The organism is Acidovorax sp. BLS4 (genome assembly GCF_032929295.1).
Classification (GTDB): Bacteria; Pseudomonadota; Gammaproteobacteria; order Burkholderiales; family Burkholderiaceae_C; genus Paracidovorax.
In genome coordinates, this window is record NZ_CP136797.1 from 1,906,403 (window position 1) to 2,353,855 (window position 447,453).

General features: G+C 67.1%; 413 protein-coding genes, 3 tRNA genes, 2 pseudogenes and 2 riboswitches (2 of these 420 only partly in view). Of the genes and pseudogenes, 222 read left to right on the forward strand and 196 right to left on the reverse strand.

Annotation, left to right across the window (positions count from 1 at the left end; translation table 11 throughout):
* Positions 1-44, reverse strand: partial view of a lytic murein transglycosylase gene (locus R1Z03_RS08855; RefSeq protein WP_317358787.1) — the 5' end (the start) only. Its footprint begins 1,354 nt before the window's first position; the window shows 44 of its 1,398 coding nt (coding positions 1-44); its start codon is at positions 42-44; its stop codon lies beyond the left edge, outside the window.
* A gap of 61 nt (positions 45-105) precedes the next feature.
* Here R1Z03_RS08855 and sbcB point away from each other — a divergent pair, with 61 nt between their 5' ends.
* From sbcB to R1Z03_RS08870, 3 genes are all read left to right on the forward strand, one after another.
* On the forward strand, positions 106-1,542 hold the full coding sequence (gene sbcB, locus R1Z03_RS08860; protein WP_317358789.1) for an exodeoxyribonuclease I: 1,437 nt from the start codon (positions 106-108) through the stop codon (positions 1,540-1,542).
* Between the two features lie 48 nt (positions 1,543-1,590).
* Entirely contained in the window at positions 1,591-2,457 is an 867-nt protein-coding gene (locus R1Z03_RS08865; protein WP_317358791.1) for an NAD-dependent protein deacetylase, read from the forward strand.
* 160 nt (positions 2,458-2,617) lie between these two features.
* A complete protein-coding gene (locus R1Z03_RS08870; RefSeq protein ID WP_317358794.1) occupies positions 2,618-4,738 on the forward strand; it encodes a sigma-54-dependent Fis family transcriptional regulator in 2,121 nt (706 codons plus the stop codon).
* Here R1Z03_RS08870 and R1Z03_RS08875 read toward each other — a convergent pair.
* The 3 genes from R1Z03_RS08875 to adh all read right to left on the reverse strand — a co-directional run bounded on the left by R1Z03_RS08875 (position 4,713) and on the right by adh (position 7,805).
* Positions 4,713-5,135, reverse strand: a complete 423-nt coding sequence (locus tag R1Z03_RS08875) for a DUF779 domain-containing protein (RefSeq protein WP_284406404.1) — start codon at positions 5,133-5,135, stop codon at positions 4,713-4,715. The genes R1Z03_RS08870 and R1Z03_RS08875 overlap by 26 nt on opposite strands.
* 5 nt (positions 5,136-5,140) lie before the next feature.
* Positions 5,141-6,175: an alcohol dehydrogenase AdhP gene (gene adhP, locus R1Z03_RS08880; protein WP_317358797.1), complete on the reverse strand. Its 1,035-nt coding sequence runs from the start codon at positions 6,173-6,175 to the stop codon at positions 5,141-5,143.
* Between the two features lie 109 nt (positions 6,176-6,284).
* Entirely contained in the window at positions 6,285-7,805 is a 1,521-nt protein-coding gene (gene adh / locus R1Z03_RS08885) for an aldehyde dehydrogenase (protein WP_317358800.1), read from the reverse strand.
* Positions 7,806-8,136: 331 nt separating this feature from the next.
* On the opposite strand from adh, the gene R1Z03_RS08890 reads away from it, so the two are divergent.
* Entirely contained in the window at positions 8,137-8,517 is a 381-nt protein-coding gene (locus R1Z03_RS08890; protein ID WP_317358803.1) for a TfoX/Sxy family protein, read from the forward strand.
* Between the two features lie 273 nt (positions 8,518-8,790).
* A complete protein-coding gene (locus R1Z03_RS08895; RefSeq protein WP_272563794.1) occupies positions 8,791-9,504 on the forward strand; it encodes a YebC/PmpR family DNA-binding transcriptional regulator in 714 nt (237 codons plus the stop codon).
* A gap of 85 nt (positions 9,505-9,589) precedes the next feature.
* On the opposite strand, the gene R1Z03_RS08900 is transcribed toward R1Z03_RS08895, so the two are convergent.
* Both R1Z03_RS08900 and R1Z03_RS08905 read right to left on the reverse strand, forming a co-directional pair.
* Positions 9,590-9,883: a hypothetical protein gene (locus R1Z03_RS08900; RefSeq protein WP_284430848.1), complete on the reverse strand. Its 294-nt coding sequence runs from the start codon at positions 9,881-9,883 to the stop codon at positions 9,590-9,592.
* A 73-nt stretch (positions 9,884-9,956) separates the two neighbouring features.
* A complete protein-coding gene (locus R1Z03_RS08905; RefSeq protein ID WP_284430849.1) occupies positions 9,957-10,490 on the reverse strand; it encodes a hypothetical protein in 534 nt (177 codons plus the stop codon).
* A 145-nt stretch (positions 10,491-10,635) separates the two neighbouring features.
* On the opposite strand from R1Z03_RS08905, the gene R1Z03_RS08910 reads away from it, so the two are divergent.
* On the forward strand, positions 10,636-12,174 hold the full coding sequence (locus tag R1Z03_RS08910; protein ID WP_284430850.1) for a winged helix-turn-helix domain-containing protein: 1,539 nt from the start codon (positions 10,636-10,638) through the stop codon (positions 12,172-12,174).
* 69 nt (positions 12,175-12,243) lie between these two features.
* Positions 12,244-14,376: an NAD(P)-binding protein gene (locus R1Z03_RS08915; protein ID WP_317358810.1), complete on the forward strand. Its 2,133-nt coding sequence runs from the start codon at positions 12,244-12,246 to the stop codon at positions 14,374-14,376.
* Between the two features lie 60 nt (positions 14,377-14,436).
* Here the strand turns inward: R1Z03_RS08915 and R1Z03_RS08920 are convergent, their stop codons facing one another.
* Positions 14,437-15,711, reverse strand: coding sequence for an amidohydrolase family protein (locus R1Z03_RS08920; protein ID WP_317358813.1), 1,275 nt, complete (start codon positions 15,709-15,711; stop codon positions 14,437-14,439).
* Positions 15,712-15,965: 254 nt separating this feature from the next.
* Between R1Z03_RS08920 and R1Z03_RS08925 the strand changes: the two genes are divergently transcribed.
* A complete protein-coding gene (locus R1Z03_RS08925; protein ID WP_317358816.1) occupies positions 15,966-16,355 on the forward strand; it encodes a VOC family protein in 390 nt (129 codons plus the stop codon).
* A 74-nt stretch (positions 16,356-16,429) separates the two neighbouring features.
* On the opposite strand, the gene R1Z03_RS08930 is transcribed toward R1Z03_RS08925, so the two are convergent.
* The 9 genes from R1Z03_RS08930 to R1Z03_RS08970 all read right to left on the reverse strand — a co-directional run bounded on the left by R1Z03_RS08930 (position 16,430) and on the right by R1Z03_RS08970 (position 25,436).
* Positions 16,430-17,134: a helix-turn-helix domain-containing protein gene (locus R1Z03_RS08930; RefSeq protein WP_317358818.1), complete on the reverse strand. Its 705-nt coding sequence runs from the start codon at positions 17,132-17,134 to the stop codon at positions 16,430-16,432.
* Positions 17,135-17,150: 16 nt separating this feature from the next.
* Positions 17,151-17,765, reverse strand: a complete 615-nt coding sequence (locus R1Z03_RS08935) for a GNAT family N-acetyltransferase (RefSeq protein ID WP_317358820.1) — start codon at positions 17,763-17,765, stop codon at positions 17,151-17,153.
* 54 nt (positions 17,766-17,819) lie between these two features.
* A complete protein-coding gene (locus tag R1Z03_RS08940; RefSeq protein ID WP_284430857.1) occupies positions 17,820-18,743 on the reverse strand; it encodes an ABC transporter permease in 924 nt (307 codons plus the stop codon).
* Positions 18,744-18,852: 109 nt separating this feature from the next.
* A complete protein-coding gene (locus R1Z03_RS08945; RefSeq protein ID WP_284406417.1) occupies positions 18,853-19,914 on the reverse strand; it encodes an ABC transporter permease in 1,062 nt (353 codons plus the stop codon).
* Entirely contained in the window at positions 19,911-21,563 is a 1,653-nt protein-coding gene (locus tag R1Z03_RS08950; protein WP_317358823.1) for an ABC transporter ATP-binding protein, read from the reverse strand. The genes R1Z03_RS08945 and R1Z03_RS08950 overlap by 4 nt, the downstream gene beginning before the upstream one ends.
* Positions 21,564-21,596: 33 nt before the next feature.
* Positions 21,597-22,607 carry a BMP family protein gene (locus tag R1Z03_RS08955; RefSeq protein WP_284400379.1) on the reverse strand — a complete coding sequence of 337 codons (1,011 nt, stop codon included), beginning with the start codon at positions 22,605-22,607 and terminating at the stop codon, positions 21,597-21,599.
* 85 nt (positions 22,608-22,692) lie between these two features.
* Complete coding sequence (upp, locus tag R1Z03_RS08960; protein ID WP_272552393.1) at positions 22,693-23,322, reverse strand: uracil phosphoribosyltransferase; 630 nt, start codon at positions 23,320-23,322, stop codon at positions 22,693-22,695.
* Positions 23,323-23,431: 109 nt separating this feature from the next.
* Complete coding sequence (locus R1Z03_RS08965; protein WP_317358828.1) at positions 23,432-24,406, reverse strand: threo-3-hydroxy-L-aspartate ammonia-lyase; 975 nt, start codon at positions 24,404-24,406, stop codon at positions 23,432-23,434.
* A gap of 169 nt (positions 24,407-24,575) precedes the next feature.
* Positions 24,576-25,436, reverse strand: a complete 861-nt coding sequence (locus tag R1Z03_RS08970; RefSeq protein ID WP_317358830.1) for an enoyl-CoA hydratase-related protein — start codon at positions 25,434-25,436, stop codon at positions 24,576-24,578.
* 141 nt (positions 25,437-25,577) lie between these two features.
* Here R1Z03_RS08970 and R1Z03_RS08975 point away from each other — a divergent pair, with 141 nt between their 5' ends.
* Entirely contained in the window at positions 25,578-26,345 is a 768-nt protein-coding gene (locus R1Z03_RS08975; RefSeq protein ID WP_272563770.1) for a basic amino acid ABC transporter substrate-binding protein, read from the forward strand.
* Between the two features lie 95 nt (positions 26,346-26,440).
* A complete protein-coding gene (locus R1Z03_RS08980; protein ID WP_272563769.1) occupies positions 26,441-27,208 on the forward strand; it encodes an amino acid ABC transporter permease in 768 nt (255 codons plus the stop codon).
* A 27-nt stretch (positions 27,209-27,235) separates the two neighbouring features.
* Here the strand turns inward: R1Z03_RS08980 and R1Z03_RS08985 are convergent, their stop codons facing one another.
* Positions 27,236-27,937: a glutathione binding-like protein gene (locus R1Z03_RS08985; RefSeq protein WP_317358833.1), complete on the reverse strand. Its 702-nt coding sequence runs from the start codon at positions 27,935-27,937 to the stop codon at positions 27,236-27,238.
* A 38-nt stretch (positions 27,938-27,975) separates the two neighbouring features.
* On the reverse strand, positions 27,976-29,484 hold the full coding sequence (locus tag R1Z03_RS08990) for a helicase HerA-like domain-containing protein (RefSeq protein ID WP_284430861.1): 1,509 nt from the start codon (positions 29,482-29,484) through the stop codon (positions 27,976-27,978).
* An 82-nt stretch (positions 29,485-29,566) separates the two neighbouring features.
* Here R1Z03_RS08990 and R1Z03_RS08995 point away from each other — a divergent pair, with 82 nt between their 5' ends.
* The 5 genes from R1Z03_RS08995 (at position 29,567) to rlmH (ending at position 34,122) form a co-directional block, all read left to right on the forward strand.
* The gene (locus R1Z03_RS08995; protein WP_272563766.1) at positions 29,567-30,286 is read left to right on the forward strand and encodes a YebC/PmpR family DNA-binding transcriptional regulator; all 720 of its coding nucleotides are present in this window, start codon (positions 29,567-29,569) and stop codon (positions 30,284-30,286) included.
* A gap of 82 nt (positions 30,287-30,368) precedes the next feature.
* Positions 30,369-31,649, forward strand: coding sequence for a phosphoribosylamine--glycine ligase (purD, locus tag R1Z03_RS09000; protein WP_317358836.1), 1,281 nt, complete (start codon positions 30,369-30,371; stop codon positions 31,647-31,649).
* Positions 31,649-32,614, forward strand: a complete 966-nt coding sequence (gene hemF, locus R1Z03_RS09005) for an oxygen-dependent coproporphyrinogen oxidase (RefSeq protein ID WP_284430863.1) — start codon at positions 31,649-31,651, stop codon at positions 32,612-32,614. The genes purD and hemF overlap by 1 nt, the downstream gene beginning before the upstream one ends.
* Before the next feature lie 193 nt (positions 32,615-32,807).
* Positions 32,808-33,635 carry a ribosome silencing factor gene (gene rsfS / locus R1Z03_RS09010; RefSeq protein WP_317358838.1) on the forward strand — a complete coding sequence of 276 codons (828 nt, stop codon included), beginning with the start codon at positions 32,808-32,810 and terminating at the stop codon, positions 33,633-33,635.
* 19 nt (positions 33,636-33,654) lie between these two features.
* The gene (gene rlmH, locus R1Z03_RS09015) at positions 33,655-34,122 is read left to right on the forward strand and encodes a 23S rRNA (pseudouridine(1915)-N(3))-methyltransferase RlmH (RefSeq protein ID WP_317358840.1); all 468 of its coding nucleotides are present in this window, start codon (positions 33,655-33,657) and stop codon (positions 34,120-34,122) included.
* Between the two features lie 20 nt (positions 34,123-34,142).
* Here rlmH and R1Z03_RS09020 read toward each other — a convergent pair whose 3' ends face one another.
* Positions 34,143-34,763, reverse strand: a complete 621-nt coding sequence (locus tag R1Z03_RS09020; protein ID WP_317358842.1) for a GNAT family protein — start codon at positions 34,761-34,763, stop codon at positions 34,143-34,145.
* 115 nt (positions 34,764-34,878) lie between these two features.
* On the opposite strand from R1Z03_RS09020, the gene R1Z03_RS09025 reads away from it, so the two are divergent.
* The 5 genes from R1Z03_RS09025 to R1Z03_RS09045 all read left to right on the forward strand — a co-directional run bounded on the left by R1Z03_RS09025 (position 34,879) and on the right by R1Z03_RS09045 (position 38,836).
* Positions 34,879-35,496 carry a Maf family protein gene (locus tag R1Z03_RS09025; protein ID WP_317360315.1) on the forward strand — a complete coding sequence of 206 codons (618 nt, stop codon included), beginning with the start codon at positions 34,879-34,881 and terminating at the stop codon, positions 35,494-35,496.
* A 76-nt stretch (positions 35,497-35,572) separates the two neighbouring features.
* A complete protein-coding gene (gene rng, locus R1Z03_RS09030) occupies positions 35,573-37,060 on the forward strand; it encodes a ribonuclease G (RefSeq protein ID WP_284400347.1) in 1,488 nt (495 codons plus the stop codon).
* A gap of 154 nt (positions 37,061-37,214) precedes the next feature.
* Positions 37,215-37,790, forward strand: coding sequence for a TetR/AcrR family transcriptional regulator (locus tag R1Z03_RS09035; RefSeq protein ID WP_317358847.1), 576 nt, complete (start codon positions 37,215-37,217; stop codon positions 37,788-37,790).
* Entirely contained in the window at positions 37,787-38,128 is a 342-nt protein-coding gene (locus tag R1Z03_RS09040; RefSeq protein ID WP_284430867.1) for an SMR family transporter, read from the forward strand. Before R1Z03_RS09035 ends, R1Z03_RS09040 begins: the two co-directional genes overlap by 4 nt.
* A gap of 21 nt (positions 38,129-38,149) precedes the next feature.
* Positions 38,150-38,836, forward strand: a complete 687-nt coding sequence (locus R1Z03_RS09045) for a pentapeptide repeat-containing protein (RefSeq protein ID WP_317358850.1) — start codon at positions 38,150-38,152, stop codon at positions 38,834-38,836.
* A gap of 143 nt (positions 38,837-38,979) precedes the next feature.
* Here the strand turns inward: R1Z03_RS09045 and R1Z03_RS09050 are convergent, their stop codons facing one another.
* The 6 genes from R1Z03_RS09050 to lptF form a co-directional block, all read right to left on the reverse strand.
* Positions 38,980-39,591, reverse strand: coding sequence for a hypothetical protein (locus tag R1Z03_RS09050; protein ID WP_317358852.1), 612 nt, complete (start codon positions 39,589-39,591; stop codon positions 38,980-38,982).
* Positions 39,592-39,833: 242 nt separating this feature from the next.
* Entirely contained in the window at positions 39,834-41,006 is a 1,173-nt protein-coding gene (locus tag R1Z03_RS09055) for a pyridoxal phosphate-dependent aminotransferase (protein ID WP_317358855.1), read from the reverse strand.
* Between the two features lie 87 nt (positions 41,007-41,093).
* The gene (locus R1Z03_RS09060) at positions 41,094-42,035 is read right to left on the reverse strand and encodes a CysB family HTH-type transcriptional regulator (RefSeq protein ID WP_092743937.1); all 942 of its coding nucleotides are present in this window, start codon (positions 42,033-42,035) and stop codon (positions 41,094-41,096) included.
* A 108-nt stretch (positions 42,036-42,143) separates the two neighbouring features.
* A complete protein-coding gene (locus tag R1Z03_RS09065) occupies positions 42,144-42,539 on the reverse strand; it encodes a CbiX/SirB N-terminal domain-containing protein (protein WP_317358859.1) in 396 nt (131 codons plus the stop codon).
* Positions 42,536-43,639, reverse strand: a complete 1,104-nt coding sequence (gene lptG / locus R1Z03_RS09070) for an LPS export ABC transporter permease LptG (RefSeq protein ID WP_284430872.1) — start codon at positions 43,637-43,639, stop codon at positions 42,536-42,538. Before lptG ends, R1Z03_RS09065 begins: the two co-directional genes overlap by 4 nt.
* A complete protein-coding gene (gene lptF, locus R1Z03_RS09075; RefSeq protein ID WP_272563754.1) occupies positions 43,636-44,730 on the reverse strand; it encodes an LPS export ABC transporter permease LptF in 1,095 nt (364 codons plus the stop codon). The genes lptG and lptF overlap by 4 nt, the downstream gene beginning before the upstream one ends.
* Before the next feature lie 23 nt (positions 44,731-44,753).
* Between lptF and R1Z03_RS09080 the strand changes: the two genes are divergently transcribed.
* The 4 genes from R1Z03_RS09080 (at position 44,754) to R1Z03_RS09095 (ending at position 48,546) form a co-directional block, all read left to right on the forward strand.
* Positions 44,754-46,265, forward strand: a complete 1,512-nt coding sequence (locus tag R1Z03_RS09080; RefSeq protein WP_317358865.1) for a leucyl aminopeptidase — start codon at positions 44,754-44,756, stop codon at positions 46,263-46,265.
* Positions 46,266-46,284: 19 nt separating this feature from the next.
* Positions 46,285-46,719 (forward strand): DNA polymerase III subunit chi, encoded by a 435-nt coding sequence (locus R1Z03_RS09085; RefSeq protein ID WP_284430874.1) that lies wholly within the window; start codon positions 46,285-46,287, stop codon positions 46,717-46,719.
* Entirely contained in the window at positions 46,719-47,255 is a 537-nt protein-coding gene (locus tag R1Z03_RS09090; protein ID WP_317358871.1) for a hypothetical protein, read from the forward strand. Before R1Z03_RS09085 ends, R1Z03_RS09090 begins: the two co-directional genes overlap by 1 nt.
* Positions 47,256-47,415: 160 nt before the next feature.
* Positions 47,416-48,546, forward strand: a complete 1,131-nt coding sequence (locus R1Z03_RS09095; protein WP_272563750.1) for a branched-chain amino acid ABC transporter substrate-binding protein — start codon at positions 47,416-47,418, stop codon at positions 48,544-48,546.
* A gap of 133 nt (positions 48,547-48,679) precedes the next feature.
* Here R1Z03_RS09095 and R1Z03_RS09100 read toward each other — a convergent pair whose 3' ends face one another.
* Complete coding sequence (locus tag R1Z03_RS09100) at positions 48,680-49,687, reverse strand: D-2-hydroxyacid dehydrogenase family protein (protein ID WP_284412378.1); 1,008 nt, start codon at positions 49,685-49,687, stop codon at positions 48,680-48,682.
* A 350-nt stretch (positions 49,688-50,037) separates the two neighbouring features.
* Between R1Z03_RS09100 and R1Z03_RS09105 the strand changes: the two genes are divergently transcribed.
* The gene (locus R1Z03_RS09105; protein WP_317358875.1) at positions 50,038-51,741 is read left to right on the forward strand and encodes a long-chain fatty acid--CoA ligase; all 1,704 of its coding nucleotides are present in this window, start codon (positions 50,038-50,040) and stop codon (positions 51,739-51,741) included.
* Positions 51,742-51,756: 15 nt separating this feature from the next.
* Here R1Z03_RS09105 and R1Z03_RS09110 read toward each other — a convergent pair whose 3' ends face one another.
* Positions 51,757-52,140: a PilZ domain-containing protein gene (locus R1Z03_RS09110; protein WP_317358877.1), complete on the reverse strand. Its 384-nt coding sequence runs from the start codon at positions 52,138-52,140 to the stop codon at positions 51,757-51,759.
* Between the two features lie 120 nt (positions 52,141-52,260).
* Here R1Z03_RS09110 and R1Z03_RS09115 point away from each other — a divergent pair, with 120 nt between their 5' ends.
* Together R1Z03_RS09115 and R1Z03_RS09120 are read left to right on the forward strand one after the other, a co-directional pair.
* Entirely contained in the window at positions 52,261-53,010 is a 750-nt protein-coding gene (locus R1Z03_RS09115; protein WP_317358879.1) for a 2OG-Fe dioxygenase family protein, read from the forward strand.
* Between the two features lie 135 nt (positions 53,011-53,145).
* Positions 53,146-53,583 (forward strand): universal stress protein, encoded by a 438-nt coding sequence (locus tag R1Z03_RS09120; RefSeq protein ID WP_272552433.1) that lies wholly within the window; start codon positions 53,146-53,148, stop codon positions 53,581-53,583.
* A gap of 125 nt (positions 53,584-53,708) precedes the next feature.
* On the opposite strand, the gene R1Z03_RS09125 is transcribed toward R1Z03_RS09120, so the two are convergent.
* From R1Z03_RS09125 to gcvT, 10 genes are all read right to left on the reverse strand, one after another.
* On the reverse strand, positions 53,709-54,692 hold the full coding sequence (locus R1Z03_RS09125; RefSeq protein ID WP_317358883.1) for a tripartite tricarboxylate transporter substrate binding protein: 984 nt from the start codon (positions 54,690-54,692) through the stop codon (positions 53,709-53,711).
* 126 nt (positions 54,693-54,818) lie between these two features.
* On the reverse strand, positions 54,819-55,577 hold the full coding sequence (locus R1Z03_RS09130; protein WP_317358886.1) for an SDR family NAD(P)-dependent oxidoreductase: 759 nt from the start codon (positions 55,575-55,577) through the stop codon (positions 54,819-54,821).
* Between the two features lie 133 nt (positions 55,578-55,710).
* Entirely contained in the window at positions 55,711-56,412 is a 702-nt protein-coding gene (locus tag R1Z03_RS09135; protein ID WP_317358890.1) for an RluA family pseudouridine synthase, read from the reverse strand.
* A complete protein-coding gene (locus R1Z03_RS09140) occupies positions 56,396-58,591 on the reverse strand; it encodes an ATP-binding protein (protein WP_317358893.1) in 2,196 nt (731 codons plus the stop codon). Before R1Z03_RS09140 ends, R1Z03_RS09135 begins: the two co-directional genes overlap by 17 nt.
* 191 nt (positions 58,592-58,782) lie before the next feature.
* Positions 58,783-60,120 (reverse strand): MFS transporter, encoded by a 1,338-nt coding sequence (locus R1Z03_RS09145; protein WP_317358896.1) that lies wholly within the window; start codon positions 60,118-60,120, stop codon positions 58,783-58,785.
* 82 nt (positions 60,121-60,202) lie between these two features.
* Positions 60,203-61,222, reverse strand: coding sequence for a MerR family transcriptional regulator (locus tag R1Z03_RS09150; RefSeq protein WP_317358899.1), 1,020 nt, complete (start codon positions 61,220-61,222; stop codon positions 60,203-60,205).
* A 22-nt stretch (positions 61,223-61,244) separates the two neighbouring features.
* Positions 61,245-61,646 carry an FKBP-type peptidyl-prolyl cis-trans isomerase gene (locus R1Z03_RS09155; RefSeq protein ID WP_284400293.1) on the reverse strand — a complete coding sequence of 134 codons (402 nt, stop codon included), beginning with the start codon at positions 61,644-61,646 and terminating at the stop codon, positions 61,245-61,247.
* Between the two features lie 122 nt (positions 61,647-61,768).
* Positions 61,769-64,687, reverse strand: a complete 2,919-nt coding sequence (gene gcvP, locus R1Z03_RS09160; RefSeq protein WP_317358901.1) for an aminomethyl-transferring glycine dehydrogenase — start codon at positions 64,685-64,687, stop codon at positions 61,769-61,771.
* A 43-nt stretch (positions 64,688-64,730) separates the two neighbouring features.
* A complete protein-coding gene (gcvH, locus tag R1Z03_RS09165; protein WP_284426881.1) occupies positions 64,731-65,105 on the reverse strand; it encodes a glycine cleavage system protein GcvH in 375 nt (124 codons plus the stop codon).
* Between the two features lie 80 nt (positions 65,106-65,185).
* Positions 65,186-66,319 carry a glycine cleavage system aminomethyltransferase GcvT gene (gene gcvT, locus R1Z03_RS09170; protein ID WP_317358904.1) on the reverse strand — a complete coding sequence of 378 codons (1,134 nt, stop codon included), beginning with the start codon at positions 66,317-66,319 and terminating at the stop codon, positions 65,186-65,188.
* Positions 66,320-66,366: 47 nt separating this feature from the next.
* Positions 66,367-66,480: riboswitch (glycine riboswitch) on the reverse strand.
* A 23-nt stretch (positions 66,481-66,503) separates the two neighbouring features.
* Positions 66,504-66,591, reverse strand: a riboswitch (glycine riboswitch).
* A gap of 280 nt (positions 66,592-66,871) precedes the next feature.
* Here gcvT and R1Z03_RS09175 point away from each other — a divergent pair.
* A complete protein-coding gene (locus R1Z03_RS09175; protein ID WP_272563736.1) occupies positions 66,872-67,330 on the forward strand; it encodes an Lrp/AsnC family transcriptional regulator in 459 nt (152 codons plus the stop codon).
* Positions 67,331-67,465: 135 nt separating this feature from the next.
* On the opposite strand, the gene R1Z03_RS09180 is transcribed toward R1Z03_RS09175, so the two are convergent.
* Positions 67,466-68,068 (reverse strand): lipocalin family protein, encoded by a 603-nt coding sequence (locus R1Z03_RS09180; protein WP_284430885.1) that lies wholly within the window; start codon positions 68,066-68,068, stop codon positions 67,466-67,468.
* Positions 68,069-68,262: 194 nt separating this feature from the next.
* On the reverse strand, positions 68,263-69,969 hold the full coding sequence (locus tag R1Z03_RS09185; protein ID WP_284406895.1) for an electron transfer flavoprotein-ubiquinone oxidoreductase: 1,707 nt from the start codon (positions 69,967-69,969) through the stop codon (positions 68,263-68,265).
* A 139-nt stretch (positions 69,970-70,108) separates the two neighbouring features.
* Here R1Z03_RS09185 and R1Z03_RS09190 point away from each other — a divergent pair, with 139 nt between their 5' ends.
* The 5 genes from R1Z03_RS09190 (at position 70,109) to R1Z03_RS09210 (ending at position 75,245) form a co-directional block, all read left to right on the forward strand.
* Positions 70,109-70,891, forward strand: coding sequence for an SDR family oxidoreductase (locus R1Z03_RS09190; protein WP_272563733.1), 783 nt, complete (start codon positions 70,109-70,111; stop codon positions 70,889-70,891).
* A gap of 10 nt (positions 70,892-70,901) precedes the next feature.
* Complete coding sequence (locus R1Z03_RS09195; protein ID WP_317358909.1) at positions 70,902-71,819, forward strand: DMT family transporter; 918 nt, start codon at positions 70,902-70,904, stop codon at positions 71,817-71,819.
* A gap of 154 nt (positions 71,820-71,973) precedes the next feature.
* On the forward strand, positions 71,974-72,693 hold the full coding sequence (locus R1Z03_RS09200) for an autoinducer binding domain-containing protein (protein WP_284430888.1): 720 nt from the start codon (positions 71,974-71,976) through the stop codon (positions 72,691-72,693).
* Between the two features lie 255 nt (positions 72,694-72,948).
* Positions 72,949-74,475, forward strand: coding sequence for a catalase KatB (katB, locus tag R1Z03_RS09205; RefSeq protein WP_317358914.1), 1,527 nt, complete (start codon positions 72,949-72,951; stop codon positions 74,473-74,475).
* A 113-nt stretch (positions 74,476-74,588) separates the two neighbouring features.
* On the forward strand, positions 74,589-75,245 hold the full coding sequence (locus R1Z03_RS09210) for an ankyrin repeat domain-containing protein (protein ID WP_317358917.1): 657 nt from the start codon (positions 74,589-74,591) through the stop codon (positions 75,243-75,245).
* An 83-nt stretch (positions 75,246-75,328) separates the two neighbouring features.
* Here R1Z03_RS09210 and R1Z03_RS09215 read toward each other — a convergent pair whose 3' ends face one another.
* Positions 75,329-76,234 carry a metal-dependent hydrolase gene (locus R1Z03_RS09215; protein ID WP_317358920.1) on the reverse strand — a complete coding sequence of 302 codons (906 nt, stop codon included), beginning with the start codon at positions 76,232-76,234 and terminating at the stop codon, positions 75,329-75,331.
* 339 nt (positions 76,235-76,573) lie between these two features.
* Between R1Z03_RS09215 and R1Z03_RS09220 the strand changes: the two genes are divergently transcribed.
* Positions 76,574-76,996 carry an acyl-CoA thioesterase gene (locus tag R1Z03_RS09220; protein WP_317358922.1) on the forward strand — a complete coding sequence of 141 codons (423 nt, stop codon included), beginning with the start codon at positions 76,574-76,576 and terminating at the stop codon, positions 76,994-76,996.
* 42 nt (positions 76,997-77,038) lie between these two features.
* Here R1Z03_RS09220 and garD read toward each other — a convergent pair whose 3' ends face one another.
* The 3 genes from garD to R1Z03_RS09235 form a co-directional block, all read right to left on the reverse strand.
* A complete protein-coding gene (gene garD, locus R1Z03_RS09225; protein WP_317358925.1) occupies positions 77,039-78,634 on the reverse strand; it encodes a galactarate dehydratase in 1,596 nt (531 codons plus the stop codon).
* Between the two features lie 78 nt (positions 78,635-78,712).
* Positions 78,713-79,867 (reverse strand): mandelate racemase/muconate lactonizing enzyme family protein, encoded by a 1,155-nt coding sequence (locus R1Z03_RS09230; RefSeq protein ID WP_317358928.1) that lies wholly within the window; start codon positions 79,865-79,867, stop codon positions 78,713-78,715.
* 60 nt (positions 79,868-79,927) lie between these two features.
* On the reverse strand, positions 79,928-80,887 hold the full coding sequence (locus R1Z03_RS09235) for a tripartite tricarboxylate transporter substrate binding protein (RefSeq protein WP_284400249.1): 960 nt from the start codon (positions 80,885-80,887) through the stop codon (positions 79,928-79,930).
* Between the two features lie 305 nt (positions 80,888-81,192).
* Here R1Z03_RS09235 and R1Z03_RS09240 point away from each other — a divergent pair, with 305 nt between their 5' ends.
* Positions 81,193-82,200 carry a LacI family DNA-binding transcriptional regulator gene (locus tag R1Z03_RS09240; protein WP_284430896.1) on the forward strand — a complete coding sequence of 336 codons (1,008 nt, stop codon included), beginning with the start codon at positions 81,193-81,195 and terminating at the stop codon, positions 82,198-82,200.
* A 120-nt stretch (positions 82,201-82,320) separates the two neighbouring features.
* Complete coding sequence (locus R1Z03_RS09245; RefSeq protein ID WP_284406886.1) at positions 82,321-82,983, forward strand: TetR/AcrR family transcriptional regulator; 663 nt, start codon at positions 82,321-82,323, stop codon at positions 82,981-82,983.
* A 33-nt stretch (positions 82,984-83,016) separates the two neighbouring features.
* Here the strand turns inward: R1Z03_RS09245 and R1Z03_RS09250 are convergent, their stop codons facing one another.
* A complete protein-coding gene (locus tag R1Z03_RS09250; protein WP_317358932.1) occupies positions 83,017-83,775 on the reverse strand; it encodes a DJ-1/PfpI family protein in 759 nt (252 codons plus the stop codon).
* On the opposite strand from R1Z03_RS09250, the gene R1Z03_RS09255 reads away from it, so the two are divergent.
* Entirely contained in the window at positions 83,763-83,984 is a 222-nt protein-coding gene (locus R1Z03_RS09255) for a hypothetical protein (protein ID WP_317358935.1), read from the forward strand. The genes R1Z03_RS09250 and R1Z03_RS09255 overlap by 13 nt on opposite strands.
* A 193-nt stretch (positions 83,985-84,177) precedes the next feature.
* Here R1Z03_RS09255 and R1Z03_RS09260 read toward each other — a convergent pair whose 3' ends face one another.
* The 3 genes from R1Z03_RS09260 to R1Z03_RS09270 form a co-directional block, all read right to left on the reverse strand.
* Positions 84,178-86,082 (reverse strand): multicopper oxidase family protein, encoded by a 1,905-nt coding sequence (locus R1Z03_RS09260; protein ID WP_317358937.1) that lies wholly within the window; start codon positions 86,080-86,082, stop codon positions 84,178-84,180.
* Between the two features lie 240 nt (positions 86,083-86,322).
* A complete protein-coding gene (locus R1Z03_RS09265; protein WP_284426867.1) occupies positions 86,323-86,895 on the reverse strand; it encodes a peroxidase-related enzyme in 573 nt (190 codons plus the stop codon).
* A 50-nt stretch (positions 86,896-86,945) separates the two neighbouring features.
* Positions 86,946-87,683 (reverse strand): IclR family transcriptional regulator, encoded by a 738-nt coding sequence (locus tag R1Z03_RS09270; protein WP_284430901.1) that lies wholly within the window; start codon positions 87,681-87,683, stop codon positions 86,946-86,948.
* A gap of 213 nt (positions 87,684-87,896) precedes the next feature.
* Between R1Z03_RS09270 and R1Z03_RS09275 the strand changes: the two genes are divergently transcribed.
* The 11 genes from R1Z03_RS09275 to R1Z03_RS09325 all read left to right on the forward strand — a co-directional run bounded on the left by R1Z03_RS09275 (position 87,897) and on the right by R1Z03_RS09325 (position 100,597).
* A complete protein-coding gene (locus tag R1Z03_RS09275) occupies positions 87,897-88,904 on the forward strand; it encodes a tripartite tricarboxylate transporter substrate binding protein (protein WP_317358942.1) in 1,008 nt (335 codons plus the stop codon).
* A gap of 48 nt (positions 88,905-88,952) precedes the next feature.
* Complete coding sequence (locus R1Z03_RS09280) at positions 88,953-89,861, forward strand: amidohydrolase family protein (protein WP_317358944.1); 909 nt, start codon at positions 88,953-88,955, stop codon at positions 89,859-89,861.
* 18 nt (positions 89,862-89,879) lie between these two features.
* Positions 89,880-90,899 (forward strand): tripartite tricarboxylate transporter substrate binding protein, encoded by a 1,020-nt coding sequence (locus tag R1Z03_RS09285; protein WP_317358947.1) that lies wholly within the window; start codon positions 89,880-89,882, stop codon positions 90,897-90,899.
* Between the two features lie 63 nt (positions 90,900-90,962).
* Positions 90,963-91,649: an RraA family protein gene (locus tag R1Z03_RS09290; RefSeq protein WP_284430905.1), complete on the forward strand. Its 687-nt coding sequence runs from the start codon at positions 90,963-90,965 to the stop codon at positions 91,647-91,649.
* On the forward strand, positions 91,646-92,584 hold the full coding sequence (locus tag R1Z03_RS09295; RefSeq protein ID WP_317358949.1) for an NAD(P)-dependent oxidoreductase: 939 nt from the start codon (positions 91,646-91,648) through the stop codon (positions 92,582-92,584). Before R1Z03_RS09290 ends, R1Z03_RS09295 begins: the two co-directional genes overlap by 4 nt.
* 189 nt (positions 92,585-92,773) lie before the next feature.
* On the forward strand, positions 92,774-93,706 hold the full coding sequence (locus R1Z03_RS09300) for a tripartite tricarboxylate transporter substrate binding protein (protein WP_372588271.1): 933 nt from the start codon (positions 92,774-92,776) through the stop codon (positions 93,704-93,706).
* Positions 93,707-93,814: 108 nt separating this feature from the next.
* Entirely contained in the window at positions 93,815-94,774 is a 960-nt protein-coding gene (locus R1Z03_RS09305) for a tripartite tricarboxylate transporter substrate binding protein (protein ID WP_317358953.1), read from the forward strand.
* 8 nt (positions 94,775-94,782) lie between these two features.
* The gene (locus tag R1Z03_RS09310; protein WP_317358955.1) at positions 94,783-95,685 is read left to right on the forward strand and encodes an amidohydrolase family protein; all 903 of its coding nucleotides are present in this window, start codon (positions 94,783-94,785) and stop codon (positions 95,683-95,685) included.
* 72 nt (positions 95,686-95,757) lie between these two features.
* Positions 95,758-96,687, forward strand: a complete 930-nt coding sequence (locus R1Z03_RS09315; protein ID WP_317358958.1) for an SMP-30/gluconolactonase/LRE family protein — start codon at positions 95,758-95,760, stop codon at positions 96,685-96,687.
* Positions 96,688-96,894: 207 nt separating this feature from the next.
* Positions 96,895-99,150, forward strand: a complete 2,256-nt coding sequence (katG, locus tag R1Z03_RS09320; protein WP_317358960.1) for a catalase/peroxidase HPI — start codon at positions 96,895-96,897, stop codon at positions 99,148-99,150.
* A gap of 166 nt (positions 99,151-99,316) precedes the next feature.
* Positions 99,317-100,597: an NAD(P)/FAD-dependent oxidoreductase gene (locus R1Z03_RS09325; RefSeq protein WP_272569444.1), complete on the forward strand. Its 1,281-nt coding sequence runs from the start codon at positions 99,317-99,319 to the stop codon at positions 100,595-100,597.
* 81 nt (positions 100,598-100,678) lie between these two features.
* On the opposite strand, the gene R1Z03_RS09330 is transcribed toward R1Z03_RS09325, so the two are convergent.
* Positions 100,679-101,575 carry a hypothetical protein gene (locus tag R1Z03_RS09330; protein ID WP_317358963.1) on the reverse strand — a complete coding sequence of 299 codons (897 nt, stop codon included), beginning with the start codon at positions 101,573-101,575 and terminating at the stop codon, positions 100,679-100,681.
* A 169-nt stretch (positions 101,576-101,744) separates the two neighbouring features.
* Complete coding sequence (locus R1Z03_RS09335) at positions 101,745-102,290, reverse strand: PAS and helix-turn-helix domain-containing protein (protein ID WP_284430913.1); 546 nt, start codon at positions 102,288-102,290, stop codon at positions 101,745-101,747.
* Between the two features lie 78 nt (positions 102,291-102,368).
* Here R1Z03_RS09335 and R1Z03_RS09340 point away from each other — a divergent pair, with 78 nt between their 5' ends.
* The 3 genes from R1Z03_RS09340 (at position 102,369) to R1Z03_RS09350 (ending at position 104,603) form a co-directional block, all read left to right on the forward strand.
* Positions 102,369-103,181 (forward strand): CoA transferase subunit A, encoded by an 813-nt coding sequence (locus tag R1Z03_RS09340; RefSeq protein WP_272569448.1) that lies wholly within the window; start codon positions 102,369-102,371, stop codon positions 103,179-103,181.
* A gap of 1 nt (position 103,182) precedes the next feature.
* Positions 103,183-103,824, forward strand: a complete 642-nt coding sequence (locus R1Z03_RS09345) for a 3-oxoacid CoA-transferase subunit B (protein WP_284400194.1) — start codon at positions 103,183-103,185, stop codon at positions 103,822-103,824.
* 269 nt (positions 103,825-104,093) lie between these two features.
* Entirely contained in the window at positions 104,094-104,603 is a 510-nt protein-coding gene (locus R1Z03_RS09350; RefSeq protein WP_272569450.1) for a chemotaxis protein CheW, read from the forward strand.
* A gap of 161 nt (positions 104,604-104,764) precedes the next feature.
* Here the strand turns inward: R1Z03_RS09350 and R1Z03_RS09355 are convergent, their stop codons facing one another.
* Positions 104,765-106,117 carry a GNAT family N-acetyltransferase gene (locus tag R1Z03_RS09355; RefSeq protein WP_372588248.1) on the reverse strand — a complete coding sequence of 451 codons (1,353 nt, stop codon included), beginning with the start codon at positions 106,115-106,117 and terminating at the stop codon, positions 104,765-104,767.
* A 245-nt stretch (positions 106,118-106,362) separates the two neighbouring features.
* On the opposite strand from R1Z03_RS09355, the gene R1Z03_RS09360 reads away from it, so the two are divergent.
* Together R1Z03_RS09360 and R1Z03_RS09365 are read left to right on the forward strand one after the other, a co-directional pair.
* On the forward strand, positions 106,363-108,015 hold the full coding sequence (locus R1Z03_RS09360) for an NAD+ synthase (RefSeq protein ID WP_317358973.1): 1,653 nt from the start codon (positions 106,363-106,365) through the stop codon (positions 108,013-108,015).
* 62 nt (positions 108,016-108,077) lie between these two features.
* Complete coding sequence (locus R1Z03_RS09365) at positions 108,078-108,416, forward strand: P-II family nitrogen regulator (RefSeq protein ID WP_092743842.1); 339 nt, start codon at positions 108,078-108,080, stop codon at positions 108,414-108,416.
* 33 nt (positions 108,417-108,449) lie between these two features.
* On the opposite strand, the gene R1Z03_RS09370 is transcribed toward R1Z03_RS09365, so the two are convergent.
* From R1Z03_RS09370 to R1Z03_RS09395, 6 genes are all read right to left on the reverse strand, one after another.
* Positions 108,450-109,046: a TIGR00730 family Rossman fold protein gene (locus R1Z03_RS09370; protein WP_317358976.1), complete on the reverse strand. Its 597-nt coding sequence runs from the start codon at positions 109,044-109,046 to the stop codon at positions 108,450-108,452.
* Entirely contained in the window at positions 109,039-109,434 is a 396-nt protein-coding gene (locus R1Z03_RS09375) for a diacylglycerol kinase (protein WP_284430918.1), read from the reverse strand. Before R1Z03_RS09375 ends, R1Z03_RS09370 begins: the two co-directional genes overlap by 8 nt.
* Before the next feature lie 62 nt (positions 109,435-109,496).
* Positions 109,497-109,985, reverse strand: coding sequence for an RDD family protein (locus tag R1Z03_RS09380; RefSeq protein WP_284430919.1), 489 nt, complete (start codon positions 109,983-109,985; stop codon positions 109,497-109,499).
* A gap of 64 nt (positions 109,986-110,049) precedes the next feature.
* A complete protein-coding gene (locus R1Z03_RS09385; RefSeq protein ID WP_317358979.1) occupies positions 110,050-110,904 on the reverse strand; it encodes a DUF3106 domain-containing protein in 855 nt (284 codons plus the stop codon).
* Positions 110,905-110,920: 16 nt separating this feature from the next.
* Positions 110,921-111,367 (reverse strand): DUF3619 family protein, encoded by a 447-nt coding sequence (locus R1Z03_RS09390; RefSeq protein ID WP_317358981.1) that lies wholly within the window; start codon positions 111,365-111,367, stop codon positions 110,921-110,923.
* Positions 111,364-111,933, reverse strand: a complete 570-nt coding sequence (locus R1Z03_RS09395; RefSeq protein ID WP_272569459.1) for an RNA polymerase sigma factor — start codon at positions 111,931-111,933, stop codon at positions 111,364-111,366. The genes R1Z03_RS09390 and R1Z03_RS09395 overlap by 4 nt, the downstream gene beginning before the upstream one ends.
* A 284-nt stretch (positions 111,934-112,217) precedes the next feature.
* Here R1Z03_RS09395 and R1Z03_RS09400 point away from each other — a divergent pair, with 284 nt between their 5' ends.
* From R1Z03_RS09400 to R1Z03_RS09425, 6 genes are all read left to right on the forward strand, one after another.
* Positions 112,218-114,005, forward strand: a complete 1,788-nt coding sequence (locus R1Z03_RS09400; RefSeq protein ID WP_284426843.1) for an acetolactate synthase 3 catalytic subunit — start codon at positions 112,218-112,220, stop codon at positions 114,003-114,005.
* A gap of 143 nt (positions 114,006-114,148) precedes the next feature.
* Entirely contained in the window at positions 114,149-114,640 is a 492-nt protein-coding gene (gene ilvN / locus R1Z03_RS09405) for an acetolactate synthase small subunit (protein WP_092743827.1), read from the forward strand.
* Positions 114,641-114,703: 63 nt separating this feature from the next.
* Positions 114,704-115,720, forward strand: a complete 1,017-nt coding sequence (ilvC, locus tag R1Z03_RS09410; protein WP_284430922.1) for a ketol-acid reductoisomerase — start codon at positions 114,704-114,706, stop codon at positions 115,718-115,720.
* Between the two features lie 196 nt (positions 115,721-115,916).
* Positions 115,917-116,750, forward strand: a complete 834-nt coding sequence (gene pssA, locus R1Z03_RS09415; RefSeq protein WP_284427766.1) for a CDP-diacylglycerol--serine O-phosphatidyltransferase — start codon at positions 115,917-115,919, stop codon at positions 116,748-116,750.
* A 208-nt stretch (positions 116,751-116,958) separates the two neighbouring features.
* The gene (locus R1Z03_RS09420) at positions 116,959-118,497 is read left to right on the forward strand and encodes a 2-isopropylmalate synthase (RefSeq protein WP_317358987.1); all 1,539 of its coding nucleotides are present in this window, start codon (positions 116,959-116,961) and stop codon (positions 118,495-118,497) included.
* Positions 118,498-118,612: 115 nt separating this feature from the next.
* The gene (locus R1Z03_RS09425) at positions 118,613-119,710 is read left to right on the forward strand and encodes a serine hydrolase (RefSeq protein WP_317358989.1); all 1,098 of its coding nucleotides are present in this window, start codon (positions 118,613-118,615) and stop codon (positions 119,708-119,710) included.
* A gap of 127 nt (positions 119,711-119,837) precedes the next feature.
* On the opposite strand, the gene R1Z03_RS09430 is transcribed toward R1Z03_RS09425, so the two are convergent.
* The 7 genes from R1Z03_RS09430 to R1Z03_RS09460 all read right to left on the reverse strand — a co-directional run bounded on the left by R1Z03_RS09430 (position 119,838) and on the right by R1Z03_RS09460 (position 123,779).
* The gene (locus R1Z03_RS09430; protein ID WP_284430924.1) at positions 119,838-120,641 is read right to left on the reverse strand and encodes an IclR family transcriptional regulator; all 804 of its coding nucleotides are present in this window, start codon (positions 120,639-120,641) and stop codon (positions 119,838-119,840) included.
* A gap of 67 nt (positions 120,642-120,708) precedes the next feature.
* Complete coding sequence (locus R1Z03_RS09435; RefSeq protein WP_317358992.1) at positions 120,709-121,446, reverse strand: arginyltransferase; 738 nt, start codon at positions 121,444-121,446, stop codon at positions 120,709-120,711.
* Complete coding sequence (gene aat / locus R1Z03_RS09440; protein WP_317358994.1) at positions 121,443-122,201, reverse strand: leucyl/phenylalanyl-tRNA--protein transferase; 759 nt, start codon at positions 122,199-122,201, stop codon at positions 121,443-121,445. The genes R1Z03_RS09435 and aat overlap by 4 nt, the downstream gene beginning before the upstream one ends.
* A 207-nt stretch (positions 122,202-122,408) precedes the next feature.
* A complete protein-coding gene (locus R1Z03_RS09445) occupies positions 122,409-122,819 on the reverse strand; it encodes a NirD/YgiW/YdeI family stress tolerance protein (protein ID WP_317358996.1) in 411 nt (136 codons plus the stop codon).
* A gap of 224 nt (positions 122,820-123,043) precedes the next feature.
* Positions 123,044-123,119 (reverse strand) — tRNA-Asn (locus R1Z03_RS09450).
* Positions 123,120-123,182: 63 nt separating this feature from the next.
* Positions 123,183-123,258: transfer RNA gene (locus R1Z03_RS09455), tRNA-Asn, on the reverse strand.
* 92 nt (positions 123,259-123,350) lie between these two features.
* Entirely contained in the window at positions 123,351-123,779 is a 429-nt protein-coding gene (locus R1Z03_RS09460) for a YbaN family protein (protein WP_317358999.1), read from the reverse strand.
* 88 nt (positions 123,780-123,867) lie between these two features.
* On the opposite strand from R1Z03_RS09460, the gene def reads away from it, so the two are divergent.
* Entirely contained in the window at positions 123,868-124,407 is a 540-nt protein-coding gene (gene def, locus R1Z03_RS09465; protein WP_317359002.1) for a peptide deformylase, read from the forward strand.
* 118 nt (positions 124,408-124,525) lie between these two features.
* Here def and R1Z03_RS09470 read toward each other — a convergent pair whose 3' ends face one another.
* Together R1Z03_RS09470 and map are read right to left on the reverse strand one after the other, a co-directional pair.
* Positions 124,526-127,120: a [protein-PII] uridylyltransferase gene (locus R1Z03_RS09470; RefSeq protein ID WP_284412444.1), complete on the reverse strand. Its 2,595-nt coding sequence runs from the start codon at positions 127,118-127,120 to the stop codon at positions 124,526-124,528.
* 116 nt (positions 127,121-127,236) lie between these two features.
* Positions 127,237-128,052: a type I methionyl aminopeptidase gene (gene map, locus R1Z03_RS09475; RefSeq protein WP_272569475.1), complete on the reverse strand. Its 816-nt coding sequence runs from the start codon at positions 128,050-128,052 to the stop codon at positions 127,237-127,239.
* A 221-nt stretch (positions 128,053-128,273) separates the two neighbouring features.
* On the opposite strand from map, the gene purL reads away from it, so the two are divergent.
* The gene (gene purL / locus R1Z03_RS09480; RefSeq protein ID WP_317359007.1) at positions 128,274-132,272 is read left to right on the forward strand and encodes a phosphoribosylformylglycinamidine synthase; all 3,999 of its coding nucleotides are present in this window, start codon (positions 128,274-128,276) and stop codon (positions 132,270-132,272) included.
* Positions 132,273-132,342: 70 nt separating this feature from the next.
* On the opposite strand, the gene R1Z03_RS09485 is transcribed toward purL, so the two are convergent.
* Positions 132,343-133,059 (reverse strand): methyltransferase, encoded by a 717-nt coding sequence (locus R1Z03_RS09485; protein ID WP_284430932.1) that lies wholly within the window; start codon positions 133,057-133,059, stop codon positions 132,343-132,345.
* Between the two features lie 236 nt (positions 133,060-133,295).
* Between R1Z03_RS09485 and R1Z03_RS09490 the strand changes: the two genes are divergently transcribed.
* Together R1Z03_RS09490 and R1Z03_RS09495 are read left to right on the forward strand one after the other, a co-directional pair.
* A complete protein-coding gene (locus tag R1Z03_RS09490; RefSeq protein ID WP_284430933.1) occupies positions 133,296-134,288 on the forward strand; it encodes a DUF808 domain-containing protein in 993 nt (330 codons plus the stop codon).
* A gap of 144 nt (positions 134,289-134,432) precedes the next feature.
* Positions 134,433-135,029, forward strand: coding sequence for an OmpW family protein (locus R1Z03_RS09495; RefSeq protein ID WP_284412446.1), 597 nt, complete (start codon positions 134,433-134,435; stop codon positions 135,027-135,029).
* A gap of 66 nt (positions 135,030-135,095) precedes the next feature.
* Here the strand turns inward: R1Z03_RS09495 and R1Z03_RS09500 are convergent, their stop codons facing one another.
* A complete protein-coding gene (locus R1Z03_RS09500) occupies positions 135,096-136,124 on the reverse strand; it encodes a metal-dependent hydrolase (RefSeq protein ID WP_317359011.1) in 1,029 nt (342 codons plus the stop codon).
* 323 nt (positions 136,125-136,447) lie between these two features.
* Between R1Z03_RS09500 and egtD the strand changes: the two genes are divergently transcribed.
* Positions 136,448-137,365, forward strand: a complete 918-nt coding sequence (gene egtD, locus R1Z03_RS09505) for an L-histidine N(alpha)-methyltransferase (RefSeq protein ID WP_284430937.1) — start codon at positions 136,448-136,450, stop codon at positions 137,363-137,365.
* Positions 137,362-138,702 (forward strand): ergothioneine biosynthesis protein EgtB, encoded by a 1,341-nt coding sequence (gene egtB, locus R1Z03_RS09510; RefSeq protein ID WP_317359014.1) that lies wholly within the window; start codon positions 137,362-137,364, stop codon positions 138,700-138,702. Before egtD ends, egtB begins: the two co-directional genes overlap by 4 nt.
* Positions 138,703-138,820: 118 nt before the next feature.
* Here the strand turns inward: egtB and R1Z03_RS09515 are convergent, their stop codons facing one another.
* Positions 138,821-140,107 (reverse strand): aminotransferase class I/II-fold pyridoxal phosphate-dependent enzyme, encoded by a 1,287-nt coding sequence (locus tag R1Z03_RS09515; RefSeq protein ID WP_317359015.1) that lies wholly within the window; start codon positions 140,105-140,107, stop codon positions 138,821-138,823.
* Between the two features lie 556 nt (positions 140,108-140,663).
* Positions 140,664-140,840, reverse strand: a complete 177-nt coding sequence (locus R1Z03_RS09520; protein ID WP_317360499.1) for a hypothetical protein — start codon at positions 140,838-140,840, stop codon at positions 140,664-140,666.
* Positions 140,841-140,854: 14 nt separating this feature from the next.
* Here R1Z03_RS09520 and R1Z03_RS09525 point away from each other — a divergent pair.
* Both R1Z03_RS09525 and R1Z03_RS09530 read left to right on the forward strand, forming a co-directional pair.
* Positions 140,855-141,589, forward strand: a pseudogene (locus tag R1Z03_RS09525) (type VI secretion system tip protein VgrG); the annotation flags it as partial.
* An 11-nt stretch (positions 141,590-141,600) separates the two neighbouring features.
* Positions 141,601-142,053, forward strand: a complete 453-nt coding sequence (locus R1Z03_RS09530) for a hypothetical protein (RefSeq protein ID WP_317359018.1) — start codon at positions 141,601-141,603, stop codon at positions 142,051-142,053.
* Between the two features lie 19 nt (positions 142,054-142,072).
* Here the strand turns inward: R1Z03_RS09530 and R1Z03_RS09535 are convergent, their stop codons facing one another.
* Entirely contained in the window at positions 142,073-143,062 is a 990-nt protein-coding gene (locus tag R1Z03_RS09535) for a DUF2169 domain-containing protein (protein WP_317359021.1), read from the reverse strand.
* A gap of 56 nt (positions 143,063-143,118) precedes the next feature.
* On the opposite strand from R1Z03_RS09535, the gene R1Z03_RS09540 reads away from it, so the two are divergent.
* From R1Z03_RS09540 to R1Z03_RS09565, 6 genes are all read left to right on the forward strand, one after another.
* Positions 143,119-144,396: a hypothetical protein gene (locus R1Z03_RS09540; protein ID WP_317359024.1), complete on the forward strand. Its 1,278-nt coding sequence runs from the start codon at positions 143,119-143,121 to the stop codon at positions 144,394-144,396.
* Positions 144,393-145,508 (forward strand): 3-oxoacyl-ACP synthase, encoded by a 1,116-nt coding sequence (locus tag R1Z03_RS09545; RefSeq protein WP_317359027.1) that lies wholly within the window; start codon positions 144,393-144,395, stop codon positions 145,506-145,508. Before R1Z03_RS09540 ends, R1Z03_RS09545 begins: the two co-directional genes overlap by 4 nt.
* A 3-nt stretch (positions 145,509-145,511) precedes the next feature.
* Positions 145,512-150,347, forward strand: coding sequence for an RHS repeat-associated core domain-containing protein (locus tag R1Z03_RS09550; protein ID WP_317359030.1), 4,836 nt, complete (start codon positions 145,512-145,514; stop codon positions 150,345-150,347).
* Positions 150,344-150,700: a hypothetical protein gene (locus R1Z03_RS09555; protein ID WP_317359032.1), complete on the forward strand. Its 357-nt coding sequence runs from the start codon at positions 150,344-150,346 to the stop codon at positions 150,698-150,700. Before R1Z03_RS09550 ends, R1Z03_RS09555 begins: the two co-directional genes overlap by 4 nt.
* A gap of 61 nt (positions 150,701-150,761) precedes the next feature.
* Complete coding sequence (locus tag R1Z03_RS09560) at positions 150,762-151,601, forward strand: hypothetical protein (protein WP_317359034.1); 840 nt, start codon at positions 150,762-150,764, stop codon at positions 151,599-151,601.
* 452 nt (positions 151,602-152,053) lie between these two features.
* Complete coding sequence (locus tag R1Z03_RS09565; protein ID WP_317359037.1) at positions 152,054-152,356, forward strand: hypothetical protein; 303 nt, start codon at positions 152,054-152,056, stop codon at positions 152,354-152,356.
* 80 nt (positions 152,357-152,436) lie between these two features.
* On the opposite strand, the gene R1Z03_RS09570 is transcribed toward R1Z03_RS09565, so the two are convergent.
* From R1Z03_RS09570 to R1Z03_RS09580, 3 genes are all read right to left on the reverse strand, one after another.
* Positions 152,437-153,213 (reverse strand): ABC transporter permease, encoded by a 777-nt coding sequence (locus R1Z03_RS09570; protein ID WP_284407761.1) that lies wholly within the window; start codon positions 153,211-153,213, stop codon positions 152,437-152,439.
* On the reverse strand, positions 153,210-154,034 hold the full coding sequence (locus R1Z03_RS09575) for an ABC transporter ATP-binding protein (protein WP_284407760.1): 825 nt from the start codon (positions 154,032-154,034) through the stop codon (positions 153,210-153,212). The genes R1Z03_RS09570 and R1Z03_RS09575 overlap by 4 nt, the downstream gene beginning before the upstream one ends.
* A gap of 174 nt (positions 154,035-154,208) precedes the next feature.
* A complete protein-coding gene (locus R1Z03_RS09580; RefSeq protein WP_317359040.1) occupies positions 154,209-155,240 on the reverse strand; it encodes an ABC transporter substrate-binding protein in 1,032 nt (343 codons plus the stop codon).
* Between the two features lie 306 nt (positions 155,241-155,546).
* Between R1Z03_RS09580 and R1Z03_RS09585 the strand changes: the two genes are divergently transcribed.
* Positions 155,547-156,344, forward strand: a complete 798-nt coding sequence (locus R1Z03_RS09585) for a M91 family zinc metallopeptidase (RefSeq protein ID WP_317359042.1) — start codon at positions 155,547-155,549, stop codon at positions 156,342-156,344.
* Positions 156,345-156,481: 137 nt separating this feature from the next.
* The gene (locus R1Z03_RS09590; protein ID WP_317359044.1) at positions 156,482-159,658 is read left to right on the forward strand and encodes a hypothetical protein; all 3,177 of its coding nucleotides are present in this window, start codon (positions 156,482-156,484) and stop codon (positions 159,656-159,658) included.
* A gap of 123 nt (positions 159,659-159,781) precedes the next feature.
* Here the strand turns inward: R1Z03_RS09590 and R1Z03_RS09595 are convergent, their stop codons facing one another.
* The 6 genes from R1Z03_RS09595 to R1Z03_RS09620 all read right to left on the reverse strand — a co-directional run bounded on the left by R1Z03_RS09595 (position 159,782) and on the right by R1Z03_RS09620 (position 169,091).
* Entirely contained in the window at positions 159,782-162,082 is a 2,301-nt protein-coding gene (locus R1Z03_RS09595) for an NADP-dependent malic enzyme (protein ID WP_284411130.1), read from the reverse strand.
* A gap of 181 nt (positions 162,083-162,263) precedes the next feature.
* Positions 162,264-164,009, reverse strand: a complete 1,746-nt coding sequence (locus tag R1Z03_RS09600) for a methyl-accepting chemotaxis protein (protein ID WP_317359046.1) — start codon at positions 164,007-164,009, stop codon at positions 162,264-162,266.
* A gap of 356 nt (positions 164,010-164,365) precedes the next feature.
* Entirely contained in the window at positions 164,366-165,019 is a 654-nt protein-coding gene (locus R1Z03_RS09605) for a TetR/AcrR family transcriptional regulator (RefSeq protein WP_317359048.1), read from the reverse strand.
* Positions 165,020-165,151: 132 nt separating this feature from the next.
* Positions 165,152-165,847: a GntR family transcriptional regulator gene (locus tag R1Z03_RS09610; RefSeq protein WP_272567760.1), complete on the reverse strand. Its 696-nt coding sequence runs from the start codon at positions 165,845-165,847 to the stop codon at positions 165,152-165,154.
* A gap of 32 nt (positions 165,848-165,879) precedes the next feature.
* Positions 165,880-167,721 (reverse strand): methyl-accepting chemotaxis protein, encoded by a 1,842-nt coding sequence (locus tag R1Z03_RS09615; protein WP_317359051.1) that lies wholly within the window; start codon positions 167,719-167,721, stop codon positions 165,880-165,882.
* Positions 167,722-167,807: 86 nt separating this feature from the next.
* A complete protein-coding gene (locus R1Z03_RS09620; RefSeq protein WP_317359053.1) occupies positions 167,808-169,091 on the reverse strand; it encodes a C4-dicarboxylate transporter DctA in 1,284 nt (427 codons plus the stop codon).
* A 265-nt stretch (positions 169,092-169,356) separates the two neighbouring features.
* Between R1Z03_RS09620 and R1Z03_RS09625 the strand changes: the two genes are divergently transcribed.
* Together R1Z03_RS09625 and R1Z03_RS09630 are read left to right on the forward strand one after the other, a co-directional pair.
* Positions 169,357-170,244 (forward strand): DUF6402 family protein, encoded by an 888-nt coding sequence (locus R1Z03_RS09625; RefSeq protein ID WP_317359056.1) that lies wholly within the window; start codon positions 169,357-169,359, stop codon positions 170,242-170,244.
* Positions 170,245-170,248: 4 nt separating this feature from the next.
* Complete coding sequence (locus R1Z03_RS09630) at positions 170,249-170,644, forward strand: hypothetical protein (protein WP_317359059.1); 396 nt, start codon at positions 170,249-170,251, stop codon at positions 170,642-170,644.
* A 22-nt stretch (positions 170,645-170,666) separates the two neighbouring features.
* Here the strand turns inward: R1Z03_RS09630 and R1Z03_RS09635 are convergent, their stop codons facing one another.
* The 4 genes from R1Z03_RS09635 to R1Z03_RS09650 are packed head-to-tail and all read right to left on the reverse strand — an operon-like array spanning position 170,667 to position 175,345.
* Complete coding sequence (locus R1Z03_RS09635; RefSeq protein ID WP_317359062.1) at positions 170,667-171,911, reverse strand: ArgE/DapE family deacylase; 1,245 nt, start codon at positions 171,909-171,911, stop codon at positions 170,667-170,669.
* Complete coding sequence (gene uraD / locus R1Z03_RS09640; RefSeq protein WP_317359064.1) at positions 171,908-173,683, reverse strand: 2-oxo-4-hydroxy-4-carboxy-5-ureidoimidazoline decarboxylase; 1,776 nt, start codon at positions 173,681-173,683, stop codon at positions 171,908-171,910. The genes R1Z03_RS09635 and uraD overlap by 4 nt, the downstream gene beginning before the upstream one ends.
* A gap of 5 nt (positions 173,684-173,688) precedes the next feature.
* Positions 173,689-174,672 carry an allantoinase PuuE gene (puuE, locus tag R1Z03_RS09645; RefSeq protein ID WP_317359067.1) on the reverse strand — a complete coding sequence of 328 codons (984 nt, stop codon included), beginning with the start codon at positions 174,670-174,672 and terminating at the stop codon, positions 173,689-173,691.
* A gap of 7 nt (positions 174,673-174,679) precedes the next feature.
* Positions 174,680-175,345 carry a GntR family transcriptional regulator gene (locus R1Z03_RS09650; protein WP_317359070.1) on the reverse strand — a complete coding sequence of 222 codons (666 nt, stop codon included), beginning with the start codon at positions 175,343-175,345 and terminating at the stop codon, positions 174,680-174,682.
* An 84-nt stretch (positions 175,346-175,429) separates the two neighbouring features.
* On the opposite strand from R1Z03_RS09650, the gene R1Z03_RS09655 reads away from it, so the two are divergent.
* A complete protein-coding gene (locus R1Z03_RS09655) occupies positions 175,430-176,788 on the forward strand; it encodes a glycerate kinase (RefSeq protein ID WP_317359073.1) in 1,359 nt (452 codons plus the stop codon).
* Between the two features lie 142 nt (positions 176,789-176,930).
* Here R1Z03_RS09655 and ggt read toward each other — a convergent pair whose 3' ends face one another.
* On the reverse strand, positions 176,931-178,742 hold the full coding sequence (ggt, locus tag R1Z03_RS09660; protein WP_317359076.1) for a gamma-glutamyltransferase: 1,812 nt from the start codon (positions 178,740-178,742) through the stop codon (positions 176,931-176,933).
* A gap of 252 nt (positions 178,743-178,994) precedes the next feature.
* Here ggt and R1Z03_RS09665 point away from each other — a divergent pair, with 252 nt between their 5' ends.
* Positions 178,995-180,467 carry a cellulase family glycosylhydrolase gene (locus R1Z03_RS09665; protein WP_317359080.1) on the forward strand — a complete coding sequence of 491 codons (1,473 nt, stop codon included), beginning with the start codon at positions 178,995-178,997 and terminating at the stop codon, positions 180,465-180,467.
* 142 nt (positions 180,468-180,609) lie between these two features.
* Here R1Z03_RS09665 and R1Z03_RS09670 read toward each other — a convergent pair whose 3' ends face one another.
* A complete protein-coding gene (locus R1Z03_RS09670; RefSeq protein WP_317359083.1) occupies positions 180,610-181,044 on the reverse strand; it encodes a VirK family protein in 435 nt (144 codons plus the stop codon).
* 273 nt (positions 181,045-181,317) lie between these two features.
* Between R1Z03_RS09670 and uraH the strand changes: the two genes are divergently transcribed.
* Positions 181,318-181,668 carry a hydroxyisourate hydrolase gene (gene uraH / locus R1Z03_RS09675; protein ID WP_284396223.1) on the forward strand — a complete coding sequence of 117 codons (351 nt, stop codon included), beginning with the start codon at positions 181,318-181,320 and terminating at the stop codon, positions 181,666-181,668.
* 19 nt (positions 181,669-181,687) lie between these two features.
* On the opposite strand, the gene R1Z03_RS09680 is transcribed toward uraH, so the two are convergent.
* Positions 181,688-182,176 (reverse strand): hypothetical protein, encoded by a 489-nt coding sequence (locus R1Z03_RS09680; RefSeq protein WP_272569618.1) that lies wholly within the window; start codon positions 182,174-182,176, stop codon positions 181,688-181,690.
* 144 nt (positions 182,177-182,320) lie between these two features.
* Here R1Z03_RS09680 and xdhC point away from each other — a divergent pair, with 144 nt between their 5' ends.
* Both xdhC and R1Z03_RS09690 read left to right on the forward strand, forming a co-directional pair.
* Positions 182,321-183,163, forward strand: coding sequence for a xanthine dehydrogenase accessory protein XdhC (gene xdhC / locus R1Z03_RS09685; protein ID WP_317359087.1), 843 nt, complete (start codon positions 182,321-182,323; stop codon positions 183,161-183,163).
* Between the two features lie 222 nt (positions 183,164-183,385).
* Positions 183,386-184,636 (forward strand): urate hydroxylase PuuD, encoded by a 1,251-nt coding sequence (locus R1Z03_RS09690; RefSeq protein WP_317359088.1) that lies wholly within the window; start codon positions 183,386-183,388, stop codon positions 184,634-184,636.
* 15 nt (positions 184,637-184,651) lie between these two features.
* Here the strand turns inward: R1Z03_RS09690 and R1Z03_RS09695 are convergent, their stop codons facing one another.
* The 3 genes from R1Z03_RS09695 to R1Z03_RS09705 all read right to left on the reverse strand — a co-directional run bounded on the left by R1Z03_RS09695 (position 184,652) and on the right by R1Z03_RS09705 (position 188,746).
* Positions 184,652-186,604, reverse strand: coding sequence for a phosphodiesterase (locus R1Z03_RS09695; protein WP_317359091.1), 1,953 nt, complete (start codon positions 186,602-186,604; stop codon positions 184,652-184,654).
* 94 nt (positions 186,605-186,698) lie between these two features.
* Entirely contained in the window at positions 186,699-187,349 is a 651-nt protein-coding gene (locus R1Z03_RS09700) for a response regulator transcription factor (RefSeq protein ID WP_317359093.1), read from the reverse strand.
* Positions 187,346-188,746 (reverse strand): cache domain-containing protein, encoded by a 1,401-nt coding sequence (locus R1Z03_RS09705; RefSeq protein ID WP_317359096.1) that lies wholly within the window; start codon positions 188,744-188,746, stop codon positions 187,346-187,348. The genes R1Z03_RS09700 and R1Z03_RS09705 overlap by 4 nt, the downstream gene beginning before the upstream one ends.
* 590 nt (positions 188,747-189,336) lie before the next feature.
* Here R1Z03_RS09705 and R1Z03_RS09710 point away from each other — a divergent pair.
* Together R1Z03_RS09710 and R1Z03_RS09715 are read left to right on the forward strand one after the other, a co-directional pair.
* On the forward strand, positions 189,337-189,807 hold the full coding sequence (locus R1Z03_RS09710; RefSeq protein WP_284411172.1) for a Rid family detoxifying hydrolase: 471 nt from the start codon (positions 189,337-189,339) through the stop codon (positions 189,805-189,807).
* 40 nt (positions 189,808-189,847) lie between these two features.
* The gene (locus R1Z03_RS09715) at positions 189,848-191,314 is read left to right on the forward strand and encodes an aminotransferase class V-fold PLP-dependent enzyme (RefSeq protein ID WP_372588249.1); all 1,467 of its coding nucleotides are present in this window, start codon (positions 189,848-189,850) and stop codon (positions 191,312-191,314) included.
* Between the two features lie 88 nt (positions 191,315-191,402).
* On the opposite strand, the gene R1Z03_RS09720 is transcribed toward R1Z03_RS09715, so the two are convergent.
* Positions 191,403-192,431: a porin gene (locus tag R1Z03_RS09720; protein ID WP_272567786.1), complete on the reverse strand. Its 1,029-nt coding sequence runs from the start codon at positions 192,429-192,431 to the stop codon at positions 191,403-191,405.
* A gap of 263 nt (positions 192,432-192,694) precedes the next feature.
* Here R1Z03_RS09720 and R1Z03_RS09725 point away from each other — a divergent pair, with 263 nt between their 5' ends.
* The 4 genes from R1Z03_RS09725 (at position 192,695) to R1Z03_RS09740 (ending at position 198,418) form a co-directional block, all read left to right on the forward strand.
* The gene (locus R1Z03_RS09725; RefSeq protein WP_317360325.1) at positions 192,695-193,318 is read left to right on the forward strand and encodes a Crp/Fnr family transcriptional regulator; all 624 of its coding nucleotides are present in this window, start codon (positions 192,695-192,697) and stop codon (positions 193,316-193,318) included.
* Between the two features lie 252 nt (positions 193,319-193,570).
* Positions 193,571-195,676 (forward strand): diguanylate cyclase, encoded by a 2,106-nt coding sequence (locus R1Z03_RS09730; RefSeq protein ID WP_317359101.1) that lies wholly within the window; start codon positions 193,571-193,573, stop codon positions 195,674-195,676.
* Between the two features lie 177 nt (positions 195,677-195,853).
* The gene (locus R1Z03_RS09735; RefSeq protein WP_317360327.1) at positions 195,854-196,168 is read left to right on the forward strand and encodes a DUF2946 family protein; all 315 of its coding nucleotides are present in this window, start codon (positions 195,854-195,856) and stop codon (positions 196,166-196,168) included.
* 111 nt (positions 196,169-196,279) lie between these two features.
* Positions 196,280-198,418, forward strand: a complete 2,139-nt coding sequence (locus R1Z03_RS09740; protein ID WP_317359103.1) for a TonB-dependent siderophore receptor — start codon at positions 196,280-196,282, stop codon at positions 198,416-198,418.
* Here the strand turns inward: R1Z03_RS09740 and xdhB are convergent.
* The gene (gene xdhB, locus R1Z03_RS09745; protein ID WP_317359105.1) at positions 198,406-200,850 is read right to left on the reverse strand and encodes a xanthine dehydrogenase molybdopterin binding subunit; all 2,445 of its coding nucleotides are present in this window, start codon (positions 200,848-200,850) and stop codon (positions 198,406-198,408) included. The two genes, R1Z03_RS09740 and xdhB, sit on opposite strands and share 13 nt — an antisense overlap.
* Positions 200,847-202,394, reverse strand: coding sequence for a xanthine dehydrogenase small subunit (xdhA, locus tag R1Z03_RS09750; RefSeq protein ID WP_317359107.1), 1,548 nt, complete (start codon positions 202,392-202,394; stop codon positions 200,847-200,849). The genes xdhB and xdhA overlap by 4 nt, the downstream gene beginning before the upstream one ends.
* Before the next feature lie 238 nt (positions 202,395-202,632).
* Between xdhA and R1Z03_RS09755 the strand changes: the two genes are divergently transcribed.
* From R1Z03_RS09755 to R1Z03_RS09795, 9 genes are all read left to right on the forward strand, one after another.
* Positions 202,633-203,271: a flavin reductase family protein gene (locus R1Z03_RS09755; RefSeq protein WP_272551489.1), complete on the forward strand. Its 639-nt coding sequence runs from the start codon at positions 202,633-202,635 to the stop codon at positions 203,269-203,271.
* 159 nt (positions 203,272-203,430) lie between these two features.
* Complete coding sequence (locus R1Z03_RS09760; RefSeq protein ID WP_284407080.1) at positions 203,431-204,363, forward strand: LysR family transcriptional regulator; 933 nt, start codon at positions 203,431-203,433, stop codon at positions 204,361-204,363.
* Between the two features lie 79 nt (positions 204,364-204,442).
* Positions 204,443-206,044 (forward strand): ABC transporter ATP-binding protein, encoded by a 1,602-nt coding sequence (locus R1Z03_RS09765; protein WP_284430021.1) that lies wholly within the window; start codon positions 204,443-204,445, stop codon positions 206,042-206,044.
* Entirely contained in the window at positions 206,031-207,104 is a 1,074-nt protein-coding gene (locus R1Z03_RS09770) for an ABC transporter permease (RefSeq protein WP_317359112.1), read from the forward strand. The genes R1Z03_RS09765 and R1Z03_RS09770 overlap by 14 nt, the downstream gene beginning before the upstream one ends.
* On the forward strand, positions 207,105-208,025 hold the full coding sequence (locus R1Z03_RS09775; RefSeq protein WP_284396176.1) for an ABC transporter permease: 921 nt from the start codon (positions 207,105-207,107) through the stop codon (positions 208,023-208,025).
* An 89-nt stretch (positions 208,026-208,114) separates the two neighbouring features.
* Positions 208,115-209,281 carry a BMP family ABC transporter substrate-binding protein gene (locus R1Z03_RS09780; protein WP_272567809.1) on the forward strand — a complete coding sequence of 389 codons (1,167 nt, stop codon included), beginning with the start codon at positions 208,115-208,117 and terminating at the stop codon, positions 209,279-209,281.
* 155 nt (positions 209,282-209,436) lie between these two features.
* Positions 209,437-210,492, forward strand: a complete 1,056-nt coding sequence (locus R1Z03_RS09785; RefSeq protein WP_317359116.1) for an adenosine deaminase — start codon at positions 209,437-209,439, stop codon at positions 210,490-210,492.
* 108 nt (positions 210,493-210,600) lie between these two features.
* Positions 210,601-213,063 (forward strand): penicillin acylase family protein, encoded by a 2,463-nt coding sequence (locus R1Z03_RS09790; RefSeq protein WP_317359119.1) that lies wholly within the window; start codon positions 210,601-210,603, stop codon positions 213,061-213,063.
* A 60-nt stretch (positions 213,064-213,123) separates the two neighbouring features.
* The gene (locus R1Z03_RS09795; protein ID WP_272567814.1) at positions 213,124-214,125 is read left to right on the forward strand and encodes a 2-hydroxyacid dehydrogenase; all 1,002 of its coding nucleotides are present in this window, start codon (positions 213,124-213,126) and stop codon (positions 214,123-214,125) included.
* A 40-nt stretch (positions 214,126-214,165) separates the two neighbouring features.
* Here the strand turns inward: R1Z03_RS09795 and kynA are convergent, their stop codons facing one another.
* From kynA to kynB, 3 genes are read right to left on the reverse strand one after another with little or no spacing between them, the layout of a single operon-like run.
* Positions 214,166-215,053 (reverse strand): tryptophan 2,3-dioxygenase, encoded by an 888-nt coding sequence (kynA, locus tag R1Z03_RS09800; RefSeq protein WP_317359121.1) that lies wholly within the window; start codon positions 215,051-215,053, stop codon positions 214,166-214,168.
* Between the two features lie 3 nt (positions 215,054-215,056).
* Entirely contained in the window at positions 215,057-216,364 is a 1,308-nt protein-coding gene (gene kynU / locus R1Z03_RS09805) for a kynureninase (protein ID WP_317359124.1), read from the reverse strand.
* A gap of 46 nt (positions 216,365-216,410) precedes the next feature.
* The gene (gene kynB / locus R1Z03_RS09810; protein WP_317359126.1) at positions 216,411-217,052 is read right to left on the reverse strand and encodes an arylformamidase; all 642 of its coding nucleotides are present in this window, start codon (positions 217,050-217,052) and stop codon (positions 216,411-216,413) included.
* A gap of 104 nt (positions 217,053-217,156) precedes the next feature.
* Here kynB and R1Z03_RS09815 point away from each other — a divergent pair, with 104 nt between their 5' ends.
* Positions 217,157-217,633 carry an Lrp/AsnC family transcriptional regulator gene (locus R1Z03_RS09815; protein WP_272551503.1) on the forward strand — a complete coding sequence of 159 codons (477 nt, stop codon included), beginning with the start codon at positions 217,157-217,159 and terminating at the stop codon, positions 217,631-217,633.
* 41 nt (positions 217,634-217,674) lie between these two features.
* On the opposite strand, the gene R1Z03_RS09820 is transcribed toward R1Z03_RS09815, so the two are convergent.
* Entirely contained in the window at positions 217,675-217,998 is a 324-nt protein-coding gene (locus tag R1Z03_RS09820; RefSeq protein WP_317359130.1) for a YkgJ family cysteine cluster protein, read from the reverse strand.
* A 152-nt stretch (positions 217,999-218,150) separates the two neighbouring features.
* Between R1Z03_RS09820 and R1Z03_RS09825 the strand changes: the two genes are divergently transcribed.
* From R1Z03_RS09825 to R1Z03_RS09835, 3 genes are read left to right on the forward strand one after another with little or no spacing between them, the layout of a single operon-like run.
* Positions 218,151-218,465, forward strand: a complete 315-nt coding sequence (locus tag R1Z03_RS09825; protein ID WP_272551506.1) for a FeoA domain-containing protein — start codon at positions 218,151-218,153, stop codon at positions 218,463-218,465.
* Entirely contained in the window at positions 218,462-220,348 is a 1,887-nt protein-coding gene (locus R1Z03_RS09830; protein WP_317359135.1) for a ferrous iron transporter B, read from the forward strand. The genes R1Z03_RS09825 and R1Z03_RS09830 overlap by 4 nt, the downstream gene beginning before the upstream one ends.
* Positions 220,349-220,352: 4 nt before the next feature.
* Complete coding sequence (locus R1Z03_RS09835) at positions 220,353-220,592, forward strand: hypothetical protein (protein ID WP_284407067.1); 240 nt, start codon at positions 220,353-220,355, stop codon at positions 220,590-220,592.
* A gap of 28 nt (positions 220,593-220,620) precedes the next feature.
* On the opposite strand, the gene R1Z03_RS09840 is transcribed toward R1Z03_RS09835, so the two are convergent.
* The 5 genes from R1Z03_RS09840 to R1Z03_RS09860 all read right to left on the reverse strand — a co-directional run bounded on the left by R1Z03_RS09840 (position 220,621) and on the right by R1Z03_RS09860 (position 224,525).
* Positions 220,621-221,046, reverse strand: a complete 426-nt coding sequence (locus tag R1Z03_RS09840; RefSeq protein ID WP_284407066.1) for a DUF4087 domain-containing protein — start codon at positions 221,044-221,046, stop codon at positions 220,621-220,623.
* Positions 221,047-221,136: 90 nt separating this feature from the next.
* Positions 221,137-221,598, reverse strand: coding sequence for a hypothetical protein (locus tag R1Z03_RS09845; protein ID WP_317359139.1), 462 nt, complete (start codon positions 221,596-221,598; stop codon positions 221,137-221,139).
* Positions 221,599-221,679: 81 nt separating this feature from the next.
* The gene (locus R1Z03_RS09850) at positions 221,680-222,351 is read right to left on the reverse strand and encodes a hypothetical protein (RefSeq protein WP_317359141.1); all 672 of its coding nucleotides are present in this window, start codon (positions 222,349-222,351) and stop codon (positions 221,680-221,682) included.
* 43 nt (positions 222,352-222,394) lie between these two features.
* A complete protein-coding gene (argF, locus tag R1Z03_RS09855; RefSeq protein WP_317359143.1) occupies positions 222,395-223,318 on the reverse strand; it encodes an ornithine carbamoyltransferase in 924 nt (307 codons plus the stop codon).
* Positions 223,319-223,328: 10 nt separating this feature from the next.
* Complete coding sequence (locus R1Z03_RS09860) at positions 223,329-224,525, reverse strand: aspartate aminotransferase family protein (RefSeq protein ID WP_317359146.1); 1,197 nt, start codon at positions 224,523-224,525, stop codon at positions 223,329-223,331.
* Between the two features lie 254 nt (positions 224,526-224,779).
* On the opposite strand from R1Z03_RS09860, the gene R1Z03_RS09865 reads away from it, so the two are divergent.
* Complete coding sequence (locus R1Z03_RS09865) at positions 224,780-225,112, forward strand: DUF3579 domain-containing protein (RefSeq protein ID WP_284430032.1); 333 nt, start codon at positions 224,780-224,782, stop codon at positions 225,110-225,112.
* A 252-nt stretch (positions 225,113-225,364) separates the two neighbouring features.
* On the opposite strand, the gene mqo is transcribed toward R1Z03_RS09865, so the two are convergent.
* Both mqo and rpsT read right to left on the reverse strand, forming a co-directional pair.
* Positions 225,365-227,074, reverse strand: coding sequence for a malate dehydrogenase (quinone) (mqo, locus tag R1Z03_RS09870; RefSeq protein WP_284430033.1), 1,710 nt, complete (start codon positions 227,072-227,074; stop codon positions 225,365-225,367).
* A gap of 304 nt (positions 227,075-227,378) precedes the next feature.
* On the reverse strand, positions 227,379-227,678 hold the full coding sequence (gene rpsT, locus R1Z03_RS09875; protein ID WP_272551520.1) for a 30S ribosomal protein S20: 300 nt from the start codon (positions 227,676-227,678) through the stop codon (positions 227,379-227,381).
* 182 nt (positions 227,679-227,860) lie between these two features.
* On the opposite strand from rpsT, the gene murJ reads away from it, so the two are divergent.
* Complete coding sequence (gene murJ, locus R1Z03_RS09880) at positions 227,861-229,426, forward strand: murein biosynthesis integral membrane protein MurJ (RefSeq protein WP_284430034.1); 1,566 nt, start codon at positions 227,861-227,863, stop codon at positions 229,424-229,426.
* A 73-nt stretch (positions 229,427-229,499) separates the two neighbouring features.
* On the forward strand, positions 229,500-230,354 hold the full coding sequence (locus R1Z03_RS09885; protein WP_284430035.1) for a SirB1 family protein: 855 nt from the start codon (positions 229,500-229,502) through the stop codon (positions 230,352-230,354).
* A gap of 46 nt (positions 230,355-230,400) precedes the next feature.
* Here R1Z03_RS09885 and queF read toward each other — a convergent pair whose 3' ends face one another.
* The 4 genes from queF to R1Z03_RS09905 form a co-directional block, all read right to left on the reverse strand.
* The gene (queF, locus tag R1Z03_RS09890; protein ID WP_317359150.1) at positions 230,401-231,246 is read right to left on the reverse strand and encodes an NADPH-dependent 7-cyano-7-deazaguanine reductase QueF; all 846 of its coding nucleotides are present in this window, start codon (positions 231,244-231,246) and stop codon (positions 230,401-230,403) included.
* A gap of 73 nt (positions 231,247-231,319) precedes the next feature.
* Positions 231,320-232,216: a 2OG-Fe(II) oxygenase gene (locus tag R1Z03_RS09895; protein ID WP_317359152.1), complete on the reverse strand. Its 897-nt coding sequence runs from the start codon at positions 232,214-232,216 to the stop codon at positions 231,320-231,322.
* 95 nt (positions 232,217-232,311) lie between these two features.
* Complete coding sequence (gene yaaA, locus R1Z03_RS09900; RefSeq protein WP_317359155.1) at positions 232,312-233,088, reverse strand: peroxide stress protein YaaA; 777 nt, start codon at positions 233,086-233,088, stop codon at positions 232,312-232,314.
* 115 nt (positions 233,089-233,203) lie between these two features.
* Entirely contained in the window at positions 233,204-236,491 is a 3,288-nt protein-coding gene (locus R1Z03_RS09905) for an Rne/Rng family ribonuclease (RefSeq protein ID WP_317359157.1), read from the reverse strand.
* Here R1Z03_RS09905 and R1Z03_RS09910 point away from each other — a divergent pair.
* The 5 genes from R1Z03_RS09910 (at position 236,475) to R1Z03_RS09930 (ending at position 240,213) form a co-directional block, all read left to right on the forward strand.
* Entirely contained in the window at positions 236,475-236,663 is a 189-nt protein-coding gene (locus R1Z03_RS09910) for a hypothetical protein (RefSeq protein WP_272567848.1), read from the forward strand. The two genes, R1Z03_RS09905 and R1Z03_RS09910, sit on opposite strands and share 17 nt — an antisense overlap.
* Positions 236,664-237,070: 407 nt before the next feature.
* On the forward strand, positions 237,071-238,084 hold the full coding sequence (locus tag R1Z03_RS09915) for an RluA family pseudouridine synthase (protein ID WP_284430040.1): 1,014 nt from the start codon (positions 237,071-237,073) through the stop codon (positions 238,082-238,084).
* A 5-nt stretch (positions 238,085-238,089) separates the two neighbouring features.
* On the forward strand, positions 238,090-238,758 hold the full coding sequence (locus tag R1Z03_RS09920) for an HAD family hydrolase (RefSeq protein WP_284430041.1): 669 nt from the start codon (positions 238,090-238,092) through the stop codon (positions 238,756-238,758).
* Between the two features lie 39 nt (positions 238,759-238,797).
* Complete coding sequence (locus R1Z03_RS09925) at positions 238,798-239,172, forward strand: Rieske 2Fe-2S domain-containing protein (RefSeq protein WP_284430042.1); 375 nt, start codon at positions 238,798-238,800, stop codon at positions 239,170-239,172.
* A gap of 3 nt (positions 239,173-239,175) precedes the next feature.
* The gene (locus tag R1Z03_RS09930) at positions 239,176-240,213 is read left to right on the forward strand and encodes a S49 family peptidase (RefSeq protein ID WP_284407055.1); all 1,038 of its coding nucleotides are present in this window, start codon (positions 239,176-239,178) and stop codon (positions 240,211-240,213) included.
* 90 nt (positions 240,214-240,303) lie between these two features.
* Here R1Z03_RS09930 and R1Z03_RS09935 read toward each other — a convergent pair whose 3' ends face one another.
* Positions 240,304-241,083, reverse strand: coding sequence for an SAM-dependent methyltransferase (locus R1Z03_RS09935; protein WP_317359165.1), 780 nt, complete (start codon positions 241,081-241,083; stop codon positions 240,304-240,306).
* Positions 241,080-241,679 carry a Maf family nucleotide pyrophosphatase gene (locus tag R1Z03_RS09940; protein WP_317359168.1) on the reverse strand — a complete coding sequence of 200 codons (600 nt, stop codon included), beginning with the start codon at positions 241,677-241,679 and terminating at the stop codon, positions 241,080-241,082. Before R1Z03_RS09940 ends, R1Z03_RS09935 begins: the two co-directional genes overlap by 4 nt.
* 25 nt (positions 241,680-241,704) lie before the next feature.
* Between R1Z03_RS09940 and R1Z03_RS09945 the strand changes: the two genes are divergently transcribed.
* The 23 genes from R1Z03_RS09945 to R1Z03_RS10055 all read left to right on the forward strand — a co-directional run bounded on the left by R1Z03_RS09945 (position 241,705) and on the right by R1Z03_RS10055 (position 263,684).
* A complete protein-coding gene (locus R1Z03_RS09945) occupies positions 241,705-242,256 on the forward strand; it encodes a DUF177 domain-containing protein (RefSeq protein WP_284430045.1) in 552 nt (183 codons plus the stop codon).
* Between the two features lie 99 nt (positions 242,257-242,355).
* Entirely contained in the window at positions 242,356-242,538 is a 183-nt protein-coding gene (rpmF, locus tag R1Z03_RS09950) for a 50S ribosomal protein L32 (protein ID WP_092744121.1), read from the forward strand.
* Positions 242,539-242,646: 108 nt separating this feature from the next.
* The gene (gene plsX / locus R1Z03_RS09955) at positions 242,647-243,699 is read left to right on the forward strand and encodes a phosphate acyltransferase PlsX (protein ID WP_284430046.1); all 1,053 of its coding nucleotides are present in this window, start codon (positions 242,647-242,649) and stop codon (positions 243,697-243,699) included.
* Positions 243,699-244,676, forward strand: a complete 978-nt coding sequence (locus R1Z03_RS09960) for a beta-ketoacyl-ACP synthase III (protein WP_272567863.1) — start codon at positions 243,699-243,701, stop codon at positions 244,674-244,676. Before plsX ends, R1Z03_RS09960 begins: the two co-directional genes overlap by 1 nt.
* 50 nt (positions 244,677-244,726) lie before the next feature.
* The gene (gene fabD / locus R1Z03_RS09965; RefSeq protein ID WP_317359175.1) at positions 244,727-245,686 is read left to right on the forward strand and encodes an ACP S-malonyltransferase; all 960 of its coding nucleotides are present in this window, start codon (positions 244,727-244,729) and stop codon (positions 245,684-245,686) included.
* Positions 245,683-246,435 carry a 3-oxoacyl-ACP reductase FabG gene (fabG, locus tag R1Z03_RS09970; protein WP_317359177.1) on the forward strand — a complete coding sequence of 251 codons (753 nt, stop codon included), beginning with the start codon at positions 245,683-245,685 and terminating at the stop codon, positions 246,433-246,435. The genes fabD and fabG overlap by 4 nt, the downstream gene beginning before the upstream one ends.
* Positions 246,436-246,538: 103 nt before the next feature.
* On the forward strand, positions 246,539-246,778 hold the full coding sequence (gene acpP / locus R1Z03_RS09975) for an acyl carrier protein (RefSeq protein WP_003058049.1): 240 nt from the start codon (positions 246,539-246,541) through the stop codon (positions 246,776-246,778).
* 40 nt (positions 246,779-246,818) lie between these two features.
* On the forward strand, positions 246,819-248,063 hold the full coding sequence (gene fabF, locus R1Z03_RS09980) for a beta-ketoacyl-ACP synthase II (RefSeq protein WP_317359230.1): 1,245 nt from the start codon (positions 246,819-246,821) through the stop codon (positions 248,061-248,063).
* 63 nt (positions 248,064-248,126) lie between these two features.
* Entirely contained in the window at positions 248,127-248,618 is a 492-nt protein-coding gene (locus R1Z03_RS09985) for a hypothetical protein (RefSeq protein WP_317359232.1), read from the forward strand.
* Positions 248,619-248,630: 12 nt separating this feature from the next.
* Positions 248,631-249,257 (forward strand): RNA polymerase sigma factor RpoE, encoded by a 627-nt coding sequence (gene rpoE / locus R1Z03_RS09990; protein ID WP_284430051.1) that lies wholly within the window; start codon positions 248,631-248,633, stop codon positions 249,255-249,257.
* A 53-nt stretch (positions 249,258-249,310) separates the two neighbouring features.
* Complete coding sequence (locus R1Z03_RS09995; protein ID WP_317359235.1) at positions 249,311-249,934, forward strand: sigma-E factor negative regulatory protein; 624 nt, start codon at positions 249,311-249,313, stop codon at positions 249,932-249,934.
* A 100-nt stretch (positions 249,935-250,034) separates the two neighbouring features.
* On the forward strand, positions 250,035-251,051 hold the full coding sequence (locus R1Z03_RS10000; protein WP_317359237.1) for a MucB/RseB C-terminal domain-containing protein: 1,017 nt from the start codon (positions 250,035-250,037) through the stop codon (positions 251,049-251,051).
* A 141-nt stretch (positions 251,052-251,192) separates the two neighbouring features.
* Positions 251,193-252,677, forward strand: coding sequence for a DegQ family serine endoprotease (locus R1Z03_RS10005; RefSeq protein WP_372588272.1), 1,485 nt, complete (start codon positions 251,193-251,195; stop codon positions 252,675-252,677).
* 453 nt (positions 252,678-253,130) lie between these two features.
* Positions 253,131-254,939, forward strand: a complete 1,809-nt coding sequence (gene lepA / locus R1Z03_RS10010) for a translation elongation factor 4 (protein WP_272567874.1) — start codon at positions 253,131-253,133, stop codon at positions 254,937-254,939.
* Position 254,940: 1 nt separating this feature from the next.
* The gene (gene lepB / locus R1Z03_RS10015; protein ID WP_317359241.1) at positions 254,941-255,915 is read left to right on the forward strand and encodes a signal peptidase I; all 975 of its coding nucleotides are present in this window, start codon (positions 254,941-254,943) and stop codon (positions 255,913-255,915) included.
* A gap of 53 nt (positions 255,916-255,968) precedes the next feature.
* Positions 255,969-256,334, forward strand: coding sequence for a DUF4845 domain-containing protein (locus R1Z03_RS10020; RefSeq protein ID WP_284395952.1), 366 nt, complete (start codon positions 255,969-255,971; stop codon positions 256,332-256,334).
* Positions 256,335-256,337: 3 nt separating this feature from the next.
* Entirely contained in the window at positions 256,338-257,021 is a 684-nt protein-coding gene (gene rnc, locus R1Z03_RS10025; RefSeq protein WP_284407047.1) for a ribonuclease III, read from the forward strand.
* A complete protein-coding gene (gene era / locus R1Z03_RS10030; RefSeq protein ID WP_284430056.1) occupies positions 257,018-258,034 on the forward strand; it encodes a GTPase Era in 1,017 nt (338 codons plus the stop codon). Before rnc ends, era begins: the two co-directional genes overlap by 4 nt.
* Positions 258,035-258,180: 146 nt before the next feature.
* Positions 258,181-258,960, forward strand: coding sequence for a DNA repair protein RecO (gene recO / locus R1Z03_RS10035; RefSeq protein WP_272567883.1), 780 nt, complete (start codon positions 258,181-258,183; stop codon positions 258,958-258,960).
* A complete protein-coding gene (locus tag R1Z03_RS10040) occupies positions 258,957-259,736 on the forward strand; it encodes a pyridoxine 5'-phosphate synthase (protein ID WP_317359247.1) in 780 nt (259 codons plus the stop codon). Before recO ends, R1Z03_RS10040 begins: the two co-directional genes overlap by 4 nt.
* Positions 259,737-259,793: 57 nt before the next feature.
* Positions 259,794-260,186 (forward strand): holo-ACP synthase, encoded by a 393-nt coding sequence (gene acpS, locus R1Z03_RS10045; RefSeq protein WP_284407044.1) that lies wholly within the window; start codon positions 259,794-259,796, stop codon positions 260,184-260,186.
* A 60-nt stretch (positions 260,187-260,246) separates the two neighbouring features.
* Positions 260,247-261,410, forward strand: a complete 1,164-nt coding sequence (gene nagZ / locus R1Z03_RS10050; RefSeq protein WP_317359250.1) for a beta-N-acetylhexosaminidase — start codon at positions 260,247-260,249, stop codon at positions 261,408-261,410.
* A 315-nt stretch (positions 261,411-261,725) separates the two neighbouring features.
* A complete protein-coding gene (locus R1Z03_RS10055) occupies positions 261,726-263,684 on the forward strand; it encodes a DUF3300 domain-containing protein (protein WP_317359252.1) in 1,959 nt (652 codons plus the stop codon).
* Between the two features lie 74 nt (positions 263,685-263,758).
* Here the strand turns inward: R1Z03_RS10055 and R1Z03_RS10060 are convergent, their stop codons facing one another.
* From R1Z03_RS10060 to R1Z03_RS10090, 7 genes are all read right to left on the reverse strand, one after another.
* Complete coding sequence (locus tag R1Z03_RS10060) at positions 263,759-264,388, reverse strand: mechanosensitive ion channel family protein (protein WP_284430246.1); 630 nt, start codon at positions 264,386-264,388, stop codon at positions 263,759-263,761.
* 32 nt (positions 264,389-264,420) lie between these two features.
* Positions 264,421-265,458: a diguanylate cyclase domain-containing protein gene (locus R1Z03_RS10065; protein ID WP_372588250.1), complete on the reverse strand. Its 1,038-nt coding sequence runs from the start codon at positions 265,456-265,458 to the stop codon at positions 264,421-264,423.
* Positions 265,459-265,522: 64 nt separating this feature from the next.
* Positions 265,523-267,061 (reverse strand): lysine--tRNA ligase, encoded by a 1,539-nt coding sequence (gene lysS, locus R1Z03_RS10070; RefSeq protein WP_317359255.1) that lies wholly within the window; start codon positions 267,059-267,061, stop codon positions 265,523-265,525.
* A 73-nt stretch (positions 267,062-267,134) separates the two neighbouring features.
* Positions 267,135-267,926 (reverse strand): glycosyltransferase family 2 protein, encoded by a 792-nt coding sequence (locus tag R1Z03_RS10075; RefSeq protein ID WP_317359258.1) that lies wholly within the window; start codon positions 267,924-267,926, stop codon positions 267,135-267,137.
* Positions 267,923-268,780 carry a hypothetical protein gene (locus R1Z03_RS10080; protein WP_317359261.1) on the reverse strand — a complete coding sequence of 286 codons (858 nt, stop codon included), beginning with the start codon at positions 268,778-268,780 and terminating at the stop codon, positions 267,923-267,925. Before R1Z03_RS10080 ends, R1Z03_RS10075 begins: the two co-directional genes overlap by 4 nt.
* Positions 268,777-269,577, reverse strand: coding sequence for a DUF268 domain-containing protein (locus R1Z03_RS10085; protein ID WP_317359263.1), 801 nt, complete (start codon positions 269,575-269,577; stop codon positions 268,777-268,779). Before R1Z03_RS10085 ends, R1Z03_RS10080 begins: the two co-directional genes overlap by 4 nt.
* On the reverse strand, positions 269,567-270,844 hold the full coding sequence (locus tag R1Z03_RS10090; protein ID WP_317359266.1) for an oligosaccharide flippase family protein: 1,278 nt from the start codon (positions 270,842-270,844) through the stop codon (positions 269,567-269,569). Before R1Z03_RS10090 ends, R1Z03_RS10085 begins: the two co-directional genes overlap by 11 nt.
* Before the next feature lie 47 nt (positions 270,845-270,891).
* On the opposite strand from R1Z03_RS10090, the gene gmd reads away from it, so the two are divergent.
* Together gmd and R1Z03_RS10100 are read left to right on the forward strand one after the other, a co-directional pair.
* Positions 270,892-271,977: a GDP-mannose 4,6-dehydratase gene (gene gmd / locus R1Z03_RS10095; RefSeq protein ID WP_284424287.1), complete on the forward strand. Its 1,086-nt coding sequence runs from the start codon at positions 270,892-270,894 to the stop codon at positions 271,975-271,977.
* Positions 271,978-272,000: 23 nt separating this feature from the next.
* Complete coding sequence (locus R1Z03_RS10100) at positions 272,001-272,942, forward strand: GDP-L-fucose synthase (RefSeq protein WP_317359270.1); 942 nt, start codon at positions 272,001-272,003, stop codon at positions 272,940-272,942.
* A 76-nt stretch (positions 272,943-273,018) separates the two neighbouring features.
* Here the strand turns inward: R1Z03_RS10100 and R1Z03_RS10105 are convergent, their stop codons facing one another.
* The 3 genes from R1Z03_RS10105 to R1Z03_RS10115 are packed head-to-tail and all read right to left on the reverse strand — an operon-like array spanning position 273,019 to position 276,179.
* Positions 273,019-274,344: a sugar transferase gene (locus tag R1Z03_RS10105; RefSeq protein WP_317359272.1), complete on the reverse strand. Its 1,326-nt coding sequence runs from the start codon at positions 274,342-274,344 to the stop codon at positions 273,019-273,021.
* 7 nt (positions 274,345-274,351) lie between these two features.
* A complete protein-coding gene (locus R1Z03_RS10110) occupies positions 274,352-275,470 on the reverse strand; it encodes a glycosyltransferase family 4 protein (RefSeq protein ID WP_317359274.1) in 1,119 nt (372 codons plus the stop codon).
* A 40-nt stretch (positions 275,471-275,510) separates the two neighbouring features.
* The gene (locus R1Z03_RS10115; protein ID WP_317359276.1) at positions 275,511-276,179 is read right to left on the reverse strand and encodes an LON peptidase substrate-binding domain-containing protein; all 669 of its coding nucleotides are present in this window, start codon (positions 276,177-276,179) and stop codon (positions 275,511-275,513) included.
* A gap of 81 nt (positions 276,180-276,260) precedes the next feature.
* Between R1Z03_RS10115 and R1Z03_RS10120 the strand changes: the two genes are divergently transcribed.
* Entirely contained in the window at positions 276,261-276,809 is a 549-nt protein-coding gene (locus R1Z03_RS10120; RefSeq protein ID WP_284411299.1) for a YggT family protein, read from the forward strand.
* 103 nt (positions 276,810-276,912) lie between these two features.
* Here R1Z03_RS10120 and accD read toward each other — a convergent pair whose 3' ends face one another.
* From accD to asd, 7 genes are all read right to left on the reverse strand, one after another.
* Entirely contained in the window at positions 276,913-277,785 is an 873-nt protein-coding gene (gene accD, locus R1Z03_RS10125; RefSeq protein WP_272567902.1) for an acetyl-CoA carboxylase, carboxyltransferase subunit beta, read from the reverse strand.
* A 63-nt stretch (positions 277,786-277,848) separates the two neighbouring features.
* Positions 277,849-278,670 carry a tryptophan synthase subunit alpha gene (gene trpA / locus R1Z03_RS10130; RefSeq protein WP_284424282.1) on the reverse strand — a complete coding sequence of 274 codons (822 nt, stop codon included), beginning with the start codon at positions 278,668-278,670 and terminating at the stop codon, positions 277,849-277,851.
* A complete protein-coding gene (gene trpB / locus R1Z03_RS10135) occupies positions 278,667-279,935 on the reverse strand; it encodes a tryptophan synthase subunit beta (RefSeq protein ID WP_284424281.1) in 1,269 nt (422 codons plus the stop codon). Before trpB ends, trpA begins: the two co-directional genes overlap by 4 nt.
* Positions 279,935-280,684, reverse strand: coding sequence for a phosphoribosylanthranilate isomerase (locus R1Z03_RS10140; protein ID WP_317359280.1), 750 nt, complete (start codon positions 280,682-280,684; stop codon positions 279,935-279,937). The genes trpB and R1Z03_RS10140 overlap by 1 nt, the downstream gene beginning before the upstream one ends.
* A complete protein-coding gene (gene truA, locus R1Z03_RS10145) occupies positions 280,681-281,520 on the reverse strand; it encodes a tRNA pseudouridine(38-40) synthase TruA (protein WP_284430072.1) in 840 nt (279 codons plus the stop codon). Before truA ends, R1Z03_RS10140 begins: the two co-directional genes overlap by 4 nt.
* Before the next feature lie 49 nt (positions 281,521-281,569).
* Positions 281,570-284,269 carry a FimV/HubP family polar landmark protein gene (locus R1Z03_RS10150; RefSeq protein WP_317359283.1) on the reverse strand — a complete coding sequence of 900 codons (2,700 nt, stop codon included), beginning with the start codon at positions 284,267-284,269 and terminating at the stop codon, positions 281,570-281,572.
* Positions 284,270-284,532: 263 nt separating this feature from the next.
* On the reverse strand, positions 284,533-285,663 hold the full coding sequence (gene asd, locus R1Z03_RS10155; protein WP_284395903.1) for an aspartate-semialdehyde dehydrogenase: 1,131 nt from the start codon (positions 285,661-285,663) through the stop codon (positions 284,533-284,535).
* A 310-nt stretch (positions 285,664-285,973) separates the two neighbouring features.
* Here asd and R1Z03_RS10160 point away from each other — a divergent pair, with 310 nt between their 5' ends.
* A complete protein-coding gene (locus R1Z03_RS10160) occupies positions 285,974-286,771 on the forward strand; it encodes a hypothetical protein (RefSeq protein ID WP_317359286.1) in 798 nt (265 codons plus the stop codon).
* 103 nt (positions 286,772-286,874) lie between these two features.
* Here R1Z03_RS10160 and leuB read toward each other — a convergent pair whose 3' ends face one another.
* The 9 genes from leuB to grpE form a co-directional block, all read right to left on the reverse strand.
* The gene (leuB, locus tag R1Z03_RS10165) at positions 286,875-287,945 is read right to left on the reverse strand and encodes a 3-isopropylmalate dehydrogenase (RefSeq protein ID WP_284407027.1); all 1,071 of its coding nucleotides are present in this window, start codon (positions 287,943-287,945) and stop codon (positions 286,875-286,877) included.
* A 91-nt stretch (positions 287,946-288,036) separates the two neighbouring features.
* Positions 288,037-288,702 carry a 3-isopropylmalate dehydratase small subunit gene (leuD, locus tag R1Z03_RS10170; protein ID WP_317359288.1) on the reverse strand — a complete coding sequence of 222 codons (666 nt, stop codon included), beginning with the start codon at positions 288,700-288,702 and terminating at the stop codon, positions 288,037-288,039.
* Between the two features lie 38 nt (positions 288,703-288,740).
* Positions 288,741-289,145 (reverse strand): hypothetical protein, encoded by a 405-nt coding sequence (locus R1Z03_RS10175; RefSeq protein ID WP_317359290.1) that lies wholly within the window; start codon positions 289,143-289,145, stop codon positions 288,741-288,743.
* A 41-nt stretch (positions 289,146-289,186) separates the two neighbouring features.
* Positions 289,187-289,285, reverse strand: coding sequence for an entericidin A/B family lipoprotein (locus tag R1Z03_RS10180; protein ID WP_372588273.1), 99 nt, complete (start codon positions 289,283-289,285; stop codon positions 289,187-289,189).
* A gap of 67 nt (positions 289,286-289,352) precedes the next feature.
* Positions 289,353-290,774, reverse strand: a complete 1,422-nt coding sequence (gene leuC / locus R1Z03_RS10185) for a 3-isopropylmalate dehydratase large subunit (RefSeq protein WP_272567918.1) — start codon at positions 290,772-290,774, stop codon at positions 289,353-289,355.
* Between the two features lie 39 nt (positions 290,775-290,813).
* Positions 290,814-291,749, reverse strand: a complete 936-nt coding sequence (locus tag R1Z03_RS10190; protein WP_284430077.1) for a LysR family transcriptional regulator — start codon at positions 291,747-291,749, stop codon at positions 290,814-290,816.
* Positions 291,750-291,898: 149 nt separating this feature from the next.
* Complete coding sequence (dnaJ, locus tag R1Z03_RS10195; RefSeq protein WP_272567922.1) at positions 291,899-293,044, reverse strand: molecular chaperone DnaJ; 1,146 nt, start codon at positions 293,042-293,044, stop codon at positions 291,899-291,901.
* An 88-nt stretch (positions 293,045-293,132) separates the two neighbouring features.
* Positions 293,133-295,088: a molecular chaperone DnaK gene (gene dnaK / locus R1Z03_RS10200; protein ID WP_284430078.1), complete on the reverse strand. Its 1,956-nt coding sequence runs from the start codon at positions 295,086-295,088 to the stop codon at positions 293,133-293,135.
* A gap of 104 nt (positions 295,089-295,192) precedes the next feature.
* Positions 295,193-295,753, reverse strand: coding sequence for a nucleotide exchange factor GrpE (gene grpE / locus R1Z03_RS10205; protein ID WP_272567926.1), 561 nt, complete (start codon positions 295,751-295,753; stop codon positions 295,193-295,195).
* A 218-nt stretch (positions 295,754-295,971) separates the two neighbouring features.
* On the opposite strand from grpE, the gene rpsF reads away from it, so the two are divergent.
* The 5 genes from rpsF to dnaB all read left to right on the forward strand — a co-directional run bounded on the left by rpsF (position 295,972) and on the right by dnaB (position 299,019).
* Positions 295,972-296,349 carry a 30S ribosomal protein S6 gene (rpsF, locus tag R1Z03_RS10210; protein WP_272551597.1) on the forward strand — a complete coding sequence of 126 codons (378 nt, stop codon included), beginning with the start codon at positions 295,972-295,974 and terminating at the stop codon, positions 296,347-296,349.
* A gap of 16 nt (positions 296,350-296,365) precedes the next feature.
* Complete coding sequence (gene priB / locus R1Z03_RS10215) at positions 296,366-296,656, forward strand: primosomal replication protein N (RefSeq protein WP_272551598.1); 291 nt, start codon at positions 296,366-296,368, stop codon at positions 296,654-296,656.
* 18 nt (positions 296,657-296,674) lie between these two features.
* Entirely contained in the window at positions 296,675-296,956 is a 282-nt protein-coding gene (gene rpsR / locus R1Z03_RS10220; protein ID WP_011794373.1) for a 30S ribosomal protein S18, read from the forward strand.
* A gap of 12 nt (positions 296,957-296,968) precedes the next feature.
* Entirely contained in the window at positions 296,969-297,421 is a 453-nt protein-coding gene (gene rplI, locus R1Z03_RS10225; RefSeq protein WP_272551600.1) for a 50S ribosomal protein L9, read from the forward strand.
* Between the two features lie 185 nt (positions 297,422-297,606).
* On the forward strand, positions 297,607-299,019 hold the full coding sequence (gene dnaB, locus R1Z03_RS10230; RefSeq protein ID WP_284395760.1) for a replicative DNA helicase: 1,413 nt from the start codon (positions 297,607-297,609) through the stop codon (positions 299,017-299,019).
* Positions 299,020-299,112: 93 nt separating this feature from the next.
* On the opposite strand, the gene R1Z03_RS10235 is transcribed toward dnaB, so the two are convergent.
* The 4 genes from R1Z03_RS10235 to R1Z03_RS10250 all read right to left on the reverse strand — a co-directional run bounded on the left by R1Z03_RS10235 (position 299,113) and on the right by R1Z03_RS10250 (position 302,484).
* Entirely contained in the window at positions 299,113-299,481 is a 369-nt protein-coding gene (locus tag R1Z03_RS10235; protein WP_317359308.1) for a hypothetical protein, read from the reverse strand.
* A 16-nt stretch (positions 299,482-299,497) separates the two neighbouring features.
* Positions 299,498-301,309 carry a PhoH family protein gene (locus R1Z03_RS10240; protein WP_317359310.1) on the reverse strand — a complete coding sequence of 604 codons (1,812 nt, stop codon included), beginning with the start codon at positions 301,307-301,309 and terminating at the stop codon, positions 299,498-299,500.
* Between the two features lie 154 nt (positions 301,310-301,463).
* Positions 301,464-301,949 (reverse strand): peroxiredoxin, encoded by a 486-nt coding sequence (locus R1Z03_RS10245; RefSeq protein WP_272551605.1) that lies wholly within the window; start codon positions 301,947-301,949, stop codon positions 301,464-301,466.
* A 163-nt stretch (positions 301,950-302,112) separates the two neighbouring features.
* A complete protein-coding gene (locus R1Z03_RS10250) occupies positions 302,113-302,484 on the reverse strand; it encodes an Mth938-like domain-containing protein (protein ID WP_284395750.1) in 372 nt (123 codons plus the stop codon).
* Positions 302,485-302,654: 170 nt separating this feature from the next.
* Here R1Z03_RS10250 and R1Z03_RS10255 point away from each other — a divergent pair, with 170 nt between their 5' ends.
* The 7 genes from R1Z03_RS10255 to R1Z03_RS10285 all read left to right on the forward strand — a co-directional run bounded on the left by R1Z03_RS10255 (position 302,655) and on the right by R1Z03_RS10285 (position 309,365).
* Positions 302,655-303,884, forward strand: coding sequence for a pyridoxal phosphate-dependent aminotransferase (locus R1Z03_RS10255; protein ID WP_284424270.1), 1,230 nt, complete (start codon positions 302,655-302,657; stop codon positions 303,882-303,884).
* Between the two features lie 76 nt (positions 303,885-303,960).
* Positions 303,961-305,322 (forward strand): homoserine dehydrogenase, encoded by a 1,362-nt coding sequence (locus R1Z03_RS10260; RefSeq protein WP_317359315.1) that lies wholly within the window; start codon positions 303,961-303,963, stop codon positions 305,320-305,322.
* The gene (gene thrC / locus R1Z03_RS10265; RefSeq protein ID WP_272567933.1) at positions 305,322-306,749 is read left to right on the forward strand and encodes a threonine synthase; all 1,428 of its coding nucleotides are present in this window, start codon (positions 305,322-305,324) and stop codon (positions 306,747-306,749) included. Before R1Z03_RS10260 ends, thrC begins: the two co-directional genes overlap by 1 nt.
* A 96-nt stretch (positions 306,750-306,845) precedes the next feature.
* The gene (mobB, locus tag R1Z03_RS10270; protein ID WP_317359318.1) at positions 306,846-307,403 is read left to right on the forward strand and encodes a molybdopterin-guanine dinucleotide biosynthesis protein B; all 558 of its coding nucleotides are present in this window, start codon (positions 306,846-306,848) and stop codon (positions 307,401-307,403) included.
* Positions 307,404-308,636, forward strand: coding sequence for a gephyrin-like molybdotransferase Glp (glp, locus tag R1Z03_RS10275; RefSeq protein ID WP_317359321.1), 1,233 nt, complete (start codon positions 307,404-307,406; stop codon positions 308,634-308,636).
* Complete coding sequence (gene moaD / locus R1Z03_RS10280) at positions 308,633-308,890, forward strand: molybdopterin converting factor subunit 1 (protein WP_272551613.1); 258 nt, start codon at positions 308,633-308,635, stop codon at positions 308,888-308,890. Before glp ends, moaD begins: the two co-directional genes overlap by 4 nt.
* Before the next feature lie 37 nt (positions 308,891-308,927).
* Positions 308,928-309,365, forward strand: a complete 438-nt coding sequence (locus R1Z03_RS10285) for a nuclear transport factor 2 family protein (RefSeq protein WP_317359324.1) — start codon at positions 308,928-308,930, stop codon at positions 309,363-309,365.
* Between the two features lie 34 nt (positions 309,366-309,399).
* Here the strand turns inward: R1Z03_RS10285 and R1Z03_RS10290 are convergent, their stop codons facing one another.
* The 3 genes from R1Z03_RS10290 to R1Z03_RS10300 form a co-directional block, all read right to left on the reverse strand.
* A complete protein-coding gene (locus R1Z03_RS10290; RefSeq protein WP_372588251.1) occupies positions 309,400-310,356 on the reverse strand; it encodes a dihydrodipicolinate synthase family protein in 957 nt (318 codons plus the stop codon).
* A 313-nt stretch (positions 310,357-310,669) separates the two neighbouring features.
* The gene (locus R1Z03_RS10295) at positions 310,670-311,020 is read right to left on the reverse strand and encodes a hypothetical protein (protein WP_317359326.1); all 351 of its coding nucleotides are present in this window, start codon (positions 311,018-311,020) and stop codon (positions 310,670-310,672) included.
* 12 nt (positions 311,021-311,032) lie between these two features.
* On the reverse strand, positions 311,033-311,287 hold the full coding sequence (locus R1Z03_RS10300) for a hypothetical protein (RefSeq protein ID WP_272567945.1): 255 nt from the start codon (positions 311,285-311,287) through the stop codon (positions 311,033-311,035).
* Positions 311,288-311,464: 177 nt separating this feature from the next.
* On the opposite strand from R1Z03_RS10300, the gene R1Z03_RS10305 reads away from it, so the two are divergent.
* The 7 genes from R1Z03_RS10305 to R1Z03_RS10335 all read left to right on the forward strand — a co-directional run bounded on the left by R1Z03_RS10305 (position 311,465) and on the right by R1Z03_RS10335 (position 318,913).
* Complete coding sequence (locus R1Z03_RS10305; RefSeq protein WP_272567946.1) at positions 311,465-311,704, forward strand: hypothetical protein; 240 nt, start codon at positions 311,465-311,467, stop codon at positions 311,702-311,704.
* A 34-nt stretch (positions 311,705-311,738) separates the two neighbouring features.
* Complete coding sequence (gene moaE / locus R1Z03_RS10310; RefSeq protein WP_317359329.1) at positions 311,739-312,260, forward strand: molybdopterin synthase catalytic subunit MoaE; 522 nt, start codon at positions 311,739-311,741, stop codon at positions 312,258-312,260.
* A gap of 175 nt (positions 312,261-312,435) precedes the next feature.
* Positions 312,436-315,045 (forward strand): ATP-dependent chaperone ClpB, encoded by a 2,610-nt coding sequence (gene clpB / locus R1Z03_RS10315; RefSeq protein ID WP_284424262.1) that lies wholly within the window; start codon positions 312,436-312,438, stop codon positions 315,043-315,045.
* A gap of 28 nt (positions 315,046-315,073) precedes the next feature.
* Complete coding sequence (locus tag R1Z03_RS10320) at positions 315,074-315,418, forward strand: hypothetical protein (protein ID WP_284424261.1); 345 nt, start codon at positions 315,074-315,076, stop codon at positions 315,416-315,418.
* A gap of 205 nt (positions 315,419-315,623) precedes the next feature.
* Positions 315,624-317,060 (forward strand): coniferyl aldehyde dehydrogenase, encoded by a 1,437-nt coding sequence (locus R1Z03_RS10325; RefSeq protein WP_284395718.1) that lies wholly within the window; start codon positions 315,624-315,626, stop codon positions 317,058-317,060.
* Positions 317,061-317,179: 119 nt separating this feature from the next.
* A complete protein-coding gene (locus tag R1Z03_RS10330) occupies positions 317,180-317,701 on the forward strand; it encodes a GNAT family N-acetyltransferase (RefSeq protein ID WP_092744242.1) in 522 nt (173 codons plus the stop codon).
* A gap of 39 nt (positions 317,702-317,740) precedes the next feature.
* Positions 317,741-318,913, forward strand: coding sequence for a class I SAM-dependent methyltransferase (locus R1Z03_RS10335; RefSeq protein ID WP_317359335.1), 1,173 nt, complete (start codon positions 317,741-317,743; stop codon positions 318,911-318,913).
* A gap of 30 nt (positions 318,914-318,943) precedes the next feature.
* On the opposite strand, the gene R1Z03_RS10340 is transcribed toward R1Z03_RS10335, so the two are convergent.
* Complete coding sequence (locus tag R1Z03_RS10340; RefSeq protein ID WP_317359337.1) at positions 318,944-319,429, reverse strand: hypothetical protein; 486 nt, start codon at positions 319,427-319,429, stop codon at positions 318,944-318,946.
* Positions 319,430-319,622: 193 nt separating this feature from the next.
* Here R1Z03_RS10340 and R1Z03_RS10345 point away from each other — a divergent pair, with 193 nt between their 5' ends.
* A complete protein-coding gene (locus tag R1Z03_RS10345; protein WP_317359339.1) occupies positions 319,623-321,062 on the forward strand; it encodes a YdgA family protein in 1,440 nt (479 codons plus the stop codon).
* 196 nt (positions 321,063-321,258) lie between these two features.
* Complete coding sequence (locus tag R1Z03_RS10350; RefSeq protein WP_317359341.1) at positions 321,259-322,224, forward strand: tRNA-dihydrouridine synthase; 966 nt, start codon at positions 321,259-321,261, stop codon at positions 322,222-322,224.
* A gap of 112 nt (positions 322,225-322,336) precedes the next feature.
* Here R1Z03_RS10350 and R1Z03_RS10355 read toward each other — a convergent pair whose 3' ends face one another.
* From R1Z03_RS10355 to pilV, 7 genes are all read right to left on the reverse strand, one after another.
* Positions 322,337-324,142: a phospholipase D family protein gene (locus tag R1Z03_RS10355; protein ID WP_317359343.1), complete on the reverse strand. Its 1,806-nt coding sequence runs from the start codon at positions 324,140-324,142 to the stop codon at positions 322,337-322,339.
* Positions 324,143-324,208: 66 nt separating this feature from the next.
* Positions 324,209-324,787 (reverse strand): GspH/FimT family pseudopilin, encoded by a 579-nt coding sequence (locus R1Z03_RS10360; RefSeq protein ID WP_284405976.1) that lies wholly within the window; start codon positions 324,785-324,787, stop codon positions 324,209-324,211.
* Positions 324,784-325,293, reverse strand: coding sequence for a type IV pilin protein (locus tag R1Z03_RS10365; protein WP_284405977.1), 510 nt, complete (start codon positions 325,291-325,293; stop codon positions 324,784-324,786). The genes R1Z03_RS10360 and R1Z03_RS10365 overlap by 4 nt, the downstream gene beginning before the upstream one ends.
* 8 nt (positions 325,294-325,301) lie before the next feature.
* A complete protein-coding gene (locus R1Z03_RS10370) occupies positions 325,302-329,723 on the reverse strand; it encodes a PilC/PilY family type IV pilus protein (RefSeq protein WP_317359348.1) in 4,422 nt (1,473 codons plus the stop codon).
* Between the two features lie 10 nt (positions 329,724-329,733).
* The gene (locus R1Z03_RS10375; protein WP_317359350.1) at positions 329,734-330,372 is read right to left on the reverse strand and encodes a PilX N-terminal domain-containing pilus assembly protein; all 639 of its coding nucleotides are present in this window, start codon (positions 330,370-330,372) and stop codon (positions 329,734-329,736) included.
* Between the two features lies 1 nt (position 330,373).
* Positions 330,374-331,405, reverse strand: a complete 1,032-nt coding sequence (locus R1Z03_RS10380; RefSeq protein WP_284430094.1) for a PilW family protein — start codon at positions 331,403-331,405, stop codon at positions 330,374-330,376.
* Positions 331,402-332,046 carry a type IV pilus modification protein PilV gene (gene pilV / locus R1Z03_RS10385; RefSeq protein WP_317360332.1) on the reverse strand — a complete coding sequence of 215 codons (645 nt, stop codon included), beginning with the start codon at positions 332,044-332,046 and terminating at the stop codon, positions 331,402-331,404. Before pilV ends, R1Z03_RS10380 begins: the two co-directional genes overlap by 4 nt.
* Positions 332,047-332,216: 170 nt before the next feature.
* On the opposite strand from pilV, the gene ribD reads away from it, so the two are divergent.
* Complete coding sequence (gene ribD / locus R1Z03_RS10390) at positions 332,217-333,329, forward strand: bifunctional diaminohydroxyphosphoribosylaminopyrimidine deaminase/5-amino-6-(5-phosphoribosylamino)uracil reductase RibD (protein WP_317359354.1); 1,113 nt, start codon at positions 332,217-332,219, stop codon at positions 333,327-333,329.
* Between the two features lie 31 nt (positions 333,330-333,360).
* On the opposite strand, the gene R1Z03_RS10395 is transcribed toward ribD, so the two are convergent.
* A complete protein-coding gene (locus R1Z03_RS10395) occupies positions 333,361-333,636 on the reverse strand; it encodes a hypothetical protein (protein ID WP_284405983.1) in 276 nt (91 codons plus the stop codon).
* A 97-nt stretch (positions 333,637-333,733) separates the two neighbouring features.
* On the opposite strand from R1Z03_RS10395, the gene R1Z03_RS10400 reads away from it, so the two are divergent.
* The 23 genes from R1Z03_RS10400 (at position 333,734) to R1Z03_RS10510 (ending at position 355,636) form a co-directional block, all read left to right on the forward strand.
* Positions 333,734-334,894, forward strand: coding sequence for a pyridoxal phosphate-dependent aminotransferase (locus R1Z03_RS10400; protein WP_317359357.1), 1,161 nt, complete (start codon positions 333,734-333,736; stop codon positions 334,892-334,894).
* A 121-nt stretch (positions 334,895-335,015) separates the two neighbouring features.
* Entirely contained in the window at positions 335,016-335,279 is a 264-nt protein-coding gene (gene rpsO, locus R1Z03_RS10405) for a 30S ribosomal protein S15 (RefSeq protein ID WP_317359360.1), read from the forward strand.
* A 206-nt stretch (positions 335,280-335,485) separates the two neighbouring features.
* Positions 335,486-337,729, forward strand: coding sequence for a polyribonucleotide nucleotidyltransferase (gene pnp, locus R1Z03_RS10410; protein ID WP_284405986.1), 2,244 nt, complete (start codon positions 335,486-335,488; stop codon positions 337,727-337,729).
* A 91-nt stretch (positions 337,730-337,820) separates the two neighbouring features.
* A complete protein-coding gene (locus R1Z03_RS10415) occupies positions 337,821-338,813 on the forward strand; it encodes an NAD(P)H-quinone oxidoreductase (protein WP_317359363.1) in 993 nt (330 codons plus the stop codon).
* Positions 338,810-339,553 carry a triose-phosphate isomerase gene (gene tpiA / locus R1Z03_RS10420; protein WP_317359365.1) on the forward strand — a complete coding sequence of 248 codons (744 nt, stop codon included), beginning with the start codon at positions 338,810-338,812 and terminating at the stop codon, positions 339,551-339,553. Before R1Z03_RS10415 ends, tpiA begins: the two co-directional genes overlap by 4 nt.
* 41 nt (positions 339,554-339,594) lie before the next feature.
* Positions 339,595-339,969 (forward strand): preprotein translocase subunit SecG, encoded by a 375-nt coding sequence (gene secG / locus R1Z03_RS10425; RefSeq protein WP_284395671.1) that lies wholly within the window; start codon positions 339,595-339,597, stop codon positions 339,967-339,969.
* 121 nt (positions 339,970-340,090) lie between these two features.
* A tRNA-Leu gene (locus R1Z03_RS10430) sits at positions 340,091-340,175 on the forward strand.
* Between the two features lie 72 nt (positions 340,176-340,247).
* A complete protein-coding gene (locus tag R1Z03_RS10435) occupies positions 340,248-340,607 on the forward strand; it encodes an NADH-quinone oxidoreductase subunit A (RefSeq protein ID WP_092744429.1) in 360 nt (119 codons plus the stop codon).
* A 24-nt stretch (positions 340,608-340,631) separates the two neighbouring features.
* Positions 340,632-341,111: an NADH-quinone oxidoreductase subunit B family protein gene (locus R1Z03_RS10440; protein WP_007849129.1), complete on the forward strand. Its 480-nt coding sequence runs from the start codon at positions 340,632-340,634 to the stop codon at positions 341,109-341,111.
* Between the two features lie 10 nt (positions 341,112-341,121).
* Positions 341,122-341,730 (forward strand): NADH-quinone oxidoreductase subunit C, encoded by a 609-nt coding sequence (locus tag R1Z03_RS10445; protein ID WP_317359383.1) that lies wholly within the window; start codon positions 341,122-341,124, stop codon positions 341,728-341,730.
* A gap of 27 nt (positions 341,731-341,757) precedes the next feature.
* Complete coding sequence (locus R1Z03_RS10450) at positions 341,758-343,011, forward strand: NADH-quinone oxidoreductase subunit D (protein WP_317359385.1); 1,254 nt, start codon at positions 341,758-341,760, stop codon at positions 343,009-343,011.
* The gene (nuoE, locus tag R1Z03_RS10455) at positions 343,008-343,565 is read left to right on the forward strand and encodes an NADH-quinone oxidoreductase subunit NuoE (RefSeq protein WP_317359387.1); all 558 of its coding nucleotides are present in this window, start codon (positions 343,008-343,010) and stop codon (positions 343,563-343,565) included. Before R1Z03_RS10450 ends, nuoE begins: the two co-directional genes overlap by 4 nt.
* Positions 343,562-344,917: an NADH-quinone oxidoreductase subunit NuoF gene (gene nuoF / locus R1Z03_RS10460; protein WP_317359389.1), complete on the forward strand. Its 1,356-nt coding sequence runs from the start codon at positions 343,562-343,564 to the stop codon at positions 344,915-344,917. Before nuoE ends, nuoF begins: the two co-directional genes overlap by 4 nt.
* Positions 344,918-344,932: 15 nt before the next feature.
* Complete coding sequence (gene nuoG / locus R1Z03_RS10465; RefSeq protein WP_317359391.1) at positions 344,933-347,071, forward strand: NADH-quinone oxidoreductase subunit NuoG; 2,139 nt, start codon at positions 344,933-344,935, stop codon at positions 347,069-347,071.
* Positions 347,068-348,144, forward strand: a complete 1,077-nt coding sequence (gene nuoH, locus R1Z03_RS10470) for an NADH-quinone oxidoreductase subunit NuoH (protein WP_272567990.1) — start codon at positions 347,068-347,070, stop codon at positions 348,142-348,144. The genes nuoG and nuoH overlap by 4 nt, the downstream gene beginning before the upstream one ends.
* 12 nt (positions 348,145-348,156) lie before the next feature.
* Positions 348,157-348,669 (forward strand): NADH-quinone oxidoreductase subunit NuoI, encoded by a 513-nt coding sequence (nuoI, locus tag R1Z03_RS10475; RefSeq protein WP_092744422.1) that lies wholly within the window; start codon positions 348,157-348,159, stop codon positions 348,667-348,669.
* A 34-nt stretch (positions 348,670-348,703) separates the two neighbouring features.
* On the forward strand, positions 348,704-349,372 hold the full coding sequence (locus R1Z03_RS10480) for an NADH-quinone oxidoreductase subunit J (protein WP_317359394.1): 669 nt from the start codon (positions 348,704-348,706) through the stop codon (positions 349,370-349,372).
* Positions 349,369-349,677, forward strand: coding sequence for an NADH-quinone oxidoreductase subunit NuoK (gene nuoK, locus R1Z03_RS10485; RefSeq protein WP_005793248.1), 309 nt, complete (start codon positions 349,369-349,371; stop codon positions 349,675-349,677). The genes R1Z03_RS10480 and nuoK overlap by 4 nt, the downstream gene beginning before the upstream one ends.
* A 29-nt stretch (positions 349,678-349,706) precedes the next feature.
* Positions 349,707-351,740, forward strand: a complete 2,034-nt coding sequence (gene nuoL, locus R1Z03_RS10490) for an NADH-quinone oxidoreductase subunit L (protein ID WP_317359400.1) — start codon at positions 349,707-349,709, stop codon at positions 351,738-351,740.
* A gap of 13 nt (positions 351,741-351,753) precedes the next feature.
* The gene (locus R1Z03_RS10495; protein WP_284395542.1) at positions 351,754-353,229 is read left to right on the forward strand and encodes an NADH-quinone oxidoreductase subunit M; all 1,476 of its coding nucleotides are present in this window, start codon (positions 351,754-351,756) and stop codon (positions 353,227-353,229) included.
* Positions 353,230-353,253: 24 nt separating this feature from the next.
* On the forward strand, positions 353,254-354,747 hold the full coding sequence (gene nuoN / locus R1Z03_RS10500; protein WP_272551660.1) for an NADH-quinone oxidoreductase subunit NuoN: 1,494 nt from the start codon (positions 353,254-353,256) through the stop codon (positions 354,745-354,747).
* 40 nt (positions 354,748-354,787) lie between these two features.
* Positions 354,788-355,096: a DUF2818 family protein gene (locus tag R1Z03_RS10505; RefSeq protein ID WP_272567997.1), complete on the forward strand. Its 309-nt coding sequence runs from the start codon at positions 354,788-354,790 to the stop codon at positions 355,094-355,096.
* 54 nt (positions 355,097-355,150) lie between these two features.
* Complete coding sequence (locus R1Z03_RS10510; protein ID WP_317359405.1) at positions 355,151-355,636, forward strand: DUF1178 family protein; 486 nt, start codon at positions 355,151-355,153, stop codon at positions 355,634-355,636.
* Between the two features lie 57 nt (positions 355,637-355,693).
* On the opposite strand, the gene R1Z03_RS10515 is transcribed toward R1Z03_RS10510, so the two are convergent.
* On the reverse strand, positions 355,694-357,487 hold the full coding sequence (locus R1Z03_RS10515; RefSeq protein WP_272567998.1) for an ABC transporter transmembrane domain-containing protein: 1,794 nt from the start codon (positions 357,485-357,487) through the stop codon (positions 355,694-355,696).
* Between the two features lie 356 nt (positions 357,488-357,843).
* On the opposite strand from R1Z03_RS10515, the gene R1Z03_RS10520 reads away from it, so the two are divergent.
* From R1Z03_RS10520 to R1Z03_RS10545, 6 genes are all read left to right on the forward strand, one after another.
* Entirely contained in the window at positions 357,844-358,617 is a 774-nt protein-coding gene (locus tag R1Z03_RS10520; protein ID WP_317359409.1) for an ABC transporter ATP-binding protein, read from the forward strand.
* Positions 358,614-359,324 (forward strand): ABC transporter ATP-binding protein, encoded by a 711-nt coding sequence (locus R1Z03_RS10525; RefSeq protein ID WP_284395527.1) that lies wholly within the window; start codon positions 358,614-358,616, stop codon positions 359,322-359,324. Before R1Z03_RS10520 ends, R1Z03_RS10525 begins: the two co-directional genes overlap by 4 nt.
* An 84-nt stretch (positions 359,325-359,408) precedes the next feature.
* The gene (locus tag R1Z03_RS10530; protein ID WP_272568000.1) at positions 359,409-360,608 is read left to right on the forward strand and encodes an ABC transporter substrate-binding protein; all 1,200 of its coding nucleotides are present in this window, start codon (positions 359,409-359,411) and stop codon (positions 360,606-360,608) included.
* A gap of 50 nt (positions 360,609-360,658) precedes the next feature.
* On the forward strand, positions 360,659-361,858 hold the full coding sequence (locus R1Z03_RS10535) for an ABC transporter substrate-binding protein (RefSeq protein WP_317359413.1): 1,200 nt from the start codon (positions 360,659-360,661) through the stop codon (positions 361,856-361,858).
* Positions 361,859-361,927: 69 nt separating this feature from the next.
* Positions 361,928-362,812: a branched-chain amino acid ABC transporter permease gene (locus tag R1Z03_RS10540; protein ID WP_272568004.1), complete on the forward strand. Its 885-nt coding sequence runs from the start codon at positions 361,928-361,930 to the stop codon at positions 362,810-362,812.
* 15 nt (positions 362,813-362,827) lie between these two features.
* Positions 362,828-363,820, forward strand: a complete 993-nt coding sequence (locus R1Z03_RS10545; RefSeq protein ID WP_272568006.1) for a branched-chain amino acid ABC transporter permease — start codon at positions 362,828-362,830, stop codon at positions 363,818-363,820.
* Between the two features lie 70 nt (positions 363,821-363,890).
* Here the strand turns inward: R1Z03_RS10545 and R1Z03_RS10550 are convergent, their stop codons facing one another.
* From R1Z03_RS10550 to R1Z03_RS10590, 9 genes are all read right to left on the reverse strand, one after another.
* Positions 363,891-365,018 (reverse strand): carotenoid 1,2-hydratase, encoded by a 1,128-nt coding sequence (locus R1Z03_RS10550; protein WP_317360334.1) that lies wholly within the window; start codon positions 365,016-365,018, stop codon positions 363,891-363,893.
* A 238-nt stretch (positions 365,019-365,256) separates the two neighbouring features.
* The gene (locus R1Z03_RS10555) at positions 365,257-366,333 is read right to left on the reverse strand and encodes a glycosyltransferase (RefSeq protein WP_317359417.1); all 1,077 of its coding nucleotides are present in this window, start codon (positions 366,331-366,333) and stop codon (positions 365,257-365,259) included.
* Positions 366,334-366,388: 55 nt separating this feature from the next.
* Positions 366,389-367,591, reverse strand: a complete 1,203-nt coding sequence (locus R1Z03_RS10560) for a collagen-like protein (protein WP_317359419.1) — start codon at positions 367,589-367,591, stop codon at positions 366,389-366,391.
* A 69-nt stretch (positions 367,592-367,660) separates the two neighbouring features.
* A complete protein-coding gene (locus tag R1Z03_RS10565; protein WP_284430112.1) occupies positions 367,661-368,368 on the reverse strand; it encodes an IPTL-CTERM sorting domain-containing protein in 708 nt (235 codons plus the stop codon).
* A 235-nt stretch (positions 368,369-368,603) separates the two neighbouring features.
* Positions 368,604-371,231: an FtsX-like permease family protein gene (locus tag R1Z03_RS10570; protein ID WP_317359422.1), complete on the reverse strand. Its 2,628-nt coding sequence runs from the start codon at positions 371,229-371,231 to the stop codon at positions 368,604-368,606.
* Between the two features lie 21 nt (positions 371,232-371,252).
* Positions 371,253-371,978: an ABC transporter ATP-binding protein gene (locus tag R1Z03_RS10575; protein WP_317359425.1), complete on the reverse strand. Its 726-nt coding sequence runs from the start codon at positions 371,976-371,978 to the stop codon at positions 371,253-371,255.
* On the reverse strand, positions 371,975-372,967 hold the full coding sequence (gene miaA / locus R1Z03_RS10580; protein ID WP_317359427.1) for a tRNA (adenosine(37)-N6)-dimethylallyltransferase MiaA: 993 nt from the start codon (positions 372,965-372,967) through the stop codon (positions 371,975-371,977). Before miaA ends, R1Z03_RS10575 begins: the two co-directional genes overlap by 4 nt.
* Positions 372,954-374,198: a multidrug effflux MFS transporter gene (locus R1Z03_RS10585; protein WP_317359429.1), complete on the reverse strand. Its 1,245-nt coding sequence runs from the start codon at positions 374,196-374,198 to the stop codon at positions 372,954-372,956. Before R1Z03_RS10585 ends, miaA begins: the two co-directional genes overlap by 14 nt.
* A 72-nt stretch (positions 374,199-374,270) precedes the next feature.
* A complete protein-coding gene (locus R1Z03_RS10590; RefSeq protein ID WP_317359431.1) occupies positions 374,271-375,104 on the reverse strand; it encodes an alpha/beta fold hydrolase in 834 nt (277 codons plus the stop codon).
* Between the two features lie 445 nt (positions 375,105-375,549).
* Between R1Z03_RS10590 and R1Z03_RS10595 the strand changes: the two genes are divergently transcribed.
* Entirely contained in the window at positions 375,550-376,716 is a 1,167-nt protein-coding gene (locus tag R1Z03_RS10595; RefSeq protein ID WP_317359434.1) for a glycerophosphodiester phosphodiesterase, read from the forward strand.
* A gap of 48 nt (positions 376,717-376,764) precedes the next feature.
* On the opposite strand, the gene R1Z03_RS10600 is transcribed toward R1Z03_RS10595, so the two are convergent.
* Both R1Z03_RS10600 and mutL read right to left on the reverse strand, forming a co-directional pair.
* Entirely contained in the window at positions 376,765-377,454 is a 690-nt protein-coding gene (locus tag R1Z03_RS10600) for a hypothetical protein (RefSeq protein ID WP_284430119.1), read from the reverse strand.
* A gap of 34 nt (positions 377,455-377,488) precedes the next feature.
* Positions 377,489-379,483: a DNA mismatch repair endonuclease MutL gene (gene mutL, locus R1Z03_RS10605; protein ID WP_317359437.1), complete on the reverse strand. Its 1,995-nt coding sequence runs from the start codon at positions 379,481-379,483 to the stop codon at positions 377,489-377,491.
* A gap of 82 nt (positions 379,484-379,565) precedes the next feature.
* On the opposite strand from mutL, the gene R1Z03_RS10610 reads away from it, so the two are divergent.
* The gene (locus R1Z03_RS10610) at positions 379,566-380,210 is read left to right on the forward strand and encodes a DedA family protein (protein WP_317359439.1); all 645 of its coding nucleotides are present in this window, start codon (positions 379,566-379,568) and stop codon (positions 380,208-380,210) included.
* A gap of 54 nt (positions 380,211-380,264) precedes the next feature.
* On the opposite strand, the gene R1Z03_RS10615 is transcribed toward R1Z03_RS10610, so the two are convergent.
* The 5 genes from R1Z03_RS10615 to tsaE form a co-directional block, all read right to left on the reverse strand.
* Positions 380,265-381,242: an alpha/beta fold hydrolase gene (locus R1Z03_RS10615; protein ID WP_284430121.1), complete on the reverse strand. Its 978-nt coding sequence runs from the start codon at positions 381,240-381,242 to the stop codon at positions 380,265-380,267.
* A gap of 220 nt (positions 381,243-381,462) precedes the next feature.
* Positions 381,463-381,690 carry a glycine zipper domain-containing protein gene (locus R1Z03_RS10620; RefSeq protein ID WP_272551696.1) on the reverse strand — a complete coding sequence of 76 codons (228 nt, stop codon included), beginning with the start codon at positions 381,688-381,690 and terminating at the stop codon, positions 381,463-381,465.
* Between the two features lie 179 nt (positions 381,691-381,869).
* On the reverse strand, positions 381,870-382,202 hold the full coding sequence (locus R1Z03_RS10625; protein ID WP_284430122.1) for a cupin domain-containing protein: 333 nt from the start codon (positions 382,200-382,202) through the stop codon (positions 381,870-381,872).
* A gap of 48 nt (positions 382,203-382,250) precedes the next feature.
* The gene (locus R1Z03_RS10630) at positions 382,251-383,699 is read right to left on the reverse strand and encodes an N-acetylmuramoyl-L-alanine amidase (protein ID WP_284430123.1); all 1,449 of its coding nucleotides are present in this window, start codon (positions 383,697-383,699) and stop codon (positions 382,251-382,253) included.
* Positions 383,696-384,211 (reverse strand): tRNA (adenosine(37)-N6)-threonylcarbamoyltransferase complex ATPase subunit type 1 TsaE, encoded by a 516-nt coding sequence (gene tsaE / locus R1Z03_RS10635; RefSeq protein ID WP_284430124.1) that lies wholly within the window; start codon positions 384,209-384,211, stop codon positions 383,696-383,698. Before tsaE ends, R1Z03_RS10630 begins: the two co-directional genes overlap by 4 nt.
* 12 nt (positions 384,212-384,223) lie before the next feature.
* Here tsaE and queG point away from each other — a divergent pair, with 12 nt between their 5' ends.
* The 3 genes from queG to R1Z03_RS10650 all read left to right on the forward strand — a co-directional run bounded on the left by queG (position 384,224) and on the right by R1Z03_RS10650 (position 386,506).
* Positions 384,224-385,309, forward strand: coding sequence for a tRNA epoxyqueuosine(34) reductase QueG (gene queG, locus R1Z03_RS10640; RefSeq protein WP_317359447.1), 1,086 nt, complete (start codon positions 384,224-384,226; stop codon positions 385,307-385,309).
* Positions 385,310-385,406: 97 nt separating this feature from the next.
* Complete coding sequence (locus R1Z03_RS10645) at positions 385,407-385,766, forward strand: CidA/LrgA family protein (protein WP_317359449.1); 360 nt, start codon at positions 385,407-385,409, stop codon at positions 385,764-385,766.
* Positions 385,763-386,506, forward strand: coding sequence for an LrgB family protein (locus R1Z03_RS10650; protein ID WP_317359451.1), 744 nt, complete (start codon positions 385,763-385,765; stop codon positions 386,504-386,506). Before R1Z03_RS10645 ends, R1Z03_RS10650 begins: the two co-directional genes overlap by 4 nt.
* A 25-nt stretch (positions 386,507-386,531) precedes the next feature.
* Here the strand turns inward: R1Z03_RS10650 and R1Z03_RS10655 are convergent, their stop codons facing one another.
* Positions 386,532-387,449, reverse strand: a complete 918-nt coding sequence (locus R1Z03_RS10655) for an AEC family transporter (protein ID WP_284430249.1) — start codon at positions 387,447-387,449, stop codon at positions 386,532-386,534.
* A gap of 49 nt (positions 387,450-387,498) precedes the next feature.
* Positions 387,499-388,419, reverse strand: a complete 921-nt coding sequence (locus tag R1Z03_RS10660; RefSeq protein WP_317359454.1) for a LysR family transcriptional regulator — start codon at positions 388,417-388,419, stop codon at positions 387,499-387,501.
* A gap of 187 nt (positions 388,420-388,606) precedes the next feature.
* On the opposite strand from R1Z03_RS10660, the gene pyrB reads away from it, so the two are divergent.
* From pyrB to R1Z03_RS10685, 5 genes are all read left to right on the forward strand, one after another.
* Positions 388,607-389,644 carry an aspartate carbamoyltransferase gene (pyrB, locus tag R1Z03_RS10665; RefSeq protein WP_317359457.1) on the forward strand — a complete coding sequence of 346 codons (1,038 nt, stop codon included), beginning with the start codon at positions 388,607-388,609 and terminating at the stop codon, positions 389,642-389,644.
* 20 nt (positions 389,645-389,664) lie between these two features.
* The gene (locus tag R1Z03_RS10670) at positions 389,665-390,387 is read left to right on the forward strand and encodes a sulfite exporter TauE/SafE family protein (RefSeq protein ID WP_317359460.1); all 723 of its coding nucleotides are present in this window, start codon (positions 389,665-389,667) and stop codon (positions 390,385-390,387) included.
* Positions 390,388-390,610: 223 nt separating this feature from the next.
* Positions 390,611-391,573: a tripartite tricarboxylate transporter substrate binding protein BugE gene (locus R1Z03_RS10675; RefSeq protein WP_272568039.1), complete on the forward strand. Its 963-nt coding sequence runs from the start codon at positions 390,611-390,613 to the stop codon at positions 391,571-391,573.
* Positions 391,574-391,651: 78 nt separating this feature from the next.
* The gene (xerD, locus tag R1Z03_RS10680) at positions 391,652-392,551 is read left to right on the forward strand and encodes a site-specific tyrosine recombinase XerD (protein WP_317359465.1); all 900 of its coding nucleotides are present in this window, start codon (positions 391,652-391,654) and stop codon (positions 392,549-392,551) included.
* 78 nt (positions 392,552-392,629) lie between these two features.
* Positions 392,630-393,622: a tripartite tricarboxylate transporter substrate binding protein gene (locus tag R1Z03_RS10685; protein ID WP_317359468.1), complete on the forward strand. Its 993-nt coding sequence runs from the start codon at positions 392,630-392,632 to the stop codon at positions 393,620-393,622.
* A gap of 78 nt (positions 393,623-393,700) precedes the next feature.
* Here R1Z03_RS10685 and R1Z03_RS10690 read toward each other — a convergent pair whose 3' ends face one another.
* The 3 genes from R1Z03_RS10690 to R1Z03_RS10700 all read right to left on the reverse strand — a co-directional run bounded on the left by R1Z03_RS10690 (position 393,701) and on the right by R1Z03_RS10700 (position 397,236).
* Positions 393,701-394,984 (reverse strand): EAL and HDOD domain-containing protein, encoded by a 1,284-nt coding sequence (locus R1Z03_RS10690; RefSeq protein ID WP_284430135.1) that lies wholly within the window; start codon positions 394,982-394,984, stop codon positions 393,701-393,703.
* Positions 394,985-395,061: 77 nt separating this feature from the next.
* Positions 395,062-396,327, reverse strand: coding sequence for an EAL and HDOD domain-containing protein (locus R1Z03_RS10695; protein WP_284430136.1), 1,266 nt, complete (start codon positions 396,325-396,327; stop codon positions 395,062-395,064).
* Positions 396,328-396,432: 105 nt separating this feature from the next.
* Positions 396,433-397,236, reverse strand: coding sequence for a ferritin-like domain-containing protein (locus R1Z03_RS10700; protein WP_317359474.1), 804 nt, complete (start codon positions 397,234-397,236; stop codon positions 396,433-396,435).
* Positions 397,237-397,283: 47 nt separating this feature from the next.
* Here R1Z03_RS10700 and R1Z03_RS10705 point away from each other — a divergent pair, with 47 nt between their 5' ends.
* Together R1Z03_RS10705 and R1Z03_RS10710 are read left to right on the forward strand one after the other, a co-directional pair.
* A complete protein-coding gene (locus tag R1Z03_RS10705) occupies positions 397,284-397,808 on the forward strand; it encodes a gamma carbonic anhydrase family protein (RefSeq protein ID WP_272568047.1) in 525 nt (174 codons plus the stop codon).
* A 28-nt stretch (positions 397,809-397,836) separates the two neighbouring features.
* On the forward strand, positions 397,837-398,826 hold the full coding sequence (locus R1Z03_RS10710; protein WP_272568048.1) for an Hsp33 family molecular chaperone HslO: 990 nt from the start codon (positions 397,837-397,839) through the stop codon (positions 398,824-398,826).
* 30 nt (positions 398,827-398,856) lie between these two features.
* On the opposite strand, the gene R1Z03_RS10715 is transcribed toward R1Z03_RS10710, so the two are convergent.
* The 7 genes from R1Z03_RS10715 to R1Z03_RS10745 all read right to left on the reverse strand — a co-directional run bounded on the left by R1Z03_RS10715 (position 398,857) and on the right by R1Z03_RS10745 (position 404,656).
* A complete protein-coding gene (locus R1Z03_RS10715) occupies positions 398,857-399,423 on the reverse strand; it encodes a hypothetical protein (protein WP_317359479.1) in 567 nt (188 codons plus the stop codon).
* A gap of 46 nt (positions 399,424-399,469) precedes the next feature.
* On the reverse strand, positions 399,470-399,748 hold the full coding sequence (locus R1Z03_RS10720) for a septum formation initiator family protein (protein ID WP_272551727.1): 279 nt from the start codon (positions 399,746-399,748) through the stop codon (positions 399,470-399,472).
* A 96-nt stretch (positions 399,749-399,844) separates the two neighbouring features.
* Positions 399,845-401,131 carry a phosphopyruvate hydratase gene (gene eno / locus R1Z03_RS10725; protein WP_272568051.1) on the reverse strand — a complete coding sequence of 429 codons (1,287 nt, stop codon included), beginning with the start codon at positions 401,129-401,131 and terminating at the stop codon, positions 399,845-399,847.
* A gap of 113 nt (positions 401,132-401,244) precedes the next feature.
* Positions 401,245-401,772, reverse strand: coding sequence for a hypothetical protein (locus R1Z03_RS10730; protein WP_317359484.1), 528 nt, complete (start codon positions 401,770-401,772; stop codon positions 401,245-401,247).
* 16 nt (positions 401,773-401,788) lie between these two features.
* The gene (locus tag R1Z03_RS10735; RefSeq protein ID WP_272568055.1) at positions 401,789-402,079 is read right to left on the reverse strand and encodes a DUF1330 domain-containing protein; all 291 of its coding nucleotides are present in this window, start codon (positions 402,077-402,079) and stop codon (positions 401,789-401,791) included.
* A 3-nt stretch (positions 402,080-402,082) separates the two neighbouring features.
* Complete coding sequence (kdsA, locus tag R1Z03_RS10740) at positions 402,083-402,940, reverse strand: 3-deoxy-8-phosphooctulonate synthase (RefSeq protein ID WP_272568056.1); 858 nt, start codon at positions 402,938-402,940, stop codon at positions 402,083-402,085.
* Between the two features lie 45 nt (positions 402,941-402,985).
* Positions 402,986-404,656, reverse strand: coding sequence for a CTP synthase (locus tag R1Z03_RS10745; RefSeq protein ID WP_272568057.1), 1,671 nt, complete (start codon positions 404,654-404,656; stop codon positions 402,986-402,988).
* A gap of 101 nt (positions 404,657-404,757) precedes the next feature.
* On the opposite strand from R1Z03_RS10745, the gene coaBC reads away from it, so the two are divergent.
* From coaBC to R1Z03_RS10765, 4 genes are all read left to right on the forward strand, one after another.
* On the forward strand, positions 404,758-405,978 hold the full coding sequence (gene coaBC / locus R1Z03_RS10750) for a bifunctional phosphopantothenoylcysteine decarboxylase/phosphopantothenate--cysteine ligase CoaBC (protein ID WP_317359489.1): 1,221 nt from the start codon (positions 404,758-404,760) through the stop codon (positions 405,976-405,978).
* A 26-nt stretch (positions 405,979-406,004) separates the two neighbouring features.
* On the forward strand, positions 406,005-406,511 hold the full coding sequence (locus R1Z03_RS10755) for a hypothetical protein (protein WP_317359493.1): 507 nt from the start codon (positions 406,005-406,007) through the stop codon (positions 406,509-406,511).
* A 9-nt stretch (positions 406,512-406,520) separates the two neighbouring features.
* Positions 406,521-406,967, forward strand: a complete 447-nt coding sequence (gene dut, locus R1Z03_RS10760; RefSeq protein WP_317359496.1) for a dUTP diphosphatase — start codon at positions 406,521-406,523, stop codon at positions 406,965-406,967.
* Between the two features lie 179 nt (positions 406,968-407,146).
* Positions 407,147-407,656, forward strand: a complete 510-nt coding sequence (locus R1Z03_RS10765; RefSeq protein ID WP_272551741.1) for a glycine zipper 2TM domain-containing protein — start codon at positions 407,147-407,149, stop codon at positions 407,654-407,656.
* A 95-nt stretch (positions 407,657-407,751) separates the two neighbouring features.
* On the opposite strand, the gene R1Z03_RS10770 is transcribed toward R1Z03_RS10765, so the two are convergent.
* On the reverse strand, positions 407,752-408,276 hold the full coding sequence (locus tag R1Z03_RS10770; RefSeq protein ID WP_272568063.1) for a peptidylprolyl isomerase: 525 nt from the start codon (positions 408,274-408,276) through the stop codon (positions 407,752-407,754).
* A gap of 52 nt (positions 408,277-408,328) precedes the next feature.
* Between R1Z03_RS10770 and R1Z03_RS10775 the strand changes: the two genes are divergently transcribed.
* The 3 genes from R1Z03_RS10775 to R1Z03_RS10785 all read left to right on the forward strand — a co-directional run bounded on the left by R1Z03_RS10775 (position 408,329) and on the right by R1Z03_RS10785 (position 410,517).
* Positions 408,329-409,462: a JmjC domain-containing protein gene (locus R1Z03_RS10775; protein WP_284430143.1), complete on the forward strand. Its 1,134-nt coding sequence runs from the start codon at positions 408,329-408,331 to the stop codon at positions 409,460-409,462.
* A 46-nt stretch (positions 409,463-409,508) separates the two neighbouring features.
* Positions 409,509-410,030 carry a hypothetical protein gene (locus R1Z03_RS10780; protein ID WP_317359502.1) on the forward strand — a complete coding sequence of 174 codons (522 nt, stop codon included), beginning with the start codon at positions 409,509-409,511 and terminating at the stop codon, positions 410,028-410,030.
* Between the two features lie 205 nt (positions 410,031-410,235).
* Positions 410,236-410,517: a hypothetical protein gene (locus R1Z03_RS10785; RefSeq protein WP_284395434.1), complete on the forward strand. Its 282-nt coding sequence runs from the start codon at positions 410,236-410,238 to the stop codon at positions 410,515-410,517.
* Positions 410,518-410,692: 175 nt separating this feature from the next.
* On the opposite strand, the gene R1Z03_RS10790 is transcribed toward R1Z03_RS10785, so the two are convergent.
* The 6 genes from R1Z03_RS10790 to R1Z03_RS10815 all read right to left on the reverse strand — a co-directional run bounded on the left by R1Z03_RS10790 (position 410,693) and on the right by R1Z03_RS10815 (position 415,605).
* Positions 410,693-411,472 carry an MBL fold metallo-hydrolase gene (locus tag R1Z03_RS10790; RefSeq protein ID WP_317359505.1) on the reverse strand — a complete coding sequence of 260 codons (780 nt, stop codon included), beginning with the start codon at positions 411,470-411,472 and terminating at the stop codon, positions 410,693-410,695.
* Positions 411,473-411,490: 18 nt separating this feature from the next.
* A complete protein-coding gene (bamC, locus tag R1Z03_RS10795) occupies positions 411,491-412,579 on the reverse strand; it encodes an outer membrane protein assembly factor BamC (RefSeq protein ID WP_284430146.1) in 1,089 nt (362 codons plus the stop codon).
* A gap of 62 nt (positions 412,580-412,641) precedes the next feature.
* Positions 412,642-413,535 carry a 4-hydroxy-tetrahydrodipicolinate synthase gene (gene dapA / locus R1Z03_RS10800; protein WP_317359509.1) on the reverse strand — a complete coding sequence of 298 codons (894 nt, stop codon included), beginning with the start codon at positions 413,533-413,535 and terminating at the stop codon, positions 412,642-412,644.
* Between the two features lie 35 nt (positions 413,536-413,570).
* The gene (locus tag R1Z03_RS10805) at positions 413,571-414,119 is read right to left on the reverse strand and encodes a class I SAM-dependent methyltransferase (RefSeq protein ID WP_317360336.1); all 549 of its coding nucleotides are present in this window, start codon (positions 414,117-414,119) and stop codon (positions 413,571-413,573) included.
* Between the two features lie 75 nt (positions 414,120-414,194).
* Complete coding sequence (locus tag R1Z03_RS10810; RefSeq protein WP_284430147.1) at positions 414,195-414,371, reverse strand: hypothetical protein; 177 nt, start codon at positions 414,369-414,371, stop codon at positions 414,195-414,197.
* 13 nt (positions 414,372-414,384) lie between these two features.
* A complete protein-coding gene (locus R1Z03_RS10815; RefSeq protein WP_284430148.1) occupies positions 414,385-415,605 on the reverse strand; it encodes an MFS transporter in 1,221 nt (406 codons plus the stop codon).
* 137 nt (positions 415,606-415,742) lie between these two features.
* Here R1Z03_RS10815 and R1Z03_RS10820 point away from each other — a divergent pair, with 137 nt between their 5' ends.
* From R1Z03_RS10820 to R1Z03_RS10835, 4 genes are all read left to right on the forward strand, one after another.
* Positions 415,743-417,725, forward strand: a complete 1,983-nt coding sequence (locus R1Z03_RS10820; protein WP_272568075.1) for a DNA topoisomerase IV subunit B — start codon at positions 415,743-415,745, stop codon at positions 417,723-417,725.
* Between the two features lie 3 nt (positions 417,726-417,728).
* Entirely contained in the window at positions 417,729-418,577 is an 849-nt protein-coding gene (locus tag R1Z03_RS10825) for a lytic transglycosylase domain-containing protein (RefSeq protein ID WP_372588252.1), read from the forward strand.
* 15 nt (positions 418,578-418,592) lie between these two features.
* Positions 418,593-420,944 (forward strand): DNA topoisomerase IV subunit A, encoded by a 2,352-nt coding sequence (gene parC / locus R1Z03_RS10830; protein ID WP_272568080.1) that lies wholly within the window; start codon positions 418,593-418,595, stop codon positions 420,942-420,944.
* Positions 420,945-421,109: 165 nt separating this feature from the next.
* Complete coding sequence (locus tag R1Z03_RS10835) at positions 421,110-422,981, forward strand: methyl-accepting chemotaxis protein (protein WP_317359516.1); 1,872 nt, start codon at positions 421,110-421,112, stop codon at positions 422,979-422,981.
* A gap of 189 nt (positions 422,982-423,170) precedes the next feature.
* On the opposite strand, the gene R1Z03_RS10840 is transcribed toward R1Z03_RS10835, so the two are convergent.
* The gene (locus R1Z03_RS10840; protein ID WP_284430151.1) at positions 423,171-423,629 is read right to left on the reverse strand and encodes a RidA family protein; all 459 of its coding nucleotides are present in this window, start codon (positions 423,627-423,629) and stop codon (positions 423,171-423,173) included.
* Between the two features lie 194 nt (positions 423,630-423,823).
* Complete coding sequence (locus R1Z03_RS10845; protein WP_317359520.1) at positions 423,824-425,488, reverse strand: methyl-accepting chemotaxis protein; 1,665 nt, start codon at positions 425,486-425,488, stop codon at positions 423,824-423,826.
* Between the two features lie 176 nt (positions 425,489-425,664).
* Here R1Z03_RS10845 and R1Z03_RS10850 point away from each other — a divergent pair, with 176 nt between their 5' ends.
* The 4 genes from R1Z03_RS10850 to R1Z03_RS10865 all read left to right on the forward strand — a co-directional run bounded on the left by R1Z03_RS10850 (position 425,665) and on the right by R1Z03_RS10865 (position 430,959).
* Positions 425,665-428,232 carry a DNA internalization-related competence protein ComEC/Rec2 gene (locus R1Z03_RS10850; protein WP_317359523.1) on the forward strand — a complete coding sequence of 856 codons (2,568 nt, stop codon included), beginning with the start codon at positions 425,665-425,667 and terminating at the stop codon, positions 428,230-428,232.
* Positions 428,233-428,340: 108 nt separating this feature from the next.
* On the forward strand, positions 428,341-429,801 hold the full coding sequence (locus R1Z03_RS10855; RefSeq protein WP_317359526.1) for a circularly permuted type 2 ATP-grasp protein: 1,461 nt from the start codon (positions 428,341-428,343) through the stop codon (positions 429,799-429,801).
* A 43-nt stretch (positions 429,802-429,844) separates the two neighbouring features.
* Positions 429,845-429,991, forward strand: a complete 147-nt coding sequence (locus R1Z03_RS10860; RefSeq protein WP_284395403.1) for an alpha-E domain-containing protein — start codon at positions 429,845-429,847, stop codon at positions 429,989-429,991.
* Positions 429,985-430,959: an alpha-E domain-containing protein gene (locus R1Z03_RS10865; protein ID WP_272568093.1), complete on the forward strand. Its 975-nt coding sequence runs from the start codon at positions 429,985-429,987 to the stop codon at positions 430,957-430,959. Before R1Z03_RS10860 ends, R1Z03_RS10865 begins: the two co-directional genes overlap by 7 nt.
* 18 nt (positions 430,960-430,977) lie before the next feature.
* Here R1Z03_RS10865 and R1Z03_RS10870 read toward each other — a convergent pair whose 3' ends face one another.
* The 3 genes from R1Z03_RS10870 to R1Z03_RS10880 all read right to left on the reverse strand — a co-directional run bounded on the left by R1Z03_RS10870 (position 430,978) and on the right by R1Z03_RS10880 (position 432,889).
* Positions 430,978-431,340: a DUF4148 domain-containing protein gene (locus R1Z03_RS10870; RefSeq protein ID WP_317359531.1), complete on the reverse strand. Its 363-nt coding sequence runs from the start codon at positions 431,338-431,340 to the stop codon at positions 430,978-430,980.
* 180 nt (positions 431,341-431,520) lie between these two features.
* Complete coding sequence (locus R1Z03_RS10875) at positions 431,521-431,859, reverse strand: VF530 family protein (RefSeq protein ID WP_317359534.1); 339 nt, start codon at positions 431,857-431,859, stop codon at positions 431,521-431,523.
* Positions 431,860-431,977: 118 nt separating this feature from the next.
* The gene (locus R1Z03_RS10880) at positions 431,978-432,889 is read right to left on the reverse strand and encodes a LysR family transcriptional regulator (protein WP_317359537.1); all 912 of its coding nucleotides are present in this window, start codon (positions 432,887-432,889) and stop codon (positions 431,978-431,980) included.
* 167 nt (positions 432,890-433,056) lie between these two features.
* On the opposite strand from R1Z03_RS10880, the gene R1Z03_RS10885 reads away from it, so the two are divergent.
* The 6 genes from R1Z03_RS10885 (at position 433,057) to R1Z03_RS10910 (ending at position 442,507) form a co-directional block, all read left to right on the forward strand.
* Positions 433,057-433,896, forward strand: a complete 840-nt coding sequence (locus R1Z03_RS10885) for an alpha/beta hydrolase (protein ID WP_284406044.1) — start codon at positions 433,057-433,059, stop codon at positions 433,894-433,896.
* Between the two features lie 231 nt (positions 433,897-434,127).
* Positions 434,128-435,375: an efflux RND transporter periplasmic adaptor subunit gene (locus tag R1Z03_RS10890; protein WP_284395390.1), complete on the forward strand. Its 1,248-nt coding sequence runs from the start codon at positions 434,128-434,130 to the stop codon at positions 435,373-435,375.
* 25 nt (positions 435,376-435,400) lie between these two features.
* Complete coding sequence (locus tag R1Z03_RS10895; RefSeq protein ID WP_317359542.1) at positions 435,401-438,640, forward strand: efflux RND transporter permease subunit; 3,240 nt, start codon at positions 435,401-435,403, stop codon at positions 438,638-438,640.
* Positions 438,641-438,657: 17 nt separating this feature from the next.
* The gene (locus tag R1Z03_RS10900; protein ID WP_284430157.1) at positions 438,658-440,142 is read left to right on the forward strand and encodes an efflux transporter outer membrane subunit; all 1,485 of its coding nucleotides are present in this window, start codon (positions 438,658-438,660) and stop codon (positions 440,140-440,142) included.
* A gap of 186 nt (positions 440,143-440,328) precedes the next feature.
* Positions 440,329-441,765 carry an NAD-dependent succinate-semialdehyde dehydrogenase gene (locus R1Z03_RS10905; protein ID WP_317359545.1) on the forward strand — a complete coding sequence of 479 codons (1,437 nt, stop codon included), beginning with the start codon at positions 440,329-440,331 and terminating at the stop codon, positions 441,763-441,765.
* Positions 441,766-441,880: 115 nt separating this feature from the next.
* Positions 441,881-442,507: a LysE family translocator gene (locus R1Z03_RS10910; protein ID WP_317359548.1), complete on the forward strand. Its 627-nt coding sequence runs from the start codon at positions 441,881-441,883 to the stop codon at positions 442,505-442,507.
* 102 nt (positions 442,508-442,609) lie between these two features.
* Here R1Z03_RS10910 and R1Z03_RS10915 read toward each other — a convergent pair whose 3' ends face one another.
* Positions 442,610-443,515 (reverse strand): LysR family transcriptional regulator, encoded by a 906-nt coding sequence (locus tag R1Z03_RS10915; RefSeq protein ID WP_317359551.1) that lies wholly within the window; start codon positions 443,513-443,515, stop codon positions 442,610-442,612.
* Between the two features lie 73 nt (positions 443,516-443,588).
* Here R1Z03_RS10915 and R1Z03_RS10920 point away from each other — a divergent pair, with 73 nt between their 5' ends.
* Positions 443,589-444,614, forward strand: a complete 1,026-nt coding sequence (locus tag R1Z03_RS10920; RefSeq protein ID WP_317359554.1) for a sodium-dependent bicarbonate transport family permease — start codon at positions 443,589-443,591, stop codon at positions 444,612-444,614.
* 21 nt (positions 444,615-444,635) lie between these two features.
* Here the strand turns inward: R1Z03_RS10920 and R1Z03_RS10925 are convergent.
* Positions 444,636-445,427, reverse strand: a pseudogene (locus R1Z03_RS10925) (TonB-dependent siderophore receptor); the annotation flags it as partial.
* Between the two features lie 57 nt (positions 445,428-445,484).
* On the opposite strand from R1Z03_RS10925, the gene R1Z03_RS10930 reads away from it, so the two are divergent.
* Entirely contained in the window at positions 445,485-446,159 is a 675-nt protein-coding gene (locus R1Z03_RS10930; RefSeq protein ID WP_317359555.1) for a hypothetical protein, read from the forward strand.
* On the opposite strand, the gene R1Z03_RS10935 is transcribed toward R1Z03_RS10930, so the two are convergent.
* Positions 446,156-446,380, reverse strand: coding sequence for a hypothetical protein (locus R1Z03_RS10935; RefSeq protein WP_317359558.1), 225 nt, complete (start codon positions 446,378-446,380; stop codon positions 446,156-446,158). The two genes, R1Z03_RS10930 and R1Z03_RS10935, sit on opposite strands and share 4 nt — an antisense overlap.
* Positions 446,370-447,453 carry the 3' portion of a hypothetical protein gene (locus tag R1Z03_RS10940; RefSeq protein ID WP_317359561.1) on the reverse strand. The gene runs 806 nt beyond the window's last position, so only the last 1,084 of its 1,890 coding nucleotides appear in the window; its start codon lies off the right edge, out of view — the gene reads right to left on this strand; the stop codon is at positions 446,370-446,372. Before R1Z03_RS10940 ends, R1Z03_RS10935 begins: the two co-directional genes overlap by 11 nt.

Here is a 447,453-nt window from a genome sequence, read left to right on the forward strand (position 1 = left end):
GAGGAGAGACGGAGGGGCGAGGAGGGGGCAAGGCGTCGTTGCATGCCTTATTGTCCCGCGCCCCGGCATACTTGCGGGCTTCGGTGTTACCGGCTGCACGATTTCATGCATACCTTTTTCTGGCACGACTACGAAACCTTTGGCGCCAACACGCGCCGTGACCGCCCCGCGCAGTTCGCGGGGATCCGCACCGATGCGGACCTGAACGAAATCGGCGAACCGCTGATGGTCTATTGCCAGCCCGCGCCCGATTACCTGCCCGATCCGGTGTCGTGCCTGATCACCGGCATCACGCCGCAGGTCGCATTGGAGCGTGGCCTGCCGGAGCACGCATTCGCCGCGCGCATCGAGGCCGAGCTGGCGCTGCCCGGCACCATCGGCGTCGGCTACAACACCATCCGGTTCGACGACGAGATCACGCGGTTCATGTTCTGGCGCAACCTGATGGACCCCTATGCCCGGGAATGGCAGAACCAGTGCGGCCGGTGGGACCTGCTCGACGTGGTGCGCATGGCCTACGCGCTGCGCCCGGATGGCATCGTCTGGCCGAAGAAGGAAGACGGCTTCCCCAGCTTCAAGCTGGAACACCTGTCCAAGGCCAATGGCCTGGCGCACGAGGCCGCGCACGATGCGCTCTCCGACGTGCGCGCCACCATCGCCCTGGCCCGGCTGATCCGCGACCGGCAGCCCAAGCTGTTCGAGTTCGCGCTGGGGCTGCACAAAAAAGACCGCGTGGCCGCCGAATTGCGCCTGCCCGCCACGGCCGACACCGCACGGCCTTTTTTGCACATCTCGGGCATGTTTCCTGCCGAGCGCGGCTGCGTCGCGGTGATGTGGCCGCTCGCCAGCCACCCCACCAACAAGAACGAACTGATCGCCTGGGACCTGGCCCACGATCCGTCCGAACTGGCCCTGCTGGGCGCCGAGGCGATCCGCGAGCGGCTGTTCAGCCGGGCGGATGCGCTGCCCGAAGGCGTGACGCGCCTGCCCATCAAGACCGTGCACCTGAACAAGTCGCCGATGGTGGTGGGCAACGTCAACACGCTGACGCCCCAGATGGCCCAGCGCTGGTCCGTCGATCTCGAGCGGGCCGCCGGCCATGCCGAGGTGGCGCGCGCCTTGCCCGACATGAGCGCCATCTGGGCCAGCGTGTTCACGCGGCCGCAGGAAGCCGCACCGGACGTGGACCAGGACCTGTACGGCGGCTTCGTCGGCAACGAGGACCGTCGCCGGCTGAACCGCCTGCGTGCCCTGCCGCCCCAGGAGCTCGCCTTGGCCAAGACGGGCTTCGACGACGAGCGGCTCGAAGAGCTGGTGTGGCGCTACCGTGCGCGCAATTTCCCGCACACGCTGGACGGGGCCGACCAGGAGCGCTGGGAGGGCCACCGCGTGGCCTGCCTGATGGAAGGCGCGGGCGGCGCGCTCACCTTCGACGAGCTGTTCGCCAAGCTGGACGAGCTGGGCACCGAGGCGGATGAGCGGGGCGAGGAAATCCTGGGCGCGCTGTACGACTACGCGGAAAGCATCGCGCCCGCGATTTAGCGGGAGGCTTCGATGTCCATGACTCCGTCCCCTTTGGAAAGTACCACCATGCCCGTGCCACCCCCGGCCGAGGCCGGCGTGCACGCGCTGGCCGAGTTCATGGCGACGCACCCTCGGGTGTTCGTGCTCACCGGGGCGGGCTGCAGCACGGCGGCGGGCATTCCCGATTACCGCGACGGCAATGGCGACTGGAAGCGGCCGCCGCCCCTCACGTTCCAGGCCTTCATGGGCGACGACGCCACGCGCCGCCGCTATTGGGCGCGCAGCTTCATCGGCTGGCGCGTGATGGGGCGGGCGCGTCCTGCACCGGCGCACCATGCGCTCGCCGCGCTGGAAGCGGCCGGCCGGGTGGAACTGCTGCTCACGCAGAACGTGGACGGCCTGCACGCGGCTGCGGGGAGCCTTCGCACCATCGATCTGCATGGCCGCATCGACACCGTGCGCTGCATGGCCTGCGAAGCCCGTTTGCCACGCGCCGAGCTGCAGGATGAGTTGCTGCGCCGCAATCCCGATTGGGGCGCGCTGCATGCGCATGCGGCGCCCGATGGCGATGCCGACCTGGAAGGCCAGGATTTCAGCGCGTTCGATGTGCCGCCGTGCCCGCGCTGCGGCGCCGGCCCGCTCAAGCCCGATGTGGTGTTCTTCGGCGAAAGCGTGCCGCGCGAGCGCGTGCAGGCCGCCCGCGATGCGCTGCTGCGCGCCGATGCCATGCTGGTGGCCGGTTCGTCGCTCATGGTGTATTCGGGCTTTCGCTTCGTGCAGATGGCGGTGGACGCGGGCAAGCCCGTGGCGGCCGTCAACTGGGGCCGCACGCGGGCCGATCCGCTGCTGTCGCTCAAGGTCGAGCAGGATGTCGGAACGGCGCTGGGCGCGGTGGCCCGTGCGCTGGCTGGAGGGGCTGCCGGACCGCTGTGAGCGAGGTGGCAGCGCGCGGGATGTGACGCCAAGTGAACCGAGGACACCGCCAGGGCTTTGGATACACCCCGGCCGTGCCATTGGTGTAAGGTGCCAGTCGCCCAAGCAACACCCTGGCGCCATGCAGCGCCGGGCGATGACAGAGCCCCAAGGAGACAGCATGGAGACGAACGCATCCCTCGGTGCGCCCGGCCCGACGCCGGGTGAAGTGGCCGCTTCGGCGGCGCAGCGGATCACGCAGGCGCACGAGCGCTCCACCGCCTTCGGCCTGCGGCGGCACGAGTCGGCGGATCTGCGGCCCCTGGATGCCGAAGCCCTGGCCTGGATGGTGGCCCGCAACGAAGCGCTGTTCGCCCACGCCCGCCCCGTGATGGAAACGCTGTCGGCCCAGATCGCCGGCACCCAGAGCATGGTGCTGCTGACCGATGCGCAGGGCGTGGTGCTGCACGCCCTGGGCGACGACGAGTTCCTGGACCGGGCGAGCCGGGTTGCCCTGCGCCCCGGCGCGGCGTGGTCCGAGCGCAGCAAGGGCACGAATGCCATCGGCACGGCCCTGGCGCTGGGCGAGGCGCTGCAGGTTAACGGCAATGAGCACTTTCTGCAGGCCAACCATTTTTTGACCTGTTCCTGCGCGCCCATCCTCGACCCGCACGGGCATGTGATCGGCGCGCTCGACGTGAGCGGCGACCACCGCAGCCAGAGCGCCCACACCATGGCGCTGGTGCGCATGTCGGCCAAGATGGTGGAGAACCACCTGTTCGGCAAGGTGTTCGAAGACGCCGTTCGGCTGCGCTTCCATGCGCGGACGGAATTCCTCGGCACGCTGGTGGAGGGGTTGGCCGCGTTCACGCCGGAGGGCCGTTTCCTCGCCGCCAACCGCAGTGGGCAGTTCCAGCTGGGCATGTCGGCCAATGCGTTGCAGGCGCACACGGTCTCTTCGCTGTTCGGCATGCCCATGGCGGCGCTGCTCGCGCATGCCCGTCAGGCCGTTCCGGAGCCGCTGCGCCTGCAACTGCCCGGCGGCGTGGCGGTGCAGGCAATGGTGGAGTTTCGGCCACGCTCGGGCACGCTGCTGCCCTGGGTCGACCCGGGCAACGGGCCCGATCGGCCCGATCGGTCCGACGGGGCCGGGGCGCCAACGGCGATCCAGCCAGGGGAGGGCGATGCGCCGGGCGCGCCGCCCGCCCGGCCGCGACCGGCGAAGCCGGCCCGGCTGTCCAGCCTGCGCTACCTGGACACGGGCGATGCCCAGCTCGCCCAGGTGATCGACCGGGTCACGCGGCTGCTGGGCAGCGACGTGTCCACGCTGATCCTGGGCGAGACCGGCACGGGCAAGGAACTGCTGGCCCGCGCCATCCACCAGGACGGGCCGCGGCAGGGCGGCCCTTTCGTGGCGGTCAACTGCGCGTCGATTCCCGAGACGCTGATCGAGTCCGAGTTGTTCGGCTACGACGAAGGCGCCTTCACCGGCGCACGGCGCAAGGGCCATCCCGGCAAGATCGTGCAGGCCCATGGCGGCACGCTGTTCCTCGACGAGATCGGCGACATGCCGCTGTCGATGCAGGCCCGGCTGCTGCGCGTGCTGCAGGAGCGCAGCGTTTCGCCGCTGGGTGGGGTGCGGCAGGTGCCGGTGGACGTGGCCGTGGTCTGCGCCACGCACCGCAACCTGCGCGAGATGATGGCGCAGGGCACCTTCCGCGACGACCTGTATTACCGCCTGAACGGGCTCGTCGTGCGGCTGCCCGCGCTGCGTGAGCGCACCGATCTGGCCGTGATCGTCGAGCGCATCCTGCGTGCGCAGGCCGACGCCCCCGCCAGCGCGGTGCCGCGCGTCGCGCCCGAGGCCATGGCGCTGTTCGCCGCGCATGCCTGGCCGGGCAACCTGCGCCAGTTGAGCAGCGTGCTGCGCACCGCGGCGCTGATGGCACGGGGCGACGCCGGGGTGATCCAGCGGGCGCATCTGCCCGAGGACTTCCTGGAGGATTGCGACCTGCTGCTGGCGCATGCCAACGGCACAGCAGTCAATGCAGGAGGGCCTGCCCCGGCCCTGGCCCGGGCCTTGCCGGGCGAGCATGCGTTGGCACACAGCCCCGTTGCCGTGCCGCGCCTGGGCGATACCACCGCTGCTGCCCTGGCGCAGGCGCTGGCGGCCCACGGCGGCAATGTATCGGCCGCGGCGCGTGCGCTGGGCGTGTCGCGCAACACCGTGTACCGTCACCTCAAGGCGGCGCAGGCCGCAGGCGGGCCCGAGCCTTTCAAGCCGGCGGCCCGAGCGCGCTGACGGCCTCCCATTCCGCGTCGCTGTACAGCCGCGACCGGGTGAGAAAACGCAGGCCCGTGGGCCGTTCCAGCGAGAACATGCCGCCGTTGCCGGGCACCGCATCGATGATGAGGTGCGTGTGCTCCCAGTAGGCGAACTGCGAGCGGCTCATGTAGAAGGGCGTGCCCGCGATCTCGCCCAGCAGCACGTCCGAATCGCCCAGCAGAAACTCCCCCAGCGCGAAGCACATCGGCGCGCTGCCGTCGCAGCACCCCCCCGACTGGTGGAACATGAGCGGGCCGTGCTGCGCGACCAGGCGCTCGATGAGCGCGACGGCCGCCGGCGTGGCCGAGACGCGGCCCACGGGCCCGGTCTCCGGGGCGGGTACCGGTGTGGAGGGGGCGGCCGGCGTGTTCATGGGGATCAGGCCGTTGCCATGTCCAGCACGATGCGCCCCTGGATCTGCCCCTGGCGCATGCGATCGAACACGTCGTTGATGTTCTCGAGCTTCTCCGTGGCCACGGTGGCCTTCACTTGGCCGCGCGCGGCGAAATCGAGCGACTCCTGCAGGTCGAGCCGCGTGCCCACGATGGAGCCGCGCACCGTCACGCCGCGCAGCACCATGTCGAAGATCGGCAGGGGGAAGTTGCCGGGCGGCAGCCCGTTGAGCGCCACCGTGCCGCCGCGCCGAACCATGCCCAGGGCCTGCTCGAAGGCCTTGGGCGACACGGCGGTCACCAGCGCACCGTGGGCACCGCCGATCTCCTTTTGCAGGTAGGCGGCGGGGTCGGTGGTCTTGGCGTTCACCGTCACGCTCGCACCCAGCTGCCTGGCGAGGTCGAGCTTGTCGTCTTCCACGTCCACGGCGGCCACGTTCAGGCCCATGGCCTTGGCGTACTGCACGGCCATGTGGCCCAGGCCGCCGATGCCCGAGATGACGACCCAGTCGCCGGGCTTGGTGTCGGTCACCTTGAGGCCCTTGTACACCGTGACGCCGGCGCACAGCACCGGCGCGATGTCCACGAAGCCGATGTCCTTGGGCAGGTGGCCCACGAAGTTCGGGTCGGCCAGGGCGTAGTCGGCAAAGCCGCCGTTGACCGAATAACCGGTGTTGCTCTGCGATTCGCACAGCGTCTCCCAGCCGCCCATGCAATGCGTGCAGTAGCCGCACGCCGAGTGCAGCCAGGGCACGCCCACGCGGTCGCCTTCCTTCACGTGCTTGACGTTCTTGCCGACGCCGGCCACGAAGCCCACGCCTTCATGGCCCGGGATGAACGGCGGGTTCGGCTTGACGGGCCAGTCGCCTTCGGCGGCGTGCAGGTCGGTGTGGCACACGCCGGAGGCCTCGATCTTCACGAGGATCTGGTCGTCCGAAGGCGTGGGCACGAGCACTTCCTCGATGGTGAGCGGCTGGCCGAATGTGCGAACGACAGCGGCCTTCATGGTCTTGGCGGTCATGGGTGGGGAAATCCTTTCGTCTGCAGCGGATGTGCAGCGGGTTCAACGGGGTGTCGGGCCTTCACGGTAGGCCCGACACCCGGTGGCTGGGCTGATGCAGATCAAGCGATCAGAAGAAGCCCAGCGGCGCCTGCGAGTAGCTCACCAGCAGGTTCTTGGTCTGCTGGTAGTGGTCCAGCATCATCTTGTGGTTCTCGCGGCCGATGCCCGACTGCTTGTAGCCGCCGAAGGCCGCGTGCGCAGGGTACTGGTGGTAGCAGTTGGTCCACACGCGCCCGGCCTGGATGCCCTTGCCCATGCGGAAGGCGCGTGCGCCGTCGCGGCTCCACACGCCGGCGCCCAGGCCGTAGAGCGTGTCGTTGGCGATCTCCAGCGCCTCTTCCTCGGTCTTGAAGGTGGTCACCGACAGCACGGGGCCGAAGATCTCCTCCTGGAAGATGCGCATCTTGTTGTGGCCCTTGAACACCGTGGGCTTCACGTAGTAGCCGCCGGCCAGGTCGCCGTCCAGGTGGTTGCGCTCGCCGCCGATCAGGCACTGCGCGCCCTCCTGCTTGCCCAGGTCCAGGTACGAGAGGATCTTTTCGAGCTGCTCCTGCGAGGCCTGCGCGCCGATCATGGTGGCCTTGTCCAGCGGGTGGCCCTGCTTGATGGCCGCCACGCGCTTCAGGGCGCGTTCCATGAACTGGTCGTAGATCGATTCCTGCACCAGCGCGCGGCTGGGGCAGGTGCAGACCTCGCCCTGGTTGAGCGCGAACATCGCAAAGCCTTCCAGCGCCTTGTCGAAGAAGCCATCGTCGGCCGCCATCACGTCTTCGAAGAACACATTGGGGCTCTTGCCGCCCAGCTCCAGCGTCACGGGAATGATGTTCTGGCTGGCGTACTGCATGATGAGCCGGCCCGTGGTGGTCTCGCCCGTGAAGGCTATTTTTGCGATGCGCGGACTGCTGGCCAGCGGCTTGCCGGCTTCCAGGCCGAACCCGTTCACCACGTTGACCACGCCGGGCGGCAGCAGGTCGCCCACCAGTTCCAGCAGCACGAGGATGGAGGCGGGCGTCTGCTCGGCGGGCTTGAGCACCACGCAGTTGCCGGCGGCCAGGGCCGGTGCGAGCTTCCATACCGCCATGAGGATCGGGAAGTTCCACGGAATGATCTGCCCCACCACGCCCAGCGGCTCGTGGAAGTGGTAGGCCATGGTTTCGTGGTCGATCTCGCTGATGCCGCCTTCCTGCGCGCGGATGCAGCCCGCGAAGTAGCGGAAGTGGTCGATGGCCAGGGGAATGTCGGCGGCCATGGTCTCGCGCAGCGGCTTGCCGTTGTCCAGCGTCTCGGCCACCGCGATGGTGAGCAGGTTGGCTTCCATGCGGTCGGCGATCTTCAGCAGGGCGTTCGCCCGGTCGGTGGTGGAGGTCTTGCCCCAGGCGGCCTTGGCCTTGTGGGCGGCATCCAGTGCAGCGTTGATGTCCTTGTCGTTGGAGCGGGGGATGGAGGTGAACACCTGGCCGTTGATGGGCGAGGTGTTCTCGAAATACTGGCCGTCGATGGGCGGCACCCACTGCCCGCCGATGTAGTTGCCGTACTGCTTCTTGTAAGGGTTGGCGATGCCGAGGCTGGCGATTTCTGCCATGTTCATGGTGCATGTCTCCTGTGGTCGGTTGGGGTGTTCCACGCCACCGGGGTGGCGCGGGCCTCTGTGTTGGCGCAATGCACGTGCCAGCTGGGTCAGGGCAGGCCAACCTTCAAAATGAATAGCAGGCAAACCAAGCAGATCAAGCGGTGGTGGTCGATTGCTCTTTGATCGCTTCAAGGCCGCATCGAGCGCTGGAGTGCCCCGTGGCGCAACGGGTGTTCCGTTGCGGAACACTTGGCGGGTCGATGTGGAACAACGTCGGACCCGCACAATGGGCGGGCTCCCCATCCGACCTCCGCACGCCACCCCGATGAAAAAGCCGCCTTCCGCTCCCGTGAGTGCCTTCGCCCAGGAACTGCCCGGTGTTTTCGCGCCTTGGGGCTCCGTCCGGTTGCGGCGCATGTTCGGCGGCTGGGGCGTCTTCCACGAAGGCCGCATGCTGGCGCTGGTGGTGAGCGATGCGCTGTACCTCAAGGCCGACGCACTCACCGCGCCGGTGTTCGACGCCCGTGGCCTGCAGCCTTTCGTCTACGAGCGCCATGGCCGCCCGGTGGCGCTGTCGTACCGGCAGGCCCCGGCGGAGATGTACGAAGGCCCGGCCGAAGCGGTGGAGTGGGCCAGCCGGGCCTGGGAGGCCGCCCTGCGGTCGGCTTCCCGGCCGGGGCCGGCGGCCAGCCGCAGGCCGGGTGGTTCGGTGGATAAAAAGGGGCGGTGAGCCACCGCGCCGTTCGGTGCTATTGATTTGATAGCTACCAGGGCAATCAAAACGCCGGCGTGGGCTCTTTTTTGCCCCAACGGCGGCGCCAACCGTGGCGGGGCGGGGCCGCGGGTGTATAACCGATGCCCTCCGGGTCGGGCGCCCGTGCAGCGCCTGCGGGCGCGGAGGCCATTCCTTCCATGCCGTCGCCCGGCCCATCCAACCAATCGATCAATCAATCAATCAACGACGCGGGACGCCTGGAGCGCCGCAAACCAAGGAATCGTCACGATGGGCGCGCAGTGGAAAGCAAAGGGCAAGGCACAGGTCGCGGATGCCAAAGGCAAGCTGTTCGGCAAGCTGGTCAAGGAAATCATGGTCGCGGCGCGCGGTGGCGCCGATCCGGCGGGCAATGCGCGGCTGCGCCTGGTGGTGGAGCAGGCCCGCAAGGTGTCGATGCCCAAGGACACCCTGGAGCGCGCCATCAAAAAGGGTGCGGGCCTGTCCGGCGATGCGGTCAATTACGAGCGCGTGATCTATGAAGGCTTCGCCCCGCACCAGGTGGCGGTGATGGTGGAGTGCCTCACCGACAACGTGAACCGCACGGCGCCGGAAATGCGCGTGCTTTTTCGCAAGGGCCAACTCGGCACGTCCGGCTCCGTGGCCTGGGACTTCCACCATGTGGGCATCATCGAGGCCGAGCCGGCGTCTGCCGATGCGGACCCCGAAATGGCCGCCATCGAGGCGGGCGCCCAGGATTTTGAGCCCGGCGAGGAAGAGGGCAACACCACGTTCTGGACCGATCCCACTGATCTGGACCTGGTGTGCCGCGCGCTGCCGGCGCAGGGATTCACGGTGCTGTCGGCCAAGCTGGGCTACCGGCCCAAGAACCCAGTGAACCCGGCCAATCTCAGCGCGGAGCAACTGGAAGAAGTCGAATCGTTTCTGGCCGCCATCGACGGCAACGACGACGTGCAGAACGTGTTCGTGGCGCTAGCGGGCTGAGCGCCTCCGGCACGCCTGCCTTTCCAAAAGAAAGCCGCCCCGGCCGTGAGGCCGGGGCGGCTTTTTCAATGCGCCAGGAGACGCTTCAGAAGTCCAGGATGTTGGACTGCACCACGGTCGGAATGTGCGACTGCACGAACGACTGGATGGTGCTGCAGGGCAGGAAGAACGGCCGCTGGGTGATCGTCACGGTGCAGGTCTGGCCGTTCACCGAAAACGTGCCAGCCACCGTGCCCAGTGGCGTGCCCACCGAAAAGCTGCCACCCGCGGGACCGCCCGAGATGACGCCGCCATTCTGGTGAATGAGGGCGGCGATCTTGACGAACAGGTCCTGGGCACTGCCCGTGAAGTTCACATTGAAAGGGCTGCATGAAGCCATGGTTTTTCTCCTGCGTAATGAAAAATGGCCGAATTGATTTGATTTTTGATTCGGCCCCTCCCTTGGTGGCAAATCAGCAGCGGCCCACCACCGTGCCGCTGTAAATGGGATTGCCGTTGAGGTAAATGGTGACTTTCAGGCCTGTGGGAATGAAAGAGCCGCAAGTCTGCGCGCATGCCTTCAGTTGGCCACCGACGGGAATGTGGATCGGAGAGGTAATGCAGAGATTGCCGTAGATGGGCACCGAGAAGCAGATCTGGTTGGTGGTCGGGTTGTAGCTGGCGCCCACGCAGACGGACAGTTTCAGCGCTTCCACGCCTTCCAGGTTGGGAGCGCCGGCAGCGTTGCTGCGCAGTGCAGGTGCGTGGCTGCTGCCCTCGGCGAAACCCACAGCCGTGAAGTTCGGCACGTGGGTCGATTCGTCTTGGGCGTTGTTTTGGTTGCAATTACAGTCGGACATTATGTTTCCTAGAGGGTTTGTTTTCTCTGAACAAAATACCGGCTTCAGCAAGATTGCGTGGCCGGTTGCTTTCTCATGACGCCCCTCGATTATTTTTTTAATGGCGTTTTTGACGCCGCTTAAAAATCCCCCTCGGTTGCGATTCATGAGTGGGCGGATTTTGTTCTTCGCCCCCTTTTATTGCCCTTAACGCGGCCTTGGAAAACCTGAAGCGTTCTGAAACAATCTTGGTGTAGAGTGAGAGACCCGCCGGGGAGGCTGGGTTGTTAGAGGCGACAAGAACTTGCGGGCCATGACCACTGAATTCACGTTTTCCCACTTCACGCTGAGGGTCCACGAGCGCCAGTTGCTGGCCCACGGTAAGCCTGTCCTGCTGGGAGCCCGCGCTTTCGATGTGCTGTGCGCCCTGGTTCACAAAGCCGGCGCGCTGGTGACCAAATCGGAGCTGTTCAACCTCGTCTGGCCGGGCATGGTGGTGGAGGAAAACAACCTGCAGGTGCATGTGTCCTCGCTGCGCAAGCTGCTGGGCTCCGACCTGATCATGACCATCCCGGGGCAGGGCTACCGGTTCGTCGCGCGTGTCGCGCCGGTGGCCAGTGGCACCCAGGTGCCTGAGCCGCTGCCGGTCGCCATGGTGTCCAGTGCCTCCCGCTCGGTGGCGGTGCTGCCGTTCGGTGTGGCGGGCGGCCTCGCCGATGACGGCTACCTGGCCGACGGCATGGCCGAGGACATCATCAACCGCCTGTCCCGCTCGCGCTGGCTGTACGTGATCGCCCGCAGCTCCTCGGTGAGCTACCGGCATCCGCTGCCGCCCAACGGCACCATCAGCCAGGAGCTGGGGGTGCGCTACCTCGTGTCAGGCCTGATCCGGTTCAACGGCAACCGGTTGCGCGTGACCGCGGAGCTGATCGACGGGCCGCGCAACGAAACCATCTGGGCGCAGAGCTTCGACCGGCCGGTGGATGACCTCTTTCAGGTGCAGGACGAGATATCGGCGGCCATCGTGAGCGCCATCGAGCCGGTGTACCTGCGGCGCGAGGAATGGGTCAGCAGCCAGACCACGCCCCGCGACCGCGAGCATTGGGAACTGCTGATGCGCGCGCGCTGGCATTTCTGGCGCTCCACGCGCGACCACATGGAGAAGGCGGAGTACTTCGCGCAAAAGGCGCTGGACACCAAGCCCGACGATCCCCCGGCCCTGGCCCTGCTGGCATTCATCCTGATGTCGCGGGTGTGGGCCGGCTGGTCCGAATCCGCCCGCATGGACATCGCCGAGGCCAACCGCCATGCCCTGCAGGCGGTGAGCCACGACGACACCGATGCCTTCGCCCATTTCACGCTGGGCACGGTGCTTTCGTTCTCGCGCAATTTTCCGCAGGCGATTTCCGAGCAGGAGCATGCCCTGTCGATCTATCCGCAGTTCGCCGCCGCGGCGGGCGAACTGGGGCGCCTGCTGGCGTTTTGCGGGCGCACGCAGGAGGCCGCGAGCTACGCATTGCAGGCCTGCGAGGCCAGCCCGCTCGATCCCCACCTGAGCCTGTGGATCCGCACACGGGCGCTGGCGAGCTTCATCGAGGGCGATTACCAGGCCGCGCTGGGCTTCGCCCTGCAGGCGCTGTCCAAGCGTCCGGACTGGTTCTTCAACCACTACCTGCTGGCCGCGTGCCAGGTCGCGTCCGGCCGCCCGGAAGACGGGCAGCAAACCCTGCGGCAGGCGCAGAAGTTCGGCCCGTACTCCCTGCAGGCGTTGAAGGCCGGCCACCCCTTCGTGGACGAAGCGCACCTGAACCATTACACCGACTGCCTGCGGCAGGCGGGCTGGAGCGAGTAAGGCGCGCCTCCCACCGGCAGTCCATGAGAAACCCAACCATCGGCAATCCAAAAGAGAGAGGGAAACGGTATGTCTGAAGCGAATGCACCCCAGAAAATCGCCATCCTGGGGGGTGGCCTCGCCGCCCTGACGGCGGCCTACGAGCTGACCAGCCAGCCCGGCTGGCAGGAAAAATACGCCATCACGGTGTACCAGATGGGCTGGCGGCTCGGCGGCAAGTGCGCCACCAAGCGGGGGCCCAACAACCGCATCGAGGAGCACGGCATCCACGGGTTCCTGGGCAGCTACTACAACGCGCTGCCGATCATGGCCGACTGCTACAAGGCCCTGGGCCGCCCGGCGGATGCCAAACTGGCCACGTTCGAGCAGGCTTTCATTCCCGAGAGCTTCGTGCTGATGTGGGAATTCGAGAACGGCGGCTTCAAGCGCTGGCCCATGACCGTGCCGACCAATTCGCTGACTCCGGACGATGCCTCGTCCCTGCAGACCATCCGCCAGTGGATCGGTGGGCTGATCGAGACCACCCAGGGCCTGATCGACCCCGAAGCCACGCCCGGCCTGAGCGAGATCCACAAGCTGGAGCTGCGCGCCGGCCAGGACATCCTGGAACGCCTGCAGACCGCGATCCTCGACGAGAACGCCGAGCTGGGCACCAGCCACCCCGTGCTTGACCAGGTGTGGGACTGGCTGCACGCGCGGCTCAAAGGCCTGATCGACGAGAACGACGACCTGCGGCGCTTGTACATCCTGCTCGAATACCTGATGGCCATCGTGCGCGGCGTGCTGGCCGACCGCATCATCGAGCGCGGCTTCGATGTGATCGACAACGAGAATTTCAGCGACTGGCTGGCGCGCCACGGCGCTTCGGTGATGACGGTGTCGTCCCCGCTCGCGCTCAACACGGTCAACCTGTCCTACCAGTACCCGCAGGGCGATACGGCCCGCACCGCCAGCATGGCGGCAGGCGCCTACCTGCATTGGTCGCTGCGCAGCTATGCGTACATGGGTGCATTCGCCTGGCTGTTCGCGGCGGGCACGGGCGAGACGGTGATCGCGCCGCTGTACCTGGTGCTGCGCCAGCGCGGCGTGCAGTTCGAGTTCTTCCACAAGGTCGAAAACCTCGCGCTGTCGGCGGACGGCCAGTCGGTGGCTGCCGTGCAGATGGGCGTGCAGGCCACCCTGGTGAAGCCGGATGCGCCCTACGAACCGCTCGTGCCGATCGAAGGCCTGCCAGCGTGGCCGTCCGGCCCCTGCTACGACCAGTTGGTGGAAGGCGATGCGCTGCGCGAGCAGGACATCGACCTGGAGTCGTACTGGACGCCCTGGAAGAACGTGGGCCAGAAGACCCTGAAGGCCGGCGAAGACTTCGATCAGGTGGTGCTGGCCATCGCGGTGGGTGCCGTGCCCTACCTGTGCAAGGAGCTGCTGGCCGCGCGTCCCGAATGGCGCGCGATGGTCGAGAAGGTGCCCACCGTGCAGACGCAGACCATGCAGGTCTGGCTGAACCGCAGCACCACCGATCTGGGCTGGGACATTCCCCTCAAGAACCCCACCGACACGGTGATCGGCGCCACCTACATGAACCCGCTGGATGGGCAGGTGGACTTCACCCACCTGCTGCAGTGGGAGTCGTGGCCGGCCAGCCAGATGCCCAAATCGCTGTGGTACTTCTCGGGCGCCATGGCCGACTACGAGCCGCCGCCGCCCCTGACCGACACCGGCTACCCCGCACGGGCCCACGCCCGGGTGAAGGCCCAGTGCATCCAGTACCTGCAGGTGTGCATGGGACCGCTGCTGCCGAAATCCACGACCAACGTGGTCTCGCCGCCGGGCGACCCGACGGGCATGGATTTCAGCCTGCTGCAGGACCACGACCCGGCCAACACCGGGCTGGGCGTGCAGCGCTTCGACCAGCAGTTCTGGCGCGCCAACATCGACCCGTCCGAGCGCTACGTGATCAGCCCGCCGGGCAGTACCGCCGCGCGGCTCAAGGCGTGGGAGTCGGGCTTCAGCAACCTCGTGCTGGCGGGCGACTGGATCTACACCGGGCTGAATGTGGGCAGCGCCGAGGGCGCGACCATGGGCGGCCGGCTCGCGTCGCACGCCATCAGCGGGTATCCAGCGCTGACGGACATCGTGGGCTATCCGGTCTCGGCCGACGCCCCGTGCGCACCGCCTGCGGCGCCCGCCGCCGCTGAATAAGGCAATAAGGCGACAGGGCCAGCGGGAAACCGGGCTGCGGCGGTGCAGCCCGCGCGCCCTTCAGCCGCGCAGGAAGTCCGCGTGGCCGGGCCGGCCGGGCAGATGCAGCGCCGCCACGGGCGCCGGGCTGCCCGCCACCCGCCGGCCGCGCCGCCACACCCCCAGGCGCGTGGCGCGCAGCCGGATCGCCTCGGCCGGATCGCGCGCATGCAGCAGCACGAAGTCGGCATGGCAGCCGGCCTGCAGGCCATAGCCCTCCAGGCCCAGCAGCAGGGCCGGGTTCGTGGTCACTGCCTCGAAGCACTGGCGTATGGCTTGCTGGCCGGTCATCTGCCCCACGTGCAGGCCCATGTGGGCGGCCTCCAGCATGTCGCCGCTGCCGCCCCCGTACCACGGGTCCATCACGCAATCGTGGCCGAAGGCCACCGTCAGGCCCGCGGCCATCAACTCGGGCACGCGGGTCATGCCGCGGCGCTTGGGGTAGGTGTCGTGGCGGCCCTGGAGGGTGATGTTGATGAGCGGGTTGGCCACCACCCCCAGCTGCGCCTCGGCCATCAGGGGGATGAGCTTGCTCACGTAGTAGTTGTCCATGCTGTGCATGGAGGTGAGGTGCGAGCCCGTCACCCGGCCGTGCAGGCCCAGGCGCTGGGTTTCGAAAGCCAGCGTTTCGACGTGGCGCGAGAGCGGGTCGTCGGTCTCGTCGCAGTGCATGTCCACCCGCTTGCCCCGATCGGCGGCCAGCTCGCACAGGATGCGCACGCTTTCCGCTCCCTGCGCCATGGTGCGTTCGAAATGGGGAATGCCGCCCACCACGTCCACGCCCAGGTCCAGCGCGCGCTGGAGGTTGTCCAGGCCGCCCGCGGCGCGCAGCACGCCGTCCTGCGGGAAGGCGACCAGCTGCAGGTCGAGGTAGGGCGCCACGCGGCGCTTCACGTCCAGCAGCGCGTGCACGGGCAGCAGCCGCGGGTCGCTGGTGTCCACGTGCGAGCGGATGGCCAGCAGGCCGCGCGCCACCGCCCAGTCGCAGTAGTGCATCGCCCGCTCCACGATGGCCTCGTGCGTGAGCTGGGGCTTCAGTTCGCCCCACAGCGCGATGCCCTCCAGCAGCGTGCCGCTCTCGTTCACGCGGGGCTGGCCGTAGCTCAAGGTCGAGTCCATGTGGAAGTGCGCATCGACGAACGGCGGGCTCAGCAGAAGGCCGCCCGCATCGACGGTCTCGTGCGCCGGGGCCTGCAGGCCCTCGGTCACTTCGGCAATGCGCCCGTCCTGCACGGCCACGGAAACGTTCGTGCGGCCATCGGGCAGGGTGGCGTTGTGGATGAGCAGGTCGAGCATGGTTTGTGGGGCCGGACAAGGGTGAGAGGGAGGTTGGCGGAAGCGGTGCAGGCCGGCATGCAAAAGGCTTGCCCGCGGCGCCACCGGGCCTGCCAGTGTAGGCCGCGGGGGGTACCGTTGCGCAGCCTGATAGCCGGGCCGGGTGCGCCAGCCGGGACAACGGCCCATGTCGGATTTCTTCCAGACCGCGCGGAAAAGGCCGCCTATGCTGCGGGCACGTTCGATCCACCCTGTCTTTTGCTGAAGGAGACCCCATGCAGTTCGGCTACACCATTCTTTACGTCGAGGACGTGCCCGGCACCGTCGCTTTCTACGAGGCCGCGTTCGGTCTTTCGCGCCGCTTCGTGCACGAGGCGGGCGATTTCGGCGAGATGGACACCGGCGCCACCGCGCTGGCGTTCTCGTCGCTCCAACTGATGGCCCAGCTGGGCAAGAACCCGCAGCGGGCGGTGGCGGGCGCGCCCCAGTGCGAGATCGCCTTCACCACGGCCGATGTCGCCGCGGCCGTGGACCGCGCGATCCAGGCTGGCGCCACCCTGGTGCAGGCCCCAGAGTCCATGCCCTGGGGCCAGACGGTGGCCTATGTGCACGACTGCAACGGCTTTCTGTTGGAGCTGTGCACGCCGATGGGCGCGGGCAACTGACGGGGGAGCGGCGCTTGGGCGGCGCTGCGCCGTTCAAAGCGGCTGGCTCGATGTGGCCGATGGCAAGGCAGCGTTCAGCCGTAGCCGCTGGACTGCACGGAGGCCAGCAGGTCCTTCGATGCCCTCAGCCGGGCGGGCGTCTGTCCTAGCCAGTGCCGGCATTCGCGGCCGAAATGCGCCTGGTCGGCGTAGCCATGGTCCGCCGCGATGGCGGCCAGGGGCGGGCCACCATCGCCCGCCAGGGCCTGGGCCGCTCGGCGCACCCGTGCGAGGGCGCGCCAGTAGCGTGGGGACTCGCCGGTTGCTGTGCGGATCAGCCGCTCCAGCGTGCGCTCCGACACGCCCAGCGCCCGTGCGGCGGCCCCCACGGTCGGGGCCTGCCCCAGGGCGGCCAGTGCCTCCTGCACGTGCGCGTCGCACCGCGTGAAGTCGGCTAGAGCCGCGTGCACGCGGGCGGCGGTCTCGGCCGGATCGCGGGTCAGGTCGATGGCCTGCACCGACTGCAGCAGCGCGTCGGCATCCACCCCCACGCCGGGATGCAGTCGAAAGCCCAGCCAGTCCTCGCCGGCGCTGGCGGGCACGCCGTAGGCCTGCTGCGGCAAATGCGACACCATCCAGTGCACGGCACCGTGGGCGTCGATCTGCACGATGAGGTCGCGGCACCCGTCGGGCAGCACGCAGGTCACGCCGGCTTCGGTGCCCTGGTGCTGCCAGCGTTCCAGCACCGTGGGCGGCAGCCACACCGCGGTGGGGCAGGCGGGCAGCAGGGGGCGTTCCATGGGAGGCCGGGGCCCTTCAGCCGCCATGCGTGCCGGCGTGCCAGTCGGTGCGGGCGAGCCGGTACAGGCAATGCGGCCGCACCGGGTGGCCCACCGGCACGGCCGGGTGGTCGAACGCTTCGGTGGGGCTTTCGCGCATGCCCAGGCGCTGCATCACCGCGCGCGAGCGCTGGTTGCCCAGGGTGGTGAACGATACGATCTCCGCCAGGCCCAAGTCTTCGAAGCCTGCCCGCAGCGCCAGGCGCGCCGCCTCGCTGGCCAGGCCCTGGCCCCAGAAGGGCCGGGCGAGCCGCCAGCCGATCTCCACGCACGGCGCGAAGGGCAGTTCGGCCGAGGGCGTGTGCAGGCCCACAAAGCCCATGAAGCGCGGGCCGCTGTCGCCCTGCAGGCAATCCGCGGCCCAGAAACCCCAGCCGCGCTGCGCGATCAGCGCCTCGATCCGGTCGGCCATGGCATCGCTGGCGTCGCGGGTCAGCGGCGCGGAAAAGTGCGCCATCACCGCCGGGTCGGCATTCATCGCGGCGAAGGGCGTGCGGTCGGCGGCGGTCCAGGGCCGAAGGCGCAGCCGCGGCGTGGCCAGGGACTCCGGGGCGATGGGGACGAAGGTGTCCGGGGGCTGGGGTGTCGGCATGCGCCGATGTTATGGGAGAGGAGAGGGGGCCAAGGTCCGGTCGCCCAAGGTTCGCTACCGCTCGCCCTTGCGGTAGGGCTTCATCAGCGCCTGTGGATACGCCGCCTTGCGGGCCACCAGCACCAGCGCCAGGATCGACAGCAGGTAGGGCAGCATCAGGTACACCTGATACGGCAGCCACGCATCGCCCGCCTGCTGCAGCCGCAGCTGCAGCGCATCGAAAAAGGCGAACAGCAGCGCGCCCAGCAGCGCCTTTCCGGGCCGCCACGAGGCGAACACCACCAGCGCCACGCAGATCCAGCCGCGCCCATTCACCATGTTGAAGAAGAACGCATTGAACGCCGACAACGTGAGAAACGCCCCCGCCACCCCCATCAGCGCGGAGCCCGCCACCACCGAAGCGGTGCGCGTGGCCGCCACCGGAATGCCCTGGCCCTCGGCCGCCTGGGGGTTCTCGCCCACCATGCGCACCGCCAGCCCGAGCGGGGTGCGCAGCAGCACCCAGGCCAGCAGCGGCACCAGCAGCAGGGCCAGCAGCGTGAGTGGCGTCTGGGCCGACAGGATGGGAATGCCCAGCCAGGCCATGGGCGCGAACGGCTCGATCGTGGGGGGCGTGGTCACCTTCGGAAAGCCCACGCGGTAGCCGTAGTAGCTGAGCGAGGTGGCCAGCAGCGTGATGCCCAGCCCCGACACGTGCTGCGACAGCGCGAGCCCCACGGTCAGCCAGGCGTGCAGCAGCCCGAAGGCCGCCCCGGTGAGCGCGGCCACAAGCACGCCGGTCCACAGGCCATGGCCGGCATACACCGTGAGCCAGCCCGTGAAGGCGCCCGCGACCATGATCCCCTCGATGCCCAGGTTCAAAACGCCTGCGCGCTCGCACAGCAGCACGCCCAGCGTGCCCAGGACGAGCGGCGTGGCCACCCGCAGCGTGGCGATCCAGAACGCCGGGTTGGCCAGGATGTCCATCAGCTCGGTCATGCGGGCGGCGCCTTTTGGGTATTTGCTATTTTTTTAATAGCATTGAGGGCAATTTTGACTAGGGCATGGGGGCGATTCGGCTTGAAATCGGTCATGGCATGCTCCTCCATCACTTCCAGCGCACCCGGTACTGCGCGAGCAGCCCCGCCACCAGCACCGCGATCAGCGAGGCCGCCACGATCACGTCGGCGATGTAGGTGGGAACACCCACCGCGCGGCTCATGCTGTCCGCCCCCACGAGCACCCCCGCCACGAAGACGCCCGCGGCCACCACGCCCAGCGGGTGCAGGCCCGCCAGCATGGCGATCACGATGCCGCTGTAGCCATAGCCTGGCGACATGTCCAGCGTCACGTAGCTGGTGCGGCCCGCCACCTCGATGGCGCCTGCCAGCCCTGCCAGGCCGCCCGAGAGCAGGGCCACCAGCACCACCGTGCGCGTGATCGGCACGCCGGCGAACGCCGCCGCGCGGGCATTGGCCCCCGCCGCGCGGATCTCGAAACCCGGCACCGTGCGCGTGAGCAGCGCCCACAGCAGCACGGCCAGCCCCACGGCCCACAGCAGGCCGGTGTGCAGCCGCGTCTGCGGAACCAGGCGCGACAGTTCCAGCTCGCCTTGCAGCGCCACGCTTTGCGGCCAGCCGAGGGCGAGGGGGTCTTTCATCGGACCGTCGAGCAGAGCGGACACCAGCAGCAGCATCACGAAGTTCAGCAGCAGCGTGGTCACCACCTCGTCGACGCCGAGCCGCGCCTTCATCAGCGCCGGCCCCAGCAGCAGGGCGGCCCCGGCCAGCGCGGCGGCCAGCATCATGAGCGGAAACAGCACCGGCACGGGCCATTGCAGGCCGGTGCCGCCATGCATGCCGCCCACCGCCACCGCCGCGATCGCGCCGGCATACAGCTGGCCCTCCGCGCCGATGTTGAAGAGCCGCGCGCGGAACGCCACGGCCGCGGACAGCCCCGTCAGGATGAGCGGCGTGGCGCGCGTCAAGGTCTCGGTCAGCGCGAACACCGAGCCGAACGCGCCCTGCGCCAGCAGCGCGTAGGTGCGCCCCACGGGGGCGCCGGCCCACAGCACCAGCAGGGCGCTCACCAGCAGGGTGAAGGCCACCGCGCCGACCGGGGCCGCCACATAGGCCAGCGCCGAAGTGCGCTCGCGTTTTTCCAGTCTCATGGGGTGTCGCTTTCAGGCGCGGGCGCCACGGTGGCCGGTGCGGCGTCGGCGCTGCCGCGGGCCCCGCCGGGGTCTGCTCCGGCCATGGCCAGGCCGATGGCCTCGCGCGTCCAGCCCTCGGCGGGGCGGGCTTCGCTCAGGTGCCCGGCGTGCATCACCGCCACGCGGTCGCCCAGCGCCAGCACCTCGTCCAGGTCGTCGGAGACCAGCAGCACGGCCGCGCCGGCATCGCGCGCCGCCACCAGCTGCCGCTGCACGAACGTGACCGCGCCGATGTCCAGGCCCCAGGTGGGCTGGTGCGCCACGATCAGGCGGGGGGCCGGTTGCGTTCCGTCGCCCGGCGGCAGCAGGGCCCGGCCCAGGATGAGTTTTTGCATGTTGCCGCCCGACAGCGACCGCGCCGGCGCGTCCAGCCCGCCGCCGCGCACGTCGAACATCTCGGCCACGCGCCGGGCATGCTGGCGCGCCACGCCGCGCCGTATCCAGAAGCCGGCGAACGCGCCGCGCGAGAACCATCGGCTGGACAGGCGCTCGGACACCGCGTTCTCCCACACCGGCAAATCGCCCACCACACCCACGGCATGGCGGTCTTCAGGAATGCGGGCCACGCCCTGTGCCACCAGCCGGGTGGGCCGGGCGGCCAGCGGGGCGCCCAGCAGCGTGGCGGTGCCGCCCGTGGGGGCACGCACGCCGCACAGCACATCGGCCAACGCCACCTGGCCATTGCCCGACACGCCCGCGATGGCCACGATCTCGCCCGCATGCAGCGTGAGGCTCACGCCCTGCAGCGCGTCGTGCGCCGACCGCGCCGACGCCTGCGTCCGCACGTCGTCCAGGGTGCACACCGGCGCACCCACCGCGCGGGCCGGGCTGCGCGCGGCCATCTCCACCGCATGGCCCACCATCCACTGCGCGAGCTGGCCCTGCGTGGTGCCCCGCGCGGGCGCCTCGGCCACGAGCCGGCCCTGCCGCAGCACGGCGATGCGGTGCGACACGCGCAGCACCTCGCCCAGCTTGTGGCTGATGAACACGATCGACAGGCCCTGCGCCACCATCTGGGCCAGGGTGTGGAACAGCGCCTCGCTCTCCTGCGGCGTGAGCACCGCGGTGGGTTCGTCCAGGATCAGGATGCGGGCGCCGCGGTACAGCGCTTTCAGGATTTCCACGCGCTGCCGTTCGCCCACCGAGAGGCTGCCCACGCGGGCATCGGTCACCACCGGCAGGCCGAACCGGGCCGAGACGTCCAGAAGCCGCGCGCGGGCCGCGGCCCGGCGCGAGAACGGCTGCCACAGCGGCTCGCTGCCCAGCATCACGTTATCGAGCACGCTCAGGTTGTCGGCCAGCGTGAAGTGCTGGTGCACCATGCCGATGCCGGCCGCCAGCGACGCGCGGGGCTGGCCCGGCGGCAGCGGCTGGCCGAAGACCTCGATGTGCCCCGCATCGGCCCGGTAGTGGCCGAAGAGGATCGACATCAGCGTGGACTTGCCCGCGCCGTTTTCGCCCAGCAGCGCCAGCACCTCGCCCCGGGCGAGGGTCAGGTCGATGCCATCGTTGGCGACCAGCGGGCCGAACCGCTTGGTGATGCCGCGAAGGCGCAGCACGGGCGGCCCGGCCTCGGCCGACGGCGGGCAGGCGGCGGGCTCACCCACGCGGCGTGCTCCGCCCGGCGCAGCGCGCGCGCATCACTTGGCCGTGGACTTGGGCTGGCTGTCGTCCACCTTCACGGTGAACTTGCCCGCCAGGATGTCGGCCTCCCTGGCCTTCACTTTGGCCACGACCTCGGCCGGCACCTTCTTCTCGAACGTGCCCAGCGGCGCGAGTTCGGAGCCCTTGTGCTTCATCATCGAATAGGGGCCGTAGTCCTCGGCGGCGAACTTGCCTTCCTTGACCAGCGCGATCGCGCGGTCCACGCTGGGCTCCATGTGCCACAGCGCCGAGGCCACCACCGTGTCCGGGTACTGGGCCTGCGTGTTGATCACATTGCCGATGGCCAGCTTGCCCTTTTCCTTGGCGGCGTCGGACACGCCGAAACGCTCGGCATACAGCACGTCGGCGCCCTTGTCGATCATGGCGAAGGTCGCCTCCTTGGCCTTCGGCGGGTCGAACCAGCTGTTGATGAAGGTGATGGTGAACTCGGCCTTCGGGTTCACCTCCTTCGCGCCGGCCATGAAGGCGTGCATCAGGCGGTTGACCTCCGGAATCGGAAAGCCGCCCACCATGCCGATCTTGTTCGTGCGGGTCATGCCGCCCGCCACCATGCCGGACAGGTAGGCCGGCTCCTGGATGTAGTTGTCGAACACGCTGAAATTGGGCGCCTGCGGCTTGCCCGAGGAGCCCATCACGAAGGCCGTCTTGGGAAAGTCCTTGGCCACCTTGCGCGCGGCGGCCTCCACGCCGAACACCTCGCCGAAGATCAGCTGGTTGCCCCCGGTGGCGTACTCGCGCATCACGCGCTCGTAATCGGCATTGGCCACGTTCTCGCTGCTCTTGTATTCGATCTCGCCACGCGTTTCCGCCGCCTTGAGCGCCTTGTGGATGCGGCTCACCCATTGCTGTTCATAGGGCACCGTGTAGATCGCCGCCACCTTCAGCTTGGCCTGCGCGAAGGCCAGCGTGGGCGCCAGGCCCAGGGTGGCGGAGATGGCCAGGGAGGTGCAGAACAGGCGGCCGGTGAAGAGGCGGCGAGAGGTCATGGAGCGTCCTTTTGCAGGGGAAAAGAGGTCGATGCAGGAAGCCAGCAGCGCATGCAAAATGCGCGCCAGTCATTCACCCCGTGATTCATTTCGTCCCGAAGATCCGGTCCCCGGCATCGCCCAGCCCGGGCAGGATGTAGCCGTGGTCATTCAGTTCGCGGTCGATCGCGGCGGTGTAGATCGGCACGTCGGGATGGGCCTTTTGCAAGGTGGCCACGCCTTCCGGTGCGGCCAGCAGGCAGACGAACTTGATCGAGCGGGGGTTGAGTTTCTTCAGGCGGTCCACCGCGGCCGCGGCGGAGTTGCCGGTGGCGAGCATGGGGTCCACGACGATGATGTCGCGCTCTTCCATTTCGGACGGCATCTTGAAGTAGTACTCGACCGGCTGCAGTGTCTGCGGGTCGCGGTACAGGCCGATGTGGCCCACGCGGGCGCCCGGGATCACGTTGAGCATGCCGTCCAGAAAGCCGTTGCCGGCGCGCAGGATGGACACGAGCACCTGCTTCTTGCCGTCGATCACTTGGCCCGTCATGGTTTCCAGCGGGGTTTCGATCTGCACGTCCTGCAGCGGCATGTCGCGCGTGACCTCGTAGGCCATCAGGGTGCTGAGTTCGCCGAGCAGGCGGCGAAAGCTGTTGGTGCTGGCGTCCTTCTTGCGCATCAGGGTCAGCTTGTGCTGGACCAGGGGATGGGTGATGACGTGGACATTGCTCATGGGCTGGGGCCTCTTGTTGGGAAAGTGAAAAGCTGGAAAACCGGTCTGCAGGGGGCAGGGGAAAGAAAAGGTGCGTGCGTCGCCGCCCAGGGGCGGCGCGGGGCGCGGATCAGTCTGCCAGAAAGCGTGCGTACCGCGCCAGGTCGACGTTGCCGCCGCTCACGATGATGCCCACGCGCTTGCCATGCAGGTCCACGCCGCCATGCAGGGCGCCCGCGAAGGCGAGGGCGCCGGTGGGCTCCACGACGATCTTCATGCGCTCGGCGAAGAAGCGCATGGCCTGCACCAGCTGCTCGTCGGTGGCGGTGACGATGTCGGCCACGTCGCGCTGGATGATGGGAAAGGTGATGCTGCCCAGTGCCTGGGTCTGCGCGCCGTCGGCGATGGTGTGGGGCGTGTCGATGCGCACGATGCGGCCGGCGCGCAGCGATTGCTGGGCGTCGTTGCCGGCGGCCGGCTCCACGCCGATCACCTGGCAGTCCGGGGCCAGCGCCTTCGCGGCCAGAAGGCTGCCGGACAGCAATCCGCCGCCGCCCAGGCAAACGAACAGGTAGTCGAGGTCGGGCACTTCTTCGAGCAGCTCCTTGGCGGCGGTACCCTGGCCGGCGATGACGTGCGGATGGTCGAACGGCGGCACCAGGGTCATGCCGCGCTCCTGCGCGAGCCGGTGGCTGATGGCTTCGCGGTCTTCGGTGAAGCGGTTGTAGGTGACGACCTGGGCGCCGTACTCGCGCGTGGCAGCCATCTTGGCGGTGGGCGCATCCTCGGGCATGACGATCAGGGCGGGCATGTCCAGCAGGCGGGCCGAGAGGGCGATGGCCTGCGCGTGGTTGCCGGAAGAAAAAGCCAGCACGCCGCCTTCGCGCTGGGTGGCGTCGAACTGCGCCAGGGTGTTGTAGGCGCCGCGGAACTTGAAGGCGCCCATGCGCTGCAGGTTCTCGCACTTGAAAAAGAGCTGGGCGCCGCACTGCTGGTCCGCCGTGCTGGAGCGCGCCACGGGCGTGCGGTGCGCGACGCCCTGGAGCCGATGGGCCGCGTCGGCGACGTCGGTGTAGGTGGGCAGGGCCGGGATGTGCGTAGGCATGGCTGCGTCCTCGCGTAGACGGGATCGGAAAGAGCACGCATCATAGCCCGCCAGCGAGCGGCGGAGCGCCGAAATGGGCTGCAGCGCAAGCCCAGCAAGCGCAGGCAGCTATGGAATTTGATAGCAAAGGCCCGCCTGTCGCAGCCCGCAGGCCGGGCGGACCGATCGCTCACCCTCCATCGCTGAAGCGCTGCAGCGGCGCGAGCGGAGGAAAGGCGCCCTCGCGCCTGCCACGCATCGCGTCCACGGCCTCGCCCACATGCCGGTTGCTCCAGATCGCGCCCTGCAGCCAGCCCATCTGGCGCAGGCTGTCGTCCACCGAGTGGTCGCGCGCATAGTGCACGGCCTGCTTGGTGCCCCAGATGGCGACCGGCGGCTTGGCGGCGATCTCGCGGGCGCAGGCCAGGGCCGCGTCCAGCATCGCCGCCTGCGTGTCGAACAGTTCGTTGACCAGCCCGCAGGCCAGGGCGCGTGGTGCCAGCAGGCGCCGGCCGGTATAGGCCAGCTCCTTGACGATGCCCAGTGGAATCAGCTTGGGCAGGCGCTGCAGCGTGCCCACGTCGGCCACCATGCCGATGTTGATCTCCTGGATGCAGAAGAACGCGTCCTGCGTGGCGTAGCGGATGCAGGCGGCCGTCACCATGTCCACCGCGCCGCCGATGCAGCCGCCGTGGATGGCGGCGATCACGGGAATGCGCAGCGATTCGATACGCGTGAACGTGGCCTGCATGTCGGTCAGCAGGTCGAAGACGGCGGCGCGGCCTTCGGGGCTCTGGTCGTCCATGGCGATGGCGCCACCGAACGTGTCCAGCGCCATGCCGGCCGAAAAGTGCTTGCCCGTGCTGCTGATGACGAGCGCGCGCGCCTCGCCCGACCGGTGCAGCCGCGCCAGCACGGTGTCCAGCTCGCGCCAGAACGCCGGGTGCATGGTGTTCAGGGCCTCCGGCCGGTTCAGCACCAGATGCGCCACCTGGTCCGTGATGGCGAGCGAAAAGCAGGTGAGGGCGGGGAGGTCGGTGGTATCGGTCATGCGGCGCACTCTAGGCGGGTTGGCGCCAAGGCGGCCGTCACCTGTGCGACGGCGGCGTTGGGCGGCACCGCAAGGAAGGCACGGGGGGCCGGCCGATATACTTCCCGGTCCTGTTTCCGGGCTTTCCCGCCCCATCTCCCCATGCAAATCTCCCGCCGCCTTTTCGCCCTGGGCCTTGGCCTGGCTGCCGCAATGACCGCTCCGCTGGCTGCCCACGCGCAGGACCGCGAGCTGACCGTGGCCTCCAGCGCCACCTATGCGCCGTTCGCCTTCGAGAACAAGGACAAGCAGATCGTCGGTTTCGACATCGACATCATCAACGCCATCGCGAAGAAGCAGTCGCTCAAGATCAAGGTGGTGAACACCCCCTGGAGCGGCATTTTCGCGGCGCTGAACAACGGCGATGTGGATCTGGTGATCTCCGGCGTGACCATCAACGACAAGCGCCGCCAGAGCTACGACTTCACCGAGCCGTACTTTGCCGCGCAGCAGCTGATCGCCGTGCCCAAGGCGAGCTCCGTGGCCTCGCTGAAGGACCTGGCAGGCAAGAAGATCGCCGTGGTGAATGCCTCCACGGCGGACGACGTGGCCTCGCGCGAGTTCGGCAAGACCAGCCCGAACATCCGGCGCTTCGAAAGCACGCCGCTCATCATTTCCGAACTGGCGGGCGGCGGCGTGGATGCGGCCATCGGCGACAACGGCGTGATCGCCTACCGCGTGGCGCAGAACGCCGCGCTGAAGACGGTGGAAGACCCCGCGTTCCCCGTCGAGGGCTTCGGCATCGTCGTCAAGAAGGGCGACAAGGCGCTGCAGGACAAGCTCAACGCCGGCCTGGCCGCCGTACGGGCCGATGGCAGCTACAACGAGATCTACAAGAAGTGGTTCGGCAAGGAATACAAGCCACGCTGAGCGGCGCGCCGCTTTTCGGCATGACACCACGGCCGCGCTGCGGCCGTTTTTGCGGGCGCCTGCCAGCCCGCTGCGACCAATGAGAGGAAGAGGCCATGGAGCCTGTTGAGTGGTTTGGCTGGTTCCGGCCGGACATCCTGGTGGAATACAAGGACCTGTTCATCCAGGGCGCGTGGATGACGATCGGCGTGACGGTGGTGTGCGTGCTGCTGGGCGGCACATGGGGTCTGTTGCTCGCGCTGGCCCGCCTGGCGCAGGCGCGCCATGCGCCGCTGAGCTGGGTGTGCCGCTATCTGCTGCGGTGGCCATCCACCGTGTATGTGAGCTTCTTTCGCGGCACGCCGTTGTTCGTGCAGATCCTGCTGATGCACTTCGCGGTGCTGCCGCTGTTCATCCATCCGACCTCGGGCCTGCTGGTGACCGGCGACTTCGCGCGCACGCTCAAGCAGGAGCATGGCGCGCTGATCTCGGGGATCGTGGCGCTCACGCTCAATTCCGCCGCGTACATCTCGGAGGTGTTCCGCGCGGGCATCCAGTCGATCGCGCGCGGGCAGTCCGATGCGGGGCGCTCGCTGGGCTTCACGCCCGGGCAGGTGATGCGCTACGTGGTGCTGCCGCAGGCCTTTCGCCGCATGCTGCCGCCGCTGGGCAACAACGCGATCGCGCTGCTGAAAGACACCTCGCTGATCTCCGCCATCGGCCTGGCCGAGATGGCCTATGCCGCGCGCACCGTGGCCGGGGCCTATTCGCGCTACTGGGAGCCGTATCTGGCGATTGCCCTGGCCTACTGGATCATGACGCTCGCGCTGACCGGCGCGCTGCGCAGGCTGGAAAGCCACCTGGCGCGCAGCGACCGGGTCTGACGCCGCTGCTGGAAGGCGCGGGCGGTTTCAGCGCCGCACGGTGCTGGCGTCCTGCCCGAACAGCACCTTCTTCGCGTCTTCGTCCACGGTGGGGGCGGTGTTGATGCGCTGGACCAGGTCGTACGCCCGTACGGTGGCGGGTCGCTCGCGGATGCGTTCGAACCATTGCGCCAGGTGCGGGAAGTCCTTGAGGTTCTGCCGCTGGCGCTCGTGCGGAACGATCCAGGGGTAGCAGGCCATGTCGGCGATGGAATACGTGCCGGCGATGTACTCGCGGCCATCGGACAGGTGCTTGTCCAGCACGCCATACAGGCGCCCGGTTTCCTTCACGTAGCGGTCGATCGCGTAGGCGATGGGCTCCGGCGCATATTGCGTGAAGTGGTGGTTCTGGCCCGCCATGGGACCCAGGCCTCCCATTTGCCAGAACAGCCACTGCAGGGCTTCGGTGCGGCCGCGCAGGTCCTGGGGAACGAACTTTCCCGTCTTGTCGGACAGATACAGCAGGATGGCGCCGGATTCGAACACCGAAATGGGCTCGCCGCCCCCCTTGGGCGCATGGTCCACGATGGCGGGAATGCGGTTGTTGGGTGCGATGCGCAGGAAGTCGGGCTGGAACTGCTCGCCCCGGCTGATGTTCACGGGCCGCACGCGATAAGGCAATGCGGCCTCTTCGAGGAGCATCGTGATCTTGTGGCCGTTGGGCGTGGTCCAGTAGTGCAGGTCGATCATGGCAGGGTTCCTTGGTTTTTCTGGCGAGGGCGGATTCATCAGCGCTTGCGGCCGCCGAACAGGCTGCCCAGCACGCCGCGCAGGATCTCCTTGCCCAGCGAGGTACCCATGGTGCGCACGGCGGATTTGGCCATGGTCTGCACCAGCCCGTCGTGCTTGCCGCCGCGTGGGCCGGTCGAGCCGAACAGCACGTCGTTCAGCCCGCCCATGACACCGCCGCCCGCGCCGTCGGTGGTGCCCCCCTTGGAGCCGGCGGGCGCCGTGGCGGCGGCTTCGGTGCGGCCCTGGAGCTTTTCGTAGGCGGATTCACGGTCCACGGCTTTCTCGTACACGCCGGCGACGAGCGAACCGGCCAGCAACGCCTGGCGCTGGGCGGGCGTGATGGGCCCCAACTGGCTGGCAGGGGGCAGCACGAACACGCGCTCGGTCACGCTGGGCCGGCCCTTGGCGTCCAGGAAGCTCACCAGCGCCTCGCCCACCGCCAGTTCGGTGATGGCGGTTTCGATGTCCAGGCCCGGCTTCTGGCGCATGGTGGTGGCCGTGGCCTTCACCGCTTTCTGGTCGCGCGGCGTGAAGGCGCGCAGCGCGTGCTGCACGCGGTTGCCCAACTGGGCCAGCACGCTATCGGGAATGTCGAGCGGGTTCTGGGTGACGAAATACACGCCCACGCCCTTGGACCGCACCAGCCGCACCACCAGTTCGATGCGCTCGATGAGCACCTTGGGCGCTTCGTTGAACAGCAGGTGGGCCTCGTCGAAGAAGAAGACGAGTTTAGGGACTTCCGGGTCGCCGATCTCGGGCAGCTGCTCGAACAGTTCCGACAGCATCCACAGCAAGAAGGTGGCATACAGGCGCGGCGAATTCATGAGCTTGTCGGCGGCCAGGATGTTCACGACACCTCGCCCGTCCACCGTCTGCATGAGGTCGTTGATGTCGAGCATGGGCTCGCCGAAGAACTGGGTGCCACCCTGCTGCTCGATCTGCAGCAGGCCCCGTTGGATCGCGCCTACGCTGGCGGCGCTGATATTGCCGTACCCTGTCGTGAATTCCTTGGCGTTGTCCCCGACGTACTGGAGCATGGACCGCAGGTCTTTGAGGTCGAGCAGCAGCAGGCCGTTGTCGTCGGCGATCTTGAAAACCAGGTTGAGCACGCCCAGCTGGGTTTCGTTCAGGTTGAGCATGCGGCCCAGCAGCAGCGGGCCCATGTCGGACACCGTGGCGCGCACCGGGTGGCCTTGCTGGCCGAACACGTCCCACAGGGTGGTGGGGCAGGCCAGGGGCTCCGGCAGCGGAAGGTCTCGCTCCTTGAGCGTGGCCGCCAGCTTGTCGCCGATACTGCCCGGTTGGCTGATGCCGGTGAGGTCACCCTTGATGTCGGCCATGAACACCGGCACACCGATGCGCGAGAAGCCTTCGGCCAGCGTCTGCAGGGTGACCGTCTTGCCCGTGCCGGTGGCACCGGTGATGAGGCCGTGGCGGTTGGCCAGGCCGGGCAGCAGATGGCATTCGGTGGTGCCATGCTTGGCAATGAGAAGAGGTTCGGCCATGGCGTCGGGGTGCGGAGTGGGGTGGGGTGCGTCAAAAGTAAAATCGCGGGCAGTAGATTAAATCAATACCAGAAGGACTCCTGTGGCAGGACACAGCAAATGGGCAAACATCCAGCACCGCAAAGGTCGGCAGGATGAAAAGCGCGGCAAGATCTGGACCCGGATCATTCGAGAGATCACGGTGGCGGCACGGGCGGGCGGGGGCGATGTCTCCGCCAATCCCCGGTTGCGTCTGGCCATCGAAAAGGCCAAGGCGGCGAACATGCCGGCCGACCGCATCAAGTACAACATCGACAAGGCCACCGGCAATGCCGAAGGCGTGAGCTACGAGGAAATCCGCTACGAAGGCTACGGCATCGGCGGCGCGGCCATCATCGTGGACACCATGACCGACAACCGCGTGCGCACCGTGGCCGAAGTGCGCCACGCCTTCAGCAAGCATGGCGGCAACATGGGCACCGAAGGCTCCGTGGCCTTCCAGTTCAAGCACTGCGGCCAATTGATCTTCGCACCGGGCACCAGCGAGGACCAGGTGATGGAAGTGGCGCTGGAAGCCGGCGCGGAGGATGTGGTCACGGGCGAGGACGGCGCCATCGAAGTGCTCACCGCCTACGCCGATTTCGAAGCGGTGAAGAACGCGCTGGAGGCCGCCGGCCTGGTGCCCGAGGTGGCCGAGGTCACCATGCGCGCCGAAAACACCATCGAGCTCGAAGGCGAAGACGCCGCGCGCATGCAAAAACTCCTCGACGTGCTGGAAGACCTGGACGACGTGCAAGAGGTCTATCACAACGCTGCCTTATGAACATGAGCCTGAACCTCTGCAATCGACCCCTGCCCGCCGAAGGGCCCACCTGCCTGCCGCCAGCGGCCCATCGGAGTCCGGTATGAAAGTCCTCGTGATTGGCGGCGGCGGCCGTGAACATGCCATGGCCTGGAAGCTTTCGCAGTCTCCCAAGGTCACGAAGGTCTTTGTGGCGCCGGGCAACGGCGGCACGGCCCTGAATCCCAAGCTCGAGAACGTGGCCATCACCGATGTGCGCGAACTGCGGGCCTGGGCGCACGAGCAGAAGATCGCGCTCACCGTGGTCGGCCCCGAGGCGCCTCTGGCCGCCGGCGTGGTGGACGAATTCCGCGCGCACGGACTGCGCATCTTCGGGCCCACGAAGGCTGCCGCGCAGCTCGAAAGCTCCAAGGCGTTCTCCAAGGCCTTCATGCGCCGCCATGGCATTCCCACGGCGGACTACGACACCTTCACCGATCCGGTGGCGGCCCATGCCTTCGTGGAGCGGCTGGGAGCGCCGATCGTCATCAAGGCCGACGGCCTGGCGGCCGGCAAGGGCGTGGTGGTGGCCATGTCGCTGCAGGAGGCCCATGACGCGGTGGACTTCATGCTGGTGGACAACAAGTACGGCGTGACGCACAACGAAGGCGGCGCACGCGTCGTGATCGAAGCGTTCCTGCAAGGCGAGGAAGCCAGCTTCATCGTGCTGTGCGACGGCAAGAACGTCACCGCCCTGGCGACCAGCCAGGACCACAAGCGCCTGAAGGACGGCGACCAGGGCCCCAACACCGGTGGCATGGGCGCGTATTCGCCCGCGCCCGTGGTCACCGCCGACGTGCACGCCCGCGCCATGCGCGAGATCATCCTGCCCACCATCCGTGGCATGGAAAAGGATGGCATTCCATACACGGGCTTCCTGTACGCCGGCCTGATGATCGATTCGACCGGCCACCCCAAGACGCTGGAGTTCAACTGCCGCATGGGTGACCCCGAGACACAGCCGATCCTCATGCGCCTCAAGAGCGATTTCGTCGATGTGCTGGGCGCCGCGGTGGACGGCAAGCTTGACCAGGTCGAATTGCAATGGGACCGCCGCACCGCGCTGGGCGTGGTGATGGCCGCGCACGGCTACCCGGAAGATCCGCGCAAGGGCGATGCGATCACTGGCCTGCCTGCGGACGCCGACGAAGCCATGGTGTTCCATGCCGGCACGGCGCTGAAGGACGGCGTGCCGCACACCACGGGCGGACGCGTGCTGTGCGTGACCGTGCTGGCCGACAGTGTGAAGCAGGCGCAGCAGCGTGTGTACGACGTGGCCCGTGGCATCCATTTCGATGGCGCGCAGTACCGCCGCGACATCGGCCACCGCGCGGTGAAGAGCTGATGGCGGCACCCGCACCGACGCCTGCCCTGAACGCGGCCGACACGGCCACCCGCGTGCGGGCCTACCTGGAAGGGCTGCAGGCACGCATCACCTCGGCCCTGGAAGAGATCGAAGGGCCTGTAGCGCGCGGTGGCGGCCGGTTCCTGAACGATGCGTGGCGCAAGGCGCCGGGCGAACCGCTGCAGGGCGACGGCATCACCCGCATTCTGGAGGGCGGCCGGGTGTTCGAGCGCGCGGGCTGTGGCTTCTCGCACGTTCGGGGCGCCACGCTGCCGCCATCGGCCACGCAGCACCGGCCCGAGCTGGCCGGCGCACCGTTCGAGGCCATGGGGGTATCGCTGGTGTTCCACCCGGTCAACCCCTATGTGCCCACGGTGCACATGAACGTGCGCATGATCGTGGCGGCTCCGGCCGAAGGCGCGCCGGTGTGCTGGTTCGGCGGTGGCATGGACCTCACGCCCTACTATGGTTTCGAAGAAGACGCGGTGCACTTTCACCGAGCCTGCCGCGATGCGCTCAACCCCTTCGGCGAGGGCCTGTACCTGCGTTTCAAGCGCTGGTGCGACGAGTACTTCTACCTCAAGCACCGCAACGAGCAGCGTGGCGTGGGAGGCATCTTCTTCGACGATTTTTCCGAGCTGGGCTTCGAGCGCAGCCTGGGCATGGTGCAGTCCGTGGGGGACGCGTTCCTGGGCGCCTACCTGCCCATCGTGCATCGGCGCCAGGCGATCCCGTTCGGTGATCGGCAGCGCGAGTTCCAGTGCTACCGGCGCGGCCGCTATGTGGAGTTCAACCTGGTGTGGGACCGGGGCACGCACTTCGGCCTGCAGTCGGGCGGGCGCACCGAATCGATCTTGCTGTCGATGCCGCCCATGGCGGGCTGGTCGTACCAGCGCCAGGAGGCTCCGGGCTCGCCTGAGGCTGAGCTCACGCGGCGCTTTCTGGTGCGGCGGGACTGGCTCTGAACCCAGCCCGTGCGTTCGCAAACAGGCCGAAAGCTATAATTTCAATAGCTGCTCGCGCTCATGCCATGAGCGCCGAAGGCCAAAAACACCCTTGATGTGCGCGGGATGGCCGAATCGCCACCCGGGCCCGCCGCATTGGCCGATGCCCGGGTTGCACGCTATATTGGCCCCATCCTTTTTAGACAAACGCCTGATGACCACCTCCTCCAAATCGGAATCCGCTGCCAAAAAAGACGTCACCAAGCTCCAGCGCGCCATCGTCGATGGCCTGGAAGACGTCAAAGCGCAAGACATCCAGGTGTTCAACACCGAGCACCTCTCGCCGCTGTTCGAGCGCGTGATCGTGGCGTCGGGCACCTCCAACCGCCAGACCAAGGCGCTGGCGGCCAGCGTGCGCGATGCGGTGCGTGAAGCGGGCTTCGGCAAGCCCCGCATCGAGGGTGAGGACAACGGCGAGTGGATCATCGTGGACTGCGGCGCCGCCGTGGCGCACATCATGCAGCCGGCCATCCGCCAGTACTACCGCCTGGAAGAGATCTGGGGCGATACCCCCGTGCGCCTGAAGCTCGGCGCTGCCAAGCCCAAGGCCGTGGAAGGCGCGGCAGGCACTGCGAAGAAAAAGCCCGCCGCCAAGAAGGCCGCCGCCGCTCCCGAACAACCCGCCCGCAAGCCCGGCGTGAGCAAGGTCGCCGCCAAGGCACCTGCTGCGAAAGCCCCGGCCAAGACCGCAGCCAAGGCGACCGCAAAGCCGGCCGGCCGTGGCGCCGTGAAGCAGGCCGCGCCTGCAAAGACGACCGCGAAGACGGCGGCCAAGACGAACGCCAAGCCGGTGGCCAAGGCGCCCATCAAAACCCTGGTGGTCAAGCCCATCGCCAAGAAGACGGCGGGCAAGCCCGCCGCCAAGAAGGCTCCGGGCCGCTCCACCGCCGCTGCGGCCCCCAAGGCGGCGCCCCGTGCTGCCACCGTGAAGACGGCGGCCAAGCGTCCCGCCGCCAAGAAGTCGCCGACCCGCAGGGGCTGAGCCAGCGCCTGAGCGATCGATGAAGTTGCTGATCGTGGCCGTGGGCCAGCGGGTGCCCGATTGGGCGCAGACGGCCTACGACGACTACGCCAAGCGGTTTCCTCCGGAACTGAAGGTCGAGTTCAAGGCGGTGAAGACCGAGCCGCGCGGCTCCAAGACGCTGGAGACGCTCTACGCCGCCGAGCGCGAGCGCATCGAGGCCGCCATACCCCGCGGCACCCGTGTGGTGGCGCTGGACGAGCGGGGCACGTCCCTCACCACCAAAGCACTCGCAGAGCGCCTCAAAGGCTGGCAATTGGGGGGCGACGACGTGGCCCTGGTCATCGGCGGACCCGATGGCCTGGACCCCGCCTTTCGGCAGGCTGCGCACGAGCGCATACGGCTGTCCGACCTGACCTTGCCGCACGCCATGGTGCGGGTGCTGCTGATCGAGCAGCTTTACCGGGCGTGGTCGGTGAACGCGGGGCACCCCTACCACCGCGAATGAGCGCTGACGACCCCGCGGTGTCAGGCCTCGGCCAGTTCTTCGGACGGCGCAGCCGCTGCGCTGAGGTTGGCGGCTGGCGCCTGCAGGGCATAGGCGGGCGCGAACTCCGTGGCCAGCAGGCTGAAGGACAGCAGATCATGGTGCCGTCCGCTCCAGAACCCTGCACTGCGCAGCAACCCTTCCCGCTGGAACATCCAACGCTGCAGCATGCGGATCGATGGCAGGTTGTCGGGATGCACCGTGGCGCTGATGCGCATCAGCTGGAGATGGAGGAAGCACCAGTTCAGCACCCTGCCGATTGCTTCGTTCATGAAGCCCTGGCCCTGGTACGGCGCCGCCAGTTCATAGCCCAGTGCGGCGCTGAGCGTGGCGGCGTCGCATTGCGTGAAGTTGCATTGCCCGATCATGCCCGGCGCGTCCTTGCGCTCGATGGCCCAGCAGAACCCTGGGACGGGCCGCTGCGTCAATTGATCGGTCCAGTTCACGAAATCCAGCGCACCCTCCAGGTCTTGGATCGCGTTGTAGCCGGCCCACTGCCTTGACTCCGCATGCGAATGCATGGCGAGCATGGCCGGCGCATCGGCCGCCACCATCTTGCGCAGCCTGAGCCGCGGTGTCTCCAGTGTGGGAAAGAAGGTCATGCGCCATTCTTGAAAAGGCCGGCAGCGCAGGGCGGCTGGTTCCCGAAGCCGGCGCCGGCGAACCGAAGCGGCACGCGCGAGCGATCGGCTATCCTCGCGCCCCGTGCCGTCCTCTATTCCTTCCTTCATCTATCTCGCATCCCAAAGCCCGCGCCGCCGCCAACTGCTCGAGCAGTTGGGGGTTCGCCATGAACTGCTGCTGCCCAATGCCGATGGCGATGTGGCCGAAGACGCAGAAGCCATCGAGGTGCCGCTGGCCAGCGAGCCGCCCGCCCGCTACGTGCAGCGCGTCACGGGGCTCAAGCTCGATGCGGCCGTCGCCCGCCGTGCCCGGCGTGGGTTGACGGATGCCCCCATCCTTTGCTCGGACACCACGGTGGCCTGGGGCCGCACAATCTACGGCAAGCCGGAGGATGCCGCCGACGCGCGCCGCATGCTTGGCGAGTTGTCGGGGCGCACGCACCGCGTGCTCACGGCGGTGGCCCTGCAGCACGGCGAAACGCGGTCGGTCACGCTGTCGGTCTCAAAAGTAACCTTTGCCGCGCTCACGCCCGCCCAGATCGCGGCGTATGTGGACAGCGGCGAACCCATGGGCAAGGCCGGCGCGTATGGCATCCAGGGGCCCGCGGCGCAGTACGTGTCGCACCTGGCCGGCAGTTATACCGGCATCATGGGATTGCCCTTGTTCGAGACGGCGCAGCTGCTGCGCTCGGCCGGCATGCTGCGCGGCTGAATGGCGATGTGGGCCCAGTGACTCCGCCATGCAGGCGGGTTTCAGGCATCATGGGCGGCCACTTTTTTCCGACCCCATGCAACAAGACATCCTGATCAACTGGTCCCCCCAAGAAACCCGCGTGGCGGTGGTCGAGCACGGCGCGGTGCAGGAATTGCACGTGGAACGCACCCTGGAGCGGGGCCTGGTGGGCAACGTGTATCTGGGCAAGGTCTCGCGCGTGCTGCCGGGCATGCAGTCGGCGTTCATCGACATTGGGCTGGAGCGCGCGGCGTTCCTGCACGTGGCGGACGTGTGGCACCGCCAGGAAGGCGGCGAGGCACCCATGTTCGCGCGCAAGGGCGAGCCGCCGGTGCCCATTGAAAAACAGGTGTTCGAAGGCCAGTCGCTCATGGTGCAGGTCATCAAGGACCCCATCGGTACCAAGGGCGCGCGCCTGTCCACGCAGATCAGCATCGCGGGACGGCTGCTGGTGTTTCTGCCCCAGGACGACCACGTGGGCGTGTCGCAGAAGATTCCTGCCGACGAGCGCGATGCCCTGCGCGGGCGGCTGCAGGCACTGGTGGGCGACAAGGCGTCGGGAGGCGGCGGCGGGTTCATCCTGCGAACCAATGGGGAAGATTCCACCGACGCCGAACTGGCCGAAGACATCGCCTACCTGCGCAAGACCTGGGCGCGCATCAAGGACGCCTCGCTGCGCCTGCCACCCATGTCGCTGTTGCACCAGGATCTGAGCCTGCTTCAGCGCGTGCTGCGCGATCTGGTGGGGGAGGAAACGGCCACCATCCGCATCGACTCGCGCGAACAGTTTTCCGCGCTGCAGGCCTTCGGCCACGAATTCATGCCGGCTGCGGCGCCCAAGCTCCAGTTGTACAAGGGCGAGCGGCCCATCTTCGACCTGTATGGCATCGACGAGGAAATCGGCCGGGCCCTGGGCCGGCGCGTCGATCTGAAGTCGGGCGGCTACCTGATCGTGGACCAGACCGAAGCACTGACCACCATCGATGTGAACACGGGTGGCTATGTGGGCGCCCGCAATTTCGACGACACCATTTTCAAGACCAACCTGGAGGCGGCGCAGGCCATCGCAAGGCAGTTGCGGCTGCGCAATCTGGGCGGCATCGTGATTGCGGACTTCATCGACATGGCGCGCGAAGACCACCAGCAGGCCGTGCTCGCGGAATTCAAGAAGCAGCTCGCGCGCGACCGGGTCAAAACCATGGCTGGTGGCTTTTCGCAATTGGGCCTGGTCGAGATGACGCGCAAGCGCACCCGCGAATCCCTGGCCCACATGCTGTGCGAACCCTGCGAGCATTGCCAGGGCAAAGGCATTGTGAAGACCGCGCGCAGCGTGTGCTACGACATCCTGCGAGAAATCTTGCGCGAGGCGCGCCAGTTCAACCCGCGCGAGTTTCGCGTGGTCGCCTCGCCGCGCGTGGTGGAGCTGTTCCTCGACGAGGAGAGCCAGCACTTGGCCGGGCTGTCGGACTTCATCGGCAAGCCCATCTCGTTGCAGGCTGAAACGGCGGTGGGACAGGAGCAGTACGACATCGTGCTGCTCTGAGAAGCGGGCGTGCCGCCCCAAACAGGCAACTTGCAATCCTTATCGGGGCGCGGTCAAGCGGCGCCTGGATCAGCCCTGGAAAAGACAAGGAATCGGTAGCCCCATGGTGGATGCCGAAGCCATAATAAACAATCCATCCGGATGGTTTGTATGTATGTCTGAAGCCCATAAACGCCTGAAGCAACCCGAGTGGGTGCGCACCCGGTTGCTTGCCGTGGCGGCCGATCTGCTGGTGCAGGACGGCCCGGAGGCGGTCACCTTGGACGCTGTCGCGCTCCGTGCCGGCGTGACCAAAGGCGGCTTGCAGCACCACTTTCGCACCAAGCAGGCGCTGCTGGATGCGCTGTGCGATCAGTTGTTCGATGCATTCGACGTGTTCTACGCCGCGGCACTCGAATCCGAGCCCGAGGCTCCGGGGCGGCACGCGCGGGCCTACCTGAAGACCTGTTTCCAAGGCGGCCAGACTGCCGAAGAGCGCCTCACGCAGCGTGCCATTGCCTTGCTCGCCTTGGCGTTGCCAGCCTGCCGCGAGCGCTGGAGCGCCAAGATGCGCGTCCTGCTGGCCGAGGACCGTGCCGACCCCGCCGCCACGGACCGATTGTTCCTGTGCCGCTTGGCGGCCGACGGCTTCTGGTTCGACCAGTTGCTGGATGTCTACGGCACGCCGCCAGACCGCAAGGACCGCCTTCTTTCCCTTTTGCTCGAACTCACCCAAGGAACCGCGCCATGACCGTGCACCCCAGCTATCTCATCTTGGGACTGGCCATCGCTTTGGAGGTCGTGGGCACCACCGCGCTCAAGGCGTCTGACGGATTCACCCGCCTGGCGCCCAGCCTGATCACCGGGGTGGCGTATGCCGCCTCGTTCTACGCACTCTCGCTGGCCTTGAAGACAATTCCGGTGGGGGTCGCCTATGCCATCTGGTCGGGCGTTGGCATCGTGCTGATTTCGGTGGTGGGCTGGGTGGTGTTTCGGCAGCGGCTCGACGCGCCGGCGATGGTCGGCCTGGGGCTGATCATCGCGGGGGTGCTGGTGGTCAATCTCTTTTCCAAGAGCGCGGGGCATTGAACCGTGATGGCCCGTTCCGACATGGATTCCGCGCTTTTCAGCGACCAGGTTTTTTCGCGCGGTGCGCTGGTGGCGGTCCTCGCAGGCCCGCATGGCCCGCTGGCGTTCGAGCACTGCCGGTTCGACGGAGAAGACCTTTCCGGCCTGGACCTGGGCGGTGCCCGGTTCCTGGATTGCACCTTCGCCGAGACGCGCTTCGATAAGGCGATGCTGGCGGATTCGCGTTGGCTCGATTGCAAGGCGCGGCAAGCGGATTTCAGCTTGGCCGATCTTTCTGGCGCCCGGCTGTGCAGCAGCGATTTCAACAACACGCGTTGGACCGGCACCAAGCTGGCGGGCGTGCTGTTCACCGAGGCCAAGCTGACGGGGGCGCATTTCAGTCAGGCGAGCACCTTGGGGCTGGAATTTCACCAGTGCCGACTGGTGGGCGCGGACCTGCGCGGGCTTTCGTTCCGCAAGCGCAGCCTGGAGCAATTGGATCTGTCCGAAGCCGACCTGGCTGGATGCGATTTCCGCGACGCGGTCTTCGAGGGTGGCAGCCTGCGGGATGCGAACCTGAAGAATGCACGGTTCGATGGCGCGGACCTGCGTTCGGTGGACCTGGGCGGCCTGACGGTGACCACCGTGGCCCAATCGTTCAAGGGTGCGATGCTGTCGACGGATCAGGCCGCTGCGCTCATCGGTGGCCTGGGCGTTCGCGTGGGCTGAACGGGCAGGGCGGGCCATCAGCGCTTTTGGCAAGCCACCGAATGCGCGCTAGCCTCCAGCTTTCGCTTTGCGTGCGGGACTGGTTGGCCGACTGACTTCGCTGGGTTTCGCGCTGCAGGGCATTCACGGACGGCGCATGCCACTCAACGCGGGCAGCCGCCACGGGGGCCGGTGCATGGCAGTGGACCCGGCTGAATGCCCCTGGCGTGGCGGTGGTGCAAAAAAGCCATCAGCCCTGCCGTGCCAGCGGCTGCCAGGAGCAGCAGCGCCACATAGACGCCAAGCGCATGTCCGAACGCCACGGTGTCGTTCCATGAGCGTGCGATACCGAGAAACGATGCGTATAGCCACGAGATCGAAGACACGGTGGCAAATCCAGTCAGCAGCAGCACCCGGCCCAGAGGCCACTGCAGGAAGACCTTGCCCTGCTGCATGTAGGGAAACGCGAAATGGTGCATGAGCATTCCGTTCAACGTCAGCACGCACACGGTGAGCACTTTCATCCAGAGTTTCTCGTTGGCCAGATACCCGGGGTACTGTGCCTGGCCGACGTAGAGAAAGCCCAGCCCGGTCACCCACAGCACGCCCAACGCCACCGTCATCGTTCGCTTGGTGTGGAGCAGGTTCTCCCACTGCTGCGCTGAAATCGGGCGGTGGACGGAGCGAAGAAACCGGAAGTCATACTCCAGCATCTTTCCCACGGCAACAGCCATGGCGAGCAGGTGAACGAAGACGAGCGCATTCTTGAGGAGCATGGCGTGACGCACGGGGCGCCTTGAGAGTTGTCGCAGCGTGAGTGCCCAACCGTCCGTCTTTGGTTGCCTGCAGGTCAGCAGAATTTGCAGCGGGCACCTGACGGTTTCCATCAGCCCACTTGGGCGCGGCGTCCCATCGCGCCCCATGGCGCCTTTGCTGATGCCCTGTCGCACAGGGCCGGAATTTCTTGACTGGCTGCGCTACGCGTTGGCGGGACAACCAGAATGATCACCCTTTGTGATCAGAGCTTGCGCAGCCGCTGCAGTGCCTGGCGCAGCGTGTCGTCCTGCTTTGCAAAGCAAAACCGCACCACACGCTGGTCGAACCCGTCGCCATAGAAGGCAGACAGCGGGATCGCCGCCACGCCCACCTCGCGGGTGAGCCACTGGCAAAAGTCGGACTCGTTCAGATCGCTCACGGCCGAGATGTCCACGCACTGGAAGTAGCTTCCCGTGCTGGGCAGCAACCGAAGGCGCGAGCCTTCCAGCCCCTGGCGGAACAGGTCGCGCTTGGCCTGGTAGAAAGCAGGCAATTGCAGGTAGGGCGCCGCGTTCTGCAGGTAGGCCGCCAGGCCGTGCTGCATCGGCGTGTTCACGGTGAATACATTGAACTGGTGCACCTTGCGAAACTCCGCCGTCAGCGCGGCCGGGGCCGCGACGGTGCCGACCTTCCAGCCGGTGACGTGGAAGGTCTTGCCGAAGCTCGACACGATGAACGCGCGTGCTGCCAGGCCGGGAAAGCGTGCCGCGCTCTCGTGCTGCGCGCCGTCGAACACCATGTGCTCGTACACCTCGTCGCTGATGAGCAGCACATCGGTGGGAGCGAGCAGTTCTTCCAGCGTGCGCATGTCCTCGGCCGTCCAGATGGTGGCGCTGGGGTTGTGCGGGCTGTTGATGATGAGCGCGCGCGTGCGCGGCGTGATGGCCGCGGCGATCTTGCCGAAATCGGGCCGGAAACTGCCCGGCGTGAGCGGCACCCGCACTACCGTGCCGCCTGCCAGTTCCACATTGGGGGCGTAGCTGTCGTAGCAGGGGTCGAGCACGATCACCTCGTCGCCCGCATGCACCGTCGCCAGGATGGCGGTCAGGATCGCCTGGGTGGCGCCAGCGGTGATGGTGATTTCCGTGTTGGCGTCATACCGGCGGGCATGGAGCGCTGCTATCTTGGCAGCCACGGCTTCACGCAGCGCAGGCACGCCTGCCATGGGCGGGTACTGGTTGTGCCCGGCGCGCATGGCGCGGTCCACGGTATCGATCAGCGCCGGGTCGCAGTGGAAGTCCGGAAAACCCTGGCCCAGGTTCACGGCGCCATGCTCGGCCGCCAGGGCCGACATTACCGTGAAGATGGTGGTGCCCACCTGGGGCAGTTTGCTGGGAAAGGCGGGCGTGCGCGGTGCGATGTCGGTGGAAGTCATGGCGCGAAGGGCTGGCTGGAAAGACGGTCTGGGAAAAGAGCAGGTTCGATGCGGAACGAAAGCCGCTTGGTATGCAAGCGGTGGGGGTCAGAGTTCGTAATCGTTCACGTGGCCGGTCATGGCCCGGGCGATGAGTTCGCGGTTCAGGCGGTCGCTCAGCAGCTCGGCGAACTTGTAGACGAAGTTGCGCAGGTAGGCGCCACGCTTGAACGCCACCCGCGCCACGCTCTGGCCGAAGAGGTGGCCCACGGGCCGCACCACCAGGTCGCCCAGCGGGTCGTCGCGCATCGCCATCTCGGCCACGATGCCGATGCCCAGGCCCAGGCGCACGTAGGTCTTGATCACGTCGGAGTCGATGGCCTCCAGCACGATGCGCGGCTGCAGCTTGCGGGCGGCGAACGCCTGGTCGATCTTGCCCCGGCCGGTGAACGACGGGTGGTAGGTGATGAGAGCCTCGTGCGCGATGTCGTCCAGGCCCAGGCGCTCCTTTTGCGCCAGTGGATGGGCGGTGGGCATCACCAGCACATGCTGCCATTCATAGCAGGGCAGGGTGACCAGATCGGGATAGTCGGCCAGCGACTCCGTGGCCATGCCGATCTCGGCCACCTCGTCGATCACCATGCGCGCCACCTCGTGCGGCGTGGCCTGGTGCAGGCTGATGTTGACCTTGGGGTACGCCTCGCGCAGCTTGGCCACGGGGAGGGGCAGCACATAGCGCGCCTGCGTGTGGGTGGTGGCGATGCTGAGGGTGCCGCTGTCCTGGGCGCTGAATTGTTCGCCGATGCGCTTGAGGTTGCCGACCTCGCGCATGATCAGCTCGATGCTCTTGAGCACGTGCTGGCCTGGCTCGGTGATGCGCTTGAGCCGCTTGCCGTGGCGCGCGAAGATGTCCACGCCCAATTCCTCTTCCAGCTCGATGATGGCCTTGGACACGCCGGGCTGCGAGGTGTGCAGCGCCTTGGCGGCTTCGGTCAGGTTGAGGTTGCGGCGCGCGGCTTCCTGAACGAAGCGGAATTGGTGCAGATTCATATCGTATCGCTGCTAAAGAAGGCGATCATTATGCTGCAGTCGTCTAAGGAAAAACAGCGGCTGTCCAATTTTCGAAGGGCCCACCGCAGGCCCCGTCTGAAGCCCACGTCAGGCCGAGCCGGCGATCTCCGCCATCAATGCGGTCATGCGCGGATCTTCGCCGATCGCGCCCTGAACCTTGAACTGCACGCCGGGGTGCGTGGCGCGCAGTGTCTGTACCAAGAGTGGAAGGTCCTCGCGGGCGTGCTTGCCCGTGCCCAGGAACATCGGCACCACCGTCACCTGCCGGGCACCTTCGTCCACCAGCGACTGCACGGCCTGCGCGAGGTCGGGCGTGGTCAATTCGAGATAGGCGCAGCGCACCCGCAGTTCGGGACGATGCTGCTGCAGGTGGACCTGGACCGCCTCCATCGGGGCGCGCCACAGCGGGTCGCGCGAACCATGGGCGAACAGGACAACGCCTCGGGGTGGGGTAGCAGTCAACGCGTGTGGTCCTTGGTTCATCGGCGCAGCACCAACCAGCCGAAAGCGGCCAGCGAAAGCACCGAGTAGATCAGCCCCGGCGCCGCCGCAGTGAGCCAGGGTGACCAGTTCTGCAGGTTGCCCGCGTAGCCGAACACGTTGTTCAGCAGGAAGAAGCTGATGCCAGCCATCACCCCGCCGAACACATAGCCCGCGATGCCACCCGAGCGGAAATGCAGGTAGGCGAAGGGCAGCGAGAGCACCACCATCACCAGGCAGCTGAGCGGGTAGAACACCTTGCGCCAGAACTCGATCTCATAGCGCTGCGCCGACTGGCCGTTGGCCTCCAGATGCCGGATGTACTGGAACAGGTCGATGGTCGCCATGCGGTCAGGCTTGAGCAGCGCCGCGGACACCATGTCGGCGCTGATGCGCGTGGGCCAGCGCAGTTCGGCCTCCTGCAGGCGCTCCACCCGTGCTTCCGCCTCGCCGCTGCGATGGAAGACGCTGCGCTTGACCTGTTTCAGCTCCCATTGGTCGTTGCCGACCGTGCCGCTGGCGGCCTGCAGGGTGGAGGCCACCCGGCCGTCCGCATCGAACTCGAACACGCGGATGTTGAGCATGCCGCCATCGGGGCTGAGCGCACGCACGTTCACGGCCATCGAATGGGTGCCCTGGCGCTCCTTGAGCCAGGCGCCCGTCGCGCCGGTGGTCAGTTGCCCCAGGTGCCGCGCCTTGACCAGTTGCGCCGCGCGGTCGGTCATCGGTGCGATGTAATCGCCGACGGCGAAGGTCAGCATGACGAACCCCAGGCCCAGCACAAGCAGTGTGCGCAACGCACGCCAGGGCCCCAGCCCGCTGGTGCGCATGATGGTGAACTCCGAGCTTTGCGCCAGCCGCGCCATCACGAAGATCGTGCCGATCAGCACCGTGATCGGCAGCAGCTCGTAAAGGTGGCTGGGAATGCTGAGCGCGACGAACAGCATGGCATGGGACAGCTGGTAGCCGTCCGGGCCCGTGCGGCCCACCCAGCGCAGTTCATCGACCATGTCGAAGAAGAAGAACAGCGCGAGAAAGCCCAGTGTGACGAAAGCCACGGCCGACAGGGCTTCGCGGTAGATCAGGCGGCGGATCGTCTTCATGCGCGGCCTCCGCGGCGCCACAGCATGCTGGGCGACCAGCGATGGTGGCGTGCCGTCAGCAGCGCCAGGCCCAGGGCCAGCGTGCCGCCGTGCAGCAGCAGCATGAACGGCACCACGCCGAGCCGTCCGGAACTGATCCAGCTTTGTCCCAGGGTCATGAGGTTGTAGTAGACGACGAAGGCGAACAGCGCCAGCACCAGGCTGCTGCTGCGACCGGCGCGGGGGTTCACGCTGGCCAGCGCGAGCCCCATCACCACGAAATTGAGGGCGGCCACGGCCAGGCCGAAACGCCAGCCCAGTTCGGCGCGGAAGGCTGGCTCGGCCGAGGCCAGCAGGGCAGGGGTGGAGATGGTCTTGACGGCCTGCTCATCCTGCGCGCCCGGGGGCGCCGATCCGATGCGGGTGCCGTACTCGATGAACTCGCTCACCTTGAGCCCGGGCTTGTCCACGGTGGTCTCCAGGCGCTGGCCGTCGCTCAGCAGCACCATGCGCTCGCCGTTGCGCGTCTCCAGCCGGGCGCTGCGGGCGGATGTCACGGTCTCGCGGCCGCGCTCGGTCGAGGCGATGAAAACGTTGCTGGCCTGTTCGTTGTCCGGGCTTTCCCGGTCGATGAAGAACACGCGGCTGCCGTTGGCGGACTCCTGGAATTCACCGGGCGCGATGCGGTCCACATCCCCGCGCTGTTCGTACTGCACTTTGAGGGCCTGGATCTGCTGGTTGGCCCAGGGCCAGATCACCAGGGCCAGGGTCGCGATGACCAGCATCACGGGCCAGGCAAAGCGCAGCAGCGGGGTGAGCAGGTTGATGAGCCCGCGGCCGCTGGCGAACCAGATCACCATCTCGCTGTCGCGGTACATGCGCGAGAGCGTCCCGACCACGGCCACGAACAGGCTCAGGCTCAGGATGGTGGGCAACTGCCCAAGCACGGTGAAGCCCATGACGAGCATCACGTCGGAGGGATTGACGCTGCCGCGCGAGGCCTGGCCGAGCGTGCGGATCAGCATCATGGTCATGACCACGGTGACCAGCACCACCAGGGTCGCGCCGAAGCTGCGCGCCAGCTCCTTGCGAATGGATGAATCGAATAACATTGGCTCGAAGGAAAACACCGATTATGAACTTCGATCTGAAGACCCTGAGCCTTGACGGCGCCGCCGCCGAGAAATGCGACCTGCTGGCCATCGTGGTGGCCGACGGCACGAAACCCGCCGGCGGTGCGTTGCCCAGCCTGATCGCGCATGCCCTCAAGAACGGCGATTTCGACACCAAGGCCGGCAAGAGCCTGCAGCTGTACCAGATGCCCGCCGTGGCCGCTCGCCGCGTGGTGCTGCTGGGCGGTGGCGACGGCTCCGCGCGCGCCACGCGCCAGGCCATCCTGGCCGCGGCCTCTTTGCTCAAATCCCCCCAGGTCAAGCGCGCCGCGGTGTGCTTCGCCGCGCCCCCCGCCAGCGGGGCCGTCTGCGCCGCCGTGCAGGCGCTGGCCGAAGCCACCTACATCTATACCGCCACCAAATCCAAGACCGAGCCCCGCGTGCTGTCGCGCGTGGTGCTCGGCGTGGCGGACGCCGCTGCCGCCAAGTCCGAGTTCGCGCGTGGCGCAGCGTTGGTGTCGGGCATCGAATACGCCCGCGAGTGGGCCAACCGCCCGGCCAATCATGCCACGCCCACGCTGCTGGCGGGCGCCGCGAAGGCACTGGCCAAGTTCCCCTCCATCCAGTGCAAGGTGATGGGCCCCGCAGAAGCCGCCAAGCTGGGCATGGGTGCGTTTCTGGCGGTGGCGCGCGGCTCGGAAGAGCCGCTGCGCTTCATCGAGTTGCGCTATGACGGCGGCGTTCGCGGGCAGGCGCCCACGGTGCTGATCGGCAAGGGCATCACCTTCGACACGGGCGGCATTTCGATCAAACCCGCGGCCGAGATGGACGAGATGAAGTTCGACATGGGCGGCGCCGCCAGTGTGCTGGGCGTGTTCCGCGCACTGGCCGAACTCAAGCCCTCCATCAACGTGGTGGGCCTCATTCCCGCGTGCGAGAACATGCCCGATGGCCGTGCGGTCAAGCCCGGCGACGTGGTCACCAGCATGAGCGGCCAGACCATCGAAGTGCTGAACACCGACGCCGAAGGCCGGCTGGTGCTGTGCGATGCCATTACCTACGCCGCGCGCTTCAAGCCGGCGGCGATGGTGGACATCGCCACCCTGACCGGCGCCTGCGTGGTCGCGTTGGGCGGCCTGCGCAGCGGCCTGTTCGCCACCGACGACGCGCTCGCGCAAAGCCTGCAGGCGGCTGGCGATGCGGCGCTCGACCCGTGCTGGCGCATGCCGCTGGACGACGAATATGGCGAGGGGCTCAAAAGCAACTTCGCCGACATGGGGAATGTGGCCGGGCGGGCTGGCGGCGCCATCACGGCGGCCAAGTTCCTGCAGCGTTTCGTGGGCGACACCCCGTGGGCGCACCTGGACATTGCCGGCACGGCCTGGAAGGGTGGCGCCGCCAAGGGCGCCACGGGCCGGCCGGTCGGCTTGCTGGTGCAATACCTGCTCGATGCGGCGGCGCAACCCCGGGCCAATGCGCCGGCGCGCAAGCCGGTGGCCAAGGCCGCGCGCGCGCCGCGCGTGTCGGCCCGCTGATCGCGCCCACCGCTTGGCCATGACGGAAATCGCTTTCCACTTCAACGCGCCGGACAAGCTGGCCTATGCCTGCCGCTTCGCGCGCAAGGTGCTGCGCAGCGATGCCCGGCTGGTCATCACGGGGCCGGAGTCCGCGCTTGACGGCCTGGACCGCGCGCTCTGGGCGATGGCTCCGCAGGATTTCGTTGCCCACTGCAACGAGCGCGACGGTGACGACCTGCGCGAGGCCTCGCCCGTGCTGCTGGCGCAGGATCTGCGCCTGGCGCCGCACCACGAGGTGCTGCTGAACCTGGGCGGTACGGTGCCCCAAGGCTTCGAGCGGTTCGGCAAACTGGTGGAGGTGGTGAGCGCGCACGACGAGGCCGACCGCAGCGGTGCGCGCGACCGGTGGCGCCACTATGCGTCGCGCGGCTACCAGATCGTGCGGCACGACCTCGTGCTGAAAGGCGCGTGATGTCTTCACCACCCAAGGCGCCCCCCAGATTTGTGCCCACACTCACCGATGTGGTGCAGCTTTCGGACGGCGTACCCGGCGTGGGGCAGCCGAGCCCCGCGGTGCCGGGTGCGGCGGCCCCTGCAGTGCCCGCGGTTTCGCCGTCGTTCGTCAAGCCTCCCGTGGTCGCCGGGTTGCCGCCCCGGCCGGTCCTGTCGCCTGTCATGGCGCCGGCCATGGCGCGGTCTGCCACGCCGCCCGTTCCCCCGGCGGCGGCCCGCACCCCCGCGCCTTTGCCGGCCCCCGCGCCCATGGACTTGGCCCTGCCGGCTGCCGGGCTGAAGGACATCGAAGAGGTGGTGATCCACCGTGTCATGCAGCGCGTCGACGTGGTGCTGGACCAGCGGCTGCGCGAGGCGATCGCCACCGTGGTCATGGAGCAGACCCGCTCCATGGTGCCCCGGCTGCGCGAAGAAGTGGAGTCGGTGGTGCGCCATGCGGTGTACGAAGCCGTGGCCGAGGAGCTGGCTGGACACCCCGGAGCGTCCTCCGTTTGACCTCCTTCGGGGGTGCGTTGGGTCAGTGACAGGGTATTCCCCTGTGGTTTCTGCCGCATGTCATCGTGTTCCCTAGTGATCTGGCCCATAAATTGCGATATGTTTCCGGCGTTGAGACACAACAATATTTCTCAGCGCTCACCCCTTAATGGAGATTCATATGCAACTGAAGTTGAAACTGACCGTGGTTGCCGCTATCGCGGCTTTTGCCGGCGCGGCCTCTGCACAAGAGCAGGTGGTCAAGATCGGTCACGTGGGACCGGTTTCCGGCCCACAAGCCCACTACGGCAAGGACAACGAAAACGGCGCCCGCATGGCAGTTGAAGAACTGAATGCCCAAGGCGTCACGATTGGCGGCAAGAAGATCAAGTTCGAACTGCAGGCGGAAGACGATGCTGCAGATCCGAAGCAAGGCACCGCCGCCGCACAGAAGCTGTGCGATGCAAAGGTTGCTGGCGTGGTGGGCCATTTGAATTCCGGCACGACCATCCCCGCCTCCAAGGTGTACAACGACTGCGGCATTCCCCACGTCACCGGCGCCGCCACCAACCCCAACCTGACCAAGCCAGGCTACAAGACGACGTTCCGCATCATCGCCAACGACAACGCCCTGGGCGCTGGCCTGGCGTTCTACGCGGCCGACACCCTGAAGCTCAAGACCGTGGCCATCGTCGATGACCGCACGGCCTACGGCCAGGGCGTTGCCGACGTGTTCAAGAAGACGGCGGCCGCCAAGGGCATGAAGGTGGTGGACGAGCAGTTCACGACCGACAAGGCCACCGACTTCATGGCCATCCTGACGGCCATCAAGTCCAAGAATCCCGATGCGGTGTTCTACGGCGGCATGGACCCCCAGGCCGGCCCGATGCTGCGCCAGATGGAACAGCTGGGCATGGGCAACGTGAAGTACTTCGGTGGCGACGGCATCTGTACCGCTGAAGTGGCCAAGCTGGCCGCCGGCGCCAAGACGCTGAACAACGTGGTCTGCGCCGAAGGCGGCGCTTCGCTGGCCAAGATGCCTGGCGGCACCGCATGGCGCGCCAAGTACGACGCCAAGTACCCCAACCAGTTCCAGGTGTACAGCCCCTACACCTACGACGCCACCATGCTGCTGGTCGATGCCATGAAGCGTGCCAACTCGTGGGATCCGAAGGTCTACATCCCTGAACTGCAAAAGTCCAACTACAAGGGCGTGACGGCCAACATCGCCTTCGAGCCCAATGGCGAACTGAAGAACCCCGCCATCACCCTGTATGTGTACAAGGACGGCAAGAAGACGCCTCTGAACTGAGCGCGCAGCGGCACCGCCGGTTGAAAGACCGGAGGTCCACGCCAAGCAAAAGGCCTCCGGTTCGGAGGCCTTTTTTCATGGTGCGGCTGAAACGGGCCGCGCTCGATTCCGGTGTGGCCGGGGGATGGGCGCTTCAGCGCCGGACCTGCAGCGCGCCCGGGTTCACGATGTTGGTGGGCGTGCCCCGGATGTAGTTGACGACGTTGTCGAACGCGGCCCCGAAGTACAGCTCGTAGCTGTCCTGCTCCACGTAGCCGATATGCGGCGTGCAGATGCAGTTCTCCAGCCGCAGCAGGGCATGGCCCTGCAGGATGGGCTCGCTCTCGAACACGTCCACGGCCGCCATGCCGGGGCGGCCGCGGTTCAGGGCGGCGATGAGCGCGTCGGCCTCGATCAGTTCGGCGCGCGAGGTGTTCACCAGCAGCGCGGTGGGCTTCATGCACGACAGGTCCTCCAGCCGGATGATTCCGCGTGTCTCGTCGTTCAGGCGCAGGTGCAGCGAGATGACGTCACACTGGGCGAAGAACTCCTCGCGCGTGGTCGCCACCTGCAGCCCGTCGCTCAGGGCCTGGGCGCGCGAGGCCTCGCGGCCCCACACCCGCACGTTCATGCCGAAGGCCCGGCCGTAGCCGGCGACGATCTGCCCGATGCGCCCATAGCCCCACAGGCCCAGCGTCTTGCCCCGCAGCACGGTGCCAACACCGAAGTTGGGCGGCATCGATGCCGCGCGCAGGCCCGACTGCTGCCAGGCGCCATGCTTGAGGTTGGAGATGTACTGGGGCAGGCGGCGCATCGCGGCCATGATGAGCGCCCAGGTCAGTTCAGCCGGCGCCACCGGCGATCCCACGCCTTCGGCCACCGCGATGCCGCGCTCGGTGCAGGCCGCCACGTCCACGTGCGGGCCGATCTTGCCGGTCTGCGCGATGAGTTTGAGGCGCGGCAGCTTTTCGACCAGCTGGCGCGAGATGTGGGTGCGTTCGCGCACCAGCACGATGATGTCCGCGTCCTTCAGGCGCACCGAAAGCTGGCCCAGCCCCTTGACGGTGTTGGTGTACACCTTGGCGTTGTAGGGGTCCAGGCGTGCGGCGCAATGCAGCTTGCGCACTGCGTCCTGGTAGTCGTCGAGAATGACAATGTTCATGTTGTCCGTAAAACCCGCAAGCTGCGGGGCAGGGCCTGTGGGAGGGCCCTGCCGCAGAAATCGAAAGAATCGTGCCGCGCGGCCTGCCGGGCCCGGGCGGTGCCGGCGGGGCAGGGCGCTTGGCCCAGCCGCACATTGTCGTTGATGCGCGCGGCCGCGTCGCCGCGCAAGCCCGCTCAAAGGGCCGGTGCGGGACACGCGGTTACAAAAGTCTCCGTCCTGGCACCATTGCCGCACCTCGGCGGGCCATGGGCAGACCGGGTCGCCCACGCGACCGGCCGTAGGGGGCATCCCCGATGCCGGGCCCGGGGCAGGTCACTAGGCTGCAAGCGAAAGGAACCGAATCGCCCATGCCTGCCCACCACGCCTTCTGGCCCCGCCGCCTGCCGCACGCGCTCACGCCGCCCGCCACTTCCCTCTGGGACAACCTGGCGATCAGCGCCCGCCGCTACCCGGACAAGCCGGCACTGGTGTTCTTCGGGCGCACGCTGACCTACCGCGCGCTCGCCGACGGTGCCGAGCGGATGGCAGCGCACCTGCATGCCCTGGGCGTGCGGCAGGGCGACCGCGTCTTGCTGTGCATGCAGAACTGTCCGCAACTGGTGCTGGCGCACTTCGCCATCCTGCGGGCCAACGCGGTCGTCGTGCCGGTCAATCCGATGAACCGGGCGCAGGAACTTACCCACTACATCACCGACCCCGACGCACGCGTGGCCATCACCACGGCCGACCTGGCCCCCGAGCTGGTGCAGGCCAGCGATGCGCTGGCGCCGGGCGCGGGCCTGGCCCACCTGGTGGTGGCGCAGTTCACCGATGCGTTCTCGCCCGAGGAGGCCGGCGCCGACGCGATTCCGCCGGCGTGGCGCGACTGGCTCTGCACCCGCCACCCGCTGCCGGTCCTGGCCGTCGGCCAGGTGCATGCCTGGACGGATGCGCTGGCCTGCACGGCGCCCGCCCCGGATCTCACGGTCGGGCCCGAAGACCTGGCCGTGCTGCCCTACACCAGCGGCACCACCGGCCTGCCCAAGGGCTGCATGCACCCGCACCGCAGCCTGATGCACAACGCCGTGGCCAGCAGCCTGTGGGGCACCGCCACGCCCGAGAGCGTGACGCTGGCCGTCGTGCCCATGTTCCACATCACCGGCATGGTCAGCGTGATGCATTCCTGTATCTACGTGGGGGCCACCCTGGTGCTCATGCCGCGCTGGGACCGGGATCTGGCCGGGCGGCTCATCTCCCGCTACCGCGTGAGCAACTGGACCAACATTCCCACGATGGTGATCGACCTCATGGGCAGCCCGAACTTCGGCCAGTACGACCTGTCCAGCCTGGTGTACATCGGCGGCGGCGGCGCGGCCATGCCGCAGGCGGTGGCGCAACGGCTGTTCGAGCAGTACCGCCTGCGCTACACCGAGGGCTACGGCCTCACCGAGACCGCCGCGCCGTCGCACACCAACCCGCCGGACCACCCCAAGCAGCAGTGCCTGGGCATTCCGTTCATCGGCACCGATGCCCGCATCATCGACCCCGACACGCTGCAGGAACTGCCCGCCGGCGAGCAGGGCGAGATCGTGATCCACGGCCCGGGTGTTTTCAGCGGCTACTGGAAGCTGCCAGGGCCCACGGCCTCGGCCTTCATCGACCTGGACGGCAAGCGGTTCTTCCGCTCGGGCGATCTGGGGCGGGTGGACGACGAGGGGTATTTCTTCCTGACCGACCGGCTCAAGCGGATGATCAACGCCAGCGGCTTCAAGGTCTGGCCGGCCGAGGTGGAGGCGCTCATGTTCCGCCACCCGGCGATTCAGGAGGCCTGCATCATCGCCGCGCGCGACAGCTACCGCGGCGAAACGGTCAAGGCCGTGGTGGTGCTGCGCCAGGAGCACCGCGGGCAGGTGACCGGCGAAGACATCATCGCCTGGTGCCGCGACCACATGGCCGTGTACAAGGTGCCCCGCGTGGTGCAACTGGTGGACGCGCTGCCCAAGAGCGGCAGCGGCAAGGTGATGTGGCGGGCCTTGCAGGAGGCCGAGCTGGCCAGCCCTGCCGCCGCCTGATGGGCCGCGCCGCGCCTATTGCGCCGCGTGCGCGGCAATGAGCTCCGCCAGGTCACGCTCCAGCAGGGCGGGATCGCCCAGCTGCAGCTCGATCACGCGGCGCAGGTGGGTCACGCTGTCCAGGTCCATCGTGCGGCACTGCAGGCCGGCATGCGGGCCTTCGATGTGCACGATGTCGCCGGTCATGGCGATGTGGTCGTTGTCGGCCGACAAGGCGATCACCAACTGGCACGGCGCGCCGGCGGGCAGATTGGCGGCCGCGGGCTCGGCACCCAGGGCGAGCAGCGCGCCTTGCAGCGACAGGTCCAGCACCTGCACGTCGAACGTGCCCAGGCCGGTGGTGAGCAGCGCGGGTGCATCGAAAGCCACACGGACGTAGTGGCGGCGTTCATGGGGCATGGCGGATTCCTGGAATGGCGAAGGCCCCGCCATGCTACTGCACGGTGGTGATGCCGCCAGCGGATGGCTGGCACTTTTGCGCCAGGTTCCAGGGGCGGGCCGGGTTAAGCTTGGCCGCCTATGGCGCACATCACCTTCTCCCCTCCGTACCTGCCACCGGACCAAGTGGCAAGCCATCTGCGCAGCGCCGGCTATGCCGTGCTGCGGCCTGCCGACACCGCGGCGTGGATCGGTTGCCCGCTGGACGAGCTCCAGGCGCTGCACGCCGACTGGAGCGGCCTGCCGCCCGATGAGTTCCTGAAGGACGGCGGGCGGTACCGCCGCCGCCGCCACGCGAGCTTCGTCGCCGATGGCGACAGCGTGCAGGCGGTGCCCCACCGCGCGCACTGGCAGCCGGTGGAATACAACGCGCTGCACGGCGGCATGCAGCGGATGTTCGCGCCGATGCTGGACACCACCGTGGCGCGCCCGGCGTGGCGGCAATTGATCGCCGCGCTGGCCCGCGTGTCGCAGCAGGCCCTGGCCACGCAGCCCGAGCGCTGGTTCGTCGAGGCGCACCAGTTCCGCATCGACACCACCGACGGCATCGGCCGGCCCACGCCCGAGGGCGCGCACCGCGACGGCGTGGATCTGGTGGCGGTTTTCCTCGTCGGCCGCGAGCGGGTCAAGGGCGGCGAGACGCGTATATTCGAAGCGTCCGGGCCCAGCGGGCAGCGCTTCACGCTCAGCGAGCCCTGGTCGCTGATGCTGCTGGACGATGCGCGCATGATCCACGAGACCACGCCCATCCAGCCGCTGGCCGACGGTGGTTTCCGCGACACGCTGGTCGTGACCTGCCGGCGCGGAGGCTTCCAGGACGCGCCGGCCTGAAGGCCATGACTTGATGCGGATCAACGGCCGGCCAACCGGTCGCCGCGACACTGGGGCCTGACGCGGGCACGGATCGCGCAGGCGATCCCCCCGGCCCAGGCCCTGCCTGATCCATCAACCGAAGGAGAAGTAACCATGTTCAAGCACATCCTGATTCCCGTGGACGGCTCGCCGACCTCCATGACCGCCGTATCCAAGGCCGCCGGCCTGGCCAAGGCGTTCGGTGCGGCCGTGACCGCGGTGTACGTGGTGGACCCGTACCCGTTCACGGGTGTGGGCGCGGACTTTGCCTATGGCCAGTCGCAGTACCTGAGCGCTGCGACGGCCGAGGCCAACGTGGCGCTGGACGGCGTCAAGAAGGCCATGCAGGAAGCCGGCGTGCCGGTGACGGCGGTGGTGGGCGAGGGCCATGCGGTGCACGACGGCATCCTGCGTGCGCTGGAGACCAGCCAGGCCGACCTGATCGTGATGGGCTCGCATGGCCGCCGCGGCCTGGAAAAGCTGGTGCTGGGCAGCGTGACGCAGCGCGTGCTGGGCGCGGTGCACGTGCCCGTGCTGGTGGTGCGCGACTGATCGCCAGTCGATGCCATGGGGGCCGGCGTTGACCCGGCCCTCAAAGCAAAACGGCTCCCTCGGGAGCCGTTTTGCATGGGGCGCGTTGCCTGCAGGCAGCAGGGGGCACAAGGCCCGTGCCGCACCTATTCGATCTTCGCGCCGGAGGCTTCCACGATACCCTTCCACTTCGCGTAGTCGGTCTTGAGCAGCGTGGAGAACTGCGCAGCCGACAGCGACTCGGGCTCGGCGCCCTGGGCCTGGATGGCGGCCTGCATCTCCGGCGAGGCCAGCAGCTTGTTGACCTCGGCGTTCACCGTGGTCACCACGTTGGCGGGCGTGCCGGCCGGCGCGAAGATGCCATACCACGAACTCACGTCGAAGCCCTTGTAGCCCGACTCGGCCACGGTGGGCACGTCGGGCAGCGACGAGCTGCGCTTGGCCGAGGTGACGGCCAGCGGGCGCAGCTTGCCCGACTTGATCTGGCCCATCGCCGAGGGCACGGAGGACACCAGCAGGTCCACATTGCCCGCCAGCGCGTCCATCAGTGCGGGGTTGGAGCCCTTGTAGGGAATGTGGCTCAGCTTGATGCCCGCGGCCTTCTCGAACAGGTCGCCGGCCAGGTGGATGGTGGTGCCGTTGCCGGGTGAGCCGTAGGTGATCTTGCCGGGTTCGGCGCGGGCGGCGGCCACCACGTCGGCCAGGGTCTTGAAGCGGGAGTTGGCGCCGGTGGCGATGATCACCGGCGTGTAGGCCACGTGGGCCACGGCGACCAGGTCCTTGGTCGGGTCCCAGGACAGGTTCTTATAGAGCCAGGGCGCGACGACCAGGTTGTCCTTCTGGCCCATCACCAGGTCGTAACCGGTGGGGGCGGCCTTCACGGCCTCGGTGATGCCGATGGTGCCGCCGGCGCCCGCGCGGTTGTCGGGCACCACGGTCCACTTGGTCACCTCGGTCAGCTTGGTGGCCACCAGGCGCGAGAGGATGTCGGTGCCGCCGCCGGGCGGGAAGGGCACGATCAGGCGCACCGGCTTGGTGGGGTAGGTGGCGGCGGGAGGGGGCGTCTGCGCCTGGGCGGTGGCGCCCAGCGCCAGGGCGAGCGCGGTGAAGGAAAGCAGGCTGCGGATCATCGGTCGTGTCTCCATTTTTTGCGGGGGAAGTTCAAGCCAGTCGATGCAAGGCAAAAAAGGCCTTCAGCGCAATATTATCTAGGGCATATTGCTATTGAAAGCATAGCGTTTGCACGGGGGTGGCCCTCAGGCGTCGCGCACGTCGGCCACGGGCGTTTCGCCGAAGTCGGCACGCTCCAGCCAGGCCAGCACGCGCGCCGCCGCATCGGCGGGCGAGGTGAGCTGGCCGCCCGACTTGAGGTTGGCGAAGTTCTGCACATCGGGGAAGTCGGCGGCGCTCGCATCGCGCAGGTGGGCCTGCATGTCGGTGTCGATCACGCCGGGCGCGAGCGAGCACACCTTGGCGCCGTTCGGCTTGGCGGCCTCGTCCAGCGCCAGGCAGCGGGTGAAGTGGTCCATGCCCGCCTTGGCGGCGCAATAGGCGGCCTGCGAGGCCATCGCGCGGCGCCCCAGGCCCGATGATATGTTCAGCACCTTGCGCGGCACCGGCCAGTTCTCGGTGGCGCCCAGGAAGGCGCCGCTCAGCTGCATCGGGGCCTCCAGCCCGACGCGCAGCGCGTGCGCCAGGTCGGCCGGGTCGCTGCCCGAGAGCGGTGCGATGCGCGGCACCACGCCGGCGTTGTTGATGAGGGTGGCGCTGGCGTACTCGCCGGCCGGCACGTTGGCCAGCCAGGTGCGCAGGCGGGCCGCGGCGTGCAGGCCCTGGGACAGGTCCTGCTCCCACTGCTCGAGCGTGGCGCCGGCCTGCGCGGCTTCGGCGGCGAGCTCGGGATGGGCGTTGCGGGACAGGGTGAGCAGCGCGTGGCCGGGCTGCAGCAGCTGGCGGGCCATCGCCAGGCCCATGCCGCGCGAGGCGCCGGTCAAGATCGTGAGGTGTTTTGGCATCCGGCGATGGTACTGCGTGGACTGCGGGCGTGGCCGGCGGGGGCTTCGAGGGCGCGCCGGTTTCCGCGGCCCAGCACGCTATTAAAAATATAGCGATATGCCCTGGTGTTGATTGTGCTGGTGGCCCGAAACACTAAAAGGGCGTGGGGCACGAAAACGCCATGGGCTGCCCGGTGCGCGGATGCGTGAACGCCACCTGGCGCGCATGCAGCAGCAGGCGCGGCGCGCGGGCCTGCACCGCCCCTGGCGCATACAGCGCATCGCCCAGGATCGGGTGGCCGATGGCCGCCAGGTGCACGCGCAGCTGGTGGGTGCGGCCGGTCACGGGCTGCAGTTCGACGCGGGTGGTGTGGGCGGCGGTGTCGTGGGCGAGCACGCGCCAGTGGGTCAGGCTCGGCTTGCCCTGTGCGGCGTCGATCACGCGCAGCGGGCGGCGCTCCCAGTCGGCGGCGATCGGCAGGTCGATCGCCTGCCAGCCGCCGGCGGTCCCATCGGCGGCGGGCGGCGCGGGCGCCGGGCCCTGCACCACGGCCTCGTAGCGCTTGTCCACCTGCCGTGCGGCGAAGGCATCGCCCAGCGTGCGCTGGGCCGTCGCGTGCCGCGCCATGAGCACGATGCCGGAGGTCGCCTGGTCCAGCCGGTGCACCACCAGGGCGTCCGGCCAGTGCTGCAGCGCACGGGCGCTCAGGCAGTCCTGCTTGTCGGGGCCGCGCCCCGGCACGCACAGCAGACCCGAGGGCTTGGCCAGCACCAGCAGGTCGTCGTCGGCGTACAGGCAATCGGGCGGCGGTGCGGCTTCCCCGGCGCCTGGCGCCGCCTCAGTGGCGTCCGCCATCGGCCGGGTCATCGGGGCCCTTGGCCGTGCCATGCACCAGCTGGTGCACGGTGGCGCAAAGCTCTTCCACGTCGTTGGGCTTGTGGATGAGGGCGCTCGCGCCTTCGGCCAGGGCCGACTGTTCGATCTCCGCGGTGACGTGGCCCGAGGCCAGGGCCACCGGCAGGTCAGGGCGGATGCGCTTGGCCTCGCGCACCAGGTCCACGCCGCAGTAGCCGGGCATGTTGTAGTCGGTCACCAGCAGGTCGTAGTTGCGCGGGTCGGCGCGCAGGGCCTCGGTGGCTTCGTGCGGATCGGTGAACCCGGTCACCTGGTAGCCGCGGCGGCGCAGCAGGCGCCGCACGAGGAAGACCAGCGCCTCGTCGTCGTCCACGTACATCACGTGGCGCGTGCGCTCGTCCGCGCTCTGCACGGGCGGCGGGGCGGCGGGCTGGGGGGCGTGCGGCGGCGCGCTCGGTGCCGAATCCGGCGCCACGGGGAAGTAAAGCGTGAAGCGGCTGCCTTCGCCGGGAGCGCTGTGCACATCCACCGCGCCGCCGTGCGTGCGCATCACGCCGTGCACCACGGCCAGGCCCAGGCCCGTGCCCTGGCCCACGGGCTTGGTGGTGAAGAAGGGCTCGAAGATGCGCTGCTGCGTGGCCGCGTCGATGCCCGGGCCGTTGTCCACCACGGTGAGCGCGACGTACTCGCCCAGGGGCAGGCCCAGGCGCTCGCACAGCCGCAGGTCGGGCTCCAGGGCCGAGGCCTCCATGCTGACGATGCCGCGCGCCTCGCCGATCGCATGGATGGCGTTGGTGCACAGGTTGAGCAGCGCCTGCTCGACCTGGGTGGCGTCGGCCAGCACGGGCGGCAGCCCCGCATCCAGGCGCATGCGCAGCTCGATGGCGGGCGGCAGGGTCACGCGCAGCAGCCGCTCGGTGTCGTGCATGGCGTCGTGCACGCTCACGGCGGTGCGCTGCGGCGGCTCGTTGCGGCTGAAGGTGAGGATCTGGCGCACCAGGTCGCGCGCGCGCCGGCCGGCCTTGTCGATCTCGCGCAGGCTCTCCAGCACGGGCGAGGCGGCGTCGCAGTCGGCCTTGGCCAGTTCGACATTGCCCAGGATGGCGCTCAGGATGTTGTTGAAGTCGTGGGCGATGCCACCGGCCATGGTGCCCACGGCCTGCATCTTGTGCGACTCGCGCAGCTGCGCTTCCAGCTCGCTGCGGTGGGCTTCGGCCTTCTTGCGGCCGGTGAGGTCGCGCGCGAAGACGGTGGTGGTCTCGCCCTCGGCATGGCGCTCGAACGACATGCTCACCTCCACCGCCAGCTCCTTGCCGCTGGCGGTGCAGGCCACCATCTCGCCCAGCACGGCCTGCGTGGTGAGCTGCGCGAACGCCAGCGCCTGCGCCGCATCGGGCAGGAAGCGGTCGAGCCGGCTGCCCATGGCGTCGGCCGTGGCGCACTGGAACAGCGCGGCCGCCGTGGGGTTGAAGACGGTGATGCGCTGGTGCTGGTCCACGCACAGGATGGCATCGAGGGCGGAGTTGATCACCGCCTCCAGCCGCCGCTCGCTGGCGTGCAGCTGGGCATTGCGCTCCTGCAGGGCCTGGGCGCTTTGCTGCAGCGCCTGGCGCTCGGTGAGCAACGGTCCCTGGTCGATCACGGCGCACAGGAACTGCAGCACCGGCGGGCCGCTTTCCTGGGGCGCCTCGATGCGGGCGATGTGCAGGTCGCCGGTGATGGTGCCGCCCGAGCCCACGGGAAACACCACCTCGGTGGCCTCGCTGTGGCCGAGTTCGCGCGCCTGCGCGAAGGCCTCGCGCACGCGTTCGGCGTCGGCCGCGCTCACGAACGGCATGAGCGAGGTGACGGGACGGTCGGCCTCGGTGGGCTGGAAGGAGCGGTGCGCCATGGAGTTGGCCTGCACCACCATGTCATGTTCGTCGAGCACCATGAGCGACAGCGGCACGCTGGCGAACAGCGTCTCGAAGCGCTCCGAGGCGCTTTCCGCCGCGGCCTGGCTGTAGCGCAGCACCTTGTTCTGCACCTCCAGCTCGGCCTGGTAGGCGCGCAATTCGCCGATCAGCGCGGCCACGGGGCCCTCGGCCCGGCTCGCGGGCGCGCGGCGCTCGGGCGGAATGGGCGCGGGCGGGTTCTCCGAACCCGGGGGCAGGAGCAGGGAAAGATCAGGACGGCTCATGGGCGGGGCAGCGACGGCAGGCAGAGCGGCAGCGGCGCCAGCGCCGCACGGAAGGGGCTCAGTGTACGCCCGCCCCTGGGTGCCGGCCAGCCGGTGGCCTGCTGCAGGAAGTGCCTTTCACGCGGCGGCGCGGCGAAGCCCTTTCCGGCCATCGGCAAGCGTCCACCGGGCCGGTGACGCCACGCCGCGGTTCAGCGCGGCACGGTGCCCGGCGCGTCGTTCACCTGCCGCAGCGGCGTGAGCAGGAAGGCCAGCGCCGCCACCGCCACCAGCGCGCCGCCGCAGGCCGCGAACAGCTGGGCCAGCGTGATGCCCTTCATGGCCCAGCCCGTGGTGGCGGCGGAGATCGGCGCCAGCCCCATGAAGATGAACATGAACAGCGCCATCGCCCGGCCGATGAGTGCCGGCGGCACCCGCTGCTGGATCCACGTGAAGATGCGCACCTGCATGAAGCCGCCCAGCAGGCCGATGGCCAGCATGAGCGCAACCCCTTGCCAGAGGGCGCCGATTACGCCCATGGGCATGAACAGCAGGCCGATGGTGGCGTCGAATGCCAGCAGCGTCATCCCCAGGCTGCCCCAGCGCAGGCGCGGCAGCATGCCCGAGGCCACCATGCCCGCGAGCGTGCCGGCACCGTGGGCGCCCACCAGCGCGCCGAACGCGGCGGCGCCCAGGTGGGGCAGGCTGCTCGCCAGCACCGGCATGGCGATGTGCAGCGGCCCCATGATGAGCACCGCCACGGCGCTCCAGTAGAGAAAGCAGGTGCGCAATTCGCGGTCGCGCCAGAAGTGCGCCAGGCCCTGCGCCACCGAAGCCAGCACCGCGGGCGGGGCGGTGCCCTGTCCGGCGGGGCGGTTGGGACTGGCGGATGTGGCTGGCGCCGTGGCCAGCAGGCGCACTTTCGACAGCGTCCAGGCCGACACGCCGAAGCTGAGCGCATCGAGCCCGAAGGCAATGCCGATGCCCGTCGCGTTGGCCATGGTGCCGGCGCCGTCCGCACGGCTGCCGTCGCCGAACAGGGCGATCAGCAGGCCGGCCAGCAGCGGCCCCAGGAACATCGTGAGCTGCCGCAGGCCCATGCTGATGCCGTTGGCCGCCTGCAGCTGCGTGCGCGGCACCACGTGCGGCAGCATGGCCGTGCCGGCTGGGATGCTGAAGGCGGTGGCCAGGCCGATGGCCAGCGACAGTGCATAGACCATCCACAGCGTGAGCGCACCCGTCAGCACCAGCCCGCTGAGCACGCCCAGCAGGGCCAGGTTGGCGTATTTGGTGCGCATCAGCACCTGCTTGGGCGAGTGGCGGTCCACCAGGGCGCCGCCGATCAGGATGAACAGCGCGCGCGGCACGCTCATGAGGGCCAGCACCGTTCCGAGCACCAGGGTGTCGCCGGTCATCTGCAGCACGAGCCAGGGCAGGGCGATGAGCGTGAACTGGTCGCCCAGCAGGGTGAGGGCCGTGCCGCTGACCATCCAGCGGAAGTTGGAGTCCTGCAGCAATGCGGCGCGCGGGTGGTGGGGCGAAGGGGTCATGGGTCGGTCCGTTGGCTGCGCAGGGGCAGCGATGGGGGCCGACTGTGAAGCCTCACGTAGCGTGAGGGTCAAGCCATTTTTTTCAGGGCGATGGCGCGGCGGCCGGCAGGCGTGGCACGGCGTGCAGGTAGTTGCGCACGGGCTCGCTCAAGGGGGAGCCGGCGCGCAGCAGGGGCTCGCTGGCCGATGCGCGCATCAGCTTGGCGCGCAGCCCCGCGTCGTGGCGGCAAAGGGTGCCGAACAGGGTGTCCCAATGCGCGGCGGCCGCCCGCGCGCGCGGATGGCCCGGGGGAATGCCCTGGTCCAGCAACTGCTGCACTTCCTGTTCCAGGTGCTGCCATTGCGTGTGGTGTACCTGGCCCAGCCGGCGCAGGTCGTCACGGTCCAGGTAGCGCAGCAGCAGGTCCATGCGCAATTGGATGGCGCCTTCGATGTACCGGATCATGTCGCCCGGCGGCGCATGGTTGCGGCCCTGGGTGCTGGGCTCGGTGCGGAACATGTGGCCCCAGCGTTCCAGCAGGTCCATGTCGCCGTCCATCCAGTGCAGCATCAGCGCCATCCATCGGTAGGCCAGCGCCTGGACTGCGGGCGCATCGATCGGCAGGCCCTCGTCCATGGCCTGGCGCACCTGGTCCCTGACGACCAGCCAGTCCGCTTCGATGCGGTGCCAATGGGAGAAGATGTGCTTGAGCTCGGCCGCGCTGAAGTATTTGCCGTAGGTGGCCATGAGCGCCAGCGCCTGCAGCCAGTCGCCCATGTCGGGCTCGGCGCCGGCCTCCAGCCCGTCGCGCAGCAGCGACAGGCGGCCGCGCAGCTCGGTGGCCTGCGCGATCTGCTGGTCCAGCGCGCGGATCTGCTGCCCGATGATCTGCTCGGGCGCCATGCCGTCGCCCGCCAGCAGGGCCGCGATGTCGCTGAGCGGCAGGCCCATCTGTCGCAGCGTCTGGATGCCGTGCAGCCGCTGCACGTCGGACGGGCTATAGAGGCGGTAACCCGCCTCGGACCGGCCCGAGGGCTTGAGCAAACCCACCTCGTCGTAATGGTGCAGCGTGCGCACCGTGAGGCCGGTGCGCCGGGCCAGCTCGCCGACCTGGAGCAGCATGGATGGCGGGCCCTCGGACGGGTCAGCGGACCGAGATCAGTTCGATTTCGAAGTTCAGCGTGGCGTTGGGGGGAATGACGCCGCCCGCGCCGCGCTCGCCGTAGGCGATGGCCGGCGGGCAGGTCAGCTTGGCCTTGCCGCCCGGCTTCATGCGCTGCACGCCTTCGGTCCAGCAGGGAATGACGCGGTTGAGCGGAAACTCGGTGGGCTCGCCGCGCTTGTAGGAGCTGTCGAACTCCTTGCCGTCCGGCAGCGTGCCCTTGTAGTGCACCTTGACGGTGTCCGTGGCCTTGGGCGAGGTGCCGGTGCCTTCTTTCAGCGACTCGTACACCAGCCCGCTGGGCAGGGTGACGGGGGCGGTCTGCGCCATGGCGGCGGGAACGATCACAAGCCCGGCAAGCAGGGCGCACAAGGAATTTCGCACGAAAGCATCTCCTAAAAAAAAAGGTAGCCCGCGATCTTAAAGAGTCTGCCCGCGGCCCTGTCACCCCATGTTGGAGGGCCAGGCCGGCCGGGCCCGTGGCGCGGCCGGCGCACCCCTCTCCGTCACGCGTAGTCGCTCACTGGAATGCAGCTGCACGACAGGTTGCGGTCGCCCCAGACGTTGTCCACGCGGCCGACCGGCGACCAATACTTGCTGCGGCGCAAGGCGTCCACCGGAAAGGCCGCGGTCTCGCGGGCGTAGGGCCGCGTCCAGTCCGGGGCGAGCAGGCTCTCGGCCGTGTGGGGCGCGTGCTTGAGCGGGTTGTCGTCCTGCGGCCAGGCGCCGGATTCGATCTGGCGGATCTCCTCGCGGATGGCGATCATCGCGTCGATGAAGCGGTCCAGCTCGGACAGCGTTTCGCTTTCGGTGGGCTCCACCATCAGCGTGTTGGGCACCGGGAACGACAGCGTGGGCGCATGGAAGCCGTAGTCGATCAGGCGCTTGGCCACGTCCTCGGCCATCACGCCGCTGGTTTCCTTCAGGCCCCGCAGATCCAGGATGCACTCGTGGGCCACGTGGCCGTTGGCGCTCGCGTACAGCGTGGGGTAATGGTCCTTCAGACGCGCGCTGATGTAGTTGGCCGACAGGATGGCCGTCTCGGTCGCGGCCTGCAGGCCCTCGGCGCCCATCATGCGGATGTACATCCAGCTGATCGGCAGCACGGCGGCATTGCCCAGCGGGGCGGAGCTGACCGCGCCCACGCCGTTGGCAGCGTTCGCGTCGGCACCCAGGGCGCCTTGCGCGGCCGCGGTGCGGTGGCCCGGCAGGTAGGGCACCAGGTCGGCCACCACGCACACGGGGCCGACGCCGGGGCCGCCGCCGCCGTGCGGGATGCAGAAGGTCTTGTGCAGGTTCAGGTGGCTCACGTCGCCGCCGAATTCGCCGGGGGCGGCCACGCCCACCAGGGCGTTCATGTTGGCGCCGTCCACGTACACGCGCCCGCCGTGCTGGTGCACCAGCGCGCACAGCTCCTTCACCTGCGTTTCGAACACGCCGTGCGTGCTGGGGTAGGTGATCATCACGCAGGCCAGGTGCGCGCTGTGCTGCTCGCACTTGGCGCGCAGGTCGGCCAGGTCCACATTGCCGTTGGCATCGCAGGCCGTCACCACCACCTGCATGCCCACCATCTGGGCGCTGGCGGGGTTGGTGCCGTGCGCGCTGCTGGGGATCAGGCAGATGTTGCGGTGGCCCTCGCCCTGGGCCGCGTGGTAGGCCTTGATGGCCAGCAGGCCGGCGTATTCGCCCTGCGAGCCCGCGTTGGGCTGCAGGCTGATGCCGGCGTAGCCCGTGGCCTCGCACAGCCAGGCGCGCAACTGTTCGTCGAGCAGGCGGTAGCCCCGCTGCTGGTCGGCCGGGGCGAAGGGGTGCACGTTGGCGAATTCGGGCCAGGTGATGGGGATCATCTCGCTGGTCGCGTTCAGCTTCATGGTGCAGCTGCCCAGCGGGATCATGCTGCGGTCCAGCGCCAGGTCCTTGTCGGACAGCTGGCGGATGTAGCGCAGCATGCCGGTCTCGGAATGGTGGGTGTTGAATACCGGGTGCGTGAGGAAGGCGCTGGTGCGGCGCAGCCCCGTGGGGATCAGCGGCTCCACGCCCTTCTCGAAGGCGGCGAAGGTGGGCAGCGCCTGGCCGTCCCGGGCGAACACCTTCCACAGCAGCTCGATGTCGGCACGCGTGGTGGTCTCGTCCAGCGAGATGCACAGGTAGTTCTCGAAATAGACGCGCAGGTTGGCGCCCAGCGAGACGGCGCGGGCCGCGATGGCTTGCGTCGCGCCTTCGGTGTGCAGCGACAGCGTGTCGAAGGCGGCCTGCGGGCGCAGCGGCGCACCCAGTTGCTCCAGCCCCTTGGCCAGGATGGCGGCGTAGGCGGCCACGCGCTGGGCGATGCGCATCAGGCCCTGGGGCCCGTGGTAGACGGCGTACATGCTGGCCACCACGGCGGGCAGCACCTGGGCCGTGCAGATGTTGGAGGTGGCCTTTTCGCGGCGGATGTGCTGCTCGCGCGTCTGCAGCGCCAGGCGGTAGGCGGGCTTGCCGTGCACGTCCACGCTCACGCCGACCAGGCGGCCGGGCAGGGAGCGCTTGTACTCGTCGCGGCAGGCCATGAAGGCGGCGTGCGGGCCGCCCGCGCCCATGGGCATGCCGAAGCGCTGCGTGGTGCCCACCACAATGTCCGCACCCCATTCGCCGGGCGGCGTGATGAGGGTGAGGGCCAGCAGGTCGGCCGCGGCGATGAAGGCCGCGCCCTTGGCATGCGCCTTGGCGGCATCGGCCGCCAGGTCGTCGATGCGGCCGCTGGTGGCGGGGTACTGCGCCAGCACGGCGAAGTAGTCGCCGTCCAGCGCGTCATTCCACTCGGCCAGCGAATTGGCCAGCACCACCTCGATGCCCAGCGGCGCGGCGCGCGTCTGGATCACCTCGATGGTCTGCGGGTGCGCGTCGCCGGCCACGATGAAGCGCGTGCTTTTCGATTTGACCGAGCGCTTGGCCAGCGTCATGGCCTCGGCCGCCGCGGTGGCCTCGTCCAGCATGGAGGCGTTGGCGATGGGCATGGCCGTGAGGTCGCACACCATGGTCTGGAAGTTGACCAGCGCCTCCATGCGGCCCTGCGAGATCTCGGCCTGGTACGGCGTGTAGGCCGTGTACCAGGCGGGGTTCTCCAGGATGTTGCGCAGGATGACGCCGGGCGTGTGCGTGCCGTGGTAGCCCTGGCCGATGAAGCTGCGCAGCACCTGGTTCTGTGCGGCGATGGCCTTCAGTTCGGCCAGTGCCGCGGCTTCCGTCGTGGCGGGCGGCAGGTCCATGGTCCGGCTGCGCGCGATGGAGCGCGGCACGATGCCGTCCACCAGCGCGCGGCGCGAGGCCTCGCCGATGGCGGAGAGCATGTGCTGTTCGTCCGCCCCGTCGATGCCGATGTGGCGGGGCAGGAACTCGGTGGCGTTTTCAAGCGCGCCAAGCGGCAGGGCGGATTGCATCAGCATGGAAGAGGACCGTGGACGGAAAAAGAAAGGGGAAGGAAAAGGCTCAGGCGTTCTTGGCGAAATCGGTGTAGGCCGTTTCGTCCATCAGGCCGGACAACTGGGCCGGCTCGGACAGCTTGACCTTGAAGAACCAGCCGGCGTTCAAGGGATCGGAGTTGGCGAGCGAGGGGTCGGCGCGCAGCGCCTCGTTCACTTCCACCACCTCGCCCGAGACGGGCATGTACACATCGGCGGCGGCCTTGACGGACTCGACCACGCCGGCCACTTCGCCCTGCGAGAAGGTCTTGCCGACTTCGGGCAGGTCCACGAACACCACGTCGCCCAGGGCATCCTGGGCATGGACGGTGATGCCGACCACGGCGGCGTTGGCATCGGCGGCGTCGATCCACTCGTGATCGCGGGAGTATTGAACGGTCATGGGGGCTCCTGAAAAATGAAGAAAAGGAATCTGGAATGTAGCGGTGGCCGCCGCCTTGGCGGTGGCCCCGGCTGCCCGTTTCAGCCGCGGTAGTAGCGGGGCGCCACGAAAGGCATCGCGCACACCTGCATGGGCACCGGCTTGCCGCGCACGATGGCCTGCACGCGGGTGCCGATGGCGGCCAGCGCCGGGGGCACGTAGGCCATGGCGATGGGCTGGTTCACGCTCGGGCCCAGCAGGCCGCTGGTGACCTCGCCGAGGGCCTCGCCCGCGGCGCTTTGCAGCGGGGTGTGTTCGCGCACGGGCACGCGCTCCAGCGCCGTGAGGCCCACGCGCTTGCGCGCCAGGGTGGCCGGGTCGTCGATCTGCGCCAGCACCTTGGCCGCGCCGGGAAAGCCGCCGGCCCGCGCACCGCCCGTGCGGCGCACCTTCTGGATGGCCCAGTTCAGGCCGGCTTCGGGGGGCGTGGTGCTGGTGTCGATGTCGTTGCCGTACAGGCACAGGCCCGCTTCCAGGCGCAGCGAGTTGCGCGCGCCCAGGCCGATCGGCTTCACCTCGGGCTGCGCCAGCAGGGCGCGCGCCAGCGCCTCGGCCTGCGATGCGGGCACCGAGATCTCGAACCCGTCCTCGCCGGTGTACCCGCTGCGGGTGACGAAGGCCTCGCAGCCCGCGATCTCGTAGCGCCCGCCGGTCATGAAGACGAGTTGCTCGATGCCGGGTGCCAGCCGCGACAGCGCCGCGACGGCCTGCGGGCCCTGCAGCGCCAGCAGCGCATGGTCGGGCATGGGGACGACCTCGCAGCGCTGGCCGATGCGGGCCTGGATGTGGGCGATGTCGCCGGCCTTGCAGGCGCCGTTCACGATCACGAAGATGTCGCCCTCGCCCTGCTTGATGAACATCAGGTCGTCGATGATGCCGCCCTCGTCGTTCAGCAGCAGGCCGTAGCGCTGCTTGCCCACGGGCAGGTCGATCACGTCCACGGGAATGAGGGATTCGAAGGCGGCCGCGGCATCGCTGCCCAACAGGCGCAACTGGCCCATGTGCGACACGTCGAACAGGCCGGCGGCCTGGCGCGTGTGCAGATGCTCCGCCATCAGGCCGGCGGGGTACTGCACGGGCATGGAATAGCCGGCGAACGGCACCATGCGGGCCCCGAGTTCGAGGTGCAGGGCATTCAGCGGGGTGGTGAGCAGGGCGGCGTCGGCGGCGGACATGGCAATCTCCAGCAAGGGCAAATGGGAACGCGGCCCCATGGCCACGCCTTTGCCCCGCTGTCCGCTTTACCTGAGAGATTCACCCACGTGCCAAGGCGGCGCGGGGCTTGCTCCTTCGGTGGGCCCGCGCACGCGGCGGACCTCTCTCCAGCAAGGGGAACGCCCGCATCCCTGCGGGCGTTTTGCCAGTCCTTTTGCCTGAGCGTTCGGGGTCACCCTGCGCCTTCGGCGGCGCCGGCAATCCCGGTGACGGGGCGGCGCTCTCTCCTGACCGGGCGGATTCTAACTGCAGCGCCGGTGCGCGCCGGGCGATCCGACCGCGGTGTGCGCGGGGGCTTGCCGTGTATCCAGAAGGCCATGCTTTCGAAAGCCAAGCGCCCCGGCGAACGGTAATCCGCCGGGGCCCTGCCTGTTTCGTGCGCCCCGGTAAGGGCGCCTTGATGGATGAAGTATGCGGTGCGGGCACTGGATGGATTTTCTGAATTTCTTCAAAAATGCCAGATTTGCAGAAAATTCTTCTGAAATATGTGAATTGGGAGAACAATGCAGTGCATGGACCGCCTCGACAGAAAAATCCTCTCCGTCCTGCAGGCCGACGCCCGCGCCAGCCTGCAGGAGATCGGCAACGCCGTGGGCCTGAGCCCGTCGCCCTGCTGGGGCCGCATCAAGAAGATGGAGGAGGCGGGCGTGATCGAGGGCTACACCGTGCGCCTGAACCCCAAGGCGCTCGATCTGAACGACACGGTGCTGGTTCAGGTCACGCTCGACAGCCATTCGGACAACACGCTGGAGAAGTTCGGCGAAACCCTGGCCAGCATTCCCGAGGTCATCGAGGCGCACCTGGTGTCGGGCGATTACGACTACCTGCTGCGCGTGGTGGTCAAGGACACGCGCGATTACGAGCGGCTGCTGCGCGAGAAGCTCTACAAGATCAAGGGCATTCGCCACAGCCGGTCGAGCTTCGTGCTGCGCACGCTCAAGCGGGCCGACCTGCCTTTGTTCGCGCAGTGACCGTGGAGGTGCCGGGGGGCTCGGACGGGCCAAGGCAAGCGGTTTGTGCTGAAAAGTGCCGATTGCCCTAGATTTGATTGCCTTGGATGCTATTAATTCGGGAGCAATGGGGTGCGACGTTGGCGCTGTGCCGCGTCAGGCTGCGATGCGCACAGCACCGTCCTCGTCCTGCGGCACCCAGACGATGCGGTCCATGTCCACGCCCATCGCGCGTGCCTGGGCCAGCAGGCGGGGGCGCACGCCGCGGGGCAGGGTGGGGGTGCGCGACAGGATCCACAGGTAGTCGAGGCTCGCGCCCACGACCATGGCCCAGCGGTAGTCCTCGTCCAGCGCCACCACGTGGTAGCCGCCGTAGAAGGGGCCGAAGAACGACACCTTGAGCGATGCTTGGTCGGGGCGGCCGATGAACACCGCCCGGCCGCGCGATTCGCGCCAGCGCTTGCGGGCCGGATCGAACCCGCGGTTGAGCACCTGCACCGATCCGTCCGGGCCCCGGCTGTAGTGGGCGCTGGTCTGGACCAGGCCCTTTTCGAAACGGTGGTCGATGCGGGCCAGCTCGTACCAGTGCCCGGCATAGCGGTCCACGTTGAAATCCTCCACCACCTCGATGCCCCGCGGGGCCCGCACGGATGCGCTGGCCGAGAATGCCAGCGCTGCCCCCACGGCGGCTGCGCCCAAGGCCAGGGGCCAGAGCGGGCGACGGTGGGTGCGGTAGCGTGGGGCGGGGGAACGGGCCATGGGGTCTCCTGCTTCGATGGCGTGGTGGTTCTTGATACTGCGCTGCAGTGCGCGGCGCGGAAAGGCCAGACAGTCTCGCCCGCGGGTCAGGAGGGTCCTGTAGGCGCGTTCCTGCAAAGGCCGTCGGAATCGCCACGAAAAAAGGGCCTGCAACGCAGGCCCTTCGGGTCACCCTGGCGAGGGCGGGGGAGGCTTCACATGCCGGAGTAGTTCGGGCCGCCGCCCCCCTCGGGCGTGACCCAGACGATGTTCTGCGTCGGGTCCTTGATGTCGCAGGTCTTGCAGTGCACGCAGTTCTGCGCGTTGATCTGCAGCCGCTGGGCATCGCCCCCCTTGGCCTCGTCGGGCACGAACTCGTACACGGCGGCGGGGCAGTAGCGCGCCTCGGGGCCGGCGTACTTGGCGAGGTTGATATTGACCGGCACGCTCGGGTCCTTGAGCGTCAGGTGCGCCGGCTGGTTCTCGGCATGGTTGGTGTTGCTGATGAACACGCTGGACAGCCGGTCGAAGGTGAGCTTGCCGTCGGGCTTGGGGTACACGATGGGCTTGCACTCGGCGGCAGGCTTCAGGTAGGCGTGGTCGGGCTTGTCGCGGTGCAGCGTCCAGGGAATGTTGCCCTTGAGCACGAACTGCTCGATGCCGTTCATCAGCGTGGCGGTGGCCAGGCCCTTCTTGAACCACGCCTTGAAGTTGCGCGCCTTGTTCAGCTCGGCGTAGAGCCAGCTCTTTTCGAACGCCTCGGGGTAGGCCGTGAGTTCGTCGTGCTGGCGCCCCGCGTGCACCGCGTCGTAGGCCGCTTCGGCCGCCAGCATGCCGGTCTTGATGGCCGCGTGGCTGCCCTTGATGCGGCTCACGTTGAGGTAGCCCGCCTCGCAGCCCACCAGCGCGCCGCCCGGGAACACTGTCTTGGGCAGCGACAGCAGGCCGCCGGCCGTGATGGCGCGTGCGCCGTAACCGATGCGCTTGGCCGGCTTGATGCCCTTGGCCTCGTCGCCTTCCAGGTAGTAGCGGATGTTGGGGTGCGTCTTCCAGCGCTGGAATTCCTCGAACGGGCTCAGGTAGGGGTTGGAGTAGTCCAGCCCGGTGATGAAGCCCAGCGTGACCTTGTTGTCCTCGGCGTGGTAGAGGAACGCGCCGCCGTAGGTGTCGCTGTCCATGGGCCAGCCGGCCGTGTGCATGACAAAGCCGGGCTGGTGGCGCTTGGGGTCGATTTCCCACAGTTCCTTCACGCCGATGCCGTAGGCCTGCGGGTCGCGCCCCTGGTCCAGCTTGAAGCGGCTGATGAGCTGGCGGCCCAGGTGGCCGCGCGCGCCCTCGGCGAAGATCGTGTACTTGGCGTGCAGCTCCATGCCCAGCTGGAAGTCGGCGGTGGGCTCGCCTTCCTTGCTCACGCCCAGGTTGCCGGTGGCCACGCCCTTGACCGAGCCGTCTTCGTTGTAGAGCACTTCGGCGGCCGGAAAGCCGGGGAAGATCTCCACGCCCAGGTTTTCGGCCTGGGTGGTGAGCCAGCGCACCACGTTGCCCAGGCTCACGATGTAGTTGCCGTGGTTCTGAAAGCACTGCGGCAGCAGAAAGTTGGGGGTGCGCCAGGACGACTTTTCGCCCAGGAAGATCATGGCGTCGTCGGTGACGGGCTGGTTGAGCGGCGCGCCCAGCTCCTTCCAGTTGGGGATCAGCTCGGTCAGCGCCTTCGGGTCCATGATGGCGCCCGACAGGATGTGCGCGCCGGTCTCGGAGCCCTTTTCCAGCACCACGACCGAGATGTCCTGGCCTTTTTCGGTGGCGAGCTGCTTGAGCCGGATGGCGGTGGCCAGGCCGCCTGGGCCCCCGCCGACGACCACCACGTCGTACTCCATGGCTTCGCGGGGTCCGTGTTGGGCGAGGATTTCTTCTGGGGTCATGGGTGTCTCGTGGTGGTTTGATAATGGGTGATCCGCCGCGGGCGACTGGCCTGCGCGCAGTCCGTCGGTCGGACAGATTGTATTCACGGAAAACCGACAATCGAACGATCGTTCTATTTTCTGACAAGAGAGACATCCCATGGCTTACAGCATCGATTTGGAAGGGCGCGTCGCCTTCGTGACCGGGGCATCGAGCGGGCTCGGCGCGCAGTTCGCCCGCACGCTGGCTGCCGCAGGGGCCGGCGTGGTGCTGGCCAGCCGGCGCGTGGAAAAGCTCAAGGAGCTGCGCGCGCGCATCGAAGGCGAGGGCGGCGACGCCCATGTGATCGAGCTGGACGTGACCGACCACGACTCCATCAAGGCGGCCGTGGCCCACGCCGAGACGGAGATGGGCTCCATCGACATCCTGGTCAACAACTCGGGCGTCTCCACCACCCAGCGCCTGCAGGACGTGGAACCCGAGGATTTCGACTTCATCTTCGACACCAACGTGAAGGGCGCCTTCTTCGTGGCTCAGGAGGTCGGCAAGCGCATGCTGGCGCGCTCGCGCGGGGCGGCGCCGGGCAGCTTCACCGGCGGGCGCATCATCAACATCGCCTCGATGGCCGGCCTCAAGGTGCTGCCGCAGATCGGTGCCTACTGCATGAGCAAGGCGGCCGTGGTGCACATGACGCGTGCCATGGCGCTCGAATGGGGCCGCTTCGGCATCACGGTCAACGCCCTGTGCCCGGGCTACATCGACACCGAGATCAACCACCACCATTGGCAGACCGAGCAGGGCCGCAAGCTCCTGGACATGCTGCCGCGCAAGCGCGTGGGCCAGCCCAAGGACCTGGATGCGCTCATCGTGATGCTGGCCAGCGACCAGAGCCACTTCGTGAACGGCGCGGTGATCGCCGCCGACGACGGTTTCGCGGTCTGACCGCCGGCCGATGCTGACTGGAATCCTGGCAGGGCTCGCCGCGGGCGCGCTCTGGGGGCTGGTGTTCGTCGCGCCGCGCATGGCGGCCGGGTTCGCGTCGGTGGACCTCACCGCTGGCCGTTTCGTGGCCTATGGCGCCATGGCCGTGGGCATGCTGCTGTGGGGCCTGCGCCCCGGCACGCGCCGAGCGGTGCGCTGGCCCACCGCCCGGCAGGCCGGGGCCGCCCTGGGCCTGAGCGTGCTGGGATTCACCGGCTACTACCTGCTGCTGGTGCTGGCGATCCGCGATGCGGGGGTGGAGGTGCCGGCCCTCATCATCGGCACCATCCCGGTGTGGGTCATGCTGCTGGGCAAGCCGAAGGGGCTGCGCTGGGCGGCCCTGGTGCCGGGGCTGGCCCTGACCCTGGCGGGCCTGGCGCTGATGGCGTTCGCGCCGCACGGGGAGGGCGGATCGCCGGCTGCGGGTGGCGGGGCGTACTGGTGGCGCGGCATCGGCATCGTGCTGGTGGCGCTGGTCTTCTGGACCGCGTTCGCCATCCTCAATTCGGCCTGGGTGCAGCGCCACCCGGAGGTGGGCGCAACCCAATGGGCCAACTGGCTGGGCGTGGCCACGGGCCTGGGGGGATGGCTGTTGTGGGGGGTGAAGGGCACGCCTCTGGCAGACCTGGCGGCGCAGCCAGGTTTCGGCGCCTTTGTGCTGGTCTGCCTTGCGATCGGGCTGGGCGCGACCTGGCTGGCCACCATCCTCTGGAATGTGGCCAGCCAGCGCCTGTCTGCCAGCCTGTGCGGCCAGCTGATCGTGAGCGAGACCCTGTTCGCTCTCGTCTATTCCTTCGCCTGGGACGGCCACTGGCCGGCGCCTGCCCAATGGGCCGCGTGCGCCATGTTCACCCTGGGCATTCTGGCGACCATCCAGGCCCACCGCTGAGCCCTGTTCGGCCCCCCCCGCGCGTCCTTGGAATCGGGTGGGGTTATGCACTGTTTTCATATTGCGCATCCCAATCGGCATGGCGAAAGAGAGCACTCCCAAAACATTGCTGGGTAGACTGATTAATAAATAGTTAATCAAAAAGGGGGTGGTGATGGCAGTGCAGTCGTGGCAGCACAAGGTTTCTGAATGTTTCTCCAATGAGACGTGCAAGAACAGAATCTTCAGCAAAATCAAGTCCGCGGCAACGGAATTGGGTTTCGAGCGATGCGCGTATACCCTCTACATTCCCGTCCCCATCTCCCGCCCGCAGGTGGTCCAGGTGGACGATTTTCCGGAAGCGTGGCAAAGGCGATATTCCGTCGCCGAATACCACCATATCGACCCCACCGTGGCCCATTGCCGCAAATCCGAGCGGCCCGTGGTCTGGAGCGACGAGCTTTTCGCCTCGGCGCCCGAGTTGTGGCGTGAAGCGCAGTCCCATGGGCTGAAGGTCGGCTGGTCGCAGGCCAACCAGAGCGCGGGCAGCCTGCGCGGCGTTCTGACCCTGGTGCGCTCCCGTGTCCCCCTGGCAGAGGAGGAACTCAAGGCGAACGAGCCCCGCATGTCGTTCCTTGCAAGCGCCTCGTACGAGGCCATGGGCCGTGCCATGAAAGCCCTGCACGGCACCCGCCAGAAGGCGTTCCTGACCCCGCGCGAACTGGAAGCCCTCAAATGGACGGCGGATGGGAAAACCATGGCGGATATTGCGCAGATTCTGGACGTTTCCGAAAACACGGTGCGGTTTCACCTCAAGAACGCCACTGCCAAACTGCAGACGCCCAACAAGACGGCGGCCGCGGTCAAGGCGGCGTTGCTGGGCTGGCTCGACTGACGGCAATTAACCGAAAGACCCCGGAAAGCGCTTCGGATATGTAATAAAAAGCGACCGGCGGGGTGTTTCGATTCGTAGATTGCTATTTTTTTAATAGCGCCCGTCCGCGCGCTTTCCGGCATTGACGGCACTCCATCAAAGGGTTGTGAGGGGCCCATCGGCAATATTCATCGCGGCCATAGCCAAACCCCCCTTGTGAGCGACATTCCGCCACGTGGATCATTCGCTTCCCTTAACGACTGGAGCGGAGTTTCCATGACAACCAGAAAAATCTTCACCGCAGCGCTGGTGCTGCACGGCGTGCTGGTAGCGCCTGCGGCGTTCGCCCAATCCGCCCTCACGCGCGACAACGGCGCCCTGGTGGGCGACAACCAGAATTCGCAGACCGCCGGCCCGAACGGCCCCACTTTGCTGCAGGACGTGCAGCTGATCCAGAAGCTGCAGCGATTCGATCGCGAGCGCATTCCGGAGCGCGTCGTGCATGCCCGCGGCACCGGCGTGCGCGGCGAGTTCGTGGCAACGGAAGACCTGTCTTCGCTGACCCAGGCCAAGGTGTTCAGCGCCGGCGAACGCACCCCGGTGTTCGTGCGGTTCTCTTCCGTGGTGCACGGAAACCATTCCCCCGAGACGCTGCGCGACCCCCGCGGCTTCGCGACCAAGTTCTACACGAGCCAGGGCAACTGGGATCTGGTGGGCAACAACTTCCCCACCTTCTTCATCCGCGACGCCATCAAGTTTCCCGACATGGTGCATGCGTTCAAGCCGGACCCCCGCACCAACCTGGACGACGATTCCCGCCGCTTCGACTTCTTCTCGCACGTGCCGGAGGCCACGCGCACGCTCACGCTGCTCTATTCGAACGAGGGCACGCCCGCCGGCTACCGGTTCATGGACGGCAACGGAGTGCATGCCTACAAGCTGGTCAACAGCCAGGGCCAGGTGCACTACGTGAAGTTCCACTGGAAGAGCCTGCAGGGGCTGAAGAACCTCGACCCCAAGCAGGTCGCCGCCGTCCAGGCCAAGGACTACAGCCACATGACCAACGACCTGGTCAACGCGATCAAGCAGGGCGATTTCCCCAAGTGGGACCTGTACGTGCAGGTGCTCAAGCCCGAGGACCTGAACAAGTTCGAGTTCAACGCGCTGGACGCCACCAAGATCTGGCCCGATGTGCCTGAGCGCAAGATCGGCCAGATGGTGCTGAACAAGAACGTGGACAACTTCTTCCAGGAAACCGAACAGGTCGCCATGGCGCCCGCCAACGTGGTGCCCGGCATCGAGCCCTCGGAAGACCGCCTGCTGCAAGGCCGCGTGTTCTCATACGCCGACACGCAGCTGTACCGGGTGGGCACCAACGGCCTGAGCCTGCCGGTGAACCGCCCCCGCGTCGGCGTGAACAACGGCAACCAGGACGGTACGCTGAACTTCGGCCAGACGACCAGCGGCGTGAACTACGAGCCCAGCCGCCTGGAGCCCCGCCCGCAGGTTTCGGCGGCGCGCTACAGCCAGTTGCCGCTGTCCGGCACCACGCAGCAGGCCAAGATCGGCAAGGAGCAGAACTTCAAGCAGGCCGGTGATCTGTACCGCAGCTACGGCAAGAAGGACCGCGAGGACCTGATCCAGAGCTTCGGCGAATCGCTGGCCGGCGCCGATGCCGAGAGCAAGCACATCATCCTGTCGTTCCTGTACAAGGCCGATCCCGAGTACGGCACGGGCGTGGCCCGCGTGGCCAAGGGCGACCTGGCCCGCGTGAAGCAACTGGCCTCGGCGCTGCAGGACTGATGCGGGGCATGCGATGCACGCGTGGGGGCCGTCCTGGCGCCCGCGTGCTGCATCGAGGGGCGCCGCTGGCGGTGCCTCTCCCACGACCGTCCCCCCATTTCAAGGAGATCGGCATGTCCCTTTCCCATCGATCGCGCCACTGGGTGCTGGCCGTGCTGTGCATGGGCGCGATGGCGGCTGGCGCAGCGGGTGCGGCCCCCAGCGCAGCCCCCAGTGCGGTCCCAGGCACGGCAGCGGCGGCATCTGCGTCGCCACCCGCAGCCGCGGCGGGGGCCGAGCCGGCAGCTCCGACCGATCCGGCCCAGGTCCAGCGGCAGTTGCGCCGCTATTTCTTCGATGCGGCCCGCGAGGGCCGGCGTGACATGCTCGGCGAGTTCATCGCCGCCCGCTACGACCTCAATGTCCGCGATGAAAAAGGCTACACCGCGCTCATCCTCGCGGCCTACCACGGGCACCGCGAGGTGGTGGAGCAATTGCTCAAGGCCGGCGCCGACCCCTGCGTGCAGGACCTGCGCGGCAACACCGCCCTGATGGGCGCGATCTTCAAGGGCGAGGTGGCGATCGCGCGGCGGCTGGTGCAGGCCGACTGCGCCCCCGATCAGCGCAACAACGCCGGCCAGACCGCCGCCATGTACGCCGCCCTGTTCCAGCGGACCGAACTGCTGCAGGCCCTGGCCGCCAAAGGCGCGGATCTCGGCGCCAGGGACGCGCGGGGCAACGATGTGTCGCAGCTGCAGCGCGGCGAATTTGCCGGTTCACCCGCGCGATGAGCCTTCACGGGGCTTCAAGCCAAATCGCCCTCCAGCGCAATGGGAACTAGGGCGTCTTGCTATAAAAATAATAGTAACGAGGGTCAGCTGCGCCCCACCACGCGAAAGCGCTCGGCGTTCGCCTGCAGCCATTGCTGGGCCAGCGCCGCGGCCGTGGGCGATGCGTGCTCCTGATCGGGGTGGAAGTCGCTGCGCAGGTAGCGCACCAGCGCCGGCAGCGAGCGCCAGGCCACGCCATCGCGTCCCCAGAAGAACCGCAGCGCACTCCAGGCCGTGGAGGGGCGCCACAGCGTGCCGTCGCGCTGCAGGTTGAGCACCGTCTGGCGCATCGCATCGACGGTGAATACCAGCACCACATACAAGTACCAGCGCACCCGCCAGGCGTTGCTGCCGCCCGCCGCGCGGTAGAGGTCGAAGGCGACGGCACGGTGCTCGGTCTCCTCGGCCGCATGCCAGCGCCACACGGTCTGTAGCGTGGCGTCGGCGCCATCGAGCCAGCGCCCATGGCGCAGCGTGCCATCGGCCAGCAGGGCCGTGAAGTGTTCGTAGGCGCAGGTGACCGCCAGGGCGTGCAGCGGATTCTTGGTGCGCAGGTGCAAGCGGGCGATGCGTCCGCGCGCCCAGTGCTGCCAGTGGTTCTGCAGGCCCTGGCGCTCCAGCTCGGCGTTGTAGAGCCCGTGCAGATGCCGGTGCGTGGCTTCCTGCCCGATGAAGCCGCGCAGCAGGGACTGGAAGCGGGTGGCCAGCGGCCCATGGGGATTGCCCAGCAACGGCGTGGCATCGCGCACGGAATCGATGAAGAATTGCTCGCCCACCGGAAAGCTCATCGACAGCGCATTGAAGAACTGCGTGCGGAAGGCATCGCCGCCGTGCCAGTGGCGGGCGAAGCCCTTTTGCAGGTCCACTTCGAGCTTGCGCACGGGGAGGGTGGCTGCGGCGGCGGCTGCTGCTGCGGGCGCGGGGGAGGGGGAGGCGGGGATCTCGGACATGGGAGGCGGCTTTCCAGAAACGGCGGTGGCCCGGCAACGCCGCCGGGCTCCGTTTTCTGAGGATTATTCAGTTTTAGACCGGACGCGCTACTCGCCTACCGCTCAGGTTTTCCGGGGCAGCCCGATCGCCTGCAGCCAGGCCCCGGGACCGCGTGGATGCTGCGTTTCAGCCGTGAGGTGGTCGAGCGACCGTCCCGCTTGGGCCGCCGTGCTCATGTTTGGGAAAAGGTCGCTGTGCAGGGACTGCCGTGCGATACGCTGTGCGGGTGGACGCCAGTCTTCGCCGGGCCGTCTGCAGCGCGTTCCGCCCCGCACGCCCGGCACCAACCGAGGCCGCCGATGAAGATCGAGATTCCCGAAGCCAAGACGCTCGTGCACACGATGCGCTTTCCCGTGCGCTGGGGCGACATGGACGCCATGGGCCATGTGAACAACACCGTGTACTTCCGCTATCTGGAGACGGCCCGCATCGACTGGCTGGTCGCGGCGGGCTGCAATCCCGACCCGCAGGGCCAGGGGCCAGTGATCGTGAATGCCTTCTGCAATTTCTACCAGCAGCTCGAGTACCCGGCCGAGGTGCTGCTCAAGCTTTATGTGAGCGACCCGGGGCGCACCACGTTCGAGACCTGGGGCACGATGGAACGCGTGGACCGGCCGGGCGTGGTGTGCGCGGCGGGCGGTGCCACGACCATCTGGGTGGACTTTCCGCGCAAGAAAGCCGTGGACCTGCCGGCCTGGGTGCGCGCGCTGGTCGGCGCGTGACGCCACCGTCATCGCGTTCGGCGGCCGGTGCCGGCGGGCCGCTCAGGTCACGGGCGCGGGATTGAACAGCACGAGGGCGTTGTGCAGCTTCCACTGCTCGGCCCAGGTCTTCTTGCGCCCGCTGGCCACCTCCAGCATCAGGTGGAACATCTCCCAGCCCACGTCCGCGATGGTCGCCTGCCCGTCCGCGATGCGCCCGGCGTTGATGTCCATCAGGTCGTGCCAGCGCCGCGCCAGATCGCTGCGCGTGGCCACCTTGATCACCGGCACCTCGGCCAGCCCGTAGGGCGTGCCCCGCCCCGTGGTGAACACGTGAAGGTTCATGCCGGCCGCGAGCTGCAGCGTGCCGCAGATGAAGTCGCTGGCCGGCGTGGCGGCATACAGCAAGCCTTTCTGCGTGGCCTTGTCCCCGGGCGAGACCACGCCCGAGATCGGGGCGCTGCCCGATTTGACGATGGAGCCCATGGCCTTTTCCACGATGTTGGAGAGGCCGCCTTTCTTGTTGCCCGGCGTCGTGTTGGCGCTGCGGTCCACCCGGCCCTTGTCCAGATAGGCGTCGTACCAGGCCATCTCGCGGATCATGGCCTGGGCCACTTCCGGGGTGCTGGCGCGCGAGGTGAGCTGGTCGATGCCGTCGCGCACCTCGGTCACTTCCGAGAACATGACGGTGGCGCCCGCGCGCACCAGCAGGTCGGTGCAAAAGCCGACGGCCGGATTGGCGGTGACGCCGCTGAAGGCGTCGCTGCCCCCGCACTGCACGCCGACCACCAGCTCGGCGGCGGGCACGGTCTCGCGGCGGCGGGCGTTCAGGCGCTCCAGGTGCTTTTCCGCCTGCCGCATGACGGAGTCGATCATGGACATGAAACCCACATGGGCGTCGTCCTGCAGGCAAACCACGTCCAGCTTGGGTTCGGCGCTGGTGCCCACGTCGGCCACGCTGCGCTCGTCCACCAGCGGGATGCTGCCCGGGGGCAGCAGGCGCTCGGGCTGGAGCTTCTCGCAGCCCAGGCTGACCACCATCACCTCGCCGCCGAAGTTGGGGTTCAGGCTGATGTTGCGCAGGGTGCGGATGGGAATGACGGCGTCCGGCGCGTCGATGGCGACGCCGCAGCCGTAGGTGTGCTCCAGCGCCACCACGTCGTCCACATTGGGAAAGCGGGGAAGCAGTTCGGCCTTGATGCGCGCGACGGCGAATTCGGTGACGCCGGCCACGCACTGCACGGTCTGGGTGATAGCCAGGATGTTGCGGGTGCCCACCGATCCGTCGGCGTTGCGGTAGCCCTCGAAGGTGTAGCCGGTGAGCGGGGGCAGGGGCTCGGGGCGCACGGTGGCCAGGGGCAGGCCCTCCAGCGACAGGGCCTCGGGCATGTGCAGCAGGCGCTCATGCACCCAGCTGCCGGCGGGGATGGGCTGGATGGCGTAGCCGATGGGCACGTTGTAGCGGCGCACGGCGGCGCCCTGTGGGATGTCTTCCAGGGCGACCTTGTGGGCCTGGGGCACGCGGTCGACGAGCGTCAGACCCGAGGCCAGCACCGTGCCTGCGGGCAGGCCCCCGTCGTTGGCGACGATGGCCACGTTGTCTGCCGCGTGCATCTGCACGGTCAGGGGCGGGCGGGTGGGTGAAGCGGAATCTGTCATGGGGCAGTCGTCGTGGGTGGGGCGATGTTCTGGGGGCTTTGCATGCGGCATGCCGCTCGATTGTCGATGGCGCCGGGCTCACGCGCGGGTGCCGAACTCCGCTGTTTCGCGCGTCCAGCCGCGGGCCTGCTCGCTCAGGCTCAGGCCGAGGCCCGGGCGCGTGGGCACCATCATGCGGCCGTCGCGGATTTCCAGGCGCTCGTTGAACAGCGGCTCGAGCCAATCGAAGTGCTCGACCCAGGGCTCGGTGGCATAGACCGCGCCCAGGTGCACGTGCAGTTCCATCGCGAAGTGCGGGCCCAGGCTCAAGCCCGCGTGCTCGGCCTGCGCGGCGATCTTGAGGAACGGCGTGATGCCCCCCACGCGGGGTGCGTCGGGCATGAGGTAGTCGGCCGCGCGGTGGCGGATCAGCTCGCCGTGTTCGGCCGCGCTGGTGAGCATCTCGCCGGTGGCGATCGGCGTGTCGAACTGGGCGGCGAGCGCGGCGTGGCCTTCGAAGTCATAGGCGTCCAGCGGCTCTTCGATCCACACGAGGTTGAAGGGCTCGAAGACGCGGCACATGCGCTGCGCGGTGGGGCGGTCCCACTGCTGGTTGGCATCGACCATGATGGGCATGGCATCGCCCAGGTGCTTGCGGACCGCCTCCACGCGCTGGATGTCGAGCGCATGGTCGGGCTGGCCCACCTTCAGCTTGATGCCGCCGATGCCCCGCTCGCGCGAGGCGCTGGCGTTGCGCAGCAGCTGGTCCAGCGGCGTGTGCAGGAAGCCGCCCGAGGTGTTGTAGCAGCGCACCGAGTCGCGCTGCGAGCCCAGCAGCTTGGACAGCGACAGGCCCGCGCGGTGCGCCTTGAGGTCGTACAGCGCCACGTCGAAGGCGCCGAGGGCCTGCACCGCCATGCCGCTGCGCCCCACCGACGCGCCGGCCCAGCAGAGCTTGGTCCACAGCCGGGAAATGTCGCTCGGGTCTTCGCCCAGCAGCGCCGGCGCGACCTCCCGGGCGTGCGCGAACTGCCCCGGCCCGCCCGCCCGCTTGGAGTAGCTGAAGCCCAGGCCCCGGTGGCCGTCCTTGCTCTCGATCTCGGCGAACAGCATGGCGATCTCGGTCATGGGCTTTTGCCGTCCGGTCAGCACCTTGGCATCGCTGATGGGGTTGGCCAGGGGCAGGTAGCACGATGAGATGCGGACCCAGGCGATGCTGTCGCTGAAAGAGGAGGGGGACGAGGAAGCGGTCATGGTGCAGTGCAGGTCATTCGGGCAAACCGGGGGGCAGGCGCCAGGCAGGCAGGGCGAGGGTCAGTCGATCGAAATCTTTCCGGTCTCGATCACCTTCTTCCAGCGGGCGAACTCCTGCTGCTGGAAGGCGGCGAACTGCTCGGGCGTGTTGGTGACCATCTCGAAGCCGATCGACGTGAACTGCTCGCGCACCTTCGGGTCCTTGAGCGCCTCGACGAACGCGGCATGGGCCTTTTCGCGCACGGCCGGTGGCAGCCCCTTGGGTGCGACGATGGCCTGCCACGAAGCGACCTCGACATTGGGCACGCCCGCTTCGGCCAGCGTGGGCACGTCGGGCAGCACCGGCGAGCGCTTGGCGCTGGTGATGGCCAGCGCGCGCATCTTGCCGGCCTTGATGTATTGCGACACGGCGTTGATGTTCTGGAACGAGGCATCCACCTGACCGCCGATCAGGTCGGTGTGGGCCGGTGCGCCGCCCTTGTAGGGAATGTGCACGCCCTTGGTGCCCGTCTGCTGCCAGAACAGCTCGGCGGTGAGGTGGTCGCTCGAGCCGTTGCCGGCCGAGGCGAAGCTCATCTTGCCGGGGTTGGCTTTCTCGTAGGCGATGACGTCGGCCACGGTCTTGTGCGGGGAGTTGGCCGGCACCACCAGCACGTTGGGCGACTGCACCGCCACGGTGATCAGGTCGAAACCATGCAGCGCGTCGTACTGCAGGCCCTTGAGCAGGTGCGGCACGATGACCAGCGGCCCCAGGGAGGTCACAAGGAAGGTGTAGCCATCGGGCGCGGCCCGCTGCACGAACGTGGCGCCGATCGTTCCGGTGGCGCCGGGCTTGTTGTCCACCAGGAAGGACTGCTTGAACTTCTCCGTCAACCGGGGCCCCACGGCGCGTGCGACCTGGTCGGTCGAGCCGCCAGGCGGGAAGGGCACGACCAGGGTCACGGGTTTTTCGGGCCAGGCCTGTGCCTGGGCGCCGAGAGCCAGAATGCCGAGGGAAATGGCTGCCAGGAATCGTTTCATGATTTGTCTCCTAATGGAAATGCGAACGTTGTCATTTTTGGTTGGAAGGTGAAGCCCCGCCAAAAACATTACAGGATCGACATGTTTTTATGATTTTTCCAGGTGCGCTGTGTGCGCGCATTGGAAATGATATCGTTGTCATTTCCGGTCGGCAAGCTTTTCTGCTGGGGGTTTTCCCCTTGTCCGTGACCGCCGCTGGCGTCCGGGACGTGCTCTGGAATGCAGCGGTGCACTCGCCACGGGCGGTGCCGTGGAATGCGGTATGGTCCTCGTCTTTCGCCCGACCGGTGTGCTCCGAAACCCCCATGAACGCCCCCTCCAACTTCAAGGCGGCCACGCTTCACGACGTGGCCAAGGCCGCTGGCGTGTCGTTGATCACCGCCTCGCGTGCGCTGAGCAATCCGGGGGTGGTGTCCGAGAAGACAAAGGCCCGGGTGCAGCAGGCCGTCGAGGCGACGGGCTACATCCCCAACCTGCTGGCGGGGGGGCTCAAGTCCCGCCGCAGCCTGATGGTGGCGGCCGTGGTCCCGGCGCTGTCGGTGTCGCAGTTCCTGCCCACCGTGCAAAGCCTGACGACCACGCTGGCTGCCGAGGGGTACCAGCTCATCCTGGGCCAGACCGCCTACGACGCCGAGCGCGAAGAGGCCGTGCTGAACACCATGATCGGCCGCCAGCCCGACGGGCTGGTGATGACCGGGCTGGTGCAATCGCAGCGCGCGCGCGACCGGCTGCGCCGATCCGGCATTCCCGTGGTGGAAACCTGGGACCTGAGCGACCGCCCCGTGGACATGGTGGTGGGCTTTTCGCACCTGAAAGTGGGCAGCGCGGTGGCGGGGTTCTTTCTGTCCCGGGGCTGGCAGCGCGTGGGAATTGCCACGGGCGGCGATCACCGAGCCATGCTGCGCCGCGAAGGTTTCGTCGCCACCCTGGGGCGGGACGTGCCGACCGCCACGGTACCCGCACCCAGCAGCCTGGCGCTGGGGCGAAGGGCCCTGGCGGAGCTGCTGGAGCAAGAGCCGCGGCTGCAGGCCGTGTCGTGCAGTTCGGACACGCTGGCGCATGGCGTGCTCGTCGAGGCCGCGGCCCGCGGGCTGCGGGTGCCGCAGGACCTCGCCATTTGCGGCTTTGGCAATGCCGACTTCAGCGAGCACATGCTGCCTTCGATCACCACTGTGCATGTCGATGGCCCGGAGATCGGCCGGCTGGCGGCGCAACTGGTCATCGACCGTTGCCGGGGCAACGCGGGCCCGCAAACCATCTTTGATCTGGGCTTTCGCCTGATCGAGCGGCAATCGACGGCATCCGCCGGCTGAAGGGGCGGATGGTTGGGGCCAGGTGACGCTGGCACCCTTGCCGCCGCCACCGTTTCTGAGCACCATTCAGTTTCCAGGGCTTGGCCCTGTCGTGCCGCGTCCACCGCTCGAAAGCCGCCTTTGAAGAAATCTCCATCCCCCGACAGTTCCTCCGGCATGCGCCGCCAGCCCACGCAGGCGCGGGCGCGCCAGACCATCGAGGCCATCTTTGGCGCCACCGCCCAGATCGTGGAAAAGGAAGGCGAGGAGGGCGTCACCACCAACAAGGTCGCGCAGGTGGCGGGCTTTTCCATCGGCACGCTCTACCAGTATTTCCCCTCGAAGGAGGCCATCGTGCTGGCCATGGTGGAGCGCGAGCGCAACCGCGTGCAGCAGCAACTGCGCGAGCTGCTGGACGAGGCCGTGGCCCAGCGGCGTGAGGTGCGGGCCGTGCTGCGCGACGTGGTTCGGCTGTTGGTGGCGGCCTTCGGCACCGGCGGCCATTCGCGGGTTCGGCGCGGCATGGTGCGGCTGGGCTGGCGCATCGATCACCACGACCGCGTGACGGCCGCGCTGCGCGAAGGGGCGGAGCGCAATGCCCTGGCGCTGGCCCGCCTGATCGAGGTGGGCGACACCTCGGTGCGCGCTCCCACGCCGGCCATGATGTTCGTTGCCACGCGCGCCATCATGGGCGCCATCCGCAGCGCCGCGCTGGAGGACTCGCCCCTGCTGGGCCAGCCCGCGTTCGAGGACGAACTGGTGCGCATGCTGTGGGGCATGCTGCGCGCCGACGCGGGGGATTAGCGCTCCCCCCTTCTGCTGACGTCGGCAGAGGACTCAGGAAGAAGGCACCGCAGCCTGCTGGGGGTAGAAGATGGGTTGCGCCGGATCGCGGTGCCAGTCGTACTCGGCGGCGAGGGCGGCCGTTTCGGCCACGGCACGGCCAGCCAGGCGAGCAACCAGGTGCCAGGCCATGTCGGTCCCTGCGGACACGCCCGCCGAGGTCACGTACTTGCCCGCATCCACCCAGCGCGAAACGTTGTCCCACAGCACCGCGGGACCGAAGCCCGCCACCCAGCCGAAGGCCTGGTGGTTGGTGGCGGCCGGCCGCCCATCCAGCAGGCCGGATTGCGCCAGGATGGCCGCGCCGGTGCAGACCGAAGTGACCACGGCCACGTGCTGGTCCATGGCCTGCACCCATTGCAGCAAGGCCTGGACGGCTGCGGTGTCCGGGTCCATCAGCAAGGTGCCGACCCCTTGTCCGCCGGGAACCATGAGCAGGTCCAGCGGCTGCTCCAGCGCCTCGTCGCGGAACAGATCCGGCGCCACGCGGGGGCCGTTGAAGCTGGCCACCGGCGCGGGAACCGGCGCAGGGCTGGCACCGTTCGAGGCCGGCCTGCACTCGTTGGAGATCAGCACGATCTCGAACGGCAGGGCCGGCGCGTTGGCATAGGAGGTGCCGATGAAGCGCGCGATGGAAAACGCCTCGATGAAGCCCCACACGTCGAGCGGCTCGAACTGGGGAAACACCAGGATCCCGATGCGTTGGGTGCGTGGAAAGGCCGTGGCAGGTGTGGAACGGGATGCTGCAGGCATGGTCATTTGGTGGGAAAGAGTTCAATGGCAAGGGCGGCTCGCCCGCACTCGTGGGGGATGCCGTCGATGGGACAACCGATCAGCAGGCAGACCGGCTGCCCCGCCGGGGGCAGGGGGGCATCACCTGCCAGGGAGACGAGAAACCGCTGGCTGCGCTGTGGCTGCGCCGCGGTGAAGGCGCGCAGCGGGTGCACCGCGACGCGCGGTGATCTCCCGTCGGCCACGCGCGTTCCCGGACGGGCAGATGCGGTCGAGGTTGCCGGTGCATCCTGAAGATCAGTTCCCTCGGGGCATCAGGCCCGAGAACGGGGTGATGGCCGGCGGCGACCGCGGTTTTCAGTGCGTTTCTTTCGCTGATCATGTGGAGGTTCTCCGGTGTCGGGGGGGCGTCGGGCCTTGAGGTCAGTGGTGGCCCTTGCTGGCCCCGCCAGCGCCGTCCGGCAAGGCCACCCGCACGATCTGCATCATTCCCTGGTCTTCGTGGTCCAGGATGTGGCAGTGCAGCACGTAGTCCCCGATGTAGCGCTGGTAGCGCGTTCGCACGATCAGCGTGTACTTGCCATTGGGCTTTTCCTTGGTTGCGATGTTCTTCACCCAGAGCGTGTCTTTCCACACGCCCTTGAGCGCGCGGTATTGCGGGTCGACGGTGCCGTCCGCCTTGTCGTCGCCGTCCGGTCCGGACACGTCCTTGCCGTCCGGGTCGAGGATCTTGACGATCTGGAACGGGTTCACATGGATGTGGAACGGGTGGCTCACGAAGTCCGATTGCAGCGTCCATTCATCCACCCCGCCCAAGGTCAGCACGCGGTCGACGCGCTTCGGATCGAAGGGCTTGCCGTTCACCTGGAACTGGATCGGCTGGGCGTTCAGGTCGATGTTGAATGCGAGGGTCTGCGTGCCCGTGACTTCGCTGTCCTGCACGGTGGGGTGGGGCACGAAGCTGGTGAGCTTCAGTCCATCCTTCAATTCAGCGCTGACCTGGGCCCGCACGTCCGAGGGCAGGTTGATGGCGGCAGCGGCAGCCAGTTCCGCTGCGAGGTACGCCGAAATGTTCTGAGGAACGGGATTGCCAGGGGCGACCTTGCTCACGGTGCCCAGCAACTGGCGCGACGGGGGCGCCTGGTTCACGCTGGCCGAAGCGGGCGAGGCGGCGTCGATCACGCAGTAGTCGCCCGCCTCGGGAAACACCATCAAGGTGTCCCAGCGGTAAGCCGGCTGGTACACCGTCTGCGTGCTGGGGATCGCCGCAGCGGTGGTCAGCCCGTCGGCTGCGATCAGGTGCTGGGGCAGCGGGGCGCCCGTGCAATTTTGTTCGATGTAGGCATCGTGCTCGCTGGCGCGCAGCGCCTGTGCGCTGCGTGCGCCCGGCCGCAGCTTGCGGAACTCCAGGTTGATGGTGTCGCGCACGCCGCCATGGATGGTGCGCCAGCGTTCGATCTGCCCAGCCTTCGCGCCCTCGAAGGTGGGCAGCACCTCGCCGTTGATGCTGGTGTAGCGCCCGGAGGCCGGCCAGGACCCGGGGCCGAACTGGTCCTTGTCCTCCTTGTCCACGGCCTTGTAGTGCTCGATGCCACCGACGTCGCCTTCGTTGCAGCGGTAGGTTCCGTCCGGGTTGAACTGGATGCGGTTGTTCTTGTCGCGGCAGGCGTACTGGATCTGCTGCAGCACCAGCACCCGTTCCTTGAACGATTGGCGGGCAGTGGGCCGCAGCAGGGTGTCCACATCGCCCGTCTGCGTGGGGGTGGGCGGCCGGTCGCCGCGGATGACGAGTGCGCCCGCCATACCGCTGGCCACCTGCAGCGCGGTGGAGCCATGGCGGTGCGTGTGGTACCAGAAGGTGCCGGCGGGATGGTCCGAGGGAATGTTGTACTCGTACTCGAAGCTCACCGTCGGGTTGATGGAGATCAGCACGTTGTCGCCATTGCCTGCCGGGTTCACCCACAGGCCGTGGGTGTGCAGGTTGGTGCCGTTGAAGCAGTGCGGCGTATTGACCCCGCCGGTGAACGTGGTGCAGCTCGGGTCGGGCGGCAACTGGTTGTTCAGGCGGATGCGGATGGTGTCGCCGGGGCGGATCTCCAGCATGGGCGAGACGAAAGGCGCCTTGGGATCGACGCGGGTGCCCTGGTAGCTGCGCAGGCGCACCTTGTCGAAGCGCTGCTCGGCCGGGTTCCAGAGCTTGCCGTCGGTGTAGACGACGTTCAGGTCCAGCGAGGCTTCGTGGGACACGGCGCGCGTGGCCGGGCCCGCTGCCAGCTGGAGCCTGCGAGGCGCCTTGCGCTGCAACTCCAGCAGGGGTGGGTTGGACACCCGCCGCGGGGTGTCTGACTGGGCCTGTGCGGGCAGTGCGGCGGTGCACGCCAACGCAATGGCAAAGGCGGTTGCAGACGCAGACGCGCACGCATTCCGAAACGCGAGTTCCATGGTTTTCCTCCCCCTCTTGCGGGTATTGCAAAGCCGAGGCGGCTGCTGGCTGCAGCTCTTGCCGTGTGATTGCTTTGTCCCAGTATGGCGGAGGCGCCTGGGGCGGGTCAACGCATTTCGAGGGCGCTATTTTTGGCGCGGTACGCGGCCCATCAGATAGAACTCGGGATTGGGCTGCATGCCCGCGAAGCTGGCCATGCGGTTCGACAGGCCGAAGAATGCCGTGATGGCCGCGATGTCCCAGATGTCCTCGTCATCGAAGCCGTGGGCGTGCAGGGCGGGGAAATCCGCTTCCTCGATGGCGTGCGACTGGCTGCACACCTTCATCGCGAAGTCGAGCATGGCCCGCTGGCGCGGGCTGATGTCGGCCTTGCGGTAATTGACCGCCACCTGATCGGCCACCAGCGGCTTCTTTTCGTAGATGCGCAGGAGGGCACCGTGCGCGACCACGCAGTAAAGGCACTGGTTGGCGGCGCTGGTCGTGGTGACGATCATCTCGCGTTCGCCCTTGGTCAGGCTGCCTTCCTCCTTGAGCATCAAGGCGTCGTGGTAGGCGAAAAACGCACGCCATTCGGCGGGTCGCCGAGCAAATGCCAGGAACACGTTCGGCACGAAGCCGGCCTTTTCCTGCACTTCGAGAATGCGGGCGCGGATGTCGTCGGGCAGGGCGGCGAGGTCGGGGAAGGGGTAGCGGCTCAAGGGTTGTCTCCGTTGTGTTGTGGCTGGCGCGAATGGTCGCCTGCAACTTATCACGGATGCCACTGGGTCGCGCGCATCCCGGTGGAGGAGGGGGGCGCGGAACTGCCCGCCAGCGCATAGGACAGCCGTGTGGCCGCTGCGGTGACCGTCTTGGCCAGCGCCTGCAGACGGGCTTCGGGCAGGCGTGATTCCGGCCCCGAGATGCACACCGAGCCCATCAGCCGCCAATGCATGCCGAACACGGGCGCCGAGACGGTGGCCACGCCGTGCTCCCGCTCGCCGATGGACCAGTGGTAGCCACGCTGGCGGATGTCTTCGTAGTCCGCACCGGGTTCGCCCGAGAAGGCCAGAATCACGCGGCCCGGCGAGCCCTTGTCGAGCGGCAGGCCTTCACCCATGCGGGCATGGTGGCGCAGCGCCTGTGGGCCTTCCACCCGCACGAGGCAGGTGCGCACGTTGCCTTCACGCACATAGAACGCCGCGCTTTCGCCCGTGGCCTGGGTGAGCTCGCGCAAGGCCGGCTCCAGCACGTTCTGCACGTCAAACCCCGCCTGGTAGCGCGCCCCCAGCCAGCCCGCCGCCGGCCCGAGGCGCCAGTCGCCGTCCTCGCGCTGCACCATGAAGCCGGACTGCGCCAGCGTGCGCGCCAGGCGCAGCACGGTGGTCTTGTGCAACCCGCAGCGGCGGCTCAGCTCTGCGAGCGGCAGATGCGATTCGCCCAGGGAGAACGCCTCCAGCAACTGGAGGGCGCGCGTCACGGCGATGACCCCACCGGTTTCTTTCGCCATGGCTGAATAGGAGGACCTCGGGGCGGCGGATGCGGCCTCGCCAAGCCCCTGTGGCGGTGTGGATGAGGCGTTTGGGTTGCCGCCTATTGCGTTGCTCATGGTGCAATATGTTTCGCTGTATGAAACTATATTGTATGGGTTGAAACGTTTTCGTAAAGTCTTGGCAACGCCTGGGAACAAGGCGCGACAGGCCCATCACAACGGAGACAAACCATGCCAACTTTCTCGCTGACCCGGCGCGCCCTTGGCGCACCTTTGTCCATCGCCCTGCTGGGCATGGCGGTTCTGGCCTTTTCTGCCGGCACTGCGCAAGCGCAGTCCGGCTACCCGAACAAGCCAATCCGCCTGATCGTGCCGTTCCCGCCCGGCGGCGGCACCGACATGATCGCGCGCACCGTGGCGCAGAAGCTGACCGAGCAGCACAAGTGGAACGTGGTGGTGGACAACCGCCCTGGGGCGGGCGGCAACCTGGGTGTGGATGCCGTGGCCAAGTCGGCGCCCGATGGCTACACGCTGGTGATGGGCCAGACCAGCAACCTGGCCATCAACCCCTCGCTGTATGCCAAGCTGCCCTACGACCCCTTGAAGGACCTGGTCCCGGTGGCGCTGGTGTCGTCGGCCCCCATCGTGATGGCCGCGCCCGCCAACTCGCCTTACAAGACGTTCGCCGATGTGGCCGCCGCCGCCAAGGCCAAGCCGGACGGCATCACTTTGGGTTACTCCGGCAACGGCACCGTCGCCCATCTGGCCGGTGAACTGGCAGAGAACGCCGCCGGCATCAAGTTGCGCCACGTGCCCTACAAGGGCGCGGCCCAGGCCATGACCGACCTGGTGGGAGGGCAGATCGACCTGTACATGTCGGCCGTGCCCACGTTGCTGGGGCAGGTGCGCAATGCCAAGCTGCGTGCGGTGGTGATCACGTCGCTCAAGCGATCCGACCAGTTGCCGCAGACGCCCACGCTGGCCGAGTCGGGCTACAAGGATTTCGAGGCCGCTTCCTGGTATGGCGTGCTGGCCCCGGCCGGCACGCCCGCCCCCATCGTGCAGCAGTTGAACAAGGCCATCAACCAGGCGCTGGCGCAGCCCGACGTGGCGGAAAAGCTCCGCTCCGAAGGCGGTGATGTGCTGGGCGGCACCCCCGAAAAGTTCGGCGCGCTGCTGAAGTCCGAAGTGCCCCGCTGGGCCAAGATCGTCAAGGACTCGGGCGCCAGCCTGGATTGACGCGGCGCCCCGCAACGTTTGATTTCCCACGCCCATTGAGCCCTCGCCATGCACCGCGAAAGCTTTGCCACGCCTGTGCGTTTCTCGGCCGGTAGCGCCGCGCCGCGCACGGTGCTGCCGAAAGACGCCTGCGACTGCCACGTGCATGTCTATGACGGCCGCTTTCCCGCTGTACCGGGCGCCAGGCTGCTGCCGCCGGACGCCTCGGCGCAGGACTACCGCGCGCTCCAGCAACGCATCGGCACCGCGCGCACCGTGCTGGTCACACCCTCGACCTATGGCACCGACAACCGCTGCATGCTCGAAGGCCTGGCGGCGCTGGGCCCGCAGGCGCGTGGCGTGGCGGTGATCGACGGCGGCGAGAGCGACGTCCAACTGCAGCACCTGCATGACGCCGGCGTGCGCGGCGCGCGCCTGAACCTGTCGCTCAGCGTATCGGGCACCGTGCAATCGCTGATGCCGCTGGCCTGCCGCATCGCGCCGCTGGGCTGGCACCTGCAATTGCTGATGGCACCGGATCTGCTGGCGGCGCAGGGCGACGTGCTTCGCCGGCTGCCCGTTCCATTGGTCTTCGACCACTTCGGCCGCATTTCGCCGGCGCAGGCCGGGCAACATCCCGCACACGCGCTGCTGCAGGACCTGCTGCAGCGCGGACAGGCGTGGATCAAGCTGTCCGGCGGCTACATCGTGAGCGAACACCACTCGACCGAAGACCCCGCCCTCGATGCGCTGGCCGCGAGCTACCTGCGCTGCGCGCCCGAGCGCGTGGTCTGGGGCAGCGATTGGCCCCACGCCACCGCTTCGTCCGGTGCGCACCCCATGCCGGACGACGCCCGACAGGTGGATCGGCTCGTCGACTGGGCCGGCCAGACCGGCGATGCGGCCATCCTGCATCGCGTGCTGGTGGACAACCCCGCCGCGCTGTACGGCTTCACGCCGCCTTCCTCTTTCGCCTGACCCACAAGAGACAAGCCCATGACCACTTCGATCCTTTCTTCTCCAAAGGCGCGGCTCGCACGCCGCAGCCTGCTGGCCACCGCAGGCGCCGCGCTGCTCGGCCCGCTGCTCACCTGCCCCGCGCTGGCGCAGGGCGACTGGCCTGCCGGCAAGATCATCACCTGGGTGGTTCCGTACCCGCCGGGCGGCAGCACCGATGTGCTCGGCCGCAATGTGGCGCAGCGCGTCGGCGCAGCGCTGGGCACGAACGTGATCGTGGACAACAAGGCCGGTGCCACGGGCACCATCGGCGCGGCGTTCGTCGCCAAGGCGCCGCCGGATGGCTACACCCTGCTGGGCACCTCCATCGGTCCCCAGGCCATCGCGCCGCACCTCATGGGAAGGCTGCCCTATGACCCGATCGGCGGTTTCGAGCCCGTGATCACCATCGGCACCATTCCGCACATCCTCGTGGTCGGCGCCAACCAGCCGTTCAGGACCGTGGCCGATCTGGTGGCTGCGGCCAAGGCGCAGCCCGGCAAGCTGGCATTCGCCTCCGGCGGCAACGGCACCATCCTGCAGATGCAGGGGGAGTTGCTGCAGCAGCAGTCGGGCGCGCGCTTCATCCACGTGCCGTACAAGGGCGACACCCCGGCGCTGCAGGACACGCTGGCTGAACAGGTTCAATTCATGTTTGCGCCTGCCGCGGCTGCATTGCCGCATGTGCAGGGGGGCAAGCTGCGCGCGCTGGCCGTCACGTCGGCGCAGCGCCTGAAGTCCCTGCCGTCCGTGCCCACCATGGGCGAAGTCGGCATGAACGACTTTGTCGTCGAGCAGTGGCAGGCCGTGTTTGCACCAGCCAAGACCCCCGCCGCCATCGTGCAGCGCCTGAACCAGGAGATCGGCAACGCGCTGAAGGACCCGGGCGTGGTCGCGCTGGCCGACAAGCTGGGCGTCACGCTGGTCGGCGGCACGCCCCGGCAACTGGGCGATCTGCAGAAGGCCGACTCCGCCAAGTGGGCCAAGGTCATCCAGGACGGAAATATCAAGGCCGAGTGAGGTCGCTGCAGGCCAGTGTTTTCTTCCGTTTTTCTACTTCTTCCCAACCCCACTGGAACCACCATGAGCCAACTCCCAGAAGTCATTCGTGACATCGAGCGCGTCAGCGCCGAGGTCGTCGCCAAGGCCGCGACCTTCCAGGCCGCCATCCTGTCCGATGTGGCAGGACGCCGCGGCACCATGCATGCCCGCGTGGCGCCCGTCCACCAGGACATGAAGGTGGCCGGTCCCGCCTTCACGGTCGAAGTGCGCCCGGGCGACAACCTGATGATCCACGCGGCCATCGCGCTGGCGAAACCGGGCGATGTGCTGGTCATTGACGGCAAGGGCGACCAGACCGCCGCGCTCATGGGCACGCTGATGCTCAGCGCCTGCAAGAAGATCGGCCTGGCCGGCGTGATCGTGGACGGTGCGATCCGCGACAAGCTGGAACTGCTGGAACTCGGTTTTCCGGTGTTCAGCGCTGGTTTCAATCCTGCCGGCCCCACCAAGTACGTGCCGGGCCGCATCAACCATCCCATCTCGGCCGGCGGCGCAGTGGTGAACCCGGGCGACCTGGTGGTGGGCGATGCCGATGGCGTGGTGGTCATCGAGCGTGCCAAGGCGCCCGCCATGATGGCGCTGGCCGACAAGAAGGTGGCCGATGAGGCCGCGCGCATCGAGGCGATTGCCCGTGGCGATACGGCCTCCAAATGGCTGCCCGCCGCGCTGCGCGCCGCTGGCGTGCTGAAGGAAGGGGAATCGCTGTGAGCGCCATCCTCGTGACCGGCGCCGATCTGGCGCAGCAGGCACTCGATCTGCTTCAGGATTTCGAGATCGTCTATGCCGGCAAGACACCCACCGAAGACGACCTGGTGGCGCTGTGTCGGCAGCATGACCCGGTGGCCATCATCGTGCGCTACGGCAAGGTGGGCGCCGCCGTGATGGACGCGGCGCCATCGCTCAAGGTGATCTCCAAGCACGGCAGCGGCACCGATACCATCGACAAGGTGGCCGCCAAGGCCCGTGGCGTAGAGGTCGTGGCCGCTGCAGGTGCCAACGCCGCAGCGGTGGCCGAGCAGGCGCTGGCCCTGTTGCTGGCCTGTGCCAAGTCGGTGGTGCAACTCGATGCCCGCATGCACGCCGGCCACTGGGACAAGGCCACGCACAAGAGCCTGGAACTGGGTGGGCGCACGGTGGGCCTCGTGGGCCTGGGCGCCATTGGCCTGCGCTTCGCCAGGATGGCAGATGCGCTGGGCATGCGCGTGATCGGCTTCGATCCCTTCGCCAAGGACCTGCCGGCCTGTGTGCAGAGCGTGGACCTGGCGACGATCTGGCGCGAGTCCGACGCGATTTCGCTACACTGCCCGCTGACTGACGATAACCGCGGCATGCTGAATGCCGCCACGCTGGCACAGTGCAAGCGCGGCGTGATCGTGGTGAACACCGCGCGTGGCGGACTCGTCGACGAAGCTGCCCTGCTGGCTGCCGTGCGATCGGGCCAGGTGATGGCGGCGGGCCTGGACAGCTTCGCCGTGGAGCCCATGGTGGCCAACCACCCGTTCCAGGGCGAGCCACGCTTCATCCTGAGCCCGCACATCGGCGGCGTGACGGGCGATGCCTACGTGAACATGGGCGTGGGGGCTGCCAAGAACCTGCTGGAGGTGTTGGCCCGCGCCCCGGCTGCCGTTGCCGCAGCCTCGTAACCAAGACCCGAGGCTGGGCACGCCAGCGTTGCGTGTCCGCTTTTCCCCGACCGGTGTGGGATGCCGGTTGCGCCAGAACAAGAAGCCGCCGCCAGTGCGGCCCCTGACAGGAGACATTCAATGAGCGAGAGTTTCGAACCCAGGAGGCTGGCAGCGCCGGTGCGCAAGGCGCTGGCGGTTGCGCTGTGCATGGTGTCCGCCACCTGTTTCGCGCAGGCCGGTGGCTATCCTTCCAAGCCCGTGAAGCTGGTGGTGGGATTTGCGGCAGGCGGCCCCACCGACGTGGTGGCCAGGGCGTTTGCTGACCACGCCAGCCGCGCGCTGGGCCAGCCATTCATCATCGACAACAAGCCGGGTGCCAACACCATCCTGGCTGCACAGGCGGTGGCCAGCGCGCCGGCCGATGGCTACACGCTGCTGTTCGGTGCGACCAACCACACGATGATTCCCGGGCTGTACAGCAACCGGGTGAAGTTCGATGCGTTGCGCTCCTTCCGTCCGCTGTGCACGGTGGCGACCAGCCCGACGGTGCTGGTGGTCGGGCCGGGCTTGCCGATGAAGTCGTTGGCCGATTACATGGCCAAGGCCCGCAAGGAGCCCGGCCGCATCACTGCCGGAACGGCTGGCATCGGCAGCTCGGGCCACTTCGCGACCGAGATGTTCGCCCGCGCCAATGGCCTGCAGCTCAACCATGTGCCTTACAAAGGCGCCGCACCGGTGGTGACGGACCTGATGGGCGGCCAGCTCGACAGCTCCTTCGCCACGCTGGGCTCGGTCCTGCCGCAGATCCGCAGTGGCAAGCTGGCGGCGTTGGCGGTGGCGTCTCCACAGCGTTCCGGCCTGCTGCCCGACGTCGCCACCTTCGCGGAATCGGGGGGGGGCAACTACTCGGCCGACGCATGGTACGGCGTGCTGGCGCCCGCCGGCGTTCCCGAGCCGGTCGCGCAGGCGCTGGAACGCGTGGCCGCTGACTTCGCCAAGAGCGAGGTTGCTGCCGAGAAACTGCGTGGCCTGGGATTGGACGCCGAGTCCACCTGTGGCGCTGCCTTCGTGGCGCGGGTCGGGCGTGAAGTGGCCACCTATACGCAGATTGCCCTCGACCTGAATCTCAAGGCCGACTGACCACCGGCGTGCCTTCCAACGCAACTGTCCTGGGCCCGCGCCGCGTGGCTCGCGGCGGGTTGCGGTTGCTTTTTCTCTGTCGCTTTGCCATTCGAACCAGGAGACCTCATGCGTGCTTTTGTCATCTCCCCCCTGATCGCCGCCTGCGCCCTTGCCGCCACCGTGGCACAGGCCGCTTTCCCGGACCGTCCGATCACGATCGTCGTGCCCTACGCCCCGGGTGGTGCTGCCGATGCCGTGGCCCGTGTGCTGGCCACGCGCATGGGCGCCCGGCTGGGTGCCAGCGTGATCGTGGACAACAAGGCCGGCGCCAGCGGCACGATCGGCGCGAGCTATGTGGCCAAGGCCACTGCCGACGGCTACACCCTGCTGTACGACGCCACGCCGTATTCCATCAATCCGCACCTGTTCCCCAAGATGCCTTACGCCAGCACGGCGTTGCAGCCGCTGTCCCTGGTACTGCTGGCTCCGAACGCGCTGATCGTGAAAGCCGACTCGCCCTTCAAAAACGTGAATGACCTGATCGCCAAGGCGAAAGCCGAGCCTGGCAAGCTGAACTTCGCGTCGGGCGGCAGCGGCACCGTGCAGCGCCTGGCGGCGGAGCTGTTCCGCCAGAAGCTGCAATTGGACATGGTGCACGTGCCCTACAAGAGTGGTGGCCCCGCCATTGCCGATGTGATGGGCGGGCAGGTGGACTTCATGTTCGGCACCATCGCGGCCTCGTACCCGCTGGTGTCGGGCGGCAAACTGCGTGCACTGGCGGTATCGGCCCCCGAGCGGTCCAAGCGCCTGCCCGATGTGCCCACGGTGGCCGAGACCGTCATTCCCGGCTATGAGGCCTATGAATGGAACGGCGTGTTCCTGCCTGCGGGCACGCCCGAGCCGGTGGCCGCCAAGCTGCAGCAGGCACTGGTCGAGGTACTGAAGGAAGACGAGGTGAAGCAGCGCCTCGCGGATCTGGGCGCCCAGGCGATCGGTTCCACGCCCGCGGAGTTCGTCACCTTCCTCAAGAAGGAAGACGCCAAGTGGGGCGAGGTGGTACGCAAAGGCGACATCAAACTGGACTGATGGGCACCATGCACCTGCCTGCGATTCCCGCACCAGTGCCGCATTCCATGGGCGTGAGCCGCCCGTTGCGCTTGCTGCCCGCGATGGCATGCGACAGCCACATGCACATTTTCGATCCGCGTTTTGCACCGTCGGTGCACTGGAAGCGCTTGCCCCCCGATGCACCGGTGGCTGCCTACCGCCGGCTGCAGCAGCGCCTGGGCACGGCGCGTTCGGTGGTGGTGACGCCTTCCACCTATGGCACGGACAACGCCTGCACGCTGGATGCCCTGAAGCAGCTCGGCGACACCGCGCGGGGCGTGGCGGTCGTGGGCACGGACGTGAGCGATGCCGAGCTGGAACACCTGGCCGCGCGCCGCGTGTGCGGCCTGCGGGTGAACTTCGTATCGCCGCAGTCCTGGGGTGCGACCACGCCCGAGATGCTCACCACGCTGGCGAGCCGCGTCGCGCGCCATCCGCACTGTGGTGGCTGGCACATCCAGGTCTTCGCGGATGCGGAGCAGATCGTCGCACTGCGGCCGGTGCTGCAGGCGTTGCCCGTGCCGCTGGTGATCGACCATCTGGGCCGCATCGACCCGGCGGAAGGCCCTTCCGCGCAGGCCTACGGCGTGCTGCGCAGGCTGCTCGACGGGGGCAACACCTGGGTCAAGCTCTCCGGCGCCTACATGCGTTCCACGGTGCGAGGCCCGAGCTACGCCGACACGCTGCCTCTGGGCCGCGCGCTGGTGCAGGCCGCGCCCGAGCGGCTGGTGTGGGGCAGCGACTGGCCCCACACCACCGAGCCGCCCGGCACGGTGAACGATGCCGATCTGGTGGATCTGCTGCACGCCTGGACAGGGTCGCAGGCCGCGGCGGTGGACCGCATCCTGGTGGACAACCCTGCGCAGCTGTACGGGTTCGAAGCCGCCTGAAAATCGCATTCCGTTTCCCGCCCTGGCTCAGCATGCGCCGGGACGGGTCCTTCTTCAAAGAAAGCCGATCCCATGTTCTTGCTGCAGGCCCCACAGGTTCGTGAACTGGAGCCGTTCACCTCGGTGCCCGATGCGTTCCGCCGCCGGGCGCGCAGCGCATGGGCCGATGCCAACCGCGGCGGCACCATCACCGATTCATTCCTCGAAGGCCCGGTGTTCGATACCGCCGGCCACCTGTATGTGACCGACATTCCATGGGGGCGCATCTTCCGCATCGACCCGCAGGGCGGCTGGAGCCTGGTCGCCGAGTACGACGGCGAACCCAATGGCATGAAGTTCCTGGACGCCGGCACGTTGCTCATCACCGATTACAAGAACGGCCTGGTGCGACTGGATGTGGCGAGCGGCACCATCACGCCTTACCTGGAGCGTCGCAACAGCGAACGCTTCAAGGGCGTGAACGATCTGGTGTTCGATGCCGAAGGCAACCTGTACTTCACCGACCAGGGGCAAAGCGGCCTGCACGACCCGTCGGGCCGCCTGTACCGCCTGCGTCCGAACGGCCAGCTCGATCTGCTGCTGAACAACGTACCCAGTCCCAACGGCGTGGCACTGTCGCCGGATGGCCGCGTGCTTTACCTGGCCGTGACGCGTGGCAACTGCGTGTGGCGCGTCCCGCTGTTGCCCGATGGGAGCGTGGCCAAGGTGAGCCAGTTCTTCACCTCCTACGGCCCGAGCGGCCCGGACGGACTGGCGGTGGATGCACTGGGCCGTTTGCTCGTGGCCAATCCCGGTCTTGGCTGGGTCTGGGTACTCAATGGCCGGGCCGAGCCGGTGCAGGTGCTGCGCGGTGTGCCGGGAAGCTCCACCACCAACATGGCGTTCGGCGGAGCCGACCTGGCCAAGCTCTATGTGACCGACTCCACCCATGGGCGCATCCTGTGTACCAGCATGGACGCCCCGGGGCTGCCACTGCACGCCGGTGCAGCGCGCGGCGGCTGATCTGACAGAGCCAGGAGGCGGGGCAGGGCGTGCAGTGGAGTGGAGTGGAAAACCATGCGCCGCCCGCTTGCCGCGCGCTCTTTGATGAGGGGTCGGTCATGGCTGATCATTTCGAAAAACTATTCCAGGCATGTGATTAATTGCCTTTTCCGGCGGGAGTCTTTTCTCTAGCATTCACCCATCAATCAGCCGCAAGAGGAATGCCCCATGAGCCAAGAGACCAAGTGCCCGTTCCATGCCGCCGCCGTCAATGGTGGAACCCTCAACAAGGACTGGTGGCCCAACCAGTTGCGCGTGGACCTGCTGCACCAGCATTCGTCCAAGTCCGACCCCCTGGGCGGCAGCTTCAACTACGCCGAAGAGTTCAAGAAGCTCGACTACGAAGCCCTGAAGAAAGACCTGCGCGCGCTCATGACCGACTCGCAGGACTGGTGGCCGGCCGACTTCGGACACTACGGCCCGCAGTTCATCCGCATGGCGTGGCACGCCGCCGGCACCTACCGCACAGGCGACGGCCGTGGCGGTGCGGGCCGTGGGCAGCAGCGCTTCGCGCCGCTCAACAGCTGGCCCGATAACGTCAACATCGACAAGTCGCGCCGCCTGCTCTGGCCCATCAAGCAAAAATACGGTCAAAAAATTTCCTGGGCCGACCTGCTGGTGCTGACCGGCAACGTCGCGCTGGAAACCATGGGCTTTCGGACCTTCGGCTTCGCCGGCGGCCGCGAAGACACGTGGGAGCCTGACCTGGACGTGTACTGGGGCAGCGAGAAGACGTGGCTGGGCGGCGATGCCCGCTACGGCAAGGGTACCCCCGGCGACGGCACCTTGGTGGCCGACCCCGCCATGCACGGCCAGGAAACCGACCGCACGGACAGCCAGGGACGGAACCTGGAGAACCCCCTCGCCGCGGTCCAGATGGGCCTGATCTATGTGAACCCGGAAGGCCCCGAAGGCAATCCCGACCCGATCGCCGCTGCGCACGACATCCGAGAAACGTTCGGCCGCATGGCGATGGACGACGAGGAAACCGTGGCCCTGATCGCCGGCGGCCACACCTTCGGCAAGACCCATGGTGCCGGTGCCGCCGACCATGTGGGGGCTGAGCCCGAAGCCGCAGGCATCGAGCAGCAGGGCCTGGGCTGGGCCAGCAGCTTCGGCTCCGGCAAGGCCGGCGATGCGATCACCAGCGGCCTGGAAGTGACCTGGACCACCACGCCTGCGCAGTGGAGCAACAACTTCTTCGAGAACCTGTTCAAGTACGAATGGGAACTCACCAAGAGCCCGGCCGGCGCGCATCAATGGCAGGCCAAGAACGCCGAAGCCATCATCCCCGACGCGCACGACCCCACCAAGAAGCGCCTGCCGACCATGCTGACCACCGACCTGTCACTGCGCATGGACCCGGCCTACGAAAAAATCTCGCGCCGGTTCCTGGACAACCCCCAGGCCTTCGCCGAAGCCTTTGCACGGGCCTGGTTCAAGCTCACGCACCGTGACATGGGGCCGCGCGCCCGCTATCTCGGCCCCGAAGTGCCGAAGGAAGTGCTGATCTGGCAAGACCCCGTTCCCGCGGTGGACCATCCGCTGATCGAGGCGTCCGATGTGGCGGCCCTCAAGGCACAGGTCCTGGCCTCCGGCCTGTCGGTGTCCGAACTGGTGGGTACGGCCTGGGCTTCGGCATCCACCTTCCGCGGTTCGGACAAGCGCGGCGGGGCCAATGGCGCCCGCATCCGCCTGGCGCCGCAAAAGGACTGGGACGTCAACCAGCCGGCGCAACTGGCCCGGGTGCTCCAGGTGCTTGAAGGCATCCAGAGCGACTTCCATCGCGGCGCCGCAGGGGGCAAGCGCATCTCGCTGGCCGACCTGATCGTGCTGGCAGGTGCCGCGGGCGTGGAGCAGGCGGCCAAGAGCGCGGGCGTCGAGGTGACGGTACCGTTCTCCCCGGGCCGCACCGATGCGCGGCAGGACCAGACCGACGTGGAATCGTTCGCTGTGCTCGAGCCCGTGGCAGACGGTTTCCGCAATTACCAAAAGCGCCGCTACAGCGTGCCTGCCGAGGTGCTGCTGATCGACAAGGCCCAGCTGCTGACGTTGACTGCGCCCGAGCTGACGGTACTGATCGGCGGGCTGCGTGCGATCAACATCAATGCCAGCGGAACCCGCCACGGTGTCCTGACCGCAACGCCTGGCGCGCTCACCAACGACTTCTTCGTCAACCTGCTCGACATGGGCACAGAGTGGAAGGCATCGGCCCAGGACGCCGGGGTGTTCGAAGGCCGCGACCGCAAGACCGGCGAGGTCAAGTGGACCGGCACGCGCGTGGACCTCGTGTTCGGCTCCAACGCCCTGCTGAGGGCGCAGGCCGAGGTGTATGCCGGGGCGGACGCCAAACGCAAGTTCGTGGACGACTTCGTTGCGGCCTGGACCAAGGTCACCGAACTCGATCGCTTCGATCTGGCCTGACCTGCCGCGTTGGCTCTGCTGAGCCGGCACGCTTTCTCCGGGAAAAGCCCGCGGCTTCGACGCCGCGGGCTTTTTCGCATTCGCGTGCGGCAAAGGAGCCCTTTTGGGCGCGGGGAAGGCTCGTGCGCCCTAAACTTGCTGCATCGCACAAAAAGCGGGAGATGGAATGCATTTCGACATCGTGATCGTTGGCGGCGGCGCGGGCGGCCTGGAATTGGCGGCACGCCTCGGGCGGGGCCTGGGGCCCCGGGTAGGGCGGGAAAAGGTGCTGCTGGTCGACCGCAGCCCGTTCCACATCTGGAAGCCCACGCTGCACGAGGTGGCCGCCGGCACGCTCGATGCCCACCAGGAAGGGCTGTCCTACACCGTGCTGGCCCGGCGCAACCATTTCAGTTTTGCCATGGGCGAGATGGCGGCCCTCGACACCGAGCGCAAAGGCATCACCTTGTCGGAGATTCGCGATGCGCAGGGTGAAGCCGTGGTGCCCCGGCGCACCGTGAGCTACACGCGCCTGGTGCTGGCGATCGGCAGCGGCTCCAATGCCTTCGGCACGCCTGGCGTGGAGCACGCGTACCTGCTGGAGAACGTGCGCGATGCGCAGCGTTTCCATGCCGACTGGCTGGCCGCGTGCGCCCGTGCCTCTTTCTCCGAGAGCCGTGCGCTGGGCGTGGCCATCGTGGGCGGTGGGGCGACCGGGGTGGAACTGTCGGCCGAACTGCTGGAGGCCCATGCCGAACTGCAGGAAAGCATGGGCGATGGCCAGCGCTTTCGGCTCGACATCACGCTGGTGGAAGGCGGCCCGCGCATCCTGGGTGGCCTGCCCGAAAAGATCTCGGCCCAGGCCCGGCTGGCGCTGGAGCGCAAGCAGGTCAACGTGCGCACCGGCACGCGTGTGACCGAGGTGCGCCGTGGCGCGCTGGTCACCTCCGAAGGCAGCATTCCCGCCGAAATGATCGTGTGGGCCGCGGGCATCAAGGCTGCTGATGCCAATGCCCGCATGGGGCTGGCCGTGAACGGTCTGAACCAGTTCGTGGTGGACGACCGCCTGCGCACCTCGGTGCCCGGCGTCTATGCATTCGGCGACTGCGCCGCCTGCCCGTGGGAGGGAGGCAAGACCGTTCCGGCGCGGGCCCAGGCCGCGCACCAGCAAGCCGACTACCTGGCCAAGGTGCTCGGCGCGATGCTGCGCGAGCGCGAAGTGACCGAGGCGTTCGTGTACCGCGACTTCGGCTCGTTGGTGTCGTTGGGCGATAACAAGGGCGTGGGCAACCTCATGGGCGGCCTGATGGGACGCAACTTCTTCGTGGAAGGCCTCATCGCGAAGTGGATGTACATCTCCTTGCACTTGAATCACCACCGGGCCATCCTGGGCCTGGGCAAGACGGCTGTGCTCGCCCTGGCGCGGCTGCTGCAGCAGCGCGTGTCCGGACGGCTGAAGCTCCACTGAGCGCGTGGCTGAAAGGAGCTGGGCAGGCATGCCGGTTCCGACCCGGCCGCCCGCCACCGTCCTGCGGCCCGCTTGCGCGCCTTACTTGGGGGTATAGGTGATCTTCGTTACCTCGTAAGTCGAGGGCCTGCCGTTGGAGCTGGACGTGGCGATCTTGATCGTCCGGCCCTGGTAAGGGCCTTCTGCGACCACCCAGGTCTGGAAGTTGGCCACGACGCGCCCGGTCGGCCCCACCGTGACGAAGTCGTTGTTGAATTTGCAGACGTTGAAGGTACCCATCGCGGTCTGCAGCGACTCCCTGCCCACGTACGTGAACTGGTCTTCCACGGTTTCCGAATAGGAGCTGGGCGCCGAGCCCGCCTTGGGCACGATCGTGAACTGGTTCTTGTGGTCCCGCTGGACGGTCTGGCCGGGCTGCATGTCCAAGGGCGTGGACACGGGTGGATCGTAGACCTGCGTCAGTACCTGGGTGGACGTGTCGGATACGACGCCGTACGCCAGTTCGCTGCTGGCCGTGCGGTCGCGGAACAGCCGGTTGTTGCCCAGGGAACCGGTGGACTGTGGCGTGAACATGACCGGTTTCGCGCCGGCGAAATCCTGCCGGCCTCCGGTCGTCGTGGTGCTGGTGGTCGTGAGGTCGGGTTGCCCGTCCATCTTCGTGAGGCCCTCTTCGACGAGCACCGTCCCTTCGTTGAAATCCGCCGCGTTGTAGCAGGCGGCGGAGCTCCCGCTCGAAGGTGCGGGTGCCGGCGTGGGGGCAGGTGCTGGAGCGGGTGACGGTGCCGGCGATGGCGATGGCGATGGCGATGGCGATGGCGATGGGGCTGGCGTTGGCGCTGGAGCTGGGGTGCCGCCGGGCGGCGTGGTCACATCGCCCCCACCTCCACCACCGCCGCATGCGGTCAGGGAGGCGGCGGTCAATGCGGCGAGGGCTGCGAAAGCGGCGGTAGCGCGGAATGAATGGAAACTGGTGGGCATGGGGTCTCGGGATGGGGCGCCGCTCCGCGGCGCCGCGCACCATGCGCCGCGCCGCCGGCTGGCAGGTTGGGATGTGCAGACGGTATCCGTGGCCTCCTTGCCGCGGTACCCCACCCAGGGAGCTCAGATGAAAGCAAGTGTTAGTAGGGGTATCCCTGATGGCCGACCGTCATCCCGCCATGAGCTTTTGCACCAGGTCAGCCGCCGTGGAGGCTGCGTATTTGCGCATGAGGCGCGCGCGGTAGATCTCCACCGTGCGGTGGCTGATGTCGAGCGCACGGCCGATCTCCTTGGAGGTCAGGCCGTCCAGCAGCCGCGCCGCCACCTCGCGCTCGCGTCCGGTCAGTTCGGCCTTGACCGAGCGCTGCGAGCTGAGGTCTTCGAAACTCCAGATGCCCGATTCGTGCGGGGTTTCGCGATTGAGCGCCCGGCCCGAGACATGGCACCAGAACACCTCGCCGCTGGCCCGCTTCATGATGCGGTTGTCGGCATAGTGGCCCCGCGCATTCAGGATGGGCTCCATGTGCTTGCCCAGGCGCTCGTATTCGTCCGCGCTGGGATACAGAATCCGGAAAGACTGGCCGATCAGCACCTCGCGCGAGGCGCCGAACATCTCGCACACCTGGCGATTGCAGTCGACCATGGTGCGGTTGCGCGAAATGACCAGACCCACCGGGGCCATTTCGAAAGCGAGGCGGTAATCGGCGACATCCATGGAAGTATTTAGGGAGAACTACGTAGCGGGGTACGTAGTATCGTAGCGGCCATCCAACCTGATGTTGAGGAGTCTCCAATGAACAAGCTTTTTCCCACCGCGGCCGAGGCGCTCAAGGGCGTCGTGGCCGGCGGCCAGATGCTGGCCGTCGGCGGCTTCGGGCTCTGCGGCATTCCCGAGGCGCTGATCGACGCCCTGCGCGACAGCGGCGTCAAGGACCTTACCGTCATCTCCAACAACGCCGGTGTGGACGGCTTCGGCCTCGGCAAGCTGCTGGAAACGCGCCAGATCAAGAAGATGATCTCTTCCTACGTGGGCGAGAACAAGGAATTCGAGCGCCAGTACCTCGCCGGCGAGCTGGAGCTGGAATTCACCCCACAGGGCACGCTGGCGGAGAAGCTGCGGGCGGGAGGCGCCGGCATTCCGGCCTTCTTCACCAAGACCGGCGTCGGCACCATGGTGGCCGAGGGCAAGGAACTGCGCGAATTCGACGGCGAAACCTATGTGATGGAGCGCTCGCTGGTGCCCGATGTGTCGCTCGTCAAGGCCTGGCGCGCCGACAAGTCCGGCAACCTGCAGTTCCGCCTGACCGCGCGCAACTTCAACCCCGCGGCCGCCACGGCCGGCAAGGTCTGCATCGTCGAGGTGGAGGAGGTCGTGGAGACGGGCGACATCGCGCCGGACGATGTGCACCTGCCCGGCATCTACGTGCATCGCATCGTGCACAACCCCAACCCCGAAAAGCGCATCGAAAAGCGCACCGTGACCGCCGCGCCCGTCGATGTGGCCGCTGCCAAGGTCGAGGCCCAGGCCGTGATCGCGCAGGCCGCTGCCACCAGCGAAGCCGTGCCCACGGTGACGGTGCCCGTCAACAAGAAAGAAGGAGCCTGAGATGCCCTGGACCCAAGACCAGATGGCCGCGCGCGCGGCACAAGAACTCGAAGACGGCTTCTACGTGAACCTGGGGATCGGCATCCCCACGCTGGTGGCCAATTTCACGGGCGACAAGGAAGTGTGGCTGCAGTCGGAGAACGGCATGCTGGGCATCGGCCCGTTCCCCACCGAAGACGCTGTGGACGCCGACCTCATCAATGCCGGCAAGCAGACCGTCACCACCATCAAGGGCTCTTCCATCTTCGGCAGCGACCAGTCGTTCGCCATGATTCGGGGCGGCAAGATCAACCTGTCGATCCTCGGCGCCATGCAGGTGAGCGAGAAGGGCGATCTGGCCAACTGGATGATCCCCGGCAAGATGGTCAAGGGCATGGGCGGTGCGATGGACCTGGTGGCCGGCGTCAAGCGCGTCATCGTGCTCATGGAGCATGTGGCGCGCAAGAAGGACGGCACCGAAGACCTCAAGATCCTGCCCCAGTGCACGCTGCCCCTCACCGGCGTGGGCGTGGTGGACCGCATCATCACCGACCTGGCCGTGATGGACGTCACGCCCAAGGGGCTGCAGGTGGTCGAACTCGCGCCGGGCGTGACTTTCGAAGCGCTGCAGGCCAAGACAGGCGTCACGTTGCTGCCGGCCTGAGGCTGTCCTGTCGGCACGCCGGACAGGCGGGCAAGCGGCCCGGGTCTTGATGGCCCCCGGGCTTTCCTGTGGGCCGCCACAGGCAACCGCCACCAGCGCTGCCCAAGCCCGAGGGCAGGCCGTTGCTAGCACAGCAATGGCCTTCTTTGAATAGGTGGAATCGGCTAAATGTCAGCACAAGTAACAAGGCGGCTGATATGCTGGACCATTGCCGCGCGCGCCAGACGGTCGTCTGCACGTGCTGAACCCTGATCTGTGAAGGACCTGCCATGCTGTCGACCCCCGCTTCCGCCTCTCCCCGCCATGCCACGGGTGCCGCCGCCAACGCAGCGGAGTACCTCACCTTTCGTCTGGGGCAGGAGGAATACGGCATCGACATCCTGCGCGTGCAGGAAATCCGCTCGTACGAGCAACCCACCCGCATGGCCCACGCGCCGGACTTCATCAAGGGCGTGATCGATCTGCGTGGCGTGATCGTCCCCATCGTCGATCTGCGGCTGAAGCTGCGCTGCGCGCAGGCCGAGTACACCGATTTCACCGTCGTCATCATCCTCAACGTGGGCGGCACGGTGATGGGCGCCGTCGTGGATGCGGTGGCCGACGTCGTTCCCCTGCAGGCCGAGGCCATCCGGCCGGCGCCGCAGTTCCAGGGCGAGGTGGATTCGGCCTTCGTGACCGGCATTGCCAGCGTCGGCGAGCGCATGCTCATCATGATGGACATCGAATCCCTGCTCAGCAGCGCCGAAATGGGACTGGTGCGCTCGGCTGCCGTGGCGTAGCCCGCTGCCAAAGTCAGGAGCGTTGCTATATTTTTTGTAGCGATATGCCCTAGTAGATATTGCGCTGGACGGGCTTTTGACTCTTGAACCCGGCGGGCTGTGCCGCCGCCGCGGCCCCAGTTCTGGTCGGGGCGGGCGCCTGCGCTTTCATGCGCTTCGGGTCACCGGCCCGTCTTGAACGGGTTGCGCGACTGCAGTTCCTCCAGATACTGCGCCACGCCTTCCCCCTCGCGCTCCAGGAACCGGTCCACCGCCTCGGCAAAAGCGGGATGGGCGAGCCAGTGGGCGCTCGTGGCCTGCACCGGCAGCAGGGCCCGTGCCATCTTGTGCTCGCCTTGGGCGCCGCCCTCGAAGCGCTGCACGCCATGCGCGATGCACCACTGCAGCGGCTGGTAGTAGCAGGCCTCGAAATGCAGGCAGTCCACCCGCTCCAGCGCTCCCCAGTAGCGGCCGAACGCCACCAGTTCCGGGTCTTTTTTGCCTTGTGCCCTAGTATCGTTTGCCCCGACTGCTATCAAACTGCTAGCAATGGGGTGTCCGCCGCGTTCGGCGATGAACAGCACCCAGGCCTCGGGCATGTCGGCGGCCATGCGGGCGAAAAATTCGCGCGTGAGGTAGGGCGGGTTGCCGTGCTCCAGGTAGGTGCGCTCGTAGCAGCGGTAGAAGAAATCCCAGTCGTCTGTCGTGATGTCGGTGCCCCGCATCCAGCGGAACGCCACGCCCGCGTCGGCCACGCGGCGCCGCTCCTGCCGGATCTTCTTGCGTTTGTCCTGCGACAGGCTGGCCAGGAAATGGTCGAAGGATTCGAACGGCCGTTCGCCGGCAGGCGAGGGCGCTTCGCCGCTCGCGTCGGCCATCGGCCCGGCCCCCTCGCGTGCGGACGGGGTCGCCCCCTCGGCCGGTGAGGCGAGCGCGCCGGCGCCGTGCGGGGGCGCCGCGTTCGTCCAATGAAACTGCACCGTGTGCCGCAGCATCAGCCCCGCTGCCTGCGCGGCCTCGACATCCTGCGGCGCGGTGAACAGCAGGTGCAGCGACGACAGGCCCGCCTCTTCGCACCACTGCACCAGCGCCCGCACCAGCGCATGCCGCGCCGCCGCGTCCACGGCCAGCAACCGCGCTCCGGGCACGGGGGTGAAGGGCACGGCCACGACGGCCTTGGGGTAGTAGTCCATGCCGTGGCGCGCATAGGCACCCGCCCAGCCCTGGTCGAACACGTATTCCCCGTAGGAGTGCGGCTTGGCATACACCGCGCACGCGCCCTGCAGAACCTCCTCCCGCCAGAGCGTGCAGAACACGGGCGTCCAGCCGGTTTCCGGCACCGCGCTGCCGCTGCTGTGCAGCGCCGAAAGGTAGGCGTGGCGCATGAAGGGGGTGGCGTGGGGCTGGGCGGCCAGGAGCGCATCCCAGTCATCGGCGTCCACGTCGTCGGGAGACGGGTGCAGGCGCAGAACGTAGGCGGTATCGGCGGGTTGGGACAAGGCGGCGTGCGGTCGGTGGAGGGGGGACACCATCATGGCCCAAACCGGGCTTCGCCGCCGCGGGGAGGTATGGCATCCACACCAGTCCGTGTGCCTAAAAAGAGGGCACGGGGACATTCTTTCAGGCCTGACAAGGAGTTAGGACCGCCTTACAGGGCAAGCCACGACTTATCCACAGAGTTTTCCAGTGCCCGCGGGGATAACGCAGGGCCTTGTGGCGCAAGGCGCCATCGTGCAGGACGCGGGTGACATAATCGTTCGAGTCCTTTTTCCATCCCCGTATGCCATTCGTCATCAGCGTTGCCCAGCTCAATTTCGTGGTGGGCGATCTGCCGGGCAATGCCCGCAAGATCATCGCCTGCGCCCAGCAAGCCCATGCCGCCGGCGCGCGCCTGCTGCTCACGCCCGAGTTGTCGCTGTGCGGTTATGCCGCCGAAGACCTCTACCTTCGCCCCGCTTTTCTGTCGGGTTGCGAGGATGCACTGGCAACGGTGGCGCGGGAGACGGCGCGGTTCGAGGGCTTGGCCATCGTGGTCGGGCATCCTCAGCGGGCCGAAGCGGATGGCGAAGGCCTTTGCTACAACGCTGCCAGCGTGCTGCGCAATGGGGTGGTCGAGCAGACCTACCTCAAGCAGGAACTGCCGAACTACGACGTGTTCGACGAGCGGCGCTACTTCTTGCCAGGCGACGGCACCTGCCTCTTTGACGTGGAGGGCGTGCGCGTCGGCCTGCTGATCTGCGAGGACGCCTGGTTCGAAGGCCCCGCCCGCCGGGCGGCGCAGGCGGGGGCGCAGTTGCTGGTCACCATCAACGCGTCGCCGTTCCACCTGGGCAAAAGCGCCGAGCGCGAGCAGATCATGCGCGAGCGTGTCACGGAGACCGGCCTGCCGCTGGTCTATGCCCACCTGGTCGGTGGCCAGGACGAGGTGCTCTTCGAAGGCCGTTCCTTTGCCCTGCAGTCCAATGGTTTCGTGGCCGCGCGTGCGACCGGATTCGAGGAAGCCTGCTTTCCGGTCCGCGTGGACGTCGTGCAGGGTGCGATCGAATTGAAGGCCGAAGTCGCGCCGCTGCCCGCGCTGGAGTCCGATCTGTGGAGCGCGCTGGTCATGGGGGTGCGCGACTATGTCGGCAAGAACGGCTTTCCCGGCGCGCTGCTGGGGCTGTCGGGCGGCATCGATTCCGCGCTGGTCCTGGCCATTGCCGTGGATGCGCTGGGCGCTGACAAGGTGCGCGCCGTGATGATGCCTTCGCCCTACACTGCGGACATCAGCTGGATCGACGCGCGCGACATGGCCGAGCGCCTGGGCGTGCGCTACGACGAAATCTCGATCGCCCCGCAATTCGAGGCGTTCAAGGCCGCGCTGGCGCAGGAGTTCGCCGGCCTGCCCGAAGACACCACCGAGGAAAACCTGCAGGCTCGCATCCGTGGCACGTTGCTCATGGCGCTGTCCAACAAATTCGGCGCGGTGGTGCTCACCACCGGCAACAAGAGCGAGATGGCGACGGGCTACTGCACACTCTACGGCGACATGGCAGGAGGGTTTGCCGTCATCAAGGACGTGGCCAAGACGGCCGTGTTCTCGCTGGCGCGCTGGCGCAATGCCAATGACCCCTTCGGAACCGGCGCGCAGCCCATTCCCGAACGGATCATCACGCGCCCGCCGAGCGCCGAACTGCGCCCCGACCAGAAGGACCAGGACAGCCTGCCACCCTACGAGGTGCTCGACGCGATCGTCGCCCGGTACATGGAGAACGACGAGCCCATCGACGCCATCGTGCAAGCCGGCTACGACCGGGCCGACGTGGAGCGCGTGACGCGCCTCATCCAGCTCAATGAATACAAGCGCCGCCAGGCGCCGGTGGGCATCCGCATCAGCCGCCGCAGCTTCGGCAAGGATTGGCGCTACCCCATCACCAACCGTTTCCGGGCGTGAGCGATCGACGACGACGCGGCCTTGAGCATCCCTCGCATTTCACCTTTCCAGGAGTTTCCGCCATGAAAATGATCACCGCCGTCATCAAGCCCTTCAAACTCGAAGAAGTCCGCGAAGCCCTGGCCGAGTGCGGCGTGACGGGCCTCACCGTCACCGAAGTGAAGGGTTTCGGCCGTCAGAAGGGCCATACCGAGCTGTACCGCGGCGCCGAGTACGTGGTGGATTTTTTGCCCAAGGTGAAGGTGGAAGTGGTCGTGAAGACCGACGACGTGGACCGCTGCGTGGATGCCATCGTCAACGTGGCGCGCACGGGCAAGATCGGCGACGGCAAGATCTTCGTCACCGCCGTGGAGCGTGTGGTGCGCATCCGCACGGGCGACCTGGACGAAGCCGCCGTCTGACGGTCGACTGCGCGCCTGGGCGGCTGCGCTGACTCAGATCACCGCCCGCAACGGAACCTTCTGCGTGCCCTGCATGCCGGCGGCCTCGACCAGGGACTGCAGGAGGCTTTCGTGGTCGGAGGAGGCCGTCATCAGACCCATCTGCCAGTCGCTCATGAGTCCGCTGGCCACGCTGGTCTGCAGAAACGCCATCAGACCGTCGTAGTAGCCGTCCACATTCAGCAGGCCGATGGGCTTGTCGTGGTAGCCGAGCTGGCGCCACGTCCACACCTCAAACAATTCTTCGAACGTTCCGATGCCGCCTGGAAGGGCCAGGAAAGCGTTGCAGCGCTCGGCCATCATGGCCTTGCGCTCGTGCATCGTCTCGACGATGTGCAGTTCATCGCAATCCCGGTTGGCCAGTTCCTTGTCCACGAGCGCCCGGGGAATCACGCCCAGCACGCGGCCACCCGTGCGCCGTGTGGCCTCGGCCACCGTGCCCATCAGGCCGCTGCGACCGCCACCATAGACCAGTTGGCCGCCGTGCCGGCCGATCCATTCGCCGACGGCAATGGCCGATTGGGTGAATAACGGGTTTTCACCTGGACGCGACCCCAGATAGACGCACAAGGAAAAAGACGGCTCAGCCATGGAAAAACCTCTGAAACAGGGCTGCAGCCCAGACGCCTGAGCACAGCAACACACTCAACAAGACGGCAGCGCTGCCCATGTCTTTGGCGCGCTTGGACAAATCGTGCAACTCGGGACCGATGCGATCAATGGCGGCTTCGATGCCGGAGTTGAGCAGTTCGGTGATCAGCACCAGAACCACCGTGCCAGCGAGCGCCGCAACCTCCAACCAGCCACGGCCCAGCCAGAATGCTGCGGGCAGCAGCACAAAGGCCATGCATGCCTCCAGCCGAAAAGCCTTCTCGCCCCAGCCGGCCTGAAGGCCCTGCAGCGAATATTGTCCGGCATGCCACAGGCGGTGCAGGCCGGTGCGGGCCTTGTGGGGATGGGGTGTGAAGGGGGCAGACATAGGCCACGCATTTTCGCCGGCCTGTGTGGCAGTTATCGCCTCCGGCGAAAGAAGTTGTCGGCTTACTTTTTGGCGTGCTCGAAATGCACGAGCCGCGTGCCAGCCCAGATGTCGTGCCAGAACTGCCGCTCGGGCTGAAACCGGCTCAACAATGCCCAGACCGCCACCCACCCCAGCAGAATGACCGCCGATTCACCACCGGACAGCTGGAATGGCGCCATGGCCGCCAGCGGCGGCAAAAACCACAGCCAGCTCAGCGCGTAACGGGCGAGGGCCCGGGTCTGCGTGATCGGCTGTCCCAGCCGGTCCACCACCCGGATATGCCAGGTCTTCATGGCCAGCGTTTGTCCTCTGGCCCAGAACCAGACGAAATAGATGCCGAAGACAACGAAAAGAAAACCCTGGAGCGCATGGCGGTTGTCCAGCGCATTGCGTGTCTGGCTGAGCGTGCCGAAAAGATAGCCGGCAATGAACACCACCCCGAACATCAGCATGCCCTCGTAGAGCCAGCAAGCCATGCGACGGCGCAGCGAAGGGGTGGTGCCGTTCATCGCGGTGCGGGAAATGTCATGGCTGGCCATGGTGCTCTGAGACGGAGACGCAGACATGGCGGTATCACTGAGGCGGGTGAAGCGGGGTGTTGTCCTGGGTCGGGGCGGCAGGGGGGGCTGCCTCGGCGGCCACCGGCTCTGCGCCGCTCAGCGGCGCCAGGGGCGACGGAACAGCGATCGGCACCGAGACGGGTGCCGTTTCCACTGGAGGTGCCAGGCTGGCCGCTGGGACCGATACCGGCAATGCCTGGGTCGGATGGAACTCGCTCACCGGCGGAATCTTGGGGGGATTGGGGCGGTTTGCATTCGCGACCGCGGCGGCAGGAACGCGGGCCAGCTTGCGAGGGGCCACGGGCCGGATCGCCGTGGCCGCGCCGGTGGGCCGAGGGGCCGCACGGGCCGCCAGCTGTTTCTTTTCCTCAGTAGGCAGGGCTTGGTACGCCTCCCACTGGGCCCACTTGTCATCCACGGCCAGTTTCTTAGTGGCGGCGTAGTTCAAACGGGCCTGACTGCGCTGCTGAAGGCTGAGGTTGGCCCAGTCGGTCATGCGCCCCAGCATCTTTTCGCGCTCTTGTGGCGACAAGGTGGGAAAGCTTGCGGACAGTGTGATCCAGCGCCGTTTTTGCGCCTCGCTGAGCAGGCTCCAGCGGGAGGCCAGGGGGGCGAGCGCTTCCTTTTGCGCGGCCGTCAAAGATTGCCATGCAGGCCCCGAGCCTGCACTGTCAGGATCCTGAAGCCGTAACTCCGGCCCACGGGCCGTGTGTTTGCTGGCCAGCGCCTCGGCTGGCATGGGCGCCACCGGTGCCATCCCGACCTGTGTCCAGGCTTGCCAGCCGCCCGCGACGAGCGCGCCCAGCAAGACAAAAGCCAGCACGGCGGCTGGCATCAGGCGGGGGGCGTCCAAAGGGCTGGTGGGCATGCAATCTGCAATAGGGTCAGTGGGTCGGGTTGGCGGACGTCTTGAGGAATTGAAGGAATCCCGGATCGGCATAAGCAGATGGCGGAAGATCATCCGTGAGCAAGGCGGCGTCCACCTCTGCCACCTCGTTCACCCCTTTTTCGTCCTGCGAGACATTGATGACCACCAGCCCGACGAGCAGTGCGGTGATTGGAACGGCCGACACCAGGGCGCGCCACCAGCTACCACCTTCTCCGCCCCAGCCCAGCACCGCGCTGTTGCCGGAAGCCAACACGGCGGGAGCCGTCTGCCGCGCCGGTGCGACCACCTTGCGTTTCGCAAGGGCCTGCACCCGCGCAGCACGGAGCCGCTCAGAAATATCGTAAGGAAGCTCGGCCGCGCCATCGGAAAGCCGTGCCGTCACACGGCGCGCAAAACGCTCTGCGGCAATTTCCGCAGGATGGGTTGAGGACTGGTAATTCATAGTTCGATTCCTTTCGCCTTCAGTGCTTTGCTGAGGGTCTGGACGGCACGAAAGCAGTGCGTTTTGACGCTGCCTTCCGAGCAACCCATCGCAGCTGCCGTTTCTGCAACATCCATCTCCTCCCAGTAACGCATCAAAAACGCCTCCCGTTGACGAGCTGGCAACTCTTGAATTTCCGCTTCGATGTCGTGAAAAACCTGGGCACGCCTGACCAGATCTTCCGCGCTTTGGGCTGTCTCGCCGCCCTCGGGGCCCGAATAGGCTTCCAGCAGATCGAAATCTGCACCGTCTTCTCCCGGCCCTTCGAAGTCGCTCATGCTAGAAAACAACGCATTGCGTGTCTTCTGGCGCCGAAACCAGTCCAGCGTACAGTTGGACAGGATGCGCTGAAAGAGCATGGGCAACTCGGCCACCGGCTTGTCACCATAGTGCTCGGCCAGCTTGAGCATGCTGTCCTGAACGATGTCCAGTGCCGACTCCTCATTGCGTACGTGATAAAGCGAGCGCTTGTAGGCCCGCTTTTCTACGCTTTTGAGGAAGTTGGAGAGTTCTTGTTCGGTAGCCAAGACAAAGGTGCCCGCTGATCGGGGCTTGGGGTTCGTTGGCGACAAACGCCAGCGCGTGATTGCCGAGTTTATCGCATCGACTTCAAGTCTTTTGGGCGTGCCGTGCCCAGAATCCATGTTGCAGTGCCATAATCCGGCTTGCAATTCAAAAGGCAAACGGGTTTCGGTCCGGCGCAGCAATCATCTCGCCCATGTCCGAAGCCTCAAGTTCCAAGTCGGCTCCACAAGAGTCCGCACAAGGGGCACCCAAGGTTTTTCGTTAGAGAAATTCGCAAAGGTTGATCATGGAAATCTCCAAGGCCGAAATCACTTCGGCGGCCGCTGCCACGCAGGGCGCTTCGCATTCCCCGTCCCAGGACCTCATGGGGTCCGAAATCCTCATCAAGTCTTTGCAGGCCGAAGGCGTGCAATTCATCTGGGGCTATCCGGGTGGCGCGGTTCTCTACATCTACGACGCGCTCTACAAGCAAGAGACCATTCAGCATGTGCTCGTGCGCCACGAGCAGGCTGCAGTGCATGCTGCCGACGGCTACGCCCGTGCCACTGGTGAAGTGGGGGTCGCCCTCGTCACTTCCGGCCCCGGATTGACCAATGCCGTGACCGGAATCGCCACGGCCTACATGGATTCCATTCCCATGGTCATCATCTCCGGACAGGTGCCGACGGCCGCGATCGGGCTGGACGCCTTCCAGGAGTGCGATACCGTGGGCATCACGCGCCCCATAGTGAAGCACAATTTTCTCGTCAAGGATGCCCGCGATCTGGCCATGACGATGAAAAAGGCCTTCCACATCGCCCGCACCGGCCGTCCCGGACCGGTGGTGGTCGATATCCCGAAAGACGTCTCCTTCAAGAAGGTGGCCTACCACGGGTATCCGCAGAGCGTCGAAATGCGCTCCTACAACCCTGTTCGCAAAGGCCATGGCGGCCAGATCCGCAAGGCGCTGCAGTTGCTGCTGACCGCCAAGCGGCCTTACATCTACACGGGTGGCGGCGTTTTGCTGGGCAATGCCACGCAAGAATTGCGCACGTTGGTGGACATGCTGGGTTATCCGGTGACCAATACCCTGATGGGATTGGGCGCATACCCGGCGAGCGATCGCAAGTTCCTCGGTATGCTGGGCATGCATGGCACGATCGAAGCCAACAACGCCATGCAGAACTGTGACGTGCTCCTGGCGGTCGGCGCACGGTTCGATGACCGCGTCATCGGCAACGTGAAGCACTTTGCGCAGAACGATCGCAAGATCATCCATATCGATATCGACCCTTCGAGCATCTCCAAACGCGTCAAGGTCGATATTCCCATCGTTGGCGACGTCAAGGATGTACTGACGGAGCTGATCACCATGGTGAGCGAATCCAGCACTCGGGCCGATGCCGGCGCCTTGGCCGCCTGGTGGGACACGATCGAAGGCTGGCGCAAGCGCGAATGCCTCAAATACGATCGCAGCAACAACGAAGTCATCAAGCCGCAATACGTGGTCGAAACCCTCTGGAACATGACCAAGGATGCCGACACCTATGTGACCTCCGATGTGGGGCAGCATCAGATGTGGGCGGCTCAGTACTATCGATTTGATGAGCCGCGCCGCTGGATCAACTCCGGTGGGCTTGGCACGATGGGTGTGGGTATTCCTTATGCCATGGGCATCAAGCTGGCGAAGCCGGACGCCGAAGTGTTCTGCATCACGGGCGAAGGCTCGGTGCAGATGAACATTCAGGAGTTGTCCACCTGCCTGCAATACAACACTCCCATCAAGATCTGTGCGTTGAACAACCGTTACCTTGGCATGGTGCGGCAGTGGCAGGAAATTGAATATTCTGGCCGTTACAGTCACAGCTACATGGACGCGTTACCCAATTTCGTGAAGCTGGCGGAAGCGTATGGCCACGTGGGTCTTTTGATTGAGCGGCCGCAAGACGTCGAGCCCGCGCTGCGCGAGGCGCGCAAGCTCAAGGACCGCACGGTTTTCATGGACTTCCGCACTGATCCGACGGAGAACGTGTTCCCGATGGTTCAGTCTGGCAAGGGCATTACCGAAATGCTTTTGGGATCGGAAGATCTTTAAGCCTAATCGCTCTTCAGCGCTTTGCCATAAAGCGTTTCCAGCTATTCTTTGAATAGCAATATCTCCAACGACGAATCTATTGCCTGCCGAGCTTGGCGCTTACCAGCGCCAGGGGAGGGCTGCGAAAAGAGGAATCTGCACCCATGAAGCACATCATTGCCGTCCTGCTGGAAAACGAACCCGGCGCGCTGTCCCGCGTCGTCGGCCTGTTTTCCGCACGGGGCTACAACATCGAATCGCTGACCGTGGCTCCCACGGAAGACGCGTCGCTTTCGCGCATGACGATACAGACCACGGGGTCCGATGACGTGATCGAGCAAATCACCAAGCATCTGAACCGCCTCATCGAAGTCGTGAAGGTGGTCGACCTGACCGAGGGCGCGTACACCGAGCGGGAGCTCATGATGGTGAAGGTGCGTGCTGTCGGCAAAGAGCGCGAAGAGATGAAACGCATGGCGGACATCTTTCGCGGCCGAATTATCGACGTCACAGAGAAGAGCTACACCGTCGAGTTGACGGGAGATCAGTCCAAGAACGATGCGTTTTTGCAGGCCATCGACCGCACCGCCATCCTGGAAACCGTTCGAACCGGCGCCAGCGGCATCGGCCGCGGTGAACGCATTCTGCGTGTCTGATCCACTCCGCTTATTTCCTCACCTTTTTTCAATACCCCCTCATCGATTCAACCTGGAGCCAACATGAAAGTTTTCTACGATAAAGACTGTGACCTGAGCCTGATCAAAGGCAAGACCGTGGCCATCATCGGCTATGGCTCGCAGGGGCACGCCCATGCGCAAAACCTGAACGACAGCGGCGTGAAGGTCGTGGTTGGCCTGCGCAAGGGCGGGGCCTCGTGGGACAAGGTCGGCAAGGCTGGCCTCAATGTGCTGGAAGTGAACGAAGCGGTAAAGGCTGCCGACGTCGTCATGATTCTGCTGCCCGACGAGCAGATCGCCGAGGTCTACACGAACAATGTGGCCCCCCACATCAAGCAGGGCGCATCGCTGGCCTTCGCACACGGGTTCAACGTGCATTACAACCAAGTCGTGCCCCGCGCTGACCTGGACGTCTGGATGGTGGCCCCGAAGGCTCCCGGTCATACCGTGCGCAACACCTACACCCAAGGCGGTGGCGTGCCCCATCTGGTGGCAGTGCACCAGGACAAGTCCGGCAAGGCCCGCGACCTGGCCCTGTCGTACGCCATGGCCAATGGTGGCGGCAAGGCCGGCATCATCGAGACCAACTTCAAGGAAGAGACCGAGACCGACCTGTTCGGCGAACAGGCTGTGCTGTGCGGTGGCGCGGTCGAGCTGATCAAGATGGGTTATGAAACTCTGGTCGAAGCCGGCTACGCTCCTGAAATGGCTTACTTCGAGTGCCTGCATGAGCTCAAGCTCATCGTGGACCTGATCTACGAAGGCGGCATTGCCAACATGAACTACTCGATCTCAAACAACGCCGAGTTCGGCGAGTACGTGACCGGCCCGGAAGTGATCAATGCTCAGTCGCGCGAAGCCATGCGCAACGCCCTGAAGCGCATCCAGAACGGCGATTACGCCAAGATGTTCATTCAGGAAGGCCGCCTGAACTATCCATCGATGACGGCTCGCCGCCGCAACACGGCCGACCACAGCATCGAAGTGGTGGGCAACAAGCTGCGCGCGATGATGCCCTGGATCGCCAAGAACAAGCTGGTGGACCAGACCCGCAACTGATCGCCGCCGCGTGCCTGCGGTCTCGGCCGTGGGTACCAAGATTGCAGGGAGGCCACTTCGGTGGCCTTTTTCTTTGGATTCTCATAGTGTGTGCAGGCACTACACTCCGCTGTCCGCCGATCACTGGGATCCGGCAGAGGTACTCTAATTTTGATAGCTGCTTGCGCTGACCGTGTGGGCGCTGGAGGTTCATTTGATGCACGAGGGCAATGATTTCGCCAATGACACGCCCCTGGTGGTGCGCAAGCGGCGAAAAGGCATCTACATACTGCCCAATCTGTTCACGTTGGCGGCGCTTTTCGGGGGGTTCTATGCCATCGTGATGGCCATGAATGGCCGCTTCGATCTTGCTGCCGTCGGTGTGTTCTGTGCCATGGTGCTCGATAGCCTGGACGGGCGTGTGGCCCGGATGACCAATACGCAGAGTGCCTTTGGCGAGCAGATGGACTCGCTCTCCGACATGGTGTCTTTCGGAGCCGCACCAGCGCTCATTGCCTATGAGTGGGCGCTGAAGGGGCTTGGACGCTGGGGATGGATCGCCGCTTTCGTCTATTGCGCCTGTGCGGCCCTGCGATTGGCCCGTTTCAATGTGAACACCGGCGTGGTGGACAAACGGTACTTTCAAGGCTTGCCATCGCCTGCCGCCGCCGCATTGGTGGCAGGCTTCATCTGGTTGTTGACGGAACTCGGTGTGCGCCGCGGCGAGACGGGCTGGATGAGCTGGTCACAGGTGAGCTGGACCATGTTCGGCTTCACGCTGTATGCGGGCCTCACGATGGTAACCAATGTCCCGTTTTACAGTTTCAAAGACATTCAGATGAAGAAGAGTGTGCCGTTCGCCGTCATCGTTTTGATCGCGCTGGGTATCGCCATCATAAACATCCACCCGCCCACCGTGCTGTTCAGCGTGTTCGTGCTGTATGGCCTGAGCGGATACTTCGTCTATGCGTGGCGCAAGGCGAAAGGGCAGCATAGCAGCGTGATCAGCATGTCCACTGACGAGCCGGACGAACGTGGCTTGCACAAGTGATTGCGCCGCTGGGTGAGGCTGGTGTGCTACATTGCGCCGCATGAAAACGCTGGCACTGCCGCTGCTATCGCTATTCGCTTTCGGGCGAAGACGCTAGCGCACAGGCGCTCTTCTTGCAAAAAGGCCCGTATGCATCCGCAGCGGGCCTTTTTGCTTTGCGTGCCAGAATTTCAACGTTGCGGACCCCCACCATCTCTGGAGAAACACAATGGCAGACAAGCTGATTATTTTCGACACCACGTTGCGCGACGGTGAGCAGTCGCCTGGCGCATCCATGACCAAGGACGAGAAGCTGCGCATTGCGCGCCAACTCGAGCGTCTCAAGGTCGATGTGATCGAAGCGGGGTTTGCTGCCAGCTCCAACGGGGATTTCGAGGCGGTACAGTCCATCGCGCAAGCCATCAAGGACTCGACTATCTGCTCCCTGTCCCGCGCGAACGATCGTGATATTTCGCGCGCAGCGGAAGCGCTGAAAGGGGCCAATAGCGCACGCATCCATACGTTCATTGCGACGAGTCCGCTGCACATGGAAAAGAAGCTGCGCATGACCCCCGAGCAGGTGCTGGAGCAGGCCAAGCAGTCGGTCCGATTCGCCCGCAACCTGATTGGCGACATCGAGTTCAGCCCGGAGGACGGGTACCGCAGCGAGATGGATTTCCTGTGCCGCGTCCTGGAAGCCGTGATTGCGGAAGGAGCCACCACGATCAACGTGCCCGATACCGTCGGCTATGCGGTTCCCGAACTGTATGGCAACTTCATCAAGACTTTGCGGGAGCGGATTCCCAACAGCGACAAGGCCATCTGGTCGGTGCATTGCCACAACGATCTGGGCATGGCGGTGGCCAACTCTCTGGCGGGCGTGAAGATCGGCGGTGCCCGCCAGGTCGAGTGCACGATCAACGGGCTGGGCGAGCGGGCAGGCAACTGCTCGCTGGAAGAGATCGTGATGGCCGTCAAGACACGCAAGGACTACTTTGGACTGGAGCTGGGCATCGAGGCCCAGCACATCGTGGCGGCCAGCCGCATGGTCAGCCAGACGACGGGGTTCGTCGTGCAGCCCAACAAGGCCGTGGTGGGCGCCAATGCTTTTGCGCATGCCAGCGGGATCCATCAGGATGGCGTGCTGAAGGCCCGTGACACCTACGAAATCATGCGGGCCGAGGATGTGGGCTGGTCTGCCAGCAAGATCGTGCTGGGCAAGTTGAGTGGCCGCAATGCCTTCAAGCAGCGTTTGCTTGAATTGGGTGTGCAGCTTGACAGCGAAACGGACGTCAACAGCGCTTTCGCCAAGTTCAAGGAGTTGGCGGACCGCAAAAGCGAGATCTTCGACGAAGACATCTTGGCGCTGGTCAGTGGTGAGAGTGCTGCCAACGAGCAGGAGCAGTATGGCTTCGTGTCGTTGTCGCAGCACAGCGAAACGGGCGAGCGCCCGCAAGCCACCATTGTCTTCACCGTGGGCGGCAAGGAGGTGCGGGGCCAGTCGGATGGCAATGGGCCTGTGGATGCTTCACTCAAGGCCATAGAGTCGCACGTCAAGAGTGGGGCCGAAATGGTGCTCTATTCGGTCAATGCCATCAGCGGTTCGACGGAGAGCCAGGGGGAAGTGACGGTGCGGCTGCAGAACAGCGGCAGGGTGGTGAACGGGGTGGGCGCAGACCCCGACATCGTGGTCGCGTCAGCCAAAGCCTATATCAGTGCGTTGAACAAATTACAAAGTAAAGCCGATCGAGTCGCCGCACAAGGCTGACCATCGAATTTATAATTCATTCACTTTATTGAAAGGTCGCGCAAGGTATTGATCTTGCGCGACTTTTTTCGATTCTGTACACTGACAAACACTTTTTACCGCTTGGAGCATTCTGATGCACGTACGCCCTCGCGCTTCTTCTCGTTTTTTTCGCACCGTCGCATTCCTTGCGATGAGCATTGCGCTCACGGCCACCTCGGTGCACGCGGCAGAGCGAAAGAAGGTGCAGGTCAAGAAGCAGGCTGCATCTTCGACTGCCAAACAGCGTCCTGTGGCACGCTCTGCCACGGTGGTTTCCCGCAAGGCGGTGACCCGTGTCAAGGCCACCACCCGCGCATCTGCGCGCAGCGTGAAGGTCGCCACTCGCATGGTGGCCGTCCCTGAAAAGTTGTCCTTCGGACAAGTCGCCGGCCTGCACTCCCTCACCGATCCCCTGGATTTGAAGTCCAGCGTGGCCTTGGTCATCGACCAGGAGACCAACGAAGTCCTGCTGAGCAAGAACGACCATGCCGTTCTGCCCATTGCATCGCTGACCAAATTGATGACCGGGCTGCTCGTATCGCAAGCCCACTTGCCGATGGATGAGCCCATCACCATCACGCAAGACGACGTGGATACCGAGAAGTTCAGCAGTTCTCGTTTGGCCGTGGGCACGACCCTCACGCGGGGCGAGATGATGCATCTGGCCCTCATGTCCAGCGAAAACCGGGCGGCCCATGCCTTGGGCCGCACCTTCCCTGGCGGGCTGGAAGCTTTTGTCGCGCAGATGAACGCGAAGGCGAAGCTGCTGGGCATGACGGATACCCGCTATGTGGAGCCCACGGGCCTGTCCAGCCATAACCAGTCCAGTGCCCGCGATCTGGCCACTTTGGTCAATATTGCCCATGGCGATCCCCTGCTGCGCGAACTCACTACGTCTCCCAGCTATGAAGTGGCCGTGGGGCGCCGCACGCTGCAGTACAACAACACCAATCGGCTCGTGAAAAGCCCGGCTTGGGACATCGGCCTTCAAAAGACGGGATACATCTCCGAAGCAGGCCGTTGCCTGGTGATGCAGGCCCAGATATCGGGCCGCAAGCTGATCATGGTTTTCCTGGATTCTGCAGGCAAGTTCAGCCGCCTGGGCGATGCTGAGCGCGTGCGCAACTGGGTGGAAAAACTGCCTTCCATTGGTGGTGCGCCCACCCTTCACGCCATCGGCACGAAGCCCTAACGCAACTCGGTCCCCGCCTGTTCTGAATGGCAGGGCTTGAGATCAGGAGAGGCGAAAGACCAAAGGCGATCCGATCCCCTTTGACCCACGCGCATTGCTTGCCATGCGCGTTTTGTCTTGGGGCATGCTAGGGAGCAGTTGTTTTGTCGCGTCGGCTGGTGGAATAGCCCAGGGCCTGGGAGATTTCGCTGGCAGTCGCCTGGAGCTTTGGCAGCCAGTTCTCATCCAGGCGATCCGCGGGGGCGGAGATTGAAAGGCCTGCGACCAGATGGGCCTGGTCGTCGTACACGCCCGCTGCCATGCAGCGCACGCCAAGTTCGAGTTCCTCGTTGTCTCGCGCAATACCGTACTGGCGGGCTTTGCCCAGTTCGCGCTCCAGCACCGGCAGCTGCGTGATGCTGTTGCGGGTGTGTCCCGACAGGCCAGTGCGCATCGCATAGGCTCTGACCCGCTGGGGATCGTCTGCGGCCAGAAACAGTTTGCCCGTCGACGTCAGATGCAGCGGCGCTCGGCCGCCGATGGCACGGACCACCTGCATGCCGGAGCGTTCGCTGTAGGCTCGCTCGACATACACGATCTCATCGCCCTGGCGCATGCTCAGATTGACGGGCTGCTGGATCAGCTTGTGCAGGTTGCGCATGGGGGTCAGCGCCGCATCGCGCACACTCAGGCGCGCTTTCACCAGGTTGCCCAATTCCAGCAAACGCATGCCGAGGCGGTAGCTGCCGGATTCCGGGCGGTCCACAAAACGGCCGATTGTCAGGTCGTTCAGGATGCGGTGGGCCGTGGAAGGGTGCAAACCGGTCTTCTCGCTGATTTCCTTGAGGGAAATCGCTTCCTCGCGCGAGGTGAGCACGTCGATGAGTGCAAACATGCGCTCCAGCACCTGGACGCTGGGTTTGGCGGGCGCGCCGGCATCGTCTTTTTTCATGGTGATGTGTGTTGACGAGAAGCGCGCATTTTATCTTGTGAAATGCAGGGCGGCCGTCTTCACCACCTCATGGCGCGAGTCTCCATTCGCCGTTGGTCCGCAATTCATGGGGCAGAAAGCGTGCCTTGTAGTTCATCTTCGGGCTCTCTTCGATCCAGTAGCCCAGGTAGACATAGGGCAGATCCAGAGTACGCGCCTGCTCGATCTGCCACAGCACGTTGTAGGTGCCGTAGCTGCAGCTGGGGTCGGGTTCGTAGAACGTGTAGACGGCAGACAAGCCGTCGTCCAACACGTCCAGAATCGAGACCATCCGCAATGCACCGGGTGTGCCGTCCAGGTCGGGTTCTCGGAACTCCACGAGCCGGGAGTTGACCCGGCTCTGCAGCAGGAACTGGGTGTACTGGTCGATGCTGTCGTGGTCCATGCCGCCGCCGCAGTGGCGCAGGTTCTGGTAGCGCAGATAAAGCTGGTAGTGCTCGGGCACGTAGCCCAGGCGCAGGACGCGTGCCTGCAGGTTTCCGTGCTTCGCCCATGCGCGGCGCTGGCTGCGATCGGGCTTGAACGATTTGGACAGCACGCGCAGCGGCGTACAAGCTTGGCAGCCATCGCAGTAGGGGCGGTAGGTGAACATGCCGCTGCGGCGAAACCCCCGCGACACCAAATCCGAATACACATCGTTCTGGATCAGGTGGCTGGGGGTGGCAACCTGCGAGCGTGCCTGCCGTGCAGGCAGGTAGCTGCATGGGTAAGGGGCCGTGGCATAGAACTGCAAGGTGTGCAGCGGCAGATCGTTGAGTTGCGTCATCCCGGATTCCCAGTAGGGGGCATCAGCGCAGTCCAGTATACGGGCTCGAATTTCCAGGAAACCGGTGCTTCCCGGGAGGCCTTTGCCACGTGGTCCAGGAACCGGGCGCGGTCTATTTCATGGGCGCCGAAAGACGCCAGATGGGCTGTGTTCTGCTGGCAGTCGATGAGCGCCACGCCGTGGTGCCGGCACAAGCACACGAAAGCTGCGAGCGCGACCTTCGATGCATCGGTGGCGTGGGCGAACATCGATTCGCCAAAAACGGCTTTGCCCAGCGCGATGAAGTACAGCCCGCCGACGAGCTGGCCGTCGACCCACGTCTCCACGCTGTGCGCAAAGCCGGCGGTGTGGAATGCACGATAGGCGTCCACCATCTGCGGCACGATCCAGGTGCCGTTCTGGCCCGACCTTGGCGTGCCGGCACAGGCCTTGATGACCGCGCCGAAGTCATGGTCCACGCGGATTTCGCACTGGGGCGAGACGCGGAATTTCTGCAAGGTGCGGCGCAGCGAACGGTGCAGACGAAATTCCGCCACGGGCAGCACCATGCGGGGATCGGGGCTCCACCAGAGCACGGGTTGCCCGGGGCTGAACCACGGAAAAATGCCTTGCTGGTAGGCACTTTTCAATTGGGCGACGCTGAGATTTCCACCAGCGGCCAGCAGTCCCGGGGCCGCGGATTCGCTGCCCCAGCTGAGCGCCACGCTGGGAAATTCGTCGCCGGGTTGCAGCCAAGGCAAATAATCGTCAGCCATGCACAGGGAAGAATGGAAGAAGCAACGCATTGTCGCCGAGTGCGCAGGGCGGCGGGGCGGAGAGGCCACCTTCGGATCGGTTGTGCGGAGACTGCTTGGATGGAGTCGATCCGAGCCTGCCTTCAGCAGGCGATGGCAAAAAGGCCATCCCCGCGGATGGCCTTTCACTGGGGCGAGTGGCGGCGCTCGGGCCCCAGCCTCATCCGATCAGGGAATCAGGCGAACCTGCTCCACCTCGAACTCCATTTTGCGGATGCCCTTGTCGACCTCTCCCACCAGTTCCACCCGCTGCTGGGCACTGATGGGTTGGCCTGCCGGAAAGCGTTTGTCCGAAATCTCGACCGGCATGCGGCCGCTGTCGTCTGCGAAGGTGTAGTTTTTGCCGCCGTCGTGGGACACGATGCGGCCTTGCAGGCGGACGTGCTGGTCGTCCGTGGCGGTGTCGAGCAGTTGCTTGACCGTCATCGTGGGCACCGAGGTGGGCCCGGTGTAGCCGCTGCCGGGTGCCGGTGCTGCAGCATGTTCGCCCGTGGTGGGACCGGTGTACTGCGCCATGGCTGGTGCGGAGGCGCCCAGCAGGCCGAGGGTGAGAACGAGCGCGGTGGTGGTTTTCTGCATGGCTTCACTCCTTTGGGATGATTGAATGGCCTGCGGGTTGGGTGACCCGCGGCAAGGAGCCACAGAGGATGCCGAAGCGGCAGAGGGCGGGGTGTAGGCGATGGCCGGACGGCCGATTCGGTCGATGTCGGCAATGACGGGCCAAAAATTACTGGTCCAGCAGACAAAAAAAAGCCCGCTATCGATGAAATAGCGGGCTTTTGTACAGCCTGGAAGGCTGTCGATGGCTCCTCGACCTGGGCTCGAACCAGGGACCTACGGATTAACAGTCCGGCGCTCTACCGACTGAGCTATCGAGGAATATTCGGTATCTGACTAGCGATGTAAAAGGCCCTGCGTACACATGCAAGGCCTTGATGATCTTGGCTCCTCGACCTGGGCTCGAACCAGGGACCTACGGATTAACAGTCCGGCGCTCTACCGACTGAGCTATCGAGGAACAAGACTTAGATTATATACACAAAAAGTGAGCAAATTCGAAGAACTGCGGTTGCCTGATGGATCAGGTTGCAGGTTGCTTCCCATGGGCCCTCAACGGGCCGGCTCTGGCCGTTGCCACAGCCAGGCGAGCACGCACGCCATGCACAGCGAAGCGCTGATGGCCACCCAGCGGGGTGCGTGGCTGAAGGCGAGCACGGCCGCCGCGAGCGCCATGAGGATGCTGGCGCTCCACTTGGCGCGGCGGCTCACCTGGCCGCCGTTGGCCCAGTCGCGCAGCATGGGGCCGAAAAGCGGGTGGCGCCACAGCCACGCGTGCAGCCGGGGCGAACTGCGGGCCGCCGCCCAGCCGGCCATGAGGATGAACACCGTGGTCGGCAGGCCGGGCACGAAGATGCCGATGATGCCGGTCACCAGGCTCAGCACCGCAAAGCACAGCAGCAGCCAGCGCACCGGCAGGGGCAGCGGGGCAGGGCTGGGTGGCGGCGGTGGCAAAGGCGCTGGCGGGAGCGGGGGCGGCATGCCTGGATTGTGCCTGCGGCATGGGGTTGGTCGGCGCGCTATGCTGCGGGCACTTCGACGCTGACCGTCGGCACTTCTTTTCATTCCCATGACCGTTCAACACATTCTCAAGATGGGCGATCCGCGCCTGCTGCGCGTGGCCCAGCCCGTGACCGAGTTCGACACCGACGCGCTGCACCTGCTGGTGCGCGACATGCTGGACACCATGGAGGCCGTCCATGGCGCCGGCCTGGCCGCGCCGCAGATCGGCGTGGATCTGCAATTGGTGATCTTCGGCTCGGACCGCAAGAACCCCCGCTACCCCGACCGGCCCCTGGTGCCGCGCACCGTGTTGCTTAACCCACAGATCACCCCGCTGGGCGACGAGGAGGAAGAGGACTGGGAAGGGTGCCTGTCCGTTCCCGGCCTGCGCGGCAAGGTGCCGCGCTGGTCCCGCATCCGCTACCAGGGCCTGGACCCGTATGGCGACCCGATCGATCGCACGGCGGAGGGGTTCCATGCGCGCGTGGTGCAGCACGAATGCGACCACCTGATCGGCAAGCTCTACCCGATGCGGGTGCGCGACTTCACCCAGTTCGGCTACACCGAGGTGCTGTTTCCCGAGCTCGCCGACGCGGAAGACGACTGACGGACCAGGCAAGCGTTGCCTCGGAAAATATGAATGAAATTGGCCTCCAGCGCAAACAATGCTAGGGCGTTGTGCTATCAAATAAATAGCATCGAATGCATCGGGCCTCAGCGGCCCGTCACTCGGACAACGCGTTCAGCAGTTCGGTCTCGATCTGGATCTGCCGCGCGTTGCTCTGCAGTTCCGGGCCGTGCACGAGGAAGGTGTCTTCCACCCGCTCGCCCAGGGTGCTGACTTTGGCCAGCTGCACGCTCAAGTGGTGGCGCGAAAGGATGCGCGCCACCAGGTAGAGCAGGCCCGCCCGGTCGCTGGCGGAGATGTTGATGAGCCAGCGCTGGGCTTTCTCGTCGGGGCGCAGCGTGACGCGCGGGGCCACGGGAAAGCTCTTCACGCGGCGGGAGACGCGCTTGCGTGCCGGCTCGGGCAGGCCCGCGGTTTCGTCCTCGATCGCGCGGGCGAGATCGCTCTCCACCATGTGCGTGAGTTCGCGGTAATGCCCGGCCTGCTCCGAGGCCACGACCTGGAACGTGTCGAGCGCGCAGCCATCGTGGGCGGTGTGCACCCGCGCATCGAGGATGCTGAAGCCCGCCCGGTCGAAATAGCCGCAGATGCGGGCGAAGAGGTCGGGCTGGTCGGGCGCATAAACCGCCACCTGCAGACCTTCGCCCGCCAGCGACTGCCGCGCACGGACCACGGTGCGGCCGGTGCCCACATAGCGCGAGAGGTGGCGCGTGTGCCAGGCGATGTCGGCGGCTTCGTGCCGCATGAAATAGCCCACGTCCAGCGTGTCCCACAGCTTCTTGTGCGCCTCGAACGGCTGGGCCTGCAGCGCCAGCATGACCATGGCTTCGCGCTTGCGGGCCTCGATTTCGGCGGCGGCATTGGGGGCGTGGCCGCCCAGGGCGCGCAGCGTGGCGCGGTACAGGTCTTCCAGCAGCTTGCCCTTCCACGCGTTCCAGACCTTGGGGCTGGTGCCGCGGATGTCCGCGACGGTGAGCAGGTACAGCGCGGTGAGGCGGCGCTCGCTGCCCACGCGCTGGGCGAAAGCGCCGATCACGTCGGGATCGGACAGGTCCTGCTTTTGCGCGACCTGGCTCATGGCCAGGTGCTCGCGCACCAGGAACTCGACCAGCGCCGCGTCTTCCTCGTCCACGCCGTGCTGGCGGCAGAAGTGGCGCACTTCCTCTGCGCCGATCTTGGAGTGGTCGCCGCCGCGGCCCTTGCCGATGTCGTGGAACAGCGCCGCCAGGTACAGCAGCCACGGCTTGTCCCAGCCGCCGGCCAGTTGCGAGCAGAACGGGTATTCGTGCGCATGCTCGGCCATGAAGAAGCGGCGCACGTTGCGCAGCACCATCAGGATGTGCTGGTCCACGGTGTAGACGTGGAACAGGTCGTGCTGCATCTGGCCCACGATGCGGCGAAACGGCCAGAGGTAGCGGCCCAGCACGGAGGTCTGGTTCATGAGCCGCATCGCATGCGTGATGCCCGAGGGCTGCCGCAGGATCTTCATGAAGGTCGCGCGGTTGACCGGGTCGCGGCGGAAGGCGCTGTCCATCGCCCCGCGGGCGTTGTAGAGCGCGCGCAGCGTGCGCACCGACAGGTCCTTCAGCCCCAGCGTGGTTTCGTAGAGCAGGAAGGTTTCCAGGATGGCGTGGGGGTGCTTCTCGTACAGGTCGTCGCTGGCCACCTCGACGAGGCCGGCCTTCTCGAAGAAGCGGTCGTTGATGCGGTGCAGTTCGTGCGTGGAGGGGCTGAGCCGCTCCTCGATGTTCAGCAGCAGGATCTGGCTGAGCTGCGACACGGCCTTGGCCGCCCAGTAATAGCGGCGCATGAGGGTTTCGCTCGCGCGCATGGCCAGGCGCTTGCCGTCGGGCGAGTGGGAGCGGTAGCCGAACGATTCGGCCACGGCGGTCTGCAGGTCGAACACCAGCCGGTCCTCGTGGCGGCCGGCCACGGCGTGCAGCCGTGCCCGGATGAGGAACAGCACGGCCTCGTTGCGCTCGATCTGGGCCACCTCGAATGGCGTGGCCATGCCGTTGGCGGCCAGTTCGCGCCAGTCGCGTCCCAGGCCGGCCGCGCGGGCGACCCACAGCACCGTCTGCAGGTCGCGCAGGCCGCCGGGCGACTCCTTGCAGTTGGGCTCCAGCGAGTAGGGCGTGTTCTCGTACTTGGTGTGGCGCTGGCGCATCTCCAGCGTCTTGGCGATGAGGAAGTCCTGCGCGTCCATCTGCGCGTCGTAGCGCTGCTGGAACGCGGCGAACAGCGGCGAGCTGCCGCAGACGCGGCGGGCTTCGAGCAGCGAGGTCTGCACGGTCACGTCGGCCGCGGATTCGGTCAGGCACTCGGCCACCGTGCGCACGCTGGAGCCGATCTCCAGGCCCGCGTCCCAGCAGCTGCCGATGAACGATTCGATGCACGTGGACAAGGCGCAGCCGGCCCCGGGCGTGGCGCCGTCCGGCAGCAGGACGAGCACGTCCACGTCGGAATGGGGAAAGAGCTGCGCCCGGCCGTAGCCACCCACGGCCACCAGCGCCAGGTCGTCCGGCATGCCGGCGCGCTGCCACAGCTGGCGCAGCAGGCGGTCCGCCAGGGTGGAGAGCTTATGCAGCAGGGTGCGAACGCCGCGTGTGGAGGCGCCCGTGGATTGCAGCGACGCGAGCAGGGTGGCCTTGTCTTGGCGGTAGGCGTCGCGCAGGGTTTGCAGGTCGGTCATGGACGGCGGCGGGGTGGCGGGTGCGGATGGGGCGACTGGGTTGGCAGGTTAGCACCAGGCAAAGCAAGAACCGTGCGCCCGGCCGCCGCGCGGCCGGCCCGCGCGCCGTGTTCCGGTCAGGTCTTCGTGGCGGTCACGAATGCTGGCAGCGGCGGCGATCCGGCCGACAGGGTGAGGACTTCGTAGCCGGTCTCGGTCACCAGCACGGTGTGCTCCCACTGTGCCGACAGGCTGCGGTCCTTGGTCACGATGGTCCAGCCGTCGTTGCCGAACTCCTTCACCTCGCGGCGGCCGGCGTTCAGCATGGGCTCGATGGTGAAGGTCATGCCGGGCAGCAGCTCATCCAGCGTGCCGGGGTAGCCGTAGTGCAGCACCTGGGGCTCTTCGTGGAATTTCTGGCCGATGCCGTGGCCGCAGAACTCGCGCACCACCGACAGGCCGTGGCCCTCGGCGTACTTCTGGATGGCGTGGCCAATGTCCCCCAGGCGGGCGCCGGGCTTGACGCGCTGGATGCCGATCCACATGGCGTCGAAGGTGAGGCTGCACAGGCGCTTGGCGGCGATGGAGACGTCGCCGATCAGGTACATGCGGCTGTTGTCGCCGTACCAGCCGTCCTTGGTGATGACGGTGACGTCCACGTTCATGATGTCGCCCTTCTTCAGGGGCTTGTCGTTCGGGATGCCGTGGCAGACCACGTTGTTGATCGACGTGCACAGCGACTTGGGGTAGGGCGGATAGCCCGGCGGCTGGTAGCCGATGGTGGCGGAGATGGTGCCCTGCTGCGCCATGCATTCGGCCGCGAGGCGGTCGATTTCGTTCGTGGTGATGCCAGGCTGGATGTGGGGCGCGATGTAGTCCAGCACTTCCGAAGCCAGTCGGCATGCCTCTCGCATGCCGGCGATGCCTTCGGCGTCTTTGATGGTGATGCTCATGGGGCCAATTATCCCATCGGCGCTTGGCCGATGCGGGCCACGCGGGCGAAGGCCTCGTCGGCGATGCGATCCGCCCCCGGTAAAATGCCGGGCTCAGCATTCTCCGCACCCTGCCCAGCCGGCCCCAGTCAGCGGCCGGCGGTCCAGGGTGGGGCCGCACCTTTTCCATCACCCAACAGGCCGCCGAAGTGATCTCGCCGACATCGTCCACGAAGCCCTCCTTGCACCTCAGCACGTTCGAAGGCGGCAACGCCCTCAGCGCCTTCCGCATGCGCCAGCTGCTGCCCGCGCTGCAGGCCATCCACGACCGCATCACGGGCATCGCCGCCCGCTTCGTGCACCTGGTGGCCACCGACGCGGTGCCCACCCCGGCCGAAACCGATCGCTTCGCCGCGCTGCTGACCTATGGGGACCCCTACGGCGGCCCGGCCGATGGCCCGGCCATCGTCGTCACGCCGCGCCTGGGCACGGTCTCGCCCTGGGCGTCGAAGGCGACCGATATCGCGCACAACTGCGGCCTGGCGCTGCGCCGCGTGGAGCGCATCACCGAATACCGCCTCTCGCTCAAATCCGGCCTGCTGGGCGGCACGCCCACGCTGACCGACGCGCAGCGCGGGCAGATCGCCGCGCTGCTGCACGACCGCATGACCGAATCGGTGGTGTGGGACCGCTCGGGCGCCGAGGCCCTGTTCACCGAGTTGCCGGCCGCGCCGATGGAGTTCGTCGATGTGCTGGGCGGCGGGCGCGCGGCGGTCGAGGCGGCCAACGCCCAGTGGGGCCTGGCGCTGGCCGACGACGAGATCGACTACCTGGTCAATGCCTTCCAGGGCCTGGCGCGCAACCCCACCGACGTGGAACTGATGATGTTCGCGCAGGCCAACAGCGAGCACTGCCGCCACAAGATCTTCAACGCACAGTTCACCATCGACGGCGAGAAGCAGGACAAGAGCCTGTTCGCCATGATCCGCAACACCCACCAGCTGGCGCCCCAGCACACGGTGGTGGCGTATTCGGACAATGCCTCGGTCATGGAGGGCACGCGTGTCGAGCGGTTTTTGGCCAAAATGCCCGCCAGTGCAAATTCCACTAGGGCAGTGTGCTATGAAAAGAGTAGCGTTACGAACCACATCCTGATGAAGGTGGAAACGCACAACCACCCCACGGCCATCTCGCCGTTCCCCGGCGCTTCCACCGGCGCGGGCGGTGAGATCCGCGACGAGGGCGCCACGGGCCGCGGCTCCAAGCCCAAGGCGGGCATGACTGGCTTCACGGTGTCCAAGCTCTGGGGCGGCGAGTTCGGCAAGCCCGAGCACATCGCCAGCCCGTTGCAGATCATGGTGGAAGGCCCCCTGGGCGGCGCGGCGTTCAACAACGAGTTCGGCCGGCCCAACCTGCTGGGCTATTTCCGCGAGTACGAGCAGTCGGTGGGCGGCGTGGACCGGGGCTACCACAAGCCCATCATGATCGCCGGCGGCCTGGGCACCATCGATGCGGGCCTCACGCAGAAGATCGAATTCCCGGCCGGCTCGCTCCTGATCCAGCTGGGCGGCCCGGGCATGCGCATCGGCATGGGCGGCAGCGCGGCCAGTTCCATGGCCACGGGCGCGAACGCGGCGGAGCTCGATTTCGACTCCGTGCAGCGCGGCAACCCCGAGATCGAGCGCCGCGCGCAGGAGGTCATCAACCACTGCTGGGCGCAGGGTGCGGCCAACCCCATCCTGGCGATCCACGACGTGGGCGCGGGCGGGCTGTCCAATGCTTTCCCCGAGCTGACCAACGACGCCGGCCGGGGTGCGCACTTCGACCTGCGCGCGGTGCAGCTCGAGGAGTCGGGCCTGGCCCCGAAAGAGATCTGGTCCAACGAAAGCCAGGAGCGCTACGTGCTGGCGATCGCGCCGCAATCGCTGGAGCAGTTCCGCGCCTTCTGCGAGCGTGAGCGCTGCCCGTTCGCCGTGATCGGCACGGCCACCGAGCACCGCCAGCTGGTGCTGGAGGACACGGCCGCCACCGGCGATCAGAAGCTGCCGGTGGACATGCCCATGGAGGTGCTGCTGGGCAAGCCGCCCAAGATGCACCGCGACGTGAAGACCGTGCAGCGCGAATTCGCGCCCATCGATCTCACGGGCGTGGCGCTGCAAAAGGCGGTGATCGACGTGCTGGCGCACCCCACGGTGGCGAGCAAGCGCTTTCTCATCACCATCGGCGACCGCACGGTGGGCGGCTTGTCGCACCGCGACCAGATGGTGGGCCCCTGGCAGGTGCCGGTGGCCGACTGCGCCGTCACGCTGGCCGACTTCCAGGGCTTTGCCGGCGAGGCCATGAGCATGGGCGAGCGCACGCCGCTGGCCGCCATCGACGCGCCCGCCTCGGGCCGCATGGCCGTGGCCGAGGCCATCACCAATCTGCTGGCCGCGCCCATCGAGCTGCCGCGCGTGAAGCTCTCGGCCAACTGGATGGCCGCCTGCGGCGAGCCCGGCGAGGATGCAGCGCTGTACGCGACCGTGAAGGCCGTGGGCATGGAGCTGTGCCCGGCGCTGGGCATTTCGATCCCGGTGGGCAAGGATTCGCTGTCCATGCGCACCCAGTGGAAGGATGACAGCGGTGCGAAGAAGGTCACCTCCCCCGTGAGCCTGATCGTCAGCGCCTTCGCCACGCTGGCCGACGTGCGCGGCACGCTCACGCCGCAGCTGGACGCGGCGCAGGACGACACCACGCTGGTGCTGATCGACCTGGGCCATGGCAAGGCCCGCATGGGCGGCAGCATCCTGGGCCAGGTGCTGGGCCAGAGCGGCGACGTGGCCCCCGACCTGGACGATGCGCAGGACCTGGTGCGCCTGGTCGATGCCGTGAACGCGCTGCGCGCCAAGGGCCAGATCCTGGCTTACCACGACCGCAGCGACGGCGGCCTGCTGGCCGCGGTGGCCGAGATGGCCTTCGCCGGCCATGTGGGCGTGGCGCTGAACGTCGATCTGCTCGTGACCGAGGGCGACGGCATCAGCGACAGCCGCATGGAGACGGGCGACGCCAAGAACTGGGCCTCGCAGGTGAGCGCGCGCCGCGAGGAGCTGACGCTCAAGGCGCTGTTCAACGAAGAACTGGGCGTGGTGCTGCAGGTGCGCACCGCCGAGCGCAACGAGGTCATGCAGACCCTGCGCGAGCACGGCCTGTCCCGGTCCAGCCACTTCATCGGCAAGACGCGGCCTGCCTCGTCCACCATGGACGCCGGCAAGGGCGAGCTGCAGGTGTGGCGCGATGCCAAGAACGTGTTCAGCGCCAGCCTGTCCGACCTGAACCAGGTGTGGGACGCGGTGAGCTGGAAGATCACGCAGCAGCGCGACAACCCGGCCACGGCCGATGCCGAGCATGCCGCCGCAGGCGTGCCCAATGATCCGGGCCTGCACGTGGCGCTCACGTTCGATCCGGCCGAGGACGTGGCCGCGCCGTTCCTGAACCTCGCGCGGCCGAAGGTCGCCATCCTGCGCGAGCAGGGGGTCAACTCGCACATCGAGATGGCCTATGCCTTCACCGAGGCGGGCTTCGAGGCCTACGACGTGCACATGACCGATCTGCAGACCGGCCGCGCGCAGCTGTCGGACTTTGCCGGCGTGGTCGCCTGCGGCGGCTTCAGCTACGGCGACACGCTGGGCGCGGGCATCGGCTGGGCGCGTTCGATCACGTTCAACCCGGTGCTGTCGGAGCAATTCCAGGGCTTCTTCGGCCGCAAGGACACTTTCGGCCTGGGTGTGTGCAACGGCTGCCAGATGTTCGCCGAGCTGGCCGACATCATTCCCGGCGCCGAGGCCTGGCCCCGCTTCACCACCAACCAGAGCGAGCGCTTCGAGGCGCGGCTGTCGCTGGTGGAGGTGCTGGAGTCTCCAAGCCTGTTCTTCGCCGGCATGGCGGGCAGCCGCCTGCCGATCGCCGTGGCGCACGGCGAGGGCTACGCCAACTTCAAGTACCGCGGCGACCCGGCCCAGGCCATCGCCGCCATGCGGTATGTGGACCACCACGGCGCGGCCACCGAGCAGTACCCGTTCAACCCCAACGGCAGCGCGGGCGGCCTCACGGCGGTGACCACGGCCGATGGGCGCTTCACGGCCATGATGCCGCACGCCGAACGCGTGTTCCGCAACGTGCAGATGAGCTGGACCAGCGGCGACCGCAGCGCGCTGAGCCCGTGGATGCGCATCTGGCGCAACGCGCGCCGCTGGGTGGGCTGAGGAAGGCCGAAAAGCCGGAAGCGCGCCCGGCGCGCTCCGGCGGCCCGTGTGCTCGTGCCGTCTTCGGCGTTCAGGTGCGGCGGTACACCAGCAGCCGGCCTTTGTAGGCGGGCGCATCGTCCAGCGCGGCACGGTCCAGCCGTTCTTCGCGCAGGCCGAAGCCCTGCGCGGCCATCTGCTTGCTGAATGCGGCGCGGTTGCCCCGGTCCGGGTCCACGATCCAGACCTGGGCCGCGGGGCCCGCGTGCAGGCCGATGAAATGCGCGAGGCTGGCGCGGGCATCGCGTTCGTACAGCAGGTCGCTGCCCATGATGAGGTCGAACAGCCCGTGCACCGGGCCGCCGTGCGCCTGCGCGAGCGGGCTCTCGTCCTGCTGCGGCGGGCCCAGCGCTTCGCCGCTGCCCCATTGGCCCTGTCGGTACTTCATGGTGCCCATGCCGTTCAGGCGCAGGTTCTCGCGCAGGAACGTGCCGGCCAGTGGGTGGCAGTCACTCGCGGTCACGTCGGCGCCTTGCCGGTGGCACACCAGGCTGGCCAGCGCCAGGCCGCAGCCCAGCTCCAGGATGCGCTCGCCCGCCTGCACGGGCCGCGCCGCCATGCGTGCGGCCAGTTGCGCGCCCGAGGGCCACAGCAGGCCGAAGAGGGGCCAGGCGGCGGAGGAGATGCCCAGGGTTTCGGCGTCGCCGAGGGGGTCGGAGAACTGCTGGCGGTCCAGCAGGGAGCGGATGACGAGGTCGTCGACGCCGGCGATGGCGATGTTTTCTTGCTTGGTCAGGTAGCCTGGCATGCGGCGGGAGCGAGAGCCCGCGTGCAGGACCCCGATATCGGTGGGAAGGCCGCCAGTATGCGCCTTGCACCGACACGGACCCATCGCAGGGCGTTGCTATAGTGGGCGCCGCCTGGGCGACGGGCGCCAGGCTTTTCGGCCGGCATGCCCGGCCCGCGCGGCGTTCCCGTGGCCTTGCAGCCTTTCGCCGCCGTGCCCGTGGACCCGCTCCCTCCCTCGTTTTTTTAAGGATTCCCATGGCCGGTGCCAGCCTTTTGACGCTGCTCGACGATATCGCCACCGTTCTGGACGACGTGGCCCTGATGACCAAGGTCGCTGCCAAGAAGAGTGCCGCCATGGCCGATGACGTGTCCGTCATGACCAAGGTGGCGGCGCAGAAAACCGCCGGCGTGCTGGGCGACGATCTGGCGCTCAATGCCCAGCAGGTCACGGGCGTGCGCGCCGATCGCGAGATTCCCGTGGTCTGGGCGGTGGCCAAGGGCTCGCTCGTCAACAAGGCCATCCTGGTGCCGGCCGCGCTGCTGATCAGCGCCTTCATTCCCTGGGCTGTGACGCCGCTGCTCATGGTGGGCGGCGCGTTCCTGTGCTTCGAGGGTGCGGAGAAGCTGGCGCACCGGTTCCTGCCCCACGGCGATGCCCCCAAGGAAGAGGCGGGCCGCGAGGCGCATGCCCTGGCCAACGCCAACCCGGCGGTGGACATCGCCGCCTTCGAGAAGGACAAGGTCAAGGGCGCGGTGCGCACCGACTTCATCCTGTCCGCCGAGATCATCGCCATCACGCTGGGCACGGTCGCCAGCGCCCCGTTCGGGCAGCAGGTGGCCGTGCTGGCCGGCATCGCGCTCATCATGACGGTGGGCGTGTACGGCCTGGTGGCCGGCATCGTCAAGCTGGACGACCTGGGCCTGTGGCTCACCCGCAAGACGGGTCGCGCCGCGCAGGCGCTGGGCCGCGGCATCGTGGCCGCCGCGCCCTGGCTCATGAAGGTGCTCTCGGTCGCCGGCACGGCTGCCATGTTCCTCGTGGGCGGCGGCATTCTGGTGCATGGCGTGCCCGTCGTCCACCACGCGGTCGAGGGCCTGGCCGCATCGGCGGCCCAGTGGCCGGCGGGCGGCCTGTGGCGCGTGCTGGTGCCCAACCTGCTCAATGCGGTGGTGGGCATCGTGGCCGGTGCCGCCGTGCTGGCCGTGGTCACGCTGGTGCAGCGCATGCGGGGCAAGGGCGCGCACTGAGAGCGGGGAGGAGGGCGCTTTGCGGCCCTCGTGGCGCTGCGGCACAACCTGCCGGCGGTTTGATCCATGGCAAGGCCGCCCGGGCCGTTTGCCGGCCCAATGCATGCACGGGGGTCGTCCCCGTTCAACGCATCGAGTTTCCGTATGAAAAAAAACCTGCTGGCCCTGGCCGTGCTGTGCGCATTGACCTCCGGCGCCGCCTTCGCGCAAACGGCGGAAGGCCCCTGGCTCGTTCGTGCGCGTGCCGTGAACCTGGATTCCTCCAACAAGGACAGCACCGGCCTGGGCCTGTCGATCAACGACAAGACGCTGCCTGAAGTCGACATCTCCTATTTCTTCAACCGCAACATCGCCGCCGAGCTGGTGCTGACCGTGCCCCAGAAGCAGCGGCTGTCCTCCAGCGCCCTGAACGCGCAGATCGGCACGCTCAAGCACCTGCCGCCTTCGCTGATGCTGCAGTACCACTTCGACACCGCGGGCTTTCGTCCCTACGTGGGCGCGGGCGTGAACTACACGCGGTTTTCCAGCGTGCGCCTGCCCGCCGGCGTGAGCATCGACAAGAGCAGCTGGGGCGGCGCCCTGCAGGTCGGTGTGGACATTCCCCTCACCAAGAACCTGGTGCTGAACTTCGACGTGAAGAAGGTCTACATCCAGACCGACGTGTTCGCAGCCGGTGCCAAGCTGGGCACCTTCAAGATCGATCCCGTGCTGGCCGGCGTGGGCCTGGGCTGGCGGTTCTGACCGCGGGCCGCGGGTGCGGCCACTGACAGACTGGTGGGGAAAGCCGGCGCGTGGCGCCGGCTTTTTTCATGGGGCCGTGCCGGCACCGAACGGCCCCGAGCCGCCCGCATGCCCCCACATGCGCCGCCACAGCGCGGCGAGGGCCGTGCCGATGTCCGGGCGCTGTCCGCGCAGCGCCACCTCGGGCTGGCCGGCATCCAGCTGCGCGGGCGTGCCGAGATCGAACTGGAAGCTGTAGTCAGGCTCCTGCCCCATGCGCAGATCGGTCACGAAGACGCGGCCGTCCCGCGAACGCATGCGATAAAAGCCGTGGCTGAAGCGCGCCACCCGCTGCACGTCCGGCACGGTCCCGTAGCGCTGGATCAGCGGGGCCCCGCGCTCGTGCACCGTCCATTGCATGGGCCTGTTGCCGTCGGCCAGGGCATAGAAGCCTTCGGCATATTGGGTGGGCGTGACCGCCACCACGCGCCACAGCAGGGTGTTGAACGGGGTGGGTGTCACCAGCACCGTCTGCACCGGCAGGCCCTGCGTGCGCAGCGAGGCGATCGCCACGCCGGTGACGTGCTGCTGCACGCCCACGCTCCACGCCAGGTAGAGCGTGCTGAGCGCCAGGCCCCAGCGGTTCCAGCGGGCCCCGACCGGCGGGCCGCTCGCCAGCGCGGCGACCACGCCGACGATCAGCGGCACGGTGTACAGCGGGTCGATGATGAAGATGCTGCCCACCCCGTACGGGTGGCTGGTGAACGGCTTCCAAAGCTGGGTGCCGTACACCGTCATGCCATCCAGCAGCGGGTGGGTGACGAGCGCGAGCCACATCGCCAGCCACCACCTTCGCCAGCCGGCCTGCTCGCCATGCAGGCGCGCCACCAGCGCGCCCAGGGGCAGCGAAAACAGGCTGAGGTACAGCAGGGCATGGCTTTCCGCCCGGTGCTCGACCATGTTGGCAATGGCATTGCCGTGGTCGATGAAGGCGTCCAGGTCGGGCAGCGTGCCCGCCACCGCACCCCACAGCGCGGCTTTCCAGGGGGCGGTGCGCCGGCCCATCACGGCGAGCGAAACGGCGGAACCAAGGGCGATCTGGGTCAGGGAATCCATGGCAGCGAAGCAGGCCGTGGTAGCCGGCCGGTGGTGTCGATCGGCGGAGTGTGGCGCAGCCGCGCGGGCGCGCCATGGGGCCTGCGAAAAAACCGTGCGGTGGCGGGGATGATGGCCATGCGTTTACCGGAAAGCGCAGCCGATGCGCTGCCGGATGGCGCTGATGGATTTGCGGACGTGTCCTACATCCGGGTGGCGGGGCGTCTGTAATGCTCTGTTACATGGCCGTCTCAGGTTGCCGGAGAGCGATTGGAGGCGGCCATGCGTTGCAGCCGCGCCGCCCCCGGTGCGCCGCGATCCGACAGACCCAGCCCCCGAGCGACATGCAGAACACACCGCACCACGACATCCTCCAGGGGTTGGCCCGCCGTCCCGCGTGCATTTCCCCCAAGTATTTCTACGACCAGCGGGGCTCCCAGCTGTTCGAGGAAATCACCCGATTGCCCGAGTACTACCCCACCCGCACCGAGCACGCGCTCATGCGGACGCACGGCGACGACATCGCCCGCGCCGTGGGGCAGGGCGGCACCGTCATCGAGCTGGGCGCGGGCAACTGCGAGAAGGCGCGCACGCTGTGCCGCCTGCTGCAGCCCGAGCGGTTCGTGGGCGTGGACATCTCGGCGGACTTCCTGCGCGAGGGCGTGGCCCGCCTGTGCAGCGACCTGCCCGCACTGCAGGCCCATGCGGTGGCGGGCGATCTGACCCGCCCCCTCCAGCTGCCCCCGGACATTCCCCGTGCACGCCGCGTGGTGTTCTACCCTGGCTCGTCGATCGGCAATTTCGACCCACCCCAGGCGCTGGAGCTGCTGTCACGCATGCGCTCGCTGGTCGATGACGATGGCGCGCTGCTGATCGGCATCGATCTGCCCAAGGACGTGGATGTGCTGCAGGCGGCCTACGACGATGCCGCCGGCGTCACGGCCGCGTTCAACCGCAATGTGCTGGCCCATGTGAACCGGCTCATCGGCAGCGATTTCACGCCCGAGGCGTGGGAGCACCGGGCGTTCTTCAACGGGGAGCAGTCGCGCATCGAAATGCACCTGGAGGCCCGCGAAGGTGTGCAGGTGCGCTGGCCTGGCGGAGGCCGCGACTTTGCCGCGGGCGAGCGCATTCACACCGAGAACAGCTACAAATACAGCCTCACGGCCTTCCAGGCGCTGCTGGCGCGCGCGGGCTTTTCGCGCGCTCAGGCCTGGACGGACGAGCGGGGCTGGTTCGCCGTGGTGCATGCCCAGCCATGAACTTCGCCACCCGCATTCCCCACCCCGTCGCACCCTGCACGCTGAGCGTGCGCTACGCCGAGGTGCGCCGCGCCTCCATGGCCCTGGCACTGCCGCTGTCCGACGAGGATTGCTGCGCGCAATCCATGCCCGACGCCAGCCCCGTGAAATGGCACCTGGCGCACACCACCTGGTTCTTCGAGACCTTCATCCTGGAGCCGAACGAGCCCGGCTTCGCGCCGTTCCATCCCGCCTTCCGGGTGATCTTCAATTCCTACTACAACGGCGTGGGCGACAAGCACCCGCGGCCGCAGCGCGGCCTGCTCACCCGGCCCGCACTGCCGCAGGTGCTGGCCTACCGGGCCGACGTGGACAGCCGCATGTCGCGCCTGATGGCCGAGCGGCCGGACGATGCCGCGCTGGCGGCCCTGGTCGAACTGGGCCTGCAGCACGAGCAGCAGCACCAGGAACTGATCCTCACCGACGTCAAGCACCTGCTGTCGTGCAGCCCGCTGTGGCCGGCCTACCGCCTGCCGGGGCACGCGCAGGCGCAGCCGCAGCAGCAGGCCCAGCCTTTGCCGGCCGGCGGCGTCCCGCTGGCCTGGCAGCCCTTTGCCGGTGGCGTGTGCGAGATCGGCCATCCGGGCGGGGACCGGGGCGGCTTTGCCTTCGACAACGAGGGGCCGTGCCACCGCGTGTACCTGCAGCCGTTCGAGCTGGCCAACCGGCCGGTGACCACCGCCGAATACCTGGCGTTCGTCGAAGACGGCGGCTACCAGGAATCCGCCCACTGGCTGGCCGAGGGCTGGGACTGGGTGCGTGCGCAGCAGCTGTCGCACCCCATCTACTGGCAACGCCAGGGCGTGGCCTGGTACGAGTTCACGCTGGCCGGACCGCGCCCGCTCCAACCCCACGCACCCGCGGTGCACCTGTCGTATTACGAGGCCGACGCCTATGCACGCTGGGCCGGTGCACGCCTGCCCACCGAGGCCGAATGGGAGGTGGCGGCCACCTCCCAGGGCGTGCAGGGCGTGCACGGGGCGAACGCTGCCAGCGGCCACTTTGCCGACAGCGGCACGTTGCACCCGCGGCCGGCCTCTGATGCCGGGCGGGGCCTGGTGCAAATGTTCGGCGACGTGTGGGAGTGGACGCAGTCCAGCTACGCTGCCTACCCCGGTTTCCGCGTGGCCGAGGGCGCAGTGGGCGAGTACAACGGCAAGTTCATGGTCAACCAGTACGTGCTGCGCGGCGGCTCGTGCGCGACGCCCGCTGGGCACGTGCGGGCGACGTACCGCAACTTCTTTCCCGCCACCGCGCGCTGGCAGTTCTCGGGGCTGCGGCTGGCGCGGGATCTGTGACGGGATTGATTTGCTATTGAATTGATAGCTGAATACCCTAGTGCTGATTGCGCTGGGGGCCAAAAAAACCATGGATCGCATGGGGCGGCTGCAGTCCGCCGCCCCGACCGCGCGGCGGTCACACCGCCTGCAGCGCCTGCGCCAGGTCGGCCTGCAGATCTTCGATGTGCTCGATGCCCACGGACAGCCGCACCATGCCTTCCGTGACCCCGGCCTTGGCCAGCTCGCTAGCATCGAGCTGGCGGTGCGTGGTCGACGCGGGGTGCGTGGCCAGCGAGCGGGCGTCGCCGATGTTCACCAGGCGCGTGAAGAGCTGCAGCGCATCCAGGAAGCGCGCACCCGCCGCACGCGGGTCCGTGCCTTCTTCCGAACGCAGGCTGAACGACAGGATGCCCGACGCCCGCCCGCCCAGCTGGCGCTGCACCAGCGCGTGGTCCGGGTGGTCCGGCAGGCCGGCGTAGCGCACCCACTCCACCTTGGGATGGCCTTGCAGCGAGCGCGCAATGGCCAGCGTGTTCTCGCAGATGCGGTCCATGCGCAGCGCGAGCGTCTCGATGCCCTGCAGGATCAGGAACGCGTTCTGCGGGGCCAGGGCCGCGCCGGTGTTGCGCAGCGGCACCACGCGCGCGCGGCCGATGAAGGCCGCCTCACCCAGCGCCTCGGTGTAGACCACGCCGTGGTAGCTCACATCGGGCTCGTTCAGGCGGGGAAAGCGCGCCTTGTGCTTCGCCCAGGGGAACTTGCCGCTGTCCACGATGGCGCCGCCCACGCTGTTGCCGTGGCCGCCCAGGTACTTGGTGAGCGAATGCACCACGATGTCGGCGCCGTGTTCGATGGGGCGCAGCAGGTAGGGGCTGGGCACCGTGTTGTCCACGATGAGCGGCACGCCATGGTCGTGCGCCACTCGGGCCAGGGCCGCGATGTCGGTCACGTTGCCCAGCGGGTTGCCGATGGATTCGATGAAGATGGCTTTGGTGCGTGCGTCGATGTGCTGCGCGAAGCTGGCCGGGTCGCGCGGATCGGCGAACCGCGTGGTGATGCCCTGCTGCGGCAGCGTGTGGGCGAAGAGGTTGTAGGTGCCGCCGTAGAGCGTGCTGGCCGAGACGATGTTGTCGCCGGCTTCGGCGATGGTCTGGATCGCGTAGGTGATGGCTGCCATGCCCGAGGCCACGGCCAGCGCGGCGATGCCGCCCTCCAGCGCCGCGACGCGCTTTTCCAGCACGTCGTTGGTCGGATTCATGATGCGCGTGTAGATGTTGCCCTGCACCTTGAGGTCGAACAGGTCGGCCCCGTGCTGGGCGCTGTCGAAGGCATAGGCCACCGTCTGGTAGATGGGCACGGCCACCGCCTTGGTGGTGGGGTCGGGCGACTGTCCGGCATGGACGGCGAGGGTTTCGATCCGCATGGATTGTCTCTTTCTGGGGTGACGGGAACAGGGTGCGTGGGCGCAGGCATGGACTGCGCAACGCGGCGCGGGCCATTCTTGCACCGGGTGCCCGGCGTCCGAACAACGCATTGGCTATGTGCTTATGTGGCCGGCGTCAGGGTTCAGTGTCCGCGGGACGGGCAACACGGAGATGAAGCGGCTTGGCCGCTCTTTGCTGTATGTCATTGTCAAAACGCTTGCTCTCTCGGCATATTGCGCAGCGGAGAAATTTCGTTGAATGCTTTTGCCCACCCCCAGTTCCATTGAACGCCTCATACAAGGATCACGCGATGACCACTGTGGGTAATGATCTGACACACCCTGTTGTACGTTGACGCACAAGCTGTCGAAGCGTCAGATCATTTCGATGAGTGCTTTGCTGGGTGCGGCCTTGTTTTCAGGAGCGGAATGATCGCTGCGTGCGACAAGGTATTCTTTTTGCAAAAAACATCCAGATGCAATGGATGGTTTTTAATCCAACAGCATGCTGTCAATCTTCCGCAGACCATCACCATAATCCGCCAGCCGATCCACGCTAGAAACATTTTTTCGCATGACCAATCGCCGCGTCACGATCCAAATGCCATTGGGAGAACAGCTGCAGTTTCGCCGCCTGCAGGGCAAGGAATCCTTGAGCGAGCTGTTTGTATTGGATGTGGATCTGCTGAGCGAGAGCAAGTCCCTCGACCCCAAGGCGTTGCTGGGCAAGCACGCCACGGTGGAGGTGACAAGTGGGTCGGCCGCGACCGGCGCAAGACCATCGACCGGGACGAGACCAACGTCATCCACCGCGACCGCACCGAGACCGTGGACCGCGATGAAACCATCACCGTGCACAACAACCGCACCGAGCGGGTGGACCACAACGAGAAGATCAGCATCGGCGACAACCGCAATGAAGACGTCGGCATCGACGAGACGGTGAGCATCGGCAACAACCGCAGCAAGACCATCGGCCGCAACGAGAAGGACAAGATCGGCAACAACTGGTCGATCAAGGTCGGCAGCTTCAAGACCGAGACCGTCGGCCTGGCCTACCTGCAGAACGTGGGGCTGGCCAAGATGATGAACATCGGCGCGGCCTACAACGTGAACGTGGGCGCGGCCATGGTGGTCAACGTGGGGTTGACGCAGAGCACCAACGTGCTGATGAGCCGCTCGGTCACGGTGGGGCAGAGCCAGACCAGCAAAGTGGGCAAGGACCGCACCGACAGCACCTCCGACAACTACACCGAGAGCGTGGGTAAGAACGCCGCCACGACGGTCGGCGAGGTGCGCACGCTGTCGGTCGGCAAGGAAATGTCCGTGACCGTGGGCGATGCCATCGAGATCAAGTGCGGCAAGGCCGTGCTGCGCATGACCAGCGACGGCACCGTGCAGATCAACGGGCAGACCATCAACGTGGCCGGCAGCTCCAGCGTGACCGTCGCGTCGCCGAACACCAACGTCAACCCCACCTGACCGGAGTCCGCATGGCGCTCGCACAACCGTCCTCCGTCGATCCTTCGCTTTCTCCTTCGCCCTCGCAGGGCGATCGCGCAGGCGCGGCCCAACCCGTCACGATGTGCCAGGCCACGGTGCGTGCGCAGGCCGGGCTGGACGCCTACAGCGTGGCATGCGGCGCGGAAACCTTGGAGGCCGGCGTGGGCGTGATGCTGCCTGCGCTCGTGCCGGGCGATGAGGTGCTGCTGGCCCGCACTGATGCGGGCCGAGCCGTCATCACCGCCGTGCTGGTGCCTTGTGCCGCCGTGCCATGGAGCGACCGGTCCATCCGTTTGCAGTCGCATGACTCCATCACGCTCTCGTCCGGCGCCGCGACGCTGCGGCTGACGGCCGAGGGGCTGGCCCGCATCGTTGCCCTCACCATCGAGCACGACGCGCGCGACCTGGTGGACATCGACGCTGCCGAAGTCCGGATCAACTGAGCGGCGGCCGCCGTCCGTTTCAGAGATGGACCTGCACCGCCTCCACATGGCCATGGATTGCCTGCGACAGCGTGTGGCGCCACGTCAGCGCGAAGTGGCCGTGCTCGGGCTCGATGGTCACGGTGTCGAAATGCGGGGACACGGTATGGCTCTTGCCGCCCGCCGTCCAGGAAACGTGGGGACGGATGTCGGGCAGGGTGATTTGCGACGGGCCCTGGGCACTCAAGTGGACCCACTGGATCGATGTGCCGGGCTTCACTTGGGCAGGAGAAAACTGCATCCTCGGATGCGCGCAGTTCCAGGCCGCCGGGTCGAACGATTGCGGCATCCGCCCCACGATGCCCGGCACCTGCCACTCCGCCGGCCCATAGCTGCCCAGCAGTTTTCGCCGCGGCAGCCAGGTGCGGCCGAAACACCCGAACCCTGCGGGCGAGGGCGTATCGCTCGCTGCGTGGATCAACTCGTCCGGCCATTCGATCCGGGGCAGCGGCAAACCATCGGGCGGCAGCCCGGCGCTGAAGCCCAGGCCCGTGGGGTTGGCGGGGGCGAAGGCCTGCGCATCGGCAGGGTCCTGCCCGCCGTAGGCCAGGTGATAGGCCACGGGTACGTGCAGCGCGGGTGCCTGCTCCACCGCCACCGGAAACAAGCCCAGTCGCTTGCGCCACACACGCTCGCCAAAAACGCGCACCACCCGCGCCTCGCGGCCCACCGTCACGCCCGCATCGAACGCGGCGACGGGCTTGCCGCCGGGCGCGTAGGCCACCGCGTTGACGATGACATCCACCCGCGGCTTGGAGGGCACCAGGTCGCTTTCGAAGCGCACCACGCCCTCCATGCCCTGTGCATCGAAGAACTGGTCGCCACGCAGGATCGGCAAGCCCGTGCCGTGCGGCGCCACCCGATTGCGAAAGTCCAGCGTGGCCTTGACGACCACGGTCTTTTGCAGCCCGCCATCTGGCCCGTAGCCCGGAAGGATTTCCGCGGCGAAGGGCGTCAAATTTTCCAGCATCGTATGCATCCTTTTTGCTTTCGGCCTGGCCATGCGCCAGCCCCGAGGGGGACGGCGTGAGTGTCACCCGTCTTCCCCTGGCGCGCGCCATCGACATCCCGGTCATGCGCGCATTGCCCCTGCGCATGGCGCGTTCGCTGGTCACGCAGTACTGGCGCCGCACCCATATGCTCACGCTGCCCGCACACCGGCTGGAGGCCCTGGCGGTGTTCGACGACAGCATCGTTCAGTGCCTGGCCTCGCTCAAGCTGCATCTGGCCCATGCGCCCGCGATGGAGTCGGATTTTCACGCGGAAATCGCCGCCGCAGGGCACGAATTGCAGCAGGAAGGCCCGGTCGTCTTTGCCCACGCCTGCATCGAGGTCCTCAAGCTGCAGCTGGGCCGGCCCGCAGATGTGGCCCCCGACCTCTGGAACGGCCATCTGCAAGCTCACCCCGCCGCGGTCTTCCATGCCTTGCGATTCGCTTTCGATGACGCCGTGGCCAGCTATCTCGCGCCGCGCGCAAGCCAGGCGGCTCAGCAGCAGCACCTGTCGCTGGTGCGCCTTCTGATGCGGCTCGCCATTGCGCGGCCCGCGGTGTCCGACGCCTATGCCGATGCCATGGCGGCCCTGGCCGAGCCCCTGCCCGGCGGCTTGGCGAATCTCTGCCATTGGCGTTGCGTGGCCCGTGCCGACGAGGCCAAGGCGCTGCGGGCCGTGGAGCAAGGCGAGGACGCCGAAGCAGGGTTGATCTCCCTGGCGCTCATGGGCAGCCCGCAGGAAACCACGGCCGCCAAGGCGATGCTGGCGCGATGGCCCGACTCCCCGGTGGCGCTGGCCCTTTGCGCGGCGCGCGCAGGGCACGATCTGGCCGTTGCCTTGCGTGAGGGCCGCTTTCCCGCCATGGCCTGGACGCAGCAGCTGTATGCCGCCGCCCTGGTCGGCGATGGCCCCTTGCTGCGCCATCTTGCGGCGCACACGCTGTGGGACGACGAACTCGCATGCCGGGCACTGGCCGACAGCGTGGCATTGCTGACGGGCGCTCCCTGCGACGGGCTGTTCGACCGCACCCGCCCGGCCGGCGACCGCGCCCAGTGGGCGGAGGCTGCCCTGGCCGCACTGCCCAGCGCCGGCCCGCCCCTGCGAATCGGCAAGCCGCGGCAATCGGTCGTGCTGGAAGAGGCCGCCGCAGGCGTGGGCGCACCGCTGCGCCGCCTGCTGTACATGGAACATGTCTCCCGCATGAGCGGCGCGCTGTGGATCGAGGCCGATGACCTGGCCGGCGTGCAGGCGCTGGCGCTTCAAACGGCCTCCGTGTTCGAGCGGGCCGTCTTTGCCAGGAGCGCGCCATGACGCCGCTCACCATTGCAGCCACCGGCGCCTGCACGCCCATCGGCACGCGGGCCTGGCAGACCGGCAGTGCCGTGGCCAGCCGCTTTGCGGCCTTCACCCGCCAGCCCGTCACGGGCCACATCGATCACCAGGCCACGGTGTCGCGCGTGCAGGCCATCGAGCCCGACTGCACCGGCATCGATCGGCTGGTCCGGCTGGCCGCACCGGCCCTGCACGAGGCGCTGCAAGGCCCCACCACCGCGCCCACCGCGGCATGGCCGATGGTCCGGCCCATCCCGGTCTTCATCGCGCTGCCGGAGCCACTGCCTGAGCTGCGGGGCGCCATCGATGCCCAGCGATTCGCGCTGGAGCTGCCGCGCGCGCTCGACGTGGCACCCGAGTTCCTGCCGCTCATGCTCTACACGGGTGGGGCGGTGGCCGGGGCGGATGCGCTGGCTGCGGCATACCGTTTCATGCAAGAACACCCCAGCGTGCCGGAGGTGGTTTTCGGGGGGGTGGACAGCGGGGTGGACCCGGCCACCATCGATGTCTTCCACCAACGGCGCTGGCTCCGGGTGAAAGGCCACACGGAGGGGTTCATCGCCTCCGAAGGGGCCGCGTTCGTGCGGCTCGCCCGCAAGCCCTGTGCGGCGAACTACGTCACCGTGTTCCCGCCCGCGTTTGCGCAAGAGCCGGCCTCCCGGGTGGGTAGCGAAGCCATCCTGGACGGCACTGCGCTCATCGGTGCGGCGGCCCAGGCCTTGAAGGCCGCGAACCTTCCCGCACAGGCGCTGCAGTCGTACTGGACCGACATGGACGGAAGCCCGTGGCGAGGCAGCGAACTCATGAACCTGAGCGCCCATCTGGCTGCGCAGCACGGCCATCCCGCCATGCACGATCCCGCCGCGTTCCTGGGCGAAGTCGGCGCCGCCTGGGTGCCTTTGCTGCTGAGCCTGCTGCACGAGATGCGCCAGGACTTGCACCACCCGCACAGGCCCGTGGCGCTGAGCGGCCACGCGGGCCTGCAGAGCGTGACCGGACTGGGCACGCGCGTGGCCGCCTGGGTCGCCACTTGGAACCACACCCGCGCACCGATGCCATTCCCATCCACCCGCAACCGCGAAGCTGCCTGACCCATGGCCACGTACGTCAACGACCGCCGGGCGATCCACGAGGGGCGCAGCACGGCCATGATTCCCGGGCCCATCAACCCCGTCTTCCCCAAGCCCAACGGACCGCCGGTTCCGATCCTCAACATGGCCCACGGGCCGGGGCTCAAAAACGGCACGGCCACCCTCAAGATCGACGGCAAGCCCGTCTCCGTGGCCGGTAGCCGGTTCGAATCCATTCCCGCCACGCCCGACCGGCTGGGCGGCATCGCCGGCGTGCGCTCCACCGTCGTGGGCGGCGCGGCCGAGCCCACCAGCTACAGCAGCGACACCAAGTTCGAAGGCAAGGGCAGCGTTCGCTCGTTCGACACGACCAAATCCAACGCACTCGTCATCAACCCCGGCTGGGCCATGCGCCTGGCCATGAAGGCGCTGCCCGGCCCCTACGACCAGCTGGCCCAGAAAGTCATCGAAAAGCTCCCCGGCGCCTTCGGTGACCAGTTGAGCGCGCTGGGCGAGTCGCTCACCGACCCGAGCGTACTGATCGGCCCCGCGCTCAAGCTGGTGGGCAAGCTCATTCCCGGCGTCAATCTGGTGGTGGGCGGTGCCGCCATGGCCGAATCCGCCATGCAGATCGCAGAGTTGGCCCAGGAGGTGCAGGACCTGCTCACGCCGCCCCTGACCGACGAGAAGATCGACCAGATCGCCGATGTGATCGCGAATGGCGTGGCGGCCATCACCATCGGCTTCGTGCTCGGCAAGATCGTGAAGCGCGCCAAGTCCAAGATCAATGCGGTTGCCAGCCGGCAGAACAACCAGGTCAACCCCAACACGCAGGCCAAGATCGTCGATGACGTGCACGTCGGCGCACCAGGCGGCGCCAGTTGCGAACTCGGCACCTGCCACCCGGTCATCTTCGCCACCGGCGTCAAGATCCTGTCGGAAACCGACTTTGCCTTGCCCGGCCTGCTGCCGCTGGAATGGCGGCGCTTTTACCGCTCGGCCGACCGGCGCCCCGGCTGGCTGGGCTGGGGGTGGAGCACGCCCTTGAGTATCGAGCTGGCCCTGGTCCACAGCCATGTGCATTACTACGATGCCCGGGGCCGCAGGGTGCAGTTGCCGCCGCTCTCGCCCGGGCAGAGCCACTTCGACGAGCGAGAAAAGATCACGCTGCAGCGCCACGAAGACGGGCGCTACAGCGTCGAGGCCACCGATGGCCTGCGGCACGAGTTCGCCAAGCCCGTGCCCGGCCAGTGGCGCCTGCCCTTGGCGCGGGTGCGCGACCGCCACGGCAATGCCATCACGCTGCATTACCCCGCCTATGACGAAACCGGCGTGGACGGCATTGCGCCGCGCCCCATCGGCCTCACCGACAGCGCCGGGCGCGAGTTGCACTTCGGCTGGACCGAGGCCGGCCTGCTGGCCGAGGTGCGCCTTGCGCCCCGCACCCTCGATGGCGTGGAGCACCAGGGCGGGGTGCTGGTGCGTTATGCCTACGACAGCGCGGGCAACCTGGAGGGCGACAAGGGTGGCAAGGGCAATAGCCAAGCCAACCTCGCCAGCGCCACCGATGCGCAGGGCGGCACCACCGTCTACCGTTACGAGAACCACCTCATGGTGGCCTACACCACCAAGAACGGCTTCACCCACCACCAGCAGTGGAGCCGGCTGGACGCGGGCGCTCGCGTGGTGCGCACCTGGACCGACACCCCCGGCCTGCTGGACACCCGTTTCGAATACGACCTGGGGATGCGCACCACCCATGTCACCGATGCCCTGGGCCGGCGCACCAGCTACCACTACAACGCGCACAACGAAGTCGTTGCCGTCACGGAAGCCGGACCGGACGGCCAATCTGTACGCACAGAAACGCAGATGGACCGCGCCGGCAACCCCGAGGCCAGCACCGACGCCCTGGGCCGCAGCACCCGCTGGCAATGGGACGCCCGTGGCAACCTGACCGCCGTCACCGACGCGGCCGGCGCCACCACGCGGCTGCGCTACAACGCGCAGAATTTGCCGACCGAGATCACTGACGCCCTGGGCCATGTGTGGCGCAACGACTACGACGCGCGCGGCGACCTGCGCGAGCACACCGACGCCCTGGGCCACGCCACCCGCTACCAATACGACCCGCGCGGCCTGCCCGTTGCCATCGAGGATGCCCACGGCAAGACAAAACACCTGCAATGGGACGCCGCCGGCCAGCTCACCGCCTACACCGACTGCTCGGGCCGCACCACCCGCTACCAGTACGACATCCTGGGCAACCTGGCCGCCAGCATCGATGCCCTGGGCCAGGCCACGCGCTACCAGCACGACGCGCTGGGCCAGTTGCGCATCGTCACCGAAGCCGACGGGGCGGAGCACCGCTACGACCACGACGCGCAAGGCAATCTGACCGCCTACACCGACCCCAAAGGCGCCATCACCCGCTACGCGTACAACGGCCTGGACCAGCCCGTGGAGCGCCAGGACCCGCAGGGCCAAAGCCTGCGCTACCGCTACGACGCGGTGGGGCGGCTCGTGGCGCTGCAAAACGAGAACGGCGCCTGGTACCAGTTTCACTACGACGCGGCTGACAACCTGGTGCAGGAGATCGGCTTCGATGGCCGAATCCAGCGCTACCGGTACAACGCGGCGGGCGAGCTGACCGAGTTGCACGAACGCGATGCCGCGCAGCCGCCGGACACGCCGTACGACATGGCGCCCGATGCGCCATTGCCCAAGCGCACGCACTTCCAGCGCGACCTGCTGGGCCGGCTGCTGGCCAAGGTCCACAGCAATGGAGAGGCGGCCAGCTACGCCTACGACCTGCTGGGCCGCATGGTCGGCTGCGCCAACGCGCAGGCCCAGGTTCGATTCGCCTACGACCCACTGTCGCAACTGGTCGAGGAAACGCAGGTCCATTTGGGCGATGCCCAGGCAGACAGCGCGCAGGCGCAGGCGGATCGGCACTTCACCTTCCGCCACGCCTACGACGCCCTGGGCAACCGAATCGCCAGCGTGTTGCCCAGCGGCAAGAACGTGCAATGGCTGTACTACGGCTCCGGGCACCTGCACCAGATCCGGGTGGATGGCCACACGATCAGCGACATGGAGCGCGACGCGCTGCACCAGGAGATATCGCGCACACAAGGGGCGTTGACCAGCCGCTACGGCCTCGATCCCATGGGCCGGCTGGTGGCGCACAAAGTGAGCCGGGAAGCCGCCCTGAAAACGCTGCCCGGCGCGGCCACGGAGGCGTCGTTGCGGGACCGGGACCCACCACCCGGAATGCCCGGACCACCGGGCCTGACCGACCTGCTGGCCCGTCTGCCGCACCTGCCATCAGGCCATCGGATCGCGCGGCACTACCAGTACGACCGGGGCGGCAACCTCACGGCCACGCAGGACAGCCTGCGGGGGGCCAGCGAATACCGCTACGACGCGCTGGGCCGCATCCTGTCGGCGCACAAGGGCACGCGAAGCACGGCGCAGGGCACGCAGCAGGGAGAAGACCGCGAGCAATTCACGTTCGACCCGGCCGGCAACCTGCTCAACCCGAACCGGGGCGGCGAGCAAAGCGCAGGCGGCGTGAGCCACGAGCGGGAAAAAGTGCCCACCAACCGACTCACCGTGTACCAGGACCTGCGGTTCACGTACGACCTGCATGGCAACGTCGTGCAGCGGTTGGTGGGCTGGCACACGGTGCAAAACTTCCGCTACAGCGCGGAGCACCAGATCGTGGAGGCTACCGTCACGCGCTACCGGGAGCGGCCGATGCCGAAAGCCGTGCAGGCTGGGCAAGTCCAGACCGAGCCGCCCGCGACCGTGCAGACCACGCGTTACCGGTACGACGCGCTGGGGCGGCGCATCGACAAGACGGACGCCTTCGGCAAGACCCGGTTCGTGTATGACGGCGACCTGCTTGCCGGGGAGATGCGGGGCAGCAAAGTCAGCGAATACCTGTACGAGCCGGACAGATTCGTGCCGCTGGCCAAACTGGAGTCAGAGGCGAAACAGGCTCCAGCGCAAATACCACTAGGGCATATTGCTACAAAAAATGTAGCAAATGAGAAAGCCGAAGACAAAGACTTCGCCATCTACTACTACCAGTGCGACCAGATCGGGGCGCCGCAGGAGCTGACGGACGAGGCGGGGCGGATCGTGTGGGCAGCCAGCTACAAGGTATGGGGGCAGGCGCAGGCGCTGCAGATGCTTCGCACGGGGACCGGCACCGATGGGGAATCGGCGGTGTTCACGGCCAATGAAAGACCGCTGGCATTGGCGGCCAGTGGAGAGGTCCAAAGCCTCAGCCTGGTGGAGCAGCCGCTGAGGTTCCAGGGGCAGTACTTCGACGGGGAAACGGGGCTGCATTACAACCGCTTCCGGTATTACGATCCGGTGACCGGCAGATTCGTGCATCAGGATCCGGTCGGATTATTGGGAGGGATGAACCCATTTCGATATGCATCTAATCCTATGGCTTGGATCGATGCGCTTGGCCTGACCCCGAAAAATACTACTGACGGTGCTGGTAACTGTGTTCCGCTCGATCAATATGGTATACCGGACGCCACTTTCGAACCTAAGCCAGGAGCTGGAAAATATAAGCGCGATTCTGCAATGGGCCCCACTGCCAAGCAAACTGCGTCAGTACAGGGAAAAGCCTGTGTTGTATGTGGGAATACTGCTCCTAATATGATTGCTGATCATATTGACGCGTTGGTCGTTGAGCATTTCAGAACAGGCACTAATGATAAGGCTACCCAAACTTGCGTGACGGCTGTTCAGCCTCACTGTCCGGTTTGTTCTCCTAAGCAAGGACAAAAAGCAAGTACATTTTCCAAGCGGATGAAGAAGAAATTAGGAATCAAATGACTGTAAAAGATGAACAATCTGCAATTTGCAAAAAGTACAATTGCACCCCTCTGGAGTTTAATCCTTCAATCAACGTTGGTGTAAATCTTGCATCATTAAGCCAGCAGCCAATTTATGGTGTTCGAGTTCGGCCAACTAGTGATACATCAGGATGGTATTTCTGGGGGGGGGAGTATTCCGATGATGATGGCTTCTTTCAGCCTGTGCATGGCGCTCACATCATAGAAAAAGTGCCAAGTTTAGGTAAATATCTTGCCTTACCCCCTGGGTATAAATTCATTGTGGACGATGAGGGCTACGAGGATGTCTGGTACGACCCCTCTGCGTTTGTGCGCGCTGGCCAGGAGCCGTAAGGTCGGCATGTTGAAAGGGGTTTGAATGGCGGCTGGACACCACTTTCCAGAAATAGAGTCCTTGACGGCATGGATGGCGCAAGATCTGAAGCGGCAGGAATCTATTTGCGAAGAAATTCTGGAAAAACTCCCTGGTCGTTTTCAGCGGGCCGGGTCTTTTCATACCACTGAGCATCGAACGCAATCGAAAGTGAATATTCCGTGCTTCTACGACGAGGAACACGAAACCCCCTTGAGCCTGGTCTTTGGTGGGGTGTTTGATTACGGCATGAGCGATGCCCATAAAAAAGCCATTCAGGCATTGTGCTCTCCCGATGAATGGCTCATGCTGAAAACCTTGGTGGAGGACCGTGCCTCACGAGAGGAGAAAGCCGTACGCCCATTTCTGATGAGCAGGTTTCCACTTTTTGAATGGGTGGCAGAAGAAAATATCGATTTGTCTGACGATTTGGAGCGGCCTGATTTTTCGACGGAAGAGGGACCTTACCCCATCTATTTGTCAACCAGCGAGGCGGAAAAATTCTTGAGCAAAAGCGGCTATCGTTTGCCGTGGGATCATGAATGGGAATATGTGGCGAAAGAATTGCGGTCGAATGTTTTCATTTGTGGAGATCAATTGCCTCGGGGCGATCTTTCAAAAAATGTCTGCCTGACGTCTTTCGGGAGTGCTTCAAAGAATAAGAAAGCTTCCAATTTTTTTGGAATCGCAGGGCTCGGTCTGGCAGCGATGACCAAAGTGGAGGGCGGCAATGGTGTGATGGTGAGGGGCGGTGCTTCCGGCTTCTATCCATTCCAAGGCCCGGCGCAATGGGCGATGCTTTCTACGGAGCTTCAAATCCCCCTGCAAAATATGCCCGGTTCTTTGGCGGGCATCAGGCTGTGCATGGATATTCCGAATTAAGCTGGAAAGCTGCAGTTTGCCGGGGCCAGCGGATACCTCGCCCCTCCCGGTTTCGGATGGCGTGCGAATGGTTCGCCTTTGCCCATGTCCAAGATGAGGGCTTGGATAAGGTATTCCCTTTGGTTTGAGGAATCGAAATGGGAAACGCATGCTGCACACCTTCGGCATCTGGCAGTGGCCGGATCAGCCGCCAAAACTCTTCCGCCGAATCGGTCCGGCCTTCTGCTGAGGAGCCGCGGCGCAGCAGTAGCAGCCACGCCAATGCAACCTCATTGCCCATCAGTCCCAGGCGCAGCAGCAGTGGCAGTAGTGAGGAAAGCGGGCCTTTCAACCGTTTGCCTGGCGATGTGCAGCACCACATCGGCAGCTTGCTGCCCAGGACGGGGCGTTCGGCGCTTCGGCAGGCTTCGCAAACCCTCCATCAGGCGTTGCCCCGTGGCGAACGCGATGTCATGCATTCCATCGAGGGGGTTCATGCCTTGCTGGGTATCAATCCAGGCACGCCAAACGACGAAGTTTCATTGGCCATTGGCCGCGCTATCCACGCCGCACAAAACCATCCGGGATGGACCGACCGGGGCAGGCTGCTGGTGGCTGCGCGGCACGCGGTTCAACCCCTCGAAAACCATCCTGACCGTGCGCAGTTGCTGCTGCAGATCGATTCCGCGATCCATAACAGCGGATTGAGCGCAGAGCAATGGAGGCGTACCAATGCCATCTTTGCCCAGATGGTCAACGCCAGGGCCAACGCGTAGGCAGACGGGTTTCATTGGCCTGCGCAGAGCGATGCACATCGCTCCCTGCGCTGCGGTCGGCTCGGTGCTGCGCCGGGGCCTCACTCCCCTTGCGACCCCCGGTGCGCCCAGCCCGTGGTGTGCTTTTCCAGCACGCTGAACAGCTCGTACATCACCATCGCCATGGCGCCCACCACCATCAGGCCGGCGAAGGCCAGGCCCATCTGCATGGACGAGCCGGCGGAGATCAGCAGGTAGCCGATGCCCTCGTTGGCGGCGGTCATCTCCGACACGGTGGTGCCCACGAAGGCGAGGGTGATCGCTACCTTGAGCGAGCCGTAGAAGTACGGCAGGGAGCGGGGCAGGCCGACCTTGGTGAGCACGTCCCAGCGCTTGGCGCCCAGCACGCGCAGCACGTCTTCCAGTTCGGGCTCCAGCGTGGCCAGGCCCGTGGCGATGTTGACCATGATCGGAAAGAAGCTGATGAGAAAAGCCGTGAGGATGGCCGGCCCCACGCCGATGCCGAACCACACGACGAGGATGGGCACGAAGGCCGCCTTGGGCAGGGCGTTGAAGGCGGTCATCAGCGGATAGACGGCGGCATACGCCAGCCGCGACGATCCGATGACGAAGCCCAGCAGCACCCCGACCACGATGGCGATGCCGAAGCCCGCCATGGTGACCCAGAAGGTGCGCCAGGCGTGGCCCGCGATGATCCACTTGAACTCCACGAACTGCGTCCAGATCGCCCAGGGACTCGGGAAGATGAACTCCGACACCCCCAGGCCCGAGCAGATCACCTGCCACAGCACCAGCACCGAAAACAGCAAAACCCAGGGCGACCAGCGCTCCACCCGTTTCTTGTGCAGCGCGTTCATTGCGTGATCTCCCCGCCGGTCTTGCGCAGGGCGCCGATGTGGCCGCGCAACTCCAGCACGATGTCGGTGAATTCCTTGGTGTAGGTCAGTTCCAGCTCGCGCGGGCGCGGCAGTTCGATGTCGCGCTTGACCACGAAGCGGCCGGGGCTCTTGCTCATCACGTACACGGTGTCGGCAAGGAAGACGCTCTCGCGCAGGTCGTGCGTGACGAGGATGACGTTGAACTGCTGCTCGGCCTGCAGGTCGCGCAGGATGCACCACAGCTCCTCGCGCGTGAAGGCGTCGAGCGCGCCGAAGGGCTCGTCCAGCAGCAGCATCTTGGGCTCGTGGATGAGGGCGCGGCAGATGCTGGCGCGCTGCTGCATGCCGCCCGACAGCTGCCAGGGGAATTTGTCTTCGTAGCCGGCCAAGCCCACCTTCTGCAGCAGGGCGCGAGCGCGGGCCTCGTATTCCTTGCGGCGGGCCTTGAACTGGCTGCGGTGCGGCTCGACGATCTCCAGCGGCAGCAGCACGTTGGCGACGGTGGTGCGCCAGGGCAGCAGCGAGGGCGCCTGGAAGGCCATGCCCGAGATCTTGAGCGGGCCGGTCACGGGCTGGCCGTCGATGCGGATCTTGCCCATCGACGGCATGCGCAGCCCGGTGGCCAGCTTCATGAAAGTGGACTTGCCGCAGCCCGAGGGCCCCACGATGGCGATGAACTCGCCGCGGCGCACCTGCAGGTCGATGGCCTCGACGGCAAAGTGGTTGGCGCGCAGCAACTCTTCGTTGTAGGCGAGCCAGACATCGCGAAAATCCACGAAATAGGTGTCGTCGGCCTGCATGGGATGAGAGATGGGTTTGGAATGAAAAGGGCCACCAGCACAATTGGTACTAGGGCATATTGCTATTAAATTTGTAGCAATTGCCGGGTGGCGCGTGGCGCGTGGCACGTGGCGGGTTCGGGAGGGCCGGACGGGCCGGGGGGCTGACCCCCCATGGGCCGGCCCCCGGTGTCATCACTTCCTGGGAAGGATGTTGAGCTCGGCCGCCGGCGGCAGGAAGCTGCCGTTCCACACCGTCTCGGCGTTCACGCGGGACTTGGTGCTGAAGGCGTCGGACACCTGCGAGGCCATCAGCGCCAGGCGCTGCGGCTTCGCCTGGCCGAAGCCTTCGGCCCGCGCGTCGGCGCTGTTGACCACGGTGTCGATGGCCAATTGCAGGCGGCGGGTTTCCAGGGCCACGTTCACGATGCCGTCGCGCTCCTTCACGGAGGCGATGGCGGCGCCCGGGTTGGCCATGACCTCCTTCGCGCCTTTGGTGAAGGCCTTGAGGAAGGCGCGGATCGCCTCGGGGTTCTCCTTGACCAGCTTGGGGCTGGCGATGATCACGTTGCCGTACAGCTTCACGCCGAAGTCGGCATACGGCAGCACCACCACGTCGCTGGCCTTGGCGCCGCGCGCCTCCAGGTTCAGCAGCGAGGTGAAGGTGAAGCCGGTGATGGCGTCCACGTCGCCGCGCACCAGCATGGTCTCGCGCAGCGGCGGGTCCATGGCGGTCCATTGCACGTTGCCGATGCCGTTGGCCTTGGCGAAGATGGGGAAGGCGCGGCGGCCGGCGTCGAACACCGGGGCACCCAGCTTCTTGCCGGCCAGGTCGGCGGGCTTGGCGATGCCGCTCTTCTTGAGCGCCATGACCGAGGCCGGCGTGTTGTTGTAGACCATCATGACGGCCACGGGCTTGTTCTGCGCGTCGGGGTTGTTGGCGTGGAATTCCATCACCGCGGCCAGATCGGCGAAGCCCATGTCGTAGGTGCCCGAGGCCACGCGCTGCACGGCGCCGCCGGAGCCGTTGCCCGCGTCCACCGCCACGTTCAGCCCGGCCTCCTTGAAGTAGCCCTTGGCCGTGGGCAGCAGGAAGAACGCGGCCGGCCCTTCGAAGCGCCAGTCGAGCTGGAACTTGATGGGCGTCAAGGTCTGGGCCTGGGCCAGGGTGAACGCGCTGGCGGCGGCCAGGGCCACCCCGGCTTTCAAAAGGGAACGTTTGTGCATCAGGGCTCCGGTCATGTCGGTCGATGGCATCCCGATCAGCAAGATCGATGCCCGGTTCCAGGCGCTGACCCTGGTGGGGCGGCGCTGGCATGACCCAATGCGGTGCATGCTGCGGGAGGGGCTCCACAGTGGTGCCTGGCGGGCGGATCCCCTGCAGGCACGGTCGAAGGGCGGGAGGAAGGCGGAAGAAAGGCGGAAGAAAGGCGGGCAGAGCCGGGTTCGGTATTCCGGCGGCGCGTTCGCATCCGTGGTGACCGGTATCACCCCGTGGTGTTTCAATTTTCTTTTTTTGAGCGAGCCGGAGCCATGCCCATCCAGCCCAGTGCCTTTCCTGGCGTATTCATCCGCACATCGGAGAGGGCGTCCCGAGATGGAAGCGGCCCCGCGCTGCAGGGCGCCGAGTTCGTGCGGCGCAACGAGTCCGCGCTGCAGCAACTGGCCTCGCGGGATTCGGGCCGTGCGCTGCTGCGGCAGATCGAGGCCATCACCGCGATGGCTCCGCGCAAGCGGGTGGTTCTGACCCCTGCCCAGAATGGCAAAGTGCATGCGCGGTCGTTCCGGCGTGACGACACCACGCAGGAACGTGTCGGCTTGCACAACCCTTCGGACATCGACACCTACCTGAGCGAGCGGCCCGGGGCCAGTGCCTTCATGCCGTTCGTGGCGGCGGTCCCTTTGCCTGGTCGCGAGACGCCCGGTGCGGATGAAGTGTGGGTCTACACAGACCCCGAGGTCGCATGGCGGTACCCCACGCCGGAGTCCGGCGACGGCGAGCCCAGCCCCGCAGACTACGTCGCCACGCTGGCACATGAGTTGATTCATGCCCGGGACAGCCTGCACGGCATCCAGCCCGCGCGCACCGCCGACGAAACCGTTTACCTGCATCCTGTCACCCAATCGACGATCTTCCGTTCACTGCTGCCCTCAGAACTGCGCACGGTCGGCGTTGGCGCCCATGCCGGCGCCGAGCCCTCGGAAAACACGATCCGGGCCGAACAAGGGCTGACGCAGCGCCCCAGCTACCACGGCTTCACGACGGATGGTCACGGCGACGTGGCGGCATTGTCAGGGGTGCCTGGTAAAACGCGGGACGGGTCCGTCTGAAGGGCGGCCGGGCCTGGATCGCCAACGGTTTCCGTATATCGATATGCGGGTTTTCCCCAGGTGGTGGTTTCGCTTCCCGGGCGGGTGCTTCGGCACTCCCAAAAAAAGCCGGCAGGCGAGGCAAGACGATGGCTCGCATGTCTTTGCTCTCCAAACTCTCGAACCGCTTCGGTCTGGCCCGCTTCAGCGTTGACACGCCCGTGGGCCAGACACAGCAGACCCCATCGATCCCCAGTACCGCGGTGCGGCCGCCCCTGGACGGCCCGGCGCGTCGCCGCTCCAGCGCCGCAGCATCGACCTTGCCGCCGCGTGGCGTTCTGCCGGACAGGAATGAGGCCGCTGGCCACGCCAACGTCCCGGCGGCAGCGCAGGCCGCTGCCGTCCTGCCCCAAGCCACCCATGTGCTGCTCGATGCCATGGCGCAGGCCGAGCCCGACGGCTCCGCGTTGACGAATGCGCTGTTCGGACCGGGCCGGCGGGGTTTCGGCGTGACGGAGAGCCTGGTCCACGGGCTGAATCACCTGGATTTTTCGCGCATGGCACCGATTCCGGGGCTTCCTGGCGCGCCCACCGTGATCCTGGCCGAAGCCCTGGCCGCCGGGACGGGCGGCGACGCACGGCTGGCGCTGGACGCGCTGGAGCGCCTGCAGGATTTCGATCCGCAGCAGGAAATCGCCGCGGCCTGGCAGCAACGGGCGGGTGCGCCGGACGATGATGCCGCCTTGGTCTTCTACACGCCCGAAGGCTCCGTGCACGGGGGCGACGGCGAGCCGGCTCCCTTGTCACCCCCGGGTTCGCGCTCGCCATCGGCTTCGTCGATGGAAGGGGGTTCGGTCTATCACACGCCCTCGGCTTCGCTGGATGGCGGCCCTGACCGGTCGCTGCCGGGCTCGCCGCGGCGCTCCGATGCCGGCCAGCCGAGCGATGCCACCTTGGCGGCACGGCGGGCGGTGTGGCAGGTGGCGGCCGCCCTGGCCGGTACGCCCACGGGCCTGGAAGTGCTCCAGGCCATCGTGGCCCGCCCCGTGGATGCGGCCCACCTCCAGGACTTCACGCTGCTGCTCAAGGCCGCAACGGCGATGCCCCCCCAGCACGCGGAGCGGGGTGATCCTGCTGCCATCCTGGCCAGCGAATCGGCTCTGGACACGCTGACCGGCAAGGCCGTCGCCTGCGCGGCGGCGCGCATGGCGGGCGAGGTGGACGCGGCCCAGCCCCACCAGTGGGCCTTGACCGCCGTGCGCAACGACCTGTTCCAGACCGGGCCGGGAACGGACTTCGCCGCCATCAACGCCCGCCTGATGAAGACCGGCCGCTGGATCAAGCGCGCCACGCCCGAGCGCGCGCGCCTGCTGCGCAACCCGATCGTCGGCAAGTCGCCTTTCCGGGCCCTGCGGCACGGAACGCAGAACGTGGAGCGGGGCCCGGCCATCGCGCGCCACCGCCTGGCGCGCGAGACGGCGCTGCGCCAGGCCGCCGCCGCCCTGGTGGAGCCGCTGGCCGCCGCTGCGCGACGCGCGCGCTCGCCGGGCCCCGGGCTGGTGCCCGATGGCTTGCTGCGAGCGGCCGTGCTGGAGCATTGCCTGCAGACGCCGGCACCGCAGCCGCTGGAGCGGGCCGGCTTCGACGAGGCGGCCCGCGCCGACATCGCGGCCCGCCTGGCGGTCCTGGTGTCGAGCAATGCCGGACCCGGTTTGGCGGAGCAACTGGCCCAATCGAATCAGCTGCAGGCCCTGGCGGACCTGCGCCTGGATTCGCAGGCGATGAGTGCGTGGTTTGCCGAGGTCCGCCCAGCGAGCGGCAGCGACGGGGCGCAGGCGGCGCAACCCGCGGAGGAAGGAGCGCCAGCCCAGGAGGCGCCCTGGGTGCAGGCCGTCTCCACGGCGCTTGTGCGCGCCGAGGAAGAGGCCGAGGGGCGGGACACCCGGGTGCCGGTGATCACGCGCGAGACCGTGCGTTCGGCCCTGAAGGACATCATCGCCAACATCGAGGGCTCTTCCCGGCTGCGGCTGAGCAGCGGCGGGCTGGTCGGGGTGGGGCTGCGGCAGATCACGTCGTCGATCAGCGCGGTGGCGAGCGCCTTCTTCCTGCGCGGGCGGGTCGATGGCCGGGCGCAGCGCGGCCGCCAGGCGGTCTTCGAGATCGCCATGCCTCCCTATGACATGGAGCTGGTGCTGGGATCGCAGCGCCAGGCCTCCAAGCAGATCGGGGTCGGCGCCTTCGTCGGGCCGGACATCGGTGTGGCCAAGGCGGGGGTCAACCTCGATACCGTGTTCTACGGCAAGGAAGAGGCCGAAATCCAGGGCATCTCCCTGCGCCTGCCGCGGGTCGGCCGGCCGGTGCCGGAGCTGCGGGCGGAGTTCTCGGCGCTGGTGGACGCGTTGCTCGACGGCAGCGAGGGCGGGGCGCAGGCGGACGACGCCACCCCGCTGCTGCAGCGCCTGCTGCAGGACTTTCCCGAGCTGACGGTCAACCGCATCGGCCTGGCCGGCGATGGCCGCCGCCGGCATGGGCTGGGGGCGGACCTGATGGGTTCGATCGGCAAATGGGGGGCCAAGGTGAGCGCCGGCGTGGGCGGCTTCGTGGAGGCCCAGCGCAACGTCACCAAGCACTATGCCGACGCCACCGGGCGCATGCGCGTGGAGCGGTCGATCGCGGGACATGCCACGCGGGTCGGGGCCGGGGCCAAGGTGTCGGCCGGCCCGTCCGCCAGCGTGGCTTCGAGCACCTCGTTTTCCGGCGGGGTGGACCTGGCGCTCGCGGCGGTGCAAGCCGGCGTGAGCGCGGAGCACATCCTCGCGGGCCAGTTCCAGCGGCGGGAGGCGGTGTACGAGGACGGCCGCCTGCACCCGATGTCGTTCGTCGAGACCGAGTACCAGAAGGTCGACGCCTTCATGAACGCGGTGACGCCGGAGCTCGGAGAATGGGTGGAGGCCGGCGCCGACCCTGAACGCCTGGATGGCCTGCTGGCCGACATCCGCGACCACGCGGTGCCCACCCACAGCTTCGCCGCACGCTACATCGTGACGCCCGAGGCCCGCGCGCGCGACGATGCCTACCGCTCGTCGATGCAGCTGTGCGCGCAGCACCCGAGCGGCCTGCCGCAGGCGGTCTCCGCGCTGGCCGAAACGATCGAGGCGCAGTGGAAGGACCCAGCGGCCAAGCAGCCCTATTCGCTGCGCTCGTACGAGCGCAACACGGTGCAGAAGACGCAGGGCGTGGATCTGGTGGTGCAGATGGCGAGCGTGGAGGCGGCCGAGGCCTCGCACATCGACAACCGCCTGGATGTTCCGGCACAAAGGCCCCGCCGCGCGTGAGGCGCGGGGGATCGATCTTCCATCCCGGGGATGTCAGCCGGTCTTGGGGCGCCGTGCCTTGCGCAGGCGCCAGCCGTCAGCACCATCCCCCGGGCGGGGATGGTGCTGACGGAGCCCTTGCGTTCAGCGAGCCTTGGCCGCTGCCGCGTTCGCCGCGGCCAGCGCGGTCATGTTGACCACGCGGCGCACGGTGGAGGAGGGCGTCAGCACATGGGCCGATGCCGCGGCACCCAGCAGGATCGGGCCGATGGTGGTGCCGTGGCTGCCGGTGGTCTTGAGCACGTTGAACAGAATGTTCGCCGCGTCCAGGTTGGGGCAGATCAGCACGTTGGCCGAGCCCGACAGCGTGCCTTCCAGCAGCGCGGTGTGGCGGATCTTCTCCGACAGGGCCGAGTCACCGTGCAGTTCGCCGTCGCACTCGATGTGGGGCGCCGCCTTCACGAACAGGTCGCGTGCCGCGCGCATCTTGCGGGCCGAGGGGCGCGTGGACGAGCCGTAGTTGGAGTGCGACAGGAACGCCACCTTCGGCGGCAGGCCGAAGCGCTGCACTTCCTCTGCCGCCATCAGCGCGATCGCGGCCAGTTGCTCGGCATCGGGCGCCTCGTTGATGTACGTGTCGGCGATGAACAGCGTGTGCTGGTCCAGCGTGAGCGCGTTCACCGTGGCGAAGTCCGGCGTGCCTTCCTTCAGGCCGATCACCTGGCGCACATGCTCCAGGTGGTGGTCGAAGCGGCCCACCAGCCCGCACAGCAGCGCGTCGGCGTCGCCCAGGCGCACCATGAGCGCGCCGATCAGCGTGTTGGAGCGGCGCACCGCGGCCTTGGCGGCCTCGGGCGTGATGCCGTCGCGGCCCATGAGCTGGTGGTAGGCCTCCCAGTACTGGCGAAAGCGCGGATCGTCCTCGGGGTTGCAGATCTCCACGTCCTTGCCCGGCTGCAGCCGCAGGCCGGCCTTCGCGATGCGCGTGGCGATGACGGCGGGGCGGCCGATCAGGATCGGACGCGCCAGGCCTTCGTCGACCGCCACCTGCGCCGCGCGCAGCACGCGGTCGTCCTCGCCCTCGGCATAGGCCACGCGCTGGGGGGCGGCCTTGGCGGCGGTGAAGACCGGGCGCATGAACATGCTGGTCTGGTAGACGAAGCGGGTGAGGCTTTCGCGGTAGGCCGCGTAGTCCTGGATGGGCCGCGTGGCCACGCCCGAGGCCTCGGCCGCCTTGGCCACGGCGGGGGCGATGCGCAGGATCAGGCGCACGTCGAAGGGCGTGGGGATGAGGTAGTCGGGGCCGAAGGACAGCTCCTGGCCCGCATAGGCCGCGGCCACCTCGTCGCTCATCTCGGCCTTGGCGAGGTCGGCGATCTCGCGCACGCAGGCCAGCTTCATCTCCTGCGTGATCTTGGTGGCGCCGCAGTCGAGCGCGCCGCGGAAGATGTACGGAAAGCACAGCACGTTGTTGACCTGGTTCGGATAGTCCGAACGGCCCGTGGCGATGATGCAGTCGGGGCGTACGGCCTTGGCCAGCTCGGGGCGGATCTCGGGCTCGGGGTTGGCCAGGGCCAGGATGATCGGCTTGTCGGCCATGGTCTTGACCATCTCGGCCGTCAGCACGCCGGGGGCCGAGCAGCCCAGGAACACGTCGGCGCCGTTGACCACGTCGGCCAGCGTGCGGGCCTCGGTCTTTTGCGCGTAGCGGGCCTTGGATTCGTCGAGGTTCGCGCGGCCGTCGTGGATCACGCCCTTGGAGTCCACCACGAAGATGTGCTCGCGCTTCACGCCCAGGCCCACCATCACGTCCAGGCAGGCGATGGCGGCGGCGCCCGCGCCCGACACGGCCACCTTCACCGCGCCGATCTCCTTGCCCACCAGTTCCAGGCCGTTCAGCAGCGCGGCGCTGGAGATGATGGCCGTGCCGTGCTGGTCATCGTGGAACACCGGGATGTTCAGGCGCTTGGAGAGTTCGCGCTCGATGTAGAAGCACTCGGGCGCCTTGATGTCTTCCAGGTTGATGCCGCCCAGCGTGGGCTCCAGCGACGCGATGATCTCCACCAGCTTGTCGGGATCGCGCTCGGCCAGCTCGATGTCGAACACGTCCACGCCCGCGAACTTCTTGAACAGGCAGCCCTTGCCCTCCATCACCGGCTTGCCGGCCAGCGGACCGATGTCGCCCAGGCCCAGCACGGCCGTGCCGTTGGTGATCACACCCACCAGGTTGCCGCGCGCCGTGTAGTCGAACGCCAGCGACGGGTCGGCCTGGATGTCCAGGCAGGGGTAGGCCACGCCCGGCGAATAGGCCAGCGACAGGTCGCGCTGGTTGGACAGCGGCTTGGTCGGCGTGACCGAGATCTTGCCGCGGCTGGGGTTGCGGTGGTATTCGAGCGCGGCTTCGCGCAGGGCCTGCTCGGCTGCGGACAGTGTGTGTTGTGTCATGGATGGAGATCCTAGGGAGAAATGCGCAGGGAGCTTACTCCAAGCGGGGCGCGGAAATCCTCCCTGCCAATGCGGATTGCGCATGGCGTGCAACGCGTTCGCAAGGGCCCGCGCGATGGCGCCGCCATGGTGCGGGCATCCCGTCGCCATGGTGTCGCCATCGCGCCGCCATCGCACGGCTTCAGAAGCTTTCCCACGCTTCCTGGCTGTCCTTCGGAGGCAGCGCGCGCGGCGCAGCCCGTGCCGGCGCGGGCCGTGCCGCCGCCCTGGCGTGGGGGAGGGTGCGGGCCGGCTGGCTGCGATGCACAGGCGCCTCGCGCGGGCGCAGGAGCGGGGCATTCGCCCTGGCCGCAGCCGGCGGTGCCGAAGGCAGGGGTGCGGCTTCGTCGAGCTTGAAGACGCCCACGGCGGCCACCAGCTGCTTGACCTGCTGGTCGAGGCTGTCAGCCGCCGCTGCGGATTCCTCCACCAGGGCCGCGTTCTGCTGCGTCACCTGGTCGAGCTGCATCACGGCTTCGTTGATCTGGCTGATGCCCGAGGTCTGCTCCTGGGTCGCCGACGTGATCTCCTGGATCAGGTGGCTGACGCGCTGGACCTGCCCGACGATGTCCTCCATGGAGGTGCCCGCCGCATTGACGAGCTGGCTTCCGTTGGCCACCTTGTCCACGCTGTCGTGGATGAGCGTCTTGATCTCCTTGGCGGCTTCGGCGCTCTTTTGGGCGAGGCTGCGGACCTCGCTGGCCACCACCGCGAAACCGCGGCCCTGCTCGCCGGCCCGGGCCGCCTCGACGGCGGCATTGAGGGCCAGGATGTTGGTCTGGAACGCGATGCCGTCGATGACGCCGATGATGTCGGCGATCCGCTGGGACGAGTGGTTGATCTCCCCCATCATCGACACGACCTGCCCGACCACCTCGCCGCCCTTTTGGGCGGCCTGGCTGGCGGACTGGGCCAGTTGGGCGGCCTGCTTGGCGGTGTCCGCGCTGCTCATCACCGTGCTGGTCAGCTCCTCCATGGAGGCAGCGGTTTCCTCCAGGTTGCTCGCCTGCTCTTCGGTGCGTTGCGACAGGTCGGCGTTGCCGGTGGCGATCTGGGTCGCGCCCACGGCGATGTTGCCGCTGCTCGCGCGCACCGTGCCGACCACCTCGCGCAGCGAGGTCTGCATGGTCTGCATGGCCGCCACCACGCTGCCCGGAGCAGCGCGGGAGGTGTCGATGGGGAAGGTCAGATTTCCCTGCGCGATGGCACCGGCCACCCGTGCCACATCGGCGGGCTCGCCGCCCAGTTGGCGCGTGAGCCCCCGCGTGAGCAGGACGCCGATCAGGATGCCCAGGACCACGCCGCCGATCGTGAGGCAGATGAGGATGAGGCGCACCTGGAGGTAGATCTCGGTGGTCTTGTCGTTCAGGCTCTTGGCATTGCTGCGCTTGCGTTCGACGATCTGTCCCAGCAGCTCGTCGGCCTTGTCGGCGAGCTGCCTGACTTCGTGGATTCTGGTCACCGAGGCACGCGTGTTCGCCAATTCTTCTGTCTGCAGCAGCGCGAGGACGGATTGAATGCCATCGTCGTAGGCCTTGGCGGCTTTCTGGCTCTCGGCCACTAGGGCTTTGCCCTGTGCCGTCACGGAGAAGTTGTCTGTCTTGTTCAGCGATTCGTGCATCGCCTTCAAGCGGGCCTGCACCGATTCCGTGTGGGTACGCCGCTCCTCCTGCGTCGATGCGAGCAGGGCATTGCGAATCGCCCGGCCTGCAGCGATGAGCTGGATATTGGCGTCCGCCGCATGGGACAGGCCGACCACCTCGCGCTCGTACATCAGGTCTGCCAGGTCATTGATCTCACTGGATCGCAGGATGCCGGCCGTACCGATCAACGCGCCGATCGCCGCGACTGCCAGAAAGCCGGCGATCAGCTTGGTGCCGACCTTCATTCGTTTAAACCATTCCATTTTCGAAGCCCGTTTGGATTGTCAAAAACCAGCGGTGGCGCTGGCGACGCATTGGATTGCCGCAGGAATGGCCCGTGCCTCGTGAGCACTGGGTGGAGGGGCGTTGATTCAAGAGGCGCCGTGACGCACCTCTTGCCAGCAAGGTCGAGAGCCGCTGTTGTCTTTTGTCGTTGTGGGAGCGGATGGCGAAGCCTTGCAGAAACCCGTCGCGGGACCGTGCCACTGCCTGTGTAACCAATTGTTTCAAATCCTATCAGAAATGAAACTGATGGGTTTCATTAATGGCCAGGCCTGTCAGCAAGCAACAACAAGAGGAGATGTTGAAACCCTGCTGGCGCTCAGGTGGCGCGGCAGCCGGCCAGGAACACCGCCACGGACCGGTGCATGAGCTGCGCCTGCTCCTCGGGCGATCCGGGATGCATCGCGAAGGCCGCCAGGTTCTGCGCCGGCGACGAGATCAGGCTGGCGAACACCTTCGCCAGGGTGGGCAAGTCCTCCACCACCATGGCTTCGCTGGCGAACAAGTCCGCCAGATGCCGTGCCAGCAGCGCCAGGTATTGCTCGATCAATCCATGGACCAGCGGGGCCAGCTCCGGGTGGAGCGCGATGCCATGGATGGAGAATCGAAGCCAGTTCTGCATGCCGGGGTGCAGCAGCGTGGCATTCATTTCCATGCCGATCCGCACCAGCTTGTCCTGCAGGGGCAGGCCGGGCGCGAACTGGAAATCGAGTTGCAATGCCGGCAGCGCGGCGGCCGCCAGCACCTCGCGCAGCAGGTTTTCCTTGGACTCGAACCGGGTGTAGATGGTGCGCTTCGTCACGCCCGCCGCAGTGGCGATGGCTTCCATGCTGGTGCCCGCGTAGCCGTGCTCCAGCATGAGGGCGGCTGCCACATCGACAATGATCTGGCGCAGCTCCTGCGCGCGCTGGGCGCTGGGGCGCCCGAGCGGGGAGCGGCCGACGGGCGGGGCACGACCTTCGGTGGGGGGCATGGTGGCGGGTCGTGTCTGTCGCTGTGGGGCACGAATGCTACGCCCGCGCCGCCCCTGCCGCCTGGGGAACTGCCTCTAAACGGAGATGGGATGGCGAACCGGTGGCGCCCCCGATGGGCTGGCGCGTGCGAATCAGCCCCGCGTGCCGTCCCGCGCCGGCAGCGGCGCCAGCGAGTCGCGCAGGCGGTCGTGCGTGCGGGGCGCCTGCGAATCGAGCGCCTGCTCCACATGCCCGATGTGCGCCAGCATGCGCTCGCGCGCCAGGGCCGTATCGCCGCGCTCGAGGGCCTCGACGATGGCGGCGTGCTCGGCGCACGACTGGCTGGCCTCGTGGCGCGACTGGTAGAGCGAGGCGGCCAGCGTGGTGCGCGCGGTGAGGTCACGCAGGATGCCGCTCAGGCTGCGGTGGCCCAGGGCTTCGGCCAGGCACACGTGGAAGTCGGCCAGCAGAAAGGCCCGGGTGGCGGCATCCGCATCGTCGATGGCCTGCTGCTCCTGCGCGATGTGCTGGCGCAGGCGGCGCACCACCGCCTGCAGCGGCCGCCCGGCTTCGGCCAGGATGCCGGATTCCACGATGCGCCGCGCCGAGAAGGCATCGCGGGCGTCTTCCACCGAAGGCTCCACCACGTACCAGCCCCGGCGCGGCCGCACCTCGACGAAGCCGCGCGCCTGCAGTTGCATGAGCGCCTCGCGCACCAGGGTGCGGCTCACGCCGAACAGGGTGGCCAGCGCCTGCTCGCCCAGCCGCTCGCCGGGGGCGAGCTTTTGCGCCAGGATGGATTCCACCACCTGCTGGGCGATCTGGGTCTGGCTGCTGGCACCGTTCATGGTGGGCAAGGGGCGGTGGCGGCCGTCGCTTTTCAGCGTGGCAGGGCGAGGGGCGCCGCGCCGCCGTGGCCTGCGGCGTGCTTGTCCAGCGTGAAGCCGGCCACGGTGCGCGAGAGGTTGTGCGCCTGCTCGTTGAGCACGCCCGAGGCGGCGGTGGACTCCTCGACCAGCGCGGCGTTCTGCTGCGTGGCGCGGTCCATCTCGGCGACGGCCTGGTTGATCTGGCCGATGCCGGCGCTCTGCTCGGTCATCGAGCTGTTGATCTCGCCGATGATCTGCGTGACGCGCTGGATGCTGTCCACGATCTCGCCCATGGTCTCGCCCGCCGCGCGCACGCGCTGGGTGCCGGTCGTCACGCTCACGCCCGAGGCGTCGATGAGCGTTTTGATCTCCTTGGCCGCCGTGGCGCTGCGGTGCGCCAGGCTGCGCACCTCGCTCGCCACCACCGCGAAGCCCCGGCCGTTCTCGCCGGCACGGGCGGCTTCCACGGCCGCGTTCAGGGCCAGGATGTTGGTCTGGAAGGCGATGGAGTCGATCACGCCGATGATCTCGCCGATCTTGGACGAGGCCTTGGAGATCTCGTCCATGGTGGTGACAGCGCTGGCCACCACTTCGCCGCCCTTGCTGGCCGATGCGCTGGCCGAGGTGGCCAGGCGCGTGGCCTGCGCCGCCGCTTCGGCGGACTGCTTGACGGTGACGGTGAGCTGCGACAGCGAGGCCGAGGTTTCCTGCAGGTTGCTGGCCGAGGTCTCGGTGCGGTTGGACAGGTCGTGGTTGCCGGCCTTGATTTCGTCGGTGGCCGTCTTCATCGATTCGACGCCATGGCGCACGTCCTGCAGCACGGTGCCGATCTTGTCCACGAAGGCATTGAACGACGAGGCAATCTGCGCCACCTCGTCGCTGCCGGAGACGGGCAGACGGTGCGTCAGGTCGCCGCCGCCCGAGCCGATCTCGTCCATGGCGTCGCGCACCTCCGACAGACGGCGGAACGACTTGGCGGTGAGCATCGCGCCCACCGCAGCCGCCAGCACGGCCAGCAGCACGATGGCCACGGCCAGCGTCTGCAGCACGCTGCGCAGGCCGGTGGTGGCCTCGGCCTTGTCCAGGGCCACGATCAGCGACCAGTCGGTGCCCTGCACCGGGCGGGCCTTGAGCAGCTTGGCGCTGCCGTTGAGCTCCACCTCCATCGACCGCGTCGCGCTTGCGAGCGAGGCCATGGCGGCGGGGGTGAGCAGGGGCGAGAGTTCGGTCACCGGCTTGAGGCTGAGCTTGGCGTCCGCGTGGGCCAGGATCTGGCCGTCGCTGTTCACCACGAAGCCCAGGCTGCTCGGCGTGGGGCGGATGGCGGCGACCACTTCGCGCACGCCCTCCAGCGGCACGGCGCCGTTGACCACGCCCTGCAGCGCGCCGTTGCGCAGCAGCGGCGCGACGAAGGCCACATAGGGCACACCGGTGGTGGAGTCGCCATAGGGCTTGGTGACCGCCAGCTTGCCGGCCTGCACCGCCGCCTTGTACCAGGGGCGGGCCGTCGGGTCATAGCCCGCGGGGGTCTGCGTGGTGGACTTGAAGGTCTTGTCCTCCCAGCCCACGGTGGTGATGGGAAAGCCGTTGGCCTTGCCCATCAGGGCCACGTAGCCCTGCGGATCGCCCAGTTCCACGACCGCCGCGGTGGCGTTCACGGCGGCCGCCTTGGCGGACACCCACTGGTCGATGGCCATCGTGTTGCCCGCCGTGATGGCGTTCAGGTCCTGTTCGATGGTCTCGAACGTGTTGGTGCGGGTGATGGAGTAGGTGGCGGCACCGGTCACCGCCAGGGCACAGACGACGGTGGCGGTGCTGATGACGAGGATCTTGGAGCGCAGAGACTGGATCATGGCGGCCTCGGAAAAAGAAGTCCTGCATTACACCGTAGTTGCGTTACCGGTGCTTACAGCATCCTGGAATGTGTGTGGAAGCCGCACTACACGTCCGTGGGCGCATCCAGCGCCTTGCCATCCAGCACGGCATGTGCTCGGTTCCGGTCGATGTCGCCTTCCCACGAGGCGATGGCCACCGTGGCCACGCAGTTGCCGATCAGGTTGCCCACCGCGCGGGCGATGCCCATGAACCAGTCCACCGACAGCACCAGCACCAGGCCGATCGCGGGAATGGCCGGAATCGCATGCAGCGTGGCCGCCAGCACCACGATGGCCGAGCCCGGCACGCCGTGCGCGCCCTTGGAGGTCACCAGCGAGATCGCCAGGATCGTCAGCAGGTCCGCCATGGAAATCGGCGTGTTCGTGGCCTGCGCGATGAACACCGCCGCCAGGGTGATGTAGATCGAGAACGCGTCCAGGTTGAACGAATAGCCCGTGGGAATCACCAGGCCCACGGTCGAGTCGCGGATGCCCATGTGCTTGAGCTTGGCCATGACCTGCGGCAGCACGCTGTCGGACGACGTGGTGGCGAACACCACGGCCAGCTCCTCGCGCAGGTAGCGCAGCAGCTTGAACAGGCTGAAGCCCGAAAACCGCATGATCAGCCCCAGCACCACGACCACGAAGATGAACACTGCCGCATAGAACAGCGCGACCAGCAGGCCCAGCTGCTTGAGCGAGCCGATGCCGTACTTGCCCACCGTGAAGGCGATGGCCCCCAGCACGCCCAGGGGTGCGAGTTGGATGATCAGGCCCATCGCCTTGAACAGCACGGCGGAAAAATCATCGATGAGCGAGACCACCCGGGCGCCGCGCTCGCCCACCAGCGACAGCGCACAGCCGAACACGATGGAAAACAGCAGCACCTGCAGCACGTCGCCCGTGGAGAACGCGCTGATCGCCGTGTTGGGAATCAGCTTGAGCAAAAAGTCGCTGAAGCCGCCCCCCGCCAGCTTGTTGGCGTTGTCGGCATAGGCGCCCATGGCCGAGGCGTCCAGCGCCCGCGGGTCCACGTTCATGCCGACACCCGGCTCGAACACGAAGGCCAGCACCAGCCCCAGGACCAGCGCGATGCTGGTGACCACCTCGAAATAGATCAGCGACTTGATCCCCACGCGGCCCACCCGCTTCAGATCCCCCGTGCCCGCGATGCCATGCACCACCACGCAGAACACGATGAGCGGGATCAGCATCTTGATGAGCTTGATGAAGCCGTCGCCCAGGGGCTTGAGCTGCACCGCCCACTGGGGCCAAAGCAGACCGACGATGACGCCGGCGATCAGGGCCAGGACCACCCGGCCGAACAGGGAACGGAAGAAGCGTTGCATGGGATCTCCGAGAGTCGTCACATTGGTTCACCAATCTTGCATACAAGAAATGTAGACATTCGCCGGCCCGGCGGGTTGGGGGTTATCCCGTGTGTGGCGCAGGCTCCACGGAAGAGCGCCGGTGTCGGTTCGGAGACCGATCCGTGGAACCGCAGGCTTTCGATTGGTAACTATTAATCACCATTCGGGTGACTGTATTCACTGAACTCCTGCCTATCATTCGCGCCTGCCAATGGAAGGCATGAATAACAAAGGGAGTGAAGCCATGAATGACATCGTGACAGTGCCGCAAGCCGCACTGCGCGCTGAACTGGCGCGCAAGCTCGCGCCCAAGTACGCCACACGGCTTTTTCAGCTGCGTGACATTCCGAATGTGATGCGGTCCCGGCTGGGGTGGCCGGTGGCGTCGAACTTGATGGAGCGGTGGTTCAACGGGGCGGCGTATCAAATCACCCCAGAGGTGAAAGCCAGCGCGGAGGGCCAGCGATTGAGTCAAATACCTTCTTCGCAACTTGCGGAAGATCTCGTGAGCATGCAATGGGCTCTTGGCTTTGCTCGTGTTAGAGATGCGATGGCAAGGCTGCAAGCCAATTGGGCAAGTCCAGCTGGATTGGCAATGTTGAAGCGCCGGGTCGGGGACCAGCTTTTTGTCCAACAGTGCTGGCGTCTCGGGAATTTAGCCCTGCCCGCCAAAGTTCTTGAAAATACTTGCCAGGTGAACTTTCTTGTCTTTGGCCAATGGAGCGATCCGATGGACGACTTTTATGGGGCGATGGGAGAAGCACAACTCAAGGTGGCTGTGTCTGGAATGGTCTCTTCTTCAGGGCAGGGGCGGGTCACTGTGGAAATCGACGAATTGGGTTTTTACCTGCGGGATGCGTACGATTTCAATGACAGCCGATCTTTCATTTCTCAGCCTTTGGGTTGCTGGGGATTCAACGGCATGGAATGCGGTATTCGCACCAGATTGAATGTGCCGATTGAAGAAGTGACAGTAGACGAGGCCCCTTCATCCGTGCAGCGCTACAAGTACATCGTGCAAAACCAAGACTTTCGCCGTTGGAGAGAGAAGCATCACCGGGGCGGTGATTTCATGGTGCTTTCAAACGTGCATCGAATCAAATTGCCTTTTCCGCAGAAATTCTCCTGGTGAGCGTATGCAAATCGTCCGCAACCACCTGAAAAAAGTCTTTTGGCTGTCGATTTTTTTAGGGCTCGTAAGCGGGCTCTGGCAGGGTTCGCAACCCCGCCTGTTTCATACCGCGATCAGTCCTCGAAAGGTCTACCGAGTCGAGTATTACGAGGCGTCGTACCTGCAAAGTCTCATCCACCATGATTTCAAGATGCCTGCATTTGCCCGGCTATACCGCATCCAGCCTGAAACCCTTCTTGGTGAAAGCAATGTGGTGGATCTCTGGATGAACGGGGAGCTCTACTGGTGGCTGAATCCGCCCGTCAATGCAGTGCAGGTCGGGCGCGACATCGTTTTCGAGAACGTACCGCCGGAATGTACGGATTGCCCCAGGCTGCCGGCGTCCGCCGTCATGCCCTGACCGGCGAGCCGCCGTCCTCTCTTCACCCCAGCAGGTCGTGCAGCGTCCGCGCCACCACCTTGGTCGCGCGCCGCAGGTCTTCCAGGTCCAGGCGCTCGTCGGCGCGCTTGGCGTGCGACTCCAGCACGGTGCGCGGGCCGGCGCCGTAGATCACGCCGGGAATGCCGGCCTCGCCGTACAGGCGTACGTCCGTGTACAGCGGCGTGCCCATGGCCGGGATCGGCTGGCCGAAGAGTGCCTCGCCGTGCTTTTGCAGCGCGGCCACCAGCGGGGCGTTGCCCGGCAGCGGCTGCATGGCGTTGGCCAGCAGCAGGCGCTTGATGTCCACCGTGATGCCGACGCAGCCCGCGGCGGCCTCGGCGATCACGCGGCGGATGTCGGCCTCGACCTCGGCGGGGTTTTCCTCGGGGATCATGCGGCGGTCGAGCTTGAACACGACCTTGCCCGGGACCACGTTGGTGTTGGTGCCGCCTTCGATGCGGCCGACGTTCAGGTAGGGGTGCTCGATGCCGTCCACCTTCGAGGTGATCTGCTGGTAGCGGGCGTTCTGCGCATAGAGGGCGTTCAGGATCGCGACCGCGCCCTGCAGCGCGTCCACGCCGGTGTGGGGAATGGCGGCATGGGCCATCTTGCCGTGCACGGTCACCTCCATCTGCAGGCAGCCGTTGTGCGCCGTGACGACCTCGTAGCTGAAGCCGGCGGCCAGCAGCAGATCGGGCCGCGTCAGGCCCTGGCGCAGCAGCCAGCCCGGGCCCAGTTCGCCGCCGAACTCTTCGTCGTAGGTGAAGTGCAGTTCCACCGCGCCCTTGGTCGGTTTCGCCACGGCCTCCAGGGCGCGAAGGGCGAAGGTGAAGCTGGCGAAATCGCTCTTGCTCACCGCGGTGGCGCGGCCGTAGATCTTGCCGTCCACGATCTCGCCGCCGTAGGGGTCGTGCGTCCAGCCTTCGCCGGGCGGCACCACGTCGCCGTGGGCATTGAGCGCCACGGTGCGGCCGCCCGCGGCGGTGGCGCCCTCGCCATACGGCCGGCGCACGATGAGGTTGGTGATGGATTCCATGCCGTAGGCCTTGACCTCGGAGTCGGGCACGGGGTGGCGCTCGGCCTCGTAGCCGAAAGCCTGCAGCAGCTCTGCCGTGCGCTCGGCGTGCGGTGCGTTGTTGCCGGGCGGCGTGTCGGTGGGCACGCGCACCAGCGCCTGCAGAAAGCGCACTTCTTCGTCGAAATGTTGGTCGATCCAGGCGTCCAGTGATTGGTAGGTGCTGCTCATGGGGTTTCGGTGGCCAGTTGGTTCAGAAGGTGGGAGAAGGCGTCGACGGCGAGCTGCATGTCGTCGCTGGTCGTGCTTTCCAGGGGGTTGTGGCTGATGCCGCTGTTCAGGCCGCGCACGAACAGCATGGCCTGCGGCATGATTTCGTGCAGCTTCATGGCGTCGTGCCCGGCACCGCTGGGCATGCGGTGCACCGGCACGCCCAGTGCGTCCACCGCGCGTTCCCAGCGCTGCTGCCACGCGGGTGCGCTGGGCGCGGCGGCGGCGCGCATGGTTTCTTCCAGCGTGTAGTGCATGCCGCGCCGCGCGGCGATGGACTGCAGCGCAGCCAGTACATCGGCCACCAGCGCATCGCGCTGGGGATCGGTGGGGGCGCGCAGGTCCAGGCTGAACTGGCAGCGCCCCGGCACCACGTTGATGGAGCCGCCGGGCACGTTCAGCAGGCCCACGGTGCCCACCGAGTCGCCGTCGCGCGCGGCACGCGCCTCCACCGCGAGGATGAGTTCGGCCACGGCCGCGGCCGCATCGCGGCGCCGGTCCATGGGCGTGGTGCCGGCGTGGCTCGCCATGCCGTGCATCTCGCCCACGAAGCGCACGCTGCCGTTGATGGAGGTGACCACGCCCAGGGGCAGGTCCAGTTCGTTGAGCACCGGGCCCTGCTCGATGTGCACCTCGACGAAGCCGAGGTAGCGGCCCGGGTCGCGCTGCAGCTTCGGAATGTCGTCGATGCACAGGCCGGCATGCTGCATGGCCTCGCGCAGGGTCACGCCGTCGGCGTCCTTCTGGTCGAGCCACGCCGGGTCGAAGTCGCCGATGAGCGCGCCCGAGCCGAGGAACGTTGCCTTGTAGCGCTGGCCTTCCTCCTCCGAAAAGCCCACCACCTCGATGCCGAAGGGCAGGCGCCGGCCCTGGCGGTGCAACTCGCGCACGCAGGCCATGGGCACGAAGATGCCCAGCCGGCCGTCGTACTTGCCGCCGTTGCGCACGGTGTCGTAGTGGCTGCCGGTCATGAGCAGGGGCGCATCGGGCGTGGCGCCGTGGTAGCGGCCCACCACGTTGCCCACCGCGTCCACGGCCACTTCGTCGAAGCCGCAGTCGCGCATCCAGTGGCTGATGCGCTGCGCGCAGGCGCGGTGCGCATCGGTCAGGTAGGTGACGGTGAGCTGGCCCTTCTCGGCAAAGCCCGGGTCGCTGTGCTGCGCCAGGGTTTCCTGCCAGTCCCATACGCCGTTGCCCAGTGCGGGCGCCACGCCGAACAGGTCGTTCAGGCGGATCTCGGCGATGCGGTGGATGTTGCGCAGCGCCTCGGCCAGTTCGAAGTCCGGTGGGTTGGAAAGCCGGCGCGCGAAGGTGTCGATGATGTCCTGCCGGGGCAGCCCCGTGCCGCGCGGGCCGCGCACCGCGAGGATGAACGGGAAGCCGAAGCGTGCGTTGTACTCGGCGTTGAGCTGCTGGATGCGCGCGAACTCGTCGGGCGTGCACTGCGTGAGGCCGGCCGTGCCCTGCTCGCGGGCCGACTCGGCCGTGAGCGCGTTCGCCACCATGGCCTTGCCCGCCAGTTCCGGATGGGCGCGCACCAGGGCCAGCTGCGCCTCGCGCGGCGCCTGGGCCAGCACGCGCACCATCGCGTGCTTGAACTGCGCGAGCGAGCGCAAGGGCCGCGCGGCGAGCGCCTGCGCGGCGATCCACGGCGAATGCTCGTACAGGCCGTCCAGCAGGCGCGCGGCCTCTTCGGGGGCGGCGGCATTCAGTTGTTCGAGGGTGAGGGGCATGGCGTTCACTCCGGGCAGGGATGGGCCTCGGCCCAGTGGCGTGCGATGTCGATGCGGCGGCACACCCACACGTGGTCGTGCCGCTGCACGTGGTCCAGGAAGCGCTGCAGCGCGGTGATGCGGCCCGGGCGCCCGAGCAGCCGGCAGTGCATGCCGATGCTCATCATCCTGGGGCGGTCGTCGCCGGCGGGGTCGCCCTCGGCGTACAGCGCATCGAATGTGTCCTTCATGTACTGGAAGAACGGGTCGGCGTGCGAGTAGCCCTGGGGCAGCGCGAAGCGCATGTCGTTGCAGTCGAGCGTGTAGGGCACGATGAGCTGCCGGGCCGTGCTGCCGTCGGTCCGGGCGACCTTCATCCAGAAGGGCAGGTCGTCGCCGTAGTAGTCGCTGTCGTAGGCAAAGCCGCCGTGGTCGGCCACCAGGCGGCGGGTGTTGGGGCTGTCGCGGCCGGTGTACCAGCCCGCGCCGTGCACCGTGCCGGGCGCGCCGTGCCGCTGGCCCGTGAGCGCTTCGAAGATGGCCAGGGCCTCGGCCATGTGGGCGCGCTCCACGGCCTCGGGCACGTTCTGGTAGTGGATCCACTTGAGACCGTGGCAGGCGATCTCGTGGCCCAGTTCCATGAAGGCGGCGGTGACGTCGGGGTGGCGCTGCAAGGCCGTCGCCACGCCGAACACGGTGAGCGGCAGGCCGCGCCTTTCGAACTCGCGCAGCAGGCGCCACACGCCGGCGCGCGAGCCGTATTCGTAGATCCCCTCCATGCTGATGTGCCGGTCGGGGTAGCTGGCCGGGTTGAACATTTCCGACAGGAACTGCTCGCTGCCGGCATCGCCGTGCAGCACGGCGTTCTCGCCGCCTTCCTCGTAGTTCAGCACGAACTGCACGGCGATGCGGGCGTTGCCCGGCCAGCGCGCGTGCGGCGGATTGCGCCCGTAGCCCACGAGGTCGCGGGGGTAGGGCAGGGTGGCGTCGTAGATCGGGGCGGCGGTCATCGGGTCCTCACGAAAGAGCCATGGAGATGTCGTTGGGGGGCAGCTTGCGGTCGAACATCAGGCTGTCCTGCACATGCAGCAGGTGCGCGTCCATCAGGCGCACGGCGCGCTCCTCGTCGCGCGCGGCCAGGGCCCTGACGATCTCGGCATGCTCGTCGTGCGAGTGCGCGGCCTCGTCGGCGCTCTGGTACATGAGCGTGATCAGCGCACAGCGCGAGATCAGCTCCTGCAGCATCTGTGCCAGCACCTGGTTGCCCATCAGCTCGGCCATGCGCACATGGAAGTCGCCCAGCAGTTCGGTGCGGTCCTGCACGTCGGCGCCGTCCACGGCGGCCTTCTCGCGGGCCACGTGCTCGCGCAGGGCGCGGATGCGGGCGGGGGTGACCTCCCGCACGAAGGCGCGGGTCATCTCGGCCTCCAGCATGCGGCGCACGGCGAACACCTGCCGCGCCTCGTCGGCGGAGGGCGCGGCCACGAAGGCGCCGCGCGCGGGCGCCAGGCGCACCAGCCGCTTTTGCGACAGCTGGAACAGCGCCTGCCGCACCAGCGTGCGCGAGACGCCGAAATGGTCGGCCAGTTTCTGCTCCGCCAGCTTGGCGCCCGGCAGCAGCCGGTGCTCGACGATGGCCCGCGTCAGGTCGCCGACGATGGCACTGGTGGTGGAGGTTTGCATCGGCGCATGATAGCCGTGGCCCAGCAATGTGTATACAGTTTTGGTGGACGATGTGGCGCCGACCCGTTCGGCCAGAATCCGGGGATGACCACCCCCAAGACCCCTGCCGCCGCCGGCCTGCCGGCCTTGCCCGTGTCGCCGCCGGCCAGCCAGCCGGCCGCGTTCCTCCGCCATCTGTACGACGTGGCCGTGCACGCCGCGTTGCCGGCCCATGGCTTGGCCGCGCACCTGCCCCCGCCGCCGCGCGGGCGCACGCTGGTGCTCGGGGCGGGCAAGGCGGGAGGCTCGATGGTGCACGCGCTGGAGGCGCTGTGGCCGGCCGATGCGCCGCTGTCGGGCCTGGTCGTGACCCGCTACGGCCATGTGCCCGAACGGCCGCCCGGGTTGCCGCAGCGCGTGGAGATCGTGGAGGCCGCGCACCCCGTGCCTGATGCGGCGGGCCTGGCGGCGGCCGAGCGCATGCTGGCGCTCACGCAGGGGCTCACGGCCGATGACCTGGTGCTGTGCCTGATCTCGGGCGGCGGCTCCGCGCTGCTCACCCTGCCGGCCGAGGGCCTGACCCTGGCGGAAAAGCAGCGCATCCACCGCGCGCTGCTGGAGAGCGGCGCCGGCATCGCCGAGATGAATTGCGTGCGCAAGCACCTGTCGCGCATCAAGGGCGGGCGGCTGGCGGCCGCTTGCGCGCCGGCCCGCGTGGTCACTCTGGCCATCAGCGACGTGCCGGGCGACGACCCCGCCGTGATCGCCAGCGGCCCCACGGTGCCCGACGGCACGACCTGCGCCGAGGCGCTGGACATCCTGGCGCGCTACCGCATCGACCTGCCCGCGCCGGTGCATGCGGCGCTGCAGGCCGGCGCGCTGGAGACCCCCAAGCCCGGCGACGCGGCCTTCGGCGGCCACGCGGTCCACCTGATCGCCGCGCCGCAGCAATCGCTGGAGGCCGCCGCGGCGGCGGCGCGCGCGGCCGGCGTGGCGGCGTACATCCTGTCCGACGAGATGGAGGGCGAGTCGCGCGAGGTGGGCCGCGTGCATGCGGCGCTGGCGCGCTCGGTGGCGCAGCGCGGCCAGCCGTTCGCGCGCCCCTGCGTCATCCTGTCGGGCGGCGAGACCACGGTGACCGTGCGCCCGCGCGCTGAGGGCGTGCCCCGGGGCCGGGGCGGGCGGGCGGGGGAGTTCTGCCTGGGCCTGGCCCAGGCGCTGCAGGGGCAGCCCAACGTATGGGCGCTGGCGGCCGACACCGACGGCATCGACGGCGTGGAGGACAACGCCGGCGCGATCGTCACGCCAGACACCCTGGCACGGGCGCGGGCGGCCGACCTGGCCGTGGCCCGCCACCTGGACCGCAACGACGCCTACGGGTTCTTCTCGGCGCTGGGCGATCTGGTGGTCACCGGGCCCACGCACACCAATGTGAATGATTTCAGAGTGCTATTGATTCAATAGCGTTATTCCCTAGTGGAATATGCGCTGCAGGCCTTTTTGGCTTGAAGCTTCCCACGGGCCCACGCTCCCATGAAAAAAGGCCGCGCCCCTCGCGGAGCGCGGCCTGTCAGGGCGGGAAACGCCGCGGGTCGGTAGCCCAGCGTCAATAGCCCAGCGTCTCGCCGTCGGGGTTGCGCGGGTCGGAGGCGCCGTACAGCAGCCCGTCGTGGAACTGGATGGTCTGCGTGCGGCCCATCGAAGGCTTCACGGCGATGTGGTGGCCGCGGGCCTGCAGTTGCGACAGGGTGTCGGTGCTGAGGCCCTTTTCCACGCGCAGCTCGTCGGGCGTCCACTGGTGGTGCACGCGCGGCACCGAGGCCGCCTCGGCCGGGTTCATGCCGAAGTCAATGGTGTTCACGATGGTCTGCAGCACCGTGGTGATGATGCGCGCGCCGCCGGGGCTGCCGGTCACGAGCATGGGCTTGCCGTCCTTGAGCACCATGGTGGGCGTCATCGACGACAGCGGGCGCTTGTTGGGCGCCACCGCGTTGGCGTCGCCGCCGACCAGGCCGTAGGTGTTGGCCACGCCGGGCTTGGCGGAGAAGTCGTCCATCTCGTTGTTCAGCAGGATGCCGGTGCCCTTGGCGACGATGCCGCTGCCGAAGTTGGTGTTGAGTGTGTAGGTCACCGCCACGGCGTTGCCCGCCTTGTCCACCACCGAGTAGTGGGTGGTCTGGTCGCTTTCATACGGCTGGGGCTGGCCGGGCTTGATGTCCTTGGCCTGGCGCGCCGTGGTGGGGCTGATGCCCTTGGCCAGCGACTGCGCGTAGGCCTTGGAGGTGAGGCCCTTGAGCGGGATCTTCACGAAGTCCGGATCGCCCAGGTACTCCGAGCGGTCGGCGTAGGCGAGCTTCATGCTCTCGGCCATGTAGTGGATCGTCTGCGCGCTGTTCTGCCCCCATTGCGACAGCGGCCACTGCTCCAGCATGTTCAGCATCTGCACCAGGTGCGCGCCGCCGGAGGACGGGGGCGGCATGGTCACGATCTGGTAGCCGCGGTAGGTGCCGCGCACCGGCTCGCGCTCCACCACCTTGTAGGCCGCCAGGTCCTGCAGCGTGAGGGCGCCGGGGTGGGGCGCCATCTCGGCGGCGATGCGGCGCGCGATGGGGCCCTGGTAGAACGCCTTGGCACCCTGCTGGCTGATGAGCCGCAGCGACTGCGCCAGGTCCTTTTGCACCAGCCGGTCGCCGACCTTGAGCGGGCTGTCGCCGCGCCAGAAGATCTGGCGAGTCGCCGGCCACTTGCCCATGTTGGCCTTCTCCTGGTGCAGCGTCTTGGCCAGCGTGAGGCTGACGGGAAAGCCCTTGTCCGCCAGCGCGATGGCTGGGGCGATCACGCGCGACAGCGGCAGCGTGCCCCAGTTCTTGAGCGCATGCTCCATGCCCGCCACCGTGCCCGGCACGCCCACGGCGTAGGGCGTGTACAGGGACTTGCCGTCCACCACGTTGCCGTTGGCGTCGAGGTACATGTCGCGGGTGGCCTTTTGCGGCGCCACTTCGCGGAAGTCGAGCGCCACGTCCTTGCCGGTCTTGGCATCGTGCACCATCATGAAACCGCCGCCACCCAGGTTGCCCGCATTGGGCAGCACCACGGCCAGCGCGAAACCGATGCCCACCGCGGCATCCACCGCATTGCCGCCGGCCTTGAGGATGTCCAGGCCCACGCGCGAGGCCAGTTCCTGTTCGGTGGAGACCATGCCGTTGCGCGCCACCACCGGGTGGAACACATCCATGTCGAAATCGTAGGAATTGCTGGCGGCGCGGGCCGCGGCCGTCTGCTGCACGGCCTGCGGCGCGGCGGCGGGCGCTCCCTCGGCACTGCCGGGGCCGGCCGTGGGCACGTTGGTGCAGGCGGCCAGGCTGCCCAGGGCAAGGGCCAGGCTGCTGGCCAGCAGCGTGCGTTGGATGGGGTTCATGCTCTCTCCTCGTTATGAATCGGTGGACGCCCAGCGGCGGCGCCGTGGCGAGTGTAGAGAAGTTGCCTGCCGCTTCCCTGCGGCAGCGCCTGTCGGTGCACCTCCCATTTGCATTTGCGAACGTCTGCGGTGAAAAGTTGCACTTTGACAGGGAACTCTGGCCCTAGCATGTCAGCCGGTTTCCGCCAGGAAGAATGTTGGCCGTGGTCGCGGCCCTCCGGCGGGCCTTCCTTTCAACCACGGAGGTGCGACATGGCGATGAAATCCTTACTGAAGAAGCTCGTGCTGGGCGGCTGCCTGCTGGCGGCCAGCAGCCTGTCCTGGAGCTATGCGATCGATGCCGGCAAGGTGGTGGACGACAACGGCAATGCCGTGCAGCTGCGCGGCGTGAACTGGTTCGGCTTCGAGACCAACACCAACGTGGTCCACGGGCTGTGGGCGCGCAACTGGAAGGACATGATCACGCAGATGCAGGGCCAGGGCTTCAATGCCGTGCGCCTGCCGTTCTGCCCGCAGACGCTGCGCGGCACGCCGCCCAACAGCATCGACTACGGCCGCAACGCCGACCTGCAGGGCCTGAGCGCCCTGCAGGTGCTGGACAAGGTGGTGAACGAGCTGAGCAGCCGCGGCATGTACGTGCTGCTGGACCACCACACGCCCGACTGCCAGAGCATTTCCGAGCTCTGGTACACCGGCTCGTACAGCGAGCAGCAGTGGATCACTGACCTGACCTTCGTCGCGCAGCGCTACGCCAGCGTGCCCGGCGTCATCGGCCTGGACCTCAAGAACGAGCCGCACGGCGCCGCCACCTGGGGCACCGGCAATGCCGCCACCGATTGGAACCGCGCGGCCGAGCGCGCCTCGGCCGCCGTGCTGCAGGTGGCGCCCCGCTGGCTGATCGTGGTGGAAGGCGTGGCGGAGAACCCCAGCTGCTCCAGCAGCGGCGGCCACTGGTGGGGCGGCAGCCTGGAGCCGCTGGAGTGCACGCCGCTGAACATTCCGGCCGACCGCCTGCTGCTCGCGCCGCACGCCTACGGGCCGGACGTATACGGCCAGCCGTATTTCGGCGCCTCCAATTTCCCCGACAACATGCCCGCCATCTGGGAGCAGCACTTCGGCCGCTTCGTGCAGGCCGGCCACGCCGTGCTGCTGGGCGAGTTCGGCGGCAAGTTCGGCCAGGGCGATGCCCGCGACGTGGCCTGGCAGAACAAGCTGGTGGACTACCTCATCGGCAAGGGCATCCGCAGCGGCTTCTACTGGTCGTGGAACCCCAACAGCGGCGACACGGGCGGCATCCTGAACGACGACTGGACGACGGTGCGCACCGACAAGGTCACGCTGCTCCAGCGCCTGTGGGGCGACGGCTCCAGCACCCCTCCCACGACGCCGCCGACCACACCGCCCACCACCCCTCCGACCACGCCCCCGACGACGCCGCCCACTACACCGCCGACCACCCCTCCCACGGGCGGCGCCAGCTTCAGCACCCAGGTCATCGTGGACAGCGAATGGAACACCGGCTACTGCGAGCGCGTGCAGGTCACCAACACCGGCGGCGTGGCGGGCGACTGGGCCCTGAATCTGACGATCACCGGCACGGTCAACAACCTCTGGAACGCCGTGTGGTCGCAATCGGGCAGCACGCTCCACGCGTCGGGCGTGGACTGGAACAAGACGCTGGCCCCCGGAGCGAAGGCGGAATTCGGTTTCTGCGCGGCGCGTTGACGCGGCGGGCCTTCAACGGCTTCGATAATCCGCAAAAATGCCGCCCGGAATATGGGGCGGCAGCATTTTGAAAATCACCCTGCACCGCCCCGCCGATCGTTGGGATCGGCGGGGCGGTGTGCTTTGTCAATCCTTGGTGGGATTAATCGGCGTGAAAGCGCAGGCCCTGGTTGATCGCGCAACGGTAGGCCAGCGGTTCGGCGCGCTGCTGGTAGCCGGGCAGGTCGAAGACGAACATGGTGAAGTCGATGGTGCCGTCCGGGCGCACCTGGTAGCGCAGCAGCTGCTGGATCGGCATGCCGTCGCGCGCGACGGTGAAATGGGCGTCGCTGAAGGACAGCGTGCCGTCTTCGACGATGCGGTAGGCCTCGATGCGCAGGCCGCCGCGCGTGCGGCTGGGGGTGGCGTTGGCGGAGTTGGGGGTGCACAGCGAGAGGTCGATGGCGACCGACACCGCGTCCCCGGCGGCCAGCGCCTGCTGGATGTCGGCCGGATTATCGAGCCGGCTTTTGGCGCTGGCCGGCAGGGCCATCAGGGAAAGCGAAGAAGCCAGCAAAACGGCGGCAAGGCGTTGCATTGGAAAAACCTCCATTCATGGTTTTGAGTATCTCGGCTTGAAAATTCAAGCGTGGCGATGATATCCAAGCCATGGCAGGAAAATCGCCGAGATTTGTATGCTGAGAAGCATTTTTGTAAATGTCAGAAAGATATTCGGACAAACTGCCTGGGGTATGAGGCAGGCGCGCCGTGCGGGCCATGGCGGCCATGCATACTCGGCGGGTCGTCCGCTCGCCGCGCTGCCGGCGGGGGCGGTTTCCGATCCCTTCAATCCACCCCAAGGAGATGGCCCATGGGCCTCAGCACCCACGTTCTCGACACCATGCACGGATGCCCCGCGGCGGGCATGGCCGTGGCCCTGTATGCCACCCATGGCGAGGCCGCCACGCTGCTGCAGCGGCTGGTGCTCAACGCCGATGGCCGCACCGATGCGCCGCTGTTCGACAACGCCAGCCTGCGCGCGGGCACCTACCGCCTCACGTTCGACGTGGCGGGCTATTTCCGCAGCCGGGGGGTGCAACTGCCCGAGCCGAACTTCCTGAACCAGGTGAGCCTCGATTTCGGCGTGGCCCACGCGGACCAGCACTACCACGTGCCGCTGCTGGTCAGCCCGTGGAGCTATTCCACCTACCGCGGCTCCTGAGCGCGCATGAAAGCCCGGCTCAGAGCTGGCCCTCGGTCAGCGTGTCGAGCTGGAAGCGCCCGGACTTGTGCCACAGCCAGGTGTCGGTGTAGGTGACCTTGCCCATCCGCGAAGGCACGGGGTAGGGCGCGGCGGCGCGCACGGTGCGCTCGATCTCGGCGATCACCTCGGGCGCATGGCGCGGCGCGCGCATCCAGTTCAGCCGGGTCACGCGGCCGGCGCGGTCGATGTCCACCTGCAGCGTGCCGATGGCGTACAGCAAGGGCGGCAGCTTGCCCTTGTAGATGCGGTGGGCGTTCAGGCCGTACAGGTGGGTGGCGGCGTCCTGCCGGTAGGCGCGGGGCGTTTCGGCGGCCGAGGGGCGCGCGGAGCCTTGCTCGGCAGGCACCGGGCCCACCACCTCCTTCTCCAGCGGGCTGCTGGTGTCCGACGCGGCCTTGGCGGGCGGGGGTGCCGGTTCCGGTCCCGATGACCGGCAGGCCGCGATGAGGGATGCCAGGGCGGCCATGACGCTGGCCGCCAGCCACCGGCCGCGCGGCCGGCGAGGAAGCCGTTCAGGAGAAGGGGTGGGCATGGGCAGGTCTCGCTGTGGCTATGCTGTGCGGTGCCCGTGCTGCCGTTGCGCGGGGCGTACCGGAGGACTCGGATGGTGATGGCGGCGTTGCATCGTTTGCTGGAGGGCTTGGCGCACGGCCCGGCCTGCATGGTGGAGGTGGAGTCTACCCAAGGCTCGGTGCCGCGCGAAAGCGGTGCGTGGATGGCCGTGCTGGCCGATGGCCTGGCCGGCACCATCGGCGGCGGGCGGCTGGAGTTCGATGCCATCGCGCAGGCGCGCCGCCGGCTGGCGGGCGAGGGGGGCCCCGCCGTGCTGCGGTTCGCGCTCGGGCCCAGCCTGGGGCAGTGCTGCGGCGGTGTGGTGTTCCTGCGGTTCACCGTGGTGGGCGCGGGCGAGCGTGCCGCGCTGGCGCAGCGGCTGGCACCCCGGCGCACGCCCGTGGCGCTGTTCGGCGCGGGCCATGTGGGGCATGCGCTGGTCCGCGTGCTGTCGGCCCTGCCGTTCGCCCTGACCTGGATCGACAGCCGCGACAGCGTGTTCCCCGCATTCCCCGTGGCCCCGGCCGAGGCGCCGCCAGGCGTGGCGTGCGAGCACTCCGATCCCGTGCACGCCGCCGTGCCGTCGCTCGCGCCGGGCTCGCAAGTGCTCGTCATGAGCTTCAGCCACGCCGAGGACCTGGACGTGGTGGCCGCCTGCCTGCTGCGCCAGCGCGAACGGGGCGACCTGCCCTTCATCGGGCTCATCGGCAGCCGCACGAAGTGGGCGACGTTCTCGCACCGGCTGGCCGCGCGGGGCTTCGCGCCCGACGAACTGGCCTGGGTCACCTGCCCCATCGGGCTGCCAGGCATCGCGGGCAAGGAGCCCGAGGTGATCGCCGTGTCGGTGGCGGCGCAGTTGCTGGCCCTGCCGGTGCCGCCGGACCCCGCGCAGCCCGGGTAAATCCGCACGCCGCCGTGCCGCGCCGGGCGTTCGGCAGGAACGATTCCTGCATACACTCGCGGCACAGGTCGCAGCGGTGCCCGGAGCCGACGCGTGTCGTCAGCCCCCAGGTGCGCGGCCTTTTCTTCTGCTCAGAGCGCCCGCAGTGGTGAGCAGGTTGACCGGGTGGTGCGCCGCGCGCCGCCCCCATGGCGCCTTCGTGCGCCGCCGAGGCTGAGACACATGGAAAGCTATCTCCTCGACTGGGCCAACCTGCTGCTGCGCTGGGTCCACGTCATCACCGCGATCGCCTGGGTGGGCTCGTCGTTCTACTTCGTCTTCCTGGACAGCAGCCTCACGCCGCCGGTCGACGACGACCTGAAAAAGCAGGGCGTGAGCGGCGAGCTCTGGGCCGTGCACGGCGGCGGCTTCTACCATCCGGTGAAGTTCGCCGTTTCGCCGCCGAAGCTGCCCGCGCACCTGCACTGGTTCTACTGGGAAAGCTACAGCACCTGGCTGAGCGGCTTCGCGCTGTTCACCGTGTCTTACCTGTGGAGCGCCGGCACCTACCTCATCGACAAATCGCGCATGGACTGGGCGCCGCCTGCGGCCATCGGCGCGGCGCTGGGCTTCCTGGTCGTCTTCTGGCTGCTGTACGACGCCGTGTGCCGCCTGTTCGGGCGGCGCAGGAACGGCGACGCCATCGTCGGCGCGCTTGTGTTCGGGCTGGTGTGCGTGGCCTCCTGGCTGGCCTGCCACTGGTTCGCCGGCCGGGCGGCCTTCCTGCTGGTGGGCGCGATGATCGCCACGGCCATGAGCGCCAACGTGTTCTTCTGGATCATTCCGGGGCAGAAAAAGATGGTGGCCGCCATCCAGGCCGGCCAGCCCGTGGACCCGGTCCACGGCCAGCGCGGCAAGCAGCGCAGCGTGCACAACACGTACTTCACGCTGCCGGTGCTGTTCGCCATGCTGTCCAACCACTACAGCTTCACCTGGAGCCACCCGCAGAACTGGCTGGTGCTGATCGTGATGATGTTCGCCGGCGCGGCCATCCGGCAGTTCTTCGTCATGCGCCACGGCCACAAGCTCGGGCGCAACGGCAACCCGCTGCCCTACGCGCTGGTGGGCGTGGCGGCCATCGTCGGCGCCATCGTGTGGATGCGGCCCGTGCCACCGGCCGCCACCCCGGTGGCTGCAGGAAATGCAACTGATTTGATAGCTAAAGGAACAAGCAATCCGCCGGCATCGGGCACGATCGGCTACGAAAAGCTGCAGCCCGTGCTGGCGCAGCGCTGTTTCCTGTGCCACGGCGAGCAGGTGCAGATGAAGAACCTGCGGCTCGATTCGGCCCCGTCGGTCAAGCAGCACGCCCAGGCCATCTACCAGCAGGCCGTGGTGCAAAAGCTCATGCCGATGAACAACGCCACCGGCATGACGGACGAGGAGCGCGACGTGGTGCGGCGCTGGTTCGAAGGCGGCGCACCGGTGCCCTGACGCGGCCGGGGGCGCTCAGTCCGTCGCGACGCGGGCGGCGGCTTTGCGTGCGCCCAGCGGGGCGCCCGGCCGGGGGGCGATGGCGCGGTCCGCGCCCATCCCGCCGATGCGGGCGGGGCCGCGATCGTGGCCGTCCGCCTCCGAGTCGTCCGCCGCGTCGCGCCAGGCCAGGCCGCTCGCGGCCAGCTTGGCATCGTGCTTGGCCAGGGCCGCGAGGTTGGCCACTTCTTCCGCATGCGCGATGGTGCCGGGTGTGATGCGCACCGCGCCGATCGACAGCGTGGTGCAGGTGAAAAAGCGCTTCACGCCGTGCCGGTCCTCGGCCCAGATGCCGCCGGCCTTGCGCGAGGCATCGTCGAACAGGGCCAGGGCTTCCTGCGCGAACTCGTCCACGATCCGCTGGCAGCGGTGCAGCCAGTCCGTGCTCTGGAACAGCAGCATGAAGTCGTCGCCGCCCACATGCCCCACGAAGTCGCGCTGCGCATCGCAGTGGGCCACGGCCAGGCGCGCCACGAGGCGGATCATCTGGTCGCCGCGCCAGTAGCCGTAGTAGTCGTTGAACGGCTTGAAGTGGTTCAGGTCGGCGTAGCAGGCGACGAACTCGGTGCCGCTGTCCAGCAGCCGCTGCATGTGCAGGCTGATGGGGATGTTGCCCGGCAGGAAGGTGAGCGGGTTGGCGTGGCGCGCCGCCTCGATGCGCGCCTCGGTCACGCTGCGCACCAGCTGGTCGCCCGTGCCCAGGCCCACGTAGCGGCCGTTGTCGGTGACGATGAAGCCGTCGTTCAGATAGCGCTGGTCCTGCGAGGTGAGGATGCCCACGAGCTGGTCCACGTCGCAGTCGAGCTCCACCACGCGCGGTGCGTGGTTGGCGAACGCCATGCAGGGCTTGCGCCCGTGCACCTCGCGGAAGTACAGCGTGGCGTAGTGGTTCATGAACTGCTGGCGGTTGATGAGCGCCACGGGCCGCGTGCCGTCCACCACCGCCATGGCGTGCAGGTCGGCATGGGCCTTGAACAGCCCGGCCACCGTGTCGTTGCGGGTTTCCGGCGTGGCCGTGGGCGCCTGCACCACGAGCAGGTTGCGCAGGATGCCCGGCCGCACGTTCTGGCCCAGGTGCGGCAGCACGGCCACGCGGCGGTCGCGCAGCGCATCCAGCGCGGGCAGCAGGATGGTGTCGCGCGGCAGCGGGGCCGGGCGGCCCAGCAGGTAGCCCTGGCCGTAGGGAATGTCGAGGTCGCGGAGGGCGCGCAGGTCTTCCTGCGTCTCGATGCCCTCGGCGATGAGCGTGGTGCCGAACACGTCGGCGATGCCCTTGATGGCCTGCAGCATCTGCAGGTTCTCGGGGTGCGCGCCCAGGTCGCGCACGAAGTATTTGTCGATCTTGACGAAGTCGGGCTTGGCCTCGGACCACAGCCGCAGGCTGGAGCGGCCATCGCCGAAGTCGTCCAGTGCCAGCCGGGCGCCGCTGGCGTGCACTTCCTTCAGCGCGTGGCGCAGCGGCTCCATGTCCGTCACGCGCTCGTGCTCGGTGATCTCCAGCACCACCATGCGTGCCGATACGCCCATCGCCTGCGCGGCCTCGGCCAGCGAGGCGCGACCGCACAGCGCCACGCCGCGCACCAGCGCATCGGCGCTGATGTTCACGAACAGGCGGCCGGCCGCGCCCAGCACGCCCCACTGCTGCAGCGCGATGAACACGCACAGCAGCTCGAAGTCCTGCAGCAGGCCTTCTTCGCCCGCGCAGCGCAGCAGCGCATCGGGCGTGTGCAGGGGCGTGCCCTCCGGGCCGCGGATCAGCGCCTCGTGCGCGTAGATGCCGCCCTCGCGCAGATCGGCCAGGGGCTGGAAGACACAGTGCAGGCCGTCGCCGCGCATGAGCTGCGCCAGCGGCCCATGGCCGTTTCGCACCCCGGGCGACAACGCCGCCAGCAAGGCATCGCGCCGGCCCCGGGGAGATGCATCGATCATGGTTACAACCTTACACAATTTCACCGCGGACCATAGCCGTTTGCCATGACAGCGAAATGACAGGTGCCATGCCACCAGGGATCGCCCACGCTGCTCACGGGTCGCTGCGCAGGTCGGCGTAGTCCACCGCGTATTTGACGAGTGCCGCCTGGCCCTCGATGCGCAGCTTGCGGCGCAGGTGCAGGCGGTGGGTCTCGACCGTGCGCACCGAGGTGCCCATGCGCTGGGCGATGTCCTTGTTGGATCGGCCCTCGGCCAGCAGCTCCAGCACCGCGGCCTCGCGCGGGGTGAGCGCGCGGCCCGACGGCGCTGGCACGGGAGGCGGCTCGTACAGCAGGGCCTGCACGCCTTCGCTGAAGTAGCGCCCGCCGGCATGCACCGCCTCGATCGCCTCCACCAGCTGGCGCGCCGGCGCGTCCTTGAGCACGTAGCCCCGCACACCCAGCGCGGCCGCACGGCGCACGTACTCGCCATCGTGGTGCATGGACAGCACCAGCACGCGCACCTGCGGAAAGCGGTCGCGGAACACCGTGGCCAGGTGGATGCCGCTCGCATCCGGCATGCGGATGTCGGTGACCACGATGTCGGGCAGCAGGGCGGCGGCCAGGTCCACCGCCTCCTGCACGCCGCCCGCCTCGCCCGCGACGCGGATGTGGCCCGTGGCCTCCAGCCGCATGCGCACGCCGTCGCGCACCAGCGGGTGGTCGTCCACCAGCAGCACGCGGATGGGGGCGCCGCCGCTCATGCGGGCACCTGCGACGGTTCAAACCCGGGGTAGGGCGCGTCGTTGTCGCCCTGCAGCGGCAGCACGGCCAGCACGCGCGTGCCGCGGCGGCAGGAGGCCACGCCGAACGTGCCGCCCAGGCCCTCGATGCGCTCGCGCATGTTGCGCAGGCCGATGCCGCCCTGTCCGTCGGCCTGCACGCGCTGCACGTCGAAGCCGCGGCCATCGTCGATCACCGACAAACTCACGCGCCGGCGGCCGAAGCGCAGCAGCAGTTCCACCTGCGTCGCGTGGGCGTGCATCTGGGCGTTGGTCAGCGCCTCCTGCGCCACGCGGAACAGCGCGGTGCCGTGGCTGGTGGGCAGCGGGTGCGCCGTGCCGCGCAGCACGAACCGCACGCCGAGCGCGGTGTGCTCCTGCACCTGCTGCGCCATGAGGGCCAGGGCCGGCGCCAAGCCCAGGTCGTCCAGCAACGCGGGCCGCAGGCCGTGCGAGACGCGGCGGATCTCCAGCAGCGCATGGTTGAGCCGGTCCAGGCCCTGGTCCAGCACGTGGTGCGGGCCGTGCGCCGCGCGCTCGGCCCACTGCACCTGGGCGGTTTCCAGCAGGAACTTGGAGGACACCAGCACCTGCACCACGCCGTCGTGCAGCTCGCGCGCCACGCGCACGCGCTCTTCCTCTTGTGAGCGCACCACCCGCTGCGCGAGCCGGCGCAGCTTGGCGCTGGCCACGCGGTGGTCGCTGAGGTTCAGCGCCAGCCCGGCCAGCCCGATCAGCACGATGCACAGCGCGGCGATGCCGTAGATGCGCCGGCGCGTGCCGTCGATGTTCTCCTGGGCGCGCAGGTCGATGCGGCGCAGCGTGTCGTGCACGTCGTCCAGGTACAGGCCGGTGCCGATCACCCATTCCCAGCCGGGCAGCGTCATCACGTAGGCGAGCTTGGGCACCGTCTGCTGCGATGAGGGCTTTTGCCACAGGTAGCGCACCAGCCCGCCGCCCTCGCGCGCCTTGGCGAGGATGAGGTTGGCCGGCGCCTCGCTCTGCGGGTTGGACGGGTCGCACAGGTCCACGCCGGCCAGTCCCATCTGCTGCGCGTCCAGCAGCACGTTGCCCTGGCGGTCGTAGACGAAGAAGTACCCGTCCTTGCCGAACTGCATGCGCGAGAGCAGGGCCAGCGCCTGCCGGTGGCGCGCCGCCGGGTCCGCCACATCGGCCGCGATGCGCGCCATCGCGCTTTGGGCCAGCTGCACGTAATGGTGCAGCTCGGTCTCCTTGCTGTGCAGGTAGGCGGATTCGACCAGTTCCCGCTCCTGGTGCGCCAGCTTCAGGGTCTGGTGGCGCACGGTGACGGCCACGGAACCCAGCGCCACCAGGATGGGAATGGTCGACAGCAGCAAAAGCTTGAGCCGCAATTGCATGAAGGGTTTCTTGGATAGGAAAGCGATGACTATCTGCCGCCGCACGCCAATGTCAAGCGGGTTGTTTCGAGGGATCATGGGATATTCCGGGAATCCGTGAACATATGTAAGACGGCCGGTGCGGTCGAATGGGGCGGAGAATCACCAAAACTCAAAATGCTTCGGGGCGGCGTGGGGCGTGATTATGGAAAGGCAGCTTCCATAATCACCCCCGTGGTGCCTGGGGCCGCTGCGGATCGGGTGTCGGCACCGGCTTGGTGCGCACCTTGTGAGTGCTTGCTACCGCAGCATCCGCACCACAGCAAGGCCTTCGCAGCAGAAGCCATGCCAGCCACGGGCGAGGCGGTGGTTTGCGTACTCCTGCGTAGGCCGGTCTGCGTACTACTGCGTAAGGGAAAAAGGTGCTTCGTTTTAGCGGGTTGTGCTGCCTAAAATTCTTTCGCGAATCGGGATTTCCAGGACAGAAGAAGGCGCGCCGGAAGATTATGGGAAATGCGGTCGCATGGAAATGGATGGGGCCTGCCGGTTTATCCGTGCATGGGCCGAATCATTTTCATCGTCATATTCAAAGTCGTTGCAAAGGACATTCCATGAGTAATCGGATCCACCGCCACCGCGTGGCCTGGGCGGGCGCTGCCCTGGCGGCCTGCGTGCTGATGACGGGCTGCGCCGCGCCGTCCAAGCGCGAGGTGCTGTCCACCACGCAGATCTATCCGGCCATCGGGCCGTATTCGCAAATGGTGGCCCACGGAAACACGCTGTATTTCTCGGGCGTCCTGCCCCTCAATGCGGCGGGCAATGCGGTCAACGGCACCACCATCGAGGAGCAGACCCGCGCCGTGCTCGATTTCATGGGCGCCAAGCTGCGTTCGCAGGGCCTGTCGTACGAGGACGTGCTCTCCACCACGGTCTACATGAAGGACCTGAACGAGTTCGCCGCCATGAACAAGGTGTACGGCGAGTACTTCCGCACCGCTGCGCCGGCCCGCGCCACGGTGGAGGTGGCGCGGCTGCCGCGCGACGTGAAGATCGAAATCTCGGCCATCGTCGGCCGCCGCTGAAGCGCTGTGGTCCTGCCTCCACGCCCCAAGGAGTTTTCCCATGAATGAAGCCACCCCCCTGATGGCCGCGCCCGGCGCTGCCGCTCCCCTGGACCTGTGCGCGGTGTCGCGCTGGAGCGCCAAGCGCCGCGACTTTCTGCGCGTGCTCGGCTATGGCGCCGGCGCCGCGACGCTCGGGCCCCTGGTGGCCGCCTGCGGCAGCAGCGGCGCGCAGACCCAGGCCGAAGCCCTGCGCGAGCAGCTCATGCGCGACGAGGCGTTCTGGACGGGCGTGCAGGGCATGTTCGTGCTCAAGCCCGAGAAGACCTACATGAACATCGGCACCGGCGGCTCCATGCCCAAGCTGGTGCTGGAAACGTTCGATGCCGAAAACCGCAAGAAGGCGGCCGATTCCGGCAGCGGCTACGGCAACCTGCTGGACCTGCGCAAGCAGGTGGCCCCGGGCTTTGGCGTGGATGCGGACGAGCTCGCGTTCTCGGCCAACACATCCTCGGGCATGTGCCACGCCATCCTGGGACTGGACTGGCAGCGCGGCGATGTGGTGGTCACCACCAACCACGAGCACGGCGGCGGCGACACGCCGCTCAAGATCGCCACCGACCGCTACGGCATCGAGGTCTCGCGCATCGCGCTGCCGGTGGGCAACAACCAGACGGCCGCCACCTACGTGAACCTGTTCGACGAGCGCGTCCGCGCGCTCAAGGCCCAGGGCAAGCGCGTGCGCGCCATGATGTGGTCCTCGCCCACGTACAAGACCGGCACCATGCTGCCGATCGCCGAGCTGATGGCGGTGGTGAAGGCGCACGAGCTCATCAGCATCGTGGACGGCGCCCACCTGCCGGGCATGATGGCCTACAACTATGCGGAGCTGGGCATGGACTTCATGTCCGGCGCGGGGCACAAGTGGCAGTGCGGCCCGGGCTCGACCGGCATCCTGGTGGTGCGCAACAAGATGCGCGCCTCCAACCCGCTGCCGCTGCCCAGGTGGTTCCCGGTGCACACCAGCTCCTACGCCGCCAAGGACCGCACCACCAACGGCACCGAGACCTACGACATCGCCGCGACGATCACCAGCTGCGGCAGCCTGCACACGCCCATGTTCATGGCGCTGGCCCAGGCCTGCGCGCAGTGGGACGGCATCGGGCGCAAGAAGATCGAGACCTACGACCTCACGCTGTCGTCCTACCTCAAGGAAAAGATCGCCGAGCGCTGGGGCGTGGATGCGCTGTACTCGCCCAAGGACGATCCCAAGCTGCTCTCCGCGCTCACCTCGTTCAATCCGTTCCCGAACAAGGACGACGTGATGAACGCGCAGAAATCCACGGCCTTCGTGGCGCGCATGCTGAGCGAATACCCGCAGGGCTTCGTGATCCGCAATGCCGATTTCCCTGTCATCGGCGCGCCCGCCAACCACTACGGCGTGCGCATCTCCACCCACCTGTGGCACGACGCGCGCGACATCGACCTGCTGGTCGATGCCATGTGGGACCTGTCGCGCAAGGTCTGATCCGGCAGCGCTGCAGCATCCATAAAAAAAGCGCGGGAGGCGACTCCCGCGCTTTTTGTTTTGGGGCGCCCTGCGCGCCGTGCGGCGATCAGAAGCGGTGGCGGATGCCCACGCCGAAGCTGTTGCCCTTGGTCTGCGCCGTGATGCGGTCGTTCATGAGCATGGCGTACACGTCGGTGCGCTTGGACAGGAAGTGGTCGTAGCCCAGCGTGAAGGTCTTGCGGTCGATGTCGGTCTGCGTCATCTCGGTCTTGACCCACTCCACCAGCACCTTGCCGGCCGGGCCGACCGGCACCGAGGCGCCCAGCTGCACCGTCTTGGCCTTGTTGGTGGTGTTGTCGGCCTTGGCCTCGCCGTAGCTCACGAAGGGCTTGACCAGGCCGAAGTCGTAGGCGCCCAGCAGCATCCAGTCGGTCTTCTTCGTGCCCAGGTAGGCATTGGGAACGGCGGGGTTGCTGATCTGGTCGCGCTCGTAGAAGCCCGTCAGCGTCACGGGGCCGCCGAAGTAGAAGAAGTTCGCGCCGAAGTTCTTCTTGCCGTTGTCGCCCGGCTGCTCGCCGAACTGGTACTGGATGTTGGCCGAGAAACCGCCGAATTTCGGCGTGCTGTAGACGATCTGGTTGCTCCAGCCCGTGTCGGACGGCGTGGTCGCACCCCAGCCGGTGCCGTTGAACAGCGGCACGTTCATGTGCAGGATCAGCGGCGAGAAGGTGAACGAATCGCCGAACGGATTGCCCACCACCGAGGGCAGGAAGTTGGGCGCCATCCAGCGGCCCAGCATCACCGAGCCGAAGTCGCCCGACAGGCTGACGTTGGCGTCGCGCGAGAAGAACGTGTCGTTGGCGAAGCGCCCCTGCGAGCCGTTGTCCACCTTGATGAACGAGGTCAGCTGGAAGTTGGCCTTCAGTCCGCCGCCGAGGTCTTCCGTGCCCTTGAAGCCGAACCACGAGGTCGTGAGGCCGCCACTGTCCACGACCGACTTGCGGCCCGCATCGCCTGCCATCTTGATGGACCCGGCGAACACGTCGGCCAGGCCGGTGAGCTGCACGGAGCTTTGGGCCTGCGCCCCGGCGGAACAAAGCAGCGCTGCACCCAGCGCGATCCAATTCTTTTTCATACGACTCCTGCGAAAGGGAAAAGGGGAAGGGGGAAGGGGGAAGGGAAGGTGCCGATGGCTCGGCGGGGCACACGGGCCTTCAACGGGCCAGGAAAAACGTGTCGATTTGCAAAGGGCTCCAAGCAAGGACCGTGCCTTCACCATTCGGCCTGTGGGGGCATGCGGCGCCCGCGGCACTCGGGCGCGGCGGCAGCGGCCAGAGCGCACCGCATTTGACTTTGCTCAACACCCTGCGGCAGTGCTGCGGTCACAGTGGCGGCTCTATGTTTCCCTCTCCTTCCTCCCCTGCGCCGACCAAGACCGAGGCCCCTGCCGGCGAGGTGCTGCGCGAGCGCCACCAGCGTCCGGCCAGCGTGCTGTACCTGGACAGCGGCCGCGTGCTGCTCGGGGTGCGCGAGGATGGGCTGCTTCGGCACCAGTTGGGTGCGGTGGAGGGGCCGTGCTGGCTCGATGCCGCCCCCGCGCTGCTCGGCCAGGCGTGCATGGTGGACATGGTGGCGGACACGCGCGTGCTGCTGCGCCGCATGCCGCTGGAGGCCTTCCGGTCCGGCTTCGAATCGCTGCCGTCGCCCGCCCGCGCGCTGGTGTACGACATGGCGCGGGGCTACTGCCAGCAGACCGAACTGGCCGTGAGCCGGCTCGCGCAGGACGCCGAGGCGCGTTGCGCCCAATGGCTGCTGCGGCACGCCCAGCACGACGATGCGGGCACGCTGCGCGTGACGCTGCACCAGCGCAAGCGGCTCATCGCCGCGCAGCTGGGCATCGCGCCGGAAACCCTGTCGCGCGTGCTGCGCCACCTGCGCGACCACGGGCTCATTTCGGGCACGGGCAATGTGCTCAATCTGCCGCGGCCCGGCGCGCTGCAGGTGGTGGCCGGGGCCGGCTGAAGGGGGGCTGCCGTCCCGCGCAAGGGCGTGGGTGGGGTGTCTGCAACACGCGGGTGATCGGGGCGGCGCGGCCATGGCGCGGCGGTGCGAAGGGGCTCAGGGTTTCCCCCGGACCGACCGAGGGTTCCACCCAACCCGCGCGTTCGGGGGGCTGCGTATATTCGTTCGCACCCCATTGCACATTCCGCCTGACAGCATGCCCTGCGCCCTTCGCCGCTCCTTTGCCAGAGGTGCTTCGTCCACGGAGCACCGATGACCCCGCCATCGCACGAGGCACTCGAGGCGGAGCAGGACGCGGCGGGCGACACGCCCGGCTGGCTGCTGCCCGGCCGCCTGGTGCAGCGCCTGATGCTGGTGGCCGTGCTGGCGGTGGTGTTCGCCGGGGCGATGGCCGCCTGGACCGTATCGCGCGCGGCCGGCGAGGAGGCCATGCGCCGCCTCGTGAGCCAGCAGACCGACGAGGTCGAAGTGGTCGCGCGGCTGCTGGCCAGCAAGATCGAGCAGAGCCAGAAGGTGCTCAGCACCGTGGCAGAGGGCATTCAGCCGGTCATGCTCGACTCGCCGTCGTCCCTCGGTTGGCTGCTGCAGCAGGGCCTGCCGGCGGTGCGCTTCTTCGATGCCATGCAGGTGGTGCGGCAGGACGGCACCGTGGCCATCAACCTGCAATACGGCCGCCTGGACAGCGGCTCCAGCCTCGATCCGGCCGAACGCGACAGCCTGCGCCGCACCATGCTGGAGGGCAAGCCGCTGGTGTCGGGCCTGATCGGCGGGCGGCCGAGCGAGGCGCGCGTGATGTTCACGATCCCGCTGCACCGGGACGAGGGCACGGTGGTGGGCGCCGTCTCCGGCGTGCTGCGCCTGCAGTCGCAGGGGCTGCTGCCGCCCTCGATGTCGCTGCCGGCGCGCAAGGATTCCCGGCTCATCGTCTTCACGCGCGACGGCACCATCCTGTCGCACCCGGACCCCGCGCGGGTGATGGGCAGCGTGCGCGACGAGGCCGGCCTGTCGCAGGTGTTCGCGCGGTCGGGCGACAAGGATCAGCCGGTCATGGGGCGCGGCTTCACCGAGCGGCTGCCGGGCCATGTGGTCAGCCTGGCCGGCATGCCCATGACGCAGTGGACCGTGGCGCGCGTGAACGATGCGCAGGCTTTGCTCGCGCCGCTGGAGGGCGCGCAGCGTCGGGCCGCCTGGCTGGCGGCCGCCCTGATCGGTGCGGCCGCATTGCTGGCTGTGGCCTGCATGGCCTGGCTGGCGCAGCCCCTGGCCCGGCTGTGCCGCCGCGCCACCCACCTGGGCGCCCGCGCGCCTGGTGCCCATGAAGACATGCCCTGGCCGCAGGGCGCCGGCGAAGTGGACGGGCTGGCGGCGGCCTGCCGCGGCCTGCTCGACGAGCGCGCCAGCACGCAGTCGCAGATGGGGCTGCTGCGGGGGCAGCTGCAGTCCATCCTGGACCACGCGCCCACCGGCATCATCATCACGCGCGGCGAGAACCTGCAGGTCGTGAGCCTGCAGGCCGGCCGCATGCTGGGCTACGAGCCGGCGCAGCTGCAGGGGCGGCTGGCCCGCGTGCTTTACGTGAGCGATGCCGAGTACGAGCACCTCAAGCGGCGCGTGCGGGCGGAGTTCTCGGCGCACGGCACCTTCGATGGCGACGTGTGCTTCCTGCGCCAGGACGGCAGCGCGGTATGGGCCCGCGTGCTGGGCCGCTCGGTGCGGGGCGCCTCAGGCGATGCGGGCACGGTCTGGATGCTGGAGGACCTCACCGCCGCGCGCGAGGCCCGCCGCCGCGAGAACTGGGCGGGCGGGCTTGACGCCCTCACGCAGTTGGCCAACCGCGACGCGTTCAGCCAGCGCCTGCATGCGCTGCTGGCCGACCGTGCGGCCCGCCCTGACACGGTGCAGGCGCACCCGGGCGGGGAGGCGGGCGAGGGCGTGGTGCTGTTCCTGGACCTGGACCATTTCACCGTGGTCAACGCCATTGCCGGGCACGACGCGGGCGACGACGTGCTGCGCCACGTGGGCCGCCTCATCGAGACCCAGGTGCGGTCGGTGGGCTGGGCGGCGCGGCTGGGTGGCGACGAGTTCGCCGTGGTGCTGCCCGGCTGCCCGCTGGGGCGCGGGCTGGCCATCGCCGAGCAGCTGTGCGCCGCCGTGCGTGCGTGGGAGCCCTCATACCAGGGCCGCAGCTACACGCTGGGCGTGAGCATCGGCCTCGTGCCGCTGGACAGCGGCGTGTACGACGTGACCGCGGTGCTCCATGCAGCCGACATGGCGTGCTACGAGGCCAAGCGCGCGGGCCGCGACCGGGTCGAGGTGCGCTCGGTGCGGGGTGGGCGCGCGCAGGTGCGCGCGGCGTGAAGGCGGGATGTGCCGCAGCGGCCACCGCGCCCTGCCGCCATCCCATCGCCGGATGCTTCGCCCTTGCCCCGTCGGTTTGCCGATAATCGTCCCGTGCCCCGACCCCATCGCCCGCTGCGCAACCCCCTTGCTGTCCACGGCGGGCTGGCGCGTTGGCAAGCCCGCGTGCGCTGGGTCATGGCGTGGTTCGTGCTGTCGCTGGGCGTGGCGGTGGCCTCGCCCATCGTGCACCCCCAGGTGGTCGAGTGGGTCTGCACCGGCGTCGGAACGGTGAAGGCCGTCGTGCATGCCGATGAGGGCGCGCAGCCCGCGGGCCTGGTGCACTGGGACTGCCCGCTGTGCCTGCTGGCCGCACCCCCGGCGCAGCCGCCGGCGGTCGCCCTGCCGGTCGTGCTGCCGCTGTCGCGCGCGGTGCAATCCATTGCGGCCGCGCGCATCGCCGCGGCCACCGCGGCGCCGCTTCCGGCCCGCGGGCCGCCGCCACTCTCCTGATCCGCCTTCCGATTTCGCAGCGCGGGCCGGCCACCACGGCAGGCCACGCGATGCGATGTTTTTCGCACCGATCAGCGGCGCCCGATGGGGCGCCACAGAGAGCCCTTTTTTATGCACCCAACCATTGCACGGCCCGTCGCGCTGGGGATGGCCCTGGCCTGGCTGCCCCTGGCCGCCACCGCCCAGACGCCCACCCCTGCAGACCCGGCGGCCGAACGCAGCCCGGCGCTGCCTGCCGTCACCGTCACGGCGCCGGCCACACCGGCGGCGCAGCGCAGTTCCCGCCTCGCTACCGGCACGGCGGGATCGTCGCTGGACACGCCGTTTTCCGTCACCACCGTGCCTGGCGAGCTGGTCCGCCAGCAAGGCGGCACCACCTTGCAGGACGCGCTGCGCAACGTGCCCGGCGCGCAGGCCGACTCGGGCTTCAACGGGTCGCACACGCAGTTCTTCATCCTGCGCGGCGCGGTGACCGACAGCGGTACCGGCTCCAACCGCGTGCTGCGCGACGGCGTGCGGCTGTCCAACTACCCCTACACCCCGGCGTTCGTGGAAAGCGTCGACGTGCTGCGGGGACCCGGCGCGGCCCTCGGCGTGCGCAGCGAACCGGGCGGCACCGTCAACCTCGTGACGCGCCAGCCGCAGCTGGCGAACTTCGGCAGCGCCTCGCTCGGCGCGGGCACGCACGGCGCGCTGGAGGCGTCCATCGACCTGAACCGCGTGCTGTCGGCCGAGAACGAACTGGCCGCCCGCGTGACGGCCACGCGGTCCCAGGCCAGCGAGTGGCGGCATGTGGAAGACCGCCTCGACGGCATCAAGCTGGGCTTGGCCCAAAGCGATGGCAACCGCTACCACCTGCGTGCCAACGTGGAGGCCACCAACCAGACCTACCAGCCGGACTACGGACTTCCCGCGCTGGGCGGGCGGCCGGTCGCCGTGCCACGGGACCGGCAGCTCGGCGAGCCCTTCGGCGACTCGACCACCGACAACCGCATCTACGATCTGCACGGCGATGTCGCCCTGTCGGCCCACACGCGCTGGTCGGCCGATTTCACGCACCTGCAGGCGCATTCGACCTCCATCAAGAACCTGCTGAACGGCTCGCCGCTGGCGGGCCAGCCCGCCGGCACCTATGCCCGGGTCTCGGCCTGGGAGCCGGGCACCGAGCGCCGCATCGACTCGTTCTCGACCGCGCTTTCCAGCACGCAGGGCACCGGCGCGGTGACGCACCATTTGTACTTCGGGGCGGACTACTACAAGGAGGTGCTGAACCAGCCCGCGCTGTCGGTGCCGGCCTCGACCAGCCCGGCCATCAACGTGTTCAACCCGGTGTATGGCCGGGTGACCGCGCCCCCGGCCGGGGCGGTGCTGGCGCAGAGCCTGACGACGCAGGACCTCGAATCCGTGTCGGTGTCCGCCCAGGATCAGATCGACTTCGGCGCATGGTCGGTGGTGGCGGGCCTGCGCTTCACGCGCCAGCGCTTCCTGTACGGCACGGCCGGCGTGCTGCCCGTGGAGGAGTCGCGCTGGAACCCGAAGCTGGCGGTGCTGCGCCGGCTGTCGGAGACCGATACGCTGTATGCCAACGTGTCCACCGGCACCTCGCCCAACCAGGTGGCTTCATCGTCGAACCAGTCCCTGCCCTCGCGCCGTTCGGCGCAGGTCGAAGCCGGCTGGAAATCGCTGTGGCGCGGCGGCGCGGTGGTCAGCGACCTGGCGGTGTACCGCCTCGATCAGAAGAACATGATCGCGTCCGACCTGAGCACGCCGCTGAACAACTTCGACTTCACCACGGCCGGCAGCGCGCGGTCGCAGGGCATCGAGGCGTCGCTGTCCGGCCAGGTGACGGACCGGGTGACCGTGGCCGCCACCTACGCCTTCACCCGTGCGAAGTACCTGCAGAACCCCGTGTACGGCGGCATGTCCGTGCCCAACGTGGCCCGGCATGCGGCCACGCTGTGGGCGCAGTACGCCTGGAACGCGCAGTGGAAGACGGGCGCGGGCCTGTACCTGCAAAGCCGGCGCTTCGCCGACGAGGCCAACACCACGGTGCTGCCGGGCTACGCGCGCGTCGACCTGAGCCAGACCTGGACGACGACGCTGGCCCACGGCCAGAGCGTCGAGGTCCAGGCGACGGTGCGCAACCTGTTCGACCAGCACTACTTCGTGTCGAGCCACCTGCACGTGAGCCGCTGGATCACGCCGGGGCAGGGGCGCAACGCGTTCGTCTCGGCCACCTACCGCTTCTGAGCGTCCGCCGCCCGGTCCATCCCGCCCAGTGCCCGAAGCACGTTCTCGGCCGTGGCGGGCGCGGTCAGCGTGACCGGCTGCCGGGCCGCCTCAGCCGGGCGCGCTGCGGCAATCGCGTTGCGCAGGGCCTCGTACACGCTGATGGCCAGCATGAACGGCGGCTCGCCCACGGCCTTGCTGCCGCCCACGTTGTCCTCCCGGTTGGCCTCGTGCCATAGCGCCACGGTGAAGCGCTCGGGGATGTCGCCCGTGGCCGGGATCTTGTAGGTGCTGGGCGCGTGGGTGGTGAGCCGGCCCTGGTCGTTCCACACCAGCTGCTCGGTCGTGAGCCAGCCCATGCCCTGCACGAAGCCGCCCTCGATCTGGCCGATGTCGATGGCCGGGTTGATGCTGCGGCCCACGTCGTGCAGGATGTCCACCGCCAGCACGCGGCTCTCGCCGGTGAGCGTGTCGATGGCCACTTCGGTGCAGGCCGCGCCATAGGCGAAGTAGTAGAACGGCCGGCCGGTGAGCGTGGCCTTGTCGTAGTGGATCTTGGGCGTGCGGTAAAAGCCGTCGCTCCACAGCTGGATGCGGTTGGCATAGGCCTCCTTCACCACGTCGCCCCAGTTGCGCACGGCGTGGGGCGTGATGACCTGCCCGCCGGCGAATTGCACCTCGCCGGCGCCGCAGTGGTCCAGGCCGCACACGAAGGCGGCGAGGTTGTCGCGCACGTGGCGCGCGGCGAACTGGGCAGCGCGGCCGTTCAGGTCGGTGCCGCTCGATGCGGCCGTGGCGCTGGCATTGGGCACCTTGCTGGTGTCGCTGGCGGTCACCAGCACGCGCGCCAGCGGCACGCCCAGTTCGTCGGCCACGATCTGCGCCACCTTGGTGTGCAGGCCCTGGCCCATCTCGGTGCCACCGTGGTTCACCTGCACGCTGCCATCGGTGTACACGTGCACCAGCGCGCCGGCCTGGTTGAACAGCGTGGCGGTGAAGCTGATGCCGAACTTCACCGGCGTGATCGCCAGCCCGCGCTTGAGTACCGGGCTCGCGGCATTCCAGGCCAAAATGGCCTCATGCCGGCGTTTATATTGGCTGGATTGCTCTAATTTTGGTAGCAGATCGTGGAGGATGTTGTCCTCCACCGGCATCTGGTAGTGGGTGACGTTGCGGTCGGTGGTGCCGTACAGGTTGCGCATGCGCACCGCGAGCCCATCGCACCCCAGGGCCCGTGCGATGTCTCCCAGGATGGCCTCGATGGCGATCACGCCCTGCGGCCCGCCGAAGCCGCGAAAGGCCGTGTGGCTCTGCGTGTTCGTCTTGCAGCGGTACGAGGCGATCTCGACGTTTTCCAGGAAGTACGCGTTGTCGCTGTGGAACACGGCGCGGTCGGCCACGGGGCCCGACAGGTCGGCCGAGAAGCCGCAGTTGGCCGCCATGCGCAGCCGCAGGCCCGTGATGCGGCCCGTGCCGTCGAAGCCCACGTCGTATTCGTAGGCGAACGGGTGGCGCTTGCCCGTCACCATGAAATCCTCGTCCCGGTCCAGCCGCAGCTTGACCGGGCGACCGAATTGGTTCGCCGCCACCGCCGCCCACACGGCCAGGTGGCCGGCCTGCGTTTCCTTGCCGCCGAAGCCCCCGCCCAGGCGCCGGCATTCCACGCGCACCGCGTGGTTCTCCAGGCCCAGGGCATGCGCCACCCAGTGCTGCACCTCGCCCGGGTGCTGGGTGCTGGAGTGGATCCACCACTGCCGCTGCTCCAGCGGCAGCGCGTAGGCGATCTGGCCCTCCAGGTAGAAATGCTCCTGCCCGCCGACCTCGAAGCGGCCCTGCAGCCGGTGCGCCGCGCGGCCCAGGCCCGCGTCGGCGTCGCCGCGGCGCACGAAGACGGGCGGCAGCACGTAGCTTTCGGCGGCCAGCGCCTCGTGCACGGTCAGCACCGCGGGCAGGGGGGTGATGTCTGGCACCACGGCGCGCGCGGCGCGGCGGGCCTGCATGACCGAGTCGGCCACCACCAGGCCGATCACCTGGCCCACGTGCTGCACGGTGTCGATGGCGAACACGGGCTCGTCGTGCGCGAAGGCGGCCAGCAGCTTGTCGCCCGGCACGTCGGCGCTGAGCACCACGCCGTGCACGCCGGGCAGGGCCAGCGCCGCGCGGGTGTCCACCCCGTTCAGGCGCCCGTGCGCCACGGGCGAGAGGATGGGCGCGGCATACAGCGTGCCCTTCACCTCGGGCAGATCGTCGATGTAATGGGCGCTGCCCGCCACCTGGGCGCGCGCGCTTTCGTGGGGATGCGATCGGCCCATGGCGCGGGCCGGTGCGGGCGCGCCCTCGGGCGGGCGGGCCTGGGGCGTTTGCGGGCCGGCGGCACCGGCCGCGTTGGCGGCGATGGCCACGGGGTCGTCTTCGGCGTCGCGGCTCAAAGGGGCGTCGTCGTGCTGTTTCATGCGAGGGCCTCCGGGCGCAATTGCTCCAGCAAGACGGGAATGGGCAGGGGAACGGGCAGGGGAACGGCCTGCGGCCCTTGGCGCTCCAGCCAGAAGCGCCGCAGCAGCGCCGCGAGCACGGCACGGCGGTACTCGCCGCTCGCCCGCATGTCGGAGATGGGCTGGAACTCGGCCTGCAGGGCGGCCGTAGCGCGCTCCACCGTCTCCACGGTCCAGGGCTGGCCGGCAAGTGCGGCCTCGGTCTGCCGGGCCCGCGCGGGCGTGGCGGCGACCCCGCCCGCGCCGATGCGGGCGCGCCGCACCCGGCCGTCGGCGATGTCGAGGTTCAGCACCAGGCACACGGCGGAGATGTCGTCGTCCAAGCGCTTGGACACCTTGTAGGCCGCCAGCGATTCGCCCGGCGCGGGCAGCGGCACCTCGATGCGCACGAGCAGCTCGTCCGGCGCCATCACGTTCTGGCGGTAGCCGGTGTACAGGTCTTCCAGCGCCAATGTGCGTTCGCCGCGCAGGCTGGCCAGCACCACGCTGGCGCCCAGCGCGATCAGCAGGGGCATGGAGTCGCCGATCGGCGAGCCGTTGGCCACGTTGCCGCCCAGCGTGCCGGAGTTGCGCACGGGCAGCCCGGCGAAGCGCGCGGCGAAGCGGTGCAGCATGGGCCAGTGGGCCTGCAGCGCATCGAACGCGTCGGCCAGCGGCACGGCCGCGCCGATGGACAGCCGCCCGCCCTGCGTGCCGATGCGGCGCAGCTCCTGCGCCCGCGTGACGTCGAGCATCTGCGCGAACTGGCGGTGCTGCTTGGTGATCCACAGGCCTACGTCGGTGGCGCCGGCCACCACCTGGGCGGTGGGGTGCGCGGCGCGTGCGGCCAGCAGTTCGGCCAGCGTGGCCGGGGCCAGGTACGCGTCGTCGGGCGTGGGCGCCGGTTTCGCCAGGGAGGCCAGCTGCGGCAGCAGTTGGGCTTCGTCCACCTGCATGCGGGGCAGGGCGGCCATCCGCTCGGCCGCGTCCAGGATGGGGCGGTAGCCGGTGCAGCGGCACAGGTTGCCCGACAGCTCGTGCACGGCCTGCTCGCGCGTGACCGCGCGGCCCTGGCACACGTGGTTCTGGTACATGCCGAACAGGCTCATCACGAAGCCCGGCGTGCAGAAGCCGCACTGCGAGCCGTGGCACTGCACCATGGCTTCCTGGGCGGGGTGCAGGCCCGGCGCGCTGGAGGGGGCGCCGCTGGAGGGCGGGGTGGCGGGCGGCGCGGGCTGGAGCAGCGGGTCCTGGTCCAGGTCCTCCACCGTCCACAGCGCCATGCCGTCGATGGAGTGGGCCAGGCGGATGCAGCTGTTCACGGCCCGGTAGCGCACGCGGCCGTCCACGGCCTCGCCCAGCACCACGGTGCAGGCGCCGCAGTCGCCCTCGCCGCAGCCTTCCTTGGTGCCGGTGTGGCCCAGGTCTTCGCGCAGCACCTCCAGCAGGGTGCGGTCGGGGGGGACATGGGCCAGCGTCACGGGCTGGCCCCGGCGGATGAATCGCAGCGGGCGGGAGGTGGTCATGCGTTGTGCGGTGCAGGGTTCGGTCGTTGGGGCCAGTGTGCGCGCCATGTCGGGACAGGGTAGGGGCGCGGGGGGGGGCGGCGCATATGGGCGAGCGTATAACGGCCATGCGCCGCGCGCCATGCCCGGGACACCGGCCGTTGCTTTGGCACCTTTTACCGCCTTCGCCTGGCACGGATGCTGCGTCCCTTCGTGGCGCCACGCCAAGGTGGCAGGCCGCAGACCCCAAGGACACCGGATGGACATCGATTTCTCGCAACTCGGCGCCTACGAGCGCTACAAGCTGATGGCCAGCCTGATCGTGCCGCGCCCGATCGCGCTCATCACCACCCTCGGGGAGGACGGCACGGTGAACGCCGCGCCGTTCAGCATGTTCAACATGCTGGGCGAAGACCCGCCGGTGCTGATGGTGAGCATCAACCGGCTGCAGGGTGGCCGCCTCAAGGACACGGCCGCCAACATCCTGCGCACCGGCGAATTCGTGGTGCACATCGCCGACGAGGCCATGGCCCAGCGCATGCATGCCTGCGGCGATGCGCTGCCGCCGCACGAGAGCGAACTGGTGCATGCCGGCCTCACCCCGGTGCCCTCGCGCAGCGTGGCTCCGCCGCGCATCGCCGAGGCCCCCGTGGCGTTCGAATGCGTGCTGCACGAAACCATGGAAACGGCCAGCCGCTACGTCTTCATCGGCCGCGTGCAGTGGCTGGGCGCGCGAGAGGGCCTGGTGGACACCGAGCGCTGGCGGGTGCGGCTGCAGGACTACCACCCGGTGGGGCGGTTCGGCGCGAGCTTCTATGTGACGACCGGCGACCGCTTCTCGCTCGACCCGGCGCCGCAGCCGGGCGCCGCGCGTTCGACGGCCATCGACGAGATCTGACCACCCGCGCCGCCGCCTCGGTAGTTGCCTGGCTCGCGGTCGCGCGGCCTCGGCGCTACAGTGCGATGTCCCCTTGCCTTCTTCACTGCGCCCTCGCTCGCCACCGGCAGGCCCGGCGTGCCATACGCGTTGGCGTATGGCTGGAATGCCCCCACCCTTATGAGAGACCAAGCCCTTTTCGACAAGATAGACCTCCATCTCATAAGGGTCTTGCACACCGTGTTGACTGAACGCAGCGTATCGCGGGCCGCCGTGCGGCTGGGCATGCACCAGCCGGCCGTGTCGGCGGCGCTGCGCCGCCTGCGCGACCTGGCGGGCGATCCGCTGCTGGTGCGCTCGGGCGCGGCCATGCTGCCCACCGATGCCGCGCTGCGCATGGTGGAGCCGGCGGGCGCCATCCTGCGGTCGGCCGAGGCGCTGTTCTCCGATGCGCGCGGGTTCGACGCGCGCACCGCCACGCGCACCTTCCGCATCGCCGCGAGCGACTACCTGGACCCGCTCTTCCTGCCGCGCCTGGTGGCCCGCCTCAAGGCCGAGGCCCCGCTGTGCCCGGTCGAGGTGCTGCCGCTGTCGGCGGACGCGCACTACCACGCGCACCTGGCGCAGGGCGAGGTGGACGTGGTCATCGGCAACTGGCCCCAGCCGCCCGACGACCTGCACATGGGGCGGCTTTTCGGCGACGAGGTGGTCTGCCTCGTGAGCCCCGCGCACCCGGCGGTGCGCCGCGGCTGGGACACGGACGAGTGGCTGGCCGCCGAGCACATCGCCCCCACGCCCACGCACCCCGGCGCGCGCGGCGTGATCGATGCGCACCTCGACTCCCTGGGCCTGCAGCGCCGCGTGACCGCGCGCTGCGCCCATTTCAGCCTGATCCCGGAGATGGTCGCCGCCAGCTTGCTGGTGCTCACCACGGGGCGGCAGTTCTGCGAACGCTTCACCGACCGCCTGCCGCTCACCGTGCTGCCGTGCCCGGTGCCCTTCCCGCGCCTGATGTACTACCAGCTGTGGCATGCCCGCACCCACCATTCGGCCGCCGCCATGTGGCTGCGCGACAGCGTGCGCACCGTGGCAGCATCGCTACGAAAAGCATAGCGGCCAACGCATGAAGGACGTGCGCAGCATTCCGGTTTCGTGCCCAACCCCCTTTGAAAATCAAGAGACAATCGCCCGCATGAATTCCTCCCACACCTCCCCCGCCGCCGCGGCGCCGGTGCCGCGCCTGCAGCTGGCGGGCATCACGAAGCGCTATCCGGCCGTGGTGGCCAACAGCGGCGTGTCCCTCACGGTGCAGCCCGGCGAGATCCACGCCGTGCTGGGCGAGAACGGCGCAGGCAAGTCCACGCTGATGAAGATCATCTACGGCGCGGTCAAGCCCGACGAGGGCACCCTGCACTTCAACGGCCAGCCGGTGGCGGTGCGCAATCCGCAGGAGGCGAGAGCGCTGGGCATCGCCATGGTGTTCCAGCATTTCAGCCTGTTCGACACCCTCACCGTGGCCGAGAACGTGTGGCTGGGCCTGGACAAGCGGCTGCAGCTGGCCGAGGTCACGCGCCGCATCGCCGCCACCGCGGCTGAGTACGGGCTGGACATCGACCCGCTGCGCCCCGTGCACACCCTGAGCGTGGGCGAGATGCAGCGCGTGGAGATCATCCGGGCGCTGCTCACCCAGCCGCAGCTGCTGATCCTGGACGAGCCCACGTCGGTGCTCACGCCCCAGGCGGTCGAAAAGCTCTTCGTGGTGCTGCGCCAGCTCGCAAGCCAGGGCTGCAGCATCCTCTACATCAGCCACAAGCTGCACGAGATCCGCGCGCTGTGCACCGCCTGCACGGTGCTGCGCGGCGGCAAGGTGACGGGCGTGTGCAACCCGGCCGAAGAGTCGAACGCCTCGCTGTCGCGCCTGATGATCGGTGCCGAGCCGCCGGCGCTCACCCACCGCCCCGCGCACCTGGGCGAGACGGTGCTGCGCGTGCAGGGCCTGTCGCTGCCGCGCATGGACCCGTTCGGCGTCGATCTGATCGACCTCGGCTTCGAGGTGCGGGCGGGCGAGGTGCTGGGCATCGCCGGCGTCTCCGGCAACGGCCAGAAGGAATTGCTCTATGCCCTGTCGGGCGAGGACACGCGCGCCCAGCCCGCGATGGTGCAGGTGGCCGGCCAGGCCGCCGGGCGCATGAACCCGCGCCGCCGCCGCGCGCTGGGCCTGCATTTCGTGCCCGAGGAGCGGCTGGGCCGCGGGGCCGTGCCCACCATGGGCCTGGCGCACAACCTGCTGCTCACGCGCAGCAACTGCGTGGGGCCGGGCGGCTGGATCCGCACCGGCGCGCTGCAGGCGCATGCCCGCGCCATCATCGAGCGCTTCCACGTGAAGGCGGGCGGGCCCCATGCGGCCGCGCGGTCGCTGTCGGGCGGCAACCTGCAGAAGTTCATCGTGGGCCGCGAGATCGATGCCAACCCGCGCCTGCTCATCGTCTCGCAGCCGACCTGGGGCGTGGACGTGGGCGCGGCCGCGCAGATCCGCGGCGAGATCCTGGCGCTGCGCGATGCCGGCTGCGCCGTGCTGGTGCTCAGCGAGGAGCTGGACGAGCTGTTCGAAATCTGCGACCGCCTGCACGTGGTGGCCAAGGGGCGCCTGTCGCCCTCGGTGCCCCGCGCCGAGGCCACGGTGGAGCGCATCGGCGAATGGATGAGCGGGCTCTGGCATGCCGACGTGCAGTCGCACCTCGCCCGGGCCGAAGCGGCGCGCGCGCAAACGGAGGCGGCCCATGCTCAAGCTTGAAGCCCGACCCCAGGCCTCGCGCTGGTGGACCTACGGCTCGCCGGTGCTGGCGCTGGCCGTCACCGTGCTCATCGGGCTGGCGCTGTTCGCGGCGCTGGGCAAGGACCCGGTGCGCGGGCTGCAGGTGTTCTTCTGGGAGCCCGTCAAGAACCAGTACGCCATCGGTGAGCTGATGGTCAAGGCCACGCCGCTGCTGCTGATCGCGCTGGGCCTGGCGGTGTGCTTTCGCTCCAACGTGTGGAACATCGGCGCCGAGGGGCAGTTCGTGATCGGCGCCGTCGCGGCCGGCGGCATCGCGCTGCTGGCCGACCAGACCACGGGCCCGTGGATCGTGCCCGCCATCCTGCTGGCCGGCGTGCTGGGCGGCATGGCCTGGGCCGGCATCACGGCGCTGCTGCGCGACCGGTTCAACGCCAACGAGATCCTCGTGAGCCTGATGCTGGTCTACGTGGCCACGCTGGTGCTGGGCTACCTGGTCTACGGGCCGTGGAAGGACCCCATGGGCTACAACTTCCCGCAGACCAAGACCTTCGAGCGCGTGACGCAGATCCCGCGGCTCATGCAGGGCTCGCGCATGTCCATCGGCCTGCTGCTGGCGCTGGCGGGCGCCGCGGCACTGTGGGTGTTCCTGTTCCGCACGCGGGCGGGCTTTGCGCAGCAGGTGGGCGGCCTGGCCCCCGCGGCGGCACGCTACGCGGGCTTTTCCTCGCGCCGCGCGCTGTGGACGGCGCTGCTCATCTCGGGCGGCGCGGCGGGCCTGGCGGGCGCGCTGGAGGTGGCGGGGCCCATCGGCCAGCTCACGCCCTACGTGCCGGCGGGCTACGGCTTCGCGGCCATCATCGTGGCGTTCGTGGGGCGGCTGCACCCGGTGGGCATGGTGTTCTCGGCGGTGCTGATGAGCATGTTCTACATCGGCGGCGAGCTGGCGCAGTCGCGCCTGGGCCTGCCCAAGTCGCTCACGGGCGTGTTCCAGGGCCTGCTGCTGTTCACGCTGCTGGCGTGCGACACGCTCATCGCCTACCGCGTGCGGTGGGTCGGGTCCCAGGGGAGGGCCGCTTAAATGGAATCGTACGCACTGCTTCTGGGCGCCACGCTGAGCGCGGGCACCGTGCTGGCCATCGCCGCCCTGGGCCTGCTCATCAACGAGAAGGCCGGCATCGTCAACCTGGGGGCCGAGGGCATGATGCTCTGCGCCGCCATCGCGGGCTTCGCCACCGTGGTGCACACGGGCAACACCTGGCTGGGCTTCGCGGCCGGCATGGCGGCGGGGGCGTTCCTGGCGGCCATCTTCGGCGTGCTGGTGATCTGGCTCAACACCAACCAGTACGCCACGGGCCTGGCGCTGAGCCTGTTCGGGGTGGGCTTTTCCGCCTTCGCGGGCATCCGCTACGTGCAGGCCAAGCTGCCGGAGCTGCCCAAGTACGCCGTGCCCGGGCTGGGCGACCTGCCCATCGTCGGGCCCGCGCTGTTCCGCCAGCACCCCCTCGTGTACCTCACCATGGCGCTGGTGGCGGGGCTGGTGTGGTTCCTGTACCGCTCGCGCGCCGGTCTGGTGCTGCGCTCGGTGGGCGAGTCGCCCGAGTCGGCCCATGCGCTGGGCTACCCGGTGCGGCGCATCCGCCTGGCGGCGGTGGTGGCCGGGGGGGCGCTTTGCGGGCTGTCGGGCGCGTACATCTCCACGGTCTATACGCCGCTGTGGGTGGAGGGCATGGTGGCCGGCCGCGGCTGGATCGCGCTGGCCCTCACCACCTTCGCGACCTGGCGGCCGGCACGGGTGTTGCTTGGTGCCTACCTGTTCGGCGGCGTGACCATGCTGCAGTTCCACCTGCAGGCCACGGGCGTGCAGGTGGCCAGCCAGCTGCTGAGCATGCTGCCCTACGTGGCCACCATCGTGGTGCTGGCGCTGATCTCGCGCAACCCGGCCTGGATCCGCGTGAACATGCCGGCCTCGCTCGGCAAGCCGTTCCATCCCGGGTCGTGACCCACACGGCCCGCGCGGTGCTGCACGGGCCCCCGATAATTTATTTTTTCGTTGCCTTTCCCCTCACTTTTTTCCTCGAAGGAACCGACATGACCGATCTGCACAAACGCTCGCTGCTCAAGGTGGCCGCGCTTTCCGCCGTGGCCGCCGCCGCCCTGGCCGGCTGCGGCAAGAAGGACGAGCCCGCGCCAGCGCCGGCCGCCGCTCCGGCGCCCGCTGCGTCCGCGCCCGCCGCGAAGGCCGAGCCTTTGAAGATCGCGTTCGCCTACGTGGGCCCAGTGGGCGACGGCGGCTGGTCCTTCGCGCACGACAACGGCCGCAAGGCGATCGAGAAGGAGTTCGGCGACAAGGTGCAGACCAGCTTCGTGGAGAGCGTGCCCGAGTCGGCCGACGCCGAGCGCGTGCTGCGCGACATGGCCTCGCAGGGCAACAAGCTGATCTTCGGCACCACGTTCGGGTACATGGAGTCGATCCAGAAGATCGCCCCCGACTTCAAGGACGTGAAGTTCGAGCACGCCACCGGCTACAAGACGGCCGAGAACGTGCGCACCTATGACAGCCGCACCTACGAGGGCGCCTACATGGCCGGCGTGATCGCCGGCGCCATGACGCAGACCAACACGCTGGGCGTCGTGGGCTCGGTGCCGATCCCCGAGGTGATCCGCAACATCAACAGCTTCACGCTGGGCGCGCAGTCGGTCAATCCCAAGATCAAGACCAAGGTGGTGTGGGTGAACGAATGGTTCAGCCCCCCGAAGGAAACCGAGGCCGCCACGTCGCTCATCAACGGCGGCGCCGACGTGCTGTTCCAGAACACCGACTCGCCCGCCGTGCTCAAGACCGCGCAGGAAAAAGGCAAGCGCGCCTTTGGCTGGGATTCCGACATGACCGCCTACGGTCCCAAGGCCCACCTGGCCTCGGCCGTGATCAACTGGGGCCCTTACTACATCAAGGCCACCAAGGATGCGCTGGGCGGCACCTGGACGACCGGCCAGAGCTGGTGGGGCGTGAAGGAAGGCGCGATCGATCTCGTCTCCATCGCCGAGGACGTGCCCGCCGACACCAAGGCCAAGGTCGAGCAGGTGAAGGCCGGCCTCAAGGATGGCAGCTTCTCGATCTGGAAGGGCCCGATCGCCGACAACACCGGCAAGGAAGTGCTGGCGAAGGACGCGGTGGCCGACGACAAGTTCCTGGGCGGTGTGAACTTCTACGTGAAGGGCGTCGAAGGCACCGTGCCCGGCGGCGACAAGAAGTAAGCGATCCCCCAGCGAATCCAGGCCGGCGCGCTTGCCGGCCTGGCGCGGCCTGCCTGGCCCGGGGCAGGCGCCGATGGCGGCGGGCCGCGGACAAGGCATCATTGCCGTACCGCCGCCCCGATCGGGCGCGCGGCATCCCTTTCTGGAGTCCGCCGATGTTCAAGGTCCCCCCCATTCCCGCCCAGCGCCTGCCCGCGCTGCTGCGCAGCATGCCCAAGGCCGAGCTGCACATCCACATCGAAGGCTCGCTCGAACCCGAGCTGATCTTCGCCCTGGCGCAGCGCAACGGCGTGGCGCTCCCGTACGCGAGCGTGCAGGCCCTGCGCGATGCCTACGCGTTCACCGACCTGCAGAGCTTTCTCGACATCTACTACGCCGGCGCCAGCGTGCTGCTGCACGAGCAGGACTTCTACGACATGGCCTGGGCGTACCTGCAGCGCGCCGCGGCCGACAACGTGGTGCATGCCGAAATCTTCTTCGATCCGCAGACGCACACGGCGCGCGGCGTGCCGATGGAGACCGTGATCCACGGCCTGCACCGGGCCTGCACCGATGCGCGCCAGGCGCTGGGCATTTCGTCCGCGCTCATCCTGTGCTTCCTGCGCCACCTGAGCGAGGAAGATGCCCTGACCACGCTGGAGGCGGCGCTGCCGCTGCGCGCGCATTTCATCGGCGTGGGGCTGGACAGCAGCGAAGTCGGGCACCCGCCGGAGAAGTTCGCGCGCGTGTTCGCGCGCTGCGCCGAACTGGGTCTGCGGCGCGTGGCGCATGCAGGCGAGGAGGGACCGCCGGCGTACATCTGGAGCGCGCTCGACGTGCTGAAGGCCGAGCGCATCGACCACGGCGTGCAGGCCGTGCACGACCCGGCGCTGATGCAGCGGCTGGCGCAGGAGCGCATCGCGCTCACGGTGTGCCCGCTGTCCAACCAGAAGCTGTGCGTGTTCCCCGACTTGGCCGACCACAACCTGCGCCAGTTGCTCGATGCCGGGCTGGCGGCCACGGTGAACTCGGACGACCCGGCGTACTTCGGCGGCTACATCAACGACAACTTCACGCAGCTGTTCGCGGCCGATCCGCAGCTCACGGCGCGCCACGCCTACCAGCTGGCCTTCAACAGCTTCGAAGCGAGCTTCGTGCCCGAGGCCGACAAGCACGACTGGGAGCACCGGCTGAAGGTGTGCTTTCAGCAAAGCGTCGAGCAGGACTACTGACGCCCCTGACGCCGGCAGGGGATGCGTACACTGCTGTACGCAAAGCCCTTATCCTTGGGCCCGTTTCGCCGCATCCAAAAAAGCGGCTCATCCCAAGGAGACAAGGCCATGAGAGAGAGATTTTGGCGCGGCAGCCTGCCGTTTTCCGTGCTGGCGCTGTCGGCGCTGGCTGCCTGCGGCGGGGGCGGCGGCGAAGGCGGCGACAACGGTCGCTACAGCGCGGAGATCCGGCGCACGGCCATGGGCGTGCCGCATATCAAGGCCTCCAACTGGGGCAATGCGGGCTTCGGATACGGCTATGCGCAGGCGCAGGACAACCTGTGCACGATGGCCGATTCGTTCGTGACCTACCGGGGCGAGCGCTCGCGCTACTTCGGGGGCGATGCGCTGCTGGTGTACGAAAGCACCATCGACCGTCCGCGCAATCTCGACTCCGATTTCTTCCACCGCCACGTGATCTCCAGCGACGTGGTGGACGCCATGGTGGCGGCCCAGCCCGACAACCTGCGCAAGATGGTGGCCGGCTTTGCCGCCGGCTACAACCGCTACCTGCGCGAGGCCCAGTCCGGCGGCACCGCCCATGCGGCCTGCCGCACGGCGGCATGGGTGCAGCCCGTCACCGCGCGGGACATCTGGCGGCGGATGTACGCGGCCAATCTGGCCGGGGGCTACAGCAACTTCGTGGCGCCGCTGGCGAATGCCACGCTGCCCAGTGCGGCCGCCAGCACGACGGCCGGGACCGCCATGCCCGCGTCGCCATCCCCCCAGAAGGTGGCGCAGTTCGATCCCGCACGCACGCAGCCGCCCCGGCTGCAGGTGGGCGGAACCGCGGGCATCGGCAGCAACATGTACGGCTTCGGCACCGCCGCCACCGGCGAGTCGAGCGGCCTGCTCTTCGGCAACCCGCACTGGTACTGGAAGGGACCGGATCGGTTCTACCAGGCCCACCTGACCATTCCCGGCGAGCTGAACGTGAGCGGCGCGTCGTTTCTGGGCGTGCCGGTGGTGCTGATCGGATTCAACGACAACGTGGCCTGGAGCCACACCGTCTCCACCGCGCGGCGTTTCGGCGTCTTCCAGCTGCAACTGGCCGATGGCGACCGCACGACCTACGTGCGCGATGGCAAGGCGGTGAAGATGGCGGCCACCCCCATCACCGTGCAGGTGCGCGGCGCTTCCGGCGCTCTCACCGATGTCACGCGCACCCTCTACAAGACCGAGTACGGGCCCGTGGTGAACCTGGGCGGCCTCAACCCGGCACTGGCCTGGAGCCAGACCACGGCCTTCGCCATGCGCGACGTCAACGGCGAGAACTTCCGCACCTTCCGCAACTGGATGCGCTGGAACCAGGCGGCCTCGCTGGACGAGTTCATCGCCATCCAGAAGCAGGAATCGGCCATTCCCTGGGTCAACACCGTGGCCGTGGGGCGCGGCAACCCGCGCGCCTGGTATGCCGACATCGGCGCCGTGCCCAACGTGTCGACCGAGCAGGTGGCCACCTGCACCACCGGCTTCGGCAAGGCGATGGCGGCGGCCCTGCCCAACGTGCCGTTCTTCGACGGCTCGCGCAGCGCCTGCGACTGGCAGACCGACAGCGATTCGGCGCAAAAGGGCACCGTGGGTGCTTCTCGCATGCCCAGCCTGTTGCGCGACGACTATGTGGGCAACATGAACGACAGCTACTGGCTGGCCAACGCCAGAGCGCCGCTCACGGGCTTTCCGGCGATCTTCGGCCCGGCCGGAACGCAGGCGCAGAGCCTGCGCACGCGCATGGGCCACACCATGGCGCTCGAGCGCCTGGCCGGAACCGATGCCTACGCCGGCCAGCAGGCCACCAGCGCCATCGTGCGGCAGATGGTGCTCGACAGCCGGGTGTTCAGCGCCGAGCGCTTCAAGGAGCAGGCCCTCTCCCTGGTCTGCGTGGCGCCCCAGATCACGGTCGCGGCCGAGGGCCGGACGGTGGACGTGGCCGCTGCCTGCGCCACGCTGCGCGCCTGGAACAACACCGGCAACGCCACGGCGCGGGGCTCGCATGTGTGGGACGAGTTCTGGAACCGCGTGAAGGTGCCGGCTGCGCAGCTCTATGCCGTGCCGTTCAGCGCCGCCGACCCGCTGAACACGCCGCGCGAGCTGCGCGCCAGCGCCGCCGATGCGCTGCGGCAGGCCTTCGGCGCCGCCGTGCTGAGCGTGCAGCGCAGTGGCTTCGCGCTGGATGCGCCGCGCGGCGACGTGCTGTTCGCCACGCGCGGCGGCAGCAAGATCGCGCTGTACGGCGGCTGCGGCGATCCGGGCTACTTCACCATCAACTGCTCGGAAAACCCGATCGAGCAGGGCGGCTACAGCATGGACGGGCAGCCGCACGGCAACAGCTACATGCAGGTGGTGGGTTTTCCGGCCGGCGGGGTGGAGGCGCACACGTTCCTCACCTATTCCCTGTCGGACGATCCGGCCTCCAGCCGCAACGGCGACTACACCCGGGCCTACGGGGCCAAGCAGTGGCTGCGCCTGCCGTTCTCGGAATCGGAGATCACGTCGAGCGCGGGCTACAGCACCGTCACCGTGAGGGAATGATCGGCCGCGCGCGCCGGGGGTGACGCAACCCGGTGGCGCGCCCCGGTCGATTGGCGCAAAATGGGGCGGCAGCGCTTGATCCGCCTGCCCGTTCAGCTATCAATATGGAAGCATCCTGTCGTGTCCAGTCCTCGCATTCCCCTGCTTGTTCTCAACCACCTGTCCCCGCAGAGCCAGGCCCAGATCGCGGCCCTTTACGACCTGCACTACGCCCCCACGGCGGCGGACCGCACCGCGGCCATCGTCACCCAGGGCGGGCGGTTCCGGGCGGTGCTCACCATCGGCTCGCTGGGCCTGAGCGCCCAGGAGATCGAGGCCATGCCGGCGCTGGAGCTGGTCTGCGTGCTGGGTGCCGGCTATGAGAACGTGGACCTGGCCGCGGCCCGCGCCCGCGGCATCGTGGTGGCCTCGGGCGCCGGAACCAACGACGACTGCGTGGCCGACCACGCCTTCGGCCTGCTGATCGGCGCGGTGCGCGGCCTGCGACCGCTCGACCGCCTGTGCCGCGAAGGCGTGTGGCGCGACGCCATCGGCCTGCCGCCCAACGTGTCGGGCAAGCGCCTGGGCATCTTCGGCCTGGGCACCATCGGCCAGAAGATCGCGCGCCGCGCCTCGGGCTTCGACATGGCTGTGGGTTACCACAACCGCAAGCCGCGCGACGGTGTGGCCTACGAGTACTTCGGCAGCCTGCTGGAACTGGCGAAATGGTGCGACGTGCTGGTGTGCGCCACGCCGGGCGGCGCGGCCACGCGCCATGCCGTCAATGCCGAGGTGCTGCAGGCGCTGGGCCCGCTGGGCTACTTGGTGAACATCGCCCGGGGCAGCGTGGTGGACACCGAGGCGCTGGCCTCGGCCCTGCGCGTGGGCGGCATCGCCGGCGCGGGGCTCGATGTCTACGAAAGCGAGCCGCACCCGCCCGAGGCGCTGATCGGGCTGGACAACGTGCTGCTCACGCCGCACGTGGCAGGCTGGTCGCCCGAGGCCGTGCAGGCCAGTGTGAACCAGTTCCTGGCCAACGCCGGCGGGCACTTCGCGGGCACCGGGGTCGTGGCGCCGGTGTGAGCCGCGGGGGCGGCCCTTCGGGGCCCGCCACCGCTTGGTTTCAAAGGTCGGTGCGCAGCTTCCAGATCTCGGGAAACAGCACCACGTCCAGCATCTTGCGCAGGTAGCTCACGCCGCCCGTGCCGCCGGTGCCGCGCTTGAAGCCGATCACGCGCTCCACCGTGGTCACGTGGCGAAAGCGCCAGAGCCGGAAGGCGTCTTCCAGGTCGGTCAGTTCTTCGCCCAGCTGGTACAGGTCCCAATGCTGCCGCGGGTTGCGGTACACCACCAGCCAGGCCTGCTCCACGGCATCGCTTTCCTCGTAGGGCTGGGTCCAGTCGCGGGCCGTGTGGCTGTCCGGCACCGGAATGCCGCGGCGCGCCAGCAGGCGCAGGGCCTCGTCGTAGAGCGAGGGCGCCTCGTAGGCGGCCTGCACCTGGGCCAGCAGGTCGGCGCGGTGCTCGTGCGGGCGGAGCATGGCGCGGTTCTTGTTGCCCAGCGCGAATTCGATGCTGCGGTACTGGTAGCTCTGGAACCCGCTGGAGCTGCCCAGATAGGGCCGCATGGCGCTGTACTCGGGCGGCGTCATGGTGGCCAGCACGTCCCAGGCGTGCACCAGCTGCTCCATGATCTTGGACACGCGCGCCAGCATCTTGAAGGCCGGCTGCAGCTCGTCCTTGGCCACCAGCGCGATGGCCGCGCGCAGCTCGTGCAGCATGAGCTTCATCCACAGCTCGCTGGTCTGGTGCTGCACGATGAACAGCATTTCATCGTGCGCCGGCGAGCGGGGGTTCTGCGCGGTGAGGATGGCATCGAGCGACAAATAGTCGCCGTAGCTCATGCTCTGGCTGAAGTCGAGCTGGGCCCGCTCTTCGTGCACGATGGATTCGGGCTTGCCGGTGGTCGCTTCGCTGCCGGCAGGCGCGGGGGATTGGGAATGGGGGCACATGGCTCAGGTCACCGCGTTGATCTGGTTGAACTCGGCGCGCTGCCACTCGGCGCCGTCGAGCACCTGGCGAAGATGCTCGACCGCATTCCACACGTCTTCGAAGCCGATGTACAGCGGCGTGAAGCCGAAGCGCAGGATGTCCTTGTGCGGGCCCTGGCCGCCGTCGCCCTTGCGGAAGTCGCCGATCACCCCGCGCGCGATGAGCGCCTGCACGATCGCGTAGGCCCCGCTGCCCTGGCCGTGAAGGCCCTGGCCTTCGTCCCGCGTGAGGCACACCTGCGAGCCGCGCCGGGCGTGTTCGCGCGGGGTCGCCAAGCCCAGGCCGTGGTCGCCGCAACGCGCTTGCACCAGCTGGATGAACAGGTCCGTCAGCGCCAGCGATTTGGCGCGCAGCGCGGCCATGCCGCCCAGCGGCTGCGCGGCATCGAACACGTCCAGGCCGCATTGCAGGGCCGACAGGCTGATGATGGGCTGCGTGCCGCACAGGTAGCGCGTGATGCCGGGCGCGGGCTGGTAGCCGGGCGTGAACTGGAACGGCGCCGCATGGCCCCACCAGCCGGACAGGGGCTGCCAGAAACGGTCGGCATGGCGCGGGTGCACCCACACGAAGGCCGGGGCACCGGGGCCGCCGTTCAGGTACTTGTAGCCGCAGCCGATGGAAAAGTCGGCATCGGCGCCCTGCAGGTCGACCGGCACCGCGCCGGCGCTGTGCGCCAGGTCCCACACCGTGAGGATGCCGGCCGCATGCGCCGCCGCCGTCAGGGCCGCCATGTCGTGCATGGCGCCGGTGCGGTAGTTCACGTGGGTGAGCATCAGCACCGCCACCTCGCCGGTGAGCGAGGCGGTGATCTCCTCGGGCTCCACCAGCACCAGTTCCAGGCCGCGCTCCTTGCACAGCCCCTCGGCGATGTAGAGGTCGGTGGGGAAGTTGCTGCGCTCGCTCACCACGCGCCGGCGGCCCGGGCTCTCTTCACGGGCGATGTTGAGTGCCGCGCTCAGCACCTTGTAGAGGTTGATGGACGTGCTGTCGGTGCACACCACCTCATCGGCACCGGCGCCGATGAACGGCGCGAGCTGGTTGCCCAGGCGCTGGGGCAGGTCGAACCAGCTGGCCGTGTTCCACGAACGGATCAGGTCCGTGCCCCACTCGCGCGTCACCACGTCGGCCACACGGGCCGCCGTGGCTTGGGGCAGCACGCCGAGCGAATTGCCGTCCAGGTAGATGCCGCCCGGGGGAAGGTCGAAGTGCGCGCGCAGCGGGGCCAGGGGGTCCTGCGCATCGAGTGCGCGGCAGTCTTGCAAGGTCGTCATGGAAGGCTCGGTTTAATTAAAAATGATAGCAATCAGGGCAATGAAATCAACGGCATGGGCGCAATATGGCCCTGACCGGCGAGGCGTCGGCCGTGGTCAGCTTCAAGGGCAGGGCGATGAGTTCGTAGTCGCCCTCCGGCACCTCGTCGAGCACCAGGTTCTCCAGCACCCGCAGGCCGCGGCGGCGGATCACCTGGTGGCTGTCCAGCGTCTTGCTGTCAGCCGGGTCGATGCTGGCGGTGTCGATGCCCACCAGCACCACGCCCAGATCGGCCAGCCGCTCGATGGTGCCGGGCGCGTAGGCGGCCAGGGCCCCGTCCCAGCGATCGACCGGCATGCGCTCATAAGTGCGCACCAGCACGCGCGGCGGCAGGTCCTGCATGGCATGGGCCAGGTGCGCCCATTCGATGAGCGGCCCCGCGCCGATGGCATGGATCACGCGGCAGGGGCCGATGAAGGCGTCCAGCGGCACCTCGCCGATGGAGGCCCCGTCCGGGTCGTAGTGCAGCGGGGCATCGGCATGCGAGCCGACATGGGGCGACAGCGTGATGGCGCTCACGTTCACCGGGCAGCCGGGCCCGATGGTGGCGCAACACTGCTGCGTGTAGGCCGTGTCGCCGGGGAAGACCGGCGTGGCGGCATGCACCGGCGCCGAAATGTCCCACAGCCGGGGTGAATTCGTGTTCATGGCGCGCATGCTATGCGCATCGGGGGTGTTTTCCAAAGGGGTTATCCTCTGCATCGGTAAAAATTGAATAATCCATTCTTTTAAATCCGACAACAGAACAAATCATGCAGGCCGCCTCCCTCGATCGCACCGACAAGCAATTGCTCGAAGCCCTGCAGGGCAATGCCCGGCTCACCTCGGGCGAACTGGCGCAGATGGCGCACCTGTCCCAGTCGCCGTGCTGGCGGCGCGTGAAGCGGCTGGAAGACGACGGCGTCATCAGCGGCTACCACGCGGGCCTCAACCGGCGTGCGCTGGGTTTCGGGGTGATGGCGTTCGTGATGGTGGGCATCGACCACCAGACCGAGATCTCGTCCCAGGCCTTCGAAGAGGCGGTGTGCGCGATCCCCGAGGTGGTCATGTTCCACGGCATCTCGGGCCCGGAGGACTTCATGCTCGTCGTGGTCGCGAAAGACCTGGACGCCTATTCCGAGCTGCTGCAGCGCCGCCTGCACCGCCTGCCGGGCGTGCGGCACATGCACTCGTATTTTTCGCTGCAGGAGTTCAAGGGCCAGGTCGGCGGCCTGCCTGTGCCCGCGTAGCACCAGCGGCCTGCGCCGCGGCTGGTGCGATCCATCCCCAATCAGTAGATCGCGCTGTACGGCAGCGCCGCCAAGCCATGGCGCTGGCGTGCACGGCGGCAGGCATCGCTGCCCGCCTCGAACTCGCGGCAGGGCGAGGGCCGCCATTCGTAGATGCCGCAGGCGGCGCGCACGCCGACGGTGCCGGTGAGGGCGGCGCAGCGCGGCGACGTGTGGTCGGTGCCACGCATGCGGCGCAACTGGTCGGTCACCTCCACCACCAGGCCCTGCGGCACGCTGCCACCCGTCTCCTGCGATTCATGCACCGAGAAATCGACACGGAAACTGGCGCAGCACGCGCCGCAGCTCAGGCAGGGATGGGTCATGTCAGGGGGTGCATATCGGCGCAAAACCGGCATTGTGCGGGCTGGGGCGCATGGGCTGGCCCGGCAGCGCATCGCATCCGGGGCTGATGCGCCTCAAGCCGGCCGAAAGGATGCGGCCTAAAATGAGAACTAAACTCATTCATAACAATCCGATGAAGATGACTGAAGAATCTTCGGGCCCTGCACTGGCCCCAGGCACCGCCTTGCCCGCCGCCACGGGCCTGGACCGCCTCCCGCGGCAGGTGCACGCCCATGTGACGGCGCTGCAGCCGGCCCGCAACGAACAGGAACGCGCGGTGATCCAGCGCCTCATGGAAATCGGCTTTCTGCCTGGCGAGCCCGTGCGCGTGGTGGCCAGCGGCTTCCCCGGCGGCGATCCCCTGGCCGTGCGCGTGGGTCAGGCCACCTTCGCACTGCGCCGCCACGAGGCCGCGCTGGTGCATGTGCAGGCCGGAGCGCCCGCATGAGCGGGGCCGCCACGTCGCCCCTGCGCATCGCGCTGCTGGGCAATCCCAACTGCGGCAAGACCGCGCTGTTCAACCTGCTCACCGGCGCCCGCCAGAAGGTGGCCAACTACGCCGGCGTGACCGTCGAGCGCAAGGAAGGCCTGCTGCACACCGCCAGCGGCCGCCGCGTGCGCGTGCTGGACCTGCCCGGTGCCTACAGCCTGAACGCCCACAGCGCCGACGAAGCCGTCACGCGCGACATCGTCACCGGCGAGCGGCCCGGCGAGGCCGTGCCCGACCTGCTGGTCTGCGTGACCGATGCCACCCACCTGCGCCTGAACCTGCGCCTGGTGCTGGAGGCCCGCGCGCTGGGGCTGCCGATGGTGCTGGTGCTCAACATGAGCGACATGGCGGCGCGCCAGCGCATCGAGATCGACCGCGAAGCGCTCTCACGTGAACTCGGCATGCCGGTGCTGTCCACCGTGGGCGTGCGCAGCGACGGCGCGCAGGAATTGCTGCAGTGGCTCGACACCCAGGCGCCGCAGGCGCTGGCGGGCACGGCGTCCGTGCACCGGGCGGAGGGCGTGGACCTGCGCGCCCAGGTACTGCAACTGCACCAGGAAGTGCGCCGCATCATGGCCGCCGCCGTGCGCGAGCCTGCGGTCAGCCTGCGCAACGACGATCGCATCGACGCCGTGGTGCTCCACCCGGTGTGGGGCCTGTTGCTGCTGGCCGTGACGCTGTTCCTCATGTTCCAGGCCGTTTTCAGCTGGGCCGCGATGCCCATGGACGCCATCAAGGCCGGCGTGGATGGGCTGTCGGCCTGGATCAATGCGCACATGGCCGACGGCGTGCTGCGCAGCCTGCTCACCGATGGCATCCTGGCGGGCGCGGGCGGGGTGCTGGTGTTCCTGCCGCAGATTTTGATCCTGTTCTTCTTCATCCTGGCGCTGGAAGACTCCGGCTACCTGCCGCGAGCGGCCTTCCTGCTCGACCGCGTCATGGGCACGGTGGGACTGTCGGGGCGGTCGTTCATTCCGCTGCTGTCGAGTTTTGCCTGCGCCGTGCCCGGCGTGATGGCCACGCGTTCGATCACCCACTGGCGCGACCGGCTGGTCACGATCATGATCGCGCCCCTCATGACCTGCTCCGCGCGCCTGCCGGTGTATGCCCTGCTCATCGGCGCGTTCATCCCCGAGCAGACCGTGGGCGGCGTGTTCAACCTGCAGGGGCTGGTGCTGTTCGCGCTGTACTTCGGCGGCATCGTGAGCGCCATGGCCGTGGCGGCGGTCGCCCGCCTCGCGCGCCGGGGCGCCGGCCACGCGCCGCTGCTGATGGAACTGCCCGCCTACCGCTGGCCCAGTGTGCGCAGCCTGGCGCAGGGCCTGTACGAGCGCGCGCTGATCTTCATCCGCCGCGTGGGTGGCATCATCCTGGCCGTCACCATCCTGCTGTGGTTCCTGTCCACCTATCCCGCGCCGCCCGAGGGCGCCACCGGCGCGGCCATCCAGTACAGCTTCGCCGGCCGCATCGGCAGCGTGCTGGAGGTGCTGGTGGCGCCGATCGGCTTCAACTGGCAGATCGCCATCGCCCTGGTGCCCGGCATGGCCGCGCGCGAAGTGGCGGTGGGGGCGCTGGGCACCGTGTATGCCCTCTCGGCCACCGGCGAGGAAGTGGCCACCCAACTGGGCCCGCTGATCGCCCAGAGCTGGTCGCTGGCCACGGCGCTGTCGCTGCTGGCGTGGTTCGTCTTCGCGCCGCAGTGCATCTCGACCATCGCCGCCGTGCGCCGCGAGACCAACAGCTGGCGCTATCCGCTGCTGATGACCGGCTACCTGTTCGCGCTGGCGTACGCCGCCAGCTTCATCACGTATCGCCTGGCCCTGGCGCTGGGAGGAGGCTGAGCCCATGGCCCAGGAAATCATCGTCGGCGTGATCGTCGCCCTCGCCGTGGCCTACATGGTGTGGAAGTGGATGCCCGCCCGCTGGCGCGCCCGCCTGGACCGCGTGCACCCGGCGTTGGCGCAGTCGAGCAGCTGCGGGGGCTGCAGCAGCTGCGATTCGGGCGGCTGCGGAACGGGCGGCGGTGCGGTGGGCCAGGAGCAGGTCGTGCAGATGCCGGGCAGCCGTTCTTCGGTGCCGAAGTAGGGCGGCATCGGCGGAACGCCCCCATGTTTCATGGCTGGCGCAGAGGGTTTTCCGGCTCCTTTCCCATCAGCGCCTTGTCGCGTCGGCAGGTCTTCAGGGGCAACGCACGCCACGAGACGATTCGGGTCACTTCCTTCGTATCGGCGCGCGTGCTGCTTTCGAGGCACGCGCAACCGTATCCTGCGCTGCCCGATCCGGTTGCCACCCACCTGTTTTTGGGAAACACGGGCCAGTCACCTTCGGCTTGGTGGCCGCCCTGCATTCCCACCGTCCATTCCCCCGCTTTGTCCACGAGCGTTGCATTTCCGGGTGTCGGCTGATCGAACCAGCCACAGCGGGTGGTCGTGGCCTGTGGCGCTGCGGTTGCAACGTTGCAGGCAATCGCCAATGCAGGCATCGAAATGAAGGCTGCGATTTTTGCGTGATGCAAGCGTTGCGGCAGGCAAATGGTCATGGCGTGATGGTGGTGGCAGCCCCGGTCCGATGCGCTTTTCTGACAAGCCATTCGAAGGAATGCTTTGGTGCGTTAGACCTCCAGACCGACTCAGGGCCGGGCCGGCTTGCGGGCATCGAATGGAAAGCTGCTTTCCAGGATGTCGGTGCAGGCTTCGCACCGCATAAAGTAGGTCGCTCCCCGGGCCGTGATCGCGCCCCACCCCGTCCAGTTGTCGATGGAGACTTTGGCGATTCGGCCATCCTGGAATATCACCCTGGCCTGTGCGTTGCAATCGCCGGTCTGCAGTTCCTGGCTGTATTGATACTCGCTGCGGAACCGGGCATTCGCCAAAAAGAAACGCACCCTTTTCTCGTCGATCGCCAGGTGCCCGCAGTCGGCCTCCGCGCCGAAACCCTTGGCAGTGCGGTCCTGCACCACGACTGACTTGATCGGGCCGAGACGGTATTTCTTGGGCTGGAGCGTCCTGTCGAAATCGCTCGTCGGAGAGGCGAACGAAGCGATGCCTGCGCCTGCAAAAAGGGCCGAAGCCAGGAAGTGCTTGATGGTCATTGCCGTATGGCCTTGGATGTTTCAGCTCTCATTCGGCGGTTCTCCTGTCGGGTTCGGTGGCGCCAGACGCTGTTCGAAAAATCATTCGCCGAACAGCACACCCCGCCCGAGCGCCGCAACGGCCTGCTGGAGATTGGCACGTGCCTGCGCTTCGCGTTGCGCCCTGAACCAGGGGGTCGCGTAGACGTGTGGCCGATCCATGAACGACCGCAGCACCGCGGTGCGCCCCGCCACGTAGCGCGGCCAGCGCACGAGCCGGTATTCGCGCCGCACGTTGCGCTCGAATTCGCCATACACCTCGGGCGGGGCGCCCAGCACGGCGAGATCGATGTCCCCCACCCAGCACGCGTCGCCCTCCAGTGGCGCATCGGGGTTGTGGCGCGTGTCCATGATGTGGCGCTCCACCGTCTGCACCAGGCCCTCGGGCAACCGCTGGGCCAGTAGGAACCGACGCGCCCATTGCGCGCTGCGTTCTTCGTTGTGTCCGCTCCAGGGCCAGTAGATCGCGTCGTGGAACCACAGGGCCAGCTCGACCGCGTGCGGCTGCTGCAGCGCCGTCGGCTGGGCGGCCTGCACGGCCTCCAGGTGCAGGAGGCAGGCGTGCAGGTGGCGGGTGTCGTGGTAGGCGCGGGGCCAGCGGCTCCAGTGGCGCAGCAGGCGCCGGCCCTCGGCGGTCCATGCGGGGCCGGCGCGCTCCAGCGCGGCGCCCAGGGCCTGCCAGCGCGCCAGCAGTTCACCTTGGCTGGGCTTCATGCGGCGGCGGCTGGGGCGGAGGAGGGCGTGGCGATTTCGGCGATCAGCTGGTGATGCGGCCGAGCAGCAGGTATTCCATGAGTGCCTTCTGCGCATGCATGCGGTTTTCGGCCTCGTCCCACACCACGGACTGCGGGCCGTCAATCACGTCGGCCTCGACTTCCTCGCCACGGTGGGCGGGCAGGCAGTGCATGAACAGGGCGTCCGGCTTGGCCGCCGCCATCATTTCGGCATCGACGCACCAGTCGGCAAAGGCCTTCTTGCGCTCTTCGTTCTCGGCCTCGTAGCCCATGCTGGTCCACACGTCGGTGGTCACCAGATCGGCGCCGGCGCAGGCTTCCAGCGGGTTGCTATAGAACTTATAGCTATGTGCCTTAGAACCATTTGCGCCGAGGGCCAATTTCTCATTGATCTCGTAGCCGCGCGGCGTGCTCACGTGCACGGTGAAGCCCAGCAGCTCGGCCGCCTGCAGCCAGGTGTTGGCCATGTTGTTGCCATCGCCCACCCAGGCGACGGTCTTGCCCCGGATGGTGCCGCGGTGCTCGATGTACGTGAAGATGTCCGCGAGGATCTGGCAGGGATGGAACTCGTTCGTCAGCCCGTTGATGACCGGCACGCGGGAGTGGGCGGCGAAGGCCTCGATCTTGGTCTGCTCGTAGGTGCGGATCATCACCAGGTCCACCATCCGGCTGATGACCTTCGCGCTGTCCTCGATGGGCTCGGCGCGGCCCAGCTGGCTGTCGCCGGTGGTCAGGTGCACCACACTGCCGCCCAGCTGGTACATGCCGGCCTCAAAGCTCACGCGGGTGCGCGTGCTGGCCTTCTCGAAGATCATGGCCAGTGTGCGGTCGGTCAGCGGGTGGTGCTTCTCGTAGCTCTTGAACTTGCCCTTGATGACGGCCGCGCGGCTGAACAGGTAGGCGTACTCGTCGGCAGTGAGATCGTTGAATTGCAGGTAATGCTTCATAACGGAACGTTCATTCGGCGAGCAGCGCCTTGACCAGGGGAACCAGCAGGGCCACGATTTCGTCGGCCTCGGCCTGGGTGAGGATGAGCGACGGCACCATGCGGATCACGGTATCGGCCGTCACGGACAGCAGCAGGCCGGCTTCCATCGCGCGGCCCATGAGCGCGCCGCAGGGCTTGGTCAGTTCCACGCCGATCATCAGGCCCTGGCCGCGGATTTCCTTCACGCCGGGCAGGCCGCCCAGTTCGCGCTCCAGCGCGGCCTTCAGGTGCGCGCCCACGACGGCGGCGTTCTGCAGCAGGCCGTCCTCTTCCATGATGCGGATGGTTTCCACGCCGGCGCGCATGGCCAGCGGGTTGCCGCCGAAGGTGGTGCCGTGGTTGCCGGGCGCGAAGATGTTCGCGGCCTTGGGGCCGGCCACGACGGCGCCGATCGGCACGCCCGAGCCCAGGCCCTTGGCCAGGGGCATCACGTCCGGCACGATGCCGGCCCACTGGTGCGCGAACCACTTGCCGGTGCGGCCCATGCCGCACTGCACCTCGTCGATCATCATCAGCCAGTCGCGCTCGTCGCACAGTTGGCGCAGCTCCTGCAGGTAGTCGATGCGCATGGGGTTCACGCCGCCTTCGCCCTGGATGGTCTCGAAGAACACGGCCACCACGTTCGGGTTGCCTTCGGTGGCTTGCCGGATGGCGTCGATGTCGTTCATCGGCACGCGGATGAAGCCCTCCACCAGCGGGCCGAACCCGGCCTGCACCTTGGGGTTGCCGGTGGCCGACAGCGTGGCGATCGAGCGGCCGTGGAAGGCTTTTTCATAGACCACGACCACGGGCTTGTCGATGCCCTTGTCGTGGCCGAACTTGCGGGCCAGCTTCAGCGCGGCTTCGTTGGCTTCGAGGCCCGAGTTGCAGAAGAAGACGTTGGTCATGCCCGAGCGCTCCACCAGCTGGGCGGCCAGTTGCTCCTGCAGGGGCACGTGGTAGTAGTTGGAGCTGTGGATCAGCTTGGCGATCTGCTCCTGCAGCGCGGGCACCAGCTTGGGGTGGTTGTGGCCCACCGTGTTGACCGCGATGCCGCCGAGCGCGTCAATGTATTGCTTGCCGTTCACGTCCCACACGCGCACGCCCTGGCCACGTTCCAGCGCGATCGGCAGGCGGCCGTAGGTGTTCATCACGTGGGGCGAAGCGGCCGGGGCGGAAGCGGTCATGCGGAAATCTCCAGAGAAGGGCAGTGCGAAAGGGGGAGGGGGCTGAGCCGGCTCGTGGCCGGCAAAACGAAGCACGATTCTAGGGGCAGGGCTTTGCATGGCTGTTGACGATTGCGCATCACAGCCATGCGCTGGCCAGCGCCGATCCAGGGGTCTTTGGATGGGTTAGCTCTTATATAAGAGTTAGAATGCCGGCCTGTGGCGCGCCATGCGGCGATCCTGCGGCGACTTCCCCCCAACGACCCCCGATCCTGATGGTTTCCCCCACCTCCAAAGAAGTTTTCATCCAGGGCATCACCCTCGACGGGAAAACCTTCCGCCCCAGCGACTGGGCGGAGCGCCTGGCGGGGGTCATGAGCCAATTCCGTCCCGGTGGCGCCCGCCCCGGCAGCCACCTGAGCTATTCGCCCTGGTGCGTGCCCACCACGCTCAATGGCATCAAGTGCGTGATCGTGCACCGCGACCTGCAGGGCCACGAGCCCATGGCCTGGGATTTCGTCATGAACTTCGCGCGCGACAACCAGTTGCAGGTGGCCGAGGCCTGTCTGCTGCCCGACGAAGCGCCCGGTACCGCCCGCAAAGGCTGACGGCGCCATGCCCCAGCGCCCCGGCATCAGGGGCGGCCGAAAAGAACGTCAAAGGCCCCTTCGGGGTCTTTTTTCATGGGCGTCGGAAGGCGGGCTGGGGAGCGCCTTGCGATCCGCGCTTTCGACGCCCGACCCAATCCGAGCCGACCCACCGCAGATGGCCTGCGCCGCCATGGAAAAAGCCCCGCACTGCGGCGTCGCAGTAGCGGGGCGATCAGGCGCGGCCGGAGCCGCGCAGGCGGGGCGCAGGCGTCAGAGCGCCTGCATTTCCTTGTTCGTCTTGGGGCCTGCGGCCTCCGGCGCCTTGGGCTGCGCGGGCGCTGCGCCGGCCGCCGTCGCCGCCGTCTTGCCCAGGGTGGCCGGCACGTCCAGGTAGGGCAGGTGCAGGGCGCTGCTGGTCATGCGGCGGATCTCGTTGGTCAGGGCCGGGTCTTCGTTGAGCTTGCGGCCGTAGGAAGGAATGATCTCCTTCAGGCGCGCCTTCCAGCCGGTGTCCGTCATCTGCTGGGGGAAGGCCTTGGCCATCAGGTTCAGCATGATGTGCGGGGCGGTGGAGGCACCGGGCGATGCGCCCATCAGGGCGGCGATGGTGCCGTCCTTGTCGGACACGATCTCGGTGCCGAACTGCAGCACCGCGCCCTCCTTGGGGTCGCGCTTGATGACCTGAACGCGCTGGCCCGCGGTGATGAGCTTCCAGTCTTCGCGCTTGGCGTTGGGGAAGTAATCCTGCAGCGCGCGCTGGCGGTCGTCATCGGTCAGCTCGGCCTGTTGCAGCAGGTACTTGACCAGGTCCAGGTTGTGGATGCCCACACGCAGCATGCCCACCAGGTTGTCGTGCGTGACGGAAGAGAACAGGTCGAACCAAGAGCCCTGCTTGAGGAATTTGCTGGTGGCCAGCGCGAACGGTCCGAACAGCACGACGGGCTGGCCGTCCATGTTGCGGGCGTCCAGGTGGGGCACCGACATCGGGGGCGAGCCCGTGGCGGCCTTGCCGTACGCCTTCACCGTGTGGCGGGCGGTCAGTGCGGGGTTCTCGATGGACAGGAACTGGCCCCCCACCGGGAAGCCGGCGTAATCCTTCGATTCGGGAATGCCCGAGGCCTGCAGCAACTGCAGCGCGGCGCCGCCGGCACCCACGAAGACGAACTTGGCCTTGACGGTCCGCTCCTTGCCGCCGTCGCCCAGGTGGGCCACGGTCACGTTCCAGGTCTTGTCGTCGTTCTGGCGCAGCGCACGCACTTCGTTTTGCAGGTGCAGCTGGAAGTTGGGGCTCTTGCGCAGGCCCTGGACCAGCTGGCTGGTCACGGCGCCGTAGTTGACGTCGGTGCCCAGGGGCATGAAGGTGGCGGCCACCTTCTGCTTGGGGTCGCGCCCTTCGATCATCAGGGGCGCCCACTTCTGGATCTGCGCCTGGTCTTCCGAGTACTCCATGCCGTAGAACAGGGGGTTCTTGACCAGGGCCTCGCGGCGCTTGCGCAGGTATTCGATGTTTTCGTCACCCCAGACGAAGCTCATGTGCGGCGTGGGGTTCACGAAGGTTTCGGGCGACTGCATGTTGCCGCGGCCGATCTGGTGCGCCCAGAACTGGCGCGACACCTCGAACTGCTCGGCGATGCCGACGGCGCGCTTGGTCTCGATCGTGCCATCGGGCAGCTCGGGCGTGTAGTTCAGTTCCGCGAAGCCCGAATGGCCCGTGCCGGCGTTGTTCCAGCCATTGGAGCTTTCCAGCGCCACGCCGTCCAGGCGCTCGAACACTTCGATCTTCCAATCCGGCTGCAGCTCCTGCAGGTACGTGGCGAGCGTGGCGCTCATCACGCCCGCGCCCACCATCACGACGTCGACGGGCTGGTCGTTCTCGGCAGGAGGAACGGAGCGGGGAAAGAGCGGCCAGTACAGGAACAGGACGGCCGCAAGGATCAGCACCACAACGGCGCCGAACAACGCTTTGATCGACTTTTTCATAGATTTGGTTGGACTGATTGCAATTGAAAAAGCCTGCGCGCAATCGGCAGGCTTTCGCTTATCAAAAATTGACGCTCCCTGACATCGGGAATTGTCCCATTAGGTAAAGACCCTGACAAAAATCAAAGTTTCACGAAATCGGCCCGAGAAAAAGGGGATCACCCGCCGCAAACCCGCATGGATATTGGGTTGGCCGTATTTCAGGCACAAAAAAACCGCCCGAAGGCGGTTCTTTCGTTTTGCTGACAGCGCACCCGTTACAAACGGCGGACGGCAGGGCCGTCCGGGCTGTTTGCCTGAAAGGTCAGGCGGCCAGGGCCAGGGTTTTCACCTTGGCGGACAGGCGGCTCTTGTCGCGAGCGGCCTTGTTCTTGTGGAAGATGCCCTTGTCGGCGATGGTGTCGACGACGGCTTGCATCTTCGCAAACAGTTCGGTGGCCTTGGTCTTGTCGCCGGCCAGGACGGCCTTCTCGACATTCTTGACCGCGGTACGGTACTTGGAGCGCAGCGAGGTGTTCGCGGCGTTCAGCTTGACGTCCTGGCGGACGCGCTTGCGGCCGGAGGCGAGACGGGGGTTCTTTTTCTTGGGCTTGGCAGATGCCATGGTAAATTTTCCTTAAGTGTCTGAGGATGATGTCAGCAAAGCCCGCGATTATAGCCCAGCGACTTGGGGTAGGCCGCCGGGGTCTTTCGAAGCGATACAGGCGGCGCCCTTCGGTGAAGCCTCAAGGGCTGGCATTCCAAGTACCGCGGGCCGGGTGGAGCGCAGCGCATACACTCGCGGCCGTGTCCCTGTTCAAAGCCGCCTCCACCGTTTCCCTGCTGACCCTGGCCTCCCGCGTGACGGGCCTGGTGCGCGATCTGCTGATGGCCTCGCTGTTCGGGGCCAACGCGCTCACCGACGCCTTCAACGTCGCTTTCCGCATTCCCAACCTGTTTCGCCGGCTGTTCGCCGAAGGGGCCTTCAGCCAGGCCTTCGTGCCCGTGCTCGCGGCGCACAAGGCCCAGCACGGCGACGATGCCACGCGCCGGCTCATCGCCAGCGTCGCAACGGTGCTGTTCTGGGTGCTGCTGCTGACCTGCGTGCTGGGCGTGCTGGGGGCGCCGCTGCTGGTGTGGCTGCTCGCCAGCGGCCTGCGCCAGAGCGCGGGCGGTTTCGATGCCGCCGTGGTCATGACGCGCTGGATGTTCCCCTACATCGGCTTCATGTCGATGGTGGCGCTCTCGGCCGGCGTGCTCAACACCTGGAAGCGCTTTGCCGTGCCGGCGGCCACGCCGGTGCTGCTCAACGTCTGCATGATCGCCGCCGCCTGGCTGGGCGCGCCGCAGCTGGCCGCGCGCGGCATCGAGCCCATCTATGCCATGGCCGGCGGCGTGATGCTCGGCGGCATCACGCAACTGGCGGTGCAACTGCCCGCGCTGTTCCGGCTGGGCCTGCTGCCGCGCATCGGGCTCACTCCCGGGGCCATTCGCACGGCGTGGCACGACCCGGGCGTTCGCCGCATCCTCACCCTGATGGGCCCGGCGTTGCTGGGCGTGGGCGTGGCGCAGATCTCGCTCATGATCAACACGCAGATCGCCTCGTACCTCGCGCCGGGCAGCGTGACCTGGCTGTTCTACGCCGACCGGCTCATGGAGTTTCCCACCTCGCTGCTGGGCGTGGCGCTGGGCGTGGTGCTGACGCCGCAGCTGGCGGCCGCCAAGGCGGCCGGCGATGCCGCCCGCTATTCGTCCATGCTCGACTGGGGGCTGCGCATCGTCGTGGTGCTGTCCGTGCCGTGCGCGGTGGGCCTGCTCACCTTTGCCGAGCCCCTGGTGGCCACGCTGTTCCACCATGGCGCGCTGCAGGACAGCGACGTCGGCCAGATCGCCCTGGCCCTGGCCGGCTACGGCGCGGGGCTGCTGGGCCTGGTGGCCATCAAGGTGCTGGCGCCCGGCTACTACGCCAGCCAGGACATCCGCACGCCGGTGCGCATTGCCATCGTGGTGCTGGTGGTCACGCAGCTCCTGAATGCCGCGCTGGTGCCGCTGATCGACCATGCGGGCCTTGCGCTGTCCATTGGCCTCGGGGCGCTGATCAATGCGCTGTGGCTGCTGATCGGCCTGTTGCGGCGCGGCACCTACCAGCCCCAGCCCGGATGGGCCCGGCTGGCGCTGCAGGTGGTGGCCGCCAGCGCCCTGCTGGCGGTGCTGCTGATGTGGGGCGCGCGCCATTTCGACTGGCTGGCCCTGCGGGCGCACGAGGGGCAGCGCGCCGGGCTCCTGGCCCTGCTGATGGGCGGCGCGGCAGTGCTGTATTTCGGGGCGCTCTGGGCGGCGGGCCTCAAGTTGCGCGAACTGCTGCGCCGCTGACCGCCTTCGCGCCGGGTTTCGTCCCTTCGGAACCCCGCTTGACGCGGCCCGGCACGCCCCTTACAACCCTCCAATGGCCCTGAGCTATTCACTTCCCACTCCGCTGGAGTACTTCGCCACGCTGGTGCGCAGCGACGACCAGTTTCCCCTGCTGGAGGCGGCGGCGTCCATCGCGCAGGACGAGTATCCCGAGCTGGACGTACAGCAGTTGCTCGGCGACGTGGATCAGCTCCTTGCCCGGCTGCGCCGGCGGTTGCCCGCCGATGCGTCGTCGCTGCAGCGCCTGCGCTCGCTCAACCAGTTCTTCTTCGGCGACCTGGGCTTCGCGGGCAACGTCAACGATTACTACGACCCCGAGAACAGCTACCTCAATGCCGTGCTGCGCACGCGGCGGGGCATTCCGATTTCGCTGGCACTGGTGTGGATGGAATTGGCCCAGGGGCTGGACCTGCATGCGCGCGGCGTCTCGTTTCCCGGTCACTTCATGATCAAGGTGCTGCTGCCCAAGGGGCAGGTGGTGATGGACCCGACCACGGGCCAGTCGCTGTCGCGGGAAGAGCTGTCCGAGCGCCTGGAGCCCTACCGGCACCGCAGCAACGGCCTGGTGGACGACTACGACATTCCGCTGGGCCTGTACCTGCAGGCGGCGCCGCCGCGCGATGTGATCGCGCGCATGCTGCGCAACCTCAAGGAGATCCACCGCTCGCAAAAGGACTGGGCGCGGCTGGTCGCCGTGCAGGACCGGCTCATCGTGCTGCTGCCCGACGCCTGGGGCGAGTGGCGGGACCGGGGCCTGGCCCATGCGGAGCGGGGCGACACGGCATTGGCCGTGGCCGACCTGGAGACGTACCTGGCGCGCGTGGAAGACGGGCTCGACATCGACGCCATCGCCGAGCGCGTGAGCCTGCTGCGCCGCGCCAGCAACTGAGGCGCAGCGCAACGGCAACGGCGCCACCAGGGTTCTGTTGGCCCTCTTACTGGCGCGCCGTGCGCACGTTGGGCGGCAGGGCTTGCGGGTGGCTGGTGCGCAGCGGATTGATGTCCAGCCCGCCGCGGCGCGTGTAGCGCGCATACACCGACAGCTTGATCGGCTTGCAGCGCGTCCACACGTCCATGAAGATGCGCTCCACGCACTGCTCGTGGAATTCGTTGTGGTTGCGAAAGCTCACCAGATACTGCAGCAGCCCGGCCTGGTCGATCTGCGGGCCGCTGTAGTGGATGCGCACGCTGCCCCAGTCCGGCTGGCCGGTCACCAGGCAGTTGCTTTTGAGCAGGTGGCTCGTGAGCGCCTCGGTCACCGGCGTCTCGGCATGGTTGGCCGACAGCAGCTCGGGGGCCGGCGTGTACTGCGTGCATTCCACGTCCAGGCGGTCGAGCAGCAGGCCGTCCAGTTCCTGCACGGGCTCGCGGTCGAACAGCTCGGGCTGCAGCAGCTTCACGCCCACCGTGCCGGCATGGGCCGCCCCGCGCCAGACGGCTTCGCTCACGTCGGCGCGGATGCGGGCCTGCACCTCGGCGGCGTCCGTGAAGCGCGTGTTGTTGAAGCTGTTCAGGTAGAGCTTGAACGACTTGCTCTCGACGATGTTCGGCGTCTCGCACGGCACCGTCACATGGGCGATCGCCACCTGCGGTTTGCCGCGCGGGTTGAGCCAGGACAGCTCGAACGCCGTCCACAGGTCGGCGCCGAAGAAGGGCGGTGTGTCGCCAATGCCGATCTCCGCCCGCTTGCCGGCCCGGGGAATCGGAAAGAGCAGGGCGGCGTCGTACTGGTCCACATAGGCGGATGCGCGACCCAACTGCGATTGTTCGGGGGTGTTCATGGAACTCCGTGTTTCTGTTTGCTATTAATTTAATAGCTATGGAGGCAATGAGAACTAGGGCGTCAAGCCGATTTCATTCGAACTTGCGTTCGCGCAGCCATTTGGTGGCGATCCACTTCTCGCCGGCGATCACCGGCGCGCCGCCGTGCAGCGTGCGCGTGGACGGGTGGGGGCGCTCGTAGCTGAAGAACACCGCGTTGCCCTGGCGCGGCGCGATCTCCAGGTGCACGTCGGGGAAGGTGGTGCCGCCGCCCTTGTCCGGGTTGTTCAGGTAGATCACCAGCGTGGCCACCCGCTGCCCGCCGCGGCGCAGGATGGTCGGCGTGCCGGGCTCGGCAGGGTCGAAGTAGTCGTAGTGGGGCTTGTATTCCGCGCCCGGGCGGTAGTGCAGCACCTGCAGGCCTTCGCCGTTTTCCAGCGGCCAGTTCACCAGCTTGGCGATGCGCTCTTCCAGGAGGCGCACCACTGCGTTCTCGCCGATCTGGAAGAACATGCCGTCGCTCGTGCGGTCGTCGTTCACCTCTTCGCCGCCCGTTCGCGTGGCCACGGTGAGCGAGCGCGCCATGCGCGGTTCGGCTTCGGCGATCAGCGCTTCGCACTCCTCGGGCGAGAGCAGGTTGCCGAACAGCACCACGCGGGGCTGGGCCATGGACATGAGCACCTCGACCTGGCGGTCGCCCACGTCGATGAAGAGCGGCGATTCGCCCACGGCCGGCTCGGGCACGCGCGAGGCGGGAGGCTGCCCCTGCTGCACCGCCAGCGCTTCCAGGTGGTCGCGCAGCACATGCTCCATGGCGTGCGCGGCCACGTCCTCCCGCCAGCCCGCGTCGAGCATGGACTGGAGCACCACCGGCGCCTGAAAACCGGCCTGGGCCTGCGCGATGATCCATTCGCGCAGCTCCGGCGTCACGGATTGGGACGGGGCATCGGCCGGGGCGGAGGAGGTGGTCTGGCGGGAACGTGCGGGCATGGCGTGGTGGGCGTCAGTGGCGTTGGCGTTGGCGTTTCGGGAAGAGGAATCCAGTCGATCGTCGGGGCCGGGGGGGGGCGCGGGGCCATCCGCCCTCAGGCGGCCTTGCGGCGGAACACGAGCCGCTCCGGCGTGGAGGCGGCACTGGCGAAAGCATAGCCTTCCAGGTCAAAACCCTCGAGCTGGCGCGGTGTGGTCACCTGGTGCCGGATGGCATGGCGCGCCATGAGCCCGCGCGCCCGCTTGGCGTGGAAGCTGATGATCTTGTAGGCCCCGCCTTTCCAGTCCTCGAACACGCACTCGATGACGCGCGCCTTCAGCACCTTGCGGTCCACCGACTTGAAGTATTCCTGCGACGCCAGGTTGACGACCACCGGCGTGGCGTCGGCCGCCAGTTGCCGGTTGAGGTGCTCCGCAATCGACGCGCCCCAGAACTGGTACAGGTTGGCGCCCGCATCGGTGGCGAGCCGGGTGCCCATTTCCAGGCGGTAGGGCTGCATGCGGTCCAGCGGGCGCAGCACGCCGTACAGGCCGCTCAGGATGGCGACATGGCGCTGGGCCCAGTCCAGCTCATCCAGCGTGAGCGAGCGGGCCTGCAGGCCTTCGTACACATCGCCGTTGAAGGCCAGCACGGCCTGGCGCGCATTGGCCGCGGTGAACTTCGGACGCCATGCGGCATACCGCGCCACGTTCAGCGCGGCCAGCGGGTCGCTGATGTCCATCAGGGCGGCAACGTCCTGCGGCGACTTCTGCCGCAGCACTTCGATGAGCCGGGTGGACTGGGGGACGAACTGCGGCAGCGTGTGCCCGACGCCTTCGGGCAGGGGCGTGTCGTAGTCCAGGGATTTGGCGGGAGACAGCAGGAACAGCATGGGGGTCGCGATGGTCCGGTGACCTCGGAGGGGGAAGTGGAAAGCCCGGCAGCGGGCTTTCCAGCAAAGACGACAACCGGCCCGGGGCATTGCACCGCGGGCCGGCGGCGCCGCATCAGGCGGCGGGCGGCTGCTCGAACGGCAGCGTCAGGTCTCGCAGGTCGCGGCGCGTTTCCACCAGCACCAGCGGGCCTTCATCGATCGCCACCACCGGGGGGCGTTCGCGCGGCACATGGACCGGGCGCGGTTCGGCCGCGATGGCGGCTTGCGCGGCGGCGATCTTCTCCGCATCGGAGTTGACCCACTGCAGGCCCGAGGTCTGGGCGACCTGGTTCAGCTCGTCCACCGGCAGGGTGAATGCCTGGACCCGTGGCATGGCGCCATTCGGCTGGGCAGGGGCTGCGGCTTGGGCTGGAGCAGCGGCAGCAGGCTGCAGCACGGGGGCTGGCACGGGCGTTGGCGCCACCGGAGCCACCGGAGCGACCGGAGCCACTGGGGCCGCCATGGAGGCCACCGGCGCGACCTGGGCCGCTACCGGAGCGGGTGCCGCGACGGGGCGCGGGGCGACCGGCGCAGGGGCCACCGGCTCCACGGCAGACGCGTGGGGCACCGCCGATTCCACGGGCGCATCGGTGGCTGGTGCGGCGACGGGCTCGTGGGCTTGTGGCGCGGCGGCAGCGGACGCGTTGAAGTAGCTGCGGCGTGCGGGTTCCTGCGAGGCTTCGGCGGGCGCGCTGTCGGCAGGGGCCGTCGCGCTGACATCGAAGTCCATCAGGTTGCCCGCGGGCTGCTCCTGCTCCGCACCGTTTTCACGCGGAGCCCGCTCGCCACGCTCGCGGCGGTCACGGCCGTAGCGGTCGCGCGACCGGCGTTCACGGCGCTCATCGCCTCCGGCGGCGGGTGCGGCCGGGGGGGCGTCGTTGCCGGTCAGGTCCAGGTCGGGCAGGGACGCCATGGGGGAGGTGTCCACGAAATCCGCCACGGGGCCCTGGCCTGCGCCGGCGGCCTCGTCGACGCGGGGAGCGCGTTCACCACGCCCGCCACGCTCGCCGCGGCCACCGCGCTCGCCGCGCTCGCCGCGTTCGCGGCGGGGGCCGCGCTCGCTGCGTGCAGCTTCCACGGGTTCGCCGGCACCGTCCAGGGTGACCGAAGCGGTCGCAGGCAGCGCTGCGCCGGTTTCGGCGTTCAGCGGGGCTTGGCGGGGCTCGCCGTCCCGGCCGCGGCCGCGGCCTTCGCGTGGCTCGCGGGGTTCACGGCCCTCGCGGCCTTCACGGGGCTCGCGCCCGCCATTGCGGGGTTCGCCTTCCGGACGGCCCTCGCGGCCTTCCCGGCCACCACGTGCATCAGCGTCGCGGGGTCCGCGGCCGTTGCCGTTCCCGTTGCGTGGGGCTTCGCCCTCCGGGCGCTCCGCACGGCCGTCACGGCCATCGCGGCGGCCACGGCCTTCGCCATTGCCTTCCCGTTGGCCGTCGCGCGAGCCATTGCGCTCGCTGCCGTTGCGTTCACCGCGGCGGCCGCGTTCGCCGCCACGGCCTTCACGCCGGCCTTCCCGCGCGGGCTCGGCCACCGGTGCCGGTGCCGGCGCGGCCACGGGGGCCGGGGCACGTGGGGGCTCGCCGAAACCGAACAGGCTCTTGAGCCATGCGAAGAACCCTTGCTCCTGGGGCGCGGGCGCCACGGCCGGCGCGGGGGCCGGAGCCGGGGTGGCCGCCGCAGCCGCAGCGGCGGCCGCTGCCGCGGGTCGGCTGTGCGACGGGTTGCGGGCCGCGCCTTCCGGACGGGGCTCGGCGATCGGCGCCGGCGCGTCGGGCAGCACGCCCTTGATCACCGGGGTCTGCTTGTTGGTGGGCTCCTGCGAGCGGCGCGTGACGGCGGTAGGGTCTTCCACTTCTTCGACGAGCTTGTAGCTGGCATCGATGTGGTCCAGGCGCGGGTCGTCGTGCTTGAGGCGCTCGAGCTTGTAGTTCGGCGTCTCCAGGGTCTTGTTGGGCACCATCAGCACGGTCACGCGCTGCTTGAGTTCGATCTTGGCGATCTCGGGGCGCTTTTCGTTGAGCAGGAACGAGGCCACTTCCACCGGCACCTGGCAGTGCACGGCGGCCGTGTTGTCCTTCATGGACTCTTCCTGAATGATCCGCAGGATCTGCAGCGCCGACGATTCGGTGTCGCGGATGTGGCCCGAGCCGCCGCAACGGGGGCAGGGGATGGAGGAGCCTTCGCTCAGCGCGGGCTTGAGGCGCTGGCGGCTCATCTCCATCAGGCCGAACTTGCTGATCGTGCCGAACTGCACGCGGGCGCGGTCCTGGCGCAGGGCGTCGCGCAGCCGGTTTTCCACTTCGCGGCGGTTCTTCGACTCTTCCATGTCGATGAAGTCGATCACGATCAGGCCGCCCAGGTCGCGCAGGCGCATCTGGCGGGCCACTTCGTCGGCGGCCTCCAGGTTGGTGCGGGTGGCGGTTTCCTCGATGTCGCCGCCCTTGATGGCGCGGGCGGAGTTCACGTCCACGCTCACCAGCGCTTCGGTGTGGTCGATCACGATGGCGCCGCCGGAGGGCAGGGTCACGGTGCGGGCGTAGGCCGATTCGATCTGGTGCTCGATCTGAAAGCGGCTGAACAGCGCGGCGTCGTCGCGGTAGCGCTTGACCTTGCCGGCATGCTCGGGCATCACGTGCGCCATGAACTGGTGCGCCTGCTCGTAGATGTCGTCCGTGTCGATGAGGATGTCGCCGATATCGCCGTTGAAATAGTCACGGATCGCGCGGATCACCAGGCTCGACTCCTGGTAGATCAGGAAGGCGCCCTTGCCGCCCTTGGCCGCGCCGTCGATGGCAGTCCAGAGCTTGAGCAGGTAGTTCAGGTCCCATTGCAGTTCAGGCGCCGTGCGGCCGATGCCGGCGGTGCGCGCGATGATGCTCATGCCCTTGGGGTATTCGAGCTGGTCCATCGCTTCCTTGAGCTCGGCCCGGTCTTCGCCCTCGATGCGGCGCGACACGCCACCGCCACGCGGGTTGTTGGGCATCAGCACCACATAGCGGCCGGCCAGCGACACGAAGGTGGTCAGGGCAGCGCCCTTGTTGCCGCGCTCTTCCTTCTCGACCTGCACCAGCAGTTCCTGGCCTTCGCGGATCACGTCGTTGATGCGCGCCTGGCTGACCGAGACGCCTTCGGCGAAGTACTGGCGGGAGATTTCCTTGAAGGGCAGGAAGCCGTGGCGGTCTTCGCCGTAGTCGACGAAGCAGGCTTCCAGCGAGGGCTCGACGCGGGTGACCACGGCCTTGTAGATGTTGCCCTTGCGCTGCTCGCGCCCTTCGATCTCGATTTCGTAGTCCAGCAGCTTCTGGCCGTCGACGATGGCCAGGCGGCGTTCTTCGGGCTGCGTGGCGTTGATGAGCATCCGCTTCATGATGGGATTCCTTTTCGTTGTCGGCCGGGCGGCGCGCAGCGAAAAAGCTGCATCGGCGCGCGTCCCGACCATTCAAACCAATGACACAGGCTCTTCAGGAGCCATGGATGCCAGGGCCGACGCGTTGAAACGAAGGGAATTGCCGCAAAGCCACGCGGCTGCGAAGCACTAGCTTCGCAGTCGTGGCGGGGGCGCGTGGATGGGGGCGAGGGGAAATGTGTGCAGCGTTGCCATGAAAGACTTGGCTGATGGCGCGGGCTGCACGGGCGATGCCGGCGATTGCGGAGCCCATGCCGAAGGCAGGCGCCTTCGCCAAAGGGTCACAATCCATGCCAACAATGCCCACATGTTTTCGCTTTGATCCGCCCGCAGAACCTGCCTGTTGGGCGGCCTGCGGACTGGGGATTCCGGTTTCGGTGTTTCAATTTGTCAGCCGGCCGCGCGGCGTGGGAGCCACCACAGGCATCTGGCCTGCAATCTGCGCACACGACACCCGTTGGCATCGACCTGCCTGCGCGGCTTGCAAGGTTGCGTGGACTAAACTCCAGACAAATCAACCACTTACAGAACATCGCGCAGGTGAAACACATTATAGGGGGCAAACCGGCGACGGACCGTGCCCCGAACCCCGCCCCCGCTGCGGCCCGCATCGTCGAAGTCGACGAGGACTCTGCCGGCCAAAGGCTCGATAACTTTCTGATACGCCATCTGAAGGGCGTCCCCAAAACGCACGTGTACCGCATCATCCGCAGCGGCGAAGTGCGCATCAACAAGGGCCGCGCCAGCGCGGACACCCGGGTCGCCACGGGCGATCAGGTGCGCCTGCCGCCCGTGCGCATCTCGGACAAGGTGGCCGAGAAGGCCGAGCGCCCGGCGCCGGCCCGCGAATTCCCCATCCTGCTGGAGGACGACCACCTGATCGCCATCGACAAGCCCGCGGGCGTGGCGGTGCATGGCGGCAGCGGTGTGAGTTTCGGCGTCATCGAGCAGTTGCGGCAGGCACGTCCCCAGGCAAAGTTCCTGGAACTGGTGCACCGCCTGGACCGCGAGACCTCGGGCATCCTCCTCGTGGCCAAGAAGCGTTCCGCGCTCACGCATCTGCAGGACCAGTTCCGGGAGCGGGAAACCGGCAAGACCTACCTGGCCCTGGTGCCCGGCACCTGGGCCGCCAACAAGAAAGTGATCGACACGCCCCTGCACAAGTATCTGCAGGCCGATGGCGAGCGGCGGGTGCGGGTGACCACGCCGGAAGACCCGGACGGCATGCGCTCCATCACCCTCGTGAAAGTGCGCAGCCACCTGCCGGCGCGCGCGGCCGAGGGGCTGCCGGCCATGAGTCTGCTGGAAGTCACCATTAAGACCGGACGCACCCACCAGATCCGCGTGCACCTGGCCAGCCAGGGCCATGCGATCGCGGGCGACGACAAATACGGCGACTTCGAACTCAACAAGCGGCTGCACAAGCACGGCCTCAAGCGCATGTTCCTGCATGCGTGGCGGTTACAGTTCGCTCATCCCTCCCACGGCGAGCGCATCGAACTGCGCGCAGAGTTGCCGCCTGATCTGGCGCAATTCACCGCCGCCACTGCCTGAACACCATGCCCACGACCCCACGCCGCCGCTTCGACCTCATCGCTTTCGATTGGGACGGCACCCTGTACGACTCCACCGCCATCATCGTGCGCTGCATTCAGGACTCCGTGCGCGACGTCGGCGGCACGGTTCCGACCGATCAGGCCGCGGCCTGGGTGATCGGCATGGGTCTCATGCAGGCGCTGACCCACGCCGCACCCGACGTGCCGCCGGAAAGACACGCCGAACTGGGCAATCGCTACCGCTACCACTACCTCAAGCACCAGGACGATCTGAGCCTGTTTGCCGGCGTGCTGCCCATGCTGGAAGACCTGCGTGCACGAGGGCACTTGCTGGCCGTGGCGACCGGCAAGAGCCGGCGCGGCCTGGACGAGGTGCTGCACACCGTGGCGCTGCGGGGCATGTTCGATGGTTCGCGCACGGCCGACGAAACCGCTGGCAAGCCGCATCCGCTCATGCTCCAGGAATTGATGGCCGAGTTCGATGTGGCGCCGGAACGCGTGTTGATGATCGGCGACACCACCCACGACCTGCAGATGGCCCTGTCGGCCGGGTGCTCCAGCGTGGGAGTGAGCTACGGAGCGCACGAGCCCGGCGAGTTCGACAGCCTCCAACCCCTGGCCGTCATGCATTCCGTACCGGAACTGCACGCCTGGCTTTTGCGGCACGCCTGACGCTGCAGCCGCCCGCCAGCCCATCGTCGGTACCTTGCCATGGCCCCTTCCTTGCAACCCATCGACCTGTGCCCCAGCGCCGATCTGGTGGACGGCGGGCAGGCCGTTGCTTTCGATGTTTTATACGCCGGCCAGGCCTGCCGCGCCTTTGCCGTGCGCTTCGAAGGCCGGCCCCATGCCTACCTGAACCGTTGCACGCACGTGCCGATGGAAATGGACTACCAGGCGGACCGATTCTTCGACGACACCGGCCAGTGGCTGCTGTGCGCCACGCACGGCGCCGCCTATCGGCCCGATACGGGCGCTTGCGCGGGTGGCCCGTGCCGCGGTGGCCTGGTGAAGATCCAACTCTCCGAAGGCCAGGGCGTAGTGCGCTGGCATACTGAACCCCACTTGCAACCTGTCGAATTCTGACAAATGACCGAACCGACCCGGCCCGAACCTTTTGGTTCTGGGCAGACTCCCCCGCCAGCGCCCGATCTGTGGGCACAGACTGCTACTGAAAAAGAAGCAAAAGACCCTGCGAAGATGCCAGGCTGGGAGCGTGACGTGTTGGAAAAGCTGGTGTTCGCGACCTTGTCCGAGCAGCGCTCCGCACGCCGCTGGCGCATTTTTACCCGGTTGGCGTGGCTGGTCTTCCTGATTGCCGTGGCCTGGGTGTTGCTGGCGCGCGACGCTACCAGCACGAGCAAGAGCACGCCCCACACGGCGGTGGTGGACATCAAGGGTGAGATCGCCGCGGGGGCCGAAGCCAGCGCCGAGTTCGTGGTGGCGGCCATGCGCAGTGCCTTCGAAGACTCCGGATCGCAGGCCGTGGTGCTGCTCATCAACTCGCCGGGCGGCAGCCCGGTGCAGGCCGGCATCATCAATGACGAGATCATTCGCCTGAAGGCCAAGTACAACAAGCCCGTCTATGCCGTGGTGGAGGAAACCTGCGCATCGGCCGCCTATTACATCGCCGCCGCCGCCGACGAGATCTACGTGGACAAGGCCAGCATCGTCGGCAGCATCGGCGTGCTGATGGATGGCTTCGGCTTCACCGGCACGATGGAAAAGCTGGGTGTGGAGCGTCGCCTGCTGACGGCGGGCGAGAACAAGGGCTTCCTCGACCCGTTCAGCCCGCAGACCGAAAAGCAGCGCGCCTATGCGCAGGCCATGCTGGACCAGATCCACCAGCAGTTCATCCATGTGGTCAAGGAAGGGCGCGGCGATCGGCTCAAGCCCACGGCGGACACCTTCAGCGGCCTGTTCTGGACCGGCCAGCAGGCGGTGGAAATGGGGTTGGCCGACCACCTGGGCAACCTCGACTATGTGGCACGCGAGGTCGTCAAGGCGGAAGACATCATCGACTACACCCGCCGCGACAACGTTGCTGAGCGGCTGGTCAAAAAATTCGGCGCTGCCATGGGCCAGACGGCCGTGCAGGCCATCAAGGGCGCACCGGCCATCCGCTGAGGGCTCGCTATCCGGGTCTGCCGCCGGGCCGGGATCGGTGCCCGGCGGTCCGGATGAGCGGTTGGAATCCCGGAGATCTGTTGATCGGGCCTAGCGCCCGATGGCAAAGACGGCCGGTATCCGGTTATCGGGCACTTCCATTTGCTGTCGCCATTGGCGCACGAGCCGGCTTGCCGTGCGCGCCTGCGGCAGTGTGAGCCCGCTGGCAATCGCCAGCCGGGTATTGGGCTGCAAGGTTTGTACCAGGGCCTGCCACAGCGCGGCGTTGCGGTACGGGGTCTCGATGAACAGTTGCGTTTGTCCCTGCTTGAGCGCCAGGGCTTCCAGTTCGCGGATGCGCTGGGTGCGCTGGGCCGGATCCTGCGGCAGGTAGCCTGCAAAAGCAAAACCCTGTCCATTGAGACCGCTCGACGCCAGCGCCAGCAAGAGCGACACGGGGCCCACCAGTGGCACCACCCTCAGCCCGCAATCGTGCGCGGCACGCACCACCGAACTGCCAGGGTCCGCCACCGCAGGCATGCCCGCCTCGCTCACCAGGCCCATGTCGTTGCCCGCCAAAGCGGGCGTCAGCAACGTGCGGGCGTCGAAGGTCACATGGCCGTCTGCACCATGGTCGCCTTTCTTGTGCACTTCGCGCGGCAACTCGTCGATCTGCTGCGACTGCAGCGGCAGCTTCAGGGGGAACAACGCATCAACGCGCTTGAGGTATGCGCGGGTACTCTTGGCGTTCTCGCAGATCCAGTGGGTGATTTGCGACGCCGCCTGCAATGTCGCGGCAGGCAGGGATTGATCCAGGGGGGCTTGGATGTCGCAGCCGAAGTCGAGCGGTGCGGGCACCAGGTAGAGCGTGCCGGTCGATCCGGCTGTCATGGCAGTTCCATTCCGGCGGCGCGCAACATGCGACAGGTCCGGATCAGCGGCAGGCCGATCAGCGCTGTCGGGTCATCGCTTTGGATGCTGTCGAGCAGGCTGATGCCCAATCCTTCGCTTTTGGCGCTGCCGGCGCAGTCGTACGGTTGCTCGGCGAGCAGGTAGCGCTCGATCTCCGCATCGGACAGGTCGCGGAAGCGAACTTCCACCGGGGCCAACTCCACCTTTTCAAACCCCGTGGCGGCGCAAACCACTGCCACCGCGGTCTGGAACACGACGCTGTGGCCCCGCATCCGTTGCAGCTGGGCGACCGCTTTCTCGTGTGTGCCTGGCTTGCCCAGCGGTTGTCCCGAGAGATCCGCCACTTGATCGGATCCGATCACTACGGCGTCCGGGTGGACTGCAGAGACGGCGCGGGCTTTGGCCATGGCCAGCCGCAAGGCGAGGGCGCTGGGCGCCTCGCCGGCGTGGGGTGTTTCGTCGACATCGGGCGCTGCGACATCGAAAGGCAGACGCAGGCGGGAGAGCAGTTCGGCTCGGTAGCGGGAGGTCGAGCCCAGCACCAGACGGCGGGGCAGGGAAGGGGATTGAGGCATGCGCTGATTCTCTTACACTGCCGCCATGACCAAGGAATTCTCCCCTCAGCGCCTCGATGTCAAAGCCTTCGCGCAGGCGGGCGGTCACCTGTCCGGCCATGACTCCCTTTTGAAGTACGAACGCTTGGCCCAGGAGGCCAAGGGCCTGCACCCGGATCTCATGGTGGATTGGGCGGTTGACGGCGAAGTGCGCAGCACGCATGGCATCGGCGGACAGATCTGGCTGCGGCTCACAGTGAACGCGGCGCTTCCCATGACTTGCCAGCGCTGCCTCGGATCGGTGGATGTGCCGCTTCAGGTGCAGCGTGAGTTCCGTTTCGTGGCGGACGAAGCCACGGCGGAAGCGCTGGACGACGAGAGCGATGAAGACCTGCTGGCCTTGAGCCGCGAGTTCAATCTGCGAGAGTTGATCGAAGACGAGCTGCTCATGGCATTGCCCCTGGTGCCGCGGCACGACGAATGCCCGGCCCCCGTGCCAATGGAATCCAGCGACGAGGATTTCGAAGAGGCCAGCGCGCAAAAGCCCAACCCTTTTGCGGCACTGGCAGCCTTGCGAAAAGACAAGGCGGAAGACTGAAAACCGTTTGGGCTATAATCGAGGGCTTCGCGCGAATCCCCCTCGTGTCTTTATGGGCTGATCGCGTTTTTACCAACCCTTCAAGACTCAGGAGCCACCATGGCTGTTCAGCAAAACAAAAAATCCCCTTCCAAGCGCGGTATGCACCGTTCGCATAACGCTCTCAACGTGCCTGGCACGGCTGTTGAGCCCACCACCGGCGAAGCCCATCTGCGCCACCACATCAGCCCCAACGGTTTCTACCGTGGCCGCCAAGTGCTGAAGAACAAGTCTGAAGCCTGATTTAACTCGCGCGCCGAGGCCCGCTGCTACGAAATTGGTAGCGCGGGCCTTTGTTTTGTTCGCTGTATTTTCACTTCCGGTCGTTTTCTGCGGTCGGACAAGTCGCCCATGATCACACTGGCTGTTGACTGCATGGGGGGCGATCACGGCCCCCGCGTCACGCTAGCGGCGTGCCGCCAGTTCCTAGAAAATCATCCCGAAGCCCGTTTGCTCCTTGTCGGTCAGCCTGAAAGCCTGAAGGATTTCAAGCACGATCGGGCTGCTGTCACCCCTGCCAGCGAGGTCGTCACCATGGATGATCCGGTGGAGATTGCCTTGCGCCGCAAAAAGGATTCGTCCATGCGCGTTGCAATCCAGCAGGTCAAGGATGGGACCGCTCAAGCCGCCATTTCTGCGGGCAACACGGGTGCTTTGATGGCCATCGCCCGCTACCTTCTGAAAACCCTGGACGGAATCGACCGCCCCGCGATTGCGACTCAGATACCCAATGCCAAGGGTGGTGCCACGACCGTGCTGGATTTGGGCGCCAATGTGGATTGCACCGCTGAGCATCTACTCCAATTTGCCGTGATGGGCTCGGCCCTAGTGTCTGCGCTTCAAGAGGGTTCGGAGCCCACCGTTGGCTTGCTCAACATCGGCGAGGAAGCAATCAAGGGTAGTGAAGTCATCAAAAAAGCGGGTGAATTGTTGCGTACGGTAGGTAACTCTGGCGATCTTCGTTTTTTTGGCAATGTGGAAGGCAACGATATCTTCAAGGGCACGGTCGATATCGTGGTTTGTGACGGTTTCGTGGGGAATGTGGCTCTCAAGGCCAGCGAAGGCGTAGCCTCCATGATCGTCGGAGGGCTCAAGCAGGAGTTCAAGCGCAATATCTTTACCAAACTGGCGGCAGTTGTGGCCTATCCGGTGTTATCTGCGCTCATGAAGCGGATGGATCACCGACGCTACAACGGGGCAGCGTTGCTAGGGTTGCGTGGATTGGTGTTCAAAAGTCACGGATCGGCGGACGCCATGGCTTTCGAGCAGGCTTTGAACCGGGCGTATGATGCAGCCCGCAACAACCTGCTCGACCGCGTCCGGACGCGGGTGGCGCATGCTGCGCCCTTGCTGGCGCCATCGGATGCCCAGCCTGTCAACACCGCCGTCGGGTCCCCATATTGATGAGACGCTACTCCCGCATCACAGGCACTGGCAGCAGCCTGCCTCCTCGTCGTCTGACCAATGCCGACCTCGTGGCCGAGTTGGCTCAGCGCGGTGTGGAAACATCGGACGAGTGGATCGTCGAGCGCACCGGCATCCGGGCGCGCCACTTCGCGGAGCGCGATGTCTGCAGCAGCGATCTGGGGCTGGAGGCTTCTCGCAATGCGCTGGAGGCGGCTGGAGTTCAGCCGCAGGACATCGATCTGATCATCGTCGCCACGTCCACGCCGGACATGGTTTTCCCTTCGACCGCCTGCATCTTGCAAAACAAGCTGGGGGCCAATGGATGCCCGGCTTTCGATGTGCAGGCCGTCTGCAGTGGTTTCGTGTATGCGCTGACCGTGGCAGACGCCATGATCCAGTCCGGCAGCGCCCGCCGCGCCCTCGTCGTGGGTGCGGAGGTATTCAGCCGCATCCTCGATTTTGATGACCGCACCACCTGCGTGCTGTTCGGCGACGGCGCAGGCGCCGTGGTACTGGAGGCTTCGGAAACTCCTGGCATCCTGTCGAGCGATCTGCATGCCGATGGTCGGCATGTGGGCATTCTGTGCGTGCCGGGCAACGTCTATGGCGGGCAGATTCTGGGTGACCCGTTGCTCAAGATGGATGGCCAGGCCGTTTTCAAGCTGGCTGTGGGTGTGCTGGAAAAGGCAGCCCGTGCTGCCCTGGAGAAGGCCGGACTGACCGATGCGGACGTGGACTGGCTGATCCCTCACCAAGCCAACATCCGCATCATGCAAAGTACGGCGAAGAAGCTGGGCCTGTCGATGGACAAGGTGGTCGTCACCGTAGACCAGCATGGCAACACTTCGGCGGCGTCGATTCCCCTGGCACTCGATCATGCGGTTCGCACCGGCCAGGCCAAGCCCGGACAGACGTTGCTTCTGGAGGGCGTGGGAGGCGGTTTTACATGGGGTGCGGTGCTCCTGAAACTGTAGCTTGAAACGCTGAAAAATTAAGCGGTGAAGGCGGTTTTGACCATTCGTTTATGACGACCAAAAAATCTTTTGCATTTGTTTTCCCCGGCCAGGGCTCCCAGTCGGTCGGCATGCTGGATGCCTGGGGCGACCACCCTGTGGTGGCGCAAACCCTGCAGGAGGCTTCCGACGCCCTGGGCGAAGACATCGCACGCTTGATTCATGAGGGCCCGAAAGAAGCGCTTTCGCTGACGACCAATACCCAGCCGGTCATGCTCGTCGCTGGCGTGGCCGCATGGCGCGCATGGGTCTCGGAGGGCGGTGATGTCCCGGCAGCGGTGGCCGGCCACTCGCTCGGCGAATATTCGGCGTTGGTGGCGGCAGGGGTGCTGACGCTGGCGCAGGCCGCGCCGCTCGTTCGTCTGCGTGCTGCCGCCATGCAGGAGGCAGTTCCCGTCGGTATGGGCGCCATGGCTGCCATTCTGGGCATGGATGCACACAAAGTGATCGAAGGTTGCACCGCGGCGGCGGCATCTTTCGGTGCGGATGGCGGTGAAGTGGTGGAGGCCGTGAATTTCAACGACCCCATCCAGACCGTGATTGCGGGCACGAAAGCCGGCGTCGACAAGGCGTGCGAACTGTTGAAGGCGTCTGGCGCTAAGCGTGCGTTGCCCTTGCCGGTATCCGCTCCTTTTCACTCCAGCCTAATGAAGCCGGCAGCCGAGAAATTGCGGGAGGCCCTGTCGGCGCTTTCCTTGGCGGCCCCGCAGATCCCAGTCGTCAACAACGTGGATGTCGCGGTCCGGCAGGAGGCGGATGCCATCCGCGATGCGCTGTACCGCCAAGCCTTCGGTCCGGTGCGCTGGGTGGAGTGCGTGCAGGCGCTCAAAGCCCGCGGCGTGACGCATCTGGTGGAGTGCGGCCCTGGAAAGGTGCTGGCGGGCTTGGCGAAGCGCATCGATCCAGAGCTGGTCGTTGCTTCTATTTATGACCCGGCCACGCTGGCCGAAACACGAGCATTGTTGGCATGAGCGATACCCCTTCGTTGAATGAAAAGCCCCAGGTAGCGCTGGTCACTGGCGCATCGCGCGGCATCGGCGCTGCCATTGCGGCCGTGTTGGCGGCCCGTGGCCATTTGGTGATCGGTACCGCGACGACGGATGAGGGCGCTCAGCGCATCTCTCAGGCACTGTCGTCCGGCGGCGGCCACGGTGTGAATCTGAACGTCACGGATGTGGCGGCTGTCGATGCGTTGATCGACACCATCGTGAAGCAGCACGGTGGTTTGCATGTGCTGGTGAACAATGCTGGCATCACCCGCGACACGTTGTCCATGCGCATGAAGGACGACGACTGGGATGCGGTCATCGACACCAATCTGAAGGCCGTGTTCCAGGTGAGCCGCGCCGTCATTCGACCCATGATGAAACAGCGCTTCGGTCGCATCATCAACATCACCAGCGTGGTGGGGTCGGCAGGCAATCCCGGCCAAGCCAACTATGTGGCAGCGAAGGCGGGCGTGGCAGGCATGGCGCGTGCCCTTGCCCGTGAACTGGCCAGCCGGGGCATTACCGTGAACTGCGTGGCCCCTGGCTTCATTGCGACCGACATGACCGCGCAACTCCCTGCCGAGCAGCAGCAATCGCTGCAATCGCAGATTCCAATGGGCCACATGGGCCGCCCAGAAGACATTGCCCATGCGGTTGCCTATCTGGCATCGGCAGAGGCTGGTTATGTCACGGGTCAGGAGTTGCATGTCAATGGCGGCATGTACATGTAATTGAGTAAAGTTAGCGCCGATTCATCGCGACGGCGGGCTGGTAGGGGACTGATCCCGAAGCAGCTAGAATCGCGGATTCATTCACAACCCTCAAAGGGAAACCATGAGCGATATCGAAGCACGTGTCAAAAAGATCATTGCCGAACAACTCGGCGTTGAAGAATCGCAAGTCACCAATGAAAAGGCTTTTGTGGCCGACCTGGGCGCTGACTCGCTGGACACGGTGGAGCTGGTGATGGCGCTGGAAGACGAGTTCGGCATCGAGATTCCTGACGAAGACGCAGAGAAGATCACCACGGTGCAAAACGCTATCGACTACGCCAATACCCATCAGAAGGCCTGAGCGCCTTCAGTTCAGACAGATTCGTAGAAAGTCTTAGCGCATGAGCCGTCGTCGCGTCGTCGTGACCGGCCTGGGTTGCATCACCCCCGTCGGAAACACGGTGGCAGATGCCTGGGCCAACATCCTGGCCGGTCAATCCGGCATTGACCTCATCACCAAGTTCGACGCTTCGAACTTTGCCTGCAAGATCGCGGGTGAGGTCAAGGGATTCGATCTTGGCGCCTACATGAGCGCCAAGGATGCACGCACGATGGATACCTTCATCCATTACGGCATCGCTGCGGCGGATGAGGCGGTACGTGATGCCGGCCTTCCGACCGGCGAGGCGTTGGACGAAGAGCTGGCAACGCGCATCGGCTGCATCATCGGGTCTGGGATTGGTGGATTGCCGTTGATCGAAAACACCCATGCAGAACTGGAAAGCCGGGGTCCTCGCCGGATCACGCCTTTTTTTGTTCCAGCATCCATCATCAACATGGTGGCGGGTCATGTATCGATGCGCTTTGGTTTCAAAGGTCCGAACCTTTCCGTGGTGACGGCATGTACTACGGGCCTGCATTGCATCGGTGAGGCAGCGCGCAAGATCGAGTATGGCGATGCCGATGTGGTGGTCGCCGGCGGCACGGAAGCCACGGTTTCTCCCCTGGGTGTGGGTGGCTTTGCTGCCATGCGCGCCTTGTCCACTCGCAACGATGATCCAAAGACTGCCTCCCGCCCATGGGACAAAGGCCGCGATGGCTTCGTATTGGGCGAGGGTGCAGGGGTGCTGGTGCTGGAAGAATACGAGCACGCCAAAGCCCGCGGCGCCAAGATATACGCAGAATTGTCCGGCTATGGCATGAGCGCCGATGCGGGGCACATGACGGCGCCCAATATGGACGGCCCTCGCCGCGCCATGCAGGCCGCGCTGCGCAATGCCGGTGTCAACGCCGAGGAGGTGGATTACCTCAATGCTCACGGCACCTCAACGCCATTGGGCGATTTGAACGAAACCCATGCGATCAAGGCCGCTTTGGGCGGGCATGCCAAAAAGACGGTGATCAGCTCGACAAAGTCGATGACCGGCCATTTGCTGGGCGGTGCGGGTGGGATTGAAAGCGTGTTCACCGTGATGGCGTTGCGTGACCAGAAGGCGCCCCCAACCATCAATCTCTTCGAGCAAGACCCGGAATGCGATCTGGACTACTGCGCCAACGTCGCCCGAGACATGAAGATGAACATCGCGGTGAAGAACAATTTTGGTTTTGGCGGCACCAACGGCACGTTGGTTTTCAAGCGCGTTTGACGGGGTGGCCAGACCGCTGCGCGGTGCCGGTCGGCCAGCTGTGATGGAAGGGTGGGCTCGGCAATGACCCGCTCCGCCAAGTCTTTTCATGCCCCAGCGACCCGCCATGAGGTGGCGCGGAGCCGCAGGTTGGGCTGGTTCATTGCTGGCGCCCTGCTTGCTGGCCTTGGGGGCTTTGCCGCGTGGATCGCGCAATCTGCTGGGGATAGCCTGCTTCGAGGCACTGTGTTCTTCGTCTTGTGGGGCGCGGTTGCCGGCCTGGCTTGGCGCTTTTGGTTCCGGCTGCCCGTGGGTGCCCTGCATTGGGATGGTTTGCATTGGTCCTTGAATCAAAATGCAGAAATGCCTGTTGCAGGTGAATTGGTTGTCCATGCGGATTTCCAGTCTTTCCTCTTGGTGCAACTGCATGGAGTCGATGGCCGGACCCAGTGGGTGTGCCTCGAGCGTACCCAGCCGCGGGAGGCCTGGGCGGCGCTGCGCCGTGCGGTATATTCGCGCCCCAAGCCAGAGCCCCGTGCCGACGGCATGTTCTCTGTCCGGCGCGGCGACGCGTGAGCCCCTTTTTTCATGACTGCTTCCATGCCCCCGCCTTCCGCCGACAGTGACCTTCAGCTTGTGGAGCGCACGGTTGCGGGTGACCAGAGGGCGTACGAACTGCTGGTGATCAAGTATCAGCGGCGCATCGAACGGCTCATTGGTCGCATGGTCCGCGACTCCGATCTCGTACAGGACATTGCCCAGGAAACGTTCATCCGAGCGTATCGCGCACTGCACCAATTCCGGGGAGAGGCGCAGTTCTATACCTGGCTCTATCGGATCGCGGTCAACACCGCCAAGAAGGCGCTGGTCGACATGAAGCGCAATCCCGTCATCTCGGAAAATGCCTTGCGAGGAAGTGATGACGACGATGAAACTTCCCGACTGGGGCATGAACTAACCACCGACGAGACGCCCGAGACCGTGCTCGCAGCCCAGGAAATCGCGGTGGCGGTGAACGCTGCAATGGATGCGCTGCCTGAAGATTTGCGCCAGGCGGTGACATTGCGTGAGATTGAAGGGTTGACCTACGAGGAGATTGCGGCTGCCATGGATTGCCCCATCGGCACCGTACGTTCCCGTATCTTTCGAGCGCGGGAAGCCATATCGGCCCGTGTCCGCCCTTTGTTGGAGAAGCAGTCGGGCAAGCGGTGGTAGCGCGGTGTGAATGGCAGAGCAGTGAAGCAAAACGTGATGGCTGGGGAACGACCATGAATGACGATCTGAAAATGCGTGAACATTTGTCTGCCCTTGCGGATGGGCAGCTGCGAGGCCAGGAGTTTGGTCAAGCCGTGGACTATGCCAGCAGCAATGCGGACGGCTTTGAAACGTGGCAGATGTATCACCTGATCGGCGACGTGCTTCGCTCTTCCGAGTTGGCGCGTCCGGTGAATTCCTCACTGGTGGACCGGCTTCGCAGCCAGATCGAAGCGGAGGGCATTCAGCGCCCTCCGTTGGTGGCCAGTGCCGTCGTGCAAGGAGCTGTCGCGGAGGTCGTGACGCCTGCTGTGGCCGCCAATGCCTCCGTGTTTCGCTGGAAAATGGCTGCGGGTTTTGCTTCGCTCGCCGCTGTCGGTGCAATCGGATGGACGGCCATGACAGGGATTCAGGCTGGGTCCGAAGGAGCGCAGATGGCTTCCGCTGCGCCAGTGACCGCCGCTCCTGCGGCGGTGGCGGTGGCAGACGCAACGGAAGGAAGCGCACCGCAGGTCATGATCCGCGATCCGCGGCTGGATGAGTTGCTGGCCGCGCACAAACAGTTTGGCAATACGTCGGCGCTGCAAATGCCGGCGGGTTTCCTGCGCAATGCCACCTTCGAGGCTCCGGCGCGCTGAGATCGTGAAGACAGGCCAGGAAGGCCCCTTGTACGCCGCTCAACAGCCTCGAGTCAGAGGTGTTCGTGCCTTGGCGGGCTACCTGAATAGGGCGGCTTCAATGCGCCACGCTCTGGCGTGGGTGCTGCTCGTGGCCGGTTCGGGCCACGCGCTGGCCGGGCCGCCGCCCGCCGTTGCTGCATCCAGTGCGGTGACGCCTGGCGACGCACGCTCCATTTCCGGATGGCTGGAGCGCATTCATCGCGCCTCCCGAGAGCACAGCTACAGCGGTACTTTTGTGGTGTTGTCTGCATCGGGCGCCATGGTGAGTTCCCGAATCTGGCATGCGGCCGATGGAAACGACCAGATCGAGCGCATCGAGGCATTGAACGGGTCTCCCCGCGTGGTCTATCGCCGGGAGGGGCTCGTCCGCACCTTCTTGCCCCAGGCGCGCATGGTGCGTGAGGATCGTCGCGACATGCCCAGCTTGTTCCCGCGGCTGCCGGAAACGGCTGATCGCGGACTGGATGCGCACTACACGGTGCAGACCTTGGGGCGTGAACGCGTTGCGGGCCACGAAAGTGAAGTGGCTTGGCTGCGACCCAGGGATGGGCTGCGATTCGGTTACCGCATGTGGGTGGCCGAAGCCTCGGGTTTGATCTTGAAGCTGCAGACCCTCGACCTGCGGGGGCGCGTGCTGGAGCAGGCGGCGTTTTCTCAGCTGGAGCTGGATAACGCGGTGCCATTTGCGCGCCTCGTGGGCATGATGGATGACGTACGCGACTTCCGGGTGGTCAGGGTTGCCATGCGCAAGACCACCGCGCAAGCCGAAGGCTGGCGTCTGAGAGCGCCGGTGGGTGGATTCACCACTGGGGATTGCTACAAGCAAGAGGATGCGGCTGTTGCGCAGTCGGGCCTTCCCTTGCATTGCCTGCTCTCGGATGGGCTGGCGACGGTCTCGCTCTTCCTGGAGCCTTACGACGCCTCCCGCCATGCTGCCGGCCCGAGCGCGGGCAGCATGGGGGCCACCCAGACCCTGGCGCAACGCGTTTCAGGCAACATGTGGCTCACGGCGGTGGGTGAGGTGCCGCAGGAAACCTTGCGGCTGGTGGCCGAGCAATTGGAATACGCCCGTTGAGCAGTGCCGCTGCTGCCCAAGCCGTCCCACTGGGGCGGATGCATGGGCTGCTGACTGTGGTGTGGCGGGAACCAAATGTGAACCTTGCAATACGAAGTCCTTTTGCTGCTCCCGATGTCTCCTCTGAATTTTGAAAGAACGATGATGCCGATGACGACGAACTGGAAAAATCTGCAATCGTGCGCGGTGGCCGTCGCGATGGCATTGACCGCTGCCTCTGCGGCTGTGCCTGTCACTGTGTTGGCGCAAACGCCGCCACCCACGGTCCGGGGCCTGCCGGATTTCACGGACCTGGTGGATCAGGTCGGGCCGTCGGTGGTCAACATCCGCACGCTGGAAAAGGCCGCGGAGCGTGCCGGCCCGAACGCCATGGACGAGGAGATGCTCGAGTTCTTCCGCCGCTTCGGCGTGCCCGTGCCGCCCAATGCGCAGCGCCAGCAGCGCCCCCGTGCACAGCCCGAGGAAGAGCAGCCACGCGGCGTGGGCTCTGGCTTCATCCTCACGCAAGACGGCTATGTGATGACCAACGCGCACGTGGTGGAGGGCGCGGACGAGGTCATCGTCACCCTGACCGACAAGCGCGAGTTCAAAGCCAAGATCGTGGGCGCCGACAAGCGTACGGATGTGGCCGTGGTCAAGATCGAAGCCACCGGATTGCCGGCCGTCAAGGTGGGCGATCTCAACCGGCTGCGGGTCGGTGAGTGGGTCATGGCGATCGGCTCGCCCTTCGGGCTTGAAAACTCTGTGACCGCGGGCATCGTCAGCGCCAAGCAGCGCGACACGGGCGATTACCTGCCCTTCATCCAGACGGACGTCGCGATCAACCCGGGCAACTCCGGCGGACCGCTGATCAACATGCGTGGCGAGGTCGTCGGCATCAACAGCCAGATCTACTCTCGCTCGGGCGGCTTCATGGGGATCTCCTTCGCCATTCCGATGGATGAGGCCATTCGGGTCAGCGACCAGTTGCGTGCCACGGGTCGCGTGACGCGCGGGCGCATCGGCGTGCAGATCGGCCAGGTCACCAAGGATGTGGCCGAGTCGATCGGTCTGGGCAAGCCCCAGGGGGCGCTCGTGAGTGGGGTGGAGGCGGGGTCTCCTGCCGACAAGGCGGGCGTGGAGGCGGGTGACATCATCACGAAGTTCGACGGCAAGACCATCGAAAAAACCGCCGATCTGCCGCGCCTGGTGGGCAATACCAAACCGGGCAACAAGAGCACCGTGACGGTCTTCCGCCGAGGTGCGAGCAAAGATCTCTCCATTACCGTGGCCGAGATCGAGCCGGATGACAAACCGGTGGCGAGCAAAGGTGGCGAGCGTGAAAGCGCAAAACCCAAGCCTTCTCCAGCCGCCCAGCAACTGGGCCTGGCGGTTGCAGAGCTGACTGAAGCCCAGAAAAAGGAGCTGAAGCTCAAGGGTGGGCTGCGGGTCAACGCGGCCACGGATTCGGCCGCGCGTGCCGGCCTGCGCGAAGGCGACGTGATTCTTTCCATCGCCAATATCGAAGTGGCCAACCTGAAGGACTTCGAGGCGGCCCTGGCCAAGGCGGACAAGAGCAAGCCCATCAACGTGCTGTTCCGCCGCGGCGAATGGGCCCAATATGCGTTGATCCGTCCGGCACGTTGACCGGTGAACGCACAAGGCCCCATCCCAAAGTGGGGTTTGGGGCCTTTGCGCAGAAATCCGGTTTGGTCCCTCAACGTTTTTGCGCGGCATTTCCATTGATCGTTTTCGATAGAATGGCGCCTGCTTTGCACGGCTTAAATGCATATCGATTCAACTCTGCGCCACCATGTGGGATGGTCGTTAACCATTCACAGGTGATCCACAGTGTGCCCACAAGTTATTCCGGAAGTGGAAAGCGTTTTGTGAATAAGCTGTGTATAAAATGCGCGTTGCAAGGCGGCAACGCCTTCTGAACCTTGTCGGGCGGACTTTCCCTCTCGGCCTTTTTGCCTACAATGAAGTTCCAACCATCGCAGTTGCCAAATGATTGTTGGTTCAGGGCGCGTCACCATTTGACGCGCCCTTTTTTCTTGTGCGCTCCGTTTTAATTCAATCACTTGTCGCTTTCCCTTGATGAACCACATCAGAAATTTTTCCATCATTGCGCACATCGACCATGGCAAATCGACCTTGGCGGATCGCTTGATTCAGCGCTGTGGCGGGCTTGCCGAGCGTGATATGGAAGCCCAGGTGCTCGACTCGATGGACATCGAAAAAGAGCGTGGGATAACCATCAAGGCGCAGACGGCGGCGCTGCAATACAAGGCCAAAGACGGCCAGATCTACAACCTCAATCTGATCGACACGCCGGGCCACGTGGACTTTTCGTATGAAGTCTCTCGCTCGCTTTCGGCCTGCGAAGGTGCGCTGCTGGTCGTCGATGCGTCGCAGGGCGTGGAAGCCCAGACCGTGGCCAACTGCTACACCGCGCTGGACCTCGGCGTGGAGGTGGTGCCCGTGCTGAACAAGATGGACCTGCCGAACGCGGATCCCGACAACGCGAAGGCCGAAGTCGAGGACGTGATCGGTATCGATGCAACCGATGCGATTCCCTGCTCTGCCAAGACGGGCATGGGCATCGATGAGATTCTCGAAGCCATCGTGGCCAAGGTGCCTGCGCCGCGCGGCCAGGCCGATGGCCCGCTGCGCGCGATGATCATCGACAGTTGGTTCGATCCGTACGTCGGCGTCGTGATGCTGGTGCGCGTGGTCGATGGCCGCCTGCTGAAGGGCGAGCGCTTCAAGATGATGGCCAGCGGCGCGGTGTACAACGCCGACAACCTGGGCGTGTTCACGCCCGCGAACGAATCGCGCAACTCGCTCGACGCCGGCCAGGTGGGCTACATCATTGCCGGCATCAAGGAACTGCAGGCCGCCAAGGTGGGCGACACCATCACGCTGGAAAAGAAGCTGCCCAACAATGCCGGTCCGGCGACCGAAGCGTTGCCGGGGTTCAAGGAAATCCAGCCCCAGGTGTTTGCCGGCCTGTACCCGACCGAAGCGAGCGAGTACGACTCGCTGCGCGATGCGCTGGAAAAGCTCAAGCTCAACGACGCCTCGCTGCACTACGAGCCCGAAGTCAGCCAGGCGCTGGGCTTCGGCTTTCGCTGCGGCTTCCTGGGTCTGCTGCACATGGAAATCGTGCAGGAACGCCTGGAGCGCGAGTTCGACCAGGACCTGATCACGACCGCGCCCAGCGTGGTCTACCAGGTGGTGAAGGCCGACGGCGAAGTGGTGATGGTCGAGAACCCCTCCAAGATGCCAGACCAAGGCCGACTGGAGGAGGTGCGCGAGCCCATCGTGACGGTGCACCTCTACATGCCGCAAGACTACGTCGGCCCGGTGATGACACTGGCCAACCAGAAGCGCGGCGTGCAGATGAACATGGCCTACCACGGCCGCCAGGTCATGCTGACCTACGAGATGCCGCTGGGCGAGATCGTGCTGGACTTCTTCGACAAGCTCAAGTCGGTGTCGCGCGGCTATGCGTCGATGGACTACGAATTCAAGGAGTACCGAGCCTCCGACGTGGTGAAGGTGGACATCCTGCTCAACGGCGAGAAGGTCGATGCGCTGTCCATCATCGTGCACCGCTCGCAGTCGCAGTACCGCGGCCGTGCCGTGGTGGCCAAGATGCGCGAGATCATCAGCCGCCAGATGTACGACGTGGCCATCCAGGCGGCGATCGGCGCGAACATCATCGCGCGCGAAACCATCAAGGCGTTGCGCAAGAACGTGCTGGCAAAATGCTACGGCGGCGACATCAGCCGCAAGCGCAAGCTTCTCGAGAAACAAAAAGCAGGCAAGAAACGCATGAAGCAGATCGGTTCGGTGGAAGTGCCCCAGGAAGCGTTTCTGGCCATTTTGCAGGTGGAAGACTGAGATGCAGGCCATGCAATACGTGACCTCCGTGATCCTCGCCGCTTTCGTGGCCTACGTTGGGGCCTGGTACATGGGGGCCATCGAAGGCAACTTCGCCCTGCTGCTGTTTCTGGCGACCGTGGTGACGGGGGCCTACTGGCTGGCAGAGCGGCTGGTCTTCCTGCCGCGCCGCCGTAAGGCGGCCCAGGCGATCGAAGATGCGGCGGCCCATCGGCGTGCCGAACTGGACCGCATGGGCATCCAGAAGGTGGACGGCGACGTGCAGGAGGCCAAGGACCGCATCCTGATGCAGCCCTGGTGGCTGGACTGGACCGCCGGCCTGTTCCCGGTGATCGCCGTGGTGTTCCTGCTGCGCTCGTTCCTGTTCGAGCCGTTCAAGATTCCTTCGGGCTCGATGATCCCCACGCTGCTGGTGGGCGACCTGATCCTGGTGAACAAGTTCACCTACGGCATCCGCCTGCCCGTCATCAACACCAAGCTCACGCAGGGCAATGCGCCCCAACGCGGCGATGTGATGGTGTTCCGCTACCCGCCCCAGCCCAGCATGGACTACATCAAGCGCGTGGTGGGCGTGCCCGGCGACGAAGTGGCCTACCTGAACAAGCGCCTCACGGTGAATGGGCAGGTGGTGGAAACCTCCGCCGTGCCGGACTTCTTCGACGAAGACACGATGCGCTACTTCAAGCAGTTCGAAGAGCAGTTGGGCGACCACCGCCACCGCATGATCAACAACCCCGACGTGCCAGCCTTCGTCCAGGGCGCCAGCGATTTCGCGAACCGCCAGAACTGCCGCTACAGCGTCGAAGGGGTGGTGTGCAAGGTGCCCGAGGGCCAGTATTTCATGATGGGCGACAACCGGGATAACTCCCTCGATTCGCGCTACTGGGGCTTCGTGCCGGACGCCAACATCGTGGGCAAGGCCTTCTTCGTCTGGATGAACTTCGGCAACCTCAAGCGCATCGGTCCGTTCCGCTGAGCACCGGCTTCGCACGTTTCACCACCGCCAATACCAAAGAGGGGTAGATCACCATGGCATTGCACCGTACCGCCAGCCGCGCGCGCCAGCGCGGCCTGTCGTTCATCGGACTGATTTTCATCGGCCTGCTGGCCGTGGCCGCCTTTGCCATCGGCGGGCAGTCGGTGCCGATCTTCCTGGAGTACCAGGCCATCAGCAAGGCCGCCAACAAGGCCGCGCGGGAAGGCAGTTCAGTGCCGGACGTGCGCGCCATCTTCGACCGTGCCGCATCGATCGACAACATCAGCTCGGTCCAGGGCAAGGACCTCGAGGTGACCAAGCGCAACGAGAAGATCGTCGTGTCCTTCAGCTACTCGCGCGAGATCGCCCTGGCCGGCCCGGCCTATCTCGTTTATCGATTCCAAGAACAGACCAAGTAGTCGGTGCAACCCAGCCTTTCCGCACTGCAGGACCGCCTGCAGCATGCTTTCTCCGATCCTTCGCTGCTGCAGCGCGCCATCACGCACCGCAGCTTTTCCGCCGACCACAATGAGCGCCTGGAGTTCCTGGGCGATTCCGTCCTCAGCCTGGCGGTGTCCAGCCTGCTGTACCAGCGCCTGCGCGATCTGCCCGAGGGGGATCTGTCCCGCGTGCGGGCCAATCTGGTCCGGCAGGAGACCCTCCATGAACTGGCATTGCGCCTGAAGCTGCCCGACGTGCTGCGCCTGGGCGAGGGCGAGGCCAAATCGGGCGGCAAGCTGCGGCCATCCATCCTGGCCGACGCGCTGGAGGCGCTCATCGGCGCGGTGTACCTCGATGCCGGGTACCTGCAGGCCGAGGCCCTGGTCCACCGGCTCTTTCAAGGCGTGGAGATCAACCCGCAGATGGAGGCGGCCGCCAAGGACCCCAAAACTGCGTTGCAGGAGTGGCTGCAGGGTCGCAAAATGAAGTTGCCGCAGTACCGGGTGGTGGGTACGGTGGGGGCTGCACACCGCCAGACCTTCGATGTGGAGTGCGAAATCTCCGAACTGGGCCTGACCGAGCGCGGCATCGGCGGCTCACGCCGGGCAGGCGAGCAGGCGGCGGCAGCGGCCATGCTGGTCCTATTGAAAGCGAAGAATCCATGAATGAAGATGCTACAAAAAATGTAGCTGGTGGCGCAGATGAATCTAGCGCTGACGGCCAAAATGACCTGGAAGCGATGCTGGCAGCCGCCAAGCCGGCCAGCGCCCCGGCGGATGCCACCGGCCAGCGTTGCGGCCTGATCGCCATCGTGGGCAAGCCCAATGTGGGCAAGTCCACGCTGCTCAATGCGCTGGTGGGGCAGAAGATCAGCATCACCTCGCGCAAGGCGCAGACCACGCGCCACCGGATCACCGGCATCCGCACGATGGAGCAGACGCAGTTCGTGTTCGTCGACACGCCGGGCTTCCAGACCAAGCACAGCACGGCGCTCAACAAGTCGCTCAACAAGACGGTGATGGGCGCGATCGGCGATGTGGACCTGATTCTTTTCGTGGTCGAGGCCGGCAGTTTCACGCTGGCCGATGCCAAGGTGCTGTCGCTGTTCAAGCCTGGCATCCCCACGCTGCTGATCGCCAACAAGCTCGATACGGTGCACCGCCGCGCGGAAATCGCGCCGTGGCTCAAGGGCATGCAGGAGCGCCATCCGTTCGCCGAGTTCGTGCCCATGTCGGCCAAGAACAAGGGCGATATCGAGCGCCTGTTCGGCATCTGCGCCAAGTACCTGCCCGAGCAGGCCTGGTGGTATGCCGAGGACGAGCTGACCGACCGCAGCGAGAAGTTCCTGGCCTCGGAGACGGTGCGCGAGAAGCTGTTTCGCTTCACGGGGGACGAGTTGCCCTACACCTCGACCGTCGTCATCGACAAGTTCGAGGAAGAAAAGGGCAAGACCAAGAGCCGCATGATCCGCATCGCCGCCACCATCGTGGTGGAGCGCGACGGCCACAAGGCCATGGTGATCGGGGAGAAGGGCGAGCGCCTCAAGCGCATCGGTACCGAAGCGCGGCAGGAGCTGGAAAAGCTCATGGACGCCAAGGTGTTCATCGAGATCTGGGTCAAGGTGCGTTCCGGCTGGGCCGACGACGAAGCGCGCGTGCGCTCGTTCGGCTACGAGTGAATCGACCCTGCGCTGCTTCGGCGGCCTCGGCGCCGTGGGCCACCCCGGGGCTCGGCGCACCCGTGTGCCGGGTGCCCGACCCAAAGAAAACCCTCATCCAGCGCTTGTCCATCAAGCACTGGTCGCTATTGAAAGAATAGCAACCCATGGCTGTGCGCCGTATTGCCGACGAACCCGCCTATGTGCTGCACCGCTACGACTGGAGCGAGTCCAGCCTGATCCTGGACGTGTTCACGCGGCACCATGGCCGGGTCGCGCTGGTCGCCAAGGGCGCCAAGAAGCCCACCTCCAACTTTCGCCCCGTGCTGCTGCCGCTGCAACCACTGCGGGTCAACTACACCCTGTCGGGCGATGGACAGGGCGAGATCCATGCGCTCAAGGGCGCGGAGTGGGTGGGCGGGCACGTCATGCCCACGGGCGATGCGTTGCTGTCGGGTCTGTACCTCAACGAACTGCTGATGCGCCTGATGGCCCGCGAGGATGCCCATGCGCCCCTGTTCGACGCCTATGCCGGCGTGGTGCGGGTGCTCGGCAGCGAGCACGGCGATGCGCTCGAACCCGTGCTGCGCAGCTTCGAACTGCTGCTGCTGCGCGAGATCGGGCTGCTGCCCAGCCTGGGGGCCGAAACGGTCACGCTGTCGCCCTTGCAGCCACCCACCCGGTACACGCTGGTGCCCGAAGCCGGGCTGCGCGCCGCGACGGCCACCGACCGGGCCACGCTGGCCGGCGCGCAATGGCTGGCGCTGCAGCGCGCGCTGGAGGCGGGCGAGGGCGCCAGCTACACCGCCACGCTGCGCGTGATCGCCCAGGCCGGCACGCCGATGGCGGCCGAACTCAAACCCCAGTTGCGCACGCTGCTGCAATACCATTGCGGCAGCCCGGTGCTGCGCACGCGCCAGCTCATGATGGACCTGCAATCGCTATGACCCTTTCCTCCGCCGCTCCCGCCCGCACCGCCCTGTCGGTCAATGTCAACAAGGTGGCCCTGGTGCGCAACACGCGCCACCTGGGCATTCCCAGCGTCACGCGCGCTTCGCTGCTGTGCCTGCAGGCGGGCGCCCAGGGCATCACGGTGCATCCGCGGCCGGACGAGCGCCACATCCGGGCTGGCGACGTGCACGACTTGGCCGCGCTGATGAAGGACTGGCCGGACCGCGAATTCAACATCGAGGGCAACCCGTCGCAGAACCTCATGGATTTCATCCGCGAGGTGCGGCCGCAGCAGGCCACCTTCGTGCCCGACAGCGAAGACCAGTTCACCAGCGACCACGGCTGGAGCTTTCCGCAGGATGCCGAGCGGCTGGCGCCGCTGATCGCCGAATGCCGCCGACTGGGTGTGCGCGTGAGCCTGTTCATGGACCCGCTGCCCGCCCAGATGGCCGCCGCCCGCGCCGTGGGCGCCGACCGCGTGGAGCTGTACACCGAGCCCTATGCCGCCGCCTGGGGCACGGGGCGCCAGGCCGCCGAACTGGAGCGCTACCGCGCGGCGGCCCAGGCCGCCCTGGATGCCGGCCTGGGCGTGAACGCCGGGCACGACCTGAACCGCGACAACCTGGCCGCCTTCGTGCAGGGCGTGCCCGGATTGTTGGAGGTGTCCATCGGGCACGCGCTCATCGCCGATGCGCTGGAATTGGGCTATGCCACCACGGTGCAGGCCTACCAGCGCTGCATCGAAGAGGGCATGGCTGCCAAATGCTCCTGATTTGATAGCAATATGCCGGCGATTTTCATGCCTTGGAGGCAGATTGGACCCTGAAACATGATCTACGGCATCGGCACCGATATCTGCGACATCCGCCGCATTCGCGCCAGCCTGGAGCGCCACGGCGACCGCTTCGCCGAGAAGGTGCTGGCCGAGGGCGAGCTGTCCACCTGGCGCGAGCGCGGCGCGCGCTGGCCCGAACGCGGCGTGCGCTACCTCGCCACCCGGTTCTCGGCCAAGGAAGCTTTCAGCAAGGCCATCGGCATGGGGATGCGCATGCCCATGACCTGGCGGCACTGCGAGGTGGCCAAGCTGCCCAGCGGGCAGCCGGTGATCGTGCTGCACGGCGCGCTCAAGGAATGGTTCGAGGCCCAGGGCCTGCAGTGCCATCTGAGCGTGACCGACGAATCCGACTACGCGGCGAGCTTTTGCGTGGTCGAAAAGAAATAAGGCCCCACCGCAATGCGGTATTGCCTGGATTGCTATTAAAAAGTGATTGAACCCCTGGCCATGACTTTCGAACACGCCCCCCTCATCCTCGACGTTGCCGGCACCGAACTCACCGCGGCGGACCGCCGCCGCCTGGCGCACCCGCTCACCGGCGGTGTGATCCTGTTCACGCGCAACTGGCAGGATCGCGCGCAGTTGCTGGCGCTCACCAGCGCCATCAAGGCCGTGCGGGACGATCTGCTGATCTGTGTGGACCACGAAGGCGGCCGCGTGCAGCGCTTTCGCAGCGATGGCTTCACCCAGCTGCCGCCCATGCGGGCGTTCGGTGAGCTGTGGATGCAGGGCGACGGCCGGGGCGCCAAGGCCGTGCCCGGCAGCGGCGCGCTGCGCGCCACCAATGCGGCGACCGCCGCCGGCTACGTGCTGGGCAGCGAGCTGCGGTCGTGCGGCGTGGACTTCAGCTTCACGCCGGTGCTGGACCTCGACTGGTCCGATGAGGCACCCCGAGGCAACGCGGGACGCGTGCAGCGGCCCGGCGCTTCCCGCAGCAGCGTGATCGGCGACCGGGCCTTCCACCGCGATCCGCGCGTGGTGGCCCTGCTGGCCAAAAGCCTCATGCACGGCCTGCTGCAGGCGGGCATGGCCAATTGCGGCAAGCATTTTCCGGGGCATGGCTTCGTTCGCGCCGATTCGCACACGGACATTCCCGTGGACCCGCGCAGCCTGAAAGCCCTGCTGGCTGACGACGCGGCGCCGTACCCCTGGCTGTCGAGCACGCTCACCAGCGTGATGCCCGCCCACGTGATCTATCCCAAGGTGGACAGCCGGCCTGCGGGTTTTTCGCGGCGCTGGCTGCAGGACATCCTGCGCCAGCAACTGCGTTTCGACGGGGCGGTCTTCAGCGACGACCTGAGCATGGAAGGCGCGCGCCGCATCGACGGCCAGACGGTGAGCTACACCGATGCGGCCGTGGCGGCGCTCGATGCGGGCTGCGACCTGGTGCTGCTGTGCAACCAGAGCCTCGTGGGCGAGGGCGACCGCCAAGGCGAAGCGCTGGACGAACTGCTGGAGGGATTGCAGCAGGCCCGTGACGATGGCCGCTGGCATGCCAGCCCCGACAGCGAATCCCGCCGTGTGGCGCTGCTGCCGGAAACGCTGCCCCAGCCGTGGGACGAACTGATGCTGCAGCCCGCCTATCTGCAGGCGCTCGAACTGTTGCCATGAGCGGGGCGGCTTTCTCGGCGCATTGGTAACCAATCGTTGTTCGGCCCATCGCTGCGTCCGGTGGCTGGCTGGTGCCTTCAAAGGGAAAAGTCGCCTCCCGCACTGCCATTAACCGCGAAAAACGCTGTTTCCAGCCTTCGCAGTGACTGGCACCGGGGCGAGGGCCGACAGCGCGCGACGAACATTGGCCTACAACTGGCGGTCAACGCGAGGCATAACGTGCCGTTCTGAAGAGACCATCTGCCGACGAAGTGCCGACGCACGCCGGACCGGGTTTTCGCATCGGCCCACGGTGGATGGTTCAGGAGAAAAACCATGGCGCCCCTTGCAGACCCCCGTGCTTCCCAAACCCACGCCGCCTTGCCGCTCCAACCGGCGGCGACCGCACCCAGATCCCTCCGCACTGCGGGCCTGCAGCGTGCATCGCGCGGCATGGCGCTGTCGCTCATCGCCGTTTGTGCCCTGACCGCCTGCAATCGCCAGAACTCTTCTCCGAGGGTGCCGCCGCCCGCGCCATCCGCCGCGGCAGCGCCCGTGGCTGCGCCGGAGGCCGCGCCCGTGGCCGTCCGCTACACGCCTCCCAGCGCGGATGCGCTCTACCAGATGGTTGCTCCCATCGCGCTGTATCCGGACAAGCTGGTGGCGCAGGTGCTGGCCGGTGCGACCTACCCCGACCAGGTCACGGCCGCGGAAACCTGGCTGGGGCAAAACCCGTCGCTGAAGGCTGCCGCGCTGACGGATGCGGTGGACCAGCAACCGTGGGACCCGAGCATCAAGTCGCTGACCGCCTTCCCGAACGTGCTGGAGCAGATGGCCTCCAACCTGCCCTGGACGGTGGCGCTGGGCAAGGCCTACTACAACGACCCGACGGACATGATGAACGCCATCCAGGTCATGCGCTCGCGCGCCAGCAAGGCGGGCACGCTCAAAAGCTCGCCGCACCTGCGCGTGGCCACCGTCACGGCCGCGCCGCCGAGCCCACCGCCACCGGCGGACCTGCAGCAACCCGTGGCCGTCTATAGCGGGCCCACGGTGGTGGTGCCGCCGCCCACCTACATCTCCATCGAACCGGCCGACGTCCAGGCGGTGTACGTGCCGCGCTATGACCCGCAGGTGGTCTATGGCACGCCGGTGCCGCTGTACTCGAGCTATCGCGGGGCCGCGCCCGCCCCGGTCTATTCGTCAGGGGTGGCCGTGGGGCCCGACCCCGTGGCCGTGGGCGCGCTGGCCTTCGGCGCCGGCGTGCTGGTGGGCGCGGTCGCATCGCACCACCACCATTGGGGCTGGGATGCCTGGGGCGTCAACTGGGGTCGGCCACCGGAGCGCGCGGCCTGGGTCCAGGGCGCGCCCTTGCCGCCGCCGGTGGTGCGTCCCGCTGTGGTGTACCGGGGCAACACCTACATCTCGCAGTCCCGCACGGTGGTGGAGAACATCCACAACCGCGTCACCGTGAACAACATCTACGAGCGTGCACCGGACGGTGGCCGTCCTGCGGCCGTGGCGGCCGCGATGCCGGCAGCGCCGGCCGCTCCGATGCCGGCCATGAATCCGATGGCATCGCGTGTCCCGCCAGACCGCGACCACCATGCCATGGCGCAGGCGGCCATGCTGCCGCACGCTCCGGGCCAGGACCGGCATCTTGTGCCGCCAGGCCAGTCTGCCGTGGTGCCATCGCCGCAGGTTCAGGCCATGGTGCCTCCGCAGCGACCCCAGGGCGCGCGTGAATTCCAGAACGCCGGGCGCGCGGAGGAGCGGGTGCATGCCCCGCGGGCAGCGCTGCCCAGCGTTCCTGGCCAACCCCCAATGCAGGCCCATGCTGCTGCAGACCTGCGGGCAGTGCCCGGGGCAGCACAGCCGCACCGCGAGGTGGCGTTGCCGTCCAACAGACCGGAAGGGATGGCGCCGCACGCGCCGACCGCACCAGGGGCGGTGCCGGGCGCTTCGAGCCGGGAGCCCCACCGGGAGAATCCGCGCGTACAGATGGGGGCCAGCCCCGGCGCACAGGCACAGGCACAGGCACAGCGGGCCCTGCCGAGGCCCGAGCATGTTCAGCACATGGCGCCGCAAGGGCAGGCCCAGGGCGCGGCGGAACGTGCCCCGCACAACATGCCGCCACCCACCATGCAGCGGCCCATGCCTGCGATGCCGCACGGGCCGGCCGCACCCCGACACGTCGCCGTGCAGCCGCCCCATGCCTCGCCGGCGCCAGCGCAGCATGGCCATGGGCCGGAAGCGGCCCACCGGCCCGAAGGGCGCCGGCACGGCGAAAGCTGAATGGCCGGCACGTGGTGCCTGCCACGCTGAAACTCGCTGCGGCCTTGCGTGAGCCGGCAGCAGACCTGGCAGGGTCAGACCGTTTCCAGGCTGGAAGAGGCCTCGGCCGAGGCAGCGTCTTCCGGCGCGGCATCCGCCCTGCGCGGAGGCCCGCCCTTCCAACGCCGCACCACGCGCTGGAAGATCAGGGTATTGGGAATCTGCAGCAGTGCGCCGTCCGGCCCCGTGTCGAAGTCTTCCAGGGTGGTGTAGAGCAGGTTGATGTCGATCACGCGCCCCTTGGCACCCGGTTTTTCCGCCGTGTCCAGCACCTCGATGTAGTCGCCCAGGCGGAACGGGCCCACGGTGAAGATGAGCAGCGCGCAGAACAGGTTGGACAGCACGCTCCACGCGGCGAAGAAGGCCACGGCACCCACGGTGGCGAATCCGGTGAAGGCGGTCCACAGCACGGTGGCGGAAACACCCAGGCGCTCCAGCACGAGCAGCAGCGCGCTGCCCATGATGATCCAGCGCAGCAGGCCGTTGATCGGCACCATCATCTCGATGGGCCACTGGTAATGGTGGCCGGCACGCCCCACCAGCCTTCGCAGCGTGCGCTGCAGCACCACGGCGACGATCAGGATCAGGAGGATCTGCAGCCCCGGCACGATGATGTCGAGCCAGTCCCGGATCCAGTCGGGCAGGTAAGGTTGCAGGCGCAGCATGAAGGTCCAGTCGTTCGGCAAAAGGTCTCCTGTCAGCCACGCAACTGCTCGACGGTGTCCATCTGCATCTCGAAGCTGAAAAAGCGGGCGCGTCCCTGGGCCTTGGCGGCATACAGCGCCTGGTCCGCGCGCATCAGCATGGCCTCCGCGCTGGTGCCTTCGTCAGGGACGCAGGTGGTGATGCCGCCGGACAGCGTGAGCGTCGGGCCGAGCGGCGAATTGGGGTGGGGCAGGGCGCGCACGGACAGCAGCTTGCCCAGCGCCCGTGCAAAGGTCATCGCGCCGGAGCGGGGCGTGCCGGGCAGGATGAGGGCGAACTCCTCGCCTCCGTAGCGCGCCGCCACATCGCGCGGGCGCGTGCACACGTCGCGCAGCAGGCGGCTCACGTCCTTCAGGCAGGCATCGCCCTGCAGGTGTCCGGCTGAATCGTTGTAGCGCTTGAAGTGGTCCAGGTCGCACAGCATCAGGGTGAGCGGCTCGCCCTCCCGCCGCGCCGCGGCGATCTCGTTGTGCAGGATGCGGTCCAGGCCGCGGCGGTTCACCAGCCCGGTCAGGGCATCCACCTCGACCATCTCATTGAGCCGCTGGTTGGCCAGGTGCAGCTCCTGCGACAGCGACACCAGCCGGCGGCGCATGTCCAGCAGACGCCGCATGGCGCGAAGCTTGGCAACGAGGACGATCGGCTTGACCGGTTTGACCAGGTAGTCGTCGCCGCCCGACTCGATGCCGCGCCATACGTCCAGGTCGCCGTCCAGGCCGGAGAGAAAGATGATGGGCGTCCAGCCCCCGGGTTCGGCCTCGCGCATCTGCTGCGCGACCCAATAGCCGTCGTTGTGGTCGGACAGGCGGATGTCCAGGAGCACCAGGTCCGGCCGGTGCAACTGGAACAGGTCGAGCGCCTTGTCGCCCGACGCAGCCTCCAGCACATCGACGACGCCGGCATTGCGCAGTTCCGCCACCAGCACCGCGCGCAGGGAGGCCTGATCCTCCACGACCAGCACGGTGAAGGGCATGGTGTCCTCGATGCGGCCCCCACCGGGGGGCAGTGGGGTGGGATGGGTGGTGGTCATCACGGTCCCTTTCCTGAAGGCAGGTGCAGGCCTTTCGGCCGCAAAGGCCGCAGTCCCCAGCCGATCAATGTTCGCGGCGCAGGGCGGGGAACAGGATCACGTCGCGGATGCTGGGGCTGTCGGTGAGCAACATCATCAACCGATCGATGCCGATACCGCAACCGCCGGTGGGAGGCATGCCGTACTCGAGCGCCCTCACGAAGTCGTGGTCGAAGAACATGGCCTCATCGTCGCCGCCATCCTTGGCCGCGACCTGCGCCTGAAAGCGCGCGGCCTGGTCCTCGGCGTCGTTCAACTCGGAAAAGCCGTTGCCGAACTCGCGACCGGTGATGTAGAGCTCGAAACGCTCGGTCACTTCAGGGCGCGTGTCGTTGGCCCGGGCCAGGGGGCTGATCTCGGTCGGGTGCTCCATGATGAAGGTGGGCTGCCAGAGCTTGTCTTCCACCGTTTCTTCGAAGTACAGCACCTGCAGGCTGGCGAGCGTGCGCTTGGACAGCTGGTTCTTCTCTTCGCTCAGCCCCAGCTTCTTGAGGGCGCTGACGAGCCAGGCAGCATCGTCCACATGGGCGCCGGCTTCGGTGTACTGGAAGATCGCCTCGCGGATGGTCAGCCGCTGGAAAGGCTGGGAAAGGTCCACCTCGCGGCCGCCGTAGGTCAGCTGCAGCGTGCCGGCTGCCTTCATGGCCGCATCGCGCACCAGCTGCTCGGTGAAGTCCATCAGGTCGCGGTAGTTCCAGTAGGCCGCGTAGAACTCCATCATGGTGAACTCGGGGTTGTGGCGCACCGAGATGCCTTCGTTGCGGAAGTTGCGGTTGATCTCGAACACCCGCTCGAAGCCGCCCACCACCAGGCGCTTCAGATACAGCTCGGGCGCTATGCGCAGGTACATCTCCTGCTCCAGCGCGTTGTGGTGGGTGACGAACGGCTTGGCATTCGCGCCGCCGGGAATCGGGTGCAGCATGGGCGTTTCCACTTCCAGGAAGCCGTGCTGCACCATGAACTCGCGCAGGCCGCTTACGGCCTTGCTGCGGGCGATGAAACGGCTGCGCGCGGTCTCATCGGTCATCAGGTCCACGTAGCGCTGGCGGTATTTCACCTCCTGGTCGGCCACGCCGTGGAACTTGTCCGGCATGGGCCGCAGGCTCTTGGTGAGCAGGCGCAGCGTGGTGACCTTGATCGACAGCTCGCCGGTCTTGGTCTTCATGAGCGTGCCTTCCGCACCCACGATGTCGCCCAGGTCCCAGTGTTTGAAGGCGGCGTACAGCTCTTCACCCAGCGCATCGCGCGTGACGTACAGCTGCAGGCGACCCCCCGTCGTGCCCAGCGAGCCGTCCTGCACGGTGGCGAAGCTGGCCTTGCCCATCACGCGCTTGAGCATCATCCGGCCAGCGACGCTCACGGTGACAGGGCTCGCCTCGAGTGCATCGGCCACGCTTTCGGCGTACTGCGCCTGCAGGTCCGCCACATGGTGCGCGGGCTTGAAATCGTTGGGAAACGCCACGCCCTTGCCTGCTGCCTGGGCCTCCCGCAAGGCCTTGAGTTTTTCGCGGCGCTCGGCGACGAGCTGGTTGTGGTCAATGGCAGGGGTGGGATTGTCGGACATAGATTAATGATGGCGAAGAGAGGCGTCGCGCGACGAAACCGGCCATTTTAAGAGCCAAGTCAGACCAGCGGCCCTAGCGCAGCCAAGTGCGTAACAGCCTGACGCCGAACTTCAAGCAAGAGACCGGCAGCGCCAGCGCCAGCGCGCCCCGGTGCCCGCGTTGGCCGACGGCGCCGAGCGCAGCCAACTCACCGCGCTGCATGCGCCACAGCTGTGCGCTCAGGCCAGAGCTGCCGAAGGCAGGCTTGTACATGAACGACAGCTGCTGGGAGTGGTGTGCACAGCGCCAGCCGGCCGCGATCAGCTGCAGCCACAGTGCGTAGTCTTCGCTGAGTTGGCCATTGTCGGGAAAGCGCACGCGCGCATCGCGCCGCACCAGCACGGAGGACGTGTGAAACGGATTCGACAGCATGGCAGGGACCAGGCCGACAACGCGGGTAGTCAGCGGTTGAGACGCACTCTCCAGCACGAAGGCCGGTATTTTCTGTGCGATCACCCCGGAGTGGCCCCCGATCAGGTCCAGGCCTTGGTTGTGCATGGCGTGTAGTTGGCGCCCGAGTTTGTCGGGCGACCAGATGTCGTCTGCGTCCAGAAAGGCGACGACCTCGCCGGCAGCCAGGTCCAGGCCGCGGTTGCGCGCGGCTGCAGCGCCAGCGTTGCACGGCTGCTTCACTACACGCAGCACGAAGGCGCCTGCGGTGTCATAGTGCTCCGCCGAGGAGACGGATCCGTCGAGCGAGCCGTCATCCACGCAGATCACCTCGAATGGTGGCAAGGTCTGGTTGCGGATCGAGTCCAGAGCGCGCCGCAAGGTCGCTTCGGCGTTGTAGACGGGGATGACAACGGAGACGCGCGGCAGGCTCATGGTTCGATGGCGAAGTCAGCGTCGAGCCGATGCCACAAGGGCAATGAAGGGTCGGTCGAGGTGAGCGCGAGGCCGCGGAACCACGGCGTGGGCGCGAACACGGTGTGAGCACGGCCCACATAGCCAGCCAGCGCACTGAACGAACTGTTGGCACAGGCCAGCACGTCGGCGTTGATCAAGGCCTGCAATGCCTGGTCGGCTGTTTCCCTGCCGCCGAGGTGGGTGTCGAGGAACAGGCAGCGGTCCGGTGCCACCAACGGCGAAAGCATGGCCCGCGCATGGGCATAGTCGTCGGAAATGACGAGCCACTGCAGTTCAGGCCAATTGCGCTCCAGTGCCTGCAGCACGCCGCGGTAATAGCCTGCGCCGAGCGGTCCGATCTGTTCGCGGTTGTAACGCGAGGCAGCGTAATCGCCCCCTCGCACGTGCAGGGCTGCATAGCGTGACAGGCCCGGGGGTGCGGCGCGAAACGTCGGGCGCAGCAGTTCGCGTGCCTGTCGCAGCGCGCGCTCGCTGTGGTGGCGGGGATGCTGGTAGTAGCCGTAGTGATAGCGTGCACGCCAATCGCCGTGGGCAGGGGTTGCATCATTGTGGAGTTGGCCCAGCAACCGGGCTGCACGCACGACCACCCGCTCGACACGCCACAGCCCTTCCGTGCGGCGAGTCGGCAATCGCAGGTCAGTGAACACCTTGGCCAATTCCAGCGCGCCGATGGCCTGGTTGCCTGGTACTTTGCGCAGGAAGCTGGTGTCGAGTGCAACATCGGCTCCCGACTCGGCCAGCGTCAGCGCGTGCAGCCATTCGAAGAACTGATTGCCGAGCCCGCCGCGCAGAAAAACACGTGTGGTCGTCATATGGGCTCGCCGGTGTGCGGGGGCATGCGCTCGAAGGTGAAGATGCCGAGGGCGTAGTCCTGCTGCTCAATTCGGTCCAGTTCGGCTTCCCAATGCGGATAGTCGATCACGCGCCGTTCGGCACCAACCGCCGCGAACTGGCGCAGCGAAAGGCCTTCCGCTTCGGCCATTCGGACGATGCTGCGTGGCGAGAAAACGCGGTGGGCGTTGAACAGCACACGTTCGATGCCGACGGGCACCGAAAGGTAGAGCCGACCACCCGGACGCACGATATGGGCCATGTTTCGCAGGCCTGTGGCGCTGCCTGCGGGATCAAGCACATCGCCATAGCGGCCAAGTCCAAAATGCTCCAGGGCATGCAGGCAGGACAGCGAATCGCAGTAGTTCGCCAGTTCTGGGGCTGGGTTCATCAGATCGGCCTGCTTGAAGCGGATGCTCGGCAGCTCCGTGGTGATGGCGCGGATATCGAAGACTTCGATGTCACGAAAGCTGGCGATATGCGCCACGAAACCATCGACACGGGACCCGATATCGACATGGCGCTCCGGCCCATGCCGGTGGATCTGCTGCGCCACGTGCAGATCCTGCAGGAAATACTCGCTTTTGGTCGTACCGCCCTCTTCGTACCAGTCATGGAGGCAGGGCATGAGCTCGAGCCGTCCTTGGTACTGGCGTCGGAAGCGCAAAAGGTCGCGCAGGTAGCGCGGCGTGCCGCGCAGCGAGCGCAGCAGTCGACGCGGGTCGATGCCGAACTGCTCCGAGAGGATCCAGTAAAACTTCTTCAGCTTAGCGTTCATGGTCGATCTTGAGGAGCCCGGGCAGACTGGCGATAAAGCCGATGAAATTGATGATGAGCCAACCCGATGTCGCGCCAACCATGCCGAAACGCGACACCATGGGAGGAATGACCAGCAGACACAGCACCCCGGCCAGCAGGTTGACTTGCAGGATGCGCTGGATTTTTCCACGCACCAGCCAGTGGGCGTAGCCCACGTTGTAGAACGCGTTGATGATGGCACCGAACAGCAGCCAGCCGAGCAGCGGGTAGACCACCGAAACGGCATGCCCGTCCTTCAGCCACCACTCCAATAGCCGTTCCCCTCCGACGGCATAGACGGCGATGCCGATGGCTGCGGCCAATGCGATCAGTCCGAAGAGCCGTCCGTACAGATGGCGAAGGGCGGCTGGGTCGTCCTTGAGGCGAAGTGCGCGGGGCAGGACTGCCTGCATCAGCGGGTACACCAACTGCAGCACGCCCGCCGCTGCGGAAGAGGCGATCACATAGTAGCCAAAGTCCGCGATCGGTATCAGGTTGCTGAGCAGCACCTTGTCCAGCTGCATCGTGAGCGCGCCCAGGCCCGAAGCGGCAGCGAGACCGGCGATCGCCGGCCAGGCTTGGCGGACCACGTCACCTTGCCACCGTGCGTCGCCACGATGCGTTCCGGTTGCAGACCAGGCAACGTGGGCACGTAGAGCGGTTTCGAACAGGCCTGCTGCGACGTGCCAGGCCAGATAGGTGGTCAGCGATGGCCAGGTGGTCACGGCGAGAACAGCGCCCCCATGGCGGAGCAGCGTGGCAGCGAACAGGATCTTGTTCAGTGCCACCTGATGTTCCGTGCCGACAAGAAGGCTACGGTAAAGCGATCCCGGGAACATCGTTGCGAAAATGGCGGCCGCTCCGATCACCGCGGCCTGGCCGCTGGCCTTCGCGGCCTCATCCAGATGGAGCCAGTGGCGTGCGATCGGGGCTGCGAGCAGGACCAGCCCGAGGCCGATCAGCAGTGCAATCGCCCAGTAAATGCGCTCGAAGCCGTACAGCAGTGCGGCTGTGCGCGGCTTGGCCGCCCCTTCGCCGGCGGCACGCAACGAGATCTCGCGCACCAAGGCCTGGCTCATGCCTGCGTCGAGCAGGTTGAGCACGGCCTGCAGCGTCGTGACGAAGCCCACGAAGCCGAATTGCAGGGGGCCCAGCGCAGCGAGATACCAGGGCAGGGCGAGGATGGGCGCAAGCGCGACCGCGCCCGAGCCGACGTAGTTCGCCAGAATGTTGCGCTTAAGGGACATGAAAGAGCGCAGCGCCTATGATTGGGTCGTCTTCCTGACCTCTATACATGCAAAAAGTCGCGCTTATCACCGGCATCACGGGCCAGGACGGGGCCTATCTGGCCGAATTCCTGCTGGGCAAGGGTTACATCGTGCACGGCATAAAACGCCGGGCATCGTTGTTCAATACCGATCGCATCGACCATCTCTATCAAGATCCCCACATTACTGACCGCCATTTGATCCTGCATTATGGTGATCTGGCCGACAGCACGAACCTGATTCGCATCATCCAGCAATCACAGCCCGATGAAATCTACAACCTCGCGGCCATGAGCCACGTGGCTGTCAGCTTCGAGACGCCCGAATACACGGCCAATGTCGACGGTATTGGCACGCTGCGCATCCTGGAAGCGATCCGCATCCTGGGCATGGAGCGCAAGACGCGCTTCTACCAAGCTAGCACTTCCGAACTCTATGGGCTGGTGCAGGAAGTGCCGCAGAAGGAAAGCACGCCGTTCTACCCGCGCAGCCCCTACGCCGTGGCCAAGCTCTATGCCTACTGGATCACGGTCAACTATCGGGAGGCTTACGGCATGTATGCCTGCAACGGCATCCTGTTCAACCACGAAAGCCCCGTGCGAGGCGAGACCTTCGTGACGCGCAAGATCACGCGCGCCATGGCGCGCATCCACCTGGGCCTGCAGGATTGCCTGTACCTTGGCAATCTCGATGCACTGCGCGATTGGGGCCACGCGAAGGACTACGTGGAAATGCAGTGGCTCATGATGCAGCAGGAGGTGGCCGAAGACTTCGTCATCGCGACGGGCGTGCAGCACAGCGTGCGAGACTTTGTTTCGGCGGCGGCGCATGAGCTCGGCATGCAGATCGAATGGTCGGGCCATGGTGTGGACGAGGTTGGCCGGGACGCCCAGGGCCGTGCCATTGTCAAGGTGGACCCGAGATACTTCCGACCTACGGAGGTCGAGTCGTTGCTCGGCGATCCTACCAAGGCGCGCGAGAAGCTCGGCTGGACGCCGCGCATTGGATTTGGCGAACTCGTGGCCGAGATGGTGCGCGAGGATCTGAAAAGTGCCCAGCGCGACGAACTGGTCAAGAAGTACGGTTTTTCTGCCTACGACTACAACGAATGACGGCAACGTTGACGAGGGTGGACATGGACAGGAAAGCCAAGATCTACGTGGCAGGCCACCGTGGCATGGTGGGCTCGGCCCTGGTGCGCAAGTTGTCCGAGCGCGGTTACGAAAACCTGGTGACGCGCACGCATGCCGAGCTGGACCTGCTGGATCAGTCTGCGGTGCATGCCTTCATGGCGCATGAAAAGCCCGACTACGTGTTCCTTGCCGCTGCCAAGGTGGGTGGCATACAGGCCAACAACGTGTCGCGGGCAGACTTCATCTATCAGAACCTCATGATCGAGGCCAACGTGATCCATGCCGCGCATGCCGCCGATGTGCAGCGGATGCTGTTCCTGGGATCGAGTTGCATTTACCCGCGCGACTGCCCACAGCCGATCAAGGAGGAGTACTTGCTGACGGGGCCGCTCGAGCCCACGAACGAACCCTATGCCATTGCCAAGATCGCGGGCATCAAGCTCTGTGAGAGTTTCAACCGTCAGTACGGCCGGCATTACGTGAGCGCGATGCCGACGAACCTCTACGGCCCCAACGACAACTACGACCTCAACACCTCGCATGTGCTGCCTGCTTTGCTGCGCAAGGCCCATGAGGCGAAACGGCGTGGCGACCCTGTGATGAAGCTGTGGGGCTCGGGGCGCCCGCGCCGGGAGTTCATGCATGTGGACGACATGGCAGACGCCTGTGTGTTCCTGATGGAGCAACTCGACATCACGGACGGCCTGTTCAATGTCGGCACGGGAACTGACGTGACGATTGAAGAACTGGCCCGGCGGATCATGGGCGTGATCGGTTTCGAGGGCACGCTGGCTTTCGACCCGAGCAAGCCCGATGGCACGCTGCGCAAATTGCTGGACGTTGGCATGTTGCGGCGCCGTGGCTGGAGCGCGCGCATTCCGCTGGATACCGGGATTGCCCAGACCTATCGGTCTTTCCTCGAAACGCCCGAAGCGCGGGGATGAGCCGCGGGAGGTGCGGTGGATGGTGCAGGCCGGAAGTCTTCGCCGCGTTTTCTGGAACTGCCAGCGCCGAACGAAACTAACGCGACCCAAATCCCCCCGCCACGATGCGCAGCGTCTTGTACGCAATCAGCAAGTCCAGGGCCACGGAGTAGTGCGCCACGTAATAGAGGTCATAGCTGAGCTTGATGGCGGTCTGCTCCTCGCTGTCGGCGTAACCCTGCTGGACCTGGGCCCAGCCCGTCAGTCCGGGGCGCACGAGGTGGCGGTAGGGGTACGCGGGAATCCGGTCGGCGAACACGCGCACGAACTCCGTTTGCTCTGGCCTTGGACCGATCAGGCTCATCTCGCCCTTCAGCACATTCCATAGCTGGGGCAGTTCGTCCAGACGGGTGCGGCGGATGAACCGGCCCACGGAGGTCACCCGGTCATCGTTGGGCTGGGCAAAGCGCGCTGTGCGGTCGTCGCCGGCATGGCGCATGCTGCGCAGCTTCCAGATGCGGAACGCACGGCCATTGCGGCCGACGCGGATCTGGGAAAAAAGCATGGGCCCTGGCGAATCCAGCTTCACCGCCAGGCCGGCGGCCAGGCACAGCGGCAGCCACACCGGCAGCCCTGCCAGCGTGAGGAGCAGGTCGGTCAGCCGCTTGAAGGTGTCGTAGGCCGGGTTGCCGTCCAGGGTCCAAAGGTCCTGGGTCTGCTGGTGGGGCAGTATTTTTCGGCCGCTCAGCAGTTCGGCCACGGCCTCCACGCTGTAGAGCCGCACATGCTGCAGACGCAAATCGCTGATCCATCGCTCGCGTGCGGCGCTCGAGGGGGCATGGCGATCCAGCACCACGCCGGCCCATTGGGGGGCGACGTGGGTTGTGCCGGTGTCCGTGCTGGACTCTTCCAGGGGCGTCCAGGGCAGCAGCGCGATGTGGTGCTGGCTGGCATGGGCCGTGTCGCCCAGCAGCTCCCGAAGGCGCAGGGGCACGGTATCGTCCAGATAGGCCAGGGACAGCACCTGGTGCCGCCGGTTGCGCCAATGGCCGACCAGGAACCATGCCGACGAGAGCAGGTACACGAGAAGAACGGCGCCGCGGGAATAGGGCTGCTGCAGCAACGCAAAACCCAGCGGGGCGGCAAGGTAGGGGGCTGCGGTCGCCACGAAGAGAAAGCGGCGTCCCTCGAACTGGGGCAGATAGGCGCCGTTGTAGAGCCAGTGGGCGGTCATGGCATACGGAATGGCGCACCACAGCACCGTCTGCGGAAACTGGTAGGTCACCCAGTCGTACCGCTCCAGGCCGAGCCCCGCCAGATAGCTCACCAGCAGAATCAAGGTGCCACCCAGCGCCCAGCGCAGCACGGCACCCTGTCGGTGCGCCGTGGAGGAGCCGAGTTCGCGGCGTGGAATGCTGTTCATGGAATCGTCAGTGGGTGCGCGAAGTCGCCGCGGCGTAGACCGAGCGCACGGCCAGAGCCATGCGCTGTGCGGTGTAGTGCTGCTCGTAGCGTTGCCGTGCTGCCGCGCCCATGCGGGCGCGCAGTGCTGGCGACTCTATCAGTTGCCGCAACGCCGTGGCCCATGCTGCGGGATCGGGCGCCACCAGGCGCGCATGAGCCGACTCCGGCAGCAATTCGCGAATGCCCGGCAAATCGCTGGCCACGATGGCCATGCCCGCACGCATCGCCTCGATCAGCGAAATGGGCAGGCCTTCGTGATCCGATGCCAGCACGAAGATGGCGTGCTGGGCCAGTTGGGCCGCAACATCATCCACATCGCCGGTGAAGCGCACCGCTTGCAGGCCCAATCGATGGGCCAGTGCGCGGTGGGCTGCCAGCTCGGGGCCGCCGCCGAAAAAGGTGGCGGGGACTTCGTGCCCCAGGGCGCCACGCAACTGGGCGAGTGCGTGCAGCAGGATGTCCGGGCGCTTGGGCGGGGCCATGCGGGCAACCATCGCGATCGTCGGCGCCGCTTCGGCGGTCGATGCTGCGCTATTGCCTGGGACTGCCACATCCTCGACGCCGTTGTGGATGACGGACACCCGCCGCGAAGGCAGCGGTAACACGAGCGCCAGCCGGCGCTCATGGTCCGAGACACAAATCATGCGCCGGGTCAGCAGGGCCAGCAGCCACTCCATGGCAAGGGCCACTGTGCGGCGCTTCCAGGGATGTCCCGCCTTGAAGGCGAAGCCGTGCACGGTGTAGATCACGGGGGTGCGGGTCAGTGCACCGGCCAACCGGGCTACGACGCCGGCCATCGCACTGTGGGCATGGAGCAGATCCGGAGATTGTTCGAGCACGATGCCCCGCAGGGCCCAGGCGGCGCGCACCACGTGCACCGGGTTGAGCGCATTGCCCAGCGCGGGGACGCGATGCACCGCAAGGTGCGAAGCCTCCAGGGCATTGGCCAGTGGCGGATGCGGTTCGGCGCCGCCGATGGCCACCTGGACCGCGACGCCCTGGCGGGTGAGTTCCCGGCAGAGGGTGAGCACATGGCTCTGCGCGCCCCCGACCTCGCCCTTGGTGATGACCTGCAGGACCTTCACGGCAGGGGCGCGCCAGGCCGGGCCGCTGCGCCCTTCGTGTTCACGGCGCGATGCCCGTGCGCTCCAGCACGTCTCCCACGAGTTCCAGGCGCAGCAGCGGGCTGTCGAGTTGCATGAGCTGCTGCTTCAGGTCCAGCGGCACGGGGAGCAGTTCGCACCAGCGATTGGCGACCCAACCGCAGTCGTCCAGTTGCTCGGGGGTGGGGTCGGGGAGGCTGGAGGGGTCGTCCGCACCCCGGTGGCGCAGGCGTGCGAGCACCTGCTCGAGCGCGGCGGCCGTGTTGCGCAGGTCCTCCGGGACGGGGAGCGGCACATCCGGGGGCATCTGCTCGATGTCGGCCACCCACAGCCCGTGCGGCAGCAGGTGGCGGCGCACGATGCGAAAGCGGGCCGAGCCCTCGGCTCGCAGAACGATGAGGCCAGGGTGCGACGTGTCGATCTCCGCAATGTTCGCGAGCGTTCCTGCATCGTGGAACTGCTCGGGCGCTGCACCTGCCTGGCGCACTTCCTGGCCGCTCGTCAGGGCAACGACACCGAAGGGTGCGCCCGCCTGCTGGCATTTGCGCACCATGTCGAGATAGCGCACCTCGAAGACGCGAAGCGAGAGCATCCCGCCCGGGTACAGCACGGTCCCCAGCGGAAAGAGCGGCAGGGAGGTCAGCGTGAGCGGCGGCAATGGCGGCTCGGAAGGTGGGGGCACGAAGGTCATGGGCAAGCGGGTTGGCCCGCTATCATCCCACGGCGGAACCCTTCGCACCATCGCCCCAGATTCTCCACATCACGAGGTTTCATGCTTTACCAGATCGCTTCTTTCCTGCTGGACGTGGTGGGCGGCCTGCTTGCCGGGGCTTGCCTGCTGCGGCTTTACATGCAGCTGCAGCGCGTGCCTTTTGGCAACCCTATCGGGCAACTGGTTTTCGCGCTGAGCGACTGGCTGGTCCTGCCCCTGCGCAGGATCGTGCCTGCCACGGGGCGCTGGGATTGGGCCAGCCTGGTCGCGGCGATTGTGATCCAGCTGGTGCAGTACCTGTTGCTGTGGCTGCTGCTGGGCGCCGGCCCGGGCCTGGTGCTGCTGCTCTGGCTGGCCGTGTTCGGTCTGGTGCGCGCGGCGATCTACGGGCTGATCGGCCTGCTGATCGTCTATGCCGTGCTCTCGTGGGTGCAGACGCGCTCACCCCTTGCCGACGTGATTGCCCGCTTGTGCGAGCCGTTGCTGCGCCCCGTGCGGCGCGTGGTGCCGCTCCTCGGCGGGGTGGATCTGTCGCCGCTGGTGGTGCTGGTGTTGCTGCAGGTGTGCCTGATCGTGGTGGGCAACGTACAGGGATGGGTGCTGCGGTAGAGGCTGGCAGCGGAATTCGCCCCACCATAAAAAATAGCCGCCACCGCTGAGCCAGTCAGTGGTGGCGGCTATTGTTTTGGTATCGGCCGAAGCGTGTGAGCGATCAGGCCACTGAGTCTGCCGGCAGGCGCTGCAGCATCGCCAGGCTCTTGGCCACGGTGCCGCGCAGTTCGCGGCGGTCGCAGATGAAGTCCACGGCGCCCTTGGTCTGCAGGAATTCAGCGCGCTGGAAGCCTTCTGGCAGCGTCACGCGCACGGTCGATTCGATCACGCGCGGTCCGGCAAAGCCGATCAGTGCCTTGGGCTCGGCGATCACGATGTCGCCCACGAAGGCAAAGCCGGCCGAGACGCCGCCCATGGTCGGGTCGGTCAGCACGCTGATGTAGGGCAGGCCCTTCTTGGCCAGCCGGGTGAGGGCCGCGTTGGTCTTGGCCATCTGCATCAGCGAGAGCAGGCCTTCCTGCATGCGCGCGCCGCCTGTGGCGGTGAAGCACAGGAAGGGTACCTTCTGCTCGATGGCGGTTTCCACGCCGCGCACGAAGCGCTCGCCCACCACGCTGCCCATGCTGCCGCCCATGAAGTCGAACTCGAAGCACGCCACCACGATGTTGATGCTGCGCACCGAGCCGCCCATCACGATGAGCGCATCGGTTTCTCCGGTGTTCTCCAGGGCTTCCTTCAGGCGGTCGGGGTACTTGCGGCTGTCCTTGAACTTCAGCGCATCGACCGGCAGCACTTCCTGGCCGATTTCATAGCGGCCTTCGGCGTCCAGGAACGCGTTCAGGCGGGGGCGGGCATTGATGCGGTGGTGGTGGCTGCAGTGCGGGCAGACGTTCTGGTTTTGCTCCAGATCGGTCTTGTACAGCACCGTCTCGCAGCTCGGGCACTTGATCCACAGGCCTTCCGGCACCTGGCGGCGCTCGGTCGGATCGGTCTGCTGGATTTTGGAGGGCAGGAGTTTTTCGAGCCAGGACATATCGGTTTCCTCTTCGCTTCAAGTCTCAGCCGGTGCGCCACGGACCGGGCGCGCGGGCTGCAATTATGCGTCCAGCGCCTTGCGCACCCCCCGCAGGAAGTCGATGGTGACGGGCACCACCTTCTCGTGCGGCTGGTCTTCCAGCAACTGGATGATGCGGCTGCCGATGACCACGGCATCGGCCACGCGCCCGATCGCCTGGGCCGTGGCCGCGTCGCGGATGCCGAAGCCCACGCCCACGGGAATGTGCACATGCCGGCGGATGACGGGCAGCATGGCCTCGACGGCGGTCGTATCGAGAGCGCCCGAGCCGGTCACGCCCTTGAGGGACACGTAGTACACGTAGCCGCTGGCCACGCGCGCGACCTGCTGCATGCGCTGTTCCGTGCTGGTGGGCGCCAGCAGGAAGATCAGGTCCATGCCGTGTTCGCGCAGGCTGGCCGCGAACGCTTCGCTTTCCTCGGGCGGGTAGTCGACGATGAGCACGCCGTCCACGCCCGCCTCGGCGGAATCGCGCACGAAGGCGCCTGCGCCATGGATCTGGTCGTAGCGCTCCACCGGGTTGGCGTAGCCCATCAGCACGACGGGCGTCTTGTCGTTGCGCTGGCGGAAATCGCGCACATGGCCCAGGACCTGCACCATGCCCACGCCCAGCGAGAGCGCCTTTTCCCCGGCCTTCTGGATCACCGGGCCGTCGGCCATGGGGTCGGAGAAGGGCACGCCCAGTTCGATCACGTCGGCCCCGGCTTCGACCATGCCATGCATGAGCGCCGGCGTGATGTCGGCGAACGGAAAGCCGGCGGTCACATAGGGAATGAGCGCCTTGCGCCCCTTGGCCTGCAGTTCTGCGAAGGTGTTCGCGATGCGGTTGCGCGGCGAGCTCATGCGGCAGGCCCTCCCTTGACCCCGAGGCCACGCATGGAGGGCCGGTCGTACACATCGGCCCCCGACAGGTCGGCGACCGTGCCGATGTCCTTGTCCCCACGGCCCGACAGGTTCACCAGGATGGACTGGTCGGCTGGCATGGTCTTGGCGAGTTTCATGGCGTAGGCCACGGCATGGCTGGATTCCAGCGCCGGAATGATGCCTTCGGTGCGACACAGGTAATGGAAGGCGGCCAGCGCCTCGGCATCGGTGATCCCGACGTATTCGGCACGGCCGATTTCCTGCAGCCACGCGTGCTCGGGCCCGACGCCCGGGTAGTCCAGGCCCGCGCTGATGCTGTGCGTTTCGGTGATCTGGCCGTTCTCGTCCTGCAGGATGAACGTGCGGTTGCCGTGCAAGACGCCCGAGCTGCCGCGCTGCAGCGAGGCGGAGTGCTTGCCGCTGTCCAGTCCCTCGCCGGCGGCTTCCACGCCAATCAGGCGTGTCTTCTCATAGGGAATGTAGGGGTGGAAGATGCCCATGGCATTGCTGCCGCCGCCCACGCAGGCGATCACCGCGTCGGGCTGCTGGGTGCTGGCCTTCTGCTCGGCCAGCATGGCCGGCATCTGTTCCAGGCACTCGGTGCCGATCACGCTCTGGAAATCGCGCACCATCATGGGGTAGGGGTGCGGGCCCGCCACCGTACCGATGATGTAGAAGGTGTCGTCCACATGGGCCACCCAGTCGCGCATGGCTTCGTTCAGCGCGTCCTTGAGCGTCCTGCTGCCCGAATCGACGGGCACGACGGTCGCGCCCAGCAGCTTCATGCGGTACACGTTGGGGCTCTGGCGCTTGACGTCCTCCGAGCCCATGTACACCACACATTCGAGGCCATATCGCGCGCAGATGGTGGCCGTGGCGACGCCGTGCTGGCCTGCGCCCGTCTCGGCGATGATGCGCGGCTTGCCCATGCGCCGGGCGAGCATCGCCTGGCCGATCACGTTGTTGATCTTGTGGGCGCCGGTGTGGTTGAGGTCTTCGCGCTTGAGGTAGATCTGCGCGCCGCCCATCTCACGGCTCATGCGTGCCGCGTGGTAGACGGGGGAGGGGCGCCCCACGAAGTGCTTCAGCTCCGAATGGAATTCGGCCAGGAACTCCGGATCGTTCTGGTAGCGGGCATAGGCCTCGCGCAGTTCGGTCAGGGCGTGGGTGAGTGTTTCGCTCGCGAAACTACCGCCATAGGGGCCGAAATGGCCGGCGGCGTCGGGTTGCTGGTAGGAAAGCATCAATGAATCTTTGCAAATTGCGCATCGGCCGCCTGCACGGCGGCGATGAAGCGTTGGATCTTGCCGGCGTCCTTGATGCCCCGCAACGGCTTGCCGTCGGGGCCATCGGCTTCCACGCCGGAACTGACGTCAACCGCGAGCGACAGGCCGCGCGGCCGCACCTGCAAGATGCCATCGGTCACGTTTGCAGGCGTGAGTCCACCAGACAAAACGAGGTGAGAGCCGACGCTTGGAGGTAGAAGTGACCAATTGAATGCCTTGCCGCCTCCGCCATAACCTTCGACATGGGCGTCGAGCAGGATGGCCTGGGCGCGGGAGTGGGTTGCCGCGAATTGTACGAGGTCGAACCGCGCCGCACCGTCGCCAAGGGGAATGCGTGCCGCTCGCAGGAACGGCCGCGCGCCGTCCGCAGTTGCCGCCCAGCAGTCTTGAGGCGATTCATCCCCATGGAATTGGACCGTTGCCGACGGAATCATTGTGCAGGCTGCTATCACTTCTGCAGCATTGGCATTCACGAACAACAGCACCGGCGTCACGAACGGAGGCAGTCTGCGGGCCAAGGCCGCGGCGCGTTGCGGCGTGATGCCGCGCGGGCTGGCGGCGTAGAGCACGAACCCCACCGCATCGGCACCGGCCGCCACGGCCGCATCCACATCGTCCTCGCGAGTCAGGCCGCAGATCTTGACGCGGGTGCGGTGGTGGGGAGGGATAGGGACAGGCGGAGGGCTGGCGGGCTGGGAGCGGCTCATGGAAGCCAATCATACGCAGCGGTGCGCAGGGGCAGACCCCATGCGGCATCGTAGAGCGGTCCCTGAAAGTACAGCCCGTCGGGCGAAAACGTGGGCGCGGCCGCATCGCGCGAGCGGGCCCGCAACACCTCGTGCATCCAGCTGGCGGGCTGATTTCCCTGCCCGATCGCGACCAGGCAGCCCATGATGTTGCGGATCATGTGGTGCAGGAACGCATTGCCCTCGAACTCGAATCGCCAGTAGCAGGGCTGCCAGTCGTGCGGCGGTGCATTGGCCGGCGGGCCGGCATCGCCTTCGGCGGGGCCCCGCCGCGTGATCGTGATGCGCTGCAAGGTCTTGACCGGCGATTTGGCCTGGCAGGCCGATGCCCGGAACGAGGTGAAGTCGTGCTCTCCGAGCAGGTGGGCGGCGGCTTCGCGCATGGCGCTGCCGTCCAGCGGATGAAATACCCAGCCCACGCGCGCACTGTCCACGCTGGGGCGCACAGGCGACTGCAGCAGCACATAGGCGTAGCGGCGGGACGTCGCGCAAAAACGCGCATGGAAGGTCTCCGGCACCGGGTGCGCCCATTGCACGGCGATGTCGGCAGGCAGGAAGGTGTTGGTGCCGCGCACCCAGGAAAACGGCGTGCGGTCGAGCGGCGTATCGAAATGGACCACCTGCATGAGCCCGTGCACGCCCGCATCGGTGCGGCCGGCGCAGATGGTGGACACGGGTTGCGTGGCAAAGCGGCCGAGCGCCGCTTCCAAGTGGTCTTGGATGGTTCTGCCGGAAGACTGGCTCTGCCAGCCGTTGTAGCCCTGCCCGTTGTAGCTGACGCCGAGCGCCATCCTCATGGATGGCGTCCCGGTGCGGCAGGGAGCGTGGCGGCGCTGGTGCCGTGCATCAGCCCAGTTCGGACAGCAGGCGTTGCGCCCGTGTCTTGAGCGCGCCGGACGATTCGGCGATGACTTCTTCGATGAGGGTGCGTGCACCTTCGCTGTCGCCGATGGCGTTGAATTCTTCCGCCAGGGCAAGTTTGGTCGCCAGCGGATCGTCGGGCAGGGCCGGGGTCGCTTGCGGAAGATCCTGCACGGCCGGGCTGGCGGATGGGCTGGTATTGCCGGCAGGCGTGTCCAGGTCCAGCGACAGCGCTCCGAGGTCGAATTCGAGCGGCGCCGGGCCCGATGGGGCGGCTTCGGCGGACGACAGCGGTGCCGGAGCGGAATCCATCAGTCGCAGGTCGGTCGGGAATTCCAGGTCGGCCGTGTCGGGAGGTGGCGACAGCGGGTCGGCCGCGGTGGCCACCGGCTTGTCCCATGACGGATCGGGCAGGTCCAGGGCACCCGTGTCCAGTGCGGGTGGCTCCGAAACGGCGGGGGCCGGCGTCGGTGCGGGAGCCCAGGCCGGCGCGGCGGCCATGGCACCAGCGGCGGCGGCCGCAGCGGCGAAGGCACCCGGTGCGGCAGGTGGCGCGGGCGGCGCCTCGGTCAGGGCGTCGTCCGCCAGATCGAGGTCGAGGTCCAGATCGGGCGGCAGGGCCGCGCTGGTGGCGCCGGCCATCTGCGGACGGCCGTCCGTGAAGGTGCTGGCAAAGCCGTTGCCGGTGTTGGGGCCGTCGTCGTCCAGGACCACGCCAGGGCGGCCGCCGGGTTGGTACAGCGGGTTCTCGGGGTCGAGTTCTCGGCCCAGTTCGGACACGCGGGCCCAGTCGGGGCCTTGGCCATCGGTCAGCCGGAAGACATCCTGCGCCACGGCTTCCAGCGCCTTGCGGTCCTGGCGCTTGGCATAGATCTCGCCGAGCTTGACGTGGACCGAGGTGCGGTCCGGGTTGTGGCGCACGGCCTCCTTGAGGATCTCTTCGGCCTGCAGGTCGCGGCCATAGGCCAGATACACGTCGGCTTCGGCCACGGGATCGACATCGCCGCCGGCATCGAGCTGGCTGGGCGAATAGGCCATCGAAGAACCGGTGCTCAGCTGGCTGCTGGCCGTGTCCACGCGCTGGCCGCCGCTGGCGCCGAAGAACGAATCCGGCTGCAGCTTGCTTTCCATGAACGAACTGTCCACCGCGTGCTGGTTGCGGCGGTTCTGGACCGTGCGGTAGACGCCATAGCCCAGCAGCAACGCCAGCAAGGCGCCACCGGCCAATGGCAGCATGGGGTCGTCGAACAGGTTGGAGAAGAAGCCTGGCTCCTCCGTGTCGGGGGCTGGGGCGGGCACGGCAACGGGCGCTGGCGCCGGTGCGGGCGCAGGGGCTGCCACCACGGGCGGGGCTGGCTCGGCACTCGCCACGCTGGATGCCGGGGTTGCCGCCGCGCTGGCGGGCGTCACGGCAGCAGCGGGGGCCGCAGGGGCGCTGGCCACGCTGGCGGGGGCTTGTGGCGCGGGCGCCGCAGCGGGCGGTACCACGGCGCCCGTGGCCACGGCTGCGCCCGTCGCGGCGCTGGCGGCGGCTGCGGGCGCGCTGCCGGAGCCCGTGGACACCGGCGCGGAGGCGGTTCCGAGCTTGTTCAGGTCGGAGATGTTCTTCGACAGCTCGGCCATGCGCGCCGATGCGGCGCTGGCCTGCTTGTCCTTGGCCACCTGGTCTTCAGCAGCCTTCTGGCCTTGCACGGCGCCCTTGGACAGGGTGAGCTTGTCTGGCGCGGCCGTGGCGGGCTTGCGGTCCTCGACCTGGGTCTGGACCTTGCCGCTGGCCGAACGCTCGGCGGCGGCCACCTCGGCGGAGGGTGCGGCACCGGCCAGGCGGCGGCGGAATTCGTTGAAGTCGCGGCTTTGCGCGGCAATGATCTGGCGTGCCTCGCCGGGGGGAGTGGCCCGTGCCTGGGTTTCATCGGGCAGTTGCAGCACCGCGCCCGATTTCAGCCGGTTCACGTTGCCACGGATGAAGGCGTCGGGGTTGGAACGCATCATCGCCACGAGCATCTGGTCGAGCGACACGCCAGCGGGGCGGTTGGCGGCGGCCAGGCGGCCCGCGGTATCGCCGGCCTGCACGGTGACCGAGCCGGCGGCACCCGCCGGGGCAGGCGCTGCGGCAGGGCGGGGCGTAGGGGCTGGCGCCGGGCGTGGTGTGGCGGTGGCTGCCGCTTGGGACGGCGCCGACTCGGTAGCCCGGGGCGTGCGCGGGGCCGGTGCAGCGGCCGGTGCGGACGGCGCCGTCACCTGGGGCGATGCGGTCACGGTGGCCGGCGCGCGGCGCAGGGCCGGCGGGTCGAACAGCATGGTGTAGCTGCGCACGATCTGGCCGGAGTTCCAGGTGGCATCCAGCACCAGATCGACGAAGGGGTCGTTGATGGGGCGGTCACTGGTGAGCTGCAACACCATCGAGCCATCGCTGCGGCGCTGCAGTTGCACGCGCAGGCTGTTCAGCGCGGGCGACACTTCCATCCCCTGGGCGCGGAACACCTGAGGGGACGCGGGGGCTGCCCGCAGCGAATCCGCTTCGGCGGCAGTGATCTGGGGCAGCTCGATCTCGGCGCGCAGGGGCTCGCCAAGGGCGGACTGCACGGTAAGGCGGCCCAGGGCGAGAGCATTCGCATCGGTGGCATACAGGCCGGCCGACATGACGGCCGCGGCGGCCAGGATTGAGAGTTTCCAACGATGCATGTGTGCCATCAACAAAAGAGGATTGTGCGGTCTGGCAAGGTGCCAGATTCAGGCAGTTTTGGTTCCGCGCGTAAGCGTGAAAATGTGTAAAAAGCACAATAGCATCAATGTTTTGCACTGACAAGCTGAGCCAAGGCGCAACCTTTGGGCGCCTTTCAGAAGGGCAATGTGCACCGCAGCAATGTTGTCAAAGGACAACGAGCAGTAACAAAACGTTGGTGCTTAAACGCGCTGACACCGGCTCGGTGTCAGCGCCCGCCGCGTCATTCGGCCAGCAGGATGCGCAACATGCGGCGCAGCGGTTCGGCGGCACCCCACAGCAGTTGGTCGCCGATGGTGAACGCGCCGATGTATTCCGGCCCCATCGCCATCTGGCGGATGCGGCCCACGGGAATCGTCATGGTGCCGGTCACGGCCACGGGGGTCAGGTCCTTCAAGGTGGCTTCGCGCGTGTTGGGCACGACCTTCACCCACTCGTTGTCGGCGGCGATCATGGCCTCGATGTCGGCCACGGGCACGTGCTTCTTCAGCTTGAAGGTGAGGGCCTGGCTGTGGCAGCGCATGGCGCCCACCCGCACACAAAAACCGTCCACAGGCACCGCGGGCGTGTCGAAGCCTTCGCCCTGGCCCATGATCTTGTTCGTCTCGGCCATGCCCTTCCACTCTTCCTTGGACATGCCGTTGCCCAGGTCCTTGTCGATCCAGGGGATCAGGCTGCCGCCCAGGGGCACGCCAAAGTTGGCGGTTTCCGCGTCCGACAGGCTGCGCTGCTTGGCGATGACCTTGCGGTCGATTTCCAGGATGGCGCTCTTGGGATCGTCCAGGAGCGAGCGCACTTCCGCGTTCAGCGTGCCGTATTGCGTCAGCAGTTCGCGCATGTGCTGGGCGCCGCCGCCGCTGGCTGCCTGGTAGGTCTGCGTGCTCATCCACTCGACCAGGCCGGCCTTGTACAGCGCACCCACGCCCATCAGCATGCAACTCACGGTGCAGTTGCCGCCGATCCAGTTCTTGCCGCCTTTGGCCAGGGCATCCTGAATCACGGGCAGGTTGACCGGGTCCAGCACGATGACCGCGTCTTCCTTCATGCGCAGCGTGGAAGCGGCGTCGATCCAGTGGCCGTTCCAGCCGGCGTCGCGCAGCTTGGGAAACACTTCGGTGGTGTAGTCGCCGCCCTGGGCGGTCAGGATGATGTCGCAGCGCTTGAGGGCGTTGATGTCGAAGGCGTCCTGGAGCGTGGTTTCGTTCTTGGCCTGCGCCGGGGCCTTGCCGCCTGCGTTCGACGTGGAGAAGAACACGGGCTCGATGAGACCGAAATCGCCTTCGGCCTGCATGCGGTCCATCAATACGGAGCCGACCATGCCGCGCCAGCCGACCAAACCTACCAACTTGCTCATTTCAACGCCCCTATTCAGTTTAAGAAACAGTACCCGACCGGGACTTTTCGCCTGGCTCGTCTGGCCAGGAAGGGCGCACGACGAACCAGGCTGGATCAGCCCTTAATGGTCGTGGTTTTGGTGGTGGTTGCGCGCGCGGCCCCACCGGCCAGGGCGGCGGGTGCAGTGTTCAGCAGGGTGAACGGGCGGGCGGCAAACATAGGCGGCGATTGTAGCGGAAGGCCTTTTGCCGACGGTGCTGTTTTTTGAGGGGCGGCGGGAGGTGTTGTTTAACATCCGGCCTTTTTCCACGTCAAAGGTCCCTCACCGCATGCGCATCGTCGCCACCGCCTTTCTTGCCCTGGCCGCTCTGTTGAGCGGCTGCAATGCCTCACAGGACAGCCCAGCATCGATCGCGCCGCAGGAGACGCAGAGGGTTCGCGATGCCGTCGATGAACTGGCCCGCCAGGATTTTCCGGCCATCGAGGCCCGGCTGGCGCCCCGGTTGCGCACCGCCGATCTGCGGCAGAACCTGGGCCGGATGGCGGCATTGATCCCCCCGGGACCGCCCCAATCCGCCGAGGCGGTGGGCGTTCAGGTTCTGAAGACCGATTCCGCCACCTTCCACCACCTCACGCTCGAGTACGAGTATCCGCAGTCCTGGCTGGTCGTCTCTGCCATGCTGGAGCAGCGCGACGGCGCGGTCGTCTTCAATGCACTGCAGGTGACGCCGGCGTCGCAGTCCCTGGCCGCCACCCACCGCTTTTCGCTGGAAGGCAAAACGCCGGGCCACTACCTGTTCCTCGCGCTCGCGATCGGCATTCCGCTCGGGATCGTCTATACGCTGTGGGTCTGCGTCCGCACGCCGATCCCGAAGCGCAAGTGGCTGTGGTGTGCCGGGGTGGCGGTGGGCGTGGTGCAGTGCCATCTGGACTGGACCACGGGCGCATGGTCCGCGCAGTGGTTGAGCCTGCAGCTGCTGGGAGCGGGCTTTGCGAAGGCCGGGCCCCAGGCTCCGCTCATCCTCACCATCTCCGCACCGGTGGGGGCGCTGGCCTTCTGGGTGCGTCGCCGGTCCTTCGTTCGCGCGGCATCGGCCGCGCCGCAGGCCGCACCCGACGCGCGCTGATACCAGCGATCGCCAACGCCTGGACCGATAAAAAAAAGGGTGGCCGGCAGGCCACCCTTTTGGGCAGGAACGGCCCGCTTCAGCGCGTGCCGGGCTGCAACGGTCAGCCCAGGGCCTTCACCACGGCGTCGCCCATCTGCGCCGTGCCCACCTTCGTGGTGCCTTCGCTCCAGATGTCCGGCGTGCGCAGGCCTTGGGCCAGCACGTTCTGTACGGCCGCTTCGATGCGCTGGGCGGCCGCTTCCTGGTTCAGGCTGAAGCGCAGCATCATCGCGGCGCTCAGGATGGTGGCCAGCGGATTGGCCACGCCCTTGCCGGCGATGTCGGGCGCGCTGCCATGGCTGGGCTCGTACAGGCCCTGGTTCTTGCTGTTGAGGCTGGCCGAGGGCAGCATGCCGATGGAGCCGGTGAGCATGGAAGCCTCGTCCGACAGGATGTCGCCGAACATGTTGCCGGTGACCACCACGTCGAAGGCCTTGGGCGCCTTCACGAGTTGCATGGCCGCGTTGTCCACGTACATGTGCTGCAGTTCCACGTCGGGGTACTGCTGGCCCACTTCGGTGACCACGTCCTTCCAGAACTGGAAGGTTTCCAGCACGTTGGCCTTGTCCACGCTGGTGACCTTCTTGCTGCGCTTGCGCGCGGCCTGGAACGCCACGTGGGCGATGCGCTCGATCTCCGGCTTGGAGTAGCGCATGGTGTCGAAGGCCTCTTCGGCACCGGGGAAGTGGCCGTCCACGGCCGTGCGCCGGCCGCGCGGCTGGCCGAAGTAGATGTCGCCCGTCAGCTCGCGGATGATGAGGATGTCGAGGCCCGAGATCAGCTCGGGCTTGAGGCTCGAAGCGCCCACCAACTGCTCGTAGCAGATGGCCGGGCGGAAATTGGCGAACAGCCCCAGGTGCTTGCGCAGGCCCAGGATGGCCTGTTCGGGGCGCAGGGGGCGGTCGAGCTTGTCGTACTTCCAGTCACCCACGGCGCCGAACAGCACGGCGTCGGCGTCCTGCGCCAGCTTCAGCGTGGCTTCGGGCAGCGGGTGGCCGTGGGCCTCGTAGGCGGCGCCGCCGACCAGGGCGGACTCCATCTCGAACGGAAGGCCCAGCACGTCCAGCACCTTGACGGCCTCTGCCACGATTTCCGTGCCGATGCCGTCGCCCGGCAAAACTGCGATTTTCATGTCTTTGCTTCTCTTTTGATAGCGATATGCCCTAGTGCTTATTGCGCTGCGGGCCGATTGGACACTTGATGTTTGGCTGCTGCCGTGCAGATCAGCCCGCCATGGTGTGGGCCAGCCAGGGCTTGGTGGCCAGGCGCTGGGCCTCGAACGCCTTGATCTTGTCGGACTGCCGCAGGGTCAGGCCGATGTCGTCGAACCCGTTGAGCAGGCAGTACTTGCGAAAGGCGTTCACCTCGAACGGAATCTCTTCGCCCACGACCTCGTCGCGGTTCTGGCGCACGATCACCTGGCGCTCCAGATCGATGGTGAGCTGGTAGCCGGGAAAGGCGTGCACCTCATCGAACAGCTGCGCCACGGTGGCCTCGGGCAGCACGATGGGCAGCAGGCCGTTCTTGAAGCAGTTGTTGAAGAAGATGTCCGCGAAGCTCGGCGCGATCACGGCGCGAAAGCCGTATTGGTCCAGCGCCCAGGGCGCGTGCTCGCGGCTCGATCCGCAGCCGAAATTCTTGCGCGCCAGCAGGATGGACGCGCCGGCGTAGCGGGGCTGGTTGAGCACGAAGTCCGGGTTGGGCTTGCGGCTCGCCGGGTCCTGGCCCGGTTCGCCGTGGTCCAGGTAGCGCCACTCGTCGAACAGGTTCACGCCGAAGCCGGTCTTCTTGATCGACTTGAGGAACTGCTTCGGAATGATGGCGTCGGTATCGACGTTCTCGCGGTCCATGGGGGCCACGAGGCCTTGGTGGAGGGTGAATTTCTGCATGGTATGTGTCCGTGAAAGGGCTCGAAGGCAGCGGTGCGTTACTGCCCGTTGCTCCAGGTGCCGCCCTTGATGGCGGCGGTGGATGTTTCGCAGGCCTTGCGTTTTTCCTGCACGGCTTCGGGCGACAGGTTGTAGTAGTAGGCGTCCAGCGGCTGGCCCATCAGCCCCTTGCACGCGCCACTGGCGGGCCGGGGGCACTGCGCGAGGAAGGTCACCTTGCCTGCCTTGCCCCCGAGCTGGGCCGAGGTCTGCGCCAGGCCGTTGCAGCTCGCCTTGAGCTGCTCGGCCGGAATGCCGGCGGTGAACTCCATGCAGTCCTTCACCGCCACGGTTTTGCCGGCGACGGGCACGTTGCCTTCGATCACGCAGGCGCGGTCGGCCGCCAGGGCCGTGGCGCAACCGCCCAAAAGCCAGGCGGTGAAGAGGGGCCATACGGCTTTCATGCGGCGGTTCTTTCTGGAGGTCTGGCGCGTGGCATGGCCGGTCATTTGGCGGCCCGTTCGATGGCGCTGCCCGCGCGTTGCACGTCCTGGCCCATGCCCTTGACGGTGTTGCAGCCGGCCAGCAGGCAAGCCAGGGCCAGGGTGAGAAGGGTGGCGGTCTTGTTCACGGCAAGTGTCCTTGGGGTGAATGGAATGCAGCCGTGGCGCTCAGGCGAACTGGCGCACGTCCACGAAGTGCCCGTGCACGGCGGCCGCGGCGGCCATGGCCGGCGAGACCAGGTGGGTGCGTCCGCCCGCGCCCTGGCGGCCTTCGAAGTTTCGGTTGCTGGTGGAGGCGCAGCGCTCGCCGGGCTCCAGGCGGTCGGCGTTCATGGCCAGGCACATCGAGCAGCCGGGCTCGCGCCATTCGAAGCCCGCGGCCTTGAAGATCTCGTGCAGGCCTTCGCGCTCGGCCTGCTCCTTCACCAGGCCGGAGCCGGGCACCACCATGGCCAGCTTGATGTTCTTGGCGACCTTCTGGCCCAGCTTCTTGACCACCGCGGCGGCTTCGCGCATGTCCTCGATGCGGCTGTTGGTGCACGAGCCAATGAACACCTTGTCCACGAAGATGTCGTTCAGCGCCTTGCCGGGCTCCAGGTTCATGTAGGTGAGCGCGCGCTCCATGGCGCCGCGCTTGTTAGCGTCCTTTTCCTTGTCGGGATCGGGCACGCGGGCATCCACGCCCAGCACCATCTCGGGCGAGGTGCCCCAGGTAATCTGCGGCACGATGTCCGCGGCGTTCAGCGTGACCACCGTGTCGAAGTGCGCGTCGGCATCCGACTGCAGCGTCTTCCAGTAGGCGACCGCCTGGTCCCATTCCACGCCCGAGGGCGACAGCGGCCGGCCCTTCACGTAGTCGATGGTCTTGTCGTCCACCGCCACCAGGCCGGCGCGCGCGCCCGCCTCGATGGCCATGTTGCAGACCGTCATGCGGCCTTCGATGCTGAGGGCGCGGATCGCCGGGCCGCCGAACTCGATGGTGTAGCCGGTGCCGCCCGCCGTGCCGATCTTGCCGATGATGGCCAGCACGATGTCCTTGGCCGTCACGCCGGGCGCGACCTGGCCGTCCACGCGGATGAGCATGTTCTTGGCCTTCTTGGCCAGCAGGGTCTGCGTGGCCATCACGTGCTCGACCTCGCTGGTGCCGATGCCGTGCGCCAGCGCGCCGAAGGCGCCGTGCGTGCTGGTGTGGCTGTCGCCGCACACCACCGTCATGCCGGGCAGCGTGGCGCCGTTCTCGGGGCCGATCACGTGGACGATGCCCTGGCGCTTGCTCATGAACGGGAAGAACGCCGCGGCGCCGACCTCGGCGATGTTCTTGTCGAGCGTGGTGATCTGCTCCTTGCTGATCGGGTCGGTGATGCCGTCGTAGCCCCGCTCCCAGCCGGTGGTGGGCGTGTTGTGGTCCGCCGTGGCGACGATGGAACTGACGCGCCAGACCTTGCGGCCGGCCTGGCGCAGGCCCTCGAACGCCTGCGGGCTGGTCACTTCGTGCACCAGGTGGCGGTCGATGTAGAGGATGGCGGTGCCGTCCTCCTCGGTGTGGACGACGTGCTCGTCCCAGATCTTGTCGTACAGGGTGCGTCCCATGGCGGTCTCTTTGGTGGGTTTCAGGTGGGGTGGATGATTTTAGGAAGGCTCGGGCGGGGCAGGTGGCACCAAGTGTTCGACCAGCAGCCGGGCCGTGACCGGCAGGGTGTCGAAGTCGCGGGCCACCAGGCGCAACTCGCGCTGGCCCCAGGGTTCGTCGAGCGCGACGGACTGCAGCCGGCCCACGCCGCGCATCAAAGCGAAGGCCCGGTCCGGCAGCAGGCCCACGCCCAGGCCGTTGTCGATCATGCGGCACATGGCATCCAGCCCGGTGACCTGGATGCGCTGGCGCAGCGGGCGCCCGGCCTGCGCGGCCGCCTGTTGCATGGCCAGGCTGATGCTGCTGTTGGCCTGCAGGCCGACGATGTCGCAGTCGAGGATTGCTTCAAATTTGATAGCAGCATGCCGGGACAATGCATGCCCCTGCGGCACGACGAGCACCAAGCGGTCGCTGCGGTAGGGGCGGCTTTGCAGGCCCTCGGGTTCGGCGGCGGCGCCGGTGTGGCACAGCCCCAGGTCGGCCGCGCCCTCGCGCACGGCTTGCAGCACGTCGGGGCTCAGGTGTTCCTGCAGGTCGATTTTGACCTGGCTGTGCGCGCGGGCGAAGGCCCCCAGGTCCTCGGGCAGGAACTGCACGATGGCCGAGATGTTGGCGTGCATGCGCACATGGCCGCGCACTCCGTCGGCGTACTCGCTCAGTTCGCCTTGCATGCGCTCCAGGCCGAACAGCACGGTGCGGGCGTGGTGCAGCAGGCTTTCGCCAGCGGGCGTGAGGGTGACGCCGCGGCTGTGCCGGTAGAGCAGGGCTGTGTCCACCGCGGTTTCCAGGTCGGACAGGCGCTTGCTGACGGCGGAGGCGGCGATGAACTCCCGCTCCGCCGCGCGGCCGATGCTTCCCAGCTCGCAGACGGCCACGAAGAGCTGCAGCGAGGTGAGGTCGATTCGGCGCGCAAAACTGCGCTCGGAGCTTTTCATCGTGGTTGGAGAATTCTCTGAATCAGAGAGTTGCCGTATTTTCTCCCATGAAAATGCCGCGAGCCATCGTGGTATGCGATGGATTTGCTGCCCATTCACGCAAAAAAAGGCGCCCGAAGGCGCCGTTGGCGGTCAAGGCCTGGCTGCGATCAGCTGAACAGGTTCTTCAGCCGGTCGGTCCAGCTTTCGCCGCTGGGCGAGTGCTTGGCGCCGCCTTTCTTGAGCGACTCCTCCAGTTCGCGCAGCAGCTTGCGCTGGTGCTCGGTCAGCTTGACCGGCGTTTCGACCGCGATGTGGCAGTACAGGTCGCCGGGGTAGCTGGCCCGCACGCCCTTGATGCCCTTGCCGCGCAGGCGGAACTGCTTGCCGGCCTGGGTGCCTTCGGGAATGTCGATGGCCGCCTTGCCCTGCAGCGTGGGCACTTCGATTTCGCCGCCCAGCGCGGCCGTGATGAAGCTCACCGGCACCTGGCAATGCAGGTCGTCGCCGTCGCGCTCGAAGATGTCGTGCTTCTTCAGGCGGATCTCGATGTACAGGTCCCCCGGCGGGCCGCCGTTGGTGCCCGGCTCGCCGTTGCCGGTGCTGCGGATGCGCATGCCGTCGTCGATGCCGGCGGGGATCTTCACTTCCAGCGTCTTTTGCTTCTTGACCTTGCCCTGGCCGTGGCAGGTGGTGCAGGGCTCGGGAATGATCTTGCCCGTGCCGCGGCAGTGCGGGCAGGTCTGCTGCACGCTGAAGAAGCCCTGGCGCATCTGCACCGTGCCGGCACCGGCACAGGTGGTGCAGGTCTTGGCGCTGGTGCCCGGCTTGGCGCCGCTGCCGTGGCAGGTCTCGCACGATTCCCAGGAGGGAATGCGGATCTGCGCGTCCTTGCCCTTGGCCGCCTCTTCGAGGGTGACCTCCATCGCGTAGCTCAGGTCGTTGCCGCGATAGACCTGGCGCCCGCCCTGGCCGCGCCCGCGCGCCCCGCCCTGGCCGAACATGTCGCCGAAGATGTCGCCGAAGGCCTCGGCAAAGCCACCGAAGCCTTCCGCACCCGCGCCGCCGGGGCCGCGCATGTTCGGGTCCACGCCCGCGTGGCCGTACTGGTCGTAGGCGGCCCGCTTCTGCGGATCGGAGAGCATTTCATAAGCCTCTTTGGCTTCCTTGAACCGCTCTTCGGCAGGCTTGGCCGCGTCACCCTGGTTGCGGTCAGGGTGGTGCTTCATCGCGAGCTTGCGATAAGCCTTCTTGATCTCTTCGTCCGAGGCGTTCTTTGGAACGCCCAGAACTTCGTAAAAGTCTCTCTTGGACATGGTCTTTCCGAGCTCGGTTGGAACAGGAACGCCGCGCTGACCCCTGTGCAGGGCCCGGCGCGGCGGCTAGTCGGGCACGCGAGCGCGCTCAGCCTTTCTTCACTTCCTTCACTTCAGCGTCCACCACGTTGTCGTCGTGCGGCGCTGCGCCGGCGGAGGACGAGGCACCGCCCTGGGGCGCTGCACCTTCCGTGCCACCTGCTGCCGCAGCCTGGGCGGCCTGCGCTTCGGCGTACATCTTCTCGCCCAGCTTCTGGCTGGCGGTCATCAGCGCGGTCGTCTTGTCGTCGATGGCGGCCTTGTCCTCGCCCTTGAGCGCGTCTTCCAGGGCCTTCACGGCGGACTCGATCTGCTCCTTCTCGGCCGCATCGAGCTTGTCGCCGTGCTCGGCGAGGCTCTTGGTCACGCTGTGCACGGCGGCTTCGCCCTGGTTGCGCGCCTGGACCAGTTCCAGCTTCTTCTTGTCGTCGGCCGCGTTCAGTTCGGCGTCCTTCACCATCTTCTGGATCTCTTCCTCGGACAGGCCCGAGTTCGCCTTGATGGTGATCTTGTTTTCCTTGCCCGTGCCCTTGTCCTTGGCGCCCACGTGCAGGATGCCGTTGGCATCGATGTCGAAGCTCACCTCGATCTGCGGCACGCCGCGGCCTGCCGGCGGAATGCCTTCCAGGTTGAACTCGCCCAGCAGCTTGTTGGCGCTGGCCAGTTCGCGTTCGCCCTGGAACACCTTGATCGTCACGGCCGGCTGGTTGTCGTCGGCGGTCGAGAAGGTCTGTGCGAACTTCGTCGGGATCGTGGTGTTCTTGCTGATCATCTTGGTCATCACGCCGCCCAGCGTTTCGATGCCCAGCGACAGCGGCGTCACGTCCAGCAGCAGCACGTCCTTGCGGTCGCCCGACAGCACCTGGCCCTGGATGGCGGCGCCCACGGCCACGGCTTCGTCCGGGTTCACGTCCTTGCGCGGGTCCTTGCCGAAGAACTCCTTGACCTTGTCCTGCACCTTGGGCATGCGGGTCATGCCGCCGACCAGGATCACGTCATGGATGTCCGACACGCTGATGCCGGCGTCCTTGATGGCCGTGCGGCAGGGGGCGATCGTGCGTTCGATCAGCTCTTCCACCAGCGCTTCGAGCTTGGCGCGCGTGAGCTTGATGTTCAGGTGCTTCGGGCCCGAGGCGTCCGCCGTGATGTAGGGCAGGTTGATGTCGGTCTGCGCGCTGTTGGACAGCTCGATCTTGGCCTTCTCGGCCGCTTCCTTCAGGCGTTGCAGGGCCAGCACGTCCTTGGACAGATCGACGCCCTGGTCCTTCTTGAACTCGGAAATGATGTAGTCGATGATGCGCTGGTCGAAGTCTTCGCCGCCCAGGAACGTGTCGCCGTTGGTGGACAGCACTTCGAACTGTTTTTCGCCATCGACGTCGGCGATCTCGATGATGGACACGTCGAACGTGCCGCCACCCAGGTCATACACGGCGATCTTGCGGTCGCCCTTTTCCTGCTTGTCCAGGCCGAAGGCCAGGGCCGCGGCCGTGGGCTCGTTGATGATGCGCTTGACGTCCAGGCCCGCGATGCGGCCGGCGTCCTTGGTGGCCTGGCGCTGGGCGTCGTTGAAGTACGCGGGCACCGTGATGACGGCTTCCGTCACCGGCTCGCCCAGGTAGTCTTCGGCGGTCTTCTTCATCTTGCGCAGGATGTCGGCGCTGACCTGCTGGGCCGAGATCTTGTTGCCGCGCACTTCGACCCAGGCGTCGCCGTTGTCGGCCGCCGTGATCTTGTAGGGCATCAGGTCGATGTCCTTTTGCACTTCCTTTTCGGTGAACTTGCGGCCGATCAGGCGCTTGATCGCGTACAGCGTGTTCTGCGGGTTGGTGACGGCCTGGCGCTTGGCCGAGGCGCCGACCAGCACTTCGCCGTCTTCCTGGTACGCCACGATGGAGGGCGTGGTGCGCGCGCCTTCCGAGTTCTCAATCACCCGCGTGGTGTTGCCTTCCATGATGGACACGCAGCTGTTGGTGGTGCCCAGGTCGATACCGATGATTTTTCCCATGTTGTTCTCCGAGATTTTGAAAAAGATTTGGATGCCGATAACTTGTGGATAACTTGGCCGGCTTCAAGCCGTCGCCGTCAGTTTTTCTTTGGGTCGGCGGGTGCTTACTTGGGCGCGGACACCGTGACCAAGGCCGGGCGCAGCACGCGCTCGGCGATCACGTAGCCTTTTTGCAACACGGACACCACCGTGTTGGGCTCCTGGTCGGCCGGCACCATGCTGATGGCCTGGTGCTGGTGCGGGTCGAACTTGTCGCCTGCATTGGGGTTGATGGCCAGCACCTTGTTGCGCTCCAGGGCGGAGGTGAGCTGGCGCAGCGTGGCGTCCGAGCCTTCGCGCAACTGTTCGATCGTGGCGTCCTTGATGGCCAGGGCCGCGGCCAGGCTATCGGCCACGGGGAGCATGCTTTCCGCGAAGCTCTCGATGCCGAACTTGCGGGCCTTGGAGATTTCCTCCTCGGCGCGGCGGCGGGCGTTCTCGGCCTCGGCCTTGGCGCGCAGGAATTGGTCGGCGAGATCGGCGCTCTTGGCCTTCAGCTCGGCCAGTTCGCCCTGCAGGCGGCCCAGTTCATCGGAGGCATGTGCCGCCATCGCGGCTTCGACTTCTTCAGGAGAGGGGGAGGCGTCCCCATGAGAGGCGGTGGCTGGATTGTTTTGATCGGACATGTCGATTTCTTCTGAAAGTGAACGGTACGCGCGGCAAATGGGTGCCACCCGGCGGATTTCAAGCGAAAAGGCGACGTTTGCACGCAGATGCGTCGGGCTGGCGTCGGTCTCGGCCGGCGTGAGTGTACAAGCGACCGGCCTTGGGGCTATAATCGCCGGCTTTGCCTTGCCACACCGCTTCTAGACGCAGCGGGTGGTTTCATCCACAAGGAGTTTGCATGCGTCACTACGAAATCATTTTGTTGATCCATCCGGATCAAAGCGAACAAGTTCCAGCCATGCTGGAGCGCTACAAGGGCATGATCGTCGCCGGCGGCGGCAAGGTGCACCGCGTGGAAGACTGGGGCCGCCGTCAACTGGCGTACCTGATCAACAAGCTCGCCAAGGCCCACTACCTGTGCGTGAACATCGAAGCCGACCAGGCCGTGATGGCGGAACTGGAGCATGCATTCAAGTTCAACGACGCCGTGCTGCGCCACCTGACGGTTCAAAAGAAGAAGGCCGACACGGGCCCTTCCTCCATGATGAAGACCGTCGAGCGCGAAGAAGCCCGCAAGGCCAGCCAGGCCGAGTTCGCCGCTTCGGGCGAGCGCTGATCCATCGACTGGAGGAGTGGAAAACCACGTTGTCCTCACCGCCTGTATCGCCGAGGCTCAGGCCCTGCGCTACACGCCCGCTGGCCTGCCGGCCCTGGATCTGAAGCTCGAACACGGGTCTCAGCAGCAGGAAGCCGGTGCACAGCGCGAGGTCAAGGCGGTCGTGAAGGCCATTGCCTTCGGCACGCTCGCAGAGCGGCTGGCAAGACAGGCGCTCGGCAGCCTCTGGATCTTCCGGGGGTTTCTGGCGACGTCGCGCAACGGCAAGGGGCTGGTGTTCCACATCCAGGATATTCAACAAGATTAATTTTCAAGAGGTCCGAAAATGGCCACGTTCAAGAAGTTCAACAAAGACAAGCGCCCGAAGCGCAACACCCAGTCGCTGCTGTTCAAGCGCAAGCGCTTTTGCCGCTTCACCGTCGCCGGCGTCGAAGAGATCGACTACAAGGATGTCGACACGCTGCGTGACTTCATCGCCGAAAACGGCAAGATCATCCCCGCACGCCTGACCGGCACGCGCGCCATCTACCAGCGTCAGCTGAACACCGCCATCAAGCGCGCGCGCTTCCTGGCCCTGGTGCCTTACAGCGACCAGCACAAGATCTAAGGAGCAACAGTCATGCAAATCATCCTGCTCGACAAGGTTGTGAACCTCGGCAACCTCGGCGAAATCGTCAAGGTCAAAGACGGCTATGCCCGCAACTTCCTGATTCCTTCGGGCCGCGCACGCCGCGCCACCGAATCCGCCAAGGCTGAATTCGAAGCCAAGCGCGCCGAACTCGAAAAGGCCGCTGCCGCGAAGCTGGCCGAGTCCCAGGCCCAAGGCGAAAAGCTCGGTGGCACGACCATCAAGCTGACGCAAAAGGCCGGCGTGGACGGCCGCCTGTTTGGTTCCGTGACCAACCACGACATCGCCGAAGAGCTGAACAAGCAAGGCTACAAGGTCGTGAAGTCGCAGATCCGCCTGCCCAACGGCCCGATCAAGGTCGTCGGCGACAACACGGTGAGCGTGGCCCTGCACACCGACGTGGTGGTGGACGTGACCGTGTCGGTCTACGGCGAAACCGCCTAACGAAAAAGCGCTGCCTCTGGCATCGACCGCGAAGCCGCCCTCGGGCGGCTTTCGCGTTTCTGGCCTGCTGTTCCATGCACCGGTCACCCACCGCCTGTGAACAGCTTGTCCACAGACTTGTCATCCCAGTCTTCCCATCTGCCTGACGGTAATCCACCGCGCCCGCCGCGAGAGGACCTTTTGCCATGACCCTCGAGTCCCTTTCCATCGACGAGGATTTCGCTCCGGCGCCGGACCGCGAAGTCGCCCAGCTGCGCGTGCCGCCGCATTCCCTGGAGGCCGAGTCCAGCGTGCTGGGTGGCCTGCTGCTCGACAACATGGCCTGGGACCGGGTGGGCGACCTGCTGGTGGATGGCGATTTCTATCGGCACGAGCACCAGCTCATCTATTCGGCCATCGGTGCGATGGTGAACGCCAGCAAACCCGCCGACGTGATCACGGTGTACGAGCGGCTGCAGGGGCTGGGCAAGGCGGAGGAGATCGGCGGGCTGGCCTACCTCAACAGCCTGGCGCAGTACGTGCCGAGCGCGAGCAACATCCGGCGCTATGCCGAGATCGTGCGGGAGCGTTCGATCCTGCGCAAGCTGGTCACGGCCAGCGACGAGATCGCCACCAACGCCTTCAATCCCAAGGGCAAGCCGGTCGAGCGCATCCTGGACGAGGCCGAGCAGAAGATCTTCGCCATCGGCGAAGAAGGCTCGCGCATGAAGCAGGGTTTCCAGTCGCTGGACACGCTGGTGGTGGACCTGCTGGACCGCGTCCAGGAAATGGCGGACAACCCCGTGGACGTGACCGGCGTGCCCACGGGTTTCGCCGACCTGGACCGCATGACATCGGGCCTGCAGGCGGGCGATATGGTGGTGCTGGCGGCGCGGCCGTCCATGGGCAAGACCTCGTTCGCCGTGAACATCGCCGAACACGTGGCGCTCAACGAAGGCCTGCCCGTGGCCATCTTCTCGATGGAAATGGGCGCGGCGCAACTGGCGGTGCGGATCGTGGGCTCCATCGGCCGCGTGAACCAGGGCAACCTGCGCACCGGCAAGCTGACCGACGAAGAATGGCCGCGGCTGACCGAGGCCATCGAGCGCCTGCGCACGGTGTCGCTGCACATCGACGAGACGCCGGGCCTCACGCCCAGCGAGCTGCGCGCCAACGCGCGCCGGCTGGCGCGCCAGTGCGGCAAGCTGGGACTGATCGTGGTCGACTACCTGCAGCTCATGAGCGGCTCGGGTTCGTCCAGCTCGGACAACCGCGCCACCGAACTGGGCGAGATCTCCCGGGGCCTCAAGATGCTGGCCAAGGAACTGCAGTGCCCGGTGATCGCGCTGTCTCAGCTCAACCGCTCGGTGGAGCAGCGCACCGACAAGCGGCCGATGATGTCCGACCTGCGCGAATCCGGCGCCATCGAGCAGGATGCCGACATCATCATGTTCATCTACCGCGACGACTACTACAACAAGGACAGCAAGGAGCCGAACGTGGCCGAGGTCATCATCGGCAAGCAACGGAACGGCCCCACCGGCACGGTGAAGCTGTTCTTCCAGAAGAACCAGACGCGCTTCGAAAACCTCGCCATGGGCTCCGGCGACGATTTCTAGGCGCCTGGGGTCAAAAAGGCCGCCAGCGCATATCCTTCTAGGGCATATTGCTATCAATTAAATAGCAAACGCCTGGAATGCGGTGCGGCCCGTTCAGCTGCCGCCCAGCGTCCAGGCCAGCAGCCCCACGGTGGCGACGCCGGCCAGTGCCACGGCGATCGTCAGGCGCTGGCTGCGCACCCGCAGCGCATCCACCGCGCGCACGAGCTGAGCGTTCTGCTCGGCGAGCGAGCCGATCAGCACGGCCGACGCCTGCTGCTCGGCCTCCAGCGCCTGCACCCGCTGGCGCAGTGCGGCCAGGCCGTCCTCCGTGCCGTTGGGCAGGGGTGCGGCGGCGGTGGCTGCCGGCCCTTTCTGCGTCTGGCCCAGCAGCCGCCGGGCGGCCTGCAGGATCTGGGGCGTCGCCTCGATCACGTCGCCCCAGGGCACCAGCTTCAGCGCGGTCATCCATCCCACGGCCATTACCGGGTGCTCCCGCTCACAGCACTTCGCTGGCGAAGTCCGCCAGGCGTGAGCGCTCGCCGCGCGCCAGGGTGATGTGGCCGCTGTGCGGCCAGCCCTTGAAGCGGTCCACCGCGTAGGTCAGGCCGGAGGAGCCTTCGGTCAGGTACGGCGTGTCGATCTGCGCCAGGTTGCCCATGCAGATGATCTTGGTGCCCGGGCCCGCCCGCGTGATGAGCGTTTTCATCTGCTTGGGCGTGAGGTTCTGCGCCTCGTCGATGATCACGTACTTGTTGAGGAACGTGCGCCCGCGCATGAAGTTCATGCTCTTGATCTTGATGCGGCTGCGGATCAGCTCGTTGGTGGCCGCGCGGCCCCATTCGCCCGCGTTGCCGCCGTCGCCCTTGGCCAAAAATTCCAGGTTGTCGTCCAGCGCGCCCATCCACGGGCCCATCTTTTCCTCTTCGGTGCCGGGCAGGAAGCCGATGTCCTCGCCCACGCTCACCGTGGCGCGGGTCATGATGATCTCGGTATAGCGGCGCTCGTCCAGCACCTGCGTGAGGCCCGCGGCCAACGCCATCAGCGTCTTGCCGGTGCCGGCCGTGCCGGTGAGGGTGACGAAGTCCACCTCGGGGTCCATGAGCAGGTTCATGGCGAAGTTCTGCTCGCGGTTGCGGGTGTTCACGCCCCAGATGGCGTTCTTGGCCGAGCCGTAGTCCTTGAGCGTCTGCAGCACCGCCGTGCGGTCGCGGATCTCGGTCACGCGGGCGAACAGGCTGGGCTCGCCGGGCGCCTCGAAGTACACGAACTGGTTGATCATCAGTTGCGGCACGATCGGTCCGCCGATGCGGTAGTACGTGTGCACGCCGCTCTGCCAGCTTTCCACGTTCTTGCCGGTCTTGATCCAGAAGTCGGCCGGCAGCGCGAGCAGGCCGGAGTACAGCAGGTCGCCGTCTTCGAGCGTCTTGTCGTTCTGGTAGTCCTCGGCGTTCAGGCCGAGCGCGCGCGCCTTGACGCGCATGTTGATGTCCTTGGACACCAGCACGACTTCGCGCGGGGCATGCAGCTTGCGCAGCGCCTCGACGACGCCCAGGATCTGGTTGTCAGCCTTGCCCTGGGGCAGGCTGGTGGGCAGGCTGTAGTCGAGCGGCGCCGTCTGGAAATACAGGCAGCCGCCGGCCGCGCGCTGGCCGGTGGAGTCGAGCTTGAGCCCGCGCGCGATGTCGGCGCCCTGCGCGGCGGCCAGGGCGTCGAGCGTGCGGCTGGCCTGGCGTCCGTTGCGGGCGACCTCGGTCATGCCTTTCTTGTGGCCGTCGAGTTCCTCGAGCACGATCATCGGCAGGAAGATGTCGTGTTCCTCGAATCGGAAGAGGCTGGTCGGGTCGTGCAGCAGCACGTTGGTGTCCAGCACGAACATCTTCTTGGGGCCGTTGCTGCGCACCTTGCGGCTGCGCGCGCTGGATGCCGCAGCGGGGGCTGGTGCGGGCTCGGGCGCGGCGGTGCGTGCCTGCACCGGCTCGGCCAGGGCGGACTCACGGGCCTGCACCGGCGCAGGGGCCGGTGCGGCGCGGCGTCGCGACGGCGCGCGCTGCTCGGGTTGCGGCGGTGCCTCGCTGGCCACTGGCGCGGGTGCACGCGCGGCAGTGCTTTCAGGGCGGGGTGCCGCATCGCGGGCGGAGGGGGCCGTGCGCGCGGGCCTGCGGGTGGAACGGGTGGCGGGAGGGTTGGCGGGTTCGAAGGCTTCGACCGGTTCGTCAACGGCGGTCAGGTCCGCACGGGCCGCGGTCTGGTGGTAAGCATCCGGAGAAAGCAGCGCGGCGCGCCGGGTGGGGGCGGGGGGCAGGGGCATGGTGCAATGGCCTCGATGGGATGTTCAGAAAGCAAAAAGCCGCCTGGAGGCCAAGGCGGCTTTTGGGTGAGGGGAGGGCGTTGCGTTTCTCAGCAGCATCGACCCATTATGCATGCTCCCCATGACGGGCCGCGGCAGCCTGCCGCAGCCGGCTTCAGGCAGCTTTCTTGAGGGCCTTGATGGACTTCACGGCCTTGAGCACTTCGTCCACATGGCCCGGCACCTTGAGGCCGCGCCATTCGTGGGCGAGGATGCCGTCGGGGCCGACGAGGAACGTGCTGCGTTCGATGCCCTTGACCTTCTTGCCGTACATGATCTTGTTCTTGACCACGCCGAACATGTGGCACATTTTTTCTTCGGTGTCGGCAATCAGTTCGAACGGGAGTTCGAGCTTTTCCTTGAAGTCGTCGTGCGACTTCATGTTGTCGCGCGACACGCCGAAGACGGCTGCGCCGGCCTTGACGAAATCTTTGTACTTGTCGCGGAACTGCATGGCTTCGGTGGTGCAGCCAGGGGTGTTGTCCTTGGGATAGAAGTACAGAATCAGAACCTGGCCAAGATGCGAGGTATTGGAGACCTTGATCCCCCCGGTCGCGTTGGCTTCAAATTCAGGTAGGGGTTTGTTGACAACGATCGCCATGGCACTCAATCTCTCAGGATGAAAGTCGTTGAAAAGCCGGGGGAGCGGTGTGTGTTATTGCTCTTGGAGGGCCCCCGACCGCAACCGGAGATTTTACCTTGAAACGGACTCTTTCGCACTCTTTCAGGCCCTGCAGTCTGTAACCAAAGTACACAACTGGCGGTCAAGGCTCCAGCAGCAGGGCGGCGACCACGTTGCGCCCCTCGCCCGCCAGGATGTTGTAGGTGCGGCAGGCCGCCGGGGTGTCCATGGTCTCCAGCCCCATGCGCTTGGCCATCAGCGGCTGCAGCCAGGCGGGCGGCGGAAAGCGGTTGCGCGTGCCGCTGCCGAAAAGGATGAGTTCCGCATCGAGCCCGGCCAGTTGTGCGAAGTGCGCCGGCGTGAGGTCTTCGAAGCGCGTGCAGTCCCACGCCTGGCGCAGCCCGCGCGAGCCGAGGATCACGCTCGTCGTGAGCTTTTCGCCGTCCACGCCGATCCAGCCGGGGCCGTAGGCGCTGATGGTCTGCGTTTCGGAGCGGTCGGGCTGGAATTTCATGCGTTGGGGGCGGGGAGCCCGTTCGGGAAAAGGGGGCGCTGCAAGGGGCCAAAGGCCCCGGGGCGCTGCGGGAACTGTGGTCAAATTATAGGTTTCGCCACAGAGGCAATGCCTCCTGGCGGGTCTCTGAGTCCCCCCGTGTCCGGCTCCCGTCCTTTTTTCGCCAGCGCATGAAGACCATCCACAAATCCGCGAAGCTCAATAACGTTCTCTACGATGTCCGGGGCCCGATCGTGGACGCGGCCAAGCAGATGGAGGACGAGGGGCAGAAGATCATCAAGCTGAACATCGGCAACCTCGCGCCGTTCGGATTCGACGCCCCCGAGGAAATCCAGCAGGACATGATCCGCAACCTGCCCAACTCGGCAGGCTACTCGGACAGCAAGGGCATCTTCGGCGCGCGCAAGGCGGTGATGCACTACAGCCAGCAGCAGGGCGTGGCGGGCGTGACGCTCGACGACATCTACCTGGGCAACGGCGCGAGCGACCTGATCGGCATGGCCACCAACGCGCTGCTCGACGACGGCGACGAACTGCTGGTGCCCGCGCCCGACTACCCCCTGTGGACCGCCGTCGCCAGCCTGTCGGGCGGCAAGCCCGTGCACTACCTGTGCGACGAGGCCAACGGCTGGATGCCTAACCTGGACGACATCCGCGCCAAGATCACGCCGCGCACCAAGGGGCTGGTGGTCATCAACCCCAACAACCCCACGGGCGCGATGTACTCCGACGAGCTGCTCAAGGCCCTGGTGCAGATCGCCCGCGAGCACGGCCTGGTGCTGCTGGCCGACGAGGTGTACGACAAGGTGCTGTACGACGGCGTCACGCACACGGCGCTGGCCAGCCTGTCCACCGACGTGCTCACGCTGACCTTCAACTCGCTCTCCAAGGCCTACCGCTCGTGCGGCTACCGCGCAGGCTGGATGGTGATCTCGGGCAACAAGGAAGTGGCCCGCGATTACATCGAGGGCATCAACATGCTCGCCAACATCAAGCTGGGCTCCAACGTGCCCGGCCAATGGGCCATCCAGACGGCGCTGGGCGGCTACCAGAGCATCAACGACCTGGTCCGGGAAGGCGGGCGCCTGCGGCGCCAGCGCGACCTGGCCTATGAACTCATCTCGGCGATCCCGGGCGTGAGCTGCGTGAAACCCAAGGCGGCGCTCTACATGTTCCCCCGCCTGGACCCCGCGATGTACCCCATCGCCGACGACCGCCAATTCTTCATGGAGGTGTTGCGCGCCACGCGCGTGATGCTGGTGCAGGGCTCGGGCTTCAATTACCCCGACCAACAGCACTTCCGCATCGTGTTCCTGCCGCACGAGGACGACCTGCGCGTGGCCATCGGCCGCCTGGCGGATTTCCTCGCCCGGTACCGGCAGCAGCATGGCACCGCCTGATTTTTTACTCCTATTTTCATAGCTGTCAGCGCATATTCAACTAGCGCTGCAGTGCAATTTGACTGGTAATTCGATCATGAAACCGATCCAAGTGGGCCTGCTGGGCATTGGCACCGTCGGCAGCGGCGTCTTCAACGTGCTGCAACGCAACCAGGAGGAAATCCGCCGCCGCGCCGGCCGTGGCATCGAGATCGCCATGGTGGCCGACCTCGACGCGGCCCGCGCCAGGACCGTCGTGGGCGACACCGCCCAGGTGGTGAGCGATGCGCGCGCCGTCATCGCCAACCCCGACATCGACATCGTGGTCGAGCTGATCGGCGGCTACGGCATCGCCAAGGCCCTGGTGCTGGAGGCCATCGCCGCCGGCAAGCACGTGGTCACCGCCAACAAGGCGCTGCTGGCCGTGCACGGCACCGAGATCTTCGCGGCCGCGTCGGCCAAGGGCGTGATGGTGGCCTTCGAGGCCGCCGTGGCCGGGGGCATCCCGATCATCAAGGCGCTGCGCGAAGGGCTCACCGCCAACCGCATCCAGTGGATCGCCGGCATCATCAACGGCACCACCAACTTCATCCTGTCCGAGATGCGCGACAAGGGCCTGGATTTCGACGTGGTGCTGAAAGAGGCGCAGCGACTGGGCTATGCCGAGGCCGACCCGACCTTCGACATCGAGGGCGTGGACGCCGCGCACAAGGCCACCATCATGTCGGCCATCGCCTTCGGTATCCCGGTGCAGTTCGACAAGGCCTATGTGGAAGGCATCACCAAGCTCGGCGCGGCCGACATCCGCTACGCCGAGCAACTGGGCTACCGCATCAAGCTGCTGGGCATCGCCAAGCGCCGCTCCGGCGCGGGCGCGGCCTCCGGCCAGACCGACGGCGTGGAGCTGCGCGTGCACCCCACGCTCGTGCCCGCCAAGCGCCTGATCGCCAACGTGGAAGGCGCCATGAACGCCGTGGTGGTGCAGGGCGATGCCGTGGGCACCACGCTCTACTACGGCAAGGGCGCCGGCAGCGAGCCCACGGCCAGCGCCGTGATCGCCGACCTGGTGGACATCGCCCGCCTGGCCTCGGCCGACCCCGAGCACCGCGTGCCGCACCTGGCCTTCCAGTCGCACACGCTCGACCAGGCCATGGGCACGCTGCCCGTGCTGCCCATGAGCGAGGTGGTCACCAGCTACTACCTGCGCCTGCGCGTGGCCGACGAGGCCGGCGTGCTGGCCAAGGTCACGGGCCTGCTCGCCAAGGCCGGCATCAGCATCGACGCGGTGCTGCAGCGCGAAGCCGACGAGGTGGGCGGCGAGGGGTCCACGCAGACCGACCTCATCATCCTCACGCACGACACGCGCGAGGGCACGATGAACGACGCCATCGCGCAGATGCAGGCGCTGCCCACGGTGCTGGGCCCCATCACGCGCATCCGCAAGGAGGAGCTGAACTGATGCTGTACGTCTCGACCCGCGGCCACGCCGACCGCAAGCATTTCTGCGACATCCTGCTGGAGGGCCTGGCGCCCGATGGCGGCCTGTACCTGCCCGAGCGCTACCCGCAGATCGACGACGCGGCGCTCACCCGCCTGCGCCGTGCCTACCACGAGCAGGGCTACGCGGAGCTGGCCTTCCAGATCCTGTCGCTCTACATCGACGACATTCCCGCGGCGGATCTCAAGCGCCTGTGCGAGAAGACGTACACGGCCGAGGTGTTCGGCACCGGCGAGATCGTGCCGCTGCGCCACCTGGAAAACAGCCTGTGGCTCGAAGCCCTGTCCAACGGCCCCACGCTGGCCTTCAAGGACATGGCGATGCAGCTGCTGGGCAACCTGTTCGAATACGAACTGGCGCGCCGCGGTGAGACGCTCAACATCCTGGGCGCGACCAGCGGCGACACCGGCAGCGCCGCCGAATACGCCATGAAGGGCAAGCAGGGCGTGCGCGTGTTCATGACCAGCCCGCACGGCCGCATGAGCGCGTTCCAGCAGGCGCAGATGTTCAGCCTGCAGGACGAGAACATCCACAACCTCGCCATCGAGGGCGTGTTCGACGATTGCCAGGACATCGTCAAGGCCGTGAGCAACGACCTGGCCTTCAAGCGCCAGTACAAGATCGGCACGGTCAATTCGATCAACTGGGCGCGCCTGCTGGCGCAGGTGGTGTACTACTTCGCCGGCTACGTGCAGGCCACCGACACCAACGACCAGAAGGTGAGCTTCACCGTGCCGTCGGGCAACTTCGGCAACGTCTGCGCGGGCCACGTGGCGCGCATGATGGGCCTGCCGATCGACCAGCTGGTGGTGGCGACGAACGAGAACGACGTGCTGGACGAGTTCTTCCGCACGGGCGTGTACCGCGTGCGCGGCAGCGCCGACACGCACGAGACCTCCAGCCCGTCCATGGACATCAGCAAGGCGAGCAACTTCGAGCGCTTCGTGTTCGACCTGCTCGGCCGCGACGGCGCCCGCACGCAGGCGCTGTTCGGTGAGGCCCTGGCCCGGGACGGCGCGTTCGACCTGAGCGGCGATCCAGCCTTCGCCGAAGCGGCGGGGCGCTACGGCTTCGTGAGCGGCAAGAGCACGCACGCAGACCGCATCGCGACCATCCGCGACACGTTCCAGCGTTTCGGCGTGACGATCGACACCCACACCGCCGACGGCGTGAAGGTGGCGCGCGAGCACATCCGTCCCGGCGTGCCGATGCTGGTACTGGAAACCGCGCTGCCGATCAAGTTCGCCGAGACCATCGTCGAGGCGCTGGGCCAACCGCCCGAGCGGCCGGCCAAGTTCGAGGGCATCGAGGCGCTGCCCAAGCGCGTGCAGGTCATGCCGGCCGACGTGGTGCTGGTCAAGGCCTACATCAGCCGCCACTGCGCCTGAGTTCTTCCAGGCGGGTTTTGTGCCGAATCGGGCCGATGCCCTAGTGCTTATTGTCCCTTTTGCTATTGAATTAATAGCAAATCCCAGGAGGTCGCAATGAAGGTGGTGGGCTTTGCCGGGTTCTCGGGCAGCGGCAAGACCACGCTGATCGAGCGGCTCATTCCGGCGCTGGGCCAGCGCGGGCAGCGCGTGTCGGTGGTCAAGCACGCGCACCACCGGTTCGACGTCGATCACCCCGGCAAGGACACCTGGCGCCACCGCGAGGCCGGGGCGTTCGAGGTGGTGGCGGCTTCGGACCGACGGATGGTGCTGATGCGCGAGTTCGCCCAGCCCACCGAGCCCGACGTGCACGGCCTGCTGGCCGAGCTGGACGACCGGGTGGACTGGGCCCTGGTGGAGGGCTTCAAGGAATGCGATCTGCCCAAGGTGGAGGTGTGGCGCTCGCCGTCGCCCGATGACACCGAGCGCAGCGTGCGCTATCCGCAGGACCCGTTCGTCGTCGCCGTGGTGACCGATGCCCCCGCCCGCCTGCCCGTGCCCACCGGGCTGCCTGTCTTCGATGGCTGGGCCGGCCCGGTCGATGCCCTGGCCGACTGGCTGATCGCCCAGGGTCCACGCTTTCACTATGTTCCGCCACCGCCTGGAGTCCGCTGAATGCCCGCTGCCGCCCGCCCCCCGATGAAGCCCCTGGACGAGGCGCTGGCCGACCTGCTGGCCCATGCCGTGCCGCTGGCCGGCACCGACACGGTGGACACGTTCGATGCCGATGGCCGCGTGCTGGCCGTGGCGGCCGTCTCGCCGCTGCAGGTGCCGCCCCATGACAACAGCGCCATGGACGGCTATGCCGTGCGCCGGGCCGACCTGGCCGCTGCGGGGGCGCAACTGCCCGTGTCGCAGCGCATCGCGGCCGGCAGCGCGGGCCTGCCGCTGGCCGCCGGCACGGCGGCGCGCATCTTCACGGGCGCGCCGGTGCCGCCCGGGGCCGATGCGATCGTGATGCAGGAAGACTGCCAGGCGCTGGAGGGCGACCGCGTGCAGATCGATGCCGTGCCCGCCGCCGACCAGTGGATTCGCCGCGCGGGCGAGGACATCGCGCTCGGGGCCGACGTGCTGGCCGCGGGCACGCGGCTCACGCCGGCCGCGCTGGGGCTGGCCGCGAGCATCGGCCTGGCGCGGCTCACCGTGGCGCGGCGCCCGCGCGTGGCGCTGTTTTCGACCGGCGACGAACTCGTCATGCCCGGCGAGGTGGACCCGGCCCGCATGCCGCCCGGCGCCATCTACAACAGCAACCGGTTCTTCCTGCGGGGGCTGCTGCGCCGCCTGGGCTGCGCGGTGACCGACCTGGGCATCGTGCCGGACCGGCGCGAGGCCACGCTGGAGGCGCTGCGTGGCGCCAGCCTGGAGCACGACCTGATCCTGACCAGCGGCGGCGTGTCGGTGGGCGAGGAAGACCACGTCAAGCCCGCCGTCGAGGCCCTGGGCCGGCTGGACCTGTGGCAGATCGCCATGAAGCCCGGCAAGCCCTTCGCCCATGGCCGCATCGGCGCGGCGCACTTCATGGGGCTGCCGGGCAACCCGGTATCGAGCTTCATGACCTTCGCGCTGCTGGTGCGCCCGTTCCTGCTGCGGCTGCAAGGCGTGCAGGCCGTCGCTCCGCAGAGCGTGGCGGCCACGGCCGACTTCGACTGGCCGCGCGCGGACCGGCGCCGCGAGTTCCTGCGCGTGCGGCGCAATGCGGCGGGCGGGCTGGACCTGTTTCCCCACCAGGGATCGGGCGTGCTCACGTCGGTCGCCTGGGGCGACGGCGTGGTGGACACCCCGGCCGGCCAGACCATCGCGCGGGGCGATACCGTGCGCTTCATTCCCTGGGCGGAGCTGCAGTCATGAGCCGCACCGTCACCGTGCGCTACTTCGCCGCGATCCGCGAGGCCGTGGGGCAGGGCAGCGAACGCCTGGCCACGCAGGCGGCCACGCTGGGCGCGCTGCGCGACGAACTGATCGCGCGCGGCGGGCCCTGGGCGCACAGCCTGGGCCGCGGCCGCGCGGTGCGCATGGCGCTCGACCAGACGCTGAGCGACGAATCCGCGGCGCTGGCTGATGGGGCGGAAGTGGCGTTCTTTCCGCCCGTCACGGGCGGCTGAAGGCCGGCGCGCCCGTGGCCTGACGCGCCCCTTTTCGATGCCTGCTTCCGACGCGCCCCTTTTGCCGTTGCTGCAGGCCCTGGAGGTGGAGTTGCACCGGCCGGCCGCGCGCCAGGACGCCGCCCGGCTGGACGCACTGCTGCACGACGACTTCCGCGAGTTCGGCCGCTCCGGCGCGGTCTACACCAAGGCGGACGTCCTCTCGCAACTGCCGGCCCAGGCGCAGCATGCCGTGGTGGTCGCGGACCGCTTCGAGGTCCGGCGTCTCGGTGAGTTCGCCGCGCTGCTCACGTACCGATCGGCGCAGCGGTTGGACGACGGAACCCTGGAGCGGTGGACGCTGCGCACTTCGGTGTGGGAGCGGTCTGCGCGCGGGTGGCAAATGTGCTTCCACCAGGGCACGCCTGCCGCGCCCGGCGGCCCCGGCGAATCCGAACCCCCGACGGCACGGGCCGAAGGGGTGCCGCCGCCTTGATGGCGGCGGCCCGAGGCCCGTCTCCCGCAGGCTCTTAGGCGCCCTGGGGTGCGATGGCGGCCGGCTCGCCGCGCGGCAGGGCCGCCAGGGCCTCTTGCAGCCGCTGTACCAGTGCGGGCGAGGCCGACGTCATCGGCGCGCGCAACTCGTCCGCCATCTCGCCCCGCGCGGCCAGCAGGGCCTTGATGGGGGCGGGGTTGGGCTCGGCGAAGAAACGCTCCACCCACGGAACGATCCCCTGCCAGAGCCCGCGTGCCTGCACCAGGTCCCCGGCCGCGACGGCGTCCAGGCAGGCCACCCATTCGGCCGTCTGCCAGTGCGCGCTCGCGGCGATGGCCCCGGCGCCCCCGAGCGCGACGGTGGTGAAGGCCTGGGCGTCCTCGCCCGCCAGCATTTGCAGCGCGCCGTCTGCGATCAGCGCCTGCGTCTTCGCCGGGCTGCCGCCGCAGTCCTTCACGGCGCGGAGATTCGGGTGCGCCGCCAGGCCGCGCAAGGTGGCCAGGTCGAGCGTGGCGCCGGTGCGGTAGGGAATGTCGTAGACGATGAGCGGGACCGCACTGGCATCGGCGATCGCCCCGAACCACTGCTGCAGCCCGGCCTGCGACGGCCGGATGGAATGCGGCGCCGGCACCAGCAGCCCGGCCAGCGGCTGCGGGGCCAGATTGCGCACCCGTGCCAGCACTTGGCCCATGTGGCAGCCCGACACGCCCATCACCACCGGCAGGCCGCCCGCGTGCGCGAGCACCGTGGCCAGCACGGCGTCCTGCTCCGGCATGTCCAGCGCCCCGGCTTCGGCGGTGGAGCCGCAGGCCACGAACCCCGCGATGCCCGTGCGGCGCAGCCGCTGCACGAGGCCCTTCAGGGCCTCATGGTCCACGGCGCCGTGGCGAAACGGGGTGACCAGGGGAATCCAGAGGCCGGAGAAATCGCCACGGGCCCGCGGGGTGGCAGGGCGGGTGGTGGCATGGGAGTGGGTGGAATGTGAACGCACGGGAACATCCTTTCAGGCAACGACCGAGGGAGCCGTCCAGGGATGCGTGCGCCGACCGGCAAAGCGGCAGGCGTTCAAAAAGAAAAAAGGGGAGAGGGTGCCTGCCGCGCGGTTCCGTCGCTCATCCGGACGGAACCGCAGCTCCGGTCAGATGAGCTGGGGTTTTTTGGCTTTGCCTGCGCACGCCGCCACGGACCGGAGGGTCCGCGAAGGCGAGGGGGTGTGCGAAGGCATGGAGGGCAGTATAGCCAGGGTGCGCCGGTACAGGCCCTCCGTCGCGCCGCTGGCGGTGACCTCGCGCTGGGTGGCGGGGCTAGGGCGCAGGGGCGTCGCCCTGCGGAACCTCGTCCGAATGGGGCGGCAGTTCCGGGCAGCGCCAGTTCAGCAGTTCGGCCAGGCGCAGCGTGATCCAGCGCGCCTCGGGTGGCGCCACGCCGGAGCCGGGCGTGGCCAGCCCGGCGTGGATGCGCAGCAGGATCTCGGCCTCCGACGGGGCCTGCACGTGGTAGAGCGTCTGCGCCTGCTCCACCAGATGGCTGGCCAGGTCTTCGCACAGCTCGTAGCGCTCGCGGACCACGGCGACCGGCTCGGACAGGCGCTGGCGGGCATCGCTGTACACCGCCAGGAACGAGGGCGGGACGTGGATCTGGTTCTCGTCGTGCATGGCGGATGCGGCTCAGTCGGGCGTGAACAGGCGCGCGAACCGCTCGGCATCCTCGGCCAGCTCGAACGTGGCGAGCTGGCCCATCTTGCCGTCCGCCAGGCGGTGGGCGGCGAACAGGCTGTAGCGGCCCCGCAGGTCGTAGCTGGGCAGGTCGATCAGCGCGTAGGGGTGGGGCTGGAAGACCTCGTGCTCGAACACCACGCGGTGCTGGTTGCGCGGTGACGGAAAGAGCTTGTAGCGGTCGGTGGTGACGGTCTGGGTGGCCATGCGGAAAGGAGAGCGAAGGGGGAGTGGCAGCGGTGCGAGGCGCAAGAGGCGGGCGCGGCGGCATGCCTGGCAAGCCGGCCACTTTAGCAAAGGCGCTCTTTTCCCGGCCGGCGCCAGCGGCCCGGCGGTTTCCATGACAATCGCGGTTTGCGAACGCACGCACAAGGACACCGCCGCATGGCACGCAATTCGAGAGACAAAGACGAGTGGGCCGGCAAGGTCTTCGCCCTCATCCAGGGCGGCAACACCCAGGCCGCCATCGCGCAGGTGAAGGTCGCGCCGTCGGTGAACGACGTGGTGCGGCTGCAGGCCATGCTGGCGCGCGTGCCGGCGTCCCCCGCACGGCGCCAGCTCGACCAGATCATCGAGGAAGAGCGCGGCCTGCTCTCCGCCCCGCGCCTGCACCGCTCGCCATGAGCCGCACCGGCGCCAGACCCCTTTCGCAGCGGCCATGAACCCCGTTTCCGCTCCACATCCCATTGCCCCGCCCCGCGTGGCCGTCCAGGCGGCCGACTTCGACGTGTCCGCCGAACTGGCGGCCCTGCGCGCCGGCGATCCGCGGGTGGGCGCGGTGTGCTGCTTCGTGGGCACCGTGCGTGATCACAATGCCGGCGACGCCGTCGCATCGATGGAGCTGGAACATTACCCCGGCATGACCGAGAAGTCCATCGAAGCCATGGTGGACGAGGCACTGCGCCGCTTCGAGCTGTTCGGCGCCCGGGTGGTGCACCGCGTGGGGCTGCTGCAGCCGCAGGACCAGATCGTGCTGGTGGCGGTGACCTCGGCCCACCGGGGCCAGGGCTTTCAGGCCTGCGAGTTCCTGATGGACTACCTCAAGACCCAGGCGCCGTTCTGGAAGAAGGAGGTCACGCCCCAGGGCGCGCGCTGGGTCGATGCCCGGGTGAGCGACGACGCCGCGCTGGCGCGCTGGGGCATCGCCGCCCTTCCCAATGCGGATGAGGGTTTGGGGTAAAAAAGGCCTTCGCCGCATATTCCACTAGGGCGTTTTGCTATCAATAAATGAGCATTTGGCATTTTTTGAGATGTCTGCCTGAATTTGATCTGGCGCATGGCTTGCTGTGGGGCGCGCGCTTGAAATGTGCCTGCACCTCCCCCAACTGCGTTGCAATTCGGAGGACATTTCAACCATGCGTCTCGACAAATTCACCACCAAGTTCCAGGAAGCCCTGAGCGACGCGCAGTCGCTGGCGCTGGGCAACGACAACGCCTACATCGAACCCGTGCACATGCTGGTCGCCATGCTGCGCCAGGAAGACGGTCCGCGGGCACTGCTGCAGCGCGCCGGCGCCAACGTGCCGGGGCTGCTGTCCGCGGCCGAGGCCGCGGTCAAGCGCCTTCCCCAGGTGCACGGGCAGGACCAGGTGCAGGGCGGCCCCGAGCTGGGCCGCGTGCTGCAGGCGACCGAGAAGGAGGCCATCAAGCGCGGCGACCAGTTCATCGCCAGCGAGCTGTTCCTGCTCGCGCTGGTGGACAGCAAGGGTGACGCCGCCCAGATCGCCAAGGACAACGGCCTGACCCGCAAGAGCCTGGAGGCCGCCATCGACGCTGTGCGCGGCGGCCAGAAGGTGGACAGCGCCGAGGCCGAAGGCCAGCGCGGCGCCCTCGCCAAGTACTGCCTGGACCTGACCGAGCGCGCCCGCATCGGCAAGCTCGACCCCGTGATCGGCCGCGACGACGAGATCCGCCGCGCCATCCAGGTGCTGCAGCGCCGCACCAAGAACAACCCCGTGCTGATCGGCGAGCCCGGCGTGGGCAAGACCGCCATCGTGGAAGGCCTGGCCCAGCGCATCGTGGCCGGCGAGGTGCCGGAATCGCTCAAGGGCAAGCGCGTGCTGTCGCTGGACATGGCGGCCCTGCTGGCCGGCGCCAAGTACCGCGGCGAGTTCGAGGAGCGCCTGAAGAGCGTGCTGAACGAGCTGGCCAAGGACGAGGGCCAGACCATCGTCTTCATCGACGAGCTGCACACCATGGTCGGCGCCGGCAAGGGCGAAGGCGCCATGGATGCGGGCAACATGCTCAAGCCGGCGCTGGCGCGCGGCGAGCTGCACTGCGTGGGCGCGACCACGCTCGACGAATACCGCAAGTACATCGAAAAGGATGCGGCCCTGGAGCGGCGCTTCCAGAAGATCCTCGTGGGCGAGCCCACGGTCGAGGCCACCATCGCCATCCTGCGCGGCCTGCAGGAAAAGTACGAGGTGCACCATGGCGTGGACATCACCGACCCGGCCATCGTGGCCGCGGCCGAGCTGTCGCACCGCTACATCACCGACCGCTTCCTGCCCGACAAGGCCATCGACCTCATCGACGAGGCCGCGTCCAAGATCAAGATCGAGATGGACTCCAAGCCCGAGGTCATGGACCGGCTCGACCGGCGGCTGATCCAGCTGCAGATCGAGCGCGAGGCCGTGCGCCGCGAGAAGGACGAATCCTCGCAAAAGCGCTTCGCGCTGATCGAGGAAGAGATCGCCAGGCTGCAAAAGGAAATCGCCGACTACGACGAGATCTGGCAGTCCGAAAAGGCCCAGGCCCAGGGCAGCGCGCACGTGCGCGAGGCCATCGACAAGCTCAAGTTCCAGATCGAGGAGTTCACACGCAAGGGCGACTTCAACAAGGTGGCCGAGCTGCAGTACGGCAAGCTGCCCGACCTGGAAAAGCAGCTCAAGGAAGCGCAGGCCAAGGAAGCCGGCAAGGACGGCGCAGGCAGCGCCCCGCGCCTGCTGCGCACCCAGGTGGGCGCCGAGGAGATCGCGGAGGTGGTGAGCCGCGCCACCGGCATCCCCGTGGCCAAGATGATGCAGGGCGAGAAGGACAAGCTCTTGCAGATGGAAGACAAACTGCACGAGCGCGTGGTGGGCCAGGACGAGGCCATTGCCGCGGTCGCCAACGCCATCCGCCGCTCGCGCTCGGGCCTGTCCGACCCCAACCGGCCCACGGGCTCGTTCCTGTTCCTGGGCCCCACGGGCGTGGGCAAGACCGAGCTGTGCAAGGCGCTGGCGGGCTTTTTGTTCGACAGCGAAGACCACCTGATCCGCATCGACATGAGCGAGTTCATGGAAAAGCATTCGGTGGCCCGCCTGATCGGCGCGCCGCCCGGCTACGTGGGCTATGAAGAAGGCGGCTACCTCACCGAGGCCGTGCGCCGCAAGCCCTACAGCGTGCTGCTGCTCGACGAGGTGGAAAAGGCCCACCCCGACGTGTTCAACGTGCTGCTGCAGGTGCTGGACGATGGCCGCCTGACCGATGGCCAGGGCCGCACCGTGGACTTCAAGAACACGGTGATCGTGATGACCAGCAACATCGGCTCGCACCTCATCCAGGCCATGGTGGGGCAGGACTCGGACGACATCAAGGAAGCGGTGTGGGGGGAACTCAAGAACCATTTCCGACCCGAATTCCTGAACCGTATCGATGAGACGGTGGTGTTCCACGCGCTGGATGCGAAGAACATCGAAGCGATTGCACGCATCCAGTTGCAGTTGCTCGAAGCGCGTTTGGCGAAAATGGACCTGCACCTGCAGGTGTCCGACACGGCCTTGGCCGAGCTGGCCAAGGTGGGATTCGATCCCGTGTTCGGTGCGCGGCCGCTCAAGCGGGCGATCCAGCAGCGGCTGGAAAATCCGCTGTCCAAGCTGCTGCTGGAAGGCCGTTTCGCGCCCAAGAGCGTGATTCCGGTCGATGTGGACCCGGTGCTCGATCCGGGCGTTTTCCGCTTCGGCGAGGCCCTGATACAGGGTTGAGCCGGGCCTTCTCAGGAAAGGACGTGGTTTGAACGATTTTGCAGCCGGGGTGATCCGGTGGATAGTGCGTCTGGCTGTGGTGGCCGTCGGCGTGGTCTTTTTCCTGAGCCTGCTGACCGTGGCCGCTTTGCTGGCGGTGGTCTGGGGCGCCCGTGCCCTGTGGGCGCGAGTGACCGGCCGCCCCGTAACGCCCTGGGCCATGCGCATGGACCCGCGCACCGGCTGGAGCACGGTGTACCGCAGCACGGCGCGCTGGTCCGCTGCCCCGGGCGGCCGCCCGGTGGCGGACGGCCCCGCCGAGCCGGCGGTGCGCTCGCGCGAACTGCCCGGCGCGCGTGAGGTGACCGACGTGCAGGCGCGCGACGTGTCCTGAGCCGGCGGCGCGGCAGAGCGGTGGCCCGCTCGCCTGCCTCTGTGTTGGGACACCGGTGCCGGGCCGCGCCCGGGATCGCACCGCGCCCGGCTCGGCCTGGGCCAGCGGCCATCGGGCAAGCGTTTCCCCGCTTATTTTTCTGAATGAGGCACTTGGAGACCTGGATTTACAGGCGGTTGCAAGGGCGCTGCCTATGATGCGTGCAATGACCCCTGCCGATATCCGCCACCAGTTCGAAATCCAGAGGCGTGCCAGCCGGGACCATGCCGACGTGCCCCTGCTGGTGCGCCGAGAACGCCTGCTGCGGGTGCGCAAGATGCTGGACGAACACGGCCCGGTGCTCGCGGCGGCGGTGCAGGCCGATTTCGGCATGCGATCGCCGCGCCTGACCGAGGTGGCCGATCTGTTCGTGCTGCGCGCGCAGCTGTCGCACACGCTGCGGCACCTGGCCCGCTGGGCCAAGCCCCGCAAGGTCTTCACCCCGATGTTCCTGCAGCCGGCGCATGCCTGGGTGCAGCGGCAGCCGCTCGGCGTGGTGGGTGTGATCGCACCATGGAACTATCCCGTGCAGCTGGCGCTGGCGCCGGCCATCGGCGCCCTCGCGGCAGGCAACCGGGTGATGCTCAAGCCCAGCGAACTCACGCCCCACACCTCTGCGCAACTGGCCTCGCTGGTTTCGCAGTTCTTTTCGCCCGACGAGTTCTGCGTGGTGCAGGGCGATGCCGCCGTGGCGGCGCTGGTCGCCTCGCTGCCGTTCGATCACCTTGTGTTCACCGGCTCCACGGCGGTGGGGCGCAAGGTGGCGCAGGCCGCCGCCGTGCACCTGACACCCACTACGCTGGAGCTCGGGGGCAAGTCCCCGTGCATCCTCGATGCGGACTGCGACCTGCAGGACGCCGCGCTCAAGATCGCGCACGGCAAGCTGCTGAACGCGGGCCAGACCTGCATCGCCCCGGACTATGTGCTGCTGCCGCGCGGGCGCGAAGCCGCGTTCGGCGAGGCCTACCGCGCCGCCGTGGCACGGCTCTTTCCGTATTTCGAGGGCAACCCCGACTACGCCTCCGTCATCAACCCCCGGCAGCTGGCGCGCCTGCGCACCATGCTGCAGCAGGCGCAGACGCAAGGCGCCGACGTGCAGGTGCTCGAACCCGTGCCCGGTTCCCCGCCACCGCCCGCGCAGGGCATCGGCGACGGGGTGGGGCGGCAGATGCCGCCGGTGCTGGTCTTCAACGCCAGCCTGAACATGCAGGTGATGCAGGAAGAGATCTTCGGCCCCGTGCTGCCCGTGCTGGGCTACGAGCGGCTGGACGACGCCATCGCGCACATCAACGCCGGGCCGCGGCCGCTGGCGCTGTACTGGTTCGGCCGCAACGAAGCCGTGCGCGACGATGTGCTGCGCCGCACGGTGAGCGGCGGCGTCACGGTGAACGACACGCTCATGCACATCACGCACGACAACCTGCCGTTCGGCGGGGTCGGCGACAGTGGCTGGGGCGCCTACCACGGCGAGGCGGGCTTTCTGCGCTTTTGCCACCAGAAGTCGGTGCTGGTGCAATCGCGCTGGTCCATGGGCTCGGCGCTCTACCCGCCGTATGGCGCGCGTTTCGACCGCGTCATGGGCCTGCTGCGCCGCTGGCTTTAGCCGCCACGGGGCCCTCGCACAGGGCCCGGGACAGCCGGGGGCTGGAGTGGAAAAACCATTTGCGGCGACAATGCCGCTCCTTTCGTTTTTTCATCCCCTGTTTTCGTCCCGTTTTTTCCATGTCCAGTATCCAGGTCCGTCCCGCCACGCTTCGCGATGCCAAAGCCATTGCACAGATCCATACCGTCTCCGCAGCCGAGGTATACCGTGGCTTGTTGCCTGACGACCAATTGAAATCCCTCTCTTCGGTCGAGAAGCGCCAAGCCTACTGGCGCGAGGCCATCGAGTACTGCGAGCCCCAGGTCCAGGTGGCCGTGGACGGCGACAAGATCGTCGGCTTCGTCGGCTTCGACCGCTCGCGCGATGAAAAATCGCGCCCCACCACCGGTGAAATCTGGGCCATCTACGCCGCCCCCACCCACTGGAGCCAGGGCGTGGGCGTGGCCCTTTGGGACGCCGCACGCGACGGCCTGCAGGAAGAGGGCTGCACCAACGTCACCGCCTGGGTGCCGCTGCGCAACGAGCGCGCGCTGCGCTTCCATGAACTGGCCGGCTTCAAGCGCGAAATGTCCACGGCCAAGACCGCTGTCGTCGGCGGTGTGAAGATCGAGGAAGTGCGCCTCAAGCGCCCCTTGAACTGATCTGCAGCCTCCCCTGACTTTCCTTTTCGCACACCCTTCATGATCCACTGGACCGAGCACGGCGAGGAGCGCTCAGCGCCCTGGCGCAGCGAGAGCAACGCTGCGGCGCCCCGGCGCGTGGTGCTGGCCGACGACACGCTCGCGGCCGACACCGCCTATCGGCTGGCGTGCGAGGGCACGGGCCTGTTGTGGCGCGGCGATTTCCAGAACGCGCGGCACCTGCTCCAGGCGCTCATGCGCCGCGCGGACAAGAAGCCCAAGGCCAAAGGGGCCAAGGCCGGCCGCAAGGCCCAGGCCGGTGGCTCTGCAGCCGAGAGCACGATCCCTGCGCAGGCCTTCCATCTGCACCGGCAGGCCCAGGCGCAACGTGCGCGCACGCTGGGCATGCTGCTCGTGCCCGTGGAGGGGGACCGCACCATCGCGTTGCGCCGTGCGCCCGATTGGCGAGAGGCATTCGCCGAGGCCTGGGGGCCGGCCGACGGCACCGCCTGCGTGGTGTCGCTGCGCGAAATGCTGGGGCTGGTCGGGGCACACGAGTGGCGAAAGAAGGGTGTGGAGATTCCCGCCCTGGGCACGCCCCAGGCCCCGCGCCGCATCCATCCGCACTACGGCGTGTTCTCGCCCGTGCGCGGGGAGTATGTGGACCTGGTGGCCCAGGCGCCGCTACCGGCCAGGGATCTGGCCTTCGACATCGGCACCGGAACGGGCGTGCTCGCGGCGGTGCTGGCCCGGCGCGGCGTGCACCGCGTCGTGGCCACCGACCAGGACCCCCGCGCTTTGGCCTGCGCCCGCGACAACGTCCATCGGCTGGGCCTGTCGGCCCAGGTCGAGGTGGTGCAGGCCGATCTCTTTCCCGAGGGCCAGGCGCCGCTGGTGGTGTGCAACCCGCCCTGGCTGCCGGGGCGTGCCAGCTCGTCCATCGAGCATGCGGTCTATGACGAAGACAGCCGCATGCTGCGCGGCTTTCTGTCGGGCCTCAAGGCGCACCTGGCGCCGGCCGGCGAAGGATGGCTGATCCTGTCCGATCTGGCGGAGCACCTGGGCTTGCGCTCGCGTGACCAACTGCTCGACTGGGTGGCCGGCGCAGGCCTGCGGGTGGTCGATCGGCACGAGGTGCAGCCCCGCCATCCCAAAGCCGCGGACGCTACCGATCCGCTGCATGCCGCACGTTCGGCCGAGCGCACCTCGCTCTGGCGGCTGGCTGCGCTGTAGGTACTGCGCCAAGCGCCACCGGTTTCCTCTTCACACCGGCAGCAGTTGCTCCATGCGCTCGCGCACGGCGGCAGCGCGTTCGGGGCCAGCCAGCAAGGTGATTTCGTCCAGCAGCGCCTCGCTCACGTCCAGCATGCTGTCGCGGTCGCGCGCACCGCGCAGCGCTTCATGGAAATTGCGGGCCAGGTCGGCATTGCGCCGCGCGAACATGCGCTCGCAAATGTCGAACAGGTACATGCGGGCGCCGGCCAGCGAACGCAGGGCGTTCGACGGTGCCGGGGCTTCGTTCGTGGCGGTCGGCGCAGTGGAAGGCGCGGGCGTTGTGTTGGGGCTGGCCAGGTAACCCTGGCGCATCAGTTGCTCGACGATCTGGGCGCCGATGCCGTTGTACATGGCCTGCAGGTCCTTCATCGGCCGGCCATCGGCCAGCAGCAGCAGGGAGCGTTCTCGCAGGCTCAGTGTTCGCACGCCGGGGGACAGTTCCAGGCGGGCCTTGTCGGTTCTCAGGAGCAGCATGGAAGGGGCAAAGATCAGGCGGGAGCCTGATTGCACCGCACTCCCGTGACGTGGCGATGACGCCAGCAGGGCCACGCGGCTGCGTGCGGCCAATTCCCACGGTTCTGATGCCGGGTGCGGAACTTGCCGCGAAGGCCGGTGGTATTCTCGCGGGCTTCGCCCAGGGGGGAGAAGCATGCTGACGGAACACCCAATGAACAAGAAAACAATTGCAGGCGCCGCCGTGGCGCTGGCTGTCGTGGCCTATAGTGGCGCGACCTGGTATCTGGGCCAACGGGCCCAGTCGAGCTACCAGGAGGCGCTGGTCGATCTGCGCCAGGCCCTGGGCCCGGAGGCCATCGTTTCCGAGGAATACCACAAGGGCTTCTTCTCATCGCAGGCCAAGCTGGTGCTGCAGTGGACCCCGCCCCGCACGGCCGAGCAGGTGGAGGCCAATGTGCCGCCATCGCCGCCGTTGCGCCTGGCCGTGAACAGCACCGTGCACCATGGCCCGCTGGCGGGCCGCCGCCTGGCGGCCGCCGTGGTGGATTCGCGCTTTGCGCTGGAGGGGTTGGACGCGCAGGCCACCAAGGACCTGGCCAAGGTGACCGCTCCCACCCTGACCACCGTGCACCACCTGACGGGCCGGCACGACCTCCATTTCCAGTTGCCCGCGGGTGAAGTCGGCAACGAGGAGATGACGTTGCGTTGGCAAGCCATGGTCACCGACATGACCCTCAGCGGGGACCGCAAGCACGTCAAAGGCAGCTTCCAGTGGCCCGAATTCGCGATGGTTGGCGTGCCCGGCGGTACCCCGGACGAGGACGACGAAGAGGCCAGGCCGGCGGCCCGCATCACCATGGCCATGAAGGGCATGGACGGCACGTTTGAAAACGAGGTGATCGAAGGCATGTGGCTTTTCGGGCCCGGCACCGGCACGGTGCGGCTCGCGGAGATGGACGCCAGCAGCACCCCGGCCGCAGGCGGCGCGGCAACGTCCCTGTTCTCTCTGAAAGAAGTGGCCGGGTCGTCCACGATCGAAAGCAATGGCGCCACGATCAGCATCGCCACTGCGCTCAACGGCAAGGGCAGCATGGGCCCGCTGAATTTCGAATCGGTGGGCTTTGAAGAAAAGTTCCAGCGCATCGACCTGGAAACGATCAAGCGCTTTCAGCAGGCACTGATCGAGGCCTACCGCACACAGGGCCTGGCGAGCGCGGCCTCCCAAACGGAAGAGCGCATTCTGCCTTTGCTGGAAGAGAGCGCTCCCCGCCTGGTGGCAGCCCTTCCGGCTTACTCGATGAAACTCATGGCCACCTACCAAGGCCAGCAGGGACAGATCGAATACGGTGGCGAAGTGCAGCGCGCTCCCTCGGCCGAAGAGGTTGCGCAGACGGGCTGGAAGGCCGCGTTGATCAAGGGCTCGATGCTGAATGCCAGCGCGCGTTTGCCCAAGGCGTGGATTGCGCCCATCGCCGAGGCCGCGGGCAAGAAAGACATGAAGAGCGAAGACATGGACGCCATGATCGGTATGGCCCAGGCCGCCGGGTTCCTGCGGCAGGAGGGCGACAATCTCACCAGCGTGGTGAAGATGGAAGCCGGCCAGGTCAAGCTCAACGGCAAGAGCATCGACCTGCCAAAGGGGACTTTCTAAAATAGCGTGCTTCGGTGGCTTCGGCCATCGGTCGGCTGCTCGCCAGGGCCCTTCGGGCCCTTTTTGTTTTTCCGGGCGCCGGGCCGTTCGTGGGGCTGCAGGCAGTCCTTTTCCTTGTCGTTACCTTCATCGGAAATTCCGGATTCACGGCCATGGGCGCTCGGCGCCGGTGGCGCAAAGGCCCATTCACGCTGCCATGACCTTGCTGCTCGCGCCCATGGAAGGGCTACTCGACTTCGTGCTGCGCGACGTGCTCACCCGCGTGGGTGGGGTGGACCGCTGCGTGTCGGAGTTCATTCGCATCACCGGCACCTTGCTGCCCGACAAGGTGTTTCTTCGCTACCTCCCGGAACTGCGCCATGGCGGCAGGACGCTGGCGGGCGTGCCGGTGCGGGCGCAGTTGCTGGGCTCCGATCCCGTCAGCATGGCCGAGAACGCGGCGCGCCTGGCGGCACTGGGACCCGAGGGGATCGATCTGAACTTCGGCTGCCCGGCCAACGTGGTCAACCGCCATGGGGGCGGTGCGGCGCTGCTCAAGGAGCCGGAGCGCATCGCTGCCGTGGTCGAGGCGGTGCGCCGCGCCGTGCCGCCGCACCTGCCGGTGTCCGCCAAGATGCGGCTGGGCTACCACGATGCCTCCCTGGCCCGCGAATGCGCACAGGCCATGCAGGCCGGCGGCGCGTGCGAATTGGTGGTGCATGCGCGAACCAAAGCCGACGGCTACCGGCCACCGGCCTATTGGGAGCAGATCCCCGCTGTGCGCGATGCCATCTCCATCCCGGTGGTGGCCAATGGCGAGATCTGGACCGTGGCCGATGCGCAGCGCTGCCGCGAGGTGTCGGGATGCAGCGCCCTGATGCTCGGGCGGGGCATGGTGGCCGATCCCGGCCTGGCCCTTGCAATCCGCTCGGCGGACGCAGGCGACGCCGACGTGCCTGCATTGCCTTGGTCGGCGCTGCAGCCGCATCTGTCCGATTTCTGGCGTCTGGTCTGCGAAGACCTGGAGCCCCGCCAGCGCGCGGGCCGGCTCAAGCAATGGCTCAATCTGCTGCGCCGGCGGTTTCCGGAAGGGGAGGCGGCGTACCAACAGGTGCGCACCATGACGGATCAACAAGACATCACGCAATGGTTGCACCGGCAGCCGATGCCCGATCCGGCTTGAAACCAACTTGCCCTGAGGGTAGGGCGGGCCTGCCTCGGCTGAGTGCGGACCAGACGGTTCCGTCAGGTCGCACCTGAGGCATGGGCCTGCGAAGCAGGCCGCCTGTTTCGCGCTACAAAAGGTGATCCGGTGCCAATGGCCCCAGGAGCTTCAGCAGCAAACGCAGTCCCAGACCAGTATCGGGGTCCGTCGTGGCGTCTTCGAGGCCGCTGCCCTGGGGGGCTCGCCAAACCAATCCCTGGTCGGTCTTCTCCAGTCGCCAGGCGCCTTCGCGCATGGCGGTTTCGATCTGCTCTGACGCCATGCGGGAGAGGGCCCGGCTTTGGATCAGCAGGGCAATCTCGGTGTTCTGCAACTGGGAGCGCAGATCCAGGTTCATCGAACCCACCACCAGCAGCCGGCCGTCCAGCACCAGCACCTTGGAATGCAGCATCGACCGGGACTCGCCCGTGGCGGCGGCCCCCGATGAACCGAACGTCGACTTGAGGCCTGCCTGCTCGCTGCGCAGTTCATACAGCTGCACGCCCATGGCCAGCAATTCATCGCGGTGCCGTGCGTAGCCCACATGGGCAACCGGCGCATCGTTGGAGGCCAGCGAATTGGTGAGCACCCGCACTCGGACTCCCCGTGCCACGGCATCGGCAAACGCCTTCTTCATGTCCTCGCCGGGCACGAAGTAAGGCGAAATGATGAGCAGGTCCTGCCGTGCCTGGGCCAGCAACTGCAGAAGGCCGTCCACCACGGTTTCTCCTTGCGCTGCATGTTCTGCAGAGGCTTGGAGCGCCTGCGTCCGCGGTGTCGTGGGTGAGGGCGCGTTGTTGTCGGAATGGGAACCGGATGCGCTCACCTCGACGGCTGCCCCTGGCTTCATGTCGCCTACGGGAATGCCGCGCTCGCCTTCGGTGGGAATCTTCGCGGGTTGGTCCGCCAGCATGGCGGCCGGCGCCCAGACGAAGGCTGCCGCACCGAGGTCCATGGCTTGTTCGTTCCAGACGCGCTCACGTTGCGCCTGCGTGGGTCCATCGCTGGATGGGCGGGGCTCGCCGTCCGGCGGCTTGGGCCCATCCCGCCGGTCGGAGGCCGCAGTGCGCGTCCCTGAAGGGGGGGCGTTGCTGTTGTCACCATCACCCTGTCGCTGCTGTTCGGACGCTGGCGCCTTCGAGGTCTGTTCGCGCAACCTTGCCAGTTCCTGCTGGGTGATGAGCGACTGCACGGGGTAGGCGCGCTGGTTGTTCCAGTAGCTGTCGAAGCTGCGAGACAGATCCTGGACGATGGGGCCCACGGCGAGCACGTCCAGATCCACGAAATTGCCCGAATCGGCATTGCCGAAATAGGCATCGCCCAGATTGCGCCCGCCCGTTACGCCCATCACGTTGTCCGCGATGAACAGCTTGTTGTGCATGCGTTGCTGCACCCGGGAAAAATCGGTGACAGAGCCCCACAAGCGCCCCAGCATCGAACCACGCGGCCCAGCGACCGGGTTGAACATCCGCATTTCCACATTGGGCTGGAACGCCATGCCCATGACCAAGGCATTGCGCCCCGTGCTGTGAAAGTCGTCCAGGAGAATGCGCACGCGCACCCCGCGCCGTGCCGCCGCTGCAATGCCGCGCAGCAACCGCTCGCTGCTGGCATCCGCATGGATGGCGTAGTACTGCAGGTCCAGTGTTTTCTGTGCGTTCTCCACCAGGGCGAGGCGGCTGCCATAGGCTTCCTGGGGGCCGCTGAGCAGGAGAAAACCGGAGTCGTGGCGTGCTTGGTCAGCGCGGCGGCGATCCTCCAGCACCTTGGACAAGACTGTATTGCTGGCAGGTAACTCTGCTCGTGAGACAGGACGGTCGACTCTATCTGGCAGACCGGCACAACCTGAAATGAAGAGCAATGCGACGAGTGCTGAAATACCGCGCGAAATATACAAACTGGGATGTCTCACTCGTGAGGTTTTTATGGATGTGCCGGTGCTTTGGGCTGGATGGTTAGTTGGTCAGTTCGAAGCCGTTGCGGTACAGCTTGAGTCGGTCGATGGTTTGCAAGATCGTGCTCTGCCTGTCTTTGAAATAATGATTCTTCGCATCTCTTCATTTTGAGTGGCCGTCGATACATCATTCCGCTTGATGGTCAAGGTAAGATTTTCTGGAGAACTTCCATCTTTTTTTCGAGAAAATCCGGAACTGTCAAATGTTAAATAAGGATCGGCGCCAGTGGCCGTACCGTTTCCCGATATGGTGAAATAACTTGCTGGGGCCTCTTGCTTCATGACAGTTCCATCCCCGCTTTCGCTGTAGGTCTGGCTGCGATCCTTATCAACGAAAACGATCCAACCGGTGCCCCAATCGGCACCACTGGCTGGAATGACATACGCACTGGCATTTTGCTTCATTGCCTCTGCTTTTGCAGTATTGATGGCTACCAGAAGAGAGTTGGCAAGCGAAGATAGCTGAGAATTCCGCTGAAAGGCCTGGAACCCTGGCACGGCCACCAAAAGCAGTATTGCAGCAATGGCCATTGTTATTACCAGTTCAATCAGGGTAAAGCCATTCTGCGATTTTGATGTTTTACTCATGGCCAGCAAAGCCTGGGATTGCTTGTGTTGCCGCTGCATTTTTTTGTGCCATTGCTCATTAATTCCAGATTGCCGACGACTGGATCTGACTTTACTGGAGTCGCGATCACTCTAACGCATTGTGAAATGGGCAACGTCCCGGTGCCAGTTGCAGGGCATGTACTGGCAGACAGGAGGTATGCCGCTGCAGACAAGCCTCCATCGCCAGAAAATGTTTTAAAGGGAACCGTGGAGGCCGTGACACCCCCGCAGGCAGTGGATGGAGAGGGGGCTAAGGCAGCAACAGTCCCGCTGCTGTTGCTGAATGCCAAGTAGCAATTATTTTGTGTCATGTATCGCTCCTGCTGCTGAAGAAGCTCTGCCAAGGCGGCCCGCCCTTGCGCTCGCCGGCCTTTCAGAATGGAGTCGTTGTAAGCAGGATAAGCAACTGCTGCCAGAATGCCAATCACTGCCACCACGATCATGAGTTCTATCAGGGTGAACCCCCGGTTTGCTTGCGCGTTCATAGCTTGACTCACTTGTTTTTCATGTCTTGGTAGTTGTTGATCTGGCGCCAGCTTAGACGACCCACGGCCTCGGTGATGCTGACGACCTGCGTGCTTGTGCTGGCGCCGGATTGCCCGATGGTTGTGCTCCTCAACGTTGTGGTTCTCCATCCTCGACCGGTGCTGTCCAGTGGAGTGGGCGGCGTTTCGGATTCATTCACGAAGAACATGCTCGGTCCCAACAGACCCACGGTCGAAAGGTTGTATTTCCCTGAGCCATCGCCAATGTTGACCACATAGGCATTGCTGGTTCCCGGCGTGTTGGTGCAAGTTCCGGTAGCACCAGTGGCGCCAGGAATGATCGTATTAAAGGTGGCATAAAGGTTGCCTTGGTCACCAATGGCACTGACCAATTTTTCTCCAGAAACCGGCATATCAAAATACCACCCAGAACGTTGTGTTGCATCGGTATCCGACATGGCCCGGCCCCATTTGAATGCACCCACCGTGATGACCCTTGTGCCGGTATTGATGGCGCCTTGTTTCAGCCGCGCCCGTCCGCTGATGACACTTGCCGCCGCAGGGGAACTGTCTGCAGCCGTAAGACCATTGTCGTAAACAGCATAGAAACTGTTGGTTGCAGTCGACGTGTTGTCTGTCGTCTCCAGATATTTTCCTGTGCCGAAGGCGACATAAAAAGTTTCCAAGCCGGATACTGTTGGTCCCGAGAATATGGCTGGTGCTGCAGTAATCGGTTGGATGGTATTGCTCGAATCTTTGGCAATATACAAGGGGTAGGGCACAGGCGACCCTGCAGTGCCTTTGTTGAATGCCGTCAATTTATTCATATTCCAATCGCTGGTAGGCAGATTTTTTGAAAAATCAAGTTTCCAGAGGTTGCCATGAAAGTCTCCCATGTAGATCTGCGTGACCTCGCCAGCACTGCCCCAGAGCGGCTGAAAATTGGCAAGCCCCGTCGCTTTGGTGGAGCTCAGCGTGCTATCGATGGGCAAGGAGATCTTGAAATAATTGGTTCCCAAGGTCCACGAGGTTCCAGGCTGCTTGTCCAATGCCAGCAGGAAAAGGGCGGGCTGTCCGGTCGTACTAAATACCCCATTGACATCGGGCACATAATTGTTCGCACCGCTTGCCACGACTGCAAACCAACGATAGGTGCTGGTGCTGGCGCTCCCGCTGGTTTTCAGTTTTAGAATCTGCGGTTTCCCGATTACCTGGCCCATATCTGCATCGTCGGAACGCTTGAATTCCCACATCACGTTGGAGGCAGCAAAATTGGACGGGTCAGACACATCCAATGCAAAAACCCCGGAACCTCCTCCGCCTGTTCCCGAGACCAGGACAGTTTTCCAATCGGATGCCGTGCCATTGAATGCCACTTGCGCCTCTCCCACAACTGGTGGCGCATCGACATAGCTTTGATGGTTAGTCACATAGCTCGTGTTTGTCAGTGCTGAGAGTTTGGGGCCCATCCAGCTGGGAATATAGGCAAACAATTCGTCGCCAGTACCCGCGTTGAATGAATGCAGCATGCCGTCATTTGCTCCAACAAAAACAGCTGGCGTGCGATTGTTATAGCTACTCCGGAAGGCAGCATACCCGGCACCGGAATAGGCCGCGGTAGGTGCACCTGAATACACAACGCTGGAGTTGACGATGTCTCCGAGCAACGAACTGCGCACCCTGAAAGGATTGCCTTCCTTGGTTCGGTCTCCCCTCAAAAAGCTGACACGCGCTGAACCTTGCCCATCTGAAGATGCGGTAGGTTCCGCTTTATTGAGATAGCCTTGCAAGGCGCTTTCAATCGTTGCCCAAGTAAATGACGCCGCCACTGGATTCGCATTTCCGGCGGTATTTCCCACAAAAATCTTGCGATTGGCAGCGGGCGAAGCCATCACCGACAAACGGTCTGCTGCGCTCCAGTTCTGAGAACCCACGTTGAGGCTGGTGCCGGAGGCTGTCAAAGGTTCTGCGACAACGTCTCCGCTCCAGTTACTCGTATCAAACTTGGCAGAATACACGACGCTTCCCGACGTGCTGTTGATGGTCGTGGTAGAGGCTGAACTGCCTGCGATGCTTCTGGCTTGGGTCGACGCCCTGCTGAAAATATCGTCAAAGGCTGAAAGGACGCCACGTGCACTACTTTGAAGGTAGTAGGTGCCAGCCTCGCCAGGATCATTTTGCTTTTGCCAGACATTGTTGTCGTTGGTGCCGTCTTGGCGCTTGAAAGGATTGCCATAGGTGTTATACGGCCTGGCTGCAGCGTTGCTGGGATCCGATTCGAAGCCGCCATACTTGGAGGCCATGAAAAACTGATTGGCAAAACGGCGTGTTGAGACGTTGTTTTGGTCCCCGTACTCGTTGACGTCAAAAAGGAACGTTTTGACTCGGAGTCCTGGACGCTGTTTTGCAGGGGCTGCGGTCCAATCGGTTCCACGAATGTCGTGCGTGTGAGACCAATATGCCGACCCCATGATCTGGCTGGTTTGGGTACCACTCGGCACGCTACCGTTGGCCCCATTGGGATTGCCAGTGGTTCGGGTCACATTTTGCCCATCTTGATAGGTCGTTGCTTGATTTCGCTCAAAAGCTTGAACCGTGCTACGCCATGCATTAATGTTTGGAATATTATTTGCCAAATCAGGCGTTGGCAGTCTGTTTCCGTCATGGGTGTTCACGTCTCCAATGACAACCACGTTGCTTTTCAAGCAAGAATAATCCGATGCATTGCTTCTGTTGTCATATGGGTCGGTCCAGGTCGAGTAAGCCGGATAACCATCGTACATATCAGATGAAATATTGCTCGTCGCAGCGGTGCTTGGCTGCAAGCCTTGCAGGTATCTGATCGTCTCGTAATGGAGTTCACCGACAGGGTCATACATTTTGTAGCGACCAGGTACAGGTCCGGTTCTGCCAAATTTGTTCAGATAGTTGATGACGCCGCTAATGTTCGGCGTTTGACTGGTATTGTTGTCGGGATTGGATAGGAATACTCCGTTGTTGGCATTCCATTCTGCATTGGGATTCCCGCCGTTGGGGGTGTTGTCCTGTCCCGTGGTGCTGAAAGTTTTGCTGCCGACATATTTCATCGGTGCTCGAAGCACCCCGCCATAGCGGCCGTTGTTATAGCTTGCCGTCTGGTCCATAAGATAACCAAAGGCAGCCAATCGCATCTGATCACTGTATTTCTGAATAACACCGGTTGGCTTGTAATTGCCATTGGGGTACTGCCTGCACAAATTGTATGCAGCACGCACGTCTTGCAAAACGCCAGAGGTGGTATCGCAGACTTGAACGCGTGCATAGAAAAAGCCATCGCTATTCAAGTTTGCGTTCACAGGCGGTGTCCACGATCCGCTGTAGTTTCGGTAGTAACACTGTTTAGCAGTGCCGCTCTTCGGGTCGCCAAAGATGTCATTGGTACAAGCCACGCCATTCGATGCGGGAGCCACCTTCCAGTAATTCACACCATTGACTTTGACTCCATACCAAACCTCTTTCGTTCCTGTAAAACTGCAGGTATTATTTTCAGTGGCGCATTGAGTTGTACCGCCGGGTCGATCTGTTGATGCATCGCTGACCGGTCCCACGGATGAATTAGTGGTTGGTGCGCCCAATTTATATGATGCCGGGCCTGTCGAACAGTTTCCGGTATTGGAAGTGCCAAAATAGATTCTATTCAGGGTATTGGCTACCCATATATCGTTTCCATTGGCAGCTGTGATCATTGCTGTAGGGACAGCTCCCCAATAAGTCCCTGCACTTCCACCATTTTTTTGCAGTTGCTTGGCCGGAAAATTGCTGGTATTCCACATGCAGACCGGGTCCCCATTGGGAATGACTGCCCGTTGAAGTATGGTCAGGGAAGAGTTGGTAGTGGCTGTATCAATGTATCGATCACCGCCTGACAATGCCAAGCGGAGCATATCAATGGCTGAACTGCTGGCCCAGTTCAAAAAATTGCCGCTGAAGGCATTGGTGCACTTCCGTGCGGTTGCAGCACCGCTGCGATCGAAACGCTTGTAGTCTGCCGTTGTCAAGCCGCTTGCAGGTGTTTCCGATGGAGAATCGTTATATACATAGCAACTTTCCGCGTCATAATATCCCAAATACTCATTTAAATTGGAATAAGTATTGTCTGTGGCGCCCCCTGATGGGTATTGTGAGCCTACTGTGGGATATTCAACGGATAAAGCCAGAGCCAAAGTGGGCTTGTCCACTGCCGCTGCTGCGTAGAGTGGATCTGCGGAAATATTGATTGCAGGTATGGAAGGCGCAGTGCCCGCGCTGAATGCAACAAATGAAATGGTTGCCATGATTGGCACGGCTGCCAATGCAATCCACTTCGCAGAAGACGATTTTTTAATGCTCTCTTTGCAGCCTGCAATTATTTTTATTGCTGCCGCAGTCCTGGAGGTATCAGAGTTGTTCATATAGTCCTCTTCAATTTCTGAAAATTACTTGCGATACTGTTTGAGTATCCGCATTCGGACCAAAGCCCATGGCAGTGATTCTGTAAATATACTTGACGTCTTTTGGATCTTTTGTGCGAGACATGGAGGGATCGGGAATTGGCTCTATCACATAGCGCGGAGGTTGGGCGGGCTGAATTCCTGCATTTCCAGATGGAAATGCCCGTCCTGTATAGGTTCCGAATACAGTGGTAGGCGCACTGTTTGATGTATTCGTGAAGTCCACGGCCAACCAAGCCGGCTTACCCGTGGCATTGAGGGCGCATAACCCAATCGTGTTGCCAGATGTACCGCAGTCCTGAACAAACTGCGCAATATCTGTACTGCCTCGTTTGAAGATGCTATTTCTCTTGGTGGAAGAGCTCGCAGGTTGTCCCAGGATGTCAAATTCCGCATCCATCAATGCAGCTTCGGTGGATTGCCAAGCAATTTGAGTATCTCGATCATTTCGGGTGCCGCGCTCCGCCATCATCGAAATCTGCACTCCTGATATTCCCAATATGGAAACAATCACCAGCAACAGCATCACTACAATTAATGACGCTCCTTGTTCTTTTGAAGCCCGGGGTAAAACTGCGAATTTCACAGATAAATCTTGGAATTTCAGCATGCTAATTGTCTTGTTGATAGTTGCGCAGGTGTACCGTGAATGTAACGGTTTGTCGCAATCTTCCATCGGATGACGTGAAAACGGTGCCTGGATCATTGGTGGCGTCTGCCAGGCCGCTGCCTATCGCGCCAGAACTGGAACCTTTGGCAATACCCAGCGGATAGAGGGTTTGAGAGCTCTTGTCAATAGCCGAGCCGCTGGGGCCTCTGATAACCATGCCGATGCGCAGGCTCCTGACGCGTCGCCAATTGGAATAGCTGACGGCCGCATTTGACGTGTTGGTGATCTGGTCGGCCCTTAAATAACGCTCAGGCCCATTTTCTGGTGAACTTGCTGCACTTGCCGGCAAAGTAGCGTTGTTCGGGCCGATACCATCAACCCCGTAAAGCACCTGAAAGTTTTCCACGCCCCTGATCAGAGGCTCCGCTTCCAGAGAACCGGTTGAACCAATATGGGTGCACATGAGAGACGGCTCGCCGTCTTGTCCGATACCAACGTGCAATATGCTCAATATGCGGTCATATCGATCAACGGGTACCGCTGATGGTGCCACCCCCATGCAATCAATCATGGTTTGATCGGAAGTCGTGGCTGTCGGCACCAGTTGGCTGGTTTGATTTCTCAACACCAGAATATCACTGCCTGCACCTACGCCTGAGCCCCAATTGGAGCTTTCATCCCATGCGTCGGTTTCACTGCGTTTTTGGTTATTGATGCCGTAGATGTTTGGCGGTGGATTCGATTCAATGCCAGCAGTACTATTGGGTACTGGAGTGGCCGCGTCTCTCACATCCTTATATCCCGCCTGTACGCCCAAGCGTTGAATCAGATCGACGGCAAATCTGCTGTTGTCTCGAAGTTGTGACGCTGCATCCACGCTGCTGAAGCCCTGCCTCGAAACGACCAATGCTGCTACTGCGACCAGCACAATCAGTAAGCTGATGACCATTGCCACCATCAGTTCGATAAGGGTTAAGCCCCTTTGCTGCCCCTTGGTTGCCAAATAATGTGGCATGTAGTTGTTTTTTTTCATATTGAACTGGCATTGCCACTGGTCACTGGGAAAATAATGTAGGGAACGCTTCCTGAGCTACTGGCCTGCTCCAATACATCGTTTCCAGTTTTACTTCTATCAGTGGAATTGCGAGTCCATCCAATTTTTATCACGGCGATCTCATTCGCAGTGGCTCCGGATGAGGTACAGGCCCACTGGGGTATTCCATTGCTGTTGTACGGAGCACTGTCGAAACAGATAGCTACGCGAGCTCCTGGCAGGGTGTTGTCTACCCGGGCGAGCCAATCCGTCATCTCGGCATTGGCAATATCAGTCGCTGATGTGCAACCCGTGGAAGCATTGCCCACGCTCAAGCAATACGATGGAGTGGCTGGCACCATGGACCCGCTCGACAGTGAAACAAGATACGGGTTATCGGCAGTTGTTGTCTTTACACCGATTTCTTTATTGCCCCGCATCATCTCCGCCAACTCTCTTGCCAACATCGCTGCTTGTGCTTGCAGTCGAGCCTCTCTATTGGATTGAAGGGCGAAAGCCTGCATGCCAACCAAGCCCAGCATGCCGAAAGACAGCACCATGATCGCGACCAGGACTTCAACCAAGGTGAAGCCCCGGGATTGCCTGATAGGTCGTGGACAGGAAAGGGTTTTGGCGGCCAACCTGGACGGTGGTAACAGGGCAGAGAATGTCATGTGCGAATGTTACGGAGGTCTCCTTCAGTTCGCCCGCCCCTCCTGTGCCGTTGGCTCCATAAGGCTGACCGTTTGGCGGCAGAATGGGCGGCTGCCCGCCAACCGTGGCATCCAAGACTGGAGTTTTCTCAGGCCGTATGAACAAGTCAGCAGAGTCAAATTTCATGAGTAGGGCATTGGAGCTGGCGCAGCAAGGCCTCTTTCGAACCTCGCCCAATCCACGAGTCGGCTGCGTGATCGTCAATGCTTCTGGCACGGTGCTGGGCGAAGGATCTACACAGCCGGCAGGTCAGGCGCACGCTGAAATCATGGCGCTGCGCGATGCCCATGGGCGTGGGTTGTCGGTAGAAGGGGCCACTGCCTATGTCACTTTGGAGCCCTGTTCGCATCATGGGAGAACCGGTCCGTGCTGCGATGCTTTGGCTGACGCGGGATTGAGCAAGGTGTTTGCCTCTATCACCGATCCCAATCCCATGGTGGCGGGGCAAGGGGTGAGCAGATTGCGCGAGCGTGGCGTGGAAGTAGACGTGGGCCTTGAATCGCAAGTATCCCGCGAGTTAAACCTGGGCTTTTTCAGCCGCATGATCCGCCGACGCCCCTGGGTTCGCATGAAGGCAGCTGCCTCTCTGGATGGCTTGACGGCCTTGCATGGAGGTGAAAGCCAATGGATAACGTCGCCCTTGGCACGCTCCGATGGTCATGCCTGGCGTGCGCGGGCCTGTGCGGTGTTGACCGGCATCGGCACCGTTCTGGCGGATGATCCACGACTGGATGTCCGGGAGGTCGAGACTCCTCGCCAACCTGACCTGATTTTGTTGGACAGTCAGTTGAGGGTGCCATTGCACGCGGCCATTTTCAAAGCCGAGCGCCGGGTTTTTATTTACACGGCCATCCAAAACCCTGAAAAGGAGGCGTTACTCGCTTCACGCGGTGTCACCGTGCTGCATTTGCCCAATGCGGAAGGGCACATCGACCTGGCTGCCCTGATGTTGGATCTGGGTCGCCTGCAAATGAATGAAGTGCATGTGGAAGCGGGCAGCCAGTTGAATGGCGCGCTACTGCAAGCGGGGTTGGTGGACGATGTGCTGCTTTATCTGGCCCCCAAATTGTTGGGGCCTGGATTGGGCATTGCGCACCGGGTGGCATTGTCCAAGCTATCCGACGGAACCGACATGGCATTCCAATCGGTCGAGATGGTCGGCCCGGACCTGCGCGTGGTCGCGCGGCTGTCCGGCCACGCTGATTTTTAAGACCCGATTTTCGCTTTGGCTTTTTGAAGGCTCATGGCTTGGCATATCCAAGACACGCCCCGGCGTTCGGTCGCCCTTTGCATTCTCTGTACAGCCTGCGATCGCGTTCGGCAGTCGACTCTTCGGAGGTGCTTCGTGGAGTGGTCGTTTTCAACTTGACCGTATTCTTTCTTTTGTTGTCCTGCGCTGAATTCGAGGCATCGGTCGTTGTCGCTGCATGGGCCGCAAGCGTATTCATGCCGAGTGAGACTCCGGCGCAAAGCAGGAAGGCAAATCCTGCAAGGTGTTTGGCGGTTCGAGTGGGCATGGGTTCCTCCCTGGGATTTTGATTTCAGGATATTGTGGCGCAAGAGCATGGTGGAAGCCGCTACGATGCCCGCTGATCTTTTGCTCTGGAAGTTTCGATGCGCGCTACCGTCATCCACCTTGAAGAATCCAAAATCCGTGAAGTGGCCAACGCGGGAATGGGCCGCAGCGATGTGCTCGCTTTCTGGTTTGGCGAAAGCGATGAGGTCACCCCTGAGCCTGTGCGGCGGGCGGCCATGGAGTCTCTTGGGCGGGGAGAAACCTTCTACTCTCATAACCTGGGGCTGCCCGAGCTGCGCAGCGCGATCGCCTCGTACGCGAGCGCATTGCATGGGCCGATCGCTGCAGACCGGGTGGCCGTGACCTCCGGCGGGGTGAGCGGGCTGATGCTGTCCATGCAAGCGTTGCTCGATCCTGGTGACGAGGTGGTGGCGGTGACGCCGGTGTGGCCCAACCTGACGGCGCAGCCCCAGATCATGGGTGCCCGGCTGCGATGCATTCCGTTGCGTCCCCAGCCGGGAGGCGCATGGGTGTTGGACATGGATGCGCTGCTGGCTGCCATCACCCCCTCCACGCGGTTGGTGATCGTGAATGCACCCAACAATCCCACGGGCTGGACGCTCACGCGCGACGAGCAGCGTCAAATCATTCAGCACTGCCGTACGACGGGTACGTGGATACTGGCCGACGAGGTATACGAGCGGCTCTACTACGACGATCCGTCCAACTCGGTGTGCGCGCCCAGCTTTCTGGATCTGGCAGAGGCTGAGGACCGATTGGTCGTGGTGCAGAGCTTTTCCAAAAGCTTCCTCATGACGGGCTGGCGTCTGGGTTGGCTGGTCATGCCGGCGGAAATGACCCATCACATGGGCAAACTCATCGAGTTCAATACCTCGTGCACCAGTGTCTTCACCCAGCAGGCGGGCATTGCGGCTTTGCAGCATGCGTCAGAAATCACGCCCCGTGTCGTCTCTCATCTTCAGGTGTGCAGGGATGCGTTGGTTCCCTTGCTGCAGGCGCTGCCGGGCATTGAGGTCGCCAGTCCGCGTGGCGGTATGTATGCGTTCTTTCGGCTGCCCGGCCAGGGCGACTCTCTGGATTTGGCCAAGCGGTTGGTGCGGGAAGCCGGTTTGGGGTTGGCACCGGGCAACGCGTTCGGTCTGGAGGCGCAAGGATGGTTGCGTTGGTGCTTCGCTTCCCGCGATCCTGAGCGGTTGGTGCAAGGGGTGCAACGGCTCAAAACATGGCTCGGGGTATAATCGCAGAGTTTTGCATGGTGCAAGACGCACGCTTGTGGCCATTCCAGCCGCTTGCGCAAGTAAGACAGGGGCAGGGCAGCCGTGCGCTGCGACCACCGGCCCCGCAATTCAAGGAAAACCAATGAGCGCATCCTCTAAGGCCGAAGTCGTCAAGGCCAACGCCCGTGCTGCCAACGATACCGGTAGCCCGGAAGTTCAAGTGGCCCTTCTGACGGCCCGTATCAACGAACTGACCCCTCACTTCAAGACCCATGCCAAGGATCACCACGGTCGCCGTGGTCTGCTGCGCATGGTGAGCCGCCGCCGCAAGCTGCTGGACTACCTGAAGGCGAAGGATGCTGAGCGTTATACGGCATTGATCGCCAAGCTGGGTCTGCGCAAGTAAGCGCATTCGCATGCCGAAACGCCTGGGTTAGCACGCTAGCTCAGGCGTTTTTTACTTCGGAGCCGCAAAACAGAGCGAAGCTGTGTCATTCCAATGGCCTTGTTCCATCGAGGAAAAGGGCAGGGCCACTGGAATGGCATCGTGTTCTGAATTGCACTCCTTTGCAGGCTGGTTCTGTGTAGCCAGCGATTAAAAATGGAGCAAACATGAGCATTTTCAACAAAGTCACCAAGTCCTTCCAATGGGGCGACAAGACCGTCGTCATGGAAACGGGCGAAATCGCCCGCCAGGCTTCCGGCGCCGTGCTGGTCAACATCGATGACACCGTCGTTCTGGCCACGGTGGTGGGCTCCAAGACCGCCAAGCCTGGGCAGGACTTTTTCCCCTTGACGGTGGATTACATCGAGAAGACGTACGCTGCCGGCAAGATCCCTGGCAGCTTCTTCAAGCGCGAAGCCAAGCCCAGCGAGCATGAAACGCTCACGAGCCGCCTGATCGACCGCCCGATCCGCCCTCTGTTCCCCGAAGGCTTCTTCAACGAAGTGCACGTGGTCATCCATACGGTGTCGCTGAACCCTGAAGTGGATGCGGACATTGCCGCCATGATCGCCGTGAGCGCTGCGCTCTCCATCTCCGGCATCCCGTTCAACGGCCCGATCGGTGCGGCTCGCGTGGGCTACATCAATGGCGAATATGTGCTGAACCCCGGCCAGACGGCCCGCAAGAATTCCCAGATGGACCTCGTGGTGGCCGGCACCGAAGCTGCCGTGCTGATGGTCGAATCGGAAGCGCAGCAGTTGTCCGAAGAGATCATGCTGGGCGCCGTGGTGTTTGGCCATGAACAAGGCAATATCGCGATCAACGCGATCCACGAACTGGTGCGCGATGCTGGCAAGGCCGTCTGGGACTGGCAGCCGCCAGCCAAGGATGAGTCCTTCATCGGCAAGGTCAACGCCCTGGCGGAAGAAAAGCTGCGCGCGGCTTATCAGATCCGCAGCAAACAGGCTCGCACGCAGGCCTTGCGCGAAGCGACGGCTTCGGTGCTGTCGGCTTTGAAGGCAGAGGGCGCCGAGTTTGACGCGGTCAAGGTCGAGGGCTTGTTGTTTGACATCGAAGCCAAGATCGTTCGCAGCCAGATCCTGGCGGGCGAGCCCCGCATCGACGGCCGCGACACCCGCACGGTCCGCCCCATCGAAATCCGCAATGGCGTGCTTCCCCGCACCCACGGGTCCGCCCTGTTCACGCGCGGTGAAACCCAGGCGCTGGTGGTTTCCACGCTGGGCACCGAGCGGGACGCCCAGCGCATTGACGCACTGGCAGGCGAGTACGAAGACCGTTTCATGATGCACTACAACATGCCTCCCTTCGCCACGGGCGAAGTGGGCCGCATGGGTTCGACCAAGCGCCGCGAAATCGGCCACGGCCGTCTGGCCAAGCGCGCGCTGGTGGCGGTGCTGCCGACCAAGGAAGAGTTTCCCTACACGATGCGTGTCGTGTCTGAGATCACTGAGTCGAATGGCTCCTCTTCGATGGCTTCGGTGTGCGGCGGCTGCCTGTCGCTGATGGATGCCGGCGTGCCGATGAAGGCGCACGTGGCGGGTATCGCCATGGGTCTGATCAAGGAAGACAACCGTTTTGCCGTGCTGACCGACATCCTGGGCGATGAGGATCATTTGGGCGACATGGACTTCAAGGTGGCTGGCACCACGGGTGGCATCACTGCGCTGCAGATGGACATCAAGATCCAGGGTATCACCAAGGAAATCATGCAGGTCGCGCTGGCCCAGGCCAAGGAAGCGCGCCTGCACATCCTGGGCAAGATGCAGGAAGCCATGGGCGAGGCCAAGACCGAGGTCAGCAACTTCGCACCGAAGCTGTTCACGATGAAGATCAACCCTGAGAAGATCCGTGACGTGATCGGCAAGGGCGGTGCGGTGATCCGTGCCCTGACGGAAGAAACCGGCACGCAGATCAACATCGACGAAGACGGCACCATCACGATCGCGTCCACCGACAGTGCCAAGGCAGACGAGGCCAAGCGCCGCATCGAGCAGATCACGGCGGAAGTCGAGATCGGCAAGATCTACGAAGGCCCCATCGTCAAGATCCTGGACTTCGGCGCATTGATCAACTTGCTGCCCGGCAAGGACGGTCTGTTGCACATCAGCCAGATCGCTCACGAGCGTGTCGAGAAGGTGACCGACTATCTGACCGAAGGCCAGATCGTCAAGGTCAAGGTGCTGGAGACGGACGAGAAGGGCCGCGTCAAGCTGTCGATGAAGGCTTTGGCTGATCGCCCCATGGGCGACAGCGGCGGCCGTCCTGCACCTGCAGAGCGGGGGGAGCGCTCGGACCGTGGCGAGCGCCGTGAGCGCCGCGACGGTGCCGATCAGCAGCAACAGCAACAGTCCCTGGCTTCCGGCGAGTCGTCGGGTCAGATGGACGCCTGAGTCCCAGCACGATTGAAATGAGCGCTGCCGGCGCGGGCTTTGTCTGCGCCGGCGCGGTATTCATCTCGACTTTTGTAGCAAGGTGATGGCTATGCGTGTGGTGGAAATCGAAAGCCCGGGCGGCCCCGAGGTTCTGCGTCTGGCAGAGCGTCCGGTGCCCGAGCCAACCCAGGGGGAGTTGCTCATTCGGGTCGCGGCCAGCGGCATTAACCGGCCCGACGTTCTGCAGCGCAAGGGGCACTACGCCCCGCCGCCGGGTGCGTCGGATTTGCCGGGGCTCGAGGTGGCAGGGGTGATCGAGCGGGGCGATCGGGCTGCGATGGACAAGGCCGGCCTCAAGGTGGGAGACCGCGTCTGCGCGCTGGTCGCTGGCGGTGGTTACGCCGAGTACTGCGTAGCACCCGTTGAACAATGTTTGCCCGTGCCGGACGGTTTCACCGACGTCGAGGCGGCCTCGCTGCCGGAAACGCTTTTCACCGTATGGAGCAACGTGTTCGACCGCGGCCGCCTGCAATCCGGTGAAACGCTGTTGGTGCAGGGTGGAAGCAGCGGCATCGGTGTGACGGCCATTCAATTGGGGCGTGCATTCGGCGCCACGGTCATCGTCACGGCCGGCAGCGATGAAAAATGCGCGGCCTGCCTGGAAATCGGTGCACATCACGCCATCAACTACAAGACCCAGGACTTCGTCGCAGAGGTGCAGCGCATTACTGGTGGCAAGGGGGTGGATGTGGTGCTGGACATGGTCGCAGGCGATTACGTCGCCCGCGAGATCGAGTGTCTCGCCGAGGATGGGCGCCTGGTGATCATTGCCGTTCAGGGAGGCATCAAGGCCGAGTTGAACGCGGGTCTCGTGCTTCGCCGCCGTCTCACCGTCACCGGCTCCACGCTGCGGCCTCGGTCCGTGGCGTTCAAAGGCGCGATTGCCCGTGCCCTGCGCGAGCAGGTGTGGCCGTTGCTGGCATCCCGCAAGGTTCGCCCGATCGTGCACAGCACGTTTGCCGCGGCGGAGGCTTCCAAGGCGCACGCGCTGATGGAGTCCAGCCAGCATGCAGGGAAAATTGTTTTGACGTGGACCGCATGAAAAAGAAATTGATTGCCGGGAACTGGAAGATGAATGGCAGCCTGGCTTCCAATCAGGCTTTGGTGAACGCGTTGCGCGAAGGCATGGGGCAACCCGGCTGCGAAGTGGCGGTGGCGGTGCCTGCGCCTTACCTGGCGCAAGTGCAGGCCCTGGCCGACGGCTCCGCTGTTGCAGTCGCCGCGCAGGATGTGTCGGCGCACGAGTCCGGCGCCTACACTGGGGAGGCCTCTGCCGCCATGCTGCTGGAGTTCGGGGTGCGCTATGTGTTGGTGGGGCATTCCGAGCGGCGCCAGTACCACGGTGAAACCGACGAGGTGGTCGCGGCCAAGGCGCAGCGTGCGCTGGCGGCGGGCATCACACCCATCGTCTGCGTCGGAGAAACGCTGGCAGAGCGTGAGGCGGGGCAGACGCAGGCCGTCGTCAAGCGCCAGTTAGCGGCCGTGGTGCACGCGAACGGGCACTGCATCAGCGAGATCGTCGTCGCCTATGAGCCCGTTTGGGCGATCGGTACGGGTCGCACCGCCACGCCCGAGCAGGCGCAGGAGGTCCACGCGGTGCTTCGCGCCCAATTGGCTGCGGCAAGCCCTCAGGCGGATCGCATCCGTTTGCTGTACGGCGGAAGCATGAACGCGGCAAATGCCGCCCAGTTGCTGGCCCAGCCTGATATTGACGGCGGTCTGGTGGGTGGGGCGTCGCTCAAGGCCCAGGACTTTTTGCAAATCATCGCCTCGGCGCAATAAAGACGCCGGCATACAGCTATCAAATTAGGAGTGAATAGAGAATGAATGCGCTTGTGAATGTGATTTTGGCGGTGCAGATCCTGGCTGCGCTGGGGATGATCGGTTTGATCTTGATCCAGCATGGCAAGGGTGCGGACATGGGGGCAGCCTTCGGCAGTGGAAGTTCTGGCAGCCTGTTCGGCGCCAGCGGCAGTGCCAATTTCCTGTCGCGCAGCACCGCAGTGCTGGCAGGGGTGTTCTTCGTGGCGACTCTGGCGCTGGCGTACTTTGGCAATGTCCGTCCCGCGGGTGTTGGCAGCGTGCTGGAAGTGCCTGGGGTGGTGGCGCCTGCTCAGCCTGCTTCCGGCGCGGCTTCCGAAGTGCCTTCGGTGCCCGTGGTGCCTGCCTCCGGCGCTGGGCAGATCCCTACCAAGTAAGAAGAAAAGCGCAAAATTTGATCCTGCTCCTCGGAGCAGGGTTTTTCCGGAGTAGAATCCCGGATTGTCTGGAAAGCCAAAAACCCAACGGGTTCCTCATGCCATCCAGATGCATAAATCAGCCGTCGTGGTGAAATTGGTAGACACGCTATCTTGAGGGGGTAGTGGCGAAAGCTGTGCGAGTTCGAGTCTCGCCGACGGCACCAAAACAAAAGCCCATCCAACACGCCCATCCTGGGGCGTCTGGGTGCAGCTTCAGCGGTGAGCACATCCTCCAGATGAACCTCGATCAGTACCTCCCCGTTCTTTTGTTCATCTTGGTCGGCATCGGTGTCGGCGTCGTCCCGCTGGTGCTGGGCTATGTCCTCGGCCCCAATCGCCCGGATGCGGCCAAAAACTCCCCCTACGAATGCGGTTTCGAGGCCTTCGAAGACGCGCGCATGAAGTTCGATGTGCGCTACTACCTCGTTGCCATCCTCTTCATTCTTTTTGATCTGGAAATCGCCTTCCTGTTTCCGTGGGCGGTTTCGCTCCACGAGGTGGGGCTGACGGGTTTCATTGCCGTTGTCATCTTCCTGGCCATCCTCGTCGTGGGCTTTGCCTACGAGTGGAAAAAGGGTGCCCTGGATTGGGAATGACCGGTCTTCATAAGGAATGACACGATGATTGAAGGCGTGATGAAGGAAGGCTTCATCACCACCAGTTACGACTCGGTGGTGAATTGGGCCAAGACCGGCTCGCTGTGGCCCATGACCTTTGGTCTGGCCTGCTGTGCGGTGGAGATGATGCACGCCGCGGCGGCGCGTTACGACATCGGCCGTTTCGGTGCCGAGGTGTTTCGCGCCAGTCCGCGCCAGTCCGATCTGATGATCGTGGCCGGCACGCTGTGCAACAAGATGGCGCCGGCCCTGCGCAAGGTGTACGACCAGATGTCCGAGCCGCGCTGGGTGCTGTCCATGGGTTCGTGCGCCAATGGCGGTGGCTACTACCACTACAGCTATTCGGTGGTTCGCGGCTGCGATCGCATCGTTCCGGTGGATGTGTACGTGCCGGGTTGTCCGCCCACGGCCGAGGCGCTGATCTACGGGATCATCCAGCTTCAGCAGAAGATCCGCCGCACCAATACCATCGCTCGCGTCTGAAGGGTTGACGATGACTGCCTTTGCTATTCGACCCGAAGCACTTCGGGACGCGATTGCCGCTGCGCTTGGCGACAAAGTGCGCCAGCTTTCGGTGGCGCTGGATGAGGTGACCCTGGTGGTTTCCGCGACGGACTATCTGGCGGCCATGCAGTTGCTGCGTGATGCGCCGGGCTGCCGCTTCGAACAGCTGGTCGACCTGTGCGGCGTGGACTACTCCTCGTATGGCGACGTCGGCGTGGAGGGGTCGCGCTACTGCGTGGTCTCGCACCTGCTGTCGGTCAGCATGAACCAGCGCGTGCGGGTGAAGGTGTTCTGCCCGGATGACGATTTTCCGGTCGTGCCGTCGGTCTCGGACCTCTGGAACTCTGCCAACTGGTACGAGCGCGAGGCGTTCGACCTGTACGGCATCGTGTTCGACGGGCACAGCGACCTGCGCCGCATCCTTACCGACTACGGCTTCATCGGGCACCCCTTCCGCAAAGATTTTCCGTTGTCCGGGCACGTGGAAATGCGCTACGACGCCGAGCAGCGCCGCGTTGTCTACGAGCCGGTCACGATCGAGCCGCGCGAGATCACGCCCCGCATCATCCGCGAAGAAAAGTACGGAGGCCTGCACTGAGGCGCTCGCGCCGAAAAGTGATCCACCATGGCTGAAATCAAGAACTATTCCCTGAACTTCGGGCCGCAGCATCCGGCCGCACACGGTGTGCTGCGTCTTGTGCTCGAGCTGGACGGCGAAGTCGTGCAGCGTGCCGACCCCCACATCGGCCTGCTGCACCGCGCCACCGAAAAGCTGGCCGAGCACAAGACCTTCATCCAGTCGCTGCCCTACATGGACCGCCTGGACTACGTCTCGATGATGTGCAACGAGCACGCCTACTGCCTGGCCATCGAGAAGCTGCTGGGGCTGGACGTGCCCGTGCGTGCGCAGTACATCCGGGTGATGTTCTCCGAGATCACGCGCCTGCTGAACCACCTGATGTGGCTGGGTTCGCATGGCAACGACTGCGGCAGCTCCACCATCCTGATCTATACCTTCCGCGAGCGCGAAGACCTGTTCGACATGTACGAGGCGGTCTCCGGTGCGCGCATGCACGCGGCGTACTTCCGTCCGGGCGGCGTGTACCGCGACCTGCCGGATTCGATGCCGCAGTACAAGGCCAACAAGATCCGCAACGCCAAGGCCATCGAGGCGCTGAACCAGAACCGCAGCGGCTCCCTGCTGGACTTCATCGACGACTTCACGCAGCGGTTCCCGAAGTGCGTGGATGAATACGAAACGCTGCTCACCGACAACCGCATCTGGAAGCAGCGCACGGTCGGCATCGGCGTCGTGACGCCGGAGCGCGCCCTCAATCTGGGCATGACCGGCCCGATGATCCGCGGCTCGGGCATCGCATGGGATCTGCGCAAGACGCAGCCCTACGACGTCTATGACCGCATGGACTTCGACGTGCCGGTGGGCAAGACAGGCGACTGCTACGACCGCTATCTGGTGCGTGTGCAGGAGATGCGCCAATCTAACCGCATCATCAAGCAGTGCGTGGACTGGCTGCGTGCCAACCCCGGCCCGGTGATCACGGACAACCACAAGGTGGCGCCTCCTTCGCGCGAATCCATGAAGTCGAACATGGAGGAGCTGATCCACCATTTCAAGCTCTTCACCGAAGGTTTCCGCGTGCCCGAAGGCGAAGCGTATGCGGCCGTGGAGCATCCCAAGGGCGAGTTCGGCATTTACCTGGTGAGCGACGGCGCCAACAAGCCCTACCGCCTGAAGATCCGCGCGCCCGGCTTTGCCCACCTGGCCACCTTGGACGAAATGGCCCGTGGCCACATGATTGCCGATGCCGTGGCCATCATTGGCACGATGGATATCGTGTTCGGGGAGATTGACCGATGAATACCGAAACGAAGACGGTGGTGCCCGCCGCGTCCCAGATCACCGACGCGACGCTGGCGCGCTTTGCGCGCGAAGTGGCGAAGTACCCCGCGGAACAGAAGCAGTCGGCCGTCATGGCCTGCCTGGCCATCGTCCAGCAGGAACTGGGCTGGGTCAGCACCGAGAACGAGGCCGTGATCGCGAGCTACCTGGGCATGCCCCAGATCGCCGTGCACGAAGTCACCACGTTCTACAACATGTACAACCAGCAGCCGACGGGCAAGTACAAGCTCAACGTCTGTACCAACCTGCCGTGCCAGCTGCGCGATGGCCAGAAGGCGCTGCATCACCTGGAAAAGAAACTGGGCGTGGCCATGGGCGAGACCACGGCCGATGGCCTGTTCACGCTGCAACAGTGCGAATGCCTCGGTGCCTGCGCCGATGCGCCCGTGATGCTGGTCAACGACCGCACCATGTGCAGTTTCATGGACAACGACAAGCTCGATCAGCTCGTGGATGGCCTGCGCCAAGCCGAAGGCGTGGCATCCGCGGCCCGGGCGGAAGGGCAAGCATGACCACCGCTGCGCAGATCCTGTCGCAATTTCAGGCGACGGGCGTTCAAACCTGCTTCCACGACCGCCACATCGATCCGCAGATTTATGCGGGCCTGGATGGCACCAACTGGAGCCTCAAGGACTACGAGGCACGCGGTGGGTATGTCGCCCTGCGCAAGATTCTGGAGCAGGGCGAAGGCGTGGGCCTCACCCAGGACCAGGTCATTGCGACCGTCAAGGAATCGGGCCTGCGTGGCCGTGGCGGTGCGGGCTTTCCCACCGGCCTCAAGTGGAGCTTCATGCCCCGCTCGTTCCCTGGCCAGAAGTACCTCGTCTGCAATTCCGACGAAGGCGAGCCGGGCACCTGCAAGGACCGCGACATCCTGCAGTTCAACCCGCACATCGTCATCGAAGGCATGATCATCGCGGCTTACGCGATGGGCATTTCCGTGGGCTACAACTATATCCACGGCGAAATCTTCCAGACCTACGACCGCTTCGAAGAGGCGCTCGAAGAAGCACGCGCGGCGGGCTACCTGGGCGACAGGATCCTGGGTAGCGCCTTCAGCTTCCAGCTGCATGCCGCCCATGGTTTCGGTGCCTACATCTGCGGCGAGGAAACCGCATTGCTGGAGTCGCTCGAAGGTAAGAAGGGCCAGCCGCGCTTCAAGCCGCCATTCCCTGCGAGCTTCGGCCTCTACGGCAAGCCCACCACGATCAACAACACCGAAACGTTTGCCGCGGTGCCCTGGATCATTCGCAACGGCGGTGCGGCCTATCTGGCCTGCGGCAAGCCCAACAACGGCGGCACCAAGATCTTCTCGGTTTCCGGCGACGTGGAAAAGCCCGGTAACTACGAAGTGCCCATGGGCACTCCGTTCGCCAAGCTGCTGGAACTGGCGGGTGGCGTGCGCAAGGGCCGCCAGCTCAAGGCCGTGATTCCCGGCGGATCGTCCGCTCCGGTGCTGCCAGCGTCCGTCATCATGGAATGCACGATGGACTACGACTCCATCGCCAAGGCCGGCTCCATGCTGGGCTCGGGCGCCGTGATCGTGATGGACGATTCGCGCAGCATGGTGGAGAGCCTGTTGCGCCTGTCGTATTTCTATTCGCATGAATCGTGCGGACAGTGCACACCGTGCCGCGAAGGCACCGGCTGGATGTGGCGCGTGATCGACCGCATCCAGCACGGCGAAGGCCGCGACGGCGATCTGGACTTGCTCAATTCAGTGGCCGACAACATCCAGGGCCGCACCATCTGCGCCCTGGGCGATGCCGCCGCCATGCCGGTGCGCGCCATGATCAAGCACTTCCGCCCGGAATTCGAAGCGCTGATCCGCAACAAGACCCCTCAGGCGTCTGCCTCTGCCTGATCGCGAGAAAAGCATATGGTTGAAATCGAACTGGACGGGCAGAAGGTAGAAGTCGCCGAGGGCTGCATGGTGATGCATGCAGCCGAGAAGGCGGGTACTTACATTCCCCATTTCTGCTATCACAAGAAGCTTTCCATCGCCGCCAATTGCCGCATGTGCCTGGTGGACGTGGAGAAGGCTCCCAAGCCGATGCCGGCCTGCGCCACGCCCGTGACGCAAGGCATGATCGTGCGCACCAAGAGCGACAAGGCCATCAAGGCCCAGCAGTCGGTCATGGAGTTCCTGCTCATCAATCACCCGCTGGACTGCCCGATCTGCGATCAGGGCGGAGAGTGCCAGCTGCAGGATCTGGCGGTGGGCTACGGCGGCTCTTCTTCGCGCTACGAAGAGGAAAAGCGTGTGGTGTTCCACAAGGACGTGGGTCCCCTGATCTCCATGGAGGAGATGACCCGCTGCATCCATTGCACCCGCTGCGTGCGCTTCGGCCAGGAAGTGGCCGGCGTGATGGAGCTGGGCATGATCCATCGCGGCGAGCATTCCGAGATCACCACGGTGCTGGGCGATACGGTCGACTCTGAGCTGTCGGGCAACATGATCGACATCTGCCCTGTGGGCGCGCTGACCAGCAAGCCTTTCCGCTACAGTGCCCGGACCTGGGAGCTGTCGCGCCGCAAGTCGGTGAGCCCGCACGATTCCACCGGCGCCAATCTCATCGTCCAGGTGAAGAACCACAAGGTGATGCGCGTCGTTCCCTTCGAGAACGAAGACGTCAACGAGTGCTGGATCGCCGACCGTGACCGCTTCTCCTACGAAGCCCTCAATGGAGACGAGCGCTTGACGCGTCCGATGCTCAAGCAGGGCGGCCAGTGGAAGGAAGTCGACTGGCAGACCGCGCTGGAATACGTGGTCAATGGGCTGCAGGGCATCCGCACCGACCATGGCGCCCAGAGCATCGGCGCTCTGGTGAGCCCGCACAGCACGCTGGAAGAGTTGTTCCTCGCCGGCGCGCTCGTGCGCGGCATCGGCAGTGACAACATCGACCACCGCCTGCGCAATGCCGAGTTCACCGAGGCCGATGGCATCCATTGGCTGGGCACGAGCATCGCTTCGCTGTCCTCGCTGCAGTCGGTGCTGGTCGTGGGCTCGAACCTGCGCAAGGACCACCCGCTGTTCGCCCAGCGCATCCGCCAGGCTGCACGCAAGGGCTGTACCGTGAGCGCCCTCAACGCCGCGGCCTACGACTGGGCTATGCCCGTGGCGCAGTCCATCGTGGCGCCAGCCCAGGACTGGGCTGCAGTCCTGGCCGATGTGGCCGCCGCCGTGGCGCAGGACCGCGGCGTGGCTGCCCCCGTGGCCACCGGCCGTGTGACCGAAGCCTCTGCCGGCATGGCCCGTGCATTGGCTTCGGGCGAAGGCCGAGCCATTCTGCTGGGCAACGCCGCTGCGCACCATGCCCAGGCCTCGAGCCTGCTGGCGCTGGCCCAGTGGATCGGTGCCCAGACGGGCGCGGTGGTGGGCTACCTCACCGAAGCCGCCAACACGGTGGGCGCGCAGTTCGTCGGCGCACAGCCGCAGAAGGGCGGCCTGAACGCCGGCCAGATGCTGGCGGGCGGTCTCAAGGCGGCGCTGCTGCTGAACACCGAACCCGTCCATGACTCCGCCGCAGGTGCACAGGCAGCGGCTGCGCTGTCAGGTGCCGAGATGGTCGTGACGATGAGCCCTTTCAAGGCCAACATGGAATTCAGCGATGTGCTGCTGCCCATCGCGCCGTTCACCGAAACCTCGGGCACCTTCGTCAATGCCGAAGGCCGCCTGCAAAGCTTCCATGCCGTAGTCAAGCCGCTGGGCGATGCCCGTCCCGCGTGGAAGGTGCTGCGGGTGCTGGGCAACCTGCTGGATGTGCAGGGCCTCGACTTCGAGACCTCTCAGGACGTGCTGGCGAAAGCCACGGGTGCGACGGTGACCGCTCCGCTGGCCCAACTGCCTGCCGAACGCCTGAGCAACAGCACGCGCGCCGCCATCGCCGTGCCCGCCGATGCGGGTGCCGCTCCGGTCGTGGCCAGCATCTACCAGCTCGACGGGCTGGTTCGCCGTGCGCCGTCGCTGCAGTTGACGGCCGATGCACGCCGCGCCGCTGAAGGAGTTGCCGCATGATCGACGCGCTGTACAACGGCGGCCTGCACCTGTTCGCCCAGTCCTGGTGGACGGCTGCGGTGTGGCCGGTGATCTGGAACCTGATCAAGATCGTGGCCATCGTGGCCCCCCTGATGGGCGCCGTGGCCTACCTCACGCTGTGGGAGCGCAAGCTGCTCGGCTTCATGCAGGTGCGCCATGGTCCCAACCGGGTTGGCCCGTTCGGGCTGCTGCAGCCGCTGGCCGACGGCCTCAAGCTGCTGACCAAGGAAATCATCCAGCCAACGGCGGCCAGCAAGGGCCTGTTCGTGCTCGGCCCGGTCATGGCCATCATGCCCGCGCTGGCGGCCTGGGTGGCGATTCCGTTCGGTCCGGATGTGGCCCTGGCCAACGTGAATGCCGGTCTGCTGCTGGTGATGGCCATCACCTCCATCGAGGTGTACGGCGTGATCATCGCCGGCTGGGCTTCCAACTCCAAGTACGCCTTCCTGGGTGCGCTGCGCGCCTCCGCCCAGATGGTGAGCTATGAAATCGCGATGGGTTTCTGTTTCCTCGTCGTCATCATGGTGTCGGGCAGCATGAACCTGACCGAAGTCGTGATGGGACAGGGCGCCGGCATGGCCGCCGCGAAGGGCTTTGGATTCCTGTCGTGGAACTGGCTGCCGCTGCTGCCGATCTTCATCGTCTACCTCATCTCGGGCGTGGCCGAAACCAACCGCCACCCCTTCGATGTGGTCGAAGGCGAGGCCGAGATCGTGGCCGGCCACATGGTCGAGTACTCGGGCATGGGCTTCGCCATCTTCTTCCTGGCCGAATACGCCAGCATGTGGCTCGTGTCCATCCTGGCCGTGCTCATGTTCCTGGGCGGCTGGCTGTCGCCGGTGGCGGCGCTGGACTTCATCCCTGGATGGATCTGGCTGGGCCTCAAGACCTTCCTCGTGGTGTCCATGTTCATCTGGATCCGCGCGACCTTCCCGCGCTTTCGCTATGACCAGATCATGCGGCTGGGCTGGAAGATCTTCATTCCGGTCACGCTGGTGTGGCTGCTTATCGTTGGCGCGTGGCTGCACTCGCCATGGAACATCTGGAATTGAGCGGGGACACCGATGACTGCTGTTGCTGCTACTGCATCCTTTTCGATCAAGGATTTTTTCAAGAGCTTCATGCTGGTGGAGCTGGTCAAGGGCATGGCCCTGACGGGTCGCTACGCGTTTCGGCGCAAGGTGACCGTTCAGTTCCCCGAAGAGAAGACGCCCCTGTCGCCCCGGTTCCGCGGCCTGCACGCGCTGCGTCGCTACGACAACGGCGAAGAGCGCTGCATCGCCTGCAAGCTCTGCGAAGCCGTGTGCCCGGCACTGGCGATCACCATCGAGTCCGATGTGCGTGCGGACGGTTCGCGCCGCACCACGCGCTATGACATCGACCTGACCAAGTGCATCTTCTGCGGCTTTTGCGAAGAAAGCTGCCCGGTCGACTCCATCGTCGAGACGCAGATCCTGGAATACCACGGCGAAAAGCGCGGCGACCTGTACTTCACCAAGGACATGCTCCTGGCCGTGGGGGACCGCTACGAGGCCGAGATCGCTGCAGCCAAGGCGGCCGACGCCAAGTACCGCTGAGCGCGGCTCCAGAACCCCTACAAAGACCCGATTCATGGACGCCAAGACTGGTTTCTTCTATCTGTTCTCGGTCGTGCTGCTCTTTGCAGCCTTCCGGGTCATCACCGCGCGCAACCCTGTGCATGCGGTGCTGTATCTCATCCTCGCGTTTTCGCAGGCGGCCGCCATCTGGCTGCTGCTGAAGGCGGAGTTCCTCGCCATCGCCCTGGTGCTGGTGTACCTCGGCGCGGTGATGGTGCTCTTCCTCTTCGTGGTGATGATGCTGGACATCCACATCGACTCCATCCGGCAGGGCTTCTGGCGGCACTTTCCGCTGGCGGCTTTCATCGGCGCGCTGATCGCCCTGGAAATGGCGGCCGTGCTGATGGGGGGCTTCCGCGGCATGGATGAGCCCAAGGCGGTGGCGGCCGTGGTCGATGCGGCGGGCCATGTGCTGCCTTACTCGAACACCAAGGCGCTGGGCAAGCTGCTCTACACCGAGTACCTGTACCCCGTCGAGATCGCAGCGGTCATCCTGCTGGTGGCGATGATCGCGGCCATCGCGCTCACCCTGCGCCAGCGCAAGGACAGCAAGGCGATCAACCCATCGCAGCAGATCCGTGTGCGCGCCAGCGACCGTGTGGAGCTGGTGAAGGTCGCCGCGACGCAAAAGCCTGCAGAGGAAGCAGCGGCGACGCCCGCTGCCGAGGAGAAGAAGGCATGACATTGACCCTGGGCCATTTCCTGTCGCTGGGCGCGATGCTGTTCGCGCTCGCCGTCATCGGCATCTTCCTGAACCGCAAGAACCTGATCGTGCTGCTGATGGCGATCGAGTTGATGCTGTTGGCCGTGAACATGAACTTCGTCGCGTTCTCGCACTACCTGGGCGACATGCACGGCCAGGTGTTCGTGTTCTTCATCCTGACGGTCGCCGCGGCAGAGTCGGCCATCGGCCTCGCGATCCTGGTGCTGCTGTTCCGCAACAAATCCAGCATCAACGCGGAAGACCTCAACACCCTCAAGGGTTGAGTCGCCGGTACTAGCCAAGGTCTTCAAGAATGAGCCAAACCCTTTCTGCTTCGACACTGCTGGCGGTGCCCATGGCACCGCTGGTGGGATCCGCCCTGGCGGGTATCTTCGGCACCGCCTTCGGCGGCAGCCGGATCGGCCGGCGGCTGAGCCACACGCTGACCATTCTCGGCGTGCTGGCGGCCTTCGTTCTGTCCGCCATGACGCTCAAGAGCGTGGCCATGGACGGCGCGCGCTTCAACGAAACGCTCTACACCTGGATGGTGGTCGGCGGCCTCAAGATGGAGGTCGGCTTCCTCGTGGACAGCCTCACGGCCATGATGATGTGCGTGGTGACCTTCGTGTCGCTGATGGTGCACATCTACACGATCGGCTACATGGAAGAAGACGACGGCTACAACCGTTTCTTCGCCTACATCTCGCTGTTCACCTTCTCGATGCTGATGCTCGTCATGAGCAACAACCTGCTGCAGCTGTTCTTCGGCTGGGAAGCGGTGGGCCTGGTGTCGTACCTGCTGATCGGCTTCTGGTTCAACAAGCCGACCGCCATCTTCGCCAACATGAAGGCGTTCCTGGTGAACCGCGTGGGCGACTTCGGTTTCATCCTGGGCATCGGCCTGATCGCGGCGTACACCAACACGCTGAACTACAGCGAGATCTTCGGCAAGGCGGGTGAGCTGGGCGCACTGTCGTTCCCGGGGACCAGCTGGATGCTGATCACGGTCATCTGCATCTGCCTGTTCATCGGTGCCATGGGCAAGAGCGCGCAGTTTCCGCTGCACGTCTGGCTGCCGGACTCGATGGAAGGCCCGACGCCCATCTCCGCGCTGATCCACGCCGCCACCATGGTGACGGCCGGCATCTTCATGGTGTCGCGGATGTCGCCGCTGTTCGAACTGTCGGACACCGCGCTCAACTTCATCCTCGTGATCGGTGCGATCACGGCGCTGTTCATGGGCTTTCTGGGCATCATCCAGAACGACATCAAGCGCGTGGTGGCCTATTCCACGCTGTCGCAGCTGGGCTACATGACGGTGGCGCTCGGTGCCTCCGCCTACTCGGTGGCGGTGTTCCACCTCATGACGCACGCTTTCTTCAAGGCGCTGCTGTTCCTCGGCGCGGGCTCGGTCATCATGGGCATGCACCACAACCAGGACATCCGCTGGATGGGCGCCGTGCGCAAGTACATGCCCATCACCTGGATCACGTCGCTGCTGGGTTCGCTGGCACTGATCGGCACGCCGCTGTTCTCGGGCTTCTATTCCAAGGACAGCATCATTGAGGCCGTGCATGCCAGCACGCTGTCGGCCGCCGGCTTCGCCCACTTCGCCGTGCTGGCGGGCGTGTTCGTCACCGCGTTCTATTCGTTCCGCATGTACTTCCTGGTCTTCCACGGCAAGGAACGCTACGACCAGAACCCGGATGCGCACCACGACGACCACCATGCCCATGACGACCACCACGGCCATGGCCACGATGCCAAGCCGCACGAGTCGCCCTGGGTCGTCACCGTGCCGCTGATCCTGCTGGCCATTCCTTCGGTGGTCATCGGCTTCCTGTTCATCCAGCCCATGCTGTTCGGCGACTTCTTCAAGGACGTGATCTTCGTCGACGTCGCCAAGCACCCCGCGATGGCGGAACTGGCGGAAATCTTCCACGGTCCCGTCGGCATGGCGCTGCACGGCCTGCAGACCGCACCGTTCTGGCTGGCCCTGGCGGGCGTGGCGGCGTCCTACTACATGTACATGGTCAACCCGGCCCTGCCGGCCGCGATCAAGCGCATCTTCCATCCGATCTACGTGCTGTTCGAGAACAAGTACTACCTCGACTGGATCAACGAAAACATCATCGCGCGGGGTGCCCGCGCGCTGGGTACCGGCCTGTGGAAGGGCGGCGACCAGGCCGTGATCGACGGGGCGCTGGTCAACGGCTCGTGGAAGCTGGTGGGCCGCGTGGCGGGGGTGGTGCGCTGGTTCCAGACGGGCTACATCTACCACTACGCGCTGGTCATGATCCTGGGCATCTTCGCGCTCATGACGTACTTCGTGTGGCTCAACAAGTAGAGGGAAAACAAAAATGGGTTTGTTGAGTCTTGCCATCTGGGTGCCGATCGCGTTTGGCGCCCTGCTGCTGGCCTTTGGCCGCGATGAGCACGCACGCGCCGTGCGCTGGCTGGCCCTGATCGGGTCGCTGGTGGGTCTGGCCGTCACGCTGCCGCTGTACGGCGGCTTCGAGGCCACGTCCGCCGCAGCGCAGTTCGTCGAGAAGGTGCAGTGGATCGAGCGCTTCAACGTCCACTACCACCTGGGTGTGGACGGTATCTCGTTCTGGTTCGTACCGCTCACGGCGTTCATCACGGTGATCGTGGTGATCGCGTCGTGGGAGTCGATCACCGAGCGCGTGAACCAGTACATGGGCGCGTTCCTGATCCTCTCGGGCCTGATGATCGGCGTGTTCAGCGCGCTCGACGGCCTGCTTTTCTACGTGTTCTTCGAAGCCACGCTGATCCCGATGTATCTGATCATCGGCATCTGGGGCGGCCCCAACAAGATCTACGCGGCGTTCAAGTTCTTCCTGTACACGCTGCTCGGCTCGCTGCTGATGCTGATCGCGCTGATCTACCTGTACAACCAGTCCGGTGGCAGCTTCGACATCGCCACGTGGCACCAGCTGCCGCTGTCGGCCCGTGCGCAGACCCTGCTGTTCTTCGCCTTCTTCGCCGCGTTCGCGGTGAAGGTGCCGATGTGGCCGGTGCACACCTGGCTGCCTGACGTGCACGTGGAGGCCCCCACCGGCGGCTCCGCCGTGCTGGCCGCCATCATGCTGAAGCTGGGTGCCTATGGTTTCCTGCGCTTTTCCATGCCCATTGCCCCCGACGCCGCGCGCGAATGGGCCTGGCTGATGATCGCGCTGTCGCTGGTGGCCGTGATCTACGTGGGCCTGGTGGCGATGGTGCAAAAGGACATGAAGAAGCTCGTGGCGTACTCGTCGGTGGCGCACATGGGCTTCGTGACGCTGGGCTTCTTCATCTTCAACGACCTCGGCGTGTCGGGCGGGCTGGTGCAGATGATCGCCCACGGCTTCGTGTCGGGCGCGATGTTCCTGTCGATCGGCGTGCTGTACGACCGGGTGCATTCCCGTGAGATCGCGGCCTACGGCGGCGTGGTCAACACCATGCCCAAGTTCGCGGCCTTCGCCCTGTTGTTCGCCATGGCCAACTGCGGCCTGCCGGGCACGGCCGGTTTCGTGGGCGAGTGGATGGTGATCCTGGGCGCCGTCAAGGCCAACTTCTGGATCGGCCTGGCCGCGGCCACGGCGCTGATCTTCGGCGCCGCCTACACGCTGTGGATGTACAAGCGCGTCTACCTCGGCCCCGTGGCCAACGACCATGTGAGGGACCTCAAGGACATCGGCGCCCGAGAGTTCCTGGTGATGGCCGTGCTCGCGATTGCCGTGCTGTACATGGGGCTGTATCCCCGTCCCTTCACCGACGTGATGGATGCTTCGGTGGCGCAGCTGCTCAAGCACGTGGCGCTGTCCAAGCTCAACTGACCAGACTGAAACGAGAGACTCGAGATGATTGACAACATCAGCTGGCTGGCGGTGTATCCGGAGATCGTGCTCCTGGTCATGGCCTGCGTGATCGCGCTCGTGGACCTGGGCGTGACCAGCCCACGGCGCACGGGCACCTACGTGCTCACCATGCTCACCCTGACCGTGGTGGCCGTGCTGCAGGCCCTGTACGCCAACACCGGCAACACGTTCTATGGCTTCGGCAACATGGTGGTGAGCGATGCCATGGGCAACTGGCTCAAGTGCTTCGCCACCGTGGCCATGATGGTCACGCTGGTCTATGGCCGCCCCTATGCCGGCGACCGCGACATGCTGCGCGGCGGCGAGTTCTTCACGCTGTCGATGTTCGCGCTGCTGGGCATGTTCATCATGATCTCGGGCAACAACTTCCTGGTGATCTACCTGGGCCTGGAATTGCTCACGCTGTCCAGCTATGCGCTGGTGGCCCTGCGCCGCGACCATGCGACCTCGACCGAGGCCGCGATGAAGTATTTCGTGCTGGGCGCGATGGCCAGCGGCTTCCTGCTGTACGGCCTGTCGATGATCTACGGCGCGACCGGTTCGCTCGACATCGGCCAGGTGTTCAAGGCGGTCAACTCCGGCCAGATCCGCCACCAGGTGCTGGTGTTCGGCCTGGTGTTCGTGGTGGCCGGCCTCGCCTTCAAGCTGGGCGTGGTGCCGTTCCACATGTGGATTCCCGATGTGTACCAGGGCGCTCCCACGGCCGTGACGCTGATCATCGGCGGCGCGCCCAAGCTGGCGGCCTTCGCCATCACCATCCGCCTGCTGGTGGACGGGCTGCTGCCGCTGGCCATCGACTGGCAGCAGATGCTCGCGGTGCTGGCCATCGGCTCGCTGCTGGTGGGCAATCTGGCGGCCATCGCCCAGACCAACCTCAAGCGCATGCTGGCGTACTCCACGATCTCGCAGATGGGCTTCGTGCTGCTGGGCCTGCTGTCGGGCGTGGTCAACGGCAACGTGGATGCCAACGCGGTCGAGAACGCCTACAGCTCCTCCATGTTCTACGTGGTGAGCTATGTGCTGACCACGCTGGCGAGCTTCGGCGTGATCCTGCTGCTGGCCCGCGAAGGCTTCGAGAGCGAAGAGATTTCCGACCTGGCGGGCCTGAACCAGCGCAGCCCGCTGTATGCCGGCGTGATGGCGGTGTGCCTGTTCTCGCTGGCCGGTCTGCCGCCGCTGGTGGGCTTCTACGCCAAGCTGTCGGTGCTGCAGGCCCTGGTGGCTTCGGGCCAGACGCTGTACATCGCCCTGGCCGTCTTCGCGGTGGTGATGTCGCTGATCGGCGCTTTCTACTACCTGCGCGTCGTGAAGGTGATGTACTTCGATGCACCGCTCACCGCCGCGAACGTGTCGGCCCCGCTGGACGTGCGCATGGTGCTCACGCTCAACGGCGCGCTGGTGCTGGTGCTGGGCCTGCTGCCCGGCGGCCTGATGGCGCTGTGTGCCGACGCCGTCGTGCGCGCGCTGGCGACCTGAGCGCGCCCGGGTTTCTCTCTCCAAGGCCGTTGCCCTTCCTGTGTCCGCCACCGCGTCCATCTGGCTGGTGATCGTGCTGGCGGCCATCGGGGCCAACCTGCCGTTCTTCAGCCAGCGCTGGCTGCTGGTGGGCCCGAAGGCGGCGCCCACCAAGCCCATGGCGATGCGCCTGGGCGAGATGGCCCTGCTGTACTTTCTGGTCGGTGGCGTCGCGCTGCTGCTGGAGCGCCGCGTGGGGCAGATCGCGCCCCAGCAGTGGGAGTTCTACGCGATCACCGCCACGCTGTTCATCACGCTGGCGTTTCCCGGGTTCATCTACCGCTACCTGCTGCGGCGCAACAAGGGCTGAGGCCCTGCGCATCACCGGCTGGCTGCCTCCGTTGCCTGCTCCATTCCCATTGCCATGAAAGTGCTCGATCTCCATTGCGCACAGGGCCATGCCTTCGAAGGCTGGTTCGGGTCCGAGGCCGATTTCCAGAGCCAGCTGGCGCGCGATCTCGTTCAATGCCCCCTGTGCGGCAGCAGCGAGATCCGCAAGGGCCTGAGTGCCCCGCGCCTGAACCTGGGCGCAATGCCCAACCCGGCTGCCCCGCGCGCCCGCGAGGACGGAGCTGGCCGCACTGCGGTGGCCCACCCATCCCCTTCCATGCCCCCGGTCGATTCCGCCCTGCAGGCCGCGTGGCTGCGGGTGGCCCGGCACATCGTGGCCCACACCGAGGACGTGGGGCCGCGCTTCGCGCAGGAAGCGCGCCGCATGCACCACGGCGAAACCGAAGAGCGTGGTATCCGCGGCCAGGCCAGTGCTCAGGAAGCGGCCGAACTGCTGGAAGAGGGGATCGCCGTGCTGCCCCTGGTGCTTCCGGACGCGGCCAAGGAAACCTTGCAGTAGCCGCCTGCCGGTGCGTCGGCATCGCCGACCGGATGGCAGGCCTCGGCCCGCCAGCCTTCACTGCGTGAACTGCAGCGCCGCCAGCCGGGCGTACACGCCGCCCTGCCGGACCAGGTCCGCATGGCGCCCTTCCTCCACGATCTGCCCCTGGTCCATCACCACGATGCGGTCGGCGTTCTGCACCGTGGCGAGCCGGTGCGCGATGACCAGCGTGGTCCGCTGGCCGCTGTGGCGCTGCATGGCGGCGTCCAGCGCGGCCTGCACCATGCGCTCACTTTCCGCATCGAGCGCGCTCGTGGCCTCGTCCAGCAACAGCAGCGGTGGGTTCTTGAGCAAGGCACGGGCGATGGCGATGCGCTGGCGCTGCCCGCCGGACAGGCGCACGCCACGCTCGCCCAGGAAGGTGCCGTAGCCTTCGGGCAAGGCCGCGATGAACTCGTGTGCGAAGGCCGCGCGCGCGGCCTCCTGCACTTCCTGCTCGGTGGCGCCGGGGCGGCCGTAGCGGATGTTGTCCAGGGCCGAGGCGGAGAAGATCACCGCGTCCTGCGGCACGATGCCCACGTGGGCACGCAGGTCGCCGAGCGCCAGGCGGCGGATGTCCACGCCGTTCAGCGCGATGCCGCCGCCTGCGGCATCCACGTCGTAGAAGCGCTGCAGCAGCTGGAACACCGTGGTCTTGCCTGCGCCGCTGGCGCCCACCAGCGCAACGGTTTCGCCGGCCGACAGGTGCAGGTCGAAGCCGCGCAGGGCGGGTGCCTGCGGTCGCGAGGGGTAGTGGAAAGCCACCCGGTCGAAGTCCACGCGCAGCCCGCCGCCCGTGTCCGGCAGCGCCGCGGGCTGCGCGGGGCTGGCGATGGGCGATCGGCTGGCGAGCAGTTCCATGAGCCGTTCAGTGGCCCCGGCGGCGCGCAGCAGGTCGCCGTACACCTCGCCCAGCACGGCCACGGCCCCCGCGAGGAACATGACATAGATGACCGTCTGCCCCAGGTGGCCGGCCGACATCTCGCCCGCCAGCACCGCCTGCGTGCCCCGGTACAGGCCCCACAGCAGCAAAGCCGCGTTGGCGATCACGATGAAGGCCACCAGCGCCGCGCGGGCCCGGCTGCGGCGCACGGCGGTCTGGAAGGCGTTCTCGGTGGAGGCTTCGAACCGGCGGGCTTCGCGCGATTCGGCCGTGTAGCTTTGCACGGCGGGCACGGCATTGAGCACCTCGGCCGCGATGGCGCTGGAATCGGCCACCCGGTCCTGGCTGGCCCGGGAGAGGCGGCGCACCCAGCGGCCGATCCACAGCGTGGGCAGCACCACGACCACGATGGCGGCGAACACCACCGACATGATGTACGGGTTGGTCCACACCAGCATTCCCAGCGCCCCCACGCCCATCACCGCGTTGCGCAGGCCCATCGACAGCGACGAGCCCACCACGGTCTGCACCAGCGTGGTGTCCACGGTCAGGCGCGACAGCACTTCGCCGGTCTGCGTGGTTTCGTAGAACTGCGGGCTTTGTTCCAGCACGTGCGCATAGACGGCGTTGCGCAGGTCGGCCGTCACCCGCTCGCCCAGCCAGCTCACGGTGTAGAAACGCGCGGCGGAGAACAGCCCCAGCGCCACGGCCACGGCGAACAGCAGCCCGAAATGCTCGCGCAGCGCCATGGCCTGCTCGCCGCGCGTGGCGCCCACCAGCCCGCCGTCGATGAGTTCGCGCAGCGCCAGGGGAAACGCCAGCGTGGCCAGCGCCGCCAGCACCAGGAAGACCAGCGCGAGCGCAATGCGCCCGGCATAGGGCCGGAGAAACGGCAGCAGGCCGCCGAGCGAGCGCGGGGCGCCAGGGGTGGGGGAGGAGGAGGGCATGGGGGCAGTGTAGGAGCCCGCGCCCCGATCGGCATGCGCCTTGCCGTGAAGCCCGTCACGACACAGGTTTGCTATAAATTTAATAGCTATCCGGGCAATCGAATCTAGGGCATGAAGCGGTTTTCATCCAAAGCCATGCCTGGGGCGGAAGGCGTGCGCCGGACCGCGCTCGGGCGTCCCAGAGGGAGCGGTGCCGGCCGGCCGGCCGGGTAGGCGTTTATACATAGGCATTTGTCCCAGTATCTGCGCAGCGGGGGCGCGCCTTAGGATGCGGTGCAACCTAACGCAGGCCAGGGTGCCTCGCTCCCCCGGGCGAAGCGCCCCGCCCAGCACCACCACGGAGCGGCCAAGGCGCAATGAGCGACGTCATTCTCGAAACCCACAGCCTGACCAAAGAGTTCAGAGGCTTCACCGCGGTCAGCGATGTCAATCTCGCGGTCCGCCGGGGCTCCATCCATGCGTTGATCGGCCCCAACGGCGCTGGCAAGACCACCTGCTTCAACCTGCTGACCAAGTTCCTGGAGCCCACCTCCGGCGTGATCCGCTTCAACGGCGAGGACATCACGCGCGAGCGGCCCGCGCTGATCGCGCGGCGCGGCGTGATCCGCTCGTTCCAGATCTCCGCCGTGTTCCCCCACCTCACGCTGCTGGAGAACGTGCGCATCGGCCTGCAGCGCAAGCTGGGCACGGCGTTCCACTTCTGGCGCAGCGAACGCAGCCTGCAGCAGCTCGACGGCCGCGCGATGGAGCTGCTGGCCGAAGTGGGCCTGCAGGACCTGGCCGACGAGACCACCGTGAACCTGCCCTACGGCCGCAAGCGCGCGCTGGAGATCGCCACCACGCTGGCCATGGAGCCCGAGCTGATGCTGCTGGACGAGCCCACGCAGGGCATGGGCCACGAGGACGTGGACCGCGTCACGCAGCTCATCAAGAAGGTTTCGGCCGGCCGCACCATCCTCATGGTGGAGCACAACATGAAGGTGATCTCCACGATCGCCGACCGCATCACCGTGCTGCAGCGCGGCGCCGTGCTGGCCGAGGGGGCGTACGAAGAGGTCTCGCGCAACCCGCAGGTGATGGAGGCCTACATGGGCACCACGGACGGCCAGCTGCAGGGGGCCCACGCATGAGCGCGCCGGCCCTCGAAATCAGTGGCCTGCAGGCCTGGTACGGCGAGTCGCACGTGCTGCACGGCGTGGACATCACAGTGCAGCCCGGCGAGGTGGTGACCCTGCTGGGCCGCAACGGCGCGGGCCGCACGTCCACCATGCGCGCCGTGATGGGGCTGACGGGCGCCCGCAAGGGCTCCGTGCGCATCCACGGGCAGGAGACGATCCAGATGCCCACGCACCGCATCGCCCACCTGGGCGTGGGCTATTGCCCGGAAGAGCGCGGCATCTTTTCCAGCCTGTCGTGCGAAGAGAACCTGCTGCTGCCCCCGGTGCTCAAGACCGGCACGCAGGGCATGTCGGTCGATGAGATCTACGCCATGTTCCCCAACCTGGCCGAGCGCCGCCACAGCCAGGGCACGCGCCTGTCGGGCGGCGAGCAGCAGATGCTGGCGGTGGCGCGCATCCTGCGCACCGGGGCCAAGCTGCTGCTGCTCGACGAAATCTCCGAAGGCCTGGCGCCGGTGATCGTGCAGGCCCTGGCCCGCATGATCACCACGCTGCGCCAGAAGGGCTACACCGTGGTGATGGTGGAGCAGAACTTCCACTTCGCCGCGCCGCTGGCCGACCGCTTCTACGTGATGGAGCACGGCCGCATCGTGGAGCAGTTCGGCGCCGCCGAGCTGCAAGCCAAGATGCCCGTGCTCAACGAGCTGCTGGGCGTCTGACCCGGCGCGGGACGGCTTCGACCACCGCCTTCGCCCAGAGCACCCCGATCCCCCTTTCCATCGAAGACCCAAGGAGACAACGACATGAAAAAGATGAACCTCAAGGCGCTCGCCGTGCTGCTGGGGGCCGCGGGCCTCGCGACGTTCTCCGCGCAGGCGCAGGACAAGGTGAAGATCGGCTTCATCACCGACATGTCCAGCCTGTACGCCGACGTGGAAGGCAAGAACGGCGCGGTGGCGATCCAGATGGCCATCGACGACTTCGGCGGCAAGGTACTGGGCCAGCCCATCGAACTGCTGAGCGCGGACCACCAGAACAAGGCCGACATCGCCGCATCGAAGGCGCGCGAGTGGATCGACACGCAGGGCCTGACGATGCTGTTCGGCGGCACCAATTCCGGCACGGGCCTGGCGATGGCGAAGGTGGCGCAGGAGAAGAAGCGCGTGTTCATCGTCAATGGCGCGGGCTCCTCGGCGCTCACCAACGAGCAGTGCAGCCCCTACACCGTGCACTACGCCTACGACACGGTGGCGCTGGCCAAGGGCACGGGCGGCGCGATCGTGGGGCAGGGCGGCAAGGACTGGTTCTTCCTCACGGCGGACTATGCGTTCGGCGCCGCGCTGGAGGCCGATACGGCCAAGGTGGTCAAGGAAAAGGGCGGCAAGGTGGTGGGCAGCGTGAAGCACCCGATCAACGCGTCGGACTTCTCGTCCTTCCTGCTGCAGGCGCAGAACTCCAAGGCGCAGATCCTGGGCCTGGCAAATGCCGGCGGCGACACCATCAACGCCATCAAGGCCGCGCGCGAGTTCGGCATCAACAAGACCATGAAGATGGCGGGCCTGCTGGTCTTCGTGACCGACATCCACAGCCTGGGCCTGAAGAACACCGAAGGCTTGCTGCTCACCACCAGCTGGGACTGGAACCTGGACGACAAGACCCGCGCCTTCGGCCGCAAGTTCTTCGCCAAGACCAAGCGCATGCCGACCGACATCCAGGCGGCCGACTACTCGGCCACCATGAACTACCTGAAGGCCGTGGAAGCCGCCAAGACGCTCGATGCCGACAAGGTGATGGAGAAGCTCAAGTCCACGCCCATCGACGACTTCTATGGCAAGGGCGTGATCCGCCCGGACGGCCGCTTCGCGCACGACATGTACCTGGTGCAGGTGAAGGCCCCGGCCGAATCCAAGGAGCCCTGGGACTACTACAAGGTCGTGAGCAAGCTGCCTGCGGACCAGGTGTGGACCACCAAGGCCGAGAGCAAATGCGCGCTGTGGAAATGAGCTGACGCGCACGATCGAAAAAAACACATCCGAGATCAGGAGACAAAGCCATGAACAAGAGACAACTCACCCGACTGGCCCTGGTGCTGGGCGCCCTGGGCCTGGCCGCATCGGCCGTGCAGGCCCAGGACAAGGTCAAGATCGGCTTCATCACCGACATGTCCAGCCTGTACGCCGACGTGGAAGGCAAGAACGGCGCGGTGGCGATCCAGATGGCCATCGACGACTTCGGTGGCAAGGTGCTGGGCATGCCGATCGAACTGATGAGCGCGGACCACCAGAACAAGGCCGACATCGCCGCATCGAAGGCGCGCGAATGGATCGACACGCAGGGCCTGACCCTGGTGTTCGGCGGCACCAATTCCGGCACGGCCCTGGCCATGGCCAAGGTGGCGCAGGAGAAAAAGCGCGTGTTCATCAACAACGGCGCGGCCACCTCGGCACTCACCAACGAGCAGTGCAGCCCCTACACCGTGCACTACGCCTACGACACCGTGGCGCTGGCCAAGGGCACGGGCGCCACCATCGTCGATGGCGGCGGCAAGAGCTGGTTCTTCCTCACGGCGGACTATGCGTTCGGCCACGCGCTGGAGGCCGATGCGAGCACGGTGGTCAAGGCCAAGGGCGGCACGGTGGTGGGCAGCGTCAAGCACCCGCTCAACGCCTCGGACTTCTCGTCCTTCCTGCTGCAGGCGCAGAACTCCAAGGCCCAGGTGCTGGGCCTGGCGAACGCGGGTGGCGACACCATCAACTCCATCAAGGCCGCCAAGGAGTTCGGCATCGGCAAGAGCATGAAGCTCGCCGGCCTGCTGATCTTCTTCAGCGACATCCACAGCCTGGGCCTCAAGACCACCGAGGGCCTGCAGTTCACGACGAGCTGGTATTGGGACCTGAACGACGACACGCGCAAGTTCGCCGACAAGTTCATGGAAAAGACCAAGCGCCGTCCGACCGAGATCCAGGCGGCCGACTACTCGGCCACCATGAACTACCTGAAGGCCGTCGAAGCCGCCAAGAGCACCGATGCCGACAAGGTGATGCAGGCCTGGCGCGGCATGAAGATGAACGACTTCTTCGGCTCCGGCACGCTGCGCCCCGATGGCCGCTACGTGCACGACATGTACCTGATGCAGGTGAAGTCACCGGCCGAATCCAAGGGCGCTTGGGATTACTACAAGCTCGTCAAGAAGCTGCCCGGCGAGGAAGTGTTCGCCACCCAGGCCGAGAGCAAGTGCGCGGCCTGGAAATGACACCCATGACGCGCCGCCCGTTCCGCTGACCCTCTTTTTTCACCGCTTCACCGCCACTCGCGCCCTCCCATGCAAATCTTCGGTGTTTCACTGCCGGGCCTGTTGAGCCAGCTTCTGCTGGGGCTGGTCAATGGGTCGTTCTACGCCATCCTCAGCCTGGGGCTGGCGGTGATCTTCGGCCTGCTCAACGTGATCAACTTCGCGCACGGCGCGCTGTTCATGCTGGGCGCGATGCTCACCTGGATGGGCATGACCTACCTGGGCATCAACTACTGGGTGATGCTGCTGGCGGCGCCGGTAGTGGTGGGCATCCTGGGGGTGCTGATCGAGCGGCTGCTGCTGCGCTGGATCTACAAGCTCGACCACCTCTACGGCCTGCTGCTGACCCTCGGGCTCACGCTGCTGATCGAGGGGGTGTTCCGCTCCATCTACGGCGTCTCCGGCCTGGGGTACGACACGCCCGAACTGCTGGAAGGCGCGACCAACCTCGGCTTCATGATCCTGCCCAACTACCGCGCCTGGGTGGTGGTGGCCTCGCTCGTGGTGTGCGTGGGCACTTGGTACGTGATCGAAAAGACCAAGCTCGGCGCCTACCTGCGCGCCGGCACCGAGAACCCGCGCCTGGTGGAGGCCTTCGGCGTGAACGTGCCGGTGATGATCACGCTCACCTACGCGTTCGGCGCGGCGCTCGCCGCGTTCGCGGGCGTGCTGGCCGCGCCGGTGTACCAGGTCACGCCGCTCATGGGGCAGAACCTCATCATCGTGGTGTTCGCCGTGGTGGTGATCGGCGGCATGGGTTCGATCATGGGCTCCATCCTCACCGGGCTGGGCCTGGGCGTGATCGAAGGGTTCACCAAGGTGTTCTATCCCGAGGCTTCTTCCACCGTGGTGTTCGTCATCATGGTGATCGTTCTCCTCATCCGCCCCGCCGGCCTGTTCGGCAAAGAGAGATAAGCAGGGGCCGCACGCATGAACTCCCAAAAACTCGCCCCCATCGGCTACGGCCTGCTGCTTGCCGCCCTGCTGGCGGCGCCCTTCCTGGGCGCCTACCCGGTCTTCGTGATGAAGCTCATGTGCTTCGCGCTGTTCGCCTCGGCGTTCAATTTGCTGCTGGGCTATACCGGGCTGCTGTCGTTCGGCCATGCGGCCTTTTTGGGCGGCGCGGCCTACGTGGCCGGCCACGCCATCAAGGTCTGGGGCCTCACGCCCGAACTGGGCCTGCTGGCCGGCACCGCCGGCGGCGCGCTGCTGGGGCTGCTGTTCGGCTGGCTGGCCATCCGGCGCCAGGGCATCTATTTCTCGATGATCACGCTGGCGCTGGCGCAGATGCTGTTCTTCGCCTGCCTGCAGGCGCCGTTCACGGGCGGGGAGGACGGCCTGCAGGGCGTGCCGCGCGGCAAGCTCTTCGGGCTCATCGACCTGTCCAGCGACCTCACCATGTACTACGTGGCACTGGTGGTGGTGGTGCTGGCCTTCCTGCTGATCGTGCGCACCATCCACTCGCCGTTCGGCCAGGTGCTCAAGAGCATCAAGGAAAATGAGCCGCGTGCCATTTCGCTGGGCTACGACACGCACCGCTTCAAGCTGCTGGCCTTCGTGATCTCGGCCGCGCTCGCCGGGCTGGCGGGCTCGCTCAAGACCCTGGTGCTGGGCTTCGCCACGCTGTCCGACGTGCATTGGACGGCCTCGGGCCAGGTCATCCTGATGACGCTGGTGGGCGGCCTGGGCACGCTGTCGGGCCCGCTGGTCGGGTCGGCCGTGGTCGTGCTGCTGGAAAACAAGATCGGCGAGTTTGGGCACCTGGTCGCCTCGATCACGGGCGTGGACTGGTTCAACACCCTGGGCGAGTCGGTCACCATGGTCACCGGCCTCATCTTCGTGGTGTGCGTGCTGGCCTTCCGCCGCGGGATCATGGGCGAGATCATCGCGCGCCTGCCGCGGCGCGCCGGGCGCAAGGCCTGAGCCCAAGGGGTGTGAAGCGCGCGGGGTACGCTGCTGACTCCGGGGCGATTCGCATAGGCCCCTGTTGCGGCTACAGCCGCAGCGGCCGGGCGTAGCCGGTCATCTCCAGGTAGCCGCGCCCTACCGCGCGGCCGACCCCGTCCCGCAGCTCGCTCAGGCCCTCCCAGTAGATGGCGCCCGTCGAGGCCTGGCTGTCCAGCTCCTGCGCGTCCAGCAGCGCATGCACTTCGAACGATCCGGCCGGCGTGTCCACGCGCCACTGCACCGGGTAGCGTGCCTGGCTGGCGGGGCTGGTCCAGTGGCGCTGCGGGGTGAACGCGACGGCTTGCGGCCCGAACACCTGCGTGGTGCCCCCGGCCGCTCGCAGCGAGCCGCCAGCCCAGAGCGCCGAACCGTCGCCGCGCCGCAGGCGAAACGCCGTGAGCGCGCTGCCGTCCTGCAGGTTCATGCCGATCCAGTCCCAGCCCACGGCATCGGGGTGCACCAGTGCATCGCTCCATTCGTGGTCCAGCCAGGCGCGGTTGTCCAGGCTGCCCGGTGCCGCGGCCTCCAAGGCCATGCGCCGGCCCGCGAGCTGCAGGTGCCCGGTCACGGACATCTGGGGCTGGCTGTAGTAGTAGCTGGCCTGGGTGGCGTCCGGGCCCTTGCGCGACAGGCCCTGTGCGCCCTGCAGCAGCACGGGCTGCGTGGTGTCGAACTGCAGGTCCAGCGCGAAGTCGGCCGCGCGAACCTGGGCCGCATAGCGGCTCCCCGCACCGCGGGGAGTGCGGGCCAGCGTCCAGTCGCCCAGGCGGATGTCGGTGTCGGCTTCGCTGGCTCCGGCGATGCCGAAGCCGGCGCGCGCGATGCGCTGGTCATGGTGCAGCGCGGTGCCGCCCAGGTCGGTCAGCGCGGCATGCGCGAACACCAGTTGCTTGGCGGCGAAGGCCGACTGCAGCGGCTGCGCGGCCTCGACCCGCGAGCGAAAGAACGTCACCTGAAACCCCCACAGCTGCCCCGCCGCGCGCGCCTGTCCGGTGATGTACCACCACTCGGTGCGCAGCGCCGGATGGCTGCCATGGTCCTGCGGGAACACCAGCGTGCGGGGCGCGAGGGCGTGGGCGGGCAGCCAGGGCACGCCGCCCGCCAGGGCCGTGGCCGCCAACCAGGCGCGGCGCGTCCAGCCGGCGGGCGGGGCAGGGGGCGCTGCCGGTTTCATGGGGTGCATGGCGGGTGGCCTGGCGCACGCAGGGTGCGGCGGGTGGCAAGGGGGATGACGAAAGCAGGCAGGGGCATCCAGCCATTGTCACCGCGCGGAAAAAAGCGGTTGGCGCAGACCGATCGGTGCCTTCACGTGGCCAGCCCCATGGCGCGGTGGCTGGGGCCGGCAGACCGTCCCGTGGTGGGTGGCCGGCGGGGAGCGCCGCAGCGCCTGCGACCGTTTCCTCAGCGGGCCATCACAGCCCGTAGAACGTGCGATTGGCTTGCATGCGCGCGGTCTCCGATGCCGGAAAGCGCTGGTCGCGCAGCAGTTGGCGCAAGGCGTCCCGGCCCTGGTCCTGCGCGCCGGGGGCGTAGAAGGAACTGACGGCCAGTTCGTCCAGCGCGCGCCAGGCGTACACCGCGCCGTCCACGAACAGGATGTCCGCCGGCCTCGGGATGCGCGCGGCCTGCTGGGCATACAGGTGCGCCAGCGCGAACTCCGACCGCAGGCGGTGGTAGCGCGCCAGCTCGCACAGCGGTTCGGCGCGTTGGGGCCGCTGCGCGTAGGCGGCGAGGTAGGCGTCGCGCACCGCGCTGTCGGGCATCTGCAGGCGCTCAGTCAGCACCGCCACCTGGAACAGCGCGTACCAGGATTCCTCTTCCCAGCCGCCCATGCCGGCGCGGCGGCGATACCACTCCAGGCTGTCCTGCAGGCGGCCCGCATCGCGGTAGCTTTGCGCCAGATAGAACACATTGCGGGTGTTGTCCGGGTGCTCGCGCAGGTCCTGCTCCAGCACCGCGATGTCGCGCAGGTAGGTGTCGGGATCGCGCCCGCGCGCGCCGTCATGGGCCACCTCGATGACCGGGCCCGCGAGCGTCTGCCAGGGCCCATGCGCGGGCGCGGCCAGGTATTCGTGCAGCACGCCTTCCCAGCGCCAGTCCACGCGCGTGGCCACCATGCTGTTGCGCTGGTATTCCCAGCCGTTCATGTCGCACAGGAAGAGGTAGCCGTCCGCGTCGAGCGCCGGCCACCGGTACTGCGCCGGCATGCGCAGCTGCTCATCGGCGTCGATGAACAGCAGGTAGTCGGCATGCGGGCGGGCCAGTTCCAGGGCCTCGTTGCGGTTGTGCGCGAAGTTCTTCCACGGGCGCTCGTGCAGGGTGCCGGGAAGGTCGTGCATGAAGCGGCGAACGATGTCCTGCGTGCCGTCCGTGGAGCCCGTGTCCACGATGACCCAATGGTCGATGAACGGCCGCACCGAAGCGAGGCACCGGGTGATCACCGGTGCCTCGTTCTTCACGATCATGCTGAGGCAGATGCGAGGGCGCATGTTCCAGCGCAGTCAGGGGCTGCGCCGCCGCAGTGCCACCAGACCGGTCAAGCGTTCATTCGCAGTAAACCGTGGCCAACAACGTGCCTTCGATAGGGGAACCCCCATTCTGAAATCCACCGTTAGCGACAGCATTGGTCGTGCTGACTTGCAATGCCACGGTGTCCGTGCTGCTGTCCAGCGTCACGGCCGAGCTGCTGGTGCAGGTCGCTGCACGGGGGGTTGTTGCAACTGTGCAGGCTAGCGCTGTGGCCGTGCCTGTGCGAAACAGAGTCACGGTCATCTCCAATGGCGTGCCCGAGTTGTTGGTGTAATTGCGTACATAGAGAGACTTGGTTGTGCAAGTCTTGTACACCGGTGACGAGACATTGGCGTAGACGGTCGGATTGACCGTGCAACTACTGGCCGCTCCACCGTTACAGCCCGAAAAATCAAAACCAGCCCCCCCGATTCCTCCAATCCCCATGGGCAAAAACAGCGTCGTTGCTGTCGTGGAAGGCAAGGCGGCTGAGGTATTCCACATCAAGCCGCCTCCAACGCCTGTGGCACCGGTTGCTCCCGTCGCTCCGGTGGCACCAGTCGCTCCCGTGTCTCCAGTCGCGCCGGTGGCTCCCGTCGGCCCCGTAACGCCCTGGATGCCCTGAACCCCTTGATTGCCTTGAGCACCCTGAGGCCCGGTCGGCCCTGTCGTGCCCGTGGGACCCGTCGCACCGGTCACGCCCGTGGCGCCCGTGACACCGGTCGGACCTGTCGCACCGGTCACGCCCGTTGCGCCGGTCGTGCCCGTGGCCCCGGTCGTCCCTGTCGCGCCGGTGGCTCCCGTCACGCCGGTCACGCCCGTGGCCCCGGTGACCCCCGTGGAACCCGTGGCGCCCGTCGCACCCGCGCCGGTGGCACCCGTCACCCCTGTGGCTCCCACCGGCCCCGTCGCGCCGGTAGGGCCAGTGGCCCCCGTGGCTCCGGTGGCGCCCGTCGCGCCGGTGCCCACACCTGGGGCGCATTGCGTCAGCTGGCCCGTGGCGGCGTCGTAGCAAGTCAGGCTGGCGTTGGTCGGCGAGGCGGACAGGCCGGGCACATAGACCTCACCCGTGCCTTGCACGCGCAGGCGTTCCTGGCCGCCCTGGCCCTTGACCACGAATCCTCCGCCGGCAGGGGGCGTGACGGTGATGTCCGCGGCCAGCACACCGGCGGCATGCAGGGCCAGGACGGAACTCAGTGCGGGAACGACCCAGTAGCGGTGCGGGCGATTCTTGGACATGGGGAAACCCTCTCTTGTCTAGCAGTGTGTTGAATGTTTTTCTAGCGTTGGATCGGCTGGCGATGCCCGTCAGCCGATCCGGCGGGAAGGGGCCGCGATGTCGCGCCGCTTCCAGAACATGGCCATGCCGATCAGCAGCGACAGCAGCATCAGGCCGTACTCGCTGAGCGTCGGAATGGCTGCCACGGCGGTTGCGGCGCCGATCTGGACGGTGCCGGTCACAGTGGCGAAGTTGCGCACCACGGTGGCGTTGGGACCCAGGTTGACCACCGCCGTGCTGCCGCTGGACGACACGAGCTGCACGTTCTGCCCCGGCGCGCCCTGCACGGTGAGCGTGCCCAGCACGGTGATGTTCGTGCCGGCGGGCAGCACGAAGGTGCGGCCGGTGGTGCTGGAGATGGTCAGGTTCTGGAACACGAAGTTGCCGCTGATCTGGCTGGTGTTGCCGGGATCGCAGCCGTCGCGCAGCACCACGGTGTTGTTGCCGGTATTGATGTTGCCGCCGGAGATGAGATTGCCACCCACCGAAATGACGCCATTGCTGCCCGTGACATTGGAGCCCGAACTGAAGGTGGCGTCGGTGTCCACGGTCACCGTGCCGCCATTGAGGTTCAGCGTGCCTTGCATGTCGAGCGCGGAGCAGCCCAGATCCGTCTGGCCTCCCGCGGGAACGTCGAGCGACGAACCGGGCGGAAAGACCCATTGCGCGGCAGCGGGGCTGCACAGGACCAAAGCGGTCGCCAACCCAACCAGGAGCCGCCCGAGAGCTTGTTTCATACCGAATTCCTTGATTTGACCGGACAGGCTCGACGACCGGGTCACTCCTGCCCGGTCAGCCATGTCCGTGTGAGTCCGCATTGCGGTTTTCTAATTGACTATCGACGCCGCATCATCGCTAAATAAATACTGTCTTGCAAACAAAATTTAACGCCTGTGACGATGGTGCATCACTCGGGAAAACGCCCATGGCGAAGGCCAGATCACACACGTTCGTTGATGCAGGTCAGCCCGCCTACCAGTCTTCCTTCACGGCCAGCACCGCCTGCCGTCCCCCGGCCGCGCGCCCCGCCAGCCAGGCGGTCACCGTGCCGGTGGCCAGCACGGCCGCGCACAGGGCCAGCAACCGCAGCCATGGCACCCGCAGGTCCATGGTCCAGTGAAAGCTCTGGGGGTTGACGACGTGCACTAGCACCACTGACACGGCCAGGCCCAGCACGGTGCCCGCGACGGCGCCGATGGCGGTCCACGCGGCGCCTTCCCCGGCCACCACGGCCAGCACCTGCCGGCGCGTCAGGCCCAGGTGCGCGAGCAGCCCGAATTCCTTGCGCCGCGCCAGCACCTGGGCGCTGAAGCTGGCGGCCACGCCGAACAGGCCGATGCCGATCGCCACCGCCTGCAGCCAGTAGGTGACGGCAAAGCTGCGGTCGAAGATGCGCAGCGAGCGTTCGCGGATGCCCGCCGCCGACGCGAATTCCAGCGCGCCCCCCGTCGGGATCGCCGCGCCGCCCGCTGCCGCTGCGTCCGATGAGGCACTGGCCAGCCGCTCGATCGACTGGCGCAGCGCCGTCTCGTCCGCATCCGGTTGCGGCCACAGCGCCAGGTCGTTCGTGCGCGTGTCGCCGGTCAGGCGCACGAAGTCCGCACGGTCCAGCGTCACCGCGCCGAACTGGCGCACATAGTCGCGCCACACGCCTGCTATGAAAAAAGGAGCAACCTGCCGGGAGCTTTCTTGCGCCAGCGGCCGAAAAGACTGTGAAAGCGCCGGCCAGTCCATGCCGGGCTGCACGCCGTACAGGTCAAGCACGGCCTCGCTCACGTACACGCCGATGCGCCCCGGCGGCACGGGCAGCGGTGTGCCCACCAGCGGCAGCGCCTGGGCGGGGTCGCCTTCCAGCGGCCGGGCCAGCAGTGCGATGGCGGGGCGGGCGGGGTCCAGCAAGAGGCTGCTGGTGCGCAGGGCCTGCACGCGCGCCACGCCCGGCAGCCGGGCCACCGCGGTGTCGAACCCGGGGGGAAAGGCCGCGGCATCGTCCACCCCGGCGGTGGCTCCCGCCGTGCTGGCCAGGCGCAGGTAGAGCGGCGCGGGCAGCACCGCATCCAGCCACTGGCCGACCGATCCGCGAAAGCTGCTCACCATCACCGTGAGCGCCACGGCCAGGCTCAGGCTGGCCACCACGCCGCCCACCGCCACGGCGGCGGTGCCACGCGTGCGGCGGGCGCGCTCCAGCGCCAGCAAGGGCAGCAGGTGCCGCCCGGCCAGGGGGGCCAGCCCGCGCAGCAGCCCGCCCACGATCCACGGCAGCAGGGCAATGCCGCCCACCAGCAGCAGGCCCACCGAGGCATAGGCGGCCAGCGGAATGCCGAACACGGGTGGCGCGCCGGCCAGCAACGCGCCGCCCGCCATCAGCAGCAGCGCCAGCCCGCCGCGTTGCGATCCGCCCAGTGCCGCGCCCAGGCCCTTGAGCGTCTGCGCGGGCGGCAACTGCTGGGCCGCGCGGGCCGGCCACCAGCCGCCCACGAGCGCTGCGGCCAGGCCCAGCAGGCCATACAGCAGCGCGGCCGGCGCGCTCCATTGCAGGGCCGGCTGCACGCCGGCGAAGTAGCCGCCGCCCAGATCGCCGCCGAGCCAGCGCAGCGCCAGGGCCGCCAGTGCCGTGCCCAGCGCGATGCCCGCGGCACTGCCTGCCGCGCCCAGCGCCGCCGACTCGGCCAGCACCAGGGCCTGCCGCTGTCGGGGCGTGGCGCCCAGCACGGCCAGCAGGGCGAACTGCGGCGCGCGTTGCGCCACGCTCAGGGCCAGCACCGAGAACACGAGGAAGGCCCCGGTGAACAGCGCCACCAGTGCCAGCACGGTCAGGTTGACGCGGTAGGCGCGCGACAGGTTGCTGGTGCGCGCGGTGGCATCCCCGGGCTGCAGCACGGCCACACCGGCCGATGCGCCGGGCAGGGCCTGCAGCGCCTGGCGGAAGTCGTCGGCACTGGCGCCGGGGCGCAGCTGCACGTCGATGCGGCTCAGTTGCCCGCCGCGCTGGAACAGGTCCTGCGCCGCGCCGATGTCCATCACGGCCAGCGGCGCGCCGCCCGCAGCCACCGTGCCCGCCACGCGCACCGTGTGCACCTGCAGGCCCGTGCGCAGCTGCAGTGCCGGCACCACGGCATCGCCGCGCAGCCCCAGTGCCTGCAGGGCCGCGCCGTTCAGAAACACCGTGGCCGGCGCCAGCAGCGCCAGCCGGTCGGCGCCTTCGAAGGCCCTGGGCACCAGGGCGGGGGCCATCGCCGGCAGCAGCAACGCGTCGGCGCCCAGCACGCGCAAGGCCACCGCCGCGGACCCCGCCGTTCCGGGCAGGCTGGCCTGGGCGGACGTTTCCAGCACCGGCCCGGCGCGTGCCACCAGCGGGTGCGTGGCGACCGGGCCATACAGCGCGTCGGGCAGGCTGCCCTGCGTGGCGCGCAGTTCCAGGTCGGGCTGGCCGTTGATGCTGCGCACGGCCTGCGCGAACTCGGACAGGGCCGATGCATTGATCACATGCACCGCGAAGGCCAACGCCACGCCCAGCATGACGGCGGCCACGGCGGCTGCGGCGCGCCAGGGGTGGTGGCGCAGTTCCTGCCAGGAGAAGGTGCGCAGCAGGCGGAGCATGGGAATGGAGGCCGGTGCAAGTCAGGTCGTGGGCGGCACAACCGGACCGGGTTGGCCGGCGGAAGGTGCCATGCCACTGGCCGTGAGGCGCAGCCGCCGGTCCGCCCGGGCTGCGGCGGAGTCCGAATGGGTGACCAGGACCAGCGCGGCGCCGTGTTCGCGCGTCTGGGCCAGCAGCAGGTCCATCACGCGGGCGGCCGTGGCGGGGTCGAGGTTGCCCGTGGGCTCGTCGGCCAGCAGCAGGGCGGGGCGGTGCACGAGCGCGCGAGCGATGGCCACGCGCTGCAGTTGCCCGCCGCTCAGTTGTTGGGGCAAGCGATCGCCCAGGCCCTCCAGGCCCACGGCGGCCAGCATGTGCGCCACCCGTGCCGGATCGGTGCGGCCCAGCAGCATGAGCGGCAGCGCCACGTTCTGCGCCACGTCCAGGTGCGGCAGCACATGGAAGGCCTGGAACACGAAGCCCACGTGCGCGCGCCGCCAAAGGGCGCGCTGCGTGTCGTCCAGCGTGGACAGGTCGGTGCCGCCGTGCACGATGCGGCCCGTGTCCCAGGTATCGAGGCCCGCCAGGCAATTGAGCAGCGTGGACTTGCCCACACCCGATTCGCCCACGATGGCCACGAACTCGCCCGGGTGCACGGCCAGGTCCACCTGCGCGAACACGTCGGCCTCGCCGTAGCGCTTGCCCAGTTGTTCGACGCGCAGCACGGCGTTCGCGGAGCCGGCGGTACTGGGCGGTGCGGCGCTCATGCCGCGGCCTCGTCGGCCAGCCGCCGGTGCACGGCCTGCACCAGCCGTTCGGTGGCGCCGGGGGCATCGCAGGGGATGGCGTGGCGTGCCGGCATGCTGCGCAGCCAGGTCACCTGGCGCTTGGCAAGCTGGCGGGTGGCGGCCATGCCGCGTTCGCGCAGGCCTGCCACGTCGAGTGTGCCGGTGGCCGCCTCGGCATCCAGCACCTCCCAGGCCTGGCGGTAGCCCACGCAGCGCATGGAGGGCAGGTCGGGGTGCAGGTCGCCGCGCGCCCGAAGCCGGCGCACTTCATCGACGAAGCCCGCGTCCAGCATGGCGTCGAAGCGCTGGGCGATGCGCCCGTGCAGCCAGGCGCGGTCTTCGGGTTCCAGAGAGAAAAGGGCATCCACCGCCGTATTGGCGCCGTCTTCTGCTCCTTTTTTAATCGTATGAAAGCTCGACAGCGGCTGCCCTGCGATGCGCCACACCTCCAGCGCGCGCTGGATGCGCTGGCTGTCCGCCGGTGCCAGGCGCGCGGCGGTGATCGGGTCCACGCGGGCCAGTTCGGCGTGCATGCCGGGCCAGCCGATGGCGGCGGCCTGGGCCTCCAGTGCGGCACGCACGGCGGGGTCGGCGGGCGGCATGTCGTCGATGCCGTCCAGCAGGGCCTTGAAGTACAGCATGGTGCCACCCACCAGCAGCGGCAGCGCGCCGCGGGCGCGGATCTGCGCGATGAGGCGGCTCGCGTCGGCCACGAACTCGGCCGCGCTGTAGGCGTGCAACGGGTCGCGGATGTCGATCAGGTGGTGCGGCACCGCGGCCAGTTCGGCGGGCGTCGGCTTGGCCGTGCCGATGTCCATGCCGCGGTACACCAGCGCCGAATCGACGCTCACGATCTCCACCGGGCAATGCGGCGCCAGCGATGCGGCCAGCGCCAGTGCGCCCGCCGTCTTGCCCGAGGCGGTGGGGCCGGCCAGCGCGATGCAGGGCAGCGTCTCAGGCAGGCGCATGGGGCTCTCCGTGTCGTTGCACCAGCGTCCAGGCGGTCAGCGCCAGCGCGGCCGAGCAGGCCCACACGCCGTGCACCAGCGGCCACACGGTGCCGTCCAGCCGCGCGCCGACCCATCGGCCCACGGCGAAGGCCACCAGCATCATCATGAAGCCGTTCAGGGCCGAGGCCACGCCGGCCGCCTGCGGAAACGGGCCCACCGCACCGCTTTGCCCGCAGGGCTGGTGGATGCCATGCGCCACCATGAAAACGCACATCGGCAGCAGCAGTGCCAGCGGCGCATGCCAGCCGGCGAAGGCCGCCGCGGCCATCAGCGTGCCGCCGAGCAGGCTGACGGCGCCGGCCACCGCCACGGTGCGCCGCACGCCCAGGCGCGCGAGCAACTGCCGGCAGAGCACGGTGCCCACCAGGTAAGCCAGCGCAGTCGACAGCAGCACGGCGCCGTATTGGGGTCGCGACAGTCCCAGGGCCTCGATGAAGACGAACGACGATGCCGCCAGGAACGTGAACAGCCCGCCGTAGCTGGCCGTGGTCAGCAGCGAATAGGCCCAGAACGTGCGGTGCCGCAGCACCGTGGCCCAGGTGCGTGCCAGCGTGGCCGGCCGCAGGGCGTGCGGGTTGCGCCGCGCCAGCGTCTCGGGCAGGCCCAGGGCGACCACGGCCAGCGTGGCCGCGCCGTAGGCGGTGAGGGCCGAGAGCGCCCCGCGCCAGCCCAGCCACTCCGTCAGCAGCCCGCCCACCGGTGCGCACAGGCTGGCCGCGATGCCCAGCCCGGTGAGGGCCCGCGACATCGCCCGCGCGCCCAGCGCCGGCGTGTAGAGGTCGCGCACGATGGCGCGGGCACACATCACCACCGCGCCCATGGCCGCGCCCTGCGCCACGCGCCAGCCGATCAGCCATTGCATCGACGGGGCAAGCACGCTCAGGATGGATGCCAGGGTGTAGATGGAAAGACCCGCCAGCAGCACCGGCCGGCGGCCGAAGCGGTCCGACAGCGGCCCCCAGGCGAGTTGCGAGCATCCGAAGGCCAGCAGCAGCGCGCTGAGCGTGAGCTGGGCGGACGCCACGGGTGCGTCCAGGCTGCGCGTGAGCGAGGGCAGCGCAGGCAGGTAGAGATCGGTGGTGACGGGCTGCAGGCTCAGCAGCAGCGCGAGCACGGTGATGGCCAGACCCGGCGCGACGGCCACGGCCGGCGGCTCCTGGCCCGCCGCAGCGAAAGGGGGGACGGACATGCGGGCGAGCCTACCAGATGGGCGCCACCCGACCGGGAGCGCAGATGGCCGTCGCCGCGCACGCCGGCCGGATCAGTACACCTGGAACAGGTCCGCCAGCGCGGCGCGGTACTGCGGCTCGCCCACCGTGTTCGTGCTGTGGTGCGTGCCGCCTTCCACCAGCACGAAGCGCTTGGGCTCCTGGGCGGCGTCGTACAGCTTGCGGCCGAGCGTGGGCGGGATCAGGCTGTCGTCGCTGCCGTGCACCACCAGCAGCGGCGAGCCGATGTGCGCGACCTTGCGCGCCGACTCGAAGCGCTGCGTGATGAGGCCCGACACCGGCAGCCAACCCCATTTGAACGTGGCCACGACCTCGGGGATGTTGGTGAAGGTGCCTTCCACGATGGTGCCCTTCTCGTCGTTCACCATCGCCGCCAGGTCGATGGCGATGGCGCCGCCGAGCGAGTGGCCGAAGATGTAGCGCGGCTGGTCGGGCGCGCGCTGCGCGAGCCAGTTCCACGCGGCGCGGGCGTCCTCCAGGGCCGTGGTCTCCGACGGCAGGGCCGCGCTGCTGCGCCCGAAGCCGCGGTAGTCGACCGCCAGCACCGAGAACCCCATGCTCTGCATGCGCCGCATGCGGCCTGCCGATCCCGACACGTTCCAGCGCGCGCCGTGCAGGTACAGCAGCACGGGCGCATCGGCTTTGGCGGCCGGCAGCCACAGGCCGTGCAGCTTCTCGGACTTGCCGGTGGCTTGCGAGTCGAATGCGATCCAGACATCTTCCATGTCGTCGGTGGACTGGGCACCGCCCCAGGCACGGTCGCTGGGCTGGAAGATCCACTCGCGCTGCTTGGCGTCGAGGGTGGCGCAACCTGCCGTGACGGCCATGGCGAGGGCGATGGATGAAAGGAGGGGCCAGCGTTTCATGGGTAGGACTGAGTGCCGCGGTGTCGGGAAAGTTCTATGGCAGTGTTTCAGCGGGTATGCCGGCGTCTTGATTGCCTTGGTTGCTCACTTTTCAATAGCAAATCGGGAAATCCCCGGCTTTTCCGGCTTTTGCAAGAAACGCGCCCGTCGATGCGCTTTGTTACATCCGGATTGTGCTGGAGATATGGCCTGATTTCGGCGCCGCTGCCCAGGGCCGGAGCCCGGAAAAGCGCCGATTGACGCTGCAGCGCAGCATCGATAGGCCGTGACGGCCGGACGGGGTGGCCCGTAGGATGCGCACTCCGGGGGCAAAGGAGGGCAACAACGCACAACAACGGTGCGTTCGGCGCCGGGATACCGCTGCCGCGACAAAGTTCCCCGAGTCACCGTCCTGTCATGTGGCGCCTCCACAGTGGCGCACTTCAACGATCAACGAGGTAGAGCAATGCACCTGTCTGGTTTCAAAGGGGCCGCGCTGGCCCTGGCCGCCGCTGCCGCCCTGGCCGCCTGTGGCGGCAACGACGATGATTTCCCCACGCTGAACGGCGCCAAGCCCCTGGTGATCGGCCACCGCGGTGCCGCCGGCTACCTGCCGGACCACACGCTGGAAGGCTACAAGAAGGGCATCGAGCTGGGCGCGGACTTCATCGAGCCGGACCTCGTGGCCACCAAGGACGGTGTGCTGATCGCACGGCACGAGCCCAACATCACCGGCACCACCGACGTGTCGCAGCGCCCGGAATTCGCCAGCCGCAAGACCAAGAAGATGGTCGATGGCGTTCAGGAAGAAGGCTGGTTCGCCTCCGACTTCACCCTGGCGGAGATCAAGACCCTGCGCGCCATCCAGCCCCTGGCCGAGCGCGACCAGTCGTTCAACGGCAAGTACCAGATCCCGACGCTGGCCGAAGTGCTGGACCTCGCCCGGTCCGAAGGCACGCGCGTGGGCCGCACCGTGGGCGTGTACATCGAAACCAAGCACCCCACCTACCACGCCAACCTGAACCTCAAGCTCGAGGACCGGCTGCTCACCACGCTCTCGCAGTACGGCTACACCACCGCGGCGTCGCCCGTCATCCTGCAGTCGTTCGAAGTGTCCAACCTCAAGTACCTGCGCACCAAGACCCAGGTGCGCCTGGTGCAACTGGTGGATGCCAACGACATCAAGGCCGACGGCAGCATGGACCTGACCGCGCCCTACGACAAGCCCTATGACTTCGCCGTGGCCGGCGACCAGCGCACGTTTGCCAGCCTGCTGACCCCTGCGGGCTTGAAGGAGGTCAGGACGTATGCGGACGGCATCGGCCCCTGGAAGCCGTACCTGATCCCCTCGAAGCTGGTGGATGACAACAAGGACGGCCAGCCCGACGACCTGAACGGCGACGGCAAGATCGACGAGCGCGACCGCGTGATGATGCCCGCGACCTCCGTCGTGTCCGACGCGCACGCGGCCGGCCTCTTCGTGCATCCGTACACCTTCCGCAGCGAGGCGCGCCGCCTGGCTTCCGACTTCAAGGGCGACCCGAAGGCCGAATACCGCATGTTCTACCGCCTGGGCGTGGACGGCGTGTTCGCCGACTTCCCCGACCATGCCAAGGCGGCGCGGGACGACTGATCCCTCGGTCGACGGCCTGCCGGCGGCAGGCCACCGTTTCGGGGCGCGTCAGAAGCTGTGCTTGACGCCGATGCTCAGCAGGGTCCGGCCCTGCCGGCGCCCGACGACCCCGTCCAGTTGCCAGCCCGGTGTCCATTCCCACAGCGCGCCGGTCTGGAAGGTGGGCGGGCTGCCACGCTGTCCGAACGCCTCGATGTGCGCCGTGACCGCGCCCCAGGTGGATTCGACCGCGGCACCCCAGGTGGGCAGCCAGCGGTGGTCGGGCGTGTGCAGCGTGCCGGCATTGGCGTGCACGGCCCCCCAACTGGCGATGCAGGTGCCCAGCAGGTTGAGGGCCCGCGTGCTGCGCGGCTCCCGGTGGGTGTGCCACAGGCCCACGCTGCTGGCCGCATGGCAGCCTTGCTCGGGCGGCGGCGTCCACTGCCATTTGGCCACCACGCTTTGCACCGTGGCGCGGCCGTCCAGATCGCGCGCCAGCAGGGCGCCCAGTTCCAGACCCGGCAGCGCCACCGGGGCATAGGCCGGCGCCACGTAGAAGGCGCCGCGGTCGCGGTGCACGCCCTCCCACCACACTTCCACGTGCCCTTCGCCGGGGGCATTCACGCCGGCGTCGTCCACCGTGAGGGGCCGCCCCGCGTGGGCCGGTAGCGTGACGGCGGCGATGGCCGCCAGGGCCGCCACGCCATAGCCCTGGCAGGCGGAGCGAAGGTGATGGGGGTGGTGGCGGCGCAGTGGCATGGGTGGGATCCGTATGGCCTGCGGCGCCCGGGGATCAGCGTCCGCGCAGGAAGAGGGCGTCCAGCTCGCGCATGGACAGTTGCCGCCAGGTGGGGCGGCCGTGATTGCACTGGTCGGATCGGTCGGTGACTTCCATCTGGCGCAGCAGGGCGTTCATTTCATCGAGGGTGAGCCGGCGGTTGGCGCGCACCGCGCCGTGGCAGGCCATCGTACCCAGAATTTCATTGCGGGCGCGCTGCACCACGGTGCTGGCGTCGTGTGCTGACAACTCCGCGAGCACGCTGCGTGCCAGTTCCACCGCATTGCCCTGGGCCAGCGAGGTGGGCACGGCGCGCACGGCCAGCGTCTTCGGGGAGAAGGGGGCGATCTCCAGCCCCAGCATCGACAGCGTGTCGGCCTGGGCTTCGGCCGTGGCCACTTCCTGCGGCGTGGCGGCGAAGGTCGCGGGGATCAGCAGCGGCTGGCTGGCGATGCGTTCGGTGCCGTCCACCTGCGCCTTGAGCCGCTCGTACACGATGCGTTCGTGCGCGGCGTGCATGTCCACGATCACCAGGCCGTGGGCGTTTTCCGCCAGGATGTAGACGCCCTGGATCTGCGCCACGGCCCGGCCCAGGGGCCAGGCCGGCGCGTTGTCGTCCGGCGCGGGCGGCGCAGGCGTCACGTCGGCCGCTGAAGGGGGAATGGTCTGCAGAGAGGGGGGCGGAGTCCAGGCAACGGTGCCGGCCGCCGCGGCGCCGGCTGCGCCGGGATGGCCCCATTCGGCGCGCGGCTCCTGCACGCTGGCCGGGAAGGCGCCGTCTTGTGCGCCGACGCCGGGCCCCTTCGGCGATCCCCACAGCGCCTGCAGGTCGGTCACCCGGTGGCCGACCACGGGCTCATCGAACCGGATCGCCGCCTGCGCCTTCCAGCCGGGCGCCATCCCGGGAGCGGGCGCCTGCGCGGCCGCCCCTGGCGCCGTCTCGGTGGCACCGCTCGCGGCGAGTGCCTGGGCACGGGGCACGGCCAGGGCGTTCTCCACCGCATGGCGCACGGCCTGGTGAACCTCGCGGCTGTCTCGGAAGCGCACCTCGATCTTGGTGGGGTGCACGTTCACATCCACCCGCAGCGGGTCGATGGCCACGTACAGCGCATACACGGGCTGCTTCTGCCCGTGCAGCACGTCCTCGTAGGCGGCACGCGCGGCGTGCGTGAGCACCTTGTCGCGCACGAAGCGGCCGTTCACGTAGCAGAACTGCTGGTCGGCGCGCGAGCGGGCCGCATCCGGCAGGCCGGCGCGGCCGGTCACCGTGATGGCGCCGTGGCGGTGGCGCACGGCGACCGATTCCGCGAGGAAGTCGTCTCCCAGCACGTCGGCCAGCCGCCGGTCGAGCGCCTGCTGCAGCGCGCCATCGGACGCGTCGCCAGCGGCCAGGGTGGCGCGCCACTGCTCGACCAGCTTGCCTTCGTGCCAGATGGCGAAGCCCACATCGGGACGGGCGAGCGCGTGGCGGCGCACGGCCTCAATGCAGTGGGCCAGTTCGGTCGCGTCGGTCTTGAGGAATTTGCGCCGCGCTGGCGTGGCGAAGAACAGTTCCTTCACTTCCACCGTCGTGCCCTGGCTGCGTGCGGCGGGCCGCAGCTCGCCGCTGCGCGCATCCAGCAGGAAAGCGCTGGCCTGCTCCGCGGTGCGCGACAGCAGGGCCATTTCCGACACCGAAGCGATGGCGGCGAGGGCCTCGCCGCGAAAGCCCATGGTGGCCACGGACTCGAGGTCGTGCAGATTGGTGATCTTGCTGGTGGCGTGGCGCCGCAGGGCGATCGGCAGTTCTTCCTGGGGGATGCCGCTGCCGTCGTCTTCCACCGAAATCAGCCGCACGCCGCCGGCCAGCAGGCGCACGGCGATCTGGGTGGCTCCGGAGTCGAGCGCGTTGTCCACCAGTTCGCGCACGGCCGAGGCGGGCCGTTCGACCACCTCGCCGGCCGCGATCTGGCTGATGAGTTCGTCGGGCAGGTCGCGGATCGGTCGGCGCAGGGTGGGCTCTGTGGTCATTGCCCGGCATTCTAGGCAGTGCGGTTAGAGTACGCGCCGCATTGGCAATCCCGCCATCCCACTTTCCTCAGAAGGTCCGCCCTTGGAAATCATCCAGTTCCTGATCGACTTCATCCTGCACGTGGACAAGCACCTGGCGGCCTTCGTCAGCGCCTACGGCCCGTGGGTGTATGCGTTGCTGTTCCTCATCGTCTTCGTCGAGACGGGTGTGGTGGTGATGCCGCTCCTGCCCGGCGATTCGCTGCTGTTCATCGTCGGTGCGCTGTGCGGTGCGGGGCTCATGAACTTTCCGCTGGCCTGCGCCGTGCTGATCGCGGCCGCCATCCTTGGGGACCAGTGCAACTACACCATCGGGCGCTATTTCGGGCCCAAGGTGTTCCAGTGGCCCGACTCGCGCTGGTTCAACCGGCGCGCGTTCCAGCAGGCGCACGACTTCTACGAACGCTACGGCGGCGTCACCATCGTGTTGGCGCGCTTCATGCCCTTCATCCGCACCTTCGCGCCCTTCGTGGCCGGCGTGGCCGAAATGGGCCGGGCGAAGTTCACGGCGTTCAACGTGGGCGGTGCGCTGCTGTGGGTGCTGGGCATCTGCACGGCGGGCTACTTCTTCGGCAATTTCCCTTGGGTGCAGGCCAATCTGGACAAGATCATCTGGGCGCTGATCCTGGTGCCGGGCCTGATCGCGCTCTACGGCGGCTGGCGCGCCGGCCGCCAGAAAACGGCCTGAGCGGGAGCCGGGTGCACTGCGTCCCGTCCTCCGGTCGCCCGAGCGAATGCGCTGTCAGCGCATCGTGCGGTCCAGCCACTGCAGCAGCTGGCGGGTGACGAACTCCGGGTTGTCCAGGTTCGAAATGTGCCCTGCCTCGGGGATGACCACGGCATCGCAGCCGATCACCTCGGCCATGGCGTGCATCTCGTGCGGCGGGCGGGGAATGTCCTCGTCGCCGCACATGAGCAGCGTGGCCTGGGGGCGGAGCGCAGCCAGCCGGTCCATCGCATCGGCGCGGCCGAAGATGATGCGGCCCAGCGGCACCACCGATTGGCGCAATCGATCGGGCGCCATCGCCGCCAGGCTGCGGCCGAACGCGGCGGGGCGGGGGCTCGAGGGATCGGTGCCGGGCCGAAAGAAGATCGGCACGATGGCATCCACCAGCGGCTGGGTGATCTGCCCGCCGGCCTCGATCGCATCGAGCAGGCCGAAGTAGCGCAGGCGCGTGGCCTCGGGCTCGGCCCCGAGGTAGGTGTCCATCATCACGAGGCTGCGAACCCGCTCCGGCGCCTTCAGCGCCAGCTCCGCTCCCCACATGCCGCCGACCGAGAGGCCGACCACGGCACATTCGCGGACATGCAGGGCGTCGAGCAGTTCCAGCATCTGCGCCGCCAGGCCTTTCAGGTCCTGCGTGTCGGCGGGCAGCGGCCCCGACGCGCCGTGGCCCCACAGGTCGGGGGCAATGACCCGGAAGTGGCGCGACAACGCCTGGATCTGGGGCGCCCACATCGAAGAATCCCACAGGTAGCTGTGCCCGAGCAGCACGACCGGGCCCTGGCCACGATCCTGGTAGTGCAGGTGGCAGCCTTGCGATGTGGTGAATCGCTTCTTGGCTGCAGCGCTCGCCACATCCGCTGTGCCGTTCGCCAGGGCACTGCCCGACGCGATGGCGGCGGGTATGGCCATCAGTTGCAGCGCGGCACGGCGGCGGTTCAGGGCAGGCTCGGGTGAAAGAGGGTCATTGGCTAGGGCCAGGGGCGACGGGCGCATGGAGTGATTCTGCAGAGTGGAACAGGCCAAGAATGTTAGCCGCACCCACGCGCTTTAAATGTACTAAACCGTATCGGTTAGTGGAGGGACGCTTTTATCGTTTTGCACCGGTGCTTGTGGGAGGCGCCGATTGGCATCCACGCAAAAACGCCCGCAGGGCACTGGGGCCCTGCAGGCGTTTTGTGATCGGAAGGATGGGAGTTAAACCATCCCCGTGAGATCAGCGGCGGCGTTGATCGCGGTCTTCACCGAGTTCGTGGCCGACCAGCGCGCCGGCACCGGCACCGATCACGGTCGCGGTGGTGCCACCGACGGCACTGCCCAACACGCCGCCGGCCACGGCGCCTACGCCGGTACCGATCTGTGCATTGGTGGGGTTGGAAGAGCAGCCGACGAGGCCGAGTGCGGCTGCGACAGCGGCGGCGGAAACGAGATGGCGGTAGTTCATGACTTGGCTCCTGGTATCTGTGAGGGCATGGGATCCGGACAGGGCAGCGATCCGTTCAAACCGCTGCATTTGCCTGTCCCAACCCATGCCTGCACTATCGCCCTGGCACCGCGCCTGCGGTGTAGGCAGGCGAGGCCGCCTGCTGTAGGAGGTGCCCCACCTGATCGCGGCCCTGCCGATCAGCCCGGGGCCAGGCAGATGGTCACGAGAAGCGAGGCATCGCTCACCGCGCGCAGCGAATGCGCAGCACGGGGCTGCAGGTGCACGAAGTCGCCCGGGCGCAGCAGGCGCGCCCCGCCGGCGGTGTGGAACTCCGCCTCGCCCTCCAGGCACTGCACGGTGATCTCGCCGGGCGTGTCGTGCTGGCGCAAATCCTTGCCGGCCGGCAGCACGACGCGGATCACTTCCAGCTGGGCGGCCTTGATGATGGCGGTGGTGGCGGCGCCCGCCAGCCGGTCGCCCAGCGGGCTCAGGCTGACGACTTCTCCGGAACGTGCGTGGTGCAGGGCCATGGGGTTCTCCTCGTGGTTTCAGGTCACGCTCGCAGGCCCGCCGAGCCGTCAGACGGACCGGCTGCGTGCCAGCGGCGGGTTTTTGGCGAAGTATCGCGTGATCCCTCGCATCAGCGCGTCGGCCAATTGCTGCTGGTAGGCGGCGGTGCGCAGCTTGGCCTCTTCCTCGGGGTTGCTGATGAAGGCGGTTTCCACGAGCACGCTCGGAATGTCCGGCGCCTTGAGCACGGCAAAGCCGGCCTGCTCCACGCGCGGCTTGTGCAGTTTGGCCATGCTGCCGATCTCGCCCAGCAGCACGCTGCCGAGCTTCAGGCTGTCGTTGATCTGCGCCGTGGTGCTCATGTCCAGCAGGGCGCTTTGCACGTGCCGGTCCTGCACGCGGACGTTCAGGCCGCCGATGAGGTCGGACTGGTTTTCCTTGTTGGCCAGCCAGCGCGCGGCCGAGCTGGAGGCGCCGCCCTGGCTCAGCGCGAACACGCTGGCGCCGCGCGCCGCGGGCGTGGTGAAGGCGTCGGCGTGGATGCTCACGAACAGGTCGGCCTGCACGCGCCGGGCCTTGTCCACCCGCACGCCCAGCGGCACGAAATAGTCGGCGTCGCGGGTCAGGAAGGCCCGCATCGGGTTGCCGCCGACCGTGGTGGCGTTGATGCGGTCGCGCAGCAGGTGCGCCACCTTGAGCACGATGTCCTTCTCGCGCGTGCCGCCGGGGCCGGTGGCGCCGGGGTCTTCGCCGCCATGGCCGGGGTCCAGCGCCACGATGATGAGCCGGTCGGTCGCCTTCGCGATGGCGGGCGCGGCCGGTGGCGGCGACGGCGCGTGCGGCGGGGTGGGGGCGGCAGCGGCCGCTGCCACGGCCGGTGGCGGCGCGGCGGGCGCGGCCGGGGCGGGCAGGCCCACCGGCGGCGGCGGCGCGCCGGGGCGCTGGATCTGCTGGGCGATCAGCTCACCCAGCGGATCGCCCGCCGTGCCGGGCTTGGCGGCGGCGACGTTGGGCAGGGGCGCGGTCGGCGGCACTTCGCGCAGGCGCTCGGCGATGAGGGCCTCCAGCGGGTCTTCGGGCTCGGCCGGGTACAGGTCGAACACCAGCCGGTGCTGGTAGGCCGCGATCGGCGGCAGCGTGAACACCTGGGGCAGGGCGGGCCGCTTGAGGTCCAGCACCAGCCGCACCACGTTGGGCGCGTTCTGGCCCACGCGGATGCCGGCGATGTTGGGGTCGTCCGCCTTCACCTTGGCGACCAGTTCGCGCAGTTCGGGGTTCAGGTCGATGCCTTCGATGTCCACCGCCAGGCGGGGCGGCGTGGTCACGAAAAATTGCTTGGCCACCAGCTGGCGGTCGGATTCGATGGTGACGCGGGAGTAGTCCTGCGCGGGCCAGACGCGCACGGCCAGAATGCTGGCACCGCGCGCGATCTGCTGCGTGCCCAGCAGCAGCACCAGCGTGCCCGCCTGGAGCAGCGACCGCCGCGTGGGTGGATGGGGAGGTGGCGCTTCGCTCATGCCTTCGATCCTTGTGCAAGGGTGCGGCCCGATGCGGTGCGGGCCTGCAGGGTGACGTGCCGCTCGCCATCATCCCCTGCTTCAATGTGTATAGCAAGGTCTTCAACGGGGATGAGCGCGGCGGCCTTTTCGGGCCATTCCGCGATCTTGAGTCCCGGCCCCGCGAAGATGTCGCGAAAGCCCGCGTCCTCCCACTCGCGCGGGTCGTTGAAGCGGTAGAAGTCGAAGTGCCAGATGGCCAGCCCCGGTGCCTCGTGCGGCTCCACCACGGCATAGGTCGGGCTCTTGATGCGGCCCTGCACGCCGAGCGCACGCAGCAGGTGGCGCACCAGCGTGGTCTTGCCGGCGCCCAGGTCGCCGTGCAAGGTGATGAAGGCGTTGGCGATCGGGGCTTGGGCGGCCAGCCGGGCGGCGAAGGCGGCGGTGTCTTCCTCGCTTTCCCAGCGCAGCGCGACGGGCGTGTCCGCGGGGGGGCTTTCTACAATCCGGGGGTGATGTTCAGCAGCAGTCAACTCGTTCCTCAAATGCAAGGCTGGGCCCGCGAATTGGGATTCTCCCAAATCGGCGTGGCCGGTGTGGATTTGTCGTCCGCAGAACCGGGGTTGATGCAGTGGCTGGCGCAAGGGTTCCATGGCGACATGCATTACATGCAAACCCACGGCCTGCGCCGCGCCCGGCCCGCCGAACTGGTGCCCGGCACCGTGAGCGTGATCACCGCGCGCATGGACTACCTGCCGCGCGACACGCCAGCCGGACCCGCGCACGGCGCGCCGGGCGCCGGCCCTGGCTGGCAGGCCGTGGAGTTCGCGCGGCTGGAGCGCCCCTCCGAAGGCATCGTGTCGGTGTACGCCCGGGGGCGCGACTATCACAAGGTGCTGCGCCAGCGGCTGCAGAAGCTGGCCGACCGCATCGGCGAGGCCGTGGGGCCGGTCGGGCACCGGGTGTTCACCGATTCGGCGCCCGTGCTGGAGGCGGAGCTGGCCAGCCGCAGCGGGCAGGGCTGGCGCGGCAAGCACACGCTGGTGCTCAACCGCGAGGCGGGCTCCATGTTCTTTCTGGGCGAGATCTATGTGGACATGCCGTTCGAGCCCAGCGCGCCCGTGACCGCGCATTGCGGCAGTTGCCAGGCGTGCATCGACGTGTGCCCCACGCAGGCCATCGTCGCGCCGCACCGGGTGGACGCCCGGCGTTGCATCTCTTACCTCACCATCGAACATGCGGGGCCGATTCCCGTCGAACTGCGCCGCCCGATGGGCAACCGCATCTACGGCTGCGACGATTGCCAGCTCATCTGCCCCTGGAACAAGTTCGCGCAGGTCAGCGGGCTGCCCGATTTCGACGCGCGGCCCGGCCTGGCCGGGCAGCAGCTCGCGCACCTGTTCGCCTGGGACGAGCTCACCTTCCTGCGCATGACGGAAGGCGGCCCCATCCGCCGCATCGGCCACGAACGGTGGCTGCGCAACGTGGCCGTGGCGCTGGGCAATGCGCTGCATGCCACGGGGGACGCCGGCATCGAGGCCGCGCTGCGGTCCCGCGCCGCCGACGCCAGCGCTCTGGTGCGGGAGCACGTGGCCTGGGGCTTGGAGCAAAAACGACCTCCAGCACAATAAGTACTAGGGCATAGTGCTATCAAATATATAGCGTTCGCCTGTGGCAAAACGCCCGGGTGCAGGCGGGCTGCGGCTGGCCGACAATACCGGCCTGCCCATGATCCAAGCCCTGTGCCTTCTCATCGCCTTCCAGTTGCTCGGAGAGGCCACGGTGCGCCTGACGGGCTGGCCGTTGCCGGGCGCCCTGGTCGGCATGCTCTGGCTGCTGGCCTGGCTCGCCTGGCGGCGGCGCGTGCCTGAAGCGCTGGCCACCACCGCGTCCACCCTGCTGCAGCACATGATGCTGCTGTTCATCCCCACCGTCACCGGCGTGATGGTGCACTTCGGCCGGGTGGCGGACGAGTGGAAGCCCTTCCTCATCGCCTGCATCGTCGGTGCGGCGGTGACGATGGCCGTGACGGCCCTCACCCTGCATTGGCTGCTGTCGCGCGGTCGGCGCGCGGGTCCGCCGGCATGAAGGATCCCACCACCGGCCTGGCCGCGCTGGGGGCGCTGGAGCGCTCTCCGCTGACCTGGCTCACGCTCACGCTGCTGGCCTACCTCGCAGCGCTGTGGCTGTACCGGCGCAGCGGCCACAACCCGTTCCTGCTGCCCGTGCTCACGGCCGTGGTGGGCATCGTGTGCGTGCTGCTGGCGCTCGGCGTGCCGTACCCGGTGTACTTCGAGGGCGTGCAGCTGATCCATTTCTTCATCGGCCCGGCCACGGTGGCGCTGGCAGTGCCGCTGTACGGGCAACTGGGCCGGATCCGGCAGATCTGGCGGCCGGTGGCGATCGCGCTGCTCGCCGGATCGGTGGCGGCCATCGGGTCGGCCGTGCTCGTGGCGTGGGCGCTGGGCGGGTCGATGCAGACGCTGATGTCGCTTGCGCCCAAGTCGGCCACCATTCCCATCGCGACCGCCGTGGCCGAGCGGCTGGGCGGCATCGCATCGCTGGCGGCGGTGGCCGTGGCGGTCACCGGGATTGCCGGCGCGGTGATGGCCGGCCCGCTGCTGCGCGCGCTGCGGCTCGATGGCGACCCGGTGGTGCGCGGCTTCGCCGTGGGACTGACGGCGCATGCCATCGGCACGGCGCGCGAGTTGCAGACCCACGCCACCGCCGGCTCGTTCGCCGCGCTGGCCATGGCGCTCAACGGCATCGCCACGGCGCTGCTCATGCCAGCGATGGCGGCGCTCCTGCACTGGGCCGGCGTGTGGTGATCGGCCCGTGGGCCGCATGGGTTTGTCAGCGCAGCACGGCGAGCGCGAAGGGCAGGCTGACCACCCCCAGCACGGTGGACAGCGTCACCAGCCCGGCCACGTAGGGCCCGTTGTAGCCCATGCGGGCCGCCAGCACGTAGCAGGTGGACGCGGTGGGCAGGGCGGAGAAGGCCATCAGCACCGTGGTCTGCACCCCGTCCAGCCGCAGCAGCCGCGCCATGCCGAACGCGATCACCGGCTGCACCAGGTGGCGGATCGCCAGCACCGATGCCGACAGCAGCTTTCCGCGCGTGAGCAGGCCGAACTGCATGCCCGCGCCGGCCGCCATGAGCCCGAGCGCGAGCGACGCCGCGCTGATGCGGCTCACCGTGGGCTCCATCCACACGGGAATGTGAAAGCCCAGCAGGTTGGCGGCCAGCCCCGATCCGGTGGCCACGATCAATGGATTGCGCAGCAGCTCCTTGAAAAAACCGTGCTGGCCCGCGCGCGCCATGGGCCACACCGCGGCCACGTTGAACAGCGGCACGCACACGCCGATCAGCACGGCGATGAGCAGCAGGCCCTGCGGGCCCGCCAGCCGTTCCGCCAGCGCCAGGCCCATGAAGGAATTGAAGCGGAACGCCACCTGGGCGCTGGCCGCGTGGTCGCGTGGGTCGATGCGGCCACGCAGGCCGGGCAGCCGCGGCAGGCTGTAGGCCAGCGCGATGCCGACCAGGCCCGTTGCCACGCCGGCACCGATCAGCCCCGAGGCCTCGCCGATCTGGATCGGGCTTTTGACGATGGACTGGAACAGCAGGATGGGAAAGAGCAGGTAGTACACCAGGCTTTCCACCGGCTGCCACACGGTGCGGTTGAGGGCCGTGTAGCGGCAGACCAGGTAACCGCACAGGATGAGGGCAAAGTCGGGAAGGAGGAGCTGCGCGTAATTCACGGCCCGCAGGATACCGCGCGGCCCGCCCCGGTGGCCCCCGAAGCCGGGCCCGGGTGACGCCTCAGGGACCGGGCCGCGCCGCGGCCCTGCCGCCCTCGACGATGGCCTCGATCACCTTCTGAAGCCCCCGGTTCATGGGCTTGTCGTGGCGGGTGATGAGGGCCTGGATGCGGTACAGGGGCGGGTCCAGCGGCCGCAGTTCGAGGTCTTCATGGCGGCGGCTGTGGCCCGACAGCGCCATGCGCGGCAGGATGCCGCAGCCCAGGCCCGCCGCCACCATCGCCTTGATGGCCTCCACGCTGTCGAACTCCATGACGGGCGCGGGCGTGGGCAGGGTGCCGCCAGCGCTCAGCCAGTCGTCCACGATTCCGCGCGTGCTGCTGCCGGTCTCGAACTTCACCAGCGGGTGCTGATTCATCATCTGCGCGGTGACCGCCCGCGGCCAGTGGCAGGTGCCTCGGCGGCAGATGGCCATGAGCTCGTCCTCCAGGATGGGGACCACGGCGACCGCACGCGAGACAATGGGCAGCGTCACGATGGCGGCATCGATCGAGTTGTCCTCGATGCGGCGCACGTAGTCCTCCGTGTTGCCCGTGCTCACGAGGATGCTCAGAGATGGAAAGCGCTTGCGCAGGTCCTGCAGGATGGGCGGCAGCAGGTACAGGCACGAGGTCAGGCCCGTGCCCAGCCGCACGCGCCCCGTCACCCCGGCCGAGTGGAAGGTGGCGGCGCTCACGGCATTGGCCACGGCGGCCGTCACATGCGGCACATGGGCCAGCAGATCCGCGCCAGCGGAGGTTGGGCCCACGCGGCGGCCCACGCGCTCGATGAGGCGCACCGACAGCCGGCGCTCCAGATTTCTCACCTGCAGGCTCACCGCGGGCTGGGTCACCCCCAGCCGTTGCGCCGCAGCAGAAAAACTCCCCAATTCCAGCACCAGCGCGAAGGTCCGTAATTGATCGAGATCCAAGGTACGTTCCATAGGCTTAGCTTATGTTTTGTATAAGACGGCAAATCTTCACTTATGGATTGAATGCCGTCAATATTCATCCCGTGCAAAAACTCCAGAGACTTGAATAAAAGCCGGGAGGGGAGGAGCAAGCTGCTATCGGTGCGCACTGGCGCACCGATAGCGCCTTGTATTTGTCGGCTGCAATGATTGATGGCGCATGGCCTCAAAAAACCTGATATCCATCGAAGACCTTTCGCGCAGCGAAATCGAGACGCTGTTTTCCGATGTCGACGACATTCGGCGGTTTCCCGGGGAATTTGGAAATGCGCTGGCCGGAAAAATCGTTTTCACCCTGTTTTGCCAGCCCAGTACGCGAACGCGGCTGAGTTTCGAATCCGCGGCCTACCGCCTCGGCGCGCGCGTGCTGAGCGTTTGCGACATGCACAGCACCCGCCAACCCCTGGGCGAGAGCCTGCTCGACACCACCCGCATGGCCGGCTACTACTCCGACGCGCTGGTCGCGCGGCACGCCGACCATGGCGTGATGGAGCAGATCAAGGGCACCCTCGACGTGCCGCTGATCAATGCCGGCGAAGGGCTCGCCCGGCACCCCACCCAGACGCTGATCGACCTGTACACCGCCCGCGAGCATTTCGACACCCTCGATGGTCTGCGCGTGGGGCTGGTGGGCGGCCTGCGCTACTCGCGTGCGGTGAAGTCGCTGCTGGTCGGCCTCGGGCAGTTCCGCGACGTCGAGCTGCATGCCGTCGATGCCGCCAGCGAAGCCGACGACGGCAGCCCTTTGCCGGCCGACATCGCCGCTGCGGCGCGCCGCCCCATCCATCTGCACGATTCGGTGCAGGCCATGCTGGGCCATGTCGATCTGCTGTACGTCGTGCGCGTGCAGCGCGAGATGTTCAGCGACGCCGCGCTGTACCAGCGCCAGCTGGACAAATGCCGTGTGCACCGCGCGCTGCTGGCCAAGGCGCCACCGTGGCTGGCGGTCATGCATTGCCTGCCTCGCACGGACGAGCTGGACACCGACGTGGACCCGACCCCGCAAAACAAGTATTTCCTGCAGGCCGCGTACGGCGTGCCGCTGCGCATGGCCGTGCTGCGGCGCTACATGACGCAGCCGCTGGGGGGAGGAAGCGGCGGCAACGGCGGTGGTGGCGCCAGGGGGCTGGCGGCGGATGCGCTGTCGCGCCGCGCGATCGACGTGCTCAGCAACGACGAGTTGTCCCTCGCATGGTGATGCTCTGCGCAATGGCCCTGATGGGGCTCGTTGTGGGTGGCGTGGCCGTGACGGTCGGAGGGGGCGTCACCATCGGCGTGCCGTTGCTGCTGCTGATGGGGCATTCCGCCGCCGCGGCCATCGCCACCGTGAAGTTCGCGCTCGTGGGCTCGTTCTTCACCGGCACGCTGGCCCACCGCCGTGGCGTGGCGGCCCCGGTGCGCATTCCCTGGGTGCTCTGGCCCCTGGCGGCAGCGGGCTCCGTGATGGGCTCGCTGATCGTCACCGGGGTCGATGACCGGGTGCTGCGAATCATCGTCGCCACCATGATGGCCGTGGTGTTGTGGATCACCTACCGGACGGATTTTTCCGCACGCGCCGCCACCTCGGCGCCAGCCGCGCGGCTGCCCCTGGCCGGCATCGCCACGGTGTTCGCGCTGTGCGTGTATTCGGGGTTTTTCGGCGCAGGCTTCGGCACCTTTCTCATCTTTGCGCTGATGCATTTTTTCGGCCTGTCGTTTTCCGACAGCGCTTCGGTCATGACGCGCCTCAACCTGCTCGTGGTGGGCTCGTCCGTGACGACCTTCATCACCCACGGTGCGGTCGATTTCCAGTGGGGCATTCCACTCTTCATCGGCTGCGCCCTGGGCGGTGTGATGGGCGCCTGGGTGGCCCGGGTGCTGTCGCCCGAGCGCATGAAAACCGTGTTCCTGGCAGGCACGATGCTGGTCGGCGTCAAGCTGATCTGGGACGCGATGGCGTGATGCCGTACCGTCCTCCGCATGGGGCCCGTCCAGCCCTTGCTTCTGATTTGCAAGGAGCAACGCCACCTCCTCAACGACGGCACTGAACCCTTCTCCTGCCAACGGGAACCGCACTTGCGCGTGCGGGAAATCCCTCACTGTGGACTGCCATGCGGACCACGATCGGCGTGCGTCAGCGATTAGGATGCACACCATCGTTTTCAAGCAGTACAAGGAGACTTCTATGCAGCGCCGAAACTGGCTGGGTCTGGCCGTCCTCGTGGCCACGGGCAGTGCCATGGCCCAGAGCTATCCCACCAAACCGATCCGGCTGGTGGTGCCCTTTGCTCCTGGGGGGACGACTGACATCATCGCCCGCGTGATCTCCGATCCGCTGTCGCGCGCGCTGGGCCAGCCCGTGATCGTTGACAACCGCGCGGGCGGTGGTGGTGTGGTCGGCGCGGCCGAGACGGCCAAGGCGACGCCCGACGGCTATGCCCTGGGCATCGCCACCGTGTCCACCACGGCGGCCAATCCGGCGATCAACCCCAAGACGCCCTACAACCCGCTGACGGACTTCACGCCGATCATCAACATCGCCGCAACGCCCAACATCATCGCGGTGAACCCCAGCTTTCCAGCCAAGGACTACAAGAGCTTCGCCGCCGAGATCAAGAAGGTGCCGGGCAAGTATTCGTACTCGTCGTCCGGCACGGGCGGCATCGGCCATCTGCAGATGGAGCTGTACAAGAGCCTGACCGACACCTTCGTCACGCACATTCCCTACCGCGGCGCGGGCCCGGCCTTGAACGACACGGTGGCCGGCCAGGTGCCGATGATCTTCGACAACCTGCCTTCGGCGCTGGCCTTCATCAAGGATGGCCGCCTGGTGCCCATCGTGGTCGCCGCGCCCCAGCGCGTGGCCGCGCTGCCCAATGTGCCCACCTTCAAGGAAGTGGGCCTGGAACCGGTGAACCGCATGGCCTACTACGGCATCCTGGGCCCCAAGAATCTGCCCAAGGACGTGGTGGACAAGATCAACGCCGGCGTGCGCAAGGCGCTGGAAGACCCGGCCGTGCGCAAGCGCATCGAGGACACCGGCTCGATCATCATCGGCAACACGCCCGAGCAGTTCGCCGAGCAGATCAAGGCCGAATTCGAGGTCTACAAGACCGTGGTGCAAAAGCAGAAGCTGTCGCTCGACTGAGCCAGCGCGTCTTCGCTTGCTCAGACCAGGCCCGCCGGCACCGCCCGCGGGCCTTTTTTATCGTGCTATGGTTTTGCGATGCTGCCCGAAAGCCAGACCTCCATCGACACCTTCATCGACGCGCTGTGGCTGGAGGACGGTCTCTCGCGCAACACCCTGGCGGCCTACCGGCGCGACATGACGCTGTATGCCCAGTGGCTGGCGGAGCAACCGTCCGCGCTGGCCATCGACAGCACGCAGGAACACCACCTGCAGGGTTATTTCGCGGCCCGCCATGCGCAGACCCGGGCCACCTCGGCCAATCGGCGCCTGACCGTGCTGCGCCGCTATTTCCACTGGGCGCTGCGCGAGCGGCGCATCGCGGCCGATCCCACGGTCCGGCTGCAGGCTGCGCGCCAGCCGCTGCGCGTGCCGAAGACGCTCTCGCAAGCCCATGTGGAGGCCCTGCTGCGCGCCCCGGACACCGGCCACCCGTTGGGGCTGCGGGATCGCGCCATGCTGGAGCTGATGTACGCCAGCGGGTTGCGCGTGACCGAGCTGGTCACGCTCAAGACCTTCCAGGTGGGCCTGCGTGAAGGCGTGCTGCGGGTGATGGGCAAGGGCGGCAAGGAGCGGCTGGTGCCCTTCGGCGACGAAGCGGCGGCATGGCTGGAGCGCTACCTGGGCGAGGCGCGCGCGGCCATCCTGGGCGGGCAGCAGACCGACGATCTTTTCGTGACGCAGCGCGGCGCGGGCATGACCCGGGCGATGTTCTGGGTCATCGTGAAAAAGCAGGCGCATGCGGCGGGCATCACCGTGCCGCTGTCGCCGCACACGCTGCGCCATGCCTTCGCCACGCACCTGCTCAACCACGGGGCGGACCTGCGCGTGGTGCAGCTGCTGCTGGGGCATGCGGATATCTCCACCACCACCATCTACACCCACGTGGCGCGCGAACGGCTCAAGGCGCTGCACGCGCAGCACCATCCCCGCGGATAGTTGGGTGCCGGGAAGCGGGTGGGAGCTGCGCAGGGCGCGGACAATCGCGGTTTCCTTTTGTGCACCCGGAGTCTTTGCATGACCGATCTTTCCCGCCGGCAATGGATGCTGGCCGCCAGCTGTTCCTGGCTGCCCACGCTGCCGTTCGCTGCCCACGCCCAGCAGGCAGCCGCCTGGCCGTCCCGCCCCATCCGCATCGTGGTGGCCTATCCCGCCGGCGGGGTGAGCGACGTGGTTGCCCGGGCCCTGGGCGACAAGCTGTCGGCCCAGCTGGGCACTTCAGTGGTGGTGGACAACAAGGCCGGGGCGGGCGGCTCCATCGGCATGGATGCCGTGGCCAAGGCGGCGCCGGACGGCTACACGCTGGGCTTTTCGTCCATCAGCCCGCTGGTCCTGAACCCGCACCTGGGCAAATCGCCGTTCGATCCGGCCAAGGACATCGCGCCGGTGGCCAGCGTGATGGTCTCTCCCGTGCTGCTGCTGGGCACGCCCGCCAGCCAGGCCAAGGATTTCCGCCAGTTGCTCGCCACCGCGAAGGCGCAGCCAGGAGCGGTGCGATGGGCCACCTCGGGGCTGGCGTCGCTCGGGCACATCATGCTGGAGCAGATCATGCAGTCCACCCAGGCGCAGATCACGCATGTGCCTTACAAGGGCGGCGGCCAGCAGCTCAACGATGCGCTCAGCGGGCAGTTCGAAGTGCTGTCCACCAATGCCGGGCCTGCGGTGATGCAGCACATCCAGGCCGGCAAGCTGCGCGCACTGGCCGTGGGTGCGCCCGCCCGGCTCGACACTTTGCCCGACGTGCCCACCCTGGCCGAATTGGGCATTCCGGCCGCCAACGTGAGTTCGCTGTTTGGCGTGTTCGCGCCGGCGCGCACGCCGGCGCCAATCCTGGAGCGTTTGAATGCCGAGATCAATCGCGCCCTGGCCCTGCCGGACCTGCGCGCCCGGCTCGAAGCCACCGACAACGTGCCCCAAGGGGGCAAGGCGGCTGACTTTGTGCGGCAGATTGCCGAGGAGTCGCAGAACAACGCCCGCATCATCCGCGCGGCGGGCATTCAGATGAACTGACCGAAGAGGGGGCGCGGCGCGCCTGGAAAAACGCAATGGCCCTGGCCGCGCCGGGGCACTGCGCAGCCGGCCGGGCCGTTACTCTCCCAGGCTTTCCGCCCAGGTCAGCGCCTGCAAGTGGGCCCAGTTCACCTGTCGGTTGGACAGGTGCAGCGCATCGGCCGAGCGGGCGAACGCCACCTCGTCGCCACTTTCGCAGGCTTTGGTGAGTTCCAGGAACGGCGCGAACACGCCGGTGTTGTGCAGCAGCGCATCGATCACGGGCTGGGGCAGGGCGACGGAGTCGAGCGCCTTTTCCAGCGGAACGCCCAGCATGGTGTCCAGCAGCGAGAACACGCCGACCACGAAGGCGTTGTCGCACTCCTCGGGCGGCAGCAGTTCGGCGGCGAGCAGCTCCATGAGGCGGCCGCGCACCACGGCGGTCTGGCCCACGGCGGGTGGAGAGCCCCCGGCGCGCGAGGTGGTCATGAGCAGCGCCGCCCAGCGGAACAGCTTCTTGAGCCCCAGGATCATGACGGCGTGCCGGAACGAGGTGACCTCGCACGACAGCCCGAAGCCCGACGAGTTGATGAACCGCAGCAGGTTGAAGGACAGCGTGGGGTCCTTCTTGAGCAGCTCCTCGATCTCTGCCGTGCTGGCCTGCTTTCGCACCAGGTTGATGAGCTGGATGATGGTCGCCTGCGAAGGCCGGATGGTCTGGGCCTTCACCAGCGCGGGCTGGGCGAACCAGTAGCCCTGGAACAGCTTCACGCCCAGCGCGGACATGCGCTCGTGCTGCTCGGCGGTCTCCACCTTTTCGGCCACCAGCGTGGCCTTGGAATTGGCGCGCGCGAACTTCACCAGGGGCTCGGCCAGTTCGGCCCGGAACGCCTGCATGTCCAGCTTGACGAAGGCCGCCAGCGGCAGCCAGCTGGCATAGGTGCGGCGCAGCACGTTCTGGTTGAAGGCGAGGCGAAAGCCCCGCGTGCGCAGGCCTTCGAGCGTGGACACGCGCCCTTCGATCTCTTCAGCCGTGGCGCCATCGTGCAACGGGGGCACTTCCAGCACCACCTTTTCGGGGTGGATCAGTTCGAGGTGGCCGCCGGCCAGGCTTTCGTGCGTGCAGTTGATGAACACCGTCTTCTTGCCCACCAGGGCCTCGGTGCCCGCATACGACAGGGCATTGAAGAGCAGGGCGGCATCGCTGGCCGCGGTGTGGGCATCGGAGGCGGTGGAACGGTCGAACAGCTCGTAGCCGAAAACGGCACGCTGCTCATCCACGATCGCCTGGCGCGCAATGATCGCCAGGTTGCTCGAGTCCTCGTCCTCCCCTTGCGGGGCGGTGTTCTCGAAAGCCGGTACGTTGTCTGAGTTGCTCGACATGGAGGGTCTGCGTCAGTGAGTGGGATGAATTCGGTGACCTTACCACCAGAGCCGCACGCTGTCGCCCACTCTGGGGCTCATTCCGTCAACTGGTCCGCCCAGGCCAGTGCCTGCAAATGGGCCATGTTGATTTGCTGGCTGGACAGTTGCAGCGAACTGGCAGCCTGATCGAAGGCGGCATCGTCGCTGGATTCGCAGGCTTCGGCCAGCCGCAGCAGTTCGCCCAGCGTGCCGGCGCGGTGCAGCAGGGCGTCCGACACGGTGCCGGGCACGTGCAGCAGCCCCACAGCGGATTCCATCGGCATGCTCAGCATGCGGTCGAGCATCGAGAAGATGCCCACCACGAAGGCCTGATCGGCGTCTTCCTGCGACATGGTCTCCAGGGCCAGCAGCTCCATCAACCGACCACGCACCACGGCCGTGTGGCCGACGGCGGCGGAGATGCCGCCACCGCGCGAGGCGGTGAGCAGCAGCGCGGCCCAGCGAAAGAGCTTCTTGAGTCCCATGAGCATCACGGCCTGCCGGAACGAGGTGATCTCGCGGGAGAGCCCGAAACCCGACGAATTGATGAGCCGCATCAGGTTGAAGGCCAGGCCCGCGTCCTTCTTGAGAACCTCTTCGATTTCGTCCGTGCTGGCCTGCTGGCGCACGAGGTTGATGAGCTGGATGATGCTGCTTTGCGCGGGGGTGAGCAGCTTGGCCTCCACCAGCGAGGGGCGGGAGAACCAATACCCCTGGAACAGCTGCACCCCCTTGCTAGAGGCCATGTCGTACTGCTTGGCCGTCTCCACCTTCTCGGCGATCAGCTCGGCCTTGGAGTGCCGCCCGGCATATTTGATGAGCACGGCCAACTGGTCCGGCGCCAGTACGGACAGGTCGAGCTTGATGTAGTCGGCCAACGGCAGCCATGGTGCATAGGCCGATTCCAGCACCGTGTGGTTGAAGGCCAGGTGGAAGCCCCGCTCGCGCAGGCCCGACAGGATCGGCAGCCGCGTACTCACCTCTTCGGCGGCCGCGTGGCCCAGGGGCGGGATCTCCAGCACGACCTTGTCGGGATCGACCAGCTCCAGGTGGCCGCCGGACAGGCTCTCGTGCGTGCAGTTGACGAAGATGAGCTTCTTGCCCACCAGTTCCTCGCTGCCGGCGTGCGACAGCGCGGTGAACACCAGGAACACGTCCGTTGCCGCCGTGTGGCCATGGCCGGAGCGCGAGCGGTTGAAGAGTTCATAGCCCACCACGGCCTGCTGCCCGTTCATGATCGCCTGGCGGGCGATCATGGCGCCGGCAGGGCTGCTCTCGGGGGCAATGGACGGGGAATTGCCGGCGACAGGCGTGTGGGGCATGGATGGCAAACGGAAGGCGATCGGTGGAGGGGCCGCGTCCCTTCGGCAAAGGGGTTGCGGGGCTTGGGCGCATTGTAGGAAAGAACGGCTGCCCACGCGGCCGGGTCAGCCATGCTGCAGCCACTCCATTTCGGCGTCGCTGAAGCCCGCCGCGCGGCGTGCATCGGCGTTAAACGGCGGTTTCAGGCGTGGCGCCTCGTAGCGCCGGACCAGGAGGGCGTAGTGCGCCATCGGGTCCAGCCCTTCCCGATCGCACAGGAAGCGATACCAATGGTTACCAATCGCCACATGCCCGACCTCCTCGCGCAGGATGATGTCCAGGATGTCCACGGCCGCCAGCGCGTCGGCGGTGCCCACCTGCCGCAGCTTGCGCTGGATCAGCGGTGTGGCGTCCAGGCCGCGGGCCTCGAGCGTGCGCGGCACCAGGGCCATGCGCGCGACGATGTCGCCCGCGGTCTTCTCGCACATGGTCCACAGGCCCTGGTGGGCGGGAAAATCGCCGTAGTCGTGCCCCATGCTTCGCAGGTGGTCGCGCAGCAATCCGAAGTGCTTGGCCTCTTCGGCCGCCACCCGCAGCCAGTCGAGGTAGAAGTCCGGCGGCATGCCGTCGAAACGCCACACCGCGTCGAGGGCGAGGTTGATGGCGTTGAATTCGATGTGCGCGATGGCGTGCATCAGCACCGCGCGGCCCTCGTGCGTGGCCGGCGAGCGGCGCGCCACCTCGGTGTGGCGCAGCAGGGCGGGCCGCTCGGGGCGGCCGGGCAGGGTGGCGGGGTCGGCGGGGCCCTGCGGGCTGGTCGCGGCCACGCCATGGTCGGCCGCACGCGCGTGCAGGTCCAGGGTGGCGGCGGCTTTGGCCTGGGGGTTTGTCAGGCACAGGGCCTCGAGGGCACGTTGGCGAAGGTCCATCCCTACAATTCTAGGATTCGGCCCCGCTGACAAAAAAGGAGACCTGGATGGCGCTTTACGAACTCGATGGCATTTCTCCCCGCACCGCGCCGTCGGCGTGGGTGGCGGACAGTGCCGAAGTCATCGGCCACGTCGTGCTGGGCGAGTCGTCCAGCATCTGGTTCGGGGCCGTGCTGCGCGGCGACAACGAGCCGATCACCATCGGCGCCGGCACCAATGTGCAGGACGGCAGCGTGTTGCACTCCGACCCCGGCCAGCCGCTGGTGCTGGGCGAGCGCGTGACGATCGGCCACAAGGTCATGCTGCATGGCTGCACGGTGGGCGACGAATCGCTCATCGGCATCGGCGCGGTGGTGCTCAACGGTGCGAAGATCGGCAGGCATTGCCTCGTCGGCGCCGGCGCGCTGGTGACGGAGGGCAAGGAGTTTCCCGATGGCTCCATGATCATCGGCAGTCCCGCGAAGGCGGTGCGCCAGCTCTCGCCCGAGCAGATCGAGGGCCTGCGCCGGAATGCGCAGACCTACATCGACAACGCCCAGCGCTTTCGCGCCGGGTTGCGCAAGCTGGCTTGAGCGGCGCCAACATTTCAGGAAAACCAGGGTGTCTGAACTCCACAAGTTTCTTTTCGATGGCCTGCCCGTGCGCGGCATGATCGTGCGCCTCACCGACGCCTGGACCGAGATCCTCGCACGGCGCGCCGGCAACACCACCTCCGGCGCCTATCCGCCGCCCGTGCGCGAGCTATTGGGCGAGATGGCCGCAGCCGGCGTGCTGATGCAGTCCAACATCAAGTTCAACGGGGCGCTGGTGCTGCAGGTCTTCGGCGACGGCCCCGTCAAGCTGGCGGTGGCCGAGGTGCAGTCGGACCTCAGCCTGCGCGCCACGGCCTCGGTGAACGGCGAAGTGCCGGACGGTGCCCGCCTGAGCGACATGGTGAACGTGGGCGGCGGCGGGCGCTGCGCCATCACGCTCGATCCGAAGGACCGTCTTCCGGGCCGGCAGCCTTACCAGGGCGTGGTGCCACTGCATGGCGACCACCACGAGAAGATCGAAAAACTCAGCGACGTGCTGCAGCACTACATGCTGCAGTCCGAGCAGCTGGACACCACGCTGGTGCTGGCCGCCGACGACCAGGTGGCCGCCGGCCTGCTCATCCAGCGCATGCCGATCAAGGGCGAGGGCAACCTCGCCGGCGAACTGACCCACCGCGAGAACGAGGACCAGATCGGCCACAACGAGGACTACAACCGCATCGCCACCCTGGCGGCCAGCCTGACGCGCGACGAACTGCTGGGCCTGGACGTGGACACCATCCTGCGCCGCCTTTTCTGGGAAGAGAAACTGCTGCGCTTCGTGCCCCAGCAGGGCGTGGACGGCCCGCGGTTCGCCTGCACCTGCAGCCGCGAGCGCGTCAGCAACATGCTGCGCAGCCTGGGGGTGGAAGAGGCCGAGAGCATCCTCGCCGAGCGCGGCGACATCGAGGTGGCCTGCGAGTTCTGCGGCCAGCAGTACCGCTACGACGCGGTGGATGCGGCGCAGATCTTCACCGAGCCCGGCAAGCAATTGCCAGGGCCGTCCAGCGTTCAGTAGCCGCCGGCGGCAAGGCCCGCGGGTCCCGCATCAGCCGCGCAGCGCCGTGAACAGCTTGTGCTCGCACTCGGGGTCGCTGCACTTTTCGCACGACCATGCACGAAGGCGGGCAGGCCGTGCCGGCGCTTCTTGATCAAAAACTGTGGGTGCCGGCGGATCATATGCCTTGGGTGCTATTTTTTTAATAGCATCCAGGACCACCCGCAGCCGCTCGTTCTCGCTGCCGTACAGCACGCGATAGGCCACACCGGCCTCGGAAAGCGCCCCGCGCAGGCAGGCATCGAACCGCTCCTGCCCGCAGGGCTGCGGTGTCTGGCCCGAGGCTTTCGAAGGCGTCGCGCCGTCCAGTCCGCCGAGCAGCGTGGCTCGGCACGTTGCCGCATGGGTCGCCGCCAGCGCCGCCAGCGCCTGCTGCGCCGCATCTTGCAAGGGGCCCACCGGTGCCTCCAGACAACGCGACACGGCCGCATGCAGCGCCGGGCAGGCATCGACCAAGGCATGCCCCGGCTGCAGGTGCCGTGCCACCGCGCGCGCCAAAGCCTCCAGCCCGGTGCCGGGGGCGCCCAGCAGGGCGATGCGGACCGGATCGGCGGCCAAGGGACTCGGGGGGCGGTGGGAATGAACGCTGCAGGGACCTGTCCGCTCAGCGGTGGGTCACCTGCACGTAGATCTCGTTGGGCTTGACCATGCCCAGTTCGTTGCGCGCCTTTTCCTCGACCATGTCCAGGCCTTCGCGCAGGTCGTGCACTTCGGAGGTGAGGCGTTCGTTGGCCTGGCGCGCCTCGGCATTGGCCTGCTTTTGCGCGGCGATCTTTTCCTTCATTTCCTGCACGTGGTGGACGCTGCCGCGGCCGGACCACAGCTGCGCCTGCACCCCCACGAGGAGGAGGAGCAGCACCAGCGGAACGATGCGGGGACTCATGGCGGTCAGATCAGGCGGCAGGAAAGGGATCGGTCACCGCCCGTGACACGGCCCTCACAGAAGGAGGGAGGACCGTGCCACGGCGGTGGGTTCAGGTCAGCGCAGGTTGTAGAACGCAGCGCGGCCGGGGTAGTGGGCGATGTCGCCCAGGTCTTCCTCGATGCGCAGCAGCTGGTTGTACTTGGCGATGCGGTCCGAGCGCGACAGCGAGCCCGTCTTGATCTGGCCCGCGTTGGTGCCCACGGCGATGTCGGCGATGGTGCTGTCCTCGGTCTCGCCCGAACGGTGCGAGATCACGGCCGTGTAGCCGGCGCGCTTGGCCATCTCGATGGCGGCGAAGGTTTCGGTCAGGGTGCCGATCTGGTTGATCTTGATGAGGATCGAGTTGGCGATGCGCTTGTCGATGCCTTCCTTCAGGATCTTGGTGTTGGTGACGAACAGGTCGTCGCCCACCAGCTGCACCTTCTCGCCCAGGCGTTCGGTCAGGTGCTTCCAGCCGTCCCAGTCGCCTTCGGCCATGCCGTCTTCGATGGAGATGATGGGGTACTTGTCCACCCACGCGGCGAGCATGTCGGTCCATTGCTGGGCCGTCAGGCGGATGCCGCCTTCGCCTTCCAGCACGTAGTGGCCGTCCTTGTAGAACTCGCTGGCCGCGCAGTCCAGGGCCAGGGCGATCTGTTCGCCGGCGGTGTAGCCGGCGGCGTCGATGGCCTGCAGGATGAGCTGGATCGCGGCTTCGTGGTTCTCGACGCTGGGGGCGAAACCGCCCTCGTCGCCCACGGCGGTGCTCATGCCGCGGTCGTTGATGATCTTCTTGAGGGCATGGAACACCTCGGCGCCCCAGCGCACGGCTTCGCGGAAGCTCGGCGCACCCACGGGGACGATCATGAATTCCTGCAGATCCAGGCTGTTGTTGGCATGCGCGCCGCCGTTGATGACGTTCATCATCGGCACGGGCAACTGGATGCCGCCCATCCCGCCCAGGTAGCGGTACAGGGGCAGGCCGGACTCTTCAGCAGCGGCGCGGGCCACGGCCATGGAAACCGCCAGCATGGCGTTCGCGCCCAGGCGGCTCTTGTTGTCGGTGCCGTCCAGGTCGATCAGGGTCTTGTCCAGAAAGGCCTGCTCGGAGGCGTCCAGGCCCAGCACGGCCTCGGAGATCTCGGTGTTGATGTGCTCCACGGCCTTGAGCACGCCCTTGCCCAGGTAGCGGCCCTTGTCGCCGTCGCGCAGCTCGATGGCCTCGCGGCTGCCGGTGGACGCGCCCGAGGGCACGGCCGCGCGGCCCATCACGCCCGATTCCAGCAGCACGTCGCATTCGACGGTGGGGTTGCCGCGACTGTCCAGCACTTCGCGACCTACGATATCAACGATGGCACTCATTCAAGGTTCTCCAGTTTTAAAGAATTATCGATTGGCCCCAGGTAGTGCTCTGGCAACGGCAACGACGATCGCTACCATCCTCCGCACTCACCCATGCAGCAAAGGGTGTGGGGCTATAAAAATGGGTCTGGTTTGTATAGGTAGATCGCGGAACCCATGATCAAAAGCACGGTTGCGCTCAATGAGCATGCCAAAACCAGTGGTTTAGGCCATTGCGCGATGCGGACCACCAGCGCGCAGGGGCGCAGTGCCATCCAGGGCGCAGCCAAAAAGGATGCAATCAACAGCAACGTGCAAAACAGACCGACGCGCTCTGAGAGAGTCAGCAGGGTGAAATCTGAAATGACAAACAAGAAAGAGCCCACCAAAAGCCAGGCAATGGACTCGACTGCTGAAAACCTTGCTCTTGAAGACTCACGCACCCCAGGCCGCGCGAGAAATCGGTACGAGAGAATCAGCGTGCAAGCAAGCAGCGATGGCAAGGAGAGAAACGCAAATGCCATTGCGAAACCGCTGAGCGCACCAATGGCGACATAGATCATTGGAGTAAGCAACAACCCCATCACCACCGAAGACAGCACGACCACTGGAAAGTAAGCCATCGGCTGGTTGCGAGTGCAGCAGATTTGATCAATCAGCAAAATGAAGGTGCTCGGCTCACACGCCTTCCACGCACACCATGCGCATGACGGCCGCGCCTTCGCGGGCCGCCTTGGCCTTCTGGTACTCGGGCGTGTCGTAGAACGCGCGGGCCGCCTCGAAGCTCGGGAACTTCAGCAGCACGGTGCGGCCGGGGTTCCAGTCGCCTTCGAGCACCTCGACCTTGCCGCCGCGGATGCAGACCTCGGCGCCATGCACCTGCATGGCGTGGGTGCTCCACTTCTTGTACTCCTCGTACTGCGTCGGGTTGGTGACGGTGACGGATGCGATGACGTAACCACTGCTCATGGCTCAGGCTCCAAAGTTGTTTTCGAGGAATCCGTTGCGCTTGGTGATGGTGTCCAGCGCCACCAGCGTTTCCAGCAGCGCCTTCATGTGCTTGAGCGGCACGGCGTTGGGGCCGTCCGACAGGGCCTTGGCCGGATCGGGGTGCGTTTCCATGAAGAGGCCCGCCACGCCCACGGCGACGGCGGCGCGGGCCAGCACCGGGACCATCTCACGCTGGCCGCCGCTGCTCGTGCCCTGGCCGCCCGGCAACTGCACCGAGTGGGTGGCGTCGAACACGACCGGCGCCCCGGTCTCGCGCATGATGGCCAGGCCGCGCATGTCGGACACGAGGTTGTTGTAGCCGAAGCTCGCACCCCGCTCGCAGGCCATGAAGCTGTCCTCGGGCAGGCCGGCTTCCAGCGCGGCGGCGCGAGCCTTGTCGATCACGTTCTTCATGTCGTGCGGCGCGAGGAACTGGCCCTTCTTGATGTTCACCGGCTTGCCCGACTGCGCCACCGCGCGGATGAAGTCGGTCTGGCGGCACAGGAAGGCGGGCGTCTGCAGCACATCGACCACCTTGGCGGCCTCGGTGATGTCGTCCTCGGTGTGCACGTCGGTCAGCACGGGCACGTCCAGGTCGCGCCGGATCTTGGCCAGGATCTCCAGGCCCTTCTCGCGGCCGGGGCCGCGAAAGCTGGTGCCCGAAGACCGGTTGGCCTTGTCGAAGCTGCTCTTGAAGATGAACGGAATGCCCAGCGCCGCCGCCGTCTCCTTGAGCTGACCCGCCACGTCCATCTGCAGTTGCTCGGACTCGATCACGCAGGGGCCCGCGATGAGGAAGAAGCGGTGTTCCAGGCCGACGTCGAAGCCGCAGAGTTTCATGGCAGGGGTTCTTTCTTTTCTCGTCGTTGCTTCGGAAGAAGGCTTTCAGGCCGCCGCGAGGGCTGGCTGCTGGCTCTTTTGGCGCTCCACGGCCGCCTTGATGAAGGCGTTGAAGAGCGGGTGGCCGTTCCACGGCGTCGATTTGAATTCGGGGTGGAACTGCACGCCGATGTACCAGGGATGCACGCTCTTGGGCAGCTCGACGATCTCGGTGAGCTGCTCGCGCTGCGTGAGCGCCGAGATCACCAGGCCCGCCTTGCGCAGCTGGTCGAGGTAGTTCACGTTGGCTTCGTAGCGGTGGCGGTGGCGCTCGGTGACGATGTTGCCGTAGATCTCGTGCGCCAGCGTGCCGGACGCCACGTCCGAGCTCTGCGCGCCCAGGCGCATGGTGCCGCCCAGGTCGGAGTTCTCGTTGCGCGTCTTGATCGTGCCGTCGGCGTCCTTCCACTCGGTGATCAGGGCGATCACGGGGTGGGGCGTGGCAGGCTCGAACTCGGTGCTGTTGGCGTCCTTGAGACCGGCCACGTGGCGCGCGTACTCGATGGTGGCGACCTGCATTCCCAGGCAGATGCCCAGATAGGGCACCTGGTGCTCGCGGGCATAGCGGGCCGTGCTGATCTTGCCTTCCACGCCCCGCGCGCCGAAGCCGCCGGGCACCAGGATGGCATCGTACTTGGCGAGTTTTTCGGCCGCGTCGGCGGCGCCGATGGTCTCGGAATCGATGTGCTCGATCTTCACGCGCACATGGTTCTTCATGCCGGCGTGGCGCAGCGCCTCGTTCACCGACTTGTAGCTGTCGGACAGGTCCACGTACTTGCCCACCATGGCGATGGTGACCTCGCCCTGTGGATGCTCGGTCTCGTAGACGAGCTGGTCCCAGCGCTTGAGGGTCGTGGGCGGCGTGTTCAGGCGCAGCTTGTCGCAGATCAGGCCGTCCAGGCCCTGCTCGTGCAGCATGCGCGGCACCTTGTAGATGGTGTCCACGTCCCACATGCTGATCACGCCCCACTCGGGCACGTTGGTGAACAGCGAAATCTTGCCGCGCTCTTCCTCGGGAATGCGGCGGTCGGCGCGGCACAGCAACGCATCGGGCTGGATGCCGATCTTGCGCAGCTCCTGCACGGTGTGCTGGGTCGGCTTGGTCTTGAGCTCGCCCGCGGCGGCGATCCACGGCAGGTAGGTCAGGTGCACGAAGGCGGCGTTGTTGGGGCCGAGCTTGAGGCTCAGCTGGCGCACCGCTTCCAGGAAGGGCAGGGACTCGATGTCGCCCACCGTGCCGCCGATCTCGACGATGGCCACGTCCACCGCGTCGCCCGTGCCCACGCCGGCGCCGCGCTTGATGTATTCCTGGATTTCGTTGGTGACGTGCGGAATGACCTGCACGGTCTTGCCGAGGTAGTCGCCGCGCCGTTCCTTCTCCAGCACGCTCTGGTAGATGCGGCCCGTGGTGAAGTTGTTGGTCTTTTTCATGCGCGTTTCGATGAAACGCTCATAGTGGCCGAGATCGAGGTCGGTTTCGGCGCCGTCGTCGGTGACGAAGACCTCGCCGTGCTGGAACGGGGACATGGTGCCCGGGTCCACGTTGATGTACGGGTCGAGCTTGATGAGGGTGACTTTGAGGCCCCGCGATTCGAGGATCGCGGCAAGGGAGGCTGAGGCGATTCCCTTGCCCAGGGAAGACACCACACCGCCGGTGACGAAGACAAATTTGGTCATGTCTTTTTTGGTGGTGGGAAATCGGGATTATAGAGGGCGGCCATCAAAGCCCCGGCCAGCGCTTTGCAAGCCCGCAGGCTCCGTCTGCTAAATTGCGCGCCATGAACGAGCTCGCCGGCAAACACATTCTCCTGGGACTCTCCGGCGGCATCGCCTGCTACAAATCGGCCGAATTCGCCCGCCTGCTCATCAAGGCCGGGGCCACCGTGCAGGTCGTGATGACCGAGGCGGCCGCGCAGTTCATGACCCCCGTCACGATGCAGGCGCTGACGGGGCGCACGGTGTACCACTCGCAGTGGGACGCGCGCGAGCCCAACAACATGCCGCACATCAACCTGGGCCGCGAGGCCGACGCGATCGTCATCGCGCCGTGCAGCGCGGACTTCATCGCGCGCCTGGCGCAGGGGCGCTCCGACGAACTTCTGAGCCTGACCTGCCTGGCCCGGCCCATCGACCGCGTGCCGCTGCTGCTCGCCCCCGCCATGAACCGCGAGATGTGGGCGCACCCGGCCACGCAGCGCAACCTGGCGCAGGTCGCGCGCGACGGCGCCGTGGTGCTGGCCGTGGGCAACGGCGACCAGGCCTGCGGCGAGACCGGTGACGGCCGCATGCTGGAGCCGGCCGAACTGCTGGAGGAACTGACGGCGTTCTTCGCGCCCAAGGTGCTGGCCGGTCAGCACGTGCTGGTGACGGCGGGCCCCACGTTCGAGGCCATCGACCCGGTGCGCGGCATCACCAACCGCTCCAGCGGCAAGATGGGCTTTTCCATCGCCCGCGCCGCGCGCGAGGCCGGCGCGCAAGTCACGCTGGTGGCGGGGCCGGTACACCTGCCCACACCGCGCGGCGTGCGCCGCGTGGACGTGCAATCGGCACAAAACATGCTCGATGCCGTAGTGGAATATGCCTCGGATGCTACTGTTTTTATAGCAACCGCTGCCGTGGCCGACTGGCGCCCTGCGCAGGCGGCCCGCCACAAGATCAAGAAGGACGGCTCCGGCGAGGTGCCTGCGCTGGCGTTCGTGGAGAACACGGACATCCTGGCCCAGGTCGCGAAATCCGAGCGCGCGCTCTCGGGGCAATTGTTCTGCGTCGGCTTTGCGGCCGAGAGCGAAGACCTGCTGCGCCACGCCAGCGCCAAGCGCGAGCGCAAGGGCGTGCCGCTGCTGGTGGGCAACATCGGCCCAGCCACTTTCGGGCAGGACGACAACGCGCTGCTGCTGATCGATGCCCAGGGGCACCGCGAACTGCCGCGCGCCTCCAAGCGCGAGCTGGCCCGCCAGTTGGTGGCCGAGATCGCCCGGCGCATTGCGGGCGCCGCCTGACATCCCGTCTGAAACTGATCCAACCCGTGCAGCATCCCTTGCGCCCCGAATGGGACACGCCGCCCGACGGCGATTTCGCAAGCTACGTGGAGCGGCTCAGCCGGATGCAGCATCCCGCCCATTCGTTGGCGCCCGGTGAGGAGCCTGGCCACTACGGCGCCCGCCCGACTGTCGTCGGTACGGCTGCGAAAGGCGCAACCGTGAAGGCGCCCGTCCGCGATGCGGTGACGCGCCCGGCCTCTCTGACGATGCCGGGCGCCCAAGGGCTCCGGCTGTTGCGCCTGGCACGGGCGGTGCTGCTCCTGCTGGTGCTGGCGAAGGCTGTGGCGTGGCTGGCTTTCGCCTGGGGTTCGCTGTTCGGCGTCGTATCGCTCGGCCTGTTGTGGTGGGGCCTGGGCGCGGCCGGGCGCCTGCTGTCCGGCGGCTCGCCATCATCGCCCGGTACCGACCGCGCCGCAGCGCTGCAAACCGTGCTGGAGGCGCTGCGCCAGGCGGCGCGCCAGCCCCCGAATTCCCGTTTTCCCAAGAAGTGAATTGAACCTGTGAAGATCGACGTCAAGATTCTCGACCCCCGCATGGCAGCGCAGCTGCCTTCCTACGCCACATCGGGCAGCGCAGGCCTCGACCTGCGTGCCTGCCTGGACGAGCCGCTCACGCTGCAGCCCAACGCCTGGCAACTGGTGCCCACCGGGATCGCCATCTATCTGAAAGACCCCGGGTATGCCGCGCTGATCCTTCCGCGCTCGGGCCTGGGGCACAAGCATGGCATCGTGCTGGGCAATCTGGTGGGGCTGATCGACAGCGACTACCAGGGCCAGCTCATGGTCAGCGCCTGGAACCGCAGCAACACGGCGTTCACCCTCGAGCCCATGGAGCGGCTGGCCCAACTGGTCATCGTGCCGGTGGTGCAGGCGCAGTTCAACGTGGTCAGCGACTTTCCAGCCACGCAGCGCGGCGAAGGCGGCTACGGCTCGACGGGCCAGGCCTGAACGGCCTGCCGCGCCATCTGTTTCCGATCTTTTGTAGGCCGGCGCCGACATGGCTGCCGGTATCTGTCTTGCCTGCCGGGCCGCGATTGCCCGTCGGGTTCCGGGGTGGGCTGCATGGTGCAATCCGCTTCACGTCAAAGGCTTTGAAGGCCTGCGCATCGCTCTGAAGGAGAACTCTCATGTCCCGTTTCATCCGCTCCGCCACCCTGGCAGGTTCCGTCGCCCTGGTGACCCTGCTCTCGGCCTGCGCCCAGCAACCGCGCTATTCCAACAACTACCCCGCCCAGCCCCAGCCGGGCTATTCCTCCTACCCCGCTGCGCAGAACCAGAACCAGAACGGCACCGAGTTCGGCGTGGTCTCCAACATCGAAACCCTGCATGCGCGCAACCGCGGCACCAGCGGCGCGGGTGCCGTGCTGGGCGCGGTGGCCGGCGGCGTGCTGGGCAACCAGGTGGGCAAGGGCAGCGGCCGCGCCGCAGCCACCGTGCTGGGTGCCGTGGGCGGCGGTGTGGTGGGTAACCAGATCGAAGGCCGCACCGGCAACAACAACGACGGCCAGGCCGAGGGCTACCGCCTGACGATCCAGCTGGATCAGGGCGGCCAGCGCGTCTATGACGTGACCACGCCAGGCGACCTGCGTACCGGCGACCGCGTGCGCCTGTATGGCGGCCAGATCTCGCGCATCTGACCTGCCATGCTCTCGTCGCCTGCCGCGCACGCGTGGCAGGCAACCCATGCAAAACGGGCCCCTCGGGGCCCGTTTTGCATGGGTCGATGAATCGGTCAGTGAAGGGTGGGTGCATCCGCCGCGGGCGGCTGGATGCGGAAGAAGCCGGTGCCGGCCGAGCCGCGGCCGATCTCTTCCTCAGTGGCCTCGCGCACGCTTTGCACGGTGAGGTGCAGGCGCAGCGCGATGCCGGCCAGCGGGTGGTTGCCGTCGAGCACGATGTGCTCCGGGTAGATCTGGGCCACGGTGTACAGCACGTCGCGCGGGGCCGCCGGGTTGGTGCCCTGTGGCAGCGCGCTGCCTTCGACCGTCATGCCTTCTTCCAGATCGGCGGGAAAGAGGTTGCGCGGTTCGAGGAACAGCAGCTGGTCCTGGTAGTCGCCGAAGGCTTCCTCGGGCTCCAGGTGCAGCGACAGCGACGTGCCCGCGGCATGGCCTTGCAGGGCCTCTTCGATGCGCGCGAGCAGATCGTCGCCGCCGACGAGAAACTCCACCGGCTCATCGAGCACGTCCAGCTCCTCGCCCAGGGTGTCTTTCAGGATCCAGGTCAAAGCGACCACACATTGTTGGTTGATTTCCATAGGAGAATTGTCGCAGTTCGACCCTCGTCCGCGCACGCGGCATCAATTCCCCATGGATGTTCAACAACCTCTGGCGCTGCTGGGCGGGCTCACGCCGGCGCAGTTCATGCGCCGCCACTGGCAGAAAAAGCCCCTGCTGGTTCGCCAGGCCATCGCCGCGTTCGACCCGCCGGTGCAACGTGCCGAATTGTTCGCGCTCGCCGCGCAAGAGGGCGTCGAATCGCGCCTCGTGCAGCACAAGGCCGGCGCGTGGAAGCTGCGCCACGGCCCTTTCGCGCGCCGTTCGCTGCCGCCGCTCACCACGCGCGAGTGGACGCTGCTGGTGCAGGGCGTCGATCTGCATGACGATGCGGTGCATGCGCTGATGGAGCAGTTTTGCTTCGTGCCGCGCGCGCGGCTTGACGACCTGATGATCAGCTATGCCTCCGATGGCGGCGGCGTCGGACCGCATTTCGACAGCTACGACGTCTTCCTGCTCCAGGCCCGGGGGCGTCGGCGCTGGCGCATCGGCCGGCAAAAGGACCTCACGCTGCGCGAGGGCATTCCGCTCAAGGTGCTGGCGCAGTTCGAGCCCGAGCAGGAGTTCGTGCTCGAGCCCGGGGACATGCTCTACCTGCCGCCGCGCTATGCGCACGATGGCATCGCCGAAGGCGAATGCATGACCTACTCCATCGGTTTCCGCTCCCCCGCCCGCAACGGGATCGCGCAGGAGTTGCTGTCGCGCCTGGCCGATGATGCCGCCGATGACGATGCGCCACCCCAGCTGTACCGCGATCCGTCACAGGCCGCGGTGGCGCAGCCGGGCGAGATTCCCCCGGCGCTGCAGGCCTTTGCCCGCCAGGCGCTGGAGCGCGCCCTGTCCGAGCCGCTGGCCCTGGAGCGCGCCCTGGGCGAGAGCCTGACCGAGCCCAAGCCCAACGTGTGGTTCGAGCCCGGGGCGGTGGGCGGCCTGCTGGAAGGCGTTCAACTGGACCGCCGCACCCGCATGGCGTATGACGTGCGCCATGTGTTCATCAACGGCGACAGCTACCTGGCGGCAGGCCGCGACGCCACCCTCATGCGCCGGCTGGCCGATGAGCGCGTGCTGCGCCCCCGCGATCTCGCGCGCGCCAGCGACGATGCGCTGGAGCTGTTGTCGTCCTGGTGCGAAACGGGTTGGGCGCACGCCTGGTCGCCGCCTGATTGATGGGCCTTTGAACGCGCAAAGGTGCAGTCACCTTAAGGAGCCACCGATGTCCGATGCATTCCCCCGCCATCCCGAAGCGGTCGCCGCACTGCCCGCCGGGCGTTTCAACGGCCGGGAAGACTTTCGCCAATGGGTGCGCGACGCGTTGGCTTGCGCGGCTCGGGAAGGCTGGAACGAGATCGTGCTGAGCGACTTCGACTTTCATGATTGGCCGCTTGGCGAGCGCGAGGTGATCGATTCGCTGCAGTCCTGGGCGCGCCGCGGGCGCCGCCTCACGATGCTGGCCGGAACGTATGACGAAATGGTGCGGCGCCACGCGCGCTTCGTGCATTGGCGGGGCGTGTGGGACCATGTGATCGAATGCCGCCGCGCGCCCACGGCAGACCGCCTGGAACTGCCCAGCGTGCTCTGGTCCGATGCCTGGGTGCTGCAACGGTTGGACCCTGAGCGCTGCGCCGGCGTGGCAGGCCGCGAGCCCGAGCGCCGCCTGCTGGCGCGCGAGGCCCTCAACGAATGGCTGCTGCGCAAGAGTTCACCGGGGTTCCCGGCGACCACGCTGGGGCTGTGAATAATGCGCTCCCCATTTTTGCGATTTACCGAAGAGAAACAAAACGTCCCGTCGGTGTTAGTCTGTATTGACGGAATCTCCCTATAATTTGCGGTTGAAGTAAAAAAAGGCGCCCCTGAGCGCCAAGCACCGCCAAAGAGCACGCTGCAAGAGGGCGCCAATGGCGGCAATTCCAATATCCGTCTGTCCAATAGGAAAAACTGAAATGAAGAACTCTCTCGTTCTGGCTGCCCTGGTCGCCTCCGTCGCTCTCGCCGCTTGCGGCAAGAAGGAAGAAGCCGCTGCGCCTGCACCGGCTCCCGCTCCTGTGGAAGCACCCGCACCAGCACCGGCTCCCGCTCCCGTGGTGACGCCTGCTGCTTCCGACGCAGCCCCTGCCATGACCGCTCCCGCATCCGACGCTGCTTCCGCTCCCGCAGGCGACGCTGCCAAGGCCGCTGCCGATGCTGCAGCAGCAGCCGCTGCCGGCGCTTCCACCGCCAAGTAAGCGATCGCTCCAACCGGCTTCGGCACACCGTGCCGGAGTCTGGCAAAAAGCCCCGTACCACCAGGTCGGGGCTTTTTTTATTGGGCGGGCCGTTTTGGCTGGTTTCGAAGGGGTACGAAATGCGAGATGCCTTGCGGACCTCAAGGCCTTACCAAGTCCGCGGCCTGCCGAAAGATCAGCCGCAGGCGATCCAGTCGGAGCCGGTGACCGGGCTGGCCACGTCCACGCGCGAGGTTTCCCACCCCAAGGCCGAGGCCAGCGCGGCCTGGGCCAGTTCGGGGCGGTTGTTCTGCGCGCTGAGGTGGGCCGCCACCACGCGGCTCAGCCCCGTGTGCTGCATGACCCGCAGGATGTCGGCGGCCACGGTGTTGGCCAAGTGGCCGTAGAGGCCGCTGATACGGCGCTTCAGGAACGCCGGGTAGCTGGAGACGGCGAGCAGATCGGGGTCGTGGTTGGATTCCAGCAGCAGCGCATGGCAGCCTTTGAGGTGGGCCAGCACATGGTCGGTGGCATGGCCCAGGTCGGTCAGCAGGCCGATGTGCGTCGCGCCATCGCTGCAGCGCAGCTGGAGCGGCTCGCGGGCGTCGTGCGGCACGGTGAAGGGCAGGGCCTCGAACGCGCCCAGATCGATGGGCAGGCCATCCTGTGCGATGTTCAGCAGCCCGTCCAGTTCGGGCGCGCCGATGGCCGCGTAGGTGCCATGGCTCATCCAGACCGGAATGCGGTGCCTGAGCGCCAGTTTCTCCATGCAGCCCACGTGGTCCGAATGCTCGTGGGTGATGAACAGGGCGTCGAGGTCATCGGTCGACAGCCCGGCAGCGGCCAGGCGCGATGCCAGTTGCCGCGGCCCCAGCCCGCAGTCAATGAGCAACCGCCGCACCTGCGTGCCGCAGCGCCCCTCCACCACCGTGGCGTTGCCCGAACTGCCGCTGCCCAGGTTCTTGAAACGCAGCACGCAGTCCCGGGCCCTGAATTACTTCAGGTCGTCCGTCAGCACGCGCACGATGCGCTCGGCGTTGGCCGACGTCTCGGGCGCACCGGCGGCGTTCAGGACGGACACCGTGCTTTTGTTCTCGGCGCTGCGCACCACGACGCGGTACTTGACCGGTGCCGCAGCATCCGACGAGCGGCCCAGCAGCTTGCCGAAGAAGCCGGGGTCCTTCTTCTCGGTGGGCTCGACGTAGCGCACGAAATAGATGCCCTGGGCACGGTCGCGGTCTTCCACGGTGAAGCCGGTGCGGTCGAGCGCCAGGCCCACGCGGCGCCATGCACGGTCGAAGTTCTCGTCCAGTTCCACGACGGGCACATTGCCCTGGCGCGCCATGCGGGCCGTGGGCACTTGCTGTGCGGGCGCGGCGGCGATGGCGCGGGACTGTTCTTGGCTCACCCCCAACTTGACCATCAGTCGGCGCAGGAATTCGGTTTCCAGTTCCGGATCGACCGGGCGGGGCTGCCACACGGTGCTTTCCTTCTGGGCGGAGGTGTAGACCTCGACCATGCCGCGGTGGCTGATGAAGATTTCGGTGCTGCCATTGGGGCCGCGCTCCAGACGAGTGCGGAACTTGTCGCGCTCGCCGGTGGAGTAGACCGAGTCGAACATCTTGCCGATGGTGGAGCGGATGATGTCCTGCGGCAGCTTGGCGCGGTTCTCTGCCCAGTCGGTTTCCATGATGCCGAGGTTGGCCTGGTCCTGCACCAGCACGAAGCCGTTCTCGGTCCAGAAGTCGCGCACCGGGTCCCACAGGACGTCAGCGGGGCGGCTCACGACCAGCCAGCGCTGGTTGCCGTCGCGTTCGATGCGCACGTCGCCGATGTTGCGCGTGGCTGCGTTCACGGCGCCCACGGGCTTTTGCGACTGGCCGGCCTCGAAGGCGGCCGCCGACACCACGCCACCCGGCACGGCGTAGCGCGAGTCGCGCGAGATCTGGTTCAGGTCCGGCGGCACTTCGAGCGTCGCGCCCTTGGTGGCGCTTTTGTAGTCGATCTTGTCGCTCTCCAGGACGGAGCAGGCGGACAGGGCCATGGCAAGGCCCAGCAGGCCCAGGCGGTTGATAGCGTTCACGCGGAAATCCTCTTTGGTGTCTGGGGAGAGCGGGGCAGGCAAGGCGGCAGGCTTTGATGGATTTACAGCAGGCCGCTGGCGCGAAGGGCGGCTTCCACCACGGCTTCGTTGCCTTGGCTCAGCGGGGTCATGGGCAGGCGCATCGCGCCGCCGCACCGGCCCAGGCGGTGCATGGCCCACTTCACCGGAATCGGGTTGGCTTCGACGAACAGCTGCTTGTGGGTGGGCATGAGCTGGAACTGGATTTCCATGGCGCGGCGCACATCGCCGGCCAGCGCGGCCACGCACAGTTCGTGCATGAGGCGTGGCGCCACGTTGGCGGTCACGCTGATGTTGCCCTGGCCGCCGCACAGCATGAGCGCCACGGCCGTCGGATCGTCGCCGGAATACACGGCGAAGCCCTTGGGCACGCCGCGGATCAGCCACTGCGCGCGTTCGATGTTGCCGGTGGCTTCCTTGATGCCGATGATGCCGGGCACCTGCGCCAGGCGCAGCACGGTGTCGTGCAGCATATCGGCCACGGAGCGGCCGGGCACGTTGTACAGCACGATGGGCAGGTCGCCCACCGCTTCGGCGATGGCCTTGAAGTGCTGGTACTGGCCCTCTTGCGTGGGCTTGTTGTAGTAGGGCACGACCTGCAGTTGCGAGTCGGCGCCGACCTTCTTGGCGAAGCGGGCCAGCTCGATGGCCTCGGCCGTGGAGTTGGCGCCGCAGCCGGCCATGATGGGCACGCGCTTGGCGGCCTGCTCGACGGCCACGCGGATGATTTCGCAGTGTTCTTCGACGTTCACCGTGGGCGACTCGCCGGTGGTGCCCACCACGCCGATGCAGTCGGTGCCTTCGGCGACGTGCCAGTCGATCAGTTGGCGCAGGGTGGGGTAGTCCACGCTGCCGTCCTCGTGCATGGGGGTGACGAGGGCGACGATGCTGCCGGTGAGAGAGCTGGGAGGGGTCATGTCCGCGGTGGAAAACGGGTAAAGGAGCATTCTAACTAGAGCGGCGGTGCGAGCCGGTGGCGTGCCGGTGCGGCCCCCTCTTGCAGCCGGACCGCGGCGATGCGCTGGACGAATCGCTCCGGTGCATCGAGGAAGCCATCTTCATAGGCCACCGTGCACAGACCCGCGCAGGCCTGCAGCAGTTCCCCGGGCCGCAAGAGAAAGTCCGGCCGGGCCGGGCGGCCGACGGTTTCGTTGCCCGCGGCGAAGGTTTCGTACAGCAGCACGCCGCCGGGCGCGACGCTGGCCACCAGCGTGGGCAGGAGCGGCCGCCACAGGTACCGGGTGACGACCACGGCGCCGAAGGTGCGGCCCGCCAACGGCCAGGGCCCGGCTTCGATGTCCGCGCAGAGGATTTCGCCCAGCCCCCGCAGCGGGGCCAGCACGTCGGGGTCGCGGTCCACGCCGGTCACGGGATGCCCGCGCCCGTGGAGCCAGCGCAGGTGCCGGCCGCTGCCGCAGGCCACGTCCAGCACGCTGGCGCCGGGCGGCAGGAGATGGGCCCAGCGCCGGACCCATTCCGAAGGCGGCTCAAGGCCGTGAATGGCTGGCATTTGCTATGAAAATAATAGCATTCAAGGCAATGAAATCGCCGGCATGAAGGCGATTTGGCGCCATCGTCAGAAGCAGGCCCACAGCTGGTCGGCCATCATCACCACGAAGTCCGGCTCCGCATACAGGAGGAACACGGCGGCCAGCAGCACCGCGCCGGCGGCGCCCCAGGCCCACGCCCGGTGGGCGCGAGCTGGGCGCGCGGTGCGGGCAGGGCCCGGCGAGGGGTGCGGGGTGGGCGGCATGTTCCGGCGCTTTTCAGGCGGAGGCCGGTTGCGGCGCCCGGTGGATCGGGCTTTCCTTGACCGGCAGGTTCACCAGTCCGGCCAGCACGCCCAGGCCGATGGCCAGGTACCAGACCAGGTCGTAGCTGCCGGTGGTGTCGTACAGGTAGCCCCCCAGCCAGACGCCCAGGAAGCTGCCGATCTGGTGGCTGAAGAACACGAACCCGCCCAGCATGGACAGGTGCTGCACGCCGAAGATCTGCGCCACCGTGGCGTTGGTGGGCGGGATGGTGGACAGCCACAGCACGCCCATCACCGCCGAGAACACGTACACCGACAGCGGCGACAGCGGCACCAGCAGGAACACGCTGATCGCCACGGCCCGGGCGAAGTAGATGAAGGCGAGGATGTAGCGCTTGGGATTGCGCTGGCCCAGCGTGCCGGCGATGTACGTGCCGAACACGTTGAACAGACCGATCAGCGCCAGCGCGTAGCTGGCCACCTGCGGCGACATGCCGTGGTCCTTGAGGTAGCTGGGCATGTGCACGCCGATGAACACCACCTGGAAGCCGCAGACGAAGTAGCCCGCCGTCAGCATCAGGAAGCTCGGGTAGCGCAGCGCCTCGCCCATGGCCTGGCCCACCGTCTGCGAGCGCGGGGTGGCGGTGCGGCTTCGAAAGCCCGGCTCGCGCAGGCCGAAGGCCAGCGGCACGATCAGCAGCACCATGGCCGAGAGCACCAGCAGCGCCTCTTGCCAGCCCAGGCGCACGATGAGCTGGCCCTCCACCGGCACCATCAGGAACTGCCCGAACGAGCCGGCCGCCGCCGCCACGCCCATGGCCCAGGAACGCCTCTCCGGCGCGATCTGCCGGCCCAACACGCCGTAGATGACCGCATAGGTGGTGCCCGCCTGCGCCGCGCCGATCAGCACGCCCGCGGTCAGGGCGAAGAGCGCCGGCGTGGGCGACAGGGCCATGCCGACCAGGCCCAGGCCGTACAGCACGGCCCCGCCGATCAGCACGCGGAAGGCGCCGAACCGGTCGGCCGCCATGCCCGCGAAGATGCCGAAGCAGCCCCAGGCGAGGTTCTGCACCGCGATGGCCAGCGCGAACGACTGGCGGGTCCAGCCCATGTCCTGGGTGATGGGCTGCAGCCACAGCCCGAAGCCGTGGCGGATGCCCATGGACAGCGTGACGATGGCGGCGCCACACGCCAATACCTGGGCCATGGACAATTTCTGGGGGTCTTGAGGCATCCGGCAAATGTAGCCAAAGCGGCGCATTCGCGTGCACGCCTTCGCGACCCATTCCACCGCGGGCATCGGCGGCGGGTGAAAAGAGGGCTGGGTTTATATCCAGCCCATCCGGCCCTGCGGCACTACAATCCGCCCCCATGGCAGCCAAACCCTCCTCCACCCCGCCAAGCGAATACTCCGAAGGCTCGATCCGCGTCCTCAAGGGACTGGAACCCGTCAAGCAGCGTCCGGGCATGTACACCCGCACCGACAACCCGCTGCACATCATCCAGGAAGTGCTGGACAACGCGGCCGACGAAGCGCTCGCCGGCCATGGCAAGAAGATCAAGGTCACGCTGCACGCCGACGGTTCGGTCAGCGTGGAAGACGACGGCCGCGGCATCCCGTTCGGCCTGCACCCCGAAGAAAAGGCCCCGGTGATCGAACTCGTATTCACCCGCCTGCACGCGGGCGGCAAGTTCGACAAGGGCTCGGGCGGCGCCTACAGCTTCTCGGGCGGCCTGCACGGCGTGGGCGTCTCGGTGACCAATGCGCTGGCCCTGCGTCTGGAGGCCAGCACCCACCGCGAGGGCAAGGTGGCCCGCCTGGTGTTCGAAGGCGGCGACGTGACCGAGCCGCTGGTGGCCCGACCGCTGGCCGCCGGTGAGCGCAAGCAGGGCACCACGGTGCGCGTGTGGCCCGACGGCAAGTACTTCGAGGCGACCGCGCTGCCCATGGGCGAGCTCACGCACCTGCTGCGCAGCAAGGCGGTGCTGATGCCCGGCGTGTCGGTCTCCCTCGTGAACGAGAAGACGCGCGAGACGCAGACCTGGCAGTACAAGGGCGGCCTGCGCGACTACCTCGGCCAGACGCTGAACGCCGACCCGGTGATCCCGCTGTTCGAAGGCGAAGGCTTCGCCGACCGGCACCACGAGAGCTTCGCCGAAGGCGAGGGCGCCGCCTGGTGCGTGGCCTTCACCGAAGACGGCCACCCGGTGCGCGAGAGCTACGTCAACCTGATCCCCACCAGCGCGGGCGGCACGCACGAAAGCGGCCTGCGCGACGGCCTGTTCAATGCCGTCAAAAGCTTCATCGAACTGCATTCGCTGCTGCCCAAGGGCGTCAAGCTGCTGCCCGAGGACGTCTTCGCCCGCGCCAGCTACGTGCTGTCGGCCAAGGTGCTGGACCCGCAGTTCCAGGGCCAGATCAAGGAGCGGCTGAATTCCCGCGACGCGGTGCGGCTGGTGAGCGGCTTCGTGCGCCCGGCGCTCGAGTTGTGGCTGAACCAGCACGTCGACTATGGCAAGAAGCTGGCCGAGCTGGCCATCAAGGCCGCGCAGACGCGCCAGAAGGCCGGCCAGAAGGTCGAAAAGCGCAAGGGCTCCGGCGTGGCCGTGCTGCCCGGCAAGCTCACCGACTGCGAGAGCCGCGACCTCGCCCACAACGAGGTCTTCCTGGTCGAGGGCGACTCGGCCGGCGGCAGCGCCAAGATGGGCCGCGACAAGGAAAGCCAGGCCATCCTGCCGCTGCGCGGCAAGGTGCTCAACACCTGGGAGGTGGACCGCGACCGGCTTTTCGGGAACACCGAGATCCACGACATTTCCGTGGCCATCGGCGTGGACCCGCACGGACCCAACGATTCGCCCGACCTCTCGGGCCTGCGCTATGGCAAGGTCTGCATCCTGTCCGATGCCGACGTGGACGGCTCGCACATCCAGGTGCTGTTGCTCACCCTGTTCTTCCGCCATTTTCCGAAACTCATCGAGACCGGCCACATCTACGTGGCACGCCCGCCGCTGTTTCGCGTGGACGTGCCGGCGCGCGGCAAGAAGCCGGCCTCCAAGATGTATGCGCTGGACGAGGGCGAGCTGGTGGCCATTCTCGACAAATGCGCCAAGGACGGCGTGGCGCGCGAGAAGTGCCAGATCAGCCGCTTCAAGGGCCTGGGCGAGATGAACGCCGAGCAGCTGTGGGAAACCACGCTCAACCCCGACACGCGCCGCCTGCTGCCCGTGCAGCTGGGCGACATGGACTTCGCCGCCACCGAGGGCCTCATCACCAAGCTGATGGGCAAGGGCGAGGCCGCCGCGCGCCGCGAACTGATGGAACTGCACGGCGACGCCGTGGAAGTGGACATCTGAGCCATGGCCTGGCGCGACCGGTTCGGACGTTCGGGCCTTTCAGGCCTCTGGCGCATGGTTTGCGCCGGCATGCTGCTATTGTTTTTGCAGCAAGCGGCGCGCGCCGACCTGTGGGCCTATGTGGACGAGCGCGGCGTGACCCACTTCGCGGCCGAGCAGGTGGACGGGCGCTACGGGCTGTTCTTTCGCGGCAACGATTTCGACTCCACCCGCGACGGCCCGGCGGCGGCATCCGCGGGCGCCACCGCGGCCACGCCGTCCGGTGCCCGGCTGCTGGCCTTCTTCGACATCTCCCCCGACTACAAGCGCGTCAAGCACCACCTGCGCGCATCGGCCAGCCAGAACGGCGTGGACTACGAACTGCTGCAGGCATTGATCGCCACCGAATCGGGCTTCGACGCGCGCGCCGTATCGCCCAGGGGCGCGGTGGGGCTGATGCAGCTCATGCCCGCCACGGCGTCCCGCTTCGGCGTGGCGGGCGAGGCGCGCCGCTCGGTGGAGCAAAAGCTCACCGAACCGGCGATCAACGTGTCGGCCGGCACGCGCTACCTGCGGCACCTGCTGGACCTCTTCGACGGCCGCACCGACCTGGCGCTGGCCGCCTACAACGCGGGCGAGGGCGCCGTGCAGCGCGCCGGCAACCGAATTCCGGCCTACCGCGAAACGCAGAACTACGTGAAAAGCGTGCTGGGCCTGTATGCCCAGCTCAAGCCCCCGGCACCGCTGCTGGCCCACCGGGCCACGCCGGGCCGCGTGCGCATGGAACTGGGCGCCGGTTCCGATGACACCCCTTCCCAAAGCGCTGCGGCCGGCCTGCCGGTCCGCACCGTCGGCGCCCCGCGCGCCCCTTGACCTTCGATTTCCCGAATGAGCGACCAAACCCCTCTCGATCTTTCCCCGCCCGAATCGGACGACAGCCTGGGCCTGGCCGGCTACGCCCAGCGCGCCTACCTGGAATATGCCCTGTCCGTGGTCAAGGGCCGCGCGCTGCCCGACGTGTGCGACGGCCTCAAGCCCGTGCAGCGCCGCATCCTCTACTCCATGGACCGCATGGGCCTGGGGTATTCGGGCCCGACCCGCAACGTGGCGGCCAAGCCGGTCAAGAGCGCCCGCGTGGTGGGCGACGTGCTGGGCCGTTTCCACCCCCACGGCGACCAGTCGGCCTACGACGCGCTGGTGCGCCTGGCGCAGGACTTCAACCAGCGCTACCCGCTGATCGATGGCCAGGGCAACTTCGGCAGCCGCGACGGCGATGGCGCCGCGGCCATGCGCTACACCGAGGCGCGGCTGTCGCGCATCACCAGCCTGCTGCTCGACGAGATCGACGAGGGCACGGTTGATTTCATGCCCAACTACGACGGCAGCACGCAGGAGCCGCGCCAGCTGCCCGCGCGCCTGCCGTTCGCGCTGCTCAACGGCGCCAGCGGCATCGCGGTGGGCCTGGCGACCGAAATCCCCAGCCACAACCTGCGCGAGATCGCCGATGCCTGCGTGGCGCTCATCAAGGCGCCGCAGCTGTCCGAGGCGGAGCTGATGGCCATCGTGCCCGGGCCGGACTACCCCGGCGGCGGCCAGATCATCAGCACGGCGGGCGACATCGCCGACGCCTACCGCACGGGGCGCGGCAGCCTCAAGGTGCGCGCGCGCTGGAAGATCGAAGACCTCGCGCGCGGCCAGTGGCAGCTCATCGTGACCGAGCTGCCGCCCGGCGTCAGCACGCAGAAGGTGCTGGAGGAGATCGAGGAGATCACCAACCCCAAGGTCAAGGCCGGCAAGAAGGCCCTGTCGCAGGACCAGGTGCAGCTCAAGGGCAGCGTGCTGGCCGTGCTCGATGCCGTGCGCGACGAGTCCAGCAAGGACGCGCCGGTGCGCCTGGTGTTCGAGCCCAAGACCGGCAAGGTGCCGCAGCAGGAACTGATCACCACGCTGCTGGCGCACACCAGCCTGGAGACCTCCTCGCCCATCAACCTGACCATGGTGGGGCTGGACGGCAAGCCAGTGCAGAAGTCGCTGCGCAAGATGCTGGAGGAATGGATCGCCTTTCGCCAGGGCACCATCGTGCGGCGCTCGCAGCACCGCCTGGGCAAGGTGCTGGACCGCATCCACATCCTCGAAGGGCGGCAGATCGTGCTGCTCAACATCGACGAGGTGATCGCCATCATCCGCGCGAGCGACGAGCCCAAGGCGGCGCTGATCGCGCGCTTCGCGCTGTCGGACCGGCAGGCCGAGGACATCCTGGAAATCCGCCTGCGCCAGCTGGCGCGGCTGGAGGCCATCAAGATCGAGCAGGAGCTGAAGGAGCTGCGCGCCGAGCAGGGCAAGCTGGAGGACATCCTGGGCAACCCCGGTTCGCTGCGGCGCCTGATGATCCGGGAGATCGAGGCCGACGCCAAGACCTTCGCCGATGCGCGCCGCACGCTCATCCAGGCCGAGAAGAAGGCCATCGCGGAGGTGCGCGTGGTGGACGAGCCCGTGACCGTGGTCGTCTCGCAAAAGGGCTGGGTGCGCGCGCGCAGCGGCCATGGGCACGAGCCGGGCAGCTTCGCCTTCAAGGCGGGCGACGGCCTGTATGCCACCTTCGAATGCCGCACGGTCGACACGCTGCTGGCCTTCGGCAGCAACGGCCGGGTGTACTCGGTGGCGGTGTCGCTGCTGCCCGGCGCGCGCGGCGATGGCCAGCCGGTCACCACGCTCATCGAGCTGGAGTCGGGCACGCAGCTGCTGCATTATTTCGCCGGGCCGGCGGTCGCCACGCTGCTGCTGGCGGGCTCGGGCGGCTACGGCTTCCTCGCCTCGGTCGAGAACATGACGGCGCGCCAGCGGGGCGGCAAGGCCTTCCTCTCGCTGGGCGAGGGCGAGACCGTGTGCCGCCCGTCCCACGCCTGGGGCACCAGTGGCGCGCAACTGCTGGCGCCGGCCACGCACGTGGCCTGCGCATCGGCGGGCGGACGCATCCTGACCTTCGAGATCGGCGAGCTCAAGACCATGGCCAACGGCGGCCGGGGCCTGATGCTGATCGACCTGGAGCCGAAGGACACGCTGGCGGGCGCAGTGGCGTACACGCGCAGCATCCGCCTGGAAGGCCTGGGGCGCGGCGGCAAGGAGCGCGAGGAGACGCTGGAGATCCGTTCGCTGAACAACGCCCGCTCGCCGCGCGGGCGCAAGGGCAAGGCCGCCGATCTGGGCTTCAAGCCGTCGGCGGTGTTCCGGGTCGAATAACCCCCCGGTCGCCGCGCAGCCGCCCAGCGGCCCGCGGCGACGGGCGCTGGGGCTGCGCAGGCGCGCGGGCCCGCGCCCAAGGGTTTGTGCCCTGCACAAGGCCACCCAACCATGCGCACCATGGAGACCTCTTTCCTGGGTTGTTGGAGCCAACGGAGATCGGCCATGAAGAATCTGCGCATTTCCCACAAGCTCTGGGGGGCTGTCGCCGCGATCGTGATCGCGCTGGCCGCCGTGGTCGGCACTTCGGCCTACCGCTCGGCCGCCACGCAGGCCCGCTCCGCGCAGGTCACGGCCGACATGGCCATGCGGGTGGAAGCGGCCCTGCGCTGGGCCGGGCTTACCGAGACCAACGCCGCGCGCACGCAGGCCGTCATCGTGAGCAGCGATCCGGCCGTGGAGGCGGAGTTCAAGGACCTGATCGCGGCCACGTCCGCGCAGATCACCGAGGTGCAGAAATCGCTGGAGGCCTTGCCGCTGTCAGAGGCCGACAAGGCGCAGATGGCCACCATCGCCAACGCGCGCAAGGTCACGATCGACCTGCGCACGCGGGCCCGCCAGCTGAAGGCCGGGGGACAGCAGGCCGAAGCCACCACGCTGGTCAAGCAAAGCTACAACCCGGCCGTGTCCGCCTATCTGCAGACGCTGCGCGATTTCGTGCAGCTGCAGCAGCGCAATGCCCAGGCCGGGCAGCAGGCCGTGGCCGCGGAGCGGCTCGTGACCGTGCGCATGGGCGCCCTGGCCGTGGCGCTGCTGGTGGCGGGCATGGTGGCGGGGGCTTATTTTTTGATCCGCAGCATCCAGCAGCCGCTGGCCGAGGCCAACGCGCTGGCCGCGCGCATCGCGGGCGGTGACCTGAGTGGCACGCAGGCCTCGGTGCGGGGCGACGAGCTGGGCGACCTGCTGCGCTCGCTGCAGACCATGGGCGATTCGCTGGGTCGCGTGGTGCAGCAGGTGCGCCGCAGCACCGACAGCATCGCCATCGCCAGCGCGGAGATCGCCGCGGGCAACCAGGATCTATCGGCACGCACCGAGCAGACGTCCAGCAACCTGCAGCAGACCGCCGCGACCATGGAGCAGTTCTCCAGCACCCTGCAGCAAAGCGCCGGCAGCGCCCGGGAGGCCAGCGGCCTGGCCGAGGGCGCCTCGGGCGTGGCGCGGCGCGGCGGCGAGGTGGTGGCGCAGGTGGTGGCCACCATGGAGGAGATCCAGCAAAGCAGCCGCAGGATCGAGGACATCATCGGTGTGATCGATGGCATTGCCTTCCAGACCAACATCCTGGCGCTCAACGCCGCGGTCGAGGCCGCGCGGGCCGGCGAGCAGGGCCGGGGCTTCGCCGTGGTGGCGGGCGAGGTGCGCCTGCTGGCCGGGCGCAGCGCCGAGGCCGCGCGCGAGATCAAGGGCCTGATCGGCGCCTCGGTGGAGCGGGTGCATGCGGGCTCGCGCCTGGTGCAGGACGCGGGCGCCACGATGGCGGACATCGTGCAGTCCGTGCAGCGCGTGGCCGACATGATCGGCGAGGTCACGGCCGCGACGTCGCAGCAGAGCGCCGGCATCTCGCAGGTGAACCAGGCCGTCGGCCACCTGGACCAGATGACGCAGCAGAACGCGGCGCTGGTGGAGCAGAGCGCTGCTGCGGCCCAGAGCCTGCGCGAGCAGGCGGACCAGTTGACCCGCACCGTGTCGGTGTTCCGGGTGGATCACGGGGTGGGTTTTGCGCCGGGTGCCGCGGCGGCGTCGGCCCCGGTGGCCGCGCCGGCAGCGCGCCTTGCACCGCGTCCGGCACCGAACCCCTCACCGCGTGCCGTTGCCGCACCGTCAAAGGCGTCGGCCAAGATTCCGGCCCAGGGGGCCAGGCCAACGCCTGCGCCGGCGCTCCAGGCGGCAGGCGCATCATCGGCCAGCGCAGCGGCCGCAGGCGGCCGCCCCGCGCCTGCCAGTCCGCCCCCACCGAAGGGCAGCGCGCCTGCCCCGAAGCCCGCAGCCGCAGCACGCGCGACGGCGGGCGGTGGGGACGATGACTGGACGTCGTTCTAGGGAATCATTGACACGCACCGGATGCGAAGCCCCCGATGCATCAGGGGGCTGCCGGCCGTGGGGCCATCGCGGGGATGGCCGTCGAAAACAGGGGTGACCCGCAGCGCTGGCAGGTCCCGGTCTCGACGGGGTGGGTGCCCCAGGCCCAGGCCTGCGCCAGCCACCCCTTGCGCCAACGAGGGCGCGCGATCAGCCCAGTTCGGCGATCAATTCGATTTCGACGCACGCACCCATGGGGATCTGCGCCACGCCGAAGGCGCTGCGGGCGTGCACGCCCCGGTCGCCGAACACCTGGCCGAACAGTTCGCTCGCGCCGTTGGTCACCAGATGCTGTTCGGTGAACTCGCCCGTCGAATTGACCAGGCTCATCACCTTGACGATGCGCTTGACCCGGTTCAGGTCGCCACCGGTGGCCGCATGCAGCGTGCCCAGCAGGTCGATGGCCACGGCCCGCGCGGCCGCCTTGCCTTCTTCGGTGGTGATGCTGCGGCCGAACTGCGCGGCCCAGGGCTTGCCGTCCTTGCGCGCGATGTGTCCGCTCAGGAACACCAGGTTGCCGGTCTGCACGTAGGGCACGTAGGCCGCGGCGGGGACCGAGACGGGGGGCAGGGTGATATCGAGTTCTTTCAGCTTGTCGTAAACGCTCATGGTGTTCCTTGGCAACGGGAGGAGTGAGAAGGCAGAAAAAGGCCGCAAGCCCCCGGGGGCCTGCGGCGCAGCGCGCAAGTGTTGCACAACCGGCTGGCGGTTCTCTGCGTTCGCCGTTCCTCGCGGCGGCGCCGGCACCTGGGGCGCGCTGGTCCCGCTCACGCGCCGGGATCGTTCATCCCGTGGCCGCCCGCTCAGGCGAGGGCCGGGCGGCGTGGCTGGAAGGCCGGGGGCAGGGCGGCCTTGGCGGGGCTGCGCAGGGCGGGCTGGCCGGGGGCGGACAGCACGGCCTGGGCATCGAGCTTGAAGATCGCGACCGCGTCCACCAGCCGGCGCGTCTGCTGCTCCAGGCTCTGCGCGGCGGCGGCGCTTTCTTCCACCAGCGCGGCGTTCTGCTGCGTGGTCTGGTCGATCTGGCTGATGGCCTGGCTGATCTGCCCGACGCCGGCGCTCTGCTCGGCGCTGGCACCGCGGATCTGCGCCACCATTTCGGTCACGCGCTGGATCGCGCCGACCACTTCCTGCATCGTGCGGCCGGCCTCGTCCACCAGTTCGGAGCCCTGCGACACCCGCTCCACGCTGGTGCCGATCAGGCCCTTGATCTGCTTGGCGGCGTCGGCCGAACGGCCGGCCAGGCTGCGCACCTCGGAGGCCACCACGGCGAAGCCCCGGCCCTGCTCGCCGGCCCGGGCGGCTTCCACGGCGGCGTTCAGGGCGAGGATGTTGGTCTGGAAGGCGATGCCGTCGATCACGCCGATGATGTCGGAGATCTGCCGCGAGCTGTCGTTGATGTCCTTCATGGTCTTGACCACCTGGGTCACCACGCCGCCGCCCTGGGTGGCCACCGTGGTCGCGTCCTGGGCCAGCTGATCGGCCTGCTTGGCGTTGTCGGCGTTGTTGCGCACCGTGGTGCTGAACTGTTCCATGGTGGATGCCACCTGCTCCAGCGCGCTGGCCTGTTCTTCGGTGCGCTGGCTCAGGTCGGTGTTGCCCGTGGAGATTTCCATCGATCCGGTGGCGATGGAGTCGCTGGCGTTGCGCACCTCCGCCACGATGGACACCAGACTCTGCTGCATGGTGCCCAGCGAGGCCAGCACGCTGCCGGGCAGGGCGTTGGACAGGCCGGCCATGTCGGACAGGTCGCCCTGCGCCACGCGCTGGGCCGCGGAACTCAGTTCGGAAGGCTCTGCGCCCAGCGAGCGGGTGAGGCTGCGCGTGATCAGCACGCCGGCGATGGCCGCTGCGGCGAAGGCCAGCAGGCAGGCGCCCAGCAGCAGGGACCGCTGCCACCGGAACTCGGCCTCCGCCTCCTTGACCATGGCGGTCGCCCGCTGGTCCGTGGCGAGCGAGTATTCGTTCGTCTTGGCGATCAGCGCGGCCAGCAGGGGGCGGCATTCCGCGTTCATCTTGGTGGTGGCCTGCTCACGCTGGCCCGACACGGCCAGGTTGATGATGTCCAGGGCCACGGTGCCGTAGGCCTGCTCCACCTTGTCGATCTCACCCACCAGGGTCCTGATGGCCGGGGGGACCTCGCCGTGGCTGACCATGTCTTTCAGCTTGGCCATGTTGGCCTGCACGTCCTTGTGCGCCTCAATCGCCGCCGCCTTCTCCACCGCCACGTCGGCATCGCTCTTCACCAGCACCAGGTTGCGGGCCGCGATGGCCCGGCGGTCCACCGCCATGCGTATCTGCTCGGACAGCTTGGCGCGGGCGGCCACGCCGTGCACGTAATCGCTGAAGTTCTCGTTAGCCCCGTTCAGCCCCCACACCGCCACGCTGGAGGCCAGCAGTACGAGCAAGGCCAGCACCCCGAAGGAAAGCGTCAACTGGGCTTTGACGGTGAGATTTCGCAGCGACATAGGGCACTCCAAATGGGTTATTTGATAAATATGATTCAAATGATAAGCAACATTCTGTAAAAGTAAAGGTGAATCGACCCTAGATTGGCCATGAAGTTGGGCTATGCCAATAGGCGGAAAGCACCGGGCTGTAGCGAAAAGGAAACGCTGCCGTCGACCGCCATTAGCATGCGCGCATGCCGCAGCCGTCTCCCGCCTCTGCCGTCCTTGCCACGCCTGCCATGGCGCGCCCCTGGCGCTGGCCCTGGTGGCTGGCCGGGGTGCTCGCGGGAGCGGCGCTGCAGCTCACGCAGGCGACGTTGTGGCCGCTGGCCGCCTATGCGGCGGCGGCGCTGGGCGGGCTGCTGGGGGCCGTGGCGGCGGTGGTGCCGTCGGGCCGCGTGCGGCGGCTTGCCTGGTGCGGCTCGCGCGGGTGGATGCTGGCCTGCGGCCTGGTCTTCATGGGCGGCGCGACGGGGCTGCGGGCGCTGCTGTTCCTGCAGGGGGCCTTGCCGCCGGCGCTGGAAGGCCGCGACGTTGCCATCGTGGGCGTGGTGGCTGCCATGCCGCAGACCGGCGAATCCGGCGTGCGCCTGCGCATGGCGGTGGAATCGGCGGTGCTGGAGGGCCAGGCGGTCGCGGTGCCGCCGGTGATCGATGTGGCCTGGTACGTGGGCACCTTCGGCGAGGCCGCTGGCGCGGCGGACGTGCGGCGGCTGTCCACCCAGGTGCAGGCTGGCGAGCGCTGGCGCATGACCGTGCGCCTGAAGGCACCCCACGGCCTGCGCAACCCGCACGGTTTCGATGCCGAGCTGGCGTGGTGGGAGCAGGGCGTGCAGGCCACCGGCTACGTGCGCACCGGCGCGCGGGACGAACCGCCCCGCCGGCTGGAGGCGACCTGGCGTTACCCGGTGCAGCGGGCGCGCCAGGCGGTGCGCGATGCCATCCTGGCCCATCTCGCGCCGGTCGATGTCGGCACGGGCCTGGACGAAGGCGGCAACGCCGCCCGCACCCGCGCAGCGGGCGTGGTGGCCGCGCTGGTCACCGGCGACCAGCGCGCGATCGACCGGGCCGACTGGGACGTGTTCCGGGCCACGGGCGTGGCGCACCTGGTCAGCATCTCGGGCCTGCACATCACGCTGTTCGCCTGGCTGGCTGCCGCAGTGGTCGGTGCGCTGTGGCGCCGCGTGCCGCGCTGGTGCCTGGCCCTGCCGGCGCCGACGGCGGCGCTGGCCGGGGGCGTGCTGCTGGCCTGGGCCTATGCCGTGTTCAGCGGCTGGGGCGTGCCGGCGCAGCGCACGGTGTGCATGCTGGCCACCGTGGCGCTGCTGCGGCTTTCCGGGCGGCGCTGGCCCTGGCCCCAGGTCTGGCTGCTGGCCTGCGCGGTGGTCGTGCTGGCCGATCCCTGGGCGCTGCTGCAGGCGGGGTTCTGGCTGAGCTTCGTCGCGGTGGCGGTGCTTTTTGCTACTGATTCAATAGCAAAGGAGGCAAATGAATCTAGGGCATTGGGCCGATTGGCCGCCATGCTGCGCGAGCAGTGGGTGGTCACGCTCGCCCTCACGCCGCTCACGCTGCTGCTGTTCGGGCAGGTGTCCGTCGTCGGCCTGCTGGCCAACCTGGTGGCGATTCCCTGGATCACGCTGCTGGTCACCCCGCTGGCTTTGGCCGGCACCCTGTGGGCGCCGCTGTGGACCGCCGCCGCGTGGTGCGTGCTGCCGTTTGCCGGCCTGCTGCAGTGGCTGGCCGCGTTGCCGTGGGCCGCGGTGTCGCTGCCCGCCGCTCCGGTGTGGGCGGGCGTGGCCGGGGTGGCGGGCGGCACGCTGCTGGCCTTGCGCTGGCCCTGGCCGTTGCGGGCCCTGGGCGTGCCGCTGCTGATCCCCGTGCTGTGGTGGCAGCCGCACCGCCCGCCGCCGGGCCAGTTCGACCTGCTGGCCGCCGACGTGGGGCAGGGCCAGGCCGTGCTGGTGCGCACCGCGCGCCACGCCATGCTGTACGACGCGGGGCCCCGCTATGGGCTGGACAGCGATGCGGGCGACCGCGTGCTGGTGCCGCTGCTGCGCAGCATGGGCGAGCGCATCGACCTGCTGATGCTGAGCCACCGCGACACCGACCACACCGGCGGGGCCGCCGCCGTGCTGGCGCAGCAGCCGCAGGCGGGGCTCATGGGTTCGATCGAGAATGAGCACGCCCTGCAGCAACTGCGCCCCGCGGCGCCGTGCCTGTCGGGCCAGCGGTGGGCCTGGGACGGCGTGCTGTTCGAGGTGCTGCACCCGCTGGAGGCGCAGGCGCAGGCATCGCTGCCATCCGACGGGCCCCGGCCTGCCGTGCGGCCCAACACCCTGAGCTGCGTGCTGCGGATCACGGCCGCGCCGGCGCCGCAAGGCACCTCGGGGCAGGGCGCCGCGCCGTCCGCGCTGCTGGTGGGCGACATCGAGCAGGCGCAGGAGGCCGCGCTGGTGGCGCGTGGCGCCATCGCGCCGGTCGATGTGCTGCTGGTGCCGCACCACGGCAGCAAGACGTCTTCCACGCCCGCGCTGCTGGATGCGGCCCGGCCCCGCACCGCGCTGGTGCAGGCCGGCTACCGCAACCGATTCGGCCACCCCGCGCCGGAGGTGGTGGCGCGGTACCGCGAGCGGGGCGCCGTGCTGCTCGATTCGCCGCGCTGCGGCGCCGCCACCTGGGCGTCCGAGGCGCCCGGACAATGGCGGTGCGAACGCGACGCGGGCCGGCGCTACTGGCACCACGCGCCTGCCCCGTTGCCGTGAGGACGGCGCGCCATCACCCCGGCGTGCGAGCGGTAAAACGCGCCCGGGCCCGCTGGTCGCCAAAACCCGGCTCACAACTTGCTATGCTGGTTGCAGGAGGCACCAGTTATGCAGAAGTTCGATGAGATGTACACGATGCTGCCGTTCGACGGCAGCGACGTGCGCCCCCACTACAAGCGCTACGGCCAATGGTTGTCGGGCCAGCCAGACGAGGCCATGCAGGCGCGCCGCGCCGAGGCCGAGATGATCTTCCGCCGGGTGGGCATCACCTTCGCGGTGTACGGCGCCAAGGACGAGGACGGCGCCGGCACCGAGCGGCTCATTCCCTTCGACCTGATCCCCCGCATCATCCCCGCGCACGAGTGGGCGCGCATGCAGCAGGGGCTGGTGCAGCGCGTCACGGCGCTCAACCGCTTCATCCACGACGTCTACCACGGCCAGGACATCCTGCACGCCGGCATCATCCCCTCGGACCTGATCCTCAAGAACGCCCAGTACCGGCCCGAGATGGCCGGCGTGGACGTGCCGCGCGACCTGTACGCGCACATCGCCGGCATCGACATCGTGCGCGCCCCGGACGCGAGCGGCAACGGCATCTACTACGTGCTGGAAGACAACCTGCGCGTGCCCTCGGGCGTGTCGTACATGCTGGAAAACCGCAAGATGATGATGCGGCTTTTCCCGGAGCTGTTCCGCACGCACCGCGTGGCGCCGGTCGCCCACTATCCCGACCTGCTGCTGGACACCCTGCGCGCGAGCGCTCCCGCCGCCACGGCGCAGCCGACGGTGGTGGTGCTCACGCCCGGCATGTACAACAGCGCGTACTTCGAGCACGCCTTCCTCGCGCAGCAGATGGGCGTGGAACTGGTCGAGGGCCAGGACCTCGTGGTCAAGGACAACTTCGTGTACATGCGCACCACGCGCGGCCTCAAGCAGGTGGACGTGATCTACCGCCGCGTGGACGACGACTTTCTCGACCCCCAGGTCTTCCGGCCCACCTCCACCCTGGGCTGCGCGGGTCTCATGAACGCCTACCGCGCGGGCAACGTGGCGATCTGCAACGCCGTGGGCACGGGCATCGCCGACGACAAGTCGGTTTACCCCTACGTGCCCGACATGATCCGCTTCTACCTGGGCGAGGAGCCCATCCTCGCCAACGTGCCCACCTGGGTGTGCCGCAAGCCCGACGACCTGGCCTACGTGCTGGACCACCTGCACGAACTGGTCGTGAAGGAAGTGCACGGCGCCGGCGGCTACGGCATGTTGATCGGCCCGGCCGCGACGAAAGCCGAGATCGAGGAGTTCCGCGCCGCGGTGCTGGCCAACCCCTCGGGCTACATCGCCCAGCCCACGCTCTCGCTCTCCAGCTGCCCGACCTACGTGGAATCGGGCATCGCCCCGCGCCACATCGATCTGCGCCCCTTCGTGCTGAGCGGCCAGAAGGTGCAGATGGCCGCCGGCGGCCTGACGCGCGTCGCGCTCAGGGAGGGCTCGCTCGTGGTGAATTCATCGCAGGGCGGGGGCACCAAGGACACCTGGGTGCTGGGAGAAGAAGGGAGCGTTGCATGACGCATCAGACCCTTCGTTTCGAAATTTCTGCCGGGGAGACCGCATGCTGAGCCGCACTGCCGATCACTTGTTCTGGATGTCCCGCTATACCGAGCGGGCGGAAAAGGCCGCTGCAGGCGGGCTTTCGTCAACACACCGCGTGCGCGCGCAGCGCGTGCGGGGTTTTCTGCCCGGGGAGGCCGCATGCTGAGCCGCACTGCCGATCACTTGTTCTGGATGTCCCGCTACACCGAGCGGGCAGAAAACACTGCCCGCATGCTCAACGTGAGCTACGAGACCTCGCTGCTCCCGCAGTCGGCCGACGTGGCGCAGGAGAGCTGGCTGGGCCTGCTGTCGATCAGCGAGCTGATCCCCGCCTATACCGCGCGGCACGGCGAGGTTACGCGCGAAGGGGTGCTGGAGTTCATGGTGCGCGATGGCAACAACCCGTCGTCCATCCTGTCGTGCCTGCGCGCCGCGCGCGAGAACGCCCGGGCCGTGCGCGGGGCGCTCACCACCGAGGTGTGGGAGACGCAGAACCAGACCTGGCTGGAACTGCACCGCCAGCTCGAAGGCAGCCTGTTCGAGCGCGATCCGGGCCAGTTCTTCGAATGGGTCAAGTACCGCTCGCACCTGTCGCGCGGGGTGACGCTGGGCACCATGCTGCAGGACGAGGCGTTCCATTTCCTGCGGCTGGGCACGTTCCTCGAACGCTCGGACAACACTGCGCGGTTGCTGGACGTGAAGTTCCACGCGGTGCAGAGCGATTTCCACGGCTCGGGCACGCGCGACCGCAGCCGCGCCGCGCCGCAGGAGTTCGACTTCTACCACTGGAGCGCCATCCTGCGCAGCGTGTCGGCGTTCGAGGTGTACCGCCGCGTGTACCGCGACGTCATCACGCCCGAGCGCGTGGCCGACCTGCTCATCCTGCGCCGCGACATGCCGCGCTCGCTGCACGCCAGCCTGCACGAGGTGGGTGAGAACCTGGCGGTGGTGGCCAACGACCAGTCGTCGGAGACCCAGCGCAAGGCGGGCCGGCTGCTGGCCGACCTGCGCTACGGCCGCATCGACGAGATCCTGTCCACCGGGCTGCATGCGTACCTCACGCAGTTCCTGGACCGGGTGAACGAACTGGGCGCGGGCATCAGCCGCGACTTCCTGGTGCCCGTGCCGGCCTGAGTCACGGCCCGCCGCGGCTCATGGGGCCGGGCGCGAGGCGGCGCTGCCGGCCACGGCCGTGCCGCCCGCTGCGGCGCATTCGGGCACGGCCCGGTTCACGGGCGGGGTGGGCATGCCATAGGACTGCATCGCCATGGCCTCCAGTTCGCCCGAGGCCCGCGCGCATTGCAGCTCGGCGATCACCTCGGCGCGCGTGCGGCCTGCGGGGGCATCCATCGCAACCACTCGGGGCGCGGTCGCGGCTGCGGTGGCCGCATCCTGTGGCGTGCTGGTCTGGGCCATGGCCAGGGAGCCGGCCAGCAGGGCGTAGGCGGCGAGGGCCGTGCGCGCCAGGGCGTGGGGCGAGGCGGTGGTGTTGCGGCGGTCGAAAACGGTGGGCATGGAAGGCTCCTGGGGCGGGTTGGGGGATCAGGACAGGCGTGTGCCTCTCCGTGCCTCCAATGTGCCCACCGGGGCCTGCCGCCGCGAGCCGATTGCGACGAACGCACGGCCCGGGCGCCTGAGTTGCGCTGGCGCAGCGCGAATGGGTCGTCGGGGATGGGTTGTGAGGGCCGGCCGCGTTCAGCCCGGCCCGCCGCCCTGGCGCTTGTGCTCGCGCAGCATGAACAGGTACAGGCTCTCGACCTTCTCGCGCGCCCAGGGTGTCTTGCGCAGGAACTTCAGGCTGGACGCCACGCTGGGATCGCTTTCGAAGCAGCGCAGCGCCACGCGCTGCGCCAGGCCTTCCCAGCCGTAGTAGTCGTGCAGCGCGACCACGATGGCTTCGAGTGTGATGCCGTGCAGGGGGTTGCGCGGCTGCCTGGCCGGTGGCGCGGGTGGCGTGGCGTTCGGGGTGGAGGGCGCGTTGGTGGCGCTGGGGGCGGGGGTTTCGCCGGGCTCGGGGACTTCGGGTTCGGTCATGCCGGGAGCATACGGCCCCGCGCGGCCGGTGGAGGGCGGCCTCGCGCGGGTATGCATCAAAAAGGGCCCCAGTGCAATGGATACTAGGGCATTTGGCTATGAAAAATATAGCAAACGTTCAGGTCTGCAGATACCGCTCGCTGGCGAACAGCTCGGCCGCCCAGTCCACGAAGGCCCGCACCTTGGCGCTCAGGTGCCGGTTGGGCGGGTACACCACGTAGATCGGGATGGGCGGAATGGACCACTCGGGCAGCAGCCGCACGAGGTCGCCACGCTCCAGTTGCCGGGCCGCCTGGAACAGCGTGATCTGCCCCACGCCGCGCCCCGCGACCAGCGCCGCCGAGTACGCGTTGGACTCGTTCACCGCCAGTTGCGAGGGCCCGGTGACCTCGATCATCTCGCCGTCGCGCACGAACTCCAGCGGATAGCGGCGGGTGGACAGCGGCGAGAAATAGATCACGCTCTTGTGGTCGCCCTCCAGATCGAGGGGGTGGGTGGGCGTGCCGTAGCGCTCCAGGTAGGAGGGCGCGGCCACGGTGACGAAGGCCAGGTTGCCGATGCGCCGTGCCACCAGCGACTGGTCGGTCAGCTCGCCGCCGCGGATCACGCAATCGACGTTGTCGCCGATCAAATCCACCGGCCGGTCGCTCACGCCCAGGTCGATCTGGATGTCGGGAAACCGCGCATGGAACTCCTCCAGCCGCGGAATGATGAGCAGCCGCGCCACCGAAGTGCCCACGTCCACGCGCAGCCGGCCGCTGGGCGTGGCGCGCGCGTGCGTCATGCTCGCCTCGATGTCGTCGAAATCGGCGAGCAGGCGCACCGTGCGGTCGTAGTAGGCCGCGCCATCGGCCGTGACGGTCACGCGCCGCGTGGTGCGGTTGAGCAGCTTCACGCGCAGCCGCGCCTCGAGCGCCTGCACGTACTTGGTGATGGTTGCCTTGGGCAATTGCAGCGAATCGGCCGCCCGCGTGAACGTGCCTGCCTCCACCACCCTTGCAAAAACCCGCATGGCCTGGATCTGGTCCATGGGCCCTCCTTGTTCTCTCTGGCCCCGAATGGGGCCAAGGAATTCTCACACGGGCCCGTGCCGCCGATTGTTCGGCAATCGGAAACAGAGCTGTGGCATTTGGCTGGTTTATCGTCGGCGGCTGCGTCGCTACATTTCACATCACCCGGTCTTGTCCGGTCACCGCCATGTCCAGCACCTTCACCCCATCGCCATCGCCCTCCACCTGCACCGACACCACCATTGAGGTGGCCAAGGGGCAGGAAGTGTCCGTGCGCATGTACGGCCGCAAGAAGCCCAAGGAAACGCTGCCGCTGGTGGTGCACTTCCATGGCGGTGCCTTCGTGGCGGGCGATCTGGACAACGGCTGCACGGTGGCCCGGCTGCTGGAGCGCGCCGGCGCGCTGGTGGTGTCGGTGGCGTACCCGCTCTCGCCCGACCATCCCTTCCCGCAGCCGGTGGACGCCGGCTACCTGGTGCTCAAGTGGGCGCACAAGCACCGCACCCGCCTGGCCGGTCCCGGCGCCGGGGTGTACGTGGCGGGGGAGGAGGCCGGCGGCAACCTGGCCGCGGGCGTGGCGCTGATGGCGCGCGACCAGTCCCATCCGCCGCTGGCCGGACAGATCCTGCTGTCGCCCATGCTCGACCCGTGCGGTGCCACGCCTTCGGTGCGTGCCGCCATGGGCGAATCGACCGCCTGCAAGTGGGCCGATGGCTGGCTGCAGTTCCTGCGCTGCACCCGCGATGCCGAACATCCCTATGCCGTGCCCGCGATGGCGCAGCGGCTGGCCGGCCTGCCGCACACGCTGGTGCTGGTGGGCGACGACGATCCCATGCGCGACGAAGCCCTCGCCTACGCCAACCGGCTGCAGGCGGCGGGACTGGAAGTCACGCAGCACGTGTTCGCCAAGGCGAACCAGTGGCCCGATGCCCTGCTGCAGCCCGGTTCGGGCGAATGCCCCTGTGCGCCCGAGGTTCAGGCGCAGTTCAGCCGTTTCTTCGAGGCCACCCGATGTCCTGCACCCTGACCCTCACCACCACCGATCTGCCCGCGCGCTGACCAGCGGGGTGCATTGACCTCAACCCCGGTTGAGGTTTGATACTGCGATCCGCTTCGGCGACCCGCAATACCCGCCTTTCGCCGCCTTTCCGCTGCTTGCTGCGTCCCTTTTGTTTTCTGGCCCCCGTGGGCCGGAAGGGGCAACCCTTGCCCGATCGATTTCGACTTTTGCTTTGAAAAAACCCGGAGGACTTCCACCATGAACCCGCAACACACTTCCCCTTCCCGTCGCCGCTGGTGGGCTGCCGCCGGCGCCGCGGCCGCCATCGCCGCCGCGGGCGGCACGCTCTTCGGGCTGCCCAGCTCGCATGCCGAATCCCCAGCCCCGGAAGCCGCGCCGCCCGCGGTGCCCGTCTCGGTGGCCGCCGTGCTGCAGCAGGAGATCGCGCTGTGGGACGAGTTCTCCGGCCGGCTCGAAGCCGTGCAGCGCGTGGACATCCGCCCGCGCGTGGGCGGCGCCGTGCAGGCCGTGCATTTCCGCGAAGGCTCGCTGGTCAAGCAGGGCGACCTGCTGGTCACCGTGGACCCCGCGCCCTACGCCGCCGAGGTGGACCGCGCCGAGGCCCAGGTGGTCGCCGCGCAGGCCCGCGTGTCCTACACCCGCAGCGAAATGGAGCGCGCGACGCGCCTGTGGGAAGAGCGTGCCATCGCCCAGCGCGAGCATGACGAACGCATGAATGCCCAGCGCGAGGCCGACGCCAACCTGCGCGCCGCGCAGGCCGCGCTGCAGACGGCGCGGCTGAACCTGGGCTACACCCAGGTGCGCGCCCCGGTCGCGGGCCGCGTGGGCCGCATCGAGGTCACCGTGGGCAACCTGGTGGCCGCAGGCGCCGGCGCGCCGGTGCTGACCACGCTGGTCTCGGTGAGCCCGATCTACGCGAGCTTCGACACCGACGAGCAGATCGTGGCGAAGGCGCTGGAGGGCCTGCGTTCGGGCAAGAGCGCGCGCACCCTGATCGAGAGCATTCCGGTGCAGATGGGCACGGGCACGGCCGGCGGCACGCCGCACACCGGGCACCTGCAGCTCATCGACAACCAGGTGGATGCCCGCAGCGGAACGGTGCGCGTGCGCGCCGTGTTCGACAACGCCGATGGCGTGCTGATGCCCGGCCAGTTCGCGCGCATCCGCATGGGCCAGGTCAAGAACACCCAGGCCGTGCTCATCAACGAGCGCGCCGTGGGCACGGACCAGAACAAGAAGTACGTGATGGTGGTGGGCGAGGGCAACAAGGCCGAGTACCGCGAGGTGCAGCTGGGCGCGCCGGTGAACGGCCTGCGCGTCGTCACCTCGGGCCTGAAGGCCGGCGAACGCATCGTCGTCAACGGCCTGCAGCGCGTGCGCCCCGGCGCCCAGGTTGCCCCCCAGGACGTGCCCATGACCGCCAAGGCCGGCATGGCCGGCGATGGCGCCGAGGCCCGCGCCGCTGCCAAGCAGCCCGCGGCGTGATCGCGGAGCGCACCGAAAGAACACCATGAATCTCTCTCGCTTCTTCATCGACCGCCCCATCTTCGCCGGGGTGCTGTCGGTGCTCATCTTCCTGTCCGGGCTGATCGCGCTGCGCGCGCTGCCCATCTCCGAGTATCCCGAGGTGGCGCCGCCCTCCGTGGTGGTGCGTGCCCAGTACCCGGGCGCCAACCCCAAGGTGATCGCCGAGACCGTGGCCACGCCGCTGGAGGAATCCATCAACGGCGTGGAGGGCATGCTCTACATGGGCAGCCAGGCCACGACCGATGGCGTGATGACGCTGACCGTCACCTTCGCGCTGGGCACCGACCCCGACAAGGCGCAGCAGCTGGTGCAAAACCGCGTTTCGCAGGCCGAACCGCGCCTGCCCGAGGAAGTGCGTCGGCTGGGCGTCACCACGGTCAAGAGCGCACCCGATCTGACCATGGTCGTGCACATGGTCTCGCCCAACGGCCGCTACGGCATCGACTACCTGCGCAACTATGCCGTGCTCAATGTGAAGGACCGGCTCGCCCGCATCCAGGGCGTGGGCCAGGTGCAGATCTTCGGCGGCGGCGACTATTCGATGCGCGCCTGGCTCGACCCGCAGAAGGTCGCGCAGCGCGGCCTGTCGGCAGCCGACGTGGTGGCCGCCATCCGCGGCCAGAACGTGCAGGCCGCGGCCGGCGTGGTGGGCCAGTCGCCCGGGCTGCCCGGCGTGGACATGCAGCTGTCGATCAATGCGCAGGGCCGCCTGCAGACCGAAGAGGAGTTCGGCGACATCATCGTCAAGACCGGCAGCGACGGCGCGGTGACGCGCCTGCGCGACGTGGCCCGGCTGGAGCTGGGTGCGGCCGACTACTCGCTGCGCTCGCTGCTCAACAACGACCCGGCCGTGGGCATGGGCGTGTTCCAGGCGCCGGGCTCCAACGCGCTCGACATCTCGTCGAACGTGCGCAAGACCATGGCCGAGCTGCAAAAGAACATGCCCGAGGGCGTGGAGTTCCGCATCGCCTACGACCCGACGCAGTTCGTGCGCGCCTCCATCCAATCCGTCATCCAGACCCTGCTGGAAGCCGTGGCGCTGGTGGTGATCGTGGTGATCCTGTTCCTTCAGACCTGGCGCGCCTCCATCATTCCGCTGCTGGCCGTGCCGGTGTCGGTGGTGGGCACGTTCGCGGTGCTGCACCTGCTGGGCTTTTCGATCAACGCGCTGTCCCTGTTCGGGCTGGTGCTGGCCATCGGCATCGTGGTGGACGACGCCATCGTGGTGGTGGAGAACGTGGAGCGCAACATCGAGGCGGGCCTGACCCCGCGCGAAGCCACCTACCGCGCCATGCGCGAAGTGTCCGGTCCCATCATCGCCATCGCGCTGGTGCTGGTGGCGGTGTTCGTGCCGCTGGCCTTCATCAGCGGGCTCACGGGGCAGTTCTACCGCCAGTTCGCGGTGACCATCGCGATCTCCACGGTGATCTCGGCGATCAACTCGCTCACGCTGTCGCCCGCCCTGAGCGCGCTCTTGCTCAAGGGCTACCATGAACCGAAGGATGCGTTGACGCGCGGCATGGACAAGGTGCTGGGCGGGTTCTTCCGCCGCTTCAACAGCGTGTTCCACCGGGGCTCCGAGGCCTACAGCGGCGGCGTCAAGCGCGTCATCGGCCGCAAGGCGCTGATGCTGGTGATCTACGCCGCGCTGGTGGCCGCGACCTGGGGCCTGTTCAAGGTCGTGCCCGGCGGCTTCGTGCCGGCGCAGGACAAGCAGTACCTGGTGGGCTTCGCGCAGCTGCCCGACGGTGCCACGCTGGACCGCACCGAGGACGTGATCCGCCGCATGGGCGAGATCGTCAAGAAGAACCCGAACGTGGAAGACGCCATCGCCTTCCCGGGGTTGTCGATCAACGGCTTCACCAACAGCTCCAATTCGGGCATCGTGTTCGTCACGCTCAAGCCCTTCGCCGAGCGCGGCCGCGCGGACCAGAGCGGCGGTGCCGTCGCGGGCCAGTTGAACCAGGCCTTCGGCAGCATCCAGGATGCGTTCATCGCCATGTTCCCGCCGCCCCCGGTGGCCGGCCTGGGCACGACGGGCGGCTTCAAGCTGCAGATCGAAGATCGCGCCTCGCTGGGCTACGAGGCCATGGACGCCGCCGTGAAGGCCTTCATGGGCAAGGCGTACCAGACGCCGGAACTCGCCGGCCTGTTCACGAGCTGGCAGGTCAACGTGCCGCAGCTGTACGCCAACATCGACCGCACCAAGGCGCGGCAGCTGGGCGTGCCGGTGACGGACATCTTCGAGACGCTGCAGATCTACCTGGGCAGCCTGTACGCCAACGACTTCAACCAGTTCGGCCGCACCTACAGCGTGCGCGTTCAGGCCGATGCAGCCTTCCGGGCGCGTGCCGAGGACGTGGGCCTGCTCAAGGTGCGCTCCACCACCGGCGAGATGGTGCCGTTGTCGGCGCTGATGAAGATCGAGCCCAGCTTCGGGCCCGAGCGCGCCATGCGCTACAACGGCTTCCTGTCGGCCGACGTGAACGGCGGGCCCGCGCCCGGCTTTTCGTCGGGCCAGGCGCAGGCCGCCATCGAGCGCATCGCCGCCGAGACGCTGCCGCAGGGCATCGGCTTCGAATGGACCGAGCTGACCTACCAGGAAATCCTGGCCGGCAATTCCGCCGTGCTGGTGTTCCCCATCGCCATCCTGCTGGTGTTCCTGGTGCTGGCCGCGCAGTACGAAAGCCTCACGCTGCCCATCGCCATCATCCTGATCGTCCCCATGGGCCTGCTGGCTGCGATGACGGGCGTGTGGCTGTCAGGCGGCGACAACAACGTGTTCACGCAGATCGGGCTCATCGTGCTGGTGGGGCTGTCGGCCAAGAACGCCATCCTGATCGTGGAGTTCGCCCGCGAACTGGAGTTTGCCGGCCGCACGCCGGTGCAGGCCGCCATCGAGGCCAGCCGCCTGCGGCTGCGCCCCATCCTGATGACGTCGCTGGCGTTCGTGATGGGCGTGCTGCCGCTGGTGCTGTCCACCGGTGCCGGCGCCGAAATGCGCAGCGCCATGGGCGTGGCGGTGTTCGCCGGAATGATCGGGGTGACGGCCTTCGGCCTGTTCCTCACGCCGGTGTTCTACGTGGCGCTGCGCCGCCTGGCCGGCAACCGGCCGCTGCAGCAGCACGGCAGCCACACCGCGCCCCTGACCGATACCCCCGGGACCGGCGCTGGCGCCGTGGCCCACCCCGTGCTGGCGTCGCCGCGCGGGCATGACGAATGAGCGAAGGAGTTCGTGCGATGACTGCCCCCTTGAAGTCGATTTTTCTGCCGTCCTGGTCCCGCCTGGCACCGCTGGCGGCCGCCCTGGTGCTGGCCGGCTGCATGAGCAGCCCGGTCGCCCCCGCGCCCGAGCATGCGGGCGTGGCCGTGCCGGCCACGTTCAGCGAGGCCGACGGCGCGCGGTCGTGGACCACCGCGCCTCCCGCCGAGGCGCAGCCGCGCGGCGAGTGGTGGCTGGGGTTCCAGGACCCGGTGCTGAACGGCCTGGTGGAGCGTGCCGGCCGCGGCAACACCACCGTGCAGGAGGCCGCCGCGCGGCTGGCCGAAGCGCGGGCGCTGCTGCGCTCGGCCGATGCCAACCGCGCCCCGCAGGTCGGCGTGTCCACCGGCGTATCGCGGCAGGCGGGCGCCAACACCGCCACGGGCGGCCCGGTGCCGGCCACGCTGGCCACGGCGGGCCTGAACGTGTCGTATGAGCTCGACCTGTTCGGCCGCCTGTCGCAGGCCAGCGATGCCGCGCGGCTCGACGCCCAGGCACGCGATGCGCTGCTGCAGAGCACGCGGCTCATGGTGCAGGCCGACGTGGCGCAGACCTATCTGCAATGGCGCGCGGTGCAGGCCGAGCGCGTGCTGGTGGAGGAAAGCCTGGCCGCCTACCGCGACACGCTGCGCCTCACGCAGCGCCGCTACCAAGCCGGTGATGTGGCCGAGCTGGACCTGGCGCGCGTGCAGACGGAAGTGGCCGCCACCGAATCGGAGGCGCTCGCGCTGGAGCGCCAGCAGGTGCTGCTGAACAACGCCCTGGCCGTGCTGGTGGGTGACGTGGCGAGCGGCTTCGCCGTGGCGCCTGCGGGCACGGCAGGCGCTGCCGGCGAAGCGGTGCTGCCCGTGATCCCGGCCGGCGTGCCCGGCACGGTGCTGGCGCGCCGGCCCGACGTGTCGGCGGCGCAGGCCTCGGTGCTGGCGGCGCAGGCCCGCGTGGGCGTGGCGCAGGCGGCGTGGTTTCCGGCCGTCACGCTCACGGGCAACGGCGGCTACGCCTCGCCCGAGCTGGGCGACCTGTTCAAGTGGTCGGCCCGGTCGTGGGGCATCGGCGCGTTGCTGTCGCTGCCGATCTTCGATGGCGGCCAGCGCGCTGCGCAGGAAGAGGGCGCCCGCGCCCGCTTGGAAGGGGCGCTCGCCGCGCACCGGGGGCAGGTGCTCACCGCGTTCCGCGAGGTCGAGGACCAACTGGGTGCCCTGCGCCTGCTGGCGGGCCAGGCCGAGGCCCAGGGCCGCGCCGTGCAGGCCGCCGCGCGCGCCACGCAGCTGTCGGACTCGCGCTACCGCAACGGCCTGGTAAGCCAGCTCGAACTGCTGGACGCGCGCCGCAGCGAGCTGCGCAACCGCCGCCAGGCACTGCAGGTGCGCACCGCGCAGTACACGGCGACGGTGGGGCTCATCCGCGCGCTGGGCGGTGGCTGGGGCGACGCGCCCGCGCAGGTGGCGGCAGCGCGGCCTTGATCCGCCGGGTACCCGTGTGTGCACGGCCCGGCCCCGCACGGGCTTTGGGGATGTAACCGCGCGGACTGCACGGCCCGGCGAACGGGCCTATAGTTGCCCGTTGGCGCCGCGCGGACGGGTCCGCCGCGGCAGGGGTTCGCCCCCTTCTTCCTTCCACCCACCCCCGACAGCAGGAGCATTCGCACAATGAGTTACCCCAGCACCCGCCTTTTCATCGCCGGCCAATGGCAGGATGCCGCCGACGGCAAATCCATCGCCGTGCACAACCCCGCCACCGGCAAGGAGATCGGGCGCGTGGCGCATGCGGGCAAGGCCGACCTGGACCGTGCCCTGGAGGCCGCGCAAAAGGGCTTCGAGGCCTGGCGCGACATTCCCGCCGTGGACCGCGCCAAGACCATGCGCCGCGCCGCCGCCCTGATGCGCGAGCGCGCCGACGCCATCGCCGCGATCATGGTGCAGGAGCAGGGCAAGCCCCTGGCCGAGGCCCGCATGGAAACCATGGCCTCCGCCGACATCATCGAGTGGTTCGCCGACGAATCGCAGCGCGTGTATGGCCGCATCGTGCCGTCCCGCAACCTGGCCGCGCGCCAGATGGTCGTGAAGGACCCCGTGGGGCCCGTGGCGGCGTTCACGCCCTGGAACTTCCCGATCAACCAGGTGGTGCGCAAGCTGGCCGCGGCCCTGTCGGCCGGCTGCTCCATCCTCGTGAAGGCGCCGGAAGAAACCCCGGCCAGCCCGGCCGAGCTGATCCGCGCGTTCGCCGATGCCGGCGTGCCCGCAGGCGCCGTGGGCCTGGTCTATGGCGACCCGGCGGAAATCTCCAACTACCTCATCCCGCACCCGATCATCCGCAAGGTGACCTTCACCGGCTCCACGCCCGTGGGCAAGCAGCTGGCCGCCCTGGCCGGCAAGCACATGAAGCGCGTGACCATGGAACTGGGCGGCCACGCCCCGGTGATCGTGGCGGAAGACGCCGATGTCGAGCTGGCCATCAAGGCCGCCGGCGGCGCCAAGTTCCGCAACGCGGGCCAGGTGTGCATCTCGCCCACGCGGTTCCTGGTGCATGAGAGCATCCGCGCCGATTTCGTGGCCGCGCTGTCGCGCCACGCGCAGGGCCTCAAGGTGGGCAACGGCCTGGCCGACGGCACGCAGATGGGCCCGCTGGCCAACCCGCGCCGCATCACCGCTATGGCCGACCTGATGGCCGACGCGGTGCAACAGGGCGCGCAACTGGCCACCGGCGGCGAACGCATCGGCAGCGAAGGCAATTTCTTCCAGCCCACGGTGCTCAACGACGTGCCCCTGTCGGCCCGCATCTTCAACGAAGAGCCCTTCGGCCCCGTGGCCGCCGTGCGCGGCTTCGAGAAGATCGAGGACGCCATCGCCGAGGCCAACCGCCTGCCGTTCGGCCTGGCGGGCTATGCCTTCACGCGCTCGCTCAAGAACGCGCACCTGCTGGCCCAGCGCCTGGAGGTCGGCATGCTCTGGATCAACCAGGCCGCCGCACCCGCAGCCGAGCTGCCCTTCGGCGGCCTGAAGGATTCGGGCTACGGCTCCGAAGGCGGCTCCGAGGCCGTGGAAGCCCATCTGAACACGCGCCTCGTGTCGATCATGAACGTGTGATCGCCACCGGTTCGTCGAAAGGCCGCGCTGCACAGCGCGGCCTTTTTTTTGGGGGTCGAGGCATGCTGCGCTCCACGCTGGTGGAGAGGGAGCCGCACGCGAATATCATCGTCCGATGCTCACCTTCGCCCAACTGCTCGCGTTCTTGCTCACCGCCGTGCTCATCACGGCCACGCCCGGTCCCGACAACCTGCTGGTGCTGGGCATGGGGATGTCCAGGGGGCGCTGGCAGGGCATCGTGTTCGGGCTGGGCTGCGCGCTGGGGTGCCTGAGCCACACGCTGCTGGCCGTGGTGGGCGTGAGTGCGCTGATCGCCGCGTCGCCCGTCGCCTTCACGGCGTTGCGGTGGCTGGGCGGGGCTTACCTGATCTGGCTGGGCATTCAGGCGCTGCGCAGCCCGGGCGCCGGCCGCGTCGATGCCACGGGCGCACCGGCGCAGTCGCTGCGGAGCCTGTTCTTCAAGGGCATGCTGGCCAATGCGATCAACCCGAAGGTGGTGCTTTTCTTCCTGTCGTTCCTGCCGCAGTTCGTGGTGCCGGCGCAAGGCAACGTCGCCCTGCAACTGGGCCTGCTGGGGCTCTTGTTCACGCTGCAGGCGGCGGTGCTGTTCGGGCTGCTGGGCTATTTTGCGGGTGCCATCGGCGCCTGGCTCCAGCGCAGGCCGCGCGCCGGCCTGTGGCTGGACCGCATGGCCGGCACCGTGTTCGTGGGCCTGGGCGTGAAGATGATCGCGGGCCGCTGAACCCCGGCCTATCGACGGGATCGCGATCGCGGGGGGCATGGGCGTCGCTTGCCATTGTCTTGTGGAAAAAGCGCTTGCGCCGTGCCGTGCCGCTCGCTGGCATCAGGAGTGCACTTCCCACCGGCGCGCCTGTTGCAGCAGCTGCCGCAGAAAGGTCTCGGCAATGGGAGACAGCCGCTTGCCCTGCGGCCACAGCACATACCATGACGAGGGCACGGGCATGCGCTCCGCCGCCAGGATGGCCACGCCCTCGCTGGCAGGGTCTGCGGCCAGCGCATGCCGCGACACCAGCCCCAGGCCCATGCGTGCCGCCACGGACTGCTTGATGGCCTCGTTGCTGCCCAGTTGCAGGCGCACCCGCGGCGCGAAGCCCAGGGCCTTGAAATGCTCCTCCGTCGCCAGCCGTGTGCCCGAGCCCGTCTCGCGCAGGATGAACGGCTCCTTGAGCAATTGCTCTAGCCGCACGCGCCGGCGCGCGGCCAGCGGATGGTCGTGCGCGGCGATGACCACCAGCGGGTTGCTCAGCAGCACCTGCCGGTCGTGCGGCACGCCGCGCGGCGGGATGGACAGGATGTAGAGATCGTCCTCGTTGGCCAGCAGGCGCTGCACCACGCCATCGCGGTTGAGCACCTGCATCGCCACGTCCACGCCCGGATGCTCTTCGCAAAAGCGGCCCAGCATGCGCGGAATGAAGTACTTGGCGGTGCTGGCCAGCGCGATGCGCAGCCGGCCCTGGCTCACGCCCTTGAGCGCTGCCACGCGCTGCTCCAATGCCTCCCAGTCGGCCGCGATGGCGCGTGCCGTCTGCGCCGCCGCCTCGCCCGCCTGGGTGAGGTGCAGCCGCTGGCCAACGCGCTCGTACAGCGGCAGTCCGATGGCGTCCGACAGCTCCTTGAGCTGCATCGATGCCGTGGGCTGGGTCACATGGCAGTGGCGCGCGGCCCCGGTGATGGAGCCGGTCTCGGCCAGGGCCAGCATGATCTGCAATTGGCGGAAAGTGGCATGCATAGAGGAATCCCGATGGGTCGAATCGACAGTATCGATTTTCCTTCATCGCCATTGCCGCCTAGCATCGCGCCCCATGAAACACCTGCTCGATCCCGCGATTCTGTTTTTCGTGCTCGGCCTGGCGGCCGGGCTGCTGCGCTCCAACCTGGAGATTCCCGCGCCGCTGTCGCGCTTTCTGTCGCTGTACCTGCTCATGGCGCTGGGCCTCAAGGGCGGATTCGCCCTGGCCCAATCCGGTTGGACGGTGCAGGTCTCGGCCGCCCTGGTCAGTGCACTGGTGCTCGCCGTCGCCGTGCCGGCCATCGCATGGTGCGTGCTGCGCCGCCTGCTGCCGCCCTTCGATGCGGCTGCCGTGGCGGCCACCTACGGCAGCGTCAGCGCCGTGACGTTCGTGACCGCCAGCCACCTGCTGGAGCAGCAGGGCACCCCTGCCGGCGGCTACATGGCCGCGGCCATGGCGCTGATGGAGTCGCCCGCCATCGTGCTGGCGGTGGTAATGGCGCATTGGCTGCGCGCCCCGGCCGCGGTGGCCCCCATCGCCGTGGGATCGCAGGCTGTGATGGCTGGCGGCCCGGGCATCGGGCCGGCGCGGGTGGGCTCGCCACTGGGCCCGGTGCTGCGCGAGGCGTTGACCGACGGCGGCGCCGTGCTGCTGCTGGGGGCGCTGCTGGTGGGGCTGTTGACGGGTGCGCAGGGCGAACAGGCCATGCATCCCTTCACCGTGGACCTGTTCAAGGGCCTGCTGGCGTTCTTCCTGTTGGACATGGGCCTGATGACGGCGCGCAGCCTCCCGGGCCTGGCCGGGCTCGGCGCGCAGCGCCTGCCGCTGGCGCTGTTCGCCGTGGTGGGCCCGGTGGCACACGGGCTGCTGGCCCTGGGGCTGGCCAAGCTGGCGGGCTTGGCGGTGCCCGAGGCCACGCTGCTGGCCGTGCTGGGCGCCAGCGCCTCCTACATCGCCGTGCCCGCCGTGCTGCGCCACGCGATGCCGGAGGCCCGGCCGGCGCTCTACGTGGGCCTGTCCCTGGGCATCACCTTTCCCTTCAACCTCGTGCTGGGCATTCCGCTGTACGGCGCCCTGGCACGGTGGTGGCTGGGGTGAGGCCCCGGTGCGGCACCGCCATCAGAACCGGTAGGTGCCCGTCATCGTGTAGGTGCGGCGCTGGCCGTAGAAGCAATCCCCGCGCGCCAGGCACTGGGTGATCTGCACCTTGTCGGCCAGGTTGACCACATTGAAGGCCAGGCGCCAGCTGCCGGCGTCGTAGGCCGCCATGGCATCGGCGATGAGTGCCGACGGCGTGGTGATGGCCGTGGTGCCGGTCCACTGCGAGCCGGTGTAGCGCACGCCCGCGCCCACCGTCCAGCCGCCGCGTCCTTCGGCCGCGAAGCGGTGCATGAGCCAGCTCGACGCCGTGTGCTTGGGCACGCTGGCCACGGGCAGGCCCTGGTCGCCGGCGTTGCTGCGCGAGATGATGGCGTCGGTGTAGGCGTAGCCCACCGTCCAGTCCCAGTTGCGGGCCAGGCTGGCGGTCATCTCGGCCTCGAAGCCCTTGGTTTTCACCTCGCCAAGCTGCAGGCTGTTGAGCGGGTTGGAGGGGTCGTTGGTCTTGCGGTTCTTCTCGCGCAGCTGGTACACGGCGGCATAGGCGCTGATGCCCCGGTCCTGCGGCTGCCACTTCACGCCGGCTTCCCACTGCTCGCCCCGCTGGGGCTTGAACGGGGTGCCGAAGAAGTCCACGCCGCCCAGCGGCTGGAACGATTCGGAGTAGCCCACGTACGGTGCCCAGCCGCCATCGGCCTGGTAGGTGGCGCCGACGCGCTTGGTCCAGGCGGTGTCGTCCACGGCGGCGGCGGGGCGGCCGACCGTCTCGGTCTTGGCGCTGTCGTGGCGCAGGCCGAGCGTGGCCGTCCAGCGTGAAGCGCGGCGCGATATTTGAAACATCAGCGATGAGATAAATCACCCGAAGCTCTTTTGCGCCACAGAAAACCAATTTTTATCTTATCTGCTACAACCACCACCACTTCGTCGATGGAAGGGGGCAGTGTGGATTCAATTTGGCAGGTGGTACTTACATCCAGCGTAGTGAGCGCAGGGCTATCTACGGGGATCGGTCTTATTTCCAAACTCTTTGTAGAGCAGCGGCAGCGGAGGGCAACTGCACAAATGATCGCTCGCGAACTTGAGGCCTATGCCAAAAAGTGCGCCACGGAGATCCGCCGTACAGATGCAGCCGTTGAGTATGCAATCAGGTCTCATGACATAGAGCCCATTGATTCCCTCGAACTACCAGAAGCCAAACTCATCCTTATTGGGTTGGACCAACTTAAGCCCACCTGGAGGGATCGAATTGCATCTTTCCCCGCCAAAGTTGCCGAGAAAAGTGAATCGTTGCGAGCACAGTGGCGCCACGAAGACTCAATGGACTACGCAGATCTATTGAAGGAGGCGGAAGCAGAGCTTGGCCAAGATGCGTTCAACCTAGCGTTGGATGTCCGCACAGCCCACAAGCTTCCCGTTGAGTTGGCCCGAAGAGAATGTCAGGCAGCGCTAGCTAGATTCGCTGCAGTCACGGAAGAAACGAAGCAGCGTGAGAGTCGCAATTCCGAGTTAAATGCCGCGCTTCGAAAAACCGTGCCAGCGCTCTAAGCTTCACCCTCCGCATAGGCCAATGTGGGCGCAGTGCCTTGGATAACGCCCCCCTGCACGAAAACTCGCTGCCCGGCCGTGGCCTCGCCCCGGGCCTGGAGTAACCCGCCGCCGGGCAGCTGCACGGTGGCCACACCGCCGGCGGCGGCCACCACGTCACCCACCAGCAGCCGGTCCGCCGGGATGAGCGCCAAGAAAGCGCGGTAGGGGTTATGCAGCATGGGTCTCGACCTCCAGCGTCTGGCGCAGCGTTGGCCGGCTCCAGTCGATCGACGTGCGCCGCACGATGCCCATCACCGTCCGGTCCCCGACAAAGCGAACGAACTGACCGGGGACGATCACCCCCGACTCGGGCAGCACCTGCATGCGCAGGGAGACATGCTCCTGCCTCCCGGTGTCCGACAGCTCGGCGATGGCGCGTGCCCGGTGGACGTCCGCGTGCGTGATCAGCGCATGGGTGACCTGGGGCGCCAGCCGGTCGCCCGTCGACCCCGCGCGCTGGAACGGCCCGAACACCCCCGCGCCGATCCCGCCGAGAAACAGCCGGTTGTAGGCCGGCCGGTCCACGTGCTCGATGCCCACCACCTCGGCGGCCGCGCCGGGGATCTCGATGTCCGGCACCACGCTGCCCCACGTCCACGAGGGTGACGGGTAGCGCGGCAGCACGCGCAGCACGGCGTCGGTCGGATGCGGCTGCACGTAGCCACCGGCGGCCGCCGCGATGTCATTGATCGCGTCGATAGCGGTGCCCTGCATCGCCCAGGCACCGGCGGGCACCAGCCAATCCACGATCTGCCAATCCAGCGACCAGCCGATGCCCACGCCGTTGACTGTGAGCGCGTCCGCCGCGAGCTGCTGCGCCGTGCGGGCCACACTGCTGGCGAAGGTACGGGGAGGGGCATAGTCCCCGCCCAGGATCGAAGCCTTGCCCTTGCCTGACACCGACCAGCGCCGCTGCGGCAAGAAACGGCGGTCCTCCACGATGCGCTCAAGGCGCAGCCGGAACGGCACGCCATTGACCGTGGCCACCAGCTCGGCGGGGTCGCCCGCGCTGTCGCGCCCCAGGTGGGCCGCCGCGTCATGGTGCAGCGAGGCCGACCAGGTCCAGGTCCAGGACTGGTAATCGAGCGAGAGCCCGAAGCTGTGCGCGTGCAGCTCGGCGCCCGTCTCGACGCGGTGTAGAGAGATGTTGTTGACCACGATGTAGGCCCTCCGGACAGGGACGATGACGGTCGCGCCTGGCTCCGGGTCGGAGTGGCGGTCGCAGATAAAAACCAGCTGGGCCGGCAGGCCG

Bases quoted from the DNA above. Each gene is read 5' to 3' on its own strand.
- R1Z03_RS09595 (WP_284411130.1), bottom strand. From the start codon at position 162,082: ATGACACAACACACACTGTCCGCAGCCGAGCAGGCCCTGCGCGAAGCC.
- R1Z03_RS10625 (WP_284430122.1), bottom strand. From the start codon at position 382,202: ATGGCCCTGCACCACGCACGTTCCGGAGAAGTCGTCAGCCTGAGCCCG.
- leuB (WP_284407027.1), bottom strand. From the start codon at position 287,945: ATGAAAATCGCAGTTTTGCCGGGCGACGGCATCGGCACGGAAATCGTG.
- R1Z03_RS10595 (WP_317359434.1), top strand. From the start codon at position 375,550: ATGCACCTGTCTGGTTTCAAAGGGGCCGCGCTGGCCCTGGCCGCCGCT.
- R1Z03_RS08940 (WP_284430857.1), bottom strand. From the start codon at position 18,743: ATGACCGAGCTGATGGACATCCTGGCCAACCCGGCGTTCTGGATCGCC.
- R1Z03_RS10700 (WP_317359474.1), bottom strand. From the start codon at position 397,236: ATGGACCTTCGCCAACGTGCCCTCGAGGCCCTGTGCCTGACAAACCCC.
- kynU (WP_317359124.1), bottom strand. From the start codon at position 216,364: ATGACGACCTTGCAAGACTGCCGCGCACTCGATGCGCAGGACCCCCTG.
- R1Z03_RS09390 (WP_317358981.1), bottom strand. From the start codon at position 111,367: ATGAATTACCAGTCCTCAACCCATCCTGCGGAAATTGCCGCAGAGCGT.
- R1Z03_RS10705 (WP_272568047.1), top strand. From the start codon at position 397,284: ATGGCGCTTTACGAACTCGATGGCATTTCTCCCCGCACCGCGCCGTCG.
- R1Z03_RS09575 (WP_284407760.1), bottom strand. From the start codon at position 154,034: ATGCAGGCCGACGACACCTATTTCGTGGATTTTCGCGATGTCTGGCTC.
- R1Z03_RS10085 (WP_317359263.1), bottom strand. From the start codon at position 269,577: ATGAACGCTAAGCTGAAGAAGTTTTACTGGATCCTCTCGGAGCAGTTC.
- R1Z03_RS09535 (WP_317359021.1), bottom strand. From the start codon at position 143,062: ATGCTGGAAAATTTGACGCCCTTCGCCGCGGAAATCCTTCCGGGCTAC.
- egtB (WP_317359014.1), top strand. From the start codon at position 137,362: ATGAACTTCGCCACCCGCATTCCCCACCCCGTCGCACCCTGCACGCTG.
- R1Z03_RS10445 (WP_317359383.1), top strand. From the start codon at position 341,122: ATGACTGCCTTTGCTATTCGACCCGAAGCACTTCGGGACGCGATTGCC.
- R1Z03_RS09190 (WP_272563733.1), top strand. From the start codon at position 70,109: ATGGCTTACAGCATCGATTTGGAAGGGCGCGTCGCCTTCGTGACCGGG.
- R1Z03_RS09995 (WP_317359235.1), top strand. From the start codon at position 249,311: ATGAATGACGATCTGAAAATGCGTGAACATTTGTCTGCCCTTGCGGAT.
- R1Z03_RS09175 (WP_272563736.1), top strand. From the start codon at position 66,872: ATGGACCGCCTCGACAGAAAAATCCTCTCCGTCCTGCAGGCCGACGCC.
- R1Z03_RS09365 (WP_092743842.1), top strand. From the start codon at position 108,078: ATGAAAATGATCACCGCCGTCATCAAGCCCTTCAAACTCGAAGAAGTC.
- R1Z03_RS09680 (WP_272569618.1), bottom strand. From the start codon at position 182,176: ATGGCCGCCCTGGCATCCCTCATCGCGGCCTGCCGGTCATCGGGACCG.
- R1Z03_RS09780 (WP_272567809.1), top strand. From the start codon at position 208,115: ATGACCGATCTGCACAAACGCTCGCTGCTCAAGGTGGCCGCGCTTTCC.
- lptG (WP_284430872.1), bottom strand. From the start codon at position 43,639: ATGAAGACGATCCGCCGCCTGATCTACCGCGAAGCCCTGTCGGCCGTG.
- R1Z03_RS10100 (WP_317359270.1), top strand. From the start codon at position 272,001: ATGGACAGGAAAGCCAAGATCTACGTGGCAGGCCACCGTGGCATGGTG.
- pssA (WP_284427766.1), top strand. From the start codon at position 115,917: ATGCACGAGGGCAATGATTTCGCCAATGACACGCCCCTGGTGGTGCGC.
- R1Z03_RS10250 (WP_284395750.1), bottom strand. From the start codon at position 302,484: ATGAAATTCCAGCCCGACCGCTCCGAAACGCAGACCATCAGCGCCTAC.
- R1Z03_RS09600 (WP_317359046.1), bottom strand. From the start codon at position 164,009: ATGAAGGTCGGCACCAAGCTGATCGCCGGCTTTCTGGCAGTCGCGGCG.
- mutL (WP_317359437.1), bottom strand. From the start codon at position 379,483: ATGACCACAGAGCCCACCCTGCGCCGACCGATCCGCGACCTGCCCGAC.
- parC (WP_272568080.1), top strand. From the start codon at position 418,593: ATGAGCGACCAAACCCCTCTCGATCTTTCCCCGCCCGAATCGGACGAC.
- def (WP_317359002.1), top strand. From the start codon at position 123,868: ATGACCGTTCAACACATTCTCAAGATGGGCGATCCGCGCCTGCTGCGC.
- R1Z03_RS10900 (WP_284430157.1), top strand. From the start codon at position 438,658: ATGACTGCCCCCTTGAAGTCGATTTTTCTGCCGTCCTGGTCCCGCCTG.
- rpsF (WP_272551597.1), top strand. From the start codon at position 295,972: ATGCGTCACTACGAAATCATTTTGTTGATCCATCCGGATCAAAGCGAA.
- R1Z03_RS09935 (WP_317359165.1), bottom strand. From the start codon at position 241,083: ATGACAGCCGGATCGACCGGCACGCTCTACCTGGTGCCCGCACCGCTC.
- asd (WP_284395903.1), bottom strand. From the start codon at position 285,663: ATGAGCAAGTTGGTAGGTTTGGTCGGCTGGCGCGGCATGGTCGGCTCC.
- era (WP_284430056.1), top strand. From the start codon at position 257,018: ATGAATGAAGATGCTACAAAAAATGTAGCTGGTGGCGCAGATGAATCT.
- R1Z03_RS09065 (WP_317358859.1), bottom strand. From the start codon at position 42,539: ATGAACCAAGGACCACACGCGTTGACTGCTACCCCACCCCGAGGCGTT.
- R1Z03_RS10335 (WP_317359335.1), top strand. From the start codon at position 317,741: ATGATCCACTGGACCGAGCACGGCGAGGAGCGCTCAGCGCCCTGGCGC.
- nuoF (WP_317359389.1), top strand. From the start codon at position 343,562: ATGACCACCGCTGCGCAGATCCTGTCGCAATTTCAGGCGACGGGCGTT.
- R1Z03_RS10650 (WP_317359451.1), top strand. From the start codon at position 385,763: ATGAAGGATCCCACCACCGGCCTGGCCGCGCTGGGGGCGCTGGAGCGC.
- R1Z03_RS09150 (WP_317358899.1), bottom strand. From the start codon at position 61,222: ATGCTGCTCCAGGTCGGCGAGCTGGCCCGGCGCACCGGCCTCACGGTG.
- R1Z03_RS09435 (WP_317358992.1), bottom strand. From the start codon at position 121,446: ATGACGCAACTCAACGATCTGCCGCTGCACACCTTGCAGTTCTATGCC.
- nuoN (WP_272551660.1), top strand. From the start codon at position 353,254: ATGATTGACAACATCAGCTGGCTGGCGGTGTATCCGGAGATCGTGCTC.
- secG (WP_284395671.1), top strand. From the start codon at position 339,595: ATGAATGCGCTTGTGAATGTGATTTTGGCGGTGCAGATCCTGGCTGCG.
- R1Z03_RS09580 (WP_317359040.1), bottom strand. From the start codon at position 155,240: ATGCACAAACGTTCCCTTTTGAAAGCCGGGGTGGCCCTGGCCGCCGCC.
- R1Z03_RS10810 (WP_284430147.1), bottom strand. From the start codon at position 414,371: ATGCCGCCCACCCCGCACCCCTCGCCGGGCCCTGCCCGCACCGCGCGC.
- R1Z03_RS10260 (WP_317359315.1), top strand. From the start codon at position 303,961: ATGAAACCGATCCAAGTGGGCCTGCTGGGCATTGGCACCGTCGGCAGC.
- R1Z03_RS10435 (WP_092744429.1), top strand. From the start codon at position 340,248: ATGAACCTCGATCAGTACCTCCCCGTTCTTTTGTTCATCTTGGTCGGC.
- R1Z03_RS10570 (WP_317359422.1), bottom strand. From the start codon at position 371,231: ATGCTCCGCCTGCTGCGCACCTTCTCCTGGCAGGAACTGCGCCACCAC.
- R1Z03_RS09280 (WP_317358944.1), top strand. From the start codon at position 88,953: ATGCACCGCGAAAGCTTTGCCACGCCTGTGCGTTTCTCGGCCGGTAGC.
- gcvH (WP_284426881.1), bottom strand. From the start codon at position 65,105: ATGACCGTTCAATACTCCCGCGATCACGAGTGGATCGACGCCGCCGAT.
- egtD (WP_284430937.1), top strand. From the start codon at position 136,448: ATGCAGAACACACCGCACCACGACATCCTCCAGGGGTTGGCCCGCCGT.
- R1Z03_RS09085 (WP_284430874.1), top strand. From the start codon at position 46,285: ATGACGGAAATCGCTTTCCACTTCAACGCGCCGGACAAGCTGGCCTAT.
- R1Z03_RS10915 (WP_317359551.1), bottom strand. From the start codon at position 443,515: ATGCATGCCACTTTCCGCCAATTGCAGATCATGCTGGCCCTGGCCGAG.
- R1Z03_RS10325 (WP_284395718.1), top strand. From the start codon at position 315,624: ATGACCCCTGCCGATATCCGCCACCAGTTCGAAATCCAGAGGCGTGCC.
- R1Z03_RS09835 (WP_284407067.1), top strand. From the start codon at position 220,353: ATGGCCCAGGAAATCATCGTCGGCGTGATCGTCGCCCTCGCCGTGGCC.
- R1Z03_RS10660 (WP_317359454.1), bottom strand. From the start codon at position 388,419: ATGGAACGTACCTTGGATCTCGATCAATTACGGACCTTCGCGCTGGTG.
- R1Z03_RS09040 (WP_284430867.1), top strand. From the start codon at position 37,787: ATGACCGTGCACCCCAGCTATCTCATCTTGGGACTGGCCATCGCTTTG.
- lepB (WP_317359241.1), top strand. From the start codon at position 254,941: ATGCAGGCCATGCAATACGTGACCTCCGTGATCCTCGCCGCTTTCGTG.
- R1Z03_RS10555 (WP_317359417.1), bottom strand. From the start codon at position 366,333: ATGCGCCCTCGCATCTGCCTCAGCATGATCGTGAAGAACGAGGCACCG.
- R1Z03_RS09195 (WP_317358909.1), top strand. From the start codon at position 70,902: ATGCTGACTGGAATCCTGGCAGGGCTCGCCGCGGGCGCGCTCTGGGGG.
- R1Z03_RS09110 (WP_317358877.1), bottom strand. From the start codon at position 52,140: ATGCCCCATGAACGCCGCCACTACGTCCGTGTGGCTTTCGATGCACCC.
- R1Z03_RS09240 (WP_284430896.1), top strand. From the start codon at position 81,193: ATGAACGCCCCCTCCAACTTCAAGGCGGCCACGCTTCACGACGTGGCC.
- R1Z03_RS09700 (WP_317359093.1), bottom strand. From the start codon at position 187,349: ATGAGCGGCGGCGCCCCCATCCGCGTGCTGCTGGTGGACGACCACCCG.
- R1Z03_RS10865 (WP_272568093.1), top strand. From the start codon at position 429,985: ATGCTGAGCCGCACTGCCGATCACTTGTTCTGGATGTCCCGCTACACC.
- R1Z03_RS09345 (WP_284400194.1), top strand. From the start codon at position 103,183: ATGCCCTGGACCCAAGACCAGATGGCCGCGCGCGCGGCACAAGAACTC.
- rlmH (WP_317358840.1), top strand. From the start codon at position 33,655: ATGAAGTTGCTGATCGTGGCCGTGGGCCAGCGGGTGCCCGATTGGGCG.
- katG (WP_317358960.1), top strand. From the start codon at position 96,895: ATGAGCCAAGAGACCAAGTGCCCGTTCCATGCCGCCGCCGTCAATGGT.
- R1Z03_RS10075 (WP_317359258.1), bottom strand. From the start codon at position 267,926: ATGAGCCTGCCGCGCGTCTCCGTTGTCATCCCCGTCTACAACGCCGAA.
- nuoG (WP_317359391.1), top strand. From the start codon at position 344,933: ATGGTTGAAATCGAACTGGACGGGCAGAAGGTAGAAGTCGCCGAGGGC.
- R1Z03_RS10365 (WP_284405977.1), bottom strand. From the start codon at position 325,293: ATGAACGCGCAAGCAAACCGGGGGTTCACCCTGATAGAACTCATGATC.
- R1Z03_RS09090 (WP_317358871.1), top strand. From the start codon at position 46,719: ATGTCTTCACCACCCAAGGCGCCCCCCAGATTTGTGCCCACACTCACC.
- R1Z03_RS10615 (WP_284430121.1), bottom strand. From the start codon at position 381,242: ATGCGCCCGTCGCCCCTGGCCCTAGCCAATGACCCTCTTTCACCCGAG.
- R1Z03_RS09375 (WP_284430918.1), bottom strand. From the start codon at position 109,434: ATGTCTGCCCCCTTCACACCCCATCCCCACAAGGCCCGCACCGGCCTG.
- R1Z03_RS10575 (WP_317359425.1), bottom strand. From the start codon at position 371,978: ATGAGCGCCGCACCGCCCAGTACCGCCGGCTCCGCGAACGCCGTGCTG.
- R1Z03_RS10380 (WP_284430094.1), bottom strand. From the start codon at position 331,405: ATGAAAAAAAACAACTACATGCCACATTATTTGGCAACCAAGGGGCAG.
- R1Z03_RS08920 (WP_317358813.1), bottom strand. From the start codon at position 15,711: ATGCTCGACCTGCTCATCCACAACGCCACCCTGCCCGATGGCCGCACG.
- R1Z03_RS10080 (WP_317359261.1), bottom strand. From the start codon at position 268,780: ATGACGACCACACGTGTTTTTCTGCGCGGCGGGCTCGGCAATCAGTTC.
- R1Z03_RS09255 (WP_317358935.1), top strand. From the start codon at position 83,763: ATGCTGCAGGCATGGTCATTTGGTGGGAAAGAGTTCAATGGCAAGGGC.
- accD (WP_272567902.1), bottom strand. From the start codon at position 277,785: ATGTCCTGGCTCGAAAAACTCCTGCCCTCCAAAATCCAGCAGACCGAT.
- R1Z03_RS10785 (WP_284395434.1), top strand. From the start codon at position 410,236: ATGAAGAACTCTCTCGTTCTGGCTGCCCTGGTCGCCTCCGTCGCTCTC.
- R1Z03_RS09655 (WP_317359073.1), top strand. From the start codon at position 175,430: ATGACCACCCCCAAGACCCCTGCCGCCGCCGGCCTGCCGGCCTTGCCC.
- R1Z03_RS09515 (WP_317359015.1), bottom strand. From the start codon at position 140,107: ATGCGGATCGAAACCCTCGCCGTCCATGCCGGACAGTCGCCCGACCCC.
- R1Z03_RS10350 (WP_317359341.1), top strand. From the start codon at position 321,259: ATGACCTTGCTGCTCGCGCCCATGGAAGGGCTACTCGACTTCGTGCTG.
- R1Z03_RS09355 (WP_372588248.1), bottom strand. From the start codon at position 106,117: ATGATGGTGTCCCCCCTCCACCGACCGCACGCCGCCTTGTCCCAACCC.
- uraD (WP_317359064.1), bottom strand. From the start codon at position 173,683: ATGCCCCTCACCCTCGAACAACTGAATGCCGCCGCCCCCGAAGAGGCC.
- R1Z03_RS10565 (WP_284430112.1), bottom strand. From the start codon at position 368,368: ATGAAACAAGCTCTCGGGCGGCTCCTGGTTGGGTTGGCGACCGCTTTG.
- R1Z03_RS09820 (WP_317359130.1), bottom strand. From the start codon at position 217,998: ATGACCCATCCCTGCCTGAGCTGCGGCGCGTGCTGCGCCAGTTTCCGT.
- R1Z03_RS09785 (WP_317359116.1), top strand. From the start codon at position 209,437: ATGTTCAAGGTCCCCCCCATTCCCGCCCAGCGCCTGCCCGCGCTGCTG.
- argF (WP_317359143.1), bottom strand. From the start codon at position 223,318: ATGAAGCATTACCTGCAATTCAACGATCTCACTGCCGACGAGTACGCC.
- uraH (WP_284396223.1), top strand. From the start codon at position 181,318: ATGGGCCTCAGCACCCACGTTCTCGACACCATGCACGGATGCCCCGCG.
- R1Z03_RS10370 (WP_317359348.1), bottom strand. From the start codon at position 329,723: ATGAACAACTCTGATACCTCCAGGACTGCGGCAGCAATAAAAATAATT.
- R1Z03_RS09735 (WP_317360327.1), top strand. From the start codon at position 195,854: ATGGCGTGGTTCGTGCTGTCGCTGGGCGTGGCGGTGGCCTCGCCCATC.
- R1Z03_RS09815 (WP_272551503.1), top strand. From the start codon at position 217,157: ATGCAGGCCGCCTCCCTCGATCGCACCGACAAGCAATTGCTCGAAGCC.
- ilvC (WP_284430922.1), top strand. From the start codon at position 114,704: ATGAAAGTTTTCTACGATAAAGACTGTGACCTGAGCCTGATCAAAGGC.
- R1Z03_RS09825 (WP_272551506.1), top strand. From the start codon at position 218,151: ATGAAGATGACTGAAGAATCTTCGGGCCCTGCACTGGCCCCAGGCACC.
- R1Z03_RS08910 (WP_284430850.1), top strand. From the start codon at position 10,636: ATGACCACTGAATTCACGTTTTCCCACTTCACGCTGAGGGTCCACGAG.
- R1Z03_RS09330 (WP_317358963.1), bottom strand. From the start codon at position 101,575: ATGCCCACCAGTTTCCATTCATTCCGCGCTACCGCCGCTTTCGCAGCC.
- R1Z03_RS10415 (WP_317359363.1), top strand. From the start codon at position 337,821: ATGCGTGTGGTGGAAATCGAAAGCCCGGGCGGCCCCGAGGTTCTGCGT.
- R1Z03_RS10105 (WP_317359272.1), bottom strand. From the start codon at position 274,344: ATGAACAGCATTCCACGCCGCGAACTCGGCTCCTCCACGGCGCACCGA.
- R1Z03_RS10175 (WP_317359290.1), bottom strand. From the start codon at position 289,145: ATGAAAGCCGTATGGCCCCTCTTCACCGCCTGGCTTTTGGGCGGTTGC.
- rng (WP_284400347.1), top strand. From the start codon at position 35,573: ATGCAACAAGACATCCTGATCAACTGGTCCCCCCAAGAAACCCGCGTG.
- hemF (WP_284430863.1), top strand. From the start codon at position 31,649: ATGGCGGCACCCGCACCGACGCCTGCCCTGAACGCGGCCGACACGGCC.
- R1Z03_RS09895 (WP_317359152.1), bottom strand. From the start codon at position 232,216: ATGCCCGCACGTTCCCGCCAGACCACCTCCTCCGCCCCGGCCGATGCC.
- R1Z03_RS08965 (WP_317358828.1), bottom strand. From the start codon at position 24,406: ATGCCTACGCACATCCCGGCCCTGCCCACCTACACCGACGTCGCCGAC.
- thrC (WP_272567933.1), top strand. From the start codon at position 305,322: ATGCTGTACGTCTCGACCCGCGGCCACGCCGACCGCAAGCATTTCTGC.
- eno (WP_272568051.1), bottom strand. From the start codon at position 401,131: ATGAGTGCCATCGTTGATATCGTAGGTCGCGAAGTGCTGGACAGTCGC.
- R1Z03_RS09305 (WP_317358953.1), top strand. From the start codon at position 93,815: ATGCGTGCTTTTGTCATCTCCCCCCTGATCGCCGCCTGCGCCCTTGCC.
- R1Z03_RS10770 (WP_272568063.1), bottom strand. From the start codon at position 408,276: ATGGAAATCAACCAACAATGTGTGGTCGCTTTGACCTGGATCCTGAAA.
- R1Z03_RS09325 (WP_272569444.1), top strand. From the start codon at position 99,317: ATGCATTTCGACATCGTGATCGTTGGCGGCGGCGCGGGCGGCCTGGAA.
- R1Z03_RS09605 (WP_317359048.1), bottom strand. From the start codon at position 165,019: ATGCCCCCCACCGAAGGTCGTGCCCCGCCCGTCGGCCGCTCCCCGCTC.
- R1Z03_RS09775 (WP_284396176.1), top strand. From the start codon at position 207,105: ATGGAATCGTACGCACTGCTTCTGGGCGCCACGCTGAGCGCGGGCACC.
- R1Z03_RS09925 (WP_284430042.1), top strand. From the start codon at position 238,798: ATGGCCCCTTCCTTGCAACCCATCGACCTGTGCCCCAGCGCCGATCTG.
- acpP (WP_003058049.1), top strand. From the start codon at position 246,539: ATGAGCGATATCGAAGCACGTGTCAAAAAGATCATTGCCGAACAACTC.
- R1Z03_RS09055 (WP_317358855.1), bottom strand. From the start codon at position 41,006: ATGACTTCCACCGACATCGCACCGCGCACGCCCGCCTTTCCCAGCAAA.
- R1Z03_RS09370 (WP_317358976.1), bottom strand. From the start codon at position 109,046: ATGGCTGAGCCGTCTTTTTCCTTGTGCGTCTATCTGGGGTCGCGTCCA.
- R1Z03_RS09100 (WP_284412378.1), bottom strand. From the start codon at position 49,687: ATGAACATTGTCATTCTCGACGACTACCAGGACGCAGTGCGCAAGCTG.
- purD (WP_317358836.1), top strand. From the start codon at position 30,369: ATGAAAGTCCTCGTGATTGGCGGCGGCGGCCGTGAACATGCCATGGCC.
- R1Z03_RS10340 (WP_317359337.1), bottom strand. From the start codon at position 319,429: ATGCTGCTCCTGAGAACCGACAAGGCCCGCCTGGAACTGTCCCCCGGC.
- R1Z03_RS09865 (WP_284430032.1), top strand. From the start codon at position 224,780: ATGGTTTCCCCCACCTCCAAAGAAGTTTTCATCCAGGGCATCACCCTC.
- trpB (WP_284424281.1), bottom strand. From the start codon at position 279,935: ATGCTTTCCTACCAGCAACCCGACGCCGCCGGCCATTTCGGCCCCTAT.
- R1Z03_RS09725 (WP_317360325.1), top strand. From the start codon at position 192,695: ATGTTTCCCTCTCCTTCCTCCCCTGCGCCGACCAAGACCGAGGCCCCT.
- R1Z03_RS10115 (WP_317359276.1), bottom strand. From the start codon at position 276,179: ATGACCTTCGTGCCCCCACCTTCCGAGCCGCCATTGCCGCCGCTCACG.
- R1Z03_RS10120 (WP_284411299.1), top strand. From the start codon at position 276,261: ATGCTTTACCAGATCGCTTCTTTCCTGCTGGACGTGGTGGGCGGCCTG.
- R1Z03_RS09145 (WP_317358896.1), bottom strand. From the start codon at position 60,120: ATGACCCCTTCGCCCCACCACCCGCGCGCCGCATTGCTGCAGGACTCC.
- R1Z03_RS09690 (WP_317359088.1), top strand. From the start codon at position 183,386: ATGGAAAGCTATCTCCTCGACTGGGCCAACCTGCTGCTGCGCTGGGTC.
- R1Z03_RS08900 (WP_284430848.1), bottom strand. From the start codon at position 9,883: ATGGCTTCATGCAGCCCTTTCAATGTGAACTTCACGGGCAGTGCCCAG.
- R1Z03_RS10480 (WP_317359394.1), top strand. From the start codon at position 348,704: ATGGACGCCAAGACTGGTTTCTTCTATCTGTTCTCGGTCGTGCTGCTC.
- xdhA (WP_317359107.1), bottom strand. From the start codon at position 202,394: ATGACCACCTCCCGCCCGCTGCGATTCATCCGCCGGGGCCAGCCCGTG.
- R1Z03_RS10255 (WP_284424270.1), top strand. From the start codon at position 302,655: ATGAAGACCATCCACAAATCCGCGAAGCTCAATAACGTTCTCTACGAT.
- coaBC (WP_317359489.1), top strand. From the start codon at position 404,758: ATGAACGAGCTCGCCGGCAAACACATTCTCCTGGGACTCTCCGGCGGC.
- dnaJ (WP_272567922.1), bottom strand. From the start codon at position 293,044: ATGTCCAAGAGAGACTTTTACGAAGTTCTGGGCGTTCCAAAGAACGCC.
- R1Z03_RS10065 (WP_372588250.1), bottom strand. From the start codon at position 265,458: ATGACCACCACCCATCCCACCCCACTGCCCCCCGGTGGGGGCCGCATC.
- leuD (WP_317359288.1), bottom strand. From the start codon at position 288,702: ATGCAGAAATTCACCCTCCACCAAGGCCTCGTGGCCCCCATGGACCGC.
- R1Z03_RS10060 (WP_284430246.1), bottom strand. From the start codon at position 264,388: ATGCTGCGCCTGCAACCTTACCTGCCCGACTGGATCCGGGACTGGCTC.
- R1Z03_RS10235 (WP_317359308.1), bottom strand. From the start codon at position 299,481: ATGGCCGTGGGATGGATGACCGCGCTGAAGCTGGTGCCCTGGGGCGAC.
- R1Z03_RS09710 (WP_284411172.1), top strand. From the start codon at position 189,337: ATGAGTAATCGGATCCACCGCCACCGCGTGGCCTGGGCGGGCGCTGCC.
- R1Z03_RS09930 (WP_284407055.1), top strand. From the start codon at position 239,176: ATGACCGAACCGACCCGGCCCGAACCTTTTGGTTCTGGGCAGACTCCC.
- R1Z03_RS09425 (WP_317358989.1), top strand. From the start codon at position 118,613: ATGCACGTACGCCCTCGCGCTTCTTCTCGTTTTTTTCGCACCGTCGCA.
- R1Z03_RS10005 (WP_372588272.1), top strand. From the start codon at position 251,193: ATGATGCCGATGACGACGAACTGGAAAAATCTGCAATCGTGCGCGGTG.
- R1Z03_RS09705 (WP_317359096.1), bottom strand. From the start codon at position 188,746: ATGCAATTGCGGCTCAAGCTTTTGCTGCTGTCGACCATTCCCATCCTG.
- R1Z03_RS09720 (WP_272567786.1), bottom strand. From the start codon at position 192,431: ATGAAAAAGAATTGGATCGCGCTGGGTGCAGCGCTGCTTTGTTCCGCC.
- R1Z03_RS09380 (WP_284430919.1), bottom strand. From the start codon at position 109,985: ATGAACGGCACCACCCCTTCGCTGCGCCGTCGCATGGCTTGCTGGCTC.
- plsX (WP_284430046.1), top strand. From the start codon at position 242,647: ATGATCACACTGGCTGTTGACTGCATGGGGGGCGATCACGGCCCCCGC.
- R1Z03_RS08935 (WP_317358820.1), bottom strand. From the start codon at position 17,765: ATGCCGACACCCCAGCCCCCGGACACCTTCGTCCCCATCGCCCCGGAG.
- R1Z03_RS08930 (WP_317358818.1), bottom strand. From the start codon at position 17,134: ATGGAACGCCCCCTGCTGCCCGCCTGCCCCACCGCGGTGTGGCTGCCG.
- R1Z03_RS09585 (WP_317359042.1), top strand. From the start codon at position 155,547: ATGCCCATCCAGCCCAGTGCCTTTCCTGGCGTATTCATCCGCACATCG.
- recO (WP_272567883.1), top strand. From the start codon at position 258,181: ATGGCTGTGCGCCGTATTGCCGACGAACCCGCCTATGTGCTGCACCGC.
- xdhB (WP_317359105.1), bottom strand. From the start codon at position 200,850: ATGAAACAGCACGACGACGCCCCTTTGAGCCGCGACGCCGAAGACGAC.
- kdsA (WP_272568056.1), bottom strand. From the start codon at position 402,940: ATGAAACTCTGCGGCTTCGACGTCGGCCTGGAACACCGCTTCTTCCTC.
- R1Z03_RS10735 (WP_272568055.1), bottom strand. From the start codon at position 402,079: ATGAGCAGTGGTTACGTCATCGCATCCGTCACCGTCACCAACCCGACG.
- R1Z03_RS09315 (WP_317358958.1), top strand. From the start codon at position 95,758: ATGTTCTTGCTGCAGGCCCCACAGGTTCGTGAACTGGAGCCGTTCACC.
- R1Z03_RS10630 (WP_284430123.1), bottom strand. From the start codon at position 383,699: ATGAGCGAAGCGCCACCTCCCCATCCACCCACGCGGCGGTCGCTGCTC.
- R1Z03_RS09850 (WP_317359141.1), bottom strand. From the start codon at position 222,351: ATGAAGCCCAGCCAAGGTGAACTGCTGGCGCGCTGGCAGGCCCTGGGC.
- R1Z03_RS10835 (WP_317359516.1), top strand. From the start codon at position 421,110: ATGAAGAATCTGCGCATTTCCCACAAGCTCTGGGGGGCTGTCGCCGCG.
- yaaA (WP_317359155.1), bottom strand. From the start codon at position 233,088: ATGCTGTTCCTGCTGTCTCCCGCCAAATCCCTGGACTACGACACGCCC.
- R1Z03_RS10845 (WP_317359520.1), bottom strand. From the start codon at position 425,488: ATGTCGCTGCGAAATCTCACCGTCAAAGCCCAGTTGACGCTTTCCTTC.
- R1Z03_RS10285 (WP_317359324.1), top strand. From the start codon at position 308,928: ATGCCTGCTTCCGACGCGCCCCTTTTGCCGTTGCTGCAGGCCCTGGAG.
- R1Z03_RS10815 (WP_284430148.1), bottom strand. From the start codon at position 415,605: ATGCCTCAAGACCCCCAGAAATTGTCCATGGCCCAGGTATTGGCGTGT.
- R1Z03_RS09290 (WP_284430905.1), top strand. From the start codon at position 90,963: ATGAGCCAACTCCCAGAAGTCATTCGTGACATCGAGCGCGTCAGCGCC.
- katB (WP_317358914.1), top strand. From the start codon at position 72,949: ATGACAACCAGAAAAATCTTCACCGCAGCGCTGGTGCTGCACGGCGTG.
- R1Z03_RS09740 (WP_317359103.1), top strand. From the start codon at position 196,280: ATGCACCCAACCATTGCACGGCCCGTCGCGCTGGGGATGGCCCTGGCC.
- R1Z03_RS08990 (WP_284430861.1), bottom strand. From the start codon at position 29,484: ATGGCCGAACCTCTTCTCATTGCCAAGCATGGCACCACCGAATGCCAT.
- R1Z03_RS08975 (WP_272563770.1), top strand. From the start codon at position 25,578: ATGCAAATCTCCCGCCGCCTTTTCGCCCTGGGCCTTGGCCTGGCTGCC.
- mobB (WP_317359318.1), top strand. From the start codon at position 306,846: ATGAAGGTGGTGGGCTTTGCCGGGTTCTCGGGCAGCGGCAAGACCACG.
- R1Z03_RS09050 (WP_317358852.1), bottom strand. From the start codon at position 39,591: ATGCTCCTCAAGAATGCGCTCGTCTTCGTTCACCTGCTCGCCATGGCT.
- R1Z03_RS10520 (WP_317359409.1), top strand. From the start codon at position 357,844: ATGAGCGACGTCATTCTCGAAACCCACAGCCTGACCAAAGAGTTCAGA.
- R1Z03_RS09200 (WP_284430888.1), top strand. From the start codon at position 71,974: ATGGCAGTGCAGTCGTGGCAGCACAAGGTTTCTGAATGTTTCTCCAAT.
- R1Z03_RS10345 (WP_317359339.1), top strand. From the start codon at position 319,623: ATGAACAAGAAAACAATTGCAGGCGCCGCCGTGGCGCTGGCTGTCGTG.
- R1Z03_RS10645 (WP_317359449.1), top strand. From the start codon at position 385,407: ATGATCCAAGCCCTGTGCCTTCTCATCGCCTTCCAGTTGCTCGGAGAG.
- R1Z03_RS10245 (WP_272551605.1), bottom strand. From the start codon at position 301,949: ATGGCGATCGTTGTCAACAAACCCCTACCTGAATTTGAAGCCAACGCG.
- rpmF (WP_092744121.1), top strand. From the start codon at position 242,356: ATGGCTGTTCAGCAAAACAAAAAATCCCCTTCCAAGCGCGGTATGCAC.
- fabD (WP_317359175.1), top strand. From the start codon at position 244,727: ATGACGACCAAAAAATCTTTTGCATTTGTTTTCCCCGGCCAGGGCTCC.
- R1Z03_RS09765 (WP_284430021.1), top strand. From the start codon at position 204,443: ATGAATTCCTCCCACACCTCCCCCGCCGCCGCGGCGCCGGTGCCGCGC.
- R1Z03_RS09360 (WP_317358973.1), top strand. From the start codon at position 106,363: ATGCCATTCGTCATCAGCGTTGCCCAGCTCAATTTCGTGGTGGGCGAT.
- R1Z03_RS09665 (WP_317359080.1), top strand. From the start codon at position 178,995: ATGGCGATGAAATCCTTACTGAAGAAGCTCGTGCTGGGCGGCTGCCTG.
- R1Z03_RS10875 (WP_317359534.1), bottom strand. From the start codon at position 431,859: ATGACCGAACCCGAAGTCCCCGAGCCCGGCGAAACCCCCGCCCCCAGC.
- R1Z03_RS09210 (WP_317358917.1), top strand. From the start codon at position 74,589: ATGTCCCTTTCCCATCGATCGCGCCACTGGGTGCTGGCCGTGCTGTGC.
- R1Z03_RS08870 (WP_317358794.1), top strand. From the start codon at position 2,618: ATGGAGACGAACGCATCCCTCGGTGCGCCCGGCCCGACGCCGGGTGAA.
- R1Z03_RS09530 (WP_317359018.1), top strand. From the start codon at position 141,601: ATGGCGCTCGCACAACCGTCCTCCGTCGATCCTTCGCTTTCTCCTTCG.
- R1Z03_RS08925 (WP_317358816.1), top strand. From the start codon at position 15,966: ATGCAGTTCGGCTACACCATTCTTTACGTCGAGGACGTGCCCGGCACC.
- pnp (WP_284405986.1), top strand. From the start codon at position 335,486: ATGAGCATTTTCAACAAAGTCACCAAGTCCTTCCAATGGGGCGACAAG.
- R1Z03_RS10920 (WP_317359554.1), top strand. From the start codon at position 443,589: ATGAAACACCTGCTCGATCCCGCGATTCTGTTTTTCGTGCTCGGCCTG.
- R1Z03_RS08985 (WP_317358833.1), bottom strand. From the start codon at position 27,937: ATGATCGACCTGCACTACTGGACCACGCCCAACGGCCACAAGATCACG.
- R1Z03_RS10450 (WP_317359385.1), top strand. From the start codon at position 341,758: ATGGCTGAAATCAAGAACTATTCCCTGAACTTCGGGCCGCAGCATCCG.
- aat (WP_317358994.1), bottom strand. From the start codon at position 122,201: ATGGCTGACGATTATTTGCCTTGGCTGCAACCCGGCGACGAATTTCCC.
- R1Z03_RS09790 (WP_317359119.1), top strand. From the start codon at position 210,601: ATGAGAGAGAGATTTTGGCGCGGCAGCCTGCCGTTTTCCGTGCTGGCG.
- R1Z03_RS10055 (WP_317359252.1), top strand. From the start codon at position 261,726: ATGGCGCCCCTTGCAGACCCCCGTGCTTCCCAAACCCACGCCGCCTTG.
- R1Z03_RS10000 (WP_317359237.1), top strand. From the start codon at position 250,035: ATGCGCCACGCTCTGGCGTGGGTGCTGCTCGTGGCCGGTTCGGGCCAC.
- R1Z03_RS09905 (WP_317359157.1), bottom strand. From the start codon at position 236,491: ATGAAGCGGATGCTCATCAACGCCACGCAGCCCGAAGAACGCCGCCTG.
- R1Z03_RS10820 (WP_272568075.1), top strand. From the start codon at position 415,743: ATGGCAGCCAAACCCTCCTCCACCCCGCCAAGCGAATACTCCGAAGGC.
- R1Z03_RS10140 (WP_317359280.1), bottom strand. From the start codon at position 280,684: ATGAGCCGCTCCCAGCCCGCCAGCCCTCCGCCTGTCCCTATCCCTCCC.
- rplI (WP_272551600.1), top strand. From the start codon at position 296,969: ATGCAAATCATCCTGCTCGACAAGGTTGTGAACCTCGGCAACCTCGGC.
- dnaB (WP_284395760.1), top strand. From the start codon at position 297,607: ATGACCCTCGAGTCCCTTTCCATCGACGAGGATTTCGCTCCGGCGCCG.
- R1Z03_RS10765 (WP_272551741.1), top strand. From the start codon at position 407,147: ATGTCCCGTTTCATCCGCTCCGCCACCCTGGCAGGTTCCGTCGCCCTG.
- xerD (WP_317359465.1), top strand. From the start codon at position 391,652: ATGCTGCCCGAAAGCCAGACCTCCATCGACACCTTCATCGACGCGCTG.
- R1Z03_RS09840 (WP_284407066.1), bottom strand. From the start codon at position 221,046: ATGACCATTTGCCTGCCGCAACGCTTGCATCACGCAAAAATCGCAGCC.
- R1Z03_RS09635 (WP_317359062.1), bottom strand. From the start codon at position 171,911: ATGAGCAGCACCTACCAATCACTGGACGCCTGGATCGACCAACATTTC.
- nuoI (WP_092744422.1), top strand. From the start codon at position 348,157: ATGACTGCTGTTGCTGCTACTGCATCCTTTTCGATCAAGGATTTTTTC.
- adh (WP_317358800.1), bottom strand. From the start codon at position 7,805: ATGAACATGGCAGAAATCGCCAGCCTCGGCATCGCCAACCCTTACAAG.
- R1Z03_RS09105 (WP_317358875.1), top strand. From the start codon at position 50,038: ATGCCTGCCCACCACGCCTTCTGGCCCCGCCGCCTGCCGCACGCGCTC.
- R1Z03_RS09180 (WP_284430885.1), bottom strand. From the start codon at position 68,068: ATGGCCCGTTCCCCCGCCCCACGCTACCGCACCCACCGTCGCCCGCTC.
- R1Z03_RS09670 (WP_317359083.1), bottom strand. From the start codon at position 181,044: ATGCAACGCCTTGCCGCCGTTTTGCTGGCTTCTTCGCTTTCCCTGATG.
- R1Z03_RS09400 (WP_284426843.1), top strand. From the start codon at position 112,218: ATGGAAATCTCCAAGGCCGAAATCACTTCGGCGGCCGCTGCCACGCAG.
- R1Z03_RS09350 (WP_272569450.1), top strand. From the start codon at position 104,094: ATGCTGTCGACCCCCGCTTCCGCCTCTCCCCGCCATGCCACGGGTGCC.
- R1Z03_RS09275 (WP_317358942.1), top strand. From the start codon at position 87,897: ATGCCAACTTTCTCGCTGACCCGGCGCGCCCTTGGCGCACCTTTGTCC.
- glp (WP_317359321.1), top strand. From the start codon at position 307,404: ATGCCCGCTGCCGCCCGCCCCCCGATGAAGCCCCTGGACGAGGCGCTG.
- R1Z03_RS09250 (WP_317358932.1), bottom strand. From the start codon at position 83,775: ATGCCTGCAGCATCCCGTTCCACACCTGCCACGGCCTTTCCACGCACC.
- R1Z03_RS10295 (WP_317359326.1), bottom strand. From the start codon at position 311,020: ATGCACGACGAGAACCAGATCCACGTCCCGCCCTCGTTCCTGGCGGTG.
- R1Z03_RS09565 (WP_317359037.1), top strand. From the start codon at position 152,054: ATGCATTCCATCGAGGGGGTTCATGCCTTGCTGGGTATCAATCCAGGC.
- truA (WP_284430072.1), bottom strand. From the start codon at position 281,520: ATGAGGATGGCGCTCGGCGTCAGCTACAACGGGCAGGGCTACAACGGC.
- R1Z03_RS10685 (WP_317359468.1), top strand. From the start codon at position 392,630: ATGACCGATCTTTCCCGCCGGCAATGGATGCTGGCCGCCAGCTGTTCC.
- gcvP (WP_317358901.1), bottom strand. From the start codon at position 64,687: ATGCTGATGCAATCCGCCCTGCCGCTTGGCGCGCTTGAAAACGCCACC.
- R1Z03_RS10525 (WP_284395527.1), top strand. From the start codon at position 358,614: ATGAGCGCGCCGGCCCTCGAAATCAGTGGCCTGCAGGCCTGGTACGGC.
- R1Z03_RS09285 (WP_317358947.1), top strand. From the start codon at position 89,880: ATGACCACTTCGATCCTTTCTTCTCCAAAGGCGCGGCTCGCACGCCGC.
- R1Z03_RS09125 (WP_317358883.1), bottom strand. From the start codon at position 54,692: ATGATCCGCAGCCTGCTTTCCTTCACCGCGCTCGCCCTGGCGCTGGGC.
- R1Z03_RS10300 (WP_272567945.1), bottom strand. From the start codon at position 311,287: ATGGCCACCCAGACCGTCACCACCGACCGCTACAAGCTCTTTCCGTCA.
- R1Z03_RS10530 (WP_272568000.1), top strand. From the start codon at position 359,409: ATGAAAAAGATGAACCTCAAGGCGCTCGCCGTGCTGCTGGGGGCCGCG.
- R1Z03_RS09135 (WP_317358890.1), bottom strand. From the start codon at position 56,412: ATGGCGGACGCCACTGAGGCGGCGCCAGGCGCCGGGGAAGCCGCACCG.
- map (WP_272569475.1), bottom strand. From the start codon at position 128,052: ATGAGCATCACCATCAAAGACGCCGAAGGCATCGCCGGCATGCGAGAG.
- nuoE (WP_317359387.1), top strand. From the start codon at position 343,008: ATGAATACCGAAACGAAGACGGTGGTGCCCGCCGCGTCCCAGATCACC.
- R1Z03_RS10375 (WP_317359350.1), bottom strand. From the start codon at position 330,372: ATGCTGAAATTCCAAGATTTATCTGTGAAATTCGCAGTTTTACCCCGG.
- R1Z03_RS10535 (WP_317359413.1), top strand. From the start codon at position 360,659: ATGAACAAGAGACAACTCACCCGACTGGCCCTGGTGCTGGGCGCCCTG.
- R1Z03_RS09545 (WP_317359027.1), top strand. From the start codon at position 144,393: ATGACGCCGCTCACCATTGCAGCCACCGGCGCCTGCACGCCCATCGGC.
- R1Z03_RS09485 (WP_284430932.1), bottom strand. From the start codon at position 133,059: ATGCCAGGCTACCTGACCAAGCAAGAAAACATCGCCATCGCCGGCGTC.
- R1Z03_RS09555 (WP_317359032.1), top strand. From the start codon at position 150,344: ATGACTGTAAAAGATGAACAATCTGCAATTTGCAAAAAGTACAATTGC.
- moaE (WP_317359329.1), top strand. From the start codon at position 311,739: ATGAACCCCGTTTCCGCTCCACATCCCATTGCCCCGCCCCGCGTGGCC.
- xdhC (WP_317359087.1), top strand. From the start codon at position 182,321: ATGGCGGCGTTGCATCGTTTGCTGGAGGGCTTGGCGCACGGCCCGGCC.
- R1Z03_RS08905 (WP_284430849.1), bottom strand. From the start codon at position 10,490: ATGAATCGCAACCGAGGGGGATTTTTAAGCGGCGTCAAAAACGCCATT.
- R1Z03_RS10160 (WP_317359286.1), top strand. From the start codon at position 285,974: ATGCGCATCGTCGCCACCGCCTTTCTTGCCCTGGCCGCTCTGTTGAGC.
- R1Z03_RS10870 (WP_317359531.1), bottom strand. From the start codon at position 431,340: ATGCCCACCGTTTTCGACCGCCGCAACACCACCGCCTCGCCCCACGCC.
- R1Z03_RS10190 (WP_284430077.1), bottom strand. From the start codon at position 291,749: ATGAAAAGCTCCGAGCGCAGTTTTGCGCGCCGAATCGACCTCACCTCG.
- nuoK (WP_005793248.1), top strand. From the start codon at position 349,369: ATGACATTGACCCTGGGCCATTTCCTGTCGCTGGGCGCGATGCTGTTC.
- R1Z03_RS09445 (WP_317358996.1), bottom strand. From the start codon at position 122,819: ATGCAGAAAACCACCACCGCGCTCGTTCTCACCCTCGGCCTGCTGGGC.
- R1Z03_RS10590 (WP_317359431.1), bottom strand. From the start codon at position 375,104: ATGAAACGCTGGCCCCTCCTTTCATCCATCGCCCTCGCCATGGCCGTC.
- leuC (WP_272567918.1), bottom strand. From the start codon at position 290,774: ATGGGACGCACCCTGTACGACAAGATCTGGGACGAGCACGTCGTCCAC.
- R1Z03_RS10360 (WP_284405976.1), bottom strand. From the start codon at position 324,787: ATGAGTAAAACATCAAAATCGCAGAATGGCTTTACCCTGATTGAACTG.
- R1Z03_RS09960 (WP_272567863.1), top strand. From the start codon at position 243,699: ATGAGACGCTACTCCCGCATCACAGGCACTGGCAGCAGCCTGCCTCCT.
- R1Z03_RS09695 (WP_317359091.1), bottom strand. From the start codon at position 186,604: ATGATCGATGCATCTCCCCGGGGCCGGCGCGATGCCTTGCTGGCGGCG.
- R1Z03_RS10935 (WP_317359558.1), bottom strand. From the start codon at position 446,380: ATGCTGCATAACCCCTACCGCGCTTTCTTGGCGCTCATCCCGGCGGAC.
- R1Z03_RS09060 (WP_092743937.1), bottom strand. From the start codon at position 42,035: ATGAATCTGCACCAATTCCGCTTCGTTCAGGAAGCCGCGCGCCGCAAC.
- acpS (WP_284407044.1), top strand. From the start codon at position 259,794: ATGATCTACGGCATCGGCACCGATATCTGCGACATCCGCCGCATTCGC.
- R1Z03_RS10540 (WP_272568004.1), top strand. From the start codon at position 361,928: ATGCAAATCTTCGGTGTTTCACTGCCGGGCCTGTTGAGCCAGCTTCTG.
- gcvT (WP_317358904.1), bottom strand. From the start codon at position 66,319: ATGTCCGCCGCCGACGCCGCCCTGCTCACCACCCCGCTGAATGCCCTG.
- R1Z03_RS09550 (WP_317359030.1), top strand. From the start codon at position 145,512: ATGGCCACGTACGTCAACGACCGCCGGGCGATCCACGAGGGGCGCAGC.
- R1Z03_RS09630 (WP_317359059.1), top strand. From the start codon at position 170,249: ATGCAAATCGTCCGCAACCACCTGAAAAAAGTCTTTTGGCTGTCGATT.
- R1Z03_RS09140 (WP_317358893.1), bottom strand. From the start codon at position 58,591: ATGAGCCGTCCTGATCTTTCCCTGCTCCTGCCCCCGGGTTCGGAGAAC.
- fabF (WP_317359230.1), top strand. From the start codon at position 246,819: ATGAGCCGTCGTCGCGTCGTCGTGACCGGCCTGGGTTGCATCACCCCC.
- R1Z03_RS09570 (WP_284407761.1), bottom strand. From the start codon at position 153,213: ATGAACGCGCTGCACAAGAAACGGGTGGAGCGCTGGTCGCCCTGGGTT.
- ribD (WP_317359354.1), top strand. From the start codon at position 332,217: ATGAACAAGTCAGCAGAGTCAAATTTCATGAGTAGGGCATTGGAGCTG.
- adhP (WP_317358797.1), bottom strand. From the start codon at position 6,175: ATGACCGCCAAGACCATGAAGGCCGCTGTCGTTCGCACATTCGGCCAG.
- miaA (WP_317359427.1), bottom strand. From the start codon at position 372,967: ATGCGCCTGCCTGAGACGCTGCCCTGCATCGCGCTGGCCGGCCCCACC.
- R1Z03_RS08955 (WP_284400379.1), bottom strand. From the start codon at position 22,607: ATGACCTCTCGCCGCCTCTTCACCGGCCGCCTGTTCTGCACCTCCCTG.
- lysS (WP_317359255.1), bottom strand. From the start codon at position 267,061: ATGTCCGACAATCCCACCCCTGCCATTGACCACAACCAGCTCGTCGCC.
- R1Z03_RS09590 (WP_317359044.1), top strand. From the start codon at position 156,482: ATGTCTTTGCTCTCCAAACTCTCGAACCGCTTCGGTCTGGCCCGCTTC.
- R1Z03_RS10860 (WP_284395403.1), top strand. From the start codon at position 429,845: ATGCTGAGCCGCACTGCCGATCACTTGTTCTGGATGTCCCGCTATACC.
- R1Z03_RS09940 (WP_317359168.1), bottom strand. From the start codon at position 241,679: ATGCCTCAATCCCCTTCCCTGCCCCGCCGTCTGGTGCTGGGCTCGACC.
- R1Z03_RS09730 (WP_317359101.1), top strand. From the start codon at position 193,571: ATGACCCCGCCATCGCACGAGGCACTCGAGGCGGAGCAGGACGCGGCG.
- R1Z03_RS09130 (WP_317358886.1), bottom strand. From the start codon at position 55,577: ATGCCAAAACACCTCACGATCTTGACCGGCGCCTCGCGCGGCATGGGC.
- garD (WP_317358925.1), bottom strand. From the start codon at position 78,634: ATGACAGATTCCGCTTCACCCACCCGCCCGCCCCTGACCGTGCAGATG.
- R1Z03_RS09620 (WP_317359053.1), bottom strand. From the start codon at position 169,091: ATGCAACGCTTCTTCCGTTCCCTGTTCGGCCGGGTGGTCCTGGCCCTG.
- R1Z03_RS09755 (WP_272551489.1), top strand. From the start codon at position 202,633: ATGGACATCGATTTCTCGCAACTCGGCGCCTACGAGCGCTACAAGCTG.
- fabG (WP_317359177.1), top strand. From the start codon at position 245,683: ATGAGCGATACCCCTTCGTTGAATGAAAAGCCCCAGGTAGCGCTGGTC.
- R1Z03_RS09270 (WP_284430901.1), bottom strand. From the start codon at position 87,683: ATGGCGAAAGAAACCGGTGGGGTCATCGCCGTGACGCGCGCCCTCCAG.
- R1Z03_RS09335 (WP_284430913.1), bottom strand. From the start codon at position 102,290: ATGGATGTCGCCGATTACCGCCTCGCTTTCGAAATGGCCCCGGTGGGT.
- kynB (WP_317359126.1), bottom strand. From the start codon at position 217,052: ATGAACACGAATTCACCCCGGCTGTGGGACATTTCGGCGCCGGTGCAT.
- R1Z03_RS10880 (WP_317359537.1), bottom strand. From the start codon at position 432,889: ATGGACCAGATCCAGGCCATGCGGGTTTTTGCAAGGGTGGTGGAGGCA.
- R1Z03_RS09095 (WP_272563750.1), top strand. From the start codon at position 47,416: ATGCAACTGAAGTTGAAACTGACCGTGGTTGCCGCTATCGCGGCTTTT.
- R1Z03_RS10670 (WP_317359460.1), top strand. From the start codon at position 389,665: ATGGGGCTCGTTGTGGGTGGCGTGGCCGTGACGGTCGGAGGGGGCGTC.
- R1Z03_RS09300 (WP_372588271.1), top strand. From the start codon at position 92,774: ATGGTGTCCGCCACCTGTTTCGCGCAGGCCGGTGGCTATCCTTCCAAG.
- R1Z03_RS10510 (WP_317359405.1), top strand. From the start codon at position 355,151: ATGAAAGTGCTCGATCTCCATTGCGCACAGGGCCATGCCTTCGAAGGC.
- R1Z03_RS09045 (WP_317358850.1), top strand. From the start codon at position 38,150: ATGGATTCCGCGCTTTTCAGCGACCAGGTTTTTTCGCGCGGTGCGCTG.
- R1Z03_RS10620 (WP_272551696.1), bottom strand. From the start codon at position 381,690: ATGAACTACCGCCATCTCGTTTCCGCCGCCGCTGTCGCAGCCGCACTC.
- dnaK (WP_284430078.1), bottom strand. From the start codon at position 295,088: ATGGGAAAAATCATCGGTATCGACCTGGGCACCACCAACAGCTGCGTG.
- R1Z03_RS09860 (WP_317359146.1), bottom strand. From the start codon at position 224,525: ATGACCGCTTCCGCCCCGGCCGCTTCGCCCCACGTGATGAACACCTAC.
- R1Z03_RS10910 (WP_317359548.1), top strand. From the start codon at position 441,881: ATGCTCACCTTCGCCCAACTGCTCGCGTTCTTGCTCACCGCCGTGCTC.
- nagZ (WP_317359250.1), top strand. From the start codon at position 260,247: ATGACTTTCGAACACGCCCCCCTCATCCTCGACGTTGCCGGCACCGAA.
- R1Z03_RS08865 (WP_317358791.1), top strand. From the start codon at position 1,591: ATGCCCGTGCCACCCCCGGCCGAGGCCGGCGTGCACGCGCTGGCCGAG.
- tpiA (WP_317359365.1), top strand. From the start codon at position 338,810: ATGAAAAAGAAATTGATTGCCGGGAACTGGAAGATGAATGGCAGCCTG.
- rpsT (WP_272551520.1), bottom strand. From the start codon at position 227,678: ATGGCATCTGCCAAGCCCAAGAAAAAGAACCCCCGTCTCGCCTCCGGC.
- R1Z03_RS10600 (WP_284430119.1), bottom strand. From the start codon at position 377,454: ATGCCACTGCGCCGCCACCACCCCCATCACCTTCGCTCCGCCTGCCAG.
- nuoL (WP_317359400.1), top strand. From the start codon at position 349,707: ATGAGCCAAACCCTTTCTGCTTCGACACTGCTGGCGGTGCCCATGGCA.
- dapA (WP_317359509.1), bottom strand. From the start codon at position 413,535: ATGACCCCTCCCAGCTCTCTCACCGGCAGCATCGTCGCCCTCGTCACC.
- R1Z03_RS10040 (WP_317359247.1), top strand. From the start codon at position 258,957: ATGACCCTTTCCTCCGCCGCTCCCGCCCGCACCGCCCTGTCGGTCAAT.
- lepA (WP_272567874.1), top strand. From the start codon at position 253,131: ATGAACCACATCAGAAATTTTTCCATCATTGCGCACATCGACCATGGC.
- R1Z03_RS09215 (WP_317358920.1), bottom strand. From the start codon at position 76,234: ATGTCCGAGATCCCCGCCTCCCCCTCCCCCGCGCCCGCAGCAGCAGCC.
- R1Z03_RS10775 (WP_284430143.1), top strand. From the start codon at position 408,329: ATGGATGTTCAACAACCTCTGGCGCTGCTGGGCGGGCTCACGCCGGCG.
- R1Z03_RS10885 (WP_284406044.1), top strand. From the start codon at position 433,057: ATGTCCAGCACCTTCACCCCATCGCCATCGCCCTCCACCTGCACCGAC.
- R1Z03_RS09235 (WP_284400249.1), bottom strand. From the start codon at position 80,887: ATGAAACGATTCCTGGCAGCCATTTCCCTCGGCATTCTGGCTCTCGGC.
- R1Z03_RS10675 (WP_272568039.1), top strand. From the start codon at position 390,611: ATGCAGCGCCGAAACTGGCTGGGTCTGGCCGTCCTCGTGGCCACGGGC.
- rpoE (WP_284430051.1), top strand. From the start codon at position 248,631: ATGACTGCTTCCATGCCCCCGCCTTCCGCCGACAGTGACCTTCAGCTT.
- R1Z03_RS09985 (WP_317359232.1), top strand. From the start codon at position 248,127: ATGACCCGCTCCGCCAAGTCTTTTCATGCCCCAGCGACCCGCCATGAG.
- ilvN (WP_092743827.1), top strand. From the start codon at position 114,149: ATGAAGCACATCATTGCCGTCCTGCTGGAAAACGAACCCGGCGCGCTG.
- R1Z03_RS10305 (WP_272567946.1), top strand. From the start codon at position 311,465: ATGGCACGCAATTCGAGAGACAAAGACGAGTGGGCCGGCAAGGTCTTC.
- R1Z03_RS09470 (WP_284412444.1), bottom strand. From the start codon at position 127,120: ATGACCGACCTGCAAACCCTGCGCGACGCCTACCGCCAAGACAAGGCC.
- R1Z03_RS09035 (WP_317358847.1), top strand. From the start codon at position 37,215: ATGTCTGAAGCCCATAAACGCCTGAAGCAACCCGAGTGGGTGCGCACC.
- R1Z03_RS10720 (WP_272551727.1), bottom strand. From the start codon at position 399,748: ATGAGTCCCCGCATCGTTCCGCTGGTGCTGCTCCTCCTCCTCGTGGGG.
- R1Z03_RS10020 (WP_284395952.1), top strand. From the start codon at position 255,969: ATGGCATTGCACCGTACCGCCAGCCGCGCGCGCCAGCGCGGCCTGTCG.
- R1Z03_RS09490 (WP_284430933.1), top strand. From the start codon at position 133,296: ATGGCCGGTGCCAGCCTTTTGACGCTGCTCGACGATATCGCCACCGTT.
- mqo (WP_284430033.1), bottom strand. From the start codon at position 227,074: ATGAAAAAGTCGATCAAAGCGTTGTTCGGCGCCGTTGTGGTGCTGATC.
- R1Z03_RS10090 (WP_317359266.1), bottom strand. From the start codon at position 270,844: ATGTCCCTTAAGCGCAACATTCTGGCGAACTACGTCGGCTCGGGCGCG.
- R1Z03_RS10585 (WP_317359429.1), bottom strand. From the start codon at position 374,198: ATGTCCGTCCCCCCTTTCGCTGCGGCGGGCCAGGAGCCGCCGGCCGTG.
- R1Z03_RS09080 (WP_317358865.1), top strand. From the start codon at position 44,754: ATGAACTTCGATCTGAAGACCCTGAGCCTTGACGGCGCCGCCGCCGAG.
- R1Z03_RS09920 (WP_284430041.1), top strand. From the start codon at position 238,090: ATGCCCACGACCCCACGCCGCCGCTTCGACCTCATCGCTTTCGATTGG.
- R1Z03_RS09460 (WP_317358999.1), bottom strand. From the start codon at position 123,779: ATGCCGCCCCCGCTCCCGCCAGCGCCTTTGCCACCGCCGCCACCCAGC.
- pyrB (WP_317359457.1), top strand. From the start codon at position 388,607: ATGGCCTCAAAAAACCTGATATCCATCGAAGACCTTTCGCGCAGCGAA.
- R1Z03_RS09500 (WP_317359011.1), bottom strand. From the start codon at position 136,124: ATGGATTCCCTGACCCAGATCGCCCTTGGTTCCGCCGTTTCGCTCGCC.
- R1Z03_RS09495 (WP_284412446.1), top strand. From the start codon at position 134,433: ATGAAAAAAAACCTGCTGGCCCTGGCCGTGCTGTGCGCATTGACCTCC.
- R1Z03_RS09310 (WP_317358955.1), top strand. From the start codon at position 94,783: ATGCACCTGCCTGCGATTCCCGCACCAGTGCCGCATTCCATGGGCGTG.
- R1Z03_RS09760 (WP_284407080.1), top strand. From the start codon at position 203,431: ATGAGAGACCAAGCCCTTTTCGACAAGATAGACCTCCATCTCATAAGG.
- trpA (WP_284424282.1), bottom strand. From the start codon at position 278,670: ATGAGCTCGCCGCGCAACCGCATCGCGAACACCTTCGCAGAACTGCAG.
- R1Z03_RS10780 (WP_317359502.1), top strand. From the start codon at position 409,509: ATGTCCGATGCATTCCCCCGCCATCCCGAAGCGGTCGCCGCACTGCCC.
- R1Z03_RS10440 (WP_007849129.1), top strand. From the start codon at position 340,632: ATGATTGAAGGCGTGATGAAGGAAGGCTTCATCACCACCAGTTACGAC.
- nuoH (WP_272567990.1), top strand. From the start codon at position 347,068: ATGATCGACGCGCTGTACAACGGCGGCCTGCACCTGTTCGCCCAGTCC.
- R1Z03_RS10400 (WP_317359357.1), top strand. From the start codon at position 333,734: ATGCGCGCTACCGTCATCCACCTTGAAGAATCCAAAATCCGTGAAGTG.
- rsfS (WP_317358838.1), top strand. From the start codon at position 32,808: ATGACCACCTCCTCCAAATCGGAATCCGCTGCCAAAAAAGACGTCACC.
- R1Z03_RS10695 (WP_284430136.1), bottom strand. From the start codon at position 396,327: ATGCCCCACACGCCTGTCGCCGGCAATTCCCCGTCCATTGCCCCCGAG.
- R1Z03_RS08875 (WP_284406404.1), bottom strand. From the start codon at position 5,135: ATGAACACGCCGGCCGCCCCCTCCACACCGGTACCCGCCCCGGAGACC.
- ggt (WP_317359076.1), bottom strand. From the start codon at position 178,742: ATGAACCCCATCCAACGCACGCTGCTGGCCAGCAGCCTGGCCCTTGCC.
- queG (WP_317359447.1), top strand. From the start codon at position 384,224: ATGCAAGGCTGGGCCCGCGAATTGGGATTCTCCCAAATCGGCGTGGCC.
- R1Z03_RS09795 (WP_272567814.1), top strand. From the start codon at position 213,124: ATGGGGCGGCAGCGCTTGATCCGCCTGCCCGTTCAGCTATCAATATGG.
- R1Z03_RS10495 (WP_284395542.1), top strand. From the start codon at position 351,754: ATGGGTTTGTTGAGTCTTGCCATCTGGGTGCCGATCGCGTTTGGCGCC.
- R1Z03_RS10150 (WP_317359283.1), bottom strand. From the start codon at position 284,269: ATGCATCGTTGGAAACTCTCAATCCTGGCCGCCGCGGCCGTCATGTCG.
- R1Z03_RS10240 (WP_317359310.1), bottom strand. From the start codon at position 301,309: ATGCCCCTGCCCCCCGCCCCCACCCGGCGCGCCGCGCTGCTTTCTCCG.
- R1Z03_RS09220 (WP_317358922.1), top strand. From the start codon at position 76,574: ATGAAGATCGAGATTCCCGAAGCCAAGACGCTCGTGCACACGATGCGC.
- R1Z03_RS08980 (WP_272563769.1), top strand. From the start codon at position 26,441: ATGGAGCCTGTTGAGTGGTTTGGCTGGTTCCGGCCGGACATCCTGGTG.
- R1Z03_RS09420 (WP_317358987.1), top strand. From the start codon at position 116,959: ATGGCAGACAAGCTGATTATTTTCGACACCACGTTGCGCGACGGTGAG.
- R1Z03_RS09885 (WP_284430035.1), top strand. From the start codon at position 229,500: ATGGCCCTGAGCTATTCACTTCCCACTCCGCTGGAGTACTTCGCCACG.
- R1Z03_RS09715 (WP_372588249.1), top strand. From the start codon at position 189,848: ATGAATGAAGCCACCCCCCTGATGGCCGCGCCCGGCGCTGCCGCTCCC.
- R1Z03_RS10395 (WP_284405983.1), bottom strand. From the start codon at position 333,636: ATGCCCACTCGAACCGCCAAACACCTTGCAGGATTTGCCTTCCTGCTT.
- rpsO (WP_317359360.1), top strand. From the start codon at position 335,016: ATGAGCGCATCCTCTAAGGCCGAAGTCGTCAAGGCCAACGCCCGTGCT.
- R1Z03_RS10890 (WP_284395390.1), top strand. From the start codon at position 434,128: ATGAACCCGCAACACACTTCCCCTTCCCGTCGCCGCTGGTGGGCTGCC.
- R1Z03_RS09650 (WP_317359070.1), bottom strand. From the start codon at position 175,345: ATGCAAACCTCCACCACCAGTGCCATCGTCGGCGACCTGACGCGGGCC.
- R1Z03_RS09020 (WP_317358842.1), bottom strand. From the start codon at position 34,763: ATGACCTTCTTTCCCACACTGGAGACACCGCGGCTCAGGCTGCGCAAG.
- R1Z03_RS09115 (WP_317358879.1), top strand. From the start codon at position 52,261: ATGGCGCACATCACCTTCTCCCCTCCGTACCTGCCACCGGACCAAGTG.
- R1Z03_RS09120 (WP_272552433.1), top strand. From the start codon at position 53,146: ATGTTCAAGCACATCCTGATTCCCGTGGACGGCTCGCCGACCTCCATG.
- R1Z03_RS10850 (WP_317359523.1), top strand. From the start codon at position 425,665: ATGCCGCAGCCGTCTCCCGCCTCTGCCGTCCTTGCCACGCCTGCCATG.
- puuE (WP_317359067.1), bottom strand. From the start codon at position 174,672: ATGACCGCCGCCCCGATCTACGACGCCACCCTGCCCTACCCCCGCGAC.
- moaD (WP_272551613.1), top strand. From the start codon at position 308,633: ATGAGCCGCACCGTCACCGTGCGCTACTTCGCCGCGATCCGCGAGGCC.
- kynA (WP_317359121.1), bottom strand. From the start codon at position 215,053: ATGTGCCCCCATTCCCAATCCCCCGCGCCTGCCGGCAGCGAAGCGACC.
- R1Z03_RS10825 (WP_372588252.1), top strand. From the start codon at position 417,729: ATGGCCTGGCGCGACCGGTTCGGACGTTCGGGCCTTTCAGGCCTCTGG.
- R1Z03_RS09845 (WP_317359139.1), bottom strand. From the start codon at position 221,598: ATGACCATCAAGCACTTCCTGGCTTCGGCCCTTTTTGCAGGCGCAGGC.
- R1Z03_RS10690 (WP_284430135.1), bottom strand. From the start codon at position 394,984: ATGTCGAGCAACTCAGACAACGTACCGGCTTTCGAGAACACCGCCCCG.
- R1Z03_RS09610 (WP_272567760.1), bottom strand. From the start codon at position 165,847: ATGAACGGTGCCAGCAGCCAGACCCAGATCGCCCAGCAGGTGGTGGAA.
- R1Z03_RS10840 (WP_284430151.1), bottom strand. From the start codon at position 423,629: ATGAGCGTTTACGACAAGCTGAAAGAACTCGATATCACCCTGCCCCCC.
- R1Z03_RS10895 (WP_317359542.1), top strand. From the start codon at position 435,401: ATGAATCTCTCTCGCTTCTTCATCGACCGCCCCATCTTCGCCGGGGTG.
- R1Z03_RS09910 (WP_272567848.1), top strand. From the start codon at position 236,475: ATGAGCATCCGCTTCATGATGGGATTCCTTTTCGTTGTCGGCCGGGCG.
- R1Z03_RS09430 (WP_284430924.1), bottom strand. From the start codon at position 120,641: ATGAAAAAAGACGATGCCGGCGCGCCCGCCAAACCCAGCGTCCAGGTG.
- R1Z03_RS10515 (WP_272567998.1), bottom strand. From the start codon at position 357,487: ATGCCCTCCTCCTCCCCCACCCCTGGCGCCCCGCGCTCGCTCGGCGGC.
- lptF (WP_272563754.1), bottom strand. From the start codon at position 44,730: ATGTTATTCGATTCATCCATTCGCAAGGAGCTGGCGCGCAGCTTCGGC.
- R1Z03_RS10545 (WP_272568006.1), top strand. From the start codon at position 362,828: ATGAACTCCCAAAAACTCGCCCCCATCGGCTACGGCCTGCTGCTTGCC.
- R1Z03_RS08970 (WP_317358830.1), bottom strand. From the start codon at position 25,436: ATGACCGATACCACCGACCTCCCCGCCCTCACCTGCTTTTCGCTCGCC.
- R1Z03_RS09385 (WP_317358979.1), bottom strand. From the start codon at position 110,904: ATGCCCACCAGCCCTTTGGACGCCCCCCGCCTGATGCCAGCCGCCGTG.
- R1Z03_RS09615 (WP_317359051.1), bottom strand. From the start codon at position 167,721: ATGATCCAGTCTCTGCGCTCCAAGATCCTCGTCATCAGCACCGCCACC.
- R1Z03_RS10855 (WP_317359526.1), top strand. From the start codon at position 428,341: ATGCAGAAGTTCGATGAGATGTACACGATGCTGCCGTTCGACGGCAGC.
- R1Z03_RS10560 (WP_317359419.1), bottom strand. From the start codon at position 367,591: ATGTCCAAGAATCGCCCGCACCGCTACTGGGTCGTTCCCGCACTGAGT.
- R1Z03_RS09830 (WP_317359135.1), top strand. From the start codon at position 218,462: ATGAGCGGGGCCGCCACGTCGCCCCTGCGCATCGCGCTGCTGGGCAAT.
- R1Z03_RS10905 (WP_317359545.1), top strand. From the start codon at position 440,329: ATGAGTTACCCCAGCACCCGCCTTTTCATCGCCGGCCAATGGCAGGAT.
- R1Z03_RS09340 (WP_272569448.1), top strand. From the start codon at position 102,369: ATGAACAAGCTTTTTCCCACCGCGGCCGAGGCGCTCAAGGGCGTCGTG.
- sbcB (WP_317358789.1), top strand. From the start codon at position 106: ATGCATACCTTTTTCTGGCACGACTACGAAACCTTTGGCGCCAACACG.
- upp (WP_272552393.1), bottom strand. From the start codon at position 23,322: ATGAGCAATGTCCACGTCATCACCCATCCCCTGGTCCAGCACAAGCTG.
- queF (WP_317359150.1), bottom strand. From the start codon at position 231,246: ATGAACACCCCCGAACAATCGCAGTTGGGTCGCGCATCCGCCTATGTG.
- R1Z03_RS09230 (WP_317358928.1), bottom strand. From the start codon at position 79,867: ATGACCGCTTCCTCGTCCCCCTCCTCTTTCAGCGACAGCATCGCCTGG.
- R1Z03_RS08915 (WP_317358810.1), top strand. From the start codon at position 12,244: ATGTCTGAAGCGAATGCACCCCAGAAAATCGCCATCCTGGGGGGTGGC.
- R1Z03_RS10745 (WP_272568057.1), bottom strand. From the start codon at position 404,656: ATGACCAAATTTGTCTTCGTCACCGGCGGTGTGGTGTCTTCCCTGGGC.
- R1Z03_RS09185 (WP_284406895.1), bottom strand. From the start codon at position 69,969: ATGACCCCAGAAGAAATCCTCGCCCAACACGGACCCCGCGAAGCCATG.
- R1Z03_RS08895 (WP_272563794.1), top strand. From the start codon at position 8,791: ATGGGCGCGCAGTGGAAAGCAAAGGGCAAGGCACAGGTCGCGGATGCC.
- R1Z03_RS10550 (WP_317360334.1), bottom strand. From the start codon at position 365,018: ATGAAACCGGCAGCGCCCCCTGCCCCGCCCGCCGGCTGGACGCGCCGC.
- rpsR (WP_011794373.1), top strand. From the start codon at position 296,675: ATGGCCACGTTCAAGAAGTTCAACAAAGACAAGCGCCCGAAGCGCAAC.
- R1Z03_RS09945 (WP_284430045.1), top strand. From the start codon at position 241,705: ATGACCAAGGAATTCTCCCCTCAGCGCCTCGATGTCAAAGCCTTCGCG.
- clpB (WP_284424262.1), top strand. From the start codon at position 312,436: ATGCGTCTCGACAAATTCACCACCAAGTTCCAGGAAGCCCTGAGCGAC.
- R1Z03_RS09770 (WP_317359112.1), top strand. From the start codon at position 206,031: ATGCTCAAGCTTGAAGCCCGACCCCAGGCCTCGCGCTGGTGGACCTAC.
- R1Z03_RS08945 (WP_284406417.1), bottom strand. From the start codon at position 19,914: ATGAGACTGGAAAAACGCGAGCGCACTTCGGCGCTGGCCTATGTGGCG.
- R1Z03_RS10330 (WP_092744242.1), top strand. From the start codon at position 317,180: ATGTCCAGTATCCAGGTCCGTCCCGCCACGCTTCGCGATGCCAAAGCC.
- R1Z03_RS09625 (WP_317359056.1), top strand. From the start codon at position 169,357: ATGAATGACATCGTGACAGTGCCGCAAGCCGCACTGCGCGCTGAACTG.
- grpE (WP_272567926.1), bottom strand. From the start codon at position 295,753: ATGTCCGATCAAAACAATCCAGCCACCGCCTCTCATGGGGACGCCTCC.
- gmd (WP_284424287.1), top strand. From the start codon at position 270,892: ATGCAAAAAGTCGCGCTTATCACCGGCATCACGGGCCAGGACGGGGCC.